The organism is Saccharothrix sp. NBAS 001 (assembly GCF_056640475.1).
In genome coordinates this window covers 4238008-4699380 of record NZ_CM153251.1, presented here as the reverse complement: position 1 = coordinate 4699380, position 461373 = coordinate 4238008, and the positions used below count along the sequence as shown (strand labels likewise).

General features: G+C 71.0%; 296 protein-coding genes, 1 tRNA gene and 11 pseudogenes (2 of these 308 cut by a window edge). 186 read left to right on the top strand and 122 right to left on the bottom strand.

Annotated elements, in window-relative coordinates; translation table 11 throughout:
* On the top strand, nucleotides 1-248 hold the 3' end of the coding sequence (locus AC0HI0_RS19130; protein WP_480933724.1) for an MFS transporter. Its footprint begins 1285 nt before the window's first position; only the last 248 of its 1533 coding nucleotides appear in the window; the start codon falls outside the window, past its left edge; the stop codon is at nucleotides 246-248.
* Here AC0HI0_RS19130 and AC0HI0_RS19125 read toward each other — a convergent pair.
* From AC0HI0_RS19125 to AC0HI0_RS19115, 3 genes are all read right to left on the bottom strand, one after another.
* The gene (locus AC0HI0_RS19125) at nucleotides 196-876 is read right to left on the bottom strand and encodes a GH25 family lysozyme (RefSeq protein ID WP_480933723.1); all 681 of its coding nucleotides are present in this window, start codon (nucleotides 874-876) and stop codon (nucleotides 196-198) included. The two genes, AC0HI0_RS19130 and AC0HI0_RS19125, sit on opposite strands and share 53 nt — an antisense overlap.
* 120 nt (nucleotides 877-996) lie before the next feature.
* Nucleotides 997-2313 (bottom strand): M20/M25/M40 family metallo-hydrolase, encoded by a 1317-nt coding sequence (locus AC0HI0_RS19120; protein WP_480934337.1) that lies wholly within the window; start codon nucleotides 2311-2313, stop codon nucleotides 997-999.
* Between the two features lie 86 nt (nucleotides 2314-2399).
* On the bottom strand, nucleotides 2400-3683 hold the full coding sequence (locus AC0HI0_RS19115; protein WP_480933722.1) for a hypothetical protein: 1284 nt from the start codon (nucleotides 3681-3683) through the stop codon (nucleotides 2400-2402).
* Between the two features lie 760 nt (nucleotides 3684-4443).
* On the opposite strand from AC0HI0_RS19115, the gene AC0HI0_RS19110 reads away from it, so the two are divergent.
* The 3 genes from AC0HI0_RS19110 (at nucleotide 4444) to dnaE (ending at nucleotide 10471) form a co-directional block, all read left to right on the top strand.
* Nucleotides 4444-4818: an SPW repeat domain-containing protein gene (locus AC0HI0_RS19110; protein WP_480933721.1), complete on the top strand. Its 375-nt coding sequence runs from the start codon at nucleotides 4444-4446 to the stop codon at nucleotides 4816-4818.
* Nucleotides 4819-4888: 70 nt separating this feature from the next.
* A complete protein-coding gene (locus AC0HI0_RS19105; protein WP_480933720.1) occupies nucleotides 4889-6799 on the top strand; it encodes an MFS transporter in 1911 nt (636 codons plus the stop codon).
* A 183-nt stretch (nucleotides 6800-6982) separates the two neighbouring features.
* Nucleotides 6983-10471 carry a DNA polymerase III subunit alpha gene (gene dnaE, locus AC0HI0_RS19100; protein ID WP_480934336.1) on the top strand — a complete coding sequence of 1163 codons (3489 nt, stop codon included), beginning with the start codon at nucleotides 6983-6985 and terminating at the stop codon, nucleotides 10469-10471.
* Between the two features lie 236 nt (nucleotides 10472-10707).
* On the opposite strand, the gene rfbB is transcribed toward dnaE, so the two are convergent.
* Both rfbB and AC0HI0_RS19090 read right to left on the bottom strand, forming a co-directional pair.
* On the bottom strand, nucleotides 10708-11715 hold the full coding sequence (gene rfbB, locus AC0HI0_RS19095) for a dTDP-glucose 4,6-dehydratase (protein ID WP_480933719.1): 1008 nt from the start codon (nucleotides 11713-11715) through the stop codon (nucleotides 10708-10710).
* A 103-nt stretch (nucleotides 11716-11818) separates the two neighbouring features.
* A complete protein-coding gene (locus tag AC0HI0_RS19090) occupies nucleotides 11819-12466 on the bottom strand; it encodes a YqeB family protein (RefSeq protein WP_480933718.1) in 648 nt (215 codons plus the stop codon).
* 824 nt (nucleotides 12467-13290) lie between these two features.
* On the opposite strand from AC0HI0_RS19090, the gene AC0HI0_RS19085 reads away from it, so the two are divergent.
* The gene (locus AC0HI0_RS19085; RefSeq protein WP_480933717.1) at nucleotides 13291-13818 is read left to right on the top strand and encodes a hypothetical protein; all 528 of its coding nucleotides are present in this window, start codon (nucleotides 13291-13293) and stop codon (nucleotides 13816-13818) included.
* A 603-nt stretch (nucleotides 13819-14421) separates the two neighbouring features.
* Here the strand turns inward: AC0HI0_RS19085 and AC0HI0_RS19080 are convergent.
* The 6 genes from AC0HI0_RS19080 to AC0HI0_RS19055 all read right to left on the bottom strand — a co-directional run bounded on the left by AC0HI0_RS19080 (nucleotide 14422) and on the right by AC0HI0_RS19055 (nucleotide 19183).
* Nucleotides 14422-14955: a hypothetical protein gene (locus AC0HI0_RS19080; protein WP_480933716.1), complete on the bottom strand. Its 534-nt coding sequence runs from the start codon at nucleotides 14953-14955 to the stop codon at nucleotides 14422-14424.
* Between the two features lie 72 nt (nucleotides 14956-15027).
* Nucleotides 15028-16191, bottom strand: coding sequence for an McrC family protein (locus AC0HI0_RS19075; RefSeq protein WP_480933715.1), 1164 nt, complete (start codon nucleotides 16189-16191; stop codon nucleotides 15028-15030).
* A complete protein-coding gene (locus tag AC0HI0_RS19070; protein WP_480933714.1) occupies nucleotides 16188-17498 on the bottom strand; it encodes an McrB family protein in 1311 nt (436 codons plus the stop codon). The genes AC0HI0_RS19075 and AC0HI0_RS19070 overlap by 4 nt, the downstream gene beginning before the upstream one ends.
* Nucleotides 17499-17600: 102 nt before the next feature.
* Complete coding sequence (locus AC0HI0_RS19065) at nucleotides 17601-18404, bottom strand: hypothetical protein (RefSeq protein ID WP_480933713.1); 804 nt, start codon at nucleotides 18402-18404, stop codon at nucleotides 17601-17603.
* A complete protein-coding gene (locus AC0HI0_RS19060) occupies nucleotides 18405-18758 on the bottom strand; it encodes a type VII secretion target (protein WP_480933712.1) in 354 nt (117 codons plus the stop codon).
* Nucleotides 18759-18766: 8 nt separating this feature from the next.
* Complete coding sequence (locus AC0HI0_RS19055; RefSeq protein ID WP_480933711.1) at nucleotides 18767-19183, bottom strand: YbaB/EbfC family nucleoid-associated protein; 417 nt, start codon at nucleotides 19181-19183, stop codon at nucleotides 18767-18769.
* A gap of 225 nt (nucleotides 19184-19408) precedes the next feature.
* On the opposite strand from AC0HI0_RS19055, the gene AC0HI0_RS19050 reads away from it, so the two are divergent.
* Complete coding sequence (locus AC0HI0_RS19050; protein WP_480933710.1) at nucleotides 19409-19654, top strand: DUF2630 family protein; 246 nt, start codon at nucleotides 19409-19411, stop codon at nucleotides 19652-19654.
* Between the two features lie 3 nt (nucleotides 19655-19657).
* Here AC0HI0_RS19050 and AC0HI0_RS19045 read toward each other — a convergent pair whose 3' ends face one another.
* From AC0HI0_RS19045 to AC0HI0_RS19010, 8 genes are all read right to left on the bottom strand, one after another.
* A complete protein-coding gene (locus AC0HI0_RS19045) occupies nucleotides 19658-21181 on the bottom strand; it encodes a SpoIIE family protein phosphatase (protein WP_480933709.1) in 1524 nt (507 codons plus the stop codon).
* Complete coding sequence (locus AC0HI0_RS19040) at nucleotides 21178-22893, bottom strand: ATP-binding protein (RefSeq protein ID WP_480933708.1); 1716 nt, start codon at nucleotides 22891-22893, stop codon at nucleotides 21178-21180. Before AC0HI0_RS19040 ends, AC0HI0_RS19045 begins: the two co-directional genes overlap by 4 nt.
* Nucleotides 22890-23906 (bottom strand): SpoIIE family protein phosphatase, encoded by a 1017-nt coding sequence (locus AC0HI0_RS19035; RefSeq protein WP_480933707.1) that lies wholly within the window; start codon nucleotides 23904-23906, stop codon nucleotides 22890-22892. Before AC0HI0_RS19035 ends, AC0HI0_RS19040 begins: the two co-directional genes overlap by 4 nt.
* Complete coding sequence (locus tag AC0HI0_RS19030; RefSeq protein WP_480933706.1) at nucleotides 23903-24316, bottom strand: ATP-binding protein; 414 nt, start codon at nucleotides 24314-24316, stop codon at nucleotides 23903-23905. Before AC0HI0_RS19030 ends, AC0HI0_RS19035 begins: the two co-directional genes overlap by 4 nt.
* A complete protein-coding gene (locus AC0HI0_RS19025; protein WP_480933705.1) occupies nucleotides 24313-24678 on the bottom strand; it encodes an STAS domain-containing protein in 366 nt (121 codons plus the stop codon). Before AC0HI0_RS19025 ends, AC0HI0_RS19030 begins: the two co-directional genes overlap by 4 nt.
* Nucleotides 24678-25526 (bottom strand): STAS domain-containing protein, encoded by an 849-nt coding sequence (locus AC0HI0_RS19020; protein ID WP_480933704.1) that lies wholly within the window; start codon nucleotides 25524-25526, stop codon nucleotides 24678-24680. Before AC0HI0_RS19020 ends, AC0HI0_RS19025 begins: the two co-directional genes overlap by 1 nt.
* 179 nt (nucleotides 25527-25705) lie before the next feature.
* A complete protein-coding gene (locus tag AC0HI0_RS19015; protein WP_480933703.1) occupies nucleotides 25706-27025 on the bottom strand; it encodes a serine/threonine-protein kinase in 1320 nt (439 codons plus the stop codon).
* 459 nt (nucleotides 27026-27484) lie between these two features.
* Nucleotides 27485-28216, bottom strand: a complete 732-nt coding sequence (locus AC0HI0_RS19010; protein WP_480933702.1) for a MerR family transcriptional regulator — start codon at nucleotides 28214-28216, stop codon at nucleotides 27485-27487.
* 53 nt (nucleotides 28217-28269) lie between these two features.
* On the opposite strand from AC0HI0_RS19010, the gene AC0HI0_RS19005 reads away from it, so the two are divergent.
* From AC0HI0_RS19005 to AC0HI0_RS18990, 4 genes are all read left to right on the top strand, one after another.
* Entirely contained in the window at nucleotides 28270-28548 is a 279-nt protein-coding gene (locus AC0HI0_RS19005; protein WP_480933701.1) for a hypothetical protein, read from the top strand.
* A gap of 606 nt (nucleotides 28549-29154) precedes the next feature.
* A tRNA-Leu gene (locus AC0HI0_RS19000) sits at nucleotides 29155-29240 on the top strand.
* A gap of 198 nt (nucleotides 29241-29438) precedes the next feature.
* Entirely contained in the window at nucleotides 29439-29891 is a 453-nt protein-coding gene (locus tag AC0HI0_RS18995; protein ID WP_480933700.1) for a hypothetical protein, read from the top strand.
* Nucleotides 29892-29979: 88 nt separating this feature from the next.
* Nucleotides 29980-30885 carry a tyrosine-type recombinase/integrase gene (locus AC0HI0_RS18990; RefSeq protein ID WP_480933699.1) on the top strand — a complete coding sequence of 302 codons (906 nt, stop codon included), beginning with the start codon at nucleotides 29980-29982 and terminating at the stop codon, nucleotides 30883-30885.
* Between the two features lie 226 nt (nucleotides 30886-31111).
* Here the strand turns inward: AC0HI0_RS18990 and AC0HI0_RS18985 are convergent, their stop codons facing one another.
* Both AC0HI0_RS18985 and AC0HI0_RS18980 read right to left on the bottom strand, forming a co-directional pair.
* Nucleotides 31112-31936 (bottom strand): hypothetical protein, encoded by an 825-nt coding sequence (locus AC0HI0_RS18985; RefSeq protein WP_480933698.1) that lies wholly within the window; start codon nucleotides 31934-31936, stop codon nucleotides 31112-31114.
* Nucleotides 31933-36435, bottom strand: a complete 4503-nt coding sequence (locus AC0HI0_RS18980; protein WP_480933697.1) for an AAA domain-containing protein — start codon at nucleotides 36433-36435, stop codon at nucleotides 31933-31935. The genes AC0HI0_RS18985 and AC0HI0_RS18980 overlap by 4 nt, the downstream gene beginning before the upstream one ends.
* A 289-nt stretch (nucleotides 36436-36724) precedes the next feature.
* On the opposite strand from AC0HI0_RS18980, the gene AC0HI0_RS18975 reads away from it, so the two are divergent.
* The 4 genes from AC0HI0_RS18975 (at nucleotide 36725) to AC0HI0_RS18960 (ending at nucleotide 42949) form a co-directional block, all read left to right on the top strand.
* On the top strand, nucleotides 36725-37243 hold the full coding sequence (locus AC0HI0_RS18975) for a hypothetical protein (RefSeq protein WP_480933696.1): 519 nt from the start codon (nucleotides 36725-36727) through the stop codon (nucleotides 37241-37243).
* Nucleotides 37244-37486: 243 nt separating this feature from the next.
* Nucleotides 37487-38260 (top strand): protein kinase domain-containing protein, encoded by a 774-nt coding sequence (locus tag AC0HI0_RS18970; protein WP_480933695.1) that lies wholly within the window; start codon nucleotides 37487-37489, stop codon nucleotides 38258-38260.
* Complete coding sequence (locus tag AC0HI0_RS18965) at nucleotides 38260-41661, top strand: AAA domain-containing protein (RefSeq protein ID WP_480933694.1); 3402 nt, start codon at nucleotides 38260-38262, stop codon at nucleotides 41659-41661. The genes AC0HI0_RS18970 and AC0HI0_RS18965 overlap by 1 nt, the downstream gene beginning before the upstream one ends.
* The gene (locus AC0HI0_RS18960; RefSeq protein ID WP_480933693.1) at nucleotides 41654-42949 is read left to right on the top strand and encodes a hypothetical protein; all 1296 of its coding nucleotides are present in this window, start codon (nucleotides 41654-41656) and stop codon (nucleotides 42947-42949) included. The genes AC0HI0_RS18965 and AC0HI0_RS18960 overlap by 8 nt, the downstream gene beginning before the upstream one ends.
* A 634-nt stretch (nucleotides 42950-43583) precedes the next feature.
* Here AC0HI0_RS18960 and AC0HI0_RS18955 read toward each other — a convergent pair.
* The gene (locus AC0HI0_RS18955; RefSeq protein ID WP_480933692.1) at nucleotides 43584-43850 is read right to left on the bottom strand and encodes a helix-turn-helix domain-containing protein; all 267 of its coding nucleotides are present in this window, start codon (nucleotides 43848-43850) and stop codon (nucleotides 43584-43586) included.
* Nucleotides 43851-44002: 152 nt separating this feature from the next.
* On the opposite strand from AC0HI0_RS18955, the gene AC0HI0_RS18950 reads away from it, so the two are divergent.
* The 4 genes from AC0HI0_RS18950 to AC0HI0_RS18935 all read left to right on the top strand — a co-directional run bounded on the left by AC0HI0_RS18950 (nucleotide 44003) and on the right by AC0HI0_RS18935 (nucleotide 49998).
* On the top strand, nucleotides 44003-45067 hold the full coding sequence (locus AC0HI0_RS18950; protein WP_480933691.1) for a tyrosine-type recombinase/integrase: 1065 nt from the start codon (nucleotides 44003-44005) through the stop codon (nucleotides 45065-45067).
* Nucleotides 45064-45528 carry a hypothetical protein gene (locus AC0HI0_RS18945; protein ID WP_480933690.1) on the top strand — a complete coding sequence of 155 codons (465 nt, stop codon included), beginning with the start codon at nucleotides 45064-45066 and terminating at the stop codon, nucleotides 45526-45528. Before AC0HI0_RS18950 ends, AC0HI0_RS18945 begins: the two co-directional genes overlap by 4 nt.
* A gap of 889 nt (nucleotides 45529-46417) precedes the next feature.
* Nucleotides 46418-47401 carry an AAA family ATPase gene (locus AC0HI0_RS18940; RefSeq protein ID WP_480933689.1) on the top strand — a complete coding sequence of 328 codons (984 nt, stop codon included), beginning with the start codon at nucleotides 46418-46420 and terminating at the stop codon, nucleotides 47399-47401.
* 17 nt (nucleotides 47402-47418) lie between these two features.
* A complete protein-coding gene (locus tag AC0HI0_RS18935) occupies nucleotides 47419-49998 on the top strand; it encodes a S8 family peptidase (protein ID WP_480933688.1) in 2580 nt (859 codons plus the stop codon).
* Nucleotides 49999-50080: 82 nt separating this feature from the next.
* Here the strand turns inward: AC0HI0_RS18935 and AC0HI0_RS18930 are convergent.
* From AC0HI0_RS18930 to fabI, 3 genes and pseudogenes are all read right to left on the bottom strand, one after another.
* Nucleotides 50081-51495, bottom strand: a pseudogene (locus AC0HI0_RS18930) (ISL3 family transposase).
* Between the two features lie 49 nt (nucleotides 51496-51544).
* Nucleotides 51545-51721 (bottom strand): tyrosine-type recombinase/integrase, encoded by a 177-nt coding sequence (locus AC0HI0_RS18925; RefSeq protein ID WP_480934335.1) that lies wholly within the window; start codon nucleotides 51719-51721, stop codon nucleotides 51545-51547.
* 447 nt (nucleotides 51722-52168) lie between these two features.
* Nucleotides 52169-52987, bottom strand: a complete 819-nt coding sequence (gene fabI, locus AC0HI0_RS18920) for an enoyl-ACP reductase FabI (protein WP_480933687.1) — start codon at nucleotides 52985-52987, stop codon at nucleotides 52169-52171.
* Nucleotides 52988-53501: 514 nt separating this feature from the next.
* On the opposite strand from fabI, the gene AC0HI0_RS18915 reads away from it, so the two are divergent.
* A complete protein-coding gene (locus AC0HI0_RS18915; protein WP_480933686.1) occupies nucleotides 53502-54305 on the top strand; it encodes an AfsR/SARP family transcriptional regulator in 804 nt (267 codons plus the stop codon).
* A 17-nt stretch (nucleotides 54306-54322) separates the two neighbouring features.
* Here AC0HI0_RS18915 and AC0HI0_RS18910 read toward each other — a convergent pair whose 3' ends face one another.
* From AC0HI0_RS18910 to AC0HI0_RS18890, 5 genes are read right to left on the bottom strand one after another with little or no spacing between them, the layout of a single operon-like run.
* Complete coding sequence (locus AC0HI0_RS18910; RefSeq protein WP_480933685.1) at nucleotides 54323-55516, bottom strand: cytochrome P450; 1194 nt, start codon at nucleotides 55514-55516, stop codon at nucleotides 54323-54325.
* Between the two features lie 47 nt (nucleotides 55517-55563).
* On the bottom strand, nucleotides 55564-56535 hold the full coding sequence (locus AC0HI0_RS18905) for a Gfo/Idh/MocA family protein (protein WP_480933684.1): 972 nt from the start codon (nucleotides 56533-56535) through the stop codon (nucleotides 55564-55566).
* Nucleotides 56532-57893, bottom strand: coding sequence for an NDP-hexose 2,3-dehydratase family protein (locus AC0HI0_RS18900; RefSeq protein WP_480934334.1), 1362 nt, complete (start codon nucleotides 57891-57893; stop codon nucleotides 56532-56534). Before AC0HI0_RS18900 ends, AC0HI0_RS18905 begins: the two co-directional genes overlap by 4 nt.
* A gap of 59 nt (nucleotides 57894-57952) precedes the next feature.
* On the bottom strand, nucleotides 57953-58564 hold the full coding sequence (locus tag AC0HI0_RS18895; RefSeq protein ID WP_480933683.1) for a dTDP-4-dehydrorhamnose 3,5-epimerase family protein: 612 nt from the start codon (nucleotides 58562-58564) through the stop codon (nucleotides 57953-57955).
* Nucleotides 58561-59772, bottom strand: coding sequence for a nucleotide disphospho-sugar-binding domain-containing protein (locus tag AC0HI0_RS18890; protein WP_480933682.1), 1212 nt, complete (start codon nucleotides 59770-59772; stop codon nucleotides 58561-58563). The genes AC0HI0_RS18895 and AC0HI0_RS18890 overlap by 4 nt, the downstream gene beginning before the upstream one ends.
* A gap of 365 nt (nucleotides 59773-60137) precedes the next feature.
* Between AC0HI0_RS18890 and AC0HI0_RS18885 the strand changes: the two genes are divergently transcribed.
* The 10 genes and pseudogenes from AC0HI0_RS18885 (at nucleotide 60138) to AC0HI0_RS18840 (ending at nucleotide 114651) form a co-directional block, all read left to right on the top strand.
* Nucleotides 60138-69248 (top strand): type I polyketide synthase, encoded by a 9111-nt coding sequence (locus tag AC0HI0_RS18885; RefSeq protein WP_480934333.1) that lies wholly within the window; start codon nucleotides 60138-60140, stop codon nucleotides 69246-69248.
* Between the two features lie 79 nt (nucleotides 69249-69327).
* A pseudogene (locus tag AC0HI0_RS18880) lies at nucleotides 69328-73938 on the top strand (type I polyketide synthase); the annotation flags it as partial.
* A gap of 40 nt (nucleotides 73939-73978) precedes the next feature.
* Nucleotides 73979-83089, top strand: a complete 9111-nt coding sequence (locus tag AC0HI0_RS18875; protein WP_480933681.1) for a type I polyketide synthase — start codon at nucleotides 73979-73981, stop codon at nucleotides 83087-83089.
* Between the two features lie 50 nt (nucleotides 83090-83139).
* On the top strand, nucleotides 83140-93765 hold the full coding sequence (locus AC0HI0_RS18870; protein ID WP_480933680.1) for an SDR family NAD(P)-dependent oxidoreductase: 10626 nt from the start codon (nucleotides 83140-83142) through the stop codon (nucleotides 93763-93765).
* A complete protein-coding gene (locus AC0HI0_RS18865) occupies nucleotides 93762-104339 on the top strand; it encodes an SDR family NAD(P)-dependent oxidoreductase (RefSeq protein WP_480933679.1) in 10578 nt (3525 codons plus the stop codon). Before AC0HI0_RS18870 ends, AC0HI0_RS18865 begins: the two co-directional genes overlap by 4 nt.
* A 32-nt stretch (nucleotides 104340-104371) precedes the next feature.
* Nucleotides 104372-110920: pseudogene (locus tag AC0HI0_RS18860) on the top strand (type I polyketide synthase); the annotation flags it as partial.
* 8 nt (nucleotides 110921-110928) lie between these two features.
* On the top strand, nucleotides 110929-111315 hold the full coding sequence (locus AC0HI0_RS18855) for a nuclear transport factor 2 family protein (RefSeq protein ID WP_480933678.1): 387 nt from the start codon (nucleotides 110929-110931) through the stop codon (nucleotides 111313-111315).
* Nucleotides 111302-112477 (top strand): cytochrome P450, encoded by a 1176-nt coding sequence (locus AC0HI0_RS18850; RefSeq protein ID WP_480933677.1) that lies wholly within the window; start codon nucleotides 111302-111304, stop codon nucleotides 112475-112477. The genes AC0HI0_RS18855 and AC0HI0_RS18850 overlap by 14 nt, the downstream gene beginning before the upstream one ends.
* Nucleotides 112478-112609: 132 nt before the next feature.
* Nucleotides 112610-114211: an MFS transporter gene (locus AC0HI0_RS18845; RefSeq protein WP_480933676.1), complete on the top strand. Its 1602-nt coding sequence runs from the start codon at nucleotides 112610-112612 to the stop codon at nucleotides 114209-114211.
* A gap of 182 nt (nucleotides 114212-114393) precedes the next feature.
* Nucleotides 114394-114651 (top strand): hypothetical protein, encoded by a 258-nt coding sequence (locus tag AC0HI0_RS18840; protein WP_480933675.1) that lies wholly within the window; start codon nucleotides 114394-114396, stop codon nucleotides 114649-114651.
* 361 nt (nucleotides 114652-115012) lie between these two features.
* Here the strand turns inward: AC0HI0_RS18840 and AC0HI0_RS18835 are convergent, their stop codons facing one another.
* Nucleotides 115013-115180, bottom strand: coding sequence for a hypothetical protein (locus AC0HI0_RS18835; RefSeq protein WP_480933674.1), 168 nt, complete (start codon nucleotides 115178-115180; stop codon nucleotides 115013-115015).
* Nucleotides 115181-115801: 621 nt separating this feature from the next.
* On the opposite strand from AC0HI0_RS18835, the gene AC0HI0_RS18830 reads away from it, so the two are divergent.
* The 6 genes from AC0HI0_RS18830 to AC0HI0_RS18805 all read left to right on the top strand — a co-directional run bounded on the left by AC0HI0_RS18830 (nucleotide 115802) and on the right by AC0HI0_RS18805 (nucleotide 123739).
* Nucleotides 115802-116182 carry a hypothetical protein gene (locus tag AC0HI0_RS18830; RefSeq protein WP_480933673.1) on the top strand — a complete coding sequence of 127 codons (381 nt, stop codon included), beginning with the start codon at nucleotides 115802-115804 and terminating at the stop codon, nucleotides 116180-116182.
* Between the two features lie 10 nt (nucleotides 116183-116192).
* Nucleotides 116193-117176, top strand: coding sequence for a tyrosine-type recombinase/integrase (locus AC0HI0_RS18825; protein ID WP_480933672.1), 984 nt, complete (start codon nucleotides 116193-116195; stop codon nucleotides 117174-117176).
* 924 nt (nucleotides 117177-118100) lie between these two features.
* Nucleotides 118101-119192 carry an acyl-CoA dehydrogenase family protein gene (locus tag AC0HI0_RS18820; protein WP_480933671.1) on the top strand — a complete coding sequence of 364 codons (1092 nt, stop codon included), beginning with the start codon at nucleotides 118101-118103 and terminating at the stop codon, nucleotides 119190-119192.
* Nucleotides 119193-119208: 16 nt separating this feature from the next.
* Complete coding sequence (locus tag AC0HI0_RS18815) at nucleotides 119209-120060, top strand: phosphate/phosphite/phosphonate ABC transporter substrate-binding protein (protein WP_480933670.1); 852 nt, start codon at nucleotides 119209-119211, stop codon at nucleotides 120058-120060.
* Nucleotides 120057-121259, top strand: coding sequence for a ferritin-like domain-containing protein (locus AC0HI0_RS18810; RefSeq protein ID WP_480933669.1), 1203 nt, complete (start codon nucleotides 120057-120059; stop codon nucleotides 121257-121259). Before AC0HI0_RS18815 ends, AC0HI0_RS18810 begins: the two co-directional genes overlap by 4 nt.
* Nucleotides 121260-121573: 314 nt before the next feature.
* Nucleotides 121574-123739: a CRTAC1 family protein gene (locus tag AC0HI0_RS18805; RefSeq protein WP_480933668.1), complete on the top strand. Its 2166-nt coding sequence runs from the start codon at nucleotides 121574-121576 to the stop codon at nucleotides 123737-123739.
* Nucleotides 123740-123757: 18 nt separating this feature from the next.
* Here the strand turns inward: AC0HI0_RS18805 and AC0HI0_RS18800 are convergent, their stop codons facing one another.
* Nucleotides 123758-125119 (bottom strand): rhodanese-like domain-containing protein, encoded by a 1362-nt coding sequence (locus AC0HI0_RS18800; protein ID WP_480933667.1) that lies wholly within the window; start codon nucleotides 125117-125119, stop codon nucleotides 123758-123760.
* A gap of 179 nt (nucleotides 125120-125298) precedes the next feature.
* On the opposite strand from AC0HI0_RS18800, the gene AC0HI0_RS18795 reads away from it, so the two are divergent.
* Nucleotides 125299-126654: an aminotransferase class V-fold PLP-dependent enzyme gene (locus tag AC0HI0_RS18795; RefSeq protein ID WP_480933666.1), complete on the top strand. Its 1356-nt coding sequence runs from the start codon at nucleotides 125299-125301 to the stop codon at nucleotides 126652-126654.
* A gap of 18 nt (nucleotides 126655-126672) precedes the next feature.
* Here AC0HI0_RS18795 and AC0HI0_RS18790 read toward each other — a convergent pair whose 3' ends face one another.
* Nucleotides 126673-127344 carry an ArsR/SmtB family transcription factor gene (locus tag AC0HI0_RS18790; protein ID WP_480933665.1) on the bottom strand — a complete coding sequence of 224 codons (672 nt, stop codon included), beginning with the start codon at nucleotides 127342-127344 and terminating at the stop codon, nucleotides 126673-126675.
* A gap of 848 nt (nucleotides 127345-128192) precedes the next feature.
* On the opposite strand from AC0HI0_RS18790, the gene AC0HI0_RS18785 reads away from it, so the two are divergent.
* The 3 genes from AC0HI0_RS18785 (at nucleotide 128193) to AC0HI0_RS18775 (ending at nucleotide 130353) form a co-directional block, all read left to right on the top strand.
* Nucleotides 128193-128750: a carboxymuconolactone decarboxylase family protein gene (locus AC0HI0_RS18785; RefSeq protein WP_480933664.1), complete on the top strand. Its 558-nt coding sequence runs from the start codon at nucleotides 128193-128195 to the stop codon at nucleotides 128748-128750.
* 49 nt (nucleotides 128751-128799) lie between these two features.
* On the top strand, nucleotides 128800-129849 hold the full coding sequence (locus tag AC0HI0_RS18780; RefSeq protein WP_480933663.1) for an esterase/lipase family protein: 1050 nt from the start codon (nucleotides 128800-128802) through the stop codon (nucleotides 129847-129849).
* 135 nt (nucleotides 129850-129984) lie between these two features.
* Complete coding sequence (locus AC0HI0_RS18775) at nucleotides 129985-130353, top strand: VOC family protein (protein ID WP_480933662.1); 369 nt, start codon at nucleotides 129985-129987, stop codon at nucleotides 130351-130353.
* Between the two features lie 90 nt (nucleotides 130354-130443).
* Here the strand turns inward: AC0HI0_RS18775 and AC0HI0_RS18770 are convergent, their stop codons facing one another.
* Complete coding sequence (locus AC0HI0_RS18770; protein ID WP_480933661.1) at nucleotides 130444-132591, bottom strand: CRTAC1 family protein; 2148 nt, start codon at nucleotides 132589-132591, stop codon at nucleotides 130444-130446.
* Nucleotides 132592-132808: 217 nt separating this feature from the next.
* On the opposite strand from AC0HI0_RS18770, the gene AC0HI0_RS18765 reads away from it, so the two are divergent.
* Nucleotides 132809-134167 (top strand): MFS transporter, encoded by a 1359-nt coding sequence (locus tag AC0HI0_RS18765; RefSeq protein WP_480933660.1) that lies wholly within the window; start codon nucleotides 132809-132811, stop codon nucleotides 134165-134167.
* A gap of 16 nt (nucleotides 134168-134183) precedes the next feature.
* Here AC0HI0_RS18765 and AC0HI0_RS18760 read toward each other — a convergent pair whose 3' ends face one another.
* The 4 genes from AC0HI0_RS18760 to AC0HI0_RS18745 form a co-directional block, all read right to left on the bottom strand.
* Nucleotides 134184-135572, bottom strand: coding sequence for a DHA2 family efflux MFS transporter permease subunit (locus AC0HI0_RS18760; protein WP_480933659.1), 1389 nt, complete (start codon nucleotides 135570-135572; stop codon nucleotides 134184-134186).
* 537 nt (nucleotides 135573-136109) lie between these two features.
* Complete coding sequence (locus AC0HI0_RS18755; RefSeq protein WP_480933658.1) at nucleotides 136110-137378, bottom strand: RNA polymerase sigma factor; 1269 nt, start codon at nucleotides 137376-137378, stop codon at nucleotides 136110-136112.
* Nucleotides 137375-137767, bottom strand: a complete 393-nt coding sequence (locus AC0HI0_RS18750; RefSeq protein WP_480933657.1) for a YciI family protein — start codon at nucleotides 137765-137767, stop codon at nucleotides 137375-137377. Before AC0HI0_RS18750 ends, AC0HI0_RS18755 begins: the two co-directional genes overlap by 4 nt.
* 162 nt (nucleotides 137768-137929) lie before the next feature.
* The gene (locus AC0HI0_RS18745; protein WP_480933656.1) at nucleotides 137930-140113 is read right to left on the bottom strand and encodes a CRTAC1 family protein; all 2184 of its coding nucleotides are present in this window, start codon (nucleotides 140111-140113) and stop codon (nucleotides 137930-137932) included.
* A gap of 337 nt (nucleotides 140114-140450) precedes the next feature.
* On the opposite strand from AC0HI0_RS18745, the gene AC0HI0_RS18740 reads away from it, so the two are divergent.
* From AC0HI0_RS18740 to AC0HI0_RS18695, 10 genes and pseudogenes are all read left to right on the top strand, one after another.
* Nucleotides 140451-141302: a DUF1702 family protein gene (locus tag AC0HI0_RS18740; RefSeq protein WP_480933655.1), complete on the top strand. Its 852-nt coding sequence runs from the start codon at nucleotides 140451-140453 to the stop codon at nucleotides 141300-141302.
* 19 nt (nucleotides 141303-141321) lie between these two features.
* Nucleotides 141322-143214: an FG-GAP repeat domain-containing protein gene (locus AC0HI0_RS18735; RefSeq protein WP_480933654.1), complete on the top strand. Its 1893-nt coding sequence runs from the start codon at nucleotides 141322-141324 to the stop codon at nucleotides 143212-143214.
* Nucleotides 143211-144182, top strand: a complete 972-nt coding sequence (locus tag AC0HI0_RS18730) for an enediyne biosynthesis protein UnbU (RefSeq protein ID WP_480933653.1) — start codon at nucleotides 143211-143213, stop codon at nucleotides 144180-144182. Before AC0HI0_RS18735 ends, AC0HI0_RS18730 begins: the two co-directional genes overlap by 4 nt.
* Nucleotides 144182-145393: pseudogene (locus tag AC0HI0_RS18725) on the top strand (beta-ketoacyl [acyl carrier protein] synthase domain-containing protein); the annotation flags it as partial. The gene AC0HI0_RS18730 and the pseudogene AC0HI0_RS18725, both read left to right, overlap by 1 nt.
* 387 nt (nucleotides 145394-145780) lie before the next feature.
* Entirely contained in the window at nucleotides 145781-149611 is a 3831-nt protein-coding gene (locus AC0HI0_RS18720) for an SDR family NAD(P)-dependent oxidoreductase (protein WP_480934332.1), read from the top strand.
* Nucleotides 149608-150045, top strand: a complete 438-nt coding sequence (locus AC0HI0_RS18715; protein ID WP_480933652.1) for an acyl-CoA thioesterase — start codon at nucleotides 149608-149610, stop codon at nucleotides 150043-150045. The genes AC0HI0_RS18720 and AC0HI0_RS18715 overlap by 4 nt, the downstream gene beginning before the upstream one ends.
* Before the next feature lie 396 nt (nucleotides 150046-150441).
* A complete protein-coding gene (locus AC0HI0_RS18710; protein ID WP_480933651.1) occupies nucleotides 150442-150891 on the top strand; it encodes a hypothetical protein in 450 nt (149 codons plus the stop codon).
* 86 nt (nucleotides 150892-150977) lie between these two features.
* Nucleotides 150978-151697 (top strand): DUF6073 family protein, encoded by a 720-nt coding sequence (locus AC0HI0_RS18705; protein WP_480933650.1) that lies wholly within the window; start codon nucleotides 150978-150980, stop codon nucleotides 151695-151697.
* Nucleotides 151698-151706: 9 nt separating this feature from the next.
* A complete protein-coding gene (locus AC0HI0_RS18700) occupies nucleotides 151707-152411 on the top strand; it encodes a hypothetical protein (protein ID WP_480933649.1) in 705 nt (234 codons plus the stop codon).
* Between the two features lie 5 nt (nucleotides 152412-152416).
* Nucleotides 152417-153778, top strand: a complete 1362-nt coding sequence (locus AC0HI0_RS18695) for an ABC1 kinase family protein (protein ID WP_480933648.1) — start codon at nucleotides 152417-152419, stop codon at nucleotides 153776-153778.
* Here the strand turns inward: AC0HI0_RS18695 and AC0HI0_RS18690 are convergent.
* Complete coding sequence (locus tag AC0HI0_RS18690; protein ID WP_480933647.1) at nucleotides 153741-154391, bottom strand: winged helix-turn-helix transcriptional regulator; 651 nt, start codon at nucleotides 154389-154391, stop codon at nucleotides 153741-153743. The two genes, AC0HI0_RS18695 and AC0HI0_RS18690, sit on opposite strands and share 38 nt — an antisense overlap.
* 342 nt (nucleotides 154392-154733) lie before the next feature.
* On the opposite strand from AC0HI0_RS18690, the gene AC0HI0_RS18685 reads away from it, so the two are divergent.
* The 3 genes from AC0HI0_RS18685 (at nucleotide 154734) to AC0HI0_RS18675 (ending at nucleotide 158055) form a co-directional block, all read left to right on the top strand.
* Nucleotides 154734-155633, top strand: coding sequence for a putative selenate ABC transporter substrate-binding protein (locus AC0HI0_RS18685; RefSeq protein WP_480933646.1), 900 nt, complete (start codon nucleotides 154734-154736; stop codon nucleotides 155631-155633).
* Nucleotides 155634-155635: 2 nt separating this feature from the next.
* Nucleotides 155636-156400 carry a phosphonate ABC transporter ATP-binding protein gene (locus tag AC0HI0_RS18680; RefSeq protein ID WP_480933645.1) on the top strand — a complete coding sequence of 255 codons (765 nt, stop codon included), beginning with the start codon at nucleotides 155636-155638 and terminating at the stop codon, nucleotides 156398-156400.
* Between the two features lie 74 nt (nucleotides 156401-156474).
* Nucleotides 156475-158055 (top strand): PhnE/PtxC family ABC transporter permease, encoded by a 1581-nt coding sequence (locus AC0HI0_RS18675; RefSeq protein WP_480933644.1) that lies wholly within the window; start codon nucleotides 156475-156477, stop codon nucleotides 158053-158055.
* A 37-nt stretch (nucleotides 158056-158092) separates the two neighbouring features.
* Here AC0HI0_RS18675 and AC0HI0_RS18670 read toward each other — a convergent pair whose 3' ends face one another.
* On the bottom strand, nucleotides 158093-159433 hold the full coding sequence (locus tag AC0HI0_RS18670) for a vanadium-dependent haloperoxidase (RefSeq protein WP_480933643.1): 1341 nt from the start codon (nucleotides 159431-159433) through the stop codon (nucleotides 158093-158095).
* A gap of 646 nt (nucleotides 159434-160079) precedes the next feature.
* Here AC0HI0_RS18670 and AC0HI0_RS18665 point away from each other — a divergent pair.
* Together AC0HI0_RS18665 and AC0HI0_RS18660 are read left to right on the top strand one after the other, a co-directional pair.
* Nucleotides 160080-160409: a hypothetical protein gene (locus AC0HI0_RS18665; RefSeq protein WP_480933642.1), complete on the top strand. Its 330-nt coding sequence runs from the start codon at nucleotides 160080-160082 to the stop codon at nucleotides 160407-160409.
* On the top strand, nucleotides 160406-161551 hold the full coding sequence (locus tag AC0HI0_RS18660; RefSeq protein ID WP_480933641.1) for a cysteine desulfurase family protein: 1146 nt from the start codon (nucleotides 160406-160408) through the stop codon (nucleotides 161549-161551). Before AC0HI0_RS18665 ends, AC0HI0_RS18660 begins: the two co-directional genes overlap by 4 nt.
* A 51-nt stretch (nucleotides 161552-161602) precedes the next feature.
* On the opposite strand, the gene AC0HI0_RS18655 is transcribed toward AC0HI0_RS18660, so the two are convergent.
* From AC0HI0_RS18655 to AC0HI0_RS18645, 3 genes are all read right to left on the bottom strand, one after another.
* Nucleotides 161603-162763: an NAD(P)/FAD-dependent oxidoreductase gene (locus tag AC0HI0_RS18655; protein WP_480933640.1), complete on the bottom strand. Its 1161-nt coding sequence runs from the start codon at nucleotides 162761-162763 to the stop codon at nucleotides 161603-161605.
* A 15-nt stretch (nucleotides 162764-162778) separates the two neighbouring features.
* Nucleotides 162779-163132 carry a DsrE/DsrF/TusD sulfur relay family protein gene (locus AC0HI0_RS18650; protein WP_480933639.1) on the bottom strand — a complete coding sequence of 118 codons (354 nt, stop codon included), beginning with the start codon at nucleotides 163130-163132 and terminating at the stop codon, nucleotides 162779-162781.
* 134 nt (nucleotides 163133-163266) lie between these two features.
* The gene (locus AC0HI0_RS18645) at nucleotides 163267-163881 is read right to left on the bottom strand and encodes a DUF6218 family protein (RefSeq protein WP_480933638.1); all 615 of its coding nucleotides are present in this window, start codon (nucleotides 163879-163881) and stop codon (nucleotides 163267-163269) included.
* Nucleotides 163882-164011: 130 nt separating this feature from the next.
* Between AC0HI0_RS18645 and fxsT the strand changes: the two genes are divergently transcribed.
* A complete protein-coding gene (gene fxsT, locus AC0HI0_RS18640) occupies nucleotides 164012-166447 on the top strand; it encodes an FxSxx-COOH system tetratricopeptide repeat protein (RefSeq protein WP_480933637.1) in 2436 nt (811 codons plus the stop codon).
* A gap of 619 nt (nucleotides 166448-167066) precedes the next feature.
* Here fxsT and AC0HI0_RS18635 read toward each other — a convergent pair.
* Nucleotides 167067-167300, bottom strand: a complete 234-nt coding sequence (locus tag AC0HI0_RS18635) for a hypothetical protein (RefSeq protein ID WP_480933636.1) — start codon at nucleotides 167298-167300, stop codon at nucleotides 167067-167069.
* Nucleotides 167301-167547: 247 nt separating this feature from the next.
* On the bottom strand, nucleotides 167548-167835 hold the full coding sequence (locus AC0HI0_RS18630; RefSeq protein WP_480933635.1) for a helix-turn-helix transcriptional regulator: 288 nt from the start codon (nucleotides 167833-167835) through the stop codon (nucleotides 167548-167550).
* 152 nt (nucleotides 167836-167987) lie between these two features.
* Between AC0HI0_RS18630 and AC0HI0_RS18625 the strand changes: the two genes are divergently transcribed.
* Together AC0HI0_RS18625 and AC0HI0_RS18620 are read left to right on the top strand one after the other, a co-directional pair.
* Nucleotides 167988-169052 carry a tyrosine-type recombinase/integrase gene (locus AC0HI0_RS18625; protein WP_480933634.1) on the top strand — a complete coding sequence of 355 codons (1065 nt, stop codon included), beginning with the start codon at nucleotides 167988-167990 and terminating at the stop codon, nucleotides 169050-169052.
* Nucleotides 169049-169513, top strand: coding sequence for a hypothetical protein (locus tag AC0HI0_RS18620; protein WP_480933633.1), 465 nt, complete (start codon nucleotides 169049-169051; stop codon nucleotides 169511-169513). The genes AC0HI0_RS18625 and AC0HI0_RS18620 overlap by 4 nt, the downstream gene beginning before the upstream one ends.
* A 365-nt stretch (nucleotides 169514-169878) precedes the next feature.
* On the opposite strand, the gene AC0HI0_RS18615 is transcribed toward AC0HI0_RS18620, so the two are convergent.
* A complete protein-coding gene (locus tag AC0HI0_RS18615) occupies nucleotides 169879-170052 on the bottom strand; it encodes a DUF6247 family protein (RefSeq protein ID WP_480933632.1) in 174 nt (57 codons plus the stop codon).
* On the opposite strand from AC0HI0_RS18615, the gene AC0HI0_RS18610 reads away from it, so the two are divergent.
* The 4 genes from AC0HI0_RS18610 to AC0HI0_RS18595 all read left to right on the top strand — a co-directional run bounded on the left by AC0HI0_RS18610 (nucleotide 169987) and on the right by AC0HI0_RS18595 (nucleotide 180808).
* On the top strand, nucleotides 169987-170379 hold the full coding sequence (locus AC0HI0_RS18610) for a hypothetical protein (RefSeq protein ID WP_480934572.1): 393 nt from the start codon (nucleotides 169987-169989) through the stop codon (nucleotides 170377-170379). The genes AC0HI0_RS18615 and AC0HI0_RS18610 overlap by 66 nt on opposite strands.
* A gap of 316 nt (nucleotides 170380-170695) precedes the next feature.
* On the top strand, nucleotides 170696-174109 hold the full coding sequence (locus AC0HI0_RS18605) for an NACHT domain-containing protein (protein WP_480933631.1): 3414 nt from the start codon (nucleotides 170696-170698) through the stop codon (nucleotides 174107-174109).
* A gap of 91 nt (nucleotides 174110-174200) precedes the next feature.
* Complete coding sequence (locus tag AC0HI0_RS18600) at nucleotides 174201-175382, top strand: IS701 family transposase (protein ID WP_480934331.1); 1182 nt, start codon at nucleotides 174201-174203, stop codon at nucleotides 175380-175382.
* Nucleotides 175383-176200: 818 nt separating this feature from the next.
* A complete protein-coding gene (locus tag AC0HI0_RS18595) occupies nucleotides 176201-180808 on the top strand; it encodes an NACHT domain-containing protein (RefSeq protein WP_480933630.1) in 4608 nt (1535 codons plus the stop codon).
* Between the two features lie 406 nt (nucleotides 180809-181214).
* Here AC0HI0_RS18595 and AC0HI0_RS18590 read toward each other — a convergent pair whose 3' ends face one another.
* Together AC0HI0_RS18590 and AC0HI0_RS18585 are read right to left on the bottom strand one after the other, a co-directional pair.
* Nucleotides 181215-181787, bottom strand: coding sequence for an arsenate reductase/protein-tyrosine-phosphatase family protein (locus AC0HI0_RS18590; protein WP_480934330.1), 573 nt, complete (start codon nucleotides 181785-181787; stop codon nucleotides 181215-181217).
* Nucleotides 181788-181989: 202 nt separating this feature from the next.
* A complete protein-coding gene (locus AC0HI0_RS18585) occupies nucleotides 181990-182916 on the bottom strand; it encodes a recombinase zinc ribbon domain-containing protein (RefSeq protein ID WP_480933629.1) in 927 nt (308 codons plus the stop codon).
* Between the two features lie 61 nt (nucleotides 182917-182977).
* On the opposite strand from AC0HI0_RS18585, the gene AC0HI0_RS18580 reads away from it, so the two are divergent.
* Nucleotides 182978-184303 carry a hypothetical protein gene (locus AC0HI0_RS18580; protein WP_480933628.1) on the top strand — a complete coding sequence of 442 codons (1326 nt, stop codon included), beginning with the start codon at nucleotides 182978-182980 and terminating at the stop codon, nucleotides 184301-184303.
* A 452-nt stretch (nucleotides 184304-184755) separates the two neighbouring features.
* On the opposite strand, the gene AC0HI0_RS18575 is transcribed toward AC0HI0_RS18580, so the two are convergent.
* Complete coding sequence (locus AC0HI0_RS18575) at nucleotides 184756-185826, bottom strand: integrase core domain-containing protein (protein WP_480933627.1); 1071 nt, start codon at nucleotides 185824-185826, stop codon at nucleotides 184756-184758.
* A gap of 271 nt (nucleotides 185827-186097) precedes the next feature.
* Here AC0HI0_RS18575 and AC0HI0_RS18570 point away from each other — a divergent pair, with 271 nt between their 5' ends.
* Nucleotides 186098-186697 (top strand): FG-GAP repeat domain-containing protein, encoded by a 600-nt coding sequence (locus AC0HI0_RS18570; protein WP_480933626.1) that lies wholly within the window; start codon nucleotides 186098-186100, stop codon nucleotides 186695-186697.
* A 63-nt stretch (nucleotides 186698-186760) separates the two neighbouring features.
* On the opposite strand, the gene AC0HI0_RS18565 is transcribed toward AC0HI0_RS18570, so the two are convergent.
* Together AC0HI0_RS18565 and AC0HI0_RS18560 are read right to left on the bottom strand one after the other, a co-directional pair.
* Nucleotides 186761-187015: a hypothetical protein gene (locus tag AC0HI0_RS18565; RefSeq protein WP_480933625.1), complete on the bottom strand. Its 255-nt coding sequence runs from the start codon at nucleotides 187013-187015 to the stop codon at nucleotides 186761-186763.
* Nucleotides 187012-187644 carry a TNT domain-containing protein gene (locus AC0HI0_RS18560; protein WP_480933624.1) on the bottom strand — a complete coding sequence of 211 codons (633 nt, stop codon included), beginning with the start codon at nucleotides 187642-187644 and terminating at the stop codon, nucleotides 187012-187014. The genes AC0HI0_RS18565 and AC0HI0_RS18560 overlap by 4 nt, the downstream gene beginning before the upstream one ends.
* 265 nt (nucleotides 187645-187909) lie before the next feature.
* On the opposite strand from AC0HI0_RS18560, the pseudogene AC0HI0_RS18555 reads away from it, so the two are divergent.
* The 5 genes and pseudogenes from AC0HI0_RS18555 to AC0HI0_RS18535 all read left to right on the top strand — a co-directional run.
* A pseudogene (locus tag AC0HI0_RS18555) lies at nucleotides 187910-188569 on the top strand (cytochrome P450); the annotation flags it as partial.
* Between the two features lie 49 nt (nucleotides 188570-188618).
* Nucleotides 188619-188756, top strand: a complete 138-nt coding sequence (locus tag AC0HI0_RS18550; RefSeq protein ID WP_480934571.1) for a hypothetical protein — start codon at nucleotides 188619-188621, stop codon at nucleotides 188754-188756.
* Between the two features lie 369 nt (nucleotides 188757-189125).
* Nucleotides 189126-189524, top strand: coding sequence for an alpha/beta hydrolase family protein (locus AC0HI0_RS18545; protein ID WP_480933623.1), 399 nt, complete (start codon nucleotides 189126-189128; stop codon nucleotides 189522-189524).
* A gap of 6 nt (nucleotides 189525-189530) precedes the next feature.
* Nucleotides 189531-189944 carry a lipase family protein gene (locus tag AC0HI0_RS18540; protein ID WP_480934329.1) on the top strand — a complete coding sequence of 138 codons (414 nt, stop codon included), beginning with the start codon at nucleotides 189531-189533 and terminating at the stop codon, nucleotides 189942-189944.
* 19 nt (nucleotides 189945-189963) lie between these two features.
* Nucleotides 189964-190596, top strand: a complete 633-nt coding sequence (locus AC0HI0_RS18535; protein ID WP_480933622.1) for a propanediol/glycerol family dehydratase large subunit — start codon at nucleotides 189964-189966, stop codon at nucleotides 190594-190596.
* Between the two features lie 22 nt (nucleotides 190597-190618).
* Here AC0HI0_RS18535 and AC0HI0_RS18530 read toward each other — a convergent pair whose 3' ends face one another.
* Complete coding sequence (locus tag AC0HI0_RS18530; RefSeq protein ID WP_480933621.1) at nucleotides 190619-190939, bottom strand: integrase; 321 nt, start codon at nucleotides 190937-190939, stop codon at nucleotides 190619-190621.
* Between the two features lie 256 nt (nucleotides 190940-191195).
* Here AC0HI0_RS18530 and AC0HI0_RS18525 point away from each other — a divergent pair, with 256 nt between their 5' ends.
* The 3 genes from AC0HI0_RS18525 to AC0HI0_RS18515 all read left to right on the top strand — a co-directional run bounded on the left by AC0HI0_RS18525 (nucleotide 191196) and on the right by AC0HI0_RS18515 (nucleotide 194236).
* A complete protein-coding gene (locus tag AC0HI0_RS18525) occupies nucleotides 191196-191918 on the top strand; it encodes an MBL fold metallo-hydrolase (protein WP_480933620.1) in 723 nt (240 codons plus the stop codon).
* Between the two features lie 26 nt (nucleotides 191919-191944).
* Nucleotides 191945-192790, top strand: a complete 846-nt coding sequence (locus AC0HI0_RS18520; RefSeq protein WP_480933619.1) for an SDR family NAD(P)-dependent oxidoreductase — start codon at nucleotides 191945-191947, stop codon at nucleotides 192788-192790.
* A 330-nt stretch (nucleotides 192791-193120) separates the two neighbouring features.
* A complete protein-coding gene (locus tag AC0HI0_RS18515; protein WP_480934328.1) occupies nucleotides 193121-194236 on the top strand; it encodes an epoxide hydrolase family protein in 1116 nt (371 codons plus the stop codon).
* On the opposite strand, the gene AC0HI0_RS18510 is transcribed toward AC0HI0_RS18515, so the two are convergent.
* The gene (locus AC0HI0_RS18510) at nucleotides 194200-194649 is read right to left on the bottom strand and encodes a hypothetical protein (RefSeq protein WP_480933618.1); all 450 of its coding nucleotides are present in this window, start codon (nucleotides 194647-194649) and stop codon (nucleotides 194200-194202) included. The two genes, AC0HI0_RS18515 and AC0HI0_RS18510, sit on opposite strands and share 37 nt — an antisense overlap.
* A gap of 27 nt (nucleotides 194650-194676) precedes the next feature.
* Entirely contained in the window at nucleotides 194677-194907 is a 231-nt protein-coding gene (locus tag AC0HI0_RS18505; RefSeq protein ID WP_480934327.1) for a recombinase zinc ribbon domain-containing protein, read from the bottom strand.
* Between the two features lie 44 nt (nucleotides 194908-194951).
* Between AC0HI0_RS18505 and AC0HI0_RS18500 the strand changes: the two genes are divergently transcribed.
* From AC0HI0_RS18500 to AC0HI0_RS18490, 3 genes are all read left to right on the top strand, one after another.
* Nucleotides 194952-195593 (top strand): pentapeptide repeat-containing protein, encoded by a 642-nt coding sequence (locus AC0HI0_RS18500; protein WP_480934326.1) that lies wholly within the window; start codon nucleotides 194952-194954, stop codon nucleotides 195591-195593.
* A gap of 930 nt (nucleotides 195594-196523) precedes the next feature.
* Entirely contained in the window at nucleotides 196524-197372 is an 849-nt protein-coding gene (locus tag AC0HI0_RS18495) for a hypothetical protein (protein WP_480933617.1), read from the top strand.
* Nucleotides 197373-197449: 77 nt separating this feature from the next.
* Nucleotides 197450-199648, top strand: a complete 2199-nt coding sequence (locus tag AC0HI0_RS18490) for an ATP-binding protein (RefSeq protein WP_480933616.1) — start codon at nucleotides 197450-197452, stop codon at nucleotides 199646-199648.
* A 483-nt stretch (nucleotides 199649-200131) separates the two neighbouring features.
* Here AC0HI0_RS18490 and AC0HI0_RS18485 read toward each other — a convergent pair whose 3' ends face one another.
* A complete protein-coding gene (locus tag AC0HI0_RS18485) occupies nucleotides 200132-200320 on the bottom strand; it encodes a hypothetical protein (protein WP_480933615.1) in 189 nt (62 codons plus the stop codon).
* A 331-nt stretch (nucleotides 200321-200651) separates the two neighbouring features.
* Between AC0HI0_RS18485 and AC0HI0_RS18480 the strand changes: the two genes are divergently transcribed.
* The 3 genes from AC0HI0_RS18480 to AC0HI0_RS18470 all read left to right on the top strand — a co-directional run bounded on the left by AC0HI0_RS18480 (nucleotide 200652) and on the right by AC0HI0_RS18470 (nucleotide 204358).
* The gene (locus tag AC0HI0_RS18480) at nucleotides 200652-201347 is read left to right on the top strand and encodes a hypothetical protein (protein WP_480933614.1); all 696 of its coding nucleotides are present in this window, start codon (nucleotides 200652-200654) and stop codon (nucleotides 201345-201347) included.
* 290 nt (nucleotides 201348-201637) lie between these two features.
* Nucleotides 201638-202033 (top strand): hypothetical protein, encoded by a 396-nt coding sequence (locus AC0HI0_RS18475; RefSeq protein WP_480933613.1) that lies wholly within the window; start codon nucleotides 201638-201640, stop codon nucleotides 202031-202033.
* 1944 nt (nucleotides 202034-203977) lie between these two features.
* Nucleotides 203978-204358 (top strand): hypothetical protein, encoded by a 381-nt coding sequence (locus tag AC0HI0_RS18470; RefSeq protein ID WP_480933612.1) that lies wholly within the window; start codon nucleotides 203978-203980, stop codon nucleotides 204356-204358.
* Nucleotides 204359-204493: 135 nt separating this feature from the next.
* On the opposite strand, the gene AC0HI0_RS18465 is transcribed toward AC0HI0_RS18470, so the two are convergent.
* Both AC0HI0_RS18465 and AC0HI0_RS18460 read right to left on the bottom strand, forming a co-directional pair.
* Nucleotides 204494-209518 (bottom strand): NB-ARC domain-containing protein, encoded by a 5025-nt coding sequence (locus AC0HI0_RS18465; protein ID WP_480933611.1) that lies wholly within the window; start codon nucleotides 209516-209518, stop codon nucleotides 204494-204496.
* A gap of 15 nt (nucleotides 209519-209533) precedes the next feature.
* Nucleotides 209534-209932, bottom strand: coding sequence for a hypothetical protein (locus AC0HI0_RS18460; RefSeq protein ID WP_480933610.1), 399 nt, complete (start codon nucleotides 209930-209932; stop codon nucleotides 209534-209536).
* A gap of 319 nt (nucleotides 209933-210251) precedes the next feature.
* Between AC0HI0_RS18460 and AC0HI0_RS18455 the strand changes: the two genes are divergently transcribed.
* Nucleotides 210252-210464, top strand: coding sequence for a hypothetical protein (locus tag AC0HI0_RS18455; RefSeq protein WP_480933609.1), 213 nt, complete (start codon nucleotides 210252-210254; stop codon nucleotides 210462-210464).
* Nucleotides 210465-211593: 1129 nt separating this feature from the next.
* Here AC0HI0_RS18455 and AC0HI0_RS18450 read toward each other — a convergent pair.
* The 6 genes and pseudogenes from AC0HI0_RS18450 to AC0HI0_RS18425 form a co-directional block, all read right to left on the bottom strand.
* Nucleotides 211594-211935, bottom strand: a pseudogene (locus AC0HI0_RS18450) (MinD/ParA family ATP-binding protein); the annotation flags it as partial.
* A gap of 1240 nt (nucleotides 211936-213175) precedes the next feature.
* Nucleotides 213176-213958 (bottom strand): helix-turn-helix domain-containing protein, encoded by a 783-nt coding sequence (locus AC0HI0_RS18445; RefSeq protein WP_480933608.1) that lies wholly within the window; start codon nucleotides 213956-213958, stop codon nucleotides 213176-213178.
* A gap of 2 nt (nucleotides 213959-213960) precedes the next feature.
* The gene (locus AC0HI0_RS18440) at nucleotides 213961-214650 is read right to left on the bottom strand and encodes a helix-turn-helix domain-containing protein (protein WP_480933607.1); all 690 of its coding nucleotides are present in this window, start codon (nucleotides 214648-214650) and stop codon (nucleotides 213961-213963) included.
* Between the two features lie 231 nt (nucleotides 214651-214881).
* Entirely contained in the window at nucleotides 214882-215124 is a 243-nt protein-coding gene (locus AC0HI0_RS18435; RefSeq protein WP_480933606.1) for a hypothetical protein, read from the bottom strand.
* Nucleotides 215125-215840: 716 nt separating this feature from the next.
* Nucleotides 215841-216352, bottom strand: a pseudogene (locus AC0HI0_RS18430) (cobalt transporter); the annotation flags it as partial.
* Between the two features lie 728 nt (nucleotides 216353-217080).
* Nucleotides 217081-219249, bottom strand: coding sequence for an MMPL family transporter (locus AC0HI0_RS18425; protein ID WP_480933605.1), 2169 nt, complete (start codon nucleotides 219247-219249; stop codon nucleotides 217081-217083).
* A gap of 384 nt (nucleotides 219250-219633) precedes the next feature.
* On the opposite strand from AC0HI0_RS18425, the gene AC0HI0_RS18420 reads away from it, so the two are divergent.
* Both AC0HI0_RS18420 and AC0HI0_RS18415 read left to right on the top strand, forming a co-directional pair.
* A complete protein-coding gene (locus tag AC0HI0_RS18420) occupies nucleotides 219634-220917 on the top strand; it encodes a sensor histidine kinase (RefSeq protein WP_480933604.1) in 1284 nt (427 codons plus the stop codon).
* Nucleotides 220914-221564, top strand: a complete 651-nt coding sequence (locus tag AC0HI0_RS18415) for a response regulator (protein WP_480933603.1) — start codon at nucleotides 220914-220916, stop codon at nucleotides 221562-221564. Before AC0HI0_RS18420 ends, AC0HI0_RS18415 begins: the two co-directional genes overlap by 4 nt.
* A 424-nt stretch (nucleotides 221565-221988) precedes the next feature.
* Here the strand turns inward: AC0HI0_RS18415 and AC0HI0_RS18410 are convergent, their stop codons facing one another.
* Complete coding sequence (locus AC0HI0_RS18410) at nucleotides 221989-222366, bottom strand: hypothetical protein (RefSeq protein WP_480933602.1); 378 nt, start codon at nucleotides 222364-222366, stop codon at nucleotides 221989-221991.
* A 674-nt stretch (nucleotides 222367-223040) separates the two neighbouring features.
* Here AC0HI0_RS18410 and AC0HI0_RS18405 point away from each other — a divergent pair.
* A pseudogene (locus tag AC0HI0_RS18405) lies at nucleotides 223041-223136 on the top strand (hypothetical protein); the annotation flags it as partial.
* Here AC0HI0_RS18405 and AC0HI0_RS18400 read toward each other — a convergent pair.
* On the bottom strand, nucleotides 223108-223374 hold the full coding sequence (locus AC0HI0_RS18400) for a hypothetical protein (protein ID WP_480934570.1): 267 nt from the start codon (nucleotides 223372-223374) through the stop codon (nucleotides 223108-223110). The pseudogene AC0HI0_RS18405 and the gene AC0HI0_RS18400 overlap by 29 nt on opposite strands.
* Before the next feature lie 371 nt (nucleotides 223375-223745).
* Between AC0HI0_RS18400 and AC0HI0_RS18395 the strand changes: the two genes are divergently transcribed.
* The gene (locus AC0HI0_RS18395; RefSeq protein ID WP_480934325.1) at nucleotides 223746-224450 is read left to right on the top strand and encodes a S1 family peptidase; all 705 of its coding nucleotides are present in this window, start codon (nucleotides 223746-223748) and stop codon (nucleotides 224448-224450) included.
* A gap of 318 nt (nucleotides 224451-224768) precedes the next feature.
* On the opposite strand, the gene AC0HI0_RS18390 is transcribed toward AC0HI0_RS18395, so the two are convergent.
* Nucleotides 224769-225020: a hypothetical protein gene (locus tag AC0HI0_RS18390; RefSeq protein ID WP_480934569.1), complete on the bottom strand. Its 252-nt coding sequence runs from the start codon at nucleotides 225018-225020 to the stop codon at nucleotides 224769-224771.
* Between AC0HI0_RS18390 and AC0HI0_RS18385 the strand changes: the two are divergent.
* The 4 genes and pseudogenes from AC0HI0_RS18385 to AC0HI0_RS18370 all read left to right on the top strand — a co-directional run.
* A pseudogene (locus tag AC0HI0_RS18385) lies at nucleotides 224998-225312 on the top strand (transposase); the annotation flags it as partial. The gene AC0HI0_RS18390 and the pseudogene AC0HI0_RS18385 sit on opposite strands and share 23 nt — an antisense overlap.
* 518 nt (nucleotides 225313-225830) lie before the next feature.
* A complete protein-coding gene (locus AC0HI0_RS18380) occupies nucleotides 225831-226796 on the top strand; it encodes an alpha/beta fold hydrolase (RefSeq protein ID WP_480933601.1) in 966 nt (321 codons plus the stop codon).
* A gap of 35 nt (nucleotides 226797-226831) precedes the next feature.
* Nucleotides 226832-227089: a hypothetical protein gene (locus AC0HI0_RS18375; protein WP_480933600.1), complete on the top strand. Its 258-nt coding sequence runs from the start codon at nucleotides 226832-226834 to the stop codon at nucleotides 227087-227089.
* On the top strand, nucleotides 227089-227454 hold the full coding sequence (locus AC0HI0_RS18370; RefSeq protein WP_480933599.1) for a hypothetical protein: 366 nt from the start codon (nucleotides 227089-227091) through the stop codon (nucleotides 227452-227454). Before AC0HI0_RS18375 ends, AC0HI0_RS18370 begins: the two co-directional genes overlap by 1 nt.
* A 50-nt stretch (nucleotides 227455-227504) precedes the next feature.
* Here the strand turns inward: AC0HI0_RS18370 and AC0HI0_RS18365 are convergent, their stop codons facing one another.
* On the bottom strand, nucleotides 227505-228077 hold the full coding sequence (locus tag AC0HI0_RS18365; RefSeq protein ID WP_480933598.1) for an AfsR/SARP family transcriptional regulator: 573 nt from the start codon (nucleotides 228075-228077) through the stop codon (nucleotides 227505-227507).
* Nucleotides 228078-228488: 411 nt separating this feature from the next.
* Entirely contained in the window at nucleotides 228489-228785 is a 297-nt protein-coding gene (locus tag AC0HI0_RS18360; protein ID WP_480933597.1) for a hypothetical protein, read from the bottom strand.
* A 411-nt stretch (nucleotides 228786-229196) separates the two neighbouring features.
* Between AC0HI0_RS18360 and AC0HI0_RS18355 the strand changes: the two genes are divergently transcribed.
* Entirely contained in the window at nucleotides 229197-229427 is a 231-nt protein-coding gene (locus AC0HI0_RS18355; protein ID WP_480933596.1) for a hypothetical protein, read from the top strand.
* 151 nt (nucleotides 229428-229578) lie between these two features.
* On the top strand, nucleotides 229579-229782 hold the full coding sequence (locus AC0HI0_RS18350; protein WP_480933595.1) for a hypothetical protein: 204 nt from the start codon (nucleotides 229579-229581) through the stop codon (nucleotides 229780-229782).
* A 55-nt stretch (nucleotides 229783-229837) separates the two neighbouring features.
* On the opposite strand, the gene AC0HI0_RS18345 is transcribed toward AC0HI0_RS18350, so the two are convergent.
* The gene (locus tag AC0HI0_RS18345) at nucleotides 229838-231178 is read right to left on the bottom strand and encodes an NsdA family TPR-like regulatory protein (RefSeq protein WP_480933594.1); all 1341 of its coding nucleotides are present in this window, start codon (nucleotides 231176-231178) and stop codon (nucleotides 229838-229840) included.
* A 458-nt stretch (nucleotides 231179-231636) separates the two neighbouring features.
* Here AC0HI0_RS18345 and AC0HI0_RS18340 point away from each other — a divergent pair, with 458 nt between their 5' ends.
* From AC0HI0_RS18340 to AC0HI0_RS18320, 5 genes are all read left to right on the top strand, one after another.
* Nucleotides 231637-232647, top strand: coding sequence for a methyltransferase (locus AC0HI0_RS18340; RefSeq protein ID WP_480933593.1), 1011 nt, complete (start codon nucleotides 231637-231639; stop codon nucleotides 232645-232647).
* Between the two features lie 95 nt (nucleotides 232648-232742).
* Complete coding sequence (locus AC0HI0_RS18335; protein ID WP_480934324.1) at nucleotides 232743-233528, top strand: SDR family oxidoreductase; 786 nt, start codon at nucleotides 232743-232745, stop codon at nucleotides 233526-233528.
* Nucleotides 233529-234862: 1334 nt separating this feature from the next.
* Entirely contained in the window at nucleotides 234863-241081 is a 6219-nt protein-coding gene (locus tag AC0HI0_RS18330) for a DNRLRE domain-containing protein (protein WP_480933592.1), read from the top strand.
* A complete protein-coding gene (locus tag AC0HI0_RS18325) occupies nucleotides 241078-241521 on the top strand; it encodes a hypothetical protein (RefSeq protein WP_480933591.1) in 444 nt (147 codons plus the stop codon). Before AC0HI0_RS18330 ends, AC0HI0_RS18325 begins: the two co-directional genes overlap by 4 nt.
* A 298-nt stretch (nucleotides 241522-241819) precedes the next feature.
* Entirely contained in the window at nucleotides 241820-242272 is a 453-nt protein-coding gene (locus tag AC0HI0_RS18320) for a ricin-type beta-trefoil lectin domain protein (RefSeq protein ID WP_480933590.1), read from the top strand.
* A gap of 381 nt (nucleotides 242273-242653) precedes the next feature.
* On the opposite strand, the gene car is transcribed toward AC0HI0_RS18320, so the two are convergent.
* The 5 genes from car to AC0HI0_RS18295 are packed head-to-tail and all read right to left on the bottom strand — an operon-like array spanning nucleotide 242654 to nucleotide 250853.
* Nucleotides 242654-246421 carry a carboxylic acid reductase gene (gene car / locus AC0HI0_RS18315; protein WP_480933589.1) on the bottom strand — a complete coding sequence of 1256 codons (3768 nt, stop codon included), beginning with the start codon at nucleotides 246419-246421 and terminating at the stop codon, nucleotides 242654-242656.
* A gap of 18 nt (nucleotides 246422-246439) precedes the next feature.
* Nucleotides 246440-247633, bottom strand: a complete 1194-nt coding sequence (locus AC0HI0_RS18310; RefSeq protein WP_480933588.1) for a cytochrome P450 — start codon at nucleotides 247631-247633, stop codon at nucleotides 246440-246442.
* A 27-nt stretch (nucleotides 247634-247660) separates the two neighbouring features.
* Nucleotides 247661-248857 (bottom strand): cytochrome P450, encoded by a 1197-nt coding sequence (locus AC0HI0_RS18305; RefSeq protein WP_480933587.1) that lies wholly within the window; start codon nucleotides 248855-248857, stop codon nucleotides 247661-247663.
* 29 nt (nucleotides 248858-248886) lie between these two features.
* Nucleotides 248887-249672, bottom strand: coding sequence for an oxidoreductase (locus tag AC0HI0_RS18300; RefSeq protein WP_480933586.1), 786 nt, complete (start codon nucleotides 249670-249672; stop codon nucleotides 248887-248889).
* A 41-nt stretch (nucleotides 249673-249713) separates the two neighbouring features.
* Complete coding sequence (locus AC0HI0_RS18295; RefSeq protein ID WP_480934323.1) at nucleotides 249714-250853, bottom strand: acyltransferase family protein; 1140 nt, start codon at nucleotides 250851-250853, stop codon at nucleotides 249714-249716.
* Nucleotides 250854-251568: 715 nt separating this feature from the next.
* On the opposite strand from AC0HI0_RS18295, the gene AC0HI0_RS18290 reads away from it, so the two are divergent.
* From AC0HI0_RS18290 to AC0HI0_RS18270, 5 genes are read left to right on the top strand one after another with little or no spacing between them, the layout of a single operon-like run.
* Entirely contained in the window at nucleotides 251569-252498 is a 930-nt protein-coding gene (locus tag AC0HI0_RS18290) for a LysR family transcriptional regulator (RefSeq protein WP_480933585.1), read from the top strand.
* Nucleotides 252499-252556: 58 nt separating this feature from the next.
* On the top strand, nucleotides 252557-253399 hold the full coding sequence (fabD, locus tag AC0HI0_RS18285) for an ACP S-malonyltransferase (protein ID WP_480933584.1): 843 nt from the start codon (nucleotides 252557-252559) through the stop codon (nucleotides 253397-253399).
* A 3-nt stretch (nucleotides 253400-253402) separates the two neighbouring features.
* On the top strand, nucleotides 253403-253654 hold the full coding sequence (locus AC0HI0_RS18280) for a phosphopantetheine-binding protein (protein ID WP_480933583.1): 252 nt from the start codon (nucleotides 253403-253405) through the stop codon (nucleotides 253652-253654).
* 12 nt (nucleotides 253655-253666) lie between these two features.
* Nucleotides 253667-255649: an asparagine synthase (glutamine-hydrolyzing) gene (asnB, locus tag AC0HI0_RS18275; protein WP_480933582.1), complete on the top strand. Its 1983-nt coding sequence runs from the start codon at nucleotides 253667-253669 to the stop codon at nucleotides 255647-255649.
* On the top strand, nucleotides 255646-274293 hold the full coding sequence (locus AC0HI0_RS18270; protein ID WP_480933581.1) for an SDR family NAD(P)-dependent oxidoreductase: 18648 nt from the start codon (nucleotides 255646-255648) through the stop codon (nucleotides 274291-274293). Before asnB ends, AC0HI0_RS18270 begins: the two co-directional genes overlap by 4 nt.
* 24 nt (nucleotides 274294-274317) lie before the next feature.
* On the opposite strand, the gene AC0HI0_RS18265 is transcribed toward AC0HI0_RS18270, so the two are convergent.
* Nucleotides 274318-275412, bottom strand: coding sequence for an NADH:flavin oxidoreductase (locus tag AC0HI0_RS18265; RefSeq protein WP_480933580.1), 1095 nt, complete (start codon nucleotides 275410-275412; stop codon nucleotides 274318-274320).
* A 291-nt stretch (nucleotides 275413-275703) separates the two neighbouring features.
* Between AC0HI0_RS18265 and AC0HI0_RS18260 the strand changes: the two genes are divergently transcribed.
* Entirely contained in the window at nucleotides 275704-276366 is a 663-nt protein-coding gene (locus tag AC0HI0_RS18260; protein ID WP_480933579.1) for an NADPH-dependent F420 reductase, read from the top strand.
* Between the two features lie 391 nt (nucleotides 276367-276757).
* On the opposite strand, the gene AC0HI0_RS18255 is transcribed toward AC0HI0_RS18260, so the two are convergent.
* The gene (locus tag AC0HI0_RS18255) at nucleotides 276758-277201 is read right to left on the bottom strand and encodes a MarR family winged helix-turn-helix transcriptional regulator (protein WP_480933578.1); all 444 of its coding nucleotides are present in this window, start codon (nucleotides 277199-277201) and stop codon (nucleotides 276758-276760) included.
* Nucleotides 277202-277300: 99 nt separating this feature from the next.
* Here AC0HI0_RS18255 and AC0HI0_RS18250 point away from each other — a divergent pair, with 99 nt between their 5' ends.
* The 3 genes and pseudogenes from AC0HI0_RS18250 (at nucleotide 277301) to AC0HI0_RS18240 (ending at nucleotide 278257) form a co-directional block, all read left to right on the top strand.
* Nucleotides 277301-277693 carry a nuclear transport factor 2 family protein gene (locus AC0HI0_RS18250; RefSeq protein WP_480933577.1) on the top strand — a complete coding sequence of 131 codons (393 nt, stop codon included), beginning with the start codon at nucleotides 277301-277303 and terminating at the stop codon, nucleotides 277691-277693.
* Between the two features lie 86 nt (nucleotides 277694-277779).
* Nucleotides 277780-277920, top strand: a pseudogene (locus AC0HI0_RS18245) (epoxide hydrolase); the annotation flags it as partial.
* 172 nt (nucleotides 277921-278092) lie between these two features.
* Nucleotides 278093-278257 (top strand): hypothetical protein, encoded by a 165-nt coding sequence (locus AC0HI0_RS18240; RefSeq protein ID WP_480933576.1) that lies wholly within the window; start codon nucleotides 278093-278095, stop codon nucleotides 278255-278257.
* Between the two features lie 297 nt (nucleotides 278258-278554).
* Here the strand turns inward: AC0HI0_RS18240 and AC0HI0_RS18235 are convergent, their stop codons facing one another.
* The gene (locus AC0HI0_RS18235; protein ID WP_480933575.1) at nucleotides 278555-280570 is read right to left on the bottom strand and encodes a S8 family peptidase; all 2016 of its coding nucleotides are present in this window, start codon (nucleotides 280568-280570) and stop codon (nucleotides 278555-278557) included.
* 962 nt (nucleotides 280571-281532) lie between these two features.
* The gene (locus AC0HI0_RS18230; RefSeq protein ID WP_480933574.1) at nucleotides 281533-282555 is read right to left on the bottom strand and encodes an NAD-dependent epimerase/dehydratase family protein; all 1023 of its coding nucleotides are present in this window, start codon (nucleotides 282553-282555) and stop codon (nucleotides 281533-281535) included.
* Nucleotides 282556-282778: 223 nt separating this feature from the next.
* Between AC0HI0_RS18230 and AC0HI0_RS18225 the strand changes: the two genes are divergently transcribed.
* The 7 genes from AC0HI0_RS18225 to AC0HI0_RS18195 all read left to right on the top strand — a co-directional run bounded on the left by AC0HI0_RS18225 (nucleotide 282779) and on the right by AC0HI0_RS18195 (nucleotide 292906).
* Complete coding sequence (locus AC0HI0_RS18225; RefSeq protein WP_480933573.1) at nucleotides 282779-284107, top strand: activator-dependent family glycosyltransferase; 1329 nt, start codon at nucleotides 282779-282781, stop codon at nucleotides 284105-284107.
* On the top strand, nucleotides 284104-284328 hold the full coding sequence (locus tag AC0HI0_RS18220) for an MbtH family protein (RefSeq protein ID WP_480933572.1): 225 nt from the start codon (nucleotides 284104-284106) through the stop codon (nucleotides 284326-284328). Before AC0HI0_RS18225 ends, AC0HI0_RS18220 begins: the two co-directional genes overlap by 4 nt.
* Nucleotides 284325-285527 carry a cytochrome P450 gene (locus tag AC0HI0_RS18215; protein ID WP_480933571.1) on the top strand — a complete coding sequence of 401 codons (1203 nt, stop codon included), beginning with the start codon at nucleotides 284325-284327 and terminating at the stop codon, nucleotides 285525-285527. Before AC0HI0_RS18220 ends, AC0HI0_RS18215 begins: the two co-directional genes overlap by 4 nt.
* A gap of 45 nt (nucleotides 285528-285572) precedes the next feature.
* Nucleotides 285573-286196, top strand: coding sequence for a glycosyltransferase family protein (locus tag AC0HI0_RS18210; RefSeq protein WP_480933570.1), 624 nt, complete (start codon nucleotides 285573-285575; stop codon nucleotides 286194-286196).
* Nucleotides 286172-286876 carry a nucleotide disphospho-sugar-binding domain-containing protein gene (locus AC0HI0_RS18205; protein WP_480933569.1) on the top strand — a complete coding sequence of 235 codons (705 nt, stop codon included), beginning with the start codon at nucleotides 286172-286174 and terminating at the stop codon, nucleotides 286874-286876. Before AC0HI0_RS18210 ends, AC0HI0_RS18205 begins: the two co-directional genes overlap by 25 nt.
* A 76-nt stretch (nucleotides 286877-286952) precedes the next feature.
* A complete protein-coding gene (locus AC0HI0_RS18200) occupies nucleotides 286953-288173 on the top strand; it encodes a cytochrome P450 (protein WP_480933568.1) in 1221 nt (406 codons plus the stop codon).
* Nucleotides 288174-288196: 23 nt separating this feature from the next.
* Entirely contained in the window at nucleotides 288197-292906 is a 4710-nt protein-coding gene (locus AC0HI0_RS18195) for an amino acid adenylation domain-containing protein (protein WP_480933567.1), read from the top strand.
* 7 nt (nucleotides 292907-292913) lie between these two features.
* Here the strand turns inward: AC0HI0_RS18195 and AC0HI0_RS18190 are convergent, their stop codons facing one another.
* Genes AC0HI0_RS18190 through AC0HI0_RS18180 form a run of 3 tightly spaced genes read right to left on the bottom strand, consistent with a single transcriptional unit; the run spans nucleotide 292914 to nucleotide 295808 of the window.
* Nucleotides 292914-293999 carry an NAD-dependent epimerase/dehydratase family protein gene (locus AC0HI0_RS18190; protein WP_480933566.1) on the bottom strand — a complete coding sequence of 362 codons (1086 nt, stop codon included), beginning with the start codon at nucleotides 293997-293999 and terminating at the stop codon, nucleotides 292914-292916.
* A 46-nt stretch (nucleotides 294000-294045) separates the two neighbouring features.
* Nucleotides 294046-294867, bottom strand: a complete 822-nt coding sequence (locus AC0HI0_RS18185; protein ID WP_480933565.1) for an ABC transporter permease — start codon at nucleotides 294865-294867, stop codon at nucleotides 294046-294048.
* Nucleotides 294867-295808, bottom strand: coding sequence for an ATP-binding cassette domain-containing protein (locus tag AC0HI0_RS18180; protein WP_480933564.1), 942 nt, complete (start codon nucleotides 295806-295808; stop codon nucleotides 294867-294869). Before AC0HI0_RS18180 ends, AC0HI0_RS18185 begins: the two co-directional genes overlap by 1 nt.
* Nucleotides 295809-295894: 86 nt before the next feature.
* Between AC0HI0_RS18180 and AC0HI0_RS18175 the strand changes: the two genes are divergently transcribed.
* Nucleotides 295895-296863 (top strand): TetR/AcrR family transcriptional regulator, encoded by a 969-nt coding sequence (locus AC0HI0_RS18175; RefSeq protein WP_480933563.1) that lies wholly within the window; start codon nucleotides 295895-295897, stop codon nucleotides 296861-296863.
* A 190-nt stretch (nucleotides 296864-297053) separates the two neighbouring features.
* Here the strand turns inward: AC0HI0_RS18175 and AC0HI0_RS18170 are convergent, their stop codons facing one another.
* On the bottom strand, nucleotides 297054-297986 hold the full coding sequence (locus tag AC0HI0_RS18170) for an aldo/keto reductase (protein ID WP_480934322.1): 933 nt from the start codon (nucleotides 297984-297986) through the stop codon (nucleotides 297054-297056).
* A gap of 293 nt (nucleotides 297987-298279) precedes the next feature.
* Here AC0HI0_RS18170 and AC0HI0_RS18165 point away from each other — a divergent pair, with 293 nt between their 5' ends.
* Genes AC0HI0_RS18165 through AC0HI0_RS18155 form a run of 3 tightly spaced genes read left to right on the top strand, consistent with a single transcriptional unit; the run spans nucleotide 298280 to nucleotide 301945 of the window.
* Nucleotides 298280-299575 carry an activator-dependent family glycosyltransferase gene (locus AC0HI0_RS18165; RefSeq protein ID WP_480933562.1) on the top strand — a complete coding sequence of 432 codons (1296 nt, stop codon included), beginning with the start codon at nucleotides 298280-298282 and terminating at the stop codon, nucleotides 299573-299575.
* Nucleotides 299576-299612: 37 nt separating this feature from the next.
* Nucleotides 299613-300380, top strand: coding sequence for a class I SAM-dependent methyltransferase (locus tag AC0HI0_RS18160; protein WP_480933561.1), 768 nt, complete (start codon nucleotides 299613-299615; stop codon nucleotides 300378-300380).
* Nucleotides 300381-300418: 38 nt separating this feature from the next.
* The gene (locus AC0HI0_RS18155; protein ID WP_480933560.1) at nucleotides 300419-301945 is read left to right on the top strand and encodes an activator-dependent family glycosyltransferase; all 1527 of its coding nucleotides are present in this window, start codon (nucleotides 300419-300421) and stop codon (nucleotides 301943-301945) included.
* Here the strand turns inward: AC0HI0_RS18155 and AC0HI0_RS18150 are convergent.
* The 3 genes from AC0HI0_RS18150 to AC0HI0_RS18140 all read right to left on the bottom strand — a co-directional run bounded on the left by AC0HI0_RS18150 (nucleotide 301905) and on the right by AC0HI0_RS18140 (nucleotide 321308).
* Complete coding sequence (locus AC0HI0_RS18150; protein ID WP_480933559.1) at nucleotides 301905-302669, bottom strand: AfsR/SARP family transcriptional regulator; 765 nt, start codon at nucleotides 302667-302669, stop codon at nucleotides 301905-301907. The two genes, AC0HI0_RS18155 and AC0HI0_RS18150, sit on opposite strands and share 41 nt — an antisense overlap.
* Before the next feature lie 583 nt (nucleotides 302670-303252).
* A complete protein-coding gene (locus tag AC0HI0_RS18145; RefSeq protein WP_480934321.1) occupies nucleotides 303253-319560 on the bottom strand; it encodes an amino acid adenylation domain-containing protein in 16308 nt (5435 codons plus the stop codon).
* On the bottom strand, nucleotides 319560-321308 hold the full coding sequence (locus tag AC0HI0_RS18140) for a non-ribosomal peptide synthetase (RefSeq protein WP_480933558.1): 1749 nt from the start codon (nucleotides 321306-321308) through the stop codon (nucleotides 319560-319562). Before AC0HI0_RS18140 ends, AC0HI0_RS18145 begins: the two co-directional genes overlap by 1 nt.
* 386 nt (nucleotides 321309-321694) lie before the next feature.
* Here AC0HI0_RS18140 and rfbH point away from each other — a divergent pair, with 386 nt between their 5' ends.
* The 4 genes from rfbH (at nucleotide 321695) to AC0HI0_RS18120 (ending at nucleotide 326534) form a co-directional block, all read left to right on the top strand.
* On the top strand, nucleotides 321695-322999 hold the full coding sequence (rfbH, locus tag AC0HI0_RS18135; protein ID WP_480933557.1) for a lipopolysaccharide biosynthesis protein RfbH: 1305 nt from the start codon (nucleotides 321695-321697) through the stop codon (nucleotides 322997-322999).
* Nucleotides 322996-324381, top strand: coding sequence for an NDP-hexose 2,3-dehydratase family protein (locus AC0HI0_RS18130; RefSeq protein WP_480933556.1), 1386 nt, complete (start codon nucleotides 322996-322998; stop codon nucleotides 324379-324381). Before rfbH ends, AC0HI0_RS18130 begins: the two co-directional genes overlap by 4 nt.
* A gap of 968 nt (nucleotides 324382-325349) precedes the next feature.
* Nucleotides 325350-325685, top strand: a complete 336-nt coding sequence (locus AC0HI0_RS18125) for a hypothetical protein (protein WP_480933555.1) — start codon at nucleotides 325350-325352, stop codon at nucleotides 325683-325685.
* 264 nt (nucleotides 325686-325949) lie between these two features.
* Nucleotides 325950-326534 (top strand): LmbU family transcriptional regulator, encoded by a 585-nt coding sequence (locus AC0HI0_RS18120; RefSeq protein WP_480933554.1) that lies wholly within the window; start codon nucleotides 325950-325952, stop codon nucleotides 326532-326534.
* Between the two features lie 496 nt (nucleotides 326535-327030).
* Here AC0HI0_RS18120 and AC0HI0_RS18115 read toward each other — a convergent pair whose 3' ends face one another.
* Both AC0HI0_RS18115 and rfbA read right to left on the bottom strand, forming a co-directional pair.
* Nucleotides 327031-327240 carry a hypothetical protein gene (locus tag AC0HI0_RS18115; RefSeq protein WP_480933553.1) on the bottom strand — a complete coding sequence of 70 codons (210 nt, stop codon included), beginning with the start codon at nucleotides 327238-327240 and terminating at the stop codon, nucleotides 327031-327033.
* Entirely contained in the window at nucleotides 327240-328145 is a 906-nt protein-coding gene (rfbA, locus tag AC0HI0_RS18110) for a glucose-1-phosphate thymidylyltransferase RfbA (protein ID WP_480933552.1), read from the bottom strand. The genes AC0HI0_RS18115 and rfbA overlap by 1 nt, the downstream gene beginning before the upstream one ends.
* A 432-nt stretch (nucleotides 328146-328577) precedes the next feature.
* Between rfbA and AC0HI0_RS18105 the strand changes: the two genes are divergently transcribed.
* The 3 genes from AC0HI0_RS18105 to AC0HI0_RS18095 are packed head-to-tail and all read left to right on the top strand — an operon-like array spanning nucleotide 328578 to nucleotide 331340.
* Nucleotides 328578-329723, top strand: a complete 1146-nt coding sequence (locus AC0HI0_RS18105) for a cytochrome P450 (RefSeq protein ID WP_480933551.1) — start codon at nucleotides 328578-328580, stop codon at nucleotides 329721-329723.
* A 37-nt stretch (nucleotides 329724-329760) separates the two neighbouring features.
* Nucleotides 329761-330675, top strand: coding sequence for a TIGR03564 family F420-dependent LLM class oxidoreductase (locus tag AC0HI0_RS18100; RefSeq protein WP_480933550.1), 915 nt, complete (start codon nucleotides 329761-329763; stop codon nucleotides 330673-330675).
* A gap of 47 nt (nucleotides 330676-330722) precedes the next feature.
* Complete coding sequence (locus AC0HI0_RS18095; protein ID WP_480933549.1) at nucleotides 330723-331340, top strand: dTDP-4-dehydrorhamnose 3,5-epimerase family protein; 618 nt, start codon at nucleotides 330723-330725, stop codon at nucleotides 331338-331340.
* Between the two features lie 334 nt (nucleotides 331341-331674).
* Here AC0HI0_RS18095 and AC0HI0_RS18090 read toward each other — a convergent pair whose 3' ends face one another.
* Nucleotides 331675-332883, bottom strand: coding sequence for a cytochrome P450 (locus AC0HI0_RS18090; RefSeq protein WP_480933548.1), 1209 nt, complete (start codon nucleotides 332881-332883; stop codon nucleotides 331675-331677).
* A gap of 264 nt (nucleotides 332884-333147) precedes the next feature.
* A complete protein-coding gene (locus AC0HI0_RS18085) occupies nucleotides 333148-334470 on the bottom strand; it encodes a lysine N(6)-hydroxylase/L-ornithine N(5)-oxygenase family protein (RefSeq protein ID WP_480933547.1) in 1323 nt (440 codons plus the stop codon).
* Between the two features lie 324 nt (nucleotides 334471-334794).
* Here AC0HI0_RS18085 and AC0HI0_RS18080 point away from each other — a divergent pair, with 324 nt between their 5' ends.
* From AC0HI0_RS18080 to AC0HI0_RS18055, 6 genes and pseudogenes are all read left to right on the top strand, one after another.
* Complete coding sequence (locus AC0HI0_RS18080) at nucleotides 334795-335445, top strand: FMN-binding negative transcriptional regulator (protein WP_480933546.1); 651 nt, start codon at nucleotides 334795-334797, stop codon at nucleotides 335443-335445.
* A 248-nt stretch (nucleotides 335446-335693) separates the two neighbouring features.
* The gene (locus tag AC0HI0_RS18075) at nucleotides 335694-337967 is read left to right on the top strand and encodes an aminotransferase class I/II-fold pyridoxal phosphate-dependent enzyme (protein WP_480933545.1); all 2274 of its coding nucleotides are present in this window, start codon (nucleotides 335694-335696) and stop codon (nucleotides 337965-337967) included.
* A 31-nt stretch (nucleotides 337968-337998) separates the two neighbouring features.
* On the top strand, nucleotides 337999-350124 hold the full coding sequence (locus AC0HI0_RS18070) for an SDR family NAD(P)-dependent oxidoreductase (RefSeq protein WP_480933544.1): 12126 nt from the start codon (nucleotides 337999-338001) through the stop codon (nucleotides 350122-350124).
* A 104-nt stretch (nucleotides 350125-350228) separates the two neighbouring features.
* A pseudogene (locus AC0HI0_RS18065) lies at nucleotides 350229-355229 on the top strand (type I polyketide synthase); the annotation flags it as partial.
* Nucleotides 355226-357187 carry an alpha/beta fold hydrolase gene (locus AC0HI0_RS18060; protein ID WP_480933543.1) on the top strand — a complete coding sequence of 654 codons (1962 nt, stop codon included), beginning with the start codon at nucleotides 355226-355228 and terminating at the stop codon, nucleotides 357185-357187. The pseudogene AC0HI0_RS18065 and the gene AC0HI0_RS18060, both read left to right, overlap by 4 nt.
* A 93-nt stretch (nucleotides 357188-357280) precedes the next feature.
* Nucleotides 357281-357592 (top strand): EthD family reductase, encoded by a 312-nt coding sequence (locus AC0HI0_RS18055; protein ID WP_480933542.1) that lies wholly within the window; start codon nucleotides 357281-357283, stop codon nucleotides 357590-357592.
* Nucleotides 357593-357751: 159 nt separating this feature from the next.
* On the opposite strand, the gene AC0HI0_RS18050 is transcribed toward AC0HI0_RS18055, so the two are convergent.
* The 4 genes from AC0HI0_RS18050 to AC0HI0_RS18035 form a co-directional block, all read right to left on the bottom strand.
* The gene (locus AC0HI0_RS18050) at nucleotides 357752-358687 is read right to left on the bottom strand and encodes a cytochrome P450 family protein (protein ID WP_480933541.1); all 936 of its coding nucleotides are present in this window, start codon (nucleotides 358685-358687) and stop codon (nucleotides 357752-357754) included.
* A gap of 290 nt (nucleotides 358688-358977) precedes the next feature.
* On the bottom strand, nucleotides 358978-359823 hold the full coding sequence (locus AC0HI0_RS18045) for a DUF4097 family beta strand repeat-containing protein (RefSeq protein ID WP_480933540.1): 846 nt from the start codon (nucleotides 359821-359823) through the stop codon (nucleotides 358978-358980).
* A gap of 70 nt (nucleotides 359824-359893) precedes the next feature.
* The gene (locus tag AC0HI0_RS18040; RefSeq protein ID WP_480933539.1) at nucleotides 359894-360406 is read right to left on the bottom strand and encodes a hypothetical protein; all 513 of its coding nucleotides are present in this window, start codon (nucleotides 360404-360406) and stop codon (nucleotides 359894-359896) included.
* A gap of 515 nt (nucleotides 360407-360921) precedes the next feature.
* Nucleotides 360922-361236 (bottom strand): hypothetical protein, encoded by a 315-nt coding sequence (locus tag AC0HI0_RS18035; RefSeq protein WP_480933538.1) that lies wholly within the window; start codon nucleotides 361234-361236, stop codon nucleotides 360922-360924.
* A gap of 673 nt (nucleotides 361237-361909) precedes the next feature.
* Here AC0HI0_RS18035 and AC0HI0_RS18030 point away from each other — a divergent pair.
* Nucleotides 361910-362239: a Kazal-type serine protease inhibitor family protein gene (locus tag AC0HI0_RS18030; protein ID WP_480933537.1), complete on the top strand. Its 330-nt coding sequence runs from the start codon at nucleotides 361910-361912 to the stop codon at nucleotides 362237-362239.
* A gap of 91 nt (nucleotides 362240-362330) precedes the next feature.
* Nucleotides 362331-362507, top strand: coding sequence for a phosphatase PAP2 family protein (locus tag AC0HI0_RS18025; RefSeq protein WP_480933536.1), 177 nt, complete (start codon nucleotides 362331-362333; stop codon nucleotides 362505-362507).
* A gap of 65 nt (nucleotides 362508-362572) precedes the next feature.
* Here AC0HI0_RS18025 and AC0HI0_RS18020 read toward each other — a convergent pair whose 3' ends face one another.
* From AC0HI0_RS18020 to AC0HI0_RS18010, 3 genes are read right to left on the bottom strand one after another with little or no spacing between them, the layout of a single operon-like run.
* Nucleotides 362573-363853 (bottom strand): sensor histidine kinase, encoded by a 1281-nt coding sequence (locus AC0HI0_RS18020; RefSeq protein ID WP_480934320.1) that lies wholly within the window; start codon nucleotides 363851-363853, stop codon nucleotides 362573-362575.
* A gap of 42 nt (nucleotides 363854-363895) precedes the next feature.
* Nucleotides 363896-364585 (bottom strand): response regulator transcription factor, encoded by a 690-nt coding sequence (locus AC0HI0_RS18015; protein WP_480933535.1) that lies wholly within the window; start codon nucleotides 364583-364585, stop codon nucleotides 363896-363898.
* The gene (locus AC0HI0_RS18010; protein WP_480933534.1) at nucleotides 364582-366060 is read right to left on the bottom strand and encodes a BTAD domain-containing putative transcriptional regulator; all 1479 of its coding nucleotides are present in this window, start codon (nucleotides 366058-366060) and stop codon (nucleotides 364582-364584) included. The genes AC0HI0_RS18015 and AC0HI0_RS18010 overlap by 4 nt, the downstream gene beginning before the upstream one ends.
* 576 nt (nucleotides 366061-366636) lie before the next feature.
* Here AC0HI0_RS18010 and AC0HI0_RS18005 point away from each other — a divergent pair.
* From AC0HI0_RS18005 to AC0HI0_RS17995, 3 genes are read left to right on the top strand one after another with little or no spacing between them, the layout of a single operon-like run.
* On the top strand, nucleotides 366637-367503 hold the full coding sequence (locus AC0HI0_RS18005) for an ABC transporter ATP-binding protein (RefSeq protein WP_480933533.1): 867 nt from the start codon (nucleotides 366637-366639) through the stop codon (nucleotides 367501-367503).
* Nucleotides 367500-368309, top strand: coding sequence for an ABC transporter permease (locus tag AC0HI0_RS18000; RefSeq protein ID WP_480933532.1), 810 nt, complete (start codon nucleotides 367500-367502; stop codon nucleotides 368307-368309). The genes AC0HI0_RS18005 and AC0HI0_RS18000 overlap by 4 nt, the downstream gene beginning before the upstream one ends.
* Nucleotides 368306-368818: a hypothetical protein gene (locus AC0HI0_RS17995; protein ID WP_480933531.1), complete on the top strand. Its 513-nt coding sequence runs from the start codon at nucleotides 368306-368308 to the stop codon at nucleotides 368816-368818. The genes AC0HI0_RS18000 and AC0HI0_RS17995 overlap by 4 nt, the downstream gene beginning before the upstream one ends.
* A 56-nt stretch (nucleotides 368819-368874) precedes the next feature.
* Here AC0HI0_RS17995 and AC0HI0_RS17990 read toward each other — a convergent pair whose 3' ends face one another.
* The 3 genes from AC0HI0_RS17990 to AC0HI0_RS17980 are packed head-to-tail and all read right to left on the bottom strand — an operon-like array spanning nucleotide 368875 to nucleotide 375622.
* On the bottom strand, nucleotides 368875-372042 hold the full coding sequence (locus AC0HI0_RS17990) for an efflux RND transporter permease subunit (RefSeq protein ID WP_480933530.1): 3168 nt from the start codon (nucleotides 372040-372042) through the stop codon (nucleotides 368875-368877).
* A gap of 39 nt (nucleotides 372043-372081) precedes the next feature.
* Entirely contained in the window at nucleotides 372082-372522 is a 441-nt protein-coding gene (locus AC0HI0_RS17985) for a hypothetical protein (RefSeq protein ID WP_480933529.1), read from the bottom strand.
* Complete coding sequence (locus AC0HI0_RS17980; RefSeq protein ID WP_480933528.1) at nucleotides 372515-375622, bottom strand: efflux RND transporter permease subunit; 3108 nt, start codon at nucleotides 375620-375622, stop codon at nucleotides 372515-372517. Before AC0HI0_RS17980 ends, AC0HI0_RS17985 begins: the two co-directional genes overlap by 8 nt.
* A 533-nt stretch (nucleotides 375623-376155) precedes the next feature.
* Here AC0HI0_RS17980 and AC0HI0_RS17975 point away from each other — a divergent pair.
* Nucleotides 376156-377049: a TIGR03619 family F420-dependent LLM class oxidoreductase gene (locus AC0HI0_RS17975; protein WP_480933527.1), complete on the top strand. Its 894-nt coding sequence runs from the start codon at nucleotides 376156-376158 to the stop codon at nucleotides 377047-377049.
* 47 nt (nucleotides 377050-377096) lie between these two features.
* Here AC0HI0_RS17975 and AC0HI0_RS17970 read toward each other — a convergent pair whose 3' ends face one another.
* Complete coding sequence (locus AC0HI0_RS17970; RefSeq protein ID WP_480933526.1) at nucleotides 377097-378287, bottom strand: MFS transporter; 1191 nt, start codon at nucleotides 378285-378287, stop codon at nucleotides 377097-377099.
* A 108-nt stretch (nucleotides 378288-378395) separates the two neighbouring features.
* On the opposite strand from AC0HI0_RS17970, the gene AC0HI0_RS17965 reads away from it, so the two are divergent.
* Complete coding sequence (locus AC0HI0_RS17965) at nucleotides 378396-378842, top strand: MarR family winged helix-turn-helix transcriptional regulator (RefSeq protein WP_480933525.1); 447 nt, start codon at nucleotides 378396-378398, stop codon at nucleotides 378840-378842.
* Here the strand turns inward: AC0HI0_RS17965 and AC0HI0_RS17960 are convergent.
* Nucleotides 378824-379870, bottom strand: a complete 1047-nt coding sequence (locus tag AC0HI0_RS17960) for an NADP-dependent oxidoreductase (protein ID WP_480933524.1) — start codon at nucleotides 379868-379870, stop codon at nucleotides 378824-378826. The genes AC0HI0_RS17965 and AC0HI0_RS17960 overlap by 19 nt on opposite strands.
* Nucleotides 379871-380153: 283 nt before the next feature.
* Here AC0HI0_RS17960 and AC0HI0_RS17955 point away from each other — a divergent pair, with 283 nt between their 5' ends.
* The 10 genes from AC0HI0_RS17955 (at nucleotide 380154) to AC0HI0_RS17910 (ending at nucleotide 389226) form a co-directional block, all read left to right on the top strand.
* Entirely contained in the window at nucleotides 380154-381401 is a 1248-nt protein-coding gene (locus AC0HI0_RS17955; protein ID WP_480933523.1) for a sedoheptulose 7-phosphate cyclase, read from the top strand.
* Nucleotides 381402-381553: 152 nt separating this feature from the next.
* Entirely contained in the window at nucleotides 381554-382126 is a 573-nt protein-coding gene (locus AC0HI0_RS17950) for a cupin domain-containing protein (RefSeq protein WP_480933522.1), read from the top strand.
* Nucleotides 382123-382515 carry a hypothetical protein gene (locus AC0HI0_RS17945; RefSeq protein WP_480933521.1) on the top strand — a complete coding sequence of 131 codons (393 nt, stop codon included), beginning with the start codon at nucleotides 382123-382125 and terminating at the stop codon, nucleotides 382513-382515. Before AC0HI0_RS17950 ends, AC0HI0_RS17945 begins: the two co-directional genes overlap by 4 nt.
* Entirely contained in the window at nucleotides 382512-383588 is a 1077-nt protein-coding gene (locus AC0HI0_RS17940; RefSeq protein WP_480933520.1) for a zinc-dependent alcohol dehydrogenase, read from the top strand. The genes AC0HI0_RS17945 and AC0HI0_RS17940 overlap by 4 nt, the downstream gene beginning before the upstream one ends.
* Before the next feature lie 42 nt (nucleotides 383589-383630).
* Nucleotides 383631-384419: an SDR family oxidoreductase gene (locus tag AC0HI0_RS17935; RefSeq protein ID WP_480933519.1), complete on the top strand. Its 789-nt coding sequence runs from the start codon at nucleotides 383631-383633 to the stop codon at nucleotides 384417-384419.
* A gap of 46 nt (nucleotides 384420-384465) precedes the next feature.
* Complete coding sequence (locus tag AC0HI0_RS17930; RefSeq protein ID WP_480934319.1) at nucleotides 384466-385578, top strand: VOC family protein; 1113 nt, start codon at nucleotides 384466-384468, stop codon at nucleotides 385576-385578.
* 12 nt (nucleotides 385579-385590) lie between these two features.
* On the top strand, nucleotides 385591-386631 hold the full coding sequence (locus tag AC0HI0_RS17925) for a ketoacyl-ACP synthase III family protein (RefSeq protein ID WP_480933518.1): 1041 nt from the start codon (nucleotides 385591-385593) through the stop codon (nucleotides 386629-386631).
* A gap of 61 nt (nucleotides 386632-386692) precedes the next feature.
* A complete protein-coding gene (locus AC0HI0_RS17920; RefSeq protein WP_480933517.1) occupies nucleotides 386693-387670 on the top strand; it encodes a 3-oxoacyl-ACP synthase III family protein in 978 nt (325 codons plus the stop codon).
* Between the two features lie 24 nt (nucleotides 387671-387694).
* Nucleotides 387695-388438, top strand: a complete 744-nt coding sequence (locus AC0HI0_RS17915) for an SDR family NAD(P)-dependent oxidoreductase (protein ID WP_480933516.1) — start codon at nucleotides 387695-387697, stop codon at nucleotides 388436-388438.
* Entirely contained in the window at nucleotides 388435-389226 is a 792-nt protein-coding gene (locus AC0HI0_RS17910) for an enoyl-CoA hydratase/isomerase family protein (protein ID WP_480933515.1), read from the top strand. Before AC0HI0_RS17915 ends, AC0HI0_RS17910 begins: the two co-directional genes overlap by 4 nt.
* A gap of 143 nt (nucleotides 389227-389369) precedes the next feature.
* On the opposite strand, the gene AC0HI0_RS17905 is transcribed toward AC0HI0_RS17910, so the two are convergent.
* From AC0HI0_RS17905 to AC0HI0_RS17885, 5 genes are all read right to left on the bottom strand, one after another.
* The gene (locus tag AC0HI0_RS17905; RefSeq protein WP_480933514.1) at nucleotides 389370-389564 is read right to left on the bottom strand and encodes a hypothetical protein; all 195 of its coding nucleotides are present in this window, start codon (nucleotides 389562-389564) and stop codon (nucleotides 389370-389372) included.
* A 62-nt stretch (nucleotides 389565-389626) separates the two neighbouring features.
* Nucleotides 389627-389863: an ROK family protein gene (locus AC0HI0_RS17900; RefSeq protein WP_480933513.1), complete on the bottom strand. Its 237-nt coding sequence runs from the start codon at nucleotides 389861-389863 to the stop codon at nucleotides 389627-389629.
* A 123-nt stretch (nucleotides 389864-389986) separates the two neighbouring features.
* Nucleotides 389987-391573, bottom strand: coding sequence for a hypothetical protein (locus tag AC0HI0_RS17895; RefSeq protein ID WP_480933512.1), 1587 nt, complete (start codon nucleotides 391571-391573; stop codon nucleotides 389987-389989).
* A 55-nt stretch (nucleotides 391574-391628) separates the two neighbouring features.
* Nucleotides 391629-392477 carry a hypothetical protein gene (locus AC0HI0_RS17890; protein ID WP_480933511.1) on the bottom strand — a complete coding sequence of 283 codons (849 nt, stop codon included), beginning with the start codon at nucleotides 392475-392477 and terminating at the stop codon, nucleotides 391629-391631.
* Nucleotides 392477-392959 (bottom strand): hypothetical protein, encoded by a 483-nt coding sequence (locus AC0HI0_RS17885; protein ID WP_480933510.1) that lies wholly within the window; start codon nucleotides 392957-392959, stop codon nucleotides 392477-392479. The genes AC0HI0_RS17890 and AC0HI0_RS17885 overlap by 1 nt, the downstream gene beginning before the upstream one ends.
* Nucleotides 392960-393676: 717 nt before the next feature.
* On the opposite strand from AC0HI0_RS17885, the gene AC0HI0_RS17880 reads away from it, so the two are divergent.
* The 3 genes from AC0HI0_RS17880 to AC0HI0_RS17870 all read left to right on the top strand — a co-directional run bounded on the left by AC0HI0_RS17880 (nucleotide 393677) and on the right by AC0HI0_RS17870 (nucleotide 395371).
* Nucleotides 393677-394522, top strand: a complete 846-nt coding sequence (locus AC0HI0_RS17880; RefSeq protein ID WP_480933509.1) for an SAM-dependent methyltransferase — start codon at nucleotides 393677-393679, stop codon at nucleotides 394520-394522.
* A gap of 300 nt (nucleotides 394523-394822) precedes the next feature.
* On the top strand, nucleotides 394823-395059 hold the full coding sequence (locus AC0HI0_RS17875) for a Rieske (2Fe-2S) protein (RefSeq protein WP_480933508.1): 237 nt from the start codon (nucleotides 394823-394825) through the stop codon (nucleotides 395057-395059).
* Between the two features lie 9 nt (nucleotides 395060-395068).
* A complete protein-coding gene (locus tag AC0HI0_RS17870) occupies nucleotides 395069-395371 on the top strand; it encodes a Rieske 2Fe-2S domain-containing protein (RefSeq protein WP_480934318.1) in 303 nt (100 codons plus the stop codon).
* A 710-nt stretch (nucleotides 395372-396081) separates the two neighbouring features.
* Here AC0HI0_RS17870 and AC0HI0_RS17865 read toward each other — a convergent pair.
* From AC0HI0_RS17865 to AC0HI0_RS17820, 10 genes are all read right to left on the bottom strand, one after another.
* On the bottom strand, nucleotides 396082-396246 hold the full coding sequence (locus AC0HI0_RS17865; protein WP_480933507.1) for a hypothetical protein: 165 nt from the start codon (nucleotides 396244-396246) through the stop codon (nucleotides 396082-396084).
* A gap of 189 nt (nucleotides 396247-396435) precedes the next feature.
* Nucleotides 396436-398130 carry an NsdA family TPR-like regulatory protein gene (locus tag AC0HI0_RS17860; protein WP_480933506.1) on the bottom strand — a complete coding sequence of 565 codons (1695 nt, stop codon included), beginning with the start codon at nucleotides 398128-398130 and terminating at the stop codon, nucleotides 396436-396438.
* 273 nt (nucleotides 398131-398403) lie between these two features.
* Nucleotides 398404-400392, bottom strand: coding sequence for a hypothetical protein (locus AC0HI0_RS17855; RefSeq protein ID WP_480933505.1), 1989 nt, complete (start codon nucleotides 400390-400392; stop codon nucleotides 398404-398406).
* A gap of 88 nt (nucleotides 400393-400480) precedes the next feature.
* The gene (ispG, locus tag AC0HI0_RS17850) at nucleotides 400481-401623 is read right to left on the bottom strand and encodes a flavodoxin-dependent (E)-4-hydroxy-3-methylbut-2-enyl-diphosphate synthase (RefSeq protein WP_480933504.1); all 1143 of its coding nucleotides are present in this window, start codon (nucleotides 401621-401623) and stop codon (nucleotides 400481-400483) included.
* On the bottom strand, nucleotides 401620-403452 hold the full coding sequence (locus AC0HI0_RS17845; RefSeq protein ID WP_480933503.1) for a 1-deoxy-D-xylulose-5-phosphate synthase: 1833 nt from the start codon (nucleotides 403450-403452) through the stop codon (nucleotides 401620-401622). The genes ispG and AC0HI0_RS17845 overlap by 4 nt, the downstream gene beginning before the upstream one ends.
* Nucleotides 403449-404705, bottom strand: coding sequence for a 4-hydroxy-3-methylbut-2-enyl diphosphate reductase (gene ispH, locus AC0HI0_RS17840; protein ID WP_480933502.1), 1257 nt, complete (start codon nucleotides 404703-404705; stop codon nucleotides 403449-403451). The genes AC0HI0_RS17845 and ispH overlap by 4 nt, the downstream gene beginning before the upstream one ends.
* 32 nt (nucleotides 404706-404737) lie before the next feature.
* Complete coding sequence (locus tag AC0HI0_RS17835; RefSeq protein ID WP_480933501.1) at nucleotides 404738-405799, bottom strand: polyprenyl synthetase family protein; 1062 nt, start codon at nucleotides 405797-405799, stop codon at nucleotides 404738-404740.
* Between the two features lie 939 nt (nucleotides 405800-406738).
* Entirely contained in the window at nucleotides 406739-407764 is a 1026-nt protein-coding gene (locus tag AC0HI0_RS17830; protein ID WP_480933500.1) for an alpha/beta hydrolase, read from the bottom strand.
* Between the two features lie 4 nt (nucleotides 407765-407768).
* A complete protein-coding gene (locus tag AC0HI0_RS17825; RefSeq protein ID WP_480933499.1) occupies nucleotides 407769-408128 on the bottom strand; it encodes a hypothetical protein in 360 nt (119 codons plus the stop codon).
* Between the two features lie 14 nt (nucleotides 408129-408142).
* Nucleotides 408143-408643, bottom strand: coding sequence for a TetR/AcrR family transcriptional regulator (locus AC0HI0_RS17820; protein WP_480933498.1), 501 nt, complete (start codon nucleotides 408641-408643; stop codon nucleotides 408143-408145).
* Nucleotides 408644-409315: 672 nt separating this feature from the next.
* Between AC0HI0_RS17820 and AC0HI0_RS17815 the strand changes: the two genes are divergently transcribed.
* From AC0HI0_RS17815 to AC0HI0_RS17805, 3 genes are all read left to right on the top strand, one after another.
* Nucleotides 409316-410452: a hypothetical protein gene (locus AC0HI0_RS17815; protein WP_480933497.1), complete on the top strand. Its 1137-nt coding sequence runs from the start codon at nucleotides 409316-409318 to the stop codon at nucleotides 410450-410452.
* A gap of 23 nt (nucleotides 410453-410475) precedes the next feature.
* Nucleotides 410476-411399: a hypothetical protein gene (locus AC0HI0_RS17810; protein ID WP_480933496.1), complete on the top strand. Its 924-nt coding sequence runs from the start codon at nucleotides 410476-410478 to the stop codon at nucleotides 411397-411399.
* Between the two features lie 172 nt (nucleotides 411400-411571).
* Complete coding sequence (locus tag AC0HI0_RS17805) at nucleotides 411572-413869, top strand: eCIS core domain-containing protein (RefSeq protein ID WP_480933495.1); 2298 nt, start codon at nucleotides 411572-411574, stop codon at nucleotides 413867-413869.
* A gap of 129 nt (nucleotides 413870-413998) precedes the next feature.
* On the opposite strand, the gene AC0HI0_RS17800 is transcribed toward AC0HI0_RS17805, so the two are convergent.
* On the bottom strand, nucleotides 413999-417607 hold the full coding sequence (locus AC0HI0_RS17800) for an ATP-binding protein (protein WP_480933494.1): 3609 nt from the start codon (nucleotides 417605-417607) through the stop codon (nucleotides 413999-414001).
* Nucleotides 417608-417848: 241 nt separating this feature from the next.
* Between AC0HI0_RS17800 and AC0HI0_RS17795 the strand changes: the two genes are divergently transcribed.
* The 6 genes from AC0HI0_RS17795 (at nucleotide 417849) to AC0HI0_RS17770 (ending at nucleotide 422836) form a co-directional block, all read left to right on the top strand.
* On the top strand, nucleotides 417849-418184 hold the full coding sequence (locus AC0HI0_RS17795) for a hypothetical protein (protein WP_480933493.1): 336 nt from the start codon (nucleotides 417849-417851) through the stop codon (nucleotides 418182-418184).
* Nucleotides 418181-418348, top strand: coding sequence for a hypothetical protein (locus AC0HI0_RS17790; RefSeq protein WP_480933492.1), 168 nt, complete (start codon nucleotides 418181-418183; stop codon nucleotides 418346-418348). Before AC0HI0_RS17795 ends, AC0HI0_RS17790 begins: the two co-directional genes overlap by 4 nt.
* A 117-nt stretch (nucleotides 418349-418465) precedes the next feature.
* On the top strand, nucleotides 418466-419731 hold the full coding sequence (locus AC0HI0_RS17785) for an extracellular solute-binding protein (protein ID WP_480933491.1): 1266 nt from the start codon (nucleotides 418466-418468) through the stop codon (nucleotides 419729-419731).
* Nucleotides 419715-420638 (top strand): carbohydrate ABC transporter permease, encoded by a 924-nt coding sequence (locus AC0HI0_RS17780; protein WP_480933490.1) that lies wholly within the window; start codon nucleotides 419715-419717, stop codon nucleotides 420636-420638. Before AC0HI0_RS17785 ends, AC0HI0_RS17780 begins: the two co-directional genes overlap by 17 nt.
* 3 nt (nucleotides 420639-420641) lie before the next feature.
* Nucleotides 420642-421454 carry a carbohydrate ABC transporter permease gene (locus tag AC0HI0_RS17775; RefSeq protein WP_480933489.1) on the top strand — a complete coding sequence of 271 codons (813 nt, stop codon included), beginning with the start codon at nucleotides 420642-420644 and terminating at the stop codon, nucleotides 421452-421454.
* An 8-nt stretch (nucleotides 421455-421462) separates the two neighbouring features.
* Nucleotides 421463-422836, top strand: coding sequence for a GH1 family beta-glucosidase (locus AC0HI0_RS17770; protein WP_480933488.1), 1374 nt, complete (start codon nucleotides 421463-421465; stop codon nucleotides 422834-422836).
* Nucleotides 422837-422925: 89 nt separating this feature from the next.
* Here the strand turns inward: AC0HI0_RS17770 and AC0HI0_RS17765 are convergent, their stop codons facing one another.
* Nucleotides 422926-424197 carry a COG1470 family protein gene (locus tag AC0HI0_RS17765; RefSeq protein ID WP_480933487.1) on the bottom strand — a complete coding sequence of 424 codons (1272 nt, stop codon included), beginning with the start codon at nucleotides 424195-424197 and terminating at the stop codon, nucleotides 422926-422928.
* Nucleotides 424198-424364: 167 nt separating this feature from the next.
* Between AC0HI0_RS17765 and AC0HI0_RS17760 the strand changes: the two genes are divergently transcribed.
* The 8 genes from AC0HI0_RS17760 to AC0HI0_RS17725 all read left to right on the top strand — a co-directional run bounded on the left by AC0HI0_RS17760 (nucleotide 424365) and on the right by AC0HI0_RS17725 (nucleotide 433739).
* Entirely contained in the window at nucleotides 424365-424991 is a 627-nt protein-coding gene (locus AC0HI0_RS17760; RefSeq protein ID WP_480933486.1) for a helix-turn-helix transcriptional regulator, read from the top strand.
* A gap of 107 nt (nucleotides 424992-425098) precedes the next feature.
* Entirely contained in the window at nucleotides 425099-428167 is a 3069-nt protein-coding gene (locus tag AC0HI0_RS17755; protein WP_480933485.1) for a hypothetical protein, read from the top strand.
* 22 nt (nucleotides 428168-428189) lie between these two features.
* On the top strand, nucleotides 428190-428891 hold the full coding sequence (locus AC0HI0_RS17750) for a Pvc16 family protein (protein ID WP_480933484.1): 702 nt from the start codon (nucleotides 428190-428192) through the stop codon (nucleotides 428889-428891).
* Nucleotides 428888-430966: an ATP-binding protein gene (locus AC0HI0_RS17745; protein ID WP_480933483.1), complete on the top strand. Its 2079-nt coding sequence runs from the start codon at nucleotides 428888-428890 to the stop codon at nucleotides 430964-430966. Before AC0HI0_RS17750 ends, AC0HI0_RS17745 begins: the two co-directional genes overlap by 4 nt.
* A gap of 145 nt (nucleotides 430967-431111) precedes the next feature.
* Nucleotides 431112-432641, top strand: a complete 1530-nt coding sequence (locus AC0HI0_RS17740) for a phage tail sheath family protein (RefSeq protein ID WP_480933482.1) — start codon at nucleotides 431112-431114, stop codon at nucleotides 432639-432641.
* A gap of 44 nt (nucleotides 432642-432685) precedes the next feature.
* A complete protein-coding gene (locus tag AC0HI0_RS17735) occupies nucleotides 432686-433126 on the top strand; it encodes a phage tail protein (protein ID WP_015102579.1) in 441 nt (146 codons plus the stop codon).
* Nucleotides 433123-433584, top strand: a complete 462-nt coding sequence (locus AC0HI0_RS17730) for a hypothetical protein (protein WP_480933481.1) — start codon at nucleotides 433123-433125, stop codon at nucleotides 433582-433584. The genes AC0HI0_RS17735 and AC0HI0_RS17730 overlap by 4 nt, the downstream gene beginning before the upstream one ends.
* Nucleotides 433581-433739, top strand: a complete 159-nt coding sequence (locus AC0HI0_RS17725; protein ID WP_480933480.1) for a DUF6760 family protein — start codon at nucleotides 433581-433583, stop codon at nucleotides 433737-433739. The genes AC0HI0_RS17730 and AC0HI0_RS17725 overlap by 4 nt, the downstream gene beginning before the upstream one ends.
* Nucleotides 433740-436065: 2326 nt before the next feature.
* On the opposite strand, the gene AC0HI0_RS17720 is transcribed toward AC0HI0_RS17725, so the two are convergent.
* Complete coding sequence (locus AC0HI0_RS17720) at nucleotides 436066-436311, bottom strand: hypothetical protein (protein ID WP_480933479.1); 246 nt, start codon at nucleotides 436309-436311, stop codon at nucleotides 436066-436068.
* Nucleotides 436312-436375: 64 nt separating this feature from the next.
* On the opposite strand from AC0HI0_RS17720, the gene AC0HI0_RS17715 reads away from it, so the two are divergent.
* The 11 genes from AC0HI0_RS17715 to AC0HI0_RS17665 all read left to right on the top strand — a co-directional run bounded on the left by AC0HI0_RS17715 (nucleotide 436376) and on the right by AC0HI0_RS17665 (nucleotide 444858).
* Nucleotides 436376-436591: a hypothetical protein gene (locus AC0HI0_RS17715; RefSeq protein WP_480933478.1), complete on the top strand. Its 216-nt coding sequence runs from the start codon at nucleotides 436376-436378 to the stop codon at nucleotides 436589-436591.
* 58 nt (nucleotides 436592-436649) lie between these two features.
* The gene (locus tag AC0HI0_RS17710) at nucleotides 436650-437075 is read left to right on the top strand and encodes a phage tail protein (RefSeq protein ID WP_480933477.1); all 426 of its coding nucleotides are present in this window, start codon (nucleotides 436650-436652) and stop codon (nucleotides 437073-437075) included.
* Nucleotides 437076-437093: 18 nt separating this feature from the next.
* Entirely contained in the window at nucleotides 437094-437855 is a 762-nt protein-coding gene (locus AC0HI0_RS17705; protein ID WP_480933476.1) for a CIS tube protein, read from the top strand.
* Nucleotides 437852-439519, top strand: coding sequence for a VgrG-related protein (locus AC0HI0_RS17700; RefSeq protein WP_480933475.1), 1668 nt, complete (start codon nucleotides 437852-437854; stop codon nucleotides 439517-439519). Before AC0HI0_RS17705 ends, AC0HI0_RS17700 begins: the two co-directional genes overlap by 4 nt.
* A 55-nt stretch (nucleotides 439520-439574) precedes the next feature.
* On the top strand, nucleotides 439575-439892 hold the full coding sequence (locus AC0HI0_RS17695) for a PAAR domain-containing protein (protein WP_480933474.1): 318 nt from the start codon (nucleotides 439575-439577) through the stop codon (nucleotides 439890-439892).
* A complete protein-coding gene (locus tag AC0HI0_RS17690) occupies nucleotides 439889-440299 on the top strand; it encodes a GPW/gp25 family protein (RefSeq protein ID WP_480933473.1) in 411 nt (136 codons plus the stop codon). Before AC0HI0_RS17695 ends, AC0HI0_RS17690 begins: the two co-directional genes overlap by 4 nt.
* On the top strand, nucleotides 440299-442233 hold the full coding sequence (locus AC0HI0_RS17685) for a putative baseplate assembly protein (RefSeq protein WP_480933472.1): 1935 nt from the start codon (nucleotides 440299-440301) through the stop codon (nucleotides 442231-442233). The genes AC0HI0_RS17690 and AC0HI0_RS17685 overlap by 1 nt, the downstream gene beginning before the upstream one ends.
* Nucleotides 442230-442775, top strand: a complete 546-nt coding sequence (locus AC0HI0_RS17680; protein WP_480933471.1) for a phage tail protein — start codon at nucleotides 442230-442232, stop codon at nucleotides 442773-442775. Before AC0HI0_RS17685 ends, AC0HI0_RS17680 begins: the two co-directional genes overlap by 4 nt.
* The gene (locus tag AC0HI0_RS17675; RefSeq protein ID WP_480933470.1) at nucleotides 442772-443827 is read left to right on the top strand and encodes an NADase-type glycan-binding domain-containing protein; all 1056 of its coding nucleotides are present in this window, start codon (nucleotides 442772-442774) and stop codon (nucleotides 443825-443827) included. The genes AC0HI0_RS17680 and AC0HI0_RS17675 overlap by 4 nt, the downstream gene beginning before the upstream one ends.
* 146 nt (nucleotides 443828-443973) lie before the next feature.
* Complete coding sequence (locus AC0HI0_RS17670) at nucleotides 443974-444597, top strand: helix-turn-helix transcriptional regulator (RefSeq protein ID WP_480933469.1); 624 nt, start codon at nucleotides 443974-443976, stop codon at nucleotides 444595-444597.
* On the top strand, nucleotides 444598-444858 hold the full coding sequence (locus tag AC0HI0_RS17665) for a hypothetical protein (protein ID WP_480933468.1): 261 nt from the start codon (nucleotides 444598-444600) through the stop codon (nucleotides 444856-444858).
* Here AC0HI0_RS17665 and AC0HI0_RS17660 read toward each other — a convergent pair.
* Both AC0HI0_RS17660 and AC0HI0_RS17655 read right to left on the bottom strand, forming a co-directional pair.
* Nucleotides 444801-448328 carry an ATP-binding protein gene (locus AC0HI0_RS17660; RefSeq protein WP_480933467.1) on the bottom strand — a complete coding sequence of 1176 codons (3528 nt, stop codon included), beginning with the start codon at nucleotides 448326-448328 and terminating at the stop codon, nucleotides 444801-444803. The two genes, AC0HI0_RS17665 and AC0HI0_RS17660, sit on opposite strands and share 58 nt — an antisense overlap.
* Nucleotides 448329-449126: 798 nt before the next feature.
* A complete protein-coding gene (locus AC0HI0_RS17655) occupies nucleotides 449127-449330 on the bottom strand; it encodes a hypothetical protein (RefSeq protein ID WP_480933466.1) in 204 nt (67 codons plus the stop codon).
* A 462-nt stretch (nucleotides 449331-449792) separates the two neighbouring features.
* On the opposite strand from AC0HI0_RS17655, the gene AC0HI0_RS17650 reads away from it, so the two are divergent.
* The 10 genes from AC0HI0_RS17650 (at nucleotide 449793) to AC0HI0_RS17605 (ending at nucleotide 460099) form a co-directional block, all read left to right on the top strand.
* Nucleotides 449793-450077: a hypothetical protein gene (locus AC0HI0_RS17650; protein ID WP_480933465.1), complete on the top strand. Its 285-nt coding sequence runs from the start codon at nucleotides 449793-449795 to the stop codon at nucleotides 450075-450077.
* A gap of 904 nt (nucleotides 450078-450981) precedes the next feature.
* A complete protein-coding gene (locus AC0HI0_RS17645) occupies nucleotides 450982-451869 on the top strand; it encodes an ABC transporter substrate-binding protein (RefSeq protein WP_480933464.1) in 888 nt (295 codons plus the stop codon).
* Nucleotides 451866-452633, top strand: a complete 768-nt coding sequence (locus AC0HI0_RS17640; protein ID WP_480933463.1) for an ABC transporter ATP-binding protein — start codon at nucleotides 451866-451868, stop codon at nucleotides 452631-452633. Before AC0HI0_RS17645 ends, AC0HI0_RS17640 begins: the two co-directional genes overlap by 4 nt.
* Nucleotides 452630-453412, top strand: a complete 783-nt coding sequence (locus AC0HI0_RS17635; protein ID WP_480933462.1) for an ABC transporter permease — start codon at nucleotides 452630-452632, stop codon at nucleotides 453410-453412. Before AC0HI0_RS17640 ends, AC0HI0_RS17635 begins: the two co-directional genes overlap by 4 nt.
* Nucleotides 453413-453457: 45 nt before the next feature.
* A complete protein-coding gene (locus AC0HI0_RS17630; RefSeq protein WP_480933461.1) occupies nucleotides 453458-454474 on the top strand; it encodes a dihydrodipicolinate synthase family protein in 1017 nt (338 codons plus the stop codon).
* A gap of 10 nt (nucleotides 454475-454484) precedes the next feature.
* Nucleotides 454485-455444: a VOC family protein gene (locus tag AC0HI0_RS17625; protein WP_480933460.1), complete on the top strand. Its 960-nt coding sequence runs from the start codon at nucleotides 454485-454487 to the stop codon at nucleotides 455442-455444.
* Nucleotides 455441-455977, top strand: a complete 537-nt coding sequence (locus AC0HI0_RS17620) for a cupin domain-containing protein (protein WP_480933459.1) — start codon at nucleotides 455441-455443, stop codon at nucleotides 455975-455977. Before AC0HI0_RS17625 ends, AC0HI0_RS17620 begins: the two co-directional genes overlap by 4 nt.
* A complete protein-coding gene (locus AC0HI0_RS17615; protein ID WP_480933458.1) occupies nucleotides 455974-457638 on the top strand; it encodes a CocE/NonD family hydrolase in 1665 nt (554 codons plus the stop codon). Before AC0HI0_RS17620 ends, AC0HI0_RS17615 begins: the two co-directional genes overlap by 4 nt.
* Nucleotides 457638-458636, top strand: a complete 999-nt coding sequence (locus tag AC0HI0_RS17610) for an ornithine cyclodeaminase family protein (protein WP_480933457.1) — start codon at nucleotides 457638-457640, stop codon at nucleotides 458634-458636. The genes AC0HI0_RS17615 and AC0HI0_RS17610 overlap by 1 nt, the downstream gene beginning before the upstream one ends.
* Nucleotides 458633-460099: an NAD-dependent succinate-semialdehyde dehydrogenase gene (locus AC0HI0_RS17605; protein WP_480933456.1), complete on the top strand. Its 1467-nt coding sequence runs from the start codon at nucleotides 458633-458635 to the stop codon at nucleotides 460097-460099. Before AC0HI0_RS17610 ends, AC0HI0_RS17605 begins: the two co-directional genes overlap by 4 nt.
* Here the strand turns inward: AC0HI0_RS17605 and AC0HI0_RS17600 are convergent.
* On the bottom strand, nucleotides 460084-460743 hold the full coding sequence (locus AC0HI0_RS17600; RefSeq protein WP_480933455.1) for a FadR/GntR family transcriptional regulator: 660 nt from the start codon (nucleotides 460741-460743) through the stop codon (nucleotides 460084-460086). The genes AC0HI0_RS17605 and AC0HI0_RS17600 overlap by 16 nt on opposite strands.
* Before the next feature lie 135 nt (nucleotides 460744-460878).
* On the opposite strand from AC0HI0_RS17600, the gene mdcA reads away from it, so the two are divergent.
* Nucleotides 460879-461373, top strand: partial view of a malonate decarboxylase subunit alpha gene (gene mdcA / locus AC0HI0_RS17595; RefSeq protein ID WP_480933454.1) — the beginning only. The gene runs 1131 nt beyond the window's last position; only the first 495 of its 1626 coding nucleotides appear in the window; the start codon lies at nucleotides 460879-460881; the stop codon falls past the right edge of the window.

Sequence of the window (461373 nt, the reverse complement as noted above, 5' to 3'; positions counted from 1 at the left end):
GACTGGCCACCGCGCTGCCCGGCGTGCCCTCCCCGGCCACCGACGACCTGACCTCCGCGCACCTGCTCGCCGCCGAGCTGCTCCCCGGCCCGGCCGCCGCGCTGGTCGCCGCGGCGGACGAGGCGTTCACCGGCGCGATGAACGTCGGGACGCGGCTCTGCGCCGCGGCCGCCCTGCTCGGTGCGGTGGCGGCCCTCACCTGGCTGCGCCGTCGACAACCTCGAACGCATCCGGTCGGGCCGCGTTGAGCGCCACCGGGTGCATGCCGCCCACCGTGCCCACGGGCGTGTACTGGTGCACGCTCCACTCCGGGCACGCCCCGTCCAGGTCCGGCGCGGCACTGCGGCCGTCGTCCGCGCCCCGCGACGCCACCCACAGCTTCGTGCCGGCGGTGACGGTGCGGTGCCAGGAACCCGCCCTCAGGTCGGCCACGTCCAGGTGCAGCCACGGCACGTGGGCACCGACCCGGCCGCGCACCCGGCCGAAGAACGCGGCCACGTCCACGTCGTCCCACAGCTCCGCCGAGCCGTGGAAGACCGCGTTGTGCAGTGCGACCACGTCACCGCGACGGTAGTCGTGCAGGCGGTCCACGAAACGGTCCGCCGCCTGCGTGGGGGACTGGTAGTCGCCCACCAGCCAGCAGTGGCCGACCCGCAGGCCGGCCGTTCGCGCGCCGCTGACCTGCACGCGGTAGTGCGGGCCCGGGTACGGCCGGTCGGCCAGGTGCGAGCCGCCCGCGCGGACCACGGCGAAGCCGTACCCGGCGGCCCGCGCGCGGGCGAAGTCGATGCCCGCCTGCCAGGTGCCCACGTCGACCCCGGCCAGCAGGCCGGCGGGGGAGCGGGTGCGCAGGGGTCCGTGCTCGTGGTCGGTCATCGGAGTGGCTCCCGGTGCGAGGTTCCCACCCGCACGGTAACCGGCCGGTCGCGCACCGGCGTCGGTCGTTCGACCACGTCCGATCGGGTGGGGCACCCCCGGAGGTGCCCCACCCGGCCGTCACGAGTTGCGCAGGAAGCGGTCCAGGACGCGGACGCCGAACTGGAGCGCGTCGACGGGGACGCGTTCGTCCACGCCGTGGAACAAACCGGAGAAGTCGAGGTCCGCCGGGAGCTTCAGCGGCGCGAAGCCGAAGTTGCGGATGCCCAGCTGCTGGAACGACTTCGCGTCCGTGCCGCCCGACAGCATGTACGGCAGGACCTTCGCGCCCGGGTCCTCGGCGGTGATCGACGCGGTCATCGCGTCCACCAGCGCGCCGTCGAACGTGGTCTCCACCGGGGGCAGGCCCAGCCACTCGCGTTCCACGTCGGGGCCCAGCAGCTCGGCCAGCTCGCGGTCGAACGCCTCCTCGCGGCCGGGCAGGATGCGGCAGTCCACAGTGGCCTCGGCGGTCGACGGGATGACGTTCGCCTTGTAGCCGGCCGACAGCATGGTCGGGTTGGCGGTGTCGCGGATGGTCGCGCCGATCATCCGGGACAGCGCGCCGAGCTTGCCGATCGAGCCGTCGAGGTCGTCCTCGGGGAAGTCGAGGCCGGTGATCTCCGAGACGCCCGCCAGGAACTCCTTCACCGACGGCGTCAGCACGACCGGGAAGCGGTGCTGCCCCAGCTTGGTCACCGCCGCCGCGAGCTTCGCCACGGCGTTGTCGTGGTGGATCATCGAGCCGTGCCCGGCGGTGCCCCGGACCCGGAGCTTGAGCCAGCGGATGCCCTTCTCGGCGGTCTCCACCAGGTACGCGCGCACGTCGTCCTTGAGCGTGATCGAGAAGCCGCCGACCTCGCTGATCGCCTCGGTGACGCCCTCGAACAGCTCCGGCCGGTTGTCCACGAGCCACTTGGCCCCGAACACGCCGCCGGCCTCCTCGTCGGCCAGGAACGCGAACACGATGTCGCGGGGCGGCACGACGCCGGCGCGCTTGAAGTGGCGCGCGACGGCCAGCGTCATCGCGACCATGTCCTTCATGTCGACGGCCCCGCGCCCCCACACGTAGCCGTCCTGCACCGCGCCGGAGAACGGGTGCACCTGCCACTCCGAAGCGTCCGCGGGGACGACGTCCAAGTGCCCGTGCACCAGCAACGCGCCACGTGACGGGTCCGCGCCGGCCAGCCGGGCGACGACGTTGCCCCGGCCCTTCGCGCCGGACTCGACGTAGGTCGTCTCGTAGCCGACCTCGGACAGCTTCTCGGCCACCCACTCGGCCGCCGCGCGTTCGCCGACCAGCGTCTCGGGGTCCCCGGTGTTGGTCGTGTCGATCCGGATCAGCTCACTGGCGAGGGCGATGACCTCGTCCTGGGCCACCCGCAGGCCCTCTTCCACGTTGCTCACCCCGCCTTCCTACCACTGAGGCGGCCTCACGACCTGCGGCGGGTCACGTGGTGGGAAGGCGTCCGGTGATCCTCGCGTCAGTACGTGCCGGTGGGTCCCGTGATGCCGAGTTGTCGGTAGAAGCCGGTGTTCATCCGCTCCACGTTGTCCAGCATGGCGAACACCCCGTCCACCAGCTTCCGGGCCTCGGTCAACCCCGCGAGGTCCAGGGCCGCCGGGTCCGACGCCGCCAGGAACGCCTCGACCGCGCGCCGGACCGCCGCCCACACCTCGACCCCGAGGTAGTGCTCCAGGTAGACGCTGTTGGTGCGGACGGCGGGCGGGATGATCGACGGGACCTTCGCGCCGTGCGACCCGAGGAAGCCGCCGGACGGGCCGTGCCGGACGCCGAGCGCGCGGTACGCGGCCAGGCATTGCACGCAGGCGTGGTAGATGTTGCCCGCGTAGGTCAGCTTCCACGGCGGTTCGGTTTCCGTCCGGTGCATCTCGCTGTGGTAGGGCAGCGGGTGCTTGGCCCGGCCAACGCCCCGGTCGAGTCCCCAGCCGGCGCGTCCGGCGGCCGTGCTGGACGGCGACACCTCGTAGCCCTGGTCGAGCAGTTTCTTCTGCTTGCCCGCGTCCAGGACGCGGTTGGAGTAGACGAGGGGGTGGGCCCCGCCCACGACGGAGATGTTGCCCCCTTGCCCCCGTTCCTCGGCGACGGAGGCCACGTGGTCGGACACCAGGTCGGCGGGCTGCCGGAGTGCGGGCGTGCGGTCCGGCCCCCGCCCCGGCACGGCGGTCACCCCGGCGAGCCAGTGCCGGGCCAACGCCTTGACCGCGTCCGCGAACGCCGGGTCGAGGCTCGGCGCCTTGTCGTAGCCCGGCTTCGCCGGGTAGGTGGCGTTGCGGCGCAGCACGTCGGTCTGTCGTGCGTGCCCCAGCACCTCCTGCGCGAACCCCCGGACGGTGACCTCGCCGGCGGTCCGGACGGGGTGCAGGCCGGAGGTGTAGTTGCGCCACCCGACGGCTTCCACCATGTCGGTCAGCAGGTGCTGCGCGACGTCCTGCGGTACCGGCGTGCCCTCTTCGTCCCTGAACGCGCGGTCCGGCGAGAACCGCGCCACGCACCGGATGATCCCGAGCTGACGGGGTTCGAACTCCCGCTTGGTGTCCAGGAAGTCCCGCACCTGCTCGGCCACCGCGCGCCACATCGGCTTCGACACCTGCATGAGCTGTGCCAGGCCGGAGTAGGGCACCTGCTCGGCGAGCACCTGCTCCACGGTCATCCTCGCCCTGGCCTCCCGCTCGGCGCGGTGCGCCTCCTTCGGGCTCAGGGCCAGGGTGGTGTTCGGGTCCACCAGGCTGACCGACACCCCCAACCGGGCCCCGGTGCGTGCCTTCTTCGGCAGTCCCGGGGGCTTCCCGCTCGGCGGCCTTGCGCTTGACGCCCCCGTCCGAGCCGGCACCCGGGCCGGGGCCTGAGGCCGACGGCGTCAGCCGGTCCAACGCCCACTCGGTGCGGTGGAAGCCCGCGCGTTCGAGAGGGGCGAGGCGGGCGGTGATCGCGGCCCGGTTCTTGTGCTGCGCGTACAACTGCATGATGCGCCGGTGCGCGACGATGCGCGCCTCGTCGACAGCGGTCACCCGGTCCCACGGGCTCGACCCGGTCTGGCCCGGCAGCCCGCGGACCAGCACCTCGGCCACGTCCATCCACGGCGCGGTCGCCAGGTGCGCGCGCAGCGCTGCGGTGTCCTCGGCCTCGGTGCCGGGCACGGGGCGGCCGGCCACGTCCAGGCGGGTCCGCTGCACCGCGGCGGCGACCGCCCGGTTGCCGACCGTGCGCTGCAGCCTGAGCAGCGCGGGCGGCGGCGGGCCGCTGCGGCCCGCCGCGCCGCGCGTGGTGCTCCGGGGGACCTGGCTGTGCTCGCGGGAGTGCACAACTCCAGGTTGGGGCGTTCCGAGCGCGCCCCGACACCGCTGTTCGGGGCGGGTCGTGGGAACGGCCGGGTGGTGCCCTCGGCGACGTTCGGTGAACCCGCGACCACGGTGCGGCGAACAGGTCTGAACCACCGGATGCCGCCGTACGTAGTCCCGTGGAAGGCACCCTGCCCCAGGCCCCCTACCCCCCAGGACCACCCCATGACCCCGACCACCCCACCCACGCGGCTGATCTCGTGGCTGGGCACGACCACCCTGACGCTCGGTCTGTGGGAGATCGCCACCCCGATCGCGCTGGGCCACGACTTCACCGGCGTCCGCACCCTGCCCGCGGCGTTCACCGGCGGCACGGTCCTGGTGGTCGTCTCGCTGATACCGGCGATGACCCCGTCGCAGGCCCGCTGGACGGCCCCGGCGCTCACCGCCGCCGGCTGGTGGATCGTCGCCGGCCCCTGGCTGACCTCCCGCCCGAACCCGACATCGCTGGTCAACGACCTGGCGGTGGGCGGCGCGGCGATCCTGCTCGGCCTCGCCCTGTCGACGTTGAGCAGGCCGGGGACGTTGCGCGTGACGTAGCCGCGAGACCCCGAACCGACCCCGGGAAACCATCGCCGGCGAATCACTTCGCCACGCTAAGGTTTTGGGCGTGACCCGTCCGGTGGGGCTTGTGATCGCCGTCCTCAGCCTGTGCGGGACCGTCGTGTCGCTGATGCAGACGCTGGTGGTCCCGCTGCTGCCCGAACTGCCGGCGTTGCTGGGCACCACGGCCGACAACGCCTCCTGGCTGGTCACGATCACGCTGCTGACCAGCGCGGTGGCCACGCCGATCCTGTCCAAGCTCGCCGACATGGTGGGCAAGCGGCTGGTCATGGTGATCGCGCTGGCCGTGCTGGTGGTGGGCTCGGTGGTCTGCGCGCTGACCACGTCCCTGCCGGGCGTGATGGCCGGACGCGCGCTCCAGGGCTTCGCGCCCGCGCTGATCCCGGTCGGCATCAGCATCATGCGCGACGAGCTGCCCAAGGAGCGGGTCGGGTCGGCGGTCGCGTTGATGAGCGCCACGCTCGGCATCGGCGCGGCGGTCGGGTTGCCGCTGGGCGGCACCATCGCCACCACGTGGGACTGGCACGCGCTGTTCTGGGTCTCCGCCGGGATGGGCGCGGCGATGCTGGTGCTGGTCCTGCTGGTGGTGCCGGAGTCGTCGGTGCGCAGCCCCGGCCGGTTCGACCTGGTCGGCGCGGTGCTGCTGTCGGTCGCGCTGGCGACGTTGCTGCTGGCCATCTCCAAGGGCGGCGCGTGGGGCTGGACGAGTCGGGCCACGCTGGTGTGCCTCGCGGTCTCGGCGGTGGGGTTCGCCGCCGCCGCGCCGTGGGAGCTGCGGGTGGGCAACCCGCTGGTGGACCTGCGCACGTCGGCCCGGCGGCCGGTGCTGCTGACCAACGTCGCGTCGCTGCTCGCCGGGTTCGCGATGTACGCGAACCTGCTGGTCGGCACGCAGGAGCTCCAACTGCCGGTGGCCACCGGGGTCGGGTTCGGGCTGTCGCCGACGGCGGCGGGCGTGGCGATGCTGCCGGGCGGGCTGGTGATGGTGTTGCTGGCCCCGGTGTCGGCGGCGATCACCCGCCGGTTCGGCGCGCGGGTCACGCTGCTGGCCGGCTGCCTGGTGATGGCCTGCGGGTACGCCGCGCGGGCGCTGCTGACCGGCGAGCTGTGGCACGTGGTCGCCGGGACGACGGTGATCTCCACCGGTACCGCGATCGCGTTCGCGGCGATGCCGATCCTGGTGATGCGGTTCGTCCCGATCACCGAGACCGCCTCCGCGAACGGCCTGAACACCCTGGTCCGCTCGATCGGCACGTCCACCTCCAGCGCCGTGGTCGCGGCCGTGCTCACCGCGGGCACGGTCACGTTCGCCGGTGCCGTCGTGCCCACGGAGTCCGCGTTCGCCCGCGTCTCGTGGCTGGCGGCGGGCGCGGCCGTGCTGGCGGCGGCCCTGGCGACCCTGTTGCCGGGGCGGGGTGTCACGACCGTCCACGCGCCGGCCCGTGACCGGTCCGACGAGGTCGTGGTGCGCGGCGAGGTGGTCACGCCGGAGGGCCACCCGGTGCGGCTGGCCGTGCTGACGGTGCTGAACCTGGACGGCGAGCAGGCGGACTGGACCCGGGCGGACGGCGCGGGCGCGTGGTCGGCGGTGCTGCCCGGCCCGGACCGCTACCTGGTGGTCTGCTCGGCGGACGGCTGGTCGCCGCGCTCGCAGGTGCTGCCGCTGACCCCGGACGAGCCGCAGCGGATCGTGCTGTGCGACCGCCGCGAGCTGGCCGGCGTCGTCACCCGGACCGGTGACCCGGTGGCGCACGCCCTGGTCACGCTCACCAGCCCGGCGGGGGAGACCTCCGAGCACACCCGCACCGACCGCGACGGCCACTACGCGCTCGCGCTGCCGCCCCTGGGGGCCTACATCCTGACCGTCCTGCCGCCGGGCGCGGACACCGCGCACGCCACCGACGTGGTGATCACCCCGCAGCGCCGGACCGTCGACCTCGACCTGCCGTCCCGCTGAACCGCTTTCCAGTCTTTTGCACGGCCTTCTCCCGGGCCGGACAACCGGCCGTTGTGAATGGTCGCCGCGCAGTTGTTTGACGGTGCCCCGGAAATGTCGGTCGAATAGTCGCGACACAATTCCGCTCCGGGGAGTCGACGGTTGTCCTCGTTCGTCCATTTGCACGTGCACACGGAATACTCGATGCTCGACGGCGCGGCCAAGGTGGGCCCGCTGTTCGCCGAGGCGCAGCGCCTCGGGATGACCGCCGTGGGCATGACCGACCACGGGAACATGTACGGCGCGGACGAGTTCTACCGGTCCGCGCGGCAGGCCGGGGTCAAACCGGTGATCGGCATCGAGGCGTACCTCGCGCCGGGCAGCAGGTTCCACAAGAAGCCGGTGTTCTGGGGCCGTTCCGGCCGGGCGCGCGGCGACGACGTCGCGGGCGGCGGCGCGTACACCCACCTGACCATGCTCGCCGCCGACGCGACCGGCCTGCGCAACCTGTTCACGCTGTCGTCGCTGGCCAGCATCGAGGGCTACTACCGCAAGCCGCGCATGGACCGCGAACTGCTCGCCGCGCACGCCCGGGGCGTCATCGCCACCACCGGCTGCCCGTCCGGCGAGGTGCAGACGCGGCTGCGCCTGGGGCAGCCCGAGGAGGCCCTGCGCGCCGCCGCCGACTACCGCGACATCTTCGGCGCGGGCAACTTCTTCCTGGAGCTGATGGACCACGGCCTGGTGATCGAGCAGGTGGTCCGCGACGGGCTGCTGGAGATCGGGGCCAAGCTCGGCCTGCCCCCGTTGGCCACCAACGATTCCCACTACGTGCGCAAGGACGAGGCGGAAGCGCACGCGGCGCTGCTGTGCGTGCAGGCGGGCAAGACCTTGAGCGACCCCGACAGGTTCAAGTTCGACGGCGACGGCTACTACCTCAAACCCGCCGACGAGATGCGCGCGTACTGGGACGCGCAGGTGCCCGGCGCGGCGGACAACACGCTGCTCGTCGCCGACCGCGTGCAGCCCTACGACGAGGTGTGGGAGCACCGCGACCGGATGCCGGTCCACCCGGCCCCGGAAGGCCACGACGTGAACTCGTGGTTCCGCGAGCAGGTCGTGCGCGGCCTGGCGCGGCGGTTGCCGGACGGCGTCCCCGACGAGTACCTCCGCCGCGCCGAGTACGAGATCGACGTCATCGTGCGCAAGGGTTTCCCGGCGTACTTCCTGATCACCGCCGACCTGATGGACCACGCCCGCGCGGTCGGCATCCGGGTCGGCCCCGGCCGGGGCTCGGCGGCCGGCTCGCTGGTCGCCTACGCGATGGGCATCACCAACCTCGACCCCATCCACCACGGCCTGCTGTTCGAGCGCTTCCTCAACCCGGAGCGCGTGTCCATGCCCGACATCGACATGGACTTCGACGACCGGCGGCGCGGCGAGATGGTCCGCTACGCCACCGACAAGTACGGCGCGGACCGGGTGGCGCAGGTGATCACGTTCGGCCGGATCAAGACCAAGGCCGCGATCAAGGACGCCGCGCGAGTCCACTTCGGACAGTCGGGCTACGCGCTCGCGCACCGGATCTCCAAGGCGCTGCCGCCGCCGGTGGCGGCCAAGGACATCCCGCTGTCCGGCATCGTGGACCCGGCCCACGAGCGCTACCCGGAGGCGGCCGAGGTCCGCGCCCTGCTGGCGGCCGACCGCGACGTCGCCACCCTGTTCGAGACCGCGCGCGGCCTGGAGGGGCTGATCCGCAACGCGGGCGTGCACGCGTGCGCGGTGATCATGTCGTCGGAACCCCTGGCCGACGTGATCCCGTTGTGGCGCAGGGACGACGGGGCGGTGATCACCGGCTGGGACTACCCGTCGTGCGAGGCGGTCGGCCTGCTCAAGATGGACTTCCTGGGGCTGCGCAACCTGACCGTGATCGGCGACGCCATCGACAACGTCGAGGCCAACCGGGGCCGGACCGTGGACCTGGACTCGCTGGGCACCGACGACCCCGCGACCTACGACCTGCTGGCCCGGGGCGACAGCCTGGGCGTGTTCCAGCTCGACGGCGGCGCGATGCGCGACCTGCTGCGCCGGATGCGCCCCACCGGGTTCGGGGACATCGTGGCGGTCAACGCCCTGTGCCGGCCCGGTCCGATGGCGATGAACACCCACAACAACTACGCCGACCGCAAGAACGGCCGTCAGCGGGTCGAACCGATCCACCCGGAGCTGGCCGAGCCGCTGCGCGACATCCTCGCCGAGACCCACGGCCTGGTGGTCTACCAGGAGCAGATCATGCAGATCGCCCAACGGGTCGCGGGCTTCTCCATGGGCCGCGCGGACGTGCTGCGGCGCGCCATGGGCAAGAAGAAGAAAGAGGTGCTGGAGGAGGAGTTCGAGGGCTTCCACGCCGGGATGCGCGCCAACGGCTTCTCCGACGCGGCGGTGCGGGCGCTGTGGGACACCGTCCTGCCCTTCGCGGGGTACGCGTTCAACAAGTCCCACGCGGCCGGCTACGCCCTGGTCGGCTACTGGACCGCCTACCTGAAGGCGAACCACCCGGCCGAGTACATGGCCGCGCTGCTCACCTCGGTGTCGGACAACAAGGACAAGTCGGCGGTCTACCTGTCCGAGTGCCGCCGGCTGGGCATCAGGGTGCTGCCGCCGGACGTCAACGAGTCCTCGCTGCACTTCGCCGCGGTGGGCGACGACATCCGCTTCGGCCTGGGCGCGGTGCGCAACGTCGGGGCCAACGTGGTGGAATCGGTCATCCGGACCCGCGCGGAGAAGGGGGAGTACGCCTCCTTCGCCGACTTCCTGGAGAAGTCGGAGCTGGTGTGCTGCAACAAGCGCACGGTCGAGTCGCTGGTCAAGGCGGGCGCGTTCGACTCGTTCGGCCACCCCCGGCGGGCGCTGGCCGAGGTCCACGAGGAGGCGGTGGACGCCGTGGTCGGGCTCAAGCGGCGGCGGGCGGCGGGCCAGTTCGACCTGTTCGGCGACGGGGCCGACGTCCCGGCCGACGCCTCCCCGCTGGCCCACCTCCGGCCGGGCACCGAGGAGTGGCCCCGCAAGCAGTTGCTGGCGCGGGAACGGGAGATGCTCGGCCTCTACGTCTCGGCGCACCCGCTGGACGGCGCGGACCGCGTCCTGCGGGCGCACGCCCCGAAGTCGATCGGCGCGCTGCTGGCCAACCCGCCGCGCGAGGGCGAGATCGTCATCGCCGGTATGGTGGCGGCGCTGGAACGCCGGGTGGACAAGAAGGGCGAGCCCTGGGCGATCGCCGCGGTCGAGGACCTCGACGCGTCCGTGGAGGTGCTGTTCTTCGCCAAGAGCTACCGCGAACTGGCCGTCGACCTGGTCGAGGACGCGACGGTGTTGGTGCGGGGGAGGGTGAACTGGCGTGAGGACAAGATGTCGGTGTTCGGCTCCGACCTCGCCGTGCTGGACGTGAGCGCCGCCGTGGCGGACGACCCGCCGCTGGTGCTGGAGCTGACCGCGGCCCAGGTCGACCGGGAGGTGGTCGTGGAGCTGCGGGCGGTGTTGCAGGCGCATCGCGGCACGTCCCCGGTGCGGATCGTGCTGTGCCACGGGATGCGGCGCACGACGCTCGCCGTGGACGACTACCCGGTCACCGTCGGCTCGGCGCTGCTGGGTGAGCTGAAGTGGCTGCGCGGCGTGCGGGTGGTCGAGGCGTGACCGGTGTCCATTGTGGATGATGAACTACCAACGGGAACGCCGTAGGCTGCCATTTCTCCTTTACGGCAACGGGTCCCGTCGCACCCGGTACTGCGGCGGGCGGTAGTCGGGTCGACCAGATCCACCTCGATCGGCTCCCGCGCCGGGGTGCGGCCCCGGCGCGACCGCCGGAGCGCCGATGCCGCCGCGTGCGCCGTGCCGGCCGGGCGGGGCGGCCGCCCGCCCGGCCGCGCGCGTCAGGACCGGGCCCAACCGCCCTCGGTCACCGGGCTGCGGTCGCGCAGCGGCTCCCACCACGCGCGGTTGTCGGCGTACCAGCGGATCGTGTCGCGGACGCCCTCCTCGAACGGGATGGTCGGCGCCCACCCCAGCTCCTCCCGGATCTTCGCGGAGTCCAGCAGGTAGCGCCGGTCGTGGCCGGGCCGGTCGGCGACGGTCGTCTTCAGCTCCGGGCCCTTGCCCAGCTCGTCCAGCACCAGGTCCGCGAGCTGCTCCACGCTCGCCTCGTCGCCCGTGCCGACGTGGTAGGTCTCGCCGACCCGCCCGCGCTCCAGCACCACGTCGATGGCCCGGCAGTGGTCGACCGCGTGCACCCACTCCCGGCGGTTGTCCTTCGACCGGTAGACCGGCAGTTGCGCCCCGTCCAGCGCGCGGGTCACGAACAGCGGCAGCACCTTCTCCGGGAACTGGTGCGAGCCGTAGTTGTTGGCGCAGTTGGTGATGGTGACCGGCAGGTCGAACGTCTCGTGGTACGCGCGCACCGCGTGGTCGCCGCCGGCCTTGCTGGCGTTGTAGGGCGTGCGCGGCCGGTACGGGCTGGTCTCGGTGAACGCCTCCTCGGCGTCCAACGCCAGGTCCCCGTACACCTCGCAGGTCGACACGTGGTGGAACCGCCCGATCCCGACCTGCCGGGCGGCCTCCAGCAGCGCCTGCGTGCCCAGCACGTTGGTGCGGAAGAACCGGGTCGGGTCGAGCACCGCGAGGCTGTTGTGCGATTCGGCGGCGAAGTTGACGACCACCTCGACGTCGTGCGCGCCGAGCAACCCGGTGACCAGCGCGGTGTCCCCGATATCGCCTTCCACGAAGGTGATCCGGTCGCGGACCGGGTCGAGGTTGGCCGGCACGCCCGCGTAGGTCAGCGCGTCCAGCGCCACCACGGTGTCGTCGGGGTGGGCGGCCGTCCAATAGCGGACGAAGTGCGAACCGATGAAACCGGCGGCACCGGTGACGAGTAATGAGGTCATATCCCCAGATTAGTGCGGAATCCGGGACGGGACAGGCCCGGTAAACCCGGTCACCCGCCCCGGAACCGGTCGCGCACCCGCCCGCACCCCCGGACCTGCGGGCTCACCGGTCGGCCAGCCGCCAGTACTGCCGGTTCTTGTCGTCCCGCACGACCACGCCCAGGCGCGCGAGTTCGCCCCGCAGCTCGCGCGCGTCGTCGGCGGACTTCTCCTTGCCGCGCAACGCCAGTTCCCGCGCCTTGAACAGCGCGTTGGCCCCGGTCGGCAGCCCCGGCGTCTCCGGCACCCACCGGCGGTAGTCCGCGCTGTGCGGGTCGGCGTCCAGCCAGCGGTACCCCTGCCCCCGGAACGCCGCCGTGACCTCGACCGGCCGCAGGTCCGACGACTCCCGCGCCAGTTCCTCCCGGCGGTGGCCGAGCACGACGATCTGCTTGCCGTCCAGGAACGCCGAATCGACTTGGTCGCCGGGGATCGCGGTGGACTCGCCGCCTCGCGTGAACACGATTTCCTGCGGGTCCACCGACACCGCCAGGCTGTCGTGCTTGCCCAGCACCGCGATCACCAGCCCGCCGATCACCCCGACCGCGATCGCGCCGACCGTCCGCCACGGCTCGGGAATGGAGTCGACCAGTTTCAGCGGCCCCTGGAACGGCACCCAGGGCAGCGTCAGCAGCCAGCCGGCCAGCAGCTTCACCAAATAGCCAGCGGCCGCGCCGATGACCGGGAATCCGAACCACATGAACGCGCTCAACCACGGAGGATCGACGACGGTGACACCACTCGGTCGATTCACGTGCTCAATACCCCTCGAACGTCCGATTCGACAATTCCCCCTGGAGTGTATCGAATTGGTCCCCGGTCGGACGCCCACGGGTGCCGGATCCCGTTGCACTGCACGAACACCCCGCCCGCCGGCCGTCACGTCGGGCTCGGCCGACGCCGCGCCCGAGCACCTCGGTGCCGGTCCGGCGATCGCGCCCGGCGGCTCCACGTGTCCGCGCCATGCGGGCCGCCGTCGCCGAACGCCCCACGACGACGCCGGCGTTGTCGCTCGTCGGGTCCCGGTCCGCTGTCGCCGATGTCCGTTCGGCCGTGCGCACGCACCCCGAGGCGGCGACCGGTTCACCGCAGGTCCTGCCTTCGGCCGCGCGGCCCGTCGTCGCGCACCGGCCGATCCACAGTGGACGGTGGTCGGCCGTGCGTGCCGGTCTCCGTTCATCGGCGGTCCGCGCGGCCGGCCGGCTCCGCTCGGCGGGGCGGTCTGCGGCGAACGGCCGGCGCACGTGGATTTGAATGGCGCAGTATTTTTCCGCGGCACTGCTGAACGGCCGAATCCCGGTGATTAACCGGCAACGTTGCCGGTTAATCACCGGGAAACGCGCGGCCGACTGCCGCAACGACCCCCGCCGATCAGGGTCCACCCGATTTCGGTGAGCTGCGGCCGGCCGGTCGATTGCCCGTTTCGACCGGGTCGGGAACGCTGGTCCGAGTCAGGGTCCACTTTCACCTGGGGAGCGTGAAGTGAGTCGAATTCATCTGCGTGCGGCGTCCGGCCGAATCGTCGCCGCACTCGCGGTGGCCGCAGTCCTCGGAGTCGTCGGGGTGGCCGCGCCGGCCCACGCCACCGGCCAGGACGCGCGCGCCACGCAGGGCGGGACGGTGGTGGCACTGGCCGCCACGCCGTTCCACAGATTGGTGAGCAATTCCAACGGAGACCACTTCCACACCACGAGTTGGGACGAGGTGATCTCGGCGATCACGACCTACGACTACCGTTACGAGGGTTCGAGCACGAACGTGTTCGCCACCCAGGAGTCCGGCACGGTCCCGTTCTACCGGTTGCGGCACCGGACGAGCGGTGACCACTTCCACACCACGAGTTGGACCGAGGTGCTCTCGGCGATCACCGACTACGGCTACCTCTACGAGGGCATCGGGGCCTACGTCTACCCGGCCAACTCCGGCCAGGGCGTCCCGTTCCACCGCTTGCGCAGCAATTCGAGCGGTGAGCACTTCCACACCACCAGCTGGAGCGAGGTCATCTCCGCGATCACCGACTACGGCTACACCTACGAGGGCGTCGGCGCGAACGTGCCGAGCTGACCCGACCAGCGGGCGCGTGCCACCGTGCAGGGGATGGCACGCGCCCGCCCACGTCGGCTGCTCTCCGTCATCGGCTCCGCGCGAAGCCCGCGGCGCCGAAGGCCGCCGGCGTCACGCCACGCTGTGCAGCGGCACCGGGCCACCCGTCCGACGCGCATCCCGCCTGCGCAACCCCCGCCGCGTGAGCTTGATCAACAGAGTGCCGACCACTGCGGCGACGCACCCGCCGAGAATCCTGAGTCGCATGGACAACTTCCTTCGCTGGTTGATCCGCCAGAGCCGCACCCGGAGCCGTGAGTCGCATGTGGACAATCAGCAGGAGCAGGCACGACCCCGTGACCCCACCGGCCACGATCCGAGCCGTGTACCCGACGCCCACCAAGGGCGCGAGCGCGTTGACCGCACCACTGATCCCCAACACCGACCACAGCAGCAGAGGGATCACAGCACCGAAACCCCGAACCTGATCCACATCCACCCGGTTGCTCATGACACCAACCTAGGAACGCACGCGCTCCCGGACGATCCCGCACACGACCGAGCCGAGGTGAGGCAGGCCCTACCACCCGCAGACCCCCACACCCCACCCCGTCGGCCCGGCGGTCAGTCCACCCTGAACCCGCCCCGCTCGACCGTCTCCCGCAACCAGTCGAGCCACAGCCGCCAGACCTCGTCGGCGGCCAACTCCCCGCGCACGGCCTCGGGCGCGGCGTCGTGGAGTTCCAGCGCCTGGCGGACTTCCCGGGCGGTGACGACCCACGGCCCGTTGGACATCAGCTTGAAATCGGGAATCCCGACCATGCCCGGGACGGCCTGCGCCGCCGCGGCGCGCTCGGCGACGCGGTACGCCTCCCGCCGGGACGGCTCGGCCGTCTCCCAGTCCTCGTCGTCGGCGAAGGGCCACGGGGGGAAGGCCCGGTGCTCGGCGTGGAAGATCATGCCGACCCGGCGCATGTTCTCCCGGCACACGCCCATTCCCGCGCTGTTGAAGTAGACCCGGAAGGGCTCGGCGAGGGTGGCGTAGGCCGGATAGCACGAAGGCGTGTGCGGGCAGAGTTCGTGGAAGCACTCCTCGTGGCGAGCCCGCGCGGCGGCGGCGGGCTCCGGAAGCTCGTCCCATTCCAAGGTGTAGCTCACGATCGGGATCCTGCCTCGACGCTCGTCGCCCGGGACAGCGGTTTTCGGTGTGCGGGCCGTGGCCCGCCCGCGTCAGGTCCAGGCGGACCGCGCCAGCCGTTCGAGCTGCCCGATCAGGTCCTCCGGCGGCACGCTCAGGTCCAGCGCGCACGTCGTGATCGTGACCGGCGAGTTGAGCACCTGGTGGGGTGCGTCGACGGCGTCGTCACCCGCGTAGACCAGCCAGGCGCGATCGACCTTCAACGCGGTGCAGTAGGCGAGCACCTGGTAGAAGTCGGAATTCGGGTAGCCGCCGGACCGGCCCTCCAGCTTGTACTTCGCGTCCACGACGAACCGGGGCGCGTCGTCCACCACGTGCACCACGTCGACCTTCATCGAGACTGCGCCGCCGGCGTCGAGCTTGGCCGGGAACTGGCGTTCGGTCTGGCCGGGGTCGGAACTCCACGCCTCGGTCAGCGCGGTGGTCACGAAGTCCTCGAACACGATCTCCATGTTGACCACGAAGGAGGCGATCGACAGGCCGTCCCTCCCGACCTCGAACGAGAGCGTCCGGAGCACGAGGTCCGCGATCCGCAGCGCCGGCTGGTAGGAGGTGTTGAGCCGGTGCGGACGCCACCGCGGCAGGGGAGCGCCGTTCGGCAGGGGCGACACACCGGTCAACCGGTTGAGCAGGTGGCGCAGGCGGGTCTGGACCCCGTCGTCGACGCCCGGAACCGAGAGCATCCGGCTCACCGCGGCCCGCAGCAGGCGGTTCTCGGGAACGTCCACGGTGAACTCGTCGTGCGCGATCTCCGTCGGCATCATGAGCCCGGGACGTCGGCTCACCTGGTCGCCGACCCGAACCCGTCCGCGGATCACCGTGCTCGTCGCGTGCGCCGTGGCGTAGCCGCTGAGCACACCCCGCGCCAACGCGCGCTCGGTGTTGCGGCACAACGTCTCCGCCACGATCGCCCACAGCCCGTCGGCTTCGAGGCCCTCGACGTTCTCCTGCCGGAAGCCGGGGTTGCGCGCGTAGCCGAGCATGAACAACAGGCGCGGGATGCTGACCTTGGGCGTCACCACGACGTCCAGCCCGTAGGCGTGCACGGCACCGACCTGCTTGGCTTTGGGCACGAGCGTGAAGTCCGTGCCGTTCGACCGGACGTCGACCAGGCCGCACTCCCGCAGGAACGCCTCCTGGAGCGGGGTGAGCGGGGTGGTCTTCCCGGTGCGGTCGTTCTCCTTGAGGGATATCACGGGCGGTTGCGGATCGCGTCGAGGCCGAAGGTGTCGTGCACCCGTTGACGGGACATGCGCTCGTAGTAGTGCTCCTCCAGCAGCGGCAGGATCGAGTGCTCCCACACGAGGTCTAGACCGTGGTCCGCATCGGGCTTCATCAGGTACGACGGGCCGATCTTGAACTCGTGGTCGGTGCCGATCGCGTCGTTGAGCTTGGCCAGCAGCTCGGCACGCCCGTCGTTCTTGCCGTGAGCCGCGGCCCACCGCGCCAGCAGGTCCTTGACCGGGGCCTGGTCCGGGTGGAGTTCGAAGAAGGCGAACCGGCGGCGCATCGCCGCGTCCACCAGCGCGATCGAGCGGTCGGCGGTGTTCATCGTGCCGATGACGAAGACGTTGGCGGGCAACCTGAACCGTTCGCCGGGCGAGTACTGGAGGTCGATCGCCTCGTTGCGGTACTCCAGCAGGAAGTACAGCTCGCCGAACACCTTGGGCAGGTTCGCCCGGTTGATCTCGTCGATGATCAGGACGTACGGGCGTCCGGGGTCGTCCTCGGCGTCGGCGGCCAGCCGGCGCAACGGGCCGGGCACGAGTTCGAAGGACGCGGTGGTCCCGTTGGCCCGCGGTCGGAAGCCCTCGAAGAAGTCTTCGTAGGCGTACGACGGGTGGAACTGCACCAGGCGGATCGCGCCGGGGTGGGTGATGTGCCCGGCCAGCTCCCGCGCCAGGTGGGTCTTGCCGGTGCCGGGCGGCCCGTAGAGCACGACCTGCTTGCGGTCCTGCAACAGCGTGACGACCTTCTGGAGCCACGGCAGGTTGAAGTGCAGTCTGCCGGCCAGCTCCTCGTTCGCCGGGGGCAGCTCGACGGGGCCCGGGGGCAGGTGCACGGGCTGCGCCAGGTCCTGGGCGAGTCGCGACGCGTCGGCCGGGCGGTAGCCGGGCACCCGGAGCCGGAGCCGGATCTGCTTGGTGGCGTTGCCGTCCGCGGACTGGCCGATCCGGCCCTGGGCCCGCCCCAGCTGCTTGCGGAACTGCTCGATGTCGGCGATGTCCGCCAAAGCGACCGGAGCGTCCAGGATCGTGCGTTCCGCCTCGGGCAGGTGCCGGACGCGGGCCGAGTCCACGACCCCGCCGACCACGACGGCACCGCGGTCGCGGAGGCGGCTGAGCAGCAGTTCCAGCGCGCGGTTGTACTGGTGGTTGCGCGGGTCCGGGGACCCGGTCGCTTTGCCGCCCGCGCTCCTCATCACGAGCGCGAGCAGGTCACCGTCCGGCTCGATCTCGAACTCGGCGTTGAGTGGCGAGCCCGTGTCGTCCTTTGCGTGCATGACCTGATCGTCGTGCAACGGTGCAACCGAGTTACCGCAGGGGGCCGGGAGCCCTGCCCCTCCGCGGTCCCGGCACGACCGGATCGGCGGGATCTGCGCTGGTCAGCGGTCCAGTGCCGAGTGGAGTTGGCCGAGGTCGGCCAGGATCGCGCCGAGTTCGGCGATCACCGTCTCCAGCTTCAGCAGCAGGTGTTCGGCTTTGATCATGGACTCCGCGATGGCCCGCAACGCACGCCGTGCGGCATCCGGCGCGCCACCGACCGTCGCCGCCTCGGCGACGCACGACAGGAGCGTTCCGACCAGGTCGGCCAGGATGTCACGGACACCGCCCCGCACGGTGTCGACCACAACCGCCATCTTGCCCGACGCCGACGCCAGAGCCCGTGCGTCGAGCGACGCTCCGACCGTCCGCAACGCGGTCCGCGCCGCCGCCACGCGATACGCCCCAGCGGCCTGCCCGGTCCAGTCCGGCGCTCCCCGCGTGATCACGTCGACCTGGTCGGCGGCCCTCTCCGCCAGCCGGGACGAGATGTCGCGCCACGTCGTCGCACAGCTCTCCACCACCTCCGGCCTACCGGTCAACTGGTGCAGGACCAGGCGCAGCGGTCCGACGTGTTCCAGCATCCAACCGGCCAACCCGCCCGCCACGAACCCGACCGGGTCGAACCCCACGCCGCCGCCGACCGCCGGGCCACCCGCACCCACCACCGCCGACGCCCAGCCGCCACCGTCGATCTGCTCGCACACCTGCCGGATCGAGTCGATGACGGCGCTGCCGCAGAGCCCGTCGAAGCCCTCGCCGTCCGAGAACCGGCCGGCGTCCTCGGTGCCGCACTCCGACGCGGTGTCGCCGCCCGGCGCGCGAACTTCGTTGTCGCTCTCAATCCCCCCACCGACCAGAGTCATCTACCGACCCCCGACCCTCGGCACGCGACCGGCCCGTTCCACCATCTCCAGGAGCCTGCGCAACGTCCCGACCGTCGTGTCCTCGGCCCGCCGGTACGTCTCGGCGGTGGCGGCCAGCCGGTCGGCCTGGTCGACCAACGCCGCCACCACCTCGGACGTGCGGCGCGCGACGTGGTCCTGCGGACCGCGCAGCATCCCGGCCAGACCCATCGCCCGGCAGATCCAGCCGTACGCGTCGTCCAGCGCCGCGACGTGCCCGGCCGCGTCGGCGGCCACGGCGGTGCCCGCGGCGATGTCCCGCACGATGTCGGACTGGTCCCGCACCTGCTCCGGGACGACCGTGAAGTCGGCCATCGACCCCCCTACCGGTAGACCGAGCCGCCGAAGTCGTCGCCGCGCGGCTCCTCGTCCTCGGGGTCGAAGCGCAGGACGTCCACGGCCGGGCCCGCGCCGGCGGGCGGATCGGGGAAGCGGGAGCGATAGGACGCCAGGAACTCGGACGCCGCCGGGTCCTCGCCCACGGTCTGCGCGGTCAGCGCGGTGACCTGATCGCGCAGCCGCACGTGGGCCTGCCGCAGGGTGGCCTGCACCAGGTCGGCCATGGCGTGGACGTCCAGCTCCCGGAACCGCTCGGAGAACCGGAACGACGTGGGCACGCCGTTGGCGTCCACGGTCAGCCGCACGGCGTCGTCGGGGGAGGACGCCGTGGCGGCCGTGCGCTCCAGCCGGGCCTGGAGTTCGCCGAACCGGTCGGCCCGGCGTTGCAGGTCATCGGCCATTCGGTGCAGGTCGGTAGGCAGAACGGGCCGCTCCGGATCGGTCACATGCGCGACCTTAACAGCGAAAGTCACGTTATGTGTTCACCAACGCCGATTTCGGTGACAATGCGCTCACGGTCCCAGTCGAGGCCGGAACGTCTGCCGCCGATCGCCCACCCGGCGCGCGACCAAGCCCCACCCCCGACCGGATGGCACGCCCACCACCACCGTCCTAGGCTCGGTCGCATGACCGACTCGGAGATCCACAAGCGGATCAGCGGCCTGGTGGCCGAGGAGCACGAACTGCGCCAACGGGTGGCCTCGGGCGAGCTGGCCCCGCAGGACGAGCAGGCCCGGCTGCACCAGCTCGAAGTCACCCTCGACCAGTGCTGGGACCTGCTGCGCCAACGCCGCGCGCGCCAGTCCGCCGGCCAGGACCCGGACACCGCGCAGGTCCGCCCGTCCCTTGAGGTCGAGGGCTACCGCCAGTAGCCCTCAGCCGGGACGGCGGAAGGCGAACAGGGCGATGTCGTCCTTCTTGTTCGCGCCGAACCGGGCCACCAGGTCGTCGCACAGGGCTTCCATGTCGACGTCCGGCCGCACCGCGTCGCGCAGCAGGTCCATGCCCTCGTCCAGGTCCGCGCCCGAGTGCTCCACCAGGCCGTCGGTGGTGAGCAGGACCAGCGCGCCCACCGGGATGGTGAAGTGGGTGACCGGCGGGCGGGGCAGGCCGATGCCGAGGATCGGGCCCCGCACGGCCAGGTAGTCCGCGCCGTCCCGGTGCGCGATCAGCGGCGGGATGTGCCCGGCGTTGGCCACGATCGCCGAGCCGTCCGCCGGGTCGACCAGCAGCAGGCACATCGTGGTCAGGCCCTTGATCGGGTGGTACCGGGACAGCATCGCGTCGAGCTTGCGCAGGATCTCGGCCGGGTCCTCCTCCTCGACGGCGTAGGCGCGCAGCGCGTGCCGGACCTCGCCCATGATGGTCGCCGCCCCGATCGAGTGGCCGCACACGTCGCCGATCGCGATCAGGAACCGGTCGCCCAGTCGCGTCACCTCGTAGAAGTCGCCGCCGATCTCGGCGTGCGCGGACGCCGGCACGTACCGGGCGGCCATCGGCAGCGCCGGCACGGTGGGCAGTTCGCGCGGCAGCAGGCTGCGTTGCAGGACCAGCGCGAGCTGGTGCTCCTCCGCGTAGGCCCGCAGCGCCTCCACGGCCAGCACGGTCGCCTGCGCGAGCTGCACCAGCAGGTTGCGGTCCTCGTCGGTGGTCACGGCCGACGGCGGCACGGTGAGCAGCACCGCCGGGCGCTTCGGGGTGCTGCGCGCCACGACGACGGCCGCCGGCACGCCGGGGTCCCACGGCGGGTCCTCCACGACCGACGCCCCGGTGGGCAGGTCGTCGAACTCGGCGGCGCGCGCCACGACCACCTCGCCGTCGCCGGCGGTGCGCCCGATCCACCGCCCGCCGTCGCCGTCGGGGACGATCGCCGAAGCGGGACTGGCCAGGACGGTCGCGGCGGCCCGCGCGGCTTCGGTGACCAGGGCGTCGAAGTCGGCGGCGGCGTTGATCGACAGGGTCGCCGAGGTGAGTTTCGCGAGCCGGTCGGCCAGCCGCTCGGCCAGCGCGCGGGCCCGGTAGTAGCGCAGCGCGGCCTCCACCGTGGCCATCAGCTCGCCCGCGTCGACGGGCTCGGTCAGGTAGGCGTCCGCGCCCCGGTTCAGGCCGGTGATGCGGTCCTCCGCCTCGCGGAACGCGGCCGACACGTGCACCACCGGGATCGCGGCGGTGCGCGGGTCGCCCTTGATCCGCTCGGCCACCTCGAACCCGCTCATGTCGGGCAGGTCGACGTCCAGCACGACGATGTCGAAGCCCTGCGCCGCCAGCAGGTCCAGCGCCTGGCGGCCGGTCACCGCCTCGGTCACCCGGTGCCCGCCCCGGCGCAGCCAGCTGGCCCGCACGTAGCGGCTGGCCTCGATGTCGTCCACGACCAGGACGTGCGCGCTGTCCGGTGTCATCGGGCGTCCTCCGGGTGCACCAGGCGGACGGCGTCGCGCAGCGCCCGCCGCAGGGTGGAGGGCGCGATCACGGCCGCGTTGAGCAGCACCGCGGACAGGCCCGTCACGAGGCGTTCCAGGTCCGGGTCGACCCCGCCCGCCACCACGACCACCGGCACCGACCGCAGCTCGTCGTCGCCGCGCAGGAACGACAGGATCTCCGGGCCGCTCACCCGGGGCACGTCGGCGGCCAGCACGACGACGTCCGGGCGTTGCGCGCGGACCCGTTCCAGCGCTTCCCGCCCGTCCTTGACCTGCTCGACGGTGTGCGCGACGCCGTCCAGCGAGATCACCACGCGCGCCCGCACGGCGTCGTCGGCCTCCACCACCAGCGCGGTGTCGGCGTTGAGGACGTCGGTCTCGGACTGCGGCAGCCACAACGTCATCTCGGTGCCCTCGCCGACCGTGCTGCGCAGCGCGATGTCGCCGCCGAGCAGCCGGGCCAGCCGGCGCGCGTAGGGCAGGCCGAGCCCGGTGCCCGCGACGCCGACCTGGAGGCGTCCGGGCACCTGGTAGAACTCCTCGAAGATCCGGGACTGCTCCTCGGGCGGGATCCCGATGCCGGTGTCGGCGACGGTGAACCGGACCACGTCCTCGTCGGCCCGCACGCTCAACCGCACCGTGCCGCGCTCGGTGAACTTCAGCGCGTTGGACAGCAGGTTGCGCAGCACGCGTTGCAGCATCACCTCGTCGGAGATCAGCGGCAACGGCGCGGGCGCCGGGTCGAAGACCAGGTCCACCTCGGCGCTGCGGGTCATCGGCCGCGACGAACCCTGCAACTGGGCGAGCACCAGCGGCACGTCGACCGGCGCGAACTTGGGGCGCAGGCTGCCCGATTCGGCCTTGGCGGTGTCCAGCAGCTCGTTGACCAGCGCGAGCAGCGTCGAACCGGCGTCGTTGACCAGGTCGATCTGCCGGCGCTGCTCCTCGGTCAGCGGGTCGCCGCCGGGTGCGACCAGCAGCCGGGTCAACCCGATGATGGAGTTCACCGGGGACCGCAGCTCGTGGCTGATGTTGGACCAGAACCGGGTGCGGGCCGCGGCGGCCTCGCGGAGCTGGTTCGACTTCTCCTCCAGCTCGGTGTAGAACGCCACCACGCCGAGGTTGGTCTGCTCCAGCTCCTCGGACAGCTCCTTGTGCAGCGCCACGACACCCCGGTTGGTGTCCTCCAGCTCCTCGTTGAGCCGCACCAGGTCCAGCCGCTTGGCCTCCAGCGACTCCAGCGTCTCCAGCAGGTCCCGGTTCTGCGCGCGCAACTGCTCCAGCACGTCCGCCGCGGGCAGCGACAGCATGTCGCGCAGGTGGGCGGTCTGCGCCGGGGTCGGCCGCGAATGCCCGCGCGGCAACGACTTCACCAGCTCGACCCGGTGGTCGGCGACGTCGAACCCGTCCAGCAGCCGCCGCGCGGTGTCCCAGCCCGGACCGCCCAGGTCGTCGGTGTCGATCAGGATGACCAGCGCCGGTTCCGGTTCGGGCCGCAGCCGGAACACCAGCCACGTCGACGGCCGCACCGCGATCAGCTCCCGGCCCACGTCGCTGAGCGCGGTCGCCACCCGGATCTGGTCCTGCGGGTCCAGGCCGACGGTCGCCGCGACCTCGCGCCCGCACTGCCGCAGCAGGAACACGTCGGCCTCGCGGGCGACGGTGAACCGCAGCAGGTCCTCGGTCGTCACGTCGCCACCACCAGCGCGCTCGCGTCGTCCTTGCGCACGCCCGCGTCACGCACCAGCGTGGCGGCCAGCAGCAGGGGAGCGGTGACCCCGGCGACGTCCTCGGCCGACCAGCGCTCGGTGAGCCCGTCGGAGTGCAGCACGACCAGCGCGCCGGGCGGCAGCTCGTACTCGAACGCCTGGAACGCCCGCGCCTGGTAGCCCGCGATGCCCGGCACCGACACCATCGCGCGCTTGCGCCCGTCGGCCAGCACGGCCCCGGCGATGTTGCCCAGCCCCGAATACCGGAGCACACCCCGTTCGGGATCCAACACGGCCACCGCGATCGCGCCGCCCCGGGTCCCGCGCAACGCGCTGTGCAGCTTCGCCACCACGGCCTCCGGCGCGCTCGGCTCGTCGTCGCAGAACACCCGGACCGCCTCGCGGGACGCCGACGCGGCCAGCGGGCCGTGCCCCGAGCCGTCGCACATCATCAGCCACAGCCGCCCGCCCGCGCGGCGCACGGCGTAGGCGTCGCCGCACACCTCCTCGTCGGCGATCGGCCGCGTCACGCCCGCCGAGGTCGGGTCCGCGACGAAGTCCGGCACCCCGCGCTCCCGGCGGTGGAACCGGGCCGCGAGGACGGTGCCGCGCTCGCGGTGGGTGGAGACGTCCAGGTGGTCGGCGCTGCGCGACACCACGCCCAGCCCGATGCCGAGCGTGCCGGTGGTCGACTCGCCGTCGCGCATCGCGCGGGCCATGTCGGTGATGCCGGGACCCCGGTCCACGGCGACCACCTCGACCGCCGCCCGGTCGTCGGCCCGCAGCGCGCGCACCAGCAGCTGCCCGCCGTCGGTGTGCTTGAGCAGGTTGGTGCCGATCTCGGTGACCGCCAAGCCGATCTCGGCCACCCGGGGCTCGGCGAACGCCAGCCGCTCGGCGAGCCCGGTGGCGACCCGCCGGGCCCGGCCGACCTGCGCGGCCTCCTCGACCCGCACCCACGCCACGTCCTCGGCGAGCGGGATGTGGGCGGTCACCCCTTCCACTTCACGACCGTCACCGTCGTGCCTCGGCCGACCTCGGTGTCCAGGTCGAACTGGTCGACCAGCCGGCGCGACCCGCTCAACCCCAGACCGAGGCCGCTGCCGCTGCTCCAGCCGTCGGCCAGGGCCAGGCCGAGGTCGGGGATGCCGGGGCCCTCGTCGTGGAACACCGCCCGCACCCCCTGCCGCCGGCCGTCGCTGACGATCTCCACCCGAGCCACCCCGCCACCCCCGTAGACCAGGGTGTTGCGGGCGAGTTCGCTGGCCGCGGTCACCAGCTTCGTCTGGTTCACCAGGGACAGCTTCGCGCGCTGGGCGTAGTTGCGCACGAGCTGGCGCACCCGCACCACGTCGTCGTCGCCGGAGATCGGCAACTCCTCGGACTCGCCGGCGGCGGCCGTCACCGCGGGCCTCGGCGCACGTCGCCGAGGATCTTCAGGCCGCGTTCGAGGTTCAGCGCGGTGCGCACGTCGCCGAGCGTGAGCCCGAGTTCGACCAGCGTGATGGCCACCGCCGGGCGCATCCCGACGACCACCGTGGTCGCGTCGAACAGCCGGGACAGCGAGGCGATCGTGGCGAACATCCGGCCGATGAACGAGTCGACGATCTCCACCCCGGAGATGTCGATGACCACGCCGTGCGCGCCGGTGTCGGAGATCCGCTGGGCCAGGTCCTCCTGGAGTGCCAGCACGGTCTGGTCCTGGAGGTCGATCTGGATCGACACCAGCAGGACGCCGCCGATCTCCAGGATCGGGACGCGTTCCATCACCGGCCCTTGCCCGCCGAGACGATCTCGACGCCTTCCCGGCGCAGCGCGTGGCGCAGCGCGTCGGCCAGCGACGCCTTGGTGGTGATGTCGCCGAACTCGATGCCCAGCGCCACGATCGTCTGGGCGATCTGCGGCCGGATGCCGGAGATCGTGCACTCCGCGCCCATCAGCCGGGCCGCGAACGCGGTCTTGAGCAGGTGCTGCGCGACCTGGGTGTCCACCGCCAGCACGCCGGTGATGTCGATGATGGCGTGCTCCGCGCCGGTCTCGACCAGCGCCTCCAGCAGCTTCTCCATCACGACCTGGGTGCGCGCCGAGTCGAGCGTGCCGACCAGCGGGACGGCCAGCACGCCCTCCCACAGCTTCACCACCGGGGTGGTCAGCTCCAGCAGCTGCTCGGACTGCTCGGTGATGATCTCCTCGCGGGCGCGGGCGAAGGTCTCGAAGGTGACCAGGCCCAGCGCGTCCAGCAGCGACGAGAAGTCCAGGAGCTGCCGGAACAGCGTCGGGTCGCCGTCGTCCTCGGTCAGCTCGAACACCACGCGCTTGAGCGCGAAGATGCTCGACGCGGTCTCGGTGGGGGTGTAGCCGCCCCGGGCGCGCGTCCGCGACATCTCGGAGAGCACGGACCGGATCTCGACGTACCGCTCACCGGCGACGTCGTTGCCGTTGTCGCCGACCAGCGGCAGCAACGCGCCGTACAGCTCCTGGAACTCCCGCACCAGCTCCGCGGCGGTGACCCGCCCGCGCAGCGAGTCCGAGGCGCCCCGGACCCACCGCTCCACGATCGAGTCCCGCTGTTCCCGCAACACGACGGCAAGCCGACGCTCGTCTTCCGCAACCACCCGGATCCTCCTCAGCACCACTGTCGAACGTGACAGTAGCCGTTCGATCAACCAGGCCCAGGCCGGCGGGATGCCCGGTGGGACGCCGGTCGACTCGCCTTTGTGACATACCTCGCCGGATTGTCACACAAGGTGCCCGGGCGTCCACGAACCGTGGCCGTCCACGGGGTAGAACGGCCTCAGCCGGCCACCTCTTCGGCCGGCGAGGACGTGTCGGGCGCGGGACTGCTTGAGGACGTCCCGGTCGTGGGAGCCACCGACGAGGACGACGGGGTCGTCTCGGGCGCGGTGGTCGTGACGGCCGTGGTCTCGCTGGTCGGCACCGGAGTGGTGGTGCTGGGCCGGGGCGCCGGGGTGCCCGGCGGCGCGGACACCGACGACGTGGGCTGCGGCGCGTCCGTCGAGCGCGTGACCCCGACGAGCTGAGGCCGTGCCTCGTCCTGCGGCACCCCGTCGGGGACCTGGACACCGGTGGTGGAGGTGGACGAATCGGCCGGCGTGGACCCCGCCGGCCGCAACACGGACGTCGTCACCGCGGTGACGGCAAGAGCCCCGACGAGCACCCCCGTGCACGCGGCCAGCACCTTCCACGACGCCTGCGACCTAGGCTTATCCCGCGCGTTCTCCTGCGTGGCCGTCGCTTCACCCTCGCCCCGCCCGACCCCGGCCTCCTGCTCGACTCCCACCCCGACCTCGACCGGCACCGGCACCTGCATCGGCGGAACCTGCACGGTCGGCCGTGAAACGACCGGCCGTGAAACGACAACTTCAGGCGGAAAAGCCCCCAGGACCCGCGCGCAGGCGTGAGCCGCCGGCCGATCACGCGGCGCCGGCGAGGTCATCTGAGACAACAGGTTCTTCAAAGCCGCCGGCAGGTCCTCCGGAATCCCCGGCGGACGCTGCCCCGCCTGCGTGGCGCGCCCGGTCAAGCACTCCAGGAGCACCAGCCCGAGGGCGTACACGTCGATGGCACCACCCGGCGGCAACTCGGAAGGGGCCGCGTCCGGCTGAGGCGCAGACCGGAACGGGTGCTCCAAACCGAAATCGCTCAGACAGGCGCTGCCCTCGTCGTCCAGCAGGATGGTCGACGCACGCACGTCACCGTGCACCAGTCGGTGCGCGTGCACGTGCGCCAACGCGTCGGCGATCTCGGCCCCGAGACCGCACACCCGACCCGCCGGCACCGGCCCGGCATCCACCAGCTCCCGCAAGGTCCGACCTTCGACCAGGCGAAGCACCACGAACCGGGCACCCCGGTGCACGTCGGTGTCGTAGACGGAGACGAGCCCGGGATGCGACAGCCGGGCCAAGGCGCCGACGTCCCGGTCGAACACCCGCCCGGCCTCGGGATCGGACAACGGCTCGAACAGCTTGATCGTCACGTGCCGTCGCAACAGCCCGTCCCACGCGCGGTGGGTCTGCACCGCGCCACCGGCACCGGTCCGTTCAAGGAGCCGGTACCGGCCTGCCAACAGGTCTGTGTCGAGCGACCGTGACACCGTCACACCCTCCCTCTGCTCGGGCGGCTTGACATCGGTTGCCCCGGCCGGAGAGGCCACAAACACCTCCCACGCGCAGTCCCAGGTCACGAGCGCCCATGACCGTTGACGCCCAACTCGCACCGCGCAGCCTCATGCTCCGGCCTCTACAGTGGACAGGCCCGCCGTCGAGGCCCTGCCCATCCGCCCGTGACCAGTTCGCGCTCCGACCAGGCGCACCGAACCCCCGTTCCCCCACGAGCGCCAGACGAATAGTCCGCTACTGGACCGGCAATTTTCGAGACAGTCGCGGTGTCGCCCGAACGAGGCCCGCGTACCTGGCACCTTGCGGGTTGAACCACCCAGAAGTGCGACTTCCCGTCGGTGCCCGGCAGCATGAACTAGGCGACAGCCCAACCACCACGCCGTCTCCCACACCAACGACCCCGAAGATCCACGAGCCGCCACCGCCGGCCCCCGTCAGCCCGCCAACTGCTCCCGAATCAGGACGTCGAGCCGCCGCCAAGTCGGCGAGGAGGCGTTGACGGCAGCCTGGATCAGCGCCGGGATCTCGGACGAGTCGTAATGCTCGGGCACCCCTTCGGTCCCATAGCGCTCGCGGGTGGCGTCGACGATCCGGCGAGCCAGGTCGTCGACACGGCGGTCGTCGGGGTCGAGGTCGTAGGCGCGGTCGTAGTCGCGGAAGATGCCGCGCAGCGCCGGGTCGGCCAGGATCCGGGCCTCCTCGCGGAACCTGGACAGCGCAGTGTCGGCCTGGGTGGTGAACACCAGCACCCACAGGTCGAACTGCAGCGCCACCCACCGTTCGCTGAACCCGAGCCGGCGCAGCCCGTCGAGGTGACTCCTGACCTCGGCCGGGATCGACAGCGGATCCCCGTCCGCGAGCTGGCGCAGGCGCCTGCGCGTCGCCCGCAGCCCGCGGATCCGGTCGGCCAGGTCGGCGTCGACCCGGAGGACCGCCTGCCGGAACTCCTCACCCGTGGCGGACCGAAGTTCACGGATGCGCGCCAGCGGAACGCCGGCCTCGGCCAGGGTGCGGATCTTGATCAGATCGATGGCGTGCCCCGCGCCGTAACGGCGGTAGCCGGAGGCATCGCGGCCGGGCTCAGGGAGCAGCCCTTTGTCGTGGTAGACGCGGATCGTCTTGGTCGACACCCCGACGTGCTTGGCGAGCTGTCCGATGGTGAGCACCCACCCATGATCGCACTTGACCTTGCCCCAAGGGCAACCTTCATAGTGGCACTGTGAACGCGAACACCGACCGTGAAACCTTGCGCGCACTAGCCGACGAGGGCAACGAAACCGCCCTCGACCGCCTGGCCGACCTCGCCGACTCCCGCGGCGACGTCGACGAGCTGAGCGAGCTGCTCGACGAAGGATCCATGCACGCCGGACACCTCCTCACCCGACGCGCCGTCGCAGCGCACGACCTGCTCGAACTACAACGGATCTCAGACGCCGGCGCCGACGAGGCAGGCGTCGAACTCGAACGGCTCCTACACGCTCCAACCCAAGACCAGTAGCCCCACCATCCACTTTCCAAGGCGGCGTCGTGCGGCATGCGTCCACGCCGTCCGACCACCGAACAGCCCCAAACCCACGCCCAACATCCGCCACCCCACCTTCGCCACCCCCAGGACCTCGGACGCCATCCACCTGCCGTTCCTCCACCGCGATCGTCAGGCACTGGACGAAGTCCTTCGCCAACCCAGTTCTGCGCTGCGCACCCGTACCCCGGCTACACGCCATCACCAGCCCGCCGATCCCGCGACGCGTCAGATCCTCGGCAACCACACCCGTACGCGCTGTCAGCGCTGGGAGACAGGGCACACAAAACGCGCAGGTCTGCGCGAGCACCCCGCGCCCAGACCACACGTCCCTCGCCGTCGTACGCCCCACTCGGCCAGTAAGCACCAACCTTCGCGTAGAGCTTGTTCCGACGTGGCCCCCTCGCCCCAGGTGCCCGGAACGCTGATCGCCCACAGCCCCGCCACTGCGGTCGATCGACGTCCTCGGCCCTCGACTGCTCCCTGAACAGCGAAAACACAGCCAACGCAGCCAACCCGCCCCCCGATTTGGAGCATGAAAGACGATCATGTAATCTAGGCGCACACCACGGCGAAAGCCGAGTCCGGGTGGCGGAATGGCAGACGCGCTAGCTTGAGGTGCTAGTCCCCGAAAGGGGGTGGGGGTTCAAGTCCCCCCTCGGACACCACTCCGGCTGGAATTTCAGCTGGAGTGGTCACGAGAGGTCACAGTGAGTGGCTCTCCGTGACCAATGAAGGGGTGCTGCAGCCCGAACTCTCAGCGCACCGAGCCTCCAAGCTCGGTGCGCGTTTTGTCATGCGTGTTTTCGCTTCGGTGATCTCCACCGTTGCGGCTGGGATTTCAGCCGTCGCCTGGGTGGTTACACGTGGCTGAGCGGCCTGTCCCGATGTTCGTGCCGCCACCGGTTCGGCGGCGCGTTCGTGTCGAGCCCCCGGCGATGCCACCCGTCGTCAACGCCACGGCCAGCGGCTCGTCGCTGATGCTGGGTGTGGCCCGGTTCGATCACTCGGGGCGCATCCGTGAACGTTGGCTGATCGACGCGTTGGGCTGGTCGCCCGGTGACCGCTACCGGCTGCACGTCGACGCGGACCGGGTGACGGTTTCCCCTGCTGTTGAAGGGGACGGCCAGGTCAACTCCCGAGGCTACGTCGGTGTGCCCACGTCTACCCGGACGCTGCTGGGGATCGGGGAGAACGATCCTGTGGTTCTGGTGGCGCGTCTGGATCTCGGTGTCCTGGTTATCCATCCGATGCGTGTCGTCGCAGACCTGGTGGCACGCTACTACTCCGATGTGGACGGTGTCTCCGATGAGTCCTGACGGGAAGAAGGTGCGGCTGCTCCGCGAAGTGGGCACCGCGATGGGAGTGCCCCCGTCCGCGGTGGCGGGTTCGCCGGCGGTGCCGAAGGTGAAGGACTACCTGGGGCGTGTCCTGGCTGCGGCGTCGCCGTCGCAGGCGCAGCGCTATCGCCTGTACTGGAGGCGTGCGGAGGCGGTGTTCGGCCGTCGTCGGCTGGACCGGGTCAGGGTGACCGACATCCTGGGGTTGAAGGAACTGTCGGTGGCCCAGGCTCGGGTGCGTTCCAACAGTCGTGGTGGCAGGTACGCGGGGGAGGCGTGTGTGCGGGCGATGCGACTGGTGTTCAAGCTCGCCGCCCTGGACGGGTTCGTCTCGCGTGGGTCCGATCCTGCTCGGAAGGTGGCGTTGCCTCGTCGTCTGCCGTCGGCACGGCGTGCGTTGCTGCGTGAGGAGGTCGCCGAGCTTGCGCAGGCGGTGGTGACCGGTGGCCGCGATGTGGTGTTGGACAGTCTGTTGTTCCGGCTGCATCTGGAGACCGCCTGCCGCCGGGGCGGCGCGCTCAACCTGCGGTTGGTCGACTTGGATGTGGGACGTTGTGCGGTGAGGTTGCGGGAGAAGGGCGGCACCCACCGGTGGCAACCCATCAGCCCGACCCTGGCCGCCGCCCTGCACGAACACGCCACGGCGCGCGGCGCCGTGAGACCGGGCGACGCCTTGTTGCGCACCACGAGGCACAAGGCGATCGGCAGCCGCCGCCACGACCTGTTGTGGAAGCGCGTCCGGACGGCACTACCGTGGGCGGCGAGTCTCGGCGTGTCCACGCACTGGCTGCGTCACACGACCCTGACCTGGGTCGAACGCAGCTACAGCTACGGCATCGCCCGCGCCTACGCCGGACACACCGACGCCAAAGGCGCACCCACCGCCACCTACATCAAAGGACTACCTGCCGAGGTCGCCACCGCCCTGGCCGACTACACCGGCGAACCTCACCCACTCGCCGACGCAGCCTGACCGTCCCGATCGCGGCTACGCAGAGTGAGAAGGTGGCGCTGGCGTGGCTGGCCGTGGTCGGAGTCGTGGGACCATCCCCGCTCGCGCGGGGGTGGTCCGCAACAGCAGCCGTAGCCACTCCGGCCACTCCTCGCGAGTGACCGCCTGTCGGACGGGCACCGCCAGGCGGCCGCATTTGCGTTGGAGTTGGTGCAATGCGAACGCAGGTCACCCCGTTGCCCTGTCGTCATCTGACTTGCGCGAGGTCGTTCAGCGCCGCGACGACGACGTTCCACGCGATGAGCGCGATGTCGGCGTCGGGTGCGTGGCCCTGAGTGAACTGCTTTTTCGGGTGTACGAGGTTGCGGTGGTCGCGAAGGACGTTGGTGTACTCGAAGAGGTCTTGGGCGAACCAGCCCCTTGCCTTGGCCAGGAGGAGCAGGCGTTCGAGGTTGTCGTCCGGCCTGGGGCCGGAGGTGTGGGTGCTCTGGGCGAGGTTGTAGAGCACACCCTCCAACACGCTGCCGAGCATGATGATCGATGCCAGGTGCGCTCCGGACTGCCGGCAGATCTGCGCCTCGTCCAAGCGACTCTGCAGTTGTGCTCCGAACTGGGTGTCGCTGACGATGTCGCCGATCTCCGCCTCGAGCCGGATCGGGGTGGCCAGTGTCGGCCGGTCCAGAGAAGGCGTGTGTGCGACCAGAATCGGCTTGGTGCCCTGATAGGTCACCCTGAGACCTTCGACCGCGAGGACCGAGTTCAGCTTATCGACGACCTCGGCGCGGGTGTCGTTCTCGTCCAGGTATTCCCTCGGGTCGGCGAGTCGCAGCAGCACATGCCGCAGCGCATCCGAATCATGCTTGTTGCGGATCAGCTTGTCCAGCACCCACGCGCGGCGGCCGCCGTCGACCGGGCCGACCCGGCGCCACTGTGACGCTTCGAAAAAGCGAACCAGTTCTGGACCGGTGCGGTAGTGGCTGGTGCTGTCGTCGCCGCAGATGAGGCTTGCGACTCGTCCCAGCACGGCGTTGTCAAGTTGGACCCGAAGGTCCTCTTCCGGTCGAGCGGTCACTGGTCGGCTCCTTCGTGGTGCACGATCACGGGTTTCCAGGTCGATGCCGCTGCAGCGCTGGGGTCGGTCGGATGGATTCCCCGCGCCTGCAGGCGCTGCCACAGCGGTTCCAGTTCGCGTTCGGGGTCGAACTCGAACTCGCTTTCGCGGACGCGGTGAACGTCCCACCCCATCCGCCGCAACTCGCGATCACGTTGGGCGTCTGACAGTCCTTGCTCCGGGCTGGTGTGCCAGCGGTGCCCGTCGCACTCCACTGCCAGTCGCCCTCCCGCTCCGACGACGACCAGGTCGAGGGAGCGTGAGTCGACAGGATGTTGGGGGACGACGTGGTAGCCGCGCGTCTTGATCTCACGGAACACGGCCTGCTCGAACAATGACTCGAATGGCGAAGTCGGTTTAGTGGTACTCACGTCCTCCAACCGAGGGGAGTGGCCATAGGTGGACGGGGGGTTCAGCATGTACCCCAGCAGGGAGGCGCGGAGGTCGTCGGACTTGAGTTGGTCGAGCCCCACGGAGGTGAAAAGCCACATCTGGTCCCGCGCCCGGCTCGCGGCGACGTTGAACGCCTGCATCGCCCACGTGGCGTAGAACCCGCGTGGTGGCTCCGCCACGACCATCGACAACATCATCACGTCCCGCTCGTCACCCTGGAACTCCGTCGCCGTACCCACCCGGATCTTGCGCTTGCTCCGTTCCTCCGGTGCTATAGCCGCGGCTATCTCGTGATCGAGCAGTTTGACCTGGCCATAGCCTTGGAGCACCACCACGCCGAAGGTCTTGCCCGCATAGCGGCGGTCGGCCAGGCAGTCGAGCAGACTTTGGACGATCCGCTTGGCCTCCAGAGGGTTGCGGCGCTTGCTGTCTGTGCCTTCGGTATAGGCGCCAGCCACGCGCACGACCTTCAACGGATCGAGGTCATCGGCCTTGCGCTCACGCAGTGGGATGAGGCCGGGTAGTCCCTGCTCGCCGTAGAACTGGGCCGAGGACCAGCCGATGATCTCGGGCATGCTGCGGAAGTGCTCCCGCAATCGCACGACCGCATCCTTGCCCGACCGGGAGGACAACAGTCCGTAGAGGTCGGTCTTGGGAGTGAAGTTCATCCTGAGTTCGGGGCCGATCTCACTGAGGTGTTGGTCCAGGCGGGCGAACAAGGGGTCGAGGCGGCCCAAACGCGCGTCTCCTGGGGTGCACTGCTTGTCGTCGCCGACCACGACCACCCTGGGTGCCATCCACAACAGGAACAACTGCTCCATTCCCGACTGGCTGGCCTCGTCGACGATCACGACATCGAAGGCATTGCGGTGTGCGGCGATGTTCTCCAACAGGGTCGGCAGGGGCACGACCCATGCGGGCACGGCATCCCGTGCCTTTTCCATCGCCGCCCGTGCTGCGACGCGGAGTTCCGGAACCTTCGACCCGGTGCCAGCGCCGATATCCCGCATGTACTTCGCGTAGCTGCGCAAAGCCTGGACATGAGTGTCGCTCATGCGATCCAGGCATGCCGTCAAGGCCCGTGCGGTGGCGATCTTCTCTGTCAACCGGTTGATGCGGTCGTCCAGTTCGTCGAACTCGACTACCAGTCTGCGCTCTTGTTCGACGGTGCGGTGCCGGGTGACGTACTGCTGGGCCTTCGACCAGGCCCACGCCGCTGGCAGGTTGGGCAGGCGTTGTTCCCACGCTTGGTCGGCAGCGGTGCGGGCGAGGAGATCGGCCAGCGCCGGATGCACCGTACGCAGCGTTCGGCTCAGCTTGTCCAGCCGGAGCAACGAATCACGCTGGGCCCGAGCGGCGTCTACTGCCTCCAGTCCCTTGCGGTAGCCATCCAGGTCCCGCCGGCCGACGGTCTCCGCGAGCAGCGCGAGTTCAGGACACGCTCCGGGCGTCGAGGCCAAGGTTCGTACGCGTTCGAGGAGCCGTTCGACTTGACTGCGTGCCAATGCGAGATCCACATGCCGCTGTGCGGAGGGGAGGGCGTCGAGTACGGCGACGAAGCCGCCCAAGCTTCGGTGGTCGACCGCCCACACCCGCCCCTCCAGGACAGCTGCGAGTCTCGTATGCCAGGAGCCCACTTCCTCGACCGCCGTCAGCAGTCGGTCGTTGTCGGCCAATTCCGACAGCGTGGCGGTCAGCCGTTTCGCCGACACCGACACGCCGACGTCGAGCCATTTCGCGACGAGTTCCGCAGCATTCACCTCGGCTTCGATCCGCTCAAGAGCCACATCGAGGTGCTCCACGGTCGATGGCGGAAGTCCGTTCACCTGCACGGCGCCGAGCAACGGACCGGCGGCGCGCTGAGCTTTGCCAGCGGGCAGGTGTCGCCGCAGCTTCCTCCCGCTTGCCAGATAGGCGCGCAACGCCCGGCCGGCTTCCAAGAGGCCACGCGCACGGCCGTGACCGAGTTCGTCGAGCGGGGGAAGGTCCACCGTGTAGCGGACGCCTTGCGCCTCAAGGGCGGACGCGAGCCTCGCGGCCTCACCGTTGATCGCCCGCACATGGTTCCATAGTGCGACGTGGTCGCCGGCGAGCAGGTTCCCCGCCGCTCGCATCACCCACTCGGACACCCCCCTCCCATCGGGAGGGTAGAGCCGCGCCGCGTGCAGGGCCTTCGTCGCGCCGCCCCGGAGATCTACCAGGGCCGCGAGTGATTCCTGTGGCAGAGTGGCCAGTTGCCTGGCGAGTTCACCTGTGTCCTCGTCCGCAGTGGCACGAGCGCGCCTTTCCGAGTCGAGGATGTTCTCCAGAGCGGCTGCCGTCGGTAGGTCATCGGGCGTGGGGATGAGCTGCTGGGCACGGCCCTCGGGCAGCTTCGGAGCCATCCTCGACAGCTCAAGCAGATCGAGCAGGTCCCGCAGCCCCAACGGGGGCGTATCCGGCAACGCCGGATCGACCGCAGGTATCCAGTCGCTCGACGGCGCGGCCAGTCTCACGTCGCGGACGATCTCGGTGAGGGTTCCCCGGTAGATGTCGTCGCGGTAGCCGCGCACGACCGCCGGGTGCTTCGTGTTCTCGGCATCACGGAGCCGCCCGATCTGCTCGTTGAGCAGCGCGGAACGCGAACGCAGTTCGTGCCGCTCCGTCTCCATTCGGGCCATCCGGACACGGATCGACTCCGTGTCGGCTCGCGCGACTTCGTCGGACAGCGACTTGAGGCTGCGCTCCAGTTCCTTGGCGGAGTCGCGGCTACCACCGGCCAGGAGTACGCACAACGACCGGAGGCCCGTCGGGATCTTCTCGCGCAGGACGCGTAGCGCCTGCTCCCTCTGGCTGGTCACCAGTACCCGCAGACCTCGTGCGAGCAGCGCGGACACGAGGTTCGCGATCGTGTGCGTCTTGCCGGTGCCGGGCGGCCCCTGCACCACCACGCCGAGTTCGCGACGGAGCAACTGAAGCACCCGCTTCTGCTCCTCATTGGCCGGCAACGGGAACAGCGGATCGTCGCCCAAGAGATCACCCTGCACGGCACCTTGCTCGCCGAGCCATCGACGACGCTGCTCGGGCTCGGTATCCATGACAAGTTGGGCAAGAGCCACCGGAACCGTTGCATCCGGCCGGCGCAGCTCCGCGGCGATGCGTCGATAGGTGTCCGCGAGAGCCGCCTTGCTTCGCGGTCGCAGCAACAGGGCCGGGGACGCGCTGATCGTCGGGCCACTGGGCAGCGCCTCGCCGGTAGCAGGCCCGCGGGTCATTTTCCGGACCGGAGCGTCCAACGTGAGGCTCAACCAGCCGTGGACGTCGTCGAACAGTCGATCGTCAAGCGGCGACCCACCCTGGTCGATGATCTCCTGCCGCTGCGCACGTCCCCGTTCCGGTCGGTACGCCTCCTGCTCCTCGAGCAGTTCGCGATCCTCGAAGTGACGCTTGGTCCTGGCGAGCAAGACCTTCACGACCGCGCTGTCGGGGTCGAGGGTCGGGACGACCTGTTCGGTGAGCAGGTGGCGCCGAAGCTTCTCGCCGTTGGGTGTTTGCCAGCAGACCAGGGCGGAAGCCAGGACGAACTCGTACTCGTCGTCTCGTTGCTCGATCGCTTTCGCTGCTCTCTCCAACTGCTCGTAAAGCGTTCTCCGAGCAGCGGAGCGTCGCTCGGTTTCGGACCACCGTCGCCAGGAAGCCAGCCACAAATCGAAGGCCGCCTCCACCACCGCCGGCGGGGCTCCCCCGGATGCGGGGTCCCCGGCGGAGTTGGCCACCAGTCTTGGCTCAGGCCCGGAGAAGTGGCGCGGTCCGGCCGGGGTCACCCAGGCCGCGAGTTCGTCAGGCAGGGAAGGTTCAGGCGTGCTGCGAGGGGGTGCGACGGCGAAGAGCACACCGTCACGTGGGTCGCGCCTGATCTTCACGTCTTCGGGTAGTTCTGCCAACCAGACAATCGGATCCGGTGCGTCGACGGCACCGGAGAGTATGTCCAACACCGGGGTGCGACGAGCTGCGTCGGTGACCTCGGCGAGAAAGTCCATCAGGTTGGTAACCCGGCGCAATGCCGACTGCGCCACCGCGTCGCCCATGTCTGCCTTCCCTAGTCTGAAGCAACAGGCCAGGGTGCCGATGTCGCCGCGGATGTGCAAGTAGCTACATCCGGTGACACGATTTATGCGGCTTCGTTCAGTTTGTTCCGCAAAAATACGGAAAGGGTCGAGGCCGATTCCATGGATCGCCTGCGGCTTAGAATGGAACGTGAAAGGGGTCGCTATGAGTCGAGTGCGCGTCCGGGGGTACCGCAGACAGGACGGCACATGGGTGCGCGGCCACACTCGGTCCAAGCCCGCCGGGTTTGCGTCATCGCCTACTCCGGCCGTGGTCATCGGGCTGTTGCTGGTTGGCGGATTCCTCGTTTGGATGCTGGTCGACGCTGCGCCGACGCCCACGCAGGCCACCTCGCCCGCTCAGCATGCCGGCCTCTACCTCACCTTGGAGAAGACCTCGGATGCCAGTTCATGCGCCTCGGATGCATACGGTGCGGTGAGAGAACATCTCTCGCGGCACCCGTGCGAGTCGATGACACGAGTCCTCTTCACCGCCGATGATCGAGTTGGCCACCTGGCACTCGTGGCCGTGTCGACGGTGCGTATGGCGGACAAGTCATCGATGGAGGAACTGAAGGTGCTCGTGGACCGGCAGGGCACCGGGAATGTTCGTGAATTATCCCGTGACGACCCCCGTTTCGCGTCGATTCCGTTCACGGGAAAACACTATCGATCCTCCCCGAGAGGAAATGCAGTAGCCATTTCGCAGGCCGAGCCACTGTCCGGGAATCCCAGTGTCGAGATGCTGGGGCGCGCTGCAGAGGCCGGCATTGCCGCGACATCGGGATAGCTGCGTGGCGTGCGAACCTGGTCGGATACCGGATCCACGTGCGGATAGGTTGAGTCGGCGGCGAGGCGGGCCTGGGGTGTTGCGCCAGCGGGTGACCGAAGCGATGGCGGCGTTCAAGCCCGGTCTGAGGACAGGGGCGCCGGCCGAGAACGAGTTCTCCAGATCCGCGCGATCGGAGTGACGATGCCCGGTAATGTTCCCCGCCTCGCGTGCGATGTGTCATGCGCGACGGGAGGGGGCGGGATGAACGGGGTTCTGGGGGATCACCCGAGGAACAACAAAGCCGACTACAGGTTGGCTGCTCGGCCGCTGGGAGAAGGCGGTCAAGCGCGCGTGTACCACGCGACACACAAGGCGACCGGCGTCCAGGTGGCGATGAAACGCCTGACCTCGTGGGGCGTCGAGGCGGTGGCAAGGATGAACAGGGAGATCGACTTCGGGTTAAGGTTCCCCGACCACGACCACATCATGCCGGTGCTCGACCACGGCCGGATCCGCGACTGGTTCGTCATGCCCTTGGCGCAGGGCAACGCCGAGGACTCCAGATCCACGTTCGCAACCGACGAAGGGCTTCGCGCGCTCGTCCTGGCTGTGTGTGCGGCATTGGAGACCGCGCACGAGGTGGGCTGGCTCCATCGTGACCTGAAGCCTGCAAACCTGTTGCTGGTCGACGGGTGCTGGACCGTCGCCGATTGGGGCTTGGGCAGGCGTCCGCGCGGTGAAACCACGTTCACCGGCCGGACCACGACGAACGAGCCGTTCGGCACCTTCGGGTTTGCGGCGCCGGAGCAGGCGGTCGACGCGCACGAGGCCACTGCCAGCGCCGACCTCTACAGCCTGGGGCAGATCATCGGCTGGGCGCGGACCGGCAGCGAGCCTCGGATCAACGCTCCGCTCATACCGCAGGACGAGCCGTGGCGATCAATCGTCGTTGTCGCGACTCGGAAGGACCCCGCCGCACGGCCGCAGAACGTGCGCGAGTTCCGAGAGTTGATCACCGCGGGAGGCATTGACTGATGGACTCGGTGGGCGGGCGCTATGCCCTGGTGCAACAACCGGCTCGGCAGGGAGGGTTCGCTGCCGTCTACAAGGCGTTCGACCCTCACGACAGCACGATGGTCGCGATCAAGCTGGTCGAACGGAGCGTCAACGAGAAGCGTGAACTGGCCATCACCAGGGAACTGGAAAGCCTGCGCAAGCTCAGCCACCCCAACATCGTCCGCCTGAAAGACGCCGGCATCGATGAGGAACGGAACTCGCACTTCTTGATCCTCGACTGGGTGGAGGACTCGCTCGACAGCATCCTGGCGGCCAAAGGACCCTACGAGTGGGACGAGCTCGCGGACTCGATCGCCGTGCCGCTGGCGCATGCGTTGCGTCACGCCCACCTCAAAGGAGTTGAGCATCGCGACATCAAGCCGAGCAACGTTCTCGTCACGGAGGCAGGGGTGCCGCTGCTGGCCGACTTCGGCATCGCGAAGGTCGCGCAGGGGACCCCGAGCGACCACACGCTCATCGCCTCTCATTCCGGGGCCTACACGCCACCGGAACGAGACGGAGCCGTCAAGTACGTGCGTGACGTGTACTCGATGGGCGTCTTGTTGATCCGGTCGCTCCACCAGGAGCCCCTGCGTGGCTTCGCGGACATCGCGCCAGCGCTGCAAGTGGTCAACGTGCCGCCGGACGTCCGCAAGCTTCTCTCCCGATGCATCGATCCCGATAGCGCGCAGCGTCCCGCCAACGGCGCGATCTTCGCGGACGAGTTGACCAACGTCCTGCGCGGCCGGGCTGTCCTTCCCGTCGCGAACCGGAGCACCTTGTGGCTCGCGCTCACCAACGCCGCGAGACAGCACCTCCTGGAGCACCCGCACGAGCCAGGTTCCAGCGCGGAAGCCGTCGTCCAGCACGACCTCAGCGACGATGTCCACGCGGAGTACCGGTACGACGCGACCAAGCGCGCCGCTGATCGCTCGACTGTCTACGTCACCGGCAACCAGTGGAAGTTCACGTTGAAGCTGGACCGGCTACCCACGTTGGTGGTCACCGGCGCCCGGCCGCTCGAGTACGAGCAACTCGAACGATTCCGCAAGCACGCCCTGAACATCGCGGATTTCGCATCGTTTACGTATGCGGAGCCGCGCAACCGCCAACAGGCCGTGCATGGAAGCGACGATCTGTTGCGCGCACTCGACGATCACGATGAGCAGAAGGACCTCCAGCGGCACGGCGACCTCGCGGCCGGCTATGACGGTCTCGACATCCTGGGCGAGTGGAACAAGGTCCTCCAAGCCCGCGAAGACCTAGCCCGCGGATCACAGTTGACGATCAACTACACCGACCGCGTCATGCGCGGCCGCGAGGTCGACCTCAACCTGCGCGAGCCGGTCGAGGAAGATCTCATCGGCACCGACTGGGAGATCGTCAACGAATCGCGGCGAACCCTCGTGTACGGCCAGATCATCAGTCAGGACGACGGCAGCCTCACGTTGCGCGGAAAGAGACCAATCACCGGGCTTCCCCGCTCGGGCATGGTGCGGCCCTACCTGGGGCCCGCAACAAAGGCACTGCAACGCCAGCGCGACGCGGTCTCCGCCTTCCGGGACGGTACCGCGGCACGGCCGGACCTGCGGGACAAGATTCAGAACCCTGCCTTGGTCGACCCTCCCGCCCCACGCGAGGTCAAGGAGTGGAGCAAGAACCTCGACAGGAGCAAGCAAGCGGCCGTCGAATCCGCGCTCGGACTCGCCGACGTGCTCCTGGTGGAGGGACCTCCCGGCACTGGCAAGACCGACCTCATCGCGGAGATCGTGTTGCAGGCGCTGAAGGATCGGCCGAACGCACGCATCCTTATCGTCAGCCAGACTCACGTCGCGGTCGACAACGCACTGGCGCGACTGGAGCAGGCCGGCGTCTCCGGAATCGTCCGCCTCGGCCACCCGGATGATCCGAGAGTGGACGCCTCGGTCCGGCACCTCTTGCTGGACCAGCGGATGGCCAAGTGGTCGGAAGGCATCCGACGCAGCGCTCAGCGACACCTCGAGAAGCTGGCCAACCGGAAGGGCGTGGATGTTCGGCATCTGCGTGCAGCATTGGCGCTGCGGCAACTGTCGGAGGTCATCAAGGATCGAGAGAAGGTCGAAAGTGAGATCGACCGCCGCGCCCGGGGCGTGGGCACCACCACCGAACTCGCGACGACTCTGGAGATCGTCGAGGACGACAGCCACCTACAGGAACGTATGGACGACCTCGCGACAAGGCATGAACAGCTTTACAACGAGGCCCTCGCGCACATCGCAGGCGATCTGACACTGCCGCCGGACTTCTCCGCAGACGAGGCTCTCGGGGCGGCGGACGCAGTACTCGGCACGTCGACTTCCGCCCGACGACTCCTCGGCCTGGTCGAGTTGCAAGCCGAGTGGTTGCAGCGGACGAAGTCCGATCACCGCCTCGCTGAGGCATTCCTGGGCACGGCCAAGGTTGTCGCCGGCACTTGTGTCGGGTTCGTCGGACAGGGTGCTGCCCGCGAACTGGAGATCGATCTCTGCATCCTGGACGAGGCGTCGAAGGCCACCGCGACCGAGGCCCTGGTGCCCCTGTCGCGGTCACGTCGGGCGATCTTGGTCGGGGACATCAACCAACTCCCTCCGCAGGAAGAAGAACTCCTGCGGTCGAGAGAGATTCTGGATGAGCACGACATCGACCAAGAACTGATCCAGGAGACGTTGTTCAAGTGGTTCTCCGACCGTCTGCCAGATCACTCGAAGTTCAAGCTGCTCGACCAGTACCGCATGATCGCGCCGATCGGGAACCTGGTGTCCACCTGTTTTTACAACGGGGAGCTGAACTCTCCGCGCAGCGATGGACTGCCCGGCTACGACGTGCTTGGCAAACCAGTCCGGTGGATGGATACCTCCCTGCTCGGTGAAACGCGCCGGGAGACCCCAGGGCCCGGCGGGATCAGCTACGCCAACCGGACGGAGGTGAAGATCGTATTCGACCGGTTGGTCATCCTGGAAAAGGCCATCGCCAAAGGCGTCGTCCGCACTCCTGAGCCTGATGGCAAGCTCGACGTGCTGCTCATCGCCCCGTACCGGCGCCAGATGGCGGAGATGAAGCGGCGACTCAGCTCTGCGACCTTCAAGCGTTTGCACGTCGACGTCCTGTCCGTGGACGCCGTACAGGGCAGGCAGTGCGATGTCGCCATCTTTTCCGTGACCCGCAGCAACTCCAAGCTCAGACTGGGCTTCCTCGGCCCCGAACACTGGCGGCGCATCAACGTCGCTGTATCGCGCGCGCGATACGGGCTGACCATCGTCGGTGACGCCGAGTTCTGCCGTTCTGCCGACGGTGCGTTGCGGGAAGTACTGCGCTACATCGAGAAGCATCCGGAAGACTGCGAGGTGGTGGAGGGTGCCTAGCCCGGAAGAGTTGCTCACGAAGCGGTTCAGCGGTGACCGCCCAGGGCTCGTCCTGCTCGGCATCGAGAAGGCGGCCGTCCCGGTCACCATCATCTCGACGGATGTGCTGGCGCAGGAGGTGAAACAGCTTCCTCTGCTCGACGAATTCGTGCTGCGGCTGCTTCACTCTGGCGTTGGCGACTCGGTGGCCATGGCCGATTTCCTCGGTCTCGACAGGGAACTCGTCGATGCGGCGGTCGCCGACCAGTACCGAGAAGGCGCAGTGGCCTTCGGCCATGGCCCTGGCGACCTGACGCTGACTGCCCGCGGCATGCAGTTGGCTGTGGAGCACCAGTCGGTACGGCCGATCCAGAAGACCTTCAAGGTCGTCTTCGACCGGCTCACCTGGTCGGTCGCAGCCTATGAGAGCAGGGAACTGATCAACAAGGCGGCGGCTGTCGCAGACGGTCGTCTCCTGTTGCCCGGTCGACGGACCACGCGCATCAAGCGGGACGATGTCAGCCCGGCGGCCGTGAACTCGATCTTGCGGTCGCCCGGTCGTGGCGCGACGATCGACGTGCTGGATGTCATCGACGTTAGCCCCTCGACCTACAAGTACATGCCGGTCGACGTCTTGGTATACGGAGATCAGGAGAGCGGAGACGTGGAGACTTCGGTCGTCGTCGACGGTGACCAGAGTGAGAAGCACGACTCCGCACTGAGCAAGCTCGGGGGGACGGAGAAGCTCGGCTTCCGCGTTGAGCAGGCGAGATCTCGCCCAGTGCTGCCTCCGCACCTCGAAGCGGAACGTGTGTACCCGGCGCAGGGCGGGCCGCTGGCGGATAGTGCGCCACGCGTGTGCGGAATCGGGCTCCTCGACCATCCGCTGGTGCTGGCGACAGCGCTGCAGAACGCTGCCACCCGCTTGCTGATCGCGACTGACCGTGCTGTCTGCTCCGTCGTGGACGCGAACTTCCTCAGCAGGCTAGAACAACGTCTGCGCACCCGTGCCCAGGTCACATTGATCGTGCCCGAGTGCGACCAGGCGACCGAAGAGGCGCTTGGCCGACTGGCTCAGCGTGGCCGGAACAGGCTGACGTTGCACCGGTCGGAGGGGAAGTGGCGGAACCTGCTGGTGTACGACGGCTACTGGGTTGCGTCCGACTTCCCATGGCTGTCCTATCGAGGTGCAAGCAGGCCGTTCCGCGACTATGAGGGGACCATCGTGGCGATGCCCGGTGACGTGGACCAGGTGTACGAGACCGTCTTGTCCCAGTTCGAGGGTGGTGGCTCCGCTCAGAGACGCTGACTCTGTTGCGAACGCGGCCGGACCATCCCCGCTCGCGCGGGGAAGACGGGCCGGTCGCCGGAAAGGCTGCCAGCGTCGCAGGACCATCCCCGCTCGCGCGGGGAAGACACTTCTTGACCAGGGAGTTTACAGCGTGTCGGACGCTATTTGATTCGGCTTGCCGTCGTCTCGTATTGGGCAGGTCGGCCCGGTCAGGTGCATCGTCCCGCGTCCGTCGGGCACGGGGTCGGGAGTGGCCCTGAGCACCGGGGCGAGCCGTTCGAACTGGGTCGTCTTGCCGGCGCCGGGCTCGCCCGGCAGCGCCCGTCCACCCGATACCGCGACCTGGTCAGGCCGAACCCAACCGGCGTCTTCGTGCCCGGCTCGGCGAGCAACCGTCTGGGTCCACGTCGAACGGCAGGTGCTGGCCGGAACTGTCGCCACGAAGCCTCGGTCACCGGTCGGCATTGGCGTGAAATTCGACAGGATCGACCACGATCACCTCATCGCCGGTAGTGCGGGCGCCGCTACACCACACGACCGGCCGCGGAGCCTAGATCCGCCAGTCCGGCCAACGTCTTGCCGGACTGGCCGCACCGATCAACCCGGACTGCTCGACACGAGGCTCGGCGTCAGCCGATGACCGGCGGCGTTGTCACTCGATCGAGTGCAGACTTCCGGTCTCCTGCTGGAGGAAGAGTTCGGCCGGTTCCACGGCGAGTGCGTCGGCGAGGACGAAGACGCGGTCGAGGCTGGGGGAGTGGCGGCCGTTCTCGATGCGGTTGATCGTCTTGCGGTCGAATCCGGTGGCTTCGGCCAGCTGTTCCTGGGTCCAGTCGCGGTTGGTGCGCAGTGCCGCGATGCGGTGGCCGAATTGCGTGCGCCGTTCCGCGAGGTGCGGATGCACGGGCGACGCTGGCACGGGGGCAACGTTGGTACTTCACGCCGCGCGAGTCCGTACCAACAGTGGTACAAAATCGGTCGCGGAACCCCGCAAGGCCGGTATCGCTGCTGGTCAGGGCCGGGTTCCGCGATGCTGTCGTGCTGTTGCCGATCCACCCGTGGAGGCGATGAGTGACCAGTGATCCCGAGACCGTCAAAGCCGCCCGCCTGTTGCTGACCCGGTTGGGTGTGACCCCGCAGGACCTGATGCGACCACCGGTGGACCTGCCGACGTTCGCGGCCTACGTGCCCACCGTGGTCGCCGCGTCCGGGCCGGGGGCGGTGCGGACCTACGGCACCTACTGGACGCGGATCGTGGAGACCTTCGGCGACCGCCGCCTGGACGAGCCCACTCCGTCGGAGATCGAGAGGTTGATGCGCCGCCTGGTCGCGACGCGCACGATCCGCCGCAACGACTGCGGCGGCCACTCCGTGGCCGAGCACCTGGTCTCGGCGATGCGCGCGGTCTACACCCGCGCGATCAACGACAAACTCGTCCCGAAGGACTTCAACCCCGCCGGCGAGGTCCGCAAACCCCGCCGCCGACCCACCGCCCGCCGCGCCCTCGGGCCCGCTGAGGTCGCCGCGCTCGCCGACGCGATCACCACCGGAGGCCACGACACCCCGCTGGACACCCTGCTGTTCCGGCTGCACCTGGAGACCGCCTGCCGCCGCGGCGGCGCCCTCGCGCTGTGCGAGGACGACATCGAGCCGACCACGTGCCTGGTGCGGTTGCGGGAGAAGAACGACACCGTCCGCTGGCAACCCGTCAGCCCCACCCTCGTCCAGGCCCTGCTCGACCACCGCCGCCACCGCGGCAACGACAAACCCACCCCCGAACCCCTGCTGCGCCACCGCGACGGCAACCCGATCAACCGCCGCCGCTACGACCGCCTCTGGCAGCGTGTCGGCCGCCAACTGGACTGGGTCGCCGCCCGCAACGTCTCCACCCACTGGCTGCGCCACACCACACTCACCTGGGTCGACCGCCACTACGGCCCCTCGATCGCCCACGGCTACGCAGGACACACCGCGCCGCGCGGCGACGACGTCACCGCCGTCTACACCAAACCCACCCTCGCCGACTATGCCACCGCCCTGGCCGCCTACACCCGCGAACCGCACCCACTCGCCACCACACCACCACCCGCGGGTGGCCTGCCCGTGTTCCCGCTTCTGAACCCGGCCCGCCCGTGAACGAACGCCTCACCCCACTGTTCACGCCACCCGTCGAGCGTCCGGTCGGCCCGCTCGCTGAGATCGTCACCCCACGACGGACCGACCACGGGCTGGATCCAGGTCTGGTCGTCGCATCCGTGGCCATCGACCACTCCGGACGCGTACCCGCAGCCCGACTGCTCAACGCGCTGGGCTGGCATGTCGGTCAGGGCACACGGGCACAGCTGCGCGGCGACGTGATCGTCATCGAACCCGACCCCGAGAGTCCACACAGGATCGACCACCGCCGGCAGGTCTTCGTCCCAGCCGGGTTGCGATCACTGGTCGGCATCCCCACCGGCGACCTGCTGCTGATCACCGCATCACCGGCCACCGGCGCACTGCTCGTCCACCCGGGCCGCGTCCTGCGCCGCATCGTGTCCGACCACCTGACATCCGCATCGGACCACACCGGGAATTGCACACGGCCGGCCAGCTGAGTTCCCCCTCAGGCCGAAGGCGTCGTCTCCGCGAGTTCCACCTGCCATGACGCGGCGGTAGGCGAGAGCGCGGCTCCGACACCTGTCAGAAGACCGGGACCCGACGTGTCCACGCGTGGAGCGGCCCACGATCACCGAGCTGCTCCACGCTTCACGTCGCCAGAGGGCATTGGTCGACCAGTACCTGATCCTTGCTTCTGAGAGCAGTCGCCTGGCCCGGCACCGAGGTCAACCGCGATTCCACCCAGTCGCGAAGAAACGTCGATGCGGTCGACCGGCAACGCTCGTGGACCTGAGGTGCTGCGTGCCGGGGGCATGCTGAGAACTATTATGTCAGTGCTAACCGAAATTGAGCCGTCCGGTCAGTAGCTGCTCACGACAAGGCGTTCGGCGTAGCCGTCAGGCGGATGGACCACCGCCTCGTTGCCGGTGCCGGTGCCGGTGAAGCCAATGTCGAACACGTTCGCATGGTGCTGCCCGGGTGCGGGAACGAGCGAGCTGGGCTCGCGCGCGCACTGGCCTGGTATCAGGCGGACACCCAGTCAATGCTGACCACGAATGCGCAGCTGTTGGTCTGGGCACACGTGGGAGATGCAGGCTCCGTCGTCTCCGCGATGCCACGGGAAGCGGTGCAGCGGTCTGGCCCAGCCGCCTGTCCACGCTGTCGAATGTCGCCTCACGTGACGGCTTGAACACACAACCACGGGCCGGACGAAGGTCGAGTTCACCAGGTGAGCGAGCTCTCGGGGAAGAGCCGAAGGCGCAAGCGGCACGATGTCGGAAAAGGCGAGCCGGCACTGGCGGCGCGTGCGATGCTGACTGGGTGTGACCGCTATGGTTCTGTGCGACGGACGTGCGGCGGCGGCGGGTATGCGGGAGGTGAGGTCGGGTGGCTACGGCAGATCAAGTCAAGGCGCTGGTCAAGAGTCATGCTGAAGGCGACGACACCCGCTTCTACTCTGTTGCCCTCCAGGTTGCCGCCGGTGCCGCGCGCAACGGGCACGGGCGCTTCGCACAGGAACTCAAGACCCTGATCGACTCACTGCGCCAACGGTCGGCCTCTCCCGCTGTGCAGGGCAGGCTCGTGGCGGTCGCCCAGCCACGTGGTGAACTCGCCCAACTGCTCAGCGTGAGCTACCCGCAGGTGGCGCTGGTCGACATGTCGCTGAGTCCCGATGTGATGCATCGGCTCGAACGCGTCATCCTTGAACAGCGTCAGGCGGAGCGGCTGCGTTCGCGAGGATTCCTGCCCGTGCGGCGTCTGCTGCTGACCGGGGCACCGGGAACAGGCAAGACCATGTCGGCCCAGGCCCTGGCAGGTGAGCTGCGGCTGCCGCTGTTCGTGATCCGTCTGGACGGGCTGATCACGAAATTCATGGGCGAGACGGCCGCGAAACTCCGCATGGTCTTCGATGCCCTCATCGAGACCCGCGGCGTCTACCTGTTCGACGAAGTCGACGCGCTGGCCGGGGAACGCACGCACGGCAACGACGTCGGCGAAATACGAAGAGTGCTCAACTCCTTCCTCCAGTTTCTCGAGACGCACTCGTCCGACAGCCTGCTGGTCGCGGCGACCAACCATCCACAACTACTCGATCGGGCGATCTTCCGTCGCTTCGACACCGTGATCGAGTACCCTCTTCCCGACTCCGCAGTGGCGCGCCAGGTGATCAAAAATCGACTGGTGACGGTGGAAGTGGCCCGGTTGAACTGGACGAAGATCGACCAAGCCGCCGAAGGGCTGAGTCAGGGGGAGATCACCGTGGCCGCCGAACTCGCCGCCAAGGACGCGATCCTGACCGACAGCGGACCGGTCACCACGGCCGCCTTGTGCCGGGCTCTCCAGGCGCGTAAGGCGGATCACATCGGCTGAACTACGGTTGGGGGCGCATGGCAGAGCGAGACAAGATCCACCTGATCGTCTCCGACCGTTGTTCCACCTCTGACTACGCGCCGATAGTAGGAGGCGGAGACCCGAAGGCCGTTCCTGCACCTGCGGATCGGCGCTCCCACGGCGGTTCGATCCGTAGTGGACTCGCCACGGCCGATAACGATGCCCGATCCCGACGCGAACGCAACCCGGTGGTCGTCCCGGACGCCATTCCAGGCACTTACGTCGCCTTCGAGAGCTTTCCCGGCGTCGAACTCGCGTTGAAAAGCCTCGACCCACGTACGGGCAGAGCACATCCCGAACTGCGGTCGGTGCGCGTCGACCACGTCAGCGGACAACGCGTGGAAACCGCCACGGTCTTCGTGCCCGAGGGCACCATGAGCTACTTCCTCAAGCGCCTCGACCAGTATCTGGCCACAGCTGACAAGAGTGCGCCCGCCCATCGCAACCTGGTCGACCGGATCGGTGCCGTCCGCCTGGCCTCCGTGGAATCCCTGTGGACAGACCCGATCGCACAGTTCCCCGATGCGGAGAAGTCCGTGTGGTGGGAGGTGTGGCTACGACGACGCGACGGCGGGGAACTCCGCAGGTTGCACGCCTACGCCGATACCCGGGATGACGGGATGGTAGTCGGGCGCAAGGCCTTGGGATTCGGCGTCCGGACCGTAGTGATGGTCCGGGCGACGGTGCGGCAGTTGGCCTCGGCCATCGAGATCCTCGACGACATCGCGGAACTGCGCAGCCTGATCCGCCGCGCCGAGTTCCTGGCCGAGGAAGATGCCTCCACGCAAAGCGAATTCGTCCGAGACCTGGCTCGACTTGTGGTCGCGGCGCAACCGGGTGCTCCTGCGGTGTGTGTCGTGGACACCGGAGTCCACCGGACCCACCCGCTGTTGGAAGCCTCCCTGCGGCCACAGGACTGTCACGTCGCGGACCCCCGCTGGCCCGCCGGATCCGACCACGATGGACACGGGACCACCATGGCCGGGCTCGCCCTCTACGGCGACCTCGCCGAGGCGATGGCCACGACGGTGCCCCTCACGCTGCGGCACGGCTTGGAGTCGCTGATGCTGCTTCCGCCGCCCGGCTTCCCGCACAACGAACCCGAACTCTACGGCGCGATCACTGCCGCAGGCGTCGCGGCAGTCGAGACGATCGGGGCCCGACGACGTCGCGCCTACTCGATGGCGATCACCGCCCTCACCTCGGAACGGCAGCCCGCAGACGCCACGGCCGAGTCGGTGCTGGGCAAACCGACGTCATGGTCGGCCTCACTCGACGCGCTGGCCGCCGGACGCGCCGTGATCGAATCCGACACCGGGTTGTCCCTGCTCGGCGCACCCGACCCCGACGCGCACCGACTGTTCGTCGTCTCGGCCGGCAACGTGCACACCTTCGACCACGACCACCTCTCCCGCAGCGACATCGAACCCGTGCAGGACCCCGCCCAGGCGTGGAACGTGCTCACCGTAGGGGCCTACACCGACCGCGACACTTTGCAGGACCCACCCGACGTCTACGAAGGCTGGAGCCCCCTCGCCCAGCGAGGAGAACTCTCCCCGTTCAGCCGCACCTCCGTGGCGTTCAACGCCAAGTGGCCAGTCAAACCAGAGATCGTCATGGAAGGCGGCAACGTCGCGGAATCACCTGACGGCACCGAACGCCACCCCGTCGGCGCGCTCGAACTGCTGACCACCCGAGCCCCGGACCACCGGTCGACAGCAGGCAGCACCCGACAGTTGACCACCACCAACGCCACCAGCGCCGCCACCGCACAAGCAGCGCATCTCGCAGCGCAGATCATGACCGACTACCCCTCGCTGTGGCCGGAGACAGTACGCGCACTGATCGTCCACTCCGCCGAATGGACTCCCGCCATGCGCTCCCACGTCGACAACGCATCGAAGAAACGGGACAAACGCACCGTGCTGCGCCGATACGGCATGGGAGTGCCTAACCTGGCACGGGCGACCCGCAGCGCCGCAGACTCGCTCACCCTCATCGCCCAGGAGACGATCACTCCTTTCCAGGGCAACAAACTGCGCGAAATCCACTTCCACGACCTCCCCTGGCCCTCCGACGAACTGGCCGACCTCGGGGCAACCTCCGTCCAGCTACGGGTAACCCTGTCCTACTTCATCGAACCCAACCCCGCCCGCCGCGGGTGGAACGGCCGCTACAACTACCCCTCACACGGCCTCCGATTCGACGTGCGCCGCCCCACAGAGTCCAACGAAGACTTCCACAAACGACTCAACCTCAAAGCCCTGCAGGAAGGGGAAAAGCGTCCCACGCCGGCAGGGGACAGCGGGGAGTGGATCTTCGGTGCCGAGGCACAGCAAGCCCCCGGCTCCCTGCACACCGACATCTGGACCGGAACCGCTTCCGACCTGGCACAGCGAGGAGCCCTCGCCGTCTACCCCGTCGGTGGGTGGTGGAAGGAACAAGCGGCACGCGACCGCGTCAACCACGAAGCGCGGTACGCCCTCGTCGTTGCCATCAACACGCCAGGCGTCGACACCGACATCTGGACCCCGGTCGCCCAACAGATCCAGGTCCCGACCACCATCAGCACCTGATCCTTGCCCGATGCACTGCAGCGCGCTCCCGAAGCGGCCGGGTCTGTACAACTGTCGGCTCTGGCGCACTTTCGGTGGTGGGTTATCCGAGGAGGATGCGGTGGCGCAGGAGGGCGAAGCCGGCTCTGCCGTACATCTGCCTCTTGAGCAGTTTGGTCTTGGTGTTGACGCCTTCGGTGCGTCCGTTGTGGTGGTCGAGGGTGATGGCGGCGGTGACTGCGTCGACGTCCTGGTCGATGCCCCGGGCGAAGGAGTGGACGTGCGGTAGGTCTGCCTCGCGTGCGGCGGTGGTCCATGCCGCGAGCCGGGCGGGGTTGTCCCTGTGGGGAGTGAGCAGGGTGGCGAAGGAGTGCACGAGGTGCGCCAGGGCGGTCATTTCGGGGCAGGCCGAGGCCAGGGCTCCGAGTCGTTCCCGCTGCCCGTCGGTGAGAGTGTCGGGCGTGGTCAGCAGGATCCGGGCGGCTCGGCGTGTCGAGAGGTGCGGGTGGTCGTCGAGGTACCGTCCCTGGTTGAGGTAGCGGACGAGGAGGTTGGCGCTGCCGGTGTAGCCCAGGGTGCGGATTTCGCGCAGCAGGGCGGTGGCCCCGACGTCCGGTTGCTGTTCGCGGCAGGTGCGGAGGTGGTCCCGATAGGGGGCGACCATGCAGGCCCGGTACTTGGGGACCCGCTGGACCCGTTGCGGTGTGGCCGCGCGGGCGTAGCGCTTGACGCGGTGTTGAGCGCCAGGCCGAGGCGGCGTGAGCAGTCCAGCAGTCCGACTCCGGCGTCGAGCAGGGCGTGGATCCGGTGCCACCGGTCGGCGACCCGGACCGCGTCCGGCAACACGTCCCGCACCGCCTGCGCATAGGCGGTCGAGCCGTCCTGGCACACGGCCTCGACCCCGGGACGGGATCGCAGCCACCCTGCCACGACCACAGCACCGCGGCCGGGCAGCACGTCGATCCGGACACCGGTGTCGGCGCCGATCAACACGGTGGCGTAGTCATGACCCTTGCGCAGGGCGAAGTCGTCGATCCCCAGCACCTGCGGCACCGCACGATCCGGCAACGGGATGTCCAGCAGTGCCCGCACGGCGGTGTCCCGCCCGACCGTGATCCCGAGCGCAGGCAGCCTCCGGGTGGAGGCCCTGCTGGCCAACTCGCACACCACACCGCGGACCTGTTCACCCAACCGCACGGTCCGACGCCGGTACCGCTCGACCACGCACGACACCTGTTCACGGAACGTCCGACGCCCGCACTCCTCGACAGGACAACGCGTCCGGCGGATCCGCAACCTCACCAACACCCCGCGCCCGTCGACCGGTCCATCCGCCAGGACGCGTTCGTGAAAGGCATGGACCCGGGCCGTCGACGTCCCACAACCAGGACACGCCACCACACCACCCCTGGTCGACGCCCGCACCACAACCACATCGCCGACGTCATCGACGCCCTCCACCGACAACGCTGACAGCCCCGAGAACACCACACCGACCAGCTCCGCCACAGCAGACACAAACGATCATGACAACCCCAGGACCCGTCACGGCCAGCGGCCCACCACATCACCACCGATGTAGGCGGCGAGGATGTAGTTGGGGGTCGAGGTTCCTACGCGCCCTGTCGTAGTGCATGGTGGCTCTGGGGTCGGCGTGGCGGGCGGCGATCTGGACGTCGCGGAGGTCGACTCCGGCGTCGAGCATGGTGGTGACGTAGGTGTGGCGCAGCAGGTGCGGACGCACCTTGGGCAACCGGCACCACTGCGGTCCTGGCGAGGCGGTGCAGGCGTCGGGTGGCGCGATGGCGGTCCATCCGCCGTGCTCGCCGGTTGAGCAGGATCGGCCCGGTCTTTCGGTCGTCGACGGCGGGTTCGATGGCCCGCCGACTAGCCCGACCGGATCACTTCGTGGCCGGCGCCCACCTCGACTCACCCGGCATCGCCCGCGTAGCCCCCTCCGACACCGGTTATGCGCTGGAGTAACTGGCGCCACCGATCGGCTGACCGAGCCCGTCGGATCCGGTTGCCCACACCTCGACTCCGGCCGTTGGTCACACTACCGGCGGCAGAACCCGACCCGGCGCGAGCGGTGGCCCGAGGTCGGCGTTCTGCCGCCCGCCCTGCCGGCGTGGCAGAGCTCCTTCGCGGCCACCGCCCCGCCGAGGCAGGGGCGGTGGCGTGGTCGTACGGGTCAGGCCGTGGCGGCAGGCACCAGGGCCTCGGCGGACTGGGGCTTGGGGGTGGTCAGGCCGAGGGCGTGGACGCCACCGTCGACGAAGATCACCGAACCGGTCGTCGCGGGCAACCAGTCGGACAGCACGGCGCACACCGACTTGCCGACCGCGGACGCGTCGGAGGAGTCCCAGCCGAGGGGCGCGGACTCGTCCCAACCCGACTCCAGGTCGGAGAAGCCCGGGATCGACTTCGCGGCCAACGTCTTCACCGGGCCCGCGGACACGAGGTTGACCCGGATGCCGCGCGGACCGAGTTCCTTGGCCAGGTAGCGGTTCACCGATTCGAGTGCGGCCTTTGCCACACCCATCCAGTCGTATGCGGGCCACGCGACGCGGGCGTCGAAGTCGAGGCCGACGATCGACGCGCCGGGCGTCAGCAGCGGCAGCAGCGCGGTGCTCAACGACTTCAGGGAATAGGCGGAGACGTGCACCGCGGTCGACACGTCGGACCAGGGCGCGTCCAGGAAGTCGCCGCCCAGGCAGGACTGGGGCGCGAAGCTGATCGCGTGCAGCACCCCGTCGACGCCGTCGGCGTGCTCGCGGACGCGGCCCTCCAGCGCGGCGAGGTCCTGTTCGCTGGTCACGTCCAGCTCGATGACCGGTGCCGGTTCCGGTAGGCGCCGGGCGATCCGCTCCACCAGGGAGAGGCGGCCGAATCCGGTCAGGATCACCTGGGCGCCTTGTTCCTGGGCGATTTTCGCGGTCTGGAACGCCATGGACGCCTCGGTGATGACGCCGGTGACGAGAATGCGTTTGCCAGCCAGTAGGGTACCCACTCGAACTGTCCTTCCGTATTTCGGTATGGCGATTTTCATCCGCCGAATTCGATGGACCTTATCACGGGTGGTGTGGTCGCCCGATGACGGTCGATCAATGGTGTGGGTCGAAAGGCGGCACCGCGACCGTGCGTGCGTGACCGCCAGTCCGGCGAGTGGACCCGGCGATATCGCGGCAACCGGTGATCGGTGTCGCGAACCGTCGGCGACGTGGGCTTGCAGCCGTGCGGATCGCCGCGGCCGGAAGTGGATCCGGGTCCGCGCTATTTGCAATACCAAAGGTTATTGCAGGCAAAAGGCAATGATACTGCGATGGGGTTCGGGCCGTCAAGGCTTGACTACGGAGTGTGATGGGGCCTCGTAGATCCCTGGTTGGGGGTTCACCGGATTGCGGATGGACATGGTGAAGGTCCGATGTTAGGTTGAATTGGATTCCGCTCTGATCGTGCGGTCAAGTAATCGCAGTCGCGGCCACGTGTAAACGGCGTGCGGCGGCGAAATAGTGGAGGGAACGGTGGGTTACGAAAATGTCAAATTCCACATGCTCGGCACGTTCGAAGTTATCGGCGACGACGCCGAGCGGAGACTGACCCCGCGCAGCCCCAAGCTGAGGGCCGTCCTGGCCACGCTCTGCTCGCACGCGGGCCGCGTGGTCCCGACCGAGTTGCTGGCCAAGGGACTGTGGGACGACGCGCCGCCGCCGGCGCCCGCCGCCACGCTCCAGGTCTACATCTCGAAGCTGCGGCGGTACTTGCAGGACTGCGGCGTCGATCCCCGGTTGCTGGTCACGAAGCCGCCGGGCTACCTGCTCGACATCGGCGAGGAGGCCCTCGACCTGGGGTTGTTCCGGTCGCTGAGCGAGCAGTCCGCTCGGGCCGAGTTCGACGGCCGCATCGCCGAAGCCTCGCTGCTGCTGAGGCAGGCGTTGTCGATCTGGCGCGGATCCGCGCTGGCGGACCTGCGCACGACACCGGTGCTCGGCACGATAGCCCGGCAGATCGACGAACAGCGGCTGGCGGCGTACGAACGCTGGCTGGAGCTGGAGCTCGCGCTCGACCGACACACCACCGTCACCAGCGAGGGGTACGGCCTGATCGGTGAGCACCCCCTGTGGGAGAACCCACACTACTACTTGATGATCTCCCTGTACCGCAGCGGGCGGGCGGCCGAGTCGCTGGACGTCTACAAGGTCTTCCGCGAATCGTTGCGGGATGCGCTCGGCATGGACCCGAGTTCGCGGTTGCAGTCGCTGCACCGGGCGATCCTCAACCGCGAGGAATGGCTGGACGCCCGCGGTCCAGACCGGATCCCGGTCTGACCCGCACAGCGGAACGGTCACCGCGTGAGCAGCGGTAGGACGCGGATGCCGGTCAGGTGCGGCAGCTGGAGGAAGACCGGCGGGTTGTCCGGATCGGTCCGCAGCGTCGGGAACCGGTCGAGCATCATCTCCACCGCGATCCGGCCCTCCAACCGGGCCAGGCCCGCGCCCAGGCAGAAGTGGACACCGCGGCCGAGGCCGAGGTGCGGGTTGGGGTCGCGGGCCGGGTCGAACACGTGCGGCCGGTCGAACACCCGCGCGTCCCGGTTGCCCGCGCCGAGCCACACCTTCACCAGCTGGTCGGGGCCGATCCGGTGCCCGCACAGCTCGACCTCGGTGGTCGTCGCGCGGGCGGTGGCGGCGAACGGCGAGAGGTAGCGCAGCGACTCCTCGATCAGCGTCGGTACCAGGGTGCGGTCCGCGCGGACCGCGGCGTCGTGCTCCGGGAACGTGTCCAGGCACAGCATCGTGTTGCCCAGCAGCATGGTCGTGGTGACGTGGCCCGCGAGCAGCAACAGCAGCGCGAAGTTGACGACCTCGACGTCGGACAGCCGCTGCCCCTCCACCTCCGCCTCGACCAGCCGGGTCAGCAGGTCGTCGCGCGAGTTCCGGCGGCGGTCGGCGGCGTGCGACTGCACGTACTCCAGCATCGGCTGGAGCATCGCCATCGCCGTGTCGTACTCCCGCTGCATCCGCGGGCGTTCCTCCTCCCGCAGCGACATCTCGGTGGTGCGTTCGAGCAGCTCGCCGGCCCACTTGCGGAACAGCTCGCGGTCGCTCGGCGGCACTCCGAGCAGCTCCGCGATGACGATCACCGGCAGCGGGTAGGCCAGGTCGGTCACCAACTCCCAGGACGGGCTCTCGACGGCGTCGAGCAGCTCGGCCGTGATGGCCTCGATGCGGGGTTCGAGCTCGACCACCATCTTCGAGGTGAACGCCTTGCTGAGCAGCCGCCGCAGCTTGCCGTGCTCCGGCGGGTCCATCCGGACGATCTTGCCCTGTTCGAACTCGGGGTTGTAGTCGATCGGGAACAGCCGGGAGATGTCCGAGGAGAACCGGCCGGGGTCGTTGAGCACCGACACGATCTCCGGGTGCCCGTACACGTCCCAGTGGCCGAGGCGCTCGTCGAACTCGACCAGGTTCTCCGGTGCCTGCCCGCGCAGCCAGAAGTGGTCGGGGTTGGTCTGCCAGGGGGATTCGGTGATGGTCATGGTCCTCTACCTTCTCGGCGGTCTCGGGTTCGGCGGGCGGGTCCGGGTCACACGTCGACGACCTCCGCCGCGGCGAGGACCTGGTCGACCACGAGCGCGTGCCGCAGCGAAGCGGTGGTGTGCGGTGCGAGGTCGCCGCCGGAGCGGACCGCGTCGGTGAACAGCCGGACGACGTTGGCGAACTGGTGGTCGGCGGGCAGCGTGCGTTCTTCGAGGTGGTCCTGGCATCGGATCCGGAGCACCGGCTGGTGGGTCTCCGGCGGGGTGAACACCCGGTCGAGCCCCAGCCTGCCGTGGCTGCCGGACAGCTCGTAGGACGTGCGGTACGAGTGCTCCATGCCGAAGGTCAGGTGTGCGGGCACGCCGTCGCCGTCTCGCAGCAGGACACCGCCGGAGAGCACGACCCCCTGTCGGCGTCGCAGCACGGCGCCGACGACGGTGACGTCCGGCCCCAGGAAGTGCTCCGCGGCCCTGATCGGGTAGACGCCGACCTCCAGCAGCAGACCGCCGCCGACGTCGGCCTGGTAGCGCATGTCGCCTGCGGGCTTCGGCGGGATCGTGAAGGCGCTGGAGAACGCGCGCAGCTCGCCGATCACGCCCTCTGCCACCAGCTTCGCGACGGTGGCGTGCTGACTGTGTTGCAGGAACATGAAGTTCTCGAACAGCAGGAGCCCGCGCTCCTCGGCGAGGGAGAAGAGCCTGGCCGCGGTGGTGTGGTCGGCACACAGCGGTTTCTCTGCCAGCACGTGCTTCCCGGCGAGCAACGCGCGTTCGATCCACTCGGCGTGCAGCATCGCGGGCAGCGGGAGGTAGATCGCGTCGACGTCGTCGCGCGCGAGCAGGTTCTCGTACCCGGCGATCCCGAGGCAGCCGAACCGGTCGGCGAACCGGGAGGCCTTCTCGCCGTCCCTGCTCGCCACCGCGACCAGCCGCGCCGCGTCGCACGCCAGCAGCGCCGGGATCATCTTCCGGGCCGCGATGTCGGCGCAGCCCAGCACGCCGAACGACACCGGCGTCATGCCGTGCCCCCGATCCGCAGCGCGTGCAGGCACGCGACGCAGCTGCGCAGCTCCACGTCGAGGTAGTTGCTGTGCTGCAAGAGGTCGCCGAGCTGGTCGACGGTGAGCCAGTGGTACTCGTCGGGCACGTCGAGCGGGAAGTCCTCCTCGACCTCGACGATCACGTACCGGTTCTGCGCGTGGTAGAACCGGCCGCCCTCCTCGGACTGGAGCACGTCGAACCGGATCCGGGACGGCGGTGCCGACAGCACGTAGTCCAGGAACCGGGGTCGGTGCTCCGGTGCCACGTCGTGGTAGTTCGCCGGTTGGCACTGCACGGTCGGCGCGAGTTCGGCCACGTTGAGCGTCCCGGCGTCCGTGCGCGCCTCGACCAACGCGTGCAGCACGCCGCCGACCTGCTTGACCAGCAGGGCCAGCAGGCCCGGTCCTAGCGGTGCCAGCAGTGGCTGGGACCACGACCGCACCTCGCGGCTGGTCGCCCGCACGTCGACGGCGACGACGCTGAAGTACTTGCCGTCGCGGTGGCTGATCCGGTCGGCCTCGCGTACCCAGCCGCCCTCCGCGACCTGGTCGAGCGGAACGCGTTGGTGGACCAGCTCCCGCTGGGCCCGCACCTCGGTGAGCCAGCTCAGGACGTCACCGTGGCCGTGCACGCCCGGCACGCCCTTGGCCGTCGACTCGTGCAGCGAACCGGCGAACGGCGAGCGCGGCGGACGACCGGCGCGGTCCAGGTGCGGCGGGATGCACGACAGGACCGTGCGCGCGTCCATGTTCACCAGGTTCGGGATCCGCAGCAGCTGCCGGATCTGGGCCAGGGTGAGCCAACAGAAGTCGTCGTCGAGCGGCACCTCCTCGTCCGTCTCGACGATGATGTTGCGGTTGCGCTTGTGCAGGAACCACGCGCCCTGCTCGGACTGGAGCACGTCGGCGAGGACCCTGCCGCGCGTGGACTGCCGGAAGTAGCGCAGGTACTTGATGGCGTCGCCGCCGTGCACCCTGGTGTAGTTGCTGCGGGTGGCCTGCACGGTGGGCGAGAGCTGGAGCCCGTTGACGTTGCCGGGCTCCATCTTCGCCTGCATCAGGAAGTGGTGGACGCCGTCGAACTCCTTGACCAGGATGCCGAGCAGCCCGATCTCCGGCTGCACGATGATCGGCTGGGTCCAGCTGGTGATCCAGGTCCGGTCGGTGCGCACGCGCAGGCCCTCGACGGTGAAGAACCGGCCGCTGTCGTGCACGAGGTTGCCGGTGTCCGGCGCGAACGACCAGCCGTCGAGCTCGGCGAACGGGATGCGCTCGACCTCGAACCGGTGCGCCGCGGCGCGCTCGGCGAACCACTCGTGGAACCGGCTCAGCGGCATCAGGTCGCTGTCGAGCGCTAGTGCGGAGCCGGCGAGCAGCTGGCGGCTCCCGGTCCCGCTCACCGCCCACCGCCCGCGGCGAGGTCCGCGTAGATCTCCAGGCACTGCTCGTAGGTCGGCAGGAGACCGGCCTCGGCGGCTTCGGCCAGGCTCGGCGCGGCCCGGTCCTTGTCCGACATGACCGGCTCACCGGTCAGCCCCCACGGGATGCCGATCGCCGAGTCGAACGCGTTGATGTCGACCATGGTGCCGTGGACGTACTCGGTGGAGCAGACGTAGCTGACGCAGGTGTCGTCGGTCAGGGCCAGGAACGCGTGGCCCAGTCCGTCGGCGAAGTACACCGAGATCCCGGATCCGGCCTCCTGCAAGGTGGTCTCGTACTTGCCGAAGGTGGGCGACCCGACGCGCAGGTCGACGCACACGTCGAGCGCGGCACCGCGCACGCACGTGACGAGCTTGGCCTGGCCCGGTGGCGTGATGGTGCCGTGGATGCCCCGGACCGTGTTCTTCCGGGACACGGAGTAGTTGACCTGGCGGACGGGCAGCGGGTAGCCGGTCGCCTCCGTGAACGCGCTCTGCCGCCAGCTCTCGTAGAACACGCCCCGGCGGTCCGGGATCCGCTCCACGGTGATGCGGTAGGCGTTGGGGATGCTCAATTCGGTGATCTTCACGGTGCTCCCAACTGGGGCGGCCTGGTGGTTCCCGGTTCCCACGCCGTGGTCATGGCCTCGGCGACCTCGAAGGGCGTGGGCTGACGGGCGATTTCGTCGCGGAGCTCGGCCGCCTTGGCGCGGACCGGTCCCGGTTCGAGCAGCTCGGCGACACCCGCCCTGATCGCGGCCCGGTCCGCCTGCTCGAACGGCAGGAAGCGGCCGGCACCCTGGCCCGCGAGCTGCGCGCAGTTGGCCCGCTGCTCGGTGAGCATGCCCAGGGTCAGCTGCGGCAGCCCGTGGCGGGCGGCGGTGAACAGCGTGCCTGCGCCGCCGTGGTGCACGATCGCGTCGCAGGTGGGCAGCAGCGCGTCCAGCGGCAGCGGTTCGGCGGCGATCACGTTGCCGGGCACGTCGTCGATCAGCGCCACGTCGGCGGTCCGGGCGGCGACCACGACCTCGACGTCGAGGTCGCGCACCGCGTCCAGCACCTTCGGCACGCCGAAGTAGTCGGCGGACAGCGTGGAGGTCGTCGCGGTGCCCCACGTCACGCACACGCGCGGCTTGTCGTGCGGCTCCAGCAGCCTGGCGGGGACCGTGCCGCCGCCGTTGTAGGCGGTGTAGCGGACCGGCCGGCTGCGCACCCCGCCGGGGAACTGCACGCTCGGCGGGCACGGGTCGATCGTGTACTCGGCCAGGTCGTCGGCGGGCTTCGCGCCGAACCGCTCGTACAGCGCGGTCAATCGGTCCGGCCACGGGACGAACTCCCACGGCACGGCGCTGACGTCGTCCGGTGCGCCGAAACCCGAGCCGGGCATGCGGTAGTTGCGCGCGGTGTCCGGGCCCCACAGGTGCCGCACCGGGACGGCACCGGACACCTGGGCGGCGAGCGGGCCGGCCAGCGCGAGCGGGTCGGAGAGCACCACGTCGGGCCGCCACGTCCGGGCGAGCGCGACAAGGTCGTCCGCCATCGCCTCGGCGGCCATCGCGTAGCGGTCCACCGGGCCCCGCACGATCGCTTCGAGCAGGCTCGGCGTCGGTCCGTCGCTCGCGTGCTTCACCCATTTCGCGCCCTGCCGCCTGAGTTCGGGCGAGTCGAGGAAATCGAAGTCCGGTCCCACTGTGACCGAGGTCATGCCGGATTTTTCGACCGTTGCCGCGAGTTTTGGCGCGGTGGCCGCCAGGACCTCGTGGCCGTGCAGGCGCAGCGCCCACGCGAGGCCCACCATCGGCAAATAGTGGGTGGGGAAAGAAAATGGCACGAGCAGTACACGCATGGGTCTCGTTCGCCTTCCGCTGAACAGCCGACGCAGCGCGAAACCGGCCCACGGCAGCCTTCAGAGCGGCTGTGACGTGGTGCCCCGCTGTCTGGATCGTAAGCAACGGGCTGAGCTCCTGCAATGGTGCCCCCAGTCTCGGTATGGTCAGTGAAAACGTCCGGTCGGCCAGCGGTAAGGTGCTTTTCAGTGGCCTGAAAGTCATATTTAAGCCGTCTCGACTGGGGTATCTTCGGGCTCGTGCCGGGAATTTGTCGTCGGGTACAGTTGCCTTCTGTCGCCGGCGACGGAGCCAGTGCGGCCTCATTCCACCCTTGGTGATTTCATCCGGCGGGAAGTTGGGGGTCCTGGTGGTTGACGCGCGCGTTTCGCCCGATGGTCGCGACGGGGCCGTCGCCGTCGTCGGCTACGCCTGCCGGGTGCCGGGGGCGGCGGGTCCGGAGGCGCTGTGGGACCTCCTGCGCAGCGGAGCCGACGCCATCACCGGCATCCCCGACGACCGGCCGGAGCTGGCTCGCCTGGCGGAGTTCGCCGAACAGCACCCGGGCCTGCGCTGGGGTGGGTTCGTCCACGACGTGGACCGGTTCGACGCGGAGTTCTTCGGGATCTCACCGCGCGAGGCCGCCGCCACGGACCCGCGCCAGCGGCTGGTGCTCGAACTCGGCTGGGAGGCGCTGGAGCACGCCGGCGTCGTGCCGGAGACGTTGAAGGGCAGCCGGGTCGGCGTCTACGTCGGTGCCGCGGGCGACGACTACGCCCGCCTGCAACGGGGTCTCGTCGGGCCGCACTCGTTCACCGGCCTCAACAACGGCATGCTCGCCAACCGCCTCTCGTACTTCCTCCGGCTGCGCGGGCCCAGCCTCACCGTCGACACGGCCCAGTCGTCCTCGCTGGTCGCCGTGCACTCCGCGTGCGCGGCACTGCGCGCCGGTACGGCGTCGGCGGCGCTGGCCGCGGGCGTCACCCTCAACCTCGCGTCGGACAGCTGGCTAGCCCTGGCGAAGCTCCGGGTGCTCTCCGCGGACGGCCGGTGCTTCACCTTCGACTCGCGCGCGAACGGGTTCGTGCGCGGGGAAGGAGGCGCTGCGGTCCTGTTGAAGCGGCTGGCGGACGCGATCGCCGACGGGGACCGGATCCACGCCGTCATCCGGGGCAGCGCGGTCAACAACGACGGCGGCGGCCGAGGGCTCACCGCGCCCGACCAGCAGGCGCAGGAAGAGGTGCTGCGGCTGGCCTGCGCCGACGCCGGCGTCGATCCGCACGCCGTCCAGTACGTCGAGCTGCACGGCACCGGCACCAGGGTCGGCGACCGCGTCGAGGCCGCCGCGCTCGGCGCGGTGGTGGGCGCGGGCCGCGGTGATTCCCTGCACGTCGGCTCCGTCAAGACCAACATCGGGCACCTGGAGAGCGCGGCGGGCGTCGTGGGTCTGGTCAAGGCCGTCGCCGCGATCGCGCACCGGGAACTCCCGCCGAACGTCGACTTCGCCCAGGAGAACCCGGAGCTCTCGCTGGCGGAGCGGAACCTGCTGGTGCGCCGCGAGCACGGGCCGTGGCCGCTCCCCGACCGGCCGCTGATCGCCGGGGTGAGCTCGTTCGGGCTCGGCGGGACCAACTGCCACGTCGTGCTCTCGGACGGACCCGCCGTCGGCGTGCCCGCCGAAACCCCGCCCCGACCGCTGCCGTGGGTGCTCTCCGGCCGCACGCCCGAGGCGGTGCGGGCGCAGGCCGGGCGGCTGCTGGAGCACATCGGCGCGCACGGCGTCGCGTCCGTCGCCGCGGTCGGGCACTCGCTGGCCGTGTCGCGCACGGCGTTCGAGCACCGCGCCGTGGTGGTCGGGGACGACCGGGCGGCGGAGCTGGCGGCCGTTCGGGACGGCGCCCCGTCGGCGCTGGTCGGCAGCCCGGTCGACGGCGGGCTGGCCTTCCTGTTCCCCGGCCAGGGTTCGCAGCGCGCCGGCGCCGGAGCCGGGCTGTACCGGGAGTTCCCCGCTTTCGCGACGGCGTTCGACGCGGTCTGCGCCGAGCTGGACCGGCACCTGCCGCGTCCCGTCGTGACGGTGCTGTTCGCCGAGGAGGGGTCGGCGGACGCGGCGCTGGTCGACCGGACGCTCTACACGCAGGCGTGCCTGTTCGCGCTCGAAGTCGGCCTGTTCCGGCTGTTCGAGTCGTGGCGCCTGCGGCCGGACCACCTGCTCGGCCACTCGATCGGCGAACTCGCCGCCGCGCACGTGGCGGGGGTCTTCTCGCTGTCGGACGCGTGCGCGCTCGTGGCCGCGCGCGGCCGGCTGATGCAGGCGCTGCCCGCCACGGGCGCGATGTTCTCGTTGCAGGCCGGCGAGGACGAGGTGCGGGCGTCGCTGGTCGATTCGGTGGACATCGCCGCGGTCAACGGACCTCGGGCCACGGTGATATCCGGCGAAGCGGCCGCCGTGGCCGAGGTCGCCGCGCGCTGGGCCGAGCGGGGGCGCAGGACGAAGCGCCTGAACGTCAGCCACGCCTTCCACTCCGCGGACATGACCCCGATGCTCGCCGAGTTCGAGCAGGTGGCCGCCCGGCTGACGCTGCGCGTGCCGGAGATCCCGCTGATCTCCAACGTGACCGGGCGGGTGATCACCGACGAGGTGCTCGACCCCCGGTACTGGGTGCGGCACGTGCGTCAGGCCGTCCGGTTCGCCGACGGCGTCGACGGCCTGGTCGCCGCCGGCGTGGGCACATTCGTCGAAATGGGGCCCGGTGGCGCGCTTTCGGCGATGGCGCGGACGACCGTCGGGGACGGGCACGCGGCCGCGTTCATCCCTGTCCTGCCGGTGCGCCGCGACGAGGCCGAGGCCGTGATGGCCGCGGTCGGGCGGCTGCACCTGCGCGGGCGGTCACCGGACTGGGACCGGCTCTTCGGCGACGTCGAACGGGTCGAACTGCCGACCTACGCGTTCCAGCGCGCCCGGCACTGGTTCGAGGCAGGGGACGATGTCCCGGAAACCCCGGTGGTGCGCGAGAAGACCGTCGAGCCGGAGCACACCGTCGACATCGACGCGACGGAGGTCGTGCAGTCCCTCGCCGCTGCCGTGCTGGGGCACCGGGACCCGGCCGCCGTGCTGCCCGGCCGTGCGTTCAAGGACCTGGGGTTCGACTCGAACACGCTGATCGAGCTGCTCGACGGCGTGAACGCGGCCACGGGGTTGCGGCTGCCGTCGGCCGCGGTGTTCGACCACCCGGACGTCGAGGCGCTCGCCCGGCGCGTGGAGCTCGAACTGACCGGCGGCGCTCCGTCCCCGGCTTTGGGCCCGGCCGTGACCGCCGTGGACGAGCCGGTCGCGATCGTGGGGTTGGCGTGCCGCTTCCCCGGCGGGGTGTCGTCGCCGGAGGAGCTGTGGCGGCTGGTTTCCTCCGGCGTGGACGCGGTGGGCGACTTTCCCGAGGACCGGGGCTGGGACCTCGACGCGCTCTACGACGCCGATCCCGACGCGGTCGGGAAGTCCTACACGCGCAGCGGTGGGTTCCTCTACGGGGCCGGTGATTTCGACGCCGGGTTCTTCGGGATCTCGCCGCGTGAGGCGTTGGCGATGGATCCGCAGCAGCGGTTGTTGCTGGAGGTCTCGTGGGAGGCCCTTGAACACGCCGGCGTCGACCCCGTCGGCCTGCGCGGCCTGCCGGTGGGCGTGTTCTTCGGTGCGACGGCCGACGAGTACGGCTCCGCGTTGCACGAACCGCTCGACGGCTTCGACGGCTACCAGCTCACCGGCAGCACGCCCAGCGTGATGTCGGGCCGGGTGGCGTACTGCCTCGGCCTGGAGGGTCCGGCGGTGACGGTGGACACGGCGTGTTCGTCGTCTCTGGTGGCGTTGCACCTCGCGGCGCAGTCGCTGCGAGCCGGCGACTGCACGATGGCGCTCGTGGGCGGCGCGACCGTGATGCCTAACCCCGGGATGTTCGTGGAGTTCAGTCGTCAGCGCGGGTTGGCGGCCGACGGGCGGTGCAAGGCATTCGGCGCGAGCGCTGATGGAACCGGGTGGAGCGAGGGCGTCGGCGTGTTGCTGGTGCAACGCCTGTCCGACGCTCGTCGCGAGGGTCGTCGGGTGCTCGCGCTGGTCCGGGGGAGTGCCGTCAACCAGGACGGCGCTTCGAACGGTTTGACCGCGCCGAACGGGCCGGCGCAGCAACGCGTCATCCGCGCCGCCCTCGCCCAGGCCCGGTTGGCGCCGGGCGAAGTCGACGTGGTCGAGGCGCACGGGACCGGGACGCGGTTGGGCGATCCGATCGAGGCGCAGGCGTTGCTGGCCACCTACGGCCAGGACCGTGAGCATCCGTTGTGGCTCGGTTCGTTGAAGTCGAACATCGGGCACACCCAGGCCGCGGCCGGTGTCGGCGGCGTGATCAAGATGGTGATGGCGATGCGGCGCGGGGTGCTGCCGCGCACACTGCACGCGGACGAGCCGTCACCGCACGTGGACTGGAGCTCCGGTGCGGTCTCATTGCTGACCGGGAACCGGCGGTGGCCCGACGTCGGCCGCCCGCGGCGGGCGGGGGTGTCATCGTTCGGGATCAGCGGTACCAACGCCCACGTGATCCTGGAGGCGGCCGAGCCGGAGGCCGACGCCGAGACCGGGTCCGGGCCCGGCGTGTGGGTGCTGTCGGCGAAGTCGCCCGAGGCGTTGCGGGAGCAGGCGGCCCGGCTCGCCGAGCACGTCCGCGAGCACGAGCCCGCCGTGGCCGACGTCGGGGTGTCGCTGCTGCGGCGGGCCCGGTTCGATCACCGCGCGGTGGTGACCGGTGCGGACCGGGATGCGTTGCTGTCTGGTCTGGACACGCTGGACGTCGCCGGCCGGGTGGTCGCGGGCGTCGACCGTGGTGTGGTGCTGGTGTTCCCCGGTCAGGGTTCGCAGTGGCGGGGGATGGGGCGGGAGTTGTGGGAGTCCAGTCCTGTCTTCCGCGACGAGCTGGAAGAGTGCGCGCGGGTGCTCGACCCGTTGGTCGGGTTCCCGGTCGTCGACGTGGTGCGTGGTCGGGTCGACATGCCGAGCACCGATCTCGCCGACGGTGGTGTGGTGGACCGCGTGGACGCCGTCCAGCCGGTGCTGTTCGCCGTGATGGCGGCACTCGGACGGGTGTGGCGGTCCTGGGGCGTTCGGGTCGCCGGGGTGGTCGGGCACTCGCAGGGTGAGATCGCCGCGGCCTACGTCGCCGGCGCGCTGTCCCGCGAAGACGCCTGCCGCGTGGTGGCGCTGCGGTCGCGGGCGTTGCGAGTGCTGTGCGGTGAGGGCTCGATGATGTCGGTCTCGCTGCCGCGTGCAGACGTCGAGGAGCTCGTCCTGCCATGGGGCGGCGTCGGTGTCGCGGCGGAGAACGGCCCGACGACGACGGTGATCTCCGGCCCGGTCGCCGGGCTCCGGTGCGTGGCCGAGGACTGCGAACGGCGGGGTGTGCGGGCCAGGTGGATCCCCGTCGACTACGCCTCCCACTCCCGGCACGTCGAGCGGATCGAAGCCCGGCTGCTGACCGACCTGGCCGGCATCACGCCGCGCGGCAGCGGGATCCCGTTCTACTCCACGGTCACCGGCGAGCGGATCGACACCGCCGGGATGACCCCGGAGTACTGGTATCGCAACCTGCGCGAGACCGTGCGGTTCTCGGACACGATCGACGGCCTCGTGCGCGCCGGACATCGCGCGTTCGTCGAGGTGAGCGCCCATCCGGTGCTGGTGCCGGCCTTGCACGACCTCCTCGACGGCACCGAGGCCGTCGTGGTCGGTTCGCTGCGGCGCGACGAGGGTGGCCTGGACCGCCTGATCCGGTCGGCTGCCGACGCCCACACCCGCGGGGTCGACGTCGATTGGGCGAACGTCCTGCCTGCGGGCAGGGTTGTCCCCTTGCCCACCTACGCCTTCCAACGACGGCGGTTCTGGCCCCACGACAGCGGTGCCGCGCAGGGTCTGCTGGGTGAGGGCGTGGAGCTGGCGGGTACCGGAGGGGTGGTGCTCTCCGGCCGGTTGTCGGCGAAGTCGCCGGGGTGGCTCGCCGATCACGGGGTGTTGGGTTCGGTGCTGGTCCCGGGTACCGCGTTCGTTGAGATGGCCCTGCGCGCCGGCGACGAGGTCGGCTGCGGGGTGGTCCGGGAGCTGATGTTACGGGAGCCGTTGGTGCTGCCGGAGCGCGGTGGCGTGGTCGTCCAGGTCTCCGTTTCGGGTGTGGACGAGCGCGGTGAGCGTGAGGTGTCGATGCACGCGCGTCCGGAGGGCGGCGCGGAGGTGTGGACGTTGCACGCCACCGGTCTCCTCGGCACCGGCCAGGTTCAGGCCACCTCGACCACCTGGTCGACCGCCGGGGTGGAGCCACTCGTCGCCGGGGAGGACGGTGTGGCGTCGTTCTACGAGCGGGCCGCTGCTCTGGGCTACGAGTACGGTCCGGCCTTCCGCGGTGTCCGGGGCATCTGGCGTTCGGGTCCGGATCTCCTGGTCGAGGTGGCGCTGCCCGACGAGGCGCCGCTGGAAGGCAGGTACGGGCTGCACCCGGCGTTGTCGGACGGCGTCCTGCACGCGGTCGTCGCGGGGCACTGGTTCGACGACGACGTGGTCCGGCTTCCTTTCTCGTGGTCCGGCGTCCGCCTGCACGCGACCGGTGCCCGCCGGGTACGGGCCCGGATCACCGCCGCCGGCCCGGATGCCGTCTCGTTGCACGTGACGGACCCGGCCGGAAACCCGGTGCTCTCGGTCGAGTCCCTGGTGCTGCGCCCGGTGCGCTCCGATCAGCTGCTCACCGCTCGGGCGTCCGATGCGGCGCTGTATCGCGTGCGCTGGGACGAGATCCCGATGCCGAGTGAGGCTCCGTCCGGGGATTGGGCCGTGCTTTCGGTTGAGTCCACTGTGGATCCTGTTGGTTCGGTGCTGGGTGTTCTGGAGGTTGTGCGGGAGTGGTTGGCACGTGGGGTGTCGGGGCGTTTGTTGGTGGTGACTCGTAGCGCGGTTGCGGTGGATCCGGGTGATGATGTGGGGAGTCCGGTGACGGCGGGGGTGTGGGGTCTGGTGCGTTCGGCGCAGCAGGAGAACCCGGGCCGGATCGTGCTGATCGACGTCGACCGGTACGTCCCGGACCTGCTGTCGGTGGTGGCGGACGAGCCGCAGCTCGCGTTGCGTCGGGGAACCCTCCGGGTGCCGCGCCTGGTGGCCGCCGAGCGGGCCTTGGTCCCGCCGGCCGAACCGGCCTGGCGGTTGGACATCCCGGAGCAGGGCACGCTGGACAACCTGGTCCTCGCTCCGCACCCCGAGGCGCTCGAACCCCTTGCGCCAGGGGCGGTTCGCGTCCACGTGCGTGCCGCCGGGATCAACTTCCGCGACGTCGTGGTCTCGCTCGGCCTCGTGCCGCACCTCGAAGGCGTCGGCATCGAGATGGCCGGTGTGGTGGTGGAGGTGGGTGCCGACGTCACGGGTGTGGCTGTTGGTGATCGTGTGATGGGGATGGTGGCGGGTGGTTTCGGGCCGGTGGTGGTCACTGATGTGCGGTTGGTGGTGCGGATTCCGGACGGCTGGTCGTGGGAGGTGGCGGCTGGTGTTCCGGTGGTGTTCTTGACTGCGTGGTGTGGGTTGGTTGAGCTTGGTCGGTTGTGTGGTGGTGAGTCGGTGTTGGTGCACGCTGCGGCTGGTGGTGTGGGTTTGGCTGCGGTGCAGGTGGCGCGGTGGTTGGGTGCGCGGGTGCTGGGGACGGCGGGTGTCGGGAAGCAGGATGTGGTTCGGGAGTGGGGTGTTGCTCCGGGGGATGTGTTCTCGTCGCGGTCGTTGGATTTTGAGGCTGGTGTGTTGGCCGCGACTGGTGGTCGTGGTGTTGATGTGGTGTTGGATTCGTTGGCTGGTTCGTTTGTGGATGCTTCGTTGCGGTTGGTTGCCGATGGCGGTCGGTTCGTGGAGATGGGCAAGACCGACATCCGCGACGCGGACGAGGTCGCGAAGGCTCACCCCGGGGTCTGGTATCGGGCATTCGACCTGATCTCACTGGAGCCGGACGAGATCCAGCGGATGTTGGCCGAGCTCATGCCGCTGTTCGAACGTGGCGAGCTGCGCCCGTTGCCGGTGACGACGTGGGATGTGCGTCGTGCGCCGGAGGCCCTGCGGTTCGTCAGCCAGGCGCGGCATGTGGGCAAGGTCGTGCTGCGGATGCCGCGTGCGGTCCCGTCCGACGGTGTTGTGGTGGTGACCGGTGGGACGGGGACGTTGGGCGGGATCGTGTCACGTCATCTGGTCGTCGGGCACGGTGTGCGGCGGCTGTTGTTGTTGAGTCGCAGTGGTATGGGTGCGCCTGGTGCGGCGGAGCTGGTCGAGGGGTTGACCGGTTTGGGTGCCGAGGTGGAGGTGGTGGCCTGTGACGTGTCGGACCGTGGTGGGCTTGCGTCGGTGCTGGACGGGGTGCCGGTGGCCGGGGTGGTGCACGCGGCGGGTGTCCTGGACGACGGTCTGGTGACGTCGCTGTCGGAGGAGCAGGTGGAGCGGGTCCTGGTGGCGAAGGCCGTGGCCGCGTGGAACCTGCACGAACTGACCCGGGACTTGGATTTGTCGATGTTCGTGTTGTTCTCGTCCGTCACGGCGACGTTCGGGAACGCCGGGCAGGGCAACTACGCGGCGGCGAACGCGATTCTCGACGCGTTGGCGCAGCATCGGCACGTGCGTGGGTTGCCGGCGGTGTCGCTGGGCTGGGGTCTGTGGGCAGAGGCCAGCACGATGACTGCGGGCATGACCGGCGCCGACCGTGCACGCATGGTTCGCGCGGGCATGCGGCCCTTGTCCACCGAGGACGCTCTGGCGTTGCTCGACAAAGCATTGGCCGCGCCGATGCCCCACGTGGTGCCGATTCCCGCGCCGACACCCGAGCCCGGCGCGGAGGTCCCGGCGCTGCTGCGGGAGCTCGTGCGGGTGCCGGCGCAACGCCCGGTCGCCCGACCCGCTGCCACCGACCAAGGCGGTCAGGGTGACCTCGCGGACCGCTTGGCCACGCTGACCCCGCAGGAACAGCGCAACCACCTGACGAACCTCGTGGTCACGCACGCCGCGACGGTGCTGGGCCACACCACGGGCGCGCTCGACTCGAAGAAGTCGTTCAAGGAGCTCGGCTTCGACTCGCTCACCTCCGTCGAACTGCGCAACCGGCTCGGTGCCGCCATCGGAACCGCCCTGCCTCCTACCATCGTGTTCCGGCACCCGACACCGGCTCAGCTCGCCGACCACCTGGTTGCCGAACTGGTCGCGGACACGTCGGTGGGTGTCGTCGACGGGTTCGACCAGTGGGAATCGTCGCTGGCGGGTGCGGAGCTGTCGGACGAGGTGCGCGAGGGTTTGGCGCGGCGGTTGCGCGGGGTGTTGGTGGGCCTGGAGTCCGGGGGCGCCGGCGTGGTTTCCGACGAGGAGATGTTCTCGATGATCGAGCGTGAGCTGGGTATCGACTGATTCGTTCTGCCGTCGTGCTGTTCTCGTGAGGGGAGTGGGTGTGGTGGTGGGGGCCGAGGAGAAGCTTCGGAACTACTTGAAGCTGGTTACGGCGGATCTCCGGGAGACGCGTCGGCGGTTGGAGTCGGTGGAGGCGGCGGCGTCGGAGCCGGTTGCCGTGGTGGGTATGGGTTGTCGTTTTCCCGGTGGGGTGTCGTCACCGGAGGAGTTGTGGCGGCTGGTCGAGTCCGGTGTGGATGCCGTGTCGGAGTTCCCGGGCGATCGTGGCTGGGATGTCGAGGCGATCTACGACCCGGATCCGGAGGCGGTGGGGAAGTCGTACACGCGTCGTGGTGGGTTTCTGCATGACGCGGGTGATTTTGATGCGGGGTTTTTCGGGATTTCGCCGCGTGAGGCGTTGGCGATGGATCCGCAGCAGCGGTTGTTGTTGGAGGTGTCCTGGGAGGCGGTGGAGTACGCGGGGCTCGACCCGGCCTCGTTGCGGGGCCGGCGGGTCGGGGTGTTCAGCGGCGTTATCGCCCAGGAGTACGCCTCGCTGCTGACCAAGACCCAGGAGATGCAGGGTCACTTGCTCACCGGGACCACGACGAGTGTGGCGTCCGGCCGGGTGGCGTACTGCCTGGGCCTGGAGGGTCCGGCGGTGTCGGTGGATACGGCGTGTTCGTCGTCGTTGGTGGCGTTGCACTTGGCGGTGCAGTCGGTGCGTGCCGGGGAGTGCTCGATGGCGCTCGCGGGCGGGGCCACCGTCATGGCCGGTCCCGGGCTCTTCCTTGACCTCTGCCGTCAGCGCGGGTTGGCGCCTGATGGGCGGTGCAAGGCGTTCGGTGCGGGTGCGGACGGGTTCGGCCCGGCTGAGGGCGTTGGTGTGTTGTTGGTGCAGCGGTTGTCGGATGCGCTGGCGGAGGGTCGGCGGGTTCTGGCGGTGGTTCGAGGGAGCGCGATCAACCAGGATGGCGCCTCGAACGGCCTGACCGCACCCAACGACCTCGCCCAGGAACGGGTGATTCGGGCTGCGTTGGAGCAGGCGAGTCTGGAGCCGGTTGATGTCGACGTCGTGGAGGCGCACGGGACTGGGACGCGGTTGGGTGATCCGATCGAGGCTCAGGCGTTGATTGCCGCCTATGGGCGGGATCGTGGGCGTCCGTTGTGGCTTGGTTCGTTGAAGTCGAACATCGGGCACACGCAGGCCGCGGCCGGTGTCGGCGGCGTGATCAAGATGATCATGGCCATGCGGCACGGGGTGCTGCCGCGCACTCTGCACGCGGATGAGCCGTCGCCTTACGTGGACTGGAGTTCCGGGGCGCTCGCGTTGCTGACGGAGGAGCGGGAGTGGCCTGATCCGGGGAGGCCGCGGCGGGCCGGGGTGTCGTCGTTCGGTATCAGTGGCACCAATGCGCACGTGATTCTTGAAGCGGGGCCGGAACCGGAGGCCGAGCCGGAGGGCGAGCCTGGTCCTGCTGTGTGGGTGTTGTCGGGGAAGTCTCCCGAGGCTTTGCGGGCGCAGGCGGTGCGGTTGGCTGAGCATGTCCGTGAGCAGTCCGGGTTCTCCGTGGCTGACGTTGGGGCGTCGTTGTCGCGGCGGTCGCGGTTTGATCATCGTGCTGTGGTGGTCGGTGTGGATCGGGATGCGTTGCTGTCCGGGTTGGGGACGTTGGACGTTGCGGGTCGGGTGGTTGCGGGTTCCGGTCGGGGTGTGGTGTTGGTGTTCCCGGGTCAGGGTTCGCAGTGGCGGGGTATGGGGCGGGAGCTGTGGGAGTCCAGCTCTGTTTTTCGGGATGTGTTGGGGGAGTGCGCCGAGGCGCTGGATCCACTGGTGGGGTTCTCGGTGGTGGATGTGGTGCGTGGGCGGGCGGAGATGCCGGTCACCGAGTTGAGTGGTGGCGGTGTGGTGGATCGGGTGGACGCGGTTCAGCCGGTTCTGTTCGCCGTGATGGTGGCGCTGGCTCGGGTGTGGCAGTCCTGGGGTGTCCAGGTCGCCGGGGTGGTGGGTCATTCGCAGGGTGAGATTGCTGCTGCGTGTGTGGCGGGGGCGTTGTCCCTGCGTGATGCGGCGACGGTGGTGGCGTTGCGGTCGAGGGCGTTGCGGGCGTTGTGTGGCGAGGGCTCGATGATGTCGGTGTCGTTGTCGCGTGCGGATGTCGAGGAACTCGTCGCCGGCTGGGGCGGCGTTGGTGTTGCGGCGGTGAACGGGCCTGCTACGACGGTGATCTCCGGCCCGGTTGACGGTCTGCAAGGTGTTCATGGCGAGTGTGAGCGGCGTGGGGTGCGGGCTCGGTGGATTCCGGTCGACTACGCGTCGCACTCGGAGCACGTCGAACGTATCGAGGCCGAGCTTCTGACGGAGTTGGCCGGGATCAGGCCGCGTGGGAGTGAGATCCCGTTCTATTCCACGGTTTCCGGTGAGCGGGTGGACACCGGTGGGCTGGACGCCGCCTACTGGTATCGCAACCTGCGGCAGACGGTGTTGTTCTCCGACACCGTCGGGGTGGTGGCGCAAGAGGGGCACCGTGCGTTCGTCGAGGTGAGTGCGCATCCGGTGCTGGTTCCGGCGTTGCACGACATCCTTCAGGGCTTCGAGGCCGTCGTTGTCGGTTCGTTGCGACGTGACGAGGGTGGTCTGGACCGTTTGGTCCGGTCTGCGGCCGAAGCGTTCGTCGGCGGTGTCGACATCGACTGGACGAAGGTCGTCCCCAAAGGGCGGGTGGTCCCGCTGCCGACGTACGCCTTCCAACGCGAGCGGTTCTGGTTCGTCCCGGAGCAGACAGGTGCCGACACGGTGCAGGACGCGTGGCGCTACCAGGTGGTCTGGCGGTCCCTGCCGGCCGCACCGACCGGGCACGTTACGGGCTCGTGGCTGGTGGTCGCACCTGCCGGGGCTGGTGAGATCGCGTCGCACGTCGGCCGGGCGCTGGCCGGCGCGGAGGGCCCCGCGCAGGTGCTTGAGCTCGACGCCGCCGAGCCCGACCGACACGACTGGGCCAAGGCGCTCGACGAGTTCCCCGGGACCACCGGGATCGTCTCGCTGCTCGCGCTGGCGGAGCACGGCGACACCAGCACCGGCGTGGCCGCCACTGTCGTGCTGGCGCAGGCCCTTCTGGACACCGGGCTGGACGCGCGGCTGTGGGCGTTGACCCGGGGTGCGGTCGGGGTCGACGTCGATGATCCCGTTCGGGACCCGGTGCAGGCCCAGGTCTGGGGTGCGGGTCGCGTGATCGGGTTGGAGCACCCCGACCGGTGGGGTGGCCTGGTCGACCTGCCCGCCGTGCCTGCCACGGCCACCGGGCTCGCCGAGGTGATCGGGCGCCATCTGGCGGCCGTTGTGAGCGGGTCCGCCGGCGAGGACCAGGTCGCGCTGCGGTCTGGTGGCGTCTACGGGCGGAGGCTGGTGCGGGCGCGCGGCAGCCGTGCGGGCGAGTGGCGGGTGTCGGGCACGGTGCTGGTCACCGGTGGTACCGGGGCGTTGGGTGCGCACGTCGCGCGTTGGCTGGCCGGCCGTGGTGCCGAGCACCTGGTGCTGGTGAGCCGTCGTGGCCTCGATGCGCCCGGCGCGGCAGAGCTGCGGGCGGAACTGGAACAGCTCGGGCCGGAGGTGACGATCGCGGCCTGCGACATCACCGACCGCGCCGCGCTGGCGGCGCTCCTCGAACCGCTGGACGACCTCGACGCGGTCGTGCACACGGCGGCCGTGCTGGACGACGGCACGATCGGCACGCTGACCCCGGACCAGATGACCTGGGCGGCGCGCGCGAAGGTGCGGGGTGCGCTCAACCTGCACGAGCTGACCGAGCACCGCGAGCTCTCGGCTTTCGTGCTGTTCTCGTCGTACGCGGCCGTGTTCGGGGCGCCCGGTCTCGGCAACTACGCGCCCGGCAACGCCTTCCTCGACGGGCTCGCCGAGCTGCGTCGGTCGCGGGGGCTGGTGGCGACGTCGGTCGCGTGGGGGACGTGGGCCGGGAACGGCATGGCGGTGGAAGCCGTGCGGGATCGGAGCAGGCGGCACGGTCTGTTCGAGTTCGCACCCGAAGCGGCCCTGTCGACGCTGGAACAGGTACTGCTGGCGGACGACGCCACGGCGGCGGTGATGGACATCCGCTGGGACCGGTTCGTGTCGGCGTACACGCTGGAGCGCCCTTCCCGGTTCATCGACGAGATTCCCGAGGTGCGCGCACTGCTCGCCGACGCGGCGACCGGTAAGGCCACCCGGATCGAGCCCGCCGGCCTGCGGGAAGAACTGGCCGCCATGGCACCGGACGAGCGGGAGAACACCGTCGTCGGCCTGGTCGCCGGGCAAGTCGGCGAGGTGCTCAGCCTTCGCGACGCGGGTGCGGACGTCCACCGGTCGTTCAAGCAGATGGGGTTCGACTCGCTCACCGTGGTCGAGCTGCGCAACCGGCTGAACGCGATCACCGGGTTGCAGCTGCCGGTCGGCATCGTCTTCGACCACCCCGACATCGAGTCGCTGGCCCGCTACCTGCTCGACCAGCTGATCGTGGATCCGGCGGTCGGCGTGGTCGACGGGTTCGACCGGTGGAAGTCGTTGTTGTCCGGCGTGGAGCTGCCGGACGAGGTTCGCCAGGACTTGGCACGACGGTTGCGCGGAGTGTTGGTGGACTTGGCGTCGGGTGGTGGGGACGTCGATTCCGACGAGGAGATGTTCTCGATGATCGAACGCGAGCTGGGTATCGGTTGATTCCTTCTGCCGGCGGGTTGTCCTTCTGTAGGGAGTGGGTGTGACAGTGGGGGCCGAAGAAAAGCTCCGGAGCTACTTGAAGCTGGTTACGGCGGATCTCCGGGAGACGCGTCGGCGGTTGGAGTCGGTGGAGGCGGCGGCGTCGGAGCCGGTTGCCGTGGTGGGTATGGGTTGTCGTTTTCCCGGTGGGGTGTCGTCACCGGAGGAGTTGTGGCGGCTGGTCGAGTCCGGTGTGGATGCGATCGGGGACTTCCCGGGGAATCGCGGCTGGAACCTGGACGAGTTGTTCGACCCGGATCCGGAGGCGGTGGGGAAGTCGTACACGCGTCGTGGTGGGTTTCTGCATGACGCGGGTGATTTTGATGCGGGGTTTTTCGGGATTTCGCCGCGTGAGGCGTTGGCGATGGATCCGCAGCAGCGGTTGTTGCTGGAGGTGTCCTGGGAGGCAGTGGAGTACGCCGGGATCGACCCGGTTTCGCTGCGCGGCCGGCCGGTCGGCGTGTTCGCCGGCCTGACCAATCACCACTACGCGCACGACCCGACGCGGACCCCGGAATCGGTGCAGGGGCACGTCATCATCGGGAACACCACCAGCCTCGGTTCCGGCCGGGTGGCGTACTGCCTGGGCCTGGAGGGTCCGGCGGTGTCGGTGGATACGGCGTGTTCGTCGTCGTTGGTGGCGTTGCACTTGGCGGTGCAGTCGGTGCGTGCCGGGGAGTGCTCGATGGCGCTGGCCGGTGGTGTGACCGTGATGCCGCACCCGGGGATGTTCGTGGAGTTCAGCCGTCAGCGTGGGTTGGCGCCTGATGGGCGGTGCAAGGCGTTCGGTGCGGGTGCGGACGGGTTCGGCCCGGCTGAGGGCGTTGGTGTGTTGTTGGTGCAGCGGTTGTCGGATGCGCTGGCGGAGGGTCGGCGGGTTCTGGCGGTGGTTCGAGGGAGTGCGGTCAACCAGGACGGTGCCAGCAACGGTTTGACGGCGCCGAACGGGTCGGCTCAGCAGCGGGTCATCCGGGCGGCGCTGAACCACGCGAAGGTGGAGCCCCACGAGATCGACGTGGTGGAGGCGCACGGGACCGGGACGCGGTTGGGTGATCCGATCGAGGCGCAGGCGTTGTTGGCGACGTATGGGCGCAACCGTGGGCGTCCGTTGTGGCTTGGTTCGTTGAAGTCGAACATCGGGCACACGCAGGCTGCTGCCGGTGTGGCCGGTGTGATCAAGATGGTGATGGCGATGCGGCACGGGGTGCTGCCGCGGACGCTGCACGTCGATGATCCGTCGCCTTACGTGGACTGGAGTTCCGGGGCGCTCGCGTTGCTGACGGAGAACCAGGTGTGGCCTGACCTGGGGAGGCCGCGGCGGGCTGCGGTGTCGTCGTTCGGTATCAGTGGCACCAATGCGCACGTGATTCTTGAAGCGGGACCGGAACCCGAAGCGGAGCCGGAGGGCGAACCCGGGCCTGGTGTGTGGGTGTTGTCGGCGAAGTCGTCCGAGGCGTTGAGGGCTCAGGCAGCGCGGCTTGCCGAGCACGTCCGCCGGGTGCCGACCGGCATCGCCGACATCGGAACGTCGTTGTTGCGGCGGTCGCGGTTCGATCATCGTGCTGTGGTGGTTGGTGCGGATCGGGATGCGTTGCTGTCCGGGTTGGGCACGCTGGACGTTGCGGGTCGGGTGGTTGCGGGTGCCGGCCGTGGTGTGGTGTTGGTGTTCCCGGGTCAGGGTTCGCAGTGGCGGGGTATGGGGCGGGAGCTGTGGGAATCCAGCGCCGTTTTCCGCGACGAGCTGGACCAGTGCGCGCGAGTGCTCGATCCGTTGGTCGGGTTCTCGGTGGTGGATGTGGTGCGTGGGCGGGCGGAGATGCCGGTCACCGAGTTGAGTGGTGGCGGTGTGGTGGATCGGGTGGACGCGGTTCAGCCGGTTCTGTTCGCCGTGATGGTGGCGCTGGCTCGGGTGTGGCAGTCCTGGGGTGTCCAGGTCGCGGGTGTGGTGGGTCATTCGCAGGGCGAGATCGCTGCTGCTTGTGTTGCGGGTGCGTTGTCGCTTGAGGATGCGGCGACGGTGGTGGCGCTGCGGTCACGCGCGTTGCGGGCGCTGTGTGGTGAGGGCTCGATGATGTCGCTCGCGCTGTCCCGTGTCGAGGCGGAGGAGTTCGTCGCCGGCTGGGGTGGCGTCGGGGTCGCGGCGGTGAACGGGCCTGCTACGACGGTGATCTCCGGGCCGGTCGGCGGGTTGCAAGGTGTGTATGACGAGTGTGAGCGGCGTGGGGTGCGGGCTCGGTGGATTCCGGTCGACTACGCGTCGCATTCCGAGCACGTCGAACGCATCGAGGCCCGGTTGCTGACCGACCTCGCGGGAATCACGCCGCGTGGGAGTGGGATCCCGTTCTACTCCACGGTTACTGGTGAGCTGCTGGACACGAGTACGCTCGACGCCGCCTACTGGTACCGCAACCTGCGCCAAACAGTCCTGTTCTCCGACACGATCCACACCCTGGCAGAAGCCGGCAGCCACGCGTTCATCGAGGTCAGCGCGCACCCCGTGCTCGTCCCGGCGCTGCACGACATCCTCCAGGACTCCGAAGCCATCGTCGTAGGCTCGCTGCGCCGTGATGAAGGCAGCCTGGACCGGCTGATCCGGTCTGCGACCGAAGCCTACGTCCGTGGCGTGGACATCGACTGGGCCGTTGTGCAGCCGATCGGCCGAACGGTGGTGCTGCCCACCTACGCCTTCCAGCGGGAGCGGTACTGGCTCGAACGTTCCGCACTCGGCGATTCGTCCGATGTGGACGGAGATGCGTTCTGGGCCGCAGTGGAGCGCGGTGATGCCGAGGCGCTGAGCGTCGATCTCGGCGTCGCCGAGGACACACCGTTGCGGGAGCTGGTGCCCGCGCTGTCCGCTTGGCGCCGTCGCCGCGACCAGGACGTGGTGGTCGACCGGTGGCGTTACCGGGTGGACTGGCGAGTCCTGCCCAAGGGCACCGTCGGGGTGCCGGGTCGGTGGCTGGTGGTCCGGCCTGCCGGTGCGGCAGGCGATCTCGCCGACCGGATCGCGAACGTCCTCGGTGCGGACGTGCTGGAACTGGGCGCACCCGACCGCCCGGCCTGGGCCGGACTGCTCGCTGCCCACCGCGACTGCACGGGGATCATCTCGCTGCCGGTGCCGACCGACGCCGGGTTGGTGTCCACCGTGACGCTGGTGCAGGCCGTGCTGGCCGCCGGCCTGGACGCGCGGGTGTGGGCGGTCACCCAGGGGGCGGTGGGTACCGGTGGCGATGACGCGGTGCTGCATCCGGAGCAGGCCCAGGTGTGGGGAGCGGGCCGGGTGATCGCTCTGGAACATCCGGATCTTTGGGGCGGCCTGATCGATCTGCCGGCCGATCCCGAACTGGTCCTGGAACGCGATCTCGCCGCAGTCCTCAGCGGCGCGGAGGACCAGGTCGCGTTGCGGCCCGGGGGTGTCTACGGTCGCCGGCTGGTACGCGCCGGGGCGGTGTCGAAGACGGGCTCGTGGTCGGCGCGGGGGACGGTGCTGATCACCGGTGGCACCGGCGGCTTGGGTGCGCACGTTGCGCGCTGGATGGCGGCGCACGGTGCCGAGCACCTGGTGTTGACGAGCCGCCGTGGCCCGGATGCGCCCGGTGCGGTCGATCTGCGGGAAGAGTTGGCCCAGCTCGGCGCGGACGTGACGATCGCCGCTTGTGACGTGGCCGATCGCGATGCCCTCGCCGCGCTGCTCGACAACCTGCGGGCCGATGGTCACGCGATCCGCACCGTCGTCCACACCGCGGGCGTGGTCGCTGTCGAAGAGGTCGTGCACCTTGACCCCAGCGCGATCCGAGAGGTGTTGGCGGGGAAGGTCCGCGGCGCGATTCTGCTGGACGAACTGCTGGCCGACACCCCGTTGGACGCCTTCGTGCTGTTCTCGTCGAACGCGGGCGTGTGGGGCAGCGGTGGGCAGGCGGCCTACGCGGCGGCGAACGCGTTCCTCGACGCGTTGGCGGACTGGCGTCGGGCACGGGGCAGGCAGGCGACGTCCATCGCCTGGGGCGCCTGGGCGGGCGCGGGCATGGTCGAGGAGACGGACGCCGGCGAACTGCTCCGGCGGCAGGGCGTTCGGGCGATGGACCCGGAGCTCGCCGTTGCCGCCCTCATCCGCGCGCTGGAGTGCGACGAGCGGTTCCTGGCCGTTGCCGACGTCGACTGGGCCTCGTTCGCGCCGGTCTTCACCGCCCACCGGCCGAGTCAGCTCATCGGGGAACTCGACGAGGTACGTGATGCGCTCGCCGTCGACACGTCCGGGAAGGACGTCACCGAGCTCGGGAAGCGCCTGCTGCCGTTGGGGCCAGCCGAGCGTTTTGGTGTGGTGTTGGAGTTGGTGTGTGGGTGTGTGGCGGGGGTGTTGGGGTTTGGTTCGGGTGGTGTGGTGGAGGTTGGTCGGGCGTTTCGGGAGTTGGGTCTCGATTCGTTGACGGCGGTGGAGTTGCGGAATCGGTTGGGTGTGGCGGCGGGGTTGCGTTTGCCGGTGTCGGTGGTTTTCGACTATCCGAATGCGGAGGCGTTGGCGCGGTTTGTGGTTGACGAGTTGGTCGGTGCTTCCCGTGAGGTGGTTGAGCGCCAGGTCGTTGCGCAAGTGGTTGACGATCCGATCGTGATCGTGGGGATGGGTTGCCGGTTCCCTGGTGGGGTGTCCTCGCCGGAGGGGTTGTGGGACCTGGTCGCGGCCGGTGCCGATGCTGTGGGTGGGTTCCCGACCGACCGGGGCTGGGACCTTGAAGGGCTCTACGACTCCGATCCCGATGCGGTGGGGAAGTCGTACACGCGCAGTGGTGGGTTCCTGTACGAGGCCGGCGATTTTGATGCCGGGTTCTTCGGGATTTCGCCGCGTGAGGCGTTGGCGATGGATCCGCAGCAGCGGTTGTTGTTGGAGGTGTCGTGGGAGGCGATCGAGGGCGCCGGGGTTGATCCGCTTTCTCTTCGTGGTGGTCAGGTGGGTGTTTTTGTCGGGGCGAGTCATCGGGATTATGTGTCCGGTGTGGCTCCGGTGGAGGTCGAGGGTTATTCGCTGACGGGTAATGCGTCGAGTGTGGTGTCTGGTCGGGTTGCGTATTTTTTGGGCCTGGAGGGTCCGGCGGTGACGGTGGATACGGCGTGTTCGTCGTCTCTGGTGGCGTTGCATTTGGCGGCTCAGTCGTTGCGGTTGGGTGAGTGTTCGTTGGCGTTGGCGGGTGGTGTGGCGGTGATGCCGCATGCCGATGTGTTTGTGGAGTTCAGTCGTCAGCGTGGTCTTGCTGTGGATGGGCGTTGTAGGTCGTTCGCGGCGGGTGCTGACGGGACTGGGTGGGCCGAGGGTGTCGGTGTGTTGGTGGTGCAGCGGCTGTCGGACGCGCTGGCCGAGGGACGTCGGGTTCTGGCGGTGGTTCGGGGGAGTGCGGTCAACCAGGACGGTGCTTCGAACGGCTTGACGGCGCCGAATGGTCCGGCGCAGCAGCGGGTTATCCGTGCGGCCCTTGCCCAAGCCCAGTTGGAGCCGGGTGATGTGGATGTGGTGGAGGCGCACGGGACAGGGACGCGGTTGGGCGACCCGATCGAGGCGCATGCTTTGTTGGCGACCTACGGCCAGGATCGTGAGCGTCCGTTGTGGCTGGGTTCGTTGAAGTCGAACATCGGGCATGCGCAGTCCGCTGCGGGTGTTGGCGGGATCATCAAGATGGTCATGGCGATGCGGCACGGAGTGCTGCCCCGGACCTTGCACGCCGAGGAGCCGACGCCGGAGGTCGACTGGTCGTCGGGTGCGGTGTCGTTGTTGACGGAGAGCCAGGAGTGGCCTGAGACGGGTCGTCCGTATCGGGCCGGCGTGTCGTCGTTCGGTATCAGTGGCACGAATGCGCACGTGATTCTGGAGTCGCCCGAGCCCGAGCCCGAGCCCGAGCCCGAGCCTGAGGCCGAGGTGGAGTCGGTGTCGGGGCCTGGTGTGTGGGTGTTGTCGGGGAAGTCGCCGGAGGCGTTGCGGGCGCAGGCGGTGCGGTTGGCTGAGCATGTGCGCCGAGTGCCTGTCGGCGTGGCTGACGTTGGGGCGTCGTTGTTGCGGCGGTCGCGGTTCGTGCATCGGGCGGTCGTCACTGGTGCTGATCGGGATGTGTTGCTGGCCGGCTTGGACGCGGTGGGTGTCGGGGTTTCCGATGCGGTCGACGTGGTGTCGGGAGCCGGTGGCGTGGCGGTGGTTTTTGGTGGGCAGGGTTCGCAGCGGGTCGGGATGGGCCGTGAGCTGTATGAGCGGTTCCCTGTTTTTGCCGAGGCTTTTGACGAGGTGGTGGGCCACTTCGAGCCTGGGTTGCGGGACGTCATGTGGAGTGATGAGGAGGGGTTGGGTGCGACCCTCTACACCCAACCTGCTTTGTTTGCGTTCGAGGTTGGCGTGTTCCGGTTGTTGGAGTCGTGGGGTGTCGAGGTCGAGGCCGTTGCCGGGCATTCGATTGGTGAGATCACGGCGGCGCACGTCGCAGGAGTGCTGAGCCTTGAGGATGCGTCGACGCTGGTGGCGGTGCGGGCGTCGGTGATGCAGGCGTTGCCCGAGGGTGGCGCGATGGTCGCTGTCGGTGCCGGCGAGGACGTCGTCCGTGGGTTGCTTCCGGGTGACGGGGTGTCGATCGCGGCGGTGAACGCGCCGGAGTCGGTTGTCGTGTCTGGGATAGAGGACGCGGTGCTCGCGGTGGCTGATCGGGCGAAGGCGGCTGGGTTGCGTACTACTCGTTTGCGGGTGTCGCACGCTTTCCATTCGGTGTTGATGGACCCGGCGCTTGATGGGTTCGTGAAGAGGATCGACGCAATCACGCCGCAGGAGCCGAGGATTCCGGTGGTTTCCGGTGTGACCGGTGAGCTTGCTGGTGAGGGGTATGGCACGGCCGCGTATTGGGCTGAGCATGTGCGTGAGCCGGTGAGGTTCGCGGATGTGGTTCGCACGTTGAACGCGCAGGGTGTGGCGACGTTGGTGGAGGTGGGGCCGCGCAGTGTGTTGGCGGCTCCTGCGACCGACACGTTGGCCGGTGCCGACGTGGCCGTGGTGACGGCGTCAGACCCGGGAACTCTGGTGTCTGCGGTGGGCAAGGCTCACGCCCGTGGCGCGGAGGTGGACTGGGAACGGATCGTGCCGGCGGGACGGGTCGTGCCGCTCCCGTCCTACGCCTTCCAGCGCGAGCGGTACTGGATCACGCGACCGTCGGTGCAACGGGGTGAAGCCGATGACAACGGGTGGCGCTACCACGTCACCTGGCAGGCACTGCCCGCGAGCCGTCCCACGACGTTGTCCGGCAGGTGGCTCGTCGTCACGCCGAGTGGTGCTCCGGCGGTCCGGGAGATCGCCGACCAGGCCGCACTCGCCGTCGGCGCGAAGTCCGTGCTGGAGCTGGAGGTCGCCGAGCCGGATCGGGTTGCTTGGGCGCGGTTGCTGCACGCGGAGGGAGAGGTGGCGGGAATCGTCTCCCTGCTGGCCCTTGCTCCCGACGAGGCCGGCGAAGGCGTCGGCGTGGTCGCCACGGCGACGCTGGTGCAGGCCGTGCTGGACTCCGGACCCGGACTCCGGGTCTGGGCGCTCACACAGGGCGCGGTGGGCACCGGGCACACCGACCCGGTCCGCGATCCCATTCAGGCGCAGGTGTGGGGTGCGGGGCCGGTGATCGCGCTGGAGCACCCCGAGCTGTGGGGTGGCGTGATCGACCTGCCCGAGACCGCCGGGGGCGTGATCGTGCGCGACCTCGCCGCTGTGCTCGGTGGTGCCGAGGACCAGGTCGCGTTGCGGCCGGACGGCGTCTACGGACGGCGCCTGACGCGTGCGCGTGCCGGTGACGCCGCCGCCCGGTGGCAGGCATCCGGGACGGTGCTGATCACGGGCGGTACCGGTGGCCTGGGTATGCACGTGGCGCGCTGGGTTGCTGTACGCGGTGCCGATCACGTCGTGCTGGTGAGCCGTCGAGGACCGGGGGCGGAGGGCGCGGCGGAGCTGCGGGCCGAGCTCGAATCATTGGGTGCGCGGGTGACGATCGCGGCCTGTGACGTGACCGATGCCGCGCAGATGGCGCAGGTGGTTGCTGGCATCGCGGACGACCGGCCGTTGTCGGTGGTGCACGCCGCCGGGGCGGTGAGTGACGGTGTCGTCGGTTCGCTGCCGCCGGCGGCGTGGTCGTCGGTGCTGGGTGTGAAAGTCGCGGGCACGCGGGTCTTGGAAGAGGTGACGGCAGGCCGGGATGTGCCGGTGTTCGTGGTGTTCTCCTCCCTGGCGGCAACGGTGGGCAACGCCGGACAGAGCAACTACAGCGCGGCGAACGCGTGCGTCGACGCGATGATGGAACGTCGTCGGGCACGTGGCCTGGCCGGGACGTCGGTGGCGTGGGGGCCGTGGGCCGGCGACGGCATGGCCGCCAAGGTCGGCCCGGAAGGCGTCGACAGCTGGAGCCGGGGCGGGATCACCGCGATGGAGCCCGGCGCCGCGATCGACGTGCTGGAGCGGGTCCTGGCGCTCGGTGAGACCAGCGTCGCGGTCGCCGCCGTCGACTGGGCGCGGTTCGCCGAGGTGTTCACCCTGACGCGGCCGAGTCCGCTGCTCGAACACCTCGTTCCCGCGCCGACCGGCGAGAGCGCCGCACCCGCTGTCGAGCCGATCACCGGCCGGCTGGCCGCGCTCGGCCCCGTCGAGGCCGAGCGCGTGCTGCTCGACCTCGTGCGGGAGCACAGCAGCGAGGTGCTGGGGCACAGGGCGTTGCTCGGGCCGGACGAGACGTTCACCGATGTCGGCTTCACGTCGTTGGCGGCGATCCAGTTGCGCAACCGGCTGAACACCGTGACCGGGCTGACGTTGTCGGCGGCGGTCACCTACGACTACCCGACGCCCCGCGCGCTCGCCCACCGCATCACCGTGCTGCTCTTCCGGGACACCGATCCGGTCGACAGCGTCATCGCCGAGATCGAGAAGGTCGAGTCGGTGCTCGCGGTGCTGCCGGACGACGGCGCGCGATCCCGGGTTGCCAACCGGTTGCAGGCGTTGCTGGTGAAGGTGCACACCGGCCGTGCGGCGGGCGGCGGGTCCGGGGGTGACGACCTGGAGTCCGCGACGTCCGAGGAGATGTTCGACTTCATCGACAAGCAGCTCGGACTTTCCTGACAGGCCAAGCTCTGCCCGCCGGGGCGTCGGATCATTGGGAGTGGAAGACCGTGGACGAGGCGAAACTTCTTTCCTACCTCAAGCGCGTGACCGCCGATCTGCAACAGACCCGTCAGCGGCTGCTGGAGGTGGAGTCGGCCGAGCAGGAGCCCGTCGTCATCGTCGGCATGGGCTGCCGCTTCCCCGGTGGTGTGGCCGGCGCGAAGGACCTGTGGGAGCTGGTGGCCGCCGGCCGGGACGCGATCGCCGACCTGCCCGGTGACCGGGGCTGGGACGTCGATGCGATCTACGACCCTGATCCGGACGCGGTCGGCAAGTCCTACGTGCGCACGGGCGGGTTCCTGACGGACGCGACCGGGTTCGACGCCGGGTTCTTCGGGGTGTCGCCGCGTGAGGCGTTGGCGATGGATCCGCAGCAGCGGTTGTTGCTGGAGGTGTCGTGGGAGGCGATCGAGGACGCGGGGGTGGACCCGCTGTCGTTGCGCGGTGAACGGGTCGGCGTCTTCGCCGGCACCAACGGCCAGGCATACGGGTCGCTGGTCGCCGCCAGGGACGCGGTGAGTGACGGTTACCTGGCAACAGGCATCGCCGCGAGCGTCGTGTCGGGCCGGGTCTCGTACTGCCTGGGGCTGGAAGGTCCGGCGGTGACGATCGACACCGCTTGTTCGTCGTCGTTGGTGGCGCTGCACCTGGCGGCGCAGTCGTTGCGGGCGGGCGAGTGCACGATGGCACTGGCCGGTGGTGTGACCGTGATGTCCGACATCAGCGTGTTCGTGGAGTTCAGCCGTCAGCGCGGGCTTGCGGTTGACGGGCGGTGCAAAGCGTTCGGTGCGGGTGCCGACGGAACCGGTTGGGGCGAAGGCGTTGGCGTGCTGGTGTTGCAGCGCTTGTCGGACGCACGCCGTGAGGGTCGCCGGGTGCTGGCTGTGGTTCGGGGTAGTGCGGTCAACCAGGACGGCGCCAGCAACGGTTTGACGGCACCGAACGGGCCGTCGCAGCAGCGGGTGATCAGGGCCGCGTTGGCCGAGGCACGGCTGGAGCCCGCAGACGTCGATGCGGTGGAGGCGCACGGGACCGGGACGCGGTTGGGTGACCCGATCGAGGCGGATGCGCTGCTGGCGACGTATGGGCAGGGCAGGGAACGGCCGTTGTGGCTGGGTTCGTTGAAGTCGAACATCGGGCACACGCAGGCTGCTGCGGGTGTTGGTGGCGTGATCAAGATGGTGATGGCGATGCGGCACGGGGTGTTGCCCCGGACCCTGCACGCCGAGGAGCCGACGTCGGAGGTCGACTGGTCGTCGGGCGCGGTTTCGCTGCTGACCGAGAACCAGGAATGGCCGGAGGTGGGGCGTCCGCGTCGTGCCGGTGTCTCGTCGTTCGGCATCAGCGGCACGAATGCGCACGTGATCTTGGAGCAGCCGGAGCCGGAGGCTGACGCCGAGCCTGGTACTGGTCCTGGTGTGTGGGTGTTGTCGGCGAAGTCTCCCGAGGCTTTGCGGGCGCAGGCGGTGCGGTTGGCTGAGCATGTCCGTGAGCGGCCTGGGTTCTCCGTGGCTGACATCGGGGCGTCGTTGGCTCGGCGGTCGCGGTTTGATCACCGTGCGGCGGTGACTGGTGCGGATCGGGATGCACTGCTGTCCGGTTTGGACTCCTTGACTGCGGCACGTGCGGTTCCGGGCGCCTCCGATGTGGTGCTGGTGTTCCCGGGTCAGGGTTCGCAGTGGCGGGGGATGGGGCGGGAGCTGTGGGAGTCCAGCTCGGTGTTCCGTGACGTGTTGGGTGAGTGCGCCGAGGTGCTGGATCCGCTGGTGGGGTTCTCTGTGGTGGATGTGGTGCGGGGTCAGGCCGACATGCCCAGCGTTGAGCTGGGTGGCGGTGTGGTGGACAGGGTGGATGCGGTTCAGCCGGTTCTGTTCGCGGTGATGGTGGCGTTGGCTCGGGTGTGGCGGTCGTGGGGTGTTCGGGTCGCGGGTGTGGTGGGTCATTCGCAGGGTGAGATTGCTGCTGCGTGTGTTGCGGGTGCGTTGTCGCTTGAGGATGCGGCGACGGTGGTGGCGCTGCGTTCGCGCGCGTTGCTGGCGTTGTGTGGTGAGGGCTCGATGATGTCGCTCGCGCTCTCCCGTGCCGAGGCCGAAGAACTCATCACGGGCTGGGGCGGTGTCGGTGTTGCGGCGGTGAACGGGCCTGCTACGACGGTGGTTTCCGGGCCGGTCGGCGGGTTGCAGGGCGTTTATGACGAGTGTGAGCGGCGGGGGGTTCGGGCTCGGTGGATTCCGGTCGACTACGCCTCGCACTCGGAGCACGTCGAGCGTATCGAGGCCGAGCTTCTGACGGAGTTGGCCGGGATCAGGCCGCGTGGGAGTGAAATCCCGTTCTATTCCACGGTTACCGGTGAGCGGGTGGACACCGCTGGGCTGGACGCCGCCTACTGGTATCGCAACCTGCGGCAGACGGTCCTGTTCTCCGACACGATCGGAGTTGCAGCGCAAGAGGGGCACCGTGCGTTCGTCGAGGTGAGCGCGCACCCGGTGCTGGTCCCGGCGTTGCACGACATCCTCCAGGACGTCGAAGCCGTCGTCGTCGGCTCGCTGCGGCGCGATGAAGGCAGCCTGGACCGGTTGGTCCGGTCCGCTATCGAAGCGTTCGTCGGCGGTGTCGACATCGACTGGACGAAGGTCATCCCGCCCGGACGAGTGGTTCCGCTGCCCACATACGCCTTCCAGCACCAGAGGTTCTGGCCCGAAACCGGCACGACTGCCGGTGACGTCCGGTCGGCCGGGCTGTCTCCGGCGGGTCACCCGCTGCTCGGCGCCGCCGTCACCCTGGCCGAAGGTGACGGGATGTTGTTCACAGGGCAGTTGTCGCCCTCGGCGATGCCCTGGATCTCCGACCACCGGGCGATGGGCGCGGTGCTGCTGCCGGGCACGGCCTTCGTAGAGCTCGCGCTGCACGTCGGTGAGCAGGTCGGCTGCGAGCACGTCGAGGAACTGACGTCGCACGCACCGCTGCTGTTCCCGGGACGTGACGCCGTGCAGGTGCAGATCGCCGTGGGCGCGCCGGACGAGTCGGGGCGGCGGCCGTTCAGCGTCCACTCCCGGCCCGGTGGCGCGACGGACCAGCCGTGGACGCGGAACGTCAGCGGCGTGCTGACGGGTGAACCGAGCACCCGGCCGCGTTTCGACGCGACGGTCTGGCCGCCCGCCGACGCGACGCCGATGGACGTGGAGGACTTCTACCGGCGTGCGGACGCGAGCGGACACGACTACGGCCCGGCCTTCCAGGGGCTGGTGGCCGCGTGGCGGCGTGGGGACGACGTGTTCGCTGAAACCCGGTTGCCCGAAGGCGTCGACGGGCACGGCTACGGCGTGCACCCCGCGTTGCTCGACGCGTCGCTGCACGGGATGCTGCTGGCCGCGCTGGACGACGCCGCCGCCGGTGCCGAGGTCCAGCCCAAGCTGCCGTTCGCCTGGAGCGGCGTGTCGCTGCACGCGACCGGCGCGCACGCGTTGCGCGTGCGGCTCTCCCGCAGCGGGTCGGACACGATCATGCTCGATGCGGCGGATGTCGAAGGCGCTCCGGTGCTCTCCGTCGGAGGTCTGCTGTCGCGGCCGGTGACGGACGAGGCGCTCCAGGCGGCGAGTACGCCGGACCCGGTGTGGGTGGTCGACTGGGTGGGCGTCGAAGCGGGCGATGTCGCCGAGTGGGTCACGCTCGGGGACGGCGGGTTGGCCGAGCTTCCGACGCCCGTCCCGCAGGCCGTCGTGGTGCCCGTGGCGGCTTCCGGCGGGGACCTGCCCGGCCAGGTTCGGGAGGCCACCCACCGCGTGCTCGCGCTGGTGCGGGACTGGCTGGCCGACGAGAGGTTCGCGTCCTCGAAGCTGGTCTTCGCCACCTCCGGGGCGGTCGCCGCCGAGCCCGGTGAGGGCGTTCGGGATCTCGCCGCCGCAGCGGTGTGGGGCCTGGTGAAGTCCGCGCAGTCGGAGAACCCCGACCGGTTCGTGCTCGTCGACGCCGAACCGCAGGACGTCGCCGCCGCCGTCGGCTCGGGAGAGCCCCAGGTGGCTGTGCGCGGCGGCCGGGTGCTGGCGCCCCGGCTCGCCGCCCCGCGCGACCCGTTGACTCTGCCTCAGGGAAACCACTGGCGGCTGGAGACGTCGGGCAGCGGCAGCTTCGAGGAGTTGGCGCTGGTTCCCCGCCCGCAGCTCGCCGAGCCGTTGCGGGGTGAACAGGTTCGCGTGTCGGTGCGGGCCGCCGCGCTCAACTTCCGCGATGTCGCGGTCGCGTTGGAGATGATCCCCGGCCAGCGGCTGCTCGGCAGCGAGGCCGCCGGCGTGGTGACCGAGGTCGGGCCGGACGTCACCGACCTGGTGCCGGGCGACCGCGTCATGGGCTTCTACGCCGGGGTGTTCGGGCCGACCGGTGTCACGGACCGGGTCATGCTCGCGCGCATCCCCGACGACTGGTCGGACGTGCGGGCGGCGTCCGTGCCGGTCGTGTTCCTCACCGCGTACTACGGCTTTCGCGACCTGGCGCACGTCGGGCCGGGCGACCGGGTGCTGGTGCACGCGGGTGCGGGCGGCATCGGCATGGCGGCGATCCAGCTGGCCCGGTACATGGGTGCCGAGGTGTACGCCACCGCCAGTCCGGCGAAGTGGCACGTCCTGCGCTCGCTGGGGCTGGACGACGACCACATCGCGTCTTCGCGGGACCTGACGTTCGAGGCGAAGTTCGGCGGCGGCTTCACCGTCGTGCTCAACTCGCTCGCCCGCGAGTACGTCGACGCGTCGCTGCGGCTGCTGGCCCCCGGCGGCTGGTTCCTGGAGATGGGCAAGACCGACAAGCGCGACCCGGACGACCACCCTAACGTGCGCTACCGGGCGTTCGAGCTCGGCGACGCGGGTCCGGCCCGGATCGGCGAGATGCTCGCCGAGGTGCTGGCGCTGTTCGAGGCGGGCGTGCTCGCGCCGCTGCCGATCACCGCGTGGGACCTGCGGGACGCGCGCGACGCGTTCCGGTTCATGAGCCAGGCCCGGCACATCGGCAAGATCGTCTTCACGGTGCCGTCCGGTCCCGACCCCGACGGCACGGTGCTGATCACCGGCGGCACCGGCATGCTCGGCACCCGCGTGGCCCGGCGCCTGGTGGAACGCGACGGCGTCCGGCACCTCCTGCTGCTCGGCAGGCGCGGCCGTGACGCGGCAGGGGCGGCGGAGCTCGAACGCGACCTCACCGCGCTCGGCGCCCACGTCACGATCGCCGCCTGCGACGTCGCCGACCGTGCCGCGCTCGCCGAGGTGCTGGCGGAGATCCCCGCCGCACATCCGTTGCGGTCGGTGATCCACTGCGCGGCCACCCTGGACGACGGCCTGGTCACGTCGCTGACCCCGGAGCGGCTCGACGCGGTGCTGCGGGCCAAGGTCGACGCCGCCGCGCACCTGCACGAGCTGACCCGGGGGATGGACATCGCCGAGTTCATCCTGTTCTCCTCGGCCGCCGGCACGTTCGGTGCCGCCGGGCAGGGCAACTACGCCGCCGCCAACTCGTTCCTCGACGCGCTGGCTGAGCACCGACGTGCCGCAGGGCTGCCCGCGCAATCCCTGGCCTGGGGTTTCTGGGAGGAGCGCAGCGACACCACGCGGCACCTGGCGGACGCGGACATCCGACGGATGTCGCGGTCCGGTGTCGTCGCACTGTCCACTAAGGACGGACTGGAGCTGTTCGACGTGGTTCGGCGCCGGCCGGAAGCCGTGCTGGTGCCGATTCCGCTGGATCTGCCCGCTTTGCGCGCCAAGGACGAGGTCCAGCCACTCCTGCGCGGCCTGGTCGGGGCGGTGCGGCGGAGGAAGACCGCCGCGTCCGCACCGGACGCCGTCGGGACGTCCGACCTGCGCCGGCGCCTGCTGTCGTTGGGTGCGGGTGAGCGTTTTGGTGTGGTGTTGGAGTTGGTGTGTGGGTGTGTGGCGGGGGTGTTGGGGTTTGGTTCGGGTGGTGTGGTGGAGGTTGGTCGGGCGTTTCGGGAGTTGGGTCTCGATTCGTTGACGGCGGTGGAGTTGCGGAATCGGTTGGGTGTGGCGGCGGGGTTGCGTTTGCCGGTGTCGGTGGTTTTCGACTATCCGAATGCGGAGGCGTTGGCCCGGTTTGTGGTTGACGAGTTGGTCGGTGCTTCTCGCGAGGTTGTTGAGCGTCCTGTTGCCGCCGGGGGTCTCACTGACGATCCGATCGTGATCGTGGGGATGGGCTGTCGGTTCCCTGGTGAGGTGTCGTCGCCGGAGGGGTTGTGGGATCTGGTGGCGTCCGGCGGGGACGCCGTCGGCGGCTTTCCGCTGGATCGCGGCTGGGACACCGACGCGTTGTTCGACCCCGACCCGGACGCGGTGGGCAAGACTTACACGCGGCACGGCGGGTTCGTGGCTGATGCCGGCGATTTTGATGCCGGGTTCTTCGGGATTTCGCCGCGTGAGGCGTTGGCGATGGATCCGCAGCAGCGGTTGTTGTTGGAGGTGTCGTGGGAGGCGATCGAGGGCGCCGGGGTTGATCCGCTTTCCCTTCGTGGTGGTCAGGTGGGTGTTTTTGTCGGGGCGAGTCATCGGGATTATGTGTCCGGTGTGGCTCCGGTGGAGGTCGAGGGTTATTCGCTGACGGGTAATGCGTCGAGTGTGGTGTCTGGTCGGGTTGCGTATTTTTTGGGCCTGGAGGGTCCGGCGGTGACGGTGGATACGGCGTGTTCGTCGTCTCTGGTGGCGTTGCATTTGGCGGCTCAGTCGTTGCGGTTGGGTGAGTGTTCGTTGGCGTTGGCGGGTGGTGTGGCGGTGATGCCGCATGCCGATGTGTTTGTGGAGTTCAGTCGTCAGCGTGGTCTTGCTGTGGATGGGCGTTGTAGGTCGTTCGCGGCGGGTGCTGACGGGACTGGGTGGGCCGAGGGTGTCGGTGTGTTGGTGGTGCAGCGTCTCTCCGTGGCCCGCCGTGAGGGTCGTCGGGTGTTGGCGGTGGTTCGGGGTAGTGCGGTCAACCAGGACGGTGCCAGCAACGGTTTGACGGCGCCGAATGGTCCGTCGCAGCAGCGGGTGATTCGGGCGGCCCTTGCGCAGGCCGGGTTGGAGCCGGGTGATGTGGATGTGGTGGAGGCGCACGGGACCGGGACGCGGTTGGGTGATCCGATCGAGGCGCAGGCGTTGTTGGCGACCTATGGGCAGGGTCGGGAGCGTCCGTTGTGGCTGGGTTCGTTGAAGTCGAACATCGGGCATGCGCAGTCCGCTGCGGGTGTTGGCGGGATCATCAAGATGGTCATGGCGATGCGGCACGGAGTGCTGCCCCGGACCTTGCACGTGGACGAGCCGACGCCGCACGTGGACTGGAGTTCCGGCTCGGTTTCGCTGCTGACCGAGAACCAGGAGTGGCCTGAGGTCGGGCGTCCTCGGCGAGCTGGCGTCTCCTCGTTCGGCATCAGTGGCACCAACGCCCACGTCATCCTGGAAGCTGCCGAATCGGTAGCGGAGCCGGATGTTGAGCCGGCGCCGGGGCTTGGGGTGTGGGTGTTGTCGGGGAAGTCGCCGGAGGCGTTGCGGGCGCAGGCGGTGCGGTTGGCTGAGCACGTGCGCCGAGTTCCCGTTGGTGTGGCTGACGTTGGGATTTCGTTGTTGCGGCGGTCGCGCTTCGAGCATCGAGCCGTGGTGGTTGGCGCGGACCGGGATGTGTTGCTGGCCGGCTTGGACGCGGTGGGTGTCGGGGTTTCCGATGCGGTCGACGTGGTGTCGGGAGCCGGTGGCGTGGCGGTGGTTTTTGGTGGGCAGGGTTCGCAGCGGGTCGGGATGGGCCGTGAGCTGTATGAGCGGTTCCCTGTTTTTGTGGAGGCTTTTGACGAGGTGGTGGGCCACTTCGAGCCTGGGTTGCGGGATGTCATGTGGGGTGATGAGGAGGGGTTGGGTGCGACCCTCTTCACGCAGCCTGCGTTGTTTGCGTTCGGGGTTGGGTTGTTCCGGTTGTTGGAGTCGTGGGGTGTCGAGGTCGAGGCTGTTGCCGGGCATTCGATTGGTGAGATCACGGCGGCGCATGTTGCGGGTGTGTTGAGTCTTGAGGATGCGTCGACGCTGGTGGCGGCGCGGGCGTCGGTGATGCAGGCGTTGCCCGAGGGTGGTGCGATGGTTGCTGTCGGCGCTGGTGAGGACGTCGTCCGTGCGCTGATGGCGGAATCCGGAGTGTCGATCGCGGCGGTGAACGCGCCGGAGTCTGTTGTCGTGTCCGGGATAGAGGACGCGGTGCTCGCGGTGGCAGACCGGGCGCGAGCGGCTGGGCTGCGTACTACGCGGTTGCGGGTGTCCCACGCCTTCCATTCGGTGTTGATGAACCCGGCGCTCGATCAGTTTGTGCGGGCGATCACGGCGATCACTCCGCAGCAGCCCAGGATTTCGGTGGTCTCCGGCGTGACCGGTGAGCTTGCTGGTGAGGGGTATGGCACGGCCGCGTATTGGGCTGAGCATGTGCGTGAGCCGGTGAGGTTCGCTGATGTCGTCCGCACGTTGGAGGCACAGGGCGTAGGCACGTTGGTGGAGGTCGGGCCGCGCAGTGTGTTGGCGGCTCCTGCGACCGACACCTTGGCCGGTGCCGACGTGGCCGTGGTGGTGGCCTCGAACGCGGAGAGCGCGGTGACCGCAGTCGGGCACGCCTACGCCCGTGGTGCCGAGGTCGAATGGGAACGGATCGTGCCCACAGGACGGGTCGTACCGCTGCCGTCCTACGCCTTCCAACGTCAGCGGTACTGGATCACTCAGGCACCGGTTGCGCAGCCTCGCCGCCAGGACGCCGTCGACGAGTGGCGTTACCGCGTCACCTGGGCTCCGCTGACCCCGGTCCGTGCCGACGCCGAGCGGGGCCGGTGGTTGGTGGTCGTTCCGGCGGGTGTTGCCGGGGACGTGCGTGACCAGGTCGCCGCCGCCCTGGGTGCGGAAGTGCTCGAACTCGACACCGCGAACCCCGACCGGGCGGCGTGGAATGCGGCGCTGACCGCCCGTGCCGGCGCGACCGGGGTGGTTTCCCTGTTGGCCGGCGTCCGGGCGACGACGGTACTGGTGCAGGCCGTGCTGGACGCGGGTCTGGACGTGCGGGTGTGGGCGGTGACCCAGGGCGCGGTCGGTACCAGCGCCGACGACCCGGTGATGTACCCGGAGCAGGCGCAGGTATGGGGCGCGGGCCGAGTGATCGCCCTGGAGCACCCGGACCTCTGGGGTGGTCTGATCGACCTCCCTGCCGACCTCGGTGCAGTGGTCGAACGCGACCTCGTCGCCGTTCTCGACGGCGACGAGGACCAGGTGGCCCTGCGTGCGGAAGGCGCGTTCGGACGGCGGCTCGTGCGGGCGGGCTCGGCGAGGCCCGGTGACTGGCGGGCACGGGGCACGGTGCTGATCACCGGAGGCACCGGAGGTCTGGGCGGCCGGGTGGCGCGCTGGGTGGCCACTCGTGGCGCCGAACGCGTCGTCCTGACGAGCCGACGCGGTGCGGACGCGCCGGGCGCGGACGAGCTCCGGGAGGAGTTGGTGCGGCTCGGGGTGGACGTCACGATCGCCGCCTGCGACGTCGCCGACCGCGTCGCCGTCACGGATCTGGTGGGGACGCTTCGCGCCGACAGCCACGACATCCGCACGGTCGTCCATGCCGCAGGTATCGGCCAGTTCACGCCCGCCGCAGAGGTGAGCGGCGAGGAACTGGATGCGGTCGCCGGGGCGAAGGTCGGCGGTGCAATGCACTTGGACGCGTTGTTCGGTGCGGAGCTCGACGCGTTCGTGCTCTTCTCGTCGGTGTCCGGCGTGTGGGGCAGCGGCGGGCAGGTGGGGTACGGCGCGGCCAACGCGTTCCTCGACGCGCTCGCCGAACAGCGCCGGGCGCGCGGCCTGGCGGCGACGGCGGTGGCGTGGGGTCCGTGGGCGGGAGAGGGCATGGGCGGGTCCGAGGAGTCCGCGCAGTTCCTGAACCGGTACGGGCTGAAGCCGATGGATCCGGGCCTCGCGATCGAAGCGTTGCGGCAGGCGCTCGACGGCGACGAGACCGCGGTTGTCGTCGCCGCCCTCGACTGGAGCCGGTTCGGCCCCACCTTCACCGCGACCAGGGTCTCCCCGTTGCTGGCCGAGCTGCCGGCAGCGGTCGACGAGCCGGCGGCGGACGACGGTGCGACCGCACTGCGCGAACGGATCGCGAAGGAGTCCGAAAAGGAACGCTCTCGGATCGTGGTGGAGCTGGTGCGGGAGAACGCCGCCGCAGTGCTCGGGCACGGGTCCGTCGCCCAGGTCGCCGCGACCGCCGCGTTCAAGGACATCGGGTTCGATTCGCTGATGGCCGTGCGGTTCCGCGACCGGTTGAACACGGCGCTGGGCGTGCGGCTGTCGTCCACCGCGGTGTTCGACTTCCCCAAGCCGGTGCTGCTGGCCGAGCACATCCTCGACCTGCTGCTGCCCGACACCGCCGACGAGGTGCACGCCGGGCTGGACAGCCTGGAGGCGGTGCTCGACAAGGCCGACGACGGTGTCCGGCACTCGGTCGTCCTGCGTCTGAAGGCGTTGACCGCGAAGTTGAGCACCTCCGACGGCGACGTCGCCGGGAAGATCGAGAGCGCGGGCGACGACGAGATCTTCGACTTCATCGATCGGCAGTTCGGCACTCCTGAAGCTCGTCTCGAAAACAGGTGAGAGCAATGGCGGACCAGGACAAGCTTCGCGAGTACCTCAAGCGCGTGACGCTGGACCTCTACCAGGCGCGGGAACGCCTGCGCGAGCTGGAGGAGCCGATCGCGATCGTGGGCATGGCGTGCCGGTACCCGGGCGGGGTCTCGTCGCCGGACGGCCTGTGGCGCCTGGTGAGCTCCGGTGGTGACGCCATCGGGGAGTTCCCCGTCGACCGGGGGTGGGACCTCGGCGAGTTGTACGACGCCGACCCCGATCGGGCAGGGAAGTCGTACACGCACCAGGGCGGGTTCGTGTACGACGCGGGTGGGTTCGATGCCGGGTTCTTCGGGATTTCGCCGCGTGAGGCGTTGGCGATGGATCCGCAGCAGCGGTTGTTGCTGGAGGCGTCGTGGGAGGCGTTCGAGGACGCGGGCGTGGACCCGGAGAGTGCGGCGGCGAAGAAGGCCGGTGTGTTCGTCGGCGTCAGCTACCAGGGCTATGGCGGCACCGCTGACCGGTCCGACGAGATCGCCGGACACCTGCTGACGGGCAACGCGGTGAGCGTCGCCTCGGGCCGGGTGTCGTACAGCCTGGGGCTTGAGGGCCCGGCGGTGACGGTGGATACGGCGTGTTCGTCCTCGTTGGTGGCGTTGCACTTGGCGGCTCAGTCGTTGCGGGCGGGCGAGTGCTCGATGGCGCTGGCCGGTGGTGTGACGGTGATGTCGAACGCCGAGGTGTTCGTGGAGTTCAGCCGTCAGCGCGGGCTTGCGGTTGACGGGCGGTGCAAGGCGTTCGGTGCGGGTGCCGACGGAACCGGTTGGGGCGAGGGCGTCGGCGTGCTGCTCGTGCAGCGTCTCTCCGTGGCCCGCCGTGAGGGTCGTCGGGTGTTGGCTGTGGTTCGGGGTAGTGCGGTCAACCAGGACGGTGCCAGCAACGGTTTGACGGCGCCGAATGGTCCGTCGCAGCAGCGGGTGATTCGGGCGGCCCTTGCGCAGGCCGGGTTGGAGCCGGGTGATGTGGATGTGGTGGAGGCGCACGGGACTGGGACGCGGTTGGGTGACCCGATTGAGGCTCAGGCGTTGATTGCCGCCTATGGGCGGGATCGGGAGCGTCCGTTGTGGCTGGGTTCGTTGAAGTCGAACATCGGGCACACGCAGGCTGCGGCCGGTGTGGCGGGTGTGATCAAGATGGTGATGGCGATGCGGCACGGGGTGTTGCCCCGGACCCTGCACGCCGAGGAGCCGACGTCGGAGGTCGACTGGTCGTCGGGCGCGGTTTCGCTGCTGACCGAGAACCAGGAATGGCCGGAGGTGGGGCGTCCGCGTCGTGCCGGTGTCTCGTCGTTCGGCATCAGCGGCACGAATGCGCACGTGATCTTGGAGCAGCCGGAGCCGGAGGCTGACGCCGAGCCTGGTACTGGTCCTGGTGTGTGGGTGTTGTCGGCGAAGTCTCCCGAGGCTTTGCGGGCGCAGGCGGTGCGGTTGGCTGAGCATGTGCGCCGAGTGCCTGTCGGCGTCGCCGATGTCGGGACGTCGTTGCTTCGAAGGGCTCGGTTTGCGCATCGGGCGGTCGTCACCGGTGCTGATCGGGATGTGTTGCTGGCTGGTCTGGACGCGGTGGGTGTCGGGGTTTCCGATGCGGTCGGTGTGGTGTCGGGAGCCGGTGGCGTGGCGGTGGTTTTTGGTGGGCAGGGTTCGCAGCGGGTTGGGATGGGCCGTGAGCTGTATGAGCGGTTTCCTGTCTTTGCGGAGGCGTTCGACGAAGTGCTGGGCCACTTTGAGCCCGGGTTGCGAGATGTCATGTGGGGTGTTGAGGAGGGATTAGGTCAGACCGGATTTACGCAGCCTGCTTTGTTTGCGTTCGGGGTTGGCGTGTTCCGGTTGTTGGAGTTGTGGGGTGTCGAGGTCGAGGCTGTTGCCGGGCATTCGATTGGTGAGATCACGGCGGCGCATGTTGCGGGTGTGTTGAGTCTTGAGGATGCGTCGACGCTGGTGGCGGCGCGGGCGTCGGTGATGCAGGCGTTGCCCGAGGGTGGTGCGATGGTTGCTGTCGGCGCTGGTGAGGACGTCGTCCGTGCGCTGATGGCGGAATCCGGAGTGTCGATCGCGGCGGTGAACGCGCCGGAGTCGGTTGTCGTGTCTGGGATAGAGGACGCAGTGCTCGCGGTGGCTGATCGGGCGAAGGCGGCTGGGTTGCGTACTACTCGGTTGCGGGTGTCCCACGCTTTCCATTCGGTGTTGATGGACCCGATGCTTGATCAGTTCGCGCGGGCGATCGAGACGATTTCGCCGCAGGAGCCGAGGATTCCGGTGGTCTCCGGCGTGACCGGTGAGCTTGCTGGTGAGGGGTATGGCACGGCCGCGTATTGGGCTGAGCATGTGCGTGAGCCGGTGAGGTTCGCGGATGTGGTTCGCACGTTGAACGCGCAGGGTGTGGCGACGGTGGTGGAGATCGGGCCGCGCAGTGTGTTGGCGGCTCCTGCGACCGACACGTTGGCCGGTGCCGACGTGGCCGTGGTGACGGCGTCGGACCCGGAAACCCTGCTGTCTGCGGTGGGCAAGACCTACGCCCGTGGGGCGGAGGTCGACTGGGAACGGATCGTGCCGGCGGGACGGGTCGTGCCGCTCCCGTCCTACGCCTTCCAGCGCGAGCAGTATTGGCTGGCACCGAAGGCGGTTCAGGGTCGGCAGCCTACTGGTCAGTGGGAATACGAGGTCACGTGGAAGGAGCTTCCGCCGGCGAAGCCTGCGGCGGTGACCGGACGGCGGCTGGCGGTCGTGCCCCGTGGCGTGGAGGCGGCCCAGGAGATCGCGCTCGCTGTCGGTGCGAAGGCCGTGCTGGAGCTGGATGCGGCCGAGCCGGATCGCGTCGCCTGGGCGCGGTCGCTGGCCGAGGAGGAGGACTTCACGGAGATCGTCTCCCTGCTGGCCCTCGCTCCCGGTGACGGGACGGGTGTGGTCGCCACGGCGGCGCTGGTGCAGGCCGTGCTGGATGCCGGTCTGGACGTCCGCGTGTGGGCGGTGACCCAAGGTGCGGTCGGCGTCGACGAACAGGTGTTGGATCCGGTGCAGGCCCAGGTCTGGGGCGCGGGCCGGGCGATCGCCCTGGAACACCCGGACCTCTGGGGTGGCTTGGTCGACCTGCCTGCCGATCCCGCTGTGGTGGACGAAAGCGTTCTCGACGGCGACGAGGACCAGCTCGCCGTGCGGGACTACGGCAGGTTCGGGCGTCGGCTCGCGCGGATCCACGCGGTCGATGTCGGTGCGCCGCAGGTGTCCGGGACGGTGCTGATCACCGGAGGAACCGGCGGCCTGGGTGCGCATGTGGCGCGGTGGGTGGCGGCGAACGGCGCCGATCACGTGGTGTTGGTGAGTCGCCGGGGCGCCGAGGCGCCGGGTGCGGCGGAACTGCGGGCCGAGCTGGAGGCAGTGGGCGCACGGGTGGAGATCGCGGCATGCGATGTCACCGATGCGTCGCAAATGGCGGCGGTCGTTGCCGGGGTGGCGGCTGATGAACCGTTGTCGGTGGTGCACGCCGCCGGCGTGGTCGAGGACGGTGTGGTCGGTTCGCTGCCGGTGTCGGCCTGGTCGTCGGTGCTGGGCGTGAAGGTTGCCGGCACTCGGGTGCTGGAGGAAGTAACCGCAGGTCGTGACGTCCCGGTGTTCGTGGTGTTCTCATCGCTCGCCGCGACGCTGGGCAACGCCGGGCAGAGCAACTACGGCGCGGCGAACGCGTGCCTGGACGCCATGATGGAGCGCCGCCGGGCACGTGGTCTGGCCGGCACCTCGGTGGCGTGGGGACCGTGGGCCGGTGGAGGCATGGCCGCGCGGGTCGGTCCCGAGGGGTGGAGCCGCCACGGCGTGACCGCGATGGACCCCGGGCGCGCGATCGAGGTGCTCCAGCGGCTGATCGCCCGTAACGCCACCACCGCCACCGTAGCCGACATCGACTGGGAGCGCTTCGTCCCGGCGTTCACCGCGACCCGGCCGAGCCCGCTCCTCGAAGAGCTCGCGCCGGCACCTGCGACCGAGGCGCCTGGGGGACTGGTCGAGCGGCTGCGTGCGCTCAGGCCGGCGGATGCCGTGCTCGCCGTGCTCGACCTCGTCCGACGGCACGGCGGTGAGGTGCTGGGACAGACGGCCTTGCTCGGCGCGGACGAGACGTTCACCGATGTCGGCTTCACGTCGCTGGCCGCGATCCAGCTGCGCAACCGGCTGAACACCGTGACCGGGCTGACGTTGTCGGCGGCGGTCACCTACGACTACCCGACACCGCGCGCGCTCGCCGACCACATCACGACGAGCCTGCTCGGGCTGACCGGCGAAGTCGAGCACCCCGCCGCGCCCGTCGAACTCGACGACGACCCGATCGTGGTGGTCGGCGTGGGCTGTCGCTTCCCCGGTGGCGTGGCCCACGCGGAGGACCTGTGGGAGCTGGTCGTGGGCGGCCGGGACGCGATTTCCGACTTCCCGGACGACCGTGGCTGGGACGTCGCGGCGATCTACGACCCCGACCCGGACGCGGTGGGGAAGTCGTACGTGCGCTCCGGCGGGTTTCTCCGCGACGCGGGCCACTTCGACGCCGGGTTCTTCGGCGTGTCGCCGCGTGAGGCGTTGTCGATGGATCCGCAGCAGCGCTTGTTGCTGGAAGTCTCGTGGGAGGCGATCGAGAACGCCGGAATCGACCCGCTGTCGTTGCGCGGCGGGCGGGTCGGCGTCTTCGCCGGCACCAACGGGCAGGACTACGCGTCGCTGGTCGCGGGCAGCAGCGCCGCAGGCGACGGCTACCTGGCGACGGGTAGTGCGGCCAGCGTGATGTCGGGCCGGGTCGCGTACTGCCTCGGCCTGGAAGGTCCGGCGGTGACGGTGGACACGGCGTGTTCGTCGTCTCTGGTGGCGCTACACCTCGCTGCCCAGTCGTTGCGCGCCGGGGAGTGCTCCATGGCGCTGGCCGGCGGTGTGACGGTGATGTCGAACGCCGAGGTGTTCGTGGAGTTCAGCCGTCAGCGTGGCCTGGCGCCGGATGGCCGGTGCAAGGCTTTCGGGGCCGGTGCCGACGGAACCGGGTGGGGCGAAGGCGTTGGCGTCCTCGTGGTGCAGCGCCTCTCGGACGCTCGCCGGGCAGGCCGCCGGGTGTTGGCGGTGGTTCGGGGTAGTGCGGTCAACCAGGACGGTGCCAGCAACGGTTTGACGGCGCCGAACGGGCCGTCGCAGCAGCGGGTGATTCGGGCGGCCCTTGCGCAGGCCGGGTTGGAGCCGGGTGATGTGGATGTGGTGGAGGCGCACGGGACCGGGACGCGGTTGGGTGATCCGATCGAGGCGCAGGCGTTGTTGGCGACGTATGGGCGCAACCGTGGGCGTCCGTTGTGGCTTGGTTCGTTGAAGTCGAACATCGGGCACACGCAGGCTGCGGCCGGTGTGGCGGGTGTGATCAAGATGGTGATGGCGTTGCAACACGGGGTGTTGCCGCGCACCCTGCACGCGGATGAGCGCACCACCGAAGTCGACTGGTCGTCGGGCTCGGTTTCGCTGTTGACCGAGAATCAGGAGTGGCCCGACCTGGGACGCCCGCGCCGGGCCGGGGTGTCGTCCTTCGGGATCAGCGGCACCAATGCGCACGTCATCCTCGAAGCACCCCAGCCCGAGCCGGACGCCGAACCTACGGCAGGCCCCGGGATCTGGGTGTTGTCCGGGAAGTCGCCCGAGGCGTTGCGGGCGCAGGCGGCCCAGCTTGCCGAGCACGTGCGTCAGCTGCCCGAGGTCGTGCCTGCCGACATCAGTGCTTCGTTGCTGCGGCGGTCGCGGTTCGAGCACCGTGCTGTGGTGACCGGTGCGGACCTTCCGGCACTGCTTGCCGGCGTGGACGCCGTGGCCGCAGGTGCCGCCGTGGTCGCGGGCAGGGTGGTCGCGGACGTCGATCGCGGTGTGATGTTGGTGTTCCCGGGTCAGGGTTCGCAGTGGCGGGGGATGGGGCGGGAGCTGTGGGAGTCCAGCTCGGTGTTCCGTGACGTGTTGGGTGAGTGCGCCGAGGTGCTGGATCCGCTGGTGGGGTTCTCGGTGGTGGATGTGGTGCGGGGTCAGGCCGACATGCCCAGCGTTGAGCTGGGTGGCGGTGTGGTGGACAGGGTGGATGCGGTTCAGCCGGTTCTGTTCGCGGTGATGGTGGCGTTGGCTCGGGTGTGGCGGTCGTGGGGTGTTCGGGTCGCGGGTGTGGTGGGTCATTCGCAGGGTGAGATTGCTGCTGCGTGTGTTGCGGGTGCGTTGTCGCTTGAGGATGCGGCGACGGTGGTGGCGCTGCGTTCGCGCGCGTTGCTGGCGTTGTGTGGCGAGGGCTCGATGATGTCGGTATCGCTGCCACGTGCGGATGTCGAGGAGCTCGTCGCCGGCTGGGGTGGCGTCGGTGTTGCGGCGGTGAACGGGCCTGCTACGACGGTGGTTTCCGGGCCGGTCGGCGGGTTGCAGGGCGTTTATGACGAGTGTGAGCGGCGGGGGGTTCGGGCTCGGTGGATTCCGGTCGACTACGCGTCGCATTCCGAGCACGTCGAACGCATCGAGGCCCGGTTGCTGACCGACCTCGCGGGAATCACGCCGCGTGGGAGTGAGATCCCGTTCTACTCCACGGTCACTGGTGAGCTGCTGGACACGAGCACGCTCGACGCCGCCTACTGGTACCGCAACCTGCGCCGAACGGTCCTGTTCTCCGACACGATCCACACCCTGGCAGAAGCCGGCAGCCGCGCGTTCATCGAGGTCAGCGCGCACCCCGTGCTCGTCCCGGCGCTGCACGACATCCTCCAGGACGCCGAAGCCGTCGTCGTAGGCTCGCTGCGCCGTGATGAAGGCAGCCTGGACCGGCTGATCCGGTCTGCGGCCGAAGCGCACGTTCGTGGTGTCGACGTGGACTGGGCCGAGGTGCTGCCGGTCGGTCGGGTGGTCGAGCTGCCCGCGTACGCGTTTCAGCGCGAGCGCTTCTGGCCGCAGGTGCACGGCAGGGCTCGGGACGCGTCGCGGTGGGACGTGGTCGCCCTGGCCGGATCGGGCGGAGTGGTGCTCTCGGGCCGGTTGTCGGCGAAGTCGCCGGGCTGGCTCGCCGATCACGGGGTGCTGGGTTCGGTGCTGCTGCCGGGCACGGCGTTCGTGGGATTGGCGGTGCGGGCCGGCGACGAGGTCGGCTGCGGCGTCGTGCGGGAATTGACGTTGCGGGAGCCGTTGGTGCTGCCACAACGCGGTGGCGTGGTCGTCCAGGTCTCCGTTTCGGGCGAGGACGAGCGCGGTGAGCGTGAGGTGTCGGTGCACGCCCGCCCCGACGGCACTTCCGAGCAGGAGTGGACGTTGCACGCCACCGGCGTCCTGGCCGGCGACCCCGTGCCGGTCGACACGGAGCCCTGGACCACCGCTGGTGCCGAACCCGTGGTGGTCGGTGCCGACGAGGTCACGTCGTTCTACGAACGCGTTGCCGCTGCGGGATTCGACTACGGGCCTGCTTTCCGGGGTGTTCGGGGCATCTGGCGTTCCGGGGCGGACGTGCTGGTCGAAGCCGCATTGCCTGGTACTGACGAAGAGGATGAGTTCGGGTTGCACCCGGCGTTGCTGGACGCGGTGCTGCACGCGATCGGGTCCGGGGACTGGTTCACAGACTCCTTGCCACGGCTGCCGTTCGCGTGGGCGGGGGTTCGGCTGCACGCGACCGGCGCCCGTGAGGTGCGTGCCCGGATCACGGCTGCCGGTCCGGACGCGGTCGAGGTGCGGGTGACGGACCTGGCCGGGCAGCCGGTCATGACGATCGACTCGTTGGTGCTGCGGCCGGTCCGCGCCGACCAGCTGTCCGCTGCGACGGCAGGTGTGGGCCTGTACCGGGTGAACTGGCCCGAGATCTCCCTGCCGGACGCCGGCCCGGTCGACGGATGGGTCTCGCTCGCGGACCTGCCGGGGGTCGAAGTGCCTCGCCGTGAGTCGGTCGTGGAGCTGGGTTCGCCTGCGGTGACGGTGTTGCCGGTTGAGTCCACTGTGGATCCTGTTGGTTCGGTGCTGGGTGTTCTGGAGGTTGTGCGGGAGTGGTTGGCACGTGGGGTGTCGGGGCGTTTGTTGGTGGTGACTCGTAGCGCGGTTGCGGTGGATCCGGGTGATGATGTGGGGAGTCCGGTGGCGGCGGGGGTGTGGGGTCTGGTGCGTTCGGCGCAGCAGGAGAACCCTGGCCGGATCGTGCTGATCGACGTCGACCGGTACTCCCTCGGACTGCTGCCGGCGGCTGCCGCTGTCACGGACGAGCCGCAGTTGGCGTTGCGGAGCGGAAGGGTTCGGGTGCCGCGCCTGGTGGCCGTCGACCGGGCGTTGACCCCGCCTGCGGAGCCGGCCTGGCGGTTGGACATCCCGGAGCAGGGCACGCTGGACAACCTCATCCTCAGCCCGTTCCCGCCCGCACTCGAACCGCTCGGACCGAAGCACGTCCGCGTCGAGGTCCGCGCTGCCGGGCTCAACTTCCGGGACGTCCTCAACGCTCTCGGCATGTATCCGGGCGAGGCCGGTCCGCTGGGCACGGAAGTCGCCGGTGTGGTGGTGGAGGTGGGTGCCGAGGTCAGGGGTGTGGCTGTTGGTGATCGTGTGATGGGGATGGTGGCGGGTGGTTTCGGGCCGGTGGTGGTCACTGATGTGCGGTTGGTGGTGCGGATTCCGGACGGCTGGTCGTGGGAGGTGGCGGCTGGTGTTCCGGTGGTGTTCTTGACTGCGTGGTGTGGGTTGGTTGAGCTTGGTCGGTTGTGTGGTGGTGAGTCGGTGTTGGTGCACGCTGCGGCTGGTGGTGTGGGTTTGGCTGCGGTGCAGGTGGCGCGGTGGTTGGGTGCGCGGGTGCTGGGGACGGCGGGTGTCGGGAAGCAGGATGTGGTTCGGGAGTGGGGTGTTGCTCCGGGGGATGTGTTCTCGTCGCGGTCGTTGGATTTTGAGGCTGGTGTGTTGGCCGCGACTGGTGGTCGTGGTGTTGATGTGGTGTTGGATTCGTTGGCTGGTTCGTTTGTGGATGCTTCGTTGCGGTTGGTTGCCGCCGGTGGTCGGTTCGTGGAGATGGGCAAGACCGACATCCGCGACGCGGACGAGGTCGCCAACGCGTTCCCAGGTGTGCGGTATCGGGCCTTCGATCTGGCCGAGCTCGGCCCGGACCGGGTTCAGGAGGTGCTGACCAGGCTGGTGGAGCTCTTCGAGAGCGGGGAGTTGGCTCCGTTGCCGGTGACGACGTGGGATGTGCGTCGTGCGCCGGAGGCCCTGCGGTTCGTCAGCCAGGCGCGGCATGTGGGCAAGGTCGTGCTGCGGATGCCGCGTGCGGTCCCGTCCGACGGTGTTGTGGTGGTGACGGGTGGGACGGGGACGTTGGGCGGGATCGTGTCACGTCATCTGGTCGTCGGGCACGGTGTGCGGCGGCTGTTGTTGTTGAGTCGCAGTGGTATGGGTGCGCCTGGTGCGGCGGAGCTGGTCGAGGGGTTGACCGGTTTGGGTGCCGAGGTGGAGGTGGTGGCCTGTGACGTGTCGGACCGTGGTGGGCTTGCGTCGGTGCTGGACGGGGTGCCGGTGGCCGGGGTGGTGCACGCGGCGGGTGTCCTGGACGACGGTCTGGTGACGTCGCTGTCGGAGGAGCAGGTGGAGCGGGTCCTGGTGGCGAAGGCTGTCGCCGCGTGGAACCTGCACGAACTGACCCGTGATCTCGACCTGCCGATGTTCGTGCTCTTCTCCTCGGCGGCGGCCACGTTCGGCAACGCCGGGCAGGGCAACTACGCGGCGGCGAACGCGATCCTCGACGCACTGGCCCACCACCGGCACGTGCGTGGATTGCCGACGGTGTCGCTGGGCTGGGGTCTGTGGGCAGAGGCCAGCACCATGACCTCGGGCATGACCGACACCGATCACGCCCGGATGGCCCGAGCCGGTGTCAAACCCCTGTCCACCGACGACGCGCTGGCGCTGCTGGACCAGGCGCTCGCCGCCCCCGTCCCGCACGCGCTGCCGCTGCCCGTTCCCCAGCCGGGTGCCGAGGTGCCCGCGTTGCTGCGCGAGCTGATCCGGCTGCCTGCACGGCGGCGGGTCGCCGAGAGCAACAGCGGTGGGCAGGAGGAGGGCCTGCGTCGACAGCTGGCCACGGCGACGCAGGTGGAGCGGCGCAGCCTGGTGCTGAACCTCGTCACCGGCAACGCCGCTGCGGTGCTCGGCCACTCCGGGGGCACGCTCGACCCGGCCCGACCGTTCCGGGAGCTCGGCTTCGACTCGCTGACCGCGGTCGAGTTGCGCAACCGGCTCGGCGCCGCCACCGGGCTCACCCTGCCGCCCACGCTGATCTTCGACCACCCCAGCGCGGAGGTGCTGACCGGGCACCTGCTGGACGAGCTCCTGCCGGACGCACGACAACCGGTACCCGCGGACGAACCGGCGGTCAGGAGCCTGCTGGCCTCGATCCCGCTGCCCCGGTTGCGGGACTCGGGGCTGCTCGACCGGCTGCTGGCGCTGGCCGCACCCGCGGTGCCCACCGAGCCCGAACCCGAGGGCGGCGCGGAGGCGATCGCCGCCATGGACGTCGCCGACCTCGTCCGCCTGGCGCTCGACGCCAAGAACTCCTGACCGAGCTGGAGATCCGGATGACTACGACAGACCAGGTCGTGGAGGCGCTGCGGGCCTCCCTGACGGAGAACGACCGGTTGCGCCAGGAGAACAGGAACCTCGCCGCGCGGGGGCACGAGCCGATCGCGGTCGTGGGCATGGCGTGCCGGTACCCGGGCGGGGTGTCGACGCCGGACGAGCTGTGGGACCTCGTCGCCGAGGGGCGGGACGCCATCGGCGGCCTGCCGCTGGACCGGGGCTGGGACCTCGACGGCATGTACGACCCGGATCCGGACGCGATCGGGAAGTCCTACGTGCGGGCAGGCGGCTTCCTGGACGACGCGGCCGGGTTCGACCCGGCGTTCTTCGGGATCTCGCCCCGGGAGGCGCTGGCGATCGATCCGCAGCAGCGGCTGCTGCTGGAGGCGTCATGGGAAGCGGTCGAGCACGCGGGCATCGATCCGGCGTCGCTGCGCGGTGAACGGGTCGGCACGTTCATCGGGGCGTCCGGGTACGGCTATGGCGCGGACACCGTCGGCGACGGGCACGCGCTCACCGGCGGCTCGGTCAGCGTGGTGTCCGGGCGGGTCGCGTACTGCCTGGGCCTGGAAGGGCAGGCGGTGTCGGTGGACACCGCCTGTTCGTCGTCGCTGGTGGCGCTGCACCTGGCCGTGCAGGCGCTGCGGGCGGGCGAGTGCTCGATGGCGCTGGCCGGTGGGGTCACCGTCATGTCGAGCGCGGGCGTGTTCCTGGAGTTCAGCCGGCAGCGCGGGCTGGCGGTGGACGGGCGGTGCAAGGCGTTCGGTGCCGCCGCGGACGGGTTCGGCCCGGCGGAGGGCGTCGGGGTGCTGCTGGTCGAACGGCTGTCCGACGCCCGCCGGGCCGGGCACCGGGTGCTGGCGGTGGTCCGCGGCAGCGCGACCAACCAGGACGGCGCCTCGAACGGCCTGACCGCGCCGAACGGACCGGCGCAGCAGCGCGTGATCCGGGCCGCGCTGGCTCAGGCCAGGCTCGAACCCGGTGACGTGGACGTCGTGGAGGCGCACGGGACTGGGACGCGGTTGGGTGACCCGATTGAGGTTCAGGCGTTGATTGCCGCCTATGGGCGGGATCGTGAGCGTCCGTTGTGGCTTGGTTCGTTGAAGTCGAACATCGGGCACACGCAGGCTGCTGCCGGTGTTGGCGGCGTGATCAAGATGATCATGGCCATGCGGCGCGGGGTCCTGCCGCGCACCCTGCACGTCGACGAGCCGACGCCGCACGTGGACTGGAGTTCCGGTGCGCTGGCCCTGCTGGCGACCGAGCAGGAGTGGCCGGACACCGGTCGTCCGCGACGGGCGGCGGTGTCGTCGTTCGGGATCAGCGGCACCAACGCGCACGTGATCCTCGAAGCCGCGGCGGAACCGGAGCCCGTCGCCGAGGACCGGCCGGGTTCGGGTGTGTGGGTGCTGTCCGGGAAGTCGCCCGAGGCGTTGCGGGCCCAGGCCGCGCGGCTGGCCGAGCACGTCCGCCGGGTGCCCGGGGACTCGGTGGCCGACATCGGGGTGTCGCTGCTGCGCCGGTCGCGGTTCGAGCACCGCGCGGTGGTGGCAGGGGACGCGCCGGCGCTGCTGGCCGGGCTTGACGAGCTGGCCGGCGGTGCTGCCGCGGGGGTGGTGTCGGGCAGGGCCGTGCCGGGTGCCTCCGCCGTGGTGCTGGTGTTTCCCGGCCAGGGCTCGCAGTGGCGGGGGATGGGCCGGGAGATGTGGGACGCCGGTCCCGCGTTCCGGGACGCGGTGCGGGACTGCGCGCGGGTGCTGGACCCGTTGGTCGGGTTCTCGGTGGTCGACGTGCTGCGCGGCGAGGCGGACATGCCCGGCGTCGAGTTGGCCGGCGGCGGTGTGGTGGACCGGGTCGACGCGGTGCAGCCGGTGCTGTTCGCCATGATGGTCGCCCTCGCGCGGGTCTGGCAGTCCTGGGGCGTCCGGATCGCCGGCGTGGTCGGCCATTCCCAGGGCGAGATCGCCGCCGCGTGCGTCTCGGGCGGGTTGTCCCTGGAGGACGCCGCGACGGTGGTGGCGTTGCGGTCGAGGGCGTTGCGGGTGCTGTGCGGTGAGGGCTCGATGATGTCGCTCGCGGTGCCGCGCGAGGAAGCCGAGGAGTTGACGCAGGAGTGGGACGGCGTCGGGGTCGCCGCGGTCAACGGTCCCGCCGCCACGGTGGTTTCCGGGCCGGTCGCGGGGTTGCGGGGCGTCGCCGACGAGTGCGAGCGCCGGGGCGTGCGGGCTCGCTGGATCCCGGTCGACTACGCGTCACACTCCGCGCACGTGGAGCGCATCGAGGCCCGGTTGCTGAGCGACCTGGCGGAGATCACGCCGCGTACCGGTGAGATCCCCTTCTACTCCACGGTGACGGGTGAACGCCTGGACACGGCGGGGTTGGACGCGGCCTACTGGTACCGCAACCTGCGGCAGACGGTGTTGTTCGCCGACACCGTCGAAGGCTTGGCGCGAGCCGGGCATCACGCCTTTGTCGAGGTGAGCGCGCACCCGGTGCTCGTGCCAGCGTTGCACGACATCCTGCCGGACTCCGTCGTAGTCGGCTCGTTGCGGCGCGACGAAGGCAGCCTGGACAGGCTGACCCGGTCCGCGGCGGAGGCCCACGTCGGCGGCGTCGACCTCGACTGGACGAGGATTGCGCCGGCGGGCCGGATCGTTCCGCTGCCGCCGTACCCGTTCCAACGACAGCGGTTCTGGCTCGAACCCACCCCAGTGCCCGAGGCGTCCGATGTGGACGCGAACGCGTTCTGGGAGGTCGTCGAACGCGGTGACCTGGAGGCGCTGACCGAGGATCTCGGTGTCGCGGCGGACACCCCGTTGCGCGAGCTGGTCCCGGCGCTGTCCGCCTGGCGCCGGCGCCGCGACCAGGACAGCGTGGTCGACCAGTGGCGTTACCGGGTCGTGTGGCGGGCGCTGCCACGGACCCGGCCACCGGCCACCCGAGGGCGCCGGCTGGTGGCAGCGCCCATCGGCGCCTCGGACCTGGCCAAGCAGGTGGCCACCGTGCTGGCCGCCGATGTGCTGGAACTCGACACGCCGGACCGGGCCGCGTGGCGGGACGCGCTGGCGGCCCACGGCGACGTCACCGGCATCGTGTCCCTGCTCGCGTTCACCGAGGAACCCGTCACGGCCACCGTCGTGCTGACGCAGGCCCTGCTCGACGCGGGCCTCACCGCGCGGGTGTGGGCGCTGACGCAGGGCGCGGTCGGCACCGGCCCCGTCGACCCGGTGCGTGACCCAGAACAGGCCCGGGTGTGGGGCCTCGGCCGGGTGATCGGCCTGGAGCACCCCGAGCTGTGGGCTGGCCTGGTCGACCTGCCCGCAACGCCGGACGACGTGCTCGCACGCGACCTGGCCGCCGTGCTCGACGGTGAGGAGGACCAGGTCGCGTTGCGCGCCGCAGGTGCGTTCGGGCGCCGGCTGGTGCGGGCTCGTCCGGGCCGGACCGCGCAGTGGCGCACCAGCGGCACCGCGCTGGTCACCGGCGGCACGGGCGGGCTCGGCGCGCACGTCGCCCGGTGGTTGGTGGCGCACGGCGCCGAGCACGTCGTGCTGACCAGCCGCCGCGGTCCGGACGCGCCCGGGGCGCGGGAGCTGCGGGCCGAACTCGAACGCCTGGGCGTGGAGGTCACGATCGCCGCGTGCGACGCGGCCGACCGCGACGCCCTGGCCGCGCTGCTGGGCGAGGTGGGTGCCGTCCGCACCGTCGTCCACGCGGCGGGTGTCGCCCAGCACCGCCTGATCGCCGACATGACCGCGGCCGAGATCGCCGACGTGACCAGAGCGAAGGTGGACGGCGCCCGCCACCTGCACGAACTGCTGACCGACGAGCTCGACGCGTTCGTGCTGTTCTCCTCGAACTCCGGTGTCTGGGGCGGCGGCGGCCAGGGCGCGTACGCGGCGGCCAACGCGTGGCTCGACGCGCTCGCCGAACACCGCCGCGCCGACGGCAAGGTCGCGACGTCGCTGGCCTGGGGTGCGTGGGGCGGTAGCGGCCTGGCCGCGGAACCCCAGGTGCGGCAACAGCTCGGCCGCCGGGGCATCCGGGCGATGGACCCCGCCATCGCGCTCGCGGCGATGGCCCGCGCGCTCGCCGACGACGAGACCGCGCTCGCCGTCGCGGACGTCGACTGGAGCCGGTTCGCCCCTGCCTACACCGCGCAACGGCGCCGCCCGCTGCTCGACGAGATCCCCGAAGCGGCGGTCCGGCAACCCGTCGCCACGGTCCCCGCGCCGAGCCTGGCCGGGACCTCGCCCGCCGAACGCGAACGCGTGCTGACGAGCCTCGTGCGGCGACTGGCCGCCGAAGCGCTCGGCTACCGCGACGCCGAGGAGGTCCCGCCGTCCCGGCCGTTCCGGGACCTGGGGGTCGACTCGCTCACCGCGGTCGACCTGCGCAACAAGCTCGTCGCGGAGACCGGGCTGAGCCTGCCGAGCACGCTCGTGTTCGACCACCCGACTGTCACCGAACTGGCTCGGCACCTGTGTGCGGAACTCGACGGCGAGGAGGTGACCGGGGCGGCCTCAGCGCCGGCGGCCTCCGCACCGGCGGACGACGACCCGGTCGTCATCGTCGGGATGAGCTGCCGCCTGCCCGGTGGCATCACGACACCGGAAGACCTGTGGCGCGTCGTCGAGGACGGCCAGGACGTGGTGGGCGGGCTGCCCGCCGACCGGGGTTGGGACCGGGGCGCCATGGCCGAGGAGCCGTTCCTGCCCGGTGCGGCCTGGCTGACCGAAGGTGGTTTCGTCGACCACGCCGCCGACTTCGACCCGGGCTTCTTCGGCATCTCCGACCAGGAGGCGATGGCGATGGACCCGCAGCAGCGCCTGCTGCTGGAGATGTCGTGGGAGGCGGTGGAGCGCTCCGGCACCGACCCGCACCAGTTGCGCGGCGAGAAGGTCGGTGTCTACCTCGGCACCTTCTTCCAGAGCTACATCTCGGCGGACTCCGCGTTCCCCGCCGGGGTCGAGCCCTATCTCGGCGGCGGCAGCTCGCCCGCCCTCGCCTCCGGCCGGGTGTCCTACGTCCTCGGCACGCGCGGGCCGACCCTCACCGTCGACACCGGCTGCTCGTCGTCGGCGGTCGCGCTCCACCTCGCCGCGCAGGCGGTCCGCCGCGGCGAGTGCGCGATGGCGCTGGCAGGGGGTGTCACCGTGCTGTCGGCGCCCATCGCCTTCCCGGACCTCGGCGGCAGCGCGGCCGACGGCCGCTGCAAGGCGTTCTCGGCGGCCGCGGACGGCACCGGGTGGGGCGAGGGTGGCGGGATGGTGCTGCTCGAACGCCTGTCCGCGGCCCGCGAGCGCGGGCATGAAGTCCTCGCCGTGGTGCGGGGTTCCGCGGTCAACCACAACGGCACCGGCAACGGCCTCGCCTCGCCCAACGGGCCGTCGCAGCGGCAGGTGATCCGCGACGCGCTCGCCGACGCCGGTCTGGCCGCCGGCGACGTCGACGTGGTCGAGGGCCACGGCACCGGCACCAGGCTCGGCGACACCATCGAGGTCCGGTCGCTGGTCGCGACCTACGGCCGTGACCGCGACCGGCCCGTGTGGCTGGGCACCGTGAAGTCGAACATCGGGCACCCGCAGGCCGCGTCCGGCGTCACCGGCGTGATCAAGATGGTGCTGGCCATGCGCCACAGGCTGATGCCGCGCACCCTGCACGCCGAGGAGCCGCTGCCGGACGTCGACTGGTCGCCCGTGCGGCTGCTCACCGAACCGCGGCCGTGGGACGCCGGCGATCGGCCCAGGCGCGCGGCGGTGTCGTCGTTCGGCGCGAGCGGCACCAAGGTCCACATCGTTCTGGAACAGGCGCCCGAGCGGCCCGACGAACCGGGTACCCGGCCGCTGCCCCTGCCGTACCTGCTCTCCGGCGCCACCCCGCCCGCGCTGGCCCGGCAGGCCGCACGGCTACGGGAACACCTGCGCGCCCACGACCCCGACCCGACCGGCCTCGCCGTCGCCCTGGCGACGTCGAGGACCGCGTTCGGGCATCGCGCCGCCGTGCACGCGTCCGACCGCGCCGGCCTGCTGCGCGCACTCACCGCCATCGAGCACGGCGACGACGACGAACAGGTGCGCCGGGGAATCGCCGGCACCGGGCACCGGATCGCCTTCGTCTTCCTCGACGAGCAACAACGCGTGGACGAGGACCTGCGGCGCGCGTACCCGGTGTTCGCGGCTTCGGCGGCCGGGCTGCCGCCGGAGGTCGCCGCGTTCGACGCCGCGATCGCCTCGGCCAGGTTGCTGGAGAGCTTCGGGATCGTCCCGGAGAAGGTGTTCGGCCGGGGTGCCGCAGCGGCCGCGGCCGACCACTTCGGCGGGGCGGCGGACCTCGCCGAGCTGCGTGACGGCGGGTTCACCGCCACGTTCCTGTTCGGTTCCGGCGTGACGCTGCTCGGTCACCCGACCGGGAGCCCGGTGTTCGAGACGCTGGCGGCGGCGCACGTCATGGGGCTGGAGATCGACTGGCGGCAGGTGGTCGCGCCGACCGGCGTACGGCCCGTGCCGCTGCCGACGTACGCATTCGACCGTCGGAGCTTCTGGCTCCCGACGAGGAAATGAGGACGAGAATGCTCGACGAGCAACAGCGCAAGGCAGCGGTGACCGACTACTTCAACGCGGTCAACGCGGGCGACCCGGCTGCCATCGCCGCCAGGTTCGCGGCGGACGCCGTCATCGAGGACCCGGTCGGCGGCGCGGTGCGGGTGGGGCCGGAGGCGGTCGGGGAGTTCGCGGCGCTGCTGGTCGCGTCCGAGATGAAGGTCGCCGTCGGCACCCTGGTCGCGGCCCAGGACGGCACGCGCGCCGCCGTCGCGCTGTCCGCGAGCTTCCGCGACACGCTCGACGAGAACCGCAGGCAGGTCGCGGTGAACGCCGTCGACGTCTTCGAGTTCACCGACGACGCGCTCATCACCCGGCTCCAGGTGTTCTGGGGGATTTCCGATGTCTCGCTCTGACGTGCTCGCCCCGCCGTCGCTGGCCGACGGCGGGGCGGCCTACCGGGCGTGGCTGCGGGACATGCGCGACCGGAACCCGGTGTGGCAGGACGGCCACGGCGTGTGGCACGTGTTCCGCCACCAGGACGTGCAACGCGTGCTGGGTGATCCGGCGGCGTTCGCGTCCGACCCGCGGCTGGTGATGCCGGACTGGGAGGGGTTCGCCCGGGGGAACCTGGTCTCGATGGACCCGCCCGACCACCGGCGGCTGCGCAAGCTGGTCAGCCAGGTCTTCACCCCGAGGATGGTGGCCGGGCTGGAGCCGAGGATCGTCGAGCTGTGCGGGGAACTGCTCGACGACGTCGGCGACGAGTGGGAGCTGGTGAGCCGGTTCGCCTACCCGTTGCCGATGACGGTGATCGCGGACCTGCTCGGCGTGCCGCGCACCGACCGCGACCTGTTCCGCACGTGGGCGGACCGGCTGCTGTCGGTGCAGGTGCCCAACCCCGCCGATCCCGCCGTGGCGAAGCTCGTCCAGGAGACGATCAAGGAGCTCAACGAGTACCTGCTCGGGCACTGCCACGACCGGCGGGCACGTCATCGCGACGACCTGATCGGCAGGCTCGTCGCGGCCGAGGTCGCCGGGGAACGGCTGGACGACGAGGAAGTGGTGAACTTCTCCCGCCTGCTGCTGCTCGCCGGGCACGTCACCACGACGATGCTGCTCGGCAACGCGCTGCTGTGCCTGGACGAGAACCCCGGCGCGGCCGACGAGGTGCAGGTGGATCGGACGCTGCTGCCGCGCGCGCTGGAGGAGGTCGTCCGCCTGCGGCCGCCGTTCATCCAGCGCAACCGGGTCACCACCGCGCCGGTCGAGCTGGCCGGGGTGACGGTGCCCGAACGGGCGGTCGTCAGCGCGTCGCTGTTCTCCGCCAACCACGACGAGAGGGTGTTCCCCGAGCCGGAGCGGTTTGACATCCATCGCGCGCAGAACCCGCACGTGGGCTACGGCAGGGGCATCCACTTCTGCCTCGGTGCGCCGCTCGCGCGACTGGAGGGGAAGCTCGCGCTGGAGCAGCTGTTCGACCGCTTCCGGGAGATCCGCGTCACCGACGCCGTCGAGTTCCACGAACACGGTTTCTCCGGGGTGACCAGGATGCCGCTGGTCGTACGGCGTCGGTGAACCACGAGCCGATGCGAGCACGGCGGAAACCGCCTCACATCAACCATATGGAGGTTCATGGTGACACAACCGACTGGATAGGGTGCGCAGCGTGATCTGTCCGCTCGACCGCTCGGGACCGACGTCGTCGAAATGCGTCCGGGCCGGACCACGGCGCGGGCAGCGCCGGTCACGACAGCTCACCTGACGCGTACCCGCGGGTTTCTGTTCCTACTCATCGGCGAGGACTTTCTTATGCGCAAGTGGCTGCCGTTGGTGGCGGTCTGCCTCAGTGCGTTCATGCTCATCGTGGACACCACGGTGGTCGTCGTCGCGCTGCCACAGATCGGGGCCGACCTGCAAGCCTCGCTGGCGAGCCTCCAGTGGGTGCTGAACATCTACACCCTGGTGCTGGCGGTGCTCACGCTGAGCGCGGGCTCGATCGGCGACCTCTTCGGCCACCGCAAGGTCTTCATGCTCTCGCTCGCGGTGTTCGGCGTGTTCTCCCTGCTCTGCGCCGTTTCGGTGAACCTGCCCATGCTCATCGTCGCCCGAGGGCTCCAGGGCGTCGGCGGTTCGGCGATGTTCGTCACGAGCATGGCACTGCTCGGGACCACCTACGAGGGCAAGGAACGCGGCACCGCCATGGGCGTCTGGTCGGCCGTCGTCGGCGCGGCGGCCGCCGCCGGGCCTGCACTCGGCGGCCTGCTCACCGAGAGCCTGGGCTGGCGGGCCATCTTCTACGTCAACGTCCCGGTCAGCCTGGTCGCCGTGGTGATGACGAAGGTGTACTTTCGGGAGTCGCGCAAGCCCGAAGACGCACGCGTCGACATCGGCGGGATCGTCAGCTTCGCACTGGCTTCCGGTGCCCTGACCTACGCGCTGATCCGGGTCGGCGAGGTCGGTTGGGGCGCGCCGTCGGTGTTGCTGCTGTTCGCGCTCGCCGCGCTCGGCCTGGCGCTGTTCATCGTGGCGGAGCTGCGCCACCCGAACCCGATGCTCGACCTTTCGTTGATGCGCAACGCCTCCTTCCTGGCGCTGATGATGAGCACCGTCCTGTCCGCGTGGGGATTTTCCTGCTTGGTCTTCACCTCGCTCTGGCTCCAGTCGGTGGTCGGCCTGACCCCGGTCGAGTCCGGCATCGCGCTGGTGCCGCTGGCGGCGACCACGTTTGTCACCGCGACCGTCGCGGGCAAACGGCTCCACGGCGTCTCGCCGCGCATCAGCATCACGGTGGCGGTCACGCTGATGGGAGCGGGCTGTGCCGTCAACGGCCTGCTGATCGACGGGTCGTCCGGGCTCGCCGCCGTGGTGCCGGGCCTGATCGTCATCGGCCTAGGCGGCGGCGTCGGTGTTCCCGCCACAGCGGCGGCGGTCTTCGCGTCCGTGCCCCTGGAGCGCGTAGGCATGGGATCGGGTGCGCTGTCCACGTTCCGCCAGCTCGGCCAGGCACTGGGCGTCGCCTTGCTCGGCGTCGTCTACGCCCTAGTGATCCGCGGTGATCTCGACGGGAAGACGCCCGACCCGGTCGCCGCCGAGGCCGCACTCACCAGCGGGGCGCGCACCACAGTGGACGCTGCACGTGCTGCGGGCGCGCACGGGTTGACCGTCGTCTACCTGGTCACTGCGGGCCTCGGGCTCGTGACGGCCGTTCTCTGCGCGGTTTTTATCCGCAGCCGCAAAGAAGAGACAGCCCAGGAGACTTCCGATACTGTCCCCGCACAGGACACCGTTCCGGGGCGCGAGGGTGGATGATTCCGGCGTCCGGCGAACTCCGGCGGTACACCCGCATCCCGCCGCCGATCACCGAGCCGGACGAAGACCGGGTACCACGGTCGTCCGTCACGGAGGCGGGTCTTCAGCCCGCCGGTCCGCACCGCGACCGCTGCCCACCCAGCAGCGGCTGAACCAGGTGTTGCAGGCGCGGTGACGGGGTCGTGGTCTTCGACTTCCTCGCCGACCTTGCCGATCTGGTATCGGACCTGGTCGACGGCACGCCAGACGTCCCGGTGGACACCGGCGCGGGTCACCACGGCACGTCAAGTGGTCCGCTGCACTTCGGTGAGGGCCGGTGGGGCAACAGTACCGACCGCCGGGGCAACGAGGTCGTGCAGTCCAGCCTCGGTGACCCCTACTACCCCAGTGACCCGAACGCGGGCCAACCGGTCGACCCCGGGGACGTCACATGGCATTGAACGTGCGAGGCGGGCTTCGTCCCGCCCTGTTCTGCCTGTGCTTCGGCGTGGCGACCATGACGTCGATGGCACTGATCCACCCCGCCCCACCGGGCGGCAGTCCTTTATGGACATATTGGGGCGGCACCCTGGGCGATGCCGTCCTGCCCCTCGGGGTCTAGGGTTTGGCCCGCGTGCGCCACCGACTCGCCACCCCGCCACTCTCCGCCCCCGCGGCCGGAGTGGACGGCCTGGCCGGGGCGGGGGTGCAGGTGTCCTGGCCGGCAGACCCGCGACCGCACCCGAACTGGCTGATACCCCAACCGCACGCGTTCTCACCGGCTGGCTGGTACCATGCAGTCTTCGTGGTCGTCGTCTCCTCTTATCTCGCCGCGACGGCGTGGTCGCTCGTCCGCCGGTCCCGAGTCCTGGGTAGGCCGTCTCTCGCCCGCGGCGAAGCCGCCCTCATCACAACGACGACTGCTGTGTTCACCACCACGGTGATCACGGATTCCCTACCCAGCACCGCCACTTCGTCGTCACGGGTCACCTTGTAGCACCTCGCAGACCGGCATTCGCGGTCGCTTCTGAGCCGCAAAGCCAGTGGGTCCGATCGGGACGCCCCAGCGGTTGCCGTCTGGTGTTGGGTGGCTGCGTAGGCTGGGCACTCGTTCCGTCATAGCCTCGGCCGGTCGGTCGAGCGGACAGAGGTCCGCGTATCGGCATCGTTCCGACGGGTTCTGTGGGTTCTGCAGCCTGTGGCGTACGGCTGTTACGTTCAATCGCTGCACGACTCGGGCAGCACGGTACTGGTTGTGTTGCTCCGCAAGGCGTGGCTCGGCGATCCCGAAGGAGCGATTCCGATCTGCCCATCGACGCCGTTCGAACCCTCTCGGACACCGCATCGACTGAAATTTCAGCCGCTGCGGTCACGGGAGGTCACGAAAGGCGACCATCTGTGACTGATCAGCGGGGGTTACAGCCCGTACGTCCAGCGCATCGAGCGTCGAAGCTCGATGCGCTTCTTGTTGTGCGTGTCTTCGCTTCGGGATCTCCACTGGTTCGGCTGGGATTTCAGCCGCTGGCGGGGTGGTGGCCGGTGGTTGAGCGGCCTGTTCAGTTGTTCGTGCCGCCGCCGGTTCGGCGGCGGAGGCGTGTAGAGCCTCCTGCGATGCCACCTGTCGTCAGTGCTGTCGTTGGCGGGTCCGGGTTGATGCTGGGTGTGGCCCGGCTTGATCATTCGGGCCGTGTTGGCGAGCGGTGGTTGATGGAGGCTTTGGGGTGGTCTCCGGGTGCGCGTTACGACCTCTTGGTCGAGTCGGACCGGGCGACGATTTCCCTGTCTGCAGAAGGGGAAGGTCGGATCGACTCCCGCGGTTACTTGGGTGTGCGTGGCCCGGTCCGTGATCGTCTGGGGATTGGGAAGGGCGATCCGGTGGTGTTGGTGGCGCGTCTGGATCTCGGTGTGCTGGTTGTTCATCCGATGCGTGTTGTCGCGGGCTTGGTGGCGCGCTACTACTCCGATGTGGACGGTGTTCCCGATGGGCACTGAGAGGAGGAAGGTGCGGCTGCTCCGGGAGGTGGGCGCCGCGATGGGTGTTCCGCGTTCCGCGGTGGCGGGTTCGCCGGAGGTGCCGAAGTTGGGGGAGTACCTGCGCCGTGTCCGTGCGGCGGCGACGCCGTCGCAGGCGCAGCGCTATCGCCTGTATTGGAAGCGTGCGGAGGCGGCGTTCGGTCGCCGCAGGTTGGACCGGGTTAGGGTGACCGACATCCTGGGGTTGAAGGAGGTGTCGGTGGCCCAGGCGCGGGTACGGGCCAACAGTCGTGGTGGCCGGTACGCGGGCGAGGCGTGTGTGCGGGCGATGCGGTTGGTGTTCAGGCTCGCCGCTGTCGACGGTTTCATCGACCGTCAGGCCGATCCGGCGCGCAGGGTGCCGTTGCCGCGTCGTCTGCCGTCGACCCGGCGTGCGTTGCAGCGTGAGGAGATCGCGCAGCTCGCCCAGGCAGTGGTGTCCGGCGGCCGGGACGTGGTGTTGGACAGCCTGTTGTTCCGGCTGCATCTGGAGACGGCGTGTCGCCGGGGTGGTGCGTTGAACCTGCGGTTGGTGGATTTGGATGTGCAGCGGTGTGCGGTGCGGTTGCGGGAGAAGGGCGGCACCCAGCGGTGGCAGCCGGTCAGTCCGACGCTGGCAGCGGCCCTGTACGAGCACGCCACGCTGCGCGGTGCCGTGAAGCCGGGCGACGCGTTGCTGCGCACCAAGAGGAGCAAGGCGATGGGCAGTCGCCGCTACGACCTGCTGTGGAAGCGGGTTCGTGCGGTGCTGCCGTGGGCTGCCGGTCTCGGGGTGTCCACGCACTGGCTGCGCCACTCGACCCTGACCTGGGTCGAACGCAGCTACGGCTATGGCGTCGCCCGCGCCTACGCCGGCCACACCGATGCCAAAGGTGCACCCACCGCCACCTACACCAAGGGGCTCCCGGTCGAGGTCGCCACCGCCCTGGCCGACTACACCGGCGAACCGCACCCCCTCGCCGACGCGGCCTGATTCTCCTGTGTCGGCTACACAGAGTGAGAGGGTGTGGGGTGGTGAGTGCCGGGGCCTTGACATTCGCGAAAGTGCGGCCCGGTTCGTGGAAGGCACAGGCAGGTCAGTTGCCGACACCTTTCGGAACCGTGTTGTAATCCCGGTCGCTTCCGTTTTCTCTGCAGGCTGTTCGGCAGGTCCGACTTGCTTCATGGTCGGGTGCATGGACGGCCGTGGTACCCGGGTTCTGGCGTGAAGCGGGACGGGGTCGGTGCCTCTCGTCCGGGAATACGGCGTGGAGCCATGATTTTTCCTTCCAATGGCGGGTTCGGATCACCGGGCGTCGATTTGTCTGCGATGTGTGGTGGCCCGAAGCCGCGCTCGCTTTCGATTCGGCGAGGATGAAATCCGGTGGAGTACGGCCGCTGCTGGACGGTCCCCGGGCCGGAGGCGGGGTTTCCTGACCGGATTCCTGTCGTGACGGGGTGCTGGCGGGTGTGGGCCTTGGTATTCCTGTGTTGGGTCGCAGTGTGGCCCCATGGTGCAAGCGTGGGGGCCAGCGGAATCGTCCCTGTCGCCGATGGACGGCGAGACCCTCTGTGGGTCTTCCCGGTGCGTCGCCCAGGTCGCGGACGACGCTCGTCCGGTCACTGGGCGGCGATCCGGAGGCGCAAACGGCGGTGCACGACGGTCCAGTCGACCGCGCCGGTCACTCACGTGGACGCCTGTCGCGTCCGCTTGAGTGGACTCCCGCACAAATGGGGTGACACTCAGTAGTTCTTGGACATCGCTCTGCGTGACCACTAGTCTCCGCTTGTACATTGATAAATGGAATATCGGCACGGGGGTGCGGGGGCCGGTCGTCCAAAGCTCCCCGGTGGCCGGTTCCGACCGCGAATAGGTGGTGTCGTGGTGCCGTCAGAGCATCTGACCGCAGCGGGTTCCGTGATCGAGGATGTTGTCGCGCCGCAGGCCGCCCGGGTGGATCGGGAGGGTGAGTTCCCGCGCGAGAGCATCGATGCGTTGGCGAGGGCGGGGGTCCTCGGGCTGCTGTCGTCGTCGGACGTCGGCGGGGCGGGGGGAGGGCTGGCCGATGCGGCGCGGGTTGTCGAGGCGCTCGCCGGGGCGTGCGGCTCGACCGCCATGATCGTGCTGATGCACTACGCGGCCACTGCGTTGATCGAGGCGCACGGTGACGAGAAGACCCGTCGGGCGATCGCCGCCGGGGAGCACCTGAGCACCCTCGCGTTCTCCGAAGTCGGTTCGCGCAGCCATTTCTGGACTCCGTTGAGCACGGTGACCGACGCCGGCGACGGACGGGTGCGGCTCGACGCGGACAAGAGTTGGGTGACCGCCGCCGGTCACGTCGACAGCTACGTGTGGTCCAGCACACCGTTGTCCGCGGACGGCCCGATGACGTTATGGCTGGTCCCGGGGGACGCCTCCGGCATCTCGGTGCGCGGTGGGTTCGACGGGCTCGGGTTGCGCGGCAACGCCTCCAGTCCCGTGACCGGCGCGGCCGTCGACATCCCCGCCGCGGCGATCCTCGGCGACGACGGGGCAGGGCTGGGCATCGCGCTCCAGACCGGCCTGCCGCACTTCCTGGTGCTCAACGCTGCCTTCTCGCTGGGGCTGGCCCAATCGCTGGTCGACGAAGCCGGTGAGCACCTCAAGCGCACGCGGTTGCACCACCTCGACCAGACGCTGGTCGACCAGCAGCACCTCCGGACGGCATACGCGCGGTTGCTCACCCGCGCCGACGAGGTCCGCGCATTTCTGGACGACACGTTGCGCGCGTTGGAGACCGGGCGGGCCGACGCCACGCTGCGGGTGCTCCAGGTCAAGTCCGTGGCGGCCGAGGCCGCCGCCGAGATCGCCGACGGCGTGCTCAAGCTCTGTGGCGGCGCTGCGTTCCGCAAGGAACTCGGTGTCGAGCGCAGGTTCCGCGACGCTCTCGCCGCCCGCGTGATGGCACCGACGACCGATGCCCTGCGCGACTTCGTCGGCCGTGCCGCGCTCGGCCTGCCGCTGTTCTGAGATCGGAGGCCGGACCATGACGCTGATCCTCGGTGCCGTCGCCTACGACCCGAAGGTCGTCACCATCTGGGACGGGTTCCGCTCCTGGCTGCGTGCGCACGGCCTGCAGTTCGACTACGTCCTGTACTCCCACTACGAGCGTCAGGCCGAGGACCTGGTCGCCGGACGGATCCACGTCGCGTGGAACTCACCGCTGGCGTGGGTCCGGGCCGAGCGTCTGGCCCGTGCCGCGGGGCGCGGGGTCCGACCGCTGGTCATGCGCGACACCGACCGGGATCTGCACTCCGTGCTGCTGGTGCGGTCGGATTCGCCGTACGCGAAGGTCGCCGAACTCCAGGGCCGCACCGTGGGGCTCGGAGCGGTGGACTCGCCGCAGGCCACACTGCTGCCGACCGCGCTCCTGCGCGAGGCGGGTCTCGTGCCCGGTCGCGACGTCACCGTGCGCCGCTTCGACGTCGGTGTCGGCCTGCACGGCGACCACATCGGAGGTGAACGCGACGCCGCGCGGGCGCTCGTCTCCGGTGAAGTCGACGCCGCCGCCGTGATCGACACCAACCACCTGCGGTTCGGGCGCGAGGGCACGCTGCCGGCGGGCAGCACGCGGGTACTCGCCCGGACCGGGGCCTTCGACCACTGCAACCTCACCGCCGTGGACACCGCACCCGCCGAACCGGTCGACCGGCTCGGCGAACTGCTGCTGTCCATGTCCTACGCCGATCCCGGGGTGCGCCCGCTGTTCGACCTCGAAGGGCTGCGGGAGTGGCAGGAGGGGCGGACCTCCGGTTACGCCCTGCTGGAGGCCGCAGTGGACGACGAGGGCTTCTACGACCGACTCGGCCGCGTCACCGCGCAGGACTACTCGCCGTGATCGTCCCCGGCGTCCTGGACCTGCACGGGCTCGGCTTCGAGCGCGGTGCCCACCTGCTGGTCCAGCAGGCCCTGAAGAACACCCAGCCCGGCGGGGAGATCGGTGTCACCGGAACCGATCCGGCTCTCGTCGTCCACCTGACGGCGTGGTGTCGCCAACAGGGGCACCGGGTGCGCGAGGCGGCGGACACCGACTTCGGTGTCCGCGCCTGGGTCGTGCGCGGCCGGGCCGACCTGGACCGCTGGGCGGGTGCGGTCCGGGCCGGTGGTCCGGGTGTGGCGGGCATCGTCGCCGAGCCCCCGTCCGACTGGGGGCTGGCCGCACGGGGTGCGCTGGTGGAGGGCGGCGGCCCCGCGACCCCGTTCGACATCACCCACCGGGACCTCGTGTGGGCCGAGATCGCTCCCGCGCTGTACGCCAACGCCGCCGCCGCGCAGTGGAACCCCGACACCGAGGTGGTGTGGGACGCGGGGGAGCAGCTGCCCGACGAGGTCGAGAACGCGGTCGTGCAGGTGATGACCTACCTGATCGAGAACGAGCAGGCCGCCCTGGTCGTCCCCGCCCGGCTGCTGGCCCGCGTCCACCCGCACTTCCGCGAGGTCCAGCAGTTGCTCGCCGTGCAGGCGGCCGACGAAGCCCGTCACATGGAGGTCTTCACCCGTCGGGCGTTGCTGCACCGCGACGAGATGGGCACCTCGTCGGTCAGCGGCCGCGAGTCCCTGGCCACGCTGCTGACCGAAGCGGACTTCTCGATGGCGTCGTTCCTGCTGTCCGTGCTCGGCGAGGGGAGTTTCCTCAACCTGCTCGACTTCCTCGACAAGAACGCGCCGGACCCGGTCACGCGGCAGGTCACCCGGCTGGCCCGACGCGACGAGGCCCGCCATGTCGCGTTCGGAGTGGCGCACCTCCAGCACCAGGCCGAGCGCGATCCCGAGGTGCGGCTGCGGCTGCGATCCGCGGTCGAACGTCGCTACAGCGCGCTGGTCGACACCGCGGGGCTGAACCAGGACGTGTTCGACTCCCTGGTGGTCCTCGCTGCCGGCGCGTGGGGACCCGAAGCCATCGGCAGGGGTTACGACGCGGTCATGGCGCTCCAGTCCGAAATGGACGAGGGCAGACAACGGCGCCTCGTCCACCTGGGGTTCCCCGCCGACGAAGCCGCCGACCTGTCGGCCCTGCACACCCGCAACTTCATGTGATGCGACGGGCCGTGCGCCGCACCACCCGCGGTACGCGGCGTGGTGCGGCGATCGCTCGATGGCCGGCAGGCAGTCCGGTGTACGCCGTGACGCCCACCGCAGTCGCTTAATCTAAAGGTACCTTCTTGTGGGCGATTCGTCCGTCTCGGTGGGTGTGGGACGGTTTCTTGTCGGATCAAGTCCAGGAATGACAGGCATTTGGAGCAGGGGTGAGTCGTATCGGCGAGGCGGAGGGCGACATACCACTTCTAAAACTTGCAGTGATCTGGCAGGCTGGGGTGAGTCTTTCTCGACCTACTCCGAATGGGGTGCCCATGAGATGCTCGTCCCGTCTGCTGCGCCCGGCGCTCGTGGTGATCCTGCTCGCGGCCGTTCCCGCTCTCACGGGGCAGTCGGCGTGGGCGGCGCCGCGGGACGACCAGATCACCTTCACCGACATCGCGGTACCCGGGACCGCGCTCGGCCACTACCGGCGGACACCGTCGCCGGAACACTGGCGGAGCGTGGCCAACCTCCAACGGCCGTTCATCACGCGGGACGACTTCGCGGCGGAGGGAGTGCACACCCACGGCGTTCCGGGGGTGGTGCTGTTCGACTACGACGGTGACGGCGACACCGACGTCTTCGTCACCAACGGCCCGGGAACGCCGAACAGCCTGTTCCGCAACGAGTTGACGCAAACAGGCCGGCTGACGTTCACCGACCGCGGGTCCGCCGCCGATGTCGCCCTCACCGACCTGGACGCGAACGGCGCGTGCGCCGGGGACATCGACAACGACGGCGATCCCGACCTCTACGTACTGGGGCGCAACGCCAACAACCGACTGCTGCGCAACGAGGGCAGCGGTACGTTCACCGACGTCACCGGCTCGGCGGGCGACGTCGGGGCCGGCACGCTCAGCCACCTGGGCTGCACCATGGCCGACATCGACAACGACGGCCTGCTCGACATCGCCGTCGCCAACGCCTACGACATGAAGACCGCCCTGCCGATCTTCCGCGTCCCGTGGGCGCTCAACCAGCCCAACCAGCTGTTCAAGAACACGGGCGGACGCTCGTTCACCGACGTCAGCCTGAGTTCGGGCTTTTCGCCGGTCACGGTGGACGGCAAGGTCCCCGACCCGCCGCGCGAGGAGCTGACCTGGTCGGTCACCGCCGTCGACTACGACCAGGACGGCGACGTGGACCTGGTGACGGCCAGTCACCAGGCGCTCGTCCAGCCGGTGAAGTACGGCGGCTCGGACCGGGGCTTCGTCCGGCTCTACCGCAACGACGGCACCGGCCACTTCGAGGACGTCACGATGACCGTCGGGCTGTCGGAGTGGGGCGGCTGGTCGGGTACCTCGTTCGGGGACTTCAACTTCGACGGCACCCTCGACATGTTCGCCACCAACACCGGCGACTACATGAAGCTGCCGGTGCCCGGTCTGCCGCACCAGTACGGCGACCAGAGCAGCCGTTGGTTCCTGCAACGACCGGACGGGCACTTCGTGGACGTCCGGCGCGGGTCGGTGCCCACGCCGAGGACCGACAACGGGGACGCCGACCCCACCCTGGGCGGCCTCGGCACCACGCCGTGGGGCTGGGGCACCTCGACGCTGGACTACGACAACGACGGCCTCACCGACGTCCTGTTCCACGGCAGCATCGACGGGATGAACCTGGTCACCGCCGACAACCCCGGGATGCTGCTGCGCAACCGGGGGCCGGACGCACTGCGCAAGGGTTTCTTCCCCTCCTTCGAGTTCGACGCCGCTGCCCGGTCCGCCACCGACCACAAGCGGCGCAGCGTCACCGGGATGGCGGTCGGCGACCTGAACGGGGACGGCTTCCCCGACATGGTCAGCGCCGCCCAGTCGCTCAAGGTCGGCAACCTCACCCGGTACGCGGACGAGGTCGACATCCACGACTGGTCCCCGGTGTTCGACAAGGACGCCTCGTTCCTCAAGGTCTACAACTGGGACGGGAGCGTCTTCCGCCCGACCGGCAACCACACCGTCGAGGGCGACCTGTCCGTGGAGATCAGCCGGGGCAACGGCAACAGGTCGGCGACCGTGCGCACGCTGGGCACCGTCGGCATCACCCCGGCGGGCAAGGTCAACCGGGACGGGGTCGGCGCACTGGTCCGGTTCACGCCCAAGGGCGGCACCACGGCGATGCACCCGGTGACCGACGGTACCTCGTACGGGTCACAGGACTCGGCTGAGACCACGTTCGGCATGGCCAAGGCGACCTCCGGCACGATCGAGGTGCTGTGGCCCGGCGGCGTGCGCAACAGGCTGTACGGGGTGCGGCCCGGCGAGCACGTCACCTTCCCGGAGATCCCCTGCCGGTACGACGACCCGGCCGTGGCGTGGCCCCGGTACCTGGCCTGCGTGGGGACCGCGCTGGACGACGTCGTCGGCACCGGCGGGCTCACGCGTGCCGAGTCCGCCAAGTTCATGATCAGCGCGTTGCGGGCCTACCACGAGGCGCACTGAGCGGCCGCGCGACCGGGTTCAGGCCCCTGCCGTCAGGGGCCGCCCGGTCGCCGCGGCCCAGTCGCCGGGACCGCCGGTCAGCACGGCCAGGTCGCGGTGACCGGCGTGGGCCAGCAGGCTCGCAGCGCTCATGGCGCGCTCGCCGTGACCGCACATGACCACCAGAGGACCACGGGGGAGGTGCGGCGCGTGGTCGGCTATCGAGCCCAGTTCGACGTGCACCGCGCCGGGCAGGTGGCCCGCGAGGTACTCGGACCGCTGTCGCACGTCGAGCACCGGGGTGGTGCCGATCCGGTCCGCCGAGAGCAGGGCGACGGTGGCGGTGGGGCGACCCTCCGACGTCCACGCGGCCAGACCGCCCGCCAGTTCGCCGACGATCGACCCGTGGCCGATCTTGGCCGCCTGCCAGGCGATCTCCGCGCCGTCCTGGTCCTCGTCGCGGACCACGACCAGCGGGCGGTCGTGCGGTACCAGCCAACCGAGCCACGACCCGAACGCCGGGCGCAGCGGGTCGGACAGCGCACCCGGCAGGTGACCGGTGGCGAAGGCGTCGATCGGGCGCACGTCGACCACCAGCGCCCCGTCGGACACCAGTTCCGCGACCGCCGTCGCGTCCAGCGGTGCCAGCGCGGGCGGTGCCTTGAGCAGGTCCGGTCCGCGGCGGTTGACCTCGGCCAGTCGGCGGAAGTAGGTGGGGTAGCTGCCCAGCCCGGACAGCAGCGTGGCGGCGAAGTCGTCCGCGTCGGCCACGGCCAGCAGGGGATTGGTCGCCTTCTCGCGCCCGATGGTGCTGGTCCGCTCCGCGCCCGGCGGACCCGAGCAGAACGAACCGGCGCCGTGCGTCGGCCACACCGCCACGTCGTCCGGGAGCGCGGCCAGCCTGCGCAGCGAGGAGTACTGCAGCCGCGCCAGGTCTCCGGTGCGTTCCGGTGCCACCAGGTCGGTGCGGGCCGCCGTGCCGACCATCAGCGAGCCGCCGGTGAACACGCCCACCGTCGTGGCGCCGTCGAGCAGCGCGTACGCCATGTGCTCGTGGGTGTGTCCCGGGGTGGCCAGGGCGCGCAACCGCAGCCCACCCAGGTCCACCTCCTCCTCGTCGTGCAGGCCCAGGTGCGGGAACTCGCGCAGCCCGGCCGCCGAGGCCAGCACGCGGGTGCCCTCGGTCTCGGACAGCTGCCTCGCGCCGGAGACGAAGTCGGCGTGCAGGTGGGTGTCGGCGGCGAACGCCAGCCGCAGTCCGCGCCTGCGGGCGGCGGTCCAGGCGGCCCGCAGGTCCAGGCTCGCGTCCACCACCAGACCGCGTCCGTCGCCCAGGTCCACCAGGTACGCGGAGTTCCCGAGCCCCTCGTCCACGAGTGGGATGACGTCGATGTCCGCCACCGCGATTCCGCCCCTCGATCGACTTCGCCGGCGCTTCCCACGATAGCCAGGTCCGCAATTCGCCTGTACAGCGCAAACAGTACAGAACAGGCATTCCTGCTCATTTGGAACTACGGATAACGCTACCCATTTGCCGGTGCCGTGGAATGTCCGCCCGGCCTGCTCGCGAGGAGGTCCCGATGTCGTCGGACGACGTGGTTCGCGCAGTGCGCTCGGGCGGTGGTCCACCGCTCGACCGGAGGTCCGCGCTGCTGGTCGCGGGGTTGGCGGCGGCGGTTGGCGTCGGGATCACACCGGTCGCGGCGGCGGCACCGGACGGTGCACCGGCTTTCGACCCCGGCGACTGGAGGTCGGTGCGGGAGCAGTTCGCGCTGCGTCCGGACCGCGCGCACTTCGCCGCGTTCATGCTGGCGTCGTCGCCACGATCGGTACGTGAAAGAGTAGCTTCGTTCCGGGATCGGCTCGACACCTCGCCCGAGGACTTCCACCTGGGTGTAGCCGATCTGGAGTACTCCGCCCGTGCGCAGGCCGCACTCGGTGCGTGGATCGGCGCGCCGGCGGGGGAGATCGCCCTGACCGACAGCGCCACCATGGGCATCGGCCTGGTCTACGGGGGGATGCGGTTCGATCGCGGCGACGAGGTGCTGACCACGCCGCACGAGTTCTACTCCACCCACGAGAGCCTGCGGCTGCGGGCGGCCGCGCACGGCGTCCGCGTTCGTTCCGTTGTGCTCTACCAGGACCCCGCTGCCGCCTCGCGCGAGCAGATGGTGGAGCGGGTCCGGCGTGCGATCAACGGACGCACCAGGGTGGTCGCGCTGACGTGGGTGCACTCCGGCACCGGCGTGAAGGTCCCGATCCGGGACATCGCCGACGTCGTCGCGCGGGTCAACGCCCACCGGGACGAGCACGACCGCGTCCTGCTGTGCGTGGACGGGGTGCACGGCTTCGCGGTGGAGGACGTCGACGTACCCGCGCTGGGTGCGGACTTCTTCATGACCTCGACCCACAAGTGGTTGTTCGGCCCGCGCGGCACCGGCTTCGTGTGGGGTACGGCGGCGGCGTGGCGTCGAGTGGACACCGTCGTCCCGAGCTTCTCGATCCCGGCCTTCACCGGGTGGCTGACCGGCCGCCCGCCGGTCGGCGACCCCGGCACGCTCAACAGTCCGGGCGGCTACCACTCGTTCGAGAACCGGTGGGCGCTGCCCGAGGCGGTCGCGTTCCAGCGGGCCATCGGGCGCGGGCGGATCGCGACACGGGTGCGCGACCAGGTGGACCGGTTGCGGGAGGGGTTGGCGGGCCTGCGCCGGGTGCGGGTGGTCACCCCGCGGGGTGCGGACGTCTCGGCGGGCCTGGTCTGCTGCACGGTGGACGGCGTCACACCCGAAGAGGTCGTGGGTCGGCTGCTGACCGAGCACCGCGTCTCGGCCGGTGCCACCCCCTACCGCGAGTCCTACGTGCGGTTCGGGCCCAGCGTCGTCACCGACGAGCCGGAGGTGGACCGGCTGGTGCGGGCCATGGCGGCGTTCGGCTGAACCGTCGACCGGCGGGTGTCAGCGCGCCACGGGCAGGTCGGCCAGCGACCACTCCAGCATCCCGTCGGCCAGCCGCACGGCCGACCGCCCGTGCGCCAGCAGTGTGCGCACCGCGTCGTGGGCCATCACGCAGTACGAGCCCCGGCAGTAGGCGACCACGGTGCCGTCGGCCGGCAGGTCGGTCAACCGCTCGGCCAGCTCGTCCAGCGGCACCGACACCGCGCCGGGGATGTGCCCGGACGCGTACTCCTCGGGTGGGCGCACGTCGATCACCGTGACGCCGCCCTTCTCGATCCGCGCGAGCAGTTCGTCCCGGGTGACCTGCTCGGTGTCCTCCGGACCCAGGTAGGCGGTCCGCGCGCGGTCGACGTCGCCCAGGTGGTCGGAGGCCACGTCGCGCAGCTTCGCCCACAGCGCGGCGATGTCGGGGCCGGCCAGCCGGTAGAAGACCTTGATGCCGACTTTGCGGGTGGCGACCAGACCCGACTGCTTGAGCACCTGGAGGTTGTTCGACGCGGTGGTCATGCCGACGCCCACCGCCGTGGCCAGTACCTCGACCGACCGCTCGCCCTGGGCGAGCACGTCGATGATCTCCAGCCGCTTGGGGCTCGCCAGGGCCTTGCCGACCAGGGCGAACGCCTCGAACAGCAGCGTCTTGCCCTCGGTGCTGCCGGTTGCTCCGTCCTCCATGAATCCATAGAGTACGCCTGTCCTCCGCGCGGCGGACCGTCCGACGGGCGCACGATGCAACAACGTTGTGCGGTGGGGCCGGTAAGGGCGCACAAGTGCGGTTCCGGGCCCGCGTTTTCCGGGCCGCGTGGGCGGGAATCGGTCAGGGCGGTCGTTCCGGGCGTCGGCGGGTCGGCATGGAGTGCCTCCTGGGTCGTCGTCAGGGCGTACGGGTGCGGTGGAGGTCGGCGCTTCGGCGGTGACGGCCGACGGACGCGGCCTGACGGGAACCGCTGGTGATCGCCGGCGGTCGGGTGTGCCGGGACCGGGACCCGACGGTCGGAGGTCGGCGTCGGCGCGTGCCGGGGGCGATGCGGTACCGGGTGGTGCCGCCCGGCAGCGGTACGGGGAACACGGCGTCGCGCGGCCCGGGGCTCGCCGCGTCCGCGTCGTGCCGCACGGACGGTCCGATGTGGGAGGCGGCGTGGACGGCCGACCGGTCCCCGGCCCGCCGGTCGGCGAACGGGAGGGCGGCGACCCGGGTGCTCGTACCGGCCGGTGCATCCTGCGGATGCCGATCGGTGGACTCCGGTGCCATGCATCCCCCCGCCTGTCGAACTCGCTGCATGAGACTGTAGTGAGTGCTTCTCGGGTCGACCAGTCGGCAAGTGGGTGCATACCCGATTGGCCCGGAAAACCCTGAGAAGCAAGCCTTGTGTACTCACGAATGGCCGCAGGGTGGGAGGCTTGGTCGACCTTGACTACATAGTTCAGTAGTAGTGTACTGGGTGGGTCTTGGGCGCAGCGACCGGCTCTCGGGGCTACCCGGACCGGTGCCCGGCTCGATCACCGGACTACAGGAGACACGGATGCCCCACATCACCATGCCCGCGAAGTCCTTCCCCGGCACCCCCGGCCTCATGCAGTACCGGCAGGAGACCGGCCTGCCGCTGAGCGAACTGGTCGAGGTCCTGCTGCGCAACGACAACACGCTCAGCCGTTCGGACCGCGAACTCATGGCGGCCTACGTCTCCTCCCTCAACGACTGCTACTTCTGCCGCAACACGCACGGCGAGATGAGCGTGCAGCAGAGCGACGCGCCGGACGCCCGCGCGGTGGCGGAGAAGGTGATCGCCGACCTGGAGAGCGCGCCGATCACGCCCAAGCTCAAGGCGTTGTTCGCGATCGCGGGCGCCGTGCAGGACCACGGCAGGGCGGTCACCGCCGAGCTGGTCGGTCGCGCCCGCGAAGCCGGCGCGACGGACACCGAGATCCACGACAGCGTGCTCATCGGCGCGGCGTTCAGCATGTACAACCGGTACTGCGACGGCTTGGCGGCCGTGGTGCCCGAGGACCCGGCGGCGTACGTGCCGATGGCGGCGATGATCATCCGCGACGGCTACAGCATGTGCGCCCGCGGCCATTGACGGCCGTGCCGGCAACTCCCGTTCCGACAGCAAGGGAAACGAGGTCGTCGTGTTCGTCCGCCTCACCCGCGCGGCCGCGCTGGTGGCCGTGCTCCTGACCGTCGGTGCGACCGTCCCCGCCGCAACGGGCGCAGCCGGTGCCACGGACGGGTTCGCCCCGGTCGACCGGCGTGGCCCGCGGTTGAGCGTGCCGGCCGACCGCCTGGACGCGAGCCTCACCTGCACCGCGAACGTACGTCACGCCCGCACGACCCCGGTGCTGCTGCTCGCGGGCACCGGGGTCGACTCCGATCAGTACTTCGCCTGGAACTGGAAGCCGGCGCTGACGAAGGCGGGCGTGCCGTGGTGCGCCTCGGACGTTCCTGTCCCGGACGCGGCCCGGCAGAACTTCGCCGACATCCAGGTCCGCGCGGAGTACGTGGTGCACGCGATCCGCGTCATGCGCACGCTGTCCGGGCACCGGATCGCCGTACTCGGGCACAGCCAGGGCGGCCTGGTGCCGCGCTGGGCGCTGCGGTTCTGGCCCGACGTGCGCCCCATGGTGGACGACGTGGTCGCCCTCGCACCCACCAGTCACGGCACGCCGCTGGGCACGCGGATGTGCCCGGCGATGTGCCCGCCCGCGATCTGGCAACAGCGCACCGACGCGGAGTTCTACCGTGCGCTGGACTCCCGCCGGCAGACGTTCGCGGGCATCTCCTACACGGTGATCAGCTCACGCACCGACCCGCTCGTACCTCCCGAGTCCGCCGACCTGGCCGGCCCCGGCCGGATCGCCAACATCCGACTCCAGGACGTCTGCCCCGCCGACACCTCCGACCACGACGGGCTCGGCACCACGTCCCCGGTGGCCGAGGCGCTGGCGTTGGACGCCCTGCGGAACCGGGGACCCGCCGACCCCCGGCGGGTCGACCCCTCGGTCTGCTCGCGGGAGTTCATGTCCGGCGTCAACCCGGCCACCCACGCCGTGGACCTCGCGTGGATGAAAGAGGTCCAGGGTCGCAACTACGCGATCGCACCGCGCCTGGAGCGGGAGCCCGAACTGGCGTGCTACACCTCGACCACAGGCTGCCCCAGGGCGCGCGAGGGCACCGGCTGACGCAGTCCGGCGCAGCCTTCCCGATGGCGTGTCGATTGGGTGAAACCCTTGTCAGTCAACCCTTTCGACGGACCGGGGATGTGGTAGACCTTCACCTGAGTGGACCGTCCACTGCACACCTGGAAGGGGAGTCCCGTGGGGAATCCTTTGGCGTACTTCGAGATCACCACGAACGGTGACGCCGCGGAGATCCAGAAGTTCTACGGTGACCTGTTCGGCTGGCAGATCCACGTGCTGCCGGAGATGGGTGGCTACGGCCTGGTGAACACCGGTGCCCCCGGCGCGGTCGGCGGCGGTATCGGCCCGGCGACGGTCAGGGCCGGCATCCGGACGTACTTCCACGTGGAGGACCTCGACGCCGCGCTGGCCAAGGCGGAGAGCCTGGGCGGCAAGATCGTGATGCCGCCCAGGAAGATCTCCGACGACTTCGGCAGCTTCGCCGTCTTCACCGACCCGGACGGCAACGAGGTCGGCCTGTGGGACCGGCCGGGCCTCGGCGGCTGATGAACCCGACCACGAACCCCGCGCACCCGGCAGTGGCCGGATGCGCGGGGTTCGTGCCTGCACGGTGCTGTCCACTCCGGGGCGACCGTCCTATCGGGGCCCGGTGAACGCCGAGATCGCGCTGCGGTGCAGACGGTCCGCCAGACCCGGTTCCACCTGCCCGGTGCGGACGAGGTCGTCCAACGCCGTTCGTACGCACGCCTCGTGCTGTGCGGTGGTCCGGGTGCGGTCGTCCAGGCTGCACGGGATCTCCGGGAGCACGACCCGCTCGCCCGCACGAACGCCGTCGAGCCGGTTGCGCACCCCGCCGGGCCACAGCACCTCGACGGTACCGGTGTCCGACGCACCCATGCCGAACGTGCCCTCCAGCGGTTCCTGGGAGGCGAACCCGGAACCGGCGACCACCGGCCTGACGGTGGCGGGGGCACCCGACGGCGTGAACTTCACGACGGCACCGATGCCGTCCCGGTTCACCCTGCCGGCGGCGGTGAGGCCGATGCTCCCCGTGACCCGCACGTTCGCGGAGCGGTTGGCGTTGCGGCCGTTGAGCACCACCGACAGGTCACCCTCCTCGGTGGTGTTGGGCAGTGGTTTGAACACGTCACCGTCGCGCTGATAGGTCTTGAGGTATGTCGCGCCCGCCTCGAACGGTCCACCGCCGTAGTCGAACGGGGTTTCGTCGGCGATCCGCGTCGGCGTGCCGCGCTTGAGCGACTGCGCGACCGTCACCAGGTCGGTGAAGCCGTCCTGGTCCAGGTCGCCCGCCGACGTGCCGGTCACGGTCCGGGAGCGCTGGTCGCGACCGGACCGGGCGAAGGCGTCGTCGTAGCCGAAGGACGGGAAGAAGCCCTTGCGCAGCGCGGCCGGGCCCTCGTTGCGCAGCAGCGCACCGGGGTTGTCGTCGGTCACCACGTTGAGGCCGTCGATCGCACCGTGGAAGAAGATGTCCGTGGTGCCGTTGTTGTCGTAGTCGAACGCCGACGTGCCCCAGCCCCAGGGGGTGGCGCGCAGGCCGCCCAGTTCGGGGTCGGCGTCCCGGTCGGACGTCGGGGGCGTGAGCGAGGACCGCCGCGGGTCGGTGAACCGGCCGTCCGGGCGCTGCAGCAGCCACCGGCTGCTCATGTCGCCGAGTTCGTGCGGCCGAACGGTGGTGGTCAGCTTCATGAAGTCGCCGGTGTTGCTGCCGAACACGTCGATCGTGCCGTCGAAGTTGAAGTCCCCGAAGGACAGCCCGCCCCAGCCGCCCCACTCGGCGAGCCCGATCTGCTCGGTCACGTCGGTGAAGCGGGCGGAGCCGTCGTTGCGGTGGACGCGGATGAACCCCCGGTCCACCCCACCGTACTTCTTGGGCTGGTACAGCGCCTGGTGACTGGCGGTCACCAGGTCGGCGTCGCCGTCCTGGTCGTAGTCGACCGCGGCCACCGCCCAGGTCACCTCGGCGACCGGCGGGTCGGCCGGACGCCCCCCGTTGACCAGGGTGGTGAATCCGGAGCTGACGCTGACGTCGGTGTAGGTCGTGCCACCCGCGTTGAGCAGCAGCTGGTTGGGTTGGTTGAGCGCGTAGGGCACCGCGAAGACCGGCAGCGCGGTCTTCATGTCCCAGGCGTTGGCGATCGCGATGTCCAGTGAGCCGTTGCCGTCGAAGTCGGCCATGGTGCAGCTGACGTGGCCGGACGTGCCGGCGGCGCTGCCCGGCGTGGTGATGTCGGTGAACCCGCTGCCGGTGTTGCGCAGCAGGTGGTTGCCGGTGTTGCGGCCCAGCACGTACAGGTCGGTCCGGCCGTCGTTGTCGACGTCGCCGGCGCACGCGCCGTTGGCGTCGAGGTCGGTGAGCGCGGTCCCGGTCGACGCGGCGACGTCGGTGAAGCCGAGCCGGCCGGTCTCCTTGACCTGGTTGCGGTACAGGCTGTTCGGGCGGCCCGGGCCGTTGGTGACGTAGAGGTCCAGGTCGCCGTCGCCGTCCTGGTCGAACAGGACCACGCCCGGGATGCCGTGGTCGTGCACACCTTCCTGGGCGAAGTCCTGGAGCGTGACGTAGGGGCGCTGCCGGTTGGCCTCGCTGCGCGCGTGCTCGGGTGAGACGGCCCGGCGGTAGGCGCCCAGCGGGCTGCCTGGGGTGGCGATCTCGGTGAACGCGGCCGCCTGCGTCGCCGACGCGGGCACACCGGTCACCAACGACGCCGACACCAGCAGGACTGCCGGCAGGGCGAACCGGGACGTGGGGGAGGGGCTTGCCACCACCTACACCTCCAACTCGAAAGTTGCTACATATACATTAAGCGAACATATCGGCGGATGATGGGACTTCGCTTCGGCCAAGAGTGTTGGACTGTTGAGAAGTCACGATCACTACAGGAGTATGTAGTCACACTGTCGGTTTCGAGCGCACTGCGAGGTCCGCATGCCGAACCACGCTCCCCCGGGAGGTGCCCTGCGGCGGCGATCCGTCGCCACCGTGGCTGCCCTCGCCCTGGCCTCGTTCGTCGTGATGGTCGACTCGGCGGTGGTGCAGGTGATGCTGCCCGCCCTGCTGTCCGACCTGAGGATCGAGCTGGACGGGGCGCTGTGGGTGGCCAACGCCTTCACGTTGGTGTACGGGGTGCTGCTGCTGCCGGGAGCGCGCCTGGGCGACGTGTTCGGCCGGCGGGCGATGCTGGTCGTGGGTCTGTCGGTGTTCCTGGCGGGGTCCGTGCTGTGCGGGCTGTCGGGTTCGCTCGGGCCGCTCGTGCTCGGGCGGGTCGTGCAGGCGGTCGGCGGCGCGCTGCTGGTCCCGCAGACGCTCGGGATGCTCGCGGCGGCCGTGCCGGAGCACCGGAGGGGCCTGGCGTTCGGGTTGCTCAGCGCGTCCATGGCACTGGCGGCGGTGGTCGGGCCGGTGCTCGGCGGGGTCGTGGTGTCCTTCGCCGGATGGCGCTGGGTGTTCCTGGCGAACGTGCCCGGTTGTGTCCTCGCGGTGGCGGTGGTGCTGTGGGCGGCGCCCGGTGGCGAGCCCCGCCGCACCCGTGGGCTGGACGTGGTGGGGGCGCTGGCGGCGGTGCTCGGGCTCGGCGCCGTGGTGTACGGCTTCCTGGCGCTCGGGCGCCGGGACGCGTCGGCCCCGGCGTTCCTGGCGGCCGGGCTCGCGTTGCTGGTGGCCTTCGCGGTGTGGGAGCGGCATGCGCCGGAGCCGTTGGTGCCCCCGCGCCTGTTCGGCGTCCGCGGGTTCCCGATCGCGCTGGGGCTGGGGGCGCTCCAGCTCGCGGTGATGTCCGGGGTGATGCTCCTGGTGGCGCTGAAGGTCCAGTCCGCCGGAGGCTCCGCGTTCCAGACCGGGGTCGCCCTGCTGCCGATGGCGGCCTCGGCGGGTGTGGCGTCGCCGTTCGCCGGGCACGCCGTCGACCGGTGGGGTGGGCGTCCGGTGGTCATGCTCGGGTTCCTCTTGCTGGGGCTCGGGGTGGCCTGGACCGCCGCCTCGTCGGCCGCGTTCACCTCGCTGCTCGGCCCGTGCGCCGCCGTGGGACTGGGTGTCGGGCTGCTGATGGGGCCGGTCAGCGCGGAGGTGGCCCGCTGCCTGCCGGAGGACCTGGTCAACACCGGCTCCGGGGTCCTGGCCACCGGGCGGCAGGTGGCGGCAGCATTCGGCGTGGCTGTGGTCGGCACCGTGGTCCAGTCCGCGGAGGCCGGCGGGGGCCGGTTCGACCCGGCGCGGTTCGCCACGGCCGAGAGCGCGACGCTGGTGGCGCTCGGTGTGCTGGCGGCGGCGGGGGTGGTCGGCTCGCGGCTGCTGCCACGGCGATCGGCAGGAGTGCCGGGCCACGCCACCAGTGGCACGTGACCCGGCACCCGGCTGCTCAGCCCGCAGGCCGCGGTAGGGGGGTGTCCGCAGCGGGAGACTGAGCCGGTGCGGTGCCGCGCCGGCCGACCATCGCGCCGACCGCGACGCCGACCACGCACAGCACACCCAGGACCAGGAACGCTGGCTTGAAACCGGCCACGAACTGCTCCGGCGTGCGGTAGGAGCCGCTGCCGGCGAACACGGCCGTCGCGATGGCCACCCCGAACACCGCGCCGACCTGGCGGAACGTGTTGCTGACGCCGGAGGCGATGCCGACCTCGCGCGGTTGCACCGACCGCATCACCGCGGTGGTCACGGTCGGGAACGCGATGGCGATGCCGAAACCGGTGACGAACAGCGGGCCGATGACCGTGCCGTAGCCGCTGGTCTCGGTGACCAGCGTGCTGATCAGCAGCAGGCCGAGCGCCTGGAGCCCGAGCCCGAGCATGATCAGCGGCCGCTCCCCGATCCGGTCGGCCAGCCGTCCGGTCACCGGCGCGATGAACAGCGCCACGCCGGTCGCCGGCAGCAGCCCCAGGCCGACGTTCAGCGGCGTCTTGTGTAGCGCGAGCTGCAGGTACTGGGCGGTCAGGAAGCCGAGTGCGAAGATGCCCGCCATCAGGATGAACCCGGCCACGCAACCGCCGGTGAAGCTTCGGTTGGCGAACATCCGCATCGGCATCATCGGGTGCGACGCCCGCCGCTCGTAGAACACGAACGCGATCAGCACGACCGTGCCGCCGATCAGCCCGAGCAGCACCCACGGCGACGACCAGCCCGCGGCGTTGCCCCGGATCAGCGCCGCCGCGACGCCGAACACCCCGACCGTGGCCAGGACCAACCCCACCGGGTCGGCCTTGGCCGCGAACCGGCTGCCCACGGCCATCCGGCCCAGGGCGAGCGCCGCGATCGCGATGCCCACGGGCACGTTCAACCAGAAGATCCACTGCCAGGCCAGGCCGTCCACGATCGCCCCGCCGACGAGCGGGCCCGCTGCCACGGCGAGCCCGGTGAAGGCGCCCCAGATGCCCAGCGCCTTGCCCCGCGCCTGAGGCGGCGTGACCTCGGTGATGAGCGCCAGCGCCAACGGCACCGCGATACCGCCGCCGACTCCCTGGACGACCCGCGCGGTGATGAGCATTTCGACGTTGGTGCTCAGCGCGCAGGCGGCGGACGAGAGGGTGAACACGACGATGCCCACGACGAACATCAGGCGTCGGCCGAAGCGGTCGCCGAGCGTCGATCCGGTCAGGATCGACGCGGCGAACGCCAGTTCGTAGGCGTTGACCGTCCAGCTCAGGCCTTCGATGCCGGTGCCGAACTCCTGGTAGAGGGTCGGCAGGGCGGTGGTCACGACCAGGGCGTCGAGACCGACCAGGAAGGAGGAGAGGGAACCGAGGATCAAGGTCCAGCGCTGGACTGCTGCACCGGACCCCGGGGTCGTGCCGGTTGCTGCCATGGTTGGAATCGCTTTCTCGTGATCGTTCTGCACTGGGTGCGACCGCGGGCGGGAGCGACGCGGCGGGACCGATCAGGCGTTCTGGACTTCGGTCGGGTGGGGACGACCAGAGGACGAACAGCGCGAGCGGAACTCGACACGGGTGCGGAACTTTTTTCGCGGACCTGCCAGTCGGGACGAGTCGCGCTCGACCGACATCGGTCCGATACCGGTCGGACACCGCTTCGACACCCGTCCGGTGCCGCGCGGCCACCCCGGTGACGTGGCGTGACCGCACTCGTCGCCGATGAGGGGGCATGCGAATCGCCGCCGGACGGGCCGGCCACCGAGGACATCCGCGGGCAGCCGTGGGGTCTGCGGGCACAGGGGTTGCGGGCGTACCGAAGCGTCGGGGCGGCCGTGTCGGGCTGGACGCGGGGCGCGGACGGCGGGGCGCGGGCCGGACCTGTGGCGCTCTTCGATCACCCGCCCGGGATGCGCGGGTCAGTCGTTGTGCTGCGGGGTGTCCAGGTCTAACAGGCGACCGGCGAGGAAGCGGCGGTCGGCCGGGTTGGTGGCGAGTTCGTGGGCGCGCAGGTAGGCGGACCTGGCGTCGTCGTCTCGGCCGAGTCGGCGCAGGAAGTCCGCGCGGGCGGCGTGCAGCAGGTGATAGGACTCCAGGCCCTCGATCGCGTCGACGAGGGCGAGGCCCGCCTCGGGGCCTTCGGCCATGGCGACCGCCACCGCGTGGTTCAGCGCTATCACCTGGGACGGGGTGACGTCGAGCAGTTCCCGGTACAGCTCGGCGATCACCGGCCAGTTGGTCGCCTCGCCGGAGGGCGCGCGCGCGTGCTCGGCGGCGATCGCCGCCTGGAGCTGGTAGGGGCCCGGTGCCTCCATGCGGGCGGCGCGGTGCAGCAGGCCCACCGCCTCGACGATCTGGCCCCTGTCCCAGCGTGCGCGGTCCTGGTCCTCCAACAGCACGATGTCGCCGGAGGTCGTGTATCGGGTCTCCCGCCGCGAGTCGGTGAGCAGCATCAGCGCCACCAGGCCCAACGCCTCGGGTTCGTCCGGCATCAGGGTGGCCACGAGTTTGCCCAGGCGCAACGCCTCGGCGCGCAGCTGGTCGTGCTGGGGGCTGTCGCGAGGGGCGGTGTAGCCCTGGGTGAAGACGAGGTACACCACGGCCAGCACGGAGGCCAGGCGTTCCGGCAGCCGGTGGTCCGGCGGCACCTCGAAGGTGATGCCCGCGTCGCGGATCTTGCGCTTGGCCCGGACCAGGCGCTGGGCCATGGTCGATTCGACGACCAGGAACACCTTGGCGATCTCGGCCGCCGTCATGCCCGCGACCGCCTGGAGGGTCAGCGCCACCCGCGCGTCGGTGGACAGCGCCGGGTGGCAGCAGGTGAAGATCAGACTGAGCTGGTCGTCCCCCACGCTGGTCAGGAGGTCTTCGCCGTACTCGGTCATCGTGCTCACCACCGTGCCCGCAGCCGGGGCCTCCCCGGCCACCAGCGAGTGCTTGGCGTGCGAGGTCTGCGTGCGGCGGATGCGGTCGATGGCGCGGTTGCGGGCGACGGCCAGCAACCACGCCACCGGATCGTCCGGCAGAGCGGTCGGGTCCCACCGCCGCAGGGCCGTCGCGAAGGCGTCCTGGAGTGCGTCCTCGACCAGCTCGAAGTCGCCGACGGCCCGCACGAGGGCGGCGAGCATCCGACTGCGATGGTCCCGGTACACCCGCTCCACGACTGCCACGGGTGAGCGGTCGGTCATGGCGTGGCGGCCACCGAGGCGGCGACGATGGGCGTGATGTCCCAGCCGGGGATGACGTCCATGGGGCGGACCTCGACCGAACCGACGTAGGCGATCGGGGACAGCGCGGCCAGTTCCAACGCCTCGTCGAGGTTGGGGCACTCCACGATGCAGTACCCGCCGAGCTGTTCGTGGGTCTCGGCGAAGGGGCCGTCGGTCATCAGCGTCCTGCCTTCGCGGACCCGGACGGTGGTGGCGGTGTGCACCGACTTGAGCGGGCCCGCGCTCACCAGCGCGCCACGCTTGCGGCACTCCTCGGTGAAGGCGTTCGCCCTGGCCAGCGCGCCCTCGAAGCGGGCTTCGTCCGGTTGGGGGCGGTCACAACCGTAGAACAAGAGCATGTAGCGCATGGAGCACTCCCGAATCGGGCCGGCGGTCGGACGGGGATGCGGTCGGGCTGCGACCCGACGCCGTACCCGTCCGATTGTGCACCACCCGCAGTCGAACGGTCACGGCGTGCGCCGGTGCCGTCACCGCACGGGTGAACGCGGGACGGTACCGGCGACACCCGGCTACGGCCTGGCCTCGGTGAACGCGCGACGCGCGCTGCCGGCGAACCGGTTGCCGGCCTCGGCCGTCAGCCTGCCCGCCGCCACCAGGGCGTTGACGGCGTTGTCCACACAGGTCCGGTACTGCTCGGAGGTGAGTTGCGTGGTGTCGAAGCTGCAGGGGATCTCCGGGAAGACGACCCTCTCGCCCGCCCGGACGCCGTAGAGCTTGTTGCGGACACCTCCCGGCCACAGCACCTCGACCACCCCGGCGTTCACCCGACCGAGGCCGAACGTGGCCTCGAACGCGTCCTGCGAGGCGAAGCTCGCCCCGCCGAGCACCGGCCGCATCGCGGTCGGCCCGTCGGTCGGGGTGAACTTGAGGATCGCTCCGATTCCGTCGCGGTTGACCCGCGCGCCCGGCGCGAGGCCGACGCTGCCGACGGCGCGGATGGTGGCGGACTTGTTGCCGTTGCCGCCGTTGTTCAGCTCCACCGACAGGTCGCCCTCGACGGTGGTGCTGCCGGTGGGCGTCATGGTCGTCGGGTCGCCGGGTACGGGCTGGAAGATCCGCAGCACGGCCGCGTCCTTGTCGAACCTGGACCCGAAGTCGATCGGCACGATGTCGTTGACCTTGACCAGCCGTCCGACCTTGAGGGACTGGGCCACGCTGATCACGTCGACCCACCCGTTCTGGTCGAGGTCGCCGGTGGCCATGCCGATCACCGTGCGGCGTCGGTGGTTGGTGGTGGACCGGGCGAACACGTCGTCGTAGTCGAACGACGGGTAGAACGCCCCGGCGCCGGTCTGCGGGCCGCGGTTGCGCAGCAGCGCCCCCGCGTTGTCGGCGGTGACCATGCCCATGCCGTCCAGCGCGCCGTGGTACAGGATGTCGGTCGACCCGTTGTTGTCGTAGTCGAACGCCGAGGTGGCCCAACCCCACGGGGTGGCGTTGAGGGTGCCCAGGCCCGGGTCGGCACCGTTCTGCGCCGGCTGCTGCAGCGAGGAACGGCGGGGGTCGGAGAAGGTGTGGTCGGGTCGTTGCAGGAACCACCGGCTCGACGCGTCGCCGAGCTGGCGGGGCATCTGGGTCAGCGGGACCATCGTGTAGTCGCCGCCGTTGCTGGCGAACACGTCCAGGTTGCCGTCGTGGTTGAAGTCGCCGTAGGACAACCCCATCCACATGCCCGGCTCGCCCAGGCCGACGTCGAAGGTGACCTCGTCGAAGTAGCCGTCGCCGTCGTTGCGCCACAACCGGACGAAGCCCCGGTCGTGACCGCCGTACTTGGTGATGCGGTAGGCGGCCTGGTCGCTCGCGGTCATCAGGTCGAGGTCGCCGTCCTGGTCGTAGTCCACCAGCGACAGTGCCCACGTGATGTCGTTGAACGGGGCGGTGGCACCCGGCGGCACGTCGCGAACGTCCACACGGGAGATTCCCGCTGCGACGCTGACGTCGGTGAAGCGCAGGCCGTCCACGTTGCGCAGCAACTGGTTGGGCTGGTTGTACTGGTAGGGCACCGCGAAGATGGGCAGCGCGTTCTTCATGTCGAAGCTGTTGGCGATGGCGATGTCGAGCAGGCTGTCGCCGTTGATGTCGCCCATGGCGCAGCTGGCGTGGCTGAGCGTGCCCGCTGAAGCGTCGCCCGCCGAAGCGGTGACGTCGGCGAAGGTGCCGTTTCCCCGGTTGAGGAGCAGGTGGTTGTTCGCGTTGCGCCCCAACACGTACAGGTCCGTGTAGCCGTTGTTGTCGATGTCGCCGGCGCAGGCGCCGTTGGAGTCCTGGTCGGTCAGCGACACACCGGTCCACGGTGCCATGTCGACGAAGCTCAGGCTCCCGGTCTGCTTGAACTGGTTCTGGTAGAGGCTGTTGGCCCGGCCGGGGCCGTTGGTGACGTAGAAGTCCAGGTCGCCGTCCCCGTCGTAGTCGAAGGTCACCACTCCGGGGATGCCGTGGCTGAAGACGGGTTCGTTGGCGAACTCGGCGAACTTCACCGACGGGCGCTGCCGGTTGACGATCCGGATCGCGTGCTCGGGAGAGGGCATCCGGCGGTAGGCCGACATCGCGGTGCCGGGGGTCGCGATCTCGGTGAAGGCGACGCCCCCCACAGCGGGCACCGCGAAGGCGGAGGGGGTCGTCGCGATCGTCGTCGCGATCGTCGACGTGATCACGAACAGGCTCAACCGGCGCGAGCGCGACATGTGTGCCATGAAACCTCCTGGTGGATAGGTCACTCACACTAAAGATAGTTTTCTGGCTGGGCAATCGATCCGGCATCGTTCATCCCGGGCAGCTTTTGTTGCGCCGTTCGGCCGGTCCCGTAGGTGCGATTGCATGCCCGACGTGCCGGTCCTGATCTTGCGATGTCGCTAAATACGCAGGTCAAGCGGGTCATCGAGTGGGATGTGTGTGTGGTTCCATCGGGTGACGGAAGCTTCAGACATCTTGTTATCCATGGATCTCGGTGATAGACACCATCTCGGAGGGTGTCGCCATTCAGATCTTGTTTTCTGTAGTGAACTTGCGATGTGTCCCACTGGGGGGAACATGGAAGAGACGCTTGCCCCGTCTGCCGCGGTCCGACCGCCACCCGGCACGGCCGTTCTCGCGCGCCGGGGCTTCCCCGTCGACCGCCCGGAGGCCCCGCCGGTGCCGGCGGACCACACCCGCCGCCTCCCCTCCGGCCACCACGCCGCCACCTCCCACCGGCCGGACCCGCCCGAGGCGTCGGCCGCCGTCCCCGGCGGTGAACGGCACACCGACCACGAGGGCGCGGGCCTGTCCGCCCGGCTTCTCGACGCGGCCACCGCCGGTCGGGTGCAGGCCGTGTGCCGGCTGCTGCCGGGGTCCGTCGACGGCTGCGCGCACCTGCTCCCGGCCGGCACCGTCCGGCCGCCGGCCTCGGCGCGCATGCGGGTGCCGGCCCGGCCGTCCACCCCTCGGTCGCGGTGGCGTGCGTCGGGCGGCGGCGGCTTCGCCGACGTGTTCTTCGGGGGCGAACACGCGCCGAACCGACCCGGCCGCATCGTCTCCGGGCCGATGTGCGAGTCCGTGACCACTGGCCGTGGTCCGGAGGTGTGCAGCGGGGTCGGGCTCGCCTGCGCCCGTCCGGAGGCCACCGACGACGACGGTTGCACGCGCCTGCCGGAGGCGACTGGAGCACACCGGAACCACTTCGCCCAGGGGATCGCCGCCATCGCCTGCGCACGGGCGCGGTCCGGGACCCTGCCCGACCACGCCCGCGCGACCTGTCGTCGGATCCTCGGCATCGATGCCGGTCCGGCCGCCGCGCGGGCCGACCTCGCAGCCGAAGGACCGACCGGGGCCTCGCGCGCGTGCGCCCGTCAGCAGTGGCGTGACCGGCTGAGGGAACTCGTCGTCCCCGGCACGTCCCACTAGTCGAACAGGACGTAAGCCGATGACCAAGCCCATTCGTGCGGCCGTTGCCGCCGTCGTCACCTTGTGCGTCTGCACCGCCTTCGGCGTGGCCGCGATCAGGCCCGGACCGGGCGAGGCGGAGGCCGCCGCAGCGGCAGCGGGCTTCCGGTTCGCCGCCGAGAACCTGAACGCCGCGCCCGCCCTTCCTCGCCGCGAACGCCCGGTGGCACCCGCGCTCGGCGGCATCCGGAGTTGGATCTCGTCGGTGGGCGCGGCCGTCGCCTCGGCCGACCTGCGCGCCCTGGGCCGGTCCGGGGACGTGTGCCTGGTGGACCCGAGGGACGACTCGGTGACCGTGCGGGCGGCACCGGGCGACCGCGCTCCCTACACCCCGGTGCGCCTGGAACCGGTCGGCGTCTCCTACGACGCCACCATGGCCCCGATGGGCTGCGTTCCGGCCGACCTCGACGAGGACGGCGACCTCGACCTGCTGGTGTACTACTGGGGCCGGACACCGCTGCTGTTCGTCAACACCGGGCCGGCGGGCCGCGCGCCCGACTCCGCCACCTTCCGCCCCCGGGAGCTGGTGAACCCCGTGCAGGTGTGGAACAGCACGACCCTCAACGTCGGCGACCTCGACGGTGACGGGCACCTGGACCTGCTGGTGGGCAACTACTTCCCGGACGGTGCCAGGGTCCTCGACCCGGCCGCGACCGACGACCTGCGGATGGCGATGCAGGACTCGATGTCCCTGGCTCGCAACGGCGGCACCAACCGCATCCTGCTCACCCACCCGGGGGGCGTCGACCAGGTACCCGACCTGGTCGACGCGAGCGACGCGCTGTCCCCGGCCGCCGCCACCGCCTGGACGCTGGCGACGGGCCTGCAGGACCTCACTGGCGACGGCCTGCCGGAGGTGTACCAGGCCAACGACTTCGGGCCGGACCAGCTGCTGGTCAACAGGTCCGAGCCCGGCCGGGTCGTGCTCGTCGAGGTGACCGGCACGCGCGACCTGGCCACCCCGAAGTCCCAGGTGCTCGGGCACGACTCGTTCAAGGGCATGGGCGTGGCGTTCACCTACGACCCGGGCGCGCGGCTGCCGACCATCCTCGTCAGCAACATCACCACGCCCTACGCCCTGCACGAGAGCAACTTCGCGTTCGTCCCCGACGGTGATCCCGGTGACCTGACCAGGGGAGTCTGGCCCTACCGGGAGCGCTCCGAACGACTGGGGCTGGCGCGCTCGGGGTGGTGCTGGGACGTCAAGGCGGGCGACTTCGACAACGACGGAGTCGACGAGATCGTGCAGGCCAACGGCTTCCTCAAGGGTGAGGTCGACCGTTGGCCGCTGCTCCAGGAGTTGGCCATGGGCAACGACGATCTGGTGCGCCACCCGTGGGCGTGGCCCGCGTTCGGTCCCGGCGACGACGTGTCGGGCCACGAGGCCAACCCGTTCTGGGTCAAGCGCCGCGACGGCGCGTACGCCGACCTGGCCGGCCCCGTCGGCATCGCCGAGCCCGACAACAGCCGGGGACTGGCCATCGCCGACGTCGACGGCAACGGCACCCTGGACCTCCTGGTGGCCAACCAGTGGGAGGACTCGGTACTGCTGCGCAACCTGAACCCGCCCGGGAAGGCCGCACAGCTGCGCTTCGTGCGCTCCACCGGCCCCGCCGGACGCGATGTGCAGGTCCTGGGTGTGCAGGCGGTGCTCGACCACGTGGAGCGGCCGCAGCGTGCGCAGCTCTACCCGGCCAACGGCCACGCCGGAGTGTCAGCGGCCGAACTGACCCTGTCGCTCCCCGACGGCAACCCCACCACGGCCACCGTGACCTGGCGTGACGCCTCCGGTCTGCACGAGGACCGGATCGACGTGGCGCCCGGCCGCCGGACCGTGGTCCTCGACGGCAACGGAACGGCGGCAGTGAGATGACCACGACAGCACCGACGAAACCCCGTACCGACGCCACCGGCTCCGACCGACCGAACGGGCTGACACCCGAGCAGCGTCGGGAGAAGGCGCTGCGCCGGTTCGCCCTGTCCATCACCGTGTTCAACGTGGCCGGCCACGTGCTGCTGGGGTTCGAGCAGTCGCCGATCACCCCGATCGCGACGGTGCTGGTCAGCTACGGAACCGCGTTCCTGTTCGAGTGGCTGGACGCGTGGGCGCGTGGTCGGCCACCCCAGTACCGGGGCGGACCACGCGCGGTGCTGCTGTTCCTGCTGCCTCCGCACATCGCCGCGCTGGCGTGTGCGATGTTGTTGTGGGGCAACGCGCTCCTGTGGCCCTACCTGTTCGCCGTCACCGTCGCGAACGCGAGCAAGTACCTGGTGAGGGTCGGCGTCCGGGGCCGGTTGCGGCACGTGCTCAACCCGTCCAACGCGGGCATCGTGGTCACCCTGCTGTTGTTCCCGTGGGTCGGCATCGCGCCGCCCTACCACTTCACGGCGAACTTCGGCGGGGCGCTCGACTGGTTGGTGCCCCTGGCAATCCTCGTGCTCGGCACGATGCTCAACGCCAAGCTGACGATGAAGGTGCCGCTCATCCTGGGCTGGGCGGGCGGGTTCGTCGCCCAGGCCGTGGTCCGCTGGTTGGTGCTGGACCACCACTTGGTCGCCGCGCTCCTGCCGATGACCGGAGTGGCGTTCATCCTGTTCACCAACTACATGATCACCGACCCGGGGACCACACCCGTGTCGCCGCGCGGCCAGGTGGTCTTCGGCGTCACCGCCGCCGCCGTGTACGGGGTGCTCGTCGCTCTTCAGATCGTGTTCGGCCTGTTCTTCGCGCTGGCGATCACGTGCGTGCTGCGCGGGATGGTGCTGGTGGTGTCACGGGTCGCGCCGGCGTGGTCGAACAAGCCGGTGCGGTCGCCCTCGGCGGCGGGGGCGACGGTCTGATGGAGGCACCCCGGATCGCCGTAGTCGGCATGGCGTGCCGCTACCCGGACGCGGACAGCCCCGACCAACTGTGGGAGACGGTCCTGGAGCGGCGGCGTGCGTTCCGCCGTATCCCCGCGGGCCGGCTGTCCCCGGACTACCTCGGACCGGCCGACGACCCGGACCGCACCTACGTCTCGCGCGCGGGCCTGCTGGTGGACTGGGAGTTCGACCGGCCGCGCTTCGGCGTGCCCGGGCCGCTGTACCGGGCGACCGACCAGACGCACTGGCTGGCGCTGCAGGTCGCGGCCGACGCGCTCGCCGACGCCGGGTTCCCGGACGCCGACGGGCTCGACCGCGAACGCGTCGGCGTGATCCTCGGGAACTCGCTGACCGGTGAGTTCACCCGCGCCCACCAGTTGCGGCTGCGGTGGCCGTTCATCCGGCGGGCGGCGGTCACCGCACTGGACCGCACCGGGGTGGGCGCGGCCGACGCGACGCGCGTCCTGGAGGAGCTGGAAGGGCTGGTCAAGCAGCCGTTCCCGGTGCCCGGCGACGAGTCCCTGGCCGGCGCGCTGGCCAACACCATCGCCGGGCGGGTGTGCAACCACTTCGACTTCCACGGCACCGGGTACACGGTGGACGGTGCCTGCGCGTCCAGCCTGCTCGCGGTGACCGCCGCCTGTGGCGCGCTGTCCGCCGGCGAACTGGACTTCGCGCTGGCCGGTGGGGTGGACCTGAGCCTGGACCCGTTCGAGTTGGTCGGGTTCGCCCGCGTCGGCGCGCTCGCCGTCGACGAGATGCGCGTCTACGACGCCGACCCCACGGGGTTCCTGCCCGGCGAGGGGTGCGGTGTGGTGGCCCTGATGCGCGCCGACGACGCACGACGGGCCGGCCTGCGCGTCTACGCCGAGATCCTGGGCTGGGGAACCTCCTCGGACGGTGCCGGCGGGCTGACCCGTCCGGAGGCGGCGGGCCAGTCCCGCGCCCTGGCACGGGCACTCCGCCTGGGCCGGGTGGACCCGACCCAGGTGGACCTGGTGGAGGGACACGGCACCGGGACCAGGCTCAACGACACCACCGAGTTGACCGTGCTGAGCGCGGTACTCGCGGGCCGCGCGACACCGGCGGTGCTCGGATCGGTCAAGGCCAACATCGGCCACACCAAGGCCGCCGCCGGGGTCGCCGGTCTGATCAAGACCGCCCTGGCGGTGCACCACCGGGTGTTGCCGCCCACCACAGGCTGCCGGGCACCGCACGAACTGCTCCGCTCGCCCGACGCGCCCGTGAGGGTGTCGGACGAGGCACAGCCGTGGTCGAGCAGGTCGCCACGCGCGGTCGTGGCGGCCATGGGGTTCGGCGGGATCAACGCCTACGCCGTGCTCGGCGGCAGCCCGGCCGCCGCGATGCCGCCGCCGGACCCGTCGGCGTTGCGGTTGCTGCGGGCCAGACCTCAGGAGCAGGTGCTGGTACTCGGTGGCGAGTCGGCGGCGGACGTCCTGGCGGTGCTGGACCGCCTGGGTGAGCGCGCCGGCGCACTGAGCGTGGCGGAGGTGCACGACCTGGCTGCCACGGCATCCGGGACCGCCTCCCACCTCGCTCCCGTCCGCTGCGCCCTGGTGGCCCGGACCCCGGACGAACTGGCCGGGGTCGCCGCACGGGCGCGTGCCGTCCTCGGCGACGCGGACGGGGTTCCGGCGGTCCTGGTCGACCGGTCGGGCTTCGCACTGGGCAGCGGTGCCCCGGCCCGGATCGGGCTGCTGTTCCCCGGCCAGGCGTCGCCGGTGCGGTCGGCGCTGCCCGCCTGGGCGTGGGAGTTGCCGGTCCCGGCGTTCCGCTCCGGGTCGACGGTGACCGACGGCGCCGTGGACACTGCCGTAGCCCAGCCCGCGATCGCCCGCCAGTCGCTCGCAGGGCTCGCCTGGCTGACCGAAGCGGGCTGCGCGGCGGTCGGCGCGGTCGGGCACAGCCTCGGTGAGATCACAGCCCTGGTGTGGGCCGGTGCGCTGACCCCGGAGGCCGGGCTGGGACTGGTGACGGCCCGCGGCGCGTTGATGGCCGGGCACGGCGTGCCCGGCACCGCGATGGCGAGCCTGCGCGCCGACCTCACCACGGTCGACGCGTTGATCAAGAGGACCGGTGCCACGGTCGCCGCACTCAACGCCCCCGGCCGGACCACGATCGCCGGCCCGGTCCAGGACGTGGCGGAAGTGGTCGAGCGTGCCCGGGCGCAGGACGTCGTCGCCATGCCGCTGCCGGTGTCCCACGGCTTCCACAGCGCGGCCATGGAGCCGGTGCGCAGCCCGTTCGAGGCAGTCCTGTCCCGCACGGACTTCCTGCCGCTGCGCGGTACCGTGTTCTCCACGGTGACCGGCGAACCGGTGGACGAACCCGCTGCGCTGCTGCTGCGCCAACTGGTCGAGCCCGTCCGGTTCGAGGAGGCGCTGGACCGGTTGGCACCGCAGTGCGACCTGCTGGTGGAGGTCGGTCCGGGCACCACGCTGACCGGGCTCGCACTGGAACGCGACCCCACCGCACAGGTCGTCACGCTGGATTGCGGCGGTGACCCGCGGCGCCACGCGCTGGCCGCCGCCGCGCTCGCGGCGTCCGGTGTGGACACCGCCGCGAGCTGGTACCCGCACGGCGCCCGGCGGCGGTTCGACCTGGATCGCCCCACCGCGTTCCTGACGAACCCGTGCGAGAGCCTGTCCGACCTGTCACCGCAGGGGCAGCGGCCGGAGCCGGTGTCCGAACCAGGGCCGGGGGACGCGCTGTCGGTGTTGACCGGTCTGCTCAACCGCCGGCTCGAACTGCCGGTCGAGGCGATCCGCCCCGACAGCTCGCTGCTCGGCGACCTGCACGTGACCTCGCTGCGGCTGGTCGACCTGGTGGGCGAGTCCGCGGTCCTGCTCGGACGGCAGGCACCCCACCTGCGCGAGGTCATGGTCGGCCCGACGGTCGGCGAGCTCGCCGACCTGATCGAGGCCGCACCGCCGATCGCGCCGGGCGGACCCGGGCACGTCCCCGGTGTGCGCCCCTGGGTCAGGGCGTTCGCGCACCGGTGGGTGACCCACGACGCCGAGCCGGACCTCTCGGACGCGGTCCGGTGGGCCGGGCTGCCGGAATCCGCGCGGGACGACGGGGCTCCGCGCGGCCTCGTGGTGGAGTTGGGTTCCGGGACGGACGTCGAGCACACGGTCGGCGAGATCGCGGCCGCGGTCGGACTCGTCGCGGCGAACCGTCCCGACCTGCTGGTCGTGCTGCACGACGGCCACCCGGCCGCGGCGGCGCTGGGGCGCAGCGTGTCCGCCGAGCTGCCGGATTGCGCGGTGACCGTGGTGGACCGCCCGGCGCACCACCGTTTCGACCTGCGGTCGGCGGCCCGCGACGGCCACCTCGAACTGCGGCTGAGCGGTGCCGGCCGCCTCGAACGGCTGGTCACCGAGGTCCACGAACCCGGCGAGGCCGCCGACCCGCCGCTCGCACCCGGTGACGTGTGCCTGGTGACCGGCGGCACGACCGGCATCACGGCGCGCTGCGCGACGGCCGTCGCCGAGCGGTACGGAGCGACGTTGGTGTTCCTGGGTCGTTCCCCGGCCGACGCCGCACCGGTCCGCGCCGGGCTGGACCGCGCGTCGGGGCGCGTTCGGGCGCACTACATCCAGTGCGACGTGGCCGAGCCCGCCGACCTCAAGGCCGCGGTGTCCGCTGCCGCGACGTGCGGCCCGATCCGGGGACTGCTCCACGGCGCGGGCGTCAACGAACCACGCCCGCTCGACTCGCTGACCGGCGACTCGCTGCGCGCGACCGTCCGCCCGAAGGTCGCCGGGCTGCGGCAGTTGCTCGACCTGGTCGGCGAACGGGCCACCCTCGTGCTGGCCTTCGGGTCGGTCATCGGCAGGTCGGGCCTGGCCGGGCAGGCGGAGTACTGCGTCGCTAACGACTGGATGCGCGTCGAGTCGGAGCGTTGGGCGGACCGGCACCCGGCTTGCCGCACCCACGTGCTGGAGTGGACGTTGTGGTCCGACATCGGAATGGGGGAGCGGCTGGGGGCGGTCGAGCGGCTGGGCCGCCAGGGCGTCGCCGTGATCACGCCGGACGAGGGGACGCGGGCACTGCTCGCCCTGCTGGCGGACCGCACCGCGCCGGTCACCGCGATGCTCACGGGACGGCTGCCCGCCACCACGACCGTCACCCGGCCCGGGGAAGGGGTGCGGGGATTGCGCTTCAGCGAGCGGGAACTGGTCGGCACCCCCGGCCTGGAGTCCGTGCTGCACGCCGAACTGTCCGTGGGCACCGATCCCTACCTGGAGGACCATCGGGTGGACGGCACCCCGGTGTTGCCCGCCGTGCTCGGCCTGGAGGCGATGGCGCAGGCCACCACCGCGCTCACCGGGTCGCGCGAGCAGTGGTCGTTCGAGCGGGTGGCGCTGCGCGCGCCGATCTCCGTCGGCGAACGCGGCACGCGCGGGATCCGGGTCGCGGCACTGCGCGAGGGCACCGGGGACGGGATCGACGTGGTGGTGCGCGACGACGCCGACGGGTACGGCACCGTCCGGTTCTCCGCGCGGTCGGCACGACCCGCACCACCGCCCCCACCGGGCGACGCGGTGCCGACACCGGCTCCTCGGACGTCCCCGCACCCGTTCTACGGCCCTCTCTTCTTCCACGGGCCCATGTTCCGGCGGCTGGTGCGGATCGACCGGCTGACCGCGTTCGAGGTCGAGGCGTGGGTGACGGCCGACGAACGAGCGGAGTGGTTCGCCGGGTTCCACGGTGACCGGCTGCTGCTGGGCGACCCCGGCGTCCACGACGCCGCCGTGCACGTGCTGCTCGCGTGCCTGCCGCACCGCAAGGCCCTGCCGGTCTCGGCGGACCGGGTCGTGTTCTGGCGCCGTCCGTCCGGTGTGCTGCGGGTACGCGCTGCGGAGACCTGGCACTCGGGCGAGGAGTACCGGTTCGACGTGGACGTGGTCGACGCCGCCGGACGGGCGGTCGCCGCCTGGCGGGGCTTGGGGCTGCGGGCGATCGGCGACCGCCCCTGGCCGACGCCGATGCCGATGTCGCTGATCGGACCGTGGCTGAGCAGGCGGCTGTCGGAGCTGGGGATCTCCCACCGGACCGTCATCCTCGCGGAAGGCCCCGACGGCGCACAGCGGTTGGTGGCTCCCGATCGCACGGTCGGACTCGTGCGCCGGTTCGTGGCCGCGTCGCCCCTCGCGCCGTCGGCGGCGCAGGTCGCGGCCTGCGGGGGCGAGGACGTCGCCACCGTCGCGACCCGGATCGCCTGCGCGGCCGAGGCTGCCGGCGGCGGCCCGGCCGAACCGGTGGACGTGCTGGAGGACGGGCTGGTGGTGCTGCGCGTCGCCGGTCGGCGCGTGCTCACCGCGAGGATCGGGACCGGCGGGGGCCCGGTGGTCGTCGCGGTCGCGGCGGACCCGCCGCCGTGATCGCCTACCTGTACCGGCACCGGGTCACGTTCGACGAGACCAACGTCGTCGGCAACGTGTACTTCGCCCACTACCTGCACTGGCAGGGCCACTGCCGGGAGCGTTTCCTGGCCGACCACGCGCCGTCGGTGCTGGCGGCGGTCCGCACCGGGGAACTGCTGCTGGCGACGGTCTCGTGCGAGATGGCGTACTACGCCGAGTGCTTCGCGCTGGACGAGGTCGAGGTCGCGATGACGCTCGCGGAGTTCGGTGGCAGCCGGGTCGCCCTGGACTTCGACTTCAGGCACGGCGGACGACTGCGGGCACGCGGCGCGCAGGTCGTCGCGTGCCTGCGGCGGACCGGGGCGGGCACGGAGCCGGTCGACCTGCCCGATGAACTCGTCCGGGCACTGCGGGCGTACCGGGGGTCCGCCGCCGGCCGGGATGCGACCTGACACGACGGCGGAACCGGTCTCCGGGTGCGCGCCGCTGCTGCCGCGGCACGGTCCGACCGGTCGACACCGGCACAGCCTCGGACACGCGGGCCCTCCCCCCGCATCGCCGACGGATGGCGGAGTGAGGGTGTCCGGGCGGTCGCCCGAGTGCTCCCGGCGCACCTCCCCGGTAGTCCTCAATGGACAATCCGCTACGTGAAATGCAAGTTACCTGGGTGACTTTGTGACGGACGATGTCTTCAAAATCTCGTGATGGCCGCCTTCCATTGAAATCGGGAGTGGGTCGGCCGAACCCGTTGACTCTATAAACTTGTAGTGATGTACTCGTGGGGGAGCAGGAGCCGGTACGGCTCACGCAGGCGTCCCACGCCGCGCACCCGAACACCAGGAGGACCGATGACTGCTACAGCGGAGCCGTCTGCGGCGCAGGGGCTCGACACGGCCGGGTTACTCGACGCCTACCGGCGTGCCGTCACGCCGGCGGCCACGGCGTTCGTCGAAGGGACCTTGTCCGGCAGGGAGTTGCGGGCGAGCTGGCTGCCCTACTTCCGCGGCGCGTTCCTGGAGTACGAACTCTCCGTGCAGCAGGCGTGGCGCGCGGCCTACGGCCCGGACCGGGGTGTCGAACCCGGCCCGCCGCACGCGGACCCCGCGTTCGCCGCGGAGTTGGCGCACTTCCCGGTGACCATCTCGCACAACAACCTGGAGCGCCTGATCGACGTGCTGGCCGTCGAGTTGGGCGATCGCACGGTGCGCGACACGGTCACCCCGGAGCGCGTCATCGACCTGGCGTACGTGGTCGACGCCCTGGACCGGCTCATGAACTCTCTCGTGCTGACCTCGTGACGGCACGGACCGCGCGCCGCCCGGCACGCGGCCACGACGGTTGAACAGGAGTCGCAGTGAACGAGAACGGCTTTCCCGTGAGCGTCATGGAAGTCCTGAAATCCGCACAGGTGGTGACCGGGGCGGACGGCTCGGCCCTCTCCGGCGCGCAGGTCGTCAAGGGGCACGACCTGGCCTGGGGCGGTCCGGGCAACCTCTACACCATCCGCCCGTACACGCTCGGGCCCGCCGCGCTGGAGGTGTTCACGGTGCGCGAGCGCATCCACGTGAGCATCGACGGCCTCGGCGAGGACCTGGTGGACCTGCACGGCGTGGGCGTCTACCGGCGCCACGAGCCGCGCATCGGCGCCGAGGACGCGAGGGAACTGACCTGGACCACGGCCACGATCGGCGCCCAGTTCCTGTCGCTGCAGGTCGTGGGCGACAGCGAGATCTTCGGGCAGATCCGCGTCACCAACACGCCCGGGAAGCGCGAGGGCGCCACCGTCGCACCCGCGCAGCCCGGCGGCGGTCGGGTCACCCCGCTGAAGAACTGCGTCACGCTGCTGTTCCCGCGCTTCGAGATCGAACGCCTCGGTGCCCTCGTCGACACCGGTGACGAGGCGGTCGCGGTCGAGTCGCGGGTCAACATGGTGCCGCCCATCGGCGACGTGTCCCGCACCTCGCGCGGCTACGCGCTCTACGACGGCAGCCGCCGCGTCGGCACCCTGCTGGCCGCGGACCTGGAGATCGGTGCCCTGCTGCACCACATCCCGATCCAGACGGCGGCGGACCCGGTCGAGGCGTACGCGGTCGTCTCCGACTAGGTCCACAGGATGGCTCTCCCCACGTTCGAGCGGGCCCGGCCCAACCTCGGTGCGGGCCCGCTCGGCTCCTACGCCTTCCGGGTCGAGGCCACCCTCGGCCACCGGCCCATGACCTACCTGTTCGCCCGATCCACCGAGGGCTCGGAGGCCGGTTCGCGCACGGTGACCGGGCTGCTGGTGCTCGGCCCGGACGCGCTGGCGGGCACCCGGGTGACCGTCGAGGAGACCGCCGGGGCCGACCGTGCCGAGGTGACGGTGTACCTGCCGACCATGCGCGCGCCCAAAGTGGTGTCGGCGGCCCACGTCTTCGAGTGCCTGCCGTTGACCGACGTCGGCTACGTCGACCTCATGGCGTGGTCGCACCCGCCCTCCGGCCCGGTGCCCGACGACGGCTCGGGCGCGCAGACCTGGCGCTCCGAGGTCCGGTACGGCTACGAGGTGGTCGAGACCGTGAGCCGGGAGTACGGCATCCCGGTCGCCCGCAGCACCAGACTCGACGGGGAGGAGATCCGCCGCTGGGAGGTCGCGGAGGTCGGCGACCCGCAGTGGCACCACCTGCCGGTGCGCATCCGCGTCACCAGGACGCGGACAGGGCACTGGACGGTGTTCGAGCGCACGACGCAACCCCGTCCGGTACCGCCGGGGCTGGTGACGGCGGATACCGCCGAACTGCGTGACGTCGCGACCGGGATGTTCGGGGTGTTCGGGAGGTGACCGGGGTGGAACCCGCAGGAACACGACGGGTCGCGCCGCGCGCGGCGGCATCGGGGAACCCGGCGGGATACGTCTTCGCGGCCGCCCGACTCGCCAGGGTCCTCGCCGCGCTGGTCGGGTGGACGCTCTCCGCGGCGCTCGCGGTCGCACTGCGCCGGCGGGACCGGACCCGCCTGGCCGCCGAGCGCGCCGCGTCGGCGTTGGAGCGCCTGGGCGGTGCGTTCCTCAAGGGAGGGCAACTGCTCGGTACCCGTCGCGACCTGGTCGGCCCGGTCGTCGCCGACGCGCTGGGCCGGCTGCAGGACGACGTGCGGCCGATGCCGGTCGCGGACGCGCTGGCGGTCGTCGGCCGGTCCGGGATCGAGCACCACGAGCCGGTCCGCCTGGGCGTCCTGGCCGGTCCGGTGGGCGGTGGCTCCGTCGCCTGCGTCTACCGCGTCCGGCTGCCCGACCGCGAGGTGGCGGTCAAGGTGCGCAAGCCGGCGGCCGTCCGGCAGATCGCCTGCGACACGCGGATGGCACGCGCCCTGGCGCGGGTGGCGGCCCTGGTCCCGGTGTTCCGCCGGATCCCGCTGGTGGAGATCGTGGACCAGGTCTCCCGGTGCGTGCTGGAGCAGCTCGACCTCGGCCGCGAGCGCCGCAACCTGGAGCGGTTCGGCGAGTTGGCGCGCGGGGCGGTGACCGTGCCTCGCCCGGTCGAGGACATGTGCGGGGAAGGCGTGCTGACCATGGACTACCTCGACGGTCTCGACCGGGCCGGCCCCGCCTCGGTGGGGCGGGACGAGCGGGTCCGGGCGGTCGAGACGCTGGTCCGCACGATGTACGAGTCGTTGTTCCGGCACGGATTCGTGCACGTCGACCTGCACCAGGGCAACGCCTACTTCCGCCCGGGGCGCGACGTCGTGGTGCTCGACTTCGGTTTCGTCTACCAGCTCAGCGCGTTCGCCCGCGTCAAGTTCACCGGCTTCTTCGCCGGGATGATCGACGGCGACGGCGACGGCTGCGCGCAGACCCTGCTGTCCACCGCCACGGCGTTGGCCGACGACGCCGACCTGGTCGGGTTCCGGCGCGAGGTCGCCGACCTGGTCGTCCGCAACTGCGGCCGGGCGGTAGCGGACTTCAGCCTGCCGCTGTTCGCCGCCGGGCTGTTCGACTTGCAGCGCCGGTACGGGGTCTACGCCGACGCGGAGTTCACCTTCCCCCTGCTGAGCCTGCTGGCGCTCGACGGCCTGGTCAAAGAGCACCACCCGGGAATGGACTTCCAGTTGGAGGCCGCGCCGTTCGTGATGGCGAGCCTGCTCGAGGAGGACCCGGACGGTCGCGCTTCGGCTAGGACAACCCGAGCATCCTGGTGCACCGGTGGATGACCTCCGGGTCGCCGTCCACCTTCACCGCGCCGGTCACGATGGCGTCGAACGGCGTGAGCATGCGCGCCCCGATGCGGACGAACGTGTCCGCCGCGCAGTCGATCGTCAGGTCGGGGGAGGGCGCCGCTCCCGACCTGAACGAGACCGACCCCCCGCGTACCTCGACGGTGAAGCTGTGGTCGCCCACCCGGAACTCGTAGGTCTCGTCGACCTGCGGGATGCGGTCGTGGTCGATCATCGCCTGGAGCGCGAGGAAGCCCCACTCGTCGCGGATGGTCTTGCCGAGGTCGTCCTCGCCGAGGAAACCCATGCCCCACTTGGCCAGCATCAGGATCGGTGCACGCAACTGCTCGCCCGACGGCGTGAGCCGGTACAGCTTGCCGCGCGAGTCGCCCTCGACCGGCACGTGCTCGATGACCCCGTTCTCGGTGAGCATCTTGAGCCGGTCGGTGAGCAGGCTCGGGCCGATGCCCGGCAGGTTCTCCAGCAGGTTGTTGAACCGGGTGGGGGCGATCAGGAGCTCTCGCACGACGAGCAGGGTCCAGCGCTCACCGATGATGTTCAGCCCAGTGGCCAGCCCGCAGAACTGGCCGTAGTCGCGCCGGACGTTCATGGTACGTCGGGCCTTCCTTCAAGGTAGCTGTCGAGTCCAATAGTAGCATCGCCGCGCCCGTCCTTTGTCGCAATCACTGCACCGATGGCAGTAGGACCACGCAAAGTGCAGTTCAAGGCACGTGAAAGCGAGTGTTGCCGGGCGTCCGCAGGCTCGCTCACAGTGCTTCGTGGTAGCTGCTTGCGGTCTGGTCGATATAATACTATGGAGCGATCTGGGGGTTCTTCAGGATTGCCGCGTGTCGTGCCGCGTCGCCCCGACCAGGCGTGGCACGGGTGTCACCGGCCACGTGCGGGCTCGTCCCGGTCCGCCGGGCCATCGTCCACTGGCGGAGGAGTACCCGTGCGAAGAGCCTTCTCGTTGATGTTGTCCGTCCTCGTCGTCCTGCTGTCCGCCTGCGGTGCCCCACCGACCGGCGGCCGCCACGGCAGGCAGCTGCGGATCGGTGCCATCCCTGACCAGGACCCGCAGCAGCTGCAGCGGATGTACGACGTGTTCGCCGGGTTCCTGGGCGACCGCCTGGGCATCCCGGTCGACTACGTACCCGTTCGCGACTACACGGCGGCGGTCGTCCAGTTCGAGCGCGGCGACCTCGACGTGGTGTTCTTCGGCGGCCTCACCGGCGTCCAGGCCCGCAAGCGGGTCCCGGGTGCCGTCCCGATCGCCCAGCGGGACGTGGACGCCCAGTTCCGCAGCGTCTTCATCGCGGGCACCGGCGTCGAGGTGCCGCAGGTTGCCCGGGTCGAGGACCTGGGCCGGCTCAAGGGCCGCTCGTTCACCTTCGGCAGCGACACCTCGACCTCGGGTCGGCTGATGCCGCAGTTCTTCCTCGACCAGGCAGGGGTGGCCCTCGGCGACTTCACCGGGGAACCGGGCTACTCCGGTTCACACGACGCCACCATCAAGCTCGTCGAGTCCGGCGCCTACCAGATCGGTGTGCTGAGTGCGTCGGTGTGGGACAAACGTCGCCAGGAGGGCAAGGTCGACACCGGAGCCGTGGCCGAGGTGTTCCGCACCCCGCCCTACCACGACTACCACTGGCTGGCCCGTCCGGACGTGGACCGGAACTTCGGCACCGGGTTCACCGACCGGGTCCGGGACGCGCTACTGGCCTGCGACGGCGGGGACGAGCAGGAGAAGCGGGTGCTCGACCTGTTCGCGGCCGGCGGGTTCATCCCGGCCGAGGCCGAGGACTACGCACAGATCGAATCGGTCGCGAGCCGGCTCGGGTTGCTGCGCTGACCATGGGCGACGACCACGTCTTCGAGCTGCGGGACGCTTCGGTGCGGTTGGGCGGACGGACCGTGCTGACCGGGGTCGACCTGAGGATCGGCGCGGGCGAGCGGGTGGCGCTCATCGGTCCCAGCGGAGCGGGCAAGACCACCCTGATCAGGCTGCTCAACGGCACGGTGATCACGGCGGACGGCAGCGTGCGGGCGTTCGGCTGCGACTACCGGACCTCGTCCGGGCGGGCCGCACGGGCCACCCGACGCCGGATCGGTACCGTCCACCAGCACTTCGACCTCGTTCCGCAGCTGAGGGTCGTGCACAACGTCAACGCGGGCCGGCTCGGCGCGTGGCCGCTGTGGAAGGCGGTGCTGTCCCTGGTGCACCCGTTGGAGGTGCAGCCCGCGCGCGCCGCGCTGGCCGCCGTGGGGATGGCGGACACGCTCCGGGAGCGCACCGCCGACCTGTCGGGCGGGCAGCAGCAACGAGTGGCGGTGGCGCGAGTGCTGGTGCAACGGCCGGACGCGGTGCTCGCCGACGAACCCGCCTCCGGTCTCGACCGGGTCACCGGTCGTGCGGTCGTCGACCTGCTGTTCCGGACCGCGGACCGGACCGGGACGACACTGCTGGCGAGTCTGCACGACCTGGACACGGCCCTGAGCCGGTTCGACCGGGTGATCGGACTGCGAGCCGGCCGGATCGTGCTCGACGCGGCATCCGGCGAGGTGGGGGAGGCGGAGCTGTCGCGGTTGTTCGGCCCGGAACCGGGCGGCGGGCGGTGACGCTCACCGGGCGACCCGGGTACGCCCCGCTCCGGGAGGGCCGAGGAGCCCCGCCCGCCCCGTCCGGACGCCGGGTGCGCCGCCGGTGGCTGCTGGTGCTCGTGGCCGCCGTGGCGGCCTCGTTGCTGCCCGTGGCGACCGCCGACACCCCCGCGTTCCGGACCGGGGGCCTCCGGCAGCTCGGCGAGTTCTTCGCCGCGGCGCTCGCCCCTCGCCTGGACGGCGGCTTTCTCGCCCTGGTCGGCACCGCCACCGCGACGACCCTCGCCTACGCCGTGCTGGGCACCGCACTCAGCCTGGTGATCGGCGCGGTCGGAGGTGTGCTCACCTCGCAGGTCTGGTGGCGGAGTGACGTACCGGGACGGCGGGCGCGCGACGTGGCCTGCTGGGCGGCCGCCCGGGTGGTGTTCGCCCTGCCGCGCGGGATCCACGAGATCGTGTGGGGTCTCGGCCTGCTCATCGTGTTCGGAGCCAGTCCCGTCGTGGCCGTTCTGGCCATCGGCATCCCGTTCGGTGCCGTCACCGCCAAGGTGTTCTCCGAACTGCTCGACGAGGCCGACCGGGCGGCCGGCGAGGCGTTGCGGACCGCCGGGGTGGGCAGGTCCGCGGCGGTGCTCTACGGCCGGTTCCCGGCGGCATCGGGCGATCTGCTGTCGTACGCCTTCTACCGGCTCGAGTGCGCGGTGCGCAGCGCGGCGGTCCTCGGGCTGATCGGCCTGGGCGGCCTGGGCGCCGAACTGCTCGACAGCTTCCGCGCCATGGCCTACGACGAGATGTGGACCCTGCTCTACGCGCTGGTCCTGGTGGGCGTGCTGACCGACGTCTGGAGTTCGGCGGTCCGCACGCGCATCGCCCGTCGCCGCACCGTCCGCCGCGACCGGCTGGTGACCGGCTCGCTCGTACTGGTCATCGGGCTGGTGGTGCTGGTCTCGTGGTGGTTGCGTCCCGACCTGTCGGTGTTGTGGGACGAGGTCTCGGTCCGGCAGGCGGCCATGCTGGCCGGCGAGGTGTGGCCGCCGGAGTGGGCGGACGGCGGCATCGCGGAGCTGCTGCGGCTGTCCGGGGTGACGTTGGCGATGTCGGTGCCCGCGATCGTGATCGCCTTCGCCGCGGGCGCGGCGTTGGCCGTTCCCGCGTCCTCGTCGCCCCGGCCGGGCAGGCCCTCGCGGCGCCGGCTGCCGGTGGTCGTCGCGGCCCGATTCGTCCTGGTGGCGCTGCGGTCGGTGCCGCCTCCGGTGTGGGCGCTGCCGGCGCTGTTCGCCTGCAACCCAGGGGTGCTCCCGGGCGCGGTGGCGCTGGGTGTCTACACCACAGGGGTGCTGGGACGGCTGATGGCGGAGGCCGTCGACAACCTCGACCGACGACCGCTGGCCGCGTTGGCCGCGCTGGGGGCGGGCCGCGGCGGGCTGTTCTGCTACGGCGTGCTCCCGGCGGTCATGGCGAAGTCGGTGGCGTTCGGGCTGTACCGGTGGGAGGTCGCGGTGCGCGAGACGGTGGTGGTCGGTGTGGTCGGCGCCGGCGGGCTGGGCGTGCTGCTCCCGCACCAGCTCAACACCTTCCGCTTCGCCGAGGCCGCGACCACCGTGCTCACCCTGGTGGTGTTGACGCTGGGGGCGGACTTCCTCAGCGCGGCCGTCCGTCGCTCGCTCCGGTGACGTCCCGCACCGCCGGTGCGGGACGTCACCGGAGCGCTCACGGCGAGGGGACCCCGTCGAAGAACTGCCTGGCCTTGGCCCAGGCGTTCGCGCCGACCTGCCGTCCCAGCGCCCTGCCGTTCTGGTTCGCGTCCTGCACGTGGATCCCGCCGTACAACCGGGAGAGGCCGTTCTCCGTCTCGGCCGCGGTGAACGTCGACCAGCTCAGCGTGATGTCCCGGCTCGGCGTCAGCCCGGGCTCCACCCGGGACGCACCCTGCGGGAACACGACCGTCTCGCCGTACGCGTCGCTGCCGGTGAAGTTCTTCAGCACCTCCGCCGCAGCGGCCCCGAAAGTGCTGTGCCCCGACACGTAGTCGCCGAACGACGGAGTGATCAGGAACTTCGGCTGGTACGGCAGCCACGTGTCGCCGTTGATCAGCTCGGGGCCGCCGTTCGCCTTCGACCAGGACGGGATCTGCTTGTTGCGGTTGAGGTAGCGGATCGCGGTCACCGGCCGCACGTAGTCGTACTTGTACTTCACGCCCCAGCACGCGATCCCGGCGTCGAAGATGGCGTTGGCGATGGCGAAGTACATCTTGGCGTCGTCGTCGACGGTGTGGGCGTCCCTCGTGGCGACGTACTGGCCGACCATCAGCCAGCGCCCCGGTGGGCGCGAGGTCCCAGGGAAGTCGTCGGCCCAGTACTCGGTGATCACCTTGCGGCGGTCGTTGAGGTCGGCGGCGTAGTCGATCAGCTGCTGCGCCTGCTGCTCGAAGCGGACGCTGCCGTACAGCGCGGGCTGCGCGACCACGCCGGTGAACTGGTCCCAGGACTTCATCGCGAACGGTTTCACGTTGCGCCAGTGCGGACCCGTGGCCACCTGCGTGATCTCCACGCCGTTGTCCCGGTAGATCAGCGGCTGCCACCGGTTGACGTCGCGCACGGTGTTGACGGCCAGCGGCTTGTCGATGTCCATCGGCAGGTTGGCCGGGACGTAGCCGGTGTAGTCGGCGTAGCGGCCGGGGGCCATGTCGCCGAGTTGGTTGGAGCCGTCGCGATGGCGGTAGTCCAGCACCGCCCCGCAGGCCCGCTTGCCGACCCAGGAGGGCACGCTGGTCGACGTGGGTCGGTAGCCCAGCGTCGCCATCAAGGCGTCGAAGTCCGCTTTGAACTCCGGGAACAGGTCCACCGCCGCGGTGTAGGCGGCGAAACTGATCGCCTCGTCCTTGTTGGCTGCGGTGCGCTCGCCCTCCGGCCGCCGCAGCCCGTTGCCGAACATGGTCCCGGCGGCACGGGAGTCGTACGCGGCCCAGGCGTCGTAGATGCACGTGTGCAGCACCGCGTAGGCACGGGCCACCATCGGCGGACCCATGGACGACTTGGCGACCGTCGCCATGCCGATGGTGCTCCACCGGGTCACTACGTTCGGTCCGGCCACGCGTGGGGTGTCCGCGACAGCGGGGGCGAGGGGGAGTCCGAGGGCTAGTACGGCGGCGAGCACTCCCGCCGCGGTGAGACGTGGTCTGGATAACCGGGATGTCATCGTCCGCTCCAGGTTGGTGAGGCCCTGCGGGCTGACCAGGTGGGGCGCGGTGTCGCGAGGCAGGGACGGGTGACGAGCCGTCACGGGCAAGTCGATACGGAAATAGCAAGCGTTCTGTCGTTTGTAGCAGTCTGCTGCGGTGGCTCACAAGTTCGAGTCGCATGCCTTCGTGCAGACGGCCGAAGTGGCTTGCTGTATTTGCAGGACTTTCGGTCAGAGTGGTGGGCCGAGGTCGTCCGACGCCAGTCGGCCGTGAACGACGACGCCGCACCGATGACTTTCACTTTCTTAAGTGATGTGGTTCTTGGTCGGGTCGAACCGCGGCGAGCCGACCGACATCCCGGCGCGATGTGCGACCGCCTCCGGCAGGAACGGTGGGGTCGAAGCCTTCGGCACGCCGTGGACGGGTGACGTTGCAGACTCTCACCCTTTCAGGCGGCGACCGGGTACGTCCGGTGTCGCTACGTTGGCCTCACCCGCGACATCGAGGGAGCCTCACGTGTCCATCGCGATCGGACCGATCGGCGGTCCGCCGCACCCCGACTGCCTCCCCGCCGGACAGCAGGGACTGCCCGAGGACAGGGCCGACCGGATCGCGCCGTCCGCCAGGGGCGTCGAGCAGAGGCCCGGGCAGCGCGGGTCGGACCGCATGCGCGTGCCGACCGTCGCCTCCGCTGACACTGCGCCGGACCGGCGGATCGTCTCCGGTGCGATCGCCGTGGTCCACCCCCGGGTGGGGACGCCCGGGGAGGCGCGGGACCGGGTGCCGGAAGCGGCACGGTCCGTCCCCGTGGAACGGGCGGGCATGGCGGAAGCGTTCGGCCCGTGAGTTCCCCGTCTCCCGTCCCGCCCGGGGTGGTCTACCTCGACCACAACGCCACCACGCCGGTCGATCCCCGGGTGGTGGACGTGTGCACGGCCCGGCTGCTGGACTTCGGCAACCCGTCGAGTGGTCACGTCCACGGCCGGAACGCGCGTGCCGTACTGGACGAGGCCCGTGCGTCGGTGGCGGACCTGCTCGGCTGCCGACCCCGCGAGGTGGTGTTCACCGGCGGCGGGTCGGAAGCGGACGCGCTCGCGCTGCGCGGTGCTGCGCTCGCCCGCAGGGCACGCGGCGACCACGTGATCACGCAGGTCACCGAGCATCCCGCCGTGTTGGCGACGTGTGCCGCGCTGGCCCGGCTGTACGGGTTCCGCATTACGCTCCTGCCGGTGGACCGGCACGGGGTGGTCGATCCGGGGTCCCTGGCCGCCGCTGCGACCGACGACACCGTGCTGGTGTCGGTGATGCATGCGAACAACGAAACCGGGACGCTGCAACCGATCCGGGAACTTGCCGAGATCGCTCACGAACACGGGGCGTTGTTCCACACCGACGCGGCGCAATCCGCCGGGAAGGTCGGCTGCGAAGTGGACGAGCTGGGCGTGGACCTGCTCACCCTGGCAGGGCACAAGTTCTACGCGCCCAAGGGGGTGGGGGCGCTGTTCGTGCGCGCAGGGGTGGAACTGGAACCCCTGGTGCCAGGCGGCGGGCAGGAACGCGGACTCCGCGCCGGGACGGAGAACGTGCCGTATGCGGCGGCACTGGGCGAGGCCGCCAGGCTCGCAGCCGCAGCGCTGCCGGCGGAGCAGCACCGTCTTGAGCGGCTCCGCGACCGGCTCCTCGCGGAGCTGGAGCAACGGCTTCCCGGTCGTGTCCACCTCAACGGCCACCCCGTGCGCCGCCTGCCGAACACGCTCAACGTCGCGATCGACGGCACGACCGCAGCGGACCTGCTGCAGCGCGTGCCGGAGGTCGCGGCCTCGGCCGGATCGGCCTGTCACGAAGGCGACGAACGCCCGTCGCCGGTGCTCACCGCCATGGGGCTGGACGAGTCTCGTGCACTCTCCTCGATCCGGCTGTCCTTGGGGCGCTGGACCACAGAGGACGACGTCGTGCGCGCTGCGACGCTGCTGGCCGCCGGCGCGTGAACACCGGCCGGTGCTCCCGCCCGAGGGGCAGGCGGGAGCACCGGCCGGTGTTCAGCCGTTCCAGCGGTCCAACCAGGCCTGTTCCTCGGCCTGCTTCTCCTCGTGGAACTCGTGGGACGGGTCGAGCAACGTCACCGACGGACCTGCGGGGGCGAAGAAGTCGCCGACTCCCTTGGCCGACAGGTGACCGCCGATCTCGACGTAGCACGAACCGTGCCCGTCGAATCGGGCCTCGGGCACGTCCAGCCCGAGGAACCGGGCCACGCCGTTGGCCACCACCTCCGACTCCCCTTCGGCGAACACGGCCGCCTTGGGCAGCGGTTTGCCGTTGGGCAACGTCAGCGCCGAGCTGTCGCCCAGCGCCCACACCGCGGGCGCCGAAGCCCGGAGGGTGTGCGGGTCGACGGGAATCCACCCCGTCGGGCCGAGACCGGTACTCGCGACCGCCGGCGGTGGCTGGTGCGGCGGGACGACCAGGAGCAGGTCGAACGCCTCGTGACTGCCGTCGGTGAACACCAGCCGCCGGGTCGCCGCCTCGACCCGGTCGATGCTCCTGCCCGGGTGGAAGCCGATCTGCTGCTGTTCGAGCATCCCCACCAGCGCCCGTCCCACGGCGGGGCCGGCGACCGGCATGGGCAACGGGTCGGGGGTGAACGCGTCGATCGTGACCGAGTCGCGCACACCCCGTTCCCGCAAGAGGTCTCCGGCCAGCATCGCGCCCTCGAACGGTGCCGCGGGGCACTTGAACGGCACGCCGGCGACAAGCAGGGCGATCCGACCGGAATCCACTTCGGACAGGCTCCGGTTCGACCGGACCGCTCCGTCGAGGGTGTAGAACTGCTCGGCGATGCCCACGTGGAGGGCTTCGTCGAGTCCGGCGACCTTCCCGGGGGCCAACCCGGCTCCGAGCGCGATCACCAGCGCGTCGTACGGGATCCGGCCTCCGTCGGTGTGCACGATCCGGTCACCGACGTCGACCCGCCGCACCTCGGCGGTGCGCATGTCGATGCCGGGCAGCGGTTTCGGGCGGACCCGGACCTGCCCGGCATCGCGCCACCCGCGCAGCACCCACAGCAGGGACAGGCCCAGGACGCCGTCGAACGAGCGGTCCACGAGGATGATCCGGTCTTGCTCGGGCAGGAGTTCGCGCAGGCGGGCAGCGGTACTCAGACCGCCGACCCCCGCGCCGAGGACAACCACGGTGTCGGACACGGTCGGTTCCTCGTCTCAGACGTTGATGACCTTGTCGGCCCAGACGGTCCACTCTGCGAGTTCGGCCATGCCCGAGCGCCTGCTGCCGTCCACGAGACGCGTGTCGTCGATGCCGCGTGCCGCCATGCAGGCCCCGCAGTTGCCCACAACGCCGCCCTTCTCGGTGAATCCCTTGATCATCTTGCCGAGGTTGTAGAAGCCGTCGGGGGTCCGCTGCCCGTCGACTGTCGCGGCGACGGCGTCGGCGAACATGAAGACCCGCACCTCGTGGTTGCCGTCGGCGTCGATGAGTTGGCGGGCCCAACGGACACCGTTGTAGGTGCGCTCGGTGCCGTACGGCGGGTCGTGCAGGACGATCAGGAACTTCATGGGGGTTCTCCTGGTGGTTGTCGGCACGAGGGGTCCACTGTGGTGGTGGGGGTGGGAATGTCGGGCATCGAGAGTTCGCCATCGCTTCGCCCGCCGATGCCCCACCCGACCCAGTACTTCATTTTTCCACTTAATCATGGATAAGCATAGTATTGTGAGGGTGTCGCGCAAGCCCTGGTCGGGTGAAGGTGGGCAGCGCCCGGCGCCGACGCCGGGCTGCCGGAGCGCAGGCTCGGAAGCCCTCGATCCGGACTCGACGGAAGCGCTGGTCGACAGGTAGGTCCGGGAGTCCACCCCCACAGAGCGCGCCGGAATCCTGCACGTGGCCACCCGACAACCCGCTTCCGCTCGCGGAACGGCTCGACGGTTCGGCCTGGTCGGAGTTCGTCGCAGACGGGAACGCTGCCCAGTACGCCCTCCGACGGAAGATGTTCGGGAGCCGTGTGGAGGCCCGAGCCGCGCACAAGAGGCCATCCCGATGACCTCGATCGATACCTGCGGGTGAATGACGGGAGGGGCCGTCGCCGGCTCGCCGGTAGCACCCTGGGGGTGGACTCGGCGTCGGCCAGGGCTTCGGCGGTGGGCGGCGTCCATGCGCCGGTGCGGAGTCCCTCGGTGTCGACCTGCCAGACGGCGAGGACATCCCTATCGTCGGCTTCCTCGTCCTGTGCGATCGCAGTGTGTCCAACCGTCGTCCGCCCGAAGCCGGCCTTCGTGGGTGACAGGCCCGACGGAGATTGCCGCAGCACCTCGACGGTCGTCTGGTTTCCCGTCTGGTGCGGGATCTGCCGACACTCGACCTCTCGGGTTGAGTGCTGCTCGTCTTCGAGGCACCCCTCGACGAGGTGTGGGGCATGATGGGCAGGAGGAGGATCCCGGATGGAATCGTGGGACTTCTACATCTCCTACACCCAGGACGATCGCGCGTGGGCCGAGTGGATCGCGTGGGAGTTGGAGGCGTCCGGCTTCCGGGTGCTGATCCGGGCGTGGGACATGGTGCCCGGTGCCAACTGGGTCAACCGGATGCAGGACGGGATGCGCGGTGCCGCGCGCACCGTCGTGGTGCTGTCCGCGGCGTACGAGTCGTCGTTGTTCGCTGCGGCGGAGTGGCAGGCCGCGTGGCGCACCGACCCGACGGGTGTGGACCGCAGGTTGCTGGTGGTGCGGGTGGAGGACTGCGAGCCGCCGGGCCTGCTGGCGTCGGTCGTGCCGGTGGACCTCTGGGGCGTGGGTGAGGCGGCGGCGCGTGAGCGGTTGTCCGATGCCGTGGCGGGTGCGCTCGCCGGTCGTGCGAAGCCGGTTCCCGCACCCGGTTCGACAGCCGGTAGAGGTCCTTTCCCCGGTGCGCTGCCCCGGATCTGGAACCTGCCGGGCCGCAACCCGCACTTCGTCGGCCGCGACGGGGTGTTGGTGCGCTTGGCGGATGGCGCGGCACCGGTGCGGTCGCTGCTCGGCATGGGTGGCGTCGGCAAGTCGCAACTGGCGGTCGAGTACGCGCACCGGTGGGCCGACGACCTGGCGTTGGCCTGGTGGATCCCCGCCGAGAAACCCGAGGTGATCCCCGAACACCTGGCCGCGTTGGGCGCCCAACTCGGCCTCGGCGCGCACCGGGCGCGGCTGCCGGCGGTCGTCCTGGCGGAGTTGCGCGGGTGCACGGACTGGTTGGTGGTGTTCGACAACGCGGAGGATCCCGCGTCGCTCCGGCCGTTCCTGCCGTCCGGTGCGGGCCAGGTGCTGATCACGACCCGGCGGACCGGGTTCGGCGCGTTGGGCGCGGTCGTGCCGGTGGACGTCTTCGGACGGGCGGAGAGCGCGGACCTGATCCGGAAGCGGACACCCGGGCTGGACGACGCGGACGTCGACGGGTTGGCCGCCGCGCTGGGCGACCTGCCGCTGGCCGTCGAGCAGGCGTGCGCCTATCTGGAGACGACCGGCGTGGAGGTGCCCGCGTACCTGGAACTCCTCCGCGTCCACGCGGCCCGGATGCTCGACAAGGGGCAGGTCATCGGCAGGACCGAGACGCTGGCGACGTTGTGGGACCTGTCGCTCGCCGACCTGTCCGCCCACGACATCGCGGCCCGCCAGTTGCTGACCGTCCTGTCGTGGCTCGCACCCGAACCGGTCCCGATCGACCTGTTCACCAACCACCCGGACCGCCTGCCCGCACCGTTGGCCGGTGTCGTGCCCGACCCCGTGGCGCTGACCGACACCCTCGGCGCCCTGGTCAGCCGGTCGCTGATCCGCCGCACACCGACCGGGATCACCCTCGTCCACAGACTGCTCCACGGAGCGCTGCGCGCGCACCGACGACCCACCCCGTCCGAGGGAGACGTGCCACCGGCGACGGCCCAGGCCCTGTTGGCGGCGGATCTGCCCGGCGAGATCGCCGCCGCACCGCGGAACTGGGCACGGTGGCAGAGCCTGTTCCCCCACGTCCTGACCGTCACCGACGACATCGCGACCCGCCAGGTCGAACCCTCGGCGCACGGTGCCTGGTTGCTGGACCGGACGGGCACCTACCTGCACGCCCACCACCGTCCCTTCCAAGCGGGTCCGCTGTTCCAACTGGCGCTGACCATCGACGAGGAGATCCACGGTCCCGACCACCCCGCGGTCGCGGCAGACCTGAGCAACCTGGCGGGTGCGTTGCGCGACGTCCTCGCCCAGAGTTCGGCGCTGCCGTTGTTGGAGCGTGCACTCGCGATCGACGAGGCCCACTACGGCCCCGACCACCCCACCGTCGCCGTCGACTTGAGCAACCTCGGCACCGTGCTGCGTGACCGCGATCGTCGGGACGAGGCCCTGCCGCTGCTCGAACGGGCACTGGCCATCGACGAGGCCGCCTACGGTCCCGACCACCCCGCGGTCGCGGCCGACCTCGGCAACCTCGCCCAGCTCCGGCGGGAACTCGGGCACGTCGACAGCGCGTTGCCGATGCTGCGCCGAGCGCTGACGATCGCCGAGCACGCCTACGGCGAGGACAACCCCGCGCTCGCCGTGCACCTGAGATCCCTGGGCTTGGAGCTGATCGACCTCGGGAGGTCCGACGAAGCGCTGCCGCTGTTCCGGCGGGCCCTGGCGATCGCAGAGGCGGGGTACGGCCCGGAAAACTCGGCGATCAGCACGTACCTGTACGAACTCAGCCGGGTACTGGGTGCCCTCGACCAACCCGAACAGGCCGAGGCGTTGTCCAAGCGGGCGTACGCGACAGCTCTGTCGGCCTACGACCCGGACCGCCACCCGGTCGTGGTCCACGCGACCTATCAAGCACCCATGCGCCACCACCCAGGACGCGACGCACAGGTCAGCTGGTGACCAATCGCGCGGTGGTCGCCAGGCGAAGTGCCGAGCCTGGTCACGCTCTCGGCGTTCCGAGCGCGTGACGGGAATCGAACCCACCCATCCAGTTGGTGGCAGTGCCGCCCATGTTCCGGTGCGGCGTCGCCCGCACACCGGACCACTACGCACTCGCGATGCGACGTTCGCCTGACGCGACTTGTCGCCTGTCCTCGCCTGCCGGGCGTTGGGGAAGCGTCGAGATGACCTGCAGGGCTTGAAGTCACCGGCAGGGCGGGGTTGACCGACGACTGGGTTACCGAGCGGCGAGGTGGCCTTCCTGATCGTGTCCGACAGAGGCCGCACCTTCACCTCGCCGCAGCCTGCACTCCGCCACCACCCGACCGCACAACAACAACGCGGCGAGGTGCCCTATACCCCGGCCGCGTAGATGCTCTACGCCGTGGACGATGCTCTCCGCGAGTACCTCGCTCGACACCGGCGGCCACTCACCGTGCGGACCTCTACCGGCGTCACGCCGAACTCGTCCGCGCGGGCTTCACCCGATTCGGCCTGACCACCTTCATGCCAGACCGGCACCGTGACAACTCCGTGACCACTCTGACGCTCCCCTCGGCGAACCTGAGTGGTCGATGTACTAGCTGTCCGAGCGGGGATAGTTGCCTTTGAGGATCGTCAACAGGTTGCGCAGGTAGGCCTTCGGTCCGAGTTCGCCGATCAGGGCGATGTTCGACTCGATCCACTGCTCTTCACTGATCATCGGCTCGTGGGGTTCGGCCAGTACGGGATCGATATCCACGGCGTAGAAGGGATTGGCGATCATTGCCGCGACGTCGACGGGGGTCCACTCCTGGCCCGCGTACTCGTTCATGACGGACAAGGCTAGTGACAGACGAGGACATCGATCGGGCGATCCGCTCAGACCGCGTGTCCGCGGTGCACCATTCGCGGGCGGCTGGCGGTGGGCGCGACTGACGCGTGGTCGTGTGTTGTCGTGGCCGGCGGTTGACAGTAGGTGCCGACCGTTCCGACTGCGAACAGTACGGCCCGTTGCCGGGTTGCTCCCATTCGCACCGTGGCCCGGCTCGGTGTCGACGGCATATGAAGGTCGGTCGGTGTCAGCTGCCCGACCTTTGGGTACGTCGCCCGATCGGGTCTGGTGTGGCGCTGTCGTGGTGGAAGAGTTCGGCGGGTTGGACGCCGAGTGCGTCGGCGAGGACGAAGACGCGGTCGAGGCTGGGGGAGTGGCGGCCGTTCTCGATGCGGTTGATCGTCTTGCGGTCGAATCCGGTGGCTTCGGCCAGCTGTTCCTGGGTCCAGTCGCGGTTGGTGCGCAGTGCCGCGATGCGGTGGCCGAATTGCGTGCGTCGTTCCGCGAGGTGCGGATGCACGGGCGACGCTGGCACGGGGGCAACGTTGGTACTTCACGCCGCGCGAGTCCGTACCAACAGTGGTACAAAATCGGTCGCGGAACCCCGTCGGGCCGGTATCGCTGCTGGTCAGGGCTGGGTTTCGTGATGCTGTCGTGTTGTTGCCGATCCACCCGTGGAGGCGATGAGTGACCAGTGATCCCGAGACCGTCAAGGCCGCCCGCCTGTTGCTGACCCGGTTGGGTGTGACCCCGCAGGACCTGATGCGACCACCGGTGGACCTGCCGACGTTCGCGGCCTACGTGCCCACCGTGGTCGCCGCGTCCGGGCCGGGGGCGGTGCGGACCTACGGCACCTACTGGACGCGGATCGTGGAGACCTTCGGCGACCGCCGCCTGGACGAGCCCACTCCGTCGGAGATCGAGAGGTTGATGCGCCGCCTGGTCGCGACGCGCACGATCCGCCGCAACGACTGCGGCGGCCACTCCGTGGCCGAGCACCTGGTCTCGGCGATGCGCGCGGTCTACGCCCGCGCGATCAACGACAAACTCGTCCCGAAGGACTTCAACCCCGCCGGCGAGGTCCGCAAACCCCGCCGCCGACCCACCGCCCGCCGCGCTCTGGGGCCTGCGGAGGTGGCCGCGCTCGCCGACGCGATCACCAGCGGAGGCCACGACACCCCGCTGGACACCCTGCTGTTCCGGCCGCACCTGGAGACTGCCTGCCGCCGCGGCGGTGCCCTCGCGCTGTGCGAGGACGACGTCGAGCCGACCACGTGCCTGGTGCGGTTGCGGGAGAAGAACGACACCGTCCGCTGGCAACCCGTCAGCCCCACCCTCGTCCAGGCGCTGCTCGACCACCGACGCCACCGCGGCAACGACAAACCCACCCGCGAACCCCTGCTGCGCCACCGTGACGGGAATCCGATCAACCGCCGCCGCTACGACCGCCTCTGGCAGCGTGTCGGCCGCCAGTTGGACTGGGTCGCCGCCCGCAACGTCTCCACCCACTGGCTGCGCCACACCACACTCACCTGGGTCGACCGCCACTACGGCCCCTCGATCGCCCACGGCTACGCAGGACACACCGCGCCGCGCGGAGACGACGTCACCGCCGTCTACACCAAACCCACCCTCGCCGACTATGCCACCGCCCTGGCCGCCTACACCCGGGAACCCCACCCACTCGCCACCACACCACCGCCCGACGGCGGACTCCCGGTCTTCCCGATCCTGAACCCTGCCCGCCCGTGAACGAACGCCTCACCCCACTGTTCACGCCACCCGTCGAGCGTCCGCTCAGCCCCCTCGCCGAGATCGTCGCCCCACGACAGGCCGACCACGGGCTGGATCCGGGCCTGGTCGTCGCATCCTCGACCATCGACCACTCCGGACGCATACCCGCCACCCGACTGCTCAACACACTGGGCTGGCACGTTGGCCAGGGCACACGGGCACGACTGCGCGGCGACGCGATCCTCGTCAAACCCGACCCCGACAGTCCACACAGGATCGACCACCGCAGACAGATCTTCATCCCAGCCGGGCTGCGATCACTGGCTGGCATCCCCACCGGCGACCTGCTGCTGATCACCGCGTCACCGGCCACCACCACACTGCTCGTCCACCCGGGCCGCGTACTGCGCCGGATCGTGTCCGACCACCTGACATCCGCACCCGACCGCACCGGGAATCGGCCACAGCCGGCCCGCTGAGCTCCACCTCGGGCCCGACAGGTGTCGTCTACGCGACTTTTACCCGCCACCTGTAGTGGTAGGCGAGAGCGTGGGCTGCGACAACTGTCGGAAGGCCCGGACCCGACGTGCCCGCGCGTGGAGCGGCCCCGCGATCACCAAGCCGCTCCACGCATCACGTCGTCAGACGACGTTGGCCTACTGGCCCCCGATCCCAGGCTCCAGGGCTGTGGCAGCAGGGAACGCCGCGATGCCCGGACGGGACTCCGGGCAGTCTGTCGGGCCCCAGGACGGCGAGCACGTCGGGGTAGGAGGCGAGTTCGTGGGTGAGGGAGCGCGGTGACCTGGTCGAGGGTCTCGGCGTCCGGGATGACCCGATTTGAGGACTACTGGGCCTGCCGTCGGCGCAGGAGGGACTTCATCTCCCCAAGCGCCACCGCCGATGGGTTGGTACCACGGCGTTGGATCTGCTCGGCCTTGGCCAGCATCCGATAGTGCGAGCCTGGATCACGCAGCTCGCGGAAAACGATGTGCCGCCACTTGACCAACAGCTCCCGCACCCCTGCGTCGAGCTGGCGGACCTCTTGGCGGACGAAGGCCGCTGGCCTGAGGCTCTAAAACTGGCGAGGGGCAAGTCTTGGGCGCAGGAGTGGATACCCAAGCGGCTGGCCCTGGCTGGCAACCTCGACGCGTTGCGGAGACTGGCCGACCACGGCCTCGACCATGCCGGTCGGAAGTTGGCGGCGCTCCTCGTCGAACACGGTCGCCACGACGAACTTCTCGACCGCACGAGAAAGGGCGACCAGCACTGCACAGAGCGACTCGTCGCCCTCGCCCACGAAGGGAACCTCCCGTACGGCGAGAGGCTGCTCGCCGAAGGGCTATGACGCGGCAAGCGACAGGTGTCCGACCCGCGCGAGAGACGCAGCAGGTGCTCTCGTGGGAACGGAGATCGGTCGCGGCGGTGACGGCGAGCCGTCACCGCCGCCCTGGCTCCAGGCCGCCAAAGATCGCACACCTGCCGTGGCCAGCGGAGCAGCATGCCACGGCACGTCACAGCTAGCACCACACCGAACACCGCAAGAAGGCCCTGTGCGGCCTCGCACTGAGCGTGCTGTACGCCAGCCTGAGCAGGGTTCGTCCTCCTGCGCTTGTGTCGTGCGCGGCTGATGCGATGATTAGGCCCCCGCCGAAGGAGCCGATTTGCCCGAGAGTCGCCACAAGTACCTGTACGAGCGCCTTGGAGACCACGACTTCCAGCTGCTGGTCAACGCCCTGTTGACCGCCCGCTTCGAGAACTTCGTGCCGCTCCCGTTGCGTCAGCCCGACGGCGGCCGAGACGGTCTGGTGACTGAAGTGTCAGAAGGGGTTGCACCCGCGAGAAAGCTTGTCTACCAGGTGAAATGGTCGGTCGACGGCACGCATAAGGACGCCGTCGGTTGGCTGGACGCGGTAGTGGTCAAGGAAGCAGAAAACCTTCGTCGTCTCGCTTCCGAAGGGGTGCGAAGGTACGCACTGGTGACGAACGTGCCCAGCACCGGAAGAGCGGGACAGGGCACATTCGACCGACTGAACGCGAAACTCGATATCCACGCGCACAACTTCGGGTTTGAGCAGATGACCTGCCTCTGGCGCGAGGCGATTGACGGTATGGTCGACGGCGCCCCTACTGAGATCAAGTGGCAATACGCCGACATGCTCGCAGGCTGGGACCTCATCCGATATCTCATCAGCGAGGAGGCCATAGCGCGCAAAGACCACGGTCTGCGAGCGCTCGTGCGTAAGGTTGCGGCGACTCAATGGGATGACGACGAACGCGTCAAGTTCAGCCAAGTAGACATCGATCGCGAAAAGGTTGCGGACCTATTCATCGACGTCAACGCAGACCGTCTGTATCCTGCGGGCCAGAGACGCGCGGGTGAACCGATTCTCGAACCCTTGGGAGGTGCCGCCGCCCATCTGCTCCAACCTGCCATCACGTGCGTGCTTGTACGCGGCGCCCCCGGTCAGGGCAAGTCTACCCTGTCCCAGTACGTTTCACAGGTGCACCGCTCGGCGTTCATACCGTCGCAGCAACGACCGACGGACCTGCCGTCGGTCGACTATCCGTTGTTTCCGTTGCGATTCGACCTCAGCGACTACGCCCGATGGCTATCGGGCACCGACGTGTGGGACAAAGACTCCGAGACGGCGAAGAAGTCCGTAAGGCGTCCGGCGTCACAGTCGACGATCGAGTGTTTCCTCGCGGAACTGATGACGCACGCCAGCGGCGGGATACCGGTCACCGCAGGGGACGCCCAGGATATCTTCGAGCGCGTGCCGAGCATCGTTGTACTCGACGGCCTCGACGAGGTCGGACGACCGAAGACACGCCAGAAAGTCGTCGAGGCGATCAACCAGTTCTGCCGTCGAGGAAAAGCCTACCCGATCGCTCCCCGAGTCGTGGTCACGACCAGGCCCAGCACCAACGAACTCCCGGAGCCGTCGTCGGACCTCTTCGACGTGCTCGTGCTGAACCCACTCGATTCCGCACAGCGTGACGAGTACCTGCGAAAGTGGTGCACCGTCCGGGGGATCCACGGAAACGAAGGCCGTGCGCTGCGGAGCAATTTCAGGACAAAAAGCAAAGAGCCATACATCGGCGAACTCGCCGGCAATCCGATGCAGTTGACGATTCTGCTCGACCTGCTCCACAAGCACGGCGAGGCTACGCCGACTCAGCGCACGGAACTCTACGATTCCTACGTGGAACTGCTGCTGGCCCGTGAGGCGAACAAGCACCCGGAGTCGGTCAGGAAGCACCAGAAGGAACTGCGGGAAATCGTCCCCTTCCTTGGCTGGTACCTACAGGCCCACAGCGAAGAGTTCAGCCTGAATGCGCGCATGTCGGTCGTCGACCTGAAGGCTGCCATCCGGCATTTCCAACGTGCCTACGGCAAACCGGAAACGATCGTTGACGAATTGTTTGAGGCGACTAGCGATCGACTGTGGACTCTGACGAGCAAGAACGAAGGAACCTTCGAATTTGAGGTGCTCTCGCTTCGCGAGTACTTCGCCGCCCGCTTCCTGTACCGATACGCCGGAGAGGACATCAAAGGCTTTGATCGGAACACCGTCTTCCGTGAACTGCTGCACCGCCCCTACTGGCTGAACACCGCACGTTTCTACGGCGGCAATGCCGAGGGCAGCGACATCTACGTCCTGGCTGCCGGTATCCGTGACGAGGCTGCCATCAGCGCCACCCCGCCATTCCTTGTGGCGGCGTGGACACTGTTGACCGACGGTGCGTTTGCAACCCGTCCCCGTCAGGCACGCGAAGTGCTGGACAGTCTGTGCGCCGACCGGAACGTCGGCATTCTCCTGGACGCTCTGAGCCGAAGGGAAATCAGCTCGTTGCCGGAGCTTCCGCAACTCGGGGAGGCCGACGGGGCGGATCCAACCTGGACCCGGCTGACAGGGCAGCTCGCAGCGGATCCCGCCGACCCCGCGAATCCCCGCCGTATAAGGGTGCTTCGGGAACTGCTCAACCAACGGTCCCTGTTCACCACGTGGTGGGCCGAACAGGTACAAGCCGCCACCGGCAAATCGGTCGAGGACGCGTGGTTGCGGATGGCGGCCGTCTGCGAGGGTGCAGCTGGCGCCACACTCGATCTCGACGGCCTCGATGTGTCCCGTCCGCTGGTTGCCCAACGTGCGCTCGACACCGGCCTCGTACCGACGTCCGAGGGAAGGTTCGAAGCCGATCTCATTGACGCAGTACTCGACGGCCTCTGCCCGGACGTCACCTCCATACGCTCTCTACCCGCACAGATCGCGGTCGCGTTCGGCACCCAAGGGCTGCTCACCACCTCGGCGACCGGGTTCACAGAAGCCAACGCCGCTACCCAGCGCCGTAGGAAAGAAGCTGTCACCCGTCTGCGCAAATCGGGCTCGCCGTTCGCCGCCGTCGCCGCACTGCGTCGCTTCAAAGCAGGCGAGAAGGGCAGCACATTCCCGTGGTCGAACATCGCTTCGGCGCTGTTCGACCACACCGGCCACCGCTGGTTGCCCTCCCTCATCGCCATCATCGGCGCAGCGTCGCCCTACCGACTCGCCTTCACCCGACGTCCAGCGACCACAGCGTTCGGCCCCGACGCACACCCGGCCACCCTGCTCGCCGAGAGCCGCACCAACGCCACAAACTTGCAGTGGTGGCGCGACCAACTCAAGTATGTCGAAACCCTCGTCGACCCCACCGGCGAACCGACCGCGCATGGCGAGCTTGCCCGTGCCGAATGGGCGCTCGCTCTGTGGTGCATCGCGCCGGAAGCGGTGATCTCGACGCTGTTCGAGGACTGGCGGGCGGTGTTCACCCGACTGTCCGAAATCCGACGCTACGGAGTGGCGCATGCCGCTCGAAGCATCGGCGCCCACGGATGGCTCCAACCGCTCACCACTATCGCCAAACCCAGCCACGATGTCGTCGGTGCCCTTCTCGACACACGCCAGCCACACCGCCAGCCCCGCCCCTCGAAGGACACGTCCACGCGGAAAAACGAGGCGACACCACAGGCACTCCTCACCGTGGCCCGCACGAACAACTGGTTCAAAGTGGACACCATCGGCAGTTACCGGTGACCACTTCGCCACCAGTTGCAGGTTGTGATGTCGTGGGCTAGTACTCCAGCCGCACTTGGTGATCATGTTGCTCTAGGCTGTCGATCTTGTGATCGTAGACGAGGATTTATCGGCCTGGACCGCGGGTCTGGACGAGTTGTTCGGGCGGGTGGCGGGTCGGTTTCACCGGGTGGAGCCAAGGCGTCGTGGTCGGGCGTATGTGCGGGGGTTGTTGGCGCCGATCGCGGGCAAGAACGGCTGGACGCTCGCAGAGGTCGCCGGTGAGACGACACCGGACGGAATGCAGCGGCTGCTCAACGCCGCGACCTGGGATGTCGACGGTGTGCGGGACGACCTGCGTGCCTACGTGGTGGAGCGGCTCGGCGACCGCGACGGTGTGCTGGTGGTGGACGAGACCGGTTTCCTGAAGAAGGGCGACAAGTCCGCCGGGGTGCAGCGGCAGTACTCCGGAACCGCAGGCCGGGTCGAGAACTGCCAACTGGGTGTGTTCCTCGCCTACGCCTCCGGCGGAGGTCGGACGTTGATAGATCGCGAGTTGTACCTGCCCAAGTCCTGGACGGGCGACCGTGCCCGGTGCCGTGAGGCGGCGGTGCCCGACTCGATTTCCTTCGCCACCAAGGCGGTTCTGGCGCTTCGGATGCTGGAGCGGGCGTTCGCGGCCGGTGTGCCGGCGCGATGGGTGACCGCGGACGAGGCATACGGCCAGGACGGCAAGTTCCGCGCCTGGCTCGAGGACCGTCGGACGGGCTACGTCGTCGCGGTGCCGCGCAGTCAGACCGTGCCCACCGTGAACGGCACCGCCCGCGCCGACACCCTCGCGCGCAACGCCCCACCCGAGGCGTGGAAACGACGTTCGGCCGGTGACGGCGCCAAAGGCGCGCGCCTGTACGACTGGGCCGCGGCGACCCTGCCGCCCGATCCCGGGCAGTACAGCGACGTGTCACGGTGGCTGCTCATCCGCCGCAGCATCACCGATCCGGACGAGTTGGCGTTCTACCTGTGCTTCGGGCCTACCGGCACACCCGACGACGAGCTCGTCCGCGTGGCCGGAAGCCGTTGGGCGGTCGAGGAATGCTTCCAGACCGCCAAGACCGAGGTCGGCCTGGACCACTACCAGGTCCGCCGCTACGACGCCTGGTACCGCCACGTCACCCCCGCGATGCTCGCCCACGCCTACCTCGCCGTCACCGCGGCAAACATCGTGGCACAACAGGAGAGGACGGCCTCATACCCCTCACCTTGGGCGAGGTCCGACGTCTCCTGGCACACCTGATCACCCAGACGTTCAGCAAAGATCGACTCTACCGGTGGTCCCACTGGCGCCGCCGACACCAGTACCGTGCTAGAAACAGTCACTACCAGCGGAAACGCACATAGTCACCAAGTGCGGCTGGAGTACTAGTACTGCAACGGCACTTGTGTGAGTGGGTAGCCGCGCCGTTTGTAGTGGCTGAGGCGGGCTTGGTGCTGGCGTCGTCGACGCCAGCACGACCAGGACCAGACGTGCTCGGCGCTGGTGGCGGGTCGCAGGACCAGGTTGACCAGCAGACGCCGGACCTCGGGTAACGTGAAGCCGATCATGCCGGTGCGGCTGGCTCCGGTTCCCCTTTTTCCGCAAGGGATCGTGTGACCGCGAGCCAGGCGTGGGCGAGCATCGACAAGGTTGGCCACAACAGGTGAAGCGACACCTACTGTGCCTGCGCCGCTCCTACCGACAGCCTGCCGCCCTCCTGCGGAGTGTCGCGCGGATCAGCCGAACGAACCGCTTGAACAACCGACCGGTCCATTTTCGCGTGGCCACCCCCAGCCCGGCGATGATGCTGCACACGACGACTCTCGTAGTGAGCTGAACTTGTGAGGGTGGCCGAAGCGGGTACGGCCCGGCTGCCGTAGCCGAGCAGGCGCAGGCGCGCGCCGTCGCGGACGTGGCCGTCAAGATCACGTGAGCCCTTGGCGGTGCGAAGTGGATCAGCGTGGATCGAAAACCGGTGCACCCGATGACCGTGTCGGCGGCGGCCAGGACGTCGCGCTCGATCAGGTGGGCGGTGAGCAGTCCGAAACGTTGCCGAGGCACTGAACGATGATGGGTAGATGAGCAGAGCGCCCTTCTTCCCTGAACAGGTCGGCCGGTTGTGCCGGGTCCGTGGTGGGTCGGATGGCGACACCCCCTTCGATCTCGATGCGGCGGGGTTTCTCGACATCTCCGTTCAGTGGTGGCCCACCGCGGGCGAGGTGCTACCTGGCGGGTTGCTCACGCCGGAGGATGCCTCTGGTGGCGGGGCGCTGGTGTTGCTGGGTGAGCCTGGTGTGGGCAAGAGTTCAGCGTTCCGCCGACTCGTCAACGGGCTGGTCGACATCACCGACCAAGTCGACGGCGACGACTCCCACGCGGTGCAGTGGGTGGACGGCGGCGATCTTGTGGACGCCACCTTCGACGAACTGATCGGCACCCACCTCAAACAACTGGCCGGACGTGGACAGCCAACCCCCGAGCGGAACCACCCGTGGTTGACCCTGGTCATCGACCAGCTCGACGAAAGCCCTATGCGGGAGCGGTTGCCCGGCAAGCTGGGCCGTGCCCTGGACGGCCTACCTCGGGGCGCGGTCCGGCTACTGATCGCGTGCCGCACTGCGGACTATCCGCCAGCCCTGACCGACGTGCTCAACCGCTGTGTGGACAACCACATCGTCGCGGACCTGGCACCGCTCACACGAGCGCAGGCGGTCCAGCTGGCCGGCATCGTGCACGACGACGGACAAGCGCTGGTGGAAGCCGCCATCGCTGTTGGGGCGGGCGCGCTGGCCAGCGTTCCGCTCACGCTGGAGCTGCTGGTGAGGATCCACAACGACGAAGGCCGATTGGTCGGAGGCCCGTCGGTCTTGTTCGCCCGGGGCACGCGGCTGTTGGCCGATGAACCCGACCGCTCCCGCAACTCCGTGGAGTTCAGCGCAGACCAGCGCTTGGCCGCCGCCGGACGTATCGCAGCCCGGCTGTTGCTCTCCGGTCGCCGCAGCATTTGGATGGGTCGCGGGCTGGACGCCCGGCAAGAGACCGATCTGGACGCAGGCAGTCTCGCCGGTGATCAGGAGCGGACGACCAGCGGCGGGTTCGACGTCAGCCAGGCCGCGGTCAAGGAGACGCTGGGCACGGCGTTGTTCACCGCGCACGGGCAGGACCGTCTGGGGTTCCGTCACTCGTCGTTGGGCGCCTACCTCGCCGCCCGCTACGTCCACGACCGGAAGCTGCCCCGACAGCAGTTGGTTAACCTGTTCCTCGTCGATGCACCGGATCGCGATACAGCCAGCATCCCCGTGCCGTTGCGTGAGGCTGCGGCGTGGCTGGTCGCCCTCGACCCGGCCAACACCGAATGGCTGGCCGCCGCTGACGCGGAGAGCCTGGTGGCACACAGCGTCATCGTCGACTCCGAGCCGATCCGGGCCCTGGTCGTCGACCGCCTGCTCGCCCACGCGGGCGAGGTGGAGCTTAGCGAAACCGGCTGGATGCCCGGACGCTGGCAAGTCGCCCACCCAGGTCTGGCCGAGCAGCTCAGACCAACGCTCGAATCAGCTGCGGATACGCCCTCCTTGGAGTGGTCCGAGCGGGCGCGTGTCCGCCTGGCCGTGCGGTTGGCGCGGGACGCCGCCGTCGCCGAGCTGGCCGAGCCGTTGCTGGCCATCGCCGAGCATGACGGTTGGGGCATCGATGAGCGCCGCCACGCCGCCCTCACGGCGATGGAAGCCGCACCCGACACCGCCGCGCCTCGCCTGCACGCCCTGCTGCACAGCCTTCACCCGCCCGTCGATGCCACGTCGTCCATTGAGACGGAGGAACTGGAGGGGACGCTCCTTCGGTTGCTGTGGCCTGACCATCTGTCGCTGCACGAGATGCTGAGGCACGTGCACCCGCCGCAGCGCTCGTGGTACGGCGAGTACCAGTTGTTCCTGTCGGAGATGCCCAACGACGTACGTCCGGAAGACTTCGACGCTCTGCTGCGGTGGGCTTGCGTGCGCGTCGGTCAGGAGGCCCCCGAGTCTCCCGTCGGACCGGTCATGTCCATCGATCACGACGACAGCGACACGATGCTGCTTTTGGACGACGAGCCGATTGGCCAACTCCCGTCGAAGCTGTTGCCCTCTATCGTCAACCGGGTACTCGGTTCACCCGACGCGCGTGAACACCTCGACCTGATCGCCGAGCTGTTGTGGTCCCAGCTACGCGAGTACGAGCGTCCCCCGATTCCGGGACCGCTTGACCTGGTCGACGCCGATGGTGTCGAGCCGGAAGCTGTCACGGCCTTGCGTCGAGACCTGGCGAGCCGCCTGGTGCAGCAGGCTGTCGCCGACGATGGCGGAGGGCGCAGAGCCGACGTGTGGGTCATCGGCCATGGTTGGGAGTCCGCTCGAAGGGTGGTTGGCCAGTACCCACCGCCGGACGGGCTGCGCGAAGCCGAACGCGCCGCACTGCTGGACAGCGCCGACTTCGCCTGGGCACTCGACCGAGCCGACCAAGCACACAAGTCAGGACACGACGCCTTGGCCGCGGCGATGGGACGACTGGCCTCCTACCTGTTCGACGGCTTCAACCTGGACATCTTCACCCTTGCCTACAGTCACCAGGACAACCCCGTCTGGGAGCACATCCGCTGGGTCTACGACGGCGTGCCACGCGAAAGCGACCTCGCCGACGCCATGCGCAGCGCTGTTCGCCACGGCCAACCCAGGCAGTGGGACAAGTCGCAGGAGTTCATCGACGCACAGCGTGATCGGCTACGCCTGGCCCTGGGCAAGGATCCCAACGCGTTCTGGGCACTGGCCTGGAACCTCCAGTTCGACCCCTTCACCGGGCAGCAGGTCTACCCGAAGTCCGACGACTTGAGGACATTCGCCGGGATCAGCGTCCTGGGCGACGACGCCGAAACCAAGCTTGCCACTGCGGCCCTGTCCTACCTGGACCACGGACACGACCACCGGGACGGCTGGCTCGGTCAGGGAAAGATCCACTATCCGGCATGGGCAGGCTGCCTGGCAATCACCCTGCTGCACCACACCGGCCAGCTCGATCGCATCACCGACGCCCACTGGGAAGCATGGGCGGGCGCACTGCTGAGTCCCTACACCTCCGCCGACAGCGGAGAGGGCCGCGACCGCAGGAAACGCTTGCTTCGCATGGCCGCCCAGCGCGTTCACGCCTTGGTCGCTACCCTCCTGCAAAACCTCGTGCACAACGATCTCGCACGCGGCGAGCGCTCCCTTGAACTCGGGCTGTTCGACACGGACCACTCGTCGCACATCGCCGACACCATGATCACACTGATCGGCCAGATCGCCTCCGCGCTCGACACAACGCCAGCAGAGACGACATTGCCCGACATCAACCTCGACAAGACGCCAGAAACACGAGCCACCGCGATCGGCATCTGGGCAGAACTCTTGGCGACGCTGGTAGCGGCGGAGGAGCCAAGGGCGATCACTATCGCCGCTGCCACCCTCACCCACGTCGGCGTAGGCACAGCCCAACGCAGCCTCGCGGTGCAAGCAGGCTGCATCCTGCTACGTCACGACCCAGGCCGGTTCTGGAGCCCTACTGTCACCGCGGCCCGCACGGACGAAGACTTCGGACGCGAACTTGCGCTGGCCTGCGCCTCCAGACACATCCGGGAAGTCATCCTCGGTCGTCTCGACGAGCAACAACTCGCCGACAACTACCGCTGGCTCACCACCCTGTTCCCGCCCGCCACCGACACCGAACGCCACGAACCGGGCCGGATCACACCCCGCGACGAGATCCGCTCCTGGCGCATGGAGTGCGTGCGCACTCTCGGCCAGCGAGCCACAAGAGCCTCCGTCGACCAACTACGCCACCTCACCCAGGAACACCCCGACGACCTCGAAGTCACCAGCGCCCTCATCAATGCCCGACGCCGCGTCCAAGCCACGCGATGGACCGACAACACCTCTGTCGACAACATCACCGAGATACTCAACGACCCCAGTCGCAGACTGATCCGCTCCAACACCGAACTGGCCAAGCTCCTGCTCGACACCCTCGCCGACATCGCCCAGGAACTACCAGACCACAGCGAACTGCTGTGGAATCACACCCCAACCCGTGCACGCAAGAATCGCGGCGTCACGCCAGAAACCTGGGCACCCAAGTTCGAAGCCGCCCTGTCCGCCTACCTCGCCCACGAACTCAGGACCCGACTTCACGGACGTGGGATAGTCATCAATCGCGAAGTTCTGATCCACCCGCGCAACGCCTACGGCGCTGGCGACCGCACCGACATCCTGGTGCAAACGACAGCGCCCTCAGGCGGGCACCAGGCAGGCGGACAATTCACTGTTGTCGTCGAAGTCAAACCGACCTGGAACACCGATCTCGCAACGTCACAGGAGACGCAACTCGTCCGCCGTTATCTACCGGAGGCGAACACTGACGCAGGGATTTACCTCGTCGGCCAGTACTCGCTGGACCAGTGGGCCGCCCAGGATTATCGAAAAGCTGACGCGAGAAGAACCCCGTCGAACATCATGGAGATGTTGCAGGAGCAGTCGCAACGACTCAACGATGAGCTGAGCGTTCATGCGACACCTTTTCTTCTCGAGATCACGCGTCCGCAAGCAGTTGAAGCGTCCAACCATTCATCACGGCCGTCGACTTCGGTAGCCGCACCCACCGCCGAGAACGAGAAACGTTAAGCGGGCCCATGCGAAGTGACCGCTTCCGGCCCAAGTGATTTGCAGGCACCAGCCTGACCAAGGTCACCAGGAGCGACCGGTTAGAGGCTCGCATGTTTCGCTGAGCGAAAGCCGGAGTGGGAAATTTCCCACAAACCTCGAGGAATGAGCTGCCAAAAACCTTCACCCGTTACGAAGGGCGCGGTGACGTGCGGCGATGCCATGCTATAGAGCGGCTGTCCGGGGCGGCAAGGATTTCATTGCCCGCGCGAATATTCCGCCGTTCCGGTCGCCGGATCGGATGGGGCGGATGACCGGACGGCTACTGCGCCGAATGCACTGACGGCTGCGCCTGGGGGGTGGGGTGGGCTTCTCATCAACACATCGCCATTTCCCCGCAACGGGCACCGTCGCCCACGTCAGGTCCTCAGCCGACCAGTTCCGCCAGCAGCGTGCGCACCCGGCGGTCGATGTCGTCCCGGATGCTCCGTACGGTGTCGAAGTCATGCCCGGCGGGATCGGTCAGTTCCCAGTTGAGGTAGTGCTTGCCGGGGTAGACCGGGCAGGCGTCGCCGCAGCCCATCGTGACCACCGCGTCCGCGACGAGCAGGGCGTAGTCGGTCAGCGGCTTGGGGACCTCGTCGGCGATGTCCAGGCCCAGTTCGGCCATCACCGCCACGACCGTCGGGTTGACCCGGTCCGCCGGGGCCGAGTCCGCCGAGTGGGCGACGACCCGTTCGGCGGCGTGGTGGTGCAGCAGGGCGGCGGCGATCTGCGAGCGGCCCGCGTTGCGGACGCAGGCGAACAGCACGTCCGGCACACCCCGGGCACGCAGTTCCCGGCGGTCGGCGACGGCGGTGAGGACCGTCCGGGTCGCCCGGGTGGCCAGCACCAGCAGGTGCGTGCGGTCCTCGGCGGTACGGGCCAGCTGCACGTAGGCGTCCTCCAGCACTGTGCGGATGGTCTCGGCGGAGAAGCTCGTGCCCAGGTGGCGTGCCAGGTCGCGGCGGCCCGGTCGAACGGTGTCGTGCGGTCAGGCATCGGACTCCCCGGAAAGGCGCTCCCGAGGCAACGTCTTGCGCCGGTGGTCCCGACCGGTCGAAGCACTGTCCTGATTGCGTGCGGAGGAAGCGCCGCCGGTAGATCGTTGCGACAGTCCGTAGTGGAGACTCGAAACACTGGTGGTGGACTCGAAAGCCCTGCTAACCTCTTCGCCGTGGTGTCCCGAAAGGGGCTACAGCACCCGTTTGGGAGTTCAAGAAACCCTCTCGGACACGAGCACTATTCACATTGCCCACTGGCTTGATCACGACATCAGCCACGTGGGCTTTGTCTTTGTAGAGAACTTGCAGGTCAAGCCCCTGGTAGACCCTCAACAGGCTCTCCGTCTCGGCTTCTCTCAGTGCCGCTCCGACGTCCCCAAGCGAGTCGATCATGGCGTGCACTTCGGCGGCTGTCAGGTGGTCCGGCGGGCGAGTCCCGTCAAGCTCCGCCTTGGCGGCAGCCCTCACCGCTTGAGCTTCGTTCATCGGCTCTACCAGCGCCAACGGATCAATTCCGGCTTTGATAGCTGCCTGGAACCGGGCCAGTTCCTTCTCTGCCTTCGCCAGTCGCTTCCGCGCTGCATCGTGGTTCGTGGGGGTCACAGTCCCCTGTGAGTCGACCAAGGCGGACACCGTCCGGTCGACGTTCCTCGGCGCGAACAACTCGCCGAGCCACTTGTTCACCGCGTCCACCAGAACGTCTTCACGAAGGTAGATCGTCGGTGGGTGGATGCCCAACGCCGGCGACCCGTTCGGCAAAGTCCTTGCAGGGCACCGGTAGTACATCCCGCGCGCCCGTGGGCTTGCTTCCATCTTGCGTTCGCAGACCGTGCACCGCAGCCGTCCCCGGAACAGGTAGGTCTGTTTCGTGGCCCGCTCGGAACGCTCCGTCTTGCGCGCGGTCCGGAGTCCGCCAGCGTACTTGGACTTGCGGAGCAACTGGGCTTGCGTGAACTCCTCGACGCTGACGATCTCCGGGTGCGCGGGCCTGCGCGACCGCACCACGCGATCGGCGCTGGCACGCCGGAACCGGATCACGTTCCCCGCTGCCACATCGTCAGGGTCCAGCAACATCTCCTGTCGCATCCACCGCCCGAAGAACGCGTCTCGGGTTCGGGGGCCGAGTTCCGGCGCTAGCCTTACGAGGGTGGGCGATGCGTGGCGTGAATTCCGCCGGGAGACGTTCGGCGACTCGTGCCCGGTGTGGCACGACAACAGCGACAGCGGCGCGCTGATCGCCGAGCACGAGCGGAAGCCTGAGCGAGTGGAGCGGATGGTGCGTGCCGGTGTCGGCGATCACGATCACGTCGCGGTCGAGTCGCTGGGCGCGCTGGCCCGCCTTGGCCGCGCACCGTCGGACACGAGCGCGTTGCTGAGGTCCGCCCTTCCCTCGGCTCACGGCGTGTTCAGGGTGCGCACCGCTCAGGTGCTGTGCGAGCTGACCGGTTCCGACGAGTACGTGTCCGAGGTGGCTGCGGTGCTCGAAGGCTTCGGGCACCGGGACGAACGGGTCGACGCGGCCGTGGCGCTCCGGGCGCTGCCGATCACCCCGCGCTCGGTGGCCGCGTTGCACCGCGGGATGTTCGACCGGGAGTCCCTCGTGCGCCACCACAGTGGGAACGGCCTGCTCGGGTTGGCCGGCCGGCGGTCCGACATCGCCGTTCACGGCGGGTTCGCGCGGGTCACCGGCGAGGACGCGGCGGCGTGGCGGGCCGTGGCCGGCGAGTTGCTCGGCGCGTTTTCCACGCGGACCGCCGGCGTCTACGGCGACCGGGCGGGCTTCGCCGTCGAGTTGGGTCCGGCCGACTACGCCGCGCCCCATCACCGGGCCGCGCGGCTGTACCTGGCAGGCAACCGGCTGCCCGGTGCGGACCGTCCGCACGTGCAAGCGCTGCGCAACATCGGCGTGTACACCACCTATCCCGACAGGGTGCCCGACTACCCGAACCTGCGCGCGACGCTGGAGCACCTGGGCTTCGCCGATCTTCCCGAGTCGGTCACGCTCGACGAGGACGTGACCGTGGCCACGTTGGCCGCCGTGACCACGGCGCTCGACTTCGACAGTGACGTTTCCCGTTGGTGCGCAACGGAAATCCTGATCGGAGACCGGTCACGCCTCGCGCTGGAGATCGGACCGGGGGACCCGGACGGGGCACAACTGCGCACCTGCACGCTATGGCTGGACGGTGCCATCGCCACGCCGTTCGACAACACGGCGTACGTGCCGCAGTTCGCACATTCGCTGCGGGTCGACGCCGCCCGCTACCGAGCAGGACACTCGCCGGACTTCGCGCACTGGGGTCCGACCACAGATGACCTGGCGGCAGAGTTGCATCCGGACGGCACGCTCCGGTACCGGCTGCGCTCACGGATCGACGGCGTCGGCGACCGCGAAGGGGCCGTGCGGTTGCACATCGACGAGATCGTCGCCGTCCTGGAAGAGGCCGCCGAGGTGCTGACCACCGGAACGTGAGCCACGCTCGTTCAAGCCCGTAGCGTCGAACTCGCCCACGACCAGACCAATATCCCACTGATCAGACCAATCTCCGAAGCGTGCACCTGCTCATCCAACTCGGCATGGATACCAACCGGCCGACGTGTGCCCACAGGTGACGCGGTGTGCGAGAGTCGGCGTCGTGGCTCCATCCTGCGTGTTGAACCGCCAGGCCTTCGCGCTCGTTGATCAAGGTATGTGGTGACGCAGCTGCCGCGGCTGCGGTTGTGTTGCTGCTGACGAGGTTCTGGTCACTTGATTCGTGTTCAGGCGGCGGACGAGAAGGAGAGCAAGGAGGGAGATTTCGTTGTACCGCAACGAACATGATCTTCCTCGAACTGCGCTCAACGGTGTGCCTGCCGAAAACGTCGTCCGTGCAGGTCAGGCGGCGTGTGGGGTTCCAAGAGTCAGCCACATGGCCTGACCTGTGGTTAGGCGGCTGTGGGTTCGTACTCGTTGATGAGGCCGCCGAGGACGGGTCGGCGGCGTATCGAGGTGCGGCGCGGCTCCGTGATCGGCTGGTCCGGTCGCGGTGGTGCGAGCTGTGGCGCCTGGTGGGGTCGGCGGTGGTTGTAGTGGGCCGCGTAGCGGTTCAGGACCGCTCGCAGGTGGTGTTCGTTGAGGATGAGTAGTCGGTCGGTGGCTTCGTGTCTGATAGTGCCGGCGAATCGTTGGGCGTGGGCGTTGGCTCTCGGGCAGCGTGGTGGAGTTTTCAGGACCTTGATGCCGGTGTCGGAGAAGACAGCGTCGAACGAGGGGGTGAACTGGCCGGCCCGGTCCCGGATGAGGAACCTGAAGTCGTCGGCCCGATCGGCCAGGTCCATCAGCAGGTTGCGGGCCTGCTGGGTAGTCCACGGGCCGTCGGGGTTGGTGGTGGCGCCGAGGATGTGGACGTAGCGGGTGGCGACTTCCATCACGAACAAGACGTACACGCGTTTGAGGGTGACGGCGCAGTCGACGTGGAAGAAGTCGCAGGCCAACATGCCGGATGCCTGGGCGCGGAGGAACCGTCGCCAGGAGGTGTCGGTGTCGCGCTGGGGCGCGGGTGGTATCCGCAGGCGCTTGAGCACGCGGCGAACCGTTGCAGCGCCTACCCGGTGGCCGAGCTTGAGCAGCTCACCTTGGATCCTGCGGTAGCCCCAGCCGGTGTTCTCCCGGGCCATCCGCTCGATCAACGCCATGACGGCGTCGTCGACCGGTGGGCGGCCGGTCCGGTTGGGGTAGGTCCACTTCTTCGCGACCAGGCGCCGGTGCCATCGAAGGATGGTGCCCGGTGTCGCCAAACGGTGCTCGCGCAGCATCTGGGGGAGTCGGCGTACCAGCGCGGCGAGCACCGCGCGGTCGGCCCACTCCAGCCGCGGGCGGCGGTTGGTGCGGCGCAGTACGGCGACTTCGTGCCGCAGTACCAGCAGCTCCAAGTCCTTGGCCGCCGATGATCGGCTGAGCAGGACCAGCCAGCCAACGAGCCGGACGAAGATCAGGTACAACAGTCGTGGCGCCACGCCTCGCGATCCTGCCTCTACAGCCCATGATGTGCGATCACCGCAGCTCAGCGCTCAGATACAGAGTTGTGGAACCCCACAGGAGTTCCGCGACGATGTCGTGCGGGTCGCCCGTGGTCGCGAGCCCGGCATGCCGCCTCGCGGTGTGGACAGTGGCCACACCCGGCTCCTGCGCCATCGCAGCAACGCCGGCTACCTCGTGGGCCGGCCGCCTCATGAAGTCGTGGTCAAGATCGGGCGTCCCGGACCGGACCCGGCCAGGATCTGCGCGATGCCCACGGCCTGGTCGAACTCACTGAGTAGCGCACCACCTCAGAAGCCACCTGCGGGCATGACGCGCGGATTCAAGGGCAGTGGCCACCTGGCGGTGGGACGGCTCGGCGGCAACCAGTTCGGCTACATCGTCGCGATCGAGCCGTTCCACGGCAACACCCTGGCCGTCTACACCCGCGCCACCGGCACCGGTCCCGGCGTCGGCACGTGGCAGCGGACCGTCCTGGCGGTGTTCGGCGACCCCGAAACACCAGGCCACGCAGTCGGTCACCATGTGGTGGCCGCCGACTTCGACGGCGACGGCAACGACGAATTCCTGGTCGTGCTGCGCGGACCCGCCCCGTGGCAGGGAGTGCCCTACTACAAGATCGACGTGCGGGACGGCACCGTCGCCCAGTGCACCAGCGCCACGGTGTCCACGCACTCGGCGGCACGCATCGCGGTGGCCGACTTCAGCGGTGACGGCAGACTCGACTTCGCTACCACGGGATACTTCACCGAGGGCTACTACAAGGCGAAAGACCCGCGGATCATGGTGTTCGGTAACGAGTTCGGCAAACTACTGTTCCCGTCGACCCCCAGGACCGTGAGCGGCTGACCACCGCATCCCAGCGGCCCGCCCGGACACCCGTGGTGTCCGGGCGGGCCGCTGGTCGTCGCACTAGGCCGTGGTCAGCCGCCGGTAGAAGGCGGCGGTCGCCTTGTCCTCGGTGTCGTACTGCTCGAACGGGTCATATTCACCTCGCTCGTACACGCCCACCTGCCACCTACCACCGCGCTCGCGCAGAAAGTAGAAGTCCGTGGGCGCCACGTCGCCGAACTCGCGCACTCCCTCGATCTCATACATCACGCGCGGAACTTCCGCACGGTCCAGCGCCTCCACCAGTGTGGCCAGGTCCACGACGGCTCCGGTCATTTGACGATGCTGATGTATTTGTTCTTCAACAGCCAGTCGACGTTGTGTTCCTTGGGGCCGTCGATTTTGTACTGGATTCCGCCTCCGGGCTGGCCGAACCACGCCGCCGAGGGCCCGCTGAGCACCGGGATTTCCTTCTCGACCTTGTACCGGTAATAGCCGTAGGGCATCTTCACGCCCGGCTCGTACTCACAGGTGTTGAGGTTCTGCGGCGGCAGCGAGCGCTGCTCGAACGGCGTACTGTCCGGTGCGAGGAAACTTCCGGACTGCCCGCCGAAACGGTCGATGGGCGCGCCCGGCTTGAGCTTCGTCGACGTCGGCTTACCTTTGAAACCGTCGTTCGGGGGGTACTTCCAACGACCTTTATCGTCCACGTACTCATGGAGGAACGCTTCGACGTTGGGTTGGTTGCCGATCCGCTTGTAGTCCTTGAGCAGTTTACCCACCGGGTGTCCGGGTCCGGGCAGGTTTTTCGGGCCGAGACGCGGGTCGTCCTGATAGAAAGGCCCTTCGCATTCTACTTGGACTTTCGGCGTCGGCGGTGCGGCGTTCGCGGCCGGTGCGGCGACCAGGCCGAAGATTGTGGAGAGCAGAACCAGAAAAGAGATCACATGTTTCTGCGGAGTCACGGTCTTCCCTTCAGGGTTGTTCTTCGCGGCAACGCAGCACGTCGCCTCAATAGTGCCTACCACAAACGGGGCGCACAAAAGACGTCAGGAAAGGAGAAGCACTCGATAAGGGTGGGCACCACTCATTCGCGTCTGCCTGTTCGCACAGTCAGTGACATGACGTGAAGGATGTTTTGACCGCGTCGCAGATCTTACGAGGACTAGCGGCGAGTGCCGCATCAAGCTCTTGTGGAGGAACCAGTCGTGGTTCTAGCTTGTAGCTGCGATGCCGTTGGCAGACCGGCACGGCGGGGCATTCCTCGATTGCGTGGACACGCGATCACCGCGAGTGACGCCGCACCTTCCGAACATCGAGTCGACCACCCGGTCGGGGAGCCTTTTCACTCAGCGGACGCGGCGCACAGCTGACCTGGGCCCATCTTGTGCGCATCCACCAGCGCATCGTGCGGCGAGTGGTGCTCGGCGGCATCGGCTGCGGGAAGAGTTGTGGGCGCAGACTCGAACGTACTTCGACCAGGCGGAGACCGGCGGGCTGGCCGCGTGCGTCGCCGATGCACCGCAGACCCCGCACACCCGGCCGGAAGCCTGGGCACAGCACTGGATGTTCGCCTTCGACGCCGCGCCGATCGCCGCCTACCTCACCCTCGGACTACTGGCCGGGCGCCTCGAACACGCGCACAGGGCACGGACCGATCACGACTATCTGCGAGCGTGCATGCGGGAGCCGTTGCGGCTGTGGCCGACCACCCCGGCGATCCTGCGCGACACCACCGAGCAGACCATGCGGTCCAACGGCAGCGTCGTGCCCGAAGGAACCGCGGTGGTGCTCCACAGCTCCTACTTCCACCGCGACCCCCAACTGCCACACGCGGACCGGTACGAACCCGAGTCATGGCTGACGGGCGCGCGACCGACGACTGGCCACTCGCGCCGTTCAGTCGGCGGCCCGACCGAATGCCCCCAGGCAGCACGTCGTGCTGTCCACCACCGCCACGCTGCTCGCAGAACTCCTCGACCAAGGGCTGCGGCAGGTCGCCGGACCGCAGTTGACCCCGGAACAGCCGCTGCCGCGCACCACCGACCACCACGTGCTCCGATTCGCCCGATCGTGAGCAAGACGATCGCGCGCTTGCTGTACTTCGCCCCGCGTGCGACCGAACCGGCTGCACCGCGATCGTCGTGATCACCGGGGCGCAGCCGGGCATCGGCCGGCATACGGCGCGGCTATTGGCCCACGCCCGCGGTTCCGCTCGACCACGTTGTCGACGGGCACGACGTGAAGTCCCGCTCGCAGACGATGTCCTGCCAGCCGGTTCGAATCACGCTCGTTGAACACGATCGCCACGAGGACGGGTGAGAGAGCGCCTCGGCGGGGTGAAGGACCGGGCGTGCGGTCGCGGGTAGGGCCACGACGCAGGTAGGCAAGAAGCACGGGCGGGGCCGTGCCGCCGTGCAACCTGTTGTCTTCGTGAGGATGGATGATGTCTGCTCCGACGCTGAACCACCAGGCCACCGGATATGACGCCCGCCAGGCGTACCGCATGGCCCAGGCCGCCGAACTGGCCTACCAGGAGCCCGGACAGATCGAGGCCAAGGCCGCGGAGTGGCGGTTCGACCGGGTCCGCCGCCACCACTCGACGTTCTCACCGCCGTTCGCGCTCAGCGACACCCAGGCCTACACCATGGCCAGTCCGAGGATGATCGTGACCGCGTTCCGCGGCACCGAGTCGGTCCAGCTGCGCGACTGGCTGTCCGACACGACCACCCCGCCGTGGCCCGGCCCGTCGAACACCGGGCTGGTCCACTACGGATTCGCCGAGGCCCTGCGCGCTGTGATGCCCTCCGTGCTCGCGGCCATCGAGGAACTGCGGGACGCCTAGCAGACGATCTGGTTCACCGGGCACAGCCTCGGCGGAGGCCTGGCGATGCTGGCCGCGGCCTGGCTGCACTTCGAGGACCCCCGGCTCTCCGCCCAGGGCGTCTACACCTTCGGCCAGCCCCGCACCTGCGACCGCTCTTTGGCTTCCGCCTACGACAAGGCATTGGCAGGGCGCACGTTCCGAGTGGTCAACAACAACGACGTGGTCGCCCAGGTGCCGCCGGAGCCGGTGTTCCACCACGTCGCGGCCCTGCGCTACATCGACTCCTCCGGCCGGGTCCGCGAGTCGATGCCGGTGGTGTCCAACCTGCTCGACCGCGGCAAGGGCATGGTCGCCGACCCGTTCGCCCCGGCCAGTGACGGGATGCGGGATCACCTGATGAAGGCGTACGTGGCCGCCTTGGAGAAGAACCTCCCCTGACCCGCTGGAGGCTGGTTTCATGACCGACGGTTCCGAGGAGCAGCGCTACACCCCGGTGACCTACGTCGCGGTCGGCGATCGCGACACCCTGCTCCACAGCTTCGACCCCTTCACCGGTTCGGTGGTCAAGACCGGCGTCCCGGCGTTTCCCGGCGGGTACGACGCCCTGGGCCACGACTGGTCGACCGGGAAGCTCTACGCGGTGAGCGGCGCGCCCGCCGGGCAGGACGTCTCCCTGGTCGTCATCGACCCGGCCAAGGCCGAACTCACCACCCGGACGGTGTCCGGCATCGGCGGGACCAGGTGGGCCTTGGGCGCGCAGAACCTGATCGCCACGATGGTGGACGTGGAATGCACGGCGGGCAACGACCAGGCATTCTCCCACTCCAAGATGCGTGGCACCGCCCGGTTCCTCCCGCAACTGCAGCCGGAGACGATGAAGCGCTTGCGCCGGGAGTCGCTGCAGCAGTGCCGCGAGGAAGGCCCGGTCGGCGGTGGAGAACCGTGGGCGGACGTCTTCGAGTTGGCGTTTCAGGACCATGATCTGGTGGCGCAGCGCCAGGATCTCCGTGTCCTTGTCCCGGTCGCTCAGGGGCAGCAGACGCAGCAACGCGATCGCGTTGGTCACACCGAGGTAGTCCAGTCGGAGTAGCACGGTCGGTCATCATGCCGTGTCAGCCGAGGACGCTGCTGCGTCGCCGCGCGCTGTAGTCCCAGTTGCAGGCCACGAGTCTGCGGTGCCAGGCGAGCGGGGTGCCCGGCGTGACCGGGAAGACTCTCCGCCATCGGCGACGATCGAGCAGCCGGGACAGGGCGGCGAACCAGAACCGGTCCGCGGGCTCATAGCGGACCGGACCCGTCAGTCGGCGGCGAAGGACCGCGTTCTCGTGCCGCAGCACGAGCAGTTCGGCGTCCTTGGCCGCCTCGCTGCGGAGAAGCACCGCCGGGACGGATAACAGCTTCCGAGTCACCTTGTACAGCAGGGACACGATCACCCGGACATGGTCCCAACACTGTGGCAGCCTTGCTCTACCAGCGACGATGACTTTTCGAGCGGCACACCGGCCAGGCATCCCATCGTGTCCAAGGTCGACGCCGCGCCGTACGAGGATAGCGTACGCACGTTCGCTATTGTTTAGCGGACGTGCGTACGCTAAATTCCGTCGCGACCACGGGAACGAAGGGGCACGGGATGCGGACGCGACGACTGGGCTGGGCCGGGTTGGAGATCGAGGCGGCGGCGGGCGGCTGGTGATCGACTACGTGCGGGACCTGTCGCCCGTGTTCACCGGCTGGAAGGTCGGCGAGGGCCTGGTGGCGCCGAGCGGACCGGTCACCGCCGCGCTGCTCACCCACCTGCACCGGGACCACACCGACGTGGCCGCGCTCGCGGGCGTGCTGGTGCCGGGGGCACCGGTGCTCCGACCGGCGCCCGGCCACGGCGACGACGAGGACAACGTGACGACACTGCCCGTCGAGCGCGAACTGATCCGGCAGCGGCTGGCCACCGAGGTCGTGGATGCCTGGTCCACCCCCGAGGTCGGCCCGTTCCGCGTCACCGCGATCCCCGCCGTCGACGGACTGGGCGACCCGCAGCTGAACTGGGTGGTGCGGGCCGACGGGCAGCAGGTCTTCCACGGCGACGACACGATGTTCCACGGGTACTGGTGGCTCGTCGCGCGCCGGTTCGGCCCGTTCGACGCGGTGTTCCTGCCCGCCAACGGCGCGGTGGTCGACGTGCCACACCTGCGGCCGCCGAGCCCGCTGCCCGCCGCGATGGACCCGGAGCAGGCCGCTGCGGCCGCGACGATCCTGGGCGCCCGGTACGCCGTGCCGATGCACTACGAGGCGGAACGGCCGGACAAGAACCCGGGCTACGTCGAGGTCTCCGACCCGGAGACGGGGTTCCGCGCGCACGCCGGACAGCGCGTACACGTACTGCCTGTCGGGGAATGGCTGGACCTGGCCGCATGATCGCAACTCCGCGGCGTGGCTCCGGCATGGACGCAGCCGGCTCAGGACAAGGGAAAGGGCTCCGGGTGAGTGCAGAGAGCACGGTCGTCGCGGTCACCGGCGGCGGTACGGGGATCGGCGCTGCGGTGGCCCGCCGCTACGCGACCGAGGGCGCGAAGGTGGTGGTCCTCGGACGGCGGCGCGAACCGCTGGAGAAGGTGGCGGAGGAAACCGGCGCGCACGTCATCGCGTGTGATGCCGGCGTGACCCCGGACGCGGAGAACGCGGTCTCGGAGATCGTCGGCCGGTTCGGACGGCTGGACGTCGTGGTCGCGAACGCCGGCGGGCACGGGCTGTCGTCGGTGACCGACACCGACGACGAGGAGTGGGAACTGGCGTTGCGCTCGAACCTGTCGAGCGCGTTCGTGTTCTGCCGGGCCTCGCTGCCTTCACTGGTGGAGTCCGGGGGGCAGGTGGTGGTCGTGTCCTCGCTGGCCGGGTTGTTCGCGGGTCCCGATCTCGCGGGGTACACCGTCGCGAAGCACGCGCTCATCGGCCTCACCCGGTCGATCGCCCGGGACTACGGCCCGCGCGGCGTGCGGGCGAACGCGGTCTGCCCCGGTTGGGTCCGCACCCCGATGGCCGACGGCGCGATGGACCGGTTCGCCGAGGCGGCGGGGTTTGCCGGCGGGCGCGACGAGGGCTACCGCCGGGCGACCGCCGAGGTGCCGCTGCGACGCCCGGCCGAACCGGACGAGATCGCTTCCGTCGTCCGGTTCCTCGGCTCGCCGGACTCGTCGTACATCACCGGCGCGGTGGTGGTCGCCGACGGCGGCGCGCACGCGGTCGACCTGCCCACACTGGCCTTCGACCGCGCCGGCACGGACACCTGACGCCGGCCTCCCCGACGCAGAACTCGCGACGTCCGGTTTCTCCGTTCAGGAGACCCTTGGGAGCGGCGTTCGCCGCGGCAGGCGGGACACCTCGCGGCACTGCGCAACCCCGAACTGTGCGTCCGGCCGGCTGGTACCGGCCGCTTCACCAGCGCGGGCGACGACGCACGGCGGGACGCGCTGTTCGAAGGGATGATCATGCGCGCACTGCCGACGACCGGACCGCGGTCACCGGAGGCGGCGCAGGCCGTGATGGCCAAGACAGTCGAGCGGCCCGGCAAGGACGAATTTCCGCGAGTGCAAGGAGAAACCATGGTTCCCGACAGGCCCGTGCTCGAGGTCACCGATGCCGAACTCGGCGAGTTGCGAGCGCGACTGGCCGCCACGCGATGGCCGGCTCCGTGGCCGGTGACCGGCTGGTCGGCCGGAACCGATCCCGGTGAGTTGCGGCGACTGGTCGCCTACTGGGCAGACAGCTACGACTGGCGCGCCCAGGAAGCCGCCATCAACGCCCTGCCCCACCACGTCGCGGACATCGCCGGGACACCGGTGCACTACCTCCGTTTCGACGGCGAAACTCCGGACGCCCTGCCGATCGTCCTGACCAACGGGTGGCCCAGTTCGTTCCTGGAGTTGACCGACCTCGCCCGGCGACTGGCCACCCCGTCCGAACACGGTGGTCGCGCGGCGGACTCGTTCACCGTCATCGTCCCGTCGCTACCGGGATTCGCCTTCTCCCCGCAACGGCCTTCGCTCACGGATCCCTTGCAGACACACGAACTGTGGCACTTGCTCATGCGAGAGGAACTGGGTCTCGCCCGGTACGGGGCGCACGGCACGGATCTGGGCGCGGGCATCACCTCCCGCCTGGCCGAAGCCCATCCCGACGCCCTGGTGGGTATCCACTTGGCGGCCGTCGCCAGTCCGGTCGCCTACGACGACGAGAGCGTCACCGCGCAGGAGCGCGCCTATCTCGACTCGGTTGCGACCTGGTCGACGAAGGAAGGCGCGTACCAGCACCAACAGAGCACCCGACCGATCACCTTGAGCTATGGGCTGGCCGACTCGCCGACAGGGCTGCTCGCGTGGATGATCGAGAAGTACCGCGCGTGGAGCGACTGCGGAAGTGACCTGTCCTCGCGGTTCAGCGACGACTTCCTGCTGACGCAGGCATCCCTCTACTGGTTCACCAACACCATTTCGACCTCGTTCCGGCCGTACTACGAGTACAGCGAGAACCTGACGCGTAGGGTCGAGCGGATCGATGTGCCCACCGCCCTCGCGCTGTTCCCAGCCGACCTCGCCCTGCCGCCACGCAGCTGGGCCGAGCGCACCTACCGCGTCACGAGGTACACGGAGATGCCACGCGGCGGTCACTTCCCCGCACACGAAGAACCCGACCTGCTCGCTCACGACCTCACCGACTTCTTCCGGCCGCTGCGGTGAGAACCGGAGTGTCGAGCCCGGTGGGCCAGTGCGCCGAACTCGAGGGTGAGACCGCGCCGAGCGAGACAGCACTCTACCTGCAGTTTTGCGTAGAGCTGGGCCAGCCGCTCCGGCTTCGCGTCGTCCAAAGTGGCCTCGATGTCCCCGAGCGAGTCGATCATGGCGTACACCTCGGCAATGTCCAGCTTCCCGCCGCTCTTGACCTTGGACATCTCCGCTCGTGCCGCTTCCATCGCTGCCTGTGCCTCGTTCATGACCTCGACCAGCGCCGCGGGTTCAACGCCCGCCTTGATCGCCTGCTGATAGCGGCTCAACTGCTCCTCTGCCGCCGCGAGCCGTTTCTTGGTGTCGCTCGTGCTGCTCTTCTCGGTGCTTTCCTGGGAACCGATCAGGTCCGCAACTGTGGCGTCCACGTTCTCCGGCGCGAACAGGCGCCCGATCTAGCCGTTGAGCGCGGTGAGAACAACATCCTCACGAAGGTTCACGGTCTTCGGATGATCGGCCAACGCCGGTGAACCGGGCGCGAGCGTCCGAGCCGTGCACCGGTAGTAGGCGCCCATCCGGGCCGGTTCACCCTGCATCTTCCGGCGGCACACCGCACACCTGATCAAGCCGCGCAGGGGATGGGCGTGCGGAGGCCGCTGCAACGAACCCCGGCCCGCCGGATCCACGCCCACCGAACCACCCTCACCCCGGCCCCGGCCCGCACGCCGCGCTGCTCGACCGCCACCGGGAACGCGAGGTCCGGCTCACCGCCCAGCAGATCCTCGCCGACCACCTCATCCCCGGCGGGAGCCTCGACAACCCCTGCGACACCTACTGGCTCGACACCGGGCTCGACCTCACCGGCGCGACCCTGGTCGACCTCAACCTCGCTGGCTGCCACGTGGGGGGCATCGCCACGTTCGACCGGGCCACCTTCCGCAGCACCGTCAGTTTCGGCGGAGCCTCCTTCGCCGGCGACGCCCGCTTTGAAACCCACTTCAAAGGCAGCGCACTGTTCGTCGAGACGGAGTTCACCGGCATCGCCGGGTTCGGCCGGGCCCTCTTCGACGGGGCACGGATCTTGTGCCCGGGCCGGTTCGGCAGGGCCACCTTCCACCGCGATGTCTGGTTCGAGTGGACCGTCTTCTCCGGCCTCGTCTGGTTCGGCGAGGCCACCTTCACGGGCGACGCCCAGTTCGAACAGACCGTCTTCGCCCTGCCTGCCCGCGCGCGCCGGGCGCGGGCGAAGGCGTGGCCGGACAGGGACGACGTGTTGATTGAAGGTTGGACGGTCGTGGCCGACGGCGACGAATGGGCGCGCCTGGTCTCCGTCCCCGCCGTGTTGATCCCACCGGCCGCCGACACCGCCTGACACCGCGACCGGCCCTGCGCCGCTGCCCGCGACCGGACCCGCGACGGTGCGGCGCGTTCGCCGGGTCGGGTGGAGAGCACCCGAGGCGACCGGCGCGGTGAACCGGGCCGCCCGACCGGGGGCCGATTCGCCCGCCCGCGCGGCGCACCCGGCCTGGGGCCGGTAGTCGTGGTCGCGGGCGCAGCAGGTGTCCGCGAGGGGTCCCCGGAGAGGGGCGTGGCCGGTGGGTTCGGTGTCGTGGCGGAGGGTCGCGGGCACGGCCGTCGTGTGCGTGGCGGTCACGGCGGCGGTGCCGGTGACGGCGTCCGCGCAGCAGGAGGACACCGGGCCGCGGGCGGTGGCGCGGACACCGCTGCGCGACGCGGTGGCCGCGTTGCCGGTGGCCGACGAGGTCCGCGACGGCTTCGTCCGGACCAGGTTCAAACACTGGGCGGACGCCGACAGGAACGGGTGTTCGACGCGGGCGGAGGTGTTGTTGGCCGAGGCGGTGCGGGCTCCGGAAGTCCGCTGGCGGGCGTGTGGAGGAGGGTGGTCGTGCGGTGGGCGCGTCGGACCGTCGACCGGTCGGACGCGCCATTCTGATCCGGCATTCGGGCGCGACCTGGGCGACGCTCCGTCCTGGAGAACTCTTGTGCGCCAACGGGTTCCACGCGCGGGGCGCTGGTCGTGGCGGTTGCCGGGATGCGCTGTGCCGGCGCTCGGCGGCGGGGCCGGGCGCGGTGGAGGCGGGTGTTCACCGACTCGGCCCCGGCCGAAGCTCGTTCCGCGCCGGCGGGGCCAGCCCGCGCCCTCGGTGGGATGGGCCGGGTGAATCCGTGCGGCCGATCGAGGGACTACTGGGTCGTATGACGCAGAACCTGACGGCCTCGGTCGGTAGAACTGCGTGCCATCGGCACGACACCACGCGGTCTTCCACCGGCGGAGGTTGGCATGGCGGGTACGGGTAGGCACGCGGTCCACCGGACGATGGTCCTGGTCGACGTGGAGGGCTACAGCGCTGCGGCCCGGACGCTGCCCCACCAGTTGGGTACCCGGGCCGGGATGTACGCGGTGGTGGCCGAGGCGCTGGCGGCGGCCGGGGTGCCGATGCAGGCGTGCTGGCAAGGGGACGCGGGGGACGGTGTGGTGGTGCTGGTGCCGCCGGAGTACCCGAAGGCACCGTTGCTGGAGGTGTTGCCCGAGGCGTTGGTGCGGGCGGTGCGCGAGCACAACAACACCAGCCCGGAGGCCTCCGGGGTGCGGTTGCGGTTGGCCGTGCACGCCGGGGAGGTGGCCTTCGACGAGCACGGCGCGACCTCGCCCACGATGGTCGCGGCGTTCCGGCTGCTGGACGCGGCCCCGGTCCGCGAGGCCCTGACCGGTTCACCGGGCGTGCTGGCAATGATCGTGTCCGGACTGGTGTTCGACGAGGTCGTGCGCAACTCCACGACCCTCGACCCGGCGACGTTCCGGCCCGTCGAGGTGACGGTGAAATCCTTCCGCAGCCGCGCCTGGATCGCCCTGCCCGACCACCCCTACCCCGCCGACCCCGCCGTCCTCACCTCCCGCCCGCCGGACACCGCAGCACCACAGACCACGCCGGGCAGCCATACGGCGACCAGCCCGACGGTCGCGCCCGGACCACACATCCGGGGTGACAGCGCCGGGTCGCGCGGGGTCACCATCGCCGGCGACGTGCACGGCTCCGGACCGGGCGTCACCATCGGCGCGGCCACCGGGGACCACCTGTCCATCGGCACACCGCCGCCTCCTGCGCAGCAGCCGCTCGACCCCCGCTAGCCGACGCGGACCACGGGCACACCGCGTCGGCGGCCGACCCGCCCCACCCCGACACCATCCCGGACACCGGCACCGCGGTGACGACGAGCATCCACGGTGACCTCGTCGCCACCGACCAGGGTGCCGCCGTCGGCGTGGTGCACGGCAACCTGAACCTGCACCCGCCACCACCGCGGCCCGCGCCGGTCACTCCGCAGCAGCTGCCCGCCGTACCGGGACTGTTCACCGGCCGGAGCGCGGAACTGGCCCGTCTGGACCGTGCCCTGACCCACGCCGCCACACCGCGGGGACCGGGCGCACACGCGCCGGAACCGACCACCGCAGCCCCCACCACCCACCCAGCGGATGCGGGGCAGGGCGCGACGGTGCTGGTGTCGGCGATCGGCGGTGCCGGGGGCATCGGCAAGACCTGGCTGGCGCTGGCGTGGGCGCATCGGCACCTGGAGCGGTTTCCCGACGGGCAGCTGTTCGTGGACCTGCACGGCTTCAGCCCCGCCGGCGACCCGGTGGAGCCGGCAGTGGCGGTGCGCGGGTTCCTCGACGCCCTCGAAGTCGACCCCGGACGCATCCCCGCCGACCTCGACGCCCAGTCCGCGCTGTACCGCAGCCTGGTGGCCGGGCGGCGGATGCTGATCGTGTTGGACAACGCTGCCACCAGCGAGCAGGTCGTGCCGCTGCTGCCCGGCTCGCCGTCCTGCACGGTGCTGGTCACCGGCCGTCACCGGCTGGACTCGCTGATCGACCGGCACGGCGCCCGCCACCTGCCCCTGAACGTCCTGAACCGCGACGAGGCGCGCGGCCTACTGGTCGCCCGCCTGGGCGCGGACCGTGTCGCCGCCGAGCCCAGGGCGGTGGAGGAGTTGATCGGGTTGTGCGGGGGCCATCCGCTGGCGTTGTCGATCATCGCGCGCACCTCCGGGCCCCATTCTGACGTCGCGTTGGCCGAGGCCGCCGCCGAGCTGCGCGAGCTCGGCTTGGAGGCGCTCGAGCACGACAGCGACCCGGCCGCCAGCCTGCCTACCGTGTTGTCCTGGTCCCTGCGCCGGCTCACCGACACCCAGCGCACCGTGTTCGCGCTGCTGGGCATCGCCCCCGGTCCGGACACCACCCCGCCCGCCACCGCCGCCCTCACCGACCTGCCCGACCGCCTCGCCCGCAGGACGCTGAGCGGGCTGGAGAACGCCTCGCTGCTGGAACGGCGGCCCGGCGGCCGGTACACGATGCACGACCTGGTTCGCCGCTACGCCGCGGACACCGCCCACACCACCCTTCCCGACGACCTCCGGGACGCGGCCTTGGTGCGATTGATGGACTTCCACCTGCACACCGCTCACACCGCCGACCGCCTCCTTAACCCCCACAGCACACTCCTGTCACCCGAACCGCCGGCGCCCGGCGCGCACCCGCACCCACTGCCCGACGCCGACGCGGCGCTGGCCTGGCTGGAGGCCGAGCACGCCACCCTGCTGGCCACCCAACGCACTGCCGCCGTCCTCGGCCGTCACCACACCGTCTGGCACCTGGCCTGGAACCTGACCACCTTCCACCAGCGGCGAGGGCACCGGCACGACGCGGTCACCACGTGGCAGACCGCACTGGACGCCGCCGATCACCTACCCGACCCCGCCACTCGCGGCCACACCCAGCGGTTCCTCGGCCGAGCCTGCTCCCGGCTGGGCCTGCACGACCAGGCCATTACCCAGCTGGAGCAGACCCTGGACCTGGCCGCACGCCACCACGACCCCACCGAACAAGCCCTCACCCACCGGGCACTCGCGGTCGCTTGGGGACGACGGAGGTACGACCGGCGGGCACTGGAGCACGCCCACCACGCCCTCACCCTCATCCGCACCCTCGACCAGCCGGTGTGGGAAGCCGACGCGCTCAACGCGGTGGGCTGGTTCGCCGCGCGCCTGGGCCGGTTCGACACCGCCCGCGAACACTGCCAGGCCGCCCTCACCCTGCACCGACACCACCACAACCCCGACGGCGAGGCCGACACCCGGGACAGCCTGGGCTACATCGCCCACCACACCGGCGACCACCACCAGGCCCTCGACCACTACCACCACGCCCTCACCCTGAACCGCGACCTCGGCGACGCCTACCGGGTCGCGGACAACCTCGACGGTGTGGGCCATCCCCATGCCGCCCTCGGCCGGCACGAGCAGGCCCGCAGGGTGTGGCGGGAGGCACTGGAGCTGTACCGGGACCAAGGCCGCGACGCCGACGCCGAACGCGTCCAACGCCAACTCGACGACCTCGACCACACCTGAACCGCGTAGACGGCCCACCCTCACCCGAGGTGAGGAGTTCTGCCTCCGACCATGGCCGACCGCCTGGGGGCGGCGATGTCCGGGAGCGGCGCGTGCCGTTGAGCGGTTCATGCCGCCGGCGGTTCCGGCGTGGAGGTCCTGTCGGGTGCGGACGTGGCGCAGGATCTCCCGACGGAGCGCCTCGAACACCGGCTCGTGGGTTCCGGGCAGGTTTTCCTTGATCGGTTGCCAGTCGCAGTCGATCAGGCCCTGGGTGCAGACGATCCGCCCGAACGCCTTCGTGTCGAAGTCGGGACGGGCGTCCAGCACGGCGCGGGCGTGGATCGTCCCGCACACGTAGAGGTCCTCGTGTTCGCCACTGTGGGGATCGTGTGGCAGCGTGACCAGGCCGTCGGCATCGGTGTGCGGGTCGCCGGGCTCGGCCGGGACCTGCCAGGGACCGGTCGGGAACCAGCGGGTCAGGTGGGAGCGCGTGGCCTTGCCTCAGCCCTTGATGCGACAGGTGGCCTTGGCCAGGTGGCGCAACGCGGCGCACTCCCGGCAGCCGCACTCGCTGTCGACGTGGGGATCGGAGCACCTGAACGGCTCGTGAGGTGACGCGCCACCGAGCACCACGTCGATGAGGTTCCACGCCACCGCGGACACGGCATCCGCTTCGTCGGCCGAGTCCACGTGTTCTCCAGGATCCCTTGTGTGCCAATGGGGTGTGCGGATGGTGGTTTCACGCGGGGAATCCGGTGGCCGCCCGCCCGGCCGGTGTGTGACGATCCGGCCATCCCGCCAACCGGCGTCCCCCGAGGCGCCCGAGGACCGGTGGGCCGAACCGGTGGGAGTAGAGGCGGGGCGGGAGGCCCACAGGCGAGGCGCGCGGTCCGCGTCCTGGGTAGTCTCCACCGGACCCGGGGCACTTCTCCCGGCCACGACAGGCTGTACGCGGTGGTGGGCCGAGGTCGTGGCGCGGCGGGGTCCGGTGCCGCGCGGATGGCGGTGCAACATGGTGTCCATGAACACCGGGATCGTGGCGGCGCGGGACTGGGTCCCGCAGCAGGCCCCCGACAGCCATACCGCCGTGACCGCCCACACCACCGACGACGAGCTGGAGGCGATCGCCACGCGGTTGCGCGCGAACTTCGCCGAACACCACGACGGCGAGCTCACCGGTCTGGAGGACTACCTGACCGGGCGGCGCGGGGAACTGCGGGACGCGGAGAGGGACAAGCTGGTCCGCCTCGCCGCGGACCTGCGCCCCGAGGCTGACGCCCTCGACAGGCTGGAGTCGCTGCTGGTCGAGCATCTGTTCGCCCTCCGGGACCGGGCATTCTGGCTCCATGAGCCCCGGAACGCGCAGATCCGCGCGATGGCTTCGTGGTCCAGCCCTCGCGACCTCGGCGCGCTGGGCGACCTCCCCGCCACCATGGTCCGTCAGATCATCGCGGGGGACCGCCACCACGCCGCCGAGCTCCCGTCGGCGGACCGGGACCGGCCGCCCGCCGACCTGGAACTCCACGCCCGCGAACACGAGAAGGAGACGCGCTGGCTCGAAACGCTGCTCGCGGGCATCGTCGCCGACATCGAGGAGCGGAAAGCTCTTCTCCTGCGGGCTGCCCGCGAGAACCGCGCCGCCGGCCTCCCCCTGCCCGACGACGCCGCCCGACTGCTCGCCCGGGAAGAAGCGGAGGCGCCGCCGGATCGCAGGTGACGCGTCGTCCGGTCCGTCCGGAGACCGGTGACCACGTCGACGCGATGTGGGACACGGCGAAGGTCGGCTGGCTCGCGCCGGCCGTCGACTCGGAGTTCCCGGCCGTGGCGGGTGGAACCGGATCGACAGCTCGACGGTGGCGCAGGTGGCGAGCTACCCCTGTTGGCCGTCCCTTCGCGTACCGGCCGGTTCTTTTGGAGCGTGGGCGGATCGCGTCGTGGTGTCGTACCGGTGGCCCTCCCTCAGGGGGGAGGGCACGGACGAGGTCGATCCGGGGTGGGGTGGTGGGCTTGTTGGAGGACAGGCGGCGCGACGCCATCGGGTGGCTGGTCGCGACCTACGACGAACTGGCATCGCGGGAGTCGGGCGAGGTCCGCGACGCCGAGCTGGCGCAGGTGCAGCGCTGGCTGTGCCGGGTCACGGGGCTGAACTCGCTCAGCGCCGCAGTGGCTGCGGCGCGGGCGCTGACCCGGCACGAGATCACCTTCCTCGCGCCCGTGCGCCTGCCGGCTCCTGACGCCCGACGCGACCGGACACCGGACCGGGAAGCCAAGTCCCGGCGGCGGCCGGCACGCGGCGGCCGGGCTCCCGACCGAGGCCGGGACGTCCCGGCCGGCGAGGACGACCTGGCCTCGCGGCAGCGGGAACGCGAGGAGCGACGACCGGCGCGCCCGGCGCAGGGCTGACCACGGCCGGCGGCGCCGCCACTCACCGACCAGGTCGCGGCCGAGCTGGAGCGTCTGTTCCGTGCTCTGGACGGCCTGCCGCGGCGTGCCCGGACCGCGGCCGAGGAGACGCGGGCCGAGCACCTGCGTCGGCGGATCTGCGAGCTGACCGGCCTGACCCGACCCGAGACCGCCCGCAAGGCCCTGCGCACGTTCCTCACCCGCCGTGCCGGCCGCCGTCGGTTCGTGCCGACCAGGCCCTACGCGGAAGGCCCGGCCCGGACGCCGCCGCCGCCGATCAGGGTTGTGCTCGGCGGGTCGCCGGGCGGCGGCAGCCGAGCCTGACCTCGGGTTCCCGCTGGCGTGAATACGGCCGGTCTCGCCGTGCATGGGGACGCTGTTCTCCCAGTACGGCAGGAACTTCCCGCCGGGTACGAGGTCGGGCGGAGGTTCCGGCGTCGCGGGCCGGAGTGACCGCGCGGGCCGACGCCGTCGATCGGGTAGGACTCGAAGACCTCGTGGGTCGGGGTGCTGCTGTGTTGAACACCCGCCGGGTGTCCAATCTAGTGCACGGCTGGATTGGGGAGGCCGGTCCGGGTAGCACCACGGTTCACACGGCAACGTCGTGCGGATGATTCCGGAGCCGGCCGTCACCGTCGAACAGGGCGACGACACGATCGGATTCTGGTCACGGGTGGTGGCCACAGCCGTGGCGTGAGGCGGCGGCCCGGCATTCGTTCCTCGCTCACTCGCACCGGCTCGCGGGAGGTGTGGATCACGCACCTCGGTGGAGTCGAAGATCCTCACGTGGTCGGCAGCTGCCCGTGCGCGGCGGGATTCCAAGCCACCGTTGTGCGGTGAACCGCGCTTCCTGCCCAAACCCTTGCCACGTAACCACTTCTTCGGGTCAGCAAGGACACCGATGTCGGTCGGGAGCGCCAGTCGGGCGAGCACGAAGTGGAACTGCCCGTACCCGGTGACTACCGGGTACGGGCCCACGTGCGCGGACAGACAGCCATCCGGGCCGCCGGGCCGGTCTCCTTCGCCGAGGGCATCGAACAATGGCTTGTCCAACTCTGGCCCGCCTGACCCCGCGACGGCCCGCTCAGCTAAGGCGGCGCCTACGCCACTCCCACACCGCAGTGCACGCCAAGGCGAGTCCGATCGCCGCGACCACGACCAAGGTCGGACTCAACCACCGCGACGGTTCCGGCGGCGGCCCGCACTCCGACTTCGACGCGTGCAACGGACAGGCTCGCAACTCGAGCCAACCCGCGTCCGCCTCGGCACCGGGCTTCGACCACACACCGTCCAGGGGCTGCGGCTCGGTAAATACGATCACCGCCACCGCCAAACCCAGAAACATGGTCAACAGGACAGCCGCGCGCATCACGTGCCGCACTCCATACCTCCAGGCACCCACGCCGAACTCGCATTGCGACCGACGTGTAGCCCAGCGTAGCGTAAGGGTTGCTTGAACGCGCTCGACGCCCAGCCGCAGCAACGGTGCCGACCCGGCGCCTGTATCCCCGCACCTGCACCACACCGTCCAAGGCATACCGATCCGGGACAGAGTCGAAGCCGTGGATGATCGGATTGTCGGCCTCGGCGCGTGAACGGCCACGACAGACCCCTGCTCGGTTCCGTGGCTGCGGTCGAACGGCTGTGCTGTGTGGCAGTACAGGTTCGGTGCCAGCGCGCCCTCGGCCGGATGCTTCACGGCACCCTGGCAACACCGGCTGGCTGCAGGGACTGGAAGAAGGTGCGGCTGCTCCGCGAGGTGGGCGCCGCGGTGGGAGTGCTCCGGTCCGCGGTGGCGGGTTCACCGGCGGTGCCGAAGGTGAAGGATTACCTGGGTGTGTTCGTGACGCGGCGACGCCGTCGCAGGCGCAGCGCTGTCGCCTGTACTGGAAGCGTGCGGAGGCGGCATTCGGCCGTCGCCGGCTGGATCGGGTGAGGGTGGGGGTGACCGACATCCTGGGGTTGAAGGAACTGTCGGTGGCCCGGGCTCGGGTGCGGTCCAACAGTCGCGATGGCAGGTACGCGGGGGAGGCGTGTGTGCGGGCGATGCGGCTGGTGTTCAAGCTCGCCGCCCTCGACGGATTCGTCGCGCGAGTTCGTCGCGGTACCGGCGCGCCCGGGTCAATCCGCGCTCGAACGGTGTGCTTGCCGAAATGTCGTCCGTGCGGGTCGGGCGGCGTGGTGGTACTCGTTGAGGATGCTGCCCAGTCGTTGCTGTCGGCGGACGTCGAGTCTGGTGATCGCTGCTTGATCGGTGACGGCTGGTGGCAGGGCGCGTGGTGGTCGGGCGTTGTCGATGCCTTGGTGGGGCGGTGGGTGTTGTAGGACTTCTCGTACTCGCGTAGAGCGTGGAGTAGGTGCGGTTGGTTCCGGATGAGGGTGCGGTCGAGGAGTTCGCGTCGGCAGTTGCGGATCCAGCGTTCCATGATCGCGTTCATAGCCAACGCGGTGGTCCGTCTGTCAGGAGAACTTGATCTGGTTCCTCGCTGCGGCTAGGAATGGGTCGTAGCGGTTGCCTGGTGGTAGGTGGGCCGCCCTGCCCTGGAGCAGAATGGCGAGTGCCCGCAGGAAGTCGCCGGTTTCCCGGTCGTTCGGGAACTGCTCTGTGTGTGCGGTCAGTGCTGTGCCGAACTGCTCTCGCCAGGTGTCGAGGTGTTCGCGATGGGTGGTCAGTGTGCCGCCTGTCAACGAGACGAACCGCATGATCAGGTCGCCGGTCAGGCTGCCTGGCCATGTGAGCTCGCCGTGGAACAGGTCGATGCTGTCCTGTACCTGCCGGCATTCGGTCTCATACCGATGGCCCACGGGTAGTGCGACGTTCTCCCCGCGTACGATTCGCATTAGCGCGTCGAAGAGTTCCCGCTCTGCTGTGAACGCGACGTGTGAAGGCAAAGCATCGGAACGAGACCGCAGTGCACCCATCATGTGCTCGTGTTGATCCGGTCCAGTGGTCCTGGCCAACACCGTGCACATCAGCGTGATGTCAAGGTCCTGCACAGCGATCGGCGAAGCGTGCCGATGGCTGGTCGTGAACTCGTACTTGTCGAGCGCCAATGCCGCGATGTTCTGGTCGGCAGGAAGCCGGTGCATCGGAGGGGAAGCTTCCGTGAACTGGCGCACCAGCTCGGCATATGGGTTGCTCGGGGACAGCCGCTCGGCGGGAGCCAGCTTCACGAGCGCGGCTACCGCGTCGACCAGTTCGATCTCGTGCCGCCACTGCGGTCCGCGACGCACCAGGTCGTCGCGCCAAGCAAGGAGGTTGTGCTCCCACTGGTTCTTGGCCCGTGCGTTGCGGCGCAGTTCAGGTGCGTCGAACCTATCGCGTAGGTAGTCTGCTACAGCCTCCTGTTCCGTCGGCATGCCAGATACGAACGACTCGGTGTACGCGTGGTCCGCGCGGAGATGCTCCACAGCCGAGTCGAGCAGGTATCTGAGGTCGGCAACGGACAGTCGTCCGCCGTAAGACTTCAGCGCGATGTTTCGCTGGATTTCATGGTGTGCCTGTCGCACTGCCGCCGCGTAGGGGTGTTCCGGAGCGAGCTGCGGTTCTCCGCCTGCGAGCAGGTCGAGGAGTGCGGCAAGGAAAGAGGTCTCGTTCAGCCAGTCCTCGCCACGTGCCTGGGTGATTGACAGGTAGCTCGCGAAGTAATCGCCAATCCCGGACCTTTCGTCCAGCGCACCGGATCGCGATGACACGATGAGGTCCACCAGCCGTGCGACGTCGTCATCGGGCAGGGTCTGGTCGGCGCACGGGGCACGGCGCTGCTCGCCGATGGCCGTGGTGATCGCTTCGATCACACCTGCGTATGGATGCCGACCGGAAAGTTCTGGTGACCGGCCTTGGAGAATCCCTACCAATGCGGCGTAGAGATCGGCGTCGGCGTGCCGGCCGATGTGGCGGGACTCCTCGGCCTGATCGCCGAGACGCTGGGCGAGCCCGTCGGTCGTTTTCGGTCGGTCCGTCCTCGCCGCGACGACCTGGTCCACCAGATGGGCGAGCTCTGCGCGCGGCATCAGGGTGAAGAGAAGAGTGCCGTTCGTGACTGCTTCGGTGGCACGGGCGACATCGTCGCGGTAGGGATTACCCACTCCCAGCACGGGTTGGTCGCCGGACACGAGGACGAGGAGCGCGGTGATGAACTCCTCGCCCCAGCGGTCGCCGCGCCAGCAGGAGTCCCTTTTCTGGTTCTCCAGATGTTCGGTCCAGCCGGCGAGTTCGCCGGGCTGCGCGACGAGCGTCGCCACTGTTCGTTCCAGCAGGACATGGGCAGGTAGCCGCTGGTGCTCGAAGAGCGCGTCGAGCAACCCTTCGAGGATCGCGTGGTGCGGATGGTCTGTCGGCAGGGCGGCTGGCTGGCCTGCCAGTACGCAGAGCAACGCGCGGCAGTAGTCCTCGGTCGGAACGTCACCCCAGGTCCGGGCGCCACGGAGGTTGGTGCGGAGACCGCGTTCCCAGTCCGTGATGTGCTGCGGTTGGTCGGTGAGGACGTAGAGCGTTCGCTGCGCCCATCGCAACGCGTCTTCGCCCGTCAGATGCGATCGATCGCCCGTGTCGTGGAGTTGTTCGGCTCGCCTTCGGACCTCCGCGACCATCCGCGCGTAGAAGGTGTCCACCGCACCGCGTTCGGGATTGCCCAGAGTGACGTCGATCAGGCCGCGGAGGAACTCGGCGTGCTCGGGGTGCAGCTTGTTGGCCTTGTCGATGAAGTGCCGCAACGCCTCGGACCATTCCCGGCGAGCTTGGCCGGAGGATGAGGTGACGCTGATGGTGTGGCTGATCAGGTAGGTCATCAGGTCTTCGGGCAGCGTGCCGGCGACGTCGTCCGCGAGTTCGGACCGTTCTCTGCCTTTGGCTCGGTATGCCTCGACCTCATCGAGCCGGGCGATGTCCTCGTAGCGGGCCGTGAAGTGGCCCCGGACGACGAACTCCTCGATTTCGTCCTCGTCTAGGGATTCCATGGTTGTGCGACGGGCCAGAGGAAGTGCGGCGGCGTGCGTGGAGAGCGCCTCGGCGTGCCGTCCGGCTTCGGCGTGCAGCTGTGCGAGATTTCGCAGGGCGGTGGCGTGTCCTGCGGTGTGACCGGTGGTGACGAACAACGAGATCGCCGTCGTCAGCAGCCCGGCCGCGCGGTCGGGTTCGTCGGCCGCGACCACCGCGGCGAGGAATAGCCGGGCCACCCCCTCGCGGTCGCGTTGGCCGATCTGCTCGAACTTGTCGACCGCGTCGCCCAGCAGGGGGGCTGCGGTGCTCGGGCTGCCGATGGTGTCGAAGAGCCTGCCAAGCCTCAGGAACGCCTCGGCCTGGATGTCGCTGAGGTCGTGCTGACCCGCGATGTGCAAGGCGTGCGACAGTGACAGGATTGCCGTGGTGCGCTCGGGGAACGTGCGGAAGGAGTTGGCTTGCCAGTCCGCGAGCCGAAGCAGGGCATGGGCGAGTTGCGGTTCGTCGCCGAGGTGCGTCCACAGCTCCACCGACCGGTACAGCCACTGTGGCGCGGTGTCCGCATCGTATCGAAGCATGACCGCGCCGAGGTTGCTGTTCGTCAGGGCGGTGCCCGCCATGTCGTCAACGGCTTCAGCCCGGCGGCGCGCCTGGTACAGGCTGCGGATTGCCGCAGACGGATCGCCGCGCACGTACTGTCCCATGGCCAGCGCGTTGAGCAGGACCACCTCGTACGAGGACTCGCCGAGGAACGAGCTGACAGCCGCGCCAGCGGACATCCACTCCGGATGGTGGAGTTCCGTGCGAGTCGCGAGCAACTGGCGGGTGTTCAACGCGAAGATGAGCATCCGATCGAGCCGCGCGCGGTCTGGGCGTTCCCGGTTCAGTTCCGCTTGAGTTGCCGGCACGAGTAGCGTGCCGCCCTCCTCGATGTGGGCGATGTACGGGTTCAGTTCGTTCCACTGGTCGACGGCTCGTTCCGCGAATCTCGCGCTGAGGTCGACGACGCCTGCCGTGTAGCCGTCCTCCGCGGATGAACGATCTTCGCTGCCGTGCAGCAGTGCGCGGGCATAGGCGCGTAGCAACTGGTGCTGGTGGTACCAGCCGGGTGAGTTCGCGATCGAGAGCAGTGCCCGGTGCCGGAAGTGATCGAGCACCGGCTTCGGGTCGTCACCCCAGATGGCCTCGCACAGTGAGCGGTCGAAGTCGGCACCGTGCGCCAGCACGCCAAGTGCGCGGAATCGAGCCTGATCCGCCGCGTCCAGCCGGTTGTAGCTGAACGACAGCACCAGCTCTAGGTTGTCCTCGCGAGCCTCACCCAGCTCAAGACGGATGTCTCGAAACGGGCTCCCTGCGGGGATACCTCCTCGATACTGGGCTAGTAGCTCGCCGATCTCGGTATCCGGTCGTTCCAGCAGCTGCACTTGCCCGGCCGCCAACTCCATCGCCAGCGGATGGTGTCCGACGATCTCCGCCAGCTCACGCAGGGCGGTTTCGGCGAGATTCGGAAAGTCCGACAGCAGGGCGCGGAGCATGCCCACGGCGTCATCCGATGTCATCGGCCGCAGTTCGAGGCCGGTACTCCGGAGCTGGGCGACCACCTGCCGGGAGCGTGTGGTGATCAGGTGGACCGCCCCTGCCGGGGACGCTGTGCGCAGATGTCGCGCGGCGGCTAGTGAGTCGCCTTCCCAAACGTCGTCAAGCACCACCAGCACCTGTCCGGGGAAGTGGTCGCGCACCAGAGCGGTCAGCACCGCTCGTACTCGATTGACCAGTCCCTCGATTGGTCCGTCGCCCGCCGTGAACTGGGGGTCGGCGTGCCGGGCCCAGTCCGCCAGCAGCGCGGCGGGGTTCGGTGCGGGGCCGAGCGATGCCCAGAACACGGTGCCGAACTCCGGCATGTCGGCGGCGAGCCTCAGCGCGGTCGCGGTCTTGCCGATACCGCCCATGCCGTGGATGCCTGTGATGGCGACGTTGCGCCCCTGTGAGAGCGCGGCACGCAATTGGGCCAGTTCCGTGGCGCGTCCAGTGAAATGCGGAGGCGGATCAGGTGCGATCGGCCGCACGACGTGCCGTGGCTGCACCACAGTCTGCGAGACGAGCATGTCGCCGGCGATGTACTGGACTCCGCCGATCACGATGTTGGCGCCGTCGATCGACCCTTCCACGCGGATGTCCGCCGGCCGCTTCAGCAGGTCGTGGCGCAGGCAGTCCTCCAGGAAGTGCCCGATGAGCCGGTCGAGGTGCGCGCGGAGCACCCCGTCGTCCGCTGCCATACGGGTGAGCGCCAGGGCACCATCGAGTGGCGTACTGGTGCCGAGGACTTCCACCGCATGCAGCAGCGGATCAACGTGCGTCGTTCCGCAGATGCCCGCCAAGACCTCGCGTAGGTCGGCGGAATCACCGTCCTCGCGTGCGCTCCACAGAAGCGCGCCACCGACGATGCCGTACGTGACACCGATCCGCGCGTCCACCCGAGCCAGCGCCGAGAACAGCGTGACGCTGTCCGGCAGCTTGGCTCGCCAGCCAGCCAGGTAGTCCATCCCGGTGCCAGAGACCTAGGCGAACTTGTCGATCGTCGCCGCGACCTGAGTGGCAAACGACAGCACGGACGGAGCGATACCGGCGAGTCGTTCCGCCGCCCTTCGCAGCGCAGCAGCCCTCTTGCGCACCCGGTCGGGCGCGACCTCGTCCTTCTCCACCTCGGCGACCGCGTCCTCGGCCGCTAGGTGCACATCCTCAGCGTCCCCCTGCTGCTCGGCCGGAACCCCGCGCAACGCCACCGTCAATGCTTCGGTCTGCTCCCTGAGCTGGGCGAGAAGGTCCTCTGCCCCCGTCACGCCTCCCACCGAGATGGTGAAGTCACCGTGCACGGTCTGCGTGCTACCCACGAGTATGTTCTGCCCATGCACGTCGCCGCCGATGCGGATTGACGGCTGGTTCGGCTGGTCGCTCACGTTTCGCCCCCTCACGCCTCGTAGCGAATCAATGCTAAAGCACTTCCAGTCCTGCCGTGGTACCACTTCGGGATGAAGTTGTCGCCGTAAGTGACTTGGCGTCAACCTGGGCTCGACAGCCCGGAACGACGTTATTCCAGGCGATGTCGCCACTTTTACCGACCGATCCGAGCAGCCCGAAGATCCAGAGTGAGCGCCAGGTCGCAACGCACGCTCGGGGGCGTGATCGGGCATTGGCTGCCGCATCTCCTGGTGCGCGTCTCGCCGAGAGTCATGGGCACGTCTCGGTACGCCCGCGTTCCGCCATCGGCGTGTCGACTTGCTTGGTGCAGAGAAGCTCCCTGAAGCCAAAGGCTACCCACTGGACACCTGGTGCTCGCACGAGATCGGCAACGGCCGGTACGTCCATGCCATCGTCAAGACCGTCGAGGACGAGGACCACGTGCTCGTCGTTGTCCGTGAGTTCTCGCGCGAGGCGAGAGGGAACGCCCCGGCGGATGACGACCTGGCCAGCCATGAAGTCCTGGATTGATGTTGTGCTGAGTTGCCCGTGGTAACGATATTTCCGTCGGCGTTGTGTCGTGTGGCCGGCTTTGTATCAGCCTGCGGAGCCCATGGATCCGCAGGCGTTGCCGGATACTCCGCTAACGTCGGCGACCCAGAGGGGCCGCTCCATCCTTCCGAAGCGTATAGCTCTGTCACGAGTTCCCGTCGTCGTGGATCTTCGCGGGGATACACCTTCACCAGGAGCCTGAGCACGAAGCCGAACACGACGATCACCAACACCAACGAGCGCCAGGAAGCCACCGCCTCGACGAGATCGTTCATCAGGCCTACCGAACATTGAGGCTGGCGAACGGGCATCGGTACGCGCTTCCGCGAGCAGGGCGCGCCCAGCCGTATCTTCCCTGCCTCGGTCGACTCGTAGTAGCGCCGCGGTGGCCGCTTGCCGGGGGCTTTCGGATCCTCCCGGCCATCGGCGAGCCAACTCCGGTGTGTGGCGGCGAGTGGGTCCGCCACACACCGGATCGGAAGGCCGTCCGGGCGGGAACCGGCGCCGGGCGCTACCAGTACCGGTCCGGGTAGAGGTCGGTCCTGTGGCGGACGATGGCCATCAGTTCGCCGTACTCCTCGGGCGAGACCTCGCCGTACGCGAGTTGGGCGTCCAGCACGTAGACGGCGTCCGCGCGGGGGACCTGGTGGGGCGGGCGGGCGCGGAGGTGGAGGTTCCAGCGCTTCTTCTCGGCGTACTCCTGGTCGGTCAACGCTCCTTGGGACCAGGCGGATTCGATCCTCTTCGCGGCTTCTTCCAGGGTGGGGAGCCGGGAGTGGTGGAAGACCAGGTAGGGGGCTTCGCGTTCGGGGAAGGCCAGGCGATGCCTGGCGGACGGGCGCCAGTGGTCGACTACCGCGCGGTCGATCAGGGCGCGGAACCTCTGCTCTGCCAGGAGGTCGGAGAAGCTGGTCGAGCCGAGCGCCAGGTCGCGGGCCTGTTCGTGGTCTTCGGGGGAGATCTTTCCGGCGGCCAGCAGCACCTCGGCGATCTTGATCTTCTCGATCCACGGGATCGGGATCGGGTGGTACGAGAGCACCTCGCGGTCGAGTGCGATCGGGGCGGTGGGGGGATCGGCCGGGAGGGCGGGCGCGGTGGGCGGCCGGACGCCGTCGGCGACCGTCGCCGCCAGTTCCAGCAGCGCCAACCGGGCCTCCGAACCGAGCTTGTCCAACTCGATCTCCGCGCCCTCCGCCAGGTGCGCGTCGAACGGGATCCGCACCACCGCCCGGCACCGCTGCGCGAAGCGCACCTCCAACTCGTCCAGGTCCACCTTGCCCGAACCCGGCCGCACCGAGTTGATCACCGCCACCGACCTCGCCACCAGGTCCCGGTACCCGTGCGCCTCCAGCCAGTCCAACGTCGCCGCCGAGGTCTGCGCCCCGTCAACCGACCCGGACGACACCAGCACCAGCGAATCCGCCTGCTCCAGCACGCCGGAATCGGCCGACGCGATGTCGGCGTCCATGGCGATCACGCCGTCGCCGTCGCCGTCATCGGACGCGGGGGCGTGTCGGAGGTCTGTCAGGACAGCGGTCAGGGCTGCGGTGATCGTGGTGCTGCCGACGCCCTCCGCCGTGCCGAGGGTCGTGATCTTGTGGGGTTGTCCCGAAGCACGGGTGATGCGGGCGATCAAGTCGGGTCGGCGGGTGTCCGTCGGGTTCACGCCGAGGTTGATCAGGCCGCCGGTCACCGCGTGCACGGTCTTGCGCCAGCCCGACCACGGTCTGCGCCGGCGCGGTGCCGGTTCGGGGGATGTCGCCGGCGGGGTTGTCCACGGCGGTGACGTGAGGTCGGGGGGTGCGTTGTCCGGCGCGCGGTGGCGGACGGGCAGGTCCGGTGGGTTGTCCGGGGTTTGGACGGGGCGGACAACGGGTGGGGCGGGTAGGTCGATGTCGCCTTCGATCCTGTTCAGGGGTGCGGGAGGAGGCACAGGCCAGGGTGCGAACGGGGATGCGGGCGTGGATGCGGGCGGAGGCGGAGGAGTGTCGGTGATCGGGGGTGCGTCGGTTTCCGAGGGTGTGGTGCGGGGGCTTTCGGCTTTGGCCAGGAGTTCGTCTCGTTCGTCGGTCAGTCGGCGGTTGGTGTGTTGCAGGCCGACCAGCGCGACGTAGAGGACTTCGGCGAGGCTCTTGAACCGGGTTTCGTTCCGTTGCGCCTCGATCAGTTCCTGTTGCACGGCAAGGAGCTTGTCCTTCAGCTCGGCGAGTTCGCCGGTCCTCGGGCGGGGCTTGCGGGGTTCCGCCGGGGCGCTGGGGGTGCGGTCCGCCACGGCGCGGCGCAGCCTGGTCAGCTCGTCGGCGACCGCGCCGACCTCGGCGGTCGGGTGCTGCCGCGCCCACAGGTCGAGGAACGCTTCGGCCAAGCCGTCGGGCACCGGTCCTTTGTCCATCTTCATGGTCTCGGACAACCGGCGTCGTTCTATCGTCCCCTCGCCGGTGCCGGACGACTTGAGGATGCCGTGGTGGCGCGCGCCGCCGGGGTCCGCCGCCGCCCAGTGCCGTGCCGCGTCGTTCCTGGTGAAACCGCCTTCCCGGGCCAGGCGGTCGAGCAGCACGACCAAGTCGACGCCCGGTTGTCCGTACCGGACGCGCAGGGCGTGCTCGTCGATCGCGGGCGGGGCGCCGCCTCGGGAGCGGCCGGTTCTCGACGGTGTGTGGACCATGGCGGGCTGCACCTCACCCCTGGGGTCATTCCCCGATGATCGGTTTGGCGGCGACGGGCATCGGGTCGACGAAGACGAGGGGGTCCCCCTGCACGAGGCCGCCGCGGGTGGGTGGACGGCCGGGGAGTTGGCGTTGCGCGACCAGCATCCAGGAGGTCACGCTGACGGCCAGCAGGCCGTACACGGCGTACATGATTTCGAGCGGCACGCCGTAGACCCACATGAAGATGGCGCTGGCGGTCAGCACGCCGACTGCGACGGTGAACGCGGCGAGCGCCAGCAACGGGAAGCGCAGGCGTTGCCCGGCGGCCTGGCGTCGGAGTCTGCGTTGTGACGGCGGTTCGGGCACGGGCGGAACCGGCGCGTCGGGCGGGTGCGACGGGATGGCGGCGACCTGGGGGAGGGGGCCGCTCGGGGGCGACGTGGTGTCGACGGGCTGTGGAGCGGCGGGCGGCGGGGTGTCCGCGGTGCCCGCTTCCGGGCTGGACTGGTTGATCCGGTGCCAGGTGTTGATCCACCGGCGGCGTTCCTCGGGCGGCACGTTGCAGCCGGCCAGGAACAGGTGCAGCTTGGGCAGCGCGGGCAGGGCGTCGCCGGCGACCATGGCCTGGGCGGTGCTGCTGGACATGCCCTTGCCGGCCCGTCGGCTGATCTGCCGGTAGGACAGCTTCCGGCTCTTGCGCATGGCGTCCAGCAGCGCCAGGAAGTCGCGCGCCGTGGCGAGGTCGCCGACGCCCTGGGTGGGCTGGTCGGCGGCGGGGTCGTCCGCGACGGGGCGCGTGCCGCGGCGGTGGGTGCGGTCGGCCATGGCTACAACCCGATGACCGGTGGGGCGACTCGCCGGTCCAAGCCGAACACGTCGTCGTCCTCCTCCAGACGCACCTTCCGGACGTGCGGCCGGTCGCGGCGGCGGCCGGTGTCGATCCCGGGCAGGTGGACGGTCCACAGGGCCACGCCGAGCGTGACCATCACCAGGAAGCCGAGGATGGTCGGCACCGCGATCCCGTGGTGGGTCATCAGGATCGCGCACAGCGGTGCCCCGACCGCCGGGACCAGCAGCCCCGGCAGGCGGTTGTGCACCGTGTCCGGTGCGGAGCGGGGTTTGCGGGAGTGCTCCCGGCGCACGTCGGACAGGCTCGGCCAGGCGATGTGGCGGTACGGCGGCGACGGGTCGGCGGGCGCGGGCGCGGCGCGGTCACGCGGCGGTGCGGGGGTGTCCGCCAGGGTCGCCAGGAGTTCGGGTTCGCGGACCTTGGTGAGCCGGTCGAACGCGCCGAGCCAGCGCAGGTGCTCCTCGGAGGAGACCTCGCACACGACCAGGAAACCGCGCAGCAGCCCCAGGTCCAGGTCCCGCCGGCCGGTGATCACGGTGTGGGCGCGGGTGCGGGAGATGCCGGGCACGCCCTGGGCCTTGCGCCCCAGGCGGGCGTAGGACATCCCCTTCTCGCGGCGCAACTCGTCCAGGGCCGCGACCAGCTCGGCCGGGGCGGTCGCGGCCATCGCCGCGGACAGCGCTCGCGACGGCGGCTGCCAGTCCCCCAGCACGAGGTCGTGGGGCGCGGTGGTGGTGTCGGTCGGCGGTCGGCCGGCGGGCCGGCGTGGCGGGCGGTGGCCCGCAGCCGCGGTCGACGGTGGCGTCGGCCGCGACGGCCCGGGCGCTGGGGTGCGCCCGGGCGTCGGACGAGCATCGCCCTCACGGGACAGGACCTGGCTGGCCACGCCGGCCTCCGGTCAGCGGGAGGGGCGGGTCGGCGGCGTGGTGCCCGGCGGGAGGAGCAGGCCGTGGCCCGTTCGCACCGCGACCAGGCTCAGCACCGTCACCAGCGTCAGCGCGGTGTGGGCGTCGTAGCCCCGGCCCAGCAGGACCAGGACGAACACGTAGACGACCACCAGCGTCGCGGCCCGGACCAGTACGGCGGGCAGCGGTAAGCACGACAGGGAACCGCCCTGCGCGGGGATGAACGACATGGTCATGGAACTCGCTCCGTTCTCGACGTGCTGCGGCCCGGACACGTCCACCTCCGGCGGGTTCGCGGGTACCGGCCGGTTGGCGCCGATCGGTGCCCGCGCGGGCAACTCGCGGAGGTGGTGATTCCTGCACGACCATGATGGCTGGAACGAACCCCGATCGCACCGAAGAGCGCCCGTCCGGACGTCCACGGGACGATCAGGACAGCAGAACACCGCGGCCCGGCCGCAGGTCGGAGCGCCGTTTTCGTCCAGGACAAAGTTTTCGGGCCGGTTTTCCGTCCCCGGCGCGCTGGCAGCCCCCGACCGCCCGGCCTATCGTGGGTCACGAGGCAGCAGGCCCGAGGGCCGAAACCTCCACCTCGCCCCGATCGTCCGTGGCCCGGACACGCGAGCGAGCAGGCGGGTCGTCGTTGGCGCGGCGCCCGCCCCGAACGGCGCGCCACGCGGATCGCCGCCGGGCGCGCAAACGCACCGGCCAGACGCGGTGTCCGGTCGCCCGACCGGACACCGGACGGCCCCGCGAGGCCGGTCCCGTCGTGGTCGACGCGGCGGCTCCCGAGATGGGTCGACCCGGCCGATCTCCGGCATTCGTACCAGGAAACCGGCTTCTCGCCCAGGCACTTCGTGGGCCGACCGACCGCCTGCCCGAAGACCGTGACCTGGCGGGTTCGCCCGAACGTGGTTGTCCGCGCTCTTTCCGGACAACCGCACGGGGTTCGGCAGCAGTGCCCGCCGCGCCAGGTGTCCGGGCCTTCCTCGACCGCCACGGCCGCGATGACCAGGGCGACGACCGGATCGGCCCAGTGCCGGCCGAACAGCGAGTTGAGCACCAGCCCCAGCAGCAGGACGCCCGGACGAGTAGGTGCGCAGCAGAGTCTGGTCGGAGTCCGCGACGGCACCGGCCGAGCCGGGTTCACGTCCGGCACGCCGTTGGGCGGCGGAGAGGAACGGCATCACGGCCGGCGGCGCGGTGCCCACCCGGAGTGGTCGGCGGTCACGGAGTCGAGCAGGGCGGGGACGGATTCGACGGTCGCGTAGGCGGCCATGGCGAAGGACAACGCGGTGACCTTCAACGTGGCGCGTTCGGTTGTCCGGGCTCGGACCCGGAGAACTGCCAGGCCACTGCGGCGGAGGAGGAGGCGATCGTGCCGGCGGTGATGGCCACGACGTCTTCGACCACGTTGTAGGTGATGGTGGCGGCGACCAGGAGCCGCACCCGGCGGGTCGGCACAGCCCGCCGCGCGGGTCGCGCCGAATTCGCCTGCCGACCACCGTAACCTCGCGATTCTCGCGGCCCAGTTGTCCGCCGCCGTCCCGGACAACCCGGGGTTGCGATGCCCAACAGGTGCGTGATCGGCGGGGGTTGCCCAGGCCCCGGTGCAGCTCCTGTTCGAGGAGCCGAAGCGCGTCCTGCGGGCGCGCGTGCTCAAGGAGCGCAGCCGCCGGCACCGCGCTCCGGCCTGTCGAAGAAACCGGCTCCGGTTTTGACCTGGGCACCGACGATGAGGCCAAGGTCGAACCTGCGATCGCGGACCAGCAGGAAGAGATCTGTGCCCAGATCCGAACCGGGAGCTTCGGCCGATGGCCGGCCCAACTGCACAAGTCCGGGTTGTCCGAGGTGCGGATCCGGTTGCGACAAGTCGACCGGATCAGCCCGACAACCACGCTCGCTCAGCTTCTGGTCCAGTTCGGCGCGGACGCGGCCCTCTTAGACGGTGATGGTCACGACGGCCTTGGTCACCCGGCGTTGTCGACCTTCGGGTCGGGCAACGCCCAGGCGACCAGCAGCCCGGCGGGTACGCGGACCCCTGAACCGGCGGGAGCGCGAGCCGGTGCAGGCGCCTGGTGGCGCAGTGGCGGTCCCATACGCCGTACCCATGCCAGTGGACACCTTGTCGCAGCGTCGAGGTCAAGCCCGTCGACCGGCCGGGTCGGGGTGGCCGACCCGGCCGGCCGGGCTCAGCCGACGCGCACCGGGGGCCGGTCGTCCTGCTCCGACGCCTGCCGGAGCCCCGCGCCCTCGACGTCGAGCCGGGGCAGCCACCGCAGCCACCTCGGCAGCCACCAGGCGCGCTCGCCGAGCATCGCCATGGCCGCCGGCACCAGCACCATCCGCACCACGAAGGCGTCGAACAGGATGCCGCTCGCCAGCGCGAACGCGATCGACATCAGTGTCGCGTCCGCGCCGGGGAAGAAGCCCGCGAACACCGAGAACATGATCACCGCCGCCGCGACCACGACCGGCGCGGCCTGCCGGAACCCGGTGCGGATCGCGTTCGCGTCGGGCTCCCCGTGCTCGTGTGCCTCGTGCATCCGGGACACCAGGAAGACCTGGTAGTCCATGGCCAGGCCGAACAGGATGCCGACCGCGAGGATCGGGGTCAGGCTGATCAGCGGGCCGGTCCGGTCGACGCCGAACAGGTCGCTGAGCCAACCCCACTGGAAGATCGCCACGGCCGAGCCGAGCGACGCGCCGATGGTGAGCAGGAAGCCCAGCACACCGACCAGCGGCACCAGCAGGGAGCGGAACACCAGCACCAGCAGCACGAACGCCAAGCCGACGACGAGCAGCAGGTAGATCGGCAGGGCGTCGTTGACGGTCTTGGCGACGTCGACGCTGACGGCGGTCTGCCCGGTGACGTACGCGCGCGGCCCGTCGCGGTCGAGCAGGCGTTGCCTGATCTCGCCGACCAGGTGCTCCGTGGCCTCGCTCGCCGGGCCCGACCCCGGGACGACGGTGAGCAGGGCGGCGGTGCCGTCGGCGTTGGGCACCGGGTCGGCGACCGCCGCGACGTCGGGCAGGCCGGCGATCACGGCCTTCGCCCCGGCGGCGGCCCTCGGGGCGTCCGCGCCGTCGAAGAAGACGGTGAGGGGGCCGTCGAAACCGGGCCCGAAGGCGTCGGCGAGCAGGTGCGCGGCGCGGGCCTGGGTCGTGCCCTCGGCCGGCGTGGCCGCGAGGGTGGTCTGCAGGGAGAACAGCGGGATGCTCAGCGCGCCCAGCGCCGCCGTGCTCACCAGCAGCGCGACCCACCGCCGGCGGACGACCCCGTCGATCCAGCCGCGGAAGAAGCCGCGTTCCCGGTGCGCGGTGGCGGCCTGCGCCGCGCGCTCCCGGCGGGGCAGCGCCCGGCGGCCGAGGAGGGCCAGCACGGCCGGCACGAGCGTCGTGGCGATCAGCACGGCGATGACGACGGTGAAGGCCGCGGCGACACCCATCTGGGTGAGGAACGGGATGCCGGTGACGAACAGGCCGACCAGGGCGATGACGACGGTGAGACCGGCGGTGACCACGGCCGCTCCGGCGGTGCCGGTCGCGGTGGCGACGGCGGTGCCGACGTCCTGGCCCCGGCGCAACTCGTGGCGGAAGCGGCTGACGATGAACAACGCGTAGTCGATCCCGACGGCCAGCCCCAGCATCGAGGCCAGCACCGGCGTGGAGGCGGTCAGGTCGACGAAGCCGGTGGCGATCTGCACGCCGCAGATGCCGACGCCGACCCCGATCAGCGCGGTCAGCAGGTTCATCCCGGCGATCGCCAGCGCGCCGTAGGTGATGGCCAGCACGACGAGGGCGGCCAGCACGCCGATCGCCTCCGCGCCGTGCCCGCCGCCGCCGGCCAGGGTGGCGGTCCCGGTGACCTCGACGGCGAGCCCGCCGGTCCGCGCGTCGGCGACGGCGTCGGTCAGCGCGTCGCGCTGGGCGCCGGTCAGGTCGGCGACGCCCACGTCGTAGGTGACGGTGCTGAACGCGGTGGTCAGGTCGGGGGAGAGGGTGGTGGGCGTCGGCTGGAGCGGGTTGGTCGCCGAGGCGACGCCGTCCAGGCCGTTGAGCCGGGCGACCAGGTCGGCGACGGCGGCGGTGTTGGCCTCGGCGGTGAGCGCCTGCCCGGCCGGGGCCTTGACGACGACCCGCGCGGACGCGGTGTCACCGCCGCCCCCGCCGAATTCGCGCTTGATGAGGTCCATCGCCTCGGTCGACTCCTGGCCGGGCAGCGAGAAGGTGTTCGTCGTGCTGCCGGACAGCTGTCCCGCGCCGACGCCCGCGCCGATGAGCACCACCAGCCAGGCGAGGATGAACAGGGCGGGTCGCCGGTGGGCCGCGGCCCCGATCCGGAAGAGCAGGCGTGCCATGGCGGTTCAGGCCCCCGCTCGGTCGGGGCGGGACGGGTGGGCGGCGGTGGGGCGGAGGCGGCCGAGGTCGGCGGGCGTCGCAGCGCGGCGGTCAAGCATGGTGCCCAGCCTGGTCGCCGCCCACCGCGGTGGGCATCGCTCGCGGGGCGGCTTTCCCGGTCGGGCCGGCTAATCCTCGCGGGCTACGCGGGCCTCGCGGCGGCGGCGGGCGGTGTCCGAAAGGGACGTGGTCCGCATGCCGAAGTGCCGCGCCGCGTAGTCCTCCAGGATTAGTCGTCGACCTCCGGAATCAATCGGGGGGCCGATGCTCCGGCAGCGCTCGGCAAGGATGCTCGAAGCGTGCCCACGAGCGTCGAACCGTCCACACGGGAGACCCACTGGCCGGTGCTGGATCGTGTTCCGCCGCGCCGGGAAGTCGGAGACCGGGTCGCGCGGGCCGCGCGGCAGGCCAACGCGGCGTGGTCGTCCTGGTGGCGACCGCACACGCGGCTCAGGGCGCTCGCGCCGCCGCCGGGGGTCGTCCGCGACGTCTGGCCGGTGCTCGTCGTCGCGCTGGTGGGCGCGCTGGTGCTCCAGAACGCCCACGACCCGTCTCCGTTGTGGCTCGTGGTGCCGGCGATGGGCCTGCCCCTGGTCCCGGCTCTCTGGCGGCACCGCCGGCCGGCCGCCGCCTTCTTCGGTGCGGCCGGGTGCGCGGTCGTCGCGTTCACCGCCCTCGGGCTCACCGGCCAGGAGTTCACCGTTCCGGTGCTGGCGCTCACCGCGTGCCTGGTGACCGTGGTGGACCGGGAACCGGACCGGGTGGTCGTCCCGGCGGTCGCCCTGAGCGTGCTGCTCGACGCCGCCGCGATGCTCATCCCCGTCCAGGGGACCGGCCAGCCGGGGTACGCGCTCGCGCCGCTCACCGTGGCCGCCGTGCTGATGGGGCGCAACCGCCGGGCCCGGCGCGCCGTGCTGGCCGGGCTGCGGGAGCGCGCGGAGACCGCGGAGCGCACCCGCGACCGGCTGGCCCTGGCCGCCGTGGCCGAGGAGCGGCGGCACATCGCCCGCGAGGTGCACGACATCGTCTCGCACAACATCGCCGTGATGACCAACCTGGGCGACGGGGCCGCGGTCGCGTTGCGCCGCAACGCCGACCCGCTCGTCGCGCTCACCGCCGTCGAGGCGATCGCGGACACCGGGCGGGAGGCCATGGAGGAGATGCACGCCCTGCTCGGGGTGCTGCGCGACCCCGGCGAACGGGACGAGCCCACCCGGCCGCCCGCGCCGGGGATCGAGCAGCTGCCCGCCCTGGTGGAGCAGGTCCGGGCGGCCGGCCTGGCCACCTCGCTGGTCAGTCGCGGCGAGCCGCGCCCGGTCGGCGGCGGCACCTCGTTGACCGCGTACCGCCTGGTCCAGGAGGCGTTGAGCAACAGCCTGCGGCACGCCCACGACGTGCGCTCGGCCGTGGTGACGCTGCACTGGTCGGCCAACCAACTGGCGCTCGACGTCGTCGACGACGGGATCGCGGCGGCACCGCCCGGAGGCGGCGGGCTCGGTCTCATCGGGATGCGCGAACGGGTGCTCGCCCACGGCGGCACGATCGCGGTCGGCCCCGACCCCGGTTCCGGCTGGCGGGTCACCGCCCACCTGCCGCTGCCCTCACCCCACCCCGGGAGCCCGGCATGACCACCGTGCTGCTCGTCGACGACGAACCGCTCGTCCGGCTCGGCCTGGGCATGGTCCTGGACGGCAGCGAGGACATCGACGTGATCGGCCAGGCCGGCGACGGCGCCGAAGCCGTCGAGCTGGCCCGGCGGCTGCGACCGGACGTCGTGGTCATGGACATCCGGATGCCGGGCACCGACGGCGTGCAGGCGATGCGGCAGATCGTGGCCTCCGGGCTGCCCTGCCGGGTCCTCGTGCTGACCACGTTCGACCTGGACGAGTACGCGTTCGCCGCCTTGCAGGCCGGTGCCAGCGGCTTCCTGCTCAAGACCTCCGACCCCCGGCAACTGGTGGACGCGATCCGCACCATCGCCCGCGGCGACGCGGTCGTCGCGCCCCGGGTGACCCGCCGGCTGCTGGAGACGTTCGCCGAACGCCTGCCGACCGGCCCGCCCGCCACCGACCCGCGACTGGCCCGGCTGACCGATCGCGAGCGGGAAGTGCTCGTCGAACTGGCCACGGGCAAGTCCAACACCGAGATCGCGCGCGACCTGGTCGTGTCCGAGCACACGGTCAAGGCCCACGTCGCCCGAGTGCTGAGCAAACTCGAACTCCGCGACCGCACCCAGGCAGCGGTCTTCGCGTTCCGCGAGGGCATCGCCCGCTGATCACCGGCGCTGCGCGGGATCGAGGCGGTCCCGCGCAGCGCCGAGGTCACGACGACGCCTTCCGGGTCGACGCCCACGGGCACCGTGCCGACCAGCGCCGCCGTGCGCGGGTCGATGATCGACATCAGGTTCGCCCCCGAGCTGGTCACGAAGACGAAGCCGTCGTCCGGGCTCGCGCCGACGCCCTCGGGTTTCGTCGCCACGGGGGATCGGGTTGCCGATCGGGTCGCCGGACCGGTCCAGGACCGAGACCGTGGTGGAGACCGAGTTCGCCACGTAGAGGCGCCGGCCGTCCGGGCTGAGGGCGACGCCGGCCCCAGCTCATCATTCCGGCATCTCGACCATGCCCTGGCACGACGGACTATGACACATCCGCATCTCGGCAATAGCGGGTGTCGCTGAACGTGAGCCGGTCTGTGTGGTTTTAGGCCGGTCCTGCGAACCGGTGGAGTTCGGCGGGTGTCGGGATCTCGGTCACCAGGCCGTCCCGGATCGCCCACGACGTGGAGGTCTGCCGTTCAGGGTGGCTCAGGAGGAAGAACCCCTCCGGCAGGTCGAGGTGGTCTCCGTCCACGGATTCGAGGCGAGCCAGTTCGGCGACCTGGTCGCGGAGCGAATCCACCGCCCACTCCCGGATGTCACCCCCGTAGAACACGTAGAGCGTCCAGTTGAACGGCCGGGAGGGCAGTGCCCAGCCACCTGAGTAGAGGTCCGCGCCGAACCCCGCCAGCACCTGCTCGACCCGCTCCCGCTGGTCGCGACCGAACTCGATCCACCCCCGGACCGCGACGTACGTTCCCACGACCGCATCGTAGGCGAGCCATCGACCGCTCATCGGCATGAGCGGACGTTTCGGACGCGCGGCTCGCGGTGACGATGGGAGGCGAGGTCGTGCTCGAAGCGGATCGCGGCCTGCTCACGCCGTGGCGGGTGGCCGAGACTGTGGTCCGGCGTGAGTCGTGGACCGAGCGCGATCCACGACTGCCCCTTTTACGCTGCGGTCGGCGTCGGTGCATCGCGGCGACCAGGAACGGGCGCAGTGCCGTCACAGGGTGTCGTCGCGAGATGGTGAGGTACTGCTGCCGGCGCCACTCGATCCCCTCGCCGCGCTCGTACGCTTCCGACCAGGGGTCGAACTTCACGAACGGCCCCGACGTGCTGCCGTGGGTGAGCCGGACGCCGTTCGTCCAGAACTGCATCATGAACACCCGCTCCTGGATGCCCATGACCACGTCGACGCTGCGATCTTCGTGGCGTACCACGGCACCTGTCTCCCGCCACCCGGGCGACTCTTGCAGCAGGACGTCAAGGCCACAGGCCGGCCGGTCGAGTTCGGATCGCAGCGCGACCCGCAGCGAGGATGCCTGCGCGACATCCGGGTAGAGACTCCGGTCCACCGGACCTCCCAGATCGGCGCGTCTCTCACCACCCGCAGGACAACGGTCCCCGTTGGCGCTTCTGCTCGCGCGGCACGGCGTGCTCGTCTTGGTCGCGGCGATAGCGCCTTACGAGACCGACCGGCGCGCGTTGTGCAAGACGATCCTCACGGAGGGCGTGCCGTTCGCCGAGGTTCACGTGCACGCGCCTGTGGAGGTGTGTTCGGGCCGTGACGTGAAAGGTCTCTACGCGCGGCGATGGCGCATTCCGGCTGCTCCTGGAACGTGTAGAGGTAGGTGTAGGAGAAGGACACCCGGGTGGGAATCGCCGGCAGCACCCGCCCGTGCACGGACACCGTGCACCGGAACTGTCCGAACACGCCGTGCGCCGCGCCGTTGTCCCCGGCGGTCAGGCCCAGCGTCTGGGTGGTCACCAGGATCTCGTGCTCGGTGTCGGGCGTCCCGGGCGGGTGCCGAGGTGGTGAGTGGGAAGGTGGCCAGGGTCGCCGCGGCCAGGACGCGCGTGGTTCTCCGCATGGCGAATCTTTCCGGTGGATTCGGCCTTTTCGACGTTAACAGCGAATTGCGGCGATCGGGTCCGCCTTTCGGTCGAAAGGCCCGGAGTGGGCTCGACGGTAATGTTCCCGGCATCTCGGGCGTTCACAGCGGCCATTCACGTGGGCGCGCTCACGTGAATGGCTCCCGACTTTCGTCGGGGTGCCCGGTGGCGCGCCGGCGCGCGACGCTGAACCGGTCCCTGATTTCTCCCTGTCGCGGCGCACGGCCGCGGAATCGAGTGATCCGAATGAAACTAGGTCGTTTCGGCCTGGCCCTGGCGTGCGCGCTGCTCGCGTCGGCCGCAGCCGCACCGCTCGCCTCGGCGGCGGAGGTGCAGCCCTACATCATCGGCGGCGGGTACGCCACGAACGCGCCGTGGGCCGCGCGGATGTTCGTGGACGGGCAGCAGGCGTGCTCGGCCACGATCGTCGCCCCGACGTGGATCCTGACCGCCCGGCACTGCGCGGAGGCGGGCCTGAGCTACTCGTTCCGGATCGGCAGCCTCGACCAGAGCGCCGGCGGCACCGAAGCCGACGGGCTCGACGCGTCGATCAGCCCCGAGGGCGACCTCGCGCTCATCCAGCTCGACCGGAGCGTGCAGGCCACGTACGCGCCGCTGGGCACCGCGGGCGATGTGCGGGCCGGTCAGACCGTCCAGGTCTACGGCTGGGGCGCGACCAGCCGATGCGGTTCGGAGATCAACTGCCAGTCACGGCTGCTGAAGGTCGCGAACGTCCGCGTGACCTCCACCAACTCGACCGACTACTTCGGCGGCGTCTCGGTGCAGGCGCAGCGCGGCAACGGCATCACGGCGGGCGGCGACTCCGGTGGCCCGATGTTCGCCAACGGCCACCAGGTCGGGGTCGCGTCCACCAGCGACCGGCAGTCGGTCACCGACTACACCAACATCACGCAGTACCGCTCGTGGATCCAGGAGGTCGCGGGAGTCTGAGCACCCGAGACCAGGACGTCGAAGGAGCCAGAAGTACCCGTGCGCGGTGGGCGGTCCCGTCGGGGGACGCCCACCGCGGCTCGGGCGCGGAGGTCCGACCCGCCTCGATGTTGTTGGGACCGCGCCCAAACCGACCTCCTGGGGGATGGTCGATGCCGCACGCCGTGTCCGGTGACGGAACCCGTGTCGCCCACCAGCGCGCGGGCGAGGGGCCGTCGCTGGTCCTGTTGGCGGGTCAGGCGAAATGCGCTCGGTCCTCCCGTTGAACGAAACGCCGAGCAGGCTCGGCGGCACGTTGGGCACCAGCCGGGTGCTGCATCAGGGGTCCTGTGCCTCCTGCCATACCTCGTGGGCCGGGCCATGCTGTCCGAGCGCGGCGTAGGGGTGGCCGAGGTTGTTGCGGGTGTTGGCGACCTCATGGATGAAGCCGAGCATGGTGAGGGGCTGGCGGGAACAGTCGCTGTCGAAGTACTGGCCGACGATCACGCCGTGGCCTTCGGTGATTCTGCGGGCGACGTCGAGTTGCCACGCCCGCGAAGCCTGTGGGTCCGTCCCGCCGATCCGAGGCACGGTCGGCAGGCCGCGTCGTCGACCTCGGCGGCTCTACGCCGACCGCGGCCACGACCACGACAGGTACCGCCGTCTGGTCCACGCCCGCAGCATCACGCCCGTGATCGCCTGCCGCCGCGTCGAACACGGCTCCGGCCTCGGCCGGAGCCGATGGCCGGTCGAACGTACCTTCGCTTGGTTCAAGGGCTTCCGACGAGTCCGCGTCCGCACCGAACGCCGAACCGACGTCCACAAGGCGATCCTCAGCCTGGCCTGCTCGATCATCTGCGCACGGCAACTCATTTTGAACTGATCTCTCGGCGAAGATCCGAAACCACAGCTCAGACCAAGATCCACCTATCGGAATGGTTGAGCCCGGACAGGGTGATAGTCCGGTCCGGAAACCAGGAGGGCATTGTGCGGCAGGCTCCCCGGCCGGACCAGGGGCCTCGGCAAGCTCAGTCGTGACCTTGACGCTCATACGCCGTCAACTGCGGGTCTCCCGCACACGCCGACCGATCATGTTCGGGTCGTCTTCGTGTGCGGGTGCCCTCCTGACGTCATTCCCTGTCGAGGCCAACGGTTCACGGACCGGTCCCCGTTCTCCTACGCGCCGTGGCCGGGCCGACCCGGCAGCGGCCGACAGGCGACCCTGATCACCAGGGTGCGTTCTCTACGGTGAACGCCTGGAGTCGGGTGCCGATCGTTCGCTACGCTCCGGACGGCCGCCGCACCCGCCCGACTCGGCACGTGATCACCGACGCGCCAGTGGTTCGGCTCCTCGGCACGTCCGGCACGTCGGCGGGAACCGGTCACCCGAGATGAGGTCACATGGGCAACGCCGAGGCCAACCCGAACCCGTCGCTTCCGATATCCCGCCGAACCCTGTTGCAGGGAACCGGGCTCGCCCTCGGCGGCACGGCCCTGGTCAACGGATCCGCCGACGCGCACCCACCGGGCGTTCCGGTCCCGGGCCCCGGCAGCCCGGTGCGCCCGATCCCGGTGCCCGGGCAGGTCCCGGCCACCCAGGGCTTGTTCCAGGTGCCCGGGGCGCGGCTGTGGTACTGGGACACCGGTGGGCACGGTGAGCCGGTGGTTCTGCTGCACGCTCTGAGCGGCAGTGGCGAGAGCTGGCCGTACCAGCAGTCGTACCTCGCCCGTGCGGGGTACCGGGTCATCGGCTACTCGCGTCGGGGGTACGCCAACTCGCCGGTGCAGGACCCGAACGACCCGAGGACCGGCATCGAGGATCTGCACGACCTCGTGGAGTTCCTGGGGATCGGGAAGTTTCACGTCGTCGGCGTTGCCGGTGGCGGCTGGTACGCGATGGACTACGCGCTCAACCACCCGGACCGGCTGCACAGCCTGGTGATCGGCGCGTGCGTGCTCCAGGTCCGGGAGCAGGACTACCAGGACATGGTGGAGCGGTTGCGGTCGCCCGAGGTCGACGCGCTGCCCATCCACTTCCGGGAGTTGGGCCCGTCCTACCGCGCGATCGACCCGGACGGCGTCGCCAGGTGGCTGGACATCCATCACCGGGCCGGGCCCGACGGGATCATCCAGCCCAGGGCGACCTCGCTGAGCTGGGCCGTGATCGAACGGCTCACCGTGCCCACCCTGCTGCTGTGGGGGGACGCAGACCCGCACACCTCACCGCCGGTGCAACGTCTGCTGGCCGGGCACTTCCGCAGGGTGAGCACGGTGGTGGCCAACGAGTGCGGGCACAACGTCCACTGGGAACGGTCGGACGTGGTCAACCCCGTGCTGCTGAACTTCTTCCGGGCCAACCGGCACTGACACGGGGTGATCCAGCCGAGCCCGCCGAACGTGTCGTGGGCGCGCTCCAGCGCTGGGACGACTTCCGCGGCCTCGGCCCGCGCAGCAACATCCACCCACGCACCGACCTGCCCGACCCGAACCGGATCACCTCGGCGGACGGCATGCGCTCGATCCGCTTCGGCGACCACGAGATGGGCAGCAAGCCGACGAAGTTCCACTACCACGAGGAGACCTGGCGGCGGGACTCCAGCAACCAGTGGTACGTGGACAATGTCCAGGTCCGGGTGCCGTTCCCGAAGGGATCTTGGTGATGAGGATCGAGGTGTCCGCCGTCGGCGCGGGTGACGCCGTGTCGTTCCGCTGCGGGCAGGGGGAGGGCGCCGGCGTGTGGCGCTCCGCCGAGCCCCCGGCGGCGGGAGGGAGCTACGAGGTGGAGGTGGACGTCGACGAGGACGTCCGGCTCCGCCCCGGCGGCGGCCCGGGGTTCCGGCTCGACGGGGACGCCGTGGTGGTCGGCGGTGTGCTGCGGTTCACCGACGACGGCGCGGCCTACCTGGAGGTGGCCGGCTCGCCGGTGCTGCTGGACCTGGCGGAGGACGCGTCGGTGAGCGCGGGCGAGGCAGTCTTGCTGACCGTGCCGCGCTCGGCGCTGCACCTGTTCCCGGTCGTGGTGTGAACGAAAGCCCGCCCCGGTCCACGCGGACCGGGGGCGGGCTCCCGTTGCCGTCAGCTCGCGGTGAGGATGGCGGCGTGTTGTTCGCGCAGCTCCGGACCGGGGTCCAAGCCCAGTTCGTCGGACAGCACCTGCGACACGCTGCTGTAGGCGGCCAGCGCCTCGGCCCGCCTGCCGGACCGTTGCAGGGCCGGCATCAGCTGTCTCCAGAACCACTCGCGCAACGGGTGCGCCGCAGTGAGCGCCCGCAGCTCCGCCACCAGCGACGCCGGCACCTCCAGCCGGAGGTCGGCCTCGATGCGGCGTTCCAGGGCGGCCAGGCGCAGTTCCTCCAGGCGCGGCACCTCCTCGCGCCGCAACACCTCCGGGTCGACGCCGGACAGCGCCGGACCCCGCCACAGCGCCAGCGCGGCGGTGAGCAGGCGACTCGCCGACGCCGGGTCGGCCACCAGGTTCGCCTCGGCGGTCAGCCGCTCGAAGCGGTCCAGGTCGAACCGCTCCGTGTCCACGACGATGGCGTAGCCGCCGAACACCGTCTGGAACACCTCGCCGCCCAACGCCTGCCGCAGCCGCAGCACGTAGTTCTGCAACGCGGCCACCGCGCGTTGCGGCGGCCGTTCCCCCACACGCGTTCGATCAGGGCTGCGGTGGAGACCGCGTGGTCGGCTTCCCCTAGCAACGCGGCCAGCAGGGCACCCAGCTTCGCGGCACTGGCTATGTCTGTGTTGGCTGACGTCACTTGGTCGCCAATTCGGGCGTCACTCGCCGCCGGAATCATGATCAATGTTCGCGAATTTTGACGTCACCGTCCGAGCATGTCGACCAGCCGGTCTTCGACCGAACGACGGTGTGTCCCGATGCCCCATCGAGACACGAAAGCCACTGCAGCGCAACGACTTGGGCCCCCGGTAGCGCAGGCCGAACAACAACGGTCGGCCTTGTCCGTGCTAATCCGTACACGTTCGGCACTGATCACTCGCGGCTCGGGGCCTTTCGGGGACCGCTGCACGCCCGGTCGCTTGCTATGCACGAGGTCGTCAGGCGGCGGGCGGCGTAGCGTCGCCGGTTGTGCCCGTCAGGCGAAACGAAATGGCGTGTGCGACCGCGCCGCTGAGCACGCTGAGCAGCAGCGCGGTGTATGCCCATCCGCGGCGGTTCATGATCTCGTGGTCGCACGCCATGCCCAACCCGCCGGTGCCGTAGTCGATCCGGGAAACCGAGGTGCCGCAGCTGACCGAGGGAAAGCGCGGATCCGGCTCGGTCGAGACGTCCGTGACCAGTCCGATCGCGCCGACGGCGGCCAGCAGGCCAGCGGCAACGAGGAGGAGGACCATGCGCAGAGCGGACGACACGATCGGCCTCCGAGGGTAGGGTGGGCTCTCATCCTGACGGGGGCGTGCGCCCCGCGCCCCGCGTTACTGCGGATCGTCGGGGTGGCACCCCGCACACGCTAGCGGGCGTGCTGCTCATCCCCGGCACGCAGTAGCCACCTCTCGGGCGTGCTGGGCACGCACGACGTCGCCGGGAACCCGCAGGTTGTCGGGCCTGGAGACCTGCCTGGCCAGGCAGGTCTCCAGCGGGGTGTCGAGCGCGATCGCGACACGGGCATGGCGTGGACGGCGGCCGGGTCACCGACTACGGATCCTGAACTTCCTGGGAACTAGACGTTGTTTTCTGCACGTCTACTACCGGAAGGCCGACTTGCTCTCACCGATGCTTGATCAGGTGCGCTTGTGGGTGCGGCGGTGTCCGGTGGACCTGCGGCGATCAGTGTCTTCACCGCGTGGCCGGGCTATCTGACCGCCCGCGCGTGGCTGGCGCTGAGCGGCAGGCTCCCGTGGCGGCTGGAGGGCTTCCTGGCCGACGCCCACCGGCTGGATGTCCTCCGGCAGTTCGGGAGCAGCTACCAGTTCCGCCATCTGGTCCTGCAACACCGCCTGGCCGGGCCTCCCGGCCTTGCTCCCCCCGGCCCCTGACGTCGCGCCACTGGGCCACAGCTTTGGTAGCCGCGTGGTCCTGAACGTCGTCACGGTGCCGTCGGCCGCCGACGAACGGGTCGGATGGCCACCCTGTCCAGGGCCGACGCCCTGGCACAGTCGGGTTGTTCAGGTCACGAGAACGACGAGGATGACGGTTGTGGTTGTCGACGGTGTCCGTGGCCTGGTGTCCGGTCCCCATTCCCGCGAGGCCACGATGCCGGACTCGACGAGACGATGCCGGGAGAGCGTGGCGGCGAGCGTGCACTTCGCCCGTATCCGGGGAATGGCCCTCGTCTCCATCTCCGACATCCTCGGCTACCGCACGTCCCGCGTGGCCACGGCGACCCGCTGAGACACATCTCGACGGTCCGGCTCTCTCCACGTCCGGAACTCCGCGCTCCAGGTGATCACCAACAGGATGCCGTGGCCTGCGGGTCGAGGAGTCGAGCGGCGACAACGGGCAGGCGGCGGTATGCCGACAGGCGGTGGCGGGTGACTCGGACTCGCTGTTCCACCCGGACGGAGCGGACGTGGCCGAGTTCGCCTTGCAGTGCGTCCCACGCGGCACACGCCGCCCCGATCCGGCCGCCGGCCAACGCGGCCTCCACGTTCAACGCGTGCGCCAGGGCCCGATTGCCGTGTGCTCGCGCGGGAAGGTGCCGCAGCGTCACGACCGCCGCGCTCGCGGCAGCGGTGTCGCGGCCCAGCGCGCGCAGGGCCTGCGCGCGCCGGTACGTGAGCAGCGCACGGGGCCAACCGATCATGGGTTCGACAGCGGGACCGTTGGCGTGGAACCGGTCTTCGGCCTCCGTCATCGAGATGATCGACCTGTCGTGCTCGCCCAGGTTGGCTCGGGCCACCGCTTCCAAAGCCGTTGCGTACGAGGACATCGTGCCTCCTCTCGCCGCTTTCGTCGCCTGCGTCGAGAGCGCGAGCGCCGCCGGGTGGTGCCCGAGTTCCACGGCTCGGGCGCTCATGTGGCACACCGCCAACGCGTAGAGGTCCGCATCACGTGCTTGGGCCGCGAAGGCCACGGCCACGCGGTGTCCCTGCTGTGCGAGGAAATCCGCACCGCTGTCGATATCGCACCTGGCGCGCACCAGGCTCAACCGGGCCGCACCGCGCAACATCTGCCGCCGCAGGCTCCCGTTCCGCGCATCCACCAGCCACTTGCTCACCTGGCGGCCCAGGAACACGTTGAGCGCACTGCGCAGGTGGGTGCCCCCGGTGTCCGAGGCCGTGCGGTGGAAGAACTCCACAGCGGCCGAGAGCGCATCGCACTCGGCGGCCCCGATCGCACCCGGGTGCGGGGTGGGAGTCGCGAACCCGTTGTGGGGTAGCGATTCCAGCTCGCTCCAGTCCGGCACGACCAAGGCAGTGGCGCGGTAGGGACCGGGTTCGGTCGAGTCCCCGTGCGCCAGCAGTTCCAGCAGGTGCGCGGGTTCGGCCAGCCATGGCCGTTCCGGGATCGACGAAGGTTCTCCGGAATCGTCCACATCGGCGAATCCGGCCTGGTGGGCCGTGACCGGCCGGCGCAGTCGTCGGGACAGTGCCTCCAGTGCGAACTGCTCGGTCTGCCGGCGCGGGCGTGTACCCGCGAGCCAGCGCGACACCACGGAACGCCCGCAGGCCACGTCCACCTGGATCTCGTGTGCGGCGTGCTCGATCGCGCGGGCGAACTGGGCGCTGTTCCAGCACGCTTCCCTCAGCAGGGTGCGAAGGGCTTCATTTCCACAGGCACTCGGCACTGCTATCAGCCCCTAGGATCGGGCACCGTTCCATGGCCGCCGCATCGCCTTTGATCGAGCGGTTTCCCTGTCGCGCCATGCTATCCAGTGGCAGCGCCGCGCAGGTACGCCCGACAGGGTGAGGCTTGTTCACCTTCGTTGGTGGTCGTCCGGTTTTCCGACCTCCCGCCACGCTGTTACGCCATTCTCGTGGCCGTTGTGACAGCACGTAGCCGGATCACGCGGTGACAAGCGCCCGACTACGTGACGTTCGGTTCGTTGCGCGCGGAAAGCGTTCGAACACAACACATTCCCCTGCTCGTGCTCTTCCTCCGCGCACGGTCGGCGCGCTCTCCTGGTCCTGCACTCCGAGGCCCGTCGGACGGTCGACGGAGACGGCCGGTTCCGCCGCGCCGAAACCCTGGCGGTGTTTCCGCCCGCACCCGGACCTGCCCGAAAGTACCGCCGAGAGGAACACCGTGACACACGACGAATCGGCAGCCTTCCTGCTCTCCTCCAGCCTCGACTACCTCTACTCGGCGGCACTGCGCGCGGCTGCCCTGACCAACATCGCGGACCAGCTCGTCGACGGCCCGGCCACCCCCGACGAGTTGGCCGCCCGCACGAAGACCCACCCCGGCGCGCTCACCCGTGTCCTGCGCCTGCTCGCCACTCGCGGCGTGTTCCACGAGGACGGCGACGGCCGCTTCGGCATCACGACGCACGCCCAAGCCCTGCGAACCGACTCGCCGTCATCCGTCCGCGACGCCGTGCTGATGATCACCGAACCCCCGTTCTGGCGCCCGGCGGGCGAAATCGTGGCCAGTGTCCGAACCGGACTGGCCGCCATCGACACCGTGTACGGCAGTTCGTACTGGGAAGTGCACGCCAAGGATCCCGCAGTGGCCGCCGAGTTCGACGCCGGTATGGGCCAGTGGTCCCAGTCCGAGGCGCGCGGGTTCGCCCACAGCTACCACGTCCCGGAGGGCGGACTGGTGGTGGACGTCGGCGGCGGTCGCGGGCGTTTCCTGCTGGAGGTGTTGCGAATTCGGCCGGACCTGCGCGGGGTTCTCTTCGACCAAGCTGCGGTCATCGCCGAACACGAACTCGATGCGCTCGACGCCCCGGACCGCTGGCAGGCCGTGTCGGGCAACTTCTTCGAGGAGGTTCCACCGGACGGGGACCTCTACGTGCTCCAGTACATCCTCAACGACTGGGCCGACGAGGATTGCGTGCGCATCCTGAGCAGCATCCGCCGTGCCTTGAAACCCGAATCGCGCGTGGTCGCCCTGGAATGCGTCCCACCCACCGGCAACGCGCCGCACGCCGGCAAAGGCATCGACCTGATCCTGCTGGCCACCTACACCGGGAGGGTGCGCACCGAGACCGAGTTCGCCGCGCTGTTCGCGGAATCCGGCCTCCGCCTGACCGGCGTGACGTCGAAGGCCGGCCCGGGATTCCTGTCCATCGTGGAAGGTGTGCCGCGTTGAGCCCGGGGAACCGGGACGCGGTGGGCGCCCAGGCGGGCCCGGCCGATCGGCGCCACCGGTCGGAGGAATCCACCGCACGGGGGAGCAACCTCGGGCTGCACGGGAAGAGCGCGCTCGTGGTGTCCGGGAGTCGGGGAATCGGCCGGGAAATCGCACTGGAACTCGCCCGGAACGGCGTTTCGGTGACGATCACCGCCCGACACGCCCAGCAGTTGGCGGAAGCGGCGGACGACATCGAGCGCGAAACCGGCAACGCGGTCCGAGTCGTGACCGCCAACAGCCGCAAGGCCGAGGAGCGACAAGTCGCCGTCGACTCGGTCCTGGAGGTAGGTGGGCTGGACCTGTTGGTCTACACCACGGGTGTGAACCCGGCCCTGAACACACCGGCCGTGGACATCGAGCTGGACCTGATCCGGCGGATGTTCGACACCAACGTCCTGGGCGCCTTGGGTTACGTCCAACTCGCCTGGCACGCGTGGATGAAGGACCACGGTGGTTCGGTGCTGATGCTCAACACCGTGGCCGCGTCCGCGACCTTGCGCCTGGCCGCCTACAGCGCCACCAAGGCCGCGTTGCGCAAGCTCACCGAGGACCTGGCCGATCAGCTCGCGCCGAAGGTGCGGGTGAACGCCATCGCGCCGGCGTTCGTGGACACCGGGTTCATGGACTCCCTCACCAGGCTCCCCGCCGAGCGGATCGCCGCCAGTTACCCGCTCCGCAGGATCGGTGATCCCTCCGACATCGCTGCTGCTGCGGCGTTCCTGCTCTCGCCGCAGGCGTCGTGGATCACCGGCGTGACCCTGCCGGTCGACGGTGGCAAATCCGTGTCCACGGTGACCCACGACCACGAGGCCCCACCCGTCGACCACCTCATCCACTGAGTCGGCACCGCACGACCCCTTGGGGTTTGTCCGATCGTTGCCGCGCAGCCCGTCGAGGGCTGCGCGGCTCGGCTGGCTGTACGAGGTCTTGACGTTGGTGGTGCCGGTGTGGGGCCGGGTGGCTGGTGGTCGGGCTGGTGGGTGGTGATCTGTCGCGGTGTGCGGTTGTGGTTCCCGGTCGGGTGGAGGAGACGGTGGCGGTTCAGGCCCGGGTGGGTCGGGTGCGGGCCGACGGTGCGCGGCGAGGCGGCTGTGCCTTCGGCGGCGGGTTCCGGGGTGGTGCGGGGGCCGACCGCTTGCGGTCCCGGCGCGGCCGCTGGATCCGGGCGGCCACCTCGGCGGTGGTGGTGGGCTGACGGTGCGGGGCATCGGCGCGGTCGGCCGGACGGGCCTCGCCGGAGCGGCGATGGCGGTTGACCCATGTGGAGGCGCGCTGCCGTGAGGTGCCGGTCTCGGTCGCGACGTGGGCGGGATGGGCGGTTCTACAGCGCCGGACCAGGCGGTGGCGGCGTTCGACGGGCAGCGGGGCGTTACGGTGGAGCACGGACGCATCTCAGCCCCAACAAACCGTCACCAACGTCATGACCCGCAACAACTAGGCGTCGAAACCCGAGTGGAGTCCGCACGAATACGGCAACCTCTGAGGGGCCGACGCCCGGGCTCATCACGGTTGTCACGTTGCACGAACGGACCTTCCGCGACGCGGGAACGTGCCTTTCGGTCCCCGTCGACAGGAGACCGTCCGGTCCGTCATCCAGCCTTTCAGGGGCGTACCGCTGTGTCGGCCAGACGAGAGGAGCCACGACGTCGATCCGGCGGCATGCGTTGCGGCGTGGGGAGATCGCGCAACTGGGGCAGGCCGTTGTGCGGTGCGTTTGCGCGTGGCGCGGATGTACTGGATGACGTCGCCGTCGACCGCAGTTGCCAATGACACCTCGGCAACACCTGCCGCCGGCGCACCGAACCCGATGCACTCACCGGGTCGGTTCCACCCGGTCAGGCGACTCGTCCCGACCTCCGCCAACCCCTTGTCCGCGAACGTGACTCGCCCCCAGCCCAGACCACCCGGTCCCAACGCATGGCGCGGGCTCGATGCGTCGTCGAACAATACTCGGCCGCTTGATCAACGAATACGACGCCGCAGCAGCGCAATGCCCAGACCAGAGCCATCGAAACCTGCTCGGCACCCCACAGGAAGCTGCCGGCGTCCCGTCCCCGGGTGGCCGGCGGCGTCCACCGCCCCGGGACCTTTTGGCGGATTGCCCCTGGGTGGTACGGCGATGATGCTTGTCTGGCTGAGCCGATCTGATCGGCCTGACCTGGGGGGTCTCTGCATGTCACCACCTCGCGGTGGCGCGCGCCCGCGCGCCCTCATCGCCCTTTCGCTGTTGCTGACCGCGCCGCTGCTGCCGGTCCTCCCCGTCACACCAGCTGTGGCCGCACCCGCTGCGGCACCGGTTGTACAGCCCAAGCGCGTCACCGAGGCTCCGGACGTCCCGTCAGCCCGGCTCGCCGCCCGCCTGTCCGGACGTCGGGTCGAGGCGCTGTCCGAGCGGTCCGAGTCGACGACCACGTGGGCCAACCCGTCGGGCACGTTGACCTCGGAGTTGTCGTCGGGACCCCAGCGGTTCCAGCGCGACGGGAAGTGGGTCGACGTCGACCTCACCCTGCGCGCGCAGGGTGACGGTTCCGTGGCCGCGTCCGCGCACCCGCGCGGCGCTCGGCTGGCGGGTGCCGGTGGCACCCGTGCCAAGGCGCTCGGCGCCGCGGAACCCGCCAGGGATCTGGTCACCCTCGGGTCCGGCACCGAAGCGATCACCCTGCAATGGCCTGGTGGGCTGCCCACGCCGCGACTGGACGGGCCGACCGCCACCTACCCCGACGCCGTGCCGGGTGCCGACGTCGTGGTCTCGATGACCAGGGACGGGTTCGAGCAGTTCGTCGACATCAAGCAGCGGCCTGCCGGGCCGGTGAGCTACACGTTGCCGCTCAAGGCCGAAGGGCTCGTCGCCACCGCCCAGGCCGAAGGCGGCGTCGCGTTCACCGACCGCAAGTCCGGCAGGCAGGTCGCGACGATGCCCGCGCCGGTCATGTGGGACTCCACTGTGGACGAACGCTCCGGCGAGCACACTCGGCGCGCGCCGGTGCGGATGGCTGTCGAGCAGCGCGGCGGGACCATCGAACTGCGGTTGAGCCCGGACCCGGCGTTCCTGGCCGACCCGGCGACCACCTACCCCGTGCGCGTCGACCCGTCCACGACCCGACTGGGCAACGTCTTCGACACCTTCGTCGAGTCCGACGTCACCACCGACGAGTCCGGCTCGGTCGACCTGAAGATCGGCTGGCCGGGCACCTACGACGACGCGGCGCACACGAAGAAGACGGTGGCCCGCTCGTTCATCACCTGGAACACCGCGCCGATCTCCCGCGCGCTGGTGACCGACGCCAAGCTGCGGCTGTTCAACTACCACTCCTGGTCGTGCGACCAGAGGGAGTGGCAGGTCTGGGCGGCCGACGAGGCGACCAGCGCCACCCGGTGGACCAACCAGCCCGCGATGCTGACCAGGCACGCGAGCCCCACCGAGACCCGCCGCTCGGGCGGGACCTGCAACAACCCCGGCTACTCGACCGTGGACGTGACCAGCCTGGTCGGGTACTGGGCGGGCACCCAACGACCGCAGTCGAGCATGGGCCTGCGCGCGGGCAACGAGGCCGACACCTCCGGCTGGAAGCGCTTCTACTCCGGCAACGCGGCGGCCAACCAGATCCCGACGCTGGAGGTGACCTACAACTACCGGCCCAAGGACGGCACCGACGCCCAGGCGGGTCCGCCGTTCTTCAGCTACGGTGGCGAGTTCCGCGTCAACACCACCACTCCGACCCTGCGCGTCCGCACCGGTGACGCCGACAACGACACGCTTCGCACAGCGTTCGAGGTGCAGAACAGCGCGGGCGCGGTTGTCGACACGCAGGTCGTGAACGACGTGCCCGCCGGTCAGGTCGCCACCGCGACCGTCGCCGCGGGCAAGCTCACCAACGGGCAGACCTACAAGTTCCGCACGACCGCCTTCGACGGCACCCACTGGAGCACCACGTGGTCGCCGTTCACCTCGTTCGTCGTCGACACGACCAACCCGTCCGCGCCCACCGGCTTGAACTCCACCGACTACCCGTCGACCCAGTGGGTCAAGGGCGGCGGGCAGCCCGGCACGTTCACCGCCACCCCGCCCGCAGCCGACCACCACTGGCTGGAGTGGAGCTTCGACGGTGACACCTGGACCAAGGTGCCCACCGGCGGCGCAGTCGGCACGGTGTCCTTCACCGCCACCCCGCCCAAGGACGGCACCCACACGCTCAAAGTCCGGTCCGTCGACCGCGCGGACAACAGGTCCGAGGCAGTCAACTACACCTTCCACGCGGGACCCGGCGGCTTCGACACCCCGTCGGACGGCACGCACACCGCCCGACGTGTCGCGGTCGCCGTGGAGGCGGACACCAAGTACGACCAGGCGACCCTGCTCTGGCGGCGCTCCGACGCCGACCCGTGGACGACCGTCACGCCCGGCCACGTCACCAAGGACGGCCAAGCGCTCACCTCGTGGCCGGTCGCGATGACCGCGGGCCGGACACCGACGCTGGTGTGGACCGCCACCGACACGGTCACCCCGGACGGCGCGATCCAGGTCAAGGCGGACTTCACCGGCCCCGGCAGCGCCCAAGGCGCCACCGAACCGCTCAAGCTCGTGGTCGACCGCGACGCCGACGGCGCCACCAGCGAGGAGATCGGACCGGGAGCGGTCAACCTGCTGACCGGCAACCACTCCCTCGAAAGCACCGACGCCTCCTTCTTCGGCCTCTCCTTCACCCGGTCCGCCGACTCTCGGGCACCGCACGCGGGGTCCACGCAGGAGGGGCAGGCGGCCATCCTCGGTGACGAGTGGATGTCCGGGATCAGCGCGGAGTCGGGCAAGTCGCAGTACACCCACATCCGCCGCACCACGGACACCGCGCTCGACGTCGTCCTGGAGGACGGCTCGGCGGTGTCGTTCACCGCGAACGCGACCAGCACCGGCTGGGTGCCGCAGATCGGTGAGGAGTCGTTGACGCTCACCGGCGGCTTCGGTACCGGGTTCACCCTGACCGACACCATCGGCACGGTCACCACGTTCGGCAAGGTGGACGCGGCGGCGGCGACCTGGCAGGTGACCAGTTCGCTCGTCAACGGGCTCACCGACAGCACCACCGTGGTCGTGTCGGAGAAGGTCGTGGTGAACGGGACCACGCTCGCCAGGCCCAAGCGGCTCATCGCACCGGGTGCGGCGACCGCGGCGTCCTGCCAGGCCAACCCGGCCACCCAGGGCTGTCGGGTCCTGGAGTTCGGCTACGCGACCGCGACGACCGCCACCGGCTCCGCGTTGGGCGACTACGCGGGGCAACTGCGCCAGTTGACGCTGTGGGCCACCCCACCCGGCGGGACCGCTTCGACCGCCACGGTCGTCTCCGCGTACGCCTACGACGACCAAGGCAGGCTTCGGGAGGTGTGGGACCCGCGGATCTCCCCAGCCCTCAAAACCGGTTACGACTACGACGCCGCCGGTCGGGTCACCACGCTGACCCCGCCGGGGCTGCTGCCGTGGACCTTCGTCTACGGCTCGGCGGGCGGCTCGGCGACCTCGGGCGACGGCATGTTGCTCAAGGTGACACGCCCCGCGCTCCAGCAGGGCAGCCGGGACGTCGTCTCGGGCACCTCGGTCACCACCCTCGTCTACGGCGTGCCGACCACCGGTTCGGCGGCGCCGCGCCAACTGGGCACGACCGAGGTGCGGGCGTGGGGCCAGCACCAGGCACCGACCGACGCGACCGCGATCTTCCCCGCCGACTCGGTCCCCACCTCCTCCACCGGGTCGGACCTGCCCGCGAACGGCTACGGCCGGGCGACGGTGTACTACCTCGACCCCTCGGGTGAGCGCGTCAACACCGCCGACCCCGCGGGCAACATCACGACCAGCGAGTACGACAAGTTCGGCAACCTGGTGCGCGACCTGACCGCTGCGAACCGGGCGCTGGCGATGTCCACCGACGCCCGGCTCACCGCGCTCGGCATCGCGGGCCTGTCGAGCGCGGAACGGGCGGAACTGCTGTCCTCCCGCTTCACCTATTCCCCCGACGGGACCCGCAAGGTCGAGGAACTCGGGCCCCTGCACCACATCGGGCTGGTGAACGCGCTCGTCGACGGCACGACCACGGTGGCCGCGGCAGGCAGCCGCGTCGCCGCGCGGACCAGGACCGTCACCGAGTACGACACGGGCAGGCCGACCGACGGTTCGGCCACCGTCCGCGACCAGGTGACCGCGGTGACCGTCGGCGCCCAACTGCGGGAACAGCCCGTGCTGCACGCCGACACGCGGGTCACCGCGACCGGGTTCGACTGGACGAAGGGGGTGGCCACGTCCACCACCCAGGACCCCGGCGGTCTGGCGATCACCACGTCCACGCAGTACGACGCGCAGGGCAGGGTGGTCAAGACCCTGGCGCCCGACTCGACCGGCACCGACGCGGGCACGACGGTGACCTCCTACTACACCGGCACCGGCACCGGCCCGTGCGCCGGACGCCCGGAGTGGTCGGGGCTGCTGTGCTCCACCGGTCCGGGCGGAGCCATCACCGGCGGCGGCACCAACCCGTCGGCACTGCCGGTGAAGACCACCGAGTACGGGCTGTTCGGTCAGGTGACCAAGCTCGTCGAGACCGCGAACGGCAGCACCCGCACGGCGACCACGACCCACGACCCGGCGGGCCGGGTCACCCTGGTGTCGATCACCGGGTCGGCGGGTACGGCAATCCCGGACGTGGCCACCGGGTACGACCCGGCGACGGGGGCGGTCACCACCACGACGTCGACAACCGGCGGGACCATCACGCGGGTCAAGGACAAGCTGGGCCGCCAGGTGTCCTACACCGATGCCGACAACGGGGTGTCCACCGCCGAGTACGACCTGCTCAACCGCCCGGTCCGGGAGACCGAGTCCACGCCGGCGAACGCGCTGTCCAGCTACGACACGTCCATCGACCCCCGCGGGGTCGCCACGGGGCGGACGGACTCGGTGGCGGGCCAGTTCGGCACCCGGTACGACGCCAACGGATCCGTTTCCGAGCAGCGGCTGCCGGGTGGTTACACCATGCGGCAGTCGGCCGATCCCACCGGGCAGGCGGAGTCGCGGGTCTACACCCGCGACTCCGACGGGGCGGTGGTGCTGAGCGACTCGGTAACCCTGTCCGTGCACGGCGAACGGCTCAGTCATGTCGGTTCGCCGGGCCGCGTGTCGTCGCAGGTCTACCAGTACGACGCCGTCGGCAGACTCGCCGGTGTCGACGACACCACTGACACGGTGTGCACGCGGCGTACCTACACCTTCGACAAGCACTCGAACCGCAAGTCGTTGACCACGGCGGCGGCGTTGCCGGACGCACCTTGCCCCACCTCGGGCGGCACGCAGAAGACGCACACCCACGACTCGGCCGACCGCTTGGTCGACACGGGGGTCGCCTACGACGCGTTCGGTCGCACCACCGCGCTCCCCGGTGGCTCCACGTTCGCCTACTACGCCAACGACCTCGTGCAGCGGGTGACGGCGGGCGACCGCAGGCAGACCTGGACGCTGGACACCGGGTCGCGGGTGCGGACCTCGGCGACCGAGTCGAACGTGGGCGGCACGTGGCAGCCGACCGGCACCAAGGTCAACCACTACGACGGCGACAGCGACAGCCCCCGGTGGATCGTGGAGAACTCCAACGGCGACATCACGCGCAACGTGCTGGCGCCGGCGGAGGGGCTCGCCGCGACCACGGGCGCTGCGGGCACCGTGCTGCAGCTGACCAACCTGCACGACGACGTCGTGGTGGCCCTCCCGCTGACCGCGGGGCAAGCACCGGCGGTGCAGAACTCCGATGAGTTCGGCAACCAGAACTCCGGCGCGCGGTACGGCTACCTCGGTACGCACCTGCGCTCGGCCGAGGCCCTCGGCGGCGTGGTGCTCATGGGGGTCCGGCTGTACTCGCCGTCGCTGGGCCGGTTCTTGCAGACCGATCCGGTGGCGGGCGGATCCGCCAACGCCTACGACTACGCCAACCAGGATCCGGTCAACAACCAGGACCTCGACGGCAGGTTGTGGTCACGGCAGTTCAGCAGGTGCACCGCGACGGCGTGCGCGGGCATGCAGCGGGTGTGCGACGGGAATCGGTGCTCGATGCAGTGGTGGTTCCGGTTCCGGGGCATGTGGGCGTGGGCCTACATCCGCGCCGGGTTCGGGTACTCCTTCTCCGCGAACGGGTGGCGCATCGGCGGTGGCCGCTACTCCCATGGGGAGCTGGGGATGTACACCTTCCACGGGAGCTGGTACTCCAACCTGGCCTCCAGGGCTCGCGGTGGGTATCACTGCTGGGGCTTCTGGACCTGTTATCTGGGACCATGGGACCGGATGACGTTCTCCGCGTCCGGCACGCTCACCTTCTACGGCAGGTTCGGTTATTGGTACGTCGGAATGATCTGGTGAGTTCCTGGGTCGTGGACCTCGAACCCGTGCTCGGGTCCGAGGTCCACGACCCGCTGGTGCGCCCGTGGCTGGAAGAGGTGTTCGACAGCCACGGGAGCGCACCTGCCTGGTACGTCGAGGAACTGGCCGCGCAACGGCGGCAGGAACTGGTGGCCGAACTGGTGCCGGTGGTACTCGACCAGGCTGAGGCGGCGCTCGGCCACCGGCCGGAGATGCCCGCGCAGGACAACACCGTCGGCCACGACCAGGTGTGGGCGGTGGCCCGTGAGCCGGCCCTGGTCTCGATCGCCGACGCCGTCCAGTCGCTCATCGCGTCGCGCGATGGTGTCGTGTGGCCGGTGTGCCCGCAGCACCGGGTCGGTCAGCACCCCGAACTGCGGGACGGGATCGCAGTGTGGGTGTGCCAGGCCGGGGGTCACGTGGTCGACCGGATCGGCTGACACCGCCAACGGTCCATCGAGTCCACTGAGGACACCGACCCGCCTGCAGTAGGCAGTCGGGGTCAGGTGCGGAGCAGCGCGCCGCCTTGCGGCGGTCACCGCCCGAGCCCTTGTGCAGTGCGGCGGCACGACCACCGGTATGGCCGTCCGCACCACGTCACCAGGATCACCCCGCCGAGTGAACCGGCGAGGTAAGCCAGCCGGGACCCGGGTGGTTCCTCACCGGACTTCCCCCTCCGCCGCCGTCTTTCGGCACGATCCGGACGAGGAACAGTCGTTGTGACGAAAGGAGTCAGCCGTGTCCGGTTCGACGTTCGCGCGTTCGGTCGTGGCGGCGGTGGCCATGGTGGCGGTCTCCGGTCAGGCTGCCGCGGCCGGACCCGCCCGGCAGGAGGAGACGCAGGAGCTCAGGAACACCGGCAAGTCCAACTGGTGCGTGGAGCCTGCGGGGTCGACGGTCCGCACGGCACCGTGCAGCGGACAGGCAGGCCAACTCTGGACATGGGACCTGGACACCGGTCTGCTGCGAAGCAACGCCGGTCCCTGTCTCGCCGCCCACGCGGACAAACCCCTCGCGCTCGAACCCTGCGACACCGGCAACCTCGACCAGTCATGGGCGTACTACGCCAAGGTCGAGGTCTTCGAGATCGACAAGCAGCCGCGCGCCCTTACCGCGCACCAGGAGTCCTCCGCCGTGACCGCCGAACCCTGGAAGGAGGGGAACACCTACCAGCAATGGGGCGAATGGTGACGGCGACGGCGTCCCGCCACCACTGGACGCCGCACACCGACCTCCCGCTTCCCGACCCGGCCGCAGCCCGGTCACGAGCCGATCGGCTTCGCGCCGGACCGCGAGATCGTCGCCCGGTGCCGCGGCCGCCCGGACTTCGCCGCCCTCGCCTGCGGCCCACGCACCTGGGCCGCAGGCGGCCGTCACGTCGACGCTGTTCGTTCTTCGTCCGTGTCGCAGCCCGACTCGTGCAGCTCTGGCGACCCCAGGTGCGCGGCTCCGCGACGTCGTCGACCGGGTTCGGCGGACTTCTGGGCGCTGGGTTTCTGCGTTGGATGATGCCGGAGTAGTCGGCGGGCCGCGTCTTCTCATCGGCCTCGCGACCCGTCGTGCCGGATCGAGTCATTGGTCCCGGCGAGCCTGGTCGGGATGGACAGGAAGGTCCGGTCGCCCTTCGGGCTGCAACTCCTTCGGGACGGGATAGGCGTACTCCTCGATTCGGTCGATCAGGCCGCCCGCGAAGCGGAAGTAGGCGGTGGCGTGGACCTCGTCGTCGGTTCCGTCGACCAGGACCAGGCGCAGGACGTGCTGGCGGATCACCTCGTCGGGCTTGTGGAACTGGTGGACCAGGTCGTACCGGATCGACTCGACCGCAGCGGCGAAGGAGGCGAACCGGTCCATCGCCTCGTCGATCGTCCGCGTGCCCTCGCCGTCGTTCTGCCACACGGTGGCGGTGCTGGTGCACATCGCGCGGAAGCCGGTGAAGTCCTTGTCTTCCAACAGTCGCAGGCCCGCGCTGACCTTGTCGTCGATGTCCATGTGGAGCCTCATCTCGGTGCGGGGGACGAGCAGTCCGAGTCGGTGCAGGTCGGTGACGTACTTGTGGACGAGGGCCGCCGACAGGTGCGGGACGTTCTCGCCGACGGCGCTGTGGAAGCGCTTGGCCGGGATTCGTGGGGTGTCGTCCCACGGTTGGGCGAAGGCACCCAGCAGGGGGAGCAGGGAGTGTTCGCGCTGCTGTTCCGGCAGGTTGCGCAGCGCTGTGGTGATGCGGGCCAGCCATTCGCCGTGGTCGTGGATCCGCTGGACGGGGTGCCCCGCCTCGATGAGCCAGTCGACGACCTTGTCCAGGGAGGTTTCGTCGTCGTGCGGGTTGAGCACGTTGTAGGTCCGGTAGCCGTCCTGCGTGCCGATAGCGGCTATCGCCGCGGCGGTGACGTCGACCGGCAGGCCGTCGTGGGGCTGGGGTCTGCCTCGGTGGAACGAACCCGGTGCCGTGCCGGTGGCGAGGAGGCACAGCAGCAGGCGGGTGAGCACGTCGGACGGGTTCAGCTGACCCGGGTACGTGCGGTGCGCGAGGATCGTGCCTGATCGGAACACGGTGGCCGGCAGGCCGAACTGGTCGTGCGCCTCGTGGAGCAGGACCTCACCCGCCCACTTGCCGGCCGCATAGCCGTTGGCGTACCCGTGGTCGAGCCTCCGGGACGGGCAGGTGGCGCGGATGTCGGTGTCCTCGTCCGGAGTCGACGCCCCGGTGAGCACGGCGGTGGTGGACACGTAGGCGACAGGCTTGATGCGCGTGGTGAGCGCCAACCTGATGACCTCGGCCGTGCCGACCACGTTCGGACCGAACAACTGGTCGTAGGGCAGCACGTGGTTCACCTGGGCAGCCGAGTGGACGATCAGGTCCACGGTGTCGGCCAGCTGCCGCCACGTGCGCTCCGCCAAACCCAGCCGCGGCTCGCCGACGTCACCCGCGAGCACCTCCACCACTCCGGCGGCTTCCCGGTAGCGGTGGCGGAGGTCGTCGCTGGTGCCGAAGGCGCGTTCGAGGCGGGTCGCCGCCGCTTCCGCGTCGTTCCCCCGGACCAGGCAGATCAGCCTGCCCCCGCCGGGGGCCAGCCGCCGCGCCCATTCCAGCACCAGGAACCGGCCGAGGTAGCCGTTCGCCCCGGTGATCAGGACGGTCCGCACCGGGCCGTCCGGAGGGGGGAGGGAACGCGCGGCGGCCAGCGTGCCCGGGTCCACGAACTTCTCCAGCGCGAGGTCGGCCGCGCGCACCTCGGTGCGGTCCGCGCCGTGCACCGAGGCGGACGTGGGCCGCTGGACCCCGGCCTCGACGTACCGCGCCAGCGCGGCCAGGTCGTTGGCCGGGCTGACGATCACGCCCACCGGCAGTTCGACGTCGCAGACCTCCCGCACGAGCGTGGAGAAGGCCAACGCGGACAACGAGTCCCCTCCCAGGTCGGTGAAGCGGACGTCAGGGCGCAGGTCGGCGTCCGCGCCGCCCAGCACGGCCCGCACGGCCCGGTGGATCACCTCCGACCGGGGCAGGCGCGGCCCGGCGCGGCGCAGTTCGCGCAGCCGGGCGTCCCGCTGGTCGGCCCGCTCGGCGTACAACCGCTCCAGCGCCGGGCCGTAGCGCTCCTTCAACCTGGGGCGCAGCGGTTTGTGGCTCTCCGCGAGCAGGCCGTTCCGGGCGCTGAACGGCTCGGGCTCGACCAGGACGTCCCGGGGGACCTCGTACGCGGCGAGTCCGGCCCGGTGCGCGACCCGTTGCAGCGAGGAGAGGATCTCCCGGCCGAGCGATCGGAAGTCGGTCCCGGCCAGGGCTTCCGGGGTGGGGACGACCACGGCGAGCAGGTAGGCGCGCTCGCTGTTGCCGTACAGGTACACCTGCCGCACCAGCGGGCTCCCGGCGAAGACGGCTTCCAGCCTGGACACCGCGACGAACTCGCCCTGGGACAGCTTCAGGGTGTCCGTGACGCGGTCCACGTGCACGAGCCGGTCGGGGCCGATCTCGGCCATGACGTCGCCGGTCCGGTAGTAGCCGTCGCGGTCGAAGACGGCGGCGGTCAGTTCGGGTCGCCGGTAGTAGCCGGGGATCGCGGTCGAGGTCTTGAGCAGCAGTTCGCCCCGGGGATGCGGCTTGTCGGTGCGGAAGTAGCCCAGTTCCGGCACGTCGACCAGCTTGTAGTCGATCACCGGCGGGCGCTGCACCACCGAGTCGAGCAGCACGCCACCGGCCTCGGTGGAGCCCAGCCCGGTGTGCACGCGGACCCCCAGGCACGATTCGAGGAACTCCGCCAACCCGGCCGACAGCGGTGCCGTGCCGACGAAGACCTTGGTGACGCGGCCGCCCAGGAAGTTCTCGCGGAGGTCCGCCTTCACCGCCGCGTCGACGTCGCCGGGTTCGCCCGCCCTGCGTCCCAATTCGCTGCGGTACCGCTGGTGGAGCATGTCGACCACGCGCGGCACCCACGTCAGTTCCGTGGGGCGGACCAGGGCGATGTCCTCGAACAGGGTCGACAGGTCGCTTTCGGCGGTGAAGTGACCGACACCGCCGTTGGCGAGCGTGGTCATCAACGAGTAGCGCCCGGCGAGGTGGCTCATCGGCATGTAGTGGACGACCACGGGGACGCCCTCCGTCGAGCCGTAGGTGAACCCGTACCACGCGGTGCCGACCAGGCGTTGCGGGTACATCGCCCCCTTGGGTTCCCCGGTGCTGCCGGACGTGTAGAGCAGCAACGCCAACAGGTCGTCTCCCCGGTCCGCGGTGAACAGGGGTGCCGGCGGCAGGCTCCGCCCCCGCTCGATCAGCGCGTCCAGCGATTCGACGACGATCGGGCGGCCCGCTCCGGTGAACCGCCGCCGGGCCGCTTCGAGGGTGTGGGCGTGGTGCCCGAACACGACCAGCCGCCGGATCGACGCCGCCCCGAGCACGAGTTCCACCGCGGTGTCGAGGTTCTCCGCTCCGCAGGCCAGGACGCGCGGCTCGGTCTCCTCGATGATCGGCGCCAGCCGGGGCGGTGGCGCGCCGGATTGGAGTGGAACGGGCACGACCCCCGCGTGGATGCACGCCAGGTCGAGCGTCGCGTACCCGGTGCTGGTGAAGCCCAGGAAGCACATCCGGTCGCCTGGGCGCAGCGGGTAGTCGGGGTCGTGCCACGCGCTCGCGACCGCGCGGACGCGCCCCCACAGCTCGCGGTAGCTGATGGTGTCGAACCTCGGGAGCAGGCGACCTGTCGCCCGGTCCCGGGCGCGCTCGCCGAGGGCGGGGCGGTCGCCGTGGCGGGTGAGGACGGCCGCCATCGTCTCGGCGAGCCCCCGGCCCCGGTCGGCGGCGGTGATGGCCTCGGCGAGGCCACGTGCCGGTGCGGTCTCGGTCATCTCCGGGCCTCTCCCTCGTCACCAGGCGACCGGTAGCGCTTCCACCCCGCGGATGAGGCGGTCGGGCCGCCAGCGCAACTCGTCCGGCGGCACCGCGAGGTGCAGGCCGGGCAGCCGTTCGGTCAGGGACCCGACCACGACCCGCAGCTCCGCCCTGGCCAGCGTCGCGCCGAGGCAGTGGTGCGCGCCGTGCCCGAACCCCAGGTGCGGGTTGGCCCCGCGCTGGAAGTCGATCCGCTCGGGCTCGTCGAACACCGCCGGGTCCCGGTTGGCCATGGCGAACTCGACGACCACCGCGTCACCGGCGCGGATGGTCCGCCCACCCAGCTCGACGTCGGCCAGGGCGATCCGGGTGAAGCCCGCCGACGCGCTGATCGGGATGTACCGGCACAGCTCCTCGACCGCGCCGGGCACCAGATCGGGGCTCACCACCAGGTCCCACCACAGGCCCGGGTCGGTCAGCAGGGTGTAGACGACGTTCCCGAGCTGGTTCGCGGTCGCCTCGTGGCCGGCCGACAGCAGGCTCACCCCGATGCCCACCACCTCCTCGTCGCGCAACGGGTCGTCGTCCCGCGCGGTGACGAGATCGCTGAGCAGGTCGTCGGTGGGCGCGGCGCGACGCTGCGCGATGAGGTCCGCCAGGTAGTCGTTGAGCCTCCCCCGTGCCCGCGTGGCCTGTTCCGGGTCGGACAGCATCAGCAGGTCGTCCACCCAGACGGTGAAGCGCGCGCGGTCCGCGACCGGCACACCCAGGAGTTCGCACACCACCGTGATCGGCAGCGGCCAGGTCAGGGCGCGGGCCAGGTCGGCGGGCGGTCCGCCGGCGACCATGGCGTCGAGCAGGTCGTCGGTGATCTGCTCGATGCGGGTGCGCAGCGCTTCGACCCGGCGCACGGTGAACACGCGGGCGACCTTGCGGCGCAACCGTGTGTGCCTGGGAGGGTCCATGCTCAGGATCGACGTGCTCGGCGGCCCGGCGGCGACGGTGCGGGGCACGTCGCCGCCCGCGGCGGCCTCCCGGCTGAACCGGGGATCGCCCAGCACCGTCTTCGCGTCCGCGTGTCGCGTGACCAGCCAGGCGTCACCGCCGTACGGCAGGCTCACCCGCAGCACCGGCTGCCGCGCGCACAACTCGGCCAGCCTCCGGTCGACCTCAAGCCGCTCGGTGGGGCCGAACGGGTAGTCGAGCACTTCATCGTCCGTCGAGGTCATCGTCTCGTCCCTTCCGCGCTCGGTTCGTCACCACGTGACCGGCAGCGCCGCCACCCCTCGGATGAGGCGTTCGGCCCGCCACGGCACCTGGTCGGCGGGCACCGCGAGCCGCAGCCCGGGCAACCGGCGGACCAGGGTCTCCAGCACGGTCCCCAACAGCATCCGGGCCAGCTGGGCACCCAGGCAGAAGTGCGCGCCGTAGCCGAACGCCAGGTGCGGGTTGGCCTCCCGGTGGAAGTCGATCTCCGTCGGCCGGTCGAACACGGCGGGGTCCCGGTTGGCCATGGCGTACTCGACGACCACCGCCTCCCCGGCGCGCACGACCTGCCCACCCAGCTCGACGTCGGCCAGTGCGATCCGGGTGAAGCCGGCGGACGCGCTGCTCGGCACGATCCGGGACAGCTCCTCCACGGCGGCCGGGACGAGCGTCGGATCGGCGACCAACTCCCGCCACGTCCCGGGGTTGGTCAGCAGCGTGTAGACGAAGTTCCCGAGCTGGCTCGCGGTGGCCTCGTAGCCGGCGGACAGCAGGCTGTCGGCGAGGCTGACCAGTTCGTCGTCGTCCAGCGGATCCTGCGCCGCGCCCTGCGTCGCGACCAGGTCGCCGAGCAGGTCCTCGGTGGGGTGCGTCCGGCGCAGCGCGACCAGGCCCCGGAGGTAGTCGTCGAGGTGTTCGCGGGCGCTCCTGGCCCGGTCCGGGTCGGACAGCACCAGCAACTGGTCGACCCACGCGGTGAAGGGCTCCCGGTCCGCGACCGGCACGCCGAGCAGTTCGCTCATCACCGTGATCGGCAGCGGCCAGGTCAGCGTGCGGGCCAGGTCGGCGGGCGGTCCGCCGGCGACCGCGGCGTCCAGCAGGTCGTCGGCGACCCGCCGGGCGCGCGGGCGCAGCGCCTCGACCCGGCGCGGGGTGAACGCGGTCGCCACCGGGCGGCGCAGTCGGCCGTGCCGGGGCGGGTCCATGCTCAGCATGGTCGTGGGCGGCAGTTCGACGGCGATCGCGCGAGGGACGTCACGACCCGAAGCGGCGGCCCGGCTGAACCGGGGATCGCCCAGCACCGTCTTCACGTCCGCGTGCCGGGTGGCCAGCCACGCTTCGCCCTCGCCGTGGGGCAGGCGCACGCGGAGCACCGGTCTGTCGCGGCTCAGGTCGACGAGCCTCGGGTCCACGTCGAGTCCTTCGGCCGGTCCGAAGGTGTACGTCCGGTCGCCGGTGTCGGTCATCGCGTCCGTCCTTCCGGTGCGGGACGGGGTCAGAGCGCCGCGCTCTGCCCACCGTCGACGACGAGGTTCACGCCGGTGATGAACGCGGCGCGCGGGGATGCCAAGAAGCCGATCGTGTCGGCGATGTCGCGCGGGAGACCGATCCGGCCGATCGGGATGCCGTCCGCCCACGCGGCCTCGTCCAGACCGGTGTTGTCGCTCTCCTGCCCGCTCATCGTCGTTAGTGCCTCGTCCGCGCCGGGGGTCTGCACCCGGCCGGGGGAGATCGCGACGACCCTGATGCCCCGTGGTGCCAGTTGGACCGCCAGCCCCTTGCTGTAGACCTCCAGCGCGGATTTGGCGGCGGCGTAGTGCAGCAGCCTCGGGTGGGAGGAGATCGTGGCGACGGAGGACAGGTGCACGACCACCCCGCCGCCACCGTCCACCATGGACGGGACGAGCGCGGCGTTGAGCCGGACGGCGGCGAGGAAGTTGATGTCCATCGAGTACTGCCAGCCGTCTTCGAGGTCCAGCGCCGTCGGGAACGCGCGGCAGCCGCCGGCGTTGTTGACCACGATGTCCACCCCGCCCAGGTGCTCCAGCGCGGCGTCCGCCAGGGTGCGCACACCGTCGCGGGTGCTCAGGTCCGCTTTCACGAACTCGGCGTCGGCCGGGGTGTCCTCGGTCGTGCCGCGGGCGGAGGTGACGACTCGTGCCCCGGCGTCGAGGAAGTTCCGCACGATCGCCGCCCCGATGCCCCGGCTGCCGCCGGTGACGACGGCCCTCTTGCCCGCCAGCTCGTCGGTGGTCGCGGTAGTGGGGCCGATTGGGCTCACTCGGGCTCAACTCCCTGTCTCGGTGCGTCGGAACGCGGGGGTCAGGCGGTCTCGGTCGCCGGCTTCTCCGCGGCCTCGCGGGTCTCCAGGGGCTCGCGGGGGGCGGGCACCGGGCGGCCGCGCGGGCGGCTGAAGCGGCGGACGGCGGGGCGCTCCACCAACGTGTAGAGCAGGGCCCCGAGGGCGATGGACAGCGCGATGCTCACGACGATGTTCACCAGCCTGGTCGGCAGGGACGCGGTCACCACGCCCGTCGCGTGCACGGCGTCGACCGGGCCGTACTGGATGACCAGGTAGTGCACGAGGTAGACGGCGTAGGAGATCTCGCCGAGCCACACCATGGTCCGGCCGCCGAACGGTGTCCGCCGGCCGTGCCGGTCGGCGGTCGCGGCCGCCGCGATCAGCAGGGCGACGGCGCAGGCCGTCGGCCCGAACCGCAGGTGGAACACGCCGGGCAGGAACGACTGGACCACCACGCAGGTGGTCAGCAGCAGGAACGCGGGCAGCATGCCGACCCGGACCCACTTCCCGGTGAGCACCACCCGCGCGACGAGGATGCCGAGGACGAACTCCAGCATCCGGGTCACCGGGAACAGGTAGACGAACCAGCTCTGCCACTCCGAGGACGTCGGGTCCCACGACGTGAAGGGCTCGCCCGGCAGCAGTTGGGCGATGAACGGCACCGCGGTGGTGGCCGCGCCGACCACGCCCACCCACGTCCACAGCCGCTCCGGCCGGATGCGCTCGACGACGCGGATCCACCACGGGAAGGCGAAGTAGAAGAACAGCTCGCAGCCCAGGCTCCAGCTCACCGCGTTGGTGCCGGTGAACCCGCCGATGGCGTCCAGGTAGGGGATCCACGGCTCGACCAGGAACAGCGACGGCAGCGTGTTGATCGCGACGACGGACACCCCGGCGAAGACCATCAGGAACCGGGCGGCGACGAACGTCACCAGGTGGTTCGGGTAGACCTTCACCAGGCGTCGCCGCCAGAACAGCAGCGGGGTGTCCCGGGGGTCGGCGACCCAGGTGAGGATGAAGCCGCTGAGCACGAAGAAGAATTGCACCCCGACCGGCCCGAGGGTGGTGATCACCCGGAACGGCGGGTCCGGGTGGAACACCCCGGTGAGCTGGCTGTCCAGGTGGGAGACCAGGACGGCGAAGGCCGCGACGAAGCGCATTCCGGTCAACGACGGAAGGCGACTCGCCCGGGCGGACCGTTCCGGTGTCTCCATGCGTGATTTCCTCCGGGATTGGCGGGCCGCCGCCCGACCGGGTCGCCGGCGGTGGCCGACCGGGAGGTCGGTGGTCGACGGGAACTCCGCCGTCGCCCACTATTGGCGGTCGGCTCGGATCCGGTCAAGGTGAATATGCCGATCCACTGGATCGATCTGCTCAATCCAGCGGTCGGCGACTGTCTCAGCTGGTCGGAAGGTCGCGACCGCCGCGCCCGGATCGGGTGGCGGCGGCTGGTCCCGTCGTTGTCCGGCCATTGGCGGCGAGGTCACAGCGCGTTGTCGGGAGAAGTTCGCGGGTGGCTCGGTTCGAATCCGTTCGGTGACCGCCACGTGGAATCTCACTCGATCGGTATGGCCTGCTTCGTCTACTTCGCGGTGTTGGGCACGCAATGCCCGGTACGTTCTACGCCGATGGGCTCATCTACTTCGTGCGAACGTGTGGCCCGGGAGGTTCATAATCAAGGTGGTGGGATGTTCACTCGAATGGTGTCTGTTCGACTGCACATCCGGTGCACCAATCTGTGGGATGTATAGTCGGCACCGGCTTGTGATAGTGGGATCAGCTATTAGTCCATATCCAGTCGGGTCGTTTCCGGCTCCCCAGGTGGGGGTCCGTTGCGTGCCTGTGGTCCGCAATGCGGAATTCTCGGGATGTGCCATGACCGATCGTCTGGGCTTCAGCCTCGCGCAATTGATGTACTTCGTCGTGTCCGCCGACCTGGGGAACATCTCGGAGGCGGCGGACGAGTTGCGCGTCTCCCAGTCGACCATCTCCTCGGCGGTGATGCGGTTGGAGCGCCAACTCGGCGTGCAGTTGCTGCACCGCCACCACGCTCGCGGCGTGTCCCTCACCGCGAGCGGCCGGCACCTGCTGCGCGAGGCGCGCACGCTCCTGGGGCTCGCCCGCGACCTCAAGGCCCAGGGGCACGCGCTGGCGGGCGATGCGGCGGGGCCGCTCGACGTCGGGTTCTTCTTCACCATCGCCCCGTTCCTGCTGCCGCTGGTCCTGCGCACGACGCGGGAGCGGTACGGGGCACTGGGGCTCAACGTCCACGAGGGGACCGCCGACCAGCTCGTGGAGTTCCTCCGGGACGGCCGGTGCGAGCTGGTGGTGACCTACGGCCACCTGACCGGCGACGCCCGTTTCCACCCGCTGGTCGACCTGCCCCCCTACGCCGTGCTCGCCGACGACGACCCGCTCGGCGGGGCGGGAGCGGTCCCGCTGGCCGAGCTGGCCACCCGGCCGCTGGTCGTCATGGACATCCCGGCCGTGTTCCGCCACCTGGACAAGCTGTTCGCCGACGCCGGGGTCCCGATGCCCCGGCTCGTCACCACGACCAGCGTGGAGACCATGCGCGGCCTGGTGGCGGCCGGGGTCGGCTTCTCGCTGATGTACCAACGCGCGTCGAACACGACGACGTTGGACGGCGGACGGCTCCGGGCGGTCCAGATAGCCGACGAGCTGCCCACGTCGTCCATCGGGGTGGCGACGATGCCCGACCAGGTCATCAGCGGCCGGGGAAGGGCTTTCCTGGACGTGCTCAGGTCGGCCCTCGCGGCCGGTCGGGGTGTGGGCTCGGCTGCGTGACCCCGATCCACCCGGTGCGGCGGCCGCACCGGGACTCGAACGCCTGGAGCGTGACGCGGTGCCTGCAGTGGTCTTCGCGGGACAGGGCAGCCAGGTCAAGGGGATGGGGTCCGAGGTGTTCGCCCGTTACCCGGGGCTCGTCCGGTACGCGTCCGACGTGCTGGGGTACGACCTCGTCCTGCTGTGCACGCAGGACCCGGACGGGGTGCTGTCCCGCACGGACCGCACCCAGCCGGCGCTCTTCGTCGTCAACGCCCTGCGCTGGTTCGAGCGGGAGCACCGCGAGGAGCCGTCCGCCCGGGTCTGCCTCGGCCACAGCCTGGGCGAGTACAACGCCCTGCTGGCGGCCGGCGTCTTCGACTTCGAGACCGGGCTGCGACTGGTCGCCCGGCGTGGTGAGCTGATGGCCGCCGCCGCCGCGGGCGGAATGACCGCCGTGCTGGACATCCCGGCGGAGGAGCTGCTGGGCGTCCTCGCCGAGGACGGGGTGCGCGGCGTCGACATCGCGGGCTTCAACACGCCCTCGCAGGTCGTCATCGCGGGTACGCCACCGGTGCTGGCCGCCGCGCACGAGTGCCTGGAACGGCGGGGACTCCGCTTCGCGCGGCTGAAGGTCAGCGCGCCCTTCCACTCCCGGTACATGGAACCGGCCCGGGAGCGGTTCGCGGAGTTCCTGGCCGGGTTCGACTTCGCCGAACCGGTCACGCCCGTCGTCTCCAACGTGACGGCCCGCCCCCACCGGCCGGGCGAGGTGGCGCGGCTGCTCGCGGAGCAGTTGGTGAGCCCGGTGCGCTGGACCGACAGCGTCCGCTGGGTGATCGAGCACGACGACGCGGAGTTCGTCGAGGTGGGCGGCACGACCCTCACCGGCATGGTGCGCAGGATCAGAGCGGGAGTGTGACGGATGGCGACGACGACGGACACGATCCGGCAGTACCTGGAGGACCGCTTCCTCTTCGAGTTCGACGAGGCGATCACACCGGACACCGACCTGTTCAAGGCGGGCGTCATCGACTCGTTCGGCTACGTGACCATGATGAGGTTCCTGGAGGACGAGTTCTCCGTGGAGATCACCGAGGAAGACGTCCTGATGAACGTCTTCGTGTCGCTGGCCGCGATCGACGCCTTCGTCACCGACAAGATCACCGCGAACTAGGGGGACTGAGCCATGTGCGGGTTGGCCGGCTTCCGCTCGACGTCGTTGCACCCCGACGCCACCGCCGAGGTGATCACCTCGATGCTGTCGCGGATCCGCCACCGGGGCCCGGACGAGTCCGGCTACTACCTCGGCGACGGCATCGCCCTGGGTTCGGTCCGGCTGGCGATCCTGGACCTCGCGGACGGGGCGCAACCCATGTCCGACCCGGCAGAGCGCTACTGGACCTGCTTCAACGGCGAGATCTACAACCACGTCGAGCTGCGCGCGGAGCTGGAGCGCCTCGGTCGCCCGTTCCGCACCGACCACTCCGACACGGAGGTGGTGCTGCAGGCGTGGGCGCAGTGGGGAACCGGCTGCTTCAAACGTTTCAACGGCGCGTTCGCGGTCGCCATCCACGACTCGGTGACCGGCGACCTCGTGCTGGCGCGTGACCGCTACGGCAAGCGCCCGCTGTTCTACGCCGACTTCGGCGGCGACTTCCTGTTCGCCTCGGAGATGAAGGCGTTCCGGTCGTTCCCGGGCTTCGGTTTCGAGTTCGACCCGAGGGAACTGGCCACCACGTACGCCGTGTGGACGCCGCTGCCCGACCGCACGCCGTTCCGCGGCATCCGCCAGCTGCCGATGGGCACCGCGCTGACGGTCGCCGGTGACCGCCGAACGGTGCACGCCTACGACGACCTCACCTTCGACGTGCCCGGTTTCGCGGGCACCGAGGCGGACGCGGTGGAGTTCGTCCGGACGACGCTGAGCGCGGCCGTGGAGCTGCGCCTGCGCGCGGACGTCGAGGTCGGCGTGTACCTCAGCGGAGGGCTGGACTCCTCGGCGGTGACGAGCCTGGCCACCCGGCTGTCCGCGCACCGGGTCCGCACGTTCTCCGTGGCGTTCCAGGACAGGAGCTACGACGAGTCCGACAGCCAGCGGCTGGTCGCCGACCACCTGGGCACCTGGCACACCGAGTTGCGCATCACCGGCGCGGACATCGCCGACCACCTGGCCGCCGCCACCTACCACACCGAAGTACCGACCTTCCGCACCTCGTTCGTGCCGATGTTCCTGCTGTCCCGGCACGTCCGCGAGTCCGGCGTGAAGACGATCCTCAGCGGCGAGGGTGCCGACGAGGCGTTCCTGGGCTACTCGCTGTTCCGCGAGACCCTGCTGCGCGAGCGGTGGCACGAACTGCCGGACCGGGAACGCCGCGCCGGCCTGGCCGGTCTGCACCCGGAGCTGGCGCACTTCGGTGCCGCGCACCAGGCCCACCTGCTCGGCTTGTACGAGCAGTTCGCGGTGGAACACCTGCCCGGCCTGTTCTCGCACGAGATGCGTTACCAGAACGGCAGGTTCGCGGTGCGCCTGCTCGCCGACCGCGTCGACCCGTTCGCCGACCTGCTCGACCTCGTCGCGGGCACCACCGGCTACGCGGACATGCCCGCGGTGCACAAGGCCCAGTGGTTGGAGTACAAGACGCTGCTGCCCGGTTTCCTGTTGTCCACGCAAGGCGAACGCGTCGCGCTGGCGCACGGCGTGGAGAACCGGTGCCCGTTCCTCGATCCGGCCGTGGTGCGGGCGGCGGCGTCGGTGAACCTGCGCTTCGACGACGGCCGCGACGAGAAGGCGATCCTGAAGAGCGCGTTCCGCGCCGAGCTGCCGCCGTGGACGACGAGTCGCCCCAAACAGCCCTACCGCGCGCCGGGCAGTGCCGCGTTGCGGGACCACCGGCCGGACTACCTCGAACTGCTGCTGTCCGAACGGGAGCTGGCCGGGATGGGTTTTCTGGATCAGGGCTTCGCCCGCAAGCTCGTGGGCCGGGTCATGTCGGCACCAGTGGACCAGATCAGCACGAAGGAGGACCAGACGTTCGTCTTCCTGCTGACGACGGCGTTGCTGCACCGGCGGTTCGTGCTGGGGGAGGACGACGCACCGCCGCCCCTGCGCGACCTCCGGGTGGTCGTGGACCGGCGGCGGTCGGCGCAGCTCGCGGGTGAGGTCCGATGAGCGGCGACGGCATCGCGATCATCGGGTTGGCCCTGCGGTTCCCCGGTGCGCAGACGCTGGTCGAGCTGTACGACCACCTGGCGGCCGGCCGGTCGTTGATCACCGAGGTGCCCGCCGAGCGGTGGTCCCGGGAGCGCTACCTCGGGGACCCGCGCGGCGGGGAGAAGACCGCGAGCGTCTGGGCGGGGTTCGTGGCGGACGCGGACCGCTTCGACGCGGCGTTCTTCGCGATCTCCCCGCGCGAGGCGGAGACGATGGACCCGCAGCAGCGGTTCGCGCTGGAGCTGGCGTGGAAGGCCGTCGAGGACGCGGGCTACCCGGCGGGTGCGCTCGCGGGCAGCCGCACGGGCGTGTTCCTGGGCCTGTGCCACGCCGACTACGCCGAGCTGATCGAACGCGACGACGTGCCGACCGACGCCTACTTCCCGACCGGCACCTCGTACTCGATCGCCGCGAACCGGGTGTCCTACTTCTTCGACTTCCACGGGCCCAGCATCGTCAACGACACCGCGTGCTCCAGTTCTCTGGTCTCGATCTACGAGGCGGTCTCCGCGCTGCGCAACGGCGACTGCGACCTGGCGCTGGCCGGCGGTGTGAACCTGTGCTGGTCGCCGAAGCTGTTCGTGGCGTTCAGCAAGGCCGGGATGCTCTCGCCCACGGGCCGGACGCACGCCTTCGACCAGGCGGCCGACGGGTTCGTGCGCGGCGAGGGCGGCGCGGTGCTGGTGCTCAAGCCGCTGGCCGCCGCCGTGGCCGACGGCGACAACGTGCACGCGGTGATCAAGGGCGTCGGAACCAACCACGGCGGCCGGACGAACTCGTTGACCGTGACGAATCCGGCGGCGCAGGCCGCGCTCATCCGGGACGTCTACACCCGGGCCGGTGTGGCACCGGAGACCGTGGGCTACATCGAGGCCCACGGTCCGGGCACCCCGGTCGGCGACCCGATCGAGGTCCTCGGCCTCAAGCACGCGTTCCGGGACCTGCACGAGGCGAACGGGACCACGCCGACCCCCGGGACGACCGGCATCGGCTCGATCAAGACCAACATCGGCCACCTGGAGTCGGCGGCGGGTGTGGCGGGCGTGGTGAAGGTGGTCGCCGCGATGACCGCCGGCGTGCTGCCCGCGACCGCGGGCTTCCGGCAGCGCAACCGGCTCATCGACCTGGACGGCAGCCCCTTCTACATCGTCGGCGACACGCAGCCGTGGGCGAGCGCTCCGGGCGTGCCGCGTCGGGCCGGGGTCAGCTCGTTCGGGTTCGGCGGGACCAACGCGCACGTGCTGCTGGAGGAGCACCTCGGCGACGCGCCCGACGTGGTGGTGCCGGGTCCGCACGTGGTCCCGCTCTCGGCGCGGGACCCGGAGCGGCTGCGCGAACTGGCCGGGCTGCTGCGGGACCACGTGGCGGCACCGGAGCACGTGCTGGTGCCGCACCGGTCGCCGGCGGACGTCGCCCACACGTTCCAGACCGGCCGGGAGGCGTTGGCGGCCAGGGCGGTGCTGGTCGTCGCGGACCGGGACCAACTGGTCGACGCGCTGGGCTCGGTCGCGGAGGGTGAGGTGCGCAACCCCGCCGGGGCCGGGCCGGACGTGCTGGCGGCGGCGGAGGCGTGGGTGCGCGGCGGCTCGGTCGACTGGGGCGGTTCGCGGGGTGCCCGGCGCGTGCGGCTGCCCACCTACCCGTTCGCCCGGGACCGGCACTGGTACCGCACGCCGCGAGCCGGTGCGCCGGCCGCCGCGCGACCGCTGATCCGGCGCGACCCGGCGGGCGGCCCCGGTGGCACGGCCGAGTTCGACGGGGCCGAGCCGTTCCTGGCTTCGCACCGGGTTCGCGGCCGGCGGGTCCTGCCCGCCGTGGTGTACCTGGAGCTGGCACGGGCCGCTGCGGCAGCGGGGACGTCCCGGGACGGGGTGGTCCGCTTGCGCGATGTCGCGTGGACCCGGCCGCTGGTCGTCGACGAGCCGGTGACCGTCCACATCGGATTCGAGGACGGCGGGGACTCGTTCGGGTTCCGCTGCGGCGGGACGGTGCACGCCACCGGCCGCGCCGAGGTCGTCGCGCTGCCGGAACCGTCACCGCTGGACTTGGACGCCCTGCGCGCCTCCTGCCCGGAACCGCGCGACGTCGACGGGATGTACGAGTCCTTTCGCGCGCAGGGCCTGGAGTACGGGCCGGACATGCGCGCCCTGCGCGAGGTGTGGACGGGGCGGGACGAAGCGTTCGCCCGCGTCGAGGTCGCCGGGACCGACGGCCACGTGCTGCCGCCGAACGTCCTGGACGCGGCCTTCCAGCTCTCCGCGGCGCTGACGGGCGCAACGTCCGGCCCGGTCCTGCCCTTCGCCCTGGCGGAGCTGTGCGCGTACCGCGCCTGCCCGGCCGAGACCCGGGTATGGGTCCGCCGCAGGCCCGGTGCCCTCGCTGTGTTCGACGTCGACGTGTGCGACCGCGAGGGTGTGATCACGGCGAGCCTGCGCGGGTTGGTCCAGCGCACCGCAGCGGCCGAGCGGCCCGTGGTCACGGCCACCACGCAGTGGGTCGACCGGCCGCTGAACCCCGGCGGGACGCGCACCGCGCACTCGATCACCCCGTCGCGCATCGCGCCCGCCGACCCGGCGGACGGCATCGACGCCGTCACGGACCAGGCGTTCGCGGAGGTCCGGCGGCTGCTCGCGGACCGGCCCGAGGGCGAGCACCGGTTCGTGGTGCCGGTCGACGACCGGGTGCCGGCGCACTTCCACGCGCCGCTGGTGGGCCTGTTCCGCACGGTCGCCCTGGAGAACCCGCTGGTCTCCGGTCGGGTGGTCCGGGTCGGAGGGCTGGATTCGGCCCCACCCGGGCAGGTCGCGCGGATCGTGGCCGACGAGTGCGCCGACGACTCCCCGGACTCCGAGGTCCGCTACCGCGCCGACGGTACGCGGCAGGTGCTCGTGCCCGCCGGGATCAGCCTCGCTCCGGCCGCGCCACGACCGCGTCCGGGTGCGGTGTACTGGGTGACCGGCGGGCTGGGCGGCATCGGGCACCACCTGGCGCGCCACCTGGGCGGTTCCGGGGCCACGCTGGTCCTCAGCGGCCGGGCGGAGCACGGTCCGGTCGACGCCCTGCGCGCCGCCGGCCTCGACGCCCACTACCTGGCGGTCGACGTCACCGACGCCGCAGCCGTGCGGGCCGCCGTCGCGCGGATCGTGCGGGACCACGGGTCGCTCGACGGGATCGTGCACGCGGCCGGGGTGCTGCGCGACCAGTACCTCCTGCGCAAGGACCTCGCCGACGTCCGGATCGTCACCGCGCCGAAGATCCGGGGCGCGCTGCACCTCGACGCCGCCACCCGGCACCTGGACCTCGACTTCTTCGTGCTGTTCTCCTCGGTCGCGGGCGTCTACGGCAACCCGGGCCAGTCCGACTACGCGGCGGCCAACGCGTTCCTCGACGCGTTCGCCCGGCACCGGCGGTCGCTGGTCGACGCGGGGGAGCGCAGCGGCACCACCGTGTCGGTGAGCTGGCCCCTGTGGGCGGACGGCGGGATGACCTCGGACGAGGTCACGCGCGAGTCGATGCGCCGTGAGCGCGGCTGGGAGGCGCTGCCGACCGAAGCCGGGCTGTGGGTCTTCGACCGCTGCCTGGCGGCCGACGCCCCGGCGCACGTCCTCGTCGCGTTCGGTGGGGAGGCGAGCCTGGACGTTCGACGGGGTCCGGTGGCGGTGCCGGACGCGACCGGCGGCCCGGTCGGCGGTGGCGACCTGCTGGAGCGGACCGAGGACCTGCTCCGGGGAGTGGTCGCCGAAGCCCTGCGACACGAGCCCGCGACCATCGGGCCGACCACGAACCTGGTCGAGTACGGCATCGACTCGCTGAGCATCCTGGACATCACCGCCAAGCTGGAGCAGCGGTTCGGGCCGCTGTCCAAGACCATCTTCTTCGAGTACCTGAACCTCGCGGACGTGGCCGCGCACTTCGTGGCCACGCGTCGGGAGCAGTTGGTGGCCCTGCTGGGCGAGTCGTCACCGCCACCGGCACCGGCACCGGTCGCGGAAACGGAGCCGGTGGCACCGGTGACGGGGCCGGCACCCGCCACCGCCGTGGTCCGGGAGCGCGATCGCGGGGACCGGCACGACATCGCGATCATCGGCGTGTCCGGGCGGTACCCCGGTGCGGACACGATGGACGAGCTGTGGGACCTGCTGGAGCAGGGCCGGCACGCGTTCGAGGAGGTCCCGGCCGAGCGCTGGGACCACGGGGCCGCCTACGACAGCGACCGGTCCGTCCCGGGCAAGACCGTGATCAGGACCGGGACGTTCCTGCGCGACATCGACAAGTTCGACCCGCGCTACTTCCGCGTCTCCAAGCGCGAGGCCGAGCAGTTGTCCCCCGAGGTCCGGCTGTTCCTCCAGATCGGTGTCCAGGCCCTGGAGGACGCGGGCTACTCGCGGGAGACCATCCAGCGCCGCTACCAGGGCGACGTCGGCGTGCTCGTGGGGACCATGAGCAACCACTACAACCTGTACGGCTTCCAGAACAGCCTGACCCGGGGGTCGCCGCAGACCGGCAGCTACACCGGGACCATCCCGAACATGCTGTCCTACTTCTACGGCCTCACCGGGCCGTCGATCTTCGTGGACACCATGTGCTCGGCGTCCTCGACCTGCGTGCACCAGGCGGTGCAGATGCTGCGGGCGGGCGAGTGCGCGATGGTGGTCGCGGGCGGCGTGAACCTGCTGCTGCACCCGTACAACCTGATCACCTCGTCGCAGGAGCACTTCACCACCGGCACCTCCGACGTGATCCGCAGCTTCGGGCGCGGGGTGGACGGCACGATCCTCGGCGAGGGCGTCGGCGCGGTCGTGCTCAAGCCGCTGGTGGACGCCGAGCGCGACGGCGACCACGTGTACGCGGTGATCAAGGGGACCGCGCTGGCCAACGCCGGGGTCAGGAACGGCTTCACCGTGCCCAACCCGGTCATGCAGGCACGTGCGATCGAGAAGGCGATCGACGACGCCGGTGTCGACCCGAGGACGATCGGCTACGTCGAGGGCCACGGCTCGGGGACGGCGTTGGGCGACCCCGTCGAGGTCCACGCGTTGACGTCCGCCTACCGCCGGTACACGTCGGACACCGGGTTCTGCGCGCTCGGGTCCGTCAAGGCCAACCTGGGGCACCTGCTCGCGGCGGCGGGCATGATCGGCACGGCCAGGGTGCTGCTCCAGTTGCGCCACCGCAAGCTGGTGCCGTCACTGCACAGCGCCGAGCCCAATCCGGACATCGACTTCGCCGCGACGCCGTTCCGGGTGCAGCAGGCGCTGTCCGACTGGCACCCGGTGGTGACCGAGGTCGACGGCGGGCCGGTCACCCACCCGCGTCGGGCCGGCATCACGTCGATCGGCGCGGGCGGCATGAACTCCCACATCGTCGTCGAGGAGCACCCCGGACACCCCCGGCGGCGGGAACCGTTCGGCGAGCAGGTGTTCGTGTTCTCCGCGATGAACGAGGCGGCGCTCGGGCGCTACCTGACGTCGTTCCGCGACTTCCTGGCCGGTGCGGAGGAGGGCGACCTCCCCGACATCGCCTTCACGCTGCGCGTGGGCAAGAACGAGCTGCCCCACCGCTGGGCGTTCACCGCTGCGGACAAGCGCACGGCGTTGGCGGCCGTCGACGGGTACCTGAAGGGCGGGCGGGAGCTGCCTGCCGACGAGCCGGCGGCGACCTGGGTCGGTGGTGGGAGTGTCGACTGGGATCTGCTGCCCTCGGCACGGCGGGTGTCGCTGCCGGCGTACCCGTTCGAGAAGGTGCGCTGCTGGGTCGAGCCGACCGGGGGCGCGCCGTCGGTGCTGGCCCCGCTCGCGCTGCGGGAGCGCCTGCACCCGTTCCTGGGCCGCAACGAATCCGACGTCCGGGGCCTGCGTTACGGCACGGACGTCGACCTCGGCGACTTGCTCGACTACACCTACCGGCGGGACAAGGCGGTCGCCGTCGTGCCCACCTTCGTGGCCGACCTCGCGTTGGCCACCGCGAAGGTCAGCGGGTTCGCGGCGGAGGCGTCCGTGCACGACCTCCGCGTGCTGCGGCCGGTCGACTGGTCCGCGACCGGGCGCCTGGTCACCGAATTCGCCGACGGGCGCGGCACCGTGCGGACCGAGGCCGGGCCGGCTGCGGAGTTCGCGGTGCGGGCGGCGACCGCGCCGTCCGGGCGGTTCGACCCGACGGGGTTGCGGCAGGTGCTCACGGGGGAGCGGTTCCTGGCCGAACTGGCCGAGGGCGGCCTGGTCTACCGGCCCGAGTCGGGCGCGGTCGACGGCGTGTTCCGCACCTCGGACGGCCACACCGTGCTCAGCCTCGGGCGACCCCGGTTCGAGCAGGACCACGTGCGGCGCAACACCACCGTCGAGCCGGCCGTGCTCGCCGCGATCGCCCAGGGCGTGCAGTGGGAGGCCAGGCGCGCCGGGGAACCGGACTGGCCGGGGTTCGCGCTCAACCGCGTCGACCGGATCCACGTGCGGGCCGGGGCACCGGTCGAGCGGGTGGTGTTCGAGGACGATCGCGTCCTGCTGGTCGGCGACGGCGGTGCCGTCGTCGGGGAGCTGACCGGGCTGGGGCGGGGTGTCGGCGGTACGGCACCGGCCGGCCGGGCGGCGGCGCGGCCCGGACCGCCGCGCGCGGATTCGTCCGTGGTGGACGGATTGCGGTCGATCGCGGCGGGCATCCTCAAGTTCGCGCCGGACGAGCTGGACCCGGCCACCGGTTTGGACGCCTTCGGCTTCGACTCGATCTCCCTGGTGAGGTTCGCGGAGGAGATCGACGAGCGGTTCGGCGTCAAGATCAGCCCGGCGGTCTTCTTCGACGTCAGCACGTTGGCGGCGTTGGGCGCGTACGTGGCGGACCGGCTCGGTGCCGAGTCCGGGACCCTCGCGGTCGACGCCGTCGAGCCCGCCCCGCCCCGCCCCGGGGCCGTCGTCGGTGCCGGCGGGCCGCGGGCCGACGCCGATCTCCGGCCGCCGATCGCCGTGGTCGGTGCCGCCGGCCGGTTCCCCGGTGCCGGGAACCCGGCCGAGTTCTGGGCCAACCTGGTCGCGGGCCGGGACTCCGTCGGGGAGTTCCCGATGGACCGGTACGCGGGCGAGCACCGCCGGCGCGTCGAGGCGCAGGACTTCCCGAAGCGGATGGGTGCGCTCGACGACGTCGACGCCTTCGACGCGGCGTTCTTCGGCCTGCTGCCGCGCGAGGTCGAGCTGATGGACCCGCAGCACCGGCTCGTGCTGGAAACGGTGTGGCAGGCGCTGGAGGACAGCGCTTACCGGCCCGCCGACCTGCCGTCGAACACGGGGGTGTTCATCGGCGTCACGGGCAACGACTACGCGACCGGGCTGACCGCGCTGGGCGTGCCGCCGGACGCGTTCACCTCGACCGGGACGACCCACTCGATCCTGGCGAACCGCGTCTCGTACCTGCTCGACGTGCGCGGCCCGAGCGAACCGGTCGACACGGCGTGCTCCAGCTCGCTGGTGGCGGTGCACCGCGCGATCGAGGCGATCCGCTCCGGGGCCTGCGACATGGCGTTGGCGGGTGGGGTGAACGTGCTGCTGGCCGCCGACACGTTCGTCAGCGCCCACCGCGCGGGGATGCTCAGCCCGGACGGCCTGTGCCGGACCTTCGACGCCCGGGCGAACGGCTACGTGCGCGGCGAGGGCGTCGGCGTGGTCGTGCTCAAACCGCTGTCGGCGGCGGAACGCGACGGTGACGCCATCCTCGGTGTGCTCCGGGGGAGCGCGTGCAACCACGGCGGACGGGCGAACTCGCTCACCGCCCCGAACGCGGACGCCCAGGCGGAGCTGGTGGTCGCGGCCGTCGGCGACCTCGACCCGGACACCATCGGCTACGTCGAGGCGCACGGCACCGGAACCGCCCTGGGCGACCCGGTGGAGGTCCGCGCGCTGCGGACGGCGTTGCGCCGGCTGGGCCGCCGGGACGACGGCGGGTGCGGCATCGGCTCGGTCAAGACCAACATCGGCCACCTGGAATCGGCTGCGGGCATCGCCGGGCTGATGAAGGTGCTGCTCGCCCTCGAACACGGCGTGCTGCCCGCTTCCCTGCACGTCGGGGAGGTCAACCCGTACCTCGAACTCGACGGCGGACCGCTCCGCATCGTGCGGGAGAACGAACCCTGGCCGCGTTCGCGCGACGGTGCGCCGCGCCGTGCCGGGGTGAGCAGCTTCGGGTTCGGCGGCGTCAACGCGCACGTGGTGGTCGAGGAGTACCGGGGCGGCGAGGAGGTCGGCGAGGAGGCTGGGCCGTTCGCGGTGCCGTTGTCGGCGCGCAACGCGCGACAGCTGACCGAACGGGCGCGGGACCTGCTGGCCCACCTGGCGGGCGCGGGCGAGGTGTCGCTCGGGTCCGTCGCGTGGAGCCTCCAGGTCGGCCGGGAGGAGATGGCGGAACGGGTCGGCTGGGTCGTCTCGTCCCGCGCCGAACTGGTCGAGCGGTTGACGGCGTTCGTCGCCGACGGGGAGCGGGGTTCGGCTGAAGGGCCGATCGCGCGGTGGGTGCGCGGTGACAGCGTCGATTGGCGCTCGCTGCACGACGGGCCGCCGCCCCGGCGGGTGCGGCTGCCCGGGTACCCGTTCGCGCGCGACCGGTTCTGGTTCCCGGTCGTCGGGAAGAGGACCGGGACGGTGCTGCTCACCCCGGAGTGGACGGCGCAGGAGGCGACCGGGGACGCCGGGTACGACCGGCGGGTGGTCGTGCTGTGCGGGATCGACGCCGACGTCCCCGGTGCTGTGCGGATCACCACGGACAAGCGGCGGCCGGAGAGCCGGTTCCGCGACCTGTCGTGGCGGTTGCTGGAGACCGTGCGCGACCTCGACGTGCGCCGGGGTCGGACGTTGGTACAGGTCGTCACGGACGGCGTCGCACCGACCGGCCTGCTCCGGTCCGTGGGCAGGGAGAACCCCGGGATCGTCGGCCAGGTGATCGTGGCGGACGGGGCCGAGGCCGCTGCCGTCCTCGCGGAGAACGCCCCTTCCGGGGACGACCTCGTCGTCTACCGCGGGGGTGTCCGGCACACGCGCGGCTGGACCGCGGTCGCGCCCGAGGCCGGCGACCCGCCCTGGCGCGCGGGCGGGGTGTACCTGATCACCGGTGGCACGGGCGGTCTCGGCGCGCTGACCGCCCGTCGGATCGCCGCCGACACCCACCGGGCCTCCCTCGTGCTCGTCGGCCGGTCGCCGGTGGACGACCGCGTCGAAGCCCTGCTCGCCGACCTGCGGCGGGCCGGTGCGGACGCGCGGTACGCGCGCGCCGACGTGTCCCGCTGGGAGGAGGTGCGGCACCTCGTCGCCGAGGCGGGGGAGATCACCGGGATCGTGCACGCGGCGGGCGTGCTGCGGGACGGCCCGTACGGGGACAAGAACGCCGAGGGCTGGGCCGACGTGCTCGGCGCGAAGGTCGACGGCCTGGTGCACCTCGACCGGGCGACGGAGCACTGCCCGCTGGAGTTCGTGCTGGCGTTCTCCTCCGGCGCCGGGATCACCGGCAACCCCGGGCAGGCGGACTACGCGGTCGCCAACGCGTTCCTCGACCAGTTCGCCGCCGAGCGGAACTCGCAGGTCGCGGAAGGGCGTCGTCGTGGGCGCACGCTGTCGGTCGCGTGGCCGTTGTGGGCCGACGGCGGGATGCGGGTCGGCGACGACGCGCGGGCGTACCTGTGGCGGGACCGGGGCCTGTCGCCGATGCCCACCGAGGACGGGTTCACGGCGCTGGTCGACGCCTGGAACACCGGGGCCGACGTGGTGTGGGTCCACCACGGCGACCCGGAACGGGCCGGGACCACCGCCGCCCCGCCGGGGGCGGCAACCGACCCGGCACCGCCCCTGCCGGTGGTGCCGGAGCAAGCGACACCCGGGCCCGCGAAGCCCGAGCCGGCGCGGGTCGTGGCCGACCCCGCCGCGCTCGACGGGCTGCTGACCCTGTTCGCCCGGGTCACCGGGCTCGCGCCGGACGCCGTCGACGCCGATCGGCCACTGGTCGACGTGGGCCTGGACTCGGTCATGATCATCCAGCTCAACCGGGAACTGGTCCGGACCGGTGCGGACGTCCCGTCGACGATCTTCTACGAGCAGCCGACCCTGCGGGCGGTGGCGGCCCGCCTCGCCACCGCGCCGGAACCGACCAGACAGGCCCCGACCGCCCCGGTGGCGCTCGCCGTCCCGGCTGTGGTGCCGTCCCCGCGCGCGGAGCCGCGCCCGGCCCCCTCCGGGCGGCCCGCCGGCACCGGCGAGCCGATCGCGGTCATCGGGCTGAGCGGGCACTACCCGGGCGCGGCCGACCTGGACCGCTTCTGGGACAACCTGAAGGCGGGCCGCGACTGCATCCGCGAGGTGGACCGCTGGCCGTTGGAGGGCTTCTTCGAGCCGGATCGCGACACGGCCGTCGCCACCGGCCGCAGCTACGGCAAGTGGGGCGGGTTCCTGGACGACTTCGCGGAGTTCGACCCCCGGTTCTTCGGCATCGCCCCGCGTGAGGCCTACGCCATGGACCCGCAGGAGCGGCTGTTCGTGCAGGCGGCGTGGGAGGTGCTGGAGGACGCGGGCTACCCGAGGACGCGCCTGGCCGCGCGCCACGGCGGCGGGGTCGGGGTGTTCGCGGGCGTCACCAAGGTCGGCCACGCCCGGCACGGGGTGGGCCGGCTGCCTTCGGGTGAGTTGGTGGTGCCGGGACTGTCGTTCGCCTCGCTGAGCGCACGCGTGTCGTTCCTGCTGGACCTGCGCGGGCCGAGCCTGACGGTCGACACGATGTGCTCGGCGTCGCTCACCGCGATCCACGAGGCGTGCGAACAACTCCGGCGCGGTGCGTGCGACGCGGCGATCGCGGGCGGGGTGAACCTCTACGCGCACCCGCTGGACTACGTCGAGCTGTGCGCCTCCGGGATGCTCTCGCCCGACGAGCGCTGCCGCAGCTTCGGAGAGGGCGGGCGCGGGTTCGTGCCGGGCGAGGGCGTGGGGTGCGTGCTGCTCAAGCCGCTGTCCCGGGCGGAGGCGGACGGGGATCGGGTGCTCGGCGTGATCCGGGGCTCCGGGGTCAACCACGGCGGGCGCACCGGTGGCTACACCGTGCCGAGCCCGCCGGCCCAGGCGGACCTGATCCGGCTGGTGCTGGACCGCGCCGGGGTGTCCGCCCGGCAGGTCGGCTACGTCGAGGCGCACGGGACCGGCACCGAACTCGGCGACCCGATCGAGATCGCCGGCCTCACCGCCGCGTTCGAGCGGGACACGGCGGACCGGGGCTACTGCGCGATCGGCTCGGTCAAGTCGGGCATCGGGCACCTCGAAGCCGCCGCCGGGGTGGCCGGGTTGACCAAGGTCCTGCTCCAACTGCGGCACCGGGAGTTGGTGCCGACCCTGCACGCCGAGCGGACCAACCCGAACATCGACTTCGAGCGCAGCCCGTTCCGGTTGCGGCGCGAGGCGGGTCCGTGGCACTCCGACGGGCCGCGCATCGCGGCCGTGTCGTCGTTCGGTGCGGGCGGCTCGAACGCGCACCTGGTCGTCGAGGAGTACACCCGGCCGCAGACCGGTGGCCCCGCGGGTGCCGCGGAGCAGGTCGTCGTGCTCTCCGCACGGACCCCCGATCAGCTCGCCGCGTCCGTCGACCGGCTCGCCGCGTTCCTCGACCGCAACCCGGGCACCGACCTCGCCGACCTGGCGTACACGCTCCAGGTCGGGCGGGAGGCGATGGCCGAGCGGTACGCGATCGCGGTCTCGTCGGTGGAAGAGCTGCGGGCCGGCTTGCGGGCCGGTCGCGGTCACCGGGGCAGCGCGGCGACGACGGGGGACCTGCTCGCGGAGCTGACCGGGGACGACGACCTGCGGGAACTGGTCGCGCAGCGGTGGCTCGCCGCCGGCAAGCCGGGCAGGTTCGCCGCCTTGTGGGCGGCCGGCGGCGAGGTGGCCTGGGCGCGGCTGCACCACGGGGCGACCCGCCGGGTGGTGTCGCTGCCGACGTACCCGTTCGCCCGCGACCGGTTCTGGATCGGCGACCTCACCGGGGCCACGCCGACACCGGCCGAGGAACCGGAGGTCGTGCGGGCCGACACGTCCGTGCCCGACCTGGTCCGGGAGACGATCGCCCGTGCGTTGGCGATGGACGCCGCCGAGATCGAGGGCGGCGCGGTGTTCGCCGACTACGGCTTGGACTCGATCCTGGCGGTCCGCGTCGTGCACCGGCTCAACGAAGCGCTGACGCTGAGCCTGCCCACGAGTGCGGTGTTCGACTTCCCGACGGCCGACCGGCTGACCGCACACCTGCTGACCGAGCACCCCGACGCGGTCGAACGCGCCCCGGCACCGCGGCACAGCCCACGCCCCGGCCCCGGACGGACCGAGGGGCACGGCCCGATCGCGGTGGTCGGCATGAGCGGCCGATTCGCCGGCGCGGACTCGCTGGACCGGCTGTGGGCGCACCTGGCCGCCGGGGACGACCTGGTCACCGGGCCGACCCGGTTCGACCCCGCCGACCTGGGCGCCTGTCCCAAAGGTGGCTTCCTGGACCGGATCGACGAGTTCGACGCCATGTTCTTCGGCATCTCCGGCACCGAGGCTGCGGTGATGGACCCGCAACAGCGGCTGCTGCTGGAGGAGTCGTGGAAGGCGCTGGAGGACGCCGGTTACGCGGGCGCGGCGGGGCGCGAGAGGTGCGGCGTCTACGTCGGGGCGTGGGCGGGCGACTACGAGTCGCTGCTCGGCCACGACGCCCCGGCGCAGACCTTGTGGGGCAACATGGCCTCGGTCATCCCCAGCCGGGTGTCCTACTTCCTCGACCTCAACGGCCCGGCGATGGCCGTGGACACGTCCTGCTCCAGTTCGCTCGTGGCCATCGAGTTGGCGTGCAAGGATTTGTGGTCCGGCGAGACCGCGATGGCGCTGGCGGGCGGGGTGTTCGTCCAGTCCACGCCACGGCTGTACCGGCTCGCGGGGCGCGCCGGGATGCTCTCGCCGACCGGCGGCTGCCGTGCGTTCGACCACCGCGCCGACGGTTTCGTGCCCGGCGAGGGCGTCGGGGTCGTGGTGCTCAAACGGCTGGCGGACGCGGTGGCGGACGGTGACCACGTCCACGGCGTGATCCGGGCCGTCGGCGTCAACCAGGACGGCGCGACGAACGGGATCACCGCGCCGAGTTCGACGTCCCAGGAGAGCCTGCTCCGCGACGTGTACGGGCGGTTCGGCGTCGACGCGGGGCGCATCGGCCTCGTCGAGGCGCACGGAACCGGCACCAGGCTCGGCGATCCCATCGAGTTCCAGGCCCTCACCCGTGCCTTCCGCGCCCACACCGACAAGGTGGGGTACTGCGCGCTCGGGTCGGTGAAGACCAACATCGGGCACACCCAGTTCGCGGCCGGCATCGCCGGGGTGCTCAAGGTGCTGTTGGCGATCAAACACCGGAAAATCCCGGCTTCGCTGCACTTCGAGGCCGCGAACGAGGCGATCCCCCTCGGCGGGAGCCCGTTCTACGTCAGCGAACGCACGCACGACTGGGAGGTGCCCGACGGCGGACCGCGCTGCGGGGTGGTGAGTTCGTTCGGAGCCAGCGGGACCAACGCGCACATCGTGGTCGAGGAGGCCCCGCCCGTCGCGCGGACCGCCGTGCCAGGGGCGGAGCACGTGGTGGTGCTGTCGGCGCGGACCGACGACCAGCTGGCCGAGCAGAAGCGCCGACTGGGAGCGCACGTCCGGGCCGACGCCTCGATCGACCTCGGCGACCTCGCCCACACGCTGGCCGTCGGCAGGCAGACGTTCCCGCGCCGGTTCACGTGCGTCGTCCGTGACCGCGACGAGCTGATCCAGGCACTGGACGGCACGGCCCCGGCCCGCACGGGCGACGTCCCGGTGCAGGCCCGGGGGAGGCGCATCCCGTTGCCCACCTACCCCTTCGCCCGGGACCGGCACTGGCCCGCGAACGACCACCGGGTGACGCTGACCCCCGACGACGTCCTGTTGCGCGACCACGTGGTGCGCGGCCGGCGCATCCTGCCCGCGGTCGCGCACCTCGACCTCGCCCGCCGGGCGTTCGGCGCCCTGCCGGTGCGGATGAGCAACGTGACGTGGGTGCGGCCGCTGGACGTGTCGGACGGTCCGGTCGACGTGCGGATCGACCTGCGCGCCGCCGACCGGGGCGGCCACCGCTTCGAGATCACCGCCGACGGGACCACGTGCTGCGAAGGCACCATCGCGGTGTCCGACGCGCCGCGCCCGGCACCGGTCGATCTCGCCGGACTGCGTTCGGCGTGCCCGGAAGCGGTGTCCGGCGAGCGGGTGCACGACGCGCTGGTCACCATGGGCATCGACCACGGCCCCACGCTGCGGGCGATCCGGCAGGCGCGGGTCGGTACCGGGGTGGTGGTCGCGGAGCTGGTGCTGCCCTCCGGCGCGCAGCCGGGACCGCTGGCACCCGCCCTGCTCGATTCGGCGATCCAGGCGGCGGTGGCCGCCCACCCCACCGGGATGCGGCACACGGCCGTGCCGTTCGCGTTGGACCGGCTCGACCTCCACCGCCCCTGCCCGGCCCGGGTGTGGGCCGTGGTGCGCGGCGTCGACGCGGAGCCGATCGGCAGGCTGGACATCGACCTGGTCGACCCGGACGGCGAGGTCTGCGTGCGGCTGACCGGGTACGCCCAACGTCCTCTGGCGTCCACCGGACCCGCGCTCTTCGCGCCCGTGTGGGACGTGGTCGACACCTCCGACGCGACCGTGCCGGCCGCCGGTGACCGGGTGCTGGTGGTCGGGGCGTCACCGCTGCCCGGAACGTCGACCTGGCCGTTGCCGCCGTCGGCGTCCGTCGAGGAGACGACGGCCGCTCTGCGCGACCTGGGACCGGTGGACCACCTCGTGTGGTCCGCGCCCGAGACCGGGCTCGAACCGTCCGACGCGGCCGGGTACACCGCCGCCCAGGAGAACGGTGTCGTCGCCGCGTTCCGCATGGTCAAGGCGCTGCTCGCCCTCGGGTACGACGCCCGGCCGCTGGGGATCACGCTCGTCACGGTCCGCGCGCTCGCCACCCACGCCACCGACCCGGTCCAACCGGCGCACGCCGGACTGCACGGCCTGTTCGGCTCCCTGGGCCGCGAGTACGGGCAGTGGAGCGTCCGCCGCGTCGACCTCGACGGCACCGGGTGGCCCCCGGACCTCACGGCCCTGCCCGCGCGGTCGCCGGACGACAGCCGGGTCCGGCGGGCCGGTCAGTGGCTGGCGCGGCGGTGGGCACCGTGCGACGCCCCGGCACGGCCGGTGTACCGCGAGGGCGGGGTCTACGTGGTGATCGGCGGGGCCGGCGGCCTGGGCACGGCGTGGACCCGGCACGTGGTGCGCAACCACGGCGCGCACGTGACGTGGATCGGTCGCACCCCGCACGACGAGACCATCGAGGAGAAGCTCCGCTCGGTGGAGGGCCGCGGCACCGTCCACTACGTCAGCGCCGACGCCGCCGACCCCGCCGCGCTGCGCGCCGCCGTGGCGGAGGTCAAGCAGCGCCACGGGGTCGTCCACGGGGTCGTCCAGTCCGCGTTGGTGCTGCGGGACAGCACGTTCGCGCGGATGGACGAGACCGCGCTGCGGGCGGCGCTGGCGGCGAAGGTCGGCGTCACCACCGCGATGGCCGAGGTCTTCGACGGGGAGGTGCTGGACTTCGCGGTGCTGCTGTCGTCCATGCAGTCGTTCACGACGGCGGCCGGGCAGGGCAACTACGCGGCCGGGTGCACGTTCAGCGACGCGTTCGCGCACGCGCTCGGCCGGCGCTGGGACACCCCGGTCCGGGTGATGAACTGGGGCTGGTGGGGCAGTCTGGGCAGCGTCACGTCGGAGTACCACCGGGAACGGCTGAGCCGGGTCGGGCTGGTGTCGATCGAGCCGCCGGAGGGGTTCGCGGCCCTGGACGCGCTGCTCGGCGGTGACCAGCGGCAGCTCGCGTTCGTCAAGACCGACGAGCGCAACGCGTTGCCGAACTTCGACCGGGACACCGTGGTCGCGGTGCACGACCGGACGCCGTCACGGGTCCCCGGGGAGCTGCTGCGGGCGGTGGACGACGTGCCCGACTTCGTCGCCGAGGTCGTGCGGTGGCGTCGGGACGAACGGGACCCCTGGTTGGCCAGGGTGTTGTCGGCGCAGCTGGCGACGGTCGACCCGGCCGCGATCCGGCCCGCGTACGCCGAGTGGTCGAAGCACAACGACCCGGTGCCGGCCGAACCGGCGGACGAGGTGCTCCGGCAGTGGGACCGGCAGTGCCGGCTGTGGTCGACCGACGCCGACCGCGCGGCCGAGCTGCGGTTGGCGACCGCCATGCTCAAGGCGTTGCCGGACGTCCTCACGGGCCGGACCCCGGCCACCGACGTCATGTTCCCGCGCGGTTCTCTGGAACTGGTGGAGGGGTGCTACCGGAACAACCGGGCCGCCGACCTGTTCAACCACGCCCTGGCCCACGCGGTCACCACGATCGTCGCGGAGCGGCTGCGCCGGGAGCCGGGTGCCCGGCTGAGGGTCCTGGAGATCGGTGCCGGGACCGGCGGCACCAGCGCAGGTCTGTTCGCCGCGCTCGAACCGCACCGGGAGAACATCGGGACCTACGTCTACACGGACCTGTCCAAGGCGTTCCTCAACCACGCCCGCGCCGAGTACGGGCCCCGGGTGCCGTACCTGGACTACCGGCTGCTCGACGTCGAACGGCCGATCGCCGGGCAGGGCATCACCGAGGGGGACTTCGACCTCGTCATCGCCGCCAACGTGCTGCACGCGACCAGGGACACCCGCAACACCCTGCGCAACGCCAAAGCCGCGTTGAAAGCGGGCGGTTGGCTGCTGTTGAACGAGCTGTCCGCCTTCGACCTGTTCAGCCACGTGACGTTCGGTCTGCTGGAGGGCTGGTGGTTGTCCGACGACCGGTCGCTCCGGATCCCGGGTTCGCCCGCGCTGTCCCCGGACAGCTGGCGGGACGTGCTGGCGGGGGAGGGGTTCCCGACGGTCGTGTTCCCGCTGCCGGGGGCGTTGCCGCTGGGACAGCAGATCATCGCGGCCGAGAGCGACGGCGTGGCCCGACAAGCGGTCGTGCGGGCCGGCCGGCCGGAGCCCGCCACCACCGGACCGGTTCCCGAGCCCGCAGCGAAGCCGGACCTGCCGGAGTCGGACCTGCCGGAGTCGGACCTCGTGGAGTCCATCCGGGGCAAGGCCGCCGCCGTCCTGGGCATCCCGCCCGAGCGCATCGACACCTCCGTCCCGCTCACCGACTACGGCATGGACTCGATCCTCGTCCTCCGGTTCACCAACGCCCTGCGCGCGGACTTCGGCGACGACGTCTCCACCGCGCTGCTGTTCGAGGTCGAGACCGTCGACGCGCTGTGCGCCCACTTCGCCCGCACGGCGGGCCTGCGGTGGGACCTCGGGCGCAACCAGGAGGTCATGTACCGGGACCAGCGGCACCGGCCGGAGTCGACCCACTACAACCTGCCCCTCCTGTTCGAGATCCACGGCGACCTGGACGAAGCGGCCCTGGAGCGGGCGATCCGGGCGCAGTCGCGGATACACCCCGCGCTGGGCGCGGTCTTCGAGGAGCGGGACGGCGTGCCGCAGCTGGTGGTCGACCCCGACCGGGCGCCGTCGTTCGACCGCGTCGCCATCACGGCACCCGCGCGCGCCGCGCAACTGGCCGCCCTGCGCGAACTGGTCGAGCTGCCGTTCGACCTCGGGACCGGTCCACTGGTCCGGTCGCACCTGATATCCCTGGCCGGACAACGGCTGTTGCTCATCACCGCGCACCACACCCTGATGGACGGCACGTCGACGGCGATCGTGGTCCGCACGCTCAAGGACGCCTACCGGGGCCTGGAAAACCGACCCCGGGCCGACTACGGCGACTTCGTGGCCTGGGAACGGGCGCTGCTCGCCGGCCCGCAGGGGCACCGCCACCGCGACTACTGGGTGCGTGAATTGGGCGGACCGCGTGCGACCCTCTCGCTGCCCTACGACCGCCCGTACGACCCGACGCGGGTGTCGCGGGTGGAAGTGGTGGTGACCCGGCTGTCACCGGCGCTGGCCGTCGCGCTGGCGGACAAGGCCAAGGAACACCGGGTCAGCGTCGCCACCGCGTTGTTCGCCACCTACGTGCGGTTCCTGCAACGCGCGAGCGGGCAGGACGACGTGACGGTCGGCATGACCACCGCCGCCCGCTACGAGGAGCGGTTCCAGGACGTGGTGGGCCAGTTCGCGAACTGCCTGCCGATCCGCTGCACGGTGACCGGGGACTTCCCGGAACTGCTCGGATCGTTGCGGCACAAGGTGGCTTCCGCCATCGAGCACGGTGGCTTCCCACTGCCGGAGATCGCCCGCGCGGTGGGTGCCCGCGAGCCGCTGGTGTCGGCGAACTTCCTGTTCCAGAACTTCGCCGGGGCCGAACTGCTCGGCAACGACTCGCCGGCCGACCCGGGCGAGCTGGACCTGCGGCTGTTCGACGACCTGCCCTACGCGGGGGAGTACCCGCTCGCGGCGGAGGTCTACCGGGACGGCGAGGGGTGGAAGGTGTTCCTCAAGTACGACGCCGACGCCTTCGACGAGACCACCGCCCGACGCATGGCGGCCGAGTGGCACGAGATCGTCCGCAGCGAGTTGGAGGGGTGAGCGCCGGCGGCGGGCGGCACTCCGTCAGGCGAGGGTGGCGAGCACGGCCGGGTCGTAGGGAAGCGCCCGCGCCAGCTCGCCGCGCAGCGCCAACGCCGCCCAGTCCGGGTTGGCCAGCAACGGCCTGCCCACCGCGACCAGGTCGAACTCGTTGCGCGCCAAGCGGTCCAGCAGCTCGTCGATGCCGGTGACCCCGGACCGCGCGGTGAACCCCTCGGCGAACCCACCGCCGTCGCCGTACTGCTGCTCCATGCCGACCGAGCCGACCGTGACGGCGGCCTTGCCGGTGAGCTTGCGCGCCCAGCCGGCGAGGTTCAGCTCGCCGCGGTCGAACTCGGGCAGCCAGTAGCGGCGGGTGGAGGCGTGGAACACGTCGACCCCGGCATCGGCCAGCGGGGTGAGCAACTCGGCCAGCTCGTCCGGCGTCTCCGCGATCCGGGCGTCGTAGTTGTACAGCTTCCACTGGGAGAGCCGGAAGAAGACCGGGAACCCGGGGCCGACGGCCGCCCGCACGGCCCGCACGACCTCGGCGGCGAAGCGCGCCCGGGACGCCGGGTCGCCGCCGTAGCGGTCGGTGCGCCGATTGGTTCGACCCCACAGGAAGTCGTCGATCAGGTAGCCGTGCGCGCCGTGCAGTTCGACCCCGTCGAACCCCAGGCGTTCGGCGGTGGCCGCACCGTCGGCGAAGGCGGCCACGGCGTCGTCGATGTCCCGCTGGGACATGGCCCGCCCCGCCGGCGCGCCGTCGAGCCCCACCCCGGACGGGCCTTCGGCGGCCGGCTCGGCGAGCGTGCGCGCGGCACCGGAGTGCCACAGCTGCGGGATGATCCGCCCGCCCGCCTCGTGCACCCGTTCCACCACCCGGGCCCAGCCGGCGAGAGCCCGGTCGCCGTGGAACCGGGGTACGTTCTCGTACGCCTCGGCGGCGGGCCGGTCGACGTAGGTGCCCTCGGTGATGATCAGCCCCACCTGGTTGGCGGCCCGCCTGGCGTAGTACTCCGCCACCCCCGGGCCGGGCACCCCGCCGGGAGACTGCATCCTGGTCATCGGCGCCATCACGATCCGGTTGGGCAGCACCAGATCGCCGACACCGAACGGTTCGTCGAGGTTCGCCATCATTCCTCCCGGTTCGGTCCGCTCTTTCGCGGATCGCGCGAGCTTCCCGTCCCGCGCGGTATTCGGCGGGCGGACGGGAGAAGTTGGTGACCGGACAGCGGCAGTGCATGATTATTCGGCACGCCGGCACCGACGTCCAGTCGACATGCGCGCCCGATCGGTGCTCCGATGGATCGATTTGTGCGATCCGGTGCATCGGAAAAGTCTGGTTGACCATGCTGCCCAGGTTCGTCGACAGTGGTGGGATGCGCACTCGAATCGTGCGTGTTCGGGTTGACGACCAGGAGGTCCGGCGTGGCCACGATTGGACTCATCGGCAGCGGCCTGATCGGCGGCACGGTCGCACGGCTGGTCGTCACCGCAGGTCACGACGTGCTGCTGAGCAACAGTCGCCCCCCTGGAACCCTGGCCGCACTGGCCGGTGCACTGGGACCTCGGGCCCGCACCGCCACCCCGACCGAAGCCGCGACGGCCGGTGACGTCGTGGTGATCGCCATCCCGTTCAAGGCGTACCAAACGATCCCCGTCGCACCGCTGCGCGGAAAGACGGTCGTCGACACCACCAACTACTACCCGGAACGCGACGGAGACATGGCGGACCTCGAATCCGAAACCGCCACCACAGGTGAGCTGTTGCAGCTCCACCTGCCGGAATCCCACGTGGTGAAGGCGATGAACAACATCTACTACAAGCACCTCGGGCAGTTGGCCCGCCCTCGTGGTGCCGTCGATCGTTCGACACTGCCGATCGCGGGGAACGACCCATCGGCGAAGAAGACCGTCGCCGGTTTCCTGGATGCGCTCGGCTACGACACCTTGGACACGGGCCCGCTGTCGGAGGCGTGGCGCTTCGACCGTGACACTCCGGCATACGCACACCCGTACACCGAACCGCCCGTCGATGCAGCCGCCCTGCGAGCCACGCTCGACGCCGCACACCGCCACCCCGCCAGGTAACGACCCACGTTCCGCTCGCTCCCGTCCGACACGTGTTTCGCCGATGAACCACCGGATCCGACCCTGTCCGTGCGGGAGTGCGGGCTGGCGAAGGTTCGACCACGGCGCGTTCCGATCCCCCTGTGGTCTCCCGGTGAGTCCATAAAGGATGGTCAGGCGGATCTGCGGCGAACCCCGATGTGGCCGCGTTGTCCGCTCGAACGCCCGTGGCCGCACGTCCCCAGCGGGATCACGTCGTCCCTGCCACCTGCGGACACCGCGCCGGGTCCCTGTGCGTACTTGGCTCCTCGCCGTGGACATCACCGCCCACGAGCACACCTTCCGCATGCCCGGACAAACCCTCGGCCGGCGTCACCAGCCACGACGTGCACACCGTCACCAGCACAACGGCTCATGCAAAGGGGCCTTCGGTGATGAACCGGCGCAGGCCGCGGGCGAACGTCCGGGCTTCGCCTGGCGGCCAGGCGGTGAGGCTTGCGGTGATGTGGGCGGCCAGGCGGCGGCGTAGCTCGTCCACCGCGCGTTCGCCCTGTTCGGTGAGGACCAGCAGGGTCGCTCGCCGGTCGAAGGGGTCGGGTTCGCGGCGGACCAGTCCGGCCTGTTCCAGTCTGGAGGCGCGGCGGGTGACGCCGGAGCGGTCGAGGCCCACCTCCGAGGCCAGGTCGGCTGCGCTTCGGGGGCCGATCCTGGCCACCGCGCTCAAGACCGGGTAGGTCAGTTCGTCCAGCGCTTCGCCCATGTCGGCGGTCAGCGTCTTGTACAGCCGGGCACGTGTGGCGCGCCTGAGCAGCACGCCCAGTGCGTCGGCGATCTCGCCTCCTACCTCATTCTGCATCCCCGCAGACTACCGTGCGCCGCGCACGCATCATGTGCTAGCTTCATCGTAGTGCGTGCGTGGCGCACGCATATCGACTGTGACTGCGAAAGGATCTCCATGAACCGGACCGGTATCCGTGCCGCCCTCACTGACCTGTTGTTCACCCCCGGCCTCGACCTGTACGAGGCCACCGACCGGCACTTCGCCCCCGACTACCGCCAACGGACAGACGGGGAGTGGGCCGACCGCGAGGGGTTTGTCGAGCACATCGCCCACCTGCGCACGATCGTGACCGCAGGGTCTGTCGAGGTGCGCGACGAGCTGTACGACGGTGCCCACTACGCCGATCGTCACACCGTCGAGGTCGTCAAGACGGACGGATCGACCGTGCGCACGGAGGTCTACGTCTTCGGCGAGTTCGCGCCCGACGGGCGCTTCCGCCGTATCGAGGAAACCACGCTCATGCTGCACGGCTCGGATGTGGACCGGGACATCGGTCGCGCCCGTTGAGGTTTCAGCGCACGCCTGTCATCTGCTCGGCCAGGACGCCGATGCATTCCGTAGGCGTTCGTCCCGTGGTGCCCGTTGCCGCCCACCCGTCGAGGCGGGAGGCCGCGCTGCGGTTCACCGACCTGCGCTGGTTCGAGGAGCTACCGCATGGTGGTCACTTCGCCGCGCTTGAGCAGCCGGAGTCGTTGGTCAAACAGGTGCGCGGGTTCTTCCGCCTGTTCCGCTGACCGCCCGTGCCGCCCCCTGGGAAGTCCGCGCCCAGGGAAAGAAAGTCGCACAGGGCAACGGACATGGAGAACCTCACACACTCTGTCCGACGCCAAGCCGAATGGGCGCTCCCTCCATCGGCACGGAGCCCCCACCTGGCAGGCATCCACCGACGCCGACTTCCTCACGAGGATGCAGCGGATCCTCGACCGCTACGACCACCCGCCCGAGCGCGGACGCGTGATCTGCGTCGACGAGTTCGGGCCGCTGAACCTGATGCCGCGCAAGGACAATGCCTGGCGACCGGCGACGTCACCGCGCCGATCACGAGCCACCTACACCGACGTCACGGCGTGACGCACATGCTCGCCGCACTCGACCCGACCATCGGGAAGATCCACTACCGGATCCGGCGCCGCGAACGCCACCGCGAGTTCCCCGACCTGCTCAAGCGGATCGACGCAGCCGGGCGACCTGAGTGCGTTGAGCTGGGGCCGGGCGGGCCTTCAGATCCCGTCCGGCCCCACAGTCACGGCGCTGCAGTTCCGATGAAATTGCAGGGTTCCCAGAAAAGGAGGGAGGTGCCTCCGAGGGGATTCTCCATCCTCTTCCGGGAATCCTGTAGGCGGGTCTGCCGGGCGGTTGTCGCGGCCGTCAGGAGTTCTGCGGCCCCGTGATGTGTGTCCAGTTGGGGCTGAAGCTGCCGGTGTAGTTGTGTAGGTCGGTCCAGTTGCCTTGGTTGTCGATTCTTCCGGTGGTTACGGCACCGTCGCCGTTCCGGTAGAAGAGGACGCGGTCTCCGCCGACGTGAGCGATGCGCGACCAGTTCGGGCTGAAGCTGCCGGAGTAGTTCTGCAGGGTGGTCCAGTTGCCCTGGCTGTCGACCCTGCCCGTGACCACGGCGCCATCTCCGTTCCGGTAGAAGAGGACGCGGTCTTCTCCGACGTAGGTGATGTGTGTCCAGTTGGGGCTGAAGCTGCCGGTGTAGTTGTGTAGGTCGGTCCAGTTGCCTTGGTTGTCGATTCTTCCGGTGGTTACGGCACCGTCGCCGTTCCGGTAGAAGAGGACGCGGTCTCCGCCGACGTAGGTGATGTGTGTCCAGTTGGGGCTGAAGTTGCCGGTGTAGTTGCGTAGGTCGGTCCAGTTGCCCTGGCTGTCGATTCTTCCCGTGGTTACGGCACCGTCGCCAGCCCTATAGAAGAGGACGCGGTCTTCTCCGACGTAGGTGATGTGTGTCCAGTTCGGGCTGAAGCTGCCGGAGTAGTTCTGCAGGGTGGTCCAGTTGCCTTGGTTGTCGATTCTTCCGGTGGTTACGGCACCGTCGCCGTTCCGGTAGAAGAGAACGCGGTCCCCGCCGACGTGAGCGATGCGCGACCAGTTCGGGCTGAAGCTGCCGGAGTAGTTCTGCAGGGTGGTCCAGTTGCCCTGGCTGTCGACACTGCCGGTGGTCACGGCACCGTCGCCGTTCCGGTAGAACAGTGACGGTGTGGTGTTGGTCCCGGTGAACAGCAGGCGGTTGGGCGAGCCGGATCCGGGATTGACGATCACGTTGGGGGTGGCGGCGCCGAGGATCGCCTCGGCCACTTGGGCCGGGGTGGCGCTCGGGGCGGCCGACAGCAGCAGCGCCACCGCGCCGGCGACGTGCGGGGCGGCCATCGAGGTGCCGCTGATCGTGTTGGTCGCCGTGTCGCCGGTGCTCCAGTCCGAGGTGATGTTCACGCCGGGGGCGAACAGGTCGGTGCAGGCGCCGAAGTTGGAGCTCGACGCCCGGGTATCGGTGACATCCGAGGAGTTCACGGTCAGCGCGGCCGGTACGCGGCCGGGTGAGGAGCCGCACGCGTTGGCGTTGGAGTTGCCCGAGGCGACGACGAAGCTGATCCCGGAGTTGATCGCTGCGGTGACCGCGTCGTCCAACGCCTGTGACGCGCCGCCGCCGAGGCTCATGTTGGCCACCGCGGGGCGCACCGCGTTGCGCGTCACCCAGTCCACGCCGTCGATCACACCGGAGGTGCTGCCGGACCCGTTGCAGCCCAGCACTTTCACCGCGACCAGGCGCACACCCTTGGCCACGCCCGCGTTCGCACCGCCGACGGTGCCGGCGACATGGGTACCGTGGCCGTTGCAGTCGGTGTCGATGCCGTCGCCGGTGAAGTTCGCCGCGGACACCGCCCGGCCACCGAAGTCCACGTGCGTGGTGCGGATGCCGGTGTCGATGATGTAGGCGTGCACGCCGGACGCGGTGGTGTCATAGGTGTAGCGGTTGTCCAGTGGAAGAGTGCGCTGGTCGACGCGGTCCAGGCCCCAGGACGGGGTCGGGGTCTGGGTGGCGGCGGCCCTGATCACCGCGTCCTGCTGCACGTAAGCGACCCGCGCGTCGCTTGCGATCCTCGCCGCCGTCGCGGCGTCCGCCTTGAGCGCGAAGCCGTGCAGGGCGTGCTGCCACACCGCGGTGGCCACCCCGCCATACCGCGCGGTCAGCGAACCCACCGCAGCCGTGGTCGCCAGGGCGACTTGCGGCTTGAGCACCACGATGTAGCTGCCTGTAACGGTCTCACCCCCGGCCACGCGCACGCTACCGGTCTGCGCACCGGCCACCGCCGGCATCGCCAACGCCGCTGCGGCGATTACCGCCGACACCGACGCCGCGGCATTCAACAGGAACGATCTCAAGGAGCCCTCCCGGCCGTGCCGTGCAGGGAAACGAACAGGAACAATCGGTCAGGATGCTACGCAGCCGCTGCCACCGGGAGACAGCGCGGAATGCGAAATGATCTAAAGGGGCGGATGTAGTGCGCCCGCTCGGCCCAGAGCGACACCGGCAACAGATCCAAGTCGACCAATTGCCGCACAGTGAGGTGATCTCAGCGAGTTCAGGCTGGTCGTCCGTGCTCGAAATGGGTGAGAGTAAGGGCGGCTTTGACGATGTCGCCGATCTTGCGTGGGTTGGTGGTGAAGTGCCGTAAGGACCCTCCAGCGTCCGGTGAGCAGAGCGGCGGGGCCACCGTCGTGATCGTGCCAGGCATTCCATCCGACGCGGACCCTGTGGGGCGTCCGGCCGTTGAAGGGTCGACTGGAGGTCCCGTGTGCAGCCCGGTCCCTGTTCTGAGGAGGCGGTGGTCGGCGGGGGCGACCAGGAACCGCCGGCGTCGGGGCATTCGGCGACCGGCCAGGGGATCGCGCCGGGCACGCTCCGGCGCTGCCCAACGCGCTGCCGGCGGCAGGGGTGAGCCACCCGTCCGCACTGCTCCAGGCGTTCAACGTGCTCGGCGGCCAGAACGCGGTCGCGGGCGCGAGCGGCAAGTTGGACTAGGGCAACGTCGGCACCGTCCAGCGGAAGGTCGTGCCGCCGCCGGCGTTGGACCACGAGGGGACGCCGAAGTTGCAGGACCTGCTCCAGGATTTTGCTACGACCGTGCCTGGATTCCTCCTCGGCCAGTACGCCGACCGGTTCCGACTCCGCTCGCCGCAACCGCAGCGGAATCCTTCGCGGTCCTGGTTGCCCGCTGACGCTTCCGACCCTCCTTCATCGACGATGGTCTCTCGAACGCGCTCGGTCGACGGGCCACGGCCACCACCCGCACTCGACGTGCGGGATCGGCCCGGCCGATCAGCCCACGAGACCGGTTGTCGGGTCAACTCTCCGAGACGCGCCACCGGGTCGCTGCCTGGAACGACCCCGGTGTCGAGTCGACGGCGGGCATCCCCGCGGCGGTGAGGAGGTCGTGCACGGACTCCGTCAGTGAGCGGCGCGGCGTCCAGCCGAGGAGTTGGCGGGCACGGGAGACGTCCAGGCGTTGCCACAAGGTGCCTGAGCGGTTCGCGTCGGGCTCCTCCTCCAGGATGCGCACGGAGCGGCCGCTGCAGGTGATCATCAGTTCGACGAACTCGCGGACCGAGACCGACTCGCCTCTGGCGATGTTGATGATGGGGCCCACTCCGGTGAAGACGTTCGCGGGAACGCGGGCGGCCGCGACGACGGCGTCGGCGACGTCGCGCACGTCCAGGATGTCCCGGTGGGCGAGCAGCGGCGCGAGGCGCAGCACGTCGTACCCGGCAGTCAGATCGGCGGCGACGTTGCCGGGGAGGCTGCCCCGCGGGGCACCCGGACCGCACGTGACCGAGGCGCGCAGCACCACCCCGTCGACTTGCCCGGCCCGGACGGCGTGCAGGACGGCGCGGGTGCCCGCCAGCTTGGTGCGGCCGTAGGCGGTCACCGGGGCCGGTGGCCAGTCCTCGTCGATGAGGTCGTCGGGACCGGCGGGGCCGTACTCGTAGGCGGTGCCGATCTGGATCAGGCGGGGCCGCTGGGGCAGCTCCGCGATGGCGGCCGTCAGCCGCTGCACCGTATGGGCGTTGACCGTGAGCATCTGGTCCGAGGTGCCGCGCCAGACCGTTCCCGCGGCATTCACCACGACCTGCGCCTCGGACGTCGCGCACAAGCGGGCCAGCGTGGCGGTGTCCGCCTCGGCGAGGTCCAGGGACAAGGTCTCGACGCGGGGGTCGCCGGCCCAGGAGGGGGCGCCCGCGCGCTGGGCGCTCCGGCTGACCGCGAGCACCTGGGCCTCCTCCGCGGCGAACGCCGCGCAGATGTGCTGCCCGAGGTAGCCGGTCGCACCCAGCACGAGGACCGATCGGCCGGTCACGGATCCGTTCACCGGCGGGCACCGTCCTGTCCGTACGGGTCCGGCCCGCCGACGCGAGTACTCCGTGCCATCCGGCCCTCCGCTCCGTTGGCGTTGCACGACTCGTCGGCGATCCTGCCCCGGGCAGCTAGGGCCGAACTTGGCTCGGCCTTCTGCGCCGTCCGGTCGGGCGGCTGCGCGGGGCGTCTAGGGGCGGTCAAGGTCCACCCAAGGTGCGGCGGCAAAGGTCTTGCTGTTGACCACGGAGGTGAAGGCCGCGATGCGGGTTCTCTTTGCAACTTTCCCTTGGAAGACCCATCTCAACGGGTTGGTGTCGTTGGGCTGGGCGCTCCAGGCGGCTGGGCACCAGGTGCAGGTGGCCAGTGGGCCGGAGTTGACCGACGCCATCACCGCAGCGGGTCTGACGGCGGTTCCCGTGGGCTCCGACGAGCCGGTCATGGCGAAGCTCAACGGGCTCTACAGCCAGGAGATGCAGGACGCCCTCGAAGGCCTCGGATGGCGGGACGAACTGCTCTTCGACTTCGCCGAGAGCCGCGAGGAGATGCTCACCTGGGAGCGCATGCCCTGGCTGACCGCTTTCGTCACCGAGGCGCTCAAGGTCATGAACGACTCGATGGTCGAGGACCTGGTGGAGTACTGCCGCTGGTGGAAACCCGATCTGGTGGTTCGGGACTACCTGAGCTACGCCGGTTCGGTGGCCGCTGCCGCAGTGGGGGCCGCCCACGCGCGCATACCCACCACGACGGATGTGGACGCCAGGTTCCGCCGCCACTTCGTGCGGGTGCGCGACCAGCAGCCGCCGGACGACCGGCACGACGCGCTCGCGGACTGGCTGGGTGGTTGGGCGGAGAAGTACGGGGTCGCGTTCTCCGAGGACATGGTCACCGGGCACTTCACCGTCGAGCAGATGGTGGGCTCCATGCTGCTGGAGTCGGCCGTGCCGCAGGTGGCGATCCGCTACGTGCCGTACAACGGATCCGCCGTCGTGCCGGACTGGCTCCGCCGCGACCCGCCCCGGCGGCGGGTGCTGGCCACCTTCGGGATGAGCGGGGCACTGGCCGTGGATCACCAGGCGCTCGGCCTGGGACAGGTGCAGGGGATGCTCGACGCCGTCGCCGACCTCGACATCGAGCTGGTCGTCACGCTGCCCGAGCGCGTCCAGGAGAAGCTCAAGCGGGTGCCCGAGAACACCAGGCTGGTGGAGTTCGTACCGCTGCACGCGATCATCCCGTCGTGCTCGGTCGTGCTCCACCACGGCGGTGCCCCCGCGTTCCTGGACGCGATCGCCCACGAGATCCCCCAGCTCATCGTCGGCCGCGTGATCCCCGACATCGAGGAGCGCGGTCCCCGGTTGGAGAAGGCCGGGGCCGGGCGCTGGCTCCCGCCGCGCGAGACGAACGGACCGCGGATCCGGGAACTCCTGGTCCAGCTCCTGGACGATCCCTCGTTCCGGGAAGGCGCCCGGCGACTGCACCTGGAGATGCTCGCGCAACCGACACCCGCCGAAGCGGTCGGCGAGGTGGAGCGACTGACCGCGGCCCACAAGAACCGGGAGCCCGCATGAGCACGAACCCGTTCGACAACGAGGACGGGACGTTCCACGTCCTGGTCAACGACGAGGAACAGCACTCCCTGTGGCCGACGTTCGCCGCTGTTCCGGACGGCTGGCGGGTCGTCCTCAGCGCGGAGTCCCGCGGCAGTTGCCTCGCCTACATCGAGGAGCACTGGACCGACCTGCGGCCCAAGAGCCTGCGGGACGCCATGCGGGCCCAGGAGTCGTCATGACCGAACTCGCCGATCGCTGGGGCCTGGACCCGGTGTTCTTCTGGATGCGGACCGGCTGGTCCCCGAAGGCCCCGGTCGAGATCGACGAGACCGGCGTCGTCCACGTGTACGGGTACGCCGAGTGCGCCGAGGTCTACAGCGACCCGAAGACCTACTCGGCCAACGTCGCGGCCCTGCTGCTCGGCGGTGACGGCCTGGACGAGGTGCTCACCGAGGGGACGTTGACGCAGGCGGACCCGCCGAAGCACACGAAGCTGCGCAAAGCCGCGGGCTACGCGTTCACCCCGCAGACGGTCGCGGGTCTTGAGCAGGCGATCACCACGATCGTCGACGAACTGCTCGACGCGGTGGTCGACCGGGGACGCCTGGACCTGGTCGAGGACCTGTCCTACCCGATGCCGGTGATCGTGATAGCCGACCTGCTCGGGGTGCCACCCGGCGACCGCGAACTGTTCAAGAAGTGGGGCGACGAGATGATCGCCGCCGCGGGCGAGGTGCCGGTCGAGATCGGTGAGGCGCAACGGGACGAGATCGACGTGGCGGCGGCACTGGGGCATGTGCCGGAGTTGCTGGAGTACTTGCGCGGACACGTCGCCGAACGACGCAGGAACCCCCGCGAGGACCTGCTCACCAGGATGATCGAGGTGGAGGTCGACGGTGAGCGGCTGAGCGAGAACGCGGTGGTGAACTTCGCCCGGGAGCTGCTCATCGCCGGGCACTCCACGACCAGCGCGGCGCTCGGCAACCTGTTGCTGTGCCTGGACGCCCACCCGCACCAGCTGGCTCGGGTGCGCGCGGACCCGGGCCTCGCCCGGGGGGCGTTCGAGGAGACGATGCGGTTCCTCAGCCCGATCGCGGGTTCCTCCCGCGCCACCGTGGCCGACGGGGAACTGGCGGGGGTCCGGGTGCCCAAGGGGTCGCTCGTCCGGCTCTGGCTCGCCGCGGCCAACCGGGACGAGCGCCAGTTCGCCCGCCCGACGGAGTTCGACGTCGACCGCACCCCCAACCCGCACATGGGTTTCGGCCGCGGCATCCACTTCTGCATCGGCGCGCCGCTGGCCCGCCTGGAGAGCCGTATCGCGGTGAACGCCCTCCTGGACCGGTTCCCGCGGCTGCGCACGGACCCGGACGACCTGGTGCGGTTCCGTCCTGCCGACGACGTGTTGGGCGTCAGCAGGCTGACCCTGCTCACCGACTGACGGGCGGGAGAGCCCTGATGGCACCACCCACGAAGGAGTAGCACCGTGCGCGTCTTGTTCGTCTGCATCCCGTGGCGGACCCACCTCCACCTCCTCGTGCCGCTGGGCTGGGCACTGCAGGCGGCTGGTCACGAGGTGCGCGTGGCCAGCGGCCCGGAGGTGACCGGCTTCGTCACCAGCACGGGGCTGACCTCGGTCCCGGTCGGCTCCGACGAGCCCACCTTCGAGAAGGTGGAGCGGGCGCAGGCCGCGGCGCTGCGCAAGGTGGTGGAGGAACGCGGCGGGCTGGACGGCCTGATCGCGGACGTGTGCGAGGACCGCGACGAGGAGCTGACCTGGGAGCGCCTGCGGTGGCTGTACCGGTTCCTCAGCGAGACCTTCAAGGCCATGAACGACTCGATGGTCGAGGACCTCGTGGAGTACTGCCGGTGGTGGAAGCCCGACCTGGTGGTGTGGGACTACCTCAGCTACACGGGTCCTCTCGCGGCCACGGTCACCGGGGCGGCCCACGCGCGCGTGCCGATCGGTCTGAACGCACCGGCCCGGATGCGTCGGCATTTCCTGCGGTTGCGGGAGTTGCAGGAGCCGCAGGGTCGTGAGGACGCGTTGGGGGATTGGCTCGGGGGTGGGCGGGGAAGTATGGCGTGGGGTTTTCCGAGGAGATGGTGACGGGGCATTTCACGGTCGATCAGATGGTGGGTTCGATGTTGTTGGAGCAGGATGTGCCGCGGGTTGCGGTGGGGTATGTGCCGTACAACGGGCCTGCGGTGGTGCCTGGTTGGCTGCGGGCGGATTCGCCGAGGCGTCGGGTCCTGGCCACCTTCGGCGTGAGCCTGGAAAAGGATCCGTCAGCTCTGGAAATCTCCGTCGAGAACCTGCAGGGGATGCTCGATGCCCTCGCCGATCTCGACATCGAACTGGTCGTGACACTGCCCGAGAGGCTGAGCAAGGAACTTGAGCGCATTCCCGACAACACGAGAGTGGTGGAGTTCGTGCCGCTCCACGTGGTCATCCCGTCGTGCGCGGTGGTCATCCACCACGGCGGTGCTCCCGCGTTCCTGGACTCGGTCGCCCACGGGATACCGCAGCTCATCCTCACCCGCATCTGTCCGGACATCGGTGAACGGGGTCCGCGCACGGAGCGGGCCGGTGCGGGGTTGTGGATCGCCGGTGACGAGCCGGAAGAGCTGAGTGGTGAGCGGATCCGGGAGAGCGTGGTGCGGCTCTTGGACGATCCGGCGTTCCGTGAGGGGGCGGAGCGGTTGCGTGCGGAGTTGCTGGCTCAGCCGACGCCGGCCGGGGTCGTCCCGGAGCTGGAAGCGCTCACCGACCGCTACCGCTCCCGATGAGTTCAGGCGGCAGTGTCCGTGTCCTGGTGACAGGACCGCCGCACCAACGATTCCGACCTGCCTTGGGGACCCGACCATGACCACGTCGACCGTCGACGACATCGACCTCACCGACCCGCAGACCTTCCTGGTGCCCGGTAACGAACTGGTGGACATGTGGCGCCGGTTCCGGGCGGAGAGCCCCGTCCACTGGCACGAGGTGTCCGGCCACGCCGTGCCCGGATTCTGGGTGCTCTCGCGCTATGACGACGTCATGAGCGTCTACCGGGACAACCGGCGGTTCACCTCCGAACGCGGCAACGTGCTGACGACGCTCCTGGAGGGTGGCGACTCCGCCGCGGGCAAGATGCTGGCGGTCACCGACGGCCGTCGGCACCGCGAGTTGCGCAACATCGTGCTGAAGGCCTTCGCACCCAGGGTGCTGGAGCCGGTCCTCGCCGGGGTGGTGGAACGCGCCGACCGCCTGGTCCGCCACGCCGTCGAGAGCGGTGACTGCGACTTCGCCCGCGACGTCGCCGAGCACATCCCGATGGCCACCATCGCCGACCTGCTCGGGGTGCCCGCCGCCGACCGGGACTACCTGCTGTCCCTGACGAAGGAGGCGCTGAGCACCGAAGAACAGGGCCAACCCGCCGAGGAGGCGCTGGTCGCCCGCAACGAGCTGCTCTTCTACTTCTCCGACTTGGCCGAGGAGCGGCGCGCGGACCCGCGCGACGACGTGGTGAGCGTCCTGGCGACGAGCACGATCGACGGCGAGCCGCTGACCGAGCAGGAGATCATCCTCAACTGCTACAGCGTCATCATCGGCGGCGACGAGACCAGCAGGCTCTCGATGATCTGCGGGATGCGCGAGCTGATCGACCACCCGCAGCAGTGGCGCCGGCTGAAGTCCGGCGAGGTCGACGTGGACGTCGCGGTCGAGGAGGTGCTGCGCTGGGTCTCTCCCGCCATGCACTTCGGGCGGCGCGCCCTCCAGGACGTCGAGATCGGCGGCCGGACCGTGCGGGCAGGCGACGTCGTGACGCTGTGGACCAGCTCGGCCAACTACGACGAGGCGGTCTTCGCCGATCCCGGCACCTTCGACCTCGGCCGCACCCCCAACAGGCACGTGTCGTTCGGGTACGGGCCGCACTTCTGCCCCGGTGCCTTCCTGGGCCGCGCCGAGCTGTCCGCGGTGCTCGTCGCACTGCGCACGCACGTCGCCGAGGCTGTGCCGAACGGCGAGGCCAAGCCGATCCACTCCAACTTCCTGCACGGCTACAGCAGCCTGCCCGTCCACCTGCGCCCGGCCGCATAGCGCGTGACACATCGGGAGAACCCGTGAACGACCCACGAGGTGGAGCCGCCCCGGTCGTCCCACCCGGCGCGGGCGCGACCGTTTCCCCGGCCACCTTTCCGGAACTGTTCGAGGCGCAGGTCCGGGAAACGCCGTGGGCACCGGCGATCGTTTCCGCCGGGCACGACTGGACCTACGACGAGCTGAACGTCCGCGCGAACCGGATCGCGCACTGGCTGATCGGTCGGGGGATCGGCGTCGAGCACCTCGTGGCGGTGGCGATGCCGCGTTCCGGGGAGCTGATCGCGGTGCTGCTCGGCATCCTCAAGGCGGGGGCGGCGTACCTGCCGTGGGATCCGGGCTACCCGCGGGAGCGGATCGCCCACATGGCCGACGACGCGGACCCCGCGATCGTGCTGACCACCCTGGACCTGGCCCGGCAGCTGCCCGCCCGCCCACGTGCGGAGACCGTGCCGGTGGACGCCCCGTCGACGCTCGCTGCCTGGCAGCGGGCGTCGACGACGGATCCGACCGACGCGGACCGGTCGGCAACGCTGCGCCCGGCGAACACCGCGTACGTCATCTACACCTCGGGCTCGACCGGCAGGCCCAAAGGCGTCGCGGTGACGCACGAGGGGCTCGCCGCGCTCCGGGTCGAGGCTCTGCGCGCGTGTGGTCCCGAGGGTGCGCTGGGTGCCCGGGTGCTGCAGTTCGCCTCGTTGAGTTTCGACATGTCGGTGTGGGACCTGGTGCTGGCGCTGACCACGGGGGCGGCGCTGGTGGTGCCGCACCAGGACTACCTGCTCGGGGCCGACCTGGCCGAGGTGATGGCCGAGCACGGGGTCACCCATGCGACGCTGCCGCCCAGCGTGCTGGACACCGTGCCCCCGGGCGCCACGGCGACGTTGGACAGCCTGCGGGTCCTGGTGATCGGCGGCGAGGCGTGCACGCCGGCGTTGGTCACCCAATGGGGTCCTGGGCGGACGTTCATCAACGCGTACGGGCCGACCGAGGCCACGGTGTGGGCCACGTTCAGCGGCCCCCTCGTCAACGGTGCGGTGCCGATCGGCACGGCGATGACGGACGCCAGGACGTACGTGCTCGACGACCGGCTCGAACCGCGGATCGACGGACGTGCGGGCGAGCTGTACCTCGCCGGTCCGGGCTTGGCTCGCGGGTACCTGGGGCGCACGGCGCTGACCGCGACGCGGTTCGTGGCCGATCCGTTCGGCCCGGTGGGCGCACGGATGTACCGCACCGGGGACGTCGTGCGGGTCGGCGCGGACGGGCAGTTGGAGCACCTGGGCCGCAGCGACGACCAGATCAAGGTGCGGGGCAGGCGGATCGAGCTGGGCGAGGTGGAGGCGGCCCTGGCGGCGCACCCGCGGGTCCGCAGGGCCGTGGCCGCCGCCTACGACGGCGGGGACGGCCGGGGCAGGCAGTTGGTCGCCTACGTGGTCGCGGTGCCCGCTGACGACGCCGGGGCGGAGCGGCACGGCACGACGGGCTCGCTCACCCTGGAGCGGGGGCTCGATGCCGCGGAGTTGCGCTCGTTCCTGCTCACGCGGCTGCCGGAGGGCATGGTGCCGGGCTCCGTGACCGTCATCGACGAGGTGCCGCTGACCCCGAACGGCAAGGTGGACCGGTCGGCGCTGCCCCGGCCCGAGTTCCGCGGTGCCGCGTACCGGCCGCCCGGTTCCCCCGTGGAGGTCGCGCTCGCCGAGGCGTTCGGCGAGGTGCTCGCGGCGGGCCCGGTCGGCGTGGACGACGACTTCTTCTCGCTCGGCGGGGACAGCATCCAGTCCCTGCGGGTCATCGCCGCGGCCCGGGCCAGGGGGGTGGAGGTCGGCGCCCGGCAGATCTTCGAACTCCGCACGGTGGCCACCCTCGCCGAGGCGGTCGCCGCGACGCCGCGCTCCGCCGACGCGCCGTTCGACGAGGCGGAGGACGCGGGAGCGCGGTGGCTGCCGCACCTCCCGGCGACCCGGCCGCCGCGCGACAGCGGTCCGCGGCCCCGGTTTCAGGCGATGTTGCTGGGAGTGCCGTCGGGCGTGGACCGGACCCGGATCGCCTCGGGCGTGCGCGCCGTGATCGACCACCACGACATGCTGCGCGCCCGCCTGGCGGATGCCGAGTGCGACGGGTTCGTCGTGGCCGCGCCGAGCACCGTGGACGTTGACGCGCTGATCCGTCGCGTCGGCCCTCCGGGGGAGGGCGCGCAGGACGGACCCGGCCTGCTCCGGACCGGGCTGGCCGCCGCCGCGCGACGGCTGGACCCGGCGGCGGGTGTCATGGCGCAGTTCGTCTGGTTCGACGCCGGGGCGGGCCGTTCCGGGCAGCTCCTGGTGGTGCTGCACGACCTCGTCGTCGACGACGATTCCTGGCGCATCCTGATCTCCGATCTGGCGACCGCCTGGCGGCAGATCCGGAACGGCAGGCTCCCCGTGCCGGCCCCGGTGGCCACTCCGGTGCACCGGTGGGCGCGGGCACTGGTGCGGGAGGCGGCGCGCCCCGAACGGGTCGCCGAACTCGACCGGTGGCGCGCAGTCGTCGAGCCTCCCGTCCTGATGCTCGGGCCACGCAGTCGGCCGGTCGCGGAGGGGACGGCGGTGGAGGAGACGGCGGGGGAGGGCGCGCCCCCGCTGTCCGAGACCCGTGTCCGGCTGGCGGCCGCGACCACCGAGGCCCTCTTGAACGACCTCCCCGCCGCCTACCGCTGCCGCGTCGAGGACGGCCTGCTCGCGGCCCTGGCCATGGCGGTGACGGAGGTGGTGGGGCAACAGCGGGCCGGGCGCCCGGCAGGGGCGCTGCCGCTGCTGATCCGCAGCCAGGTGCCGGGCCGGGCGGAAGCCGCGGTGCCCGGCACCGACCTGTCCCGCACCGTGGGTCCGCTGACCGGCACCGCTCCGGTCCGCTTGGACATCGCGGAGGCCGACCTGGACGAGGCGTTCGCGGGCGGACCGGCAGCGGGCGAGATCCTCAAGACCGTCAAGGAGCAGGTGCGGAGCCTCCCCGACCGGGGCATCGGATACGGACTCCTGCGCCACCTCAACCCGTCGACCGCCGCCGTCCTCGCGCGGTACGGGAGCGGGCAGATCTCGTTGCGCTACCGGGGGTACTTCGGTGCCGAGGGTCTGCCGGCCGAGCCCGTGGAACCGGACCCGGGCCGGCGCTCGTTCCCGGACGGCGGGATCGACGTCGAGGTGACCGTCACCGACTCCGCCGACGGTCTCCGCCTGGGGGCGCGGTTCGTCTGCCGGGAGGACGTCCTCCCGGCCGAGCGGGCGCGGGACCTGGCCGACACGTGGCACCGGGCCCTCGAAGCGCTGGCCCGGCACGTCGCCCGACCCGGCTCCGGCGGCCTGACCCCGTCGGACGTCCCGCTCGTCGCCGTCGACCAGGACGAACTCGACGACTGGACGGACCGCTTCCCGGGCCTGTCCGACGTCTGGCCGGTGCCGCCGACGCCGATGGGTCTGCTCGTGCACTCGATGATGGGCCGGGAAGCCGGTGCCGGGATCGACACGTACCAGGTCCAGTACGCGCTGCGCCTGTCCGGTCCGGTCGATCCCGCCCGGATGCGGGTCGCCGCGCAGGCCGTCGTGGACCGGCACGCCGCGTTGCGGGCGGCGTACGAGCCGGGCCCGGACGGAGACCTCGTCCGGCTCGTCGTGGACGACGTCGAACTGCCGTGGCTGCACCGCGACCTCAGCGGCCTCGACCCGCTCGTGCGGCAGCGGGAGCACGACCGCTTCGCGGCCGACGACCTCGCGCAGCGGCTCGACCCGGGCCTGCCCCCGATGCTGCGCGTGGCACTGCTGACCCTTGCCGCCGATCGCCACGAGCTGGTCATCACCGCCCATCACGCCAACATCGACGGCTGGTGCCTGTCGCTGCTCGTCCAGGACCTGCTGCACCTCTACGACCGGCGGGGCGACGCGACGGCACTGCCCCCGCCGCGCAGCTACCGCGACTACCTGACCTGGCTGGCCCGGCAGGACCCCCGGGAGTCCGCCCGCGTGTGGGCCGCGGAGCTGGCCGGGCTGAGTGGGCCGACGTTGCTCGCGCCCGGTGCCGCGCCGGCCGTGAACGGCGCGGACGTCGATCGCGTCGACGTCCCGCTGCCCGCTCCCGCCGCCCGCTCGCTGCCGCGCCGCGCCGCCGGGCTGGGGGTCACGCTGAACACGCTGGTGCAGGGCGCCTGGGCCATCGTCCTGAGCCGCCTCACCGGTCGTGAGGACGTGGTGCTGGCGGCGGCGACGGCCGGGCGTCCGGCCGAGCTGCCCGGGGTGGAGGCCATCGTCGGCGCGTTCGTCAACACCGTCGCGGTGCGCGTCTCGTGCACACCGGACGCCGACGTGGCCCACGTCCTGACCGGCCTGCAGAACCGGCAGGGCGCGCTGATCGGCCACCACCACCACGGGTTCACCGGGATCCAGCGGGCTGCCGGGCTGCCCGCCCTGTCCGACACGCTGGTCGCCTTCGAGTCGTTCCCCCTCGATCGCGAACGCGTCGCAGCGGCGGGCGAGGCGGCGGGCGTCACCGTCACCGACATCGGCCTGCACACGCTGAGCCACTTCCCGGTGACCGTCTTCGCCTACCCGGACGGCGCCCACCTGCGCCTGCGACTGCAGTACCAGCGCCACCTGTTCCGCCGCCCTTGGGCGGAACAGGTGGCCGCACTCCTGGGCCGGGTGCTCCAGGACATCGCTGTCGACCCGCGGCGTCGCCTGCACGACCTGGCGACGTCCTGAGGCCGGGTCAGAACCGGGCTGGGATCGGCGAACCGACCGCGGGGACGGCCCGCTCCCGCATCGGGGCGACGGCGAACTCCCGCATCCCGGAGGCGAAGTCGACGGTCGGCCGCCAATCCAGCTCGCGTGCCAGTCGGGCGGGCGAGCCGAACACGTGCCGGGCGTCGGCGGCGCGGAACTCACCGCTCACGACCGGCGACGGGCCGCCCACCTCGGTGGACAGCGCCGCGGCGACCTCGTGGACCGTGTGCGGTCGGCCGCCCGAGACGTTGTACGTGCGGAAGCCCGCCTCGTCGCGACCCAGCGCGGCGACGTTGGCCGATGCCACGTCGTCGACGTGGACGTAGTCACGAAGCGAACGCCCGTCCTCGTAGACCCTCGGGGCGCGTCCCGCGATGACGTCCGACCGGAAGATCCCGGCAACTCCCGTGTACGGGCTGTCGAACGGCATGTCGGGTCCGTACACGCAGAAGTAGCGCAGCGCCACGGCACTGCACCCGGTCTCCGTCGCCCAGGCGGCGATGAGGTGCTCCTGCGTCGCTTTCGTACCCGCGTAGACGCTGTACACGGGCGCGACGAAGTCGGTCTCCTCGATCGGTTCGGCCGTCAACTCCGCTTGGTGGCCCTCGGGGCAGCGCGGCTCGAAGCGGCCTGCCCGGAGATCCTCGACGAGCCTGCGCCCGGGCCGCACCAGCCCGTGCTCGGCGCACCGGTAGCGGCCCTCCCCGTAGACCGCCACCGAACTCGCGTGGACGAGCCGGTCCACGCCGACCTCGGTCATCGCCACGATCAGTTTCGCGGTGCCCAGGTCGTTGCAGGACGAGAACTCCGCGACGTCGCGGATCTCGCGCCCGCGCCCCACCATCGCGGCGTGGTGGCTGACCGCGTCGACGTCCCGCAGCGCCGACCGCAGCACGTCGTCGTCGCGGATGTCGCCCTCGACGAACTCGACGTCGGGCGGGAGGTCCGGCGGACCGGAGTGCACACTCGGCAGCAGCGCGTCGAGCACCCTGACCTCGTGCCCCGAGGCCAGCAGCGCCGCCGCCACCCGCGTCCCGATGAACCCGGCTCCGCCGGTGACCAGAACCCGCATCAGATCCACCTTTCGTCACGCCTACCCGCGCGGGCGACCCGCACGGTCATCGCCCCCGTCGCGAGTAGGCGCGCAGGGAGAGCGGAGCGAGCACCAGCAGCAGGACGGCCGACCACAGCAGGGAGGTCGCGACGGGGTGTTCCATCGGCCAGGCCCGGTCCGGGGACGCCGCGAGCCCTGGGTTGCCGAACAACTCGCGGCTGGCGGCCGTCAACGCGCTCACCGGGTTCCACTCCGCCACGACCCGCAACCACGTCGGCATGCCGTCGGTCGGGACGAAGGCGTTGGACAGCATCGTCACCGGCAGGAACAGCACCGCCAGTTGAGCGACCATCTGCTCGTTCTTCGCCACCAGGCCCACGTAGACGCCGACCCAGCTCAGCGCGTACCGCATCAGCAGCAGCAAGAGGAACCCCTCGACCGTGGGCAGCAGGCCCAGGTGCGGCGACCAGCCCACCAGCAGGCCGGTTCCCGCCATGGCGGCCAGGAGGAGCACACCGGACACGAAGTCCGCGCCGGTGTGGCTGAACGGCACCGCGAGGCGCGCCATCGGCATGGACTTGAACCGGTCCATCACGCCGAGGGAGACGTCGTTGGCCATCCGGCCCATGACGCCCTGCACCGTCGTGAAGGTCACCATCGCGAAGAGGCCGGGGATGAGGAACTCGCGGTAGTCGCCACCGCCCGGCACCTGGATCGCACTGCCGAACACGTAGCCGAACAGCACGACCATGACGACCGGGAACGACAGCGCCGCGATGATCTGCCCGGGCTCCTGGCGCAGCCGCAGCAGTTCGCGCCCGATCAGCGTCCACCCGTCGGTGAACGCCCACCGCAGCCGGCCCGCCGGTGAGGTGCCGGTGGTCATCACACGTGCTCCTTCTGGTCGGTGAGGCGCAGGAACACCTCGTCGAGGGTGGGGCGGCGCAACCGCACGTCGGCGGCGTCGACTCCGGCGCGGTCGAGCATGCGCACGATGTCGATGAGCTTGTACGTGCCGCCGGGCAGCGCGACGCTGAGCTGGTCGTCACCGACGGTCGTCGGAGAGGACCCGGCCAGCTCGCCGAGCACGGTCGAGGCCCGACCCAGGGTGGTAGGGTCGTCGATGACGACCTGCAGCTGCTCCCCGACCAGGGCCTTGAGCTCGTCGGGCGTACCCGTGGCGATGACCCGCCCGTGGTCGATGACGATGATCTCGTCGGCCAGCTGGTCGGCCTCGTCCAGGTACTGGGTGGTGAGCAGCACGGTGGTCCCGCCGGCGACGAGTTCGCGGATGCTCTCCCAGATCTCGCCCCGGCTGCGCGGGTCCAGGCCGGTGGTCGGCTCGTCCAGGAACAGCACGTCGGGACGCTGGATGAGGCACGTGATCAGGTCGAGGCGGCGCCGCATGCCGCCCGAGTAGCCCGCGACCGGGCGGTCCGCGGCGTCGACCAGCCCGAAGCGCTCCAGCAGTTCGTCGGCCCGGCGCCGGGCGTCGGCTCGGGACAGGTGGTAGAGGCGCCCGAACATCACCAGGTTGTTGCGGCCGCTGAGCTTCTCGTCCACTGCCGCGTACTGGCCCGCAAGACCGATCCGACCGCGAACCTTGTCGGCGTCGCGGACGACGTCGTAGCCCGCGACCCTGGCGTATCCGCTGTCGGGATCCGACAGGGTCGCGAAGATCCGGATGGCGGTGGTCTTGCCCGCGCCGTTCGGCCCCAGCATCCCGCAGACCTTGCCGCGGCTGACGCTCAAATCCAGGCCCCTTAAGGCATGGGTGTCGCCGAAGGACTTGTGCAGCCCCTCGGCGACCACGATCGGTTCTGTCATGGTCACTCCAATGGGTACCGTGTACGCGTTCGGGAGAACGGTAGGGCATCGGGTACCATGTACGCAACTGTGGAGGTGACGAGATCATGGCCGGCGCCGAGTACGTGAGCATCTGGATGCGGCCCGAGCGCGTCGCGCGCGGGCGCAAGCCGGTCTACAGCCGCGCCCAGATCACCGAAGCCGCGATACGGATCGCGGACGTCGAGGGTCTGGAGGCCGCCACCATGCGGCGGATCGCCGCCGAGATCGGCGCGGGCACGATGTCGCTCTACCGGTACGTCCCGAGCCGGGACGACCTCATCGAGCTGATGGCCGACCGGTTGATGGGCGAGATCGACATCGCGGGCCTGCCCTCCGGGGACTGGCGCAGCGACCTGGCGCACTACGCGCACCAGACGCGGGCGATGTGGCTGCGGCACCCGTGGATCGCCACGGTGAACCGGGTGCTGCCCGGTCACGGCCCCAACCAGCTGCGCTTGATCGAGCGGGTGATGGGCGCCCTCGACCCCCACGTCTCCATCGACGAGAACCTGGCGCTCATGGCCATCCTGAACAGCTACGTCGAGGGTGTCGTCCGCGAGGAGGTCATCGCCTCGGCGGAGATCCGCAGCAGCGGTCTGAGCGAGGTGGAGTTCATGTCGCGGATGCTCCCGCGCGTCCAGGAGCTGCTGGCGAGCGGGGAGTACCCGATCTTCGCCAAGATCGTGACCGAGGCGGGTCAGCTGCTGCTGGACTACGACGACCGGTTTCGCTACGGGCTGGACCGGGTCCTGGACTGCATCGCCGCAGCCCTCCCCCTGATGGCCGGCATTTCGTCACGGACCGGCGGCCAGGACCGTCCTTCGGCCACCCCGCCCCGCGTGCTCAGGGTCGTGCGTGACGAAACGGGGGATCAACCGGCCGATCGTGACGAAACTGCGCGGCCCGGCGCGTGCGCGACGTGTGGTGGAGCCGTCCCCAGCGCCGAATCCGGGCGGCCCCGCCTGTACTGCTCACGGGCGTGCCAACAGCGCGCCTACCGCAACCGGCAACAGGGTGCGGCGGCGCCCCGGTAGGCCGAGTTCCAGCGCCCGCGTGGTCCACGGGGCACTTGCCGATCACGGGGGAGGCCCTCGGCTCGATCATTCCCCCTTGCGGCAGAAGGATCGAGCCAAGGGCCGCACTTGGCCGGTGTGCGCCTCCCGGCCGGCGGTCGTCCTCCACGCCGTGATCGCCACGGCATCGCCGGGCACACCCCCGGCGCGATCAGTCGAGCCAGGCGTCAGGTGCGGGACCGCCGTGCCCGACCGGGGGGAAAAGCGCGTCGAGCCGCTCAAGCTCCACATCGGACAACGGCTGGTGCAGCGCGCGCAGCGCGCCGTCGACGTGCTCCGGGGTCCGAGGCCCGATGACCAGGGAGGTCACGCCTGGGCGCTGCAACACCCACGCCATGCCGACCTCGGCGGGATCGCGGTCGATGTCGGCGCAGAACCGCTCGTACTCCTCGATCACCGGGCGGTGCGCCTCCAGCACGGGCACGGCGCGCCCCTGGGCGGACTTGACGGCGGTGCCCTCGGCGATCTTGCGCAACGCCCCGCCCAGCGCCCCGCCGTGCAGCGGAGACCACACCAACACCCCGATGTCGTAGGCGCGGGCGGCCGGGATCACCTCCAGCTCCGGGTGCCGTACCAGCAGGTTGTACAGGCACTGCTCGGAGGCCAGCCCGGGCGCACCGCGGTGCGTCGCGCGTTCCTGGGCGGCGGCGAGGTCCCAGCCCGCGGCGTTGGACGAGCCGATGTACCGCACCTTCCCCTGGGTGACCAGGATGTCCATGGCGCGCCAGATCTCGTCCCAGGGGACCGCACGGTCCATCCGGTGCAGCTGGTAGAGGTCGATCCACTCGGTGTCGAGCCTGCGCAGGGAAGCCTCGCACGCGGAAATGATGTGCCGCGCCGACAGGCCGCGGTCGTTCGGGCCGTCGCCCATCGGTGAGCCGACCTTGGTGGCGAGCACGACGTCGTCGCGCGTGCCACCCTTGCGCATCCAGCGCCCGATGACCTCTTCGGTGTAGCCCTGGTGGACCCGCCACCCGTAGGCGTCGGCCGTGTCCACCAGATTGATGCCACGTTCCAACGCGTAATCCATCAAACGGTAGGCATCGAATTCCTCGACGCGTCCGCCGAAATTGACCGTGCCCACTGCGAGTCGGCTCACGGTCAACCCGTTGCGCCCCAGTCTGGCGTACAGTTCGGGCTGATTCACGGCGATCCTTCCGACGATACTGCCAGGGGTTCTCGCGGGCAACCTGATGATTGTTCGCGCTGTTGTCCATCTCTATGCTGCCGGTCGGATCGGCGGTCGCGACAGGGGACACCGGAACAGTGCGGTTGAGTTGGCCCTGACCCCTGTCCCGTCGGCGGGACAGGGGTGCTCCAACTGCGTGGTTCAGGTATGAACTCCGGGAGCCGGTCTCGACAGAGGGGTGCACGGAAATGCGCGTTCTGTACGTAACATTCCCCTGGCGGACGCACTTCCAGCCCGCCGTTCCCCTGTGCTGGGCGCTTCAGACGGCGGGGCACGAAGTGCGCGTGGCCAGCGGTCCGGAACTGACCGACGTCATCACGGGTTCGGGCCTGACGGCGGTTCCGGTCGGCTCCGCCGTGCCGTTCCAGCAGAAGTTGGCGCAGATGAACAGCCCGCTGGCGCGGCAGGCCATGGCGAACCTGGAGCACCAGGACGACATGCTCTACGACTTCGCCGAGCACCGCGAGGAGAAGCTCACCTGGGACCGCCTGCCGTGGCTGAGCATGTTCCTCACCGAGATCCAGAAGATCATGAACGACTCGATGATCGAGGACCTGGTGGCGTACTGCCGGTGGTGGAAGCCCGATCTGGTGCTCTGGAACTACCTGAGCTACGCCGGTTCGGTCGCCGCCACCGTGGTGGGCGCGGCCCAGGCGCGCATGCCCACCGAAATGGATCTCGACGCCAGGTTCCGCCGCAACTTCCTGCGGGTGCGCGCGCAGCAACCGCCCGGCGACCGGCCGGACGCGCTCGCGGACTGGTTGGGGGGATGGGTGCGCAAGTACGGGGCGTCCTTCTCCGAGGAGGTGGTCACCGGGCACTTCACCGTCGACCACATGCTGGGTTCCATGCGCCTGGAGCAGGAGGTTCCGGTCGTTCCCATGCGCTACGTCCCCTACAACGGGCCTGCCGTCGTGCCGGACTGGCTCCGCGCGGACCCGCGGCGACCGAGGGTCCTGGCCACGTTCGGGGTGAGCCAGCAGCAGGGCGCGACCTATCAGGCACTGTCGGTCCGGCAGCTGCGGGACATGGTGGACGCGATGGCCGACCTGGACGTCGAGCTGGTCGTCACGCTGTCCCGGAAGCTCCAGCAGGAGTTGGGGCCGGTGCCCGACAACACCAGGCTGGTGGAGTTCGTCGCGCTGAGCGTCATCACCTCCTCGTGCTCCGCGGTGATCCACAATGGATCGACGCCGTCGTTCATGGAAGCGATCGCGCACCTGGTGCCGCAGCTCATGGTCGGCCGGGTCTGTCCGGACATCGAGGAGCGCGGTCCGCTGCTGGAGAAGGCCGGGGCGGGGCTGTGGATCCCGCAGGCCGAGATGACGGGGTCCCGGCTCCGCGACGATGTCGTGCGGCTGCTGGGTGAGCCCGGTTTCCGAGATGGCGCCGAGCGGCTGCGCCGGGAGTGGGCCGCCCAACCCGCACCCGGGCAGGTCGTCCGAGAGCTGGAGCGGATGGCGGAGCGCTACCGATCTCGTTGAGCTGTCAGGAGACCACTACCAGAAGATGAGGACGGACATGACCGACACCAATTACACCGACCCGCGCCTGGTCCCGCACGAGTCGGGGAACGAACGCGAGGCACGTGAGCGGTTGGCGACGCTGCTGTCCAAATCCCCGATCCCGCCCGAGTACTTGATCGACAACCTCCCGGTCTACCTGCGTCGGCTCCAGCTGGGCGATCTGCTGTGCATGGACGAGCTCTACCGCCAGGTCCGCGACGTACCCGGTGTGATCATGGAGTTCGGGGTGCTGCACGGCAGGCACCTGGCCACGCTCACCGCGCTGCGCGGTGTGTACGAGCCCTACAACTCCGTGCGGCGGATCATCGGTTTCGACACCTTCACCGGCTTCCCCGACGTCGACCCGGTCGACGAGGTCAGCCCCAGCGCGGTGGTCGGGAGGTTCGGCACGGCCTACCCCGACCACCTCCGCGAAGTGCTGGCCGCGCACGAGGTCGGCGAACCCACCGGCCACGTGCAGCGCACGTTCGTCATCGAGGGCGACGCCCGCGAGACAGTCCCGGCGTACCTTGAGGAAAACCCGCAGACGGTCATCGCGATGGCCTACTTCGACATGGATCTGTACGCGCCCACGCGCGATGTGCTCAAGAGCATCCTCCCCTACCTCACCACGGGGAGCATCGTCGCGTTCGACGAGTTCGCCCACCCCAAGTGGCCGGGGGAAACCGCTGCGTTCCGCGAGGTCTGCGGTCAGGACGTGGTCCTGCACCACCTGACCGTGCGCGAACCGCCCGTCACCTACCTGCGCTGGGGCACCCGCTGACGGCGTGAACCCGTGCCCGCCTCGTCGTCGCGGAGAAGGTGCCGCGGGAATCGTCGAGGCGGTCGGGTTCGACCGGGCAAGAAACGGCCAAGCGCCCCTCAAGGCCGATGCTGCTTACTTGGACTGTTCGGACGAGTGGACGGGCGGATGTCCTTACAGGTCTGGAACACGGTATCCGCCGCCAGGTGCTCGACCAGGTCGGCGAAGGTGTGCGGACGGGCTTTCCCACGGAGGTAGTGATCGCTATGCGCGTCGTGTTCGTCGTCATCCCCGTACGCAGCCACCTCAACCTCCTCGCGCCCATGGCCTGGGCGATGCACGTGGCAGGACACGAGGTCCGGGTGGCGAGCGGGCCGGAGCTGCGGGACGTCATCGCGGGCGCCGGCCTGACCGCGGTTCCCGTCGGATCCGACCAGTCCATCTTCGACAAGCTGGAGGAGATGATGGACGACGCGGCGCTCGCGCAGGTGCAGGAGCTCGCGGAGCGGGGCGACCTGCTGACCGACCTGTCCGAGAACCGCGAGGAAGAACTCACCTGGGAGCGTCTGCGCTGGGCGTTCCGCGGGTCGCGGATGACCAACGCGGCCATGAACGACTCGATGGTCGAGGACCTCGTGGAGTACTGCCGGTGGTGGCGGCCCGACCTGGTGATCTGGGACTCGGTGAGCTACGCCGGCTCGATCGCGGCCACCGCGGTGGGTGCCGCGCACGGACGTTTCCTGCTCGGTGCCAACGTGGACGGGCGGATGCGTCGGCATTTCCTGCGGTTGCGGGAGTTGCAGGAGCCGCAGGGTCGTGAGGACGCGTTGGGGGATTGGCTCGGGGGGTGGGCGCAGAAGTATGGCGTGGGGTTTTCCGAGGAGATGGTGACGGGGCATTTCACGGTCGATCAGATGGTGGGTTCGATGTTGTTGGAGCAGGACGTGCCGCGGGTTGCGGTGGGGTATGTGCCGTACAACGGGCCTGCGGTGGTGCCTGGTTGGCTGCGGGCGGATTCGCCGAGGCGTCGGGTCCTGGCCACCTTCGGCGTGAGCCTCGAACACGCCGAGCGGCACCAAGCGCTGTCCGTCGAGCAGTTGCGGGAGATGGTGGACGCCCTCGCCGACCTCGACGTCGAGCTGGTCATCACCCTGCCGGAGCGGTTCCAGGAGATGCTCGGGCGCGTTCCCGACAACACGAGGATGGTGACGTTCGTACCGCTGCACGTCGTGGTCCCGTCGTGCTCGGCGGTGATCCACCACGGTGGCCCGGGCCTGTACCTGGACTCGATCGCGCATGGCGTACCCCAGCTGATGGTCAGTCGGGTCGTGCCGGACATCGGTGAGCGGGGTCCGCGCACGGAGCGGGCCGGTGCGGGGTTGTGGATCGCCGGTGACGAGCCGGAGGAGCTGAGTGGTGTGCGGATCCGGGAGAGCGTGGTGCGGTTGTTGGACGATCCGGCGTTCCGTGAGGGGGCGGAGCGGTTGCGTGCGGAGTTGCTGGCTCAGCCGACGCCGGCCGGGGTCGTCCCGGAACTGGAAGCGCTCACCGACCGCTTCGGGTCCCGACCGGCGCCTCGTCCGTGAGGATCACCCGCTGGATGTCCTTGAGCGCCGATCCGGGCTCGACGCCCAGTTCGTCCCTGAGGGTCTGGCGGACCCGCTGGTACACGGCCAGCGCGTCGCTGCGGCAGCCGCTGCGGTGCAGGGCCAGCATGAGCTGCCGGTGGAACGATTCCCGCATGGGGTGCTCGGTGCTCAGGAGGTAGAGGTCGCTGACGAGTTCGCGGTGCCGTCCCATGGCCAGGCGCGCGTCCATCAAGCTCTCCTTGCACTCCAGTTCGGCCTCGTGGAGCCAGATGTGGAAGCCCTGGAGGATGGGTCCGCGGGCTGTCGCGGCCTGCCCGCGGCAGAGGGCGAGTGCACCCTCGAACGCGCGCACGGCCGCCTCGAAGCGCCTGCTCCTGAGGTGGCCGCGGCCCTCCTTCAGCAGGTGCGTGAAGTCGTGGAGGTCGAGGCTGTCGTCCCCCAGGGTCAGCACGTATCCCGGCGGCCGGGTGAGAACCGGACCCTCCGCCGTCCCCGCGTGGCGGAGCAACTTGCGGATCTGCGAGATGTACACGTAGAGACTCGCCGTCGCGCTCTTCGGCGGCTCCTCGCCCCAGATCTCCTTGATGAGCTGGTCCGTGCTCACGACCTGCCCGGCGCGGATGACCAGGGCGATCAGCAGGAACTTCACCTTCTGCGGCTTGATGGTGCTCGTGTTCAGTCCGTCGATGACCCGGAGCGGTCCCAGGATCTCGTATCGCACTGCGACCTCCCACAATCTCAAGCGTTGTTCGCCGGGGCCGGTTCCTGATTGTTCGTCACGGCAGTGGTGAAAGCGGAACGGAATTAACGGGATTCCGGTGCGTACCTCGGTACCGTTCGGGCCTGGAAATTCGAGAACCGTCGAGGCTTCGCGTCGAATTGCTTTCGTGGCTCGAACATACCTCAGGTCGGCCAATACCGGGCGAAATGCATCACGCGTCCGGCGTCCTGTCGGCGGGACAGCCACCCCGGGAGGTCCCGGCTGCGGCGCCGGTGGCGGGGATGTGTCGCCGTCGGAGTGCGGCGCGGGTGGAGCGGGTGGCGCGGCCCTTGCCCGCGAGCACCGTGCTGGGCCTGGTCGCCGGCCGTCCCGGACCCGGTCGCCGGGCCGCCGACGAGGACGGGGCGCCGTTCCGGGACCATCGCCGCAAACGCGTGCGGACCGTCCACCGAGGACGGACCTTCACCCCCGGAGACGGGAAGAAGCGACTCGACCACCCGCCACCGCCCGTCGGCCAACCCACGCCCGCGCACCACAACCCGAGATCGAACCGGACCAACCGACACCACTTCGAGGGCAGGCTCTAGTCCCGGAGGTGACCGGCGATGATCGCGCACATGCCGGCCGCGGGCAACGGATCGGTCAAGCCGAAGTGCGCCGCGTCGATGTCGTACGCGATCAGGTCACCGTCGACGTGGGGCTGCCACAGTTCGGGTTGCGCCTCGGGGCTCTGGGTCGCGTTGAAGAACAGCGCGGTGCCGCGGTAGGTGGGCTGCGCGAACTCCTTGACCATCCGGCTGTGCTCGACCATGACGGTGGCGCCGTTCTCGACGATGGTCCGGCGGACCTCGTCATCCGCGGCGCCCGGCAGGTAGCCGTCCAGGAAGTCGCGCGTCTCGGTTCGATCGAGGTGCGCCTCCGCCCGCGCCGCGAACCAACTGCTCGGCACCGCGTCCATCAGCACCACGAGCGGGACCTCGTGTCCCCGGCGCTGGAGTTCGGCGCCGATCGCCTGGGCGATGGGTCCGCCGAGGGAGTGCCCCGCGAGCTGGAAGGGGCCGCTGGGCTGCACGGCCAGGATCTGCTCGGTGTAGTCGGCGACCATGGCGGCGAAGCTCGTCGGCAGCGGGGCTCCGTCGAAGCCGCGGGCCTGGATGCCGTACACCGGCCGGTCGCCGAGCCGGCCGGCCATGCCGAGGTAGGACCAGCACAGTCCGAAGCCGGGGTGGATGAACCACACCGGTGCCTTGCGGCCCCCGGTCCGGAGCGGGAGCACCACGCCGAACGGGTCGGTGTCGCCGGTGGCGGCGGAGTCGCCGGACAGGTGTGCGGCCAGTTCGGCCACGGTCGGTGCCTGGAACACCATGCGGATCGGCACCTCGACGCTCAGCACGGTGCGGATCCGGCTGATGACCTTCGTGGCGAGCAGGGAATGCCCGCCGAGGTCGAAGAAGTTGTCGTCGATGCCGACCCGCTCGACGCCGAGGAGCTGTGCGTACACCGCCGCCAGCAACTCCTCCCGCACGGTTCGCGGGGCGCGGTAGGCGGCGCTGCTGGTGAACTCCGGCGCGGGCAGCGCGGCGCGGTCCACCTTGCCGGTGGCGCCCAGCGGCATCTGCTCCAGGACTCCGAACGCGGACGGCACCATGTGGTCGGGCAACTGCGCGGCGACGAAGGCACGCAGCTCGTCCACGGTCGGTCCGGTGTCGTCGGCGGAGGTGATGTACGCGACCAACCGCTTGCCTGCCGTACTGTCCCGCGCGACCACCACGGCCTGCGCGACGCCGGGGTGGGTGGCCAGCACCGCCTCGACCTCGCCCGGTTCGACCCGATAGCCTCGGATCTTGACCTGGTTGTCGGCCCGGCCGTGGAAGTGCAGCAGGCCGTCCTCGGTCCAGCTCACCACGTCACCGGTGCGGTACATGCGCTCACCGGGCTCGCCGAAGGGGTTGGCCACGAACCGCTCGGCGGTCAGGTCGTTGCGACCCAGGTAGCCCCGGGCCAGCCGGTCCCCGCCGGTGTACAGCTCGCCGGCGACCCCCACCGGCACCGGTCGCAGCGCCGCGTCCAGCACGTACAGGCGCGTGTTGTCCATCGGGTGCCCGATCGGGACCAGCTCGCCGAGGCGCACGGTGTCGGTCATCGCGTAGTAGGAGGTGGCCGCGGTGGTCTCGGTCGGGCCGTAGCCGTTCACGACCGACAGACCCGGGCACGCGCCGAGCACCCGCTCCACGGCGGACGGGCTCACCACGTCGCCCGCGGTCCACACCTGGTGCGCTCCCGCGAACGCCTCGGGCCGCTCATCGGCGAACGCCATGAACAGACCCGCCGTCATGGCGAGACCGGTCACCCCGCGTTCGGCGATCTGGAGCGCGACACCGGCCGGGTCCAGTCGTCCGGGCGGCGAGATGACGATGGTGCCGCCGCGCAGCAGCGGAACCCACAGCTCGTAGGTGGAGGTGTCGAAGGCCTGGGTGTTGTGCATGAGCACGCGCTCGTGGTGGCTCCCGTCGAAGACCCGGTCGGCGACGAGGATCACCACGGCCTGCTGGGTGATGGCCACCCCCTTCGGGCGGCCGGTCGACCCGGAGGTGTACATCACGTAGGCGAGTTGGTCCGGCTGCACGGCCCGGGTCGCCGCGAGCGGCTCCGCCGGGGCGGCGGCGATCTCGTGCGCGGTGCCGGGCTCGTCCACGACCAGGAGCGGGCAGCTGATCCCCGGCAGCTCCGCCGCGATCGCCTCGGTGGTCACCAGCACCGCGGGCCCGGCGTCGGCCAGGATGTGGGCGAGCCGCTCCGCCGGGAAGTCCGAGTCGACGGGGAGGTAGAGGCCGCCCGCCTTCATCACGGCGACCGCGGCGACGACGTGCTCGGGCGTCCGCCGCAGCGCGAGCCCGACCACCGACTCCTGGACCACACCCCGCGCCACGAGGACCCTGGCCAGTCGGTTGGCCTGCTCGTCGAGTTCCCGGTAGGTGAGCGTGCCGGTCCCGAAGTCCACCGCGACGGCATCCGGGATCAGGCTCGCCCGCCGCTCGAACAGCTCGGCGATGGCGCCCTCGGGGAAGTCCGCGGCGAAGCTGTTGAAGCCGGTCAGCAACTGCTCCCGCTCGGCCGGTGACACGACGTCGACCGAGCGGACGGGCAGCTGCGGATCGTCCGCGATGTGGTGCAGGATCCGGCGCAGGCGCTCCGCGAGCCGGTGCGCGGTGCCCGCGTCGAACACGTGGTCGTGGTACCCCAGGGTCAGCCGCAGATCCGGGTCCGCCTCGGCGAGCAGCGCGAGCGGGTAGTGCACGTTCGCGGTGCCCTCGATACCCGTGATCGCGACTCCCGACCTGCGCTGCATCGCGTTGATCCCGTCGACATCGGCCGGGTAGGACTCGAACACCACCACCGAGTCGAAGAGCGTCCCGACACCGGTGGCCTGGTGGACATCGGTGAGCGCGAAGTGGTGGTGGTCCATCAGCGCCGCCTGACGCTCCTGGAGTTCCGGCAACAGCTCGGCGATCCGCTGTCCGGGCGTCATGACCACTCGGACGGGCAGGGTGTTGATGAACAGGCCCACCATCTCCTCCACGCCCGTCACCTGGGGCGGCCTGCCGGAGACGGTCGCGCCGAACACCACGTCCTGTCGCCCGGTCTGGCCTGCCAGGAGCATCGCCCACGCCCCCTGGACCAGGGTGTTGAGGGTGATGCCGAGCTGGGCCGCGCGCTGCGCCAACAGCCGCGCCACGTCCTGGTCGAGGTCGATGGGCACGGGCACCGACCGGCCGGTGGTCTGCGACCGCGCCTGCGGTGCCACCAGGGTCGGCTCGTCCACACCGGACAGCTCGGCCGCCCACGCCCCGGCCGCTCGCGCCCGGTCCTGGCGGGACATCCAGTCGAGGAACTCGCGGTACGGGCGCGCCCGGCTGAGCCGCCCGGCGTCCCCGGGGGTGGTGTAGAAGCGCAGCAGGTCGGCCAGCACGATGCCGCCGGACCAGCCGTCGTAGACGATGTGGTGGACGGTGAGCACCAGCTCGTGCCGCCCGGCCGCCCGCTTGACCAAGGTCAGCCGCAGCATCGGCGGAGCGGCCAGGTCGAAGTGGGTGGACTGGTCCGCGGCGAGGAACTCCCGCAGGGCCGCTTCCTGGTCCGCCTCGGGCAGGTCACCCCAGTCGAGGAACTGCCAGGGCAGCTCGACCCGCTCCAGCAGCACCTGCACCTGGTCGCCGGCGGACGTGGCGACGAACGCGGTGCGGAGGCTGTCGTAGCGGTCGAGCACGGCCTGACCGGCCGCGCGCATCCGTTCCGGCTCCACGTGCCCCGTGAGGTGGAACGTCAGTTGCACCTGGTAGGCGTCGAAGTCGGCGCCCGCCAGTTGGCTTTCGAACAGCAGGCCGGACTGCATCGACGTCAACGGCCAGACGTCCGTGACGCCCGGGTAGCGCTCCTCCCACGTGTCCAGGTCTCGCTGACGCGCCCGGACCAGCGGCACGTCGGAGGGGGTCAGCCCGCCCGCGGCGGGTGCCGTGGTGTGCCTGGCCAGCCCTTCCAGGGCGGCCCGCCACAGGTCCGCGAACTCCTGCACCTCCGCGCGGGTGAACAGCCCGGTGGGGTAGGCGATCCCGGCGCTGAGCCGCGCCCCCTGCGGGCCGTCGACGGTGTAGGCGGTGATGTCCAGTGCGGCCAGCGCGGGCGTGGTCGGCTCCACCGTGAGTTCGTCCAGGTCGGTGGAGATCGTCCAGCCCGTGGACGGGGTGGCCGGGCCGCCCGAGCCGAACCGGCCCAGGTAGTTGAACTGGACCTGGCCGTCCCCGGTCGCCGTGAGGTCCGCGGCGGTCGCCGGGTTGAGGAAGCGCAGCAGGCCGTAGCCGATGCCCTTGTCCGGGATGGGGTGGAGCTGCTCCTTGACCGCCTTGACGGCGCTTCCCGCGTGGCGACCGCCCGCGATGGCGTCGTCGAGGTCCAGGCCGCCGACGTCCAGCCGGACCGGGTGGACGCTGGTGAACCAGCCGACCGTGCGGGTGGTGTCGGTTACGGGCACCGCGGCCTCTTCCCGGCCGTGCCCTTCCCGGCGGATCAGGGCCGAGGGCTCGTCGACGCCCCGCGACCTCCGCCACGCGGTCACGGCGAGGGCCAGTGCCGTGAGCAGGCCTTCGTCGACCCCGCTGTGGAAGGCGGCGGGCAGCGTCGTGACGAGCGCGTCGGTGACCTGTGGATCCAGGTCGACGTGCACGGTGTCGATGGTGGCGCGCACGTCGACGGCCGGGTCGAGGGCACGCGCGCCCAGCAGCGGATCGGGGCCTTCCAGCACGTTGCGCCACATGGCGAGTTCGGCCACCCGCTCCGGTGCCGCCGCTGCCTCGACCAGCGCGTGCGCCCAGCGGCGCATCGTGGTGGGCACCTCGGCGAGCTGCGGCGTGCGGCCCGCCCGGACCCGGGCCCAGGCTTCGGCGAGATCGGGCAGGAGGATCCGCCAGGAGACGCTGTCGACCACGAGGTGGTGCAGGACGAGCACGAGCCGGCCGGAGCTGTGCGGGCCCGGGTCGCACCAGATGAAGCGCGCCACGTGGCCCGCTGCCGCGTCCAGCTCGCGAGCGGCGGCGGCGACCTCCGCCTTCGCCTGCCGCCGCCACTCGGGATCGTCCCAGTCGCCCGGGCAGGGCCGGTGGCGGACGAGTGCGGCCACGTCGACCGCGCCCGGTTCGGCGGTGGACAGGCCGGGCTCCCCGGCGCGGACCAGCAAGCGCGACCGCAGCATGTCGTGGTGGTCCACGACCGCCGCCAAGGTCGCCACCAGACCGGTCTCGTCGATCCCGGCGGGCAGGTCGACCACCATGGACATGACGAACCCGTCGAGGTCGCCGACGTGGTCGCTCATCTGCCGCATCACCGGCATCAGCGGCATCCAGCCGATGCCGCCGCCCGCGGGCTCGCGGCGGCGCGGTCCGCCGCGGTCGCCGACCGTCGCGGCTGCCGCGAGCGCGGCCACGGTCCGGTGCTTGAACATCAGTCGCGGCGTGAACCGGATGCCCTGCGCGCGGGCGCGGGAGACGACCTGGATGGAGCGGATGCTGTCGCCGCCGAGCGCGAAGAAGTCGTCGTCGACGCCGACCCGGTCCCGGCCGAGGATCTCGGCGTAGACGGCGGCGAGCCGCTGCTCCGCGTCGGTGCGGGGCGCGCGGTAGGTGCTGCCGGTGGTGTCCGGCTCGGGCAGCGCGGCCTTGTCGAGCTTTCCGTTCGCGGTCAGCGGCAGGCTTTCCAGGGGCACGAACAGCGCGGGCGTCATGAAGTCCGGCAGCTTCCCGGCGAGGAAGGTGCGCAGCGCGTCCGCGTCGAGCCCGCCGGCCGTCGCGGGCACCACGTAGCCGACCAGGCGCCGGTCGCCGGTCGCCGTCTCGCGGACGGTGACGACCGACTGGGCGACGTCCGGGTGGCCGTCCAGCGTGGCCGCGATCTCGCCGGGCTCGATGCGCATCCCGTTGATCTTGACCTGGTCGTCGCTGCGGCTGAGGTAGTGGAGCTGCCCGTCGGCGCCCTGCCGGACGATGTCGCCGGTGCGGTACATCCGGCTGCCCACGGGGCCGAGGGGGTCGGCGACGAAGCGTGCCGCCGTGAGCGCGGAGCGGTTGAGGTAGCCGCGAGCCAGGCTCGGACCCGAGATGTACAGCTCGCCCGGGATGCCCGGCGGGACGGGGGCGAGTCGCTCGTCGAGCACCCGCAACCGGTTGCCTGCCACGGCCGTGCCGATCGGCGTGTGGTTGCCGGTGAGGGGGGCGCTGACGGCGCCGCACACGGTGGTCTCGGTGGGCCCGTAGGCGTTGACGAAGCGACGTCCCGGAGACCACGCGGCGACCAGTGCGGGCGGGCACACCTCGCCGCCGACAGTGACGGTGCGCAGCTCGGTCAGGGCGCGCGGGGCGTCCTCCGGGAGCGCGGCGAGCACGCTGGGCGGCAGCATGACGTGGGTGATCCGGCGTTCGGCCAGGGTGCGGACCAGGTCGTCGCCGAGCACGCGCTGTTCGGGCGGCACCACGAGGCTCGCGCCAGTGGTGAGGGCCTGCACCAGCTCCCAGAACGCCGCGTCGAAGCTGGGCGCCGCGACCTGGAGGACCCGGGAGTCCGGGGTCAGCGCGAGGCGGTCCCGCGTGGTGTGGCTGAGCGCCGCCACGCCCGCGTGGGTCACGGTGACGCCCTTGGGCAGCCCGGTCGAACCGGAGGTGTAGATGACGTACGCCGGGTGGTCGGGGTGCGGGTCCCGGGCCGGGTCCGCGACCGGGTGCTCCTGCCAGGCCGACCGCACCTCGGGGGCGTCGACCGCCACCACCTCGGTGGTCAGGTCCGTCGGGAGTTCGGCGCCCGACGTGGTGAGCAGAACGGCCGGGGCGGCGTCGGCGAGCATGAACCGGACGCGGTCGGCCGGGTAGTCCAGGTCGACGGGCAGGTAGGCGGCGCCCGCCTTGAGCGTGCCCAGTGCCATCGCGACCTGGTCCGCGCCGCGCGGCACGGCCACCCCCACCGACTGCTCGGGTCCGATGCCCCGGGCGATCAGCCAGTGCGCGATCCGGTTCGCCCGTGCGTTCAGCTCCTCGTACGACCAGGCTTGATCGACCGACTCCACGGCGGGCGCGTACGGAGCCTGCCGCAGCCGCTCCCGGAACAGCCGGGGGAAGGTGGACACCGGCACCGCCGGTCCGGTCGCGTGCTCGGCGGCGCGCAGCCGCCCGTGCTCGTCGGCGGTGAGCAGGTCGGCGTCGCCGATGCGCTGCGCGGGGTCCGCGATCGCGGCGGTGAGGAGCCGTTCCCAGCGGGCGATCAGCGTCTCGATCGTGGCCGCGTCGAACAGCACGGTGGAGTACTCGGCGGCGATCTGGATCCCCGCCGGCGTGGTGCGGTCCGCGAAGGTCTCGCTCAGGCTCAGGGTGAGGTCGTAGCGGGACGTTCCGGTGCCGACACCGTCGCCGACGACCCGCAGCCCCGGCAGCGTGAAGTCGATGTCCTCGGTGTTCTGCAGCACCAGGGCGACCTGGAACAGGGGGTTGGCCGACGCCGACCGCGCCGGGTTGAGCTTCTCCACCAGGGCCTCGAACGGGATGTCCTGGTGGGTGTACGCGGCCAGGCTGGTCCGGCGCACCTGGCCGAGCAGCTCGGCGAAGGTCGGGTCGCCCGAGGTGTCGGTCCGCATCACCTGCACGTTGACGAACAGGCCGATCAGGTCGTTGAGGTTCTCGTCGACGCGGCCCGCGATACCACTGCCGAGGGCGATGTCGGTGCCGACGCCGAGCCGGGTCAGCAGCGCGGCCATCGTGGTCTGCAGCACCATGAACGGCGTGGTGCCGGTGCTCCTGGCGAGGTCGGCGACCCCCCGGTGCAGCGTCGCGGGCAGGGTGAACCGGAGCAGGTCCCCGCTGCGGTCGAGTTCGGTCGGGCGCGGCCGGTCGCCGGGGACGGTGACCGTCTCCGGGAGTCGGGCCAGTTGCTTCGACCAGTAGCGGTACTGCTTGCCGAACAGGCTGCCCGGATCGTCGCCGCCGCCGAGGAGGGCACGCTGCCACTGGGCGTAGTCGGCGTACTGCAACGGCAACGGCGCCCATCGCGGCGGCTCGTCGCGGACCCGGGCCGCGTAGGCCGTGGCCAGGTCCTTGGCCAGCGGTGTCGCGGACCAGCCGTCCGCCGCGATGTGGTGGAGCACCAGGACGAGGACGTGCTCATCCGGGCCGACGCCGAGCAGGACCGCTTTCAGCGGAATCTCGGCGGTGATGTCGAAGGGGTGGCGGGCCGCCGCGGCGACCGCCTCGGCCAGACCCGCCTCCCCGTCCACCGGCCGCGGCGTCAGGTCGACGCGGGCCTCCTCCGGCGCGAGGACGTGCTGGTAGGGGCGGCCGTCCTCCTCCCGGTAGACCGTGCGCAGGATCTCGTGCCGGGTGACGACGTCGTGCACCGACTCGTCGAGGGCCCGGACGTCCAGCCGGCCGGACAGCCGCAGGATGATCGGCATGTTGTAGGTCGGCGCGCGGCCCTCGAACTCGTGCAGGAACCACAGCCGCTGCTGGGCGAACGACAGCGGGAGCCGGTCCGGTCGCGGCGCCACCGGAACCAGCGGAGCCCGCGTGCCCGGGGCGACGTCCAGGTGCCGCACGAGCCCGGCCACGGTGGGGCTGGTGAACACGGCCCGCAGCTCCACCTCGACGCGCAGGGCGACGCGGATGCGGTTGACGAGCCTGGTCGCCAGGATCGAGTGCCCGCCGAGGGCGAAGAAGTCGTCGTCGATGCCGACCCGGTGCACGCCGAGCGTCTCGGCGAACAGCTCGCACAGCAGCTCTTCCTGAGCGGTGCGCGGGGCCTTGACGGCCGCCCCGCCGAAGACCGGTGCGGGCAGCGCCGCGCGGTCCAGCTTGCCGTTGGCGGCCAGCGGCATGGCGTCGACGGTGACCACGGCGGCGGGCACCAGGTGCGCGGGCAGGCGTTCCTGGAGGTAGCCGCGCAACGAGCCCGCCACCGCTTCGTCGGCCGAGCGCACCACGACGTAGGCGACCAGCTGCTTGGCCTCCGCGTGGTCCGCCGCGCCCCCGGCGTCCCGCACGACGACCACGGACTCGGCGACCTCGGGGTGCGCGGCCAGCGCGCGCTCGATCTCGGCCGGCTCGACGCGGATGCCGCGGATCTTGACCTGGTCGTCGTCCCGGCCGAGGTACTCAAGCTGCCCGTCGGCGGTCCAGCGGGCCAGATCGCCGGTGCGGTACGCGCGCGCCCCGGCCGGTCCGAACGGGTCGGCGACGAACCGCTCGGCGGTCAGCGCGGGCTGGTCGTGGTAGCCGCGGGCGATGTTCCCCGCGACGTACAGCTCGCCCGCCACCCCCGGCGGCACCGGCGCGAGGCCCGGCCCCAGGACGTAGGCGCGCATGTTCCCGAGCGGTGTCCCGATCGGGACACCGCTCCCGGCCTGCCCGGTCGGGACGGCGAACGTGGTGGCGTAGAACGACTCCGTCTGCCCGTAGGCGTTGATGACGCGAACGTCCGGCAGGACCGCGCGGATGCGGTTCACGAGCGTGCCGGGCAGCGCCTCACCGGCGAAGACGACGGTGGTCAGCCCGGAGATGGCCGCCGCCCGCTCGCCCAGCTCGGCGAACACCGACGGCACCGTGCTGATCACACCGGCCGACACGGTCTCGCGCTCGGCGAGCACGAGCGCGTCCCGCGCGATCTCGACGGTGCCGCCCTGCGCCAGCGGCGTGACGATCTCGAAGACGGAGACGTCGAAGTTGATCGACGCGGCCGCGAACACCTCGGTGCCCGCCGCCACGCCGACCCGCTCGGCGAGCCACGTCACCCCGTTGACCACGTTGGCGTGGCTGACGACGACCCCCTTCGGGGCGCCGGTGGAGCCGGACGTGAACATCACGTACGCGGCCTGCTGCGGTCGGAGCGCGTTCGACGGCCCGGCGTTCGACGGCTCCGCCGGGTCGGCGGTCGCGAGATCCAGCTCGTCGAGGAGCAGGACCGGGACGTCCGTCCCGGGGAGCGCCTCGACGGTGCCCGCGTCGGTGAGGACCAGCAGTGGCCGGGCGCCGGCGAGGATGTGGCCCAGGCGCGCGCCGGGGTACGCCGGGTCGATCGGCAGGTAGGCACCACCGGCCTTCAGGATGGCGAGGATGCCGGTGACCAGGTCGGCCGAGCGCGGCAACGCCAGGCCGACCACGGTCTCCGGACCCACGCCGTGCCCGGCCAGCGCGTCGGCGAGCCGGTTGGCGCGGGCGTCCAGCTCCGCGTAGGTGTGGGTGATGGCGCCGCACCGCACCGCGATCGTGTCCGGCGTCTTCGCCACTTGCCGCTCGAACAGGCCGGGGATGGTCAGCTTGGGCACTTCGGCGGCGGTGTCGTTGACCTCGACCAGGAACCTGGTGCGTTCCTCGGGCTCCAGCAGGTCCACGGCGTCGAGCTGGACCCACGGGTCGTCGGCCAGCTGGGCGAGGACCCGGCCGAGGCGCCGGGCGATGGCGTCCGTCTGCTCCGCGTCGAGCAGGTGGTGCTGGTACTGGAGGCTGAGCTTCAGGTGCGGCTCGGCGAAGGCCATCACGACCAGCGGGTAGTGCGTGCTGCTGAGCGGGCTGATCCCGGACACGCGGATCCCGGCAGCGGTGTACGCGTCGGCCAGCCCGACGCCGTCGATCGGGTAGGACTCGAAGACCACCAGGGTGTCGAACAGCGTGCGCAGTCCCGTGGCCTGGTGCAGGTCGAGCAGGCCGTGGTGGTGGTGGTCGAGCAGCGCGCTCTGCCGCTGCTGGAGGTCGCCGAGGATCGCGCCGAGCGACTGGCCGGGGGTGCACCGCACGCGGACCGGCAGGGTGTGGATGAACATGCCGACCATCTCGTCGACGCCCGCCACCTGGGGCGGACGCCCGGACACGGTCGCGCCGAACAGGACGTCCCGACGCCCGGTGAGACCTGCGAGCAGCACCGCCCACGCCCCCTGGACCAGGGTGTTGAGGGTCAGGCCCAGCTCGCTCGCGCGTCGGGAGAGCGCGCGGGACCGCTCCGCGGTGAGCGGCACCTCCACCTGGCCGACCCCGGCGGGTTCGCCCTCCGGTGCGGAGGCGCCGGGCACGAGGAGCGTGGGCTCGTCGACGCCGTCCAGTTCCCCGGCCCAGGCGCGGGTGGTCGCTTCGCGGTCCCGGGTGGCGAGCCAGGCGAGGAAGTCGCGGTAGGGGCGCACCCGGCGCAGGGCCGTGGCGTCCCCGGCGGAGCCGTACAGGCGGAGCAGGTCCTGCATGAGCAGGGGCACCGACCACCCGTCGAAGAGGACGTGGTGCGTCGTGAGGACCAGATCCCACTCGTCGGCCGCGAAGTTGATCAGCGACATGCGCACCAGCGGGGCGGTGGCCAGGTCGAAGGGTGCGCGGTCCTCCGCGAGGCACCGGTCCCGCCGGTCCGCGCGCCCGTCCTGCGCGAGCGGGCGGAGATCCAGCTCGCGCCACGGCAGTTCGACGCCGTCCTGGATGATCTGGACCCGGTCGCCGGCGTCGTCGAGGACGAACGCCGCCCGCAGGTTGGGATGGCGGTCGAGCAACGCCTGTCCGGCCGCGCGCATCCGCTGCGGCTCGACGGCACCTTCCAGGTGGAAGACGAGCTGCATCTGATAAGCGTCGAACGCCGCACCGGCCAGCTCGGTGTGGAACAGCAGCCCGCGTTGCATCGCGGTCAACGGCCAGATGTCGGTCAACCGCGGGTGCTGCTCCTTCCAGCGGTCGAGTTCGTCCTGGCGCACGGTGACCAGCGGCACGTCCGAGGGCGTGAGCCCGCCCGCGCCCCGTTGTGCGGAATGCCGCGCCAGACCGTGCAATGCGGTGCGCCACAGGTCGGCCAGCTCCTGGACGTCGGCACCGGTCAGCAGACCGGACGGGAACTCGAGTCGGGCGTCGAGGCGCGGGCCGTCGTCGGTGTCCGTGACGTACGCGGTGAGCGCCAGGGTGGCCAGGGCCCGCATGTCCCCGTCCAGCCCGGGTACGAGCATGGTGGTGCCCTCGACCTGGGCGAAACCCAGGCCGCGCAGCTCGTCGGGCATGTTGGCGGCACCGGTGTAGCGGCCGAGGTAGTTGAAGGTGATCTGCCCGTCGGGCAACTCCTGGAGGACCGCTTCGGTCTCGGGGTTGAGGTAGCGCAACATGCCGTAGCCGACGCCCTTGTCCGGAATGGCGCGCAGCTGCTCCTTGACGGCCTTGACCGCCGCTCCGGCGGCCGCATCGCCCGCGAGGGCCCGATCCAGGTCGATTCCGGCCACGTCGAGGCGGACCGGGTACATGCTGGTGAACCAGCCCACGGTGCGCGAGAGGTCGGCGCCGGGAACGACGGCGTCCTCCCGGCCGTGGCCCTCCAGGCGGACCAGCGCCGAGGACTCGCGGACGCCGCGCCGCTTCCGCCAGGTCGCGAGGGCCAGCGCCAGCGCGGTCAGCAGACCGTCGTCGACCCCGCAGCGGAAGGTGGCGGGCAGGGTGGTCAGCAGTGCCCGGGTGATCCCGGTCGGCAGTTCGAACTCGACGTGCTCGACCGTGGCCATGGTGTGCACGGCCGGATCGAACGGGACCGGGCCGAGGTCCGGGTCGGGGCCGGACACGATGCGCCGCCACAGCGGGAGTTCGGCCGCCCGCTCCGTGGTCGCGGCCTCGACGACTCCCCGCGCCCAGCGCCGGACGGAGGTCGTGACCTCGGGCAACTTCGGGGTCCGCCCGTCGCGGACCTGTTGCCAGGCGGCGGCGAGATCGGGCAGCAGGAGGCGCCAGGACACCCCGTCGACGGCGAAGTGGTGCAGCACGATGCTCAGCCGCCCAGGCGTGTCGGTGCCCGCGTCGAACCACACGAACCGTGCCAGTACACCGCCCGCGAGGTCCAGGTGGCGCACCGCGTCCTCAAGCTCCGTGGCCGCCTGCCGCCGCCAGGTCTCGCCCCAGCTGCCGTCGCTCACGACGCGCCGGACGAGCGCGTCCACGTCCATCGTGCCGGGCCCGGCCACCTCCAGCCCGACCTCGACGCCGGTGACCAGCCGGGCGCGCAGGATGTCGTGCCGGTCGAAGACCGCCGAGAGCGTCGCGACGAGCCCGTCCCGCCGCAGGCCCGCCGGCAGGTCGACCGTCATCGTCATGGTGAACCGGTCGATCCCGGTGCCGACCCCGCTGCCCAACGACATGAGGTAGCGGCCGATGGGCAGCAGCGGCATGAACCCGGTGCCGCCGTCCGCCGGCTCCGCGAGGATCGGGTCCGCCTGCTCGCCGAGTTCGGCGGACCGGGCGAGTTCGGCCACGGTGCGGCACTCGAAGATCTGTCGCGGGGTGACCACGACGCCGCGGGCCCTTGCCCGGGCAACGACCTGGATCGAGCGGATGCTGTCACCGCCGACGGCGAAGAAGTCGTCGTCGACGCCGACGTCGGGCAGGCCGAGGACGTCGGCGTAGACGTCGGCGAGCACCTCTTCGGCCGGGGTGTGCGGGGCGCGGTAGGCGGTGCCGCCGTAGTCCGGTCGCGGAAGTGCGGCGTAGTCGAGCTTCCCGTTGGGGGCCAACGGGAACCGGTCGAGCATGACGAACACGGACGGCACCATGAACTCGGGCAGCCTGGAGGAGGCGAACCTGCGCAGGTCGCGCGTGGAGACCGTCGCGGTCAGGTCGACGTTCAGGTCGCTCAGGGTGTCCACGGTGCCGAGCCCGGCGTCCCACCGGTCGGTCGGGACCACGTAGCCGACCAGGTGGGTCCGGTCGTGGTGGGTGCGGGCCGTCACGACGGCCTGCGCGACGGCCGGGTGGTCGGTCAGCACGGCTTCGACCTCGCCGGGTTCGATGCGGAACCCGCGGATCTTGAGCTGGGAGTCGTCGCGGCCGACGTACTCCAACTGCCCGTCCGCGCCCCAGCGGGCCATGTCGCCGGTGCGGTACATCCGCGCGCCTGCCCGCCCGTAGGGGTCGGCGACGAACCGTTCGGCGGTGAGCGCCTGCTTGCCGAGGTAGCCGCGCGCCACGTGCCCGGCCACGTACAACTCACCGACGACGCCCGGTGGCACCGGTTGCAGACCGGGCCCCAGCACGTAGGTGCGCATGTGCCCCAGTGCCGCACCGATCGGCGCACCCGCGGTGCCCGCCCAGTCGTCGTCGGCGGTGAACGCGGTGGCGTAGAACGACTCGGTCTGACCGTAGGCGTTGATCACCCGCGCCCCGGGAATCGCCTCGCGCACCCGCCGGACCAACCAGGCGGGCAACGCCTCACCGGCGAAGACCACGGCGTCGGCCTGGATCTTCGCGCCCATCTGGTCCAGCAGCTCGGCGAACACCGACGGCACCGAGCTGATCACCCCGCCGGACCAGCCACCGCGCTCGCCGATCACCGCGACGTCACGCACGACCTCGACGGTTCCCCCGGCGGCCAGGGTCGTGACGATCTCGAACACCGACACGTCGAAGTTGACCGAAGCGCCCGCCAGCGTCCTCGTCCCCGGGCCGATGCCGACGACCTCGGCCAGGCGCGACACCCCGTTCACGACGTCCCGGTGGGTGACGACCACACCCTTCGGGGTGCCGCTCGAACCGGACGTGTACATCACGTACGCCGCGTGCGCGGGGTCGGGCGGGACCGGCCGCGCCCCCGACCCGGCCGCGCCCGGATCGACGTCCTCGATCCGGAGCGTCGGCGCATCCGCCGCCGACAGCACGCCCGCGGAATCGGCGGTCGTCAGGATCAGCTCCGGGCGGGAATCGGCGAGGACGAGCGCCAGCCGCGCACTCGGATACCGCGGATCGATCGGCACGTAGGCGCCACCCGCGGCCAACACCCCGAGCAGGCCCACCACCAGGTCGACCGACCTCGGCAACGCCAGGCCCACCAGCGTTTCCGCGCCGACGCCGCGATCGACCAGCTCCTGCGCCAACCGCGCGACGCGCGCCGCCAGCTCGGCGTAGGTCAGCTCGACGTCGTCGCACACCACCGCCACCGCGTCCGGCGACGTCGCCACCCGGCGCTCGAACAACGCCGGGACGTTCGACGCGGAGCGCTCGTCGTCCGAGCGGGAGGAGCCCAGCACCAGCTCGCGCTCACCCGTCAGCAGCACGTCCGACAGCGCGACGGCCCGGGTCGGCGTGCCGACCAACTGCTCGACGAGGCGGAGGAGCCGAGCCAGCACCTGCTCGGCCGTGGACCGGTCGAACAGGTCGGTCGCGTACTCCAGGTGGATCGAGAGCCCCGGTTCGGTCGGGTCGTCGAGACAGGTGAACTCCAGGTCGAACTTGGCCACCGAGGTCCACAGCGGCGCGAAGTCGGCGTGCAGGCCACCCGGCAGCTCGAACCGGACCCTGGCTCCGGTCGACCAGCTGAACATGACCTGGAACAGCGGGTGGTAGGCGGTGGAGCGCTCGGGGTTGAGCGCCTCCACGAGCCGTTCGAAGGGCGCGTCCTGGTTGTCGTAGGCGGCCAGCGCCCGATCCCGCACCTGGTCGAGGACCTGGTGGAACGACGGGGTGCCCGACAGGTCGGTGCGCAGGACCCACGTGTTGACGAAGAAGCCGACGAGATCGGCGAGATCGGTGTCGCGACGGCCCGCGACGGTCGAACCGATCGCGACGTCGTCGCCCGCACCGAGGTGCTGCAGCAGGACGGAGAGGGCTGCCTGGAGCACCATGGGGGTGGACACCCCGGCGCGTTCGGCCAGCTCCTCGACCCGGGCGAGCAGGTCCCCGTCGAGGACGCCGTCGACGACGTCACCGCGGCGGCCGGCCACGGCGGGGCGGGGCCGGTCGGTCGGCAGGCGCACGGGCTGCGGCAGGCCGGACAGCGCGGCGCGCCAGTGGTCGAGCTGGTGCGACAGGACGCTGTCGGGATCGTCCTCGGCCCCGAGCAGCTCGCGCTGCCACAGCGTGTAGTCGACGTACTGGACGGGCAGTTCCGGCCAGTCCGGCGCCGCGCCGAGGAGCCGCGCGGTGTAGGCCGCGGCCAGGTCGCGCGCCAGCGGCCCGATGGACTCGCCATCGGCGGCGATGTGGTGGACCAGGAGCAGCAGGTGGTGTTCCCGGGCACCGGTGCGGAACACGGTGGCGCTGACCGGGATCTCCTCGGACAGCCGGAACGTGGCCCCGGACGCCTCGCGCACCGCGTCGTCGAGCCCGTCGGCGGGCACCTCGACCAGCGGGACGTCGAGGCGCACCTGCTCGACCGGGAGCACCTGCTGGGCGGGGACACCGTCGCCGTCCACCACGATGAGCGTGCGCAGGCTCTCGTGCCGCGCCACCAGGTCGCGCACCGAGGCGGTGAGCGCCTGGGTGTCCAGCTCACCCGTGAGCCGAACCAGGAACGGCACGTTGTACAGCGCGGACGGGCCCTCGAACCTGTCGATGAACCACAGGCGTCGCTGCGCGAAGGACAGCGGGATCATCACGTGGCGCTCCTGTTCATCCTGCGCAGACGCGGCTGGTCCGCAGGTCGTGCGTTCTTCACCGTGTGCGCCAGTTCGGCGATGTCCGCGGACTCGTAGACCTCGCGGATGAGCACCTGGACCCCGATCTCCTTGCCGATCCGGTTGGCGAGGCGGGTGGCCAGGAGCGAGTCGCCGCCCAGCGCGCGGAAGTTGTCGCTCAACCCGACCCGCTCGACCTGGAGCAGCTCGGCGATCAGCGCGCACAGCCGCTGCTCTTGTTCGGTGACGGGGGATACGTGGTCGCGCACCCCGGAACCCGGTTCCGGCAGCGCTGCGTGGTCGAGCTTTCCGTTGGGGGCCAGCGGAAGCCGATCCAGCGTCACGAACGCCGACGGCACCATGAAGTCCGGCAACCGACCCGAGGCGTACTCCCGGAGGTCGCCCAGCTCGTCGCCGCCGGTGGGGACGACATAGCCGATGAGCCGGGTGCGGTCGTGGTGGGTGCGTGCGGTGACGACGGCGTGGGCGATGCCGGGGTGGGCGGTGAGCACGGCTTCGACTTCGGCGGGCTCGACGCGGAATCCGCGGATCTTGGTCTGGGCGTCCTCGCGGCCCGCGTACTCCAGCTGTCCGTGGACGTTCCAGCGGGCGAGGTCGCCGGTGCGGTACATGCGGGCGCCGGTCGGCCCGTTGGGATCGGGGACGAACCGCTCCGCGGTGAGTCCGGGCCTGCGGTGGTAGCCGCGGGCGAGGTGGCCGCCGACGTACAGCTCTCCGACGACGCCGGGCGGGGTGGGCCGCAGGCCGGGCCCGAGGACGTAGGCGCGCATGGTCGGCAGGGGAGTGCCGATGGGTGCGCCCGCGGTGCCGGTCCACGTGTCGTGTGCGGTGAACGTGGTGGCGTAGAACGATTCGGTCTGGCCGTAGGCGTTGATCACCCGGGCGTCGGGGATCGCACCGCGGACGCGGTCGACCAGCCAGGCGGGTAGGGCTTCGCCCGCGAATACCACGGTGTCCGCGTGGATCTTCGCGCCGACCTGGTCGAGCAGTTCGGCGAAGACCGAGGGCACGGTGCTGATCACACCGCCGGACCAGCCGCCGCGTTCGCTGATCACCGTGATGTCGCGCACCACCTCGACGGTTCCGCCGGCGGCGAGCGTCGCGATGATCTCGAACACGGAGACGTCGAAGTTGACCGATGCGCCTGCCAGCACTCTCGAACCCGGGCCGATGCCGACGATCCCGGCCAGGTGCGAGATCCCGTTCACCACGTCGCGGTGGGTGATGATCACGCCTTTCGGGGTGCCGGTCGAACCCGACGTGTACATGACGTACGCCGCCCGTGCGGGATCCGGTGCGGTCGGCCTCGCCCGTGCTCCGGCCGTGCCGGGACCGGGACCGTTCCCGTCCACCAGCAGCGTCGGCGTATCCGTCGCGGGGAGGGCACCCGCGGCGTCGGTGCTGGTCAGGATCAGCTCGGGGCGGGCGTCGGCGAGGATGAAGGCCAGCCGGGCGCTGGGGTACCTCGGATCGATCGGCACGTAGGTGCCGCCCGCCGACAGGATGCCCAGCAGGCCGACGACCAGGTCCGCCGAGCGGGGCAGGGCCAGACCCACCAACGTCTCCGCGCCCACGCCGCGGTCGCCCAGCACCGCCGCCAACCTCCCGACCCGGGAAGTCAACTGCGCGTAGGTGAGTTCGACGTCGTCGACGACCACCGCCACGGCATCCGGCGACACCGCCGCCCGGCGTTCGACCAACTCCACGACATCCGGCCCGGGGAAGACCCCCGCCGAATCCCACTCGGGCCCGGTCGTCGAAGCGGTCGAAGAGTCGGTGGTGGATCCTTCGGTGAATCGCCGGTCGGGAGTACCCGTCATGGACTCTCCCGGTCGGCGATCGCTGTCGTCGCGCACGTCGGCTCCTCCAGGGCGCAGAATCCTGGAGATCGTCATCGCCCCGCCTTGTGTGGACCTTGGACTTCTCTTGGCGGAGCCCGACCTCCGGTTCGAAGGTCGCCCGCGACACGTGACGAGCAGTCGGTGGCTCCATTGTGGAGCAACAAGGTTCAGGCTAGTTCGGCTTAAGCCCGGCCGGTCATGCTCACTCCGCGCCGATCGTGCACAGGGAGCGGCCAAGGAAAGGACAACCGATGAGTGAACGGGCCGCGCACATCCTCGAAGAAGTCCGGAAGTACCACCAGGAGGTTACCGACGACACGAGGTTCATCCCCGGCGTCACGGAGATCTGGCCATCGGGTGCGGTGCTCGATGAGGAGGACCGGGCAGCCATCGTCGAGGCCGCCCTGGACATGCGGATCGCGGCCGGTCGGTCGTCGCGGGCGTTCGAGTCGGCGTTCGCCCGCACGATGCAGCGGCGCAAGGCGCACCTGACGAACTCCGGTTCCTCGGCGAACCTGCTCGCCGTCACCGCCCTCACCTCGCCCCAGCTGGGGGACCGCAGGCTCGTGCCCGGCGACGAGGTCATCACGGTGGCCGCGGGCTTCCCCACGACCGTCAACCCCATCCTGCAGAACGGTCTCGTCCCCGTCTTCGTGGACATCGACCTGCGCACCTACAACACCACCGCCGAACGCGTCGAGCAGGCCATCGGTCCGCGCACCCGGGCGATCATGATCGCGCACGCCCTCGGCAACCCCTTCGAGGTCGCCGAGGTGGCGCAGATCGCCGACGAGCACGACCTGATCCTGATCGAGGACTCCTGCGACGCGGTCGGCACCACGTACCAGGGCCGGCTCGTCGGCACCTTCGGCGAACTCGCCACGGTCAGCTTCTACCCGGCCCACCACCTCACCATGGGGGAGGGCGGTTGCGTGCTGACCTCGAACATGGTCCTGGCCCGCATCGTGGAGTCGCTGCGGGACTGGGGACGGGACTGCTGGTGCGAGCCCGGCGAGAGCGACACCTGCCGCAAGCGGTTCGGCTACCAGATGGGCACGCTGCCCGCGGGCTACGACCACAAGTACATCTTCTCCCACGTGGGCTACAACCTGAAGGCGACCGACATCCAGGCGGCGCTGGGCCTGTCGCAGCTCGACAAGCTCGAAGAGTTCGGCGCGGCGCGGCGGCGCAACTGGCGCCGGTTGCGCGAGGGCCTCGCGGACGTGCCGTGGCTGCTGCTGCCGGAGCCGACACCGGGCAGCGACCCGAGCTGGTTCGGTTTCATCATCACCGTCGACCCCGACGCGCCCATCCGGCGCACCGAACTCGTGAGCCACCTGGAGAGCCGCAAGATCGGCACGCGCAGGCTGTTCGGCGGGAACCTGACGCGCCAGCCCGCCTACGCGGGCGCCGAGTACCGGATCTCCGGCGAGCTGACCAACAGCGACATCGTCACCGAGCACACGTTCTGGGTCGGTGTCTACCCCGGCCTCACCGAAGAGATGATCGACTACATGATCTCGTCCATCACCGAGTTCGTGGGGAGCCACCGGTGACCGCGACCGACATTGCGCGCATACGGTCCCTCAAGGCCAGGGAGGACGCGGCGCTGGCCGACCTCGTCGCCCGGTCGGCGGCGGCGTCGGCGGGGGAGTCCGTCGCCGAGCTGCGCGACTGGCTGCACCGACGCCGCGAGGAGATCCCGTTCGGGGTGGACCGGATTCCGTTCGAGGAACTCGACGGCTGGTCGTTCACCCCGGAAACCGGGAACCTCGTCCACCGCAGCGGACGTTTCTTCACCGTGGAGGGGCTGCGCGTCAGCATCGGCGAGCAACCCGGCAGCGCCGAGTGGCTGCAGCCCATCATCGTCCAGCCGGAGGTCGGCATCCTGGGCATCCTGGCCCAGGAGTTCGACGGGGTGCTGCACTTCCTGATGCAGGCCAAGATGGAGCCGGGCAACCCGGAACCCGAGCTGCTGCAGCTCTCGCCGACCGTGCAGGCCACGTACAGCAACTACACCAAGGTCCACAAGGGTGGGGACGTCCGCTACCTGGAGTACTTCACCGACCCGTCCCAGGGCCGGATCCTGTCGGACGTGCTCCAGTCCGAGCACGGCGCGTGGTTCCACCGCAAGCGCAACCGCAACATGATCGTGCAGGCGACGGGACCGGTGCCCGACCACGAGGACTTCCGCTGGCTCACGCTCGGCCAGATCCACGAGCTGCTGCGCCACGACAACACGGTGAACCTGGACGCCCGCTCGGTGCTCGCCGGCCTGCGGCCGTCCCGGGCGTCGTACGCACTGCACTCCGACACGGAAGTGCTCTCCTGGCTCGCCGCACGGCGTTCGATGAGCCAGATCCGCAGCGAACGCATCCCCCTGGCCGACGTGCTGGGCTGGTCGCGCGGAACGTCCTCGGTCGTCCACGAGGAGAATCGCTACTTCCGCGTCGTGGCCCTGTCGGTGCGCGCGGGCAGCCGCGAGGTCAGCCAGTGGACCCAGCCGCTGATCGAACCCTGCGGGCAGGGCGTCGTCGCCTTCCTGACCCGCACCATCGAAGGCGTGCCGCACGTGCTGGTGCGTGCGCGCGCGGAGGGCGGCTTCGTCGACGCGGAGCTGGGCCCGACCGTCCAGTGCATCCCCGACAACTACGCGCACCTGCCGGTATCGGAGCGGCCGCCCTTCCTCGACGTGGTGACGAACGTCGACCCGGCCCGGATCCGCTACTCCGCGTTGCACTCGGAGGAAGGCGGGCGCTTCCTGGACGCGGTGAGCCGCTACCTCATCATCGACGCCGATGACGGTGACTCGCCGCTCGACGTGCCCCCCGACTTCCACTGGATCTCGCGTGACCAGCTGGCTTTGCTGACCCAGTACAGCCACTACGTCAGCATCCAGGCGCGAACGCTTCTGCTGTGCATGAACGCCCAGGGGTGACGCCAGGGCGGCAGGACGTCGTGGAACCGCTCGCACGCTGTTGCCTCAGCGCCGGCCCGTCGAACACCTGTTGCTGCTGAGCGCCCGTTTCCCAACGGGTGCCGAAGCGGGGCTGTCCGGTGCGGACGCGAGGAACTCCTGATGGATCGGACGTCGTCGAAGCGCCGTTCCACCAGGAGTTCCGTTGCCGTCGTGGCCGATGCCCGCGGGTGGCACGTCCGGCCGGTCGTAGCGGGCGGTGGGGAGGTGCACCGCCGCAGGGCGGGCGTCCGCCGACGGGGTGCTTCGTTTCCCCGAACTCCTCGGACACCGAACTTCTCGAACACCGAACTCGGTCGCCGCGTTGTTCGTCCGCCCACCGTCGACAGGCCGCCGGAGGTGCTGCTCGTCCCGACCGCGCCGAGCCTCGTCCAGAGCCCGTACGACCGGACGGCTGAACCCGACCCTTCGAATGACAAGCCGAACATCCGTTGCGGCCAAAAACCTGTTGCAGATCGGCGGCCAGGTGTGATGGCGGCTATCCGGTGTCTGCCGCGACTGCGTCGATCGCAGGCTCTCCCCTGTCCGCGTGCAGACCGAGTTGATCACCCGCCGTCGATACCGCGCGACGATCGACCGGCCAAGTCGCAGGTCAAATCCTTACGCGATCTTAGCGTTGCCAAATGTCCCGCTGACGAGACATCAGTGGTCGAACTGCCGGTCCGAATGTCGCCATCGGCGTTCGGACCGATTCGGTGCTCAACCGCGCGGAGTGCACGGCCGGTGCGTCGGCACACCGGCGGTGCACTCCGCGCGGGCCGCCGCGGTGGGCCGTCCAGTCGGCGTGCCGGTGTCTTTTGCCGGTGATGTCGGCGGGTCCGCCGTCGAAGTCACCGGACGCTGTCGGCCAGGCTGCCTGCGGCCTGCGCAGTTCGGGCGAAACCGCTCGGCTGTTCAGCGTTCGCATCGCGCGAGCCAACCCCGCACGAGTGCGAGATCTGACGCCGGCCGACTTCACCGGCGAACGGGCCGACATCGCCCGCAAACGACCGGAGTTCGATCCCGGGTTGTCGGTGGAGCGGCGGATCACCTGGCCGTTTTCGCGAATTCCGGCGACACCGGCTCGCGAAATCGGCGGCACCGGGCAAGATCGAAGTTCCCCGAGGTGCTCGCAGCATCCGGGCGTGTACATTCGTCCGATTGCGGGCACTGATCGCCGCTGGTCCGGGTCGTTCGCCCGCGCCGCGGGCGTTCCACCCGGGCCCGACAACCCCGCCACCAGCGCGGTGGTCGGGATGAGCGGACCCGCCGACCGACGCCCGTGATGGGCTGTGACGTCGACATTCACAAGCGCGGAGTCGCCCGGTGCGAATGCCGCCCCGCATGGGAACCCCGTCGGGGGCCCGTCACCAGACCCTGTACAGGCACATGTATTCCAGTAATATGCGACACAGGGAACACCTTGGGGGGAAGGGGATCGAGGCATGGGTCATGCCAGGGCGTTAACGCACGGTTCCGGATTGTCCGCCGCCCGACTCGGACCAACGAGAACGCACCGGTCGGACAGCGAAGCGGCGCCAAGCAGAGTAGTGACCCTGCAGACGGGTCTGCATATCCCGGCGAAACTCTCCTTCGACGAATGGGAACTTGCCGGCCGTCGCCTTTCCGGCATCGTCAACTCTTCATCGTGGTGGCTCGGTGATTGGCTCGTGTACGGCAAGGAGCGCTACGCGGACAGGTATCAACGTGGTGTCGCGACGGCGGGCTTGCAGTATCAGACGCTCCGCAACTACGCCTGGGTGGCTCGGCGGTTCCCGATCCACCGTCGACGGGCGGAATTGTCGTTTCAGCACCACTCCGAGATTGCGTCGCTGCCGAACGAAGAGCAGGACATGTGGCTCGACCAGGCGGAACTCAAGGGCTGGACGACGAAACAACTCCGCAACGCGGTCAACGCCGCTCGGCAGAAACTGTTGCCCGCGCCGGCCGCGGCCGTGAACAACAGCAGCCCGACGCTCGACCTGCCCGGCGGCGACTTCGACCGGTGGCGGCAGGCCGCCGAGCTCTCGGGCACCAACCTGGAGCAGTGGGTGTTGTCGACCCTGGACCGCGCGGCCCAGCGCGTCCTGGTCGAGGGCGAGTGGACGGCGGCGCCGGATCCCCACGGGGCCTAGGCGCAGCCGGGTTCGGCAGGCGTCGATGCGGACTCCCGCCGAGCGGACCTCAAGTTCACAGTGCGCCGCTTGTACAACTCGGTGTCGAACGCCGGTGGTCGCCCGCCGTGCGAGCCCTTGGCCGTGCGGCGGGCGACCTGGTCGGCCCGTTCGGGGCAGACGAACCGCAAACCCCTCTCGCGCATGGACTTCCTGGTGGAGTCGTGCGAGTGCGCCTCGCCCGCGACCGAGAGGGCCTCGGCTCCGGGTCCGCGGGATCGCGTCGACCACCTGCCGGTGATCACGCTACCGCCGGCCACCACTGGCCACCGGCGGCGGCAACGGCCCGATCGCCGAGCACGCCCGATCCGTCGACTCACCACGCCCTCGCGATGCACCGGAACCACCAGAAGCCTTGATCGACCAATTGCAGGACGCCGCCCAGGCGGGTCGGGTTCTCGCGGGTCGTGGTGCGTGGTCCAGTACGGCAGTCGCCGTACTGGACCACGCGCGCAGGTCAGGCGATGGTGCCCTGGGCCGGCTCCGACCAGGAGCGGTGCTCCCGGTTCCGGGCGACCGTCTCGGCGGGCCCGGACTCGAAGTCCCGCTGCGGGCGGCAGCCGAGCACCCCGCGGGTCTTGGCGTCGTCGATCGGGTGCCGCCGGTCGTGAGGCATCCGCGCGCACGCCGAACCGATGGCCCCGGCGTCGGTGACCAGCAGGCGCATCAGTACTCCAGAAGCTCCAGGGGCACGGGGTTGTCACGATGGCTGCGGGCGCTCTCCATGACGTACTGGCCGTACGGGGAAGCCGACATCCCGGCGCCGAGAGCCAGGCAGGCGTCAGTGCTGATGAGGCCCATGAACATGGCGACCTCCTCGACGCAGCCGAGCCGTATTCCCTGGTGGTACTGGACATCCCGGACGAACCTGCCCGCGTCCAGCAGTGATTCGTGGGTCCCGGTGTCCAGCCAGGTGACGCCCCGGCCGAGCCGCACCAGATCGGCCCGCCCCTCGGTCAGGTACGCGCGCAGGACGTCGGTGATCTCCAGTTCGCCGCGCGCGGAGGGCCGCAGACCCTTGGCGATCTCGCTCACGGTCTCGTCGAAGAAGTACAGACCCGGGATCGCGAGGTTGGAGCGCGGGTGCTCGGGCTTCTCCTCGATGGAGACGAGGTTGCCCTTCGCGTCGACCTCCGCCACGCCGAAGTGCTGCGGCTCGGCGACCTGGTGCCCGAACAGCACGCAGCCGCGCAGCTCCCGCGCGGTTTTGCGGAGCAGGGACGGCAGCCGAGCACCGTGGAACAGGTTGTCGCCCAGGATCAGGGCGCACTCCTCGCCCTTGATGTGGTCGGCGCCGACGCGGAAGGCATCCGCGATGCCCCGCGGCTCGTCCTGGGTCGCGTACGTGATGCGCATCCCCAGGTGGCTGCCGTCGCCGAGCAGTCCGCGGAACTGCTCCAGCTCCGTGGGCAGGACGATGATCAGGACGTCGTCGATGCCCGCGAGCATCAGCATCGAGAGGGGGTAGTAGATCATGGGCTTGTCGTAGACCGGCGCGAGCTGCTTGGAGCTCACCAGGGTAAGGGGCTGGAGGCGGGTCCCGCGCCCGCCCGCGAGCACGATGCCTTTCATGAGAACGCAACCCGACGATCGGTGTATCCGGTCGTGCGACGCGACGTGTGCGACATGGGTCGAACCACGGCTCCTCCATTTTGTGCAGAACTCGGCGCCCAGGAAAATAGTGGACGCCGGCCAAAGCCGATCTTGGGTCAGGTTTAATTATGGGCCTGCCGGACGAGGTGCGAGGCAAATTTCCGTCCTGTCGGCGGGACAGCGGTGACCCGTCGACCCTGGCCTGTCATGCTGTTCTGGTAAAGGGTGCGCCGGCGGCTGCCGATGAGTTGAAGGCGGGCTGCGGGGCGGCGTACGGTGTCGATCAAACAGCGTTCAGCGGAACTCGGTGGAGGCGCAGCCGTGTCGGTTTCAGATCGCATTCCAAGTCTTACCTCGGAATTCGTCGGCACCGCCGCCGCCTATCGTGCACTGCGCGCGGAGGGACCGCTCGTGCGGGTGCGGCTGCCGGACGTGGAGACCCCGATGTGGCTCGTCACCGGCTACGCGGAGATGAAGACGCTGCTGAGCGACCCCCGGTTCGTCCGCGATGCCGCCAAGCTCGCGGACCGGGAGGGGCCCAGCGTCGTCGACCAGATGATCGAGGCGTACGGGCTGCCCCCGGAGTTCGGCGAGTACAACGGCATCCTGGTGTTGTCCGACGGGCCCGCGCACCTGAGAATGCGGAGGATCATCACCCGCGCGTTCACCCCCGCTCGGATCAATGCGTTGCGGTCCGGCTTGGAGGGTCGGGTCCGGGAGCTGCGTGAATCGCTGTCCGGGCGCGGCGAGGTCGAACTGATCTCCGAGTTCTGCTACCCGCTCGCGTGCGCCGTGATCTGTGAATTGCTCGGCATCGTGGAGGTCGATCAGGTCGAGGTGCGCGAACAGATGCTGGACGCGATCTCCGGCGAACCCGGCAGGCTCGTCCCGGCGTTCAAGAGCATGGTCGAACGCGGCCGGTCCCTGGTCGAACTACGACGTGCGAATCCCACGGACGACCTGATCTCGGCGCTGCTGCGCATCAGCGAGGACGAGGGCGATCTCGACGAGCAGCAGATCGTGGCGATCATGCTGGTGCTGATCGACACCGGGGTCGGGCCCGCGGCGCACTTCCTCGCGGACGCGGTCCTGGCGCTGCTCGACCACCCCGACCAGCTCACCCGGCTGCGCGCCGAGCCCGGGCTCCTCGGCCCGCGGGTCGTGCCCGAGCTCCTGCGCCACACCTCGTCGGTCCCGGTCGGCGCGCCGATGTACGCCACCGAGGACGTGGAGTTCGCCGGAGTGCACATCGAACGCGGCGAGGCGGTCATCCCGGGGATCCTGGCCGCCAACCACGATCCGCACGAATACCCCGAGGACGCGCTCGGCCTCGACGTCGGCCGCACGCTCGGCGCGGGCGTGGGGCACCTGGCATTCGGCCACGGCCCCCACTACTGCATCGGCGCCGGGCTCGCCCGGATGGAAGCCGAGATCGTCATCGACGGGTTGTTCCTCAACGGCGCGACACCCCGGCTCGCCGTGCCGCGGGACGAACTGGAGTTCGTGGCCCGGCCCGGTGACGGCGTCCACCTCAAAGCGCTGCCCGTGCGCTTGTGACCCCCGTGACCACCTGCTGCCCACGACCACGGAGGTAATGGTGCGCATCGGCGTGACGCTCAACGAGCACGACGGACCGGACGCCCTCTCGCGGCTGATCGACGACCTGCGGCGCGCATACGACGACGGGATGGCCTCCGTCTGGATGTCCCACATCTTCGGCATGGACGCGCTCACGGCGCTCGCCGTCGCGGCGAGCCGAGTGCCGGACGTCGAGGTGGGCACGGCCGTGGTGCCGGTCTTCGCCCACCACCCGGCCGCGCTGGCGCAGCAGGCTCGCACGGCCGCACTGGCGGCGGGCCCGGGCCGGTTGACGCTGGGCATCGGCCTGTCGCACCGGGTCGTCGCCGAAGACCTCATGGGCCATTCCTACGAGCGACCGCTGCGGCGAATGGACGAGTACCTCTCGGTGCTCCTGCCCCTTCTCGACGAGGGGGCGGTGTCGTTCAGCGGCGCGACCGTGCAGACGCGGCTGCGGCTGACGACGCCGGGCAACGGGCGGCTGCCGGTGCTGCTCGGCGCGCTCGGTCCCCGGATGCTGACGCTCGCGGCCCAGCGCACCGAGGGCACGGTGCTGTGGATGACCGGGCCCGCCACCGTGCGGGACCACGTCGTGCCCACCCTCACCGCCGCCGCCCAGGCAGTCGGCCGCCCCGCCCCGCGCGTGGTGTGCGTGCTGCCGGTCGGCGTGACTGATCACCCCGACGACGCCTACCGGCGCGCGGTGACGGAGTTCCGAACCTACGGATCGCTCCCGTCCTACCGGGCGATGATCGACCGCGAGGGCGTCGCGGGCCCCGCCGACCTGGCGCTCATCGGCGACGAGGACGCCGTCGGCACCAAGCTCGACGAACTGGCCAAGGCCGGCGTGACCGACTTCGTGGCCGCGGAGTTTTTGACGGGTGCCGACGCCGCGCGCACCCGCTCGTTCCTCGGTTCGCTCACCACCTGACCAGTGCGATCCACGTCCCGTCAACCGCGTCGAGGAGTCCGGATTCGATGAAGGCACGCAAGCTCGCTGTCGAGGGGGCGTTGGAGTTCACCCCCCGGGTGATCGAGGACAAGCGCGGGTTGTTCGTCTCGCCCTTCCAGGGGCCTGCGTTCACCGAGGCGGTGGGCAGGCCCCTGTTCCCCGTGGCGCAGACCAATCACAGCCACTCACGACGGGGCGTGGTGCGGGGTATCCACTTCACCGCCACACCACCGGGCACGGCGAAGTACATCTACTGCGCCCGCGGCGCGGTGCTGGACATCGTCGTCGACGTCAGAGTGGGCTCACCGACCTTCGGCCTCTGGGACACCGTGCGGATGGACCAGGTGCACTTCCGAACCGTGTACTGCCCGATCGGGCTCGGGCACGCCTTCGTCGTGCTCGAAGACGACACCGTGATGTCCTACATGCTCTCCGCGAGCTACGTGCAGGAGCAGGAGCTGGCACTGGACGCGCGGGACCCGGCGTTGGGGCTGCCCCTCCTGGAGGACGTCGAACCGATCCTGTCCGAGCGCGACGACGCGGCGCCGACGTTGGCCGAGGCCATGGAGATGGGCATCCTGCCGGACTATCAGCGCTGCCTGGAGATCGAGGAGGCGCTGGGCGGTCGGTACACGTCCGTCTGACTCCGGCACCGCCGGCCGGCCCGTGTTCCGACGCCGAGGCGGTCCCCGGCCGCAGGCCGGACCGCCCCTTGGCGGGTGGACCGGCAAGCCGCGCCTGGCCTGCGAACAGGGCCACCGGCGCTGCTGATCACCGCCGGACGGCGTGGCGAGAGCCCGCGGTTCGTCCCCGTGATCGAACGGATCGCGGTGCCGCGCCCCGGACCGGGAAGGGCCAGGACCCGAGCGGATCCTGCCCGTCAACGCCCACGTGCGCCTGGAACAGGATGGCGAACGCGATGCCGTCCTGTTCCAGGCGGGTTGTCGCCTCAGAGGTGGTGCCCGGATCCACCCTGCCTCACGGGACGTCCCACGCGACCGGGAGGCTGTTCACACCGGAGATGTCCGAGTCGGTGCGCAGCCGGACTTCCCCCGCCGGGACGGCGAGTCGCAGGGTGGGGAACCTGTTGATCAACGCCGGAAGGGCCACGCGCATCTCGATGCGGGCCAGTTGTTGTCCCAGGCACTGGTGGACGCCGTGGCCGAAGGCGACGTGCCCGGCAGCGTGCCTGCGCAGGTCGAGGCGGTCCGGGTCGGGGAACTTGTCGGGGTCGCGGTTGGCCGCCACCGCCGAGAGCGCGACGCAGTCGCCCGCCTTGACCAGTCGGCCACCGAGTTCGACGTCCTCCAGCGCGGTCCGCATCCCGGTGTGGGTGATGGACAGGTAGCGCAGCAGTTCCTCGACGGCGTTGTCGGTGAGCGCCGGGTCGGCGCGCAGCGCGGCGAGCTGCTCCGGGTTCTGCAGGAGCGCGAAGGTGCCCAGCGCGAGCATGTTGGCGGTGGTGTCGAACCCGCCGCCCAGCAACAGGACGCCGAGGTTGGTGAGTTCCTCGTCGGTGAGGTCGCCGGCAGCGATCTCGCTGAGGATGTCGTCGGTGGGTGCCGTGCGCTTGGCCACGACCAGTTCCTGCAGGTAGTGCTGAAGGGCGGCGAAAGCGCCGTGCTTCGCCTCCGGTGTGGCGTCGGTGTCGTTGACCTTCTTCACCTGGGACTGGAAGAACTCCTGATCCTCGAAGGAGACGCCCAGCAGTTCGCAGATCACCAGCGCCGGGATGGGGTCCGCGAAGGCGTCCACGAGATCGGTCGACGGGCCGTGGCGTTCCATGGCGTCCAGGTGCTCGGCGGTGATCTCCTCGATGCGTCGGGTCAGCTTGTGCACCCGGCGGACGGTGAACCTGCCGGTGAGCAGACTCCGGTAGCGGGTGTGCTCGGGGGCGTCCATCCCGATGAACAGCCCGGGCGGGGCGGGCGGCGTTCGTTCCATGGCGGCATCGCCCGGCAGAGGAGAGTGGAGCAGTTCGTACCTCGAACTGAAGCGCGTGTCCGCCAGCACCGCGCGGACCAGTGCGTGACTGGTCGCCAGCCAGCCGACGTGGCCGTCGGGAAAAGCCATCCGGCACAACGGGTTCCGCTCGCGGAGCCGCGCCAGCTCCTCCGGGGGGTCGAACGGGCGGCCCGCGGGCCGGGTCATCGGCAGTCCCGCCAGGAGGGGGAGGGATTCGGTCATCACAGGTCCCTGGGGTTGTCGTGTTCGGAGTGGAGCGCCCCGGACGCCCGGGGCGACGAGGTGTGGCCGATCGCGGTGATCGGCGAGTCGGCCTCGGGCTGGTCCCGGGTGCCGGGTTCTTCGCGGCCGCCGGCGGGACCCTGTCCGGATTCGCCACCCCAGCCGGCCGGATGCCGTGGTTCCCGGTGGTGCGGGTCCGCGCCCCGCGGGCCCGGGCGACCCCCGTCGATCCGGGCGGTTGCGTTCGAACGCGGCGCGGCGGGCTCAGTCGCGCGGAGAGCCAACCCGGTCCTCCTCGGCGCACCTGCGGATGATGGAGTCCGCGATCTCACCGCTGCGCACGGCGATGTTCGAGAGCAGGGACGAGGTGAGCCCGTGGGTGTGCTCCGTCCCGCCCTGGAGGTAGATGCCGCACTGCAACTCGGAGGTGGTGAGCAGCCGGTAGTCGCGGCCGACCTGGTGCTGCCCCGCCCGCTCGTCACGCAGGCAGAGGTGGTCGAGGTCGCCGAGCAGGCCGCTCGGATCCATCGCGTCGTACCCCGTGGCGAAGACGATCGCGTCGACGTCCAGCTCTACGAGGCCGTCGTCCTGCAGCGACTCCAAGTACACCCGGGTCTCCCCGCCGACCCGCTTGATCTCCTGCACCCTGGTCAGGTTGAGGAACCGCAGGCGGCTCTCGCCGCGGACCTCCTGGTCGTAGGCCCGGTGGTACAGGTCCCGGATGACCTCGTCGTCCACGACGGAGTAGTTGGTGTTCTTGTGGTACTGCCAGAACGATTCGCGGGTGCGGTTGGTGCCGAAGTAGTAGTCGTCGACCGCGGTGGGGTCGAACACCTGGTTGGCGAAGGGCGTGCTGTCGGCGATGGAGTAGCCGTAGGACGGGATGATGGCGGAGATCCGCGCGTGCGGCAGGTGGTCGTACAGGAACCGGGTGATCTCCGCCCCGCTCTGGCCCGCTCCGACGACCGCGACCTGCTTGAGCTCATCGGACCTGCTCTGCCGGAACCGCTCCAGGAACTCCGAGCTGTGCCAGACGTGCTCGTCGCGCTCCACGCCGTCGGGCATACGTGGTGCCAGACCCGTGGAGATGACGGCGTTCCGCGCGTTGACCACCCTGGTGCCGGTGCCGTCGCGCACCTCCACCCGCAGGTGCTGAGGGGACCGGGCGGTGGTCGGTGGTGCCAGCCGGACCCCGGTGACCTGTGATCCGTAGGAGACGCGGTCCGTGAAACTCGCCTCCGCCCATTCCAGGTACCGGTGGAACTCCTGGCGCGTCGGGTAGAAGTCCTGCTTGTTCACGAAGCTCGCCAGCCGGCCGGCGGCGTGCAGGTACGAGACGAACGTGAATCGTGACTCCGGGTTGCGGAAGGTGGCCAGGTCCTTCAAGAAGGAAACCTGCATCGTCGTCGACGGGAGCAGCATGTTGCGGTGCCAGCCGAAGGCGGGTTGGCGCTCGAAGAAGGCGGCGGAAACCGGCCGTTCCCGGAGGTTCGCCCGGTGTTCTTCCAGGGCAATGGCAAGCGACAGGTTGGACGGACCGAATCCGATGCCAACCACATCGTAGATCTCTTGCGCATCGGTTTTCATGAAGCCCTTCTCCCGTTGGGTTGCGGCAGTAGGAATTCAGTTCGACGGGACCTGACCGTGCTTCACGGATCTGCCGTAATTTGCGGATCGTAGCCCGCCGGTGCTGTATTCTCAACGGCGCACTTGCTAATGTGCGGATCGTCCTCGGAGGTCGTCGGCCCGCCTCTTCGCGGGAGCCCGTCCCGGTGTGCACCGTCCTGTCGACAGGACAGCATTTCAGATTCCGTGTGCGGTGTCCGGTCGATGCGCGCGGCGGACGGTCGGGCCGCCGCGCGGAGCGTCGACCGGTGCCGTGCCGGCTATCAGTGAGAGGCGGGATTTCACGTGTTCGTACCCAGTCAATACCGCGAACCCGACGCGTCGTGGATGGCGGGTTTGATCCGCGCCAACCCGCTGGCTCTCGCGATGAGCAACGGCAACCCCGGCGAGAGCCCGTTCGCCACGCACCTTCCCGTGATCGGGTGCCCGGAGTCGACCGTCGAACAGCCGGTCGACCTGGTCGGCGTGACGCTGCTCGGGCACATGAACCGCGCGAACCCGCATTGGCGCGCGTTGGACGCGGACAAGGCCATACTGCTGGCGTTCACCGGGCCGCACGCGTACGTCTCGCCCGCCGTGTACGACACGACGCCCGCGGCGCCGACCTGGAACTTCACCTCGGTGCACGTGTGCGGCGTGGTGGAGAAGATTGATCCGGGCGAGGACACGCTCGGTGTCGTGATGGCCACCGCGCTGGCTCTGGAGGGCCGGTTCGGGGCAGGCTGGGACCAGTCTGAATCGGTCGACTACTTCCGCGAGATCGTTTCCGGGGTGGGTGCTTTCCGGGTGACAGTGACGTCTGCCCAGGGCATGTTCAAACTCAGCCAGGAGCAGCCCGCAGAGGTCCGTGAACGGGTGCGCCGGTCATTCGGTGGCAGTGCCTGCGGTCGATACCGCGAGGTGGCCGACCTCATGGGGGAACTGCCGGGACGGTGAAGGTTTCCACCGACCCGGGTGTCCCGCCGACGGGACGGTCGCCCGTCGTCCCGGCGGCACCGGTTGCCGGTGCGCGGGTATCTTCACGTGGCGCTGCTCGCCAATAGTTGATCGGGGTGCCGACGGGCAGGTCGGACCGGACTCGTCGACAAACCCGAGATGATCAGGAGGAGGGGCGGATGGCGCTTTCCACGACCCGTCGGCCGTATATCTCGGCAAGAGCATCGGCACTGCGCGGGAATAGTTTGGTGGACCTGTTCCTGCTGGCCCGTGAGCGCGGTGCGATCGATCTGGCACTGGGTACTCCCGGGTATCCCGAGCCGGATTCGAGGATCATCGGTGCGGCCGCCGAGGCGATGTCCGCCGGGCACAACCAATACATCCACCCGGCGGGCGATCTGCCCCTTCGGCGGCAGATCGCGGACACGGTCCTGCGTGCCCCGACCGACCCCGAGAACGAGCTGACCGTCACCGTCGGCGCCACCGAAGCCCTCTGCGTCGCCCTGCTGTCCTTCGTCGACCCCGGCGACGAGGTCGTCCTGCTCGACCCGGGCTTCGAGCAGTTCCAGGCGGCCATCACGCTGGCCGGTGCGATTGCGCGGTTCGTCCCGTTGTCCGCGCCCGACTGGCGCTTCGACCCGGCGGACCTCGCCGCCGCGTTCAACTCCCGCACCCGCGCGGTACTGCTGAACTCACCGGGCAACCCGACCGGGCGGGTGCTGGACCGCGCCGAACTCGACCAGGTCGCCGAGCTGGCCGAGCGGTGGGACACGACGGTCATCTGCGACGAGGTGTACAGCAACTTCGTCTTCGACGGTCGGGTCATGACCTCCGTCGCCGAGGTCCCCGGGCTCGCCGACCGCAGCGTCGTCGTCGGTTCGCTCTCCAAGAGCTACGCGATCAGCGGGTGGCGGCTCGGGTTCCTGCGGGCCGACGCCGCCCGCACCCGGGCGATGCGGCGCGTGCACGAACTCACCACGCTCGGGACGGCGGCCCCGCTCCAGATCGCGGTCGGTCTCGCGGCCCTGTCCGCCGACCTGACGGCGGCGGCCCACGGGATGGCTCGTCGCCGCGACCTGGCGGTCGAGATCTTCACCGGGATGGGCATGAAGATCACCCCGGCCGAAGGAGGTTGCTTCCTGCTCGCGGACGTCAGCCCGCTCACCGGCGGGCACCGCGACAGCAAGGACTTCGTGCTCGATTTCCTCGACGCCACCGGGGTCCTGGTCGTCCCGGGCGGTCCCTCCTTCGCCGATCCCGCCCGCGGCGCGCAGTACGTGCGGATCGCGTTCAACCGCCCGTTCGAGCTGCTGCGGGAGGTCGAGCGCCGCGTCCGGGCAGCGGGACTGCTCGCCCCGCCGCGGCACACGGCCGACCGACTGGGCCCCCTGCCCGGGTTCATGCGGCCCGGTCCGGGCGACGTCACCCGCGTGGTGACGCCGACCGGCGACGACATGTGGTTGGTGCGCGGCCACGCGCTGGGGCGTGCGGTGCTCACGGACAAGAGGTTCAGCCGGGTCGCGGCGCTGGCGCCGGAGGCACCGAAGTTCAACGACGCCCAGCCCGCGGCGGATTCCATGATGAGCATGGACGGCGTCCCGCACGCCCGGCTGCGGCGCCTGGTCAGCGGCGCGTTCACCACCGGCCGCACCGCCAAGATGCGGACGTTCATCGAAGAACTCGCCGACCGGCGCCTCGACGCGATCGATCGGCTCGGTCACGGCGCGGACCTGGTCGAGAACCTCGCCCGGCCGCTTCCCCTGGCCGTGCTGTGCCACCTGCTCGGCGTCCCCGAGCAGGACAGCGACGAGTTCGGCGGCTGGGTCGACGTGCTGTTCGACATCGACGCGTCGAGTTCGCGCGACAAAGCCGGCTCCCGCATCAAGCTCATCGACTACGTCACCGAACTGCTGGAGCACAAGCGCCGCGATCCGCAGGAGGACCTGCTCACCGACCTGCTGGCCGTGCACGACCGGGGTGAGCTGTCCACGAACGAGCTGCTGACCCTCGCCCTGACCTTGCTGATGGCCGGGTACGAGACCACCGCGGGCCAGATCGGCCTCGCGACCCTGTCCCTGCTGACCGACCGCGCCGCGTTCGACGAGCTGATCGAACACCCCGACCGGATCGGCAACGCGGTCGAGGAGCTGATCCGGCTGAACCCGTCCTCGCCGCTGGCCTTCCCGCGCGTCGCCACGGAGCCGGTGCGGGTCGGCGACGTCACCGTGCAGCCGGGTGAAGGCGTCATGGTCGCACTCCTGCACGGCAACCGCGACGCCGACGTGTTCACCGATCCGGAGGCGATGCGCATCGCCTCCGGTCGCGGCGCGTCCCACCTCACGTTCGGCCACGGCGAGCACCGCTGCCTGGGAGCGCCGCTGGCGACGCTACAGGTGCGCGTCGTCCTCGAACGCATCCTGCGGCGCTTCCCGACCTTGCGCCTCGCCGACGTCGACACCCCGTTCAGCTGGACGGACGGCATGGCGACCCGCAGCCTCGCCCAGCTCCACGTCGCCTGGTAGCCCGCTCGCCCCGCCCAGACCCGGAGGCCTCGTGTCCACCGCCTTTCGCACCGCCACGGTCCCCCTGCTCGTCTCCGGAGCGACCCACGACGACGTACGGGCGCGGGCACGGCAACTGCTCAAGCACCTCCAGGAGAACCAGCGGGCTCTCCGCGACGTCGGGCTGTCGCTCGCGGCGTCGCACGACGCGGCAGATCCGGCCGCGGTGCGGCAGCGGACCGTCGTGTGGGCCGAGGACGACCGGCAGCTCACCGGAGAACTCGCGGCGCTGGCGGACGGCGGGCGCAGCGACACCCGGCTCAGCGGCCTCGCCGCCGCGCGGGACCGGATCGTCTTCGTCTTCCCCGGCCAGGGGTCCCAGTGGATCGGCATGGCGGCAGGTCTGATCGACGACTCCGACGTGTTCCGCGCGTCCGTCGAGCGGACCGCACTGGCCCTCGCCCCCCACATCGACTGGTCGCTGGAAGACGTGCTGCGGGGGCTGCCCGGCAGCGCGTCGCTCGAACGGGACGACGTCGCGCAGACCGCCCTGTTCGCGGTGAACGTGGCCATCGCCGAGCTGTGGCAGTCGTTCGGGGTGCGGCCCACGGCCGTGGTCGGGCTCAGCGTCGGCGAGTTCGCCGCCTGCGTGGTCTCCGGGGGGTTGTCGCTGGCGGACGGGGCACGGCTGGTCAGCGTGTGGGGCAAGGCGATGACCCGCATCCGGGGCCGGGGCGCCATGCTCGCCGTGTCGGCGCCGCTCGCGTCCCTGCAGGAGAAGCTCGCCGAGTGGGGCGACCGGCTCGCCGTCGCGGCGGTCAACGGACCTCGGTCGGTGGTCCTGGCGGGCGACTCGGACGTCATCGACCGGCTGCGCGGGGAGTTCGACGCGGCCGGGGTGAACGCGAAGCGCGTTCTCGTGGACATCGCGGGCCACGGCCCGCAGATGGACCAACTGCGCGACGAGGTGCTCACCGGGCTCGCCCCGATCACTCCCCGCGCGGGAACCGTGCCCTTCTACTCGACGGTGAAGGGCGGGTTCGTCGAGACCGCGGAACTCGACGCCGAGTACTGGTTCACCGCGCTGCGCGGCGTGATGCGGTTCGAGGACGCCGTGCACGCGCTCGCGCCGGACCACCACGCCTTCGTCGAGATCAGCCCACACCCGGCCATGACGATGGCGCTCCAGCAGACGCTCGACGACCTGGACTCGGCCGCGGTCGTGGTGGAATCCCTGCGCCGCGGCAAGGCCGGCACGCGGCACTTCCTCGCATCGCTCGCGCGTCTGCACGCGAGCGGTGCCGCGGTGGACTGGCGGCCCGCCTTCGGCGCGGACGCGGCGCCGACCGACCTGCCCACCCCCGTTGCGCCTGAACGCAGTGGGCCTGCGGACGCGGGTGAACGGAGCCCCGACGCGGACGCGGACCGCCTGCTCGCGCTGGTGCGTGCCGAGACCGCGGTGGTACTGGGGCGCGACGAGGTCGCCGAACTCGACGACGTGGCCTTCCACACCATCGGCCTGGACTCCATGCTCGCCGTGGAGCTGCGCAACCGGCTCGTCGACGCGACCGGGATGCGGCTCCCGCTGACCCTGCTGTTCGACCACCCGAGCCCGCGGCGGCTCGCCCGGCACCTCGCGGACCGGCTGAGCGGCGCAACGGACGCGGTGACGTCGACCGCGCGCCGCGGCCTCGACCCGCACGAGCCCATCGCCATCGTCTCGATGGCGTGCCGCTTCCCCGGTGGCGTGACCACGCCGGAGGAACTGTGGCAGCTCGTCATGGACGAGAAGGACGTCATCTCCGACTTCCCGGTCAACCGGGGGTGGCCCCTGGAGGACCTCTTCGACAGCGATCCGGCACGCCCCGGCCGCTCCTACACCCGCCAGGGCGGCTTCCTGCACGACGCGGACCAGTTCGACGCGGAGTTCTTCGGCATCAGCCCGCGCGAGGCCCTCGGCATGGACCCCCAGCAGCGACTGGCCCTGGAAACGGTGTGGGAGGCGTTCGAGCGGGCGGGCATGGACCTGGCCGCCTTGCGCGACAGCAACACGGGAACCTACTTCGGCGCGCTCGCCCAGGAGTACGGGCCACGGCTGGCCGAGGCGGACGACACTGCCGGGGGATACCTGCTGACCGGCACGTTCATCAGCGTGCTCTCCGGCCGCGTGGCCTACACGTTCGGATTGCGCGGCCCCGCGATCACGGTTGATACGGCGTGTTCGTCGTCGTTGGTTGCGTTGCATTTGGCGGCGCAGGCGTTGCGGTCGGGTGAGTGTGATTTGGCGGTGGCGGGTGGTGTGACGGTGATGTCGGGTCCTGGGACGTTTGTGGAGTTCAGTCGGCAGCGTGGGTTGTCGGTGGATGGTCGGTGTCGTGCTTTTGCGGAGGATGCGGGTGGTACGGGGTGGGCCGAGGGTGTGGGTGTGTTGTTGTTGGAGCGTTTGTCCGATGCCCGTCGTCATGGGCGTGAGGTGTTGGCGGTGGTGCGGGGGTCTGCGGTCAATCAGGATGGTGCGAGTAATGGTTTGACGGCGCCGAGTGGGTTGTCGCAGGAGCGGGTTATTCGGGATGCGTTGGGTCGGGCGGGGCTTGTTTCGGGTGATGTTGATGTGGTGGAGGCGCATGGGACGGGGACGCGGTTGGGGGATCCGATCGAGGCGGGGGCGGTTGTCGCGACTTATGGGCAGGGTCGGGTTGCGGGTCGGCCGGTGTTTTTGGGTTCGTTGAAGTCGAATATCGGTCATGCGCAGGCGGCTGCCGGGGTCGGTGGTGTGGTGAAGATGGTTCTGGCGATGCGGCATGGTGTTCTGCCGCGTACGTTGCATGTGGGTGTGCCGACTTCGCGTGTTGATTGGGATGCGGGTGCGGTGTCGTTGTTGCGGGAGGCGCGGCCGTGGCCGGTGGTCGATCGGCCGAGGCGGGCGGCGGTGTCGTCTTTCGGTGTGAGTGGTACGAATGCCCACGTCATTCTGGAACAGGCACCCCAGACACCGGCCGTTGCGGTGCAGGAGGGGAATCCGCGGCCGTGGTTGCTCTCCGGTCGGACCGAAGACGCGCTGCGGGCGCAGGCCGCCCGTCTGCGGGACTTCGTTTCCGCGAACCCCGAGGTCCAGCTACCCGACATCGGCCTCACGCTCGCGAGCGGGCCTGCCCGGTTCGCGCACACCGCCGCCGTGGTCGGCCACGACCGGGATGCGTACCTCCAGGGGCTTGAGGCACTTGCGGGCGGCACGTCCTCCGCGCAGTTGGTCCCCGGCCCGGTGGCCTCGGCGAAACCCGGTGCCACTGCTTTCCTGTTCGCTGGTCAGGGTGGTCAGCGGGTGGGTATGGGTGGTGGGTTGTATCGGGCGGAGCGGGTGTTCGCGGAGGCTTTCGACGAGGTGTGTGGTCGGTTTGACGCGTTGTTGCCGGTGTCGCTGAAGCGGTTGGTTTTCGCTGATCCGGGTGGTGCGGATGCGGCGTTGTTGGGTGGGACGCGGTTCGCGCAGCCGGCGTTGTTCGCGTTGGAGACGGCGTTGTTCCGGCTGTTGCTGGATTCGGGTTTCGCGCCGGATTTCGTGTTGGGGCATTCGGTCGGCGAGATCGCGGCGGCGCATGTGGCGGGTGTGCTGGATTTGGCGGATGCGTGCACGTTGGTGGCGCATCGGGGTCGGTTGATGGGTTCCGTCCCGTCCGGCGGGGTGATGGTCGCGATCGGGGCGGGCGAGGAGGAGGTCCGGGAGAGTCTGGTCCCCTATGCGGGGCGGTTGGATGTGGCCGCGGTGAACGGGCCGATGTCGGTGGTGGTGGGCGGGGACGCCGGGGCGGCGGACGAGTTGGGCCGGTGGTGGCGGGGTCGGGGGCGTGCGACGTCCCGGTTGCGGGTCGGTCACGCGTTCCATTCCGGTCACATGGACGGGATTCTGGCGGAGTTCGGCGACATCGCGGCTTCTCTTTCTTTTTCGGCCCCGGATATTCCGGTGGTGTCGACGGTGACCGGGGAGATCGCGACCGCGAAGGAGTTGGCCGGTCCGGATTATTGGGTGGCGCAGTTGCGCGGCACGGTCCGGTTCGCGGACGGGGTCGGTCGCCTTGCCCGTGCGGGCGTCGGTCATTACGTCGAGTTGGGTCCGGACGCCACACTGTCCACTTTGGTCGGAGAGATCCACGGCGACACCGCGACCGCGACGCCCGTGCTCCGTCCCCGCCACCCCGAACCCCTCACCTTCACCACGGCTGCGGCCAGGCTCATGCTGCACGGTTCCCGGTCGGACAACGCGCGGCTGTTCCCCGGCGCGCGGCGGACCGTCCTGCCTACCTACGCGTTCCAGCGCCGACGCTATTGGCTCAACGCCCCCGCGCCGGTGGGCACCGCCGCGGGCGTCGGTCTCGTGCCTGCCGATCACCCGTTGCTCGGCGGTCTGACCAGCCTGGCGACCGGTGCCGGACTGCTGTTCACCGGGCGGCTCTCCGCGCGCACGCACCCCTGGCTCGCCCAGCACGTGATCGCGGGCTCCGCACTGCTTCCCGGAACGGCCTTCGTGGAGCTTGCCGTTGCGGCGGGTGACCGGGCCGGACTCTCCGGGCTGCGCGAGCTGCTCCTGGAAGCGCCGCTGGTGCTGCCCGAGGAGGGCGTCCGCGTGCAGGTCGCGGTGGGACCCGCCGACCAGTCCGGCGAGTGCGCGATCACCATCCACTCGGCCCCGGACGATCCGGCGGGCAACGCGCCCGCGTGGGTTCGGCACGCATCGGGCGTCCTGGTCGCGCTCGGGGTGCCTGGCGAGGTGTCCGAGCCGCGCCCACCGGATGCGCTTCCGCTCGAACTCGACAGCCTGTACGAGCGCTTGGCCGACCTGGGCTACGCCTACGGCCCGGCGTTCCGCGGGCTGCGCGCCGCCTGGCGGTCGGGCGCGGACGTGTACGCGGACGTGGAGCTGCCCGAGGAGTCGCACGCCGAAGCCGCGGCCTACGGGATCCACCCCGCCCTTCTCGACGCGGCCCAGCACGTGCTCCTGCTCGGCCTGCGGCCCGAGGACGGCGAACTGCGCGTGCCGTTCGCCTACACCGGCGTCACCCTGCACGCCTCCGGCGCCACCCGACTGCGGGTGCGGGTGGGCGGCGGCGACGGCGAGAACGCCTCATTGGTCGCGACCGACCCGGCGGGGCAGCCCGTCCTGTCCATCGACTCCGTGACGCTGCGCCCGGCACCGACCAGCGGGCACTTGACCCGCGACCGCTCCCGCGAGCACCTCTACCGGGTGGCGTGGCAGCCGATCCTGCCCGGCACGGGCACCGCTCGCCGGGCGGTCGTGCTCGGGAGCACCGCGGACTTCCCGGGCCTGCCGCGCCGGGACTTCGACGCGCTTTCGACTGCGCTGGACGCGGGCGAACCGGCTCCCGACGTGCTGGTGCTGCCCTGCCGCACGCCGGATGACCGGGTCGCCGACGGTGCCGCGACCCGCACCGCGGTCCGCGACGCGCTCGCCGTCGTGCAGCGTTTCCTGGCCGACGAGCGCCTGAAGTCGACGACGTTGCTCCTCCTGACCCGTGCGGCGGTTGCCACCACCCCCGGCGACGACGTCCGAGACCTGCCCGCCGCCGCCGTGCACGGGCTGCTGCGCACCGCGGCGAGCGAGCACCCCGGCCGGTTCGCGCTCCTGGACACCGATGGCGACCACCCGGCCCAGCTACCCGACATCACCGATGTCGGGCTCCCGGTGGCACTGCGCAAGGGCGTTCTCCACGCGCCCCGGCTCGCCCACGCCGCGCCGGGCACCGCCGCCGAACTCGATCCGGCGGGCACGGTGCTGATCACCGGCGGCACCGGTGCCCTCGGCAGCCTCTTCGCCCAGCACCTCGCTGCCCGGTACGGCGTTCGGCACCTGCTGCTGTGCAGTCGCAGCGCCCACGCACCCGACCTCGTCGCCCGCCTCGCCGAGCTGGGCGCCGAGGCCACCGTCGTCGCCTGCGACGTCACCGACCGGGCAAGCCTGGCCGAGGTGCTGGCCGCCGTGCCGCCAGAGCACCCGCTGACCGCCGTGGTGCACACCGCGGGCGTCCTGGCCGACGCCACGCTGGGCACCCTCGACCCCGACGCCGTCGACCGGGCGCTCAGCGCCAAGGCGGACGGCGGCCGGCACCTGCACGAACTCACCGCGCACCTGCCGCTCGCCGCGTTCGTGCTGTTCTCCTCGATCGGCGGGCTGCTCGGCAGCCCCGGCCAGGGCGCCTACGCCGCGGCCAACGCGTACGTCGACGCCTTGGCGCACCACCGCCGGGCGCACGGCCTGGCCGCCACCGCGCTGGCCTGGGGGATGTGGGACGCCGCGACGGGCGGGATGGCGGCGAACCTCGCCGCCGCGGACATCGCGCGGTGGCGGGTCAACGGCGTCCTGCCGCTGAGCGCGGAGCGTGGTGTCGAGCTGTTCGACGCCGCACTGGCGACCGGCGAACCCCTGCTCGTCCCGGTCGAGCTGGACCTCGAAGCACTCCGCGACCCCGCACCGACCGTGCCCGCGCTGCTGCGTTCGTTCGCGCTCCGCGACCGCCCACGGGCCCGGACGGCACCGGCCGGCTCATGGGCCGCGCGCACCGCCGCGCTGTCCGCGACCGAACGCCACCGGACAACGCTGGCCCTGGTCCGTTCCTCGGTGGCCGCCGTGCTCGCGCTGCCGGACGCGGCGCGGATCGCCGCCGACGCGCCCTTCCGCGAACTGGGCATCGATTCCCTTGCCAGTCTCGAACTGCGCACCGCGCTCGGTGCGGCCACCGACGTCAGGCTGTCCACCACGGTGGTCTTCGACCACCCCACCCCGGCGGCGCTCGCCGACCACCTCTTGACGCACCTCGACCGCGGGCCCGCTGCCGAGCCGGGCACACCGCGGCGGACGGAGGTCGGCCCGGCCGACGATCCCGTCGTGATCGTCGGGATGGCGTGCCGCTACCCCGGCGACGTCCGCGACCCCGACGACCTGTGGCGGCTCGTCGCCGAGGGCGTCGACGCCATCGGTCCGTTCCCGGAGAACCGAGGGTGGGACGTCGCCGCGCTGTACGACCCGGACCCGGACAAGGCCGGCACGTCCTACACGCGCCACGGCGGCTTCCTGTACGACGCGGACCAGTTCGACGCGGAGTTCTTCGGCATCAGCCCGCGCGAGGCCCTCGGCATGGACCCGCAGCAGCGGCTCATGCTGGAGGCCAGCTGGGAGGTCGTGGAGAACGCGGGCATCGCGCCGACGACCTTGCGCGGCAGCCGCACCGGCGTTTTCTGCGGCGTCATGTACAGCGACTACACCTCGCGCCTCCCCGTCACCCCGCCGAGCGTCGAGGCGTACGGGTACACCGGCAACTCGCCGAGCGTCGTCTCCGGTCGGGTCTCCTACACCCTGGGCCTCAAGGGTCCTGCGATCACGGTTGATACGGCGTGTTCGTCGTCGTTGGTTGCGTTGCATTTGGCGGCGCAGGCGTTGCGGTCGGGTGAGTGTGATTTGGCGGTGGCGGGTGGTGTGACGGTGATGTCGGGTCCTGGGACGTTTGTGGAGTTCAGTCGGCAGCGTGGGTTGTCGGTGGATGGTCGGTGTCGTGCTTTTGCGGAGGATGCGGGTGGTACGGGGTGGGCCGAGGGTGTGGGTGTGTTGTTGTTGGAGCGTTTGTCCGATGCCCGTCGTCATGGGCGTGAGGTGTTGGCGGTGGTGCGGGGGTCTGCGGTCAATCAGGATGGTGCGAGTAATGGTTTGACGGCGCCGAGTGGGTTGTCGCAGGAGCGGGTTATTCGGGATGCGTTGGGTCGGGCGGGGCTTGTTTCGGGTGATGTTGATGTGGTGGAGGCGCATGGGACGGGGACGCGGTTGGGGGATCCGATCGAGGCGGGGGCGGTTGTTGCGACTTATGGGCAGGGTCGGGTTGCTGGTCGGCCGGTGTTTTTGGGTTCGTTGAAGTCGAATATCGGTCATGCGCAGGCGGCTGCCGGGGTCGGTGGTGTGGTGAAGATGGTTCTGGCGATGCGGCATGGTGTTCTGCCGCGTACGTTGCATGTGGGTGTGCCGACTTCGCGTGTTGATTGGGATGCGGGTGCGGTGTCGTTGTTGCGGGAGGCGCGGCCGTGGCCGGTGGTCGATCGGCCGAGGCGGGCGGCGGTGTCGTCTTTCGGTGTGAGTGGTACGAATGCCCACGTCATTCTGGAACAGGCACCCCAAACGCCAGTCGCACCCGAACCGGCCGAAATCCCCGACCTGCTGCCGTGGGTGATCTCCGCACGCGGTCCGCAAGCACTGCGCGCACAGGCCGCGCAGCTGCTGCCCCGTGCCGCAGCGCCCGGCGGTGACGCTCTCGGTCGCGCGGATCTCGATATCGGCTACTCGCTGGCCACGGCCCGATCCGCCCTCACCGACCGCGCCGTGGTTCTCGCGGCCGACCGCGCCGGCCTGATCGCCGGTCTGGACGCGCTCCGCAACGGGGAACCGGCGGCGAACGTGGTGACCGGTACCGCGACCGAACCGCCCCGCACCGCTTTCCTGTTCGCTGGTCAGGGTGGTCAGCGGGTGGGTATGGGTGGTGGGTTGTATCGGGCGGAGCGGGTGTTCGCGGATGCTTTCGACGAGGTGTGTGGTCGGTTTGACGCGTTGTTGCCGGTGTCGCTGAAGCGGTTGGTTTTCGCCGATCCGGGTGGTGCGGATGCGGCGTTGTTGGGTGGGACGCGGTTCGCGCAGCCGGCGTTGTTCGCGTTGGAGACGGCGTTGTTCCGGCTGTTGCTGGATTCGGGTTTCGCGCCGGATTTCGTGTTGGGGCATTCGGTCGGCGAGATCGCGGCGGCGCATGTGGCGGGTGTGCTGGATTTGGCGGATGCGTGCACGTTGGTGGCGCATCGGGGTCGGTTGATGGGTTCCGTCCCGGCCGGCGGGGTGATGGTGGCGATCGGGGCGGGCGAGGAGGAGGTCCGGGAGAGTCTGGTCCCCTATGCGGGGCGGTTGGATGTGGCCGCGGTGAACGGGCCGATGTCGGTGGTGGTGGGCGGGGACGCCGGGGCGGCGGACGAGTTGGGCCGGTGGTGGCGGGGTCGGGGGCGTGCGACGTCCCGGTTGCGGGTCGGTCACGCGTTCCATTCCGGTCACATGGACGGGATTCTGGCGGAGTTCGGCGACATCGCGGCGTCTCTTTCTTTTTCGGCCCCGGATGTTCCTATGGTGTCGACGGTGACCGGGGAGATCGCGACCGCGAAGGAGTTGGCCGGTCCGGATTATTGGGTGGCGCAGTTGCGGGGCACGGTCCGGTTCGCGGACGGAGTAGATCGTCTCGCCCGTGCGGGCGTCGGTCATTACGTCGAGTTGGGTCCGGACGCCACACTGTCCACTTTGGTCGGAGAGATCCACGGCGAGACCGCGACCGCGACGCCCGTGCTCCGTCCGCGCCACCCCGAAACCCTCACCTTCACCACCGCCGTGGCGCGGGCTTACGCGGACGGTGCCGAGATCGACTGGAGCCGCTTCCACCGCGGCGGCCGCACCGTTGCCCTGCCGACCTACCCGTACCAGCGCGATCGGTTCTGGCTGAGCGCAACGGTCGAGCGCACCACAGGCGCGGCGCACCCCGTGCTCGACGGGGGCGTGGAGCTGGCGGACGGGCGCGGCACCGTGTTCACCGGGCGGCTCGACCCGCAGACGCAGCCCTGGCTCGCAGACCACGCCATCGCCGGGGCCGTCACGCTGCCCGGTTCCGCCGTTGCGGAACTCGCGCTGCACGCCGCACGGCGCACCGGCGCGGGGCAGGTGCTCGAACTCGCCCTGGAGCAGCCGCTCCTCCTCGGACAGCCGACCGCGGTCCAGCTCATCGTCGGTTCCCCGGCCGGCGACGGACACCGGTCCGTAGCGCTCTACGCCCGGTCGGGCGCGGACTGGACACGGCACGCCACGGGCACCTTGGCCGCCGCGGAAGGCGTCGAGCCGACCGGTCTTCGCGCCTGGCCACCGCCCGATGCCTCCCCGGTCCGGCTCGACGGCCTGTACTCCCGGCTGGCCGGGCGCGGCTACGGATACGGTCCGGCCTTCCAGGGGCTGCGCCGGGTGTGGCGACACGGGGCCGACCTCTACGCCGAGGTCGTCGCCCCGGCCGACGTGCGTGGCGACGACTACCTGGTGCACCCCGCAGTCCTCGACGCCGCCCTGCACCCCTTGCTCGCCATCGCCGACGACCGGTTGCTGGTGCCGTTCGCGTGGCGCGACCTGGTACTGGCGGGCGACGTCGGCGAAACGCTGCGCATCCGCCTCCGGCGCGCGGGCGACAGCTGCACCGTGCTCGTCGCCGACGAGACCGGTGAACCCGTGCTCAGCACCGAGGTCGCGCTCCGCGAACTGCCGCGGGGAGGCGGCCGACCGGCCCCACACCCCGCGTTGCACGCGCTGGAATGGGTCGGCCGGACGTTCGACGCAGCAGCCCCGGCCGGCCGCTGGGCCGTGCTCGGCCCTGACACCGGAGACCTGCGCGACGCCCTGCGCGCGACCGGAGCGGTGATCCGCGCCCACGCGCACCTCGACGAACTGCTCCGGTCCGTCGACGACGGCGCGGACGTGCCCGCGGTCATCGTCCTCGACCTCGGCGCGGCGTCGACCGAGCCCGATCCGCCCACCGGAACGGGACCGCACGAACTCCTCGCACTGGTCCATCGCTGGATCCGCGACGAGCGGTTCGACGCCGGACGGCTCGTCGTGCTGACCCGGGACGCGGTTGCCGCGTCCGATGGGGACGGCCCGGACCCGGTCCGCGCGGCGGTGTGGGGTCTGGTCCGGGTCGCGCAGTCGGAACGCCCCGGCCGGTTCACGGTGATCGACGTCGACGGACGCCCGGAGTCGGTGCGCGGCGTCGCCCTCGCGATCGAGTCGGGCGAACCCCAGGTCGCGATCCGGCGCGGCGGCTTCCGGGTGCCCCGGCTGGTCCCGCACCAGCCGCAACCCACCGGCACCGCACCGTTCGACGCGGAAAGCCGAGTGCTGATCACCGGGGGCCTGGGCACCCTCGGGCGGCTCGTCGCCCGGCACTTGGCGGACCGGTACGGCGTGCGACAGCTGGTGCTCACCGGCAGGCGCGGATCGGGCGCACCGGGCGCGTCGGAGTTCGTGGCGGAGCTGGAGGCCGTCGGCGTCCACGTGACGGTGGCGGCGTGCGACGTCGCGGACCGCTCCTCCGTGGCCGCCCTGCTCGACGGGCTTGAGCGACCGCCGACGGCGGTGCTGCACGCGGCGGGGGTACTGGACGACGGCCTCATCGAGGACCTGTCCCCGCAGCGCCTGGACGCGGTCCTCCGGCCCAAGCTGGACGGCGCCATCCACCTGCACGAGCTGACCCGGCACCTGGACCTGTCCGCGTTCGTCCTCTTCTCCTCGATCGCCGGTGTGCTCGGCTCGATGGGCCAGGGCAACTACGCGGCGGCCAGCTCCGCGCTCGACGCGCTGGCGCACCGCCGCCGAGCCGCTGGTCTGCCCGCGGTGTCGTTGGCGTGGGGGCCGTGGACCGACGACGGCTCAAGCGGTGCGATCGGTCTGGGCAGCGACCTCGACGACGGCGGCTTGCGGGCACTGTCCCGCTTCGGGGTGGCCACCCTGCCCGTCGCCGAGGGCCTCGCCCTGTTCGACGTCGCCGCCGTGGACGCCGCCCCCGCCCTCGTCCCCGCCCGCCTCGACCTGGGCGGCCTCGACCAGGAGCACGCCTCGCCCGTGCTGCGGGAGTTGGCGCCGCGCAGGACGGCAGCCGGGGGAACCCCCGACGAGCCCGCCGCCGGTCTGCGCGGCAGGCTGGCCGCCGCACCCCGCACGGAACAGCTGCACCTCGTCCTCGAAGCGGTGCGGGCCGAGATCGCCGTGGTGCTCGGGCTCACCACCGCCGAGCGCGTCGCGGCCACCAGCCGCTTCCAGGACCTGGGCTTCGACTCCTTGACCGCCCTGGAGTTGCGCAACCGGCTCAGCAAGGTGACCGGTGTACCCCTGCCACCGACGTTGATCTTCGATCACGCCGGCCCGCGGGCCCTGGCGGCCCGCATCGCCGCTGATCTCGCCATCGCGGAGGCCGAGCCCGCTGTCCAGGCCGGGCAGGCGGACGGGCCGGGTGCCCGTTCCGCGGTGGACTCGATGACGACCGACGAACTGGTCCGCCTGGCACTGGGCCGGGTCGACCAAACCCCGAGCCGAACTGTTGGAGAGTCACCATGACGGGCCCGTCCCACGAGATGGTCGTCGATGCGCTCCGGGCCGCGTTGAAGGAGAACGAGCAACTGCGGACCGCCTCCGCGCGGCAGGCGCAACGCGAACACGCACCGATCGCCATCGTCGGCATGGCCTGCCGCTACCCGGGCGGCGTCGCGTCCCCCGAGGACCTGTGGCGCCTGGTCGGCGACGGCGTCGACGCCATCGGCCCGTTCCCGACCGACCGCGGCTGGGACCTGTCCGCGTTGCACGACGCGAACCCCCGGCAACCGGGGACGTCGTACGCCAGGGGAGGTGGATTCCTGCGCGGGGCAACGGAGTTCGACGCCGAGTTCTTCGAGGTGTCGCCCCGCGAGGCCCACGCGATGGACCCGCAGCAGCGGCTGCTGCTCGAAACCGCGTGGGAGGCGTTCGAGAGCGCCGGCCTCGACCCGGCGACCCTGCGCGGCAGTCGCACGGGCGTCTTCGTGGGCACGATGTACAGCGACTACGGAGCCCGGCTTTCCCCCGCACCGGCCGACTACGAGGGCTACCTCGGCATCGGCAGCGCGGCCAGCGTCGCCTCCGGGCGCCTCGCGTACGCCTTCGGGTTCGAGGGGCCGACCTTGACGGTCGACACCGCCTGCTCGTCGTCTCTCGTCGCGCTGCACCTCGCCGCCGCCGCGCTGCGCGGCGGCGAGTGCACCATGGCACTGGTCGGTGGCGCGACGGTCATGTCGACGCCGATGCCCTTCATCGAGTTCAGCCGCCAGGGCGGGCTCTCCGCCGACGGGCGCTGCCGGTCCTTCGCCGCGTCCGCGAACGGGACCGGCTGGTCGGAGGGTGCCGGGCTGCTGCTCGTCGAGCGCCTTGAGGACGCCCGAGCCCTCGGGCACCCGGTCCTCGCCGTCCTGCGCGGCTCGGCCATCAACCAGAGCGGCGGCAGCGCCGGGTTGACCGCGCCGAGCCGGTCCGCCCAGGAACAGGTCATCACCCAGGCCCTCGCGGCGGCGGGTGTCTCCGCCGACGAGGTCGACGTGGTCGAAGCGCACGGCACCGGCACACCGCTCGGCGACCCGATCGAGGCGAACGCCCTGATGGCCGTCTACGGCGCGCACCGGCGGGCCGACCACCCGCTCTACCTGGGGTCGCTCAAGTCCAACATCGGCCATTCGCAGGCCGCCGCCGGCGTGGGCGGCATCATCAAGATGACGATGGCACTGCGGAACGGCGTGCTGCCGAGGACGCTGCACGCGGACGAGCCCACACCCCACGTGGACTGGTCGGCCGGGGGCCTGGAGCTGCTGACCGAAGCGAAGGGGTGGCCGCGCAACGGGCACCCCCGGCGGGCCGCGGTGTCCTCGTTCGGGATCAGCGGCACCAACGCGCACGTCATCCTGGAGCAGGCACCCGCGGACTCGGCGGCCCGGCCCGCCGACGCGACCGCACCCGGTCTCCCGGTCACCCCGATCGTCCTGTCCGCACGCAGCGAAGCCGCACTGGGCGCACAGGCCGCCCGCATCGCCGACCTGGTGACCGCCGGCCCGGGCGATTCGCCCGACCTGCTCGACCTCGGCACGTCCCTCGCCACCACGCGCAGCCACCTCCCGCACCGCGCGGTCCTGCTCCCGGCCGGGCAGGACGACCTGCTCGACCGCCTGCGCGCCCTCGCCACGACCACCGACAGCCCCGGCTCTGTGGTCGGCAAGGCGGGGGAGGGGCGCACCGCCTTCCTCTTCGCCGGGCAAGGCTCCCAGCTGGAAGGCATGGGCAAGGCGCTCTACCACGCCTTCCCGGCCTACGCCGCCGCGTTCGACGATGTCTGCGCCGCCCTCGCCCCGCACCTCGACCGACCGCTGCGAGAGGTCGTCTTCGCCCCGGAGGGCTCCGCCGACGCAGCCCTCCTGCACCGCACCAGGTACACCCAGCCCGCGCTCCTCGCCTACGAGGTCGCGCTGTTCCGCCTCCTCCAGTCGTGCGGGATCACGCCCGACGCCGTCATGGGGCACTCGATCGGTGCGGTCGCCGCGGTGCACGCCGCAGGTGCGCTGGACCTCGACGACGCGGCCGAGCTGGCTGCGGCCCGGGGTCGCAGCATGGAGGCCCTCCCGAGCGGGGGAGCCATGGTGGCGCTGCAAACCGACGAGGGGACGGCCACCGAGCTGATCGCGGGGCGCACCGATCACATCTCCCTCGCCGCGGTCAACGGGCCCACCGCCACGGTGCTGTCGGGCGACCGGGACGTGCTGGCCGCGGTCGTCACCGCGTTCGAGGCCACCGGTGGCCGGGCCACCTGGCTGCGGGTCAGCCACGCCTTCCACTCCCCGCTGATCGAGCCCGCCCTCGACGAGCTGCGGGCTGTCGTCAAGGGGCTGGACTTCCGGGAGCCGCGGCTCACGGTGGTCTCGGACCTGACCGGGCAGCCGACCCGGCCGGGCGCGCTCGCCGACCCCGAGTACTGGGTCCGCCACGCCGCCGAACCGGTCCGCTTCCACGACGGCGTGCAAGCACTGCTCGGCCTCGGCTGCGTCCGGTTCGTGGAGGTGGGGGCGAGGGGCGATCTCACCGCGATGGCCGCGGGTTGCTTCCCGGACGGGGCCGCGCCGGTGCTCGTCCCGGCGCAGCGCCGCCGGCAGCCGGAAGCCACCGCCCTGCTGACCGCGCTCGCCCGGCTGCACACCACGGGGGCCGACGTCGACTGGGCCGCGGTGTTCGCGGGCCGCGGCGGCCGTCGCATCCCGCTCCCGACCTACCCGTTCCAGCGCCGCCGCTACTGGCTCGATCGACCCGAGCCGACCGGGGACGTCCGGTCGGCCGGCCTCACCGGGCTCGACCACCCGGTTCTGGCCGCCGTGGCCGAGGTGCCCGAACCAGGCGGCACGCTGTTCACCGGCAGGCTCTCCGGTGCCGCCCCGGGCCGGCCGGCCGGCCACCGCGACGCCGACGAGGTGCTGCTGCCCGGCACCGCCCTGCTCGACCTGGTGATCAGCGCCGCCCGCGCGATCGACCTCGACCGGATCGACCGGCTGGTCCTCGACGCACCGCCGGCCATGCCCTCGGGCGCGGAGTTCGAGGTGCGGGTGTTCGTCGCCGATGCGGGCGCGGCACCGGACCGCGCCGTCTCCGTCCACGCGCGCCGCGCGGACGGCACCGCGTCGTCGGACTGGGTCCGGCTCGCCCACGGCAGCATCTCCCGCCCGGGGCCGAGCGCGGCCGGTGACCCGTGGGACGGGCCGCTCCGGGACGCAGCCGCGTACACCGAGGTGTCACTGCCCGATGGAGTCCGACCCGCCGGGCACACCCTGCACCCCGCGCTCCTCGACGCCGCCCTGGACCTCGCTGCGGGTACCGGCGGATCGGCGGGTCGCGACGTTCGGCCGAGCACTTGGACCGACGTTCGCGTTCGCGGTGTGGCCGCGGACCGGGTGCGAGTTCGGCTGTGGTCCGCGCGGGAGGGCGCGGTTGCCGTCGAGGTCGTCGATCCGGACGGCGCACCGCTGGTCTCCATCGGTTCGGTGACCCTGGCACCGACCACCCGCACCGGCCGCGTCGAGGCAGCCGAGTCCGAGGGCTTGTTCCTGCCGCACTGGACGCCGCTGCCCGCGCTGGGTGCCGTCATCGCGTCCGAGGACTGGACCGAGTGCGGCATCGACGACGTCCCGGCCCTCGCCACCGGGGCTGCCGTCCCGCGCACGATCGTGCTGACTTGCCCGGACCTCCCCACCACGGCCGCCGCGGCGCACGAGACGCTGCACCGCGTGCTGGCGGCGGTTCAGCTCGTGCTCGGGAGCGCGCAGCGGGCGGGCACCCGTCTGGTGGTCGTCACCCGTGGTGCCGTCACGGTGGACGGCGAGCACGCACCCGAGCCGCGACCGGCGCACCGCGCCGTCTGGGGTCTGCTGCGCTCCGCCCAGGCCGAGCACCCGGACCGCTTCGTCCTGGTCGACCTCGACGGGACCGCCGCGACCCGCGAGTGCCTGGCCGCCGCGCTGGCGACCGGTGAGCCGCAGCTCGCGGTGCGCGGCGGCACCGCCTACCGGCCGGTCCTGGCCCCTGCGGCAGACGTCCCGCGCGCCGGGCAACCGTGGGACCCGGAGAGGGCGGTGCTGATCGTCGGCGGTCTCGGCTGGCTCGGTCGGATCGTCGCCCGGCACCTGGTCGAGCGGCACGGCGTGCGGCAGGTGGTCCTGGTCGGCCGCGAGGCTCCCGGTCCCGAGGCGGCGCGCGCCATCGCGCGGCTGCGCGGCCTCGACGCCGACGTCCGCCCGGTGATCTGCGACGCGGCGGATCGTGACGCATTGGCGGGCGCACTCGACGGACTCGCCCGCGACGGCGTGCGGATCGGCGGCGTGGTCAACGCCGCAGGGGTGCTGGAAGACGGTGTCGTGACCGGTCTGACGCCCGCGAGCCTCGACCGGTCGTTGCGGCCGAAGGTCGACGCGACCCTCAACCTGCACGACCTGACCGCGGGCCTGGACCTGACCGGGTTCGTCGTCTTCTCCTCCGTCGCGAGCACCCTGAACGCGGCGGGGCAGGGCGCGTACGCCGCCGCGAACGCGTTCATGGAGGGCCTGGTGCAGGAGCGGCGCGCGGTGGGCCTGCCCGGTGTGGCGGTCACGTGGGGGCAGTGGGACGTGTCGGGCGGGATGGGGAGCACGCTGTCCGACACCCAGGTCGCCCACATGTCCCGCCGCGGCGTCCTGCCGATGCCGATCGAGCAGGGGCTGGCCCTCCTCGACGCCGCGGTCGGACTGGACCGGCCGGTCGTGGTCGCGGGACGCTGGGACGTCGCCGCCCTGACCGCGGCGTACGAGGCGCGCCCGGTGGCCCGCCCCACGCCCGACGCCCGGCCCCGGGGCAGCGGCGCGGGCTCCGTCCTCGACGACCTCCTCGCCTTGATGGCGCAGGTGCTCGGCCACACCTCGGGCGCGGCGATCGACCCGGACGTCCCCTTCGACCGCGCGGGCGTGGACTCGCTGGCCGCGGTCGGGCTGCGCAACCACCTCACGGACGCCCTCGGGATCCAGCTCCCGGCCACGTTCATCTTCGACTGGAAGACCCCGCGCGTGCTGGCTGAACACCTGCGCGACGAGCTGGCCACCACGGCCGGGAACGAGGTGCGGACGTCATGATCGAACACGTCTACGGCGCGGGAACGGCACCACAGCCGCCCGCCGTCGACACCTGGATCCGCGTGTTCGACCGCAGACCGCGGTGCACCGCCCGGCTGGTCTGCTACCCGCACGGGGCGGGCTCCGCGCGGGCGTTCCAGGCCCTGTCCGGCGCGCTGCCCGAGCACGTCGAACTGCTCGCCGTGCAGTACCCCGGCCGGGAGGACCGCCGGGCTGACCCCTTCGCCGAGGACATCGCCGCACTGGCCGCGAAATCGGCCGACGCGCTGGTCCCGTACGCCGACCGCCCGCTGTTCCTGCTCGGACACAGCATGGGGGCGCTGGTCGCCTTCGAGGCGGCTCGCCTCCTGCGGCACGATCCCACCACCGTCGCGCGGTTGTTCGTCTCCGCTGCCCGGCCGCCGTCCGCGGACTGGGAGGAACCGGACCTCGACCACACCCCGGACGAGGTCATCGCAGACGGATTGCGGCGCTTGGGGGGAGTGCCCGAGGTGATGCTCCGCGACCAGGACTTCCTCGCGGAAGTGCTGCGCATCGCGCGCGCCGACTGCCGTCTGGTGCGCGCCTACCGGTGTTCGGGGGACGTCGTGCTGACGACGCCGCTGACGGTGCTCGTCGCCGACGCGGATCCGAAGAACTCCGTCGATCTGGTTCGAGGCTGGAGCCGCCACACGAGTGCCGGGCACGCCGTGGAGACCCACTCCGGCGGCCACTTCGGGCTGACCGAGCGGACCACCGAGATCGCCTCCCTGCTCGCCCGGTACATCGACGACGACCTGGCGGCGCCGACTGGCGGCACCCCCGCCGAACTGGTCCGCGAGCTGTACCTGGCAGGTCGCGGCGACCGGCTCCCGACCGACCTCACGGCGCTGGCGGAGGCGGCCCGCGAGGTGCTGCCCCCCGTCGTGCACGGGTTCGTGGACGGTGACGCCGGAACGGGGGAGACCAGGCGTGCCAACCGCGAGGCGTTCGGCCGCTGGCGCCTGGTACCGCGGGTGTTGCGCGGGGTGACCCGCCGCGACCTCTCGGTGTCCTTGCTGGGACAACGCCTGCCCGTGCCCGTCCTGCTGGCCCCCATCTCCGCGCAGACCGTCGTCCACCCGGAAGGTGAGCTGGCCGGCGTTCGCGGCGCGGCCGACGCCGGCGTGCCGTTCGTGCTCTCCTCGTTCTCGTCGCACAGCCTGGAGGACGTCGCGGCGGCGGCGGGTCCGGCACCCCGCTGGTTCCAGCTCTACTGGCCTTCCGACGACGAGCTGGCGCTGTCCCTGGTCCGCCGGGCCGAGGCGAGCGGCTACACCGCACTGGTGCTCACGGTCGATGCCCCGACCTTCGGGTACCGGCCGGTCGACCTCGACAACAGCTTCCTGCCCTTCCTCAAGGGTGTCGGCATCGCGAACTACACCAGTGATCCCGTGTTCCAGGCGGCGCTACCGGCAGGCTCGGGCGTCGAGGCCGCGGTCAAGCACTGGGCGAGTGTCTCCGGCAACCCCGGCCTCACCTGGAGCCGGCTGCCCTGGCTGCGCGAGCGGACCGAGCTGCCCATTCTCGTCAAGGGTGTCCTGCACCCGGAGGACGCCCGACTCGCCCTGGCGGGCGGCGCGGACGGAGTGATCGTCTCCAACCACGGCGGACGCCAGCTGGACGGTGCGGTGGCCGCCCTGGACAGCCTGCCCGCGGTGCGCGCTGCGGTCGGTGAGACGACCCCGGTGCTGATGGACTCCGGTGTCCGCACCGGCAAGGACGTCGTCAAGGCGCTGGCCCTCGGTGCCGACGCCGTGTTGTACGGCAGGCCCTACCAGTACGGCTTGGCGGTCGCCGGGCAGCGCGGCGTGCACCACGTCCTGCGGTGCGTGCTCGCCGAACTCGACCTGGCGCTGGCGATGATCGGCTGCGGGAGTGTCGAGGCCGTGGGCAGGGACTTCCTCGCCCCGGCAGGCGTGCTCGCCACACCCGGGTAGCCGTCCCCGGTGCGCAGACCGGCGCGAAGTGTCCCAGCGCCACATCCACCGCCCACCTCGTGGGCCGACCAGAAAGCGCGGTGCAGACCGACCATGTTCCAGATCACGGTGCTCTTCAACCACCCGACCGACGTCGGGGCCTTCGACAAGTACCACGACGAGGTCCACACCCCGCTCGTCGCCGCCATCCCCGGGTTGCGGCGCTACACCGTCTCCCGCCCCACTCCCGGCTACGGCGGCGGCTCGCCGTACCACCTCGTCGCCGTGTTGGAGTTCGCCGACGAGGCAACCGCCATCGCCGGCCTGGGTGCGCCGGAGGGCAAGGCGGCCACGGCCGATCTGAGCAACTTCGCCGCGGCCGGAGTCGCCCTGTTGCAGGGCTCGGCGGGGTCGGTGGTGGGGTAGCGGTCACCCGTCCGGTCCGCCATCATCATCGCGGCGTACTGCTGCGGCTGCCGCAGCAGTACGCGGACATCGACCCGCACCTGCCTACCGATGTCGTCGACGGGGTTCAGGTGCGGCAGGCCGCGACCGTCGCCGCCACGGCCAAGACCACTGCGGCGCCTACAAGTGTGCTGCGGTCACCTGGTCGTCGTGGAGATCTTGATCCCAGGTCACCTGGAGTCGGCGCACGCCGGAGAGGTGGCGGCCGCGGCAGATCAGGGACTCCTCGGCGGGGATCGCCAGCCGCAGCGTGGGAAACCTGGTCAGCAGCGCGGGGAGGGCCGCCCGCAGCGCGATGTGGGCCAGCCGTTGGCCGAGGCGCTGGTGGACGCCTTGCCCGAACGTGGCGGACCCGTCCAGGTCGAGCGGGTCGACATCGGGATACCGCGCCGCGCTCCCGTCGACCGCCCGCAGGACGACGGTCATGGTCTTGTCTTCCCGGACCAGCCGCCCGCCGGACTCGACGTCCACGGTCGCCGCCCGGCCGGTGCTGTGGGTGATCGCCAAGTGCCGCAACTGCTTCTCCACCGCCTGGTCGACCAGGCCGGGATCGGCGCGCAGAGCGGCGAGCTGGTCCGGGCGCGACAGCAGGTGGTACGTGCCGAGCGCGATCTGGTTGGCGGTCGAGTCGAGACCCGCGGCGAGCAGGAACGTGCCCAGGCCGCCGACGTCGTCGTCGCACAGGTCGGTGTCGGTGAGTTCGCTGAGCACGTCGTCGGTGGGGTTGGCGCGCTTGGCCGGTACCAGTTCGCGCACGTACCGCTGCAAGGCGGCGTAGGCGGCACCCACGTCCTCCGGGGCGCTGTCCGGTGCCGACATCGTCCGGGCGTGTCGTGTGAAGGTCGCGCGGTCGGGGCGGCGCACGCCGAGCAGCTCGCAGAGCATCACCGCCGGGATCGGGTGCACGAACGCGGCCACCAGGTCCACCGGCGGGCCTTGCGCCGCCATGGTGTCGAGGCACTCGGCGGAGACCGCTTCCAGGCGTTTGGCGAGCAGGCTCACCCGCCGGACGGTCAACCGACTGATGAGCAGCTCGGACGTGTCGATCTTGCGCATCGGCCCTCCATGAGAGCGGTGGTGTTCAGGATGAGTGTTCCGGATGCCCGGGGCGGCGGGGCGTGGCCAGGATCCGCGCCGGGCCGCTGTTCATGGAGATGTCGGGAGCCGTCCACGCGGGTCGGGCCGGAGAGGCCGGGGGCGTGCCGGAGGGCGGCGGGGAACGTACTGGTCGGGGTCGACGTCGTCCGGGCACTGCTGCTCGACGGTCGTGTGGTCCACCCCGCACCACCCGCCGCTCGGCACGATCGTCGAAACTCCTCGGCGCGGCCCGGTCGCCCGTCGAGCGCTCAAGCGCGGCGGACGGAGATGTCGCCGAAGGTGGTGTTGGCGCGGACCTCGGCCCGGTTCTGGGACTCCTCCGGGCCGTCGCCGGTGTGCAGCGAGTTCCGCACCTGCCCGAACCCGGTCTTCAGGTCGAGCCAGGCGGCGGTGCCCTCGGCGATGCCGATCTCGATCCCGCCCATCGACGAGTTCAGGTCGATCCGGCCACGCGCGATCGCACCGACGCGGATGCTGCCGTTGGCGGATGTGGCCTCCACGTCGGTGCCCGCCCGGCCGATGGTGATGGCGCCGACGGCCGACCGCACCCGCAGCCTTCCCTCGACCTCGCCGAGGTCGATGTCGCCGTTGGCGTTCTTGACGACGGCGGTGCCGCCGATCGTGCCGACGCGGACCTGGCCGCTGCCGATGGAGATCTCGGTGCCGTCGCCCGCGGCCTCGACGGTCACGTCCCCGGCGCCCGATTCGACGCGCAGCGGGCCGGTTCGGTGGAGGTTGACCTGGCCGACGGAGTTCTTGACGCGGCACTCGCCCAGCACGCCGGTGCCGCGGGTCTCCCCGACCGCCGTGTCGACGTGCACCCGCGAGCCGGTGGGCAGTTCGACGACCACGTCGACGGACCTGGTCTTGCGGGAGAAGCTGATCGTCCGCGACTTCGGTCCGCGCACCGTGAGCACACCGTCGACGTGGTCGATGCGGGTGGCGGCGGCGGTCTCGACGTCGGACTTGTTGTCCGGGTCGCTGGGCCGGACGTCGACGACGGTGTCGGCCCGGTCGCTCGCGACGATCGCGATGTTGCCGACCGAGAGTTCGATCGTGGCCGAGATCGGGCCGGGCGTGGCGAAACTGGGCATGGCTGTCCCCTCGGAATGGGCGGGAAGAACACCCCGGCAGGTCAGCGGGGTGAGGGGTGATCCGGCCGGGTCATCGGACCCAGCCCGTGAAGTTCTGCGAGATGCCCAGGCCGAACGGGTCGGCGGAGGGCTTGCGATCCGCCCCGCGCAGAGCGGACGTAGCCACCCCGACGAGCCAGGCGTTGACCGAGCGACCCTCGCGGCCGGCGGCCTCCTCGATCGCGGACTTCAACTGCTCCGGGAGCCGGACGTTGATCCGCACCGACGGGCCGTCGTCGAGGTTGACGTCGGCGGCGGGGCCCGCGCCACGCTCGGCCGTGTCCTCGCCCGCCGGTGGCGCGGGCGGGGCCGTGACCACGAACTCCGGGTTGCGACCGCGCAGCCGCAGCTCGACCGAGCCGGGCGCGAGTTCCTGGGTGATCTCGTTGGCGGCGGCCGACAGCACCTCGAACAGCGCGAGCCGGATCGCCGACGCCATCCCCGCGGCCAACCGCTCGACGTGCGCGGCCGGCTCGGAACTCCCGGCATCGACCACCCCGAGCAGCTCACGGCCAAGGGAGTCCACATACGGCGTCAGGTCCACGACACCTACTTTGGCACACCATGACGCCACTATCAAGGTCTGGCGGCTCAGTTTGGCTCAATCTGGCTCAGGTGTGAGCCAGCCTCGGGCGTCGAGCCCCACGGGATCGCAGGCAACCACCACGACCCGACGCCTGCCGGCTGCTGCGGGGATCGAGCTGGACCAGTCGAACTGCGCGCACGTCCCAGCTCTACGAGCGCTACGACGTCGTCGACCCCGAGATCCGCACGTGACGCCTCGTGCGGAAGACCCCCATCGGCGCTGCCCGGCAGGTTGGCAGGTGAGCCACGGTGGCGGCGCGCCTCGACAACCCGGAACCGACCAAGGCGGTCGGGAGCGTCGGCATCGCCGACACCGGCCTGGTCGCGGTGCTGGAGTGGGTCCCGAGATCGGCGTGCGCCACGCGTTCGGTGCCCAGGTGCGCCGGGTGCGGACCGCACCGCGCCCATCAGACGATGATCAGTACGTTGGCTGCGATCGCCGCACGCCCGGCCACCCGACCATGCCCGGGGTCGTCAGGCGGCCGGCGGGGTGGCGTCGCCGGTCGTGTCGGTCGAGCGTGACCGGTTGGCGAGTACGACCCCGACGCTGATGCCGCCGAGCAGCAGCGCGCCGAACACCCCGGCGCGGCGGGCCGTGATCGCGTCTTCGCACACGATGCCCAACCCGCCGGTGCCGTGGTCGAGCGGGGAGAGCACGCTGCCGCAGCTGACCGAGCGGGTGATGGTCGGGTTGGTCTTGTTGGAGACGTCCGTGAACAGTCCGATCACGCCGACGACGGCCAGCAGGCCGGCGGCGACGACGAGGACTACGCGCAGAGCGGACAACACGGTCGGCCTCCGAGGGTGGGGTGGGGTCTCATGCTGGAGGGGGGCGTGCGCCCCGCGCACCGCGTTACTGCGGATCGTCGGGGTGATGCCCGCCCACACGCTCGCGGGCCGAGACACCGTGGCTGTGGCGCAACACCGTGCTTGCCGCACTCGCTGCGGACCTCCCGCCGTTGTGGCCGACCTCGCCCGGCGGCCCCACCCCGGCCCGGTGCGGACGACCGGAGCCGATCGCCTACAGGTCGTGCGGTCCGTCGCCGTTTTCCGGTCGAGTAGGCGGGCAGCCGGGCCGGGTGGTGTTGGTGGTCTTGTCGGTCAACCGGACCCAGGGGGCGTGGCCGGGGTGATTGGGCGGTTAAGCGGCACCCCGACACCAGACGTCGACCTGGCGGCCAGGCTGACCGATCACCCTGACCTCGCCGCGGAGAGCCGGTTCGGGCCGGCGGGCACACGTCCATCGGCCTGTGCGGTGGGGCCGGTACCGACCGCGACGATCAGCTCCGCACGTCGTTCCCGCCCGCTGGCGGAACGTCGCCGGGTATTGGGGTTCACCCGCCCTGTCGGGTGGTCGGGTTCCGTCGATCGGATTGCCCGGAGCGCGCCGGAGGTGTCGGTGGTGTTGTCCTCGGCTTGGCACGGCGGTGCGGGGCCGTCGGTGTCCGATCGGGAGGCAGGTATGAACGGCAACGGGAATCCGGTCCGAGGCGGTCTCGGGTGGCGGTGGCTCGCGGTGCCGCTGGCGGCGTTCGCGGTGCTGTCGGTCGCGCCCACGGCGTCGGCCTCGGTGCCCGTGTCCGGTGGCAATTCCCGGACCGTGGTCGTCGCGGCATCCCCTGCCGCGCCGAACTGCCCCCTGTGCCCGGCGGTGTCCGACCCGGTCTGCGCCCACGACAGCGTCACCGGGCGGACGAGGACGTTCGCCAACGAGTGCGAAGTCCGGCAGTACAACTGCCGCAACAACACCCGGTTCGTCGTCATCCACCGGGGCAAGTGCCGGGGCGACTGACGGCGGTTCATGACCTTCCACGCCCGTGTCGGTGATCGACGACCCGGCGGCCAAGCGGGTCTTGGTGAGGTAGTCGCCGAGGCCGCGTGATGTGGTTGCCGGGCCTGCGGTCCACTTCGGCCTTTCACGGATGGCGCTGTCGGTGCACTACGTCTCCGACGTGCTCGCGGGCTACGCCCTCGGAGCCACCCGGATCGCGCTGAGGTCGGCCATCCACAAAGGACTCAAGCTGCCGCGACCCGATGAGCCGGTGCGGATCGGCAGGTGACCGCACCACGCGGCCGGCATGGGAGGACTCCCGGTGTCCCCGCCGAGGACGAGGTCCGCCACGGGCTAGAGCGTCCCGACGGGCAGCCGGACGTGGAACGACGCCCCGGTCGGGGAGTCGGCGAGCCGCACCGTGCCGCCGTGGCGCTCGACGACGTCGCGGACGATCGCCAGGCCGAGCCCCGCGCCGCCGTCCTTGCGGGCGCGGGCGGGCTGGACCCGGAAGAACCGGTCGAACACCCGGTCGTGATCGGCTCTCGGCACCCCCGGGCCGTCGTCGGAGACGACCAGTTCGCAGAACCCGTCCTCGCCCCGCCACAACCCGATGGTGACGGTGCTCCGGGCGTGCCGTTCGGCGTTGTCCACCAGGTTGCGGACGACGCGCCGCAACCCTCCGGGGTCGCCGTGCAGGCGGACCGCCGAGAACGGCGACAGGTGCACCTCGACGGTGCCGCGCGAGCGGACGGCCTCGATCTCGGCGAGCACGACCTCGTCGAGGTCCACCCGGCCGGTCGGGGCCGGGGCGTCGTCGGACCGGGCCAGTTCGAGCAGTTCGTCGGTGAGCCCGGACAGCCGCGCGCCCTCGCGGTGCAGGTCCTGCGCCACCCGCACCCAGTCGGTGCGGTCCGGGTGGGTGAGGCCGATCTCCAACTGCGCCAGGATCGCCGCCAGCGGGCTGCGCAGCTCGTGCGCGGCGTCCGCGGCGAAGCGCTGCCGGCGGTCGTGGTCGCCCTGCATCCGGGCCAGCATCGCGTTCATCGTGCGGGCGAGCCGGCCCACCTCGTCGTCGGTCGGCGGCTCGGGCACCCGCCGGTCGAGCCGGCTCCCGGTGATCTCCGAGACCTGCCTGCGGATCGCCTCGATCGGCCGCAGGGCGCGGCCGACCAGCAGCCACGACACCAGGGTCACCGCGACCATCAGCAGCGGCACGACCACGGCCATGGCGTGGACGGTGGCGGTCACACCGTCCTCGACGTGGTCCAGCGACGCCGCGGCGTACACCGCGACGGGACGGCCCGCCAGCGTGCCGCGCACCCCGGCGACGGTGCAGCGCTCGCCGTCCGGCAGCCGCGACGTGCCGGTGACCACGTCGGCGTCCGGCCACAGGGCGAGCAGCCGGGTTCCGCCGAGCCCCTCGCTCGACGCCGGCACCGCCCCGTCCCGGTCGACCACCTGCACCAGGTCGGGCAGCACGGCGGGCAGACCGGTCTCGAACAGCGGCACGGCCGACTCGGCGCGGGAGAGGGCCTGCTCCTCGGCGTCGCCGGTCAGGTCCTCGCGCACCAGCACCGCCACGGCGACACCGCCCAGGACCAGACCCAGGCCCACGACCAGCACCGCGAGCACGGTCAACCGCAGCTGGACACCCCACCCACCGCGGCGGCGCACTCAGCCGCCCCCGGGGTCCAGGCGGTACCCGCACCCGCGCACGGTGCCGATGGCGTGCCGGCCGAACGGCAGGTCGACCTTGCGGCGCAGGTACGCGATGTAGACCTCCAGCACGTTCGACTGGACCGGGAGCGCCGGGTCCCACACCTCGTCGATCGCGAACCGCTTCGACACGACCTGGCCCGGCCGCGACATCAGCAGTTCGAGCAGCGCGAACTCGCGCGGGGTCAGCTCGATGGTGGTGTCGGCCCGGCGGCAGCGCCGGGCCACCCGGTCCAGCACGAGGTCGCCCGCCGCCAGCACGTCCGACCGGCGCGGCCCGGACCGGCGCAGCAGGACGTGCAGGCGAGCCAGCAGCACCCGGTAGGAGAACGGCTTGGTGAGGTAGTCGTCCGCACCGATCCGCAGCGCCCGCAACTGGTCCAGCTCCCCGTCGCGCGCGGTGAGCACCAGCACCGGCACCTCGACGCCGGCCCGGCGCAGCCGCGCGCACACGTCGAGCCCGGCCAGGCCCGGCAGCATCAGGTCGAGCACCACCACGTCGAACGGCCGGGACAGGACCGCGTCGAGGCCGAGCAGACCGTCCTCGGCCGTCTCGACCTCGAACCCGTCCGTGCGCAGACCGGCGGCGAGCGCGTCCGCGAAGGACTTCTCGTCCTCCACCACCAGCACCCGCCCGTGCCGCTTCACGTCAGCACCCGGTCGGCGACGACCCGGCCCCGCTCCATCACCAGCACCCCGGTGCAGATCTCTTCGACTTCGGGGAGGGTGTGGGTGGACAACACCACCGTCGTGCCCCGACCCGACGCGATCGCCGCCACCAACCCCAGGATCTCCCGCTGCCCCGCCGGGTCCAACCCCGACGTCGGCTCGTCCAGGAACACCACCACCGGATCGTTCACCAACGCCCGCGCGATCCCCAACCGCTGCCGCATCCCCCTGCTGTACGACCCGATCCGCGACCCGCCCCGACCCGACAACCCCACCTGCTCCACCAACCCCGCCGCCACCCGCGCCGCCCGCCCACGCGACCGGCCGAACAACCGCGCGTGATACGCCAGGTACTCCACCCCCGTCTGGTGCGCCGGATACCCCGCGCTCTCCGGCAACACCCCGATCCGCGCCCGCACCTCCGCCGCCCTGCTCCCCGGCACCCCCGCCACCGAGAACTCCCCGCCCGAGGGCACCAACACCGTCGACAACAACCGGATCGTCGTCGTCTTCCCCGCACCGTTGGGCCCCAACAACCCGATCACCTCACCCACCCGCGCCGTGAAACTCACCGACTCCACCGCCGAACGCCCCCCGAACCACTTCGACAACCCACGAGCCTCGACGACGACGTCCGCGGTGCGGGCGGGCGGCGAGGTCCGTCGCGGTGCCAGGATCCGCACCGGTTCCCGTGCGCGGGGGGCGTCGAGCGCCGGGTCCGCGCGCAGGATGGCGCGCTGCAGGGTGCTCAGCCGCGATTCGGGTTCCAGCGCCTGCTCGTCGGCCAGCCGGCTCCGGGCGGCGCGGTAGGTCTCCAGCGCGTCGGTCACCCGGCCGCACCGGTAGAGCGCGAGCATCAACTGCGCGTGCAGCCCCTGCCGGTACGGGTGCCGCGCCGCGAGGTCGGCCAGCTCGTCGACGACCGCGGTGTGCCTGCCCAGCCGCAGTTCGGCGTCGAGGCACTCCTCAAGCGCGCTCAGCCGGGCGTCCTCCAGACCTTGGCAGAGCCTGGTGGCCACGTCCGAGGTCGCCACGTCGGCCAGCGGCGGACCGTGCCACAGCGCGAGGGCCCGCCGCAGCAGGTGCACGCGCGCCTCGTCGTCGGTCTTGCGCCGGGCGTCGGCCACGCGGGCCCGGAACCGGTGGACGTCGATCGACAGGGGATCGAGCTTCAACACGTACGCCGAGCCCCGGGTCAGGATCTCGACGTCGGCGAGCCCGGTCCTGGCCGACGCGATCGCGCGTCGCAGGCGCGAGACCATGACGTGGATCCCGTGGTACGCGGTGCGCGGTGGCCGCGCCGGCCAGGTCAGGTCGACCAACCGGTCCACGGGGACCAGTTGATTCGCGTTGAGGGCCAGCACCGCGAACACGAAGCGCTGCTTGCGCGGCCCGAGGTCGAGTTGCTGTTCGTGGCACCAGGCCTCCACGGCACCCAGTAGTCGGAACTCCACGGCGGTCCCCTCCCAGAGGGTTCTCGCTCCAGTCATCTCCCGGACCGGGAGTTTTGTTCCGGTGGCCCGGGTGTCGCCGCTGGAATGTGCCCCAATTGTGTGCACACGGACCCGGCGGGGAAAAGGGCTCAGCCGGTATTCGCGCGGTGCGGGTCGTCGTCCGGGCGTCGGATCCCGTTCACCGGCAGTCGGTTCGCCCGGCCGTCGAGGTGCTCTCCACCCGACGGCGGATTGCCGTGACCGGCGGTGATCCGGTGCCCGGTGCGCTGCCGGTGCTGTTTTCGCCGATCCGACGGCGCGTCGACGGCGATGGTTCGGACCTCCGAATATCGACTTCGTCGGGCACCCGTGCAGCGGCTGGAAGGAGGCGGGAACTCCACCGAACGGCCGTTCCGCGGGCCCGGCCGGGATGAGCGTCTCAATGAATCGGACTATTTTGTGTTCTTATCGTTCTCTAATCCGGGTGCGATCCACTCGGGGCATTGCTCCTATCGTGGAGGTGATGCCATGTCGGGTGTGACTCTTGAGGCTCGTGGGTTGTCGAAGTGGTTCGGGGGGCGTTCGGCGGTGGAGTCGGTGAGTTTCACGGCGCGGGTGGGTGAGGTGATCGGGTTGTTGGGGCCCAACGGTGCGGGGAAGACGACGACGATCCGGTTGTTGTCGACGGTGTTGGTGCCCTCGGGCGGGGAGTTCTCGGTGGCGGGGGTGCCGGGGAGCAGGGCGGCGGAGGTGCGGGCGCGGATCGGGGTGTTGCCGGAGAGCGCGGGGTATCCGGCGCACCAGACGGGGGTGGAGTACCTGGCGTATCACGCGCGGTTGTTCGGCCGGTCGCGTGGGCGGGCGGCGCGGGTGGCGGCGGGGTTGGTGGAGCAGGTGGGGTTGTCGGGTCGGGGCGGGTCGCGGATCGGGTCGTACAGCAGGGGGATGCGGCAGCGGTTGGGGATCGCGCGGGCGTTGGTGAACGATCCGGTGGTGGTGTTCCTGGACGAGCCGACGTCGGGGTTGGACCCGGCGGGGCAGCGGGAGATCCTGGGGTTGGTGGCGGCGATCGCGTCGGGTCGGGGCACGACGGTGGTGTTGTCCACCCACACCCTCCCCGAAGTCGAAGAGATCTGCTCGACCGTCCTGATCCTGGACAAGGGCAAGGTGGTCGTCCACGACACCGTCGCCGGCGTGACCGAGGCGGGCACCGGTCGCCGGGTCGGCCACCTCAGGGTGCCGCCGGACCAGGTGGAGCGCGCCGGGGAGGTGCTCGCGGCGGTGCCCGGCGTCGCGCTGCTCCCCGACGACCGCGCGAACACCGTCGTCTTCGAAGCCGCCGGGGGTGTGAACGAGGCGTTGTCCGCCGTGCTGGACGCCGGCGTGCCCGTGTTGTCCTTCGAGGTCGGGGGAGTGCGCCTGAACGACGCGTTCCTCACGATCACCGGTGGTGGTCAGCCGTGACCACGATCGTCGAACCGGACGCGGGCCCGGCTCGGCCCGGCTGGTGGGTCATCGCCGGCCAGGAGAGCCGTGACCTGTGGTTCGGCGGCCGGGGACCCGTGCTGCTGTTCGCCTACAGCGTGCTGCTCAGCGCCGTGACCTACCTGGCCGCGACCAACCAGATCCTGAACTTCCTCGAACAGCGGGAAGCCGTCAACCTGACGCTCCAGGTCTCGGTCGCGGTCGGTGTGCTGATCACCATGGTCGTCGCGGCCGACGCGATCAGCGGGGAGCGCGAGCGCGGCACGTTCGAGAGCCTGCTGCTGTCGCCGGTCTCGCGCGGCGCGATCGTGCAGGGCAAGCTGGCCGCGGCGATGTCGTTGTGGGGCGGGACCTTCCTGGTCAGCCTGCCCTACCTGGGGGTCCTCGGCCACGGTGTCGGTGCCGCCGCCGGCGCGATCCTGCTCGGGATGCTCGTGGGCACGTTGCTCGCGTTCGCCATGGCCGCGATCGGTCTGTTGATCAGCGCGGTGTCGAGCGCGAACAAGGTCAGCCTCGGAGCGTCGCTGTTCCTGGTGCTCGCCCTGTTCGCACCCACCCAGCTGCCCGCGATGCCGACCAGCGCGGTCGGCGAGGTGCTCACGCGCGTCAACCCGCTGACCGCGGGCATGCACTACCTGCAACTGGTGGTGCTCAAGGGACACACGTGGACGCAGGACCTCGGGTACCTGATCTCGCCCCTGGTCACGGCGGTCGGCGCGGTCGTCGCGCTGGCCGTGGCGGGGCCCCGGATCGTCCGGCTCAGTGGAGGAGGTGGACCCGCATGAGGCGCGTGGGCGCGTTGGCCGCGGCGGTGGTCCTGGCCCTGTGGGTGCCCGGCGTCGCGGCGGCGACGGTGGAGGTGGCGGTCGACGGAGCGCGCGTGGAGAAGCCCGTCGGTTCGTACATCAACATCCGGTCGACGGTGACCAACAAGAGTGCCGACAGTACCGGGAAACTCGTGGCGCACCTCAACGTCGCGTCGATGAACGACGTCTACGTCGACCTGGAGGACTGGACGGCCGGGCCGACCCGGTCGGTGGACCCGTTGGGGCCGGGGGAGAGCACGACCGTGTCGTGGGACATCCAGGCCGTCAACGCCGGCACGTTCGACGTGTACGCCGTGGTGCTGCCCGACGGATCGGGCCCGCTCGCCGTGAGCCCGCCGATCCACGTCGAGATCACCGGCCGCCAGACCCTCGACCCGGGCGGCGCGTTGCCGGTGGCGTTGGTGATCCCGGTCGTGCTCGGGGTGGTCGTGCTCCTCGTCCGCCGCCGGCTGCGCATCACGGCCTGAACGCCCCGCGCGACAACGTGAAGGCGGCCCCGGGGCGACGGGACCGCCTTCACGCGCTACGCGGGTGCGGGCTCGGGTTCAGGCCGTTCCGCCTGTCGCCGTCGCCGGCGCGGCCCGCCGAACTTGAGGTAGAGCGACGGCGTCACGAACAGGTTCAGCAGCGTCGAGGTGAACAGACCGCCGATGATGACGATCGCCATCGGGTGCTCGATCTCGTGGCCCGGCAGGTCGCCCGCGACGGCCAGCGGGACCAGCGCGAGACCGGCGGCCAGCGAGGTCATCAGGATCGGGGCGAGGCGTTCCAGCGCGCCGCGCAGCACCAACTCCTCGCCGAAGGGCTGCCCCTCCTCCCGTTCCAGGTGCTGGAAGTGGTTGATCATCAGGATGCCGTTGCGCGCCGCGATGCCCAGCACCGTGAAGAACCCGACCAGGGAGCCGAGCGAGAGGATCCCGCCCGTCAGCAGTGCGCCCAGCACGCCGCCGACCAGCGCCATCGGCAACGTCAACAGCACCAGCAGCGCGAGCCGCCAACTGTTGAAGGCCGTCGCGAGCAGGAACAGGATGCCCAGCACCGCGACCCCGGAGAACAGCAGCAACCGGTCCTGGGCCGTCCGCGCCTCCTTGTACTCGCCGATCAGTTCGGCGTGGAACCCGGCCGGGTACCGGACCTGCGCCATCCGCTTCTCCACCTCCTGCGCCACGGTGGCCAGCGCGGCGCCGTCCTGCACGTTCGCGCCCACGTCGATGCGGCGCGACCCGTTCTCCCGCAGGATCTGGTTCGGTGACGGGACCACCTTGACCTCGGCGAGGTCGCCGATCGGCACCTTGCTGCCGTCCGCGGCGTCGATCAGCAGCGCCCGCACGCCCTCGACGCTGTACCGGGCCTTCGGGTGGCTCCACACGTGCACCTCGGTGTTCTTGCCGTTGCGCCAGATGTCACCGGCTTCCTCGCTGGAGATGAACGCCGCCGCCGTGCGCCGCACCTCGCCCGGTGTGATGCCGTACCGCGACGCCTTCTGGAGGTCCACCTCCACGTGCACCTGCGGCACGTTGGTCTGGAGCGTGACGTGGGCTTCCTTGATCCCGTCGACCCCGACGATGCTCTCCTTGACCGCGTTCGCCTTCTCCCGCAACACCTCCAGGTCGTCGCCGTAGATGCGGACGATGATCGCGTCGCTGCCGCCGGTCAACACCTCCTTGGTGCGCTCCTTGAGGTAGGTCTGCACGTCGCGCTGGAGGCCGGGGTAGCCGTTGACCACCTGCTGGACGGCCGCGACGGTGGTGTCGTAGTCCACGTCGGGGGAGATGCTGATCCAGTTCTCGGTGAAGTTCATGCCGACGACCTCGTCGGCGAGCGTGCCCTGCCCGATGTGCGCCCCGAAGTTGCGGACACCGGGTATCGCGCGCAGTTCCTTGCTGACCTGCTGGGTGATGCGCACCATCTCCTCCCGGGACGTCCCGGGCTGGGCCACCCAGTGCATCAGGAAGTCCCGCTCCTTGAACGCGGGCAGCAGGTTGTTGCCCAACAACGGGAGCGTCACGATCCCGGCCACCACCACCACGGCCACGGTCGAGTACGCGACCCCCGGTCGGGGGATGATCCTGGCCAGCAGCGCCGTGTAGCCGCGCTGCAGCCACGTCACCAGCGGCGAGTGGTGCCGTTCGACCGGGGCCTTGGCCAGCAGCATGAGCGCCAGCGCGGGGATCACGGTCAGCGCCACCACCAGCGAGGCCAGGATCGACAGGCCGTAGGCGAACGCCAGCGGCCGGAAGAACGACCCGGTCAGGCCGCCGAGCATGAACACCGGCACGATCGACACCAGGATGATCATCGTGGCGTGCACGATCGGGCCGCGCACCTCCAGCGACGCCTCCAGCACGATCCTCGCGGTGGACTTGTCGCTGCCCTCCCGTCTGTGCTGCCGTATTCGCCGGACGATGTTCTCGATGTCGATGATGGCGTCGTCCACCAGCACGCCGAGCGCGATGACCAGGCCGGCCAGGATCATCACGTTGATCGTCGCGCCGGTCGCGTCCAGCACGAGCCCGGCGGCCACCAGCGACAGCGGGATGGTGATCGCGCTGATCAGCGCTACCCGCCACTCGAACAGGAAGAAGATCAGGATCAGCACGACCAGGCCGAACCCGAACAACATCGCGCGCCCGAGGTTGTCCACGGACTGCTCGATGAACGTGGCCGGCCGGAAGATCTCGGTGTCGACCCGCAACCCCCGCATCCCCGGCGCGAACTCCGCGAGCGCCTGCTCGACCCCGTGCGTGACCTCCAACGTGTTGCCCCACGGCAGCTTCTCGATGATCATCATGATGCCGAGGCCGTCGTTGATGACCGCGTCGCCGGTGAGCAACGACGGCGGCATCACGTCGTCCCTGATCTCCGCCACGTCCTTGAGGTAGACCTCGGGCGCGCCGGGCGGGGTCTCGATCGGGATCTCGGCGAGCTGCTGGCCGTTGAGCCGGGGGAGTTGGTGCTGCACCGGGAACCGGTTGTTGGCGGTGTCGACGTACCCGCCGGTCCCGACCTCGAAGCCGCCCTTGAACTTCAGCTGCCCGACGTCCACCGCGTTGCCCGCGGAGTCGAGCACCTGCTGCATGGTGACGTTGTGCCGCTTCATCAGGTCCGGGTCGACCAGCGCCTGCTTGACGTGCCAGCGGTCGCCCCAGATGGCGGCGTTGGCCACGCCGGGGATCCGCATCAGCCGCGGCCGGATCGTCCAGTACGCCTGCATCGCCATGTCGACGTGGGCCGCGTCGGACTTGTCGTCCTGCGAGATCCCGATCTTCATCACCCGGCTGGTCGAGGACAGCGGCTGGATCATGAAGGGCGGGTTGGCCCACCTCGGCAGGCGCGGCGTGATGGCGTTGAGGCGCTCCTGGATCAACAGCCTCGCCTTCATCAGGTCCGTGCCCGGGTTGAAGATCATCACGATGGACGACAGCTGCGAGACCGATTTCGACCGCATGGCGGTCAACCCCTCGACACCGTTGAGGCCCTGCTCCATCGGCACCGACACGAGTTCTTCCACGTCACGGGCCGACAGCCCGATGCAGATCGTCTGGATCTCCACCCTCGGCGGCGCGAACTCGGGGAAGGCGTCGACGGGCGTGGACTGCAGTTGCAGCACGCCGAAGAACATCAGCATCGACGCCCCGACCACCACGAGGAAGCGGAGTTTCAAGCTGGTCCGCACGATCCAGCGCATCATGGCGCGAAACTCCTATCGTCCAGAGTGGACGTTCACGGACTACTTCCCGACCCCTAGCTCGGCCCCGTACAGCTCGACCACGCCCGTCCGCACGACCTTGGTCCCGGCCGGCGGCCCGGACGACAGGTACGCCTCGGTCCCCTTGTCCCCGCCCACGTTCTCGACCACGACCTTCTCCCGCGCGTAGCTGCGCGACCCGGTCTCGACGAACACCCACGTGCCGCCGTCCGCGCTGTAGATCACGGCCGCGTAGGGCACCACCAGCCCCGACCCGCCCGCCGTGATCGCCACGGTCTCCACGCCGACCCGCTGGTGTGCCCGCTCGGTCAACGTCACGCGCTTGACCTCCTTGCCCGAGATCGGTTCCACCTTCGCGGGTGGCTCCACGGGCCGGTTGTCGGCGCTCGGCGTGGCCGCGCATCCCGCCGGTCCCAGGGCCAGCGCCACCAGCGCCGCCGCGATCCATCGCCTGCTAGGCATCCGCCTTCTCCTTCGCCGTGAACCGCAAGTACAGACCGGGCAGCAGGAACAGGTTCACCAGCGCGGTGGTGGCCAGGCCGCCCAGGACGATCAGGGCGAGCGGCATGGCGACCTCCAGCCCGGACACGACGCCGAAGAACGCCGGCGGCACGAGCGCCAGGCCGGCCCCCGACAGCCCCGCCACGGCCGGCGCGAACCGCTGCCGCGCGCCGAGCAGGACCCCGTCCGGATCGTGCGCGGCCGACTCCTGGAGGTGCCGGACCTGCAGCAGGCTGCCGCGCACGGCGACGGCGAGCACCGCGAGCAGCCCCAGCAGCGCGACGACCGACACCCGGTCGCCCAGCAGGACCGCGACCAGCACACCGCCCGTCAACGACGCCGGCAGCAGCAGGTATGCCAGCGACGCCAACCGCCAGCTGCGCAGACCCGCTTGGCAGAGGAAGAAGACGAGGATCGCGCCGCCCACCACGTAGGTCCAGACCTGGAAGTCCGCGGACGCCTGCGCCTTGCTCTCCCCGAGCACCTCCAAGTGGTGCTCCCGGGGGAAGGTGACGCCCGCGACCTTCTGCTTGACCTCGGCGGTCACCTCGTCCAGCCCCCGACCGCTCACGTCGGCCACCACGTCGAGGCTGCGGGACACCTGGTCGTGCCAGATCATCGCGGGCTTCGAGGTGATCCGGACATCGGCGACGTCGCTGAGCCTGACCTGGGTCGCACCACCGTCCGGACCGCCGGTCGGGGCGTCGATGAGCAGGTTCTTCACGCTGGTCGGGTCCTGCCGCAGTTGCGGCGCGCCCCACACCACGACCTCGAACACCTTCTGCTCCTCGAACAGGTTGCCCGCCACCGTCGCGGCGACCAGCGTCGCGGACGCCCGCCGCACGTCACCGGGTTTGAGCCCGTACCGCGCCGCCTTCGCCACCGACACCTCGATCTCCATCGTCGGCGCGACCTGGGTGTTGTTCACGCGCGGGGAGGCGACACCGCTGATCCCGCGCAGGATGCCCTGCACCTCCTCGGCCTTGCTGTTGAGCACCCCGTAGTCGTTGCCGTAGACCCGGACCACCAAGTCCGACGTGCTGCCGCGCGTGACGACCTCGCGGACCCGCTTGTCGGAATAGGTGAGCACGTCGGTGCGCAGCCCTGGGTAACCGGCGACCACCCCGCGCACGGCGTCGAGCGTCCTGGCGTAGTCGGCCTCGGGAGCCATGCTCAGCCACACCTCGCCGGAGTTGATGTTGACGACCTGGTCGGAGGCCAGCGCCCGCCCCGAGTGCGCGCCGACGTTCCGCACGCCCTCCGTCCGGCGCAGCTCACGCGTCAGCGCGGCGCTGATCCGGTTCATCTCCGGCCGTGACGTGCCCGGCGGTGCCTCCACCGCTATGAGCAGGTCGCGTTCCTGCAACGTCGGGGCCAAGGGCCGCCCGCCGAGCAGCGGCAGCAGCGCCACCCCGACGACCAGCAGCACCCCCACCACCGCGAATCCCCAGACGCGACCACGCAACAGCCGGGCCAGAACCGAGGCATAGCCGCGTTCCAGCCACTCGGCGACCGGCGACGGCCTGTGCCGCAACGACTCGCCCGACAGCAGCACGGTCGTGAGGACAGGCGCGAGAACCAGCGCGACGATGAACGACACCGACGTCGCGACCAGGAACCCGACCGCGACCGGCGTGAGGAACGCGCCCCGCACACCGTCGAGCACGAAGATCGGCGCGACCGACACCGCGGAGATCACCGCCGCCACGAACAGCGGCCCGCGCACCTCCAGCAGCGCGCCGCCGATGACGTCGGAAACACCGCTCCCACCCCGGTCCCGCAACCGCCGGCGCACGTTGTCGACCCCGACGACGGCGTCGTCGACCACGACCGCGAGCGCCATCACCAGCCCCGCCAACGTCATCAGGTTCAGCGGCACGCCGAACCACGACAGCACCAGCACCGTCACGGCGACCGAGGCCGCGATCGACACCAGGCTGACCAACGCCGAACGCCAGCTGAACAGGAACGCGCCGAGCAGGAGCAGCAACAGGACGCCACCCAGCACCAGCGACAGGGTCAGGTTCGCGGTCATCCGCTCGACGAACGTCGCCGGCCGGTACACCGTGGTGTCGACGCGGATCCCACCCAACCCGGGCCGCAGCTCGTTCAACGCGCCCTCGACCCGCGCGGTGACGTCCGAGACGCTGGTGCCCGGGAAGCGCTCCACCACCAGCATCAGACTCGGCTCGTCCTCGACCACGGCGTCACCGATGAGGATCTGGTGGTCCTCGGCGATCGTGGCCACGTCGGCGAGCTTCAACCCCCGCTCCTCGGCACCCTGCACGGTCACCTCGCCGAGCTGGGCCGCCGACTTGATCGGCTGGTTGTGCTGGATCTCGATGCGCTGGTTGGCGGTGTCGACGAAACCGCCCAGACCCGGTGTGGACGCTTCCACGAAGGTCAGCGGCGACACCCACAGGGCGTTCGCCGACGTGCGCAGCACCTGGTCCAGCGTGACGGCGTTGAGCGCCAGCTTGGACGGGTCGACCTGCACCTGCAACTGCCGGTCGCGGAAGCCCCACACGGCGACGTTCGCGACGCCCGGCACGCTGAGCAGGCGCGGCACGATCGTCCACCGGGAGAGCAGCGACATGTCGATCAGCGACTTGTCCTTGCTCGACAGCCCGATCATCATCAGCCGGCCGGTGCTGGACAGCGGCTGCACCACCAGCGGCGGCTTGGACGACGCCTGCGGCAGCGCCGGAGCCATGGTCAGGCGCTCCTGCACCACCTGGCGGGCGCGGATCGGGTCGGTGCCGGGCTCGAACGTCATCTCCATCGACGTGAGCCCGGGGATGGTCCGCGATTCGAGCTTGGCGAGCCAGGGTATGCCGTTGAAGAACTCGTTCTCGATGGGGTTGGTGATCAGGTTCTCGACCTCCTCGGCCGACAACCCGAGCGCCTCCACCTGGACGTCGACCCGGACCGGCCCGAACTCGGGCAGCGCGTCGACCGACGTGTCGCGCAGCTGCACGAAGCCGAACACGAGCAGGGCGACCGCGACCGCCAAGACCAGGCGGCGGTACTTCTGGCTTGACCCGACGATCCATCGCATCATGCGCGAAACGATGGACGGCGATCCTCACAGTCCGGTCATAGCGACCTCGTGGCCCGCTCATACGACCCGGAAATGACCACCACCCCGCCGAACGGCCGCCACCCCGTCACCCGACCGCCCGGACTCCGCGCCCATCCGGCGAAAGGAGACAGGCCACGCGTGCCACCCAGTACATCACCGCCGCCACTGGCCGTGGGGACCTCTTCGCCACCGAACGGCCGGAAACACGGGGGCGTACGTACACCCCGCCCTCCGGCGTACCTGGCGATCGCGGCGCGAGACGGCGTCGCGGCGAGCACCACAGGGGGTCACGTTCCCACCTCGACCACTTGTCCCTCAGATCTTCGATCGGTCGATTCCAGGGCCGGCTGTCTAGCCGGGCGTGTCTTCTCGCCTTGTCTTGCGGTCGACAAGGTAATTGTACGTACAAGTTATGCACGATGCGATTAGGGCAGGTTCATTGCTACTCTCATGCTTAAGCAAGCATTGCTCGACCAACCGCGAGTCGTCCGTGCCCTGAAGGAGCCCTTTCGGTGAAGCTCGGTGTAAACCTCCCCAACTTCGGCCCGGCAACGACACCGGAGGTGTTGCTGCGGTGGGCAAGGACAGCTGAAGAGTTGGGGTTCCACACTCTGCTCGTCTCCGACCACGTCGCGCTCACCGACGACGCACACCAGCGCTCGCCCGCACCGTTCTACGAAGCATTCGCCACGCTCGCCTGGTTGGCCGGCCAGACGACGTCGTTGCACCTGGGCACCGGAGTGGTCATCGCGCCGCACAGGCACCCGCTGTTGCTCGCGCGTACGGCTGCGACACTCGACCGACTCAGTGGCGGGCGGCTCGTGCTCGGCGTCGGTGTCGGGTGGACGCGGCTCGCGTTCGAGGCGCTCGGTGTGCCGTTCCACCGGCGGGGGAAGCTCACCGATGAATTGCTCGCGGCGTTGGAGGAGCTTTGGAGCGCCGACGTGGTGGAGTTGGACGGGCACCGCGTGCACACCGGGCCCCGCCCGGAGAAGCGGCCGCCGATCTGGGTGGGCGGTAACAGCCCGGCGGCGCTGCGCCGCGCACTGCGGTTCGGTGATGCCTGGCACCCGTTGTGGCTGCGAATCCCGGCGCTGGCACAGGTCCGCGGTGTCCTGGCGAACCTGGCCGCCGAGTTCGACCGGCCGGTTCCGGACCTCGCGCCTCGCATCGCGCTCGACCTCACCGAGCGGCCGTTGCCGGAGCACACCAGATTTCCGGGTCAGGGCACGGTCGAGCAGGTGCGCTCGGACTTCCACGCATTGGCCGACCTCGGCGTCGCGCACGTCATCGTGGACACCGACACCGGGGACCAACGGCGGCGGCGTCCGGTCGCCGAGGAACTCGACCTGTTGGCGGCGTTGAGCGCCGACGTCGTCGATCCCCGGACGGGCGCGGTCCGCTGAGCCTGGACCCTGCGGGCACCGGCCGCCCGGATCCGCGCCCGCAGGGATCAGGCGTTCTCCGCGACGACCGTGCCCTCCTCCGACGTGCGTGGGCGTGGCCTGCGCTCTCGCATCAGCGTGTAGACCGCCATCGCCAGGCCCGTGACGGTGACCGCCGAGCCGACCAGGGTGGTGGAGCGCACGGACCAGCCCAGGTCGAGGACCTGGCCCCCCAGGTACGCGCCGGTGGCGTTGGCGATCTGGAATGCCGAGATGTTCACCGCGATCGCGAGCGTCGGAGCGCCCGTCGCCGCGCCGAGGATGCGGGCCTGCAAGCCCGGGATGATCGCGAATGCCGCCGCGCCGAACAGAAACAGCGTGATGGCCGCGAGTGCCTTGTTGCCGGCCGTGAAGTAGAACAGTGCGAGTACGCCGACCAGCGCGACCAACATCCATACCAGTGACGGCAGCAACGCCCGGTCGGCCAGCTTGCCGCCGATCAGGTTGCCGACCGCCGAGCCGACGCCGAAAACCAGCAGCAACACGGTCACCGCGGTCGCGGTGTATCCGGTGACGTCGGTGAGCAGCGGCGCGATGAAGGTGAAGACGACGAACACCCCGGCCTGACTCAGCGCGGTCATCAGGATCGCGAGCTGCACGTCCCGGTTGCCGAATACCTTGAGTTCGCTGCGCGCCGAACCGGCGGATTCGATCGGTGGCACCTTCACCGCGAGCAGCACCAAGACCGTGGCGACGGCGCTCACCGCGGCCACGGCGAGGAACGTGGCCCGCCAGCCGTACTGCTGGCCGACGATCGTGCCCAGCGGCACGCCGAGCACCGTGGCCAGGTTCAGGCCGAGCGCGACCTTCGCCAGCGCCGACGCCTGCCGGCCCGGTGCCGCCAGCACGCTGGCCACGACGATCGACACGGCGAAGAACGTGGAGTGGGTGAGCGCACTGAGTACGCGCGCGGCCATGAGGACTTCGTAGTTCGGCGCGACTGCGGCCAGCAGGTTGCCGACGATGAACAGTGCCATGAGGCCGAGCATGAGCGGCCTGCGCCGGATGCGGGTCGTCAGCACCGTCAGCACCGGGCCGCCGATGACCACGGCGAGTGCGTACGCGGTGATCAGCAGGCCCGCGCTGCTGAGCGAAACGCCCAGATCGGAGGCGAGTTCGGGCAGGATGCCGCTGATCACATACTCGGCGGTGCCGACGCTGAACACGCACAGCATCAGCGCGAACAGGGGAAGGGGCATGGCGTCCTCGCAGAGGTGGTCGAAATGTGCATGTCGGTGCAAGGAGGGCTGATGGGCTAGGCTCACCAGCCAGGGGACGTGTCACGTCCAAGCGGGAAGGACAGCATCGTGGCTCTGCCTCGTAACCGGGACCGCGACGAACTCCAGATGTGGCGACGCCTGTTGCTGCTGACGTCGCGGGTGAACGAAGTAACCGAGAAGGTCCTGCAAGCCGAGCAGCAGCTGACCATCTCGGAGTTCAACGTGCTCATGGTGCTTTCGGAGGCCGACCTCGGCAGCGTCCGCATGTCTCCACTGGCGTCCGAGGTCGGGCTCGACCAGTCATCGCTGACCCGGTTGGTGGCTCGGCTCGAACAGCGCGGCCTCGCTGAGCGGTGCATCTGCGCGGAGGACAAGCGGGGCGTGTTCAGCCGGATCACCGACGCCGGCCGCGTGGCGGTCACGTCGGCCAAGGTGCACTTCCGCCGGGAGATCAGCTCCGCGCTCGATGACGCGTCCCTGGATGACATGACCGCTCCCATCGTCGCCCGCCTGCGCTACCGGGCGGGCGACTGAACGTCGGTGTCGACGGGCGGTGGCACAAGCAGGACCTTGCCCCGCACCCCTCCGGCCTCGAACAGTTCGTGCGCGGCGACGGCCTGGTCGAAGGGAAAGGTCTTCGCCACTCGCACCGGCAGATCACCGTCGTCGATCAAGCGGGCGATCCGGGTCAGCGCCGGACCGTCCTGCTGCACGTAGGAAACGATCACCCGCACATCCCGTTCAGCCTCGGGAACCCGGCGCGGTGTGATCGTGACGAAACAACCGCCGGCGCGTACCGACGCGATGGACTTCGGCACGCCGGCCGCGTCCAGCACGGCGTCCACACCGGCCACCGGGAGTTCGGCCGTGCCGGCCACGGCTTCATCGGCACCCAGCGCCCGGATCTCGTCCACGTCACCGGGGCGCCCGACACCGACCACTCGTAGGCCACGCCGCTTGGCCAGGGTGACCGCGAACGCCCCTACGGCGCCGGCGGCGCCTACTACGACCAGCGTGCCCACGTCATCGACCGGTTCCAACCGCTGCAGGGCCTGTTCGGCGGTCAGTGCGGCCAGTGGCACCGAGGCGGCGTCGAGCAGGCTGACCGAAGTGGGTGCGCGGCCGATGAGTCCGGTACCGAGTCGGACGAATTGCGCTGCGGTGCCGACGCCGGTCGGGGCCTGCGCGGACATCGCGTAGACCCGGTCACCCGGGGCGAATTCCACGACGTCGGGTCCGACGTCGGCCACGGTGCCCGATACGTCCCAGCCGCACACGTACGGTGGAGCGCCGTTGCCCTGCGGGACGACGCCGGCGCGGGACTGGAGGTCGACCGGGTTGAGGCCGACTGCGGCAACCCGGATGAGCACTTCTCCGGAACGCGGTAGCTCGATCGGCACGTCCCGAACCTCCACCACCTCGGGACCGCCGTACTGGCTGACGACCAGTGCTCGCATGTCTCCCCCTTTCCTGATGCGGTTGACCGAGCGTAGCGCAGGAACTTGTTCATGCATGAAACTGGAACTCTTCCGGGTGTCGAGATTCCAGACGGGTTGTCGCATGTATACAGTCTTCGAGCGAAGCGGAGATCCCCATATAGCCTGGAATCCAGGCAAACGTGCACCTCACGCCCGCTTCTTGCACTGAATCGCAAATTGGCGGAAGGCTACGCCGATCGGGTGATGAGCTGCCAACTACTTGCCTGAACATTCTTATCGCGTCACTCTGGCAGTGGTCAATCGGCTGGGGGGTTCCAGCGAAGACCCAAGTCCGCCTCGGTACACGGGGCGCATCGCTGGCGTCGACGGCGACCGCCGGCTCGCACCATCATCATCGAGGAGAGCCGTGAATCACGCATCCACAGACGTGCGCCCTTCCACGGGTTTGCTCGCTGTCGGCAGTCCGATCTCCTACTGGACGATCAGCGCCACCCAGAAGATCAGCTATGAAGTACATCTGTGTCAAGGGGTTCTCGACCCGGTGAACCCAACCTTGTTGGAAGGCAGCGAAAGACGCGGTGGCCTACGCCGATTCATCGTCACCGACTCCGAAGTGGACCGACTCCACGGTGACCGTATCCGCGCGTACTTCACGCGGAACGACGTGGATCACCACGTGTGCGTTCTGCCCTCGGGTGAGCAGCACAAGACGTTGGAAACCGCGGAGCTGCTCGCCGCCGAACTCGACGGCTTCGGCGTCGACCGGCGACGTGAGCCGCTCATCGCGATCGGCGGAGGCGTGCTGTTGGACATCGCCGGGTTCGTCAGCAGCACGTATCGGCGCGCAACGCCGTTCATCCGCGTGCCCACCACGTTGATCGGCCTGGTCGACGCGGGGGTGGGGGTGAAGACCGGGGTCAACTTCGGTGGGCACAAGAACCGGATCGGTACGTACTTCCCCGCTGATCGCACCCTGCTCGACCGGTCGTTCCTCCAAACCCTCGACACCCGGCACATCGCCAATGGGCTCGCCGAGATCCTCAAGATCGCGCTGATCAAGGACATCGGGCTGTTCGAGTTGCTGGAACTGCACGGCGCCGAGTTGCTTTCGACCCGCTTCCAGGGTGGAGTCGAGGATGACCCGCTGGAGGGCGTCCCGCCCGAGCAGCGGCTGAGCACCTCGATGCCGGCCCACGACCCGGCCGTGCAAGTGCTGGAGCGCGCTGTGCACGGCATGCTCGTCGAACTCCAGCCCAACCTCTGGGAGCAGGTGCTGGAGCGGGTCGTGGACTACGGCCACGCGTTCAGCCCCAGCATCGAAATGCGGGCTCTGCCGGAGCTGCTGCACGGCGAGGCGGTGTCGGTCGACATGGCCCTGAGCACGGTGCTGGCCGAGCGCCGCGGCCTGTTGAGCTCGGCGCAGCGGCAGCGGGTACTTGCCCTGATACGCAACCTCGGGTTGCCGACGTGGCACGCCTTGTGCACCGGCGACGTGCTGATACCTGCTCTCTACGGCACCATGGCGCACCGCGACGGCCAGCAACGCATGCCGTTGCCCGTGGGAATCGGGGCGGCGTTGTTTGTCAACGACCTGACCGAAGCCGAACTCACCGGTGCGGCAAAGGCGTTGCACGACTTGGAGTCCGGCCGGTGACCGCGTTGCTCTTAGCGTCCACGAAGGACGCCTCGGAGGTGTATGGCGTCCACGGCGCCTCCGGAGTGACCCACTGGACGTGCTTCGCCAGTCGACGCGACCTGGTTTCCCACTGCGAGGCTGTCGAGTGGGCCTCCGTGCCACCGGGTGGGATGAGCGGCGAGCACCTGCACACGCGAACCGAGGAAATCTACTTCATCGTGCGCGGCAGCGGGGAAATGCTGCTCAACGGCATCCCCAAGCCGGTGAGCCCGCGTTCGCTGGTACTGACAGGTGTGGGCACCTCGCACGGTCTGCGCAATACGGGCGACACCGACCTCGACTGGGTGGTCGTCGAAACCTTCAGCCCCGCAACCAGCGCCGTCTTGACCGGTCGGTGCGCCAGGCAAGGAGAGGTGCCGGTGAGTAAATCCCTGGTGGTCGACATGGCGAGAGAGCCGGCCTTCGACACATCGCAGGTGTTCAGCGGGCCGCTGCGGCGGGTCGAGGTCGTTCTGGTCGAACCGGGCGCCGAGCGGCGGTTCGAGTCCGACACCGCCGAGCACAGCCTGTTCGTGCTCACCGGCAAAGGTCTGATCACCTCGGAGTCGGCCAAGGCGGAGGTCGTCGCCGGCCACTGCGTGACCGTGCCGTTGGGCGGTGCGGTGACCATTCACGCGGTGGGCGCACCGGTTGAGCTGTTCACCATCACGCTCGCCGTCCCGGACCAGTTGGAGGAGGCGTGATCGTCACCGGCATCACGACCGCCGTGCGGCGGTTCGGAGGCGACCTACGGGCGGACTGGCGCTGCCTGGCCCGGCGCGGGATGTTGTACAGCGAATGTGAGTCCGTCGACTTTCTCAGCTTGGCGGCAGGGGCGCTCCTGACGCTCGTGGACGAGGTGGACGAAGCGGTGCTGGTGGTCCTCGGCACTGCCGTCATGCACCGGGGCGGTGCGGCCGGCGCGCCACGGAGTGAGCAGGCGCTGGGCGAGCGTTCACTCGTCCTGGTACCGGCGGGTGAGGCCGGTGTGCTGGTCGCGGACGGAGACGGGGTCGACCTGCTGCTGGTCCGGGCATGGCCGAAAGCGAGTTCCGCAGCTCTCCCACCCCGCGTTCCGGAGCTCGTGAGATGAACGCGAGCCTGGCGGATCGCGCCGCGCTGCCCGGTGATTGGCCGGTCGGCAGCATGCGCGCCGCCGCCGTCGTCGCGCCGGGGAGAGTCGATCTGATCGAGGTACCGGTGCCTGAACCCGTCGCAGGTGAGGCACTCGTGCGCGTGTCGCACGTCGGCCTGTGCGGCACGGATCTTGAGTTGCTCCACGGCACCGCGAGCTACGTCCGCGACGGGCGTACGCGGCTGCCCCACGTCTTCGGCCATGAGTGGACCGGAGTCGTAGTCGCCGTGGAGGGCCTCGGCGACGGTGGGGCCGTCACGCCGGGCACGCGTGTGGTCGGCCAGACGATGATCAGTTGCGGTCTCTGCGCGGCGTGTCACCGGGGAAGGCGCAACCTGTGCCGTGCCATGCGCGAAACCGGCCTGTACGGACAGCAAGGGGCAGCCGCCGAGTACATCCGCGTCCCCGCGCGCACCCTCACCGTGCTGCCTCGTGACGTGGACGACCACGCGGCCACATTGGTCGAACCGGCCGTCACGGTGCTCGCAGGTCTCGCCGCGATCGACTTGGACCGGACGGACTCGGTCGCGGTCGTCGGCAGCGGCACGATCGGGTTGCTCGCGGTGCAGGCCGCAGCCGAACGAGCCGGTGTGGTGGACCTGGTCGGCGTCGAACCCGAGTCCCTCGAACTCGGACGCGAACTCGGTGCACGACATGCGTTCGGTCCCCGCGATGCGCCGCGTCAAGCGTACTCCGCCGCCATCGAGGCATCCGGTGCGGCTGCCGGGGTGTCGACAGCGCTCGACCTGCTCGACCTGGGCGGACGACTGGCCGCGATCGGGGTACCCGCCGAGCGGGTTGACGGCTGGGACGCAGGACGTGTGGTGCTGGACGGCCTCGTGGTCCGAGGTGTCCGGCACGGTCTTGACCATTACGGGGAGGCGGTCGAGCTGTTCTGCCGGGGCGTATTCGACGCGCGGCCGCTTGTGCACTCCGTGGTGCCGCTCGCCCGGGTCGGAGAGGCGTTCGCCCTGCTCGAAAAGCCGCGCCGGGCGCCGAAGGTGCTGTTGGACGTCCGCGTCCCAAGTTGATCCGTTCCGTTCGATGAACCTGCTCGACCACAGGGAGACCCCATGTCCTGGACACCTCGCCGCATCGTCGTGACCGGTGCCAGCTCGGGCATCGGCCAAGCCTGCGCCGTGGCGCTCGCCGCTCCGGGTCGAACGATCGCCATCGGCTACCGCACCGATCCCGATGGCGCGGCGCGCACCGCCCGTCTGGTGGAGGCATCGGGGGCCGAGGCCGTGGTGTGGCACCTCGACCAGGCCGATCCGGAGAGGGCCACCCAGGCCTGCGAAGACGCCTTCGACCTGCTCGGTGGCGTTGACGTGCTGGTCAACAACGCCGGGGTGAATCGGCGTGCGTCGATCCTCGACGAGACCGTGGCAGATCTGCGGCGGCTGCTCACCATCGACGCGCTGGCGCCGATCGCGCTGGCAGCGGCGGCCGCCCGCCGCATGGTCCGGCAGCGAGCAGGCGGTCGGATCGTGAACATCACCTCGGTGCACGAGCACATCCCCATCGACGGGGGCACCGCTTACTGCGCGGCGAAAGCGGCGCTCGGCCTGGCGACCAAGACCATGGCGCTGGAGTTGGCCGAGCACGGCATCACCGTCAACGCCGTCGCACCCGGCGAGACCGCCACCCCGATGAATGGCGTGCCCGCCCACACCTCCGCCGACGAGATCAGCAGGCCGGCGATCCCGGTCGGCAGGCCCGGGGCGCCCGGCGAGGTCGCCGCGCTGGTCGCGCACCTGGTGAGTGGGGGTGCGGGCTACGTGACCGGCCAGTCCGTCGTCGTGGACGGAGGGCTTTCGCTCACCGCCGCCGTCGCCAACGCCGCTGTCGCGGGCTCCGTCTGACAACCGATATCGGAACGACCGGAAGGATCTTCCCGCCGTGACCACCATGCCCGAGAACTTCGTCCGCACCGGTATCCCCACCGCGCGCAACGTCGACCACTTCGCCTTCACCGTGCCGGACCTCGACGAGGCCGTCGGGTTCTTCGTCGACGTGCTCGGCGCGGAAGTCGCCTACCGGCTCGGCCCTGTCGAGGACACCGAGGGCGACTGGATGACCCGTCAGTTGGGCGTTCACCCCAGGGCCACCGCGCACATCGCGATGCTGCGACTGGGCCCGACCAGCAACGTCGAGCTGTTCGAATACGATGCGCCGGACCAGCGCACCGAGCAGCCGCGCAACAGCGACGTCGGTGGCCACCACTTGGCCTTCTACGTGGACGACGTCGACGCGGCCGTGGAGTACCTGCGGGCAAAACCCGGTGTGGAGATTCTCGGCGAGGTCCAGGTCATGCCAGAGGGCATGCCGAACGCGGGCGACCGCTGGATCTACTTCCTCACGCCGTGGGGCCTGCAGATGGAAGTTCACGGTGTGCCTGAGCGGATGCCCTACCAGGACCAGGTCGAGGGGCGCCGCTTCGGACCGTGCGAGAGCTGGGGGTCCGGCCGGGGCATCCCCGGTGCGCGCAACGTCGACCACATCGCTTTCACCGTGCCCGACCTCGACGAGGCCGTCGAGTTCTTCGTCGACGTGATCGGCGCGGAGTTGCTCTACCGGATCGGCCCGGTCGAACTCGGCACGGAGTTCATGGCCACCCAGCTCAACGTGCCCGCTGCGGGGGTCATTCGTCAGGCACTGCTGAGGCTCGGGCCGACCGACAACCTGGAGCTGTTCGAGTATCACGTGCCCGGCGCCGAGACGCGCCGACCGCGCAACAGCGACGTGGGTGGCCACCACTTGGCCTTCTACGTGGACGACGTCGACGCGGCCGTGGAGTACCTGCGGGCAAAACCCGGTGTGGAGGTTCTCGGCGAGCCACAGGACATCCACGACGGTCCGATCGCGGGTGACCGCTGGGTCTACTTCACCGCGCCGTTTGGTCTCTCGATGGAGGTGCTGAACTTGCCGGACGGCGCGTTGCCTTATGAGCGCGACACCGACGTGCGCCGTCGGGCCGCTGAGCCCGCCGGCTGGGACAACCGCGCCTCGGGCGCACGTTGACAGGGGGACGCCATGCGCTGGGAGGACATCTACCTCGCCGGCACCGGATCGAGCTTCGCCCCGGAAGTCACGGTGGAGGCCGCGATCGCCGAGGGGCGCTACGACCAGGAGGAGGCCGCGCGCAGCCGGCAGGTGACACTCACCGTTGCCGGACCGGAAGTCCGGTCGCCCGACTTCGCCGTGGCCGCCGCGCGGCAGGCGCTGGAGCGGTCGGGCCGAGTGCCTGGGGAGACCGACCTGCTGCTCTACGCCGTGCTGATGCACAACGGCATCGACGTGTGGAATGCCACCTCGTACGTGCAGCGCTCCCTCGGTGCGACGAACGCGTTGATCTCGGAGGTGCGCAACGGTTCCAACGGCGGCCTGACCGGCCTGGAGTTGGCCTGTTCGCACCTGCGGGGCCGTCCCGACGCCGACGTCGCCGTGGTCACCGCGTCGGACTGCTGGCGCGATCCGGTGTTCGACCGTTGGCGTGCGGACTCGGGATTGGTCTTCGGTGACGGCGGCAGCGCGGTTGTGGTGTCGCGGGACAGGGGTTTTGCCCGCCTGGTCTCCCTGTGCACCACCACGGATCCGACCCTTGAGGGTCTGCACCGGGGTGACGAGGAGTTCGGGCCGTTCAAGCACGACGCGGACCGCCCGGTCGACCTGTACCGCCGCGCACAGGAGTTCATGCGGACCCTTCCCAAGGAAGAGGTCTGGGAGCGGCACAACGACGGGCTGCGCAGCGCTGTGGACCAGGTGCTGGAGGAGGGCAAGCTTGACGTCGCCGACGTCGAGCACGTGGTGATGCCGTTCTTCGGCGCGCACCTGCTCGAACGGCAGTGCTTGGAGCCGCTCGGGTTGAGGGTCGAGCAGACCACCTGGGAGTACGGCAGGCGGATCGGGCACATCGGCGCGGGTGACCAATTCGCAGGACTGGACCACCTGGCCTCGTCCGGGGCCTTGCGCCCAGGCGATCGCGTGCTGCTGATCGGTGTAGGTGGGGGTTTCACCTGGACCGCGGGACTGGTGGAGACGCTGGAAACGCCACTGTGGAGTCCGACCGCTTGACGCCTCGTCATATCGGAGCCGGCGTCCTGCCAGGCGTCCGAACACGATCCATGGGGGGAACATGCCTGCAGGAATCCTCGCTGTCGGCGCACACGTGCCCGACCGCGTGATCGACAACGCCACGATCAGCGAATGGACCGGCGCCTCGCCGGCGTGGATCGAGGAACGCACCGGCATCACCGCTCGCAGGTACGCGACGGAGGAGGAACAGACCTCGGACCTCGCGCACCGGGCGGTGCTCGACCTGGTACGCGCCCGACCGGGCGCTCTCGACGATCTCGCGGCGATAGTAGTCGCTACCTCGACGCCTGATCAGCCGCAGCCCGCTACGGCGGTACGCCTGCAGCACAAGTTGGGGCTGCAGGGCGTTCCCGCTTTCGACCTGAACGCGGTGTGCAGCGGCTTTCTCTACGGACTCGACGTGGCATGCGCCTTGGTCGAGCGCACCCCGCGGGCTGTACTCATGGTCGCGGCGGACAAGTACTCGTCGATCATGGACCGGGGCGACCAGCGTACGGTCAGCTTGTTCGGCGACGGTGCGGGCGCGGTGTTGGTGGGCGCCGTGCCTGACGGATACGGGTTGCACGCGTCCCGACTCGTCGCCCACGGAGAGCACCGCGAACTGGTCGAGGTCGTCGGCGGAGGCACTCGGCGTCCGTTGACTGCCGAAGGCCTCGCAGCGGGCGACCACCTGTTCCGGATGCGAGGGCGCGACGTGAAGCGGTACGCCCTCGACACCTTGCCCGCCGCCATCGACGACGTGCTCACCGCGAGCGGCTCGGCCCTGGCCGACATCGACCGGTTCGTGTTCCACCAAGCGAACCCGCGCCTGCTGGAGGAATTGGGCAAGCGGTTGGGCATCGATGCCGGCCGGATTCCTCTCACCGGTCCCGAGTACGGCAACACCGGAGGTGCTTCCATCCCGGTGACCCTGCGGCGCAGCGCGATCGAACGCCCGCTGGAACGGGGCGAGCGTGTGCTGTTCGCCTCAGTCGGCGGCGGGATGACCGCCGGCGCGGCCGTCCTCACCTGGTACTGACCGAATCTGAACGGAGCGCGGACTGTGCGTTTGGGGGACAAGATCGCGATCGTCACAGGCGGTACCCGAGGGCTGGGGTGGGCCGTCGCCCGGGCGTACGCGCAGGAGGGCGCGGTCGTCGTGTGCGCCTCCCGAGGCGCCGTGCCCGAGGAGGTGCGCCTCGCGGACCCTGGTATCGGCAAGGTGGTGTTCGACGAGGTGGACGTGACCGACGCCGACTCCGTCGACGCCCTGGTCGACCGAGTCGTCACTCAGTACGGGCGGCTGAACGTCATGGTCGCCAACGCGGGTGTGAACTACGACGGCCGAGTCGAGCGGCTTCCCGTCGACTGCTGGCACGAGATGCTGACCACCAACATCAGCGGCACCTTCCACTGCATCCGAGCTGCGGTGGAGCCGATGCGCGCGGCCGGCGGCGGCCGGATCATCACCGTGTCGTCGAGCATGTCGCGACGCGTCGCGGTCGGCGCGGCAGGCTACAGCGCGACCAAGTCCGCGATCGAGACGCTGACCAAGGTCTCGGCGATCGAACTCGGCCGGCACGGCATCCTGGTCAACTGTCTCGCTCCCGGCATCCTCGACGACGGCATGGGTCGTTCCCTCGTGGACAACGAGAAGGTCTGGCAGCAGTACAAAGGGAGGTTCTCCCTGGGCCGTCCGGGCCGGGTCGAGGAGGCCGCTGCCGCAGCGGTGTTCCTGGCCGCTGACGACAGCTCGTACGTCAACGGACACGTGCTGGAGGTCAATGGAGGCCTGCTGTGGGCATGAAACAGGAAATGCGGACGCCGATCGCGCTCGTGGTCGAGAGTGGGATCGGCACGGTGGTGCTCGACCGGGCGCCGGTCAACGCGCTGGACACCCGCTCGCAGGACCGGCTCCGCAGAGTCGCGGAGGAGGCTTCGGCGCGCGAGGACGTGCGTGCTGTGGTGTTGCGCGGATCGGGCGGCCGGTTCTCGGCCGGCGCGGACATTCGGGAGATGGCCGCCATGTCGCACGCGGAGATGCGCGAGCGGGCACCGTTGCTCCAGGCCGCATTCCGCGCAGTAGCGGAGATCGGCAAGCCCGTGGTGGCGGCGATCGAGGGGTTCGCCCTCGGTGGCGGCTGCGAACTCGCGCTTGCCGCCGACAGGCGGATCATGGCTGACGACGCTGTGATCGGCCTGCCGGAGATCCACCTGGGCGTCATCCCGGGCGCGGGCGGCACACAGCGGTTGCCACGCCTCGTGGGCCCGGCGATCGCCAAGGACATGATCTTCACCGGGCGGGCGATGACCGCCGCCGAAGCTCTCGACATCGGCCTGGTCGACGAGGTCGTGCCGACCGAGGAGGTCGCGGGCGCCGCGCGGGCGTGGGCGCAGCGGTTCACGTCAGGTCCGGCATTGGCGCTGCGTGCGGCGAAACGGGCGATAGACGGCGGCGCGGACCGCGACCTCTTGGGCGCGCTGACGTGGGAGACGGCGTTGTTCACCGACCTCTTCGCCACCCGGGACCGTGACACGGGCATGCGTGGTTTCGTCGAGAACGGACCTGCGCGGGCCGATTTCCGGGGTTGCTGAGAGGCGTGCGAGGCGATCCGCGAGTTGCTGTCCGAAGTGGATTCGTCGCGGGCCGCGTGGTTGCTGTGCGACCGTACTGAGGAAGCTCGGCATCGGCCGCGGCGACGCGTCGCCACCCTGCTGGGACGCTCTCCAGACCTGGTCTACCGGTCCGGTCTGGCAGACCGGGTGCCGAACGGTGTGCGGATGCGGTGCATCGCGGTGGCGTCGCCGTGGTCGACGCGTTGGGCCGGCGTGTGCGGGCCGCCGGTGTAGTCCTCGGTGGTCTCGGTCAGGCCGAGGTCGCGGAGGATGGCGCTGTAGGACGCGACGGCTTCGATGCACCCCGGTTTTCCCACAGCCGCAGAGCACCGTGCCGTGGCCTGCGACCGGGTTGTGGCCGATGTCGCCCGCAGCGCCGTCAGCACTGCGGTGCTGCAGCGGTCACGAGCCCGGCACCGATGCCGGTCGCTATGCGGATGAACAGCAGCGGCATGCTCTCGGCGGGGGTGGTGGCGGCTTCGCCCAGGGCCGCGAGGTTGACGTCGTTGTCCACGACAACGGGCACGCCCAGCTCCTCTGCGATGTACCGGCCGACGGGGGTAGCCGTCCCAGCCGGGCATGATCGGCGGCCGGACCGCGTAGGGATGGCAGTCATCTGCGGATCGGCCCTGAGGGCGGGGACGTCTGGATGCCCTCGACTACGGCGCACGGTCGGCCCGGCGGCGGTGCCGATGCCGCCACGTCGGCTCGCGCCTGGGCTCGCTTGCTGCCACACCGGCTATCCGGCCAGCCAGCCGATCCACTTCTCGGCGTTGGTTCCCACGTCGAAGGGGATCCCGATCCGTTCCAGGGCACCCGGGTAGCGGGTCTCGTAGACCGCGTTCACCCTGACGGCGAGCTGCGGATTGCGGATCAACCACGGTGCCGGGAGAGTGCGGCACACCACCGAAGTCGTCTGCAACGGTCGGGACGGATCGTCCACGACTACGTCCGCGTCGAGGATGTTTCGTTCGATCAAGCCGTTGATCAGTTTGAGGCGTTGGGCGTGATTGGCCGGGTCGGTCCAGCGCAGCGGGTTGTCTTCGTCGTTGGCGCACAGTGAGAGCAACCTGAACTGCATGGGCAGGACCGAGGCGCTGACCGTGGCGCACAGCCAGGGCAGGTCGAGCATCCTGGCGGTATGGATCCGGTGGGTGCCGTCGGCGCTGCGCACGTACAGAGGGCCCGCCCAGGCCGGGATCTGCCGCAGGTGGATCGGGCCGCCGCCGAAGAACCTCCTGAGGAACACGTCGAGGTCGACATCGGTGGCCAGCGCGGCGGCGATGTCGGCGGGTACTTCCGGGCGGTGTCCGCCGAAGTCGCCCCACGCAGGTGTCCCGGTGGACACGACCAGCCGGGTGGGGATCCAGCACACGCCGTGCAGCCGGCCGCGATGGTGGTCGTTGTGCCCGGTGGCGGCGGTCGCCAGGTCGCGGATCTCGGGCAGTTGCGGATCGCTCGCGTTGAGCACCCCGGCGCGTTGCGCGAGGAGCGAAGCGATGTCACCGGCCCGCAGGATGCTGCGGGCCTCGCGGCAGGCGGCGATGGTCTGCTCGTGGCAAGGGCCGCCGCCGTCCAGTATCTGTTCGACCCTGTCCAACCGGTCGGTGAGATCGGCGTCGTCGCCCATCGGGGCCAGCTCGGGCTCGATGGGCACGGGGGGATCGAAACGCGCTCGTACGGTGGCCGTGCCGGTGAACCACTGGGCCACCATGTCGGCTGCGACCAGCGGCGTCGACGCGTCCCCGATCAACACCGCCGGGCGGGCGCGGTCGTGTCCGGGTTCGTCGTCACGGGCGACGAACCCGCCGTGCGGGTGGTACTGCACGGTCCACGACCTCTCGACCTCGTGGGCCACCGCAGTGCGCGTGCGTACGATCTGGTCGACCTGTGCGGCGTGACGGACCGCGACGTGGACGGCCAACTCGTCCAGTTCGATTCCGTGCTGTGCTCGCAGGCCGTCCATCGTGCAGGCCGTGTTGCACAGTTCCCAGCCGCGGTTGACAGCGCTGCGGACCCCGCCGACTTGGCGACCCAGGGTGGTGAACCGAATGCCGATCTCATGGCCCTGTAACAACGTCTCCGCCGTCGACAGGATGTGCGAGGCAGCGCGCAAACGGTACTCCACGGCGGACCAGTCCAGCTCGATCGACGGCACCTCGACCGCGTGATCAAGACCTGGAGGGAGCGGTGCGTATCGCATACGGTCCGGCGAGGTGCTTTCGTCGCCGCCGGCGGCGAGAATGGCCGCGCCGAGCCGCAGCCGCTCGTCGGCGTCGAGCCGCCGGATCCTGCGCCAGACCCACCGCACGGCAGCGGATGCCAAGCGCCGACGGAAGTGGTCGTGACGCGGCCGGCCTGCGGGCCCCACGCACCTGTCCTCACCGGGCACCGCACATGTCGGGCACTGCAACCTCGGAACGTCCATCCGCCACAGTCTCCCGAACACTCCGTCGGGCATGTCCATCGGCACCCCGGACAGTGCTGGTCGCGCCACGCGGGTCGAACGACAGCGTCAGCTCGGTCGTCGTGCCGCCTGCGCCTACCCTCAGCCGCTGACCCCGGTCGATCGGCCGCAGGCAGTCGTCCTCGCCGCCGCTGGGCAGCACGGTCTCGAAGCGGTCGGCGTCCCTGGCGTGCGGGTAGCCGATCAACCCGTCGTCGAGGCGGGTGGCGTCGCGCAGTTCGATACCGATACCGACGCGGACCGACGCCATCGGCCGGCCGACGAAGTAGGCCGGTGCCCGGTCGTCCGGTACCTCCGGGTCGATCCCGACAAGAGCCTCCTCGATGTGGGCGATCAACGCGCGGAACCCGCCGGGACCTTGGCGTACGACGCCGGCGAGGAGTTCGTGCGTGTACGGTGCCACGTCGGCCTGGTCGTCCAGCGTGAGCATCGGCGAGCCGGGCAGGGCGTTCCAGGACACCTGGAGGTCCGCGCCGGTGCCGGTCACCCGCAGGTCGCCCAGCTCCTCGCCGCCGGGTACGTAGGAGTCCGGCGCGGCGTCGACCCGGTTGTGCAGCAGCCACGCGGCGACCGGGTTGCCGCCCGCGACGAGTTCGGCGTCCTCCCTCGGGCCGTCGAGGAACCGCATCGCGAGCCGGGCGGGCTGGAGCAGCAGGGGTGTGAGCTGCACGATGCGGTCCGGTTCGACGATGCCGGTGTCCGCGTCGGGGACGAACGGTTCCGGCCGGGCCGGTTCGGAGTGCCCCGGGGTGTCGGTCGGCACTACGGCGCGGCAGAACCGGTCGACCACGGCCGGCGCGGCCCGCTGCCCAGGACGCGTTGGCCGATGCGGGCCGAGAACCCGTCGAGGCGCTGGGACGGCTCGTCGGTGGCCCACAGGGCGGCACGCTGCGCGGCGACGTCGGCGCGGTCGAGGTCGCGGCGGTCGTTGACATGGGCGTCGAGCAGTCCGGCGCTCTGGAAGCCGCTGAGCGGGCTGAGGACCTGGCTGCCCGCCACGGTGTCGCCGTAGTCGTGCAGGCCGGTGCCCCGCCAGTGGGAGCGCTGCGTGCCGTCCAACTCCCAGTGGCCCTCTGCGCAGTTGTCGGCGAAGGAGATGGGCCGGTAGAAAGGTTCGGTGCCGTACTCGGGCAGCGCTCCATCCACATCGGACAGTTCGCCGCCCCCGGTCGCGACCGGCGCGACGTCGCCGGCCACCGTGAGGTCGGTGACGGCCCCGATCCGGGTCACCAGGGGCTTCGGCACCCGGTACGGCTGCGGCCAACCCCGGTTCAGCGGGGCGTGAGTGCGACCTGCGGTCGTGGAGCGGGAGTGGGGGTCGGAGGAGTTGGTCGTCTGGTGGACGTTGGGCGGTGAGGGCTGTCGGTTGTTGGGGAGGCCACGGGTCGTGGCGTGCGAGGGTGCGATCCGGTTGTTGTGCCGCGACGGTTGCCGGTCTCGTGTCCGGCGGGCGCGTGGTGGTCAAGGTGTTGACCGGTGGTCGTGGGTGTCGTGCGGGTAGCGGGTCCTTGCACGGGGGAGTTGGGCGTGCTTCTGGTATCGCCTCTGACCGGCGGGGGAGGGTGAGGCGGGGAGTCACCCGTTGCGGATTGTTCGTGTGCGTGGGTGGTCGATGGCGGGCGGCCGCAGCGTCACGGCGGGGGCGAGGGCGTGACAGATCCGGAGGTCGGTGGTGGTACCGGGTTCCGGATCGCTGGTGTCCCCTGGGTGGCGGACGGTCATCGTGTGCGACGTCTACGAGGGAAGAGGTGGCCCCGCCGGAGTGCGGTCCCGCGTCGTCGGGGGCAGTGCTTCTCTCGTGCGGGCGTTGGCGCGCTGCGGGCTGGAATGGTCGTCGTGCCGCTTTCCGGGGGCGATCTCACCGTTGCGGCGTCACGGTGTGTTCGGTGACCGGTTGAGCACGTAGTCGATGTTCTTCGCGCGTCCGTACCCGAGGGCGCTCCGACCGTAAGGGACCACGTCATGCCCGAGGCTCTGGACGCCCCGCCTTCCGCCGGTAGCACCGCCGGGGTGGCCAGGATGTGTGACCAGATCACCGAGGTCTATGCCCGGCTTCTCGGCGACACGATTCACATCGGTCTCTGGGACGGCACCGATGACCACACGCCGCTGCGGGAGGCGACGGGACGCCTGACCGATCTCGTCATCGACCGCACCGACGCCGCCGACGGTCACCACGTCCTGGACGTCGGGTGCGGTACCGGCGTCCCCGCCGTGCAGATGGCTGTTCGCCGAGGCGTGCGCGTCACCGGTATCACCGTCAGCGGTCACCAGGTCGAACTGGCCAACCGGCACGCCCTCGAGGCCGGTGTGGCCGACCGCGCGCGGTTCGAGCGCGTCGACGCCATGGACCTGCCCTACCCCGATCACCGGTTCGACGCCGCTGTCGCGATCGAGTCGTTGGCCCACATGTCCGACCGTGCTCGGGCGCTGCGGCACGTCGCCCGCGTCCTGCGGCCCGGAGGACGCGTTGTCATGACCGATCTCGTGGTGCACGCACCGGTCGATGGCGCAGACAGGGACACGTTGAGTGAGGTGGCTCTGCTGTTCAACATCCCTGACATCATCACCGAACCCGATTACCGCGCGTTGCTGGGAGGTGCCGGGCTGGACATCGTAGAGTGCACCGACCTGGGCGAGGATTCCCGGCGCACCTACACCTTGTTGGCCGACGGTCTTCAGGCCCGGAGTCGTGAACTCGACGACCACCAGGTTTCCGGGCTTCTCGAACGTATGGCCGAGATCTTGCGCGCTTTGGCGGACATTCCGGAACTCGGCTACGCACTCGTCGTCGCGCGGCGTCCCTGACGGGCCTGTCGGGGCACACCGTGTTCTTGTGGGGTCGGCGACTCCTCGGAGAGGGAAAGCGTTTGCCGAGGTGATCGCGGTGAGGTCGCTTCCCGCCCCCGGAACGACAGGGGATGAGGGAGCGGTCGTACGCACGGCTACATCGACTTCCATTCCGCACCACCCGATACCCCCGCCGGGGGGCCAGACGAATTCGACAACGGCACCACGGCCCGCGCGAACGGATCCGACCCGACTTCGCACCACGAACTTGTGAACGAACCGCACAGGAGAACCATTACAACCGGAAAGGACATCTCCGTGCCTGACCTCTCCCGACGCTCCCTGTCGCGCCCGGTCGGCCGTGGGCGCCGCGCCGCACCCGCACCCGTCGAGCGATCGATCACCGCGCCCGCACTGCCTTACCCCGACGGGTGGTTCTGCCTGGGCCTGTCGTCCGAGCTGCGGGCCGGCGAGGTGGCCAGTGTGCCGTTCTTCGACGAGGACGCCGTCCTGTACCGCGGCCAGGACGGGATACCGCGCATCGTGCGACCCTAATGCCCTCACCTGGGCGCACACCTCGGTGCCGGCGGCAAGGTCGACGGCCAGAACCTGGTGTGCGCCTTCCACGAGTTCAGCTTCGGACCCGACGGCGCGTGCGTCAAAACGCCTTACGGGCCACCGCCGAAAGCCCGCCCCACACATCACCCGGTCAGCGAGGTCAACGGCCTGATCTTCGCATGGCACAGCCACGACGGCGCAGCACCGAGCTGGGAGATCCCCCCACTGCCCGACGCCGGGTTCGGCCCCCTGCCGGCCCGGACCCTCGACCTGTCCACCCCCCCCCGCAGGAAGACGGACCGTTCCTGACCGTCAACTTCCGCGTCCTCCTTCGCCGGTATCCACTGATAGGCGCGCTTGTGATCGACCAGCCCGCAGACCTCGCGGGGCTCGGGTACTTCCACACCGCGTTCGCATTCCCTCGGCTCGCCAGCGGCGACGGACCCATCGGCCGCTACCGGCACTGGGCCCGCCAGTTCTACCCCCCGACCGCCGATACACCCCGCATCGAACCCACCGAACCGAACTCCAACCACTCAAGCCGGCCCCGCGCCGACGCGGCACCGGTGCCCGAGCCGACGCACGCCGAGAATTCGTCGTCCTGACCGAGGAGCACACCTGGACTGCCCGTGCCCCGAACCGGCGCGAGACATACACCGGAGGGAATACACCGCGGTGGCGTTGAGGGCCTTCTACGGTCCCGACGACGAGACCGAACCTGGCGAGGTCACCAGCGCCGCCGACCGGACCACGACGCGAATACCTGTGGGGTGTCGGAACTCTGCACCGGGATGCTGAACTACGGCGATCGTGCCCGCTGGACGGGGCTGGGCATGATCGCGAGGTGTGGCGTTACGACTGCTGTACCGGATCTTCGTCCGACTCGGTGACTGGCTGGTCCTGCTCGGGACGGTGTCCACGAGCCCGTCCCACGCCGAAACGTCCGTTGGAACCGTGAGGCAGATCGATCCCGGCAAGGCCATGACCTGTGTGTTCGACCAGTCAAAGCCCTCTGCCGACTACGCGGCACCGAGGGCGACGTCCGTGCCCGGACACACGCCGCCGAACTGCGCACCCTCCTGGACGACTTCCTCGTCCCCGACCCCCGCGACCACTTCCGGCAACTTGCCGCCCCGCGACCAGCGGGCCGACGCCCGCTTCCGCGAGAACAACGACGTGTTCACGCGGCTCCGACGCGACCACCTCGAACTCCGGAAACACTGCGCCGGTCTGGAAGAACTCGTCCGCGACCACGGTCATCGCCGAACTCGCGCTGGAGAACCACCAGCGGGTCTGTGTCGTGATCGGGTGTCGGCGTCGTCGGTCGGCAGGTTGCGCCACCGGCCGGTGGTCTCCCCGGGAAAGCCCGGAGATCACGGGTTTTTGAGCGCTTTCAGGACCAGGGGTCGGGACATGACTCCGGTGGTGGCCTCGGCGAGTTGGTTGGCGCTGGTGCCGGCTTGGTGTTGGGCGCGCAGGGTGTCGATCAATCTCGCACGGGCCCGGTCGGTGGCTTCGAGGGCGTCACGGAGGTCGGCGACGGCCCCGGCCAGGTTCACGGACGGATTCTCGGCCGGATGGCCGCCGGTTGGGTCGTGGGCGGCCTGGTCGGTGGCGGGAGCGAGGGGCGGCGCGTCGCCGGTGGTCTCGGGTCCTTCGGTGTGGAGGACGCCGCAGGCGATCGGTCGTGACGCGGTGGCCCGTCGTAGTAGGGCGCGGACGCCGGGGTGCCTTGTGTGTGGACGCAGTCGGACCCGCATCCCGGACACGGCCGCGCGGACACGGGCGCTGTGGACGGTGGGGTAGTCGTCGAGGAACTGGTTCCAGGAGGCGACGGCGTGTTCGAGCCGGCCGTGGCGGTAGTGGAGTTCGGCCAGGTGGGCGTGGGTGAGTACCCGGGATCGGCGTTCGGTGGCCGGGCGGTCGCGCAGGGAGCCCCGGAAGGCGTTGACGGCCCCGGCCCGGTCGCCGAGCAGGGCGCGGACGACGGCTTGTTGGTACTGGAGCGAGGCCCGGTGATGGGCCCCTACCGCGAGCGTGGTGGAGGTGGCCCGGTCGAGGTGGCGTTCGGCGGCTCGGAGGTTGGTCAGGGCGTGGTGGCGGTCGCCGGTGGCGGCGTGGGCGACGGCGAGTTGACCGTCCAGGAACGACAGCGTCGACTCGGGAAGGGTCGTCGGGTCGGTGTGGCGGGCGGACTCGGCGAGGTCGAGTGCCTGGGTGTGGTGGCCGAGGTGGTGCGCCTGCGCCGACATCGCTCGCAGGGTGATCGCGTAGGTGCGGGGGTCGTCCGCCTCGACGGCCAGTCGCAGCGCGGTGAGGTAGTGCCGTTGGGCCGGGCCGTGGAGTTGGTCGTCGTAGCAGCAGAACCCGTGCAGGTAGGTCAGCCGGGCGGCGACGGAGAAGAGGGCTTGGCGGGTCGGGCCGGTGGTCGAGGCGTGCAACCAGGGGTCGATCGTGGTGGCGAGGAAGTCGGCCAGCGTGGGGCGGGTCGTGCCCGCTCCGAGAGCGAGATCGGACTCGGAGAACAGCCGCAGCATCGTCTCGGCGAGATCGATCTCGCCGGGCCCCACTCGGCCCGGGGACGCCGCGGTCGGCGTGGCACCACCGGAGGCGGCGCGCGTGGGCTCCCAGTCGGGGACCGCGAGGTTGGACAACCGGTAGACCCTCACGTCCGGACCCGGGCAGGCGTGGAGGTCCGCGGGCGGTGCCGAAGTCGCCGACCGTGCCCACGGATCTCCGTGCGACGCAGGGCGGGCCGAGGGGGCGTAGTCGGTGTCGGCGGTGGTGATCGGCCGCCCCAGTCGACGGGTGAGGGCTTCGACGATCAGTTCGGGCACCGGGGAGCGGGGTCGGGAACCCGACGCCCAGCGGCCGACCGCCGCGCGGTGGTACCGCAACGACAGCCCCGACTCGGCACCCACGGCGTTCACCGCGCGCGCCAGCGCCTCACCGCTCCAGCCCGCCTCGGCCAGCAACGCCCGCAGTCCGTGGTCCGAGCCGGTCGGGCGCGCGTCCGCGTCGTCGTGAGCGGGTGTGCGATCCACTGGTGGGGCGGAGCTTTCTCTCATGACACCTCGATTCCGGGTTCAGCGACCCGGGCTCGATTCCGGCATCGGGTTCCCGCAGACCAGGCCGGCGGTCCCCGACGGTTGGCGACGAATACCTGCTGCGGCCCGTACGTCGTCATACCGTCCATTGATCCTCCGGCAACGGTGTCGGAGGATCAATGGCAGTGTGCCTGCGGTTGTGGACCGAACCGCCGCCCGTGGGCCGGTGAGGTCGGCGTGCGGGCGGCACTGGTGTCCACCGCAGGGTCGGTCCGGTTTGCCTTGGTCGGGTTCTCAGGGGCGGGAGGTCCCGGCGTCGTCGAGGAGCATTCGGCCGACGCCGTCGGCCAGGCGTCCGTAGGGGTTGATGCCGCTCAGTTCGACGGCACTGCTGATCACGCCGAGGGTGGCGCGTCGCACGGCGAGTCCTTGGGCGGGCGGCAGCAGGAAGGTCCGCCTCATGGCGTGGTCGAAGTCGATGTAGAGCTTTTCGTCGGGGCGGTCCCCGATGCTGTCCGGCGCGTCGTCGTGCCCGACGATGTGCTGCTGCCAGATGCGGGCGATGACCGGCCGCATCTCGGTGTCGGCCAGGCGGCGGGCCGTGTCATGGGTGACCGCCACGTCCAGGACGCTGTCGAAGAAGCGGCACCACCCCTCGGCCAGGGCACGCAGGTCTGCCTGGGTGGGGGCGCGGTCGCAGTCGGCCAGGACGGATCGGGCCGCGGCGTGGCAGTCGTCGGTGCGGTACCGGTTCCTGGGGCCGAGGAGGCTGCGTGCGACGGCCCGGTCGGCCAGTTCGGCGGCCCAGGGTGCTTCGGGGTCGCGGGGAGCGGCGTCGTTCTGGCTCCACAGCGGTTCCCACGTCGGGGAGTAGAGGGCGTACCCGGGGCCCAGGACGGTGCGTGCCACCCGTTCGAGCCTTTCGCCGGGAGGGTGGGGGGCGAAGGCGTCGCGGATCGCGCCACCTGCGGCGGTGAGGCTCGCCAGGTGTGCCCTGACGACGTATCGGGAGGCTATGAAGTACCACAGGAGGTTTCCCATCGAGGTCTCGCCCCACTCCTCGTGGCCGATCGCGTCGCAGTCGCATTCCAGGGCGTCGTCGGTCAGGCGCGCGAGAGCGTCCCCGGCGCCGATCACGGCGCTGCCGCCCCGTACGGCCAGGGCCACGACGTGCGCGTTGAGCGTTTCCTCGACGTTGAAGTCGGGGATGATGTCGAGGAGGTCGTTGGTGTGGAACACGTTGTCGAGGGCGCGTTTGATCTTGTCGCAGGTGCCCTCGCCCAGGGGGGTTCCGAGGTCGTCGGTCATGTGCCCGTAGCCGAGTGTGTTGAACGCCATCCGGTAGGAGGGAGGCACGTCGCCATCCCAGTGGCGTGCCTGGAGGATCTCGGCGTGCGTCGGGGGGCCACCGGCGGCGGTGATGAACCCGTCCAGGTCGGTGATGGCGGCGGAGGCCACGCGCAACGTGGTCTTGGCGAGCATGAACGCGGTAGCGGTCATGGTGTCGCGCAGGGACTGTGACGCGGCTCTCCCGGCCAGGCACGTCAGACCTTCGCTGGCCCCGGCCAGGTACATGTCGACGCCCCCGATGCCGCCGGCGTCGTCGTCGAAGTCGGGGTAGTCGATCGCGGTCGCCAGGCAGCTGACCGAGCCGATCAGGTCGAGCGCGGCGGGGTCCAGGCTGCGGATCCACAACCAGCAGTACCAGGACGACCAGAAGTCACGGGCGGCCATGGCGCCCGCGCCCTCGGGCGTGTCGGCGTTGCGCTCGCAGTACTCCGGGAGCAGCCGATCGACCTCTCCTCCTTTGCGGGCCCCGGCCGCGCTCAGCGCCTCCAGGACCCGTCCGGCCGGTCGGGCCTGCAGCGTCCGCAGGACTGCCGCCGCGACCAGCGCGATCGCCCCGAGGGGGGTGTCGATGGCGCTGGTGATGAGTTCGTGGGACGTGCCCGCACGCACTGCCCGCCGTGCCATGTCGTCCCCGAAGGGGTACCGGGTCACCCGGGGAGACTCGAAGGGAACGTAGTGGGGGTGCAGCGCCATGTAGGTCATCGCGGCGAGGCCCGGGTCCGGGGAGGCGGGGTTCCACGCCCCGTCGAACTGTTCTTCCGGGGTTCCCCCGGGGCCGATGGACAGGCCGTCCAGTATCTCCGCGCAGCCCGGGCCCGTGTTCAGCCCGAGCGCGGCCGGGTCCCACACGTGCCTGATCAGGGGGTTGTTCGCCCGTGCGCGGCGGACGTCTTCGGCCGGCGGCAGTGTGACGACGGGAAGCGGATTCGTCATGATGGTCGCTCCTGTGTCCGGGAGGGATCGATGGGTGCCGGGTGACCGGTGGCGGCGTCGTCGCACGCCGTCGTGGCCGGCCTGCCCGTCATGGCCGGGCTCCGGGCTCGGTGTCGTCTGTCCCGGTGGGTTCGGTGAGTCGGAGGGCGTGTTCGAGGAGGGTCTCGACGATCTGGTGTTCGGGGACCGTGGCGACGACGCGGCCCTTGACGAAGATCTGTCCCTTGCCGTTGCCGGAGCTGACGCCGAGGTCGGCCTCGCGGGCTTCGCCGGGGCCGTTGACGACGCAGCCCATGACGGCGACCCGCAGGGGGTGGGGGAAGTCGTGGAAGGCGGCCTGGACCTGTTCGGTGAGGCGGTAGACGTCGACCTGGGCGCGTCCGCAGGAGGGGCAGGAGACGATTTCGAGCCGGCGGGGCCGCAGCCCGAGGGATTCGAGGATCGCGATGCCGACCTTGACCTCCTCGACCGGTGGGGCCGACAGCGAGACCCGGACGGTGTCGCCGATGCCCTCGGCGAGCAGGATGCTGAAGGCGGCCACGGATTTGACGGTGCCCTGGAACAGCGGGCCGGCCTCGGTGACCCCGAGGTGCAGGGGGTAGTCGCAGCGCGCGGCCAACTGCCGGTAGGCGGCGACCACGGTCATCGGGTCGTGGTGCTTGACGCTGAGCTTGAGGTCGGTGAAGCCGTGTTCCTCGAACAGGGAGCACTCCCACAGGGCGGATTCGACGAGTGCCTCGGGGGTGACCTTGCCGTGCTTGGCCAGCAGCCGGGGGTCCAGGGAACCCGCGTTGACGCCGATCCGGATCGGCGTCCCGGCGTCGGTCGCCGCGCGGGCGATCTCGGCGATCTTGTCGTCGAACTTCTTGATGTTGCCCGGGTTGACGCGCACGGCGGCGCACCCGGCGTCGATGGCGGCGAAGACGTACTTGGGCTGGAAGTGGATGTCGGCGATCACCGGGATCGGGGACTTCCTCGCGATGACCGGGAGTGCGTCGGCGTCGTCCTGGGAGGGCACGGCGACCCGGACGATCTGACAACCGGTCGCGGTCAGCTCGGCGATCTGCCGCAGCGTGGCCTCCACGTCGGCGGTCGGGGTGGTGGTCATGGACTGCACCGACACCGGTGCGCCCCCGCCGACCGGCACCGCGCCGACCATGACCTGCCCGCAGGAACGCCGGACCGGCGATCGGGTCGGGGCTGCGGGCATCCCGATGTCCAGGGTCGTCATCGCCGGTGTCCTTCCGTGCGGGCGGGCCGGGAGTTGTCGAGACGTGCCAGTCCGTCGAGCACGGCCTCGGCGATGCCCTCCGGGGTGAGGTGGTGGCCGGCCAGCAGCTCACCCCGGTTGCCGTGGGCCAGGAACGCCCGGGGCAGGCCGAGGTTGCCGACCGCGGTGGCCACGCCCGCGTCGGAGCACGCCTGGCGCAGCGCGGTGCCGGAACCGCTGGTGCGCAGGGCGTCCTCGACGGTGATCACCATCCGGTGCCGGGCGGCCAGGTGGGTCAGGGCGGGGTTGATCGGGAGCACCCAGCGGGGGTCGGCCACGGTGACGCCGATCCCCCGCTCGGTCAGGGCGGCGGTGGCCCCCAGGCACGGGCCGGCCATGGCCCCGCCGGCGACCAGCAGCACGTCCAGGGGCAGGCCGGGGCTGCGGTAGAGGAGGTCGATGCCGTCCATGCGGGACAACGCGGGCAGGTCGGGTCCGACGGTGGCCTTGGGGAAGCGCAGCACGGTGGGGCCGCCGGTGTGGGCGATCGCCTCGTCGAGCAGTTCGGCCAGCCGGGCGGGGTCGCGCGGCGCTGCCACTCGCAGTCCGGGCACGGCCGAGAGCACGGCCAGGTCCCACATGCCGTGGTGGCTGGGCCCGTCGGGGCCGGTGATCCCGGCGCGGTCCAGCACGAGGGTGACCGGCAGCCGGTGCAGTGCCAGGTCCATCATGACCTGGTCGAACGCGCGGTTGAGGAAGGTGGAGTAGATCGCGACCACCGGGCGCAGACCCCCGAGGGCCAGTCCTGCGGCGCACGTGACCGCGTGCTGCTCGCTGATCCCGACGTCGATCATCCGCCCGGGAAACGCCTCGCCGAAACGGGACAGGCCGGTGGGACCCGGCATCGCCGCGGTGATCGCCACCACGTCGCCCCGGCGGGCGCCCACCGCGCACAACCGCGAGGCGAACACGTCGGTCCACGTGGGGGCGGACGCCGCGGGTGCGGCGGTGACCGGATCGATCGTCCCGACGGCGTGCAGGCAGTCGGCGAGGTCGGCCTCGGCGGGGGGATAACCCTTGCCCTTGACCGTCACGCAGTGCACCACGACCGGGCGGCCCAGGCCCGCCGCCCGCCGCAGCGCCGCTTCGGTCGCGGCGATGTCGTGCCCGTCGACCGGCCCGAGGTAGGCCACCCCCACCGCGTCGAACAGGGTGGTGCCCGTCGCACCGGATCCCTCGCCCCGACTCAGCGCGCCGAGGTGGCGGGCCAGGCCGCCGACGGTGGGGGCGTAGGAGCGGCCGTTGTCGTTGAGCACGATGACGACCGGTCGGCCGGGCGCCCCGCCGATGTTGTTGAGCGCCTCCCAGGCCATGCCGCCGGTCAACGCGCCGTCGCCCACGACCGCGACGACCCGCCGAGCGGTGTCCCCCCGCAGGGCGTAGGCGCGGGCGAGGCCGTCGGCGTAGGACAGGGCGGTGGAGGCGTGGGAGTTCTCGATGACGTCGTGGGCCGACTCGGCCTGGCTCGGGTAGCCCGACAACCCGCCCGAGCGGCGCAGGCCGTCGAAACCGGCGTGCCGTCCGGTGAGGATCTTGTGGACGTAGGCCTGGTGTCCGACGTCGAACAGGATCCGGTCGGTGGGTGAGTCGAACACCCGGTGCAGTGCGATCGTCAACTCCACGACGCCCAGGTTCGGGCCCAGGTGCCCTCCGGTGGCGGAAACCTTGGCGATCAGGAACTCCCGGATCCGCTCCGCCAGGCCCGCCAGCCCGGCGGGATCGAGGTCGCGCAGCTCGGCCGAGGTGCACGGACCCGACCACGGGAACTCCGGTGCGGTGGGGGCGCTCATGACGCGTGCACCGTTCGGGGTAACGCGAAGTGCAGCGTCTCGGTGGTGACCACGTGTTCGGTGACCGTGATCGGACCCAGCCCACCCAGCGCGGCGATCACCTCGGTGACCAGTTCCGGTGGCGCGGAGGCCCCTGCGGTCAGGCCGATCACCGTCGCCTCGGCCAGCCAGTCGGGCCGGATCGCGGTCACGTCCTCGATCAGCTGCGCCGACCGGCCCCGCCTGCGGCACAACTCCACCAGCCGCACCGAGTTCGACGAGTTGGCCGAGCCGATCACCAGGACCAGGTCGGACTCCTCGGCGATCGCCTCGACGGCGTGCTGTCGGTTGGTGGTGGCATAGCAGATGTCCTGGGTGGCGGGACCCCGCAGCGCCGGGAACCGGCGGCGCAGTGCCGCGATCACCGCTGCGGTCTCGTCCACCGCCAGGGTCGTCTGGGTCAGATAGGACACCCGCTCCGGGTCGTGGACCCGCAGGCGCTCGACGTCGTCGACGGTCTGCACCAGCACGGTGTGCTCGGGAACCTGCCCCAGGGTGCCGTCGGTCTCCTCGTGCCCGGCGTGCCCGATCAGCACCACGGTGTCGCCCCGGGCGGCGAACCGACGCGCCTCGACGTGGACCTTGGTCACCAACGGGCACGTCGCGTCCACCACCCGCAGGTCACGGCCCTCGGCCTGGTCGTGCACCGCCGGGGAGACCCCGTGCGCGGAGAACACCACCCTGGCTCCGTGCGGCACCTGGTCGAGGTCGTCGACGAACACCGCGCCCTGGCTTTGCAGGTCGGCCACGACGTGGGCGTTGTGCACGATCTGCTTGCGCACGAACACCGGCCCACCGTGCGCGGCCAACAGCCGCCGCACGATCTCGATCGCCCGGTCCACCCCGGCGCAGAACGAACGAGGAGCGGCCAGCAGGACCTGACGGGGCCGCACGACCCGTGACCAGGCATCCACCGCCGCCCTCGCCGCCTCCGACGCCGCCGGGTCCGCGCCGACCGCCGCCACGGCGAACCCGGTGCGGTTTCGCTCGTCCGTGCCCCAGTCGGCCAGCGCGGCCCGGGCCGTACCGCCCGGCTGCAGGCGCAAGGACCCGTACGTCGCGGTCGTGCCCGCACGTCGCAGCGTCCCGAGCAACAACGCCGCCGCCGGACACGCCGCCACGACCTGCCCCGGGCGGTGGATCTCGGTGGCCACCAAGACCTCGGCGGTCCGGTCTTGCCGGGGTACGGTGGCGGGAACGATCGTGGAGGTCACACGAGGCTCCACCGCCTCGCACCGGGCGGCCATCAGTGGTCCCTGTGGGTGATCAGGTGCGCCAACGCGACCAGGCAGCCGGCCGCCTCCGGTGCGGGATCGGCCTCGTGCAGGCACACCAGCGCGGCGTCCAGTTGCCGGTCGGCCTCCTCGCGGACCCAGCGGCGTCCACCGGCCCGGTCGATCAGGTCCGCCGCGATCACCACCTCCGCGTCGGTGAGGGCTTCGCCGCGCAGGTACAACTCCGCGAACCGGTCACCCAACCCGTCCGGCGCGTTCAACGCGGCCACGACCGGCAGGGATTTCTTCCCGACCCGCAGATCCGCCCCCTGGGGCTTGCCCGTCACACCGGGGTCGCCCCAGATCCCCAGCAGGTCGTCGACGAGCTGGAAGGCCAACCCCAGGTGGAACCCGAACCCGTGCAGGCGCTGCACCCGCGCCGGGTCGGCGTCCCCCAGCATCGCCCCCACCGCGCACGCGCACCCCAGCAACGCGCCGGTCTTGTTGCCGGCCATCGCGACGCACTCGTCCAGCCCGACGTCGGCGCGCTGTTCGAAGGCCATGTCGGCGGCCTGGCCCGCGACCAGCGCGATCAGCGCCTCACCCAGCCCGCGCACCGCCGGCGTGGCCAGTGGCGCCGGTCCCTCGGCGAGCACATGCACGGCCGACACCAGCAGGGCGTCACCGGTCAGGATCGCCGCGGGCACCCCGAACACCGACCACACCGTGCGCCGATGATGACGCACCTCGTCGCCGTCCATCACGTCGTCGTGCAGCAGCGTGAAGTTGTGCGCCAACTCCACCGCGACCGCCCCGCGACCGGCGGTCTCCGGAGCACCGCCCACCGCCTGGGCGCACAGCCGGACCAACGCCGGTCGGATCGCCTTGCCCGAACGACCTGTCCCGGTGGGTCGGCCCTCGGCGTCCCACCACCCGAAGTGGTACCCGGCGATCGTGCGGGTCGGCTCTCCCAACCGGTCGACCGCCTCCCGCAACCCCTGATCCACCACAGCGCGGGTGTCCCGCAGGACCTGCCAGGCCAACCCACCCTCGGTCGACCCGGCCGCGACCGCGCCACCGGTGATCATCGTCATCACACCGCTCCTCGCCCCTCGGCACAGCACGACTCGGCGGCCGAGGACCTGAACACAGCGAAAGGGGAACCGTCGGAACGCGACGGCACTTTCTGGAAAATTCGAGAACCGCACCCGGAAAACCGCCGATGACGCCAATCCGCGAGGAACTCTTGAAAACCAGTGAACGCCCGCACGGCCGACCCGCCAACCCCCTGAGAGGGCCCGAGTTGTCTACAAGCCAGGCGGACGTGACAGCGACGACACCCCGCAGAGGCCGACACAGTGCCCCGCCCCGCCTGGCCCCTCCACCGGCGGGGCCACATCCGAGCAGTTCAGTGCGTCAACGCCCGATACGGCCACACAACGGACCCGTCACCCTCACCGGCCTCACGACCGGTCAACACCTTGACCACCACGTGCCCGGCGCACACAGGACCGACAACCGTTGCGGCTGCGGCACAACGACCGGATGACACGGTCGTACGGCACGACCCGGGACGCTCATCCCACTGATTCCGACCGGTTCCCGGCATGCCCGAGGCCGCGTCCCCACCGCATTCCACCCCACCGAGGACGCGGGTCCGCCAACCGCCCGCGACCACCCTGCCCTGGCCTACAGGCAGAGCGGGAAGACCATCGCGACGGCCACCGGACACGGCCGTGGTGCCACCGACCAGGGTCGGTCCGGTGGTGACTTGGCGGTTCATGGGCGAGGACGTCGTGCTTCACCGCACGCGCTCGGGCCCGCTACGGGCGCCCCGTAGCGGGCCTCACCTCGGCGCGCACCTCGGCCGCAGCGGAGGCTGCACGGCGGGGGCATCGTCTGACCCTTCCGCGCCTTCGGGTTCTCGCCATCCGGAACCTGCGTCCGGACCGGATGCGGCACCACACCCCGCCCGACGTGACTCTTCGGCTGGGACTGCGTGGACGCGGTTCGGGGTCCACCCTCGGACTGCCTCAGCGCCTCGCGAACCGGTGCAGGGCGTCGAGCACGGCCGTAGCGGGGGTGTTCGGGTGGTCGGCGTCGTGCAGCAGGTGGTCCACTCCGGACAGTGGCACCCGGCCCGGTCCGGCGGCGTGCGCGCGACGGAGGGCGGTGGTCAGGGCGTCCGTTGTGGCGCAAGGGACTTGGACGTCGTTCGTGCCGCAGGTCAGCAGCACCCTGGTCCCCGGCCGCAGGGCCGCGGCGGTGTCCGGTGGGTAGACGGCGTCGTCGCTGTCCACGAACCGGCTGCTCTGCCCCTGGAATGCCGTGAACAGCTGTGCGACTGCGGGTGGCAGGTCGGTGGTGTCGACCGGTCGGTGTTCGCGCAGGGCGGTGACGGCGGCGTCGATCGCCGCGTCGATCGCGTGCTGCTGATCCGGGGTGAACCAGCCCTGCCGGGTCGCCTCGGCGACTTGGGCGTGCAGTTGCAGCGCGACCAGGTCCAGCAGGCGGATCGCCTGCGGTTGCAGCAGCGCCAGGCCGGTCGGGCGCGGGCGGGCGGTACCGCCGAGCAGCAGCGCGGTCATCGCGCCTTCGCTGTGCCCGACGACGGTCAGCGCGTGCGGGTCGGTCTCCGGTTGGTCGCGCAACGACTCGTAGGCGGCCTTCGCCTGACGCACGAAGGCCGGGTAGTCGAGCGTCTCCGGGTGATCGCGATAGGCGCCGAGCCCGGTGCGGCCGGTGCCGTACTTGTCGAAGCGCAGCGTGGCGACCTGGTCGTCGTCGAGCGCGTCGGCCACCTGCGCCAGGGTGTTCGGCGACGCGGTCGGTTGGTTGCCGTCGCGGTCGGTGGGTCCGCTGCCGGGCAGCAGCAGCGCGGCGCGCAACCGCTGTCCGGCGCGGTGCGCGGGAACGTGCAGGGTGCCGTACGTCGTCGTCCCGTCGACGGTGAAGACGACCTCGCGGTCAGCGGCCGGCACGGGACGGGGTGCCGCCTCGGCCGGGCCGGCGGTCACGACGGTCAACGACATCACGACGGCGGCCAGGCGGGAGAACATCGGCTCATCCCCTTCGGCGCAGGGCGTTCTCGACCAGCGCGACGGTCTCGCGCGGGTTGTCGACCTGGAGGACCAGGCGGGTGTAGCGCTCGTCGGCGAGTTCGAGCACAACGGCCTTCGACGGGTCCTTCACGTCCCAGAAGACCTTCTCGCCGTCGAGGTGGAACGTGCCCGCCGTGATCACTCCGGGCAGGTGGGTGCCCGGTGCGCGGAGCCCCTTGGGCTCTGCGGAGATGCCGGGGTCGGCGGTCGCGCCGCGAACGTTGGCCAGGGGGATGGTCAGCCTGCTCTTGAGGGCCCAGAGCTTGTCGAGACCCTCCATCACGACGACGAGGTCGTCGCCGTCGACGTGCACCAGTGCCATATCGGTTTTCCTTGTCAGCCCAGGGGATCGAGGCGTTGGGAGAGCGCGGTGCCGACGCCGTCGGGGCTGCCGCGCAGGAGGATGCCCAGCGCGGCGGCCGTGAGGGCGGCGGCCAGATCGGTGGAGATGCCGAGCGCGTCGGCGATCGCCTGGTCGACGGCGGCCAGCGCCGCGGCGACCTCGGCCGCCACCTCCTCGTCGGCCGGTGCCCGTTCGACCGCCGCGAGCAGCAGCAGGCCGAGGTCGGCCGACGTGACGAGCCGCAGCGCGGTCGCGGCATCCGTTGCCGCGGCGAGCGCTTCGGTCAGGGGGCGGACGTCGTCGGCGATGTGGTGGCGCAGGGCGACCAGGTAGAGGCCGTGCTTGCTGCCGAACGTCTTGTACAGGCTGTTGCGGTGCACGCCGAGGTGGGTGACGAGGTCGTCGACGGACACCCCGTCGTACGCGCGGCCGCCGAACAACCCCACGGCGGCGCGCACCACCTCGTCCTCGTCGAACGCCCTTCGCCTGCCCATGCCACGACCATAGACTTTTGAGGAACGATCAGTCAAGAACGATCGTTCCTCAAAGTCGGGTGCCAGGGGAGCGGTGCTGTCAGGGGGGCGGTTCGGGGGAAGTCGCGACTGCGAGACTGATCCTGGTGTCATCACCGTGTGGCGACTGGGCGATCCTGCGGGCCGCACAAGATCGACGTCTCGTCGGCGGCGGGTCAACCGGATGCTCCCGCCCGCTCCGGCCCCGGAAGGTGGGAAGTGCGTGGGTGCGGGGGTGCTCGGCCCGTCCGGTCGGGCCGGTGATCGCGTCCACCCGGGGTGGGCGGGCCAAGGGAGACGCGCGGACGGCGGGTCGGTGGTGTCGCGGACTCCAGTCCACCTCGTCGGTCATGGCCGGCCGTGCCGCGTCCTTGGCCGCCCGGAACGGAATTCGCCGGTGCGGGCCTGGTCACGGCCGTCCGGTTCGCCGGTCGGGTGAGTCGGGTCGACGGCGAATCCGGCTTCCGGCAATGGAATTCCGCGTGTCCCGGAATGTCCACTGTGGACGTGAAATGGCTGCCATCGTCAGTTCGCCATGACGCTGAACGGATCGTCGGCGGTTGAACCACTCGGCGGGACCACTGCTCGCGGCTCCGTCGCTACCGTTGTCCACGGGCCCACGTGTCGCGTCACCGACCGGATTGGGAGCACCACATGCGCTGGTTGTCCGTTGTGGCCGCGATCGCGACGTTGGTCTTCGTCGTGCCGAGCGCGGAAGCGTCGGTCGAGTTCGACTTCGAGGAGCTTTTGCCGGCGAGCGGGGATCCCTCCGCCCGGCTGTGGGCGATCAACGAGGCCGGCCAGGTGGTCGGGTCCTCGCAGTCCAAGTCCCACCCGTCCGACGCCGTCCTGTGGGACGGGCCCGCGAACCCGAAGTACGTCGGCAACAACGCCGCGCTGGGCGTCAACGGGCGCGGCGACGCGGTGACGGCGTCGGTGTTCAAGTCGGCCGGCGCGCTGATCTACCACCTCGGCGCGTGGGAGAACGGCAAGGTGGTGGACCGCACTCCGGGCGGTGGCACCACGATCCCGATCTCGGCGCGCGACATCAACGACGCCGGGGTCATCCCGGTGGGGTACCGGCACCGCGACGACAGCGGGAGCAGCGGCAACTCCCGTGCGGCGGCGTGGCGCAACGGCGCGCTCGTCGACCTGCCCCTGCCCAAGGGCGGCGACCTGGATCACCAGGTGGTGAACCAGAAGGGCACGACGGCGGGTTCGCTGACCCCGCTCGACAACTCCGGGAACTTCGCGTTCCGCTGTTCCGGCGGCAAGTGCACGCGGCTGCCCGCAGCGGGCTCCGGCGGCACCTATCGGGTGCAGGCGCTCAACGAGTCGGACGCGGTGGCCGGTTCGTGGTGGCCGGGCCAGGCGTACTCGTCCCGCGCGGTCGTCTGGAACGGCACCTCGGTGACCGTCCTGCCCGGCGACTACACGGGCGTCGCGGCGAACCCGCGCGCGATCAACGAGCGCGGCGACGTCGTCGGCTGGTCCGAGGTCGGCGGCGTGCGCAAGCCCGCGCTCTGGCGTGGCGGGCAGCTGGTGGACCTCGGTGCGACCGGCACCGGTGAGGCGGTGGCGGTGAACGACCGGGGCGACGTCGTCGGCTGGCAGCGCACGAGCACCGGAACCCGTCCCTTCCACTGGCGCGCCGGCGTCCTCACGGAGTTGCGCACGCCGACGGACCTCCAGTCGCAAGCGGTGGGGCTGAACAACGCGGGCGTGATCATCGCCCACTCCGGCGACCTCCAGACGTTCTCGCGCGCCTTCCGCTGGACCGTCCGCTCCTGAGGGCCCCAGGGAATCGGTCCATTGTGGACTCCACGGACCCCGCGTCACCGGTGTGGGCGGTCAACGAGGCCGGGCAGGCGGTCGGGGCCGTGCACTCGGCCGCCAGTGCTTGGGGTGCCGCGCTCCGCTGGGACGGGGCGGCGAACCCGGTCCGGGTCGGCAGTTCCTACGGCATCGGCGTCAACGGGCGCGGCGACGTGCTGACCTACCTGAGGTTGAACACGGTCGGCCCGCTGCTCTACTCGATCGCGGTGTGGGAGAACGGCCAAGAGGTCGACCGGTCGCAGCAGGGCCGCCTCACCGTCCCGTTCTCGGCGCGGGACGTCAACGACTCCGGGGTCCTCCCCGTGGGGTACCGCCACGACTCGGACGGCGGCGGGTACGAGACCACGCGCGGGGGCACTTGGCGCAACGGCCGGTTCGCGGACCTGCCGTTCCCCAAGGCCACCAGGGTGGCCCACCGGGTGGTCGACACCAAGGGGACCACGGCGGGTTCGCCGACCCCGCTCGACGGCACCGGGAACTTCGCGTTCCGCTGTTCCGCCACCAAGTGCGCGCGGCTGCCCGCAGCGGGCCTGGCGGGCACCTACGACGGGTTGGCGCTCAACGAGTCCGACGTGCCGGCCGGCACGTGGTGGTCGGACGAACCGAGTTCGTCCCGCGCGGTCGTCTGGACCGGCACGTCGGTGACCGTCCTGCCCGGCGACAACGCGGGCGTCGCGGACAACCCCCGTGCGATCAACGACCGGGGCGACGTCGCGGGTTGGCACACGACGGCCGACGGGATCCGGCCGTTCTTCTGGCACGCGGGCACCTTGACCGACCTGCGCACGCCGGACGACCTGCCGTCGAAGGCGAGCGGCCTGAACAACGCCGGCGTGGTCATCGGCACCGCCGAGCAGTTCGGTCCGCCGTCGCGCGCCTACCGCTGGACGGTGCGCTACTGACGGGGTACGGCCCATTCGTCGGCATCGTGTTGCGGGTGTTGGCGTGGTACGCCGCCGAGGCGACCGGTTTCGGGGCAACCGGTGTGCCCGTGCGTTGCCCTCCAGGTCCTGTCGTGGCACGGCCTGCGCGGGTATCCAGGTGAGTGCCCACCCCCGGTCCCGTGGAGAGCTGATGCGCAGTCAGGACAAGAAGGACCAGGCCGAACCGCCGCAGCAGCGGCAAGTGCCGACCAGCGACACCGACGTGCCCGCATCGCTGGACCACGTGACGCCCGCCGGGGTGTACGCGCTGCAACGCAGCGTCGGCAACGCCGCCGTCGCCCAGCTGCTGGCCGGCCGGCCCGAGGCGGCAGCGGACGGCCCCGCCCTCCAGCGCTCGACGGTGCCGGACGTGCTGCGCTCGTCGGGGCGGCCGCTGGACGAGGCGACCCGGGGCGACATGGAGTCCAGGCTGGGCGCGGACTTCTCGGACGTGCGGGTGCACGCCGACGCGGCGGCCCGGCGCTCGGCGTCCGAGATCGGCGCGCGGGCCTACACGTCGGGCACCCACGTGGTGATGGGGGACGGCGGCGGTGACCGGCACACGCTCGCGCACGAACTCGTGCACGTGATGCAGCAGCGCTCGGGTCCGGTGTCGGGCACGGACAACGGGTCGGGCCTGAGCGTGTCGGACCCGGCGGACCGGTTCGAGCGCGAGGCGGAGCGGACCGCGCACCGGGTGATGTCCGAACGGGCCGGGGCACCGGCGCAGCGCGCGGCGGCGGAACCGTCCGGCGCGGTTCAGCGCGCACCGGGAACGGCCGTCCAGCGGGCGCAAGGCGATCCGCCGGGCGCGCAGCTCGCCCTGCGCGACCTGGCGCGCCGGTGGAAGGTCCAGTCCTTCTTCGCGCTCACCACGGGGCGGTCCGGTGAGCTGCAACGGGTGGACGCCGCCGTCGACGCGTGGCGGCGCGCCGAGGCCGCCGACCCGTCCTCGCACCACCCGGACCTGCTGCGCGCCGTCCAGCAGGCCGCCCGGGACTGGCAGACCGCCAAGGCCGGCGGCAGCAAGAGCTTCCGCGGCGCGCACGTCAACAGCCTGGCGCGTCGGGTGGCCCGCGTCCTGGGCGAGGGAGCCGACCCCTCGGCGGTCGGTCCCGCGCCGGGCCTCGTGGAGGAGGACGCCGAGGTGCTCCCGGTGGTGGAACGCCCCGGTGGCGCAGACGTGGCGGACGAAGTGCGCGCGCCCTCGGAGCGTGCCCCGTCCGAGCGCGCCCCGTCGCCGGGGGACGGTGAGAAGAGCGAGGAGGAGTTCTTCAGCGACAGGGACATCGAGGAGAACGTCACCCTGAGCGAGAGCGATTCCGACAGCGGGTCGGACGGCAACCCGTGGATCTACTCCACGAACGGGAACGTGGCGGTCGGCAGGCGTTCGCAGACCAAGGACCTCTACGCCGTGGAGTCCGTCATCGCCAACGCGAACGCGGAACTCGCGGCATCGGGCGCGGCCGTGCGGCTCCGGCCGGCGGACGGGGACGTGCCCGGCGAGCTGGCCGGTCGTGGGCTCCTGAAGTGGAAGCCGGTGATCGTGGCGGCCGGCCAGGAGCGCGGCGACGAGGACATGCTCAGCGTGGACCAGTGCATCGAGGTCGCCCGCGTCGTCACGGGCAAGTCGCTGGACAAGGTGCTGCTCGCCCCGGACGAGGACGGGGCGGAGCGCGTGGAGCACGAGCAGAAGCCGGACGACGTCATCGGCCTGACCTCCTACCCCCGCCTGGTCACCCGACCGGGCATGACCCCCGGCAACCTCGCCCGCCGCCTCCCCAACGACAGCGGGTACCTGCTGTTCGGCTGGCGGGGCGTCGACATCGACATCGACATCGAGGAGAAGCACGAGGGGGAGGTCAGGCCCGCGATGAGGGAGGCCCGCGGCGTGCTCACCGGCGCGGGCATGCCGCCTGAGCACATCAGCGCCCTGCTGAGGGCGATGGAGTCCCATCAGCTCGAAACGTACCCGGCTCTGCAACAGCTCCTGGTCGACCGGCTGGAGGACGCCGGGGTGTTCGACCAGGAGCCGTCGGACGCGAGCGCGAAGACCATCACGACCACCGCGGAGAGCATGGCCATGCTCGCCAAGTCGCGCTACCGGCCCTACGACCGGTCCGATCCGGAACGGGACGCCAGGTTGGGCATCAACGAGGCCGCGGACGCACGGGTCGGCGAAGCGCTGGCGATCTACTCCACGCGTGGCCGGTCGCGGGCCGAACAGGAGACGGACCGGGAGTCGGGCGCCAAACCGCCGTGGGCGTACCACTTCGCGGGTGTCGTGCTCAAGGACGGCGACGACGTGGTCACCCTGGAGAACTACAACCGTCGCGGGAAGCCGAACGCGACCCGCATGTGGTACTTCGGACTGTACGGTCCCGGTCGCACGTTCCACCAGACACACCGCGAAACGGTCACCGGAGCGCTCACCCTCGCCATGAGGTGAGCCGCCGGTCCGTCGGCGAGGAGTCCTGGGATCGGACGACAACGCCCTCACCTTGCCCACAACCGGGATGCGAAGAGCGCAGGCTCGGGGTGTGACAGGGCAGTGCCCGGGCGTGGCCGTCCCGGGAGATCAGGCGTGTGGCGGCTTGTTCGCTTGGACGTGCTCGGCGATGCCCGCGCGCGAACCGGTGTGCAGCTTGTCCGCCAGGCGCGACACGTGCGACTGCACCGTCCGTCTCGGGAGGGCGAGTTCCTCGGCGATGTCCGGGTTCGACAGGCCCGCCGCGACCATCCGGGCGATGCGGACCTCCAGCGGGGACAGCAGGTGCCACCCGGTCCGGGCCGGGGAACGGGTGTCCGGTCCGGTGCGCCGGACTCCGGCCGCCCGGCGGCGGTTCTGCGCGCGCACGACGTCCCAGCGCGCGGACAGGCCGCCGAACAGCTCCACCGCCTCGGCGAACGCGGCCGACGCCTCGTCCGCGCGACCGGTGGCGGCCAGCAGCACGCCCGCGTCCTCCCAGGCCGCCGCGCACTCCGGCACCCGCCCCACCTCGCGGTAGTGGGCCGCGGCACCGAGCACCGGGTCCGGGTCGCCGGAGATCAGGCTCCGGCAGTGGGCGAGTGCGGCGGACGCGCGGGCGGGCAGCACCTCCTTCGCCGCCTCGTCCTCGCCGACGGCGAGCGCCCGCAGCGCCGTCGCGCGGTCGCCCGCCGTCAGCGCCAGCCGGATCAGGTAGGGCAGCCACTGGTGGCGCAGCATCATCGGGGCGTAGTCCCGGTGCAGCAGCGGTTCCAGGCGTGCGACCGCCTCGTCCACGCGGTCGCGCTGCTCGGCCGCCAGCGCCGAGGCGACCAGGTGGAAGTCCCAGTTCTCCCGTTCCGCCGGGGTCGTGGGCGCGTCGGTGCCGCCCAGCCACGCCGTCGCGGCCGCCCGGTCGTCGCGGTGCCCGGCGATGAGCGCCGCCACGCCGCGCACGAGCAGTGCGGCGGGACCGGGTTCGCGCAGGCCGAAGAACGTGCTGCCGGGCCCGTCCTCGGTGACCGTGTCCAGCTCGGCCAGCGCCTCGTCCCACCGGCCGGTCCAGTGGTGGTGCACGGCCGCCGTCACCTGGAGCGCGGTCGGCAGGTGGTGGCGTGCGGCGACCAGGCGCGCCGTGCGCACCGCCTCCTCGGCCTCGGGCAGGCGGTCGAGGTTCTGGAGGCTGAACACCCGGTTGTCCAGCAGGTCCAGCCGCAGTTCGGCCAGGGCGGGGCGGTCGCCGACGTTGGACAGCGCGTCGTCCACGTGGCGCAGTGCCTGTTCGTGGTCACGTCGGACGGAGTGCACCAGCCACAGCGTCTGGGACGCCTGCGCGACCGCGTGCGGCTCGCCCGCGGCCACCGAGTCCGCGTGCGCCCGCCGCGCTGAGCGCTCCGCCTGGTCGAGGTCGGACAGGTCGCCGCGGGAGAAGTCGGCCAGCAGCGCCACGTGCCGGAACCGCCAGATCTCCGGCACGCCCGGTACGGCCAGCGCCTCGCCCAGCACGGCGACGGCCGTCGCGGTGTCGCCGCGCCGGTGCCGGATCGCCGCCCGCAACTGGCGCATCTCGGCGGCCTGCGCGGGGTCGGCGGTCAGCGCCTGCGCCCGTTCCGCGTCCGCCTCGGGCAACCGGCCCAGCCGGAACTGCACCCTGGCCAGGGCGGCGAGCAGGCTCGCCCGCTGCCGCGGGGTCGGCAGGTCGGTGTCCACGGCCGCGCGCAGCAGGTCGGCGGCGACCGCCGGCGCGCGGGCGGCCACCGCGCCGTGGTGCTCGGCCAGCCAGCGCACCACCCAGCCGTCCGGCGGGATCTCCTCGGCCACCAGGTGCCCGGCGACCCGGTCGGCCGGCAGCCCCATCCCGGCCAGCACCTCGGCGGTGTGCCGGTGCAGCGCCGCCCGCACCGAGCCCGGCACGCCCTCGTGCAACGCCTGCCGCAGGTACGGGTGCCGGAACGCCAGGTCGTCGCCCACCTCCACGACCACGGTCGCGGTCAACGCCTCCTCCAGCGCGCCCACCAGTTCGAGCGGCGAGCGGCCGGTGACGGCCGTCAGCTCCGCCACCCGGAACTCCGCGCCCAGCAGCGCCGCGAGCGTGAGCACCTCGCGCGTCTCGTCGGACAGCACGTCGAGCGTGCGCTCCACGACGGTCAGCAGCGAACGCGGCACCTCCTCGACGGCGGACGGGTCGACGTCGGCGACACCGTCCACCACCCGCACGGAGGACCCGCGCACCAGCGAGCGCGCCACCTCGGTCAGGTAGAGCGGGTTGCCCGCGGTGCGGCGGGCCAGCTCGCGCAGCGCGGTACCGGGCGGCGCGCCCACGACGCTCGCGAGCAGCGCCTCCGCGTCGGCCTGCGGGAGGGGGCTCAGCGCCAGCACGTGCCCGTTGCGCGCCTCGACGCCGCGGCGCACCCTGGCCAGCTCCGGCCGGCCGGGGTCCGCGCGGGTCGCGGCCACCAGCAGCAGCGGGAGCTGCCGGGTCGCGGTGGCCAGCCGGTGCCACAGCAGCACGCTGGCGTCGTCGGCCCAGTGCAGGTCGTCGACGACCAGCAGCAGGGGCCCGGTCGCGCACGCCTCGTCCACCAGCGCCGCCAGCAGGTTCAGCGCGACCGGGACCGGGTCGTCCACGCCGGAGTCGCCGCGCAGCAGCGCCGCCAGTTCCGCCCGCCGGGGGTCCGGCGAGTCGGCGCACACCGCCAGGCACTCCGCGGCCACGTGCAGCGGGTCACGCCTGCCCAGCTCGTCGGCGGCGGTCCAGGCCACTTGGCAGCCCCGTTCGCCCGCGTCCGCCAGCGCCACCGCGAGCAGCGCGGACTTGCCGATGCCCGCCTCGCCCTCGATCCACACGGCCGTCCCGCGCCCGGCCAGCACGTCGGACACCAGTTCGCGCAGCAGCGCCGTCTCCTCGTCCCGCCCGACGAGCACGCCGCCCGGCGCGCGCACCCGCGCCAGGCGCGGCGGCACGGAGAACAGCTCGCGCGCCCCCCGCTCGCGCGGCGCGGCGGCCAGGATGCGCCGGTGCAGTTCCCGCAGCGCCGGACCCGGCCCGACCCCCTGCTCGGACACCAGTGCGCGGTGCGCCTCCCGGTACGCCTCCAGCGCCTCGGCCCGCCGGCCGGAGCGGTGCAGCGCCAGCATCACCAGGCCGCGCAACGCCTCGTGCCACGGGTGCTCGGCGACCAGCCCCGTCAGGTCCGCGACCACCTCGGCGTACTCGCCCAGCTCCAGCCGCGCGCGGGCGTGCTGCTCGGCGACGGCCAGCCGCAGCTCGGCCAGCCGCTGCCGCTCCAGCTCGGCGAACGGGCCGGACACGCCGGCGTAGGCGGTGCCCTGCCACAGCCGCAGCGCGCCGCCGAGCGCCTCCCGCGCTTCGGCCCACCGCCCCGCCGCCGACAACCGGCCGCCCTCGTCGCGCGCCCGGACGAACAGGTCGGTGTCCACCGCGCCGTCCGCCAGCCGCAGCGAGTACCCGGTGGACCGCGATTCGAGCGACGCCCGGTGCGCCCCCAGCACGCGCCGCAACCCGGACACGTAGGTGTGCAGGCTGCCGACGACGCTCGCGGGCGGCTCGGTGCCCCACACGGCGTCGACCAGCTCGTGCCGCGACACCACCTGGTTCGCCCGGGTCGCCAGCACCGCGAACACCGCGCGCTGCCGGGCGTGCCCGAGCGGCAGCTCGACCGGGCCGGACCAGGCGCGCACCGGCCCCAGCACGCTCACCCGCAATCCCTCGGCAGACGTGGTCGACACCCGCACCCCCGCACTCGGCCCCGTCGACCATCCAACACCCCGGGCGCGCGGGACGTTCCCGGCGCTCACCCGTCCGGAGCACGGGTACGCCCGGTGGCGCAGGCAGCGAGAGGGTACGGAGGGGCAGAACCCGCCCGCGATCCTTGGCGTCGCGGCCACCACGTGATGGGCTCGTGGCACGTCGTCGGTCCCGTGCGGAGGTGCGGTGGAGATGCGATCCGAGCGGAACGCGCACGGCGCTCCCGAGGTGTTCGTCGGCGACCTGCTGCTCGAACTGGCCAGGGAGGGGCGGTTGGTGATGTCGCCGGAGCAGGCCGACCGGGTCGTCGCCGAACTGGAGCACACCCTGGAGGTGATCCGCGTCAGGGTGCGCCGGGCGGAGTTGTCCCGGTGGCTGCGCCGGACCGGCGGGATCGGACCGGACGTGGACCGCCTCGCGGTGGACGCGGTGTTCGTCGGGCAGATCGCCGCCGACACGTGGGAGCGCGCGCTGGTGGAGTTGCCCAAGTACGTCGAGGCGTTCCGGATCGCGTCGGGGCGCGCGTGACCGGGCCGGAACTGCGGGCGCTGGACCTGGTCGGCGAGCTGACCAGCGCCGGAGCCGAGTTGCGGCTCGCCCTCGCGTGCGGGGACGCGGTGACCGCCGGGCTGTTGGCGGCGTGGATCGACGCCCTGCTGGACGAGTGGAACCGGCGGGCCCGCGCGGGGTGAACGGCCCTTTCGGGCAACCATCGGGTGAGGAAGGGCAGACACCGCGCGCGACCCGGTCCCGCCGGTCGTGCCGGTACGACGATGGGGCGCACTCGGAGGGGTGCGGAGGGGGTCCTGATGCAGCGGGCGGGTCGAGCACTGTGCCTGGTCGTGGTGCTGGTCTTGGCGGTCGCCGGGTGCGGCGGCGGCGCGGGCGCGGGCGGTCGGCTCCGGCTCACCGTGGCCACGTTCGGCGAGTTCGGCTACGGGCCGCTGTTCGAGGAGTACGAGCGGGCGCACCCGGAGGTGGAGGTCGTCGGCCGGGTCGCCGACTACGAGACCCACCACAAGGGCTTGATCACCGCCCTGGCGACCGGGCGGGGCGCGGCCGACGTGGTCGCGGTCGAGGAGCAGTACATGCCCCGGCTGCGCCAGGCGACCGACCGGCTGGCCGATCTGTCCCGCTTCGGCGCGGACCGGCTGCGCGAGCGCTGGGCGCCGTGGAAGTGGGCGCAGGGCGTGTCCGACGACGGGAAGTCCGTGCTGGGCCTCGGGACCGACATGGGCGGCCTGGCCATGTGCTACCGGCGCGACCTGTTCGAGCGCGCCGGCCTGCCCACCGACCGGGAACGGGTCGCCGCCCTGTGGCCGACGTGGGAGGACTACGCGGCCGTCGCGGACCTGTTCGCCGGGCGCGTCGCCGACACCCGGTTCGCGGACTCGGTGAACACCGTCTACACGGCGGTGATCAACCAGGCGGAGGAGAACTACTTCGCCAAGGCCGACGACTCGTTCATCGCCGACGTGAACCCCAACGTGAAGCGGGCGTTCGGCCTCGCGGGTGCGCTCGGGGCCAAGGGGCGCACGGCGAAGGTGGCCACGTTCACGCAGCCCTGGAACGCCGCGCTCAACCAGGGCGGCTTCGCCACCGTCACCTGCCCGGCGTGGATGCTCGCCCAGATCAAGGACGCGGCCGGCCCCGGCGGCGCGGGCCGGTGGGACGTCACCGCGATCCCGGGCGGCGGCGGCAACTGGGGCGGCTCCTACCTGACGGTGCCGGCGCAGGGCGCGCACCAGCCGGAGGCGTACCGGTTGGCGGAGTGGCTCACTGCCCCGGAACAGCAGCGCAAGCTGTTCGTGCGCGACGGCATACTGCCCAGCCAACCCGAGGTGTACCACGATCGCGCGGTGCTGGAGCACAAGGACCCGTACTTCGGCGAGGCACCGCTGGGCAGGCTGTTCGCCGCCTCCTCCGACACCGTGCGGCCCAACCACCGGGGCGTGCGCGACGCCGAGGTGCGACCGGTGTTCGGGCGGGCGCTCGGACGCGTCGAGGACGGCGCGCAGACCGTCGAGCAGGCGTGGGAGCAGGCAGTCCGCGAAGCCCGTGACGCCCTCCGGTAGCCGCCGCGCCCTCCGCGCGGGCGAGCGGATCACGCCGTACCTCTTCGTGGCCCCGTTCTTCCTGCTGTTCGCGGTGTTCGGCCTGTACCCGCTGCTGCGCACGGCGTGGATGTCGTTGCACCGCTGGGACCTGCTCACCGGACCGGTCCGGTTCACCGGCCTGGCCAACTACGCCGACCTGCTCGCCGATCCGCACTTCTACAACGCGCTGGCCAACACCGCGAGCATCTTCGTCGTGTCCACCGTGCCGCAAATCGTCGCGGCGCTGGGGATCGCGGTTCTGCTCGACCGGCCGCGACGCGCGCGCACGGCGTGGCACGCGGTCGTGCTGCTGCCCAACGTGGTTCCGGTGGTGGCGGTCGCGCTGGTGTTCACCCAGTTGCTGGGGCGTGACCAGGGGTTCGCGGCGTGGGTGCTGTCGTGGCTCGGCGCGGACCCGCTGGACTGGCAGGCGCACGCGTGGTCGGCGCACCTGGGCGTCGCGATCATGGTGATCTGGCGGTGGACCGGCTACAACGCGCTGATCTACCTCGCGGCCATGCGGACCGTGCCCCGGGAGTTGTACGAGGCCGCCGCGCTCGACGGCGCGTCGCGGTTGCGGGCGTTCCGGTCGGTGACCCTGCCCGGCATCCGGCCCACCTTGCTGTTCACGGTGGTGGTGTCGGCGATCGGCGGGCTCCAGCTGTTCGCGGAGCCGCGCCTGTTCGGCGGCGGCCTGGTCGGCGGCGGCGGGACCGGCGGCAACGACCGGCAGTTCCAGACCCTCGTCATGTACTTGTACGAGCACGGGTTCGAGCGCTTCGACGCCGGGTACGCCGCCACCATCTCGTGGGTGCTCTTCCTGCTGTGCGCGGTGTTCGCGGCGGTCAACGCCCTGCTGGTGCGCCGGCTCGTCGGGCGGGGGTGACGGGTGCGCCGCGTGTTCGGGGCGGCCGCCCGCGCGGGTCTCCTGGTCGGCTCGCTGTTCCCGCTGTACTGGGCGGTCGTCGTGGCGTCGCACGACAACGCCGCCATGTCCGCGCGGGTGCCGCCGCTGCTGCCCGGGGGCGAGCTGTGGCGCAACGTCCGCCGGGTGTTCGAGGTGGCCGACTTCCACGCGGCGCTGGTGAACTCGGCGATCGTGGCCGGCACGGTCACCGCGTCCAACGTCCTGCTGTCGACGATGGCGGGTTTCGCGTTCGCGCACTTGCGCTTCCGGGGCAGGCGGGTGCTGTTCGGGCTCGTCCTGGGCGCGGCGATGGTGCCCGCGCAACTCGGCGTGGTGCCGCTGTTCGAGCTGGTCGGGGAACTCGGCTGGTACGGGCGGCTGGAGGCGGTGGTGGTGCCGGGGCTGGTGAGCGCGTTCGGGGTGTTCTGGATGCGCCAGGCGTGCCGGGAAGCGGTGTCCCGGGAGCAGGTCGACGCGGCCCGGGTGGACGGCTGCTCACCGGCCGGGACCTACTGGCACGTCGTTCTCCCCGCGTTGCGCCCGCACGCGTTGGTGCTGGCCATGCTGACGTTCCTGGCCGCCTGGAACGACTACTTCTGGCCGCTCGTGGTGCTCGACCCGGTCGAGTCGCCCACGGTGCAGGTCGCGCTGTCCCGCCTGGCGGGCGGCTACTACACCGACTACCCCCTCGTGCTGACCGGCGCCGTGCTCGGCACGCTGCCGGTCGTCGTGGTTTTCGCGCTCCTGTCGAGGAAACTGGTCGCCGGCCTCCTGCGGGGCCGGGTCAACCCGTGAGGTGGCAAGTGGAACAAGTCTTCCCGTCGGACTTCCTGTGGGGCGCCGCGACGGCGGCCTACCAGATCGAGGGCTCGGTGTGCGCGGACGGCCGTGGACCGTCCATCTGGGACACCTTCGCCGAGGTGCCCGGCGCGGTGCTGGGCGGCGTGGGCGGGGACCCGGCCTGCGACCACTACCGGCGCCACCTGGAGGACGTGGCGCTGCTGGGCGAGCTGGGGATGCCCGCCTACCGGTTCTCCACGGCGTGGCCGCGCGTGATGCCGGACGGGCGGACCGTGGAGCCGCGCGGGCTGGCGTTCTACGACCGGCTGGTGGACGCCCTGCTCGACCGCGGCATCCGTCCGCTGGTCACGCTCTACCACTGGGACCTGCCCCAGGCGTTGCAGGACGTGGGCGGGTGGGGCGCACGGGACATCGCCGGGCGCTTCACCGACTACGCGTGCGTGGTGCACGGGCGTCTGGGCGACCGGGTGGTGGACTGGACGACGCTCAACGAGCCGCTCTGCTCCGCGTTCCACGGCTACGGGACCGGTGTGCACGCCCCGGGTCTGCGCGACGCGGGCGCTGCTCTCGTCGCGGCGCACCACCACTTGCTGGCGCACGGGACGGCGACGCGCGCGCTGCGGGAACTCGGCGGGGCGCGGCAGAAGCTGTCGTTCGTGCTGAACCTCTCGCCCGCGCTGGTCGACTCGGCCGACGACGCGCACCGCGAAGCCGCCCGCCGGTTCGACGGCCTGCACAACAGGTTCTTCCTCGACCCGGTGCTGGGCCGGGGTTATCCGGCCGACGTGCTCCACGGCGTCGCCCACCTGCGCGCGCTGGAGCCGGCGATCCGGGACGGCGACCTGGAGGTCGTCGCCGCGCCCGTGGACTGGATCGGGGTCAACTACTACGCGCCCAACCGCGTGGTGCCGCTGTCCGACCCCGACATCCCGAGCAACTGCGCGCTCCCCGGTCTGCGCGGGGTGGACGTGCTGCCGCCGCGCGGGCCGTTGACGTCGATGGGGTGGGAGCAGCACCCGGAGTCGCTGACCGAACTGCTGGTGTGGCTGGCCGACTACGGCGGCGTGCCGCTCGTGGTGTCGGAGAACGGGTCGGCGTTCACCGACGTGGTGGACCCGGACGGCCGGGTGCGCGACACCCGGCGGACGCGTTACCTGGCCGAGCACCTGCGCGCGGTGCACGCGGCGATCGCGCGCGGCGCGGACGTGCGCGGCTACCTCGCCTGGTCGCTGCTGGACAACTTCGAGTGGTCCCTGGGGTACACGCAGCGGTTCGGCCTGGTCCACGTCGACTTCGACACGCAACGGCGGACGGTCAAGGACAGCGGGCGGTTCTTCGCGGAAGTGGTGGCGCGCAACGCGGTCCCGTCGGCCTGAACCGCCGACGCCGGCCGGGATCACCCGGCCGGCGTTCCCGTCCGACCGCCCGGAGCCGGACGGCCCGCGCCCGGTCGTCTCGCGGGTGGTCAGTTGCCCTCCGGCAGGTCCGCGAGCACGCCGCTGACGTTGACCACCTGGAAGCAGTCCGGAGCCTGCTGCCCGCTGGCGGGTGTGCCGGGCTTGGTGCAGCTCACCGTCGCGGTGACGGCCGCGCCCTGCGGGACCTCGATGGGCGTCACCCAGTGGTAGTCCTGGTTGCGGAAGGTCTCCAGCGCGATCGGCGGGAGCGTCCGGTCGCCGAACGCGACGGTGAGCACGCCCTCGTCGCCCTGGTGGTTGCCCAGCACGAGGTCGGTGATCCGGAAGACCTTGCGGTCGGCCACGGTGTCCGTGCCCACGCCCTGCCCGCCGCCGGCCGTGTGCACCTCGATGGTGCGGGAGAACTGGGTTCCGCCGCCCACCACGTTGCCCTGGCCCTGTCCTTGGCCCTGCCCGGGTTTCTGGCCCTGCCCCTGGTCGCCCTGCCCCCGGCCCGGGTTCTGCCCGGTGCCCGGCTGCTCGCGCTCGGCCTGGGCGATCTCCTGCGCGCGACCGTCCGCCGCTTCCCGCGCGGCGCTGCGCACGGCGGGGCGCACCAGCAGCAGCCACATCAGCACCAGCGCCAGCAACGCGGCGAGCAGCGCCAGCAGCCACCGGGGGAACACCGGCAGCTGGATCAGCTCGCCCTCCGGCTCGTGCCGGGCGGTGTCGTCGCCCGCGACGGCCGCCACGTCCAGGCGCAGCGGCCAGTGCTCGGGTTTGCCGAACCAGAGCAGCTTGCCGACCCGCACCCGCAGTTCCAGTTCCGCGCGCTCACCCGGCTCCACCGTCGCGGGCCGCTTCGGCACCGTGTGCGTCAGGCGGTCGTCGGCCTCCGGCGCGGTCAGCGTCACCGAGACCGGGGTGTTGCCGCCGTTGTGCAGCTCCACGTGGTAGCGGGCACTGCGCCAGGCGCGGCGGCGTTCCGGGACGAGTTCGGCGCGTTGCGCGGAGAACGGCTCGATGACGACCGTCGTCTCGGTCACCACCACCGACTCGGGTCGTTCGGCGGGCAGCACCCGCACCCCCAGCGGCACCTCGCCGGCGCGCACCGCCGGGGAGCGCGGCGGTCGCAGCAGGACTGTCACCTGACCCGACGTGCCGGGGTACAGCGACAGCCGCCGGGGCTCGACACCGGTCCACGGCGCGCACTCGCCGACCACCTCGAACTCGTACGCCTCGACGATGTCGCTGTCGTTGCGCACCGTCATCGTCGTGCTGGTCTCCTGGCCGGGCGTCACGACCACCGTGGGGAGACCGAATTCCGTCGTTGCGGTCACGCCACGCAACGGTAGGGACGCCGGACCGCCGCCCGGCAGGGAGAAAAGGGCAGTGTGCGGGCAAACCAGTGCACCACTCGACCTCCGCGCCCGCCCCGGGCCGCGTCGGCGGACCACGATGGTGCCACCTGGGCCGGTTCGGCCCGCCGTCGTGGAAGGGACCCAGCATGACGACGAGAATCCCGGTCGCCGTCTACGCCGAGGACCCGGTGCTGCGCACCGGGGTGGTCTGCCAGTTGCGCCCGCGACCCGAGGTCGAGGTGCTCCCCGTCGCAGAGCAGCGGCACGCGGCCGTGGCGCTGGTCGTGGTGGACGAGGTGGACGACGCGGCGGCACGCGTGCTGCGCGGCCTGCGGCGGTCGTCCGCCACCCGCACCGGTGTGGTCGTGGGCCGGTTCGACCAGGACGCGTTGCAGCTCACCGTCGACTGCGGGGTGTCGGCGGTGGTGCGGCGCGCCGAGGCCGACCAGGACCGCCTGGTCGCGACCGTGCTGACGCTGGCGAAGGGGGAGGCGGTGCTGCCCGGCGACCTGGTGGGCAGGCTGCTGGACCACGTCGGCCGGTTGCAGCGCACCGTCCTGGACCCCGACGCACCCACCCTGTCGACGCTCACCTCGCGCGAGGTGAGCATGTTGCGGCTGGTCGCGGAAGGGTTCGACACCACCGAGATCGCCGTCAAGACGTCGTTCTCGGAGCGGACGGTCAAGAACGTCCTGCACGAGGTGACCACCCGGCTGAACCTGCGCAACCGCGCCCACGCCGTGGGCTACGTGATGCGGCACGGCCTGATCTGAGGCCGGGTTGCCCGAACCCACCCGCCGGCCGCCCCGTCCCTGCCCGCGCGGACCTCGCGCCGCGTCGCCGGGCGTGGCGAGGATGTCCGCGAGGCCCGCAACCGGAGGTGTTGTCGTTGTCCAGCAGGGCGAGGAACCGAGCTGTCGCCGCTGTCACGGCCGTGGTCGCGCTGTGCGGGGTCGTGGTCGTGCTGCGCGCCGCGCCGGCCCCGGCGCGGGCGCAGCAGGCCGAATCGGACGGTGGGCGCATCGCGTTCGCCGGCACCGCGCACCGCTCGATCGGCGTGGTGGACGACCCGCTGCCCGACCAGCCGGCGACGAGCGTGCCGGTGACAGGCGGCCCGGCGCACTTCGACGACCACGTCTCGGCGCGCGGCGGCTTGGTGGTGTTCACCAGCCTGCGCGACGAACGCCGGCCCCAGGTGTACTTGCGCGGGCCGGACGGCTCGGTCCGCCGGCTCACGTCCGGGCGCGACGCCGGGCACCCGCAGCTCTCGCCGGACCTGCGGTCGGTCGTGTTCGACTCGGCCGAGGACGGGCAGCGCGACCTGTGGGTCGTCGGGGTGGACGGCGTCGGTGCCCGGCGGCTCACCGACGACCCCGGGAACGAGTTGTGGCCCTCGTTCTCGCCCGACGGCGCACAGGTCGCGTTCGCCACCGACCGCGACGGCGGGCAGCAGGTCTACCGGCAGCCGGTGGCGGGCGGCGCGGCGGTGCGGGTCACCGACGAACCCGTCGGCGCGGCCGGGGAACCCGCGTGGAACCCGGTGGACGGCCGGATCGCCTACACGCTGACCACGGCCGGCGTGCCCCGGCTGCGGGTGCTCGACGGCACGGGGGCCGGCGTCCCGGTGCTGGGCGGCGACCAGGCCGGGTGGCGCGGCCACTGGCCGGTGTGGAAACCGGACGGGGACGGGCTGCTGTTCCTCAGCTACGACCAGACCTGCTCCTGCCCGGCCGACCCGAACGTGGAGAAGGTCTACCAGGTCGGCACCCGGACCGGGCTGCCGGTGCCGGCCGCGCCCGGCCTGCTGCTGGCCGAGGACCGCCGGGTGTCCTCGCCGGCGTGGTCGGTGGCCGGGCGGCCGGCGCTGCTGGTGTCGCGGACGACCGCCGCCGTCCGCAACGCCGCCACCCTCCAGGACGTCCGGCCGGACGGCGCGGACCCGCGCGACCTCGGGGTCGAGGTGCTGCGCGAGGACCCCGGCGTCGACGAGGACCCGAACAGGCTGTTCCGCCCGCGCGCGGGGTTCGACCCGTGGACCCAGCGGCAGTCCTACTCGCCCGACGGCCGGCGCATCGTGGTGACCCGGTTCGAGGACGTCGACGGCGTGCGCGCGCAGCGGCTGTGGTTGGTGGACGCGGACGGTGGCGACCCGCGCCGGCTGCCGGTGGCCGACCGGCGGCCGGCGGACTGGGAGTTCGACCCGGCGTGGTCGCCGGACGGCCGTTTCCTCGCCTTCGCCCGGCGCTCGCCCGGCGGCCTGCGACCCGGACCGGGCGGGCCCAGCCGGGTGGTCGTCGTGGACGCGGCGACCGGGGCGGTGGTCGGGCGGCTGGACCCGCCGCCGGAGGTCGCCGAGCGGGAGGACACCCAGCCCGCGTGGTCGCCGGACGGCACGACCCTCGCGTTCACCAGGGGCGTGGTCTTCAACCGCCCCAACGGCGAGGAGGTGCGCGACAACCACGTCTGGACGGCGCGGGCGGGGTCGTTGGACGTCCAGCGCGACCTGTCCGCGGCGGTGTGCGGGTTCGACTGCGAGGTGACCGACGACAGCGCGGCGTTCCGCCCGGACAGCGGTGCGCTGGTGTTCAACCGGGAGTTCGACGGGCTGGTCGAGGTGTCGTGGCCGGGCGGCGGGTGCCGGGTCGTCCTCCCGCCGGGCGGGCGTCCGTGCTCGACGCCGGTGACCGCGCCGCCCTCCGGGCCGTTCCAGCCCCGCGACGCGGCCTACGCGCCGGGCGGCGACCGGCTGGTGCTCACGACCCGGCGGGCGGGTCCCGCCGCCGCACCGGAGGAACTGGCGGTGCTCGACGGGTCCGGCGGGCTCGACCGGATCACCCGCGACCTGCCCGGCCGGCAGAAGGAGCCCGCCTGGCAGCCGTCGGTGGACCTCGCGGTGCAGGCGCCGCCCGCCGTGCCGGACGTGGAGACCGGGGCGACGACGACCGTGGCGGTGACGGTGACCAACCGGGGTCCCGGGACGTCGCCGGGCACCGTGCTGACCGCTGCGGTGCCCGAGGGACTGCGGGTGGACGTGGTGCGCCCGGACCGGGGTTCCTGCGACGCCTCCGGGCCGCGCTGCGACCTGGGCTCGTTGGAGGCCGGGGCGACCGTCCGGATCTCGGTGGAACTGGTGGGCGTCGTGGCGGGCCGGCGGCGGGTGACGTGGTCGGTGGCGGGCGACGTGCTGGACGTCCGGCCGGCGGACAACGCGGCGGGGACCGACATCCCGGTGCGCGACCGGACGACCGTGCCGCCCACGCCCCCCACGCCTCCGCCGCCACCTCCTCCACCACCACCGCCCCCACCCGCCGGGCCCGGTGTGGCCGTCGTCGTGCAGCCTGATCCGTCCTATGTGGGCGGACGCGCCACCGCGAGCTACACCGTCCGCAACGGCGGCGGCGCGCTGGCGACCGGTCTGCGACTGGACTTCGCGCTGCCCCGAGGGGTCCCGGTGTCGGCGCTGCCGCCGGGGTGCTCGGCGGCCGGCTGCGCGCTGCCCGACCTGGCACCCGGCGGATCGCTGGTCGTGCAGGTCGTCTTCGCGCCCGACGCGCCGCTGGCCACCTCGGTCGGCGGGGTGCTCAGGACCAGCGGCACGGACGCGGACCCGGGCGACAACTCCGCCACCGCGCCGATGCGGGTCCTGCTGCCCCGCATCGTGGCCGTGCCGCCGATCGGCGAACCCGGCTTCGTGACCTCGGTGCGGGGCTTGGACTTCCCGCCCGGCGCGCCGGTCCGGCTCACCTGGTCGCCCGGCATCACCGCCGCCTCGGCACCGACGTTCCCCCGGCCCGACGGCGGGTTCACCGCTCAGCTGCTGATCCTGCCCAAGGACGCGACCGGCCCGCGCACCATCACCGCGACCGGCCCGGGGTTCCGCGCCGCCACCACACCGTTCCTCGTCGTGGCGGGCACCATCGGGCCGCCCGACATGGTGGGGCGCAGATGACCGCGACGACGAGGAGGCATCCGTGATCCACGAGGTCGACGAAGGCATCCGCCGGCTGCTCGACGCCGGCGGGGTGCCCGGCAGCCGGGGCGACCTGGCGTTCGAGGCACCCACCACGGAGTGGACGGCACGGCGCAACGCGCCCGCCGTCAACGTGTTCCTGTACGACATCCGGGAGGACCTCACCCGGCGCAGCAGCGGCGAGACCGAGGTGCACGACGACGACGGCGAGCTGCGGGGGTGGCGCGGCCCGGCGCGCTGGTTCGACCTGTCGTACCTGGTGACCGCGTGGACCAACCGGCCGCAGGACGAGCACCGGCTGCTGTCGGAGGCGTTGGCGTGCCTGGTGCGCGCCGAGCGGCTCGCGCCGCCGTGGCTGACCGGGTCGCTGGCGGAACTGGGCCTGGCGGTCGGCATGCAGGTCGCCGGGCCGGCACCGGAGGGTCGCGCGGCCCCCGACGTGTGGTCCGCGCTCGGCGGCGAGCTCAAACCCGCCATCACCCTCAAGGTCACCGCCCCGCTGGCGGGCGAGTGGACGCCGACCGGCCCGCTGGTGACCGAGGGCGTGGTGCTGCGCACCGAGGACCGGGCGCAACCCACCCCGCCCGGTGCGCGCAGGCTCCGCTACGACGGCCCCACCACGGCGGACGGCGAGGGGTTCTCGGTGCCCAGGGACCGCCCGCGACCACAGGCCCGGCGTCGGCGCGGCGAGCCGATCCGATGACCGCCGACGTGGTCGGGGAACGGGCCGCCGCGCCGGCCGGGGACGCCGACCTGGTCTACCTGTGGGGCAGGCTGGCGGCGGTCGAGCAGCGCGTCCGGCTGGCGGTGGAGGCCCGGCTGGCGGGCGACCCGGCGCCGGACGACCCGTTCCGGGGCCTCTACTTGACGCCGGAGGCGGTCCGACGGACGTTGGCGGAGCAGCGCGCGCCGCAGGTCCCGCCGGCCGAGGACCCCCACCTCGACGCGATCGCCGCCGCCGTGCCCGCGCCCGGACCCCGGCTGCTCGTCCTCGCCCGGGACTTCCACCTCGACCACCTCGACGTCGAGTTCCTGCTGATCGCCATGGCACCGGACGTCGACAGCCGGGTGGAGCGCCTCTACGGCTACCTCAACGACGACGTCACCCGCCGCCGCGCGACCGTCGGCCTGGCGCTGGACCTGTGCGGGCTGCCCCCGGCGGGCGGGGGCCGGTTCCGGCTCGCGGCCGGTTCCCCGCTCGTCGCCGGCGGCCTGGTCGAGGTGCGGGAGCCGGAATCTCCCGCGCTGTCACGGGTCCTGCGCGTGCCCGACCGCGTCGTCGGCCACCTGCTCGGCGACGACGCGCTCGACCGCGACGTGGCCGACCTGGTGCGCATCGTGGCCGGGATTGCGGAGGACGGCTTCGCCCGGCGGGTCGGCGCGGCGCTGCGCGGCGGCGTCGACCTGGTCCACCTGCACGACGCCGATGGCGGCGGCGGCCGTGCCGCGGAAGGTGCGCTGGCCGCCGCCGGCCGGGCCGCCGCGGTGCTCGACGTGGCCGCGCTCGCCGACCGGGACGGCCCCGCGCTGGGCGCGGTGGTGCGGGAAGCGCGGCTGCGCGGCGCGGGCCTCGTGGTGGGCCCGGTCGAACGGCTGGTGCCCGAACGCGTCCGGCTGCTGCGCGAAGTGGTGGCGCTGGCGGGTGACGTGCCGCTCGTCCTGCACGGCAGGCAGCACTGGGACCCGCGCTGGGCGGGCCGGCCCGCCGTGTCGGTCCCGGTGCCGCCGCTGGACGCCGACCACCGCACGACCCTGTGGGCCCGCGCCCTCACCGAGGCGACCGGCGCGCCGCCCGCGCCCGCGCTGCCGGCGTCGCTCGGCGGCTTCCGGCTCGGCGCGGACGACGTGGAGCGGGCGGTGTCCGTCGCGACCCGCTTGGCGGTGCTGGACGGCCGCCCGGTGGCCGTGGAGCACCTGCGCGCCGGTGTGCGGGCGCAGAGCGGGGCCGGCCTGGACCGGCTGGCCCGCCGGGTCACGCCCTCGGTCGGCTGGGACGACCTGGTGCTGCCGGAGCCGACCCGGCGGCAGCTGGCCGAACTCGTCCTGCGGGCCCGGCACCGGGAACGGGTGCTCGGGCAGTGGCGGATGCGGCCCGGCGGCGGCCGGGGGCACGGGGTGGTGGCGCTGTTCGCCGGCGAATCCGGCACCGGCAAGACGATGTCCGCCGAGGTCGTCGCCTCCGAACTCGGCATGGACCTGTACGTGGTCGACCTGTCGACGGTGGTGGACAAGTACATCGGCGAGACGGAGAAGAACCTGGAGCGGATCTTCACCGAGGCCGCCGGCGTGCACGGCGTGCTGCTGTTCGACGAGGCGGACGCGGTGTTCGGCAAGCGTTCCGAGGTCAAGGACGCGCGGGACCGCTACGCCAACGTCGAGTCGGCGTACCTGTTGCAGCGCGTCGAGTCCTTCGACGGGATCGCCGTGCTGACCACCAACCTCCGGTCCAACGTCGACGACGCGTTCACCCGGCGGATCGACATCATCGCGGAGTTCCCGTTGCCCGACGCGCACCAGCGGGAGGCGTTGTGGGACCGGTGCCTCGGCGCGGCCGTGCCCCGCGGCGCTGACCTCGACCTCGCGTTCTGCGCCGAGCGCTTCGAACTGGCCGGGGGGTCGATCCGGTCCTGCGTGGTGACCGCCGCGTACCTGGCCGCCGCCGCCGACCGCCCGCTGACGATGGCCGACGTCGTCGACGCGGTGCACCAGGAGTACCGCAAGCTCGGCAGGCTGGTGCAGGACGACGAATTCGGCCCGTGGTCCACCGCACCCCGATGACACCGCGCGGGTCCGGTGTGGACCGCGTTTCCCCAAAGGGCACGGGACTGCCCCCGGTCGGGGCCGCCGGACCTCCCGCAGCGCCACCCGCGCGCGGGAAGCTGTTGGCACACAAGCGGACGAGCACACCAGACAGGGAGTGACCATGCCGCAGTACCTCTCACCGGGCGTGTACGTGGAGGAGGTCCAGTCCGGCGCACGGCCGATCGAGGGCGTCGGCACCGCCGTGGCGGCCTTCATCGGCTTCAGCGAGGTGGGCCCCTTCCACCGGGCGACCCTGGTGGCGAACTGGAACCAGTACGTGCAGAACTTCGGCGGCTTCACCGAGGGCGCTTTCCTGCCGCACGCCGTCTACGGCTACTTCGCCAACGGCGGCGGTGCGGCCTACGTGGTGCGCGTGGGTGGACCGCAGTCCGGCTCGGAACCCGAGCCGCCCCGACCGAACCCCGTGAGGCTGGGCGGGCTGGGGATCGCCGCGCTGCCCGGCGTCGACGGCGAGATCACCGTCGAGGTGGCCGACGCCGACGGCGAGAACCCGGCCGACGACCGGTTCAAGCTGCTGGTCCGCCAAGGCGGCCGGGTGGCGGAGACCTACGACGCGTCCACCCGCAAGAACGCCAAGAACTACGTGGCGACCCAGGTTTCCGAGCGCTCCAAGCTGATCACGGTCACCGAGCAGCCCAGCGGCGCGCTGGCCCGCCCGGACAAGCAGACCGTGGCGCTGCCCCCGGCGGGCGCGGACGGCGCGGCGGCGCTGCCCACCGTGGTCGACGCGCAGGAGTACCTCGGCGACTCGGAGGCGCGCACCGGGTTCGGCGGTCTGGAGAGCATCGACGAGATCACCATGGTCGCCGCGCCGGACCTGATGGCCGCCTACCAGCGCGGCCTGATCGACCTCGAAGGCGTCAAGACCGTGCAGCTGTCGATGATCTCGCACTGCGAGCAGATGGGCGACCGGGTCGCCGTGCTGGACACCCCGCCCGGCCTGTCCGCGCAGCGGGTGCGCGGGTGGCGGCAGGACGAAGCGGGCTACGACTCCCGCTACGCCACCCTCTACTACCCGTGGATCAAGGTGTTCGACCCGGCGGGCGGGCGCAACATCATGGTGCCGCCGTCCGGTCACGTCGCGGGGGTGTGGGCGCGCAACGACGTCGAACGGGGCGTGCACAAGGCACCCGCCAACGAGGTGATCCGGGGCGCGGTCGACCTGGAGACGTCGCTGAGCAAGAGCGAGCAGGACCTGCTCAACCCGATCGGCGTCAACTGCGTGCGCGCGTTCCCCGGCCGAGGCATCCGGATCTGGGGCGCCCGCACGCTGTCCTCGGACCCGGCCTGGCGCTACCTCAACGTGCGCCGGCTGTTCAACTTCCTGGAGGAGTCCATCCTCATCGGGACCCAGTGGGTCGTGTTCGAGCCCAACGACGACCGGCTGTGGTCCAGCATCCGGCGCAACATCACCGCGTTCCTCACCGAGCAGTGGCGTCAGGGCGCGCTGTTCGGGCGGACGCCCGCCGAGGCGTTCTACGTCAAGTGCGACCGGGAGAACAACCCGCAGGAGTCCATCGACCTCGGGCAGGTGGTGTGCGAGATCGGCGTCGCGCCGGTGAAGCCCGCCGAGTTCGTGGTCTTCCGCCTCGCGCAGTTCTCCGACAGCACCAGCCTGGTCGACGAGTGAGCCACGCCCCTCGGGGCACCTGAACCGGAAAGGCGAACCAACCCATGGCAGAAGGCGATGCTCTCTCCACCCACATCTTCGGCGTGCAGCTCGGCGGCTTCATGGTCGAGTCGCTGCAGGAGATCAGCGGTTTGAGCGTGGAGGAGGACGTGGTCGACGTCTTCCAGGTGACCTCCACCGGCAAACCGCTCATCCGCAAGCAGCCCGGCGCGCAGAAGGGCGGCGAGGTCACCCTCACCCGGGGCCTCGACCAGAGTTCCGAGTTCACCAAGTGGCTCAAGGAGACCCTGGAGAAGGGCGCGGTCAGCGCGGCCCGGCAGAACGTCACCATCGAGGTCAAGGACTCCGAGGGCAACACGGTCCGGCGCATGCAGCTCACCAACGCGTGGGCCAGCAAGTGGGAGGGCCCCTCGCTCAAGGCCGGCGAGTCCACCGCCGCGACGGAGAAGGTGACGCTCGTGTTCGAGGAGATCACGGTCGAATGAGGCGGCGGACGATCGGCCTGGACCAGCTCGACGAACTGGTCGAGCAGAACGGGAAGCGGGAACGCGGCTCGGTGACGACGTCCGCGCCGCTGCACACCGTGTTCGACTTCGAACTGCCGCGCGGGTACGTCGACGCCGACGGCGTGGTGCACCGGCACGGCAAGATGCGCCTGGCGACCGCGCGCGACGAACTCCGCCCGCAGATCGACCTGCGGGTCAAGGAGAACCCCGGCTACCTGAGCGTCGTGCTGCTCAGCCAGGTGATCACCGAGCTGGGTGCGGTCACCGAGATCCACCCCGGCGTGGTGGAGCAGATGTACGCGACGGACATCGCGTTCCTCCAGGACTTCTACCGGCGGGTCAACAGCGAGGGCCACACCCGGGCCGGTGTGTCCTGCCCGTCGTGCGGCACGGCGTTCGAGGTGGACCTCGCCGGTGGCCGCCTGGGGGAATCGTGACGTACGCGGCCGAACGGCTGCTGGAGGAGGTCGCGTACGTGGCCTACCACTTCCACTGGCCGCGCGAGGAGATCCTCGACCTGGAGCACCAGGAGCGCAGGCGCTGGGTCGACCAGATCGCGCGGATCAACACGAGGGTGAACGAAGGGAGGTGAACCGTGTCCTGGTGGGACAGGTTTCGCGGCCGGTCCGGTCGAACCGGCGGGTCCGGTGGTTCCGGCGCTGCCGCGTCGGGGTCCGGGCGCCCGGCGTGGGACGGCGGCTGGCGCGCGGTTGCGCCGCCGGTCGGGGTGATCGGCCGGGGCGGGCCGGCGGTCGGTGACGGCCTGGGCTTCCGCGACGGGCTCGCCTCCTGGCAGGACCACACCTTCGGAACGGGGATGGGCCACTCCGTCAGCTCCGACGCCCCGGCGGGGGTGCTGCACGGCGTGGCCGTGCAGCGCGCCGCCACCCCCGGCTACCCGTGGGCGGTGGGGACGTTGCCGGTGGTGTGGTGGTCGGGCGGTCCGGGTGCGGACGAGTCGCCGGAACCCTCCGGTGCGGCGCGAGTCGCGCGGACGCGTCCCGGTGGTCGCGGCCCTGCACCGGCGGTGTCGCGATCGGTGGCCGCCCGGGAGTCCGCTCGCCCGGTGGGGAAGTCGACGAGGGCGGTGCGGAAATCCGTCGGAGCGGTGGGTGGTTCCGCCCGCCCGATCGGGGGTTCCGCCGGTCCGGCAGGGGAGTCCGCCGGTCTGACGGGGGAGTCCTACAGCCCGGCGCGAGAGTCTGCCGGCCCGGCGCGGGAGTCTGTTGGCCCGGTGAGGGATTCTGCGGGTCCGGTGGGGAAGGGGTCGGGCCCGGCTGGATTCTCCTCCGGCTCGGGCGCGGTCACCCCGGGCGGGAACGCGAAGGCGTCGGCTGGTCCCGTGCCGACGGTGTCGCGGTCGGTCGTGCCCGAGGCGACGAACGGGAACAGTCCGGCGTCGACCGGGCGAGCGTCCAGCGGACCGGCTTCGGGCGGGGAGCGGCCGAGTTCCCGAGGGTCCGTGCTGCCTGTGCTGCCTGTGCTGCGGTCCACGGTCGCGGGGGGCTCAGCGCGTGCTGAAGGTCCGGCGCGGCCCGGGATCGCCGCCCCGAAGACCGGCTCAGGGGTGAGCCGGTCTTCGGGGCCGCGCGGGCAGTTCGAACCGCAGCCGGGAAGGTGACGCCGACCGACTCCGGTCCGGTCTCACGGTCGGGCGTCGCGCGGGTGTCGGGCGGGGTGCGGGAGGTGGTGGGCGGTGCGTCGGCAGTGGTGTCGCGGTCTGTCGGGGAGCGCCCCGCAGGGGCCGGGGGGGTGTCGGCGGCGGTGCGGCTCGATCCGATCGGACCGCCGTTGACGACGGCCGTGCGGCCGGACCTCCCCGTCCGCCGGGTTCCGGTCGTGCGGACCGGCGTGCCGCCCCTGAACGGTGGTGCGATCACGAGCAAGAGGCCGGGTTCGGATGTCGAGGCGAAAGCTCCTGCTGTGCAGCGCCTTCCGTCCACCGGGCCCGCGATCGTGCCACCCGGGGCACGGGACGGCGACGCGCCCCCGATCCTCCGGCGAACGTCGGCGACCACCAGCACGGTGGACGGCCACGCACCCGTTGTGCGGCCTTCCGGTGCCCCGCTGCTGGGTGAGCCGCTGGCACGGATGCCCGCGACCGCGGTGTCGGCGAACACCGGGATCCCGAGCACTCCGCCCCAAAACGTCGTGTCGCCGAGGTCCGCATCTCGGGGCGGACGGTCGATCCCCGAGATCGCTTCCGTTGTGCCGCAACCCGAAGCGGACACCGCTGCGGTACAGCGCAAAGCTGCCGGCGGCACTTCACCTGCGCGACCGAACCGAATCCGGACCGGGCTGGGCCGGGAGATCACGGCGATCCCCGCCACCGCGACACCGGAAGTCGTTGCGACTGGCCGAAAGACCACCACTCCTACCGGGATCGCGACGTCCGCCGGGACCGCCGAGACCGTTGAGGCCGTCGAGCCCCGGCGCGGCGGGGCCGAGGGCTCCCGACCCGCACCACGAGCGGTCCCCGTGGTCCGCCTGCCGCCGACATGGCACAGCACGGAGACGCCTGTGGCGCACAGCAGCGCTGGAGCCGTTCCGACCACGCGTTCCGCTGTTCTCCCCACGGTCCAGCGAACCGCAGGGCTGCTGTGGAACCGCCCGTTGACGCCGAAACTGCGCGTGGACGAGGACGTTCCCGCCGTTCCTCCGCGACGAGCCGTGGTCCGGCCGCAGTGGTCGTCCGACCGCCTCCGGCCAACAGCCGCCACGTCGGAGCGGACAACGCCCACCCGCACAAGTGCCGCGCCACGCCCAGCCGGCCCTCCAGTGCAACGCGCGCAACCGAAGAACGCTCCGGCACCATCGGTTGTGCGTCCGTCGACCCAACCAACGACGACCTCGCCGATGACATCGCAGACGGTCCGGGCGACGACCCCGCAGAGTCTCCCTCCGACGCCCCTGCCGCCTCACAACCACGGCACACCAAGGGCCGCGATGCCGGTGACCCCGCCGGTCGTCCGGTCGCCGGGGGCACCTTCGGCGGGCATTCCGGTGGTGCCGGTGAGCCGGGCCGCCGTACCGGCCCGAACCACCGGGGGCAGCCGCCCGACCGGGTTCCACCTCGTCAACCCGACCGTGCAGCGGGACATGTCCGCCAGGGTCCCGGCCGTGGCGAGTTCGTCCAGGAACCGCGCGACGCCCGCCCCGATCACGTCCCCGCACCTCCGGGGCGCCACACCTCCGGACACCGCCCCGCCCACCGAAGCCACCGATCCCGTGCCGGGCGCGGGCACCCCCGACGACCCCACCCCGAACACCACCGAACCCGGCACGGACCGGCGAACCCCCGAACAGCGGTTCGTCGACGACCTCGAACCCGCCGAGGCGGACGGCCTCGCCCGCAAGCTGGTCGAACCGATCGCCAGGCTGCTGCGCGCCGAACTGCGCGCCGGCCGGGAGCGCGCCGGCCGCCTGCACGACCGGCGCCGCTGACCGACCGACCACGCGGGCGACCACCCACCCCGGACACCTTCGACCTTGGGGACCACCGATGACCGACGACGTCTTCGCCAGCAGCGTCTTCTTCCAACTGTCCGTGGCGGGCAACGACCTGGGCGCTTTCCACACCTGCGACGGCCTGGGCGCGCAGGTCGAGGTCGAGCAGTACGCCGAGGGCGGCAACAACGGGTTCACCTGGCAGCTCCCGTCACGGATCACCTGGACGAACATCACCATGACGCGGCCGGTCACGGCGGACTCGGCGAAGGTGCTCAAGTGGTTCGGCGAGGTGCTCCAGCGGGCCGAGCGCAAGGACGGCGAGATCGTCGCGCTCGCCCCCGACCTGACGCCGATCGTGCGGTGGCAGGTGCTCGGCGTCCTCCCGATCCGGTGGCAGGGGCCGTCGTTCGACCCGAGCCGGTCGCAGGCCGCGGTGGAGACCCTGGAGTTCTCCCACGAGGGCCTTGAGGCTTCCTGACCGGAGAGAGGTCACGTCGTGGCAAGCAAACCCGGGGCGAGCCTGGTCAAGGCCCGCCTGGTGATCATGGAACCGCCGGCCGACGTCGGCGCGAAGCCCGGGGCGAAGCTGGCCACCGTCGCGTTCCAGTTCAACCCGCGCACGCTGGCGCTGCGCAAGTCGGTCGAGTGGCGTCGCCAACCCTCGCGGAGGGCGGGCCAGGCGTCGCTGCCCGAGTTCGTCGGCAGCGGGCCCCGCACGCTGGGCGTGGAGGTCTTCCTCGACGCCACCGCGACGCACGACAACTCGGTGGAGACGGGCGTGGAGAAGCTGATGGTGGCCTGCGTGCCGACGAAGAAGAGCATCGGCAGCAACAAGCCCGCGAGCCCGTGGGTCCGCTTCGAGTGGGGCACCGCCAAGTCGGTGTCGTTCGACGGCGTGCTGTCGAGCCTGTCGGTCGACTACTCGCTGTTCGACGTGGACGGCCGTCCGCTGCGCGCGACGTGCTCGCTGTCGATCGAGGAGGCGGGGGTCGACACCCCCGGCCAGAACCCGACTTCCGGGTCGCACGAAGCCCGCCGCACGCACCGCGTGGTCGCGGGCGACAGCCTGCCGCAGCTCGCGTGGCGGGAGTACGGCGACCCCGGCGCGTGGCGGGCCATCGCCGAGGCGAACGGGATCGACGACCCGCTGGCGCTGGTGCCGGGCGGGGAACTGCTGCTGCCGGGCATCGACGATGCCGGCCCGGAGACCCGGAGGAACCCGATGACGACGTCCTACCGCCGCGAGGCCGACCGATGACCGCCGCCCGGTCCTTCGCCGCCGGCGTGACCGTCGTCGCGAACGCCCCGGTGACCCGGGAGGTGGAGAGCTGCGTCGTGGACGAGAGCGTCGGCCTGCCCGACACGGCCGTGCTGACCTACCGCGACGACAAGCGGACGTTGCTGGCCACGACCGGGATCACCATCGGCACGCCGTTGGAGGTCTCGGTGTCGGCGACCGGCGGCGCCGCGCGCGAACTGCTGTTCACCGGCGAGATCACCGCCGTGGAGATGGAGGTCGACGGCACCGGCAGCTTCACCGTGCTCCGGGCGATGAGCCGGGCGCACCGGCTGTTCCGGGGGCGTCGGGTGGAAGCGTTCCGGAACATGACGGCGTCCGCCGTGATCGCGAAGGTCGCCCGGAACGCGGGCCTGGCGGTCGGTCGGGTCGAGACGTCGCGGATCACCTACAAGCACCTGAGCCAGCCGGGTGTGTCCGACTGGGACTTCCTGCAGGGGCTGGCCCGCGAGCACGGTGCGGTCGTCCGGGTCGACGAGCGGGGGCGGCTGGAGTTCACCAAGCTCCAGCCCGCCGCGCGGGCACCGCGGCCCACCGCCGACGGCAAGAGCCCGTTCCTGCTCCGGTTCGGCGGCAACCTGCTGGTGCTGCGGGCCGCGCTGAGCAGCGCCGAACTCGCGAACGGCGTGCAGGTGCGCGGCTGGGACGTGGCCCGCAAGAAGCCGTTGGTGGCGGTGCGGAACAACACCCCGAGCAAGACGGCCGTTCCCGGCCTGTCGGCGATGAAGGTGAACCAGGCGTTCCGCACGAAGGCGCGGAACCTGGTCACCGACGTCCCCTACGCCACGCAAGCGGAGGCGACGATGGCCGCGCGCTCGTTGGAGGCGTCGATCAGCTCGGGCTACGCCGAGCTGGAAGCCGTCGCGGAGGGCAACCCGAAGCTCCGCGCGGGCGTGCCCATCGCGCTCGGCGGTGCGGGCGAGGCGTTCAGCGGCCGGTACACCGCGACCGCCGTGACCCACGTCCTGGAACCGGGTCAGGGCTACCGGACCACCGTCGTGGTCAGCGCCTCGCACGACCGCTCGCTGGCCGGCCTGGTCGCGGGCGGGACCGCGCCGTCCCGGATGCCGGGCCTGGCGACCGCGATCGTCACCGACATCAAGGAGGAGGGCGGCCAGCGGGGCTGGGTGCGGCTGAAGTTCCCGTGGCTGGATGACAAGTACGTCACCGACTGGGTGCGCACCGTCCAGTTCGGCGGGGTCGGCGGCGGCGGGGTGCTGAGCCCGGACGTCAACGACGAGGTGTTGGTCGGGTTCGAGCAGGGCAGCCTGGACCGGCCTTATGTGCTCGGAGGTCTCTACAACGGGGTGGACAAGCCCTCGCGGCACGACCGGGCGCTGGTGGACCGCCGCAGCGGCAAGGTCAACCGCCGGTCGCTGTCGTCCCGCAAGGGGAACCGGTTGGAGCTGATGGACGGGCCGCGCGCCTCCGGCGTCCGGCTGGCCAGCGGCGACCGGCGGCTGGAGGTGAAGGTCGACGAGAGCCGGGGCCGGCTGGAACTCGCCGTGCGCGGGCCGGGCGGCCGAGGGGTGCTCAGCTCGCTGGTGGTCGACGGCACCGGCATCACGATCGACGCCCGCAACGGGGTGGTCCAGGTCAAGGGCCGGATCATCCGGCTCAACTGACCCGGCCGGCACCCCACCCACCACCCGACCCACCCACTACCCGAGGAGAGCCGACATGCCTTTCGCAGCCCGGACCGGTGACAAGACCTCCCACGGCGGCACGCTCGGGCCGCCGGCGTCGCCCGTGTTGGCGGCCAAGGTGCTGACCGTGCTCGTCGAGGGCGTGCCCGCCGCCGTGGTCGGCAGCGTGCACGCCTGCCCGAAGATGCCCGACCCGCTGCTGGGGCCGTCCAACGTGCTGCTGCCCAGGCCCGCGCCGCCGCCGAGCGTGTTCATCGGCGGTGTCCCGGCGGCCGTCGTCGGGGACCGCGCGGTCTGCCAGGCCACCGTCGTGCTCGGCGCGAAGACCGTGCTGATCGGAGGTCTGCGGTGAGCGCCGACTTCATCGGCCGGGGATGGGGCTTCCCGCTGCGGGTCGGCGCCACGGGCGGCATCGGGATGGTGGAGCGGGACGTGGAGATCCAGCAGGCGATCCGGTTGATCCTGGGCACCGCGCCCGGCGAGCGCCCGATGCGCCCCGAGTTCGGCTGCGGCATCCACGAGCACGTGTTCGCGTCGGCGGACCACGCGACGGCCGGCGACGTCGCCCGCGAGGTGCGCATCGCGCTGGACCGGTGGGAGCCGCGCATCGAGACGACCGACGTCGTGGTGGCGTTCGACTCGGTCGAGGTCGGCACGCTCTACATCGACGTGCGCTACACGGTCCGCGCCACCAACGACCGGCGCAACCTGGTGTTCCCGTTCTACACGATCCCGTCCGAGGAAGGCGGTGGGCGCTGATGGCGCTGCCCTCGCCCGACCTGGACGACCGCCGCTTCCAGCAACTGGTCGACGAGGCCAAGCGGTACGTCCAGGACAGCTGTCCGGAGTGGACGGACCACAACGTGTCCGACCCCGGCGTGACGCTCATCGAGACGTTCGCGCACATGGTGGACCAGCTGGTCTACCGGCTCAACCGGGTGCCGGAGAAGAACTACCTGGCGTTCCTGAACCTGCTGGGGGTGCGGCTGTTCCCGCCGACCGCCGCGAAGGCCGAGGTGACGTTCTGGCTGTCCGCGCCCCAACCGGACACCGTGCTGCTGCCCGCCGGGACCGAGGTCGCGACCGGCGGCGACGCGGACGAGCCGGTCGTGTTCGCCACCGTCGCGGACCTGCCCGTGGTGCCGTCGTCGTTGACGCGCCTGGTCACCACGTCGGCGCGCGGCGACTACGCCGACCGCACCCGTGACCTGGACGAGGGCAAGGACGTCCCGTGCTTCCAGGCCGCTCCGGAGGTCGGCGACGCCACCCTGTTCGGGCTCTCCGCCGCCGTGCCGAGGTGCGCCGTGGTGCTGCGGCTGGACAGCCAGGTCGAGGGCGTCGGCGTCGACCCGCGCCAGCCGCCGCTGGTGTGGGAGGCGTGGGACGGCCGGGGCTGGGTCGCCTGCGCCACCGACGAGGACAGCACCGGCGGGCTCAACCGGCCGGGCGAGGTGGTGTTGCACGTCCCCTCCGGGCACACCGCGTCCGTCGTGTCGGGCCACCGCGCGGGCTGGCTGCGCTGCCGGGTGGTCGAACCGCTGCCCGGCCAGCCGTTCTACCGCGAGTCGCCGACCGTGCGCGAGGCCGAGGCGTTCACCATCGGTGGCACGACGACCGTCGAGCACGCCGAGGTCGAACTCGACGCCGTGCTGGGCGAGTCGGCGGGGGTGCCCGGCCAGGGCTTCCGGCTGCCCGCCGCCCCGGTGCTGACCGACGGGCGGCCGGTGGTCGTGCGGGTGTCGGACGGCGCGGGCTGGCACGACTGGTCGGTCGTGGAGGACTTCGGCTCGTCCGGACCCGACGACCGGCACGTGGTGCTGGACGCGACCGCCGGGGAGGTCCGGTTCGCGCCCGCCGTGCGGGAGCCGGACGGGTCGCTGCGCCGCTACGGCGCGGTGCCGGCCAAGGGCGCGGTGGTGCTGGTGCCGCGCTACCGGACCGGCGGCGGACGGGCGGGCAACGTGGCGCGCGGCGCGATCTCCGTGCTGCGCAGCTCCGAGCCGTACGTGTCGGAGGTGGAGAACCGGGAGGCCGCGAGCGGCGGCGCGGACGCCGAGACGGTGGACGAGGCGAAGGTGCGGGTTCCCCACCAGCTGAGGGTGTGGGACCGCGCGGTGACCGCCCGGGACCACGAGCTGATCGCGCGGCAGGCCGTGCCGTCGCTGGCCAGGGTGCGCTGCCTGCCGGTGGCCGGCGAGACGGGCGGCGCGCGGGTGCTGCTCGTGCCCGACGCGGTCGCCGACGAGGGCGACCGGCTGCGCTTCGAGCAGCTCATGCCGTCCGAGGAGGTGGTGGCGGCGGTGGCGCGGCGGCTCGACGAACGCCGGTTGCTGGGTGCGCGCCTGGTCGTGGAACCGCCGCGCTACCAGGGGATCACGGTGGTGGCCCGGCTGGTCGCCGCGGCGGAGGACGGCCGGGTGCACCGGGCGGCGCTGGACGCGCTCTACCGGTACCTCAACCCGTTGCGCGGCGGCTTGGACGGCACCGGTTGGGAGTTCGGGCACCCGGTGCGGTACGGCGAGGTTTTCGCGGTGCTGCAACGGGTCGCGGGCGTGACGTCGGTGGCGGAGGTCCGGCTGTTCCCGGCCAACCCGCTCACCGGGGCGCGCGGCGAGCCGGTCGAGGACCTGGAACTCGCGCCGAACGCGCTGGTGTTCTCGCACCAGCACCAGATCGCGGTCGGCGCGCGATGAGCCGGGCCGCGCTCCCCGGGCTGCCGAGCACGCACCCGATCGGCCGGATGCTGCCCGGCCTCTACGCCGCCGACGACTTCGCCCAGCGGTTCACCTCGGGGCTGGACTCCGTGCTGTCCTCGATCCTGTCCACTGTGGACAACCTGACGGCCTACCTGGACCCGGCGCTCGCGCCGGAGGACTTCGTGTCCTGGTTGGCGTCGTGGGTGGCGGCGGACCTGGACCCGGCGTGGCCGCTCGCGCGCCGCCGGGACGTCGTGCACCGCGCCGTGGACCTGCACCGCCGCCGGGGCACGGCGGTCGGTCTGCGTGAGCTGCTGGAGGTGTCGCTGGGCGTGCGGGCGGAGGTGCTCGACGGTCCGGGGGTCCGGTGGTCGACCACGCCGGACACCGCGCTGCCCGGCGAGCCGGTGCGGGTCGTCGTGGTGCGGGTGCGCGGGACCGGGGCGGTGGACCGCGAGCTGGTGGAGGCGCTGGTGGCCGCCGTGTGCCCGGTGCACGTGCGGTGCGCCGTGGAGGTGCTGCCGGGGGAGGAGCCGTGACGGCCCGGTCGTGCCCGCAGTGCGGTGCGCCGGTCGGGGACTCCGACGACTTCTGCGGCAACTGCGGCAACTACCTGGGCTGGGGTTCGCGTGACCGGGAGGCCGCCGGGCCGTCGGCCGCCGTGCCGCCGGGTCCTCCCGCCGGCCCGGAGAGCGCGCACGCCGGCCTGCCGGTCGACGGCACGGCGGGTGGTGCGTCGGCCGGTGGCACGGCCGGCAGCGCGCCGCCCGGTGGTGTGGCCGCGGGTCCGGGTGCGCCGCCCGGAGGTGTGGTGCGGGATCGGGCCTCGGGGTATCTGGGGCCGGTCGCGCCGGGCAGGCCCGACGCGAAGCGCCCGCTGCCGACGACGGCCGTCGACGCGGCGGTGGACGGGCCGCCGTGCCCGGCTTGCGGCACCACCAACCCGCCGGGGCGGCGGTTCTGCCGCCGCTGCGCCACCCCGCTGCACCCCGGGGCGTCGGCGGGGTCCGCCGCCCGCCGCCGCAGGTGGCACTGGCGCGGGGACCGCTCGCGGTGGCTGCGCCGGCTGGCCGCCCTGCTGGTGGTGGTCGCGCTGGTCATCGCGGCGTGGCTGTTCCACCCGCAGGCCCTCGCGCTGTGGGAGGACCTGCGCGACCGGCTCGCCACCCCCGAACCCGTCGCGCCCACGAGCGTCACCGCGAGCGCTTCGGTCGCCGATCACCCGGCCGCCGCCGCGGCGGACGGTCTGTCGAATCGCTACTGGGGCGCGCCGGCGGTCGGTGACGAGGTGGAGTTCGCCTTCGCCACCCCGTTCCGGTTGTTGTCCTTGGTGGTGCACGCGGGCGGGTCGGCGGAGGAGGACGGGTTCGTCGCGCAGGCGCGGCCGTCGGCGTTGAAGGTGGTCGTCACCACGCAGGACAGCCGCACGCAGTCGCTCACGGTGAACCTGGCCGACCGGCCGGGCCCGCAGCGCACCGACACCGGCATCAGCGACGTGGTGCGGGTCCGCCTCACCGTGGCCGCCGCCACCGGCCTCACCGAGGGCAGGCACATCGCGCTGGGCGAGGTCGAGTTCTTCCGCCGCCCTTGACCGGTCCCTGACCCGTCACCCCTGGTCAGCGCGCCCCCGGCCGGGGGCGCGCGGGCGTCTGAAGAACCCGTGTAGACGCGTTTGAGAAAGCGTGAAGCCGCGCCCCGGACACTCGGAGAGGCAATCCGGAACTGTGGGAGGCAGTGGTGGAGAAGCGAGTTCGGGTCGTCGTCCAGTCCTCGGATCACCTCAGCCGGGCGGGTCTGACCAGCTTCCTCGGGTCGTGCCCCGAGGTCGCGCTGGTCGAGGCGGACCGGTGGGGCGACGCCGACGTGGCGGTCGTGGCGGTGGGCAGGTTGACCGACGAGGTGGTGGCCGGGCTGCGCCGCTCGGCGGTGGACGCGCGGGTGCCCGTGGTGCTGGTGCTCGACGAGATCGGCGAGGCGGACGTGCTGACCGCCGTCGAGTGCCGGGTGGTGGCGTTCCTGCCGCGCGCGGGCGCGACCGGCGACCGGGTGCTGCGCAGCGTGCTGGCCGCCGCGGCCGGCGGCGGGGTCATGCCGCCGGCCATGGTGGCCGAACTGCTGGACCACGTGCGGCGGTTGCAGCGCCAACTGGTGGCGCCCTCGTCGGAACGGGGCCGGCTGACCGGCCGCGAGGTGGAGGTGCTGCGGCTGATGGCGGACGGGTTGGACACCGCCGAGATCGCCACGACGCTGTCCTACTCGGAGCGGACGATCAAGAACGTCTTCTACGGGATCACCAGCAGGCTGAACCTGCGCAACCGGCCGCACGCGGTCGCCTACGCCCTGCGCAAGGGGGTGATCTAGGTGACCGCGTTCCCGGACGAGGCGCGACTGCGGCGGATGGTGGAGCGGTCGGTGCGCAGCCGCCGCCCCGACGTCCGGCCCGGGTTCCGGGAGCCGGCGTGGGTGATGTCGGACGACGGGGTGATCGGCGTCCCGCCGGACGGGCCGGACCCGGTGCCGCCCGGTCCGGCCGGGTGCACCGGACCGGGTCCGGCCCGGTGCGATCAGGCGGGGTGCCCGCTGACCCGCCGGACGTCCCAGGCGGCCCCGAGCCCCCGGTAGAGCGACACCGCCTCACGGCGGGTGCCCGCCCCCTCGTCGGCGCGGCCCCGCCGGTCGAGCAGGTCCGCCGCGTCCTCCAAGGTCTGCGCCAGCTCGTAGGTCCGGCCGACCGACCGGTAGTGCGCGGCCACCTCCAGCAGCCCCTCCGGGTCGCCGTCGAACAGGCAGCGGCAACGGCGCGCCGCCGCCGCTGCCCGCGCCACCGACGTCTCCCGGCCCGCTTCGTCCTCGCACGCCTCGACCGCAACCCGCGCCGTGGCGCGGTCGCCCAGGTGCAGCGCGATCCGCACCAGCTCCGGCAGCCACTGGTGCCGCAACGTCGTCTGGACCGCGTGCCCGGTGTCCAGCAGGTGCCCGAGCAGTTCGCCGGCCGCCGCGTGGTCCCCCTCGCGGACGGCCGCCGTCGCCGTCGCCGCCACCAGGAAGTCGCAGTTCTCCCGGTAGGCGACGGTCACCAGGGGAATCTCGCTGCCTGCCGCGAGGTGCGCCCGCAACCGGGTTTCGTCGTCGCGGTGCGCGGCGATCAGCGCGAGCACCCCGTGCAGCAGCACCGGGCCGCCTTCGCGCAGCCCGAACCCGGTGAGTTCCGGGTCCTCGGCCAGGACGCCCTCCAGCCGCGCCACGGCGTCGTCCCAGTCGCCCAGCCAGAACCGGTGCACGGCGGTGCCCACGTGCAGGCTCGCCACGGGGGTGCCCGGTCCGGTCGCGGCGAACGCCAGCCGCAGCGTCTCGGTCGCCTCGTCCAGCCGGTCCAGGCACTGGAGGGTGAACACCCGGTTGTCGAGCAGCACCAGCCGCAGGTCGGTGAGGCCCGGGTCGCTGCCGACGACCTCCAACGCCTGGTCCAGGTACCCGACCGCGCGCACGTAGTCCCGGCGGACCACGGCGACCTGCCACAGCACCTCCAACGCCTGCCCGACGGCGAACGGATCACCACCGCGCCTGCCCGCCTCGATGGCCCGCCGCGCGCTGATCTCCGCCGCGTCCAAGTCGCCCACCCCGGCCCGCTGCACCAGCGCCAGCAGCGACAGCAGCCGGGCCCGCCAGGCGTCGGTCAGCACCGGGTCGGCCAGTGCCTCGTCCAGCGCCGCCAACGCGTCCTGCGGGCGTGAGGCGCGGAACGGCACGTAAGCCAGCGTCCACCGCGCTTCGGCGATCCGGTCCGGGTCGTGCAGGCGGGGCAGCGCGCGCCGGGTCTGCTCCTCGGCCTCGGCGTCGTGGCCGAGCCGGAACAGCGCGTTGCCCAGGTACGCGGTGAGCACCGGGTCGTCCGCGCCGCGCAGGCCCCGGTGCAGCAGTTCGACGGCCACCAGCGGCGCCCGGTGCACCAGCGCCGGCGCGCGCGCCACCAGCCACGGGACCGCCCACGACCCGATCCCGTCCGTCGTGGCGAGCAGCTGCCCGGCCACGTGCTCGACCGGCGCGCCGGCAGCGGCGAGCGCCTGGGCGGCCTGCTGGTGCAGGGCCGTGCGCACGGCCGCCGACGTGCCGTCGTAGAGCGCCTGGCGGATCAGCGGGTGCCGGAACGCCACGCGCGGCCCGGCCCCGCGCAGCACGCCCGCCGCGATGGCCTCGGTGAACGCGGGCAGCAGCACCGGCACCGGTCGGCCCAGCACCACCGCCAAGTCGCCCACCGCGAACTCGCCGCCCAGCAGCGCCGCGAACCGCAGCACCTCCCGGGTCGGCGTGGACAGGAAGTCCAGCCGGTCGGTCACCGCCGACACCAGCGACGGCGGAGCGCGGTCCAGCACGTCCGGCGACACGTCCGCCAGCCCGGTGTCGAACCGGACGGCGTGCTCGCGCACCAGCGTGTCGGCCACCTCCCGCGCGTAGAGCGGGTTGCCGCCCGCCCACCCGGCGATCCGGCGCAGTCCCGGGCCGGGCTCGCCGCCGACCAGCCCGGCCACGATCCCCGCCACGGCGGAGTCGGTCAGCGGAGCCAGGTCGAGCACCGCGCCGCCGCCGGACGTCACGTCCCGCCGCAGCCGCGCCACCCCCGGCCGCCGGGGCACCGGTCGCGCGGCGACGATCAGCAGCAGGGGCAGCCGCCGGGTGCCGGCGACGAGCTTGCGCCACAGCTCCACGGTGTCGTCGTCGGCCCACTGGAGGTCGTCCAGCGCCAGCACGAGCGGACCGTCCGCGCACAGCTGCTCCACCAGGGCCGCCAGCCGGCCGGCGGCCTGCGCGGTCGGGTCGGCGGCGGCGAAGACCGACCCGGCGGCGGGCCTGCGGTCCCGCAACGCCCGCGCGACCCCGGCCCGCCGGGGATCGGGCGAGTCCACGTCGACGCCCAGGCAGTCCACGGCGGACTGGAGCGGGAGCCGGGCGCTGAGCTGGTCGGCGACGGCGTGCGCCAGCTGGTGCCCGGCGGCGGACGCCCGCGCCAGCGCCACGTCGAGCAGGGCCGACTTGCCGATGCCCATCTCGCCCTCGATCCACAGCGCCCGGCCCCGCCCGGCGGCGAGGTCGCCGACCACGTCGAGCACCGCCGCCACCTCGTCGGCCCGCCCGAGGAGCACCGGCTCCGCCCGCCTGGCCGGCGCGAGTTCCCGCCGGGGGGCGAGCGACGCCGGCACCGCGCCCAGCGCCCGTTCGTGCGCGGCGCGCAGCCCGGGGCCGGGTTCGACGTCGAGTTCGGCCCGCAGCACCTGCCGGGCCTCGCGGAACACCTCCAGCGCCTCCGCGCCGCGCCCGGCCTGGTGCAGCGCGGCCATCAGCAGCTCCCGCGCGCGCTCCCGCAGGGGTTCCTCGGCGACCAGCGCACCGAGTTCGGCGATCACCTCCGGGTGCGCCCCGGCGGCCAGCGCGGCCTCCGCCCACAGCTCCCGCGTCGCCGTCCGGGCCTCGGCGAGCCGCAGCCGCTGCGCGTGGACGAACGGTCCCTCCAGCCCGGTCATCGGGCTGCCCCGCCACAGCGCCAACGCCTCGTCCAGCGACCGCAACGCCGCCTCCGGCGCGCCGGAGGCGAGTTCTCGGCGCGCCCGCTGCCGCAGCGACTCGAACTCGGCGACGTCCGACGCCGCCGGGTCGAGCACCAGCCGGTAGCCCGCGCCGACCGACTCCAGCAGCCGCGCCGGCGTGCCGCGCGGCCGTTCCGGCTCCAACGCCTTGCGCAGCAAGGAAACGTAGGTGTAGACGCTGCCCTCGGCGGTGGCCGGCGCATCGTCGCCCCACACGGCCCTGATCAGCTCGTCCCGCCGCACGGTCGCGCCCGGCCGCAGCGCCAGCACGGCGAACACGCCGCGCTGGCGGGCAGAGCCGAGCACGACCTCACGCGCACCACTCCAGGCGCGCACCGGTCCCAGCAACGCGACCCGGAGCGCTTGTCCCGAGGTCATCCCGTCCGATCCTCCTGTCCTGCGGCCGGGCGCGGCCACGTCCTCCAACACCCGGCCGGCCGTGGTGCCGCGCGAGACCGGCACGAGCCCGGTCCGCAGCCGGGCCACCCGGTGCGCCGTAGCCGCAGGCACGCGTCCCGGCGCGGCTCCCGCAGCCCCGTCCAACCGGACCGCACTCCGCGCCCGTCCGCTCATCCGCGCAAAGCGAGCCCGGCCACTCCCGCTCACCGGACGAGCGATACCGCATAAAACCGCGTCGTCACCGGCGCGTGTCGGTCTTCGCCGGGCGGTCAACGGAAACCACCACTCATTCACATTGACCCTATTGTGTGGTGCATTCCACAGCCATGCTGTCCGGTGGGCGGTATCCGCGCGTTCGTGGTGGCTTCGCCCGACGTGGGGCCCAGTCGGTGGATGAACCGCCCGAACCGTAGCTGACCTGCGAATACCCACACCGCGCCCACGGTCGGGAGCGCGCGCCGGCCGGACTCGCAACATGGCATGACAACGACGCTAACGACGTTCGAGGCGTTTGTCATCGTCCCGGAAACAATTCCCCTTTGACCGGCCGCGGCACGCCGGCCTGTCCATTGAGGACGAATCGGTCCGGCTGTTCGACCGTGATTTCCCGCGATTCCTCCCGTTCTGCCACCCGCTGGACACACGGTCGGTTCCTCGACGAACCCACCGCCGGGCCCGATCCGCCGATGCGGTCCGTGTCCGAGCAGTGGGCCGCCGACGCCCGCGCCGAAGGCGGACCCGCAGAAGATCGTCCACGCTGGTGTCGACGGCCCGGACCAGCGGCGGAACGAACCTCGCCGGCAGGTCGGCGATCGCCACGGCGCGGGACGCCGTGCGGCGTGGACCGGCGTCGGGCAGACGCGGACAGGCAGGGTGTCGTCGGGCAGCGCGCCTCCGAGTCCGCATGGTTCACACGGTGTGGCCCGGTCCTGTCCGGTGCGTCGGGTCGGTGAGGGTGTGGATGCTCCGGTCCAGCCGGTTCTCGTAGTAGGTGAGGAAGTCGGGTCCGAGTGCCCAGTGGTCCTCGGCGTGCGGTTCGATCACCCGTCCTCGTGAGGGGTCGGTGAGGATCAGGCCGGTCTCGTGCCCGCAGCCCGTCTGCACGATGGTCACGCCGACACCGGCTGGATGATGCTGAGGATTGAAGTCGTCACGGTCCGCGGCCGGCGCTACCTCCTGGACGCCACCGAGTCCGCGTTGACGTGGGACGGACCACCCACCGACCGTGACCCCACATCCCTGGTCACCGCAGTGCCGGGTCACGTCCCGGGACTGCGCGAGCCGACGAGGCCCGGGGTGGCGGGCGGGTGGGTTGCCACGAACACCGCCCGTTAAACAATCGATATCAATCGAGATGGGACCGCTCGGAAAACTCGCCTGGAAACCTGCACGAAAAGAAGCCCGGTCCGGAATATGCGGGTCAGGCGTTTTCCACACTCCTTCGGTCTTTCGCAGGTAATGCCGGGAACCTACTAAATTGGCGGCTCAACCACCGGTCGGACGGCTTAGCGTCAATAGGCGACAGGTCCGAAACAGGCCCGGATCGACTCGGGCCAGACCGGAAGGAACGGATCGATGAAAAAGGTGAAGGCCCTGGTCGCGGTGGCCTCGGCGCTGGCGGCGCTGACCGTCGGGACCATCGGGGTCGGGACGGCCTCCGCAGAGGTGTACAACGTGCAGGAAGCCCGCACATTGTGCCGCGCGGACGACGTCGACGTGCGGTACTCTCCCGGCGGAGGCCCGACGGGACGGACCGTGATCCGGAACCAGACCGTCAACGTGATCAACCACCGCGACGGCGTGTGGTGGGAAATCGACTCGCCGTACTACGGATTCGTGCTGGCGCAGTACTTCTGCTGATCGGCCACCACGACCGCGACGGGAGGCCACCGGGCTCGCTCGGTGGCCTCCCGTCGCTCGCGGACAAAAGGGGAAGACGGAAACACGTCCGGCGGCACCCGTCAGCCGCCCGGCCCATCTCGCCACGGAATCGAATCGTACGCAATTGCAGGCCGGGCTCCATTGATCCACGACCAGCACGAACACCGGACTGCCGAAATGTTGGACCACTGCGTGACGCGATATCGGTTGCGCCCTTGCAGTTCCCGGGAGATCGTCCAGTACTGCTGTAGTGCACGCCCTGCGGCTTCTGCCGGGCGGTCGCCGGACACTCGTGGTCACGATGGGCGGTGACGCCGCTTGAGGTGCCACGACCGGAGGCCGGCTCAGCCGCCGCCGCCACCGACTGGTTGACCGAGTCGCCGGCCGGTCGCCGGCTCGTCCGGTTTGGTTTCGCAGTCGAGCGCAGTCGGCGCTCGCGACGCACCGCGCCGCTCCTGATGCCGTTGGTCGCGAACCCGATCGCTGTGGTGTGCCCTCGGCGACCGCAGGGATCCGTGCAGACGACCACGCAGACGCGCGGCACCGACGCCGTCCGAGCCGGACCGCCCCGAGGTGCCACTGCCCGTGAGGCCCTTCGCGGAGCCGTCGTGTGCGGGAGGTCTTGTAGAGGTGGCCGCTTGGGCTGGGGAGCAAAGACCAGTCGGGCTAACCCAATCTCGCCCAATCTGTATTTCTCTGGAGATTGGGTTGTATTGAGTGGTCCATTGGGTGAAACTCGGGTACTCCATCAGGTGGCAGAGAGGCCAAACTCGTGGAACGCACCCGACGTGTCGCCGCAGTGGTCGGCGCGGTAGCGCTTGTTGGTTCGGGCTTGATTTCCTGTGGTGACGCGTCCGGAGGGGGCGGGGACGCGGTCACCTACATGACGGCCTTCGGCACGCTCGGCCGCGAGGCCGCGGTCTACGTCGCCGAGGCGAAGGGCTACTTCCGGGACGTCGGGATCGACGTGACGATCAACCCCGGGCAGGGCACCGGGGACAACATCAAGCTGATGACCGCCGGCAAGGCGGACTTCGCGCCGTTGGGCGCGCTGTCGTTGGCGCAGGCCGTCAGCGGTCAGCCGGACCTCGGGATCAAGGCGGTTGCCGCGCTCGACCAGCACACCATGGCCTCGGTCATGACCACCGCCAAGTCCGGTGTCCGGCAGCCCGGGGACCTGGTGGGGAAGGCGATCGGTGGACTGCCCAACTCGGAGGTGCCGGCGCTGTTCGGCTCCTTCGCCCGGGCGGCGGGGTTCGACCCCGGGTCCGTGCGGCAGGTCAACGCCACTGCCACCCAGCTCCCCGGACTGCTCGCCGCCGGGTCGGTCGATGCGATCGGGCAGTACGTCGTCGCGGAGGGCCTGATCCGCAAGGCGGTCGGTGGTGACGTGGTCGTGTTGCCGTTCCGGCAGTACCTGCCTGACGTCTACGGGTCGCTGCTGTCGGTGCGCACCGCGTTGATCGAGCAGAACCCGTCGCTGGTGGATCGCTTCGCCAAGGCGTTGATCAAGGGGCTGGACTACGCGGTAAGCAACCCCGACGAGGCCGGGAAGCTGCTCCACGACGCCGTGCCGGCCCAGGACGCCGGTCAGGCCGCCGCCGAGCTGCGGGCGTTGGCCCCGTTCGTCCGGGTGGACGGCGTCGCGGTCGGCTCGGTCGACCGGACCCGGGCGGAGCGGATGCTCGGCGCGTTCGCCCAGGACGGGCTGCTCAAGGGCGCGATGTCGTTCGAGGACGTGTTCAGCGCCGGGGCGAAGGTGTCGCCGTGATCGACATCGAGGACGTCTCCAAGGTGTACGCCCGCGCCGGCGACCAGGTGCACGCGTTGGACCGGGTCGGCCTGCGGGTGCGGGCGGGGGAGTTCGTGACGTTGCTCGGCCGTTCCGGGTGTGGGAAGTCCACGCTGCTCAAGACGATCGCCGGCCTGGAGCGCCCCACCTCGGGTGTGGTGCGGATCGGCGGCGAGGTTGTGGACAAGCCGCGTCGGGACGTCGGGATCATGTTCCAGAAGACGGCGTTGCTGCCGTGGCGCAACGTGCTGGACAACGTGCTGCTGCCGGTCGAGATCATGCGCCGGGACGTGCGCGCGCACCGCGACCGCGCGGTGGAGTTGCTCGAACTGGTGGGGTTGACGGGGTTCGAGCGCCGGCGGCCCGGCGAGCTGTCGGGCGGGATGCAGCAGCGGGTGTCGCTGTGCCGGTCGCTCATCCACGACCCGGACGTCCTGCTGATGGACGAGCCGTTCGCCGCCCTCGACGCCCTGACCCGGGAGGAGCTGGCCGAGGAGTTGCAGCGGATCTGCGTCGGGCAGGGCAAGACCGTGGTCTTCGTGACGCACTCCATCGACGAGGCGGTGCTCCTCGCCGACCGCACGGTGGTGATGTCGCCCCGACCGGGGCGGGTCGCCCGCGTGGTCGACATCGACGCCACCCGCCCGCGCAGCCTCGGGCACAGCGAGCAGAGCGGGTACCTGGCCGAGCGCCGGGAACTCCTGCACGACCTGCTCTTCGGGCGGGCGGAGGCGTTGTCGTGAAACGGGATCGGGTCGGTGCGCCGACGTGGTCGGGTCTGCCGAAGGTGCTCCTGCCGGTGCTGGCGGTCGCGCTGTGCCTGGTCGCCTGGTGGCTGCTCACCGTCGTCACCGGCTGGTCGGAGGTGCTGCTGCCGTCGCCCGGTCTGGTGGTCGACCGGCTGTGGTCCGAGCGGGAGCTGATCCTGGACAACACCTGGGTGACGCTGACCGAGATCCTGCTCGGCTTCGCCTTGGCCGTGGTGATCGGCGTCCCGCTCGGGGTGGCGATCGCGTACTCCGCCGTGGTGGACCGGATGCTGTCGCCGGTGCTGTTCGGGTTCAACGCGATCCCGAAGGTCGCGGTGGCGCCGATCCTGGTGGTGTGGGCCGGTTTCGGCCCGGCACCGAAGGTGATCATGGCCGTGCTGCTGGCGTTCTTCCCGATCGTGCTCTCCGCGGCGGCGGGCATGAAAGCCGCGCCCGCCGAGTACCGCGAACTGCTGCGCTCGCTGGACACCTCGCCCGTGCAGGCGTTCCTCAAGGTCCGGCTGCCCGCTTCGCTGCCGCACATCTTCGTCGGTCTGAAGAACGCCATCACCCTCGCCTCGATCGGCGCGGTGATCGGTGAGTTCGTCGGTGCGAGCGAGGGGTTGGGCTACCTGGTCGTGGTGTCCGGCAGCACGGCCGACACCGCGCTCGGGTTCGCCGCCGTCGCCGTGCTCGCGGTGCTGGCGATGGCCCTCTATTACGTCGTCGTGGCCGTCGAGTCCTGGCTCGTGCCCTGGGTCGACGAGACCTGACCCCCACCCCCGCCCCAGGTCGGACGACCCGAAAGGTCCTTTTCCATGCCCCGATACGCCAAGGCCGAAGCGCGCGAGTGGGCGCGCCGGCACATGCGCGGCACGGCGAACACCACCATCGCGTCCTACAGCGCGGATCTCCGCTCCCTCAACGAGAAGGGCATCCGGCACGACATCAGGCGCGCGATCGAACTCGGTTTCGGCGGCACGCTGATCAGCGCCGAGACCGCGCTCACGGTGGACGAGTACGAGCGGTTCACCGCGTGGGCCGCCGACGAGGCGGAGGGTCGGCTGCACATCATCTTCCACGCCGCGTTCAACACGCTGGAGGAGAACGTCGAGGTCGCGAACCGCGCCTCGGCGGCGGGCGCGGACTACGCGCTGCTCGGCTACCCGGCCAACTTCTACCCGACGACGAACGCCGAGGTGTACGACTACACCAAGGCGTTCTGCGACGGCGTGGACCTCGGCGTGATGCTCTTCCCGGTGCCGCTGTGGAACTTCAGCCGGCTGCACCCGGCCGACATCGACCCCGTGATGCTGGTGGACCTGGTCCGGGACGTGCCCAACGTCGTGGCGATCAAGGCCGAGGGCGCGATGCCGCTGACCGCCGGGCTGCTCGACGTGCACCGCCGGCTGTCGGACGAGGTGGTGATCTCCTGCCCGCTGGAGAAGGAGATCATCCCGCTGATGAGCTACGTGCCGTTCCAGTACAGCGGCACCAGCAACTTCGAGTACTACGGCACGTCGATGCCCAGGATGTTCGCCGCCGCGAGCGAAGGCGACATGGACACCGCGATGGACATCTACTGGTCGATCATGCCCGCCCGCAACGCCAACGCCGCGGTGGGCACCTACGTCCCGCAGACCGGACTGATCAACCGGATGCTGTGGAAGTACCAGGGTTGGCTCAACGGCATGAACGGCGGACCGCTGCGGCAGCCGACGATGAAGGCGTCCGACCGGCAGATGGAGACGCTGCGCCAAGGCGTCGTCGCCTCGGGGATCGCCGACACCCGGGAGCCCAACCACGCGTTCTTCGTCGGCCGGAACCCAGTCTGAGGAGCGGACAGTGAACATCAACGGCATCGCGCGCATCGTCTACGGAGTCGGCGACCTCCGACCCGCCACGAGGTTCTTCCACGACCTCGGCCTCGTCGCCGAGCCGGAGGGCGACGGCCGCGTCGTGTTCCCGCTCGCCGAGGGCTCCGGGGTGGAACTGCGGCGCGCGGACGACCCGGCGCTGCCCGCGCCGTTCCTCGGCGGGGACGGTCCCCGGGAACTGGTGTGGGGCGTGCCCACGCCCGAGGACCTCGTGGCCGTGCGGGATGAACTGGCCCGGGACCGGGAGGTCGCGGAGTCTGCGGACGGCGTGCTGCACACGCGGGACGACGCGGGCATCGCGATCGGTTTCCAGGTCTACCGGCGGACCGAGCCGGTGGTGGTCGGCTCGCCGGAGAACGCACCGTCCGACGTGCGCCGGTTCAACGCCCGCCGGCAGTGGTACGACCGCGCCCGACCGAAGATCATCTTCCACGCCGTGTTCGGTTCCCCGGACGCGGTGGCCGGCATCGACTTCTACCGCGAGCGCCTCGGCTTCCGGGTCACGGACGTGCTGCGCGACAAGGGCGCCTTCCTCCGCGCGCCGGGCCGCTCCGAGCACCACAACCTGTTCCTGTTCCGCGCGCCGCGCACCCTGTTCAGCCACCTGTCCTTCGCCGTCGAGAGCATCGACGAGCTGATGGCGGGCGCGAACCACATGCGGCGGTCGGGCTGGTCGGACACCAGCCGGATCGGCCGGCACCGGGCGTCTTCGATGATCTTCAACTACACGCCGTGCCCGGCCGGCGGCCGGGTCGAGTACTCCGCCGACGGCGACTACGTGGACGACGACTGGCAGCCGAGCGTGTGGTCCGAGCGGTTCGCGCACGTGTACTGGGACAGCGAACTCCCGGCGGACGACCGCGCGCCCGAGCCCGACATCGTGCCGCTCGACGGACCGGTGTCGGCGTACCTGGGGGAGGGGCGTTGAGCATCCGCAGGGTGGTGACCGGCCACGACCGGCACGGCGTCGCGGTCGTGCTGGACGACGCGGCGGCGACCAACTCGCGCCGCCGCGCCGCGTCCGGCGGACTTGTGTCGACCTTGATCTGGACGACCGGGGAGAGCCCGGCCCGGGTGGACGCCCCGGACGACCGGGGCGCGGTGGAGATCGGTGTCGCGCCACCGCCGGGCGGCAGTGCTTTCCGCGTGGTGGAGTTCCCGCCGCTGCGCGGTGAGTCCACATTGGACCAGGATGCGATCCTGGCCGAGATGGGCATCGCCGGCGACGCCGGGATCGGCGCGCGACACCCGTTCACCCACCGCACCGCGTCGCTGGACTACGGGGTCGTGCTCACCGGTCGGATTCGGCTGCTGCTCGACGACGGCGAGGTGGTCCTGTCGGCGGGTGACGTGCTGGTGCAGCAGGCGAACAACCACGCGTGGGTCAACGATTTCGACGAGCCGTGCACGGTCGCGTTCGTGCTTCTGGACGCGACGGTGAGTGAGAGGAACCCAGGATGACCACGGATTGGCACGACCTCGTCTCCCAGCCCCGCCACGACCTGGTGGCCGAGCGCGGTGTGCGGGTGCCGATGCGCGACGGCGTGGAGCTGGCGGTCGACGTCTTCCGGCCGGCCGACGGCGGTGGCTTTCCCGCGCTGCTGTCGTACTCGCCCTACGGCAAGGACGTGCAGCGCGTGCTGGACAACCAGCGCCCGCACAGCTCGCGGACCGGGAACGGCGGCCAGGAGGCGGGCGACACCGGTTACTTCGTCAGCCGGGGCTACGCGCACGTGATCGCCGACGTGCGGGGCTCGGGTGATTCCGGTGGCACGTACGACTTCCAGGGCCGCAAGGAGCAGCTGGACGGGTACGACCTGATCGAGTGGATCGCCGAACAGCCCTGGTGCGACGGGAACGTCGGGATGCTCGGCATGTCGTACTTCGGCGTCGTGCAGAACCTGGTGGCCGCCACCCGGCCGCCGCACCTCAAGGCCATCGCGCCGTACGAGGCGTACACCGACCGGTACCGGCACTCGGTCTACCACGGCGGGATCTTCGACGAGGGTTTCTTCCACCAGTGGTTCGAGCACCTGAGCGTCGCGCCGCAGCGCCCGCTGATCCGCGACTTCCTGCCGGACGGCGAGATCGAGCGGCGGCGGGCCGCCCTGCTGTCGACGCCGGAGATCGAGGACAGCCCGTACCTGCACGTCCAGTTGAAGTACGAGAACAAGAACCCGCTGATGTTCGACTTCCTGATCGAGCCGCACGACGGGCCGTACTACTGGGAGCGGTCCGGCAACCGCGTGCTGGACCGGATCGAGGTGCCCGCGTTGCTGATGGCGCGGTGGAGCGGGTGGCCGATCCACCTCGCGGGCGCCTTCGAGGCGTGGCGGGGCATCACCTCGACCAAGAAGATGATCATCATGGAGACGGAGTGGGTCACCGGGCCGATGCGGCCGTGGCGGGACCACCAGGACGTCATCCTGCGCTGGTACGACCACTGGCTCAAGGGCAACGACACCGGCATGCTGGCCGAGCCGCCGATCACCCTGCTGGTCAAGGGTTCCGGTGCGACCCGCCACGAGTACGAGTGGCCGCTCGCGCGGACCGCGTGGACCAGGTTCCACCTCAGGGCCGGCGGCGGGCTCGACCGCGCGCCGGACACCTCGGGTGCGACGGCGGAGTTCGAGAACGACCCGTGGATCCGGCCCGGCCTGCTCTCGCCCGGCCTCGACTTCGACACCCCGCCGCTCACCGCGCCGCTGGAGGTGACCGGGCCGATCGCGTTGCGGCTGCGGGCCGAGCTGGACCAGCCGGACGCCACCTGGATCGTCAGCCTGCGGGACGTCGCGCCAGACGGCACCTCGACCGTGGTCACGAAGGGCTGGCTGCGGGCGTCGCACCGGGCCCTCGACCCGGAGAAGTCCGAGCCGTACAAACCGTTCCACCCGCACGACCGCACCGACCCGGTGCCGGTCGGCGAACCCCAGGACTACGACATCGAGCTGCGCGAGACGTCCACGGTGTTCCGGCCGGGGCACCGGCTGCGGCTGGAGGTGCGCGGCCAGGACACCCAGACCGAGGAACCGGTGTGGTACCACACCTGCAACCCGGTGGTGACCGAGCACCGGCTGGTGCTGGGCGGCTGCTGGTTGCTGCTGCCGGTGATCGAGGCGTGATGGCGCACTCCACACCGAGGTTCGTCTCCGCCGAGCAGGCACGGTCCCTTTTGGACTGGCCGGGCGCGATCGAGGCCATGGCCGACGCCTACGAGACCCCGCCCGCGCCCAGGGCGTTCCCGCCTCGGTCGTTCGCCGAGCACGACGGGGCGTGGCTGCGGGCGCACACCGGTGTGCTCACCACCGGCGGTGTCATGGGGGCCAAGCTGTTCGCGCGGTCGCCGGGGCGGGCCGTGTCGTTCGTCGTCGTGCTGTTCGACCAGGGCACCGGCGAAGTGGTGTGCCTGCTGGACGGTTCGGCGATCACGGCGTGGCGGACCGCCGCCACCTCGGCGCTCGCGGCGAGCCGGTTGACCCCCGGACGTCGGCACGAGGTGGCGGTCGTGGGCAGCGGGCTGGAGGCGCGGACGCACGTGGCCGCGCTGGCCTCGGTCGGGCTGGTGGGCTCGGCGCGGGTGTTCAGCCCCACCGCCGCCAACCGCGTGCGCTTCGCCGAACGGGCGTCCGCCGAACTCGGGATCGACGTCGTGCCGGTCGGGTCGGCGGAGGCCGCCGTCACCGGCGCGAGCCTGGTGGTGGGCGCGGCCCGGTCCCGGGACGAGACCCCGACCTTCGACCGGGTCGACGACGGTGCCCTGGTGCTGTCGATCGGGTCGACGCTGCCCGCGCAGCGGGAGGTCCCGGTGGAGCTGATCGCCCGCTGCGACCTGATCGTCGCGGACGACCCGGACGAGGTCGTGGCGTCGACGGGCGACCTCATCGCCGCCCGCCGGGCGGGTGTCGACGTCCGCTCCCGGACGGCGTCGTTGCACGACCTGTGCGCGGGCGCGCTCGCCGATCGCGTCGCGTCCTCGCGGCTGACCATGTACAAGTCGGCGGGTTCGGCCTTGCAGGACCTCGCCCTCGCCTCGTGGCTGCACGAGCGGGCGCGGTCGACCGGCGAGTCGCCCCCGCTCCGGTTCGAGCTCAAGCCACCACCGGAGAGGAGCCCGCGATGACCGGGCTGTCGGATCCCGGCCTGCTCCGCGAGGCCGCGCTGGTCGCCGGTGCCTGGATCCCGTCGGCCGGGACGGGGACCACCGTCCGCAACCCGTCGACGGGCGAGGTCGTCGGATCGACCCCGGACCTCCCCGAGCGCGACGTGCGGCGCGCGATCGACGCCGCGGCCGGCGCGCTGCGGGACTGGTCGGCGCTCACCGCGCACGAACGCGCGGCCGTGCTCCGGCGGTGGCACGACCTGATCTCGGAGCACCGCCGGGACTTGGCCCGCATCATGACGTCGGAGCAGGGCAAGCCGCTGCGCGAGTCCGTCGCGGAGATCGCCTACGCCGCGTCGTTCGTGTCCTGGTACGCGGAAGAGGCGACCCGGACCTACGGCGAGGTGATCCCCACCTACGACCCGGACCGCCGGATGATCGTGGTCAAGGAACCGGTGGGGGTGTGCGCGGCCATCACGCCGTGGAACTTCCCGGCGGCGATGGTGACCCGCAAGGTCGCGCCCGCGCTGGCGGCCGGCTGCACGGTGGTGGTCAAACCCGCGCCCGGCACGCCGTTCTCGGCGCTGGCGCTGGCGGAACTCGCCGTGCGGGCCGGGCTCCCGGCCGGTGCGCTGTCCGTCGTGACCGGCGACGCCGAGTCGATCGGGCGGGTGCTGTGCGCGGACCGGCGGGTGCGCAAGCTGTCCTTCACCGGGTCGACGGCGGTCGGGAAGGTCCTCATGGGACAGTCGGCGGCGACCCTCAAGCGGCTGTCGCTGGAACTCGGTGGCAACGCGCCGTTCCTGGTGCTGGACGACGCGGACGTGGACGCGGCGGTGCGGGGCTGCGTGGACTCGAAGTTCCGCAACACCGGGCAGACCTGCGTGTGCGCGAACCGGATCATCGTGCAGGAGCGGGTGGCCGACGAGTTCGTGGCCAAGCTCGCCGACGCGGTGGCGGCGCTGCGCGTCGGCGACGGCTTCGACCCGGAGGTCGACCAGGGGCCGTTGATCGACGAGCACGCCGTGCGCAAGGTCGAGCGGCACCTGCGGGACGCGGTCGAGCGAGGTGCGACCGTGCTCACCGGCGGTGGCCGGCACCGGCTGGGCGGCAACTTCTTCGAGCCCACGGTGCTCGCCGGCGCGACCCCGGACATGCTGCTGGCGCGGGAGGAGACCTTCGGGCCGCTCGCCCCGGTGTTCCGGGTCGCCGACGAGGACGCGGCGGTGGACCTGGCCAACACCACCGGCTCCGGGCTGGCCGGCTACGTCTACGGGCGGGACGTGGGCCGGGTGTGGCGGGTCGCCGAACGGCTCGACGTCGGCATGGTCGGGGTGAACACCGGCCTGCTGTCCTCGGCCTACGCGCCGTTCGGCGGGCGCAAGGAGTCCGGCTTCGGGCGGGAGGGCGCGCGGGCCGGGATCGAGGAGTACCTGGAGACCAAGTACGTGGCGTTCGCCGGGATCGGTCAGCCCGGCAGGTAGCTGCTCGACGTGATGCGGCGGTGCGTGGTCTCCAGGTGCAGCCGCATCCACCGCTCGGCGGCCTCGGCGTCGCCGGCGCGGATCGCGTCCACGATCCGCACGTGCTCCTCCAGCGCCTCCTTGGACCGGTCCCAGGTCAGCGGGACGGGGCGCGGCATGTCCCACGCGGGCCGCTCCAACGGGCTGATGAGCAGGTAGAGGTCGACCAGCAGGGTGTTGCGGGTCGCGCGGGCGATCGCGCGGTGCAGTTCCACGTCCCACCGGGAGAATTCCTTGAGCGATCTGGCACGGCGCTGGTTGGCCAGCGCCTCCTCCATGGTCAGCAGGTCCTCCTCGCTCGCGCTCAGCGCGGCGAGCAGGGCGTTGCGGGGCTCCAGCGCGAGGCGCGCGTCGATCAGCTCGCGCGGGTTGATGGAGCGGGTCACCGAGTCGCGCCGCTCGTCGTCGAGCACCGGCACCAGGAACGTGCCGCGGCCGACGTGCCGCCACACCACGCCCTCGTCCACGAGTTGCCGCATCACCGTGCGGACCTGGCTGCGGGTCAGGTCGAGCTGCTCGGCCAGGTCGCGCTCGGGCGGCAGCCGGTCGCCCGGCACCAGGCCGCTCGTGCGGATGAACTCCTTGACGGCGGCCAGCGGGGTCATGTCGTGCTCCGGTCACTCACGGGGCCAATGTAGCCCAATATCAGTGACTCTCACCACAACATCCCCTGCTGTGTCAGGGAAACACCGGAACCGGCCGCTGGCTTTGGGCGGACTTGGTCGGGAAGGGAGGGCGAGATGAGCCGCACGTGGGACCGCCGTCGCACCGCCAAGCGCGGCCGGCTCGCGGCGGCGGCCGAGTGGGTCGACGGCAAGGTCGTCGACGCCGACCGGCTGGTGGAGGTGCTGACCGCGGTGCTGCGACCGGGCGACCGGGTGGTGCTGGAGGGCGACAACCAGAAGCAGGCGGACTTCCTGGCGCGCGGGCTCGCCGGGTGCACCTCGTTGTCCGGGCTGCACCTGCTGATCCCCTCGCTGTCGCGCCCCGAGCACCTGGACCTGTTCGAGTCGGGGATCGCCCGGCGGCTGGACCTGGCCTACGCGGGACCGCAGGCCGCCCGGCTGGCCAGGTCGGTCGCCGACGGGACCGTGGTGATCGGGGCCGTCCACACCTACGTGGAGCTGTACGCCCGGATGTTCACCGACCTCACCCCGGACGTGGCCCTGCTGTGCGCGGTCGCCGCCGACCGGGACGGCAACCTCTACACCGGACCGAACACGGAGGAAACGCCC

Bases quoted from the DNA above. Each gene is read 5' to 3' on its own strand.
- AC0HI0_RS19125 (WP_480933723.1), bottom strand. From the start codon at position 876: ATGACCGACCACGAGCACGGACCCCTGCGCACCCGCTCCCCCGCCGGC.
- AC0HI0_RS19110 (WP_480933721.1), top strand. From the start codon at position 4,444: ATGACCCCGACCACCCCACCCACGCGGCTGATCTCGTGGCTGGGCACG.
- dnaE (WP_480934336.1), top strand. From the start codon at position 6,983: ATGCTCGACGGCGCGGCCAAGGTGGGCCCGCTGTTCGCCGAGGCGCAG.
- rfbB (WP_480933719.1), bottom strand. From the start codon at position 11,715: ATGACCTCATTACTCGTCACCGGTGCCGCCGGTTTCATCGGTTCGCAC.
- AC0HI0_RS19070 (WP_480933714.1), bottom strand. From the start codon at position 17,498: ATGCACGCAAAGGACGACACGGGCTCGCCACTCAACGCCGAGTTCGAG.
- AC0HI0_RS19065 (WP_480933713.1), bottom strand. From the start codon at position 18,404: ATGACTCTGGTCGGTGGGGGGATTGAGAGCGACAACGAAGTTCGCGCG.
- AC0HI0_RS19060 (WP_480933712.1), bottom strand. From the start codon at position 18,758: ATGGCCGACTTCACGGTCGTCCCGGAGCAGGTGCGGGACCAGTCCGAC.
- AC0HI0_RS19055 (WP_480933711.1), bottom strand. From the start codon at position 19,183: ATGGCCGATGACCTGCAACGCCGGGCCGACCGGTTCGGCGAACTCCAG.
- AC0HI0_RS19050 (WP_480933710.1), top strand. From the start codon at position 19,409: ATGACCGACTCGGAGATCCACAAGCGGATCAGCGGCCTGGTGGCCGAG.
- AC0HI0_RS19045 (WP_480933709.1), bottom strand. From the start codon at position 21,181: ATGACACCGGACAGCGCGCACGTCCTGGTCGTGGACGACATCGAGGCC.
- AC0HI0_RS19025 (WP_480933705.1), bottom strand. From the start codon at position 24,678: ATGGAACGCGTCCCGATCCTGGAGATCGGCGGCGTCCTGCTGGTGTCG.
- AC0HI0_RS18980 (WP_480933697.1), bottom strand. From the start codon at position 36,435: ATGGGCGACGCGGTGGCGCAGTCGGCATTGCGCCGGGTTACCAACCTG.
- AC0HI0_RS18970 (WP_480933695.1), top strand. From the start codon at position 37,487: ATGAACGGGGTTCTGGGGGATCACCCGAGGAACAACAAAGCCGACTAC.
- AC0HI0_RS18965 (WP_480933694.1), top strand. From the start codon at position 38,260: ATGGACTCGGTGGGCGGGCGCTATGCCCTGGTGCAACAACCGGCTCGG.
- AC0HI0_RS18935 (WP_480933688.1), top strand. From the start codon at position 47,419: ATGGCAGAGCGAGACAAGATCCACCTGATCGTCTCCGACCGTTGTTCC.
- AC0HI0_RS18910 (WP_480933685.1), bottom strand. From the start codon at position 55,516: ATGACCATCACCGAATCCCCCTGGCAGACCAACCCCGACCACTTCTGG.
- AC0HI0_RS18905 (WP_480933684.1), bottom strand. From the start codon at position 56,535: ATGACGCCGGTGTCGTTCGGCGTGCTGGGCTGCGCCGACATCGCGGCC.
- AC0HI0_RS18900 (WP_480934334.1), bottom strand. From the start codon at position 57,893: ATGCCGCTGAGCCGGTTCCACGAGTGGTTCGCCGAGCGCGCCGCGGCG.
- AC0HI0_RS18890 (WP_480933682.1), bottom strand. From the start codon at position 59,772: ATGGTGGGCCTCGCGTGGGCGCTGCGCCTGCACGGCCACGAGGTCCTG.
- AC0HI0_RS18855 (WP_480933678.1), top strand. From the start codon at position 110,929: ATGCTCGACGAGCAACAGCGCAAGGCAGCGGTGACCGACTACTTCAAC.
- AC0HI0_RS18850 (WP_480933677.1), top strand. From the start codon at position 111,302: ATGTCTCGCTCTGACGTGCTCGCCCCGCCGTCGCTGGCCGACGGCGGG.
- AC0HI0_RS18845 (WP_480933676.1), top strand. From the start codon at position 112,610: ATGCGTCCGGGCCGGACCACGGCGCGGGCAGCGCCGGTCACGACAGCT.
- AC0HI0_RS18830 (WP_480933673.1), top strand. From the start codon at position 115,802: ATGCCACCTGTCGTCAGTGCTGTCGTTGGCGGGTCCGGGTTGATGCTG.
- AC0HI0_RS18815 (WP_480933670.1), top strand. From the start codon at position 119,209: ATGACGCTGATCCTCGGTGCCGTCGCCTACGACCCGAAGGTCGTCACC.
- AC0HI0_RS18805 (WP_480933668.1), top strand. From the start codon at position 121,574: ATGAGATGCTCGTCCCGTCTGCTGCGCCCGGCGCTCGTGGTGATCCTG.
- AC0HI0_RS18795 (WP_480933666.1), top strand. From the start codon at position 125,299: ATGTCGTCGGACGACGTGGTTCGCGCAGTGCGCTCGGGCGGTGGTCCA.
- AC0HI0_RS18790 (WP_480933665.1), bottom strand. From the start codon at position 127,344: ATGGAGGACGGAGCAACCGGCAGCACCGAGGGCAAGACGCTGCTGTTC.
- AC0HI0_RS18785 (WP_480933664.1), top strand. From the start codon at position 128,193: ATGCCCCACATCACCATGCCCGCGAAGTCCTTCCCCGGCACCCCCGGC.
- AC0HI0_RS18755 (WP_480933658.1), bottom strand. From the start codon at position 137,378: ATGACCGACCGCTCACCCGTGGCAGTCGTGGAGCGGGTGTACCGGGAC.
- AC0HI0_RS18750 (WP_480933657.1), bottom strand. From the start codon at position 137,767: ATGCGCTACATGCTCTTGTTCTACGGTTGTGACCGCCCCCAACCGGAC.
- AC0HI0_RS18745 (WP_480933656.1), bottom strand. From the start codon at position 140,113: ATGGCACACATGTCGCGCTCGCGCCGGTTGAGCCTGTTCGTGATCACG.
- AC0HI0_RS18740 (WP_480933655.1), top strand. From the start codon at position 140,451: ATGGAAGAGACGCTTGCCCCGTCTGCCGCGGTCCGACCGCCACCCGGC.
- AC0HI0_RS18735 (WP_480933654.1), top strand. From the start codon at position 141,322: ATGACCAAGCCCATTCGTGCGGCCGTTGCCGCCGTCGTCACCTTGTGC.
- AC0HI0_RS18730 (WP_480933653.1), top strand. From the start codon at position 143,211: ATGACCACGACAGCACCGACGAAACCCCGTACCGACGCCACCGGCTCC.
- AC0HI0_RS18710 (WP_480933651.1), top strand. From the start codon at position 150,442: ATGACTGCTACAGCGGAGCCGTCTGCGGCGCAGGGGCTCGACACGGCC.
- AC0HI0_RS18705 (WP_480933650.1), top strand. From the start codon at position 150,978: ATGGAAGTCCTGAAATCCGCACAGGTGGTGACCGGGGCGGACGGCTCG.
- AC0HI0_RS18700 (WP_480933649.1), top strand. From the start codon at position 151,707: ATGGCTCTCCCCACGTTCGAGCGGGCCCGGCCCAACCTCGGTGCGGGC.
- AC0HI0_RS18690 (WP_480933647.1), bottom strand. From the start codon at position 154,391: ATGAACGTCCGGCGCGACTACGGCCAGTTCTGCGGGCTGGCCACTGGG.
- AC0HI0_RS18680 (WP_480933645.1), top strand. From the start codon at position 155,636: ATGGGCGACGACCACGTCTTCGAGCTGCGGGACGCTTCGGTGCGGTTG.
- AC0HI0_RS18670 (WP_480933643.1), bottom strand. From the start codon at position 159,433: ATGGCGACGGTCGCCAAGTCGTCCATGGGTCCGCCGATGGTGGCCCGT.
- AC0HI0_RS18650 (WP_480933639.1), bottom strand. From the start codon at position 163,132: ATGAAGTTCCTGATCGTCCTGCACGACCCGCCGTACGGCACCGAGCGC.
- fxsT (WP_480933637.1), top strand. From the start codon at position 164,012: ATGGAATCGTGGGACTTCTACATCTCCTACACCCAGGACGATCGCGCG.
- AC0HI0_RS18635 (WP_480933636.1), bottom strand. From the start codon at position 167,300: ATGAACGAGTACGCGGGCCAGGAGTGGACCCCCGTCGACGTCGCGGCA.
- AC0HI0_RS18595 (WP_480933630.1), top strand. From the start codon at position 176,201: ATGAGCAGAGCGCCCTTCTTCCCTGAACAGGTCGGCCGGTTGTGCCGG.
- AC0HI0_RS18585 (WP_480933629.1), bottom strand. From the start codon at position 182,916: ATGCGACAGGAGATGTTGCTGGACCCTGACGATGTGGCAGCGGGGAAC.
- AC0HI0_RS18570 (WP_480933626.1), top strand. From the start codon at position 186,098: ATGCCCACGGCCTGGTCGAACTCACTGAGTAGCGCACCACCTCAGAAG.
- AC0HI0_RS18565 (WP_480933625.1), bottom strand. From the start codon at position 187,015: ATGACCGGAGCCGTCGTGGACCTGGCCACACTGGTGGAGGCGCTGGAC.
- AC0HI0_RS18545 (WP_480933623.1), top strand. From the start codon at position 189,126: ATGTCTGCTCCGACGCTGAACCACCAGGCCACCGGATATGACGCCCGC.
- AC0HI0_RS18535 (WP_480933622.1), top strand. From the start codon at position 189,964: ATGACCGACGGTTCCGAGGAGCAGCGCTACACCCCGGTGACCTACGTC.
- AC0HI0_RS18520 (WP_480933619.1), top strand. From the start codon at position 191,945: ATGGACGCAGCCGGCTCAGGACAAGGGAAAGGGCTCCGGGTGAGTGCA.
- AC0HI0_RS18495 (WP_480933617.1), top strand. From the start codon at position 196,524: ATGGCGGGTACGGGTAGGCACGCGGTCCACCGGACGATGGTCCTGGTC.
- AC0HI0_RS18480 (WP_480933614.1), top strand. From the start codon at position 200,652: ATGAACACCGGGATCGTGGCGGCGCGGGACTGGGTCCCGCAGCAGGCC.
- AC0HI0_RS18465 (WP_480933611.1), bottom strand. From the start codon at position 209,518: ATGGACTACCTGGCTGGCTGGCGAGCCAAGCTGCCGGACAGCGTCACG.
- AC0HI0_RS18445 (WP_480933608.1), bottom strand. From the start codon at position 213,958: ATGGCCGACCGCACCCACCGCCGCGGCACGCGCCCCGTCGCGGACGAC.
- AC0HI0_RS18440 (WP_480933607.1), bottom strand. From the start codon at position 214,650: ATGGCCGCGACCGCCCCGGCCGAGCTGGTCGCGGCCCTGGACGAGTTG.
- AC0HI0_RS18435 (WP_480933606.1), bottom strand. From the start codon at position 215,124: ATGACCATGTCGTTCATCCCCGCGCAGGGCGGTTCCCTGTCGTGCTTA.
- AC0HI0_RS18425 (WP_480933605.1), bottom strand. From the start codon at position 219,249: ATGGCACGCCTGCTCTTCCGGATCGGGGCCGCGGCCCACCGGCGACCC.
- AC0HI0_RS18415 (WP_480933603.1), top strand. From the start codon at position 220,914: ATGACCACCGTGCTGCTCGTCGACGACGAACCGCTCGTCCGGCTCGGC.
- AC0HI0_RS18395 (WP_480934325.1), top strand. From the start codon at position 223,746: ATGAAACTAGGTCGTTTCGGCCTGGCCCTGGCGTGCGCGCTGCTCGCG.
- AC0HI0_RS18380 (WP_480933601.1), top strand. From the start codon at position 225,831: ATGGGCAACGCCGAGGCCAACCCGAACCCGTCGCTTCCGATATCCCGC.
- AC0HI0_RS18370 (WP_480933599.1), top strand. From the start codon at position 227,089: ATGAGGATCGAGGTGTCCGCCGTCGGCGCGGGTGACGCCGTGTCGTTC.
- AC0HI0_RS18360 (WP_480933597.1), bottom strand. From the start codon at position 228,785: ATGGTCCTCCTCCTCGTTGCCGCTGGCCTGCTGGCCGCCGTCGGCGCG.
- AC0HI0_RS18350 (WP_480933595.1), top strand. From the start codon at position 229,579: ATGACGGTTGTGGTTGTCGACGGTGTCCGTGGCCTGGTGTCCGGTCCC.
- AC0HI0_RS18330 (WP_480933592.1), top strand. From the start codon at position 234,863: ATGTCACCACCTCGCGGTGGCGCGCGCCCGCGCGCCCTCATCGCCCTT.
- car (WP_480933589.1), bottom strand. From the start codon at position 246,421: ATGACCGAGACCGCACCGGCACGTGGCCTCGCCGAGGCCATCACCGCC.
- AC0HI0_RS18310 (WP_480933588.1), bottom strand. From the start codon at position 247,633: ATGACCTCGACGGACGATGAAGTGCTCGACTACCCGTTCGGCCCCACC.
- AC0HI0_RS18305 (WP_480933587.1), bottom strand. From the start codon at position 248,857: ATGACCGACACCGGCGACCGGACGTACACCTTCGGACCGGCCGAAGGA.
- AC0HI0_RS18295 (WP_480934323.1), bottom strand. From the start codon at position 250,853: ATGCGCTTCGTCGCGGCCTTCGCCGTCCTGGTCTCCCACCTGGACAGC.
- AC0HI0_RS18290 (WP_480933585.1), top strand. From the start codon at position 251,569: ATGACCGATCGTCTGGGCTTCAGCCTCGCGCAATTGATGTACTTCGTC.
- AC0HI0_RS18280 (WP_480933583.1), top strand. From the start codon at position 253,403: ATGGCGACGACGACGGACACGATCCGGCAGTACCTGGAGGACCGCTTC.
- asnB (WP_480933582.1), top strand. From the start codon at position 253,667: ATGTGCGGGTTGGCCGGCTTCCGCTCGACGTCGTTGCACCCCGACGCC.
- AC0HI0_RS18270 (WP_480933581.1), top strand. From the start codon at position 255,646: ATGAGCGGCGACGGCATCGCGATCATCGGGTTGGCCCTGCGGTTCCCC.
- AC0HI0_RS18265 (WP_480933580.1), bottom strand. From the start codon at position 275,412: ATGATGGCGAACCTCGACGAACCGTTCGGTGTCGGCGATCTGGTGCTG.
- AC0HI0_RS18255 (WP_480933578.1), bottom strand. From the start codon at position 277,201: ATGCAGAATGAGGTAGGAGGCGAGATCGCCGACGCACTGGGCGTGCTG.
- AC0HI0_RS18250 (WP_480933577.1), top strand. From the start codon at position 277,301: ATGAACCGGACCGGTATCCGTGCCGCCCTCACTGACCTGTTGTTCACC.
- AC0HI0_RS18240 (WP_480933576.1), top strand. From the start codon at position 278,093: ATGCAGCGGATCCTCGACCGCTACGACCACCCGCCCGAGCGCGGACGC.
- AC0HI0_RS18220 (WP_480933572.1), top strand. From the start codon at position 284,104: ATGAGCACGAACCCGTTCGACAACGAGGACGGGACGTTCCACGTCCTG.
- AC0HI0_RS18215 (WP_480933571.1), top strand. From the start codon at position 284,325: ATGACCGAACTCGCCGATCGCTGGGGCCTGGACCCGGTGTTCTTCTGG.
- AC0HI0_RS18200 (WP_480933568.1), top strand. From the start codon at position 286,953: ATGACCACGTCGACCGTCGACGACATCGACCTCACCGACCCGCAGACC.
- AC0HI0_RS18190 (WP_480933566.1), bottom strand. From the start codon at position 293,999: ATGCGGGTTCTGGTCACCGGCGGAGCCGGGTTCATCGGGACGCGGGTG.
- AC0HI0_RS18185 (WP_480933565.1), bottom strand. From the start codon at position 294,867: ATGACCACCGGCACCTCACCGGCGGGCCGGCTGCGGTGGGCGTTCACC.
- AC0HI0_RS18180 (WP_480933564.1), bottom strand. From the start codon at position 295,808: ATGACAGAACCGATCGTGGTCGCCGAGGGGCTGCACAAGTCCTTCGGC.
- AC0HI0_RS18175 (WP_480933563.1), top strand. From the start codon at position 295,895: ATGGCCGGCGCCGAGTACGTGAGCATCTGGATGCGGCCCGAGCGCGTC.
- AC0HI0_RS18165 (WP_480933562.1), top strand. From the start codon at position 298,280: ATGCGCGTTCTGTACGTAACATTCCCCTGGCGGACGCACTTCCAGCCC.
- AC0HI0_RS18160 (WP_480933561.1), top strand. From the start codon at position 299,613: ATGACCGACACCAATTACACCGACCCGCGCCTGGTCCCGCACGAGTCG.
- AC0HI0_RS18145 (WP_480934321.1), bottom strand. From the start codon at position 319,560: ATGATCCCGCTGTCCTTCGCGCAGCGACGCCTGTGGTTCATCGACAGG.
- rfbH (WP_480933557.1), top strand. From the start codon at position 321,695: ATGAGTGAACGGGCCGCGCACATCCTCGAAGAAGTCCGGAAGTACCAC.
- AC0HI0_RS18115 (WP_480933553.1), bottom strand. From the start codon at position 327,240: ATGCGCCTGCTGGTCACCGACGCCGGGGCCATCGGTTCGGCGTGCGCG.
- rfbA (WP_480933552.1), bottom strand. From the start codon at position 328,145: ATGAAAGGCATCGTGCTCGCGGGCGGGCGCGGGACCCGCCTCCAGCCC.
- AC0HI0_RS18100 (WP_480933550.1), top strand. From the start codon at position 329,761: ATGGTGCGCATCGGCGTGACGCTCAACGAGCACGACGGACCGGACGCC.
- AC0HI0_RS18095 (WP_480933549.1), top strand. From the start codon at position 330,723: ATGAAGGCACGCAAGCTCGCTGTCGAGGGGGCGTTGGAGTTCACCCCC.
- AC0HI0_RS18090 (WP_480933548.1), bottom strand. From the start codon at position 332,883: ATGACCGAATCCCTCCCCCTCCTGGCGGGACTGCCGATGACCCGGCCC.
- AC0HI0_RS18085 (WP_480933547.1), bottom strand. From the start codon at position 334,470: ATGAAAACCGATGCGCAAGAGATCTACGATGTGGTTGGCATCGGATTC.
- AC0HI0_RS18060 (WP_480933543.1), top strand. From the start codon at position 355,226: ATGATCGAACACGTCTACGGCGCGGGAACGGCACCACAGCCGCCCGCC.
- AC0HI0_RS18055 (WP_480933542.1), top strand. From the start codon at position 357,281: ATGTTCCAGATCACGGTGCTCTTCAACCACCCGACCGACGTCGGGGCC.
- AC0HI0_RS18050 (WP_480933541.1), bottom strand. From the start codon at position 358,687: ATGCGCAAGATCGACACGTCCGAGCTGCTCATCAGTCGGTTGACCGTC.
- AC0HI0_RS18045 (WP_480933540.1), bottom strand. From the start codon at position 359,823: ATGCCCAGTTTCGCCACGCCCGGCCCGATCTCGGCCACGATCGAACTC.
- AC0HI0_RS18030 (WP_480933537.1), top strand. From the start codon at position 361,910: ATGAACGGCAACGGGAATCCGGTCCGAGGCGGTCTCGGGTGGCGGTGG.
- AC0HI0_RS17995 (WP_480933531.1), top strand. From the start codon at position 368,306: ATGAGGCGCGTGGGCGCGTTGGCCGCGGCGGTGGTCCTGGCCCTGTGG.
- AC0HI0_RS17990 (WP_480933530.1), bottom strand. From the start codon at position 372,042: ATGATGCGCTGGATCGTGCGGACCAGCTTGAAACTCCGCTTCCTCGTG.
- AC0HI0_RS17985 (WP_480933529.1), bottom strand. From the start codon at position 372,522: ATGCCTAGCAGGCGATGGATCGCGGCGGCGCTGGTGGCGCTGGCCCTG.
- AC0HI0_RS17980 (WP_480933528.1), bottom strand. From the start codon at position 375,622: ATGATGCGATGGATCGTCGGGTCAAGCCAGAAGTACCGCCGCCTGGTC.
- AC0HI0_RS17970 (WP_480933526.1), bottom strand. From the start codon at position 378,287: ATGCCCCTTCCCCTGTTCGCGCTGATGCTGTGCGTGTTCAGCGTCGGC.
- AC0HI0_RS17960 (WP_480933524.1), bottom strand. From the start codon at position 379,870: ATGCGACAACCCGTCTGGAATCTCGACACCCGGAAGAGTTCCAGTTTC.
- AC0HI0_RS17950 (WP_480933522.1), top strand. From the start codon at position 381,554: ATGAGCGGCGAGCACCTGCACACGCGAACCGAGGAAATCTACTTCATC.
- AC0HI0_RS17940 (WP_480933520.1), top strand. From the start codon at position 382,512: ATGAACGCGAGCCTGGCGGATCGCGCCGCGCTGCCCGGTGATTGGCCG.
- AC0HI0_RS17935 (WP_480933519.1), top strand. From the start codon at position 383,631: ATGTCCTGGACACCTCGCCGCATCGTCGTGACCGGTGCCAGCTCGGGC.
- AC0HI0_RS17930 (WP_480934319.1), top strand. From the start codon at position 384,466: ATGCCCGAGAACTTCGTCCGCACCGGTATCCCCACCGCGCGCAACGTC.
- AC0HI0_RS17925 (WP_480933518.1), top strand. From the start codon at position 385,591: ATGCGCTGGGAGGACATCTACCTCGCCGGCACCGGATCGAGCTTCGCC.
- AC0HI0_RS17920 (WP_480933517.1), top strand. From the start codon at position 386,693: ATGCCTGCAGGAATCCTCGCTGTCGGCGCACACGTGCCCGACCGCGTG.
- AC0HI0_RS17910 (WP_480933515.1), top strand. From the start codon at position 388,435: ATGAAACAGGAAATGCGGACGCCGATCGCGCTCGTGGTCGAGAGTGGG.
- AC0HI0_RS17900 (WP_480933513.1), bottom strand. From the start codon at position 389,863: ATGACTGCCATCCCTACGCGGTCCGGCCGCCGATCATGCCCGGCTGGG.
- AC0HI0_RS17880 (WP_480933509.1), top strand. From the start codon at position 393,677: ATGCCCGAGGCTCTGGACGCCCCGCCTTCCGCCGGTAGCACCGCCGGG.
- AC0HI0_RS17860 (WP_480933506.1), bottom strand. From the start codon at position 398,130: ATGAGAGAAAGCTCCGCCCCACCAGTGGATCGCACACCCGCTCACGAC.
- AC0HI0_RS17855 (WP_480933505.1), bottom strand. From the start codon at position 400,392: ATGACGAATCCGCTTCCCGTCGTCACACTGCCGCCGGCCGAAGACGTC.
- ispG (WP_480933504.1), bottom strand. From the start codon at position 401,623: ATGACGACCCTGGACATCGGGATGCCCGCAGCCCCGACCCGATCGCCG.
- AC0HI0_RS17845 (WP_480933503.1), bottom strand. From the start codon at position 403,452: ATGAGCGCCCCCACCGCACCGGAGTTCCCGTGGTCGGGTCCGTGCACC.
- AC0HI0_RS17835 (WP_480933501.1), bottom strand. From the start codon at position 405,799: ATGACGATGATCACCGGTGGCGCGGTCGCGGCCGGGTCGACCGAGGGT.
- AC0HI0_RS17830 (WP_480933500.1), bottom strand. From the start codon at position 407,764: ATGTTCTCCCGCCTGGCCGCCGTCGTGATGTCGTTGACCGTCGTGACC.
- AC0HI0_RS17825 (WP_480933499.1), bottom strand. From the start codon at position 408,128: ATGGCACTGGTGCACGTCGACGGCGACGACCTCGTCGTCGTGATGGAG.
- AC0HI0_RS17820 (WP_480933498.1), bottom strand. From the start codon at position 408,643: ATGGGCAGGCGAAGGGCGTTCGACGAGGACGAGGTGGTGCGCGCCGCC.
- AC0HI0_RS17815 (WP_480933497.1), top strand. From the start codon at position 409,316: ATGCGCTGGTTGTCCGTTGTGGCCGCGATCGCGACGTTGGTCTTCGTC.
- AC0HI0_RS17805 (WP_480933495.1), top strand. From the start codon at position 411,572: ATGCGCAGTCAGGACAAGAAGGACCAGGCCGAACCGCCGCAGCAGCGG.
- AC0HI0_RS17795 (WP_480933493.1), top strand. From the start codon at position 417,849: ATGCGATCCGAGCGGAACGCGCACGGCGCTCCCGAGGTGTTCGTCGGC.
- AC0HI0_RS17785 (WP_480933491.1), top strand. From the start codon at position 418,466: ATGCAGCGGGCGGGTCGAGCACTGTGCCTGGTCGTGGTGCTGGTCTTG.
- AC0HI0_RS17760 (WP_480933486.1), top strand. From the start codon at position 424,365: ATGACGACGAGAATCCCGGTCGCCGTCTACGCCGAGGACCCGGTGCTG.
- AC0HI0_RS17745 (WP_480933483.1), top strand. From the start codon at position 428,888: ATGACCGCCGACGTGGTCGGGGAACGGGCCGCCGCGCCGGCCGGGGAC.
- AC0HI0_RS17740 (WP_480933482.1), top strand. From the start codon at position 431,112: ATGCCGCAGTACCTCTCACCGGGCGTGTACGTGGAGGAGGTCCAGTCC.
- AC0HI0_RS17735 (WP_015102579.1), top strand. From the start codon at position 432,686: ATGGCAGAAGGCGATGCTCTCTCCACCCACATCTTCGGCGTGCAGCTC.
- AC0HI0_RS17730 (WP_480933481.1), top strand. From the start codon at position 433,123: ATGAGGCGGCGGACGATCGGCCTGGACCAGCTCGACGAACTGGTCGAG.
- AC0HI0_RS17710 (WP_480933477.1), top strand. From the start codon at position 436,650: ATGACCGACGACGTCTTCGCCAGCAGCGTCTTCTTCCAACTGTCCGTG.
- AC0HI0_RS17700 (WP_480933475.1), top strand. From the start codon at position 437,852: ATGACCGCCGCCCGGTCCTTCGCCGCCGGCGTGACCGTCGTCGCGAAC.
- AC0HI0_RS17695 (WP_480933474.1), top strand. From the start codon at position 439,575: ATGCCTTTCGCAGCCCGGACCGGTGACAAGACCTCCCACGGCGGCACG.
- AC0HI0_RS17685 (WP_480933472.1), top strand. From the start codon at position 440,299: ATGGCGCTGCCCTCGCCCGACCTGGACGACCGCCGCTTCCAGCAACTG.
- AC0HI0_RS17680 (WP_480933471.1), top strand. From the start codon at position 442,230: ATGAGCCGGGCCGCGCTCCCCGGGCTGCCGAGCACGCACCCGATCGGC.
- AC0HI0_RS17650 (WP_480933465.1), top strand. From the start codon at position 449,793: ATGAAAAAGGTGAAGGCCCTGGTCGCGGTGGCCTCGGCGCTGGCGGCG.
- AC0HI0_RS17645 (WP_480933464.1), top strand. From the start codon at position 450,982: ATGACGGCCTTCGGCACGCTCGGCCGCGAGGCCGCGGTCTACGTCGCC.
- AC0HI0_RS17630 (WP_480933461.1), top strand. From the start codon at position 453,458: ATGCCCCGATACGCCAAGGCCGAAGCGCGCGAGTGGGCGCGCCGGCAC.
- AC0HI0_RS17615 (WP_480933458.1), top strand. From the start codon at position 455,974: ATGACCACGGATTGGCACGACCTCGTCTCCCAGCCCCGCCACGACCTG.
- AC0HI0_RS17610 (WP_480933457.1), top strand. From the start codon at position 457,638: ATGGCGCACTCCACACCGAGGTTCGTCTCCGCCGAGCAGGCACGGTCC.
- AC0HI0_RS17605 (WP_480933456.1), top strand. From the start codon at position 458,633: ATGACCGGGCTGTCGGATCCCGGCCTGCTCCGCGAGGCCGCGCTGGTC.
- AC0HI0_RS17600 (WP_480933455.1), bottom strand. From the start codon at position 460,743: ATGACCCCGCTGGCCGCCGTCAAGGAGTTCATCCGCACGAGCGGCCTG.